This window comes from Rufibacter radiotolerans (assembly GCF_001078055.1).
Taxonomy (GTDB): domain Bacteria; phylum Bacteroidota; class Bacteroidia; order Cytophagales; family Hymenobacteraceae; genus Nibribacter; species Nibribacter radiotolerans.
In genome coordinates, this window is record NZ_CP010777.1 from 1208805 (window position 1) to 1670177 (window position 461373).

Below are 461373 nucleotides of genomic sequence, written 5' to 3' on the forward strand. Positions count from 1 at the left end.
CCCAGGCATTTAATTGAGGTGGGGTGATAAGCAACCCTATTCCTGGCCTGAAATTTCGCCAGAAGAGGTAACCCTCTAACATGTCCACACGCCTGTTCCCAATTTTAGGCAACATGAGAAAGATAGGATTTCTTTCAACTTTGGGGTTCTAACAACGTAAAATATAAAATAACATTCAAAATATTATATTTTAAATGTTTCCCAAGCCTAATCATTCACTAGATGTCTTACCTAAAAATTTTAATCTATGGCTAACCTAGCAAAAAGAAATGGGGGGGTGTCTACACCCACCAGATCTGTTTTTCCAGATTTTTTTTCTGACTTGGACCAATTCTTCGGGATGATGCCCGTGCCTATGAGAAGGCAGATGGAAATGAACGTTCCGTCAGTGAACATCAGAGACAGGAAAAAAGACTACCTGATTGAGGTGGCCGCGCCGGGCATGAAAAAAGAAGACTTCAACATTGACCTTGACAGGGGCATGCTCACCATCAGCAGCCAGAAAGAAGATGAGAAAACCGAGGACAAGGAGAATTACCACAAACGGGAGTACAACTACTCTTCCTTCAGCCGGTCCTTCACCCTACCCGAGAACCTAAAACCCGAGGAAATAAAGGCCCACTACGAGAATGGCATCCTGAGTCTGACCGTTCCCAAAAAAGAAACGGCAGATAATTCAAAACAGAGAATCAAGATTGACTAACGGAGCACCTGGCGCCTGACGCAAAGGCAACTGCCTTACTAATGAGGTAACTGCCTTTGCGTGGCCGCTCTGTAGGCCTTAGTAAAGCGTCAGCGCTTGCCGGCGGCCAATAGGGGGCAGGCAGGTTTCCTTTTTGCCCGGTCCTCGGGCTAGCTTTTCCTTACTTCAAAAATCCTGGCAAGGGCACTAAGTAAGATATGAGATGTTCCTGCAAAGTCTGTTCCCTAACAAAACTCTTTTTTCGGGTAGGCTTACCCATCCCGGGCAAGGAACCACCACTGTACCAAGAAAACACCTGAGGGGCATGAAAAAGGCGATCTTGTTATTTTTGCTTGCGCTAGGCTCTGCCGTACTGGCCATAGCGGGGTATAGGCTCCTAGACCAAAGGGTACAGCCCCAAAACCAGAATCAGAACACGGTCTCTTACAACCGCCTGGTTTCCTCCTCTTCCTCCTCCGCCGGAAACCCAGATTTCATAAGGGCCTCGTCGATGGTGATTCCGGCGGTGGTGCACGTCAACACTACTTACCCCATAAGTAATGGCCAGGGGGGAAACCCCATCCTGGACCTTTTCGGGTTGCCAGATAACCCGGTTCCGGCACGCAGTGCGGGTTCTGGGGTGATTATTACGCCAGATGGGTTTATTGTCACCAACAACCACGTCATAGAGAACACGGCCACTATAGACGTGGTGCTGCCAGACAAAAGAAGCTTTAAAGCCAAACTGGTGGGCCGCGACCCCAGCACCGATCTGGCGCTGCTCAAAGTGGAAGGGAAAAACCTGCCGGTGGTGGGTTTGGGCAACTCAGACAGCGTGCAGGTAGGCGAGTGGGTGCTGGCGGTAGGGTACCCATATTCGCTTAACTCTACCGTGACCGCGGGTATCATCAGTGCCAAAGGCCGGAGCATCGGCATTTTAAGCCGACCCAGCCAGGAAGATTACGCAGACCCTGGCCAGCCGGTCTCCAATTCGGCCGTGGAGGCCTTCCTGCAGACAGATGCCGCTATTAACCCGGGCAACAGCGGCGGGGCCCTGGTGAATACCAACGGGCAGCTGATTGGCATTAACGCCGCCATTGCCTCGCTCACGGGAAGTTACGCCGGCTACGGCTTTGCCATACCCGTCAACCTGATGCAGAAAGTGATAGGCGATCTAAGGAAATACGGAGAGGTGAAACGCGGCTACCTGGGGGTTAACTTCCCGGCCCCGGCGGTAGAGGACCAGATTCTGCGGGAGGGCGGCATTGACCCGGCCACCATTAAAGGGGTCTACATTATGGGCATACAGGCGGGCAGCGGGGCCGCCACCGCCGGGTTGAAGCAAGGCGATATCATCAAGAGCATAGACGGAATACAGGTCACCTCTTCCACTGAACTGTCTGAACGCATTGCCCGGCGCCACCCCGGCGACAAGGTGCAGATAGCGTACCTGCGCAACGGAAAACTCAAAAGTGCCCAGATAGAATTGAAGCCTGAGGAAAAACCGAAGGAACTGGCCCTGGATGACAAAGCCGCCAAAGGGTTGCAGGTTAAACTGGGCGCCACTTTCTCTCCTTTACCAGACCGGTTAAAGCAGCAGTACGGCCTTAAATCTGGGGTATACGTCACGGATGTGCAGCAAAACGGCTTCTTTGACTCGGTGGGCATACCCAAGGGCACCATCATTACCAGAATTAACGGTAGGCCGGTCAGCAGCCTCTCAGATATCAACAAAGCCCTGGGTGCGTCGCAAACCGGCATGGTGCGCTTTGAAGGCATTACCCCAGACGGCACCGTGTTTGTATTCAGCTTCCCATTGGGGGCTTAATAGTGCCCCACGCGCCCCGCCCGGCGGCTTCATGGTCACGGGCCTGGAATCTGTGTTGCGTTTTAGGGCTGTTTTCTTAGAAACGGACCTGAAACAGGAAATCAAAAATCCCCCTCTTCCTCCTGCCTTGGGCTCCCAGGTGTATTTGTATCCCTTCAGTTTTCATTTTTTCCACTTCATAATTTTAAACCTATGGCAAACTTAGCAAGAAGAGACGGCGGGGTTTCAGCACCGCTCACCTCCATTTTTCCTTCCTTTTTCTCAGACGTGGACCGCTTGTTCAATGAGGACATGTTCATGATGCCCATGTCCATGCGGCGGCAGATAGAAATGAACGTTCCGTCGGTAAACATCCGAGACCGGGAGAAAGACTACCTGATTGAGGTGGCCGCGCCGGGCATGAGAAAAGAGGACTTCAACATTGACATGGAACAGGGCGTGCTCACCATCAGCAGCCAGAAGGAAGACGAAAAGACCGAGGACAAGGAAAGCTACCACAAACGGGAGTACAACTACTCGTCCTTCAGCCGCTCTTTCACCCTACCAGAGAACCTCAGACCCGAAGAAATAAAGGCCCACTACGAGAATGGTATCCTGAGTTTAACCGTTCCCAAAAAACAAGAACAGGAAAAACCAAAGCAGAGAATCAAGATTGACTAAACCGGTGTAACGGTTCCCTTGTAAGCCGAAGTCATGATATGGCTTCGGCTTATTTCTTTTAATGGCTGCCTTTTTTCCTGGCTGAAAAACAGCCTGGTCCATCGCCTGCTGGTCTGCGCCCTTTTCTGCTATTACGGCCAATTTTGAGGGGTTTTGGAATGGCGTTGTTGGGTAAATTCTTCATCTTTGAGAAAGGGCTTTCTAACTCATAACGCTATGTCTGAAAAGGAAGAACAGGAAATAAAGAAGCTGAAGAAAAAGCTGAAGGTACAGGAGAAAAAGAACATTGAGATACGGGACCAATTGGCCCTGCAACGCACCATTTTCGCCAATGAGCGCACCCTTATGGCTTACCTGCGCACAGCCCTTACGTTTCTGGTGGCGGGCCTTTCCTTTATCAAGTTCTTTGACACGAAAGCATTTGATATTGCGGGCGGGGTTTTGATACCTATTGGCCTGTTGGTCTGCGGCTACGGGGTTTTCAGGTACTTCGAGAAATCAAAGCATATTACCCTGCACCAGGAGGAATACGCCGAAACCAGCCATATGCACGCCCACATCCATGAAAAAGAAGCCTCGCGCTACGGAAATATAGACTAGCCTTTCCTAGCTTAAAGCCAGCAACTTGGTATTGTTTGGTAACGCAAGGGCCTTTAGTTGCCGTTGTAATTTTCTTCTGGTTACCCGCCGCAAACAGGCCGTTTTTATAGCCGAAATTTCTTTAAACCGTACTTAATAAGACAGGCGAACCTTCCCTGAAACTGATGATTTACTGGCCTGGGTGGTTATACAACTCTGTGACGTTTTAAGCCTGTTTTTGCTTAAACGGGCCCAAAACAGGAAATGATCGTGTGGAGGAAAAGGCGTTCGTTTTGGGTAAGTTTTCCTGAAAACAGGCCCAAAACGGAAACGGGCCCTGGAAGCTTATTCTCTCTTTGACTGTTGCTTTACAAAACAGGCTGTTCTGGATACCATGTGTGCGTTCACCTCTAAAAAATGTAGCATGTTCAAAGACCGAAAAGACGCCGCCCTTCACCTGGCCAAAGCCCTGAATAAATATAAAGGCCTGGGGGTAATTGTGTTGGGCATACCCAGAGGCGGAGCAGAAACCGGCTTCTACGTCGCCCAGCATTTAGGCGCTGAGTTTTCCCTGCTGGTTTCCCGGAAGCTGGGCCACCCCAACAACCCTGAATACGCCATTGGCGCCATTGCCGAGGACGGTAGTATTTACATTAATGAAAAGGCGCAGGCGGGGCTGTCGCCGGAGGTGCTGGAGCATACCATTGCGCAGCAGAAAAAAGAGATAACGCGTAGGATTGACGTGCTGCGCAACGGGGAGCCCTTGCCTAAAATCAGGAACAAAACCGTGATTCTGGTAGATGACGGCATTGCCACCGGGTCTACCTTGTTCGCCTCCATTAAAATGTGCCGCAACCAAGGCGTGGGTAAACTGGTGGTAGCCGCCCCCGTAGCCGGCCCGGAGATGAAAAGCAGACTGCTGAAGGAGGTGGATGACGTGGTCATTTTGGAGACCCCCGAATTCTTTCAGGGGGTATCACAGGGCTATGAACTGTTCTACAACCTCTCAGATGAGGAGACCATTGATTTCTTAGACCGCTGGAAAGAAAACCGGTAACCTAAACCGGTCCTTTTCTGCTTTTTATGTTCCAATCCGGCTACTTGCCAAGCAGCCGTTTTAATTGAATTTCTTTGTCGTAGGGCCTCACGCTTTCACCTGATTATCCGGCGCTGATCTATGGCACTTCCTCCCGCGGGTTCTTCGGCTTCTCTGTCACTGTTTCTGTGCGGGGATGTCATGACCGGACGCGCCATTGACCAGATTCTGCCCCATCCGGTAGACCCGCAACTTTATGAGTCTTATGTGCAGGACGCCCGGCATTACATCCAGATGGCCGAAAAGAAGTCCGGGCAGAAGATACAGAGGCCCGTGCCGTTGGATTACGTCTGGGGAGATGCGCTGGAAGTCTGGCGCCAAAGAACCCCGGACCTGAAACTCATCAACCTGGAGACAAGCCTCACTACGCACAGCGTGCCCTGGCCCGCCAAGGAAGTGCAATACAGAATGCACCCAGCCAATGTGGCCGTGCTCACGGCCGCCGGCTTCAACTTCTGCTCGCTGGCTAACAACCATACCCTGGACTGGGGCCGCGAAGGGCTACTGGAAACCATGGAGACGCTCCAAAAGGCGGGAATTCCCTTCGGCGGAGCCGGGAAAGACCAGGCAGAAGCCGTAAAACCCACCTTGCTGCAAACCCAGAAAGGCCGGGTGATAATATTGGCCTGCGGGCTGGAAAGCAGCGGCATTCCCAAAGCCTGGGCGGCCACTCCAGCACAGCCCGGCCTTCATCTGCTGCCTGACCTGGGCAGTGACACGGTGGAAACCATAGCCGAGCAGGTTATCGCCTTGAAAGCCCCCGGGGATGTGGTGGTATTCTCGGTGCACTGGGGCAGTAACTGGGGCTATGAGATACCGCCTTCGCACCGCAGGTTTGCCCATGACCTGATAGACGTAGCAGGCGTGGACCTGGTATTTGGCCATTCCTCGCACCACCCGCGGGGTATAGAGGTGTTCCGGCAAAAGCTGATCGTGTACGGCGCCGGAGATTTCCTGAACGACTATGAAGGCATTGGCGGCCATGAACAGTTCAGGGGGGACCTTTCCCTCATGTATTTCCCTGATTTGGACCCCGCCACCGGTCAGCTGGTTTCCCTTCAAATGGTCCCTTTACAGATAAAGAATTTCCGGTTACAGCATGCCTCTGCCCAAGATGCGGCATGGCTTAGAGATACGCTCAACAGGGAATGTGAGAAATTTGGGGCCGGGGTGGCGTTGCAGGACAAGTACCTGATCCTTACTTTTTAGATAAAGGCTTTCCAGGCCTGGTTTAAGAGAAATTATACCACATGCAGCACCGGCACCTCTTTTAAGGGAGCGCTGCGTTTGCCCAGGATTTCCTCCAGGTCTTCCTTAAAGATAACCTCTTTTTGCAGCAGCCGCTCTGCCAGTTTGCCCAGTGCTTCCTTCTGTTGCACCAGAATATTCTTGGCCTGCCCGTAGGCGTCGTTGATCAATTTCATCACCTCGGCGTCAATCAATTTTCCGGTTTCCTCGCTGTAGGGTTTAGAAAGCCGGGTGTCCTGCTGTCCCGTGGAGTCATAGAAGCTGATGTTGCCAATCTGCTTGTCAAACCCGTAGTAGGCTACCATCATGTAGGCCTCTTTGGTGGCTTTCTCCAGATCGTCTAGGGCCCCGGAGGTTACCTCACCAAACGTCACCTCTTCGGCGGCCCGGCCGGCCAGAATAGCGCTCAGGTGCTCAGAAAAGGCCGTGGCAGATTTGAGTTGGTGCTCCTCAGGCAAGTACCAGGCGGCCCCCAGTGACTTTCCTCTGGGAATAATGGATACCTTGATAAGCGGGTCAACGTGCGGCAGCAGCCAACTCACAATGGCGTGCCCAGACTCATGGTAGGCAATGATTTTTTTCTCTTCGGGAGAGATGATCTTGCTTTTTTTCTCCAGCCCGGCCACAATCCGGTCCATGGCATCCAGGAAGTCCTGGCGGTCAATGCTTTCCTTTTTCTTGCGGGCGGCTATGAGTGCGGCCTCATTGCAGACGTTGGCAATATCGGCGCCGGAAAAGCCCGGGGTTTGGGCCGCCAGAAAGCCAGGGTCAATGCTCTGGTCAATTTTAAGGGGCCTGAGGTGCACCTTAAAGATTTCCTCGCGGTCCCGTATGTTGGGCAATTCCAGGTAAATGTGGCGGTCAAACCTTCCGGGCCTGATGAGGGCCGGGTCCAGCAGGTCGGCGCGGTTGGTGGCCGCCAGCACAATTACCCCGCTGTTGGTTTCAAAACCGTCCATCTCCGTTAGCAGCTGGTTGAGGGTGCTTTCGCGTTCATCGTTTGACCCGGAGAAGAGCGCCTGTTTGCCCCGTGACTGGCCAATGCTGTCTATTTCGTCAATAAAGATAATGCAGGGGGCTTTTTCCTTGGCTTGCTTGAACAGGTCGCGCACGCGCGAGGCACCTACGCCCACAAACATTTCCACAAATTCAGAACCAGACATGGAAAAGAAGGGTACCTGGGCCTCACCGGCCATGGCCTTGGCCAGGAGGGTTTTCCCGGTCCCCGGAGGTCCTACTAGAATAACGCCTTTGGGAATCTTGGCGCCCAGTTTGGTGAACGCCTCGGGGCTTTTAAGAAAATCCACCACCTCTTTTACTTCCATGGCGGCCTCCTCCAGACCAGCCACATCATTAAAGGTGATTTTGCTTTTATGCTCTTTGTCAAAGAGCATGGCTTTAGACTTCCCGAAACTGAAAATAGAGCTTCCGCCCCCAGCCCCGGCGTTCCGCATCAAAAACTGCCAGAACATGACCATCAGAAAAATAGGGAAGAGCCATAGGATCATATTGCCAAACCAGTTTTCCTGTTTAATGTAAACCACTTCCACCCGCTGGTCTAAGGGCACTCCCTGCTGGGCCTGCTCCAGGTTATGCTCAAAGCTTTCCACCGACCCAATGGTTAGGGAATAGTGGGGACCCGGGGCCGCTTGCTTGGCGTTGCCTGGTTTCATGACGTCTTTGAAAGGAAGGCTGTCGGCAAACTCCTTTTTGATGAAGATGTTGGCCTCCTCGCCGTTGATGACCTCAATCTTATCAATGGCCTTGCGGCTGAGCATGTACTTCTCCACCTCCAGCCAGGAGGTTGCCTGCCTGGCCGAATTGCCCGAGTTATACATGGTGAAAATCAAAATACCCATGAACAGCACATACAGCATCATAGGAGACACCCGGGATTGGGGCGGCTTGTTGGGAGTTGGGTCTGTATGGGGAGTTGGATCTGCCACGGTATTACGGTAAGCCCTATATTCTTTTACTTCTTCTACCATTAAGTGGATGTGGGTTTTGGCTTATTTTGCTAAATTTTTCGTCCTTTTTCAGCTTGGGTTCAGGTTATAGGCAAAGGAAGGAAAAGCGTTGAAGGTAAAGGAGATAGGTGGGTGAGAGGAGTGTGAGAATTCCTTTTTTTACGGCCGTAGGTGGCAGTGCCGGAAGGATAAATAGAGGTGAATTACATAGAAGGCACAGGTCAGGAACTGATTCTTATCAGCTTTTATAAGTCCCGTAATGCCTTACTTTGGGGGCACGGCCTATGGCACAACCCAATCGCCCGAAAATGATAACAGAACAACTCCTGAACCCGCGCAGCATTGCCATTATAGGCGCCTCTAATGATATCTCTAAACCCGGCGGGAAAGTGCTACACAACATCCTTGCCCACGGCTTTGAGGGACAGCTTTATGGCGTGAACCCCAAAGAGCAGCAGGTGCAGGGAATAGCCTGCTACCCCGCCTGTGCGGCTTTGCCGGAGGTGGACCTGGCCATTATTGCGGTGGCCGCCCAGTACGTAGAAGAGGCCCTGAGCACCCTGGCCTTTGAGAAGAACTGTAAAGCGTTTATCCTGTTTTCAGCGGGTTTCAGTGAAACCGGGCCCCAAGGGGAAGCCCTGGAAAAACGGTGCGTGGAGATTGTGAATGCCGTGGGCGGTACGCTGATTGGGCCCAACTGTATTGGGGTGCTGACCCAGAAATACAAAGGCGTTTTTGCCGGCCCGGTCCCCGAGTATGATGCCATGGGCTGTGACTGCGTATCGGCCTCTGGGGCCACCATGGTGTATTTGCTGGAGATGGCTATCCCGAGGGGATTGAAATTCAGAGATATCTTCTCAGTTGGCAACAGTGCCCAAATTGGGGTGGAAGACGTACTGCAGTACTGGGACGAAACCTTTGATCCCGAGACCAGCTCCCGGGTCAAGCTCCTGTACATGGAGCAGATTGCGGACCCGAAGCGGTTCCTGAAACATGCCTGGTCTCTGGTGCAGAAAGGCTGCCGGATTGCGGCCATCAAGGCAGGAAGTACCGAGGCAGGTTCCAGGGCAGTGTCTTCGCACACGGGCGCCCTGGCCGGCTCTAATACCGCCGTGAGTGCGCTGTTCCGGAAGGCGGGCATTATCCGGTGTTACAGCCGCATTGAACTGGTGTACGTAGCGGCTATCTTTTCCATTAAACCCTTAAAAGGCGACCGCCTGGCCGTCATCACCCACGCGGGCGGACCGGGCGTGATGCTCACCGATATTCTGGTGAAAGGCGGCATGCAGGTTCCGCACCTGGAAGGGCCCAAAGCAGACGCCTTGCTCTCCAGATTGTACCCGGGGTCTTCGGTGGCTAACCCCATTGATTTCCTGGCCACCGGCAACGCCACGCAACTGGGCGAGATTCTGGACTTCGTGGAAAATGAATTTGACGAGATTGACGGCGCCGTGGTGGTGTTTGGTACTACCGGTATGTGGCGGGTGGACGACGTGTACCAGGTATTGCATGAAAAAATAAGGTCCTGCCGGAAGCCTATCTTCCCAATACTTCCCTCGGCTATTCAAGCCGCCGAAGAAGTAAGCCATTTCCAGGCCATGGGGCACGTGAATTTCACTGATGAAGTCAGCTTTGGCTACGTGTTAACCCGGGTGAACAAGATGCAGCCCCTTTACCCAGACCCGGTCTTGCCCGCGGTAGATACCCAAAAGATAAGGCAAATAGTGGAGAAGAATCCTGCCGGGTATTTATCCCCGGCCCAGGTCTTTGAACTGCTGGAGGCGGCTGGAATCGTTACTGTGCGGCAAGCAACGGTCATGTCTAAAGAGGCAGCCATAGCGCAGGGAGAGGCTATAGGGTTTCCATTGGTCATGAAAGTGGTAGGTCCGGTTCACAAATCAGATATGGGCGGTGTGGTCACCGGGGTTAAAAGTCCGGAAGAAGTGGCCAACACCTATGCTACCCTCATGAGCCTGGAAGGAGTAGAAGGCGTCTTGCTGCAGCAACAGGTCAGGGGCATTGAAGTCTACATGGGCGCCAAGGCAGAAGACGCCTACGGCCACCAGATCCTGTGCGGCCTGGGCGGGATCTTTGTAGAGGTTTTCAAGGATGTGTCCGCGGCCCTGGCCCCCGTAGGGAGAGAAGAAGCCACCCGCATGATCAGGCGCCTGAAATCCTACCCTATCATTCAGGGAGTGCGGGGCAAGGAAGGCGTGAGCGAGGAATTACTGGTGGCTACCCTTATGAAGCTGAGTGCCCTGCTCCAGGCCGCCCCAGAAATAACCGAGATGGACATAAACCCCTTACTGGGCACCCCACAGGCTTTAGTGGCCGTGGACGCCAGAATCCTGATTGGGTGACCTTTGAAAAGACTTACTAATCCGATTTCTGTTTTGAGGCTGCTTTCAGGAAAACAGCTCCAAAACAGAAATTCTCCCCGTTTCTGACCTGACTAATCAAAACGCCTCCGTAACAAGTTTACTTTTTAGTCATGCTTTCTATTATAACTGTTAAATGGTTTTATAAGCCTGCTAAAGGATGTATGCCGCAATGAAATTACTTTCCGTTTTGGGCGTGTTTTCTGGAAAACAGGCCCAAAACGGAAAGAAGGAAAAGCACCAGCGGACGATTTTTCCTGAGTTAAATGGGTTTAGCGGTAAATGATGAAAACGGGAATCGGCTGTCAGGTAGCAATCTGACAGCCGATTCTAGGAAAGACAAAAACTAAGATTGGCCTAGGAGTTAGATCACCTCCAGGGCCTTGTACCTTAGGTTCCAGTATTGGGGCTCCGTGTCTTCCGTTTTCTGTAGCCAGTAATCCTGGGTTACCTTTCTGCCATCAAAGGTTTTAAGCCGGCGCTCAAACACGTAAGTAGTAGGGTTAAACACCATATCCGTTACGGCCACGGTATAAAGGGTGGGGTCTGTTTCGGCTTTCTTCTTTTCTTCCTCAATCACCACCTCAAACCCATTATGCTCCAGCAGGTCTTTTAAGAAGCCTTTCCGGCCTTCATTTACCTGCTTTTCCACAAATGTGACTCTGGTTTCTCCTATGCTTCCAAAAGCATGTTTTCCTTCTAGTGCCATAGCTTTTTAGTTAAAGACGCCGCTTAATTCAAAGATGTAGTCATACAATGGGCTGTAGAGCCCTAGCACCAGAATGCCAATCACGGTTATGGTCAGGCCGAGGCGCATGTAGATTTTGTTCTGGAACAAGGGAATGGGGTTGTCGCTTTTGCGCAGGAACATGGCCCGTACCACCAGCAGGTAATAGAATAGGGAGATAGTCACGTTTACCACCGCCAGGAACACCAGCAGGTAATAACCCTCACTGGCCGCCGCCGTGAACAGGAAGAACTTGCCAAAGAAGCCGGCCACGGGCGGAATACCAGCCAACGAGAAAAGGGCCAGCATCATGACCAGACTCAGTTTAGGGTTGGTGCGGTAGAGGCCATTGTAATCGTCCATGTTCTCCTTGCCAGTTTGCAGCGAAATGGCCTGCACCACCCCAAAGGCGGCCAGGTTAGAGAAGATGTAGATCATTACAAAGTACACCACCGTGGCAGTACCTAACTGCGTGCCCGTGATCAAGCCCAGCAGAATAAAACCAGCCTGCGAGATAGACGAGAAAGCCAGGAATCGTTTCATGTTCTGCTGGCGCAGGGCAAACAGGTTGCCCAGGAACATGGTGGCCAGGGCCACTACGTAAATCAGGTTTTCCCATACCGGCATGAGTGGCTTCAGCACGGTGAAGAGCAAGATCATTAAGATGAACGCCGCCGCTCCTTTGGAGATGGCCGATAGGTAAGAGGCCACGCTGATAGGGGCTCCTTCGTACACATCGGCGGTCCAGAAATGGAACGGTACCAGGGAGATTTTAAAGGCCAGCCCGGCAAAGAACAGCACAAAGCCCAGCACCGACAGGTGAGCGGTAGTGATGACCTGCGCCACGTCATTGAAATAGATGGAGCCGGTGGTGGCATAGAGCATGGAAATTCCGAACAGAGACACCCCGGAGGCCAGCGCTGCCGACAGAATCAGTTTAATCCCTGCTTCACTTGAGCTTCGCTTCATCAATTCATAAGAAGCCAAGGCAGCTACCGGCAGGGTGGACAACTCCAACCCAATGTAGAACATCAGGAAGTCACCAGCGGAGATCATGAAATACATGCCCAGCAGCGAAAAGAACAGGAGAATGAAAAACTCGGTGCCCCGGTTCTGTTTCACAATCTTTTCCTGCAGCCAGTCCGCAGACTGTAACAAGAGCACTAATACCCCAATGTTCAGGACGTTTTTAAAGAAATGGATGAGGCTGTTGGTCCGGAACATGCCCCCAAACAAGCTGTCTTCAGCTATTGGCAGAAACCCCAGCGCGGTATGCACCCCAAACAGGAGAATGGCTAAATGCACGGTGCTGCTTTTCCTGTGGGAAGGAATAAAAATCTCAGCTATTACCAGGAGCAGGGCTATCCCTAGTAATAATACTTCCTGCCGCATGAGTAAAAGGCTACTTGTATCCATTGCCGTAACTGTTAAGAATTAAAGAACCCCCTGAATGAAGGGTTGAATGCTTTTGGTGATCATTTCGCTTAACCAGAATGGCGCCACGCCAATCGCTACTATCGGGATAAGCAATAATAGAATGCCCGTGGTCTCATACCAGGTAGCCTGGGGCAGGTCATTGAATTCAGGGTTTTTCACCGGCCCCATGAGCATGATGCCTACCACCCGCAGAATGTACACGGCGGTGATCACAATGGCAGACACTGATAAGATAGTGGCCACCCGGTAAAACATCTCTTCCCGCTGGAACGCGCCCACAAAGATGTTCATCTCGGCCACAAAGCCACTGAACCCTGGTAAGCCCAGAGAGGCCATGCCCGCAATCACGTAGATCACCGAGATGAACGGAATCACCTTTAAGAGTCCGCCCAGTTTGGTAATATCCCGGGTGTGGGTTCTGGAGTAGATCATGCCAATCAAGGCAAAGAAAAGGGCCGTCATAAACCCATGCGACAGGGACTGCAGAATAGCGCCGTTCCAGGCCGTCTTGTTAAGCATAAGCAGGGAAAACAACACCATGCCCAGGTGACTCACCGAAGAGTAGGCGTTGATGTACTTCAGGTCGGTTTGTTTAATGGCCGCAAAGGCCCCGTACACCACCCCGGTGGCTGATAAAATGATGAAGAACCAGGACCATTCAATAGCACCGGCAGGCAGCAGGAACATGGCAACCCTGAAGACCCCGTACCCCCCCAGCTTCATCAGTACGCCGGCATGCAGCATAGACACCGCGGTAGGGGCAGAGGCGTGGCCGTCTGGCGACCAGGTATGGAAGGGAAACAGGGCGCCCAATACGGCAAAGCCGATAAACGTCAAGGGGAAGAACAGCCGCTGCGCCTCTACCGGAATGCTCACTTTGGCAATCTCCAGAATATTGAAGGTTAAGGGGCCGCCGTCGGCATTGGAGTTGAAGTAAATACCCAAAATCCCTACCATCAGCACCGCAGAGGCACCCATCAGCATCAGGGTCAGTTTCATGGCCGAGTATTCCTTAGGGCCAGAGCCCCAGATGCCAATGAGCAGGTACATCGGGATCACCGCAATCTCATAGAACACGAACATAGTAAACAGGTCTATAGAAATAAAGAACCCATACACCCCGGTAGACAAAACCAGCAGCGAGATGAAGAATTCTTTGGGCAGCTCCTCTATTTCCCAGGAGATGAACACCCCCGCCAAGACAATAATGGCGGTGAGCAGAATCAAGGCCACGGAGATTCCGTCTACCCCAATAGAGTAATGGATATTGAAGTGCCGGAACCAGACCTCGTCACGGGTGAAGAGCATCACGCTTTCATTTACTGCCCTTTCCTGAATATAGGCATAGAGTAAATGAATGGCCATACCAAGTTGAATAAGGCTGCCCACCATAGACACCAGGCGGGCCCGGGATAGCCCTTTGGTGAAAACCAGCGCGGTAATGACCAGGATAGGGAAAACGACGAAGAGAGATAGAATATCCATGGTGATGCGTTAATTAGTCCATAAGTAAATAAACACCGCGGCAAACACGACCACCCCGCCTATGAAGCCGAAGGCGTAATCCTGCAACCTGCCAGACTGCACGCCCATTATTTTTCTGGAGAGGCTCATGGTCTTGTTACCAATGCCCTCCATGGTGCCGTCCACCACTTTTTTGTCAAAGAAGGCGATAGGCCCAGAGATGCGCTTGAAGATGATTTGCCGGGTGACAAACAGGTAGAACTCGTCTAAGTAGAACTTGTGACTGGTCCACCGGTAGAACCCGCCAAAGGCGTTAGCGAAACGGGTAGAAAGATTGTTTTCCTTTTTGTAGAAGATCCAGGCCAGGACAATGCCCAGGACGCCCACCGCCACCGCAATAGCGGCCAATGGGTAATTGAGGTGGGCTTCAAACCCGGCCTTGTCTGCGGTCACAAACTGGCTGAAGGGAATAAAACCTACGGTGATACTCAGAATCGCCAGAATCCCCAGAGGAATGGTCATGCTGACCGGTGATTCATGGGGAGCATGTTTGTAAGTGGTTTCCTTGCCCCAGAAGATCCCGAAGTACAACCGGAACATGTAGAAGGCGGTTAATCCGGCCACTACCACCGCTACTCCGTAGATCAGCGGGTTGTTGGCATAGGCCGCTACCAGAATTTCATCCTTGCTCCAGAAACCGGCCAGAGGCGGTACCCCCGCTATGGCCAGGGCGGCAATCAAAAAGGTGATGTTGGTGAAAGGCATGTACTTGCGTAGCCCGCCCATGTCTTTCAGGTAATTGCTGTGCACAGCATGGATGACTGAGCCAGCTCCCAGGAACAACAGGGCCTTGAACATGGCGTGCGTGAACAGGTGGAACATGGAAGCCATATACCCCACACCATCATGCCCTTCATAGCCAGATACGCCCAGGGCCATCATCATATACCCGATCTGTGACATGGTGGAGAATGCCAGCACCCGCTTGATATCGGTCTGCGTCACGGCAATCACTGCGGCGAATAAGGAGGAGAAAGCCCCCACATAGGCCACAATCTGCAACACAAAACCTTCCTCCACAAAGTAGTACAGCGGGAACAGGCGGGCCACCAGGTACACCCCGGCTACCACCATGGTGGCGGCGTGGATCAGGGCAGATACTGGCGTAGGACCCTCCATGGCATCTGGCAACCAAATGTGCAACGGGAACATAGCCGACTTGCCGGCGCCGCCCATGAAGATCAGCAGCAGGGCCCAGGTGATCACCGACAGCCCCATGAAGGAACTGGAGGCCCAGTTGAGAATAGCGCTTCCCTGCGGGTTGTTCAGCGTTTCAAAGTCAAAGGTGCCAGTGTAGAACCCAATGATCAGTATCCCAATCAGGAAACCGAAGTCAGCGAACCGGGTCACGATAAAGGCTTTTTTTGCCGCTGCCACCGCAGATTCTTTGGTGTAATAGTAACCAATCAGCAGGAACGAGGAAACCCCCACCAGCTCCCAGAAAATATAGATCTGGAACAGGTTGGTGGCCAGCACCAACCCATACATGGAGAAGGTGAAGAGACCCAGGAACGCAAAGAACTTGGTGTACCCGTCATCGCCTTTCATGTACCCTCTGGAGTAGATGTGCACCATCAAAGAAACCGTAGACACCACCAGAAGCATCATCACGGAGATAGGGTCAATGAGTACGCCCAGGTCTATGTGCAGGGTCTCAGTAAAGTTCAGCCAGACAGTTTTGTTGACTATTGCCTGGTACACCCCGTTGACCTTGCCCACTACAAAGAAATATTGGTAGGCGGTATAGAAAGACAGGAGGGTGGAGGCCGCCAGGCCGGCAACCCCAATGTACCCCGAAACCGCCGGCTTGATTCTCCGGTTGAAAATTCCCAGCAGCAGGAAAACTGCCAGCGGGATAAGAGGAATAAGAAGGGTATAACCTGTATTCATGATTTCCAGGGTTTAGAATTTCAACGTTTCGGTTTCCGTCACTTCTACAGAGCTTATTTGCTTGTAAAGGTTGAAAATGATGGCCACCGCCAGCGCCGTTTCCGCCGCGGCTACGGCAATAATGAAAATTGAATATACCACCCCCTGCAGAATGTCTGGGAACAGGTATTTATTGATCACCACAAAGTTGATGACCGAGGCATTCAGGATCAGCTCCACCGAGATCAGGATAGAAATCAGGTTTGTTCTAGTAAGAAACCCATAGACCCCTATGAAAAACAGGATAGACGTGACAAGGAGGATTTCGGTGATGCTGATGCCGGGTATCATCTTGGTAAGGCGTTAGGTTAGTGGATGGTCTCCAATAGGGTTGACTCTTTGTAGGAAACAGCAATTTCTTTTTCCAGGGGCTCTTCCAAAAGCTCTCTGGGTAGTTGCTCAGGGGAAGGCGTGAAGATCTCTGTTTCGTCCAGCGGGGCCTTGCCGCTACGGGCAATGGTAATGGCGCCAATCATAGCCGCCAGCAGCAGCACGCTTATTACCTCAAAAGGAAGTATAAAGCCTCCCGCATCATAACTCAGGAGTTTCATACCAATGTCACCGGTGGTGGTAGTGATGGTGTTAGGAACCACTTTGAAAGGATGGGCAATGATGGTGGAGGCAAACACACCCAGTCCGGCCAGGCAAGTAAGGGCAGTAAGAATGCGCTTGGTTTTGTTGGGTACCTCCATTTCCATGTCTATGTGGTGCACCAGTAAAACGGAGAAGATGATGAGCACAATAATGCCCCCGGCATACACCGTCAACTGTATGGCGGCCAGAAAATTGTAGTCGGCCATGAAATAGACGCCCGCTATGCCAATCAATACAAAGAGCAGGTACACCACGGAGCGTAGCATTTTTCGGCTGGTCACCGACGCGATAGCGAAACCGATCATGGTCAGCGCTAACCCATAAAATATGAACTTTTCCATAGCTTATTCTTCTATTCCTGCTTTTACCTTAGATCCTGGTTTGTTAAGCACCCGGGTAAGCTGGGTTCTGTCATACACCGAGTTTTCAAAATTCTGCGCCCATTCAATGGCGTTGGAGGGGCAGGCGTTCACGCACAGGCCGCATTGGGTACACATGCCAAAGTGGTAGATGTGCTTGTCAATCATCTTCTTCTTTTTGCCGGTCTCCGGGTCCAGACCGCGGTCCCAGATGATTTCAATGCTGCCGTTAGGGCAGGCCAGTTCACACTTCTGGCAACCGGTACAGCTGTGCTCGTTGTTTTCATCATGGTGCATGACCACCTCGCCCCTGAAGCGCTCAAACATTTGGAGTGTATCTCTATTTTCTGGGTACTGCTGGGTAATGGCGCCTTTTCCAGAATTCAGAAAATACTTTCCGGTGACCCCCATGCCCGTAAGCAGGGTTTTGACGCCGTTATAGATATCTGAGAAGTAACTCATAGCTTCTAGAATTGAATGGTTAACTTAAGCCACACCACCACTGCCATTAACACAATGTTCATCAGGTTCAGGGGGAGCAGGTACTTCCATTCCAGGGTAAGCAACTGGTCAATCCGTAACCGGGGGAAGGTCCATCTGAACCACATCATCAGGAATAATAGCACCAGCGCTTTGGCCAGGAACCAGAACAGGCCCAGCCACGGCAGCGACTCCGTAATCCCGAAGGGAGACAAGTAGGCCCCGAAGAAAACGGTGACCGCGATGGAGGCAATGATGAACATGTTGATGAACTCCGCCAGGAAGAAATAAGCGAACTTCATTCCCGAGTACTCGGTGTGGAAACCGGCACCCAGTTCAGATTCGGCCTCTACCAGGTCAAAGGGTGCCCGGTTGGTTTCGGCGGTGCCGGCAATCATGTAAATCATGAAGGCGAGTACCGCCGGAATATGCCCCTGCACTATGAGCCAGCCATTGCGTTGCACCTCTACAATCTCAGAAAACTGCAGCGAACCGGTAATCAGAATCATGGTCAAAAGCGATAGGCCCACCGATAGTTCATAGCTGATGGTTTGCACCCCGCTGCGCATGGCGCCTATCATGGCAAACTTGTTATTACTTCCCCAACCGGCCAGCAGAATGCCAATTACCCCAATAGAGGAAAGCGCGATGATGAAGAGAACCCCAATGTTGATGTCAAAGGCCTGGAAATACCCCGCAAAAGGAATGACCGCCAAGGCCATTAAGGCGGTGATGATAACAAAGTAAGGGGCCAGGTTGTAGAGGAATTTGTCGGCTTTTACCGTACCCGTCAATTCTTTGGATACCAGCTTTAAAGCATCAGCCACCGTCTGGAACCACCCCTGGAACCCAACCCGGTTGGGGCCCAACCGCAGCTGGAAACGGGCCGCTACTTTTCGTTCCAGCAGCACCAGAAAAAGGCCGGCAATGGCAAAGAAGGTGAGATATACCACGGCTATAAGAATCATTTCTACTATACTGGCTACACTTGGTGGCATGATGGCAGAAAGCAGCTCATGCGTCTTTTCTGAGAGGGTAAGTGATATATTCATCGCCTTGTGGTTTATCGGTCTATATCAGGGATTACAAGATCTAGGGTGGCCATGGATGCTACCAGGTCTCCTACTTTTCCGCCCACGGCTATATGATTCAGAAGGGATAAGTTGGAGAGGCCCGGCGAGCGGAATTTGAGCCGGTACGGGTTTTTTGTGCCGGTACTAATGATGAATACCCCCAGCTCGCCGCGGGCCGTTTCTACTTTCTGGTAGAATTCACCTTTGGGCAATTTTATGACGGCATCGGTGGCCACCTGGAAATTCCCTTCTGGGATGTTGTCAATCAACTGCTCAATGATGGAGAGGGACTCCCACATCTCCTCAATCCGGACCTGGTAGCGGGCAAAGGTGTCTCCCTCGGTCTTCAGGATTTCCTTGAACGTGACTTTGTTCAGGGCGCTGTACGGGTGGTGTTTCCGTACGTCGCAGGAATATCCAGAAGCCCGGCCCACCGGACCAGAGGCGCCGTAGGAAATGGCGGCCTCTTTGCTTAACACGCCCACGCCTTTGGTTCTTTTCTGGAAGATGACGTTGTTGGTTAGCAGGGTGTCGTACTCCGGTAATTTGCTTCTGAAGTGGGTGATGAAGGCTTTGACTCTGGAAATGAAGTTGGGGTGAATGTCAAACATCAGGCCCCCGGGTAGACTGTAGTTCATGGTTAGCCGTGCGCCGCAGGTTTCCTCAAAGATGTCGTTGATCATTTCCCGGTCCCGGAACCCGTAGAAGTAGGTGGTGAGCGCTCCCACGTCCATTCCCAAAACACCCCACCACAGGCAGTGCGAGGCAATTCTGGTCAGTTCGCCTATAATGGTTCTAACTACCTTGGCCCGTTCCGGGATTTCAACGCCCAGGGCATTTTCTACGGCCAGGCAAACAGCCTCATTGTTGATGTGGGAAGACAGGTAGTCCAGCCGGTCTGTCAAGTGAATGATCTGCTGGTAGCTGTTGCGCTCACACATCTTTTCAATGGAGCGGTGTATATAGCCCAGGTCTGGTTCTACCTTTTTGATAACCTCACCGTCTATGGTTAACAGCAGCCGGAGAACCCCGTGGGTGGCAGGGTGCTGAGGCCCCATGTTAATGAAGTATTCTTCAGACTTAAAGTTGGTATTGACAGTAGCGGTTTCCATATGCGTTTACTTAACTATCATGTTCACTTCATCTGAAAAATCTTTCCGGAGCGGGTAGCCTACGTAATCTTCGGTGAGGAAAAGCCTTTTCATGTTAGGGTGGCCGTTGAACCTGATCCCGAAAAAGTCAAACACCTCCCGCTCATGGAATTCTGCGGTGCGCCAGAGATCAGATACCGTGTCCAGGGTGGGTGTTTCCCGGTCTGGGGTGGTGACCCGTACCACCAGAATATGGCGGTGGGTGGTGGATTCCAGGTGATAAATCACCCCCAGCTCTTTGCCCCAGTCTACCCCGGTGAGGCAGAACAGGTAATCAAAATCCGTTTCGGGGGTGTTTTTCAGAAAACGCATCAAAACCAGCAGCTGGTCTGGGTCAATGCTCACATTCAGAAACTGTGGCCCCTCGGTGGAGAATTGAAGCTTGACCGCCTCAGGCTCCGGAAACCAGTCTCCAATTAGGTATTGTAGTGCTTCGTTGGTCATAGCTCCTGGGCGTTAAAAGCCTTCATCAAAACCGTCAATAGGATTCTTCTTGTGCTTCATGCTTTCCTGCCTGATCTTGTCCTGCAGCATCAGCATACCTTCCAGCAGGGCCTCGGGGCGGGGCGGGCAACCCGGCACATACACATCTACCGGAATGATATGGTCGGCACCTTTTACCACGGAATAGGAATTGTAGAAAAAAGGTCCGCCGGAGATAGCGCAGGCACCCATGGCGATGACGTATTTGGGTTCGGCCATCTGGTCATACAGGCGGCGCAGCACCGGGGCCATTTTGTTGGTGATGGTGCCGGCTATCACAATCAGATCTGCCTGGCGGGGCGAAGGGCGGGCTACTTCAAACCCAAAACGGGAGTAGTCATGGCGGGCGGCTCCTGTCTGCATCATTTCAATGGCGCAACAACTGGTGCCAAAATAGAGCGACCATAAAGAATTGGCCCGGCCCCAATTGATGATCTTGTCCAGAGAAGTGACGACTACGTTGGCCCCATTGCCGGCCGGAATGACCTTGCCCGGGAAATCTGCCGGCATGGTAGGCGCGGCCGGTGCGGTGGTGGGTTCTACTGCCATTTTAGTGCTCCTTTCTTCCAAGCGTACAGAAGGCCTAAGCCCAGAATAAATAAGAAGATGAATATCTCCACCAGCGCAGCGGTACCCACCGTTTTGAAGACCACGGCCCAGGGGAATAAAAAGGCCACCTCCACATCAAAAATCAGGAACAAGATGGCGAACAGGTAATACCCCACTTTGAACTGCACCCAGGTGGGGCCAATGGTGGTCATGCCGCTTTCATAGGGCTCGCGTTTCTGCGGATTATCTGACTTAGGCGAGATTAAATTGGAGAGGAAATTTGCCCCGGCCACCAGTACCACGCCGGCCAGAAAGAAAACTATCAATGCTTCTGAACCCATTTCTTTGCTGCTTTATTGTTAAATAATATTACCAGAAATGAAGAGGAATAAAACTGATGAAGATCAGTTGCCAGCATGCTATTTTACCTGGTAGGTCTCTCCTGAAAAGAAGAGATCATCGGTCTTGGTGAAAGGTGATCTGGCTTTCACTTCTGCGGTCAACGCATCTTCTCTTTCTTCCAGGGTAAAGTCCTCGTAGCTTCTAATCACACCGGTAACCATGGGGTGTTCCAGGCGCACCAGCATCTGGTGTAGGGTGGGGTCTTTCTCTTTGGCGTCATGCACCAAAATGTCTGCCAGCGTCACGCCGTTCTCGCCAATAGTGACTACTTCCAGCTTGAGGCCCTTCAGCACTATGCCTTTTTCCTTGTCTTTCCCGAACAGCATGGGTTTGCCATGCTCCAGAAAGATCTGCTTGTCTTCCTTGACGTCTTTGTTGGTGACACTGTCAAAGCACCCGTCGTTAAAGATCACGCAGTTCTGAAGTACCTCAATCAAAGACGTGCCCTTGAATTGATGAGCCTCAATCAGGATCTGCGAAATGACTTTTGGGTTGTTGCCGGCAATGCGGGCAAAGAAGCGTGCGTTGGCGCCCAGGGCCAGCTCACCGGGAGAGAAGGGCGGCTGGGTGTTTCCGTAGGGAGATGACTTTGTTTTCTGGCCCAGCAGGGAAGTAGGAGAGAATTGACCTTTGGTTAAACCGTAGATCTCATTGTTGAACATGACAATGTTGAGGTCCACGTTCCGGCGCAGGGCATGGATGAAGTGGTTACCGCCAATGGCCATGGAGTCTCCGTCGCCGGTCATCACCCACACGCTTAGATTAGGGTTGGCCAGTTTCACGCCGGTAGCAATGCCCGGGGCCCTGCCATGGATGCTGTGCATGCCGTAGGTGTCCATGTAGTACGGGAACCTAGAGGAGCACCCAATGCCGGAAATGAACACCACGTCTTCTTTTCTCACCCCCATATCTGGGAGGGCCTTCTGCATGGACCGCAGGATCACGTAATCATCGCAGCCGGGGCACCATCTTACTTCCTGGTCGCTGGTGAAATCTTTAAAAGTATAGGCAGGGATTGGAGTAGTGGTTTCCATAATTAGATGAGTTTTTTAAATTCCTGGGTGAGTTCATCATTGGCAAAAGGAAGGCCCTGAATCTTGTTGAACTGCGTATATTCAAACTGCCCGAAGTTCATTCTCAGGATGCTGGCGAACTGGCCGCCGTTGAGTTCACAGACCACAATGGTTTTAAACTTGGAGAAGATCTCGGCTGTGTTCTTAGGCAGCGGGTTAATGTAGTTGAAGTGCGCCAGGCCAATGCCGTCATACCCTTCCTTGTTCAGGTGTTTCACCGCCGAATAAAGGGACCCATACGTACCGCCCCAGCCTACTACCAGCAGGTCTCCGGATTGGGCAAACTCAGTCTTAAGCTCTGGGATATTTTCCTGCACGCGCCGCACTTTCTCGGCCCTGATGTAGGTCATGGTCTGGTGGTTTTCCGGCACGTGAGACACGTTACCCGTGATGGAGTCTTTTTCAAGGCCACCAATTCTATGCTCCAGGCCCGGGGTGCCCGGCACGGCCCAATTGCGGGCCAACGTTTCCGGATCGCGGTTGAAGGGGGCATTCTTTTCGGTGCTGTCCGTGATTTTGCGGTTTTTGATCTCCGGCATCTCCGACACCGATTTGATTTTCCAGGGAGCAGAGCCGTTTGCAATGTACCCGTCGGTTAACAGGATAACCGGGGTCATGTGCTCCAGCGCCAGCCTTGCGGCTTCATAGGCATAATTGAAACAGTTGGCCGGGGTGCTGGCCGCTAGCACAATCGCAGGGCTTTCGCCGTTTCTGCCGTACATGGCCTGCATGAGGTCAGACTGCTCTGTTTTGGTAGGCAGACCGGTAGAAGGCCCGCCGCGCTGGACATTGATGATTACCAGCGGTAACTCCGTCATCACGGCCAGGCCGATAGCTTCCCCTTTCAGGGCTAAACCAGGGCCAGAGGTAGTGGTGACCGCTAAGTCTCCGGCAAAGGAGGCGCCAATGGCAGAGGTAATGCCGGCAATCTCATCTTCGGCCTGGAAGGCTTTCACGCCAAAGTGCTTGTGTTTCACCAGCTCATGCAAGATATCGGTGGCCGGGGTAATGGGGTAAGACCCCAAAAACAGCTCCAACCCGGCTTTTTCGGCGGCGGCCAGCAGACCCCAGGCGGTGGCGGTGTTGCCCATGATAATGCGGTAAGTTCCTTCCCGCATCTTGGCCGGTGAAATGGTATAGGAGTTAGGGATGAGCTCTAAGGTCTCTGCGTAATAGAAACCGGCATTCAAGACCTTGGTGTTGGCCTCTATTAGCTGGGGCTTGGACTTGAATTTCTTATTAATGAAGTCTATGGTATGCTCTGTGGACCGGTTGTACATCCAGTAGATCATGCCTAGCGAGAACATGTTCTTGCTTCTGGTGATGGCGGAGTTATCCAGTCCGGGGATATCTTTCACGGCCTCTTTAGTTAAAGAGGTCATAGGCACTTCAATCACCTTATAGTTGTCCAGGCTTCCGTCGTGCAGGGGATTGGTGGCATAAGCGGCTTTCTCCAGGTTCTTAGAGGTGAAGGCGTCTGTGTCTACTATAATGGTCTGCTTTGGCTTGAGCGCATGCAGGTTCGCTTTCAGGCCCGCGGGGTTCATGGCCACCAATAGATCCACATTGTCACCGGGGGTGCTTACTTCCACGCTGCCTATGTGTACCTGAAAGCCAGATACGCCATACAGACTCCCTTGGGGGGCTCTAATCTCAGAGGGGTAGTTTGGAAAAGTAGCCACGTCATTGCCAAACATGGCCGAGGTGTCTGTGAACTGGGTGCCGGTCAGCTGCATTCCGTCACCTGAATCGCCAACAAACCGAACGACAACTGCCTCCAGAACTTCGGGTTCAATTTTAATTTTCTCTGTGATCATGGTTGAGATTTTAAGAGGTGATAGAATGCACTTTTGGGAGAATTATTGTTACCAAAACTATTTTCTATTGAAGGCAATTGAAATGATTAGCATCATGCGATAGAGTGACCATCATCATGTTTAATAGGTAGAAAGAAATCTAATTTCATTCTGTCTAACCAAAACATTTAAAGTCATGGCACTAATAATTACCGATGAATGCATCAACTGCGATGCCTGCATTTCCAAATGCCCAAATAATGCTATTTCAGAACCAGATGCCGAGTGGTCCTTTGCGGATGGTACTACCTTAAGGGGGCTGGTAAAATCTCTTACCGGAGCAGATCTGGATGCAGACGCTAAAAATGCGCCCCTATCAGATGAGTTCTATTTCATTGTGTCTGATAAATGCACCGAGTGCCATGGGTTTCATGAAAAGCCCCAGTGCGCCTCTGTATGCCCGGTTGACTGCTGCATAGTAGATGACAGCCATATAGAGTCTGAGGATCAACTGCTCCTGAAAAAGGTCTGGATGCACGGCGAATAAACACGACATAACAGCTACCGCACAGTTGCTTATTTATGTTCTTTAGGGATAAAGGATGATGCTTTTTTATTGCCTTAAACCAGCAATATACTGTTGCCATTCTGCAATTCTGGAATTACAGAATTCTTAGGGTACCAATAAAATAATCATGATGAAAAAAGATTTCCCAAAACTGATTTGCGACGCTAATGAGGCGGTAGCCATTATAGCTCACAAAACCAATGAAGTTTGCGCTATATACCCCATTACACCGGCTTCCCCCATGGGGGAGCATGTGGATGTTTACAGCGCCAATAAAAAGAAAAACATTTGGGGGAATATCCCCCGGATTGTGGAAATGCAGAGTGAAGGGGGCGCCGCGGGTGCGGTCCACGGGTCTTTGCAGGCGGGGGCCTTGACCACCACCTTCACGGCCTCTCAGGGGCTGTTGCTGATGATCCCCAACATGTTCAAGATAGCGGGTGAGCTTTTGCCTTCTGTGATCCATGTGGCCGCCAGAACCGTTGCCACCCACGCGCTCTCCATCTTCGGCGACCATTCAGATGTGATGGCGGCCCGGCAGACAGGCTATGCCATGCTGTTTGCAGGGTCTGTGCAGGAAGCCATGGATTTTGCCCTGATCTCACAGGTAGCCACGTTCCACTCCAGGGTACCCTTCCTCAATATATTTGACGGTTTCCGCACCTCCCATGAAATCTCCAAGATTGACAGCATTCCAGATGAGGTGATCAAAGCCATGATGCCCGAGGAGAAGGTGATGGACCACCGCAACCGGTCTCTGGACCCAGACCACCCCGTGATCAGGGGTACCTCCCAGAACCCAGATGTCTTCTTCCAGGCCCGCGAGGCCGCAAATCTCTATTATGACCGTGTACCCAGCATTGTGCAGGACGTCATGGACGAGTTCTATGGCCACACCGGCCGTAAATATGAGCTCTTTGATTATGTGGGCCACCCGGAGGCCGAAAGGGTCATTATTATCATGGGTTCCGGCGAAGGCGCGGCCTGGGAAACGGTACAATCCTTAACCGCCCAGGGCGAGAAGGTAGGCGTGCTGTTTGTGCGCCTGTACCGGCCTTTCTCCATCCAGCATTTCATGGATAAACTGCCGGCTACCGTGACTAAAGTAGCAGTGCTAGACCGCACCAAAGAGCCCGGTAGCACCGGTGAGCCGCTGTACCTGGATGTGGTGACCGCCTTTGCGGAAAGCGACCGCGAGATGCCTTTGATCATTGGGGGCAGGTACGGCTTATCTTCTAAAGAATTCAACCCGTCCATGGTGAAAGCCGTGTATGATGAGCTGTTAAAAAGCAAGCCCAAAAACCACTTCACTATTGGCATTAATGATGATGTAAGCTTCACCAGCTTAACCTATGACCCTGCGTTCAAAGCCGAGAAAACCACCATTAACTGTCTGTTCTATGGCTTAGGAGCAGACGGAACGGTAGGGGCCAACAAGAACTCCATCAAGATTATTGGCGAAACCACCGATAATTACGTGCAGGGGTACTTTGTGTATGACTCTAAAAAAGCCGGGTCACAGACCGTTTCGCACTTGCGTTTCGGGAAGGAGCCAATCCATTCTACTTACTTAATAGAGGAGGCAGATTTCATTGCCTGCCACCAATTCAATTTTGTTGAGAAGTATGACCTCCTCCGGAAGATAAAACCTGGGGGAACGTTCCTGCTCAATTCACCTTATTCTAAGGAAGAGGTTTGGGAGCAATTGCCGCAGCATCTGCAGGAAAAGATTGTAGAGAATCATCTTGAGTTTTATGTGGTAGATGCCACCAAAGTGGCGCAGGCGGCCAACCTGGGCAAGCGAACCAATACGGTGCTGCAAACCTGTTTCTTTGCCGTCTCTGGGGTATTGCCCAAAGAGGAGGCCATCCAGAAAATCAAGGACGCCATTGTGAAATCTTACTCCCACAAAGGGGATAAGGTGGTGAAAATGAACTTTGACGCGGTAGATGCCTCTTTGGAGAGCCTGCAGAAAGTAGACTACCCGGCCATGATCACCAACAATCGGCAGTTAAAGCCCATGATGTCTGGCAACAGCAGCGCCTTTGTGAAAGAGGTACTGGGCAAGATTCTGGCCGGAACCGGTGATGAGCTTCCGGTGAGTGCCTTCCCGATAGACGGAACGTTCCCGACCGGTACCTCGCAGTTTGAGAAACGCGGCATCGCAGACTTTATTCCGGTATGGGATGACGCCAGCCTGTGTTCGCAGTGTAACAAGTGCGTGGTCATCTGTCCGCATGCTGCTATCAGGGCCAAGGTGGTGTCTAACGGGGAACTGCTGGGAGCGCCCGCCTCACTCAAAACCGTGCCTGCCAAAGGCCGACCCTTCAATGAGGCAACAGAGTCCTACATCTTGCAGGTATCTCCGGAAGACTGTACCGGCTGTGACTTGTGCGTGGCGGTTTGTCCGGTAGAGAGCAAGGAAATCCCCAATACCAAGGCGATCAACATGCACCGGAAGCTGGAAGTAGACGTGAACGAAAACCTGCACTGGGATTATTTCACCAACCTACCCGAGTATAACCGCAAAGAACTGCAGCTCTCTAACGTGAAGGGCTCACAGTTCCTGGAGCCCTTGTTTGAGTTCTCAGGGGCCTGCTCCGGCTGCGGCGAGACGCCTTATGTGAAACTGCTGACCCAGCTCTACGGTGACAGTATCTTGATTGCCAACGCCACCGGCTGCTCCTCTATCTACGGCGGTAACCTGCCCACCACGCCTTACAAAACAAATGCGTGCGGGCGCGGACCTGCCTGGGCAAATTCCCTCTTTGAGGACAATGCCGAGTTTGGTCTGGGCATGAGACTGGCGCTTACCAAGAAACAGGAGATTGCGGTAAGCCTGCTCAAAGCAGTGGAGCCCCTGGTGGGCAGTGATCTGGTAGCCGATATCCTCAATAATCCAGAGGTTACCGAGACGGAGAAAAGCCAGAAGCTGGCGGATATTGAGCGGCTCAAAGTTGCTCTGGATGGGGTAGGGGATAACCCCGATGTAGTGAAACTTCGGCACTTCACAGAGCACCTCCGCAAAAAAGCGGTCTGGATCCTGGGCGGCGACGGCTGGGCCTATGACATTGGTTCTGGCGGGGTAGACCACATCATGGCCTCCGGCGAAGACATCAATATCATTGTGCTGGATACCGAGGTGTACTCCAATACCGGCGGGCAGAAATCTAAATCTACGCCGCTGGGGGCTAGCGCCAAGTTTGCGGTAGCGGGTAAGAAAAGCAGCAAGAAAAGCCTGGCGCTGCAAGCCATCTCTTATGAGAATGTGTATGTAGCGCAGGTGGCCATTGGGGCCAAAGACCTGCAGACGCTAAAGGCCATTGAAGAAGCTGCTGCGTATCCGGGCCCATCGCTGATCATTGCCTACTCCCACTGCGTGGAGCACGGCTATGAGCTCAAGCACGGGGTGTCACAGCAGGAGAAAGCGGTAGAGACCGGTTACTGGCCACTCTTCAGATTTGACCCATCCAAACCCAAAGGCAGCAGGTTCAGGTTAGACTCCAAAGCACCTTCTGCGCCGGTAAGTGAGTTCATGTACAAAGAAACCCGCTTTACCCGTGTGGTAAAAGAGGATGCTGCCTTAGGAGCAGAGCTGCTGCAACGTGCCCAGGAAGAGGTGGAGTCTAAATGGGAGAAACTTGATTTTCTGAAGAATTCATAAATAACCAGGGGTAATCTGCCTTTCCAAAGCAGATTACCCCCTAACCTCTACTGTTATGGAAGCAAAAGCCAAAGCCCAAGCCAGTCAATTATTTTATGAAGCCGTTGATAAACTAAACCGCGCCAAAGAAGAGTACTACAAGCCGGAAGAAGACCTTATGGCGTATTTAGTCTGCAAGAATGCGCAGTTTTCCATTGAGAATTTCCTGCGGGGCTACCTCCTGCATAACGGGGTAGATCCTGGAGAGAATGCCACCATGAGTACCCTTTTTGAGGCGTGCAAAAGAATCAACCAGGGTTTTGAGCAAGTAGACCTTACAGCGCTGCACTGCAAGAACGAGAACGTTGACACCAGATTCTGTAATGACGCCCCCAGGGCCTGTAACTGCCTGCACGTGTCTACCACGCTGGAGAGCTTCCTGAGAAAGGAAAATGTGATTGCCTGACCGGTTTCATGCTTGGCGGTAAAAGGAAAAAGCTCCAAGAGATTGGAGTTTTTTCCTTTTACCGGTAGGTGGTTTAATACATGTCTCTGCCATTTGCAGGCATTTAAAGATTCCCCATTAAGCGCCTTCTTTCTGCCTTCTGTTTTAGGGCCCTTTTCCGGAAAACAGGCCCAAAACAGAAATTGTCTAGAGTTGGTCCTCCAGGCGGTGATGGCATGGGGAGGAGGAAAGCAGGCCTGCCGGTTGGAATCTAAATAGCCAGGTTGAACTGGTGCGCCTCTGGCAGGTCTGGGTTAGTGCTGACGTGCGTAGCCGCATACGCCGGGCAATGGCCCACGGAACTGGTGAGTGCAAACACGGTGGCCATCGTCCCTAAGGCCAGGGCGGCTCCCCCGCGCACCTTATGGGTGGCAATCAAGGCGACGGCACCTGCCGCCACTGAGGACCTGATAATGCGGTCCAGGTTTCCCATATTCTTTTTCATAGTGGTATTTTAAATTGGTTAGACACTTTCATTTTTTACAGGAGGCCGGTCACTGCTCCCTGTTTTCAGGCGGGGTCTTTAGCAGCGCCTGTTTTATTTCTAACGCTTCGGAGGGTTTTGTGTTACCGGATGGCCATGGCTGGCCTTACTTTCTAGTGGTTGGGCTTTGCTATCTCCGGTTGTAAACAGAAGGCCTGTTTTTAGGGTGTTTTCTGCAAAACAGGCCTAAAATGGGAATCTTTAGTTACCTAAAATAGCAGCTTCATTAACAATCCAACAAAGCTCAAAAACTCAAATCTGAAGCGCAGTAATTAAGACTAGAACTTGATAGTAGGATTAATAAAAGATAAAGACCCTAAATGTAATAGCTATAGTAAATGCAATTTAGTATTTCTATATTAATATAATGCAATATCCCTTGTAAAAAATTAGCCCTCAGATGGTTGTATGTTATTTTAAATGTTAGATTTGTATTCAACAACATAGAAAATTTATATATGGGAAAAACTTCTACTCGACTAGTGGCAGTATCTTTATCATTGATGTTTTGGGGGATGGCAGATTCTGCCTGGGCGCAAAGCCCAAGTGTAGCAGAAGCTGAAATGGTTGTCAACGGCGTAAGCCGGAAGGGACAGAGCATTGCCCTACCAGTAGACCATGTGGTGGTAGAGAAAGCCTGGAAAAACTATCTGAAAACGCAATCTGGCAGTCCCATCAAAGGGGAATCTTTCTGGTCCTTTGGCAAAGCAAAGGCGCCTAAAGGCATCTACCTTGTAGAGGAAGGCGAGATAGATACGATAAGTAGCAAACCTCTGAACATCTTTTCCAAGGTGGAAGGCGGGCCCAATAATACCACTTTATGGTGGTCCCTTGAGGTGGACGGTAAAAGCCTGAGCCAAGCGGGTACCCCAACAGAGTGGAACCGTAGCGCTGCCTTACTGCAGAAATTTTCCCAGAACCTTTACCTTGAAAACATTAAGTCTGAGGTAGATTTTGCCGAAGATGTAATGGTTTACTCGCAAGAGGAGGTCAAGCAGATGGAACGGTCGGCCAGTAAGATTCAGGCTAAAATCACCAAAACCCAGGAAGAGAAAGCCAAATTGGAATCAACCTTAGCAGCCCTTCCCGATGAGCCGGAAGACCTGGATCAGGAAGCTGAGGCCATCCCTACCCGGCAGGAACGTGCCCTGGCAGCCAAAACAAGAGAACTCAATGACCTGACCAAGAAACTGGAAAAAGCCCAGATGCGACAGGCCATTGCCAAACAAGAGATGGCAATCATGAGTCAGGAAATGGAAGCCGCCAAAGCGAAGCTTCAGAAAACGAATTAATTCCCTGTTTACGGGAAGAATGCCCCTCGGCCCTATGGTACCTTACTATAGGGCCGATCTGTTTTAGGGCCGTTTTTTTGGAAAACGGCTCTAAAACGGAAAGCGCACCCAGAGCGAAAAAACTGCAGTAGGGGAGAGCCAACGGGACCTAGGGCAAGGCCGCCATTACCCGAGCCACCAGGGCATCACAACGGTGCGTGCCAGGGTAAAATACTTCTAGGCTGGAAGATAATTTGTAAAAGCTCTCCTTAACATGGCCGTTGGCCGGGGTAACCGCATCTTTGAAATCCTAAAATTGCTTTAATCTTATTTACTTCTCCCTAAACCCTAATCTCTATTAGAGCAAGTGCGGCCTTTGAAGCGCTTTATAATTTTTTGTTTAAGAATTGCGCTCAAAAAGAGAAGGGGGTATTAAGCCGGAAGTTTTACGCATTGATATTCCATCAAGGAAGTAATAGGCTTATCCCGTCAGAACCTATGTAGTACAATACCATATACTGCTCCAGTGCGTAAAACAGAATAAGGCATTGCTATTTGCCTTTCACTGTTCCCTGAATGTCAAGCATGCTATGGCAGAGCCAGCAATATCCGGGTTGGGGCAAAAAGCCTTAAAAACTGCCGCCGTTCTGTTGGCTAGTGTGGCAGCTTTATTTTTGGCGGCAATGGTGGCGTTGTACTTCCTGGCCGGCCCCCTGGTGGAGGGTTTTCTTAAAAGGCAGGTAGTAGGGCAAACAGAGGGGCTGTACCATATCAATTTTGATGATTTGCACCTGCACCTGCGTACGCGCAGCATGACCCTGGAAGGGTTGCATCTCTACCCAGATACCGCTACCCACCGCCGGCAAAAGGAGAACGGGCAGGCCCGCCGCACTCTTCTTGAGGTGCAAAGCCAAAGGGTAACGCTCACCCGCATTAACCTGGCGGACCTGCTTTTTAAGAACCGGTTACATATAAATACCCTGGTGGCAGAGCGTCCTCTAATCACGCAGCTGCTGGATGAATCGGTGGAGGAAGGACGGAGCCTTGGTAGCGGAAGCCTGAAAGCAGTTAGCATTCATAAGCTTGCCTTACAAAAGGCTAAATACAGGTATCTGGTGCTGGGGCGGCAGAGCAGACCTCGGCATAAAATACACCAATTTTCGCTTAAGATTCAGGACCTGCTGCTAGACTTACAGCAACAGGAAAGCCTCACCAAAATGATTCTGGCAGGTGCGCTTGATCTGAACCTTATGGACTATACGTACCAAACTCCTGACAGCGTATATACCTTCCGGATCAGGAGTCTTGCTTACTCCTCAGGGCAGCAGGTGTTAAATGCATCGGGTGTAGCCGCGCTGCCCCACTTCCATGCAAACAGGGTGCTCCCTGAAAATAGGCGACACCGCATACTGTATCAAGTGGGTATACCCTTACTAAGCCTCAAAGGACTGGACCTGGCAGTAGCCTTCCGCACAAAGCGGCTTCTGCTTGACCAGTTGTTGCTCAACCGCACCGCTCTGCATATTGTTGAAGACACCTCTACGCCTGATTCTGCCGCCTTCCCTGGCCTGTCTGATATGTATGCCAGCCTATCGCATTACCTGCGGGAGATCAGCGTAAGGGAACTGCACTTGACCAGCGGCAGCTTCGGCTATAGCCAAAAAGAAAGCGCCGTGCATATCCTTCATCGGCTGGAACGGGCAGACCTGCATGTGCAGGCGCTTCAGCTTGATTCCGGGACTCTTTTTATGCCAAAAGCAAAAGCCTTTGCAGAAGCGGTGCAGCTTGTTTCAGAACACTATACTTACACCCCCCCCAACAGCCCCTATACCCTAAAGGCGGGTCGTATGCAGCTATCTACCCGCGATAAAACGTTGCAGGCAGAGAAATTGCACCTGGCCGGAGACTGGGATAAAAACGATCGACTGAAAAATAGGGGTAAAGCTAAGCACACCTTTTATGACATTGCCCTGCCTGAACTACATGTAAGCGAGTTTGACCTGTTTAAGGCACTGCAGACCTCCCGGCTCACAATAGGAAGAATACGTGCCGTTCAGCCTGCGATAGATGTGCGCACCGACCAGGCAGTGCCAAAGACGGAGGAGGGTCCCTTTTTGCGGGAGTTGTACCCGCAGGTTTCAGGTTTGGTCAGTAGCCTTGAAGTAGGAGAGGTCATGATAACAAATGCTTCCCTTACCCACCATAGCAAGACCGGTGATATTCAGCTACTGCAGCAACTGGAACACGCCTCTCTGGCAGCTACTGGCCTGTTGATAGACTCTGCCTTTATTTTTAATCCAGAGGTAACGCTACCGTTGCAGGAAGGGACTGTAACAGCGCTGAACTACCGCTACCGGGTGCCATACGGTAACCCTACCATTGCTTTAGCAGGCCTGCGGTACTCTACCCGCCAACAGGAATTCTGGGCTAATGGGGTGGAGGTTGTGTCAAGCCAGAATGCCAATGAACGGCACAAAAGCATTGATCATGGGAGCAGAAATATAATTGATCTTTCGGCCTCCGCATTAAGGGTGGCAGGCCTGGATTTGATCAGGGCACTGAAAACAGGTCATCTGGAGGCAAATATCCTGTTACTGCAGAATCCGGAGGTGGTCATCCAATTGGACCGTACCGTTGCCGCTTCACAGGAAGGGTCGCAGGGAAAAGGGAAAGCGCTGTTCAACCTTCTGGATAAAGTTTCTGTAAATACCATTCAGCTGGAAGATGGCTCTTTCACATTAAATGAAAAGCTGGAACCGGTCTTGCGCACCCACTACCTGGAGCATGTTACCGCCACGGTATCAGGTTTTGAACTGACGCCTTCCAGTTTTGCTCACCTGCAGAGTGTGCTCCCCATGCAGGAGATGACCCTGCTGGCAAAAGATTACACCTTCCAATCGACCGATAACCTTTATACCATCCGGCTTGACAGCGTACATTATTCAACAAGAAACCAGGAGATTGTGGCCCATGCATTCAGCGTAAGTGCCAATAGAGAAGTGAATGAGCGCCTGAAAGCAGAAAACCCAGATCTGGCCAGCCGTAACCTGATAGACATTTCGTCAAAAAGATCACGCATTACCGGTTTTAATCTGATCCAGGCATATGCAACTGGGCAGTACCAAATGGAAAAGCTACTGCTTTCAAGTCCTAAAGTAACCATTCTGCAAGACCACAAAGTACCCCTCACTGCCAATAAAACAACCACTAACCAAGATACGGCCGCAGCTAATGGCGCTATGGGGCAGCTAAATGAAATGGTCACAAGTTTAAAGGTGGCGCGCCTGGAGGTGGCAGACGGTACGTTTGATTTCCAAATTCTGGAAGATACCATCCGGGAAAGCCAGACTTTGGAGCATGTAGCGCTTGCCATTGACGGGTTACGGCTGGTATCTCTGGAAGCCAACGATCCACTGGATATATTTGCTGCCGATGACCTTGGCCTACTTATACAGGGGTATACCTACTTCACGCGTGATAGCCTGTATGCGCTGGAGGTGAAGGAAATAAAAGCATCTATGCGTAATAGGTCACTCATGGCTGACAGCCTCCGGGTGAGGCCTCTTTTCAGCAAAGAAGCCTATGACACCTTATTTACCTATGCCCGTAACCGGGTAGACGCTGTAGTACCTGAAATTATTATGCAGAAAATAAGCCTACGGGCACTTTTCAATAATCAGGATATAATAGCGGAGAAAATGATGATAAAGAACCCAGTGGTGGAGGTTTACCGCGATAACAGGCTAGGCTTTAATCCGGAGCTTAGGCCGCCTACCCTGCAAAGTGCGCTGCGAGACGTGGAGCTTTACATCCGGGTGGATACCATACTGGTGGAGAAGAACAACTTTCTGCACCCTATTATCGCAATAGATGGCATAAAACCGGCTGTTTTTGTGCTGGACAGCATCCAGTTGCAGGCGTATAACGTCACCAACGATACGGCCCTTATCAGAATAAACAATATAATGACTGTAAATGCCTCAGCTCTTTTTATGGGCGCCAGCACCTTACAAGTCCGGTTTCTTTTTGAGATGGATCATGCTAAGGACCGGTATACCTACCAAGGTACGTTGGAGCCAATGGATTTTTCGGCCCTGAATCCATTATTAGAGAACATGGTCTACATAAGAATAAAGCGGGGTTGGATAAATAAGGCCTCGTTCTCAATGGAGGCTACTGGGGAGGAGGCCACCGGTCAGGTGCATTTCCCTTACAAAAACCTGAAGGTGCAGCTTCTCAATAGGCATAATCCAGATAACCCGGGCTTTCTGTTGAAGGCGGGTTCGCGGTTGGTTAATTGGCTGATCATTAAATCAAATAACCCTTCAGCCTTTGGGAAATTCCGCAAGGGAGAGGTAAAGGTGATGTTGGATCCCCAGCGTTCTGTGTCTTACCACATAAGCAAGTCGGTGCAGGATGGTGTCACCTCCAGCCTGATGGTGAAACTGGTGCACCGGATGGTCTCAAAATTTGTGAATTTATAGCAGCATTTACTTTGGATAAAGCGGCCTGGGCCACATGGAAGGTATTATGGGTGGAAAAACTTGTTCGTTCACGCCTTAGTCATCCCATTAACTTATCCTGGTTTTTTGCATTTTTTTAAAAGATCATCACTTCGGCCAGAGCCAAAACGGCCAAACTAGTCCAGTCAGCAGTAATAATCAGTGGACTTTTCTCCAGGTCTAATTCATGGTGCTTTAGAATGATGCCGTAAAGCGCCCAAATGCCTACCAGGCCCACAAGCGGGTTAGACCTGCTAAAGACCACAAACACCACCATGAGGGTAGCCACCGGAATCATGACCCTGCTCCAAACCGGCACGCTCAAAGGGGAGCCGTCCCAACCTAGGCTCACCAAAGCGGCGCTCACATTGGCCACCGTAACAATAAAAATCCAACCGAAATATAAACTCACCGGTACCTATGTGAATCATCTGGAGTAAATAAGAGGCAATTCATTGCCAGACAAGAGATGGCATTCATGAGCCAGGAGATGGAAGCCGCCAAGGCGAAGCTCCAGAAAATGAATTAACCCCCTGTTTACGTGAAGAATGCCCTCCGGCCCTTTGGTACCTTACCATAGGGGCTTTCTGTTTTAGGCCCGTTTTCAGGAAAACGGGCCTAAAACAGAAAGCCCATCCTGAGCGGGATTGCCGCAATAGTGTAAGCCCCTTAAGGTAAAGTCGCCATTATCCGTGCCACCAGAGCATCACAACGGTGTGTGCCAAACTTAAAGACCTCTTTGCGGATAGAATGATGGTACAGGCTCTCCTTGAGCAGGGCCTTGGCCCGGTGCAGGCGTACTTTCACATTGCTTTCAGAAAGGCCAAGGCACGCCACCACCTCATTCAGGCTCAGGCCTTCCACCTCCCGCAGCACATACACAATTCTGTACTTATCAGGAATGCTGCTGATGGCTTTTTCCAATAGCTTCTTTACTTCGTCTCTAATGGCCATGTTCTCTGGGTTCATATAATTTGATTCATCTATAGCCAAGAGATCTTCCTGCCGGGAGGTATCATCTGAAGCCGGGGCGTAACGCTTACGTTCCCGCAGTTTTCCCAGTGCCACGTTTATGCCTATCCTTATCAGCCAGGTAGAGAAGAGGGAGCCTTGCCTGAACTGGTGCAGCTTCTGGTAGGCCAGCAGGTAGGTGTCCTGCATGGCATCCTCGGCGTCCTGCTCCTCTTTCAGATAGCTGCGCACCGCCCGGTAGAGTTTCTGGTTGTGGCGCCTCATCAAAAGGGCATACAGGTCTTTTTCCCCGGACAGCACCCGCGCCACCACCTCAGGATCTGGCAGCTGGGTTTTACCCGATACGGCAACACTCTCTACTCTTTCCATGTGGTTAACTTTTAGGTTAGATGACAAAGACAAAAAAGGGTTACATTTTTTGTAACGGATTTCTTTGAATTCCATCTAATGAGCAAAAACCATTTAACATAAGGAGGATAAAACCATGGACACATTAGCAGCAACCACCGCAACAAGAACCAACAGGGAAGAGGGCACCACCACCAGCCGTCTGCACACCGTCACCACTTTGCTCAAATACACCTATGGCCTGGTACCCATTGTAGCCGGCCTAGACAAGTTTACGCACCTATTAACCAACTGGGACAAGTACCTGGCGCCGGTAGTGGCAGACATTCTCCCATTCCAGGCCCACACCTTCATGTCCATAATAGGCGTGATTGAGATCATAGCGGGTTTCCTGGTGCTGGTGAAACCTAAGATAGGGTCACTGGTGGTAGCCTTGTGGCTGGTAGGTATAGCCATTAACCTACTCCTGACCGGCCAGTATTTTGACGTGGCGGTTAGGGATGTGGTCATGGCCATAGGCGCCTTCTCCCTTTACCTGCTACTTGACCACAAAGACTAAAGCGTTTTCATAGCCTTGCAGTCAGGTTCGTTCTACCTGCTGTTCCGGGGGTGATAAGGCTTTAAATGACTAGGCAGAATTAAGGCTGATTTGCCAGGCTTTCACAAGGGGGACCAGGTAGGTCTGTTGAAAAAGGAAAAGGCTCTCAGCGCTAACTGAGAGCCTTTTCTGAATATGGAGAGCACCCTCTATGGTTCAGAGGCAAAGTATTTCCCTTGTCTGGCTATTCCGTTTCTGGGTTGCAGGGCTCACGCCTTCACCTGCCGATGGGTTGCGTTTTGGCTCTTTGCGTTTCTATAGATGATTACCAGTACTACCAGCCCAACTACCGTCAAACAGGCCCAGGCAAGCGTAATAATCTGGGGGCTTTCTGCCAGACCAAGGGCGCGGTGCTTTAGAATGATGCCGTAAAGCGCCCAAATGCCTACCAGGCCTACAAACGGGTTAGACCTGCTAAAGACCACAAACACCACAATGAGGGTAGCCACCGGAATCATGACCATGGTCCAAACCGGCCCGCTCAAAGGGGAGCCGTCCCAGCCTAGTCCCACCAAAGCGGCGCTCACATTGGCCACCGTAGCAATGATAATCCAGCCAAAGTAAAGGCTTAGCGGTACCTGCGTGAACCATCTGGAGGCAACTGAGCGGCCGGCCTCATAAATTCCCAACCGCAGGTGAATAGCCAGCAAAGTAATCAACTGGATAAAGATAAGCACCACTGAAAGCACCAGCCATTCATACACCCAGGCGAAGGTCCAGGCGCCCGTGGCCAGATTGTTGGCCATGAACAGGTAGCCTATTTTTTGCAGGTCCACGTTTGCCTCATGCCCAGCCGGTGCTTGAAAAGCTTTGATCAAATGGTAAATGCAAAAGATTACCAACCCCAGGTAGATCAGGCCCCAGATAGCGAAAGTGATACCTGCCGGAGTGAAAAGCGCCGGATATTTACCTGATACCTCGCCTATGGTTTGGTTGTTGAGGAGCTTCAGCTGAGTTAACTGTGATGGCACCAGATGAAGAAGAAAGAACAACGTATTCAGTACTGCCAGTGTTTTAATCTTTTTCATAGCTTACTGTCCAAGTCCCTTATTATTTAAGATACCAAAATGGGATAGCCCAAACATTTAACCCAATACCGGCAGCCTTTGTTTTCATCTCGTAAAACGCCAGCTAGCCAGCTTATTTCATGAGTAGAAAACACGCTGTTAACTTTTGATTTTATAAAAATTGCTAGAGAGCTGAACATCCAGGAGTCATTAAAAGGGAGTATTAATCCGTTTGCATACTGCATGTTGGAATTACGGTTTTGGCAATTGCTAATAGTAGCTAAAATATGCGAGGAAAGGGCATATAATGAAATTGCCTAAATCTTTACAACAATTTTTGCCGTATTTCTCCTGATGACGCATTTCAACTCTTTAGGCAGTCAGTCAGCGTTTAATTACCTTAAAAAGTGCATATAATGATTTTGTATAAATCCGATTGTCTTGAAATTCAATACCATAAAGAGTATAAGTTGATTGAGACGCGGTGGCTTCAGTTCGCTACAAGTAATGAATACCGGGCAGGCCTGAACCAATACCTGGAAGCAGTAAGCAGAAATGAAGTTCGCTTATGGCTTGGGGATTACAGGTTGGGTAAAGTTGTGAAGCTGGAAGACCAGGAATGGGCCGCCAAAGACTGGTTCACTAGATTTCTGCCCTTATCCACAGGGATTGAGAAAATGGCCCGCGTGCAGGCCCAGGATATATTCAGCCAGATAAGCTCAGATGGTATGAAGGAAAAACTTGATATTGATGGCCTGCCTTTTCAGTTCAGTGAGTTTAAGTATTATGAAAGCGCCAAGGATTGGCTTTTGGAAGAATACCGATAAATTACTAGTCTATAATTAGTTTTGTACTTAATAACAGAATGGTCCGTGAGGAGATAATAAAGGTAAGAAGTGGTATCTGAGAAATAATTAAGAGTGGCCTACTTGCATAGGTTTTCTGAATCATGTTCTGCTGAGAATGCGTGACCCGCCTTAAGACTGAAGCCAAATCTCTGCATATACAGCATTTGCCATCTTCAAAACGACTATATAGATACTATTGGTGTTTAGGGGTTTATGTCAAATAATAGTTTTTAGTTATGCCCTTAGAACCAATTTATGTTGGAAAATTGGAAGTGGGTTAGAAGTGAATGTTAGCAAGGGCCTACGGTAGTTAAGTAAAATTCCATCTGCTTCTTTTAGCTACCAGGCAGGTGATTTCATAATGTTTATTACTTAGGCTTGAAGTCAAGTAGTTTTAGTTTCAAGACTGCATTAATGCAAAATAAAAAAGGCTCTCTGCGTTTGCAGAGAGCCTTTTTTCGTAGTCCGTAGGGGAATCGAACCCCTGTTACCAGAATGAAAATCTGGTGTCCTAACCCCTAGACGAACGGACCATTTTCCGTTTTGATGGTGCAAATATAGAAGTCGCTTTTTTATTTGCCAAACTTCTGCCAGAAAAAACTTCAGGTTTTTTAAAAAACGCCTTCAGAGGAACAAAATGGCCTATTTTTGTCCTTCGTCACAACCGGTGTTCTCCAGCACCTTTCCGTTTTAGGGGCGTTTTACGGAAAACGGGCTTAAAACGTACGAGCAGTCCTTCTCCTTTTGCTGCTCGTATAAAACAGATACCCCCTTGTGTAAAACCTTCGTCTGTACCTTTCTTTCCCATTCTATTATGCGCATTCCTTACTCTAAACTGAAAGCCGAACTGCAATTGATTCTGGAAGTCCATGGCATGAGCAGAGACCGGGCCGCTATTTGCGCCGGTATTTTCTCAGACAACAGCCGGGACGGGGTGTATTCCCATGGGCTCAACCGGTTTCCTACGTTTATCCAGATGCTGAAGGACGGGTTGGTAAAACCTATGGCAGAACCTGAGCGGATTGCCAAGAACGGGGCCATGGAACAATGGGACGGCCAGTTGGCCCCGGGCATGTACACCGCCACCCTGGCTATGGACCGGGCCATTGACCTGGCCCGGGAGTTCGGGTTGGGCGCGGTGGCCGTGAGGAACACCAACCACTGGATGCGGGGCGGTACCTATGGCTGGCAGGCCGCCGATGCGGGCTGTATTGGCTTTTGTACTACCAATACCATTGCCAACATGCCTCCCTGGGGTGGCACAGAGCCCACGCTGGGCAATAACCCGCTGGTGTTGGCGGTACCGCGGGCCAAAGGCCACGTGGTCTTAGATATGGCCCTTTCGCAGTATTCCTATGGCAAGATGCAGGAGTATGCTCTCAAAGAAGAGGAGCTGCCCCTGGCCGGCGGCTATGACGAGTACGGAGAATTAAGCCGAAACCCCACCAAAATACGGGAAGCCGAGCGGCCCTTGCCCATCGGGTACTGGAAAGGCTCCGGGCTGTCGCTGGTGCTGGATGTATTGGTGGCCTCGCTTAGCGGCGGACGCACCGTGGCCCAGATTTCCAGTGAGGCGCAGGAGGCCGGGGTTTCACAGTTTTTCCTCTGCATGCACACGCCCTTTTTGGATGACCAGATCTGCGACCAGATTATTGAATTCACCAAAACCAGCGCCCCCGTTAAAACCGATGGCAAAATACGGTACCCCGGCGAGTCTACCCTGCACACCCGCCAAGAGAATGAAGCCAAAGGCATTCCGGTGGACCACGCTATCTGGGAGCAGGTCCGGAAAATGTGAGGTGACTTACATTATTTGGTCGCTTTCACTAGCTTTTCTGCCCGGAACAGGTTATCCGCTGCCTGCAGCACCTTAGCCTTCAGTTTAGGGTTGTACCCAGTATGGTTAGCCAGGAAAGCCCGCACGGTAGCCGCAGCAGAAGCGGTTTGGTAAGAACCCAGCGAAGAAGACAGCCATCCGTAGGGGAAGAAAATATCACCGGTAAGTTGAATCTCCTCTAAGAGATCCAGCGTTTTGGGCAGGTACTTCTCAGAAGTGGCGGCCCTCAGCGGATGGTGCAAATACCCCAGCGCCGTGAGCACCCAGGACTCTTTCTCCCGGTTGGCTTCCTGGGCCAGAGAGGCAAAGAAGGCATCGCGAGTGGCCACATCAGCTGACAGGGCCGGCATCAAAAACTCCATTCTCGCTTTTCTATCTGGGTTGGTGACCCGCTGGGTTTGTTTTTCAAGGAGCTTGGCACCTGGTTTATAATCCCGCACGGCCAAAGACAGCGCCAGGGAAATATAGTCCTCCTCCGTAAGCGTTACCAACGCCGGGGCCTTTTGGCTATCCCAGATCTGGTACAACTGGTCTAGGGCCTTCGGGGTGAGGGCGATGCTCTGGTAAGTTTTAAATAGCAGCTTTTTAGAGTTAGTCGCCTTGTTCTGCCCCATGGCCGCCCATAATTCCTGCTCCAGCGCAGGGGCTAGCTGCGTGCGCTGCTGCGGCGTTAAGAGGCGCCAGAAAATGTCATTGATATGGCCGGTGAGCAGTTTCAGGTTCAGTTCCTCGGGCTCCCGGGTAAGGCCTTTTCTGGAGAATTCCAGCAGGCCCAGTGGCGTAATGGACCGGCCGTTGAGCATGTTTTCATACAAGCCAATATAGGCCGAGGCCCGCGCCACCGGGTCTTTTAACTCATATAGGTGGGCCAATGCTTTCTCATCATTGGGGAAGACGCCGTAACCCTGTCCGTTGGTGTTAAAGAGCACATATAAAGGCGCGGGCGCCCCCTGGGCTTCCGGAAGCGTGAGCTCGCGTTGGTTCATGTTCACTGTGAGTTCCTGCACCTGGTCTGGGTACACCAGCAGCACCTCAAAGAACTGAGGCCAGATCCGGGAAGAGCCATCCTCGGCGCGTTGCGAGATCTGCAGTCTTTCAATTTTCTGGTTTTGGGTTTTCAGCTCATAGTCAAACACCGGGCGTCCCGGCTCATTCACCCAAACCTGGTTCCAGGCTTGCAGATTTGTGGGGGTGTGGGCGTCCAGAATCTGGATGAGGTCTGGCCAGGTGGCGTTGCCGTTCGCGTATTTTTTGAGGTACTCCTGAAGGCCTTTCTGGAAGGCTTCTTCGCCCATGACCCGTTCCAGCTGGCGCATCATGACCGGGGCTTTGTGGTAGATGATGTTGCCGTACATGGTACCGGCGTCCTGGAGGTTCTCTAAGGTCTGCCTAATGGGGTTGGCGCCGGTGGTGCGGTCTACGCTATAGGCAGCGGGCAAGTGGTCTACCAGAAATTTCAGGTCATAGTTAGAATTGGCCAGCGACACCTGCGTGATCTTATCGGCCATGAAATTGGCGAAGACCTCTTTCATCCAGACATCATTGAACCACTCCATGGTCACCAGGTCGCCAAACCACATGTGGGCGGTCTCGTGGGCAATGAGGTTGGAGCGGGAGATCTTTTGGTCTTGGGTGGCGCCCTGGTCCAGGAAAAGGGTAGAGGCTTTGTACTGGATTGCCCCTACGTGCTCCATGCCCCCGTACTGGAAATCAGGGATGGCCACAAAGTCAAACTTCTGGAAGGGGTAGGGGATCTGGGTGTATTTCTCCAGAAAAGTTAGCGCGCTTTGGTGCAGCAGGAAAACGGAATCCTGGCTCAGGGCGATCTTGCTGGGGTCGGTTTCGCGGTGCAGAAACGTGAATTTGCGTCCGTTCAACTCCCGGGTTACGGTCTGGAACTTACCGGCCGCAAAAGAGAACAGGTACGTGGGAATAATGTCTGAAGGCGCGTAGCGTAAGGTCTTGGCATCGCCCTGGGCGGTTTCTTCCAGCAGGTTGCCGTTGGCGATGGCGCTCCATTCTTTGGGAATGGTCAACGTCAGTTGGAAGGTAGCTTTCAGGTCGGGTTGGTCAAAGCAGGGGAAAACGGTGCGGGCACGGTCTGGCACCAGCAGGGTGTAGAGGTAATCCTGGTTGCGGTTCAATGACAGGTCACCGGCAATGAAATCAATCTCCACCTGGTTCTTCCCTTTGGCCAGCGCCTTAGTAGGGAGCACCAGGTGCTCGTTCCTGAAATCAATAGCCACCGGCTGGCCGTTCACCTTCAGGCCTACCAGATGGTCGGCTTTCTCCTTGAAGTCCAGTTGCAGGTCTGCACGGGCATCTTTCAGGTCAAAGGAAATTGTTTCCTGGCCTTTGATGGGTGCCTGCTTGGTGGCCGGAATGGTTAGGTTTATCTGATAGGCCAGGGTCTGGAGACGGCTTTTGCGTTCCTGGGCCAGGTTTCTGGAAACACCATTCTCCACGGTTTCTAGGGCGCGCTGAGAGGTAATGGGCGTTTTGCTACAAGCCGCCGTTGCGGCAAGTGAAAGTAAAAGCGTGCCTTTTAAAAAGCTTTTAATAATTTTAGTTTTCATGCTTTCCAAAAATACAAAGTTCTTCTTACTTGCCGGCGTCCTTTCTTTGCCAAAATCCTGGAAAGGTGATAGGGCGTTTTAAGGCTGTTTTAAGAAAAACGGGCTCAAAACGCACTTCGGTGAGAAATAGGAAAAGCAAAGCATCGGCGGCAGCCGAAAAGAAAAAGCAAGGCACCATGACCGATAATCAAGGTAAGAAAATAGTAGTGGCCTCTACCAACCCGGTAAAGGTAAGAGCCGCTTTAGCTGGACTGCAGCGCATGTTCCCCGGGCAGGAGTTTCTGGCCGAAGGTATTTCCGTGCCTTCGGGGGTGGCGGACCAGCCGATGTCTGACCAGGAGACGTTGCAAGGGGCCCTTAACCGGGTGCAACGGGCGCGGGAAAAGCAACCCGAGGCAGATTTCTGGGTGGGCCTGGAAGGGGGTGTTGACCGAGTTGGCTCCGACCTGACCACTTTTGCCTGGGTAGTAGTACAAGCTGGTGAGAAGATAGGCAAGGCCCGTTCCGGTACGTTTTTCCTGCCCCCGCCAGTAGCGCAACTGGTGGCCGAAGGAATGGAGTTGGGGCACGCCAATGACCAGATTTTCAGTCAGGTCAACTCCAAGCAAAAAGGAGGGGCCGTGGGTATTCTCACGCAAGGCATGTTGGACCGGCAGGAACTGTATGTACAGGCCGTGCTGCTGGCTTTGGTGCCTTTCAAAAGCCCTGAACTTTATTAACCTAGCGTTTACGCCTCACGCCCATGCCACACCTACCGCACTACCGGCTTTACCCTTTAGGGGACTCTGCGCTGGTAGTGGAGTTTGGAAACCAGATTGCGCCCTCGGTTTTTGCCCGGGTGCAGGCTTTTTCTCGCTACTTAGCTACGCACCCTTTTCTGGGCATGGTGGAGCAGGTGCCGGCGTTCACTACCGTTACGGTGTATTATGATCCTTTGCCTTGGTTCAAAGCAGGCGCGGCCTCTCCTTGCCAGGCAGTGGCGGAGGCTATAGAGCAGTTACTGCAAAACATCCTTCAGGATTTAGCGTTGTCCACGCCGCGCGTCAAAGAAATACCCGTCTGTTACGGCGGCGTTTATGGCCCGGATTTGCCATTTGTGGCCCAAACCAATGGCCTCACACCTGAAGAAGTAGTGGCCCTGCATACGGGCGGCGAGTACCTGGTGTACATGATCGGGTTTGCGCCTGGCTTCCCGTATTTGGGCGGCATGAGTGAGAAGATTTCGGCGCCCCGCAAAGCCACTCCGCGGGCAGCCATTCCGGCGGGGTCGTTGGGCATTGCCGGGGCCCAGACCGGTATTTACCCATTGGAGACGCCCGGCGGTTGGCAACTGATTGGCCGCACCCCTATGGCACTTTTCAGGCCCCAGGAGGATTCGCCCAGTTTACTGAAAGCCGGAGACACGGTACGGTTCTATTCTATCACGGAAGAGCAATTTAAGCACTGGAAGGAGGAACATGAGTCTTAGGGTAGAAAAGCCGGGCCTCCTGACCACGGTGCAGGATCTTGGCCGCTGGGGCTTCCAGCAGGAAGGCGTGATTGTGAGCGGCGCCATGGATGCCCTGGCCCATAGAACGGCCAACCTGTTGGTAGGTAACCAAGAGTCGGCCGCCACGCTGGAGTTTACGCTGCTTGGCCCTTCGCTAAGGTTTGAGCAAGACCATCTTATCTCTCTTACCGGCGCTGCCTTTACTCCCAAAATCAATGGGAAAACTATTGCCTGTAATAGGATAGTTTTAGTGCGGAAAGGGGCGTTGTTGGAAATAGGGGCCGCTAAAAAGGGTTGCCGGGGTTACCTGGCCGTGGCCGGCGGCCTTCAGGTGCCCTTGGTGATGGGCAGCGCCTCTACCTATCTCAAAGCCGGGATTGGCGGCCTGAACGGGAAAGCGCTCATGGAAGGCGAGGTGGTGCCTTGTCTCTCTCTACCCTCAACAGAATTTCCTTATCTTGAGGTGCTGCAGAAGGCCGCCCAGAAATCTTCTTATGCCCAGGCCTTCTGGTATCCATCTCCTATGGCCTTATCCAAGAAGCAGGAAAACCAAGTAATTAGGGTGATGAAAGGACCTGAATATGATTGGTTCACCCCAGGAAGCCAAAACGCCTTTTGGACCCAACCCTTTAAAGTTACTGCCCAATCTGACCGCATGGGTTACCGGCTGGAAGGGCCTGTTTTAGGTCTGGTGCAAGAGCGGGAGTTGCTGTCCACGGCAGTCACCTTCGGGACGGTGCAGGTGCCGGCGCAGGGAAATCCCATTGTGCTGCTTGCTGATCATCAAACCACCGGAGGCTACCCCAGAATTGCCCAGGTCATTACCGCCGACTTTCCGGCGCTAGCCCAGTTGCCGCCCGGTCAAAAAATCCAGTGGCAGGAGGTAACAGTAGGCGAGGCTCAGACTTTATTCCTGGAGCAGGAGCAACACTTGGCGCGCCTGAAAACCTCGATTGCCTTAAAACTAAGAAAATGAACGAGCATACTACCGTAGACCTGAACTGCGATTTAGGCGAAAGCTTTGGCGCTTACCAGCTTGGCCATGATGAGGCTATTCTACCTTATGTAACCTCCGCGAACATCGCCTGCGGTTTTCATGCCGGTGACCCATCTGTCATGAAGAAAACGGTGCGTTTAGCCCTGGCGCAGAACGTAGCCATTGGCGCGCACCCCGGCTTCCCCGATCTGGTGGGCTTTGGTAGAAGGGACATGGCGGTCTCTCCTGAGGAAGTATATGACATGGTGGTCTACCAAATAGGCGCACTCACCGCGTTTGTACAGGCAGAAGGAAGCCAACTGCACCATGTAAAACCCCATGGCGCATTGTACAACATGGCTGCGGTAAACCCTGGGCTCGCCGAAGCCATTGCCGAGGCCATTTACAAAGTCCAGCCTTCTTCCATACTGTATGGATTAGCTGGCAGCGAACTCATCCATGCCGGGCAAAGAATTGGCCTGCGGGTTGCACAGGAAGTCTTCGCGGATAGAACGTACCAGGCAAATGGCACCTTAACGCCGCGCAGATTTCCCAATGCCCTAATCACCGACCAGCAAACAGCCGTCAATCAGGTCCTGCGCATGGTGAAAGAAGGCAAAGTGCAGACCCTCTACGGAAAGGATATCACCATACAGGCAGATACCATTTGCCTGCACGGCGATGGCGCACACGCTCTGGAATTCGCGCGCAGTCTGCACCAGACCCTTACCCAGGAACGCATCACGCTCAAAGCCATGGACATTATATGAAGTCAACTAAAAACTGGAGTGTCCTGCTAGGGGCGGCTTTCCTAATGGCAACCTCGGCGGTAGGGCCTGGGTTTCTCACGCAAACCACGGTGTTCACGCAGAAGCTGGGTGCCAGTTTCGGGTTTGTGATACTGGTGTCCATTCTCCTGGATATTGTGGTGCAGTTGAATGTCTGGCGCGTGATAGCCGTCTCAGAGAAGCGCGCGCAGGAGATTGCCAACCTCGTCTTGCCTGGGCTGGGCGTGTTCATTTCCATTCTGATTGTCTTAGGCGGATTTGCCTTCAATATTGGAAACGTGGGCGGGGCAGGGCTAGGCTTTCAAGTGCTGTTGGGCATTACGCCAGAGACAGGTGCCATCCTGGCCGCGCTTATGGCCATCGTCATCTTTCTGGTGCGGGAAGCAGGGAAGGTAATGGACCGCTTTGCCCAGGTCATGGGCCTGCTTATGATTCTGCTTATTATTTACGTGGCGGTGGTTTCGGCTCCACCACTGGGGGAGGCCGCTGTGAAAACCATTTTACCTGATCAACTGGATCTCATGGCCATTATTACGCTGGTGGGCGGGACCGTGGGTGGCTACATCACCTTTGCCGGCGGGCACCGGTTACTGGATGCCGGCATACGGGGAGAAGCGTCTTTACCCAGTGTCAATACCAGTGCCGTGTCTGGGATTACCATTGCCTCCATCATTAGGGTGTTTCTGTTCCTGGCCACCTTGGGTGTGGTAAGCAAAGGCCTGGCCCTGGATGAGGCGAATCCGCCGGCTTCGGTGTTTCAATTGGCGGCCGGGGCAGTGGGGTACAAGCTGTTCGGGTTGGTGATGCTGGCCGCGGCGGTGACGTCTATAGTAGGCTCTGCTTATACCTCCGTTTCGTTTCTAAAGTCTTTCCATTCGCGCATTGCCTCCAATGAGAAGTGGTTTATCATCGGGTTCATCGCCATTTCCACCATCATCTTTGTGTTGATTGGCAAACCCGTGCACCTCTTGATTTTAGCGGGCTCCCTTAATGGTTTGATCTTACCTATCACCTTGGCTACCATCTTGATCGCCGCCTATAGATTCAAGATTATAGGCACCTACAGACACCCGCTCTGGCTTGCAATCTTAGGAGTGATTGCAGTGTTGATGATGGCGTATATGGGAGGCGTGACCTTAGTAAATCAATTGCCGCAGTTGTTTGAGTAGCTGTTTGGAAATAGAGAATATCTCCTTGTTTTTTCACTGAAAAAGAGCTACTTATAGCTCACCTTTTGCCTTCCTGTATTATGAAGGAAAGGTAAGGCAAGCGTCTTTCGGTAATATAAAATCTGCACAGTTTTATGCTTCTTGTTCTCGTATATTAGTATAAGATTAAATTAGATAAATTATGCTGGAGGCAACCTTAGCTTATATCAACAACCACTTGGAAGAGAATATTACTCTGGAGGAATTGGCTGGTGTGACGGGGTATTCGCCTTACTACCTTCACCGTAAGTTAAAGGAAGAGTTGGAGGAGCCTATTGGCAATTTCATCATTAGGCAACGGGTACAGACGGCAGCCTACCTGCTCTGTTTTACAAGCTTATCTGTTACAGATATCAGGCTATTGGTGGGCTATGAAAACGATAGCGCCTTTAGCAGGATATTTAAGAAAATTAAAGGCGCAAGCCCCAGGGTATTCAGGAAAAACCAAAGGCTGCACGCTGCTGGCATTACCACAGAAAGATACCTGTCCCTGAAGTGCGAAGTGGTACGACTGCCGGAGCAACAGGCGGTTTTGTTTCCTTGCATTGGTAACTATTTTTCCAGGGACATTTACAAAGTATGGGATAAAGTAGCCTCCTTTCTTGAAGAACAGTACTTGGCACCAGAGCAATGTACCTTTTACAGCGTTTTTTATGATTGCCAGAGCATCAGCCCTGAAAGTGTTTGCCGTTATGATGCCGCCATTGTAAGCAAAAAAAGCCTCTTCTTTATCGGTTAGTAAAAACTTTGTTTCCTCGCTGCCGGCTGGCAAGTTTGCCAAGTATAAGTTCTGTTGCCCAGTGGCAGAATATGAACAGATATCTAAACTAGTCAATGAACACCTTTTCTGTGAAATGAAATTGAAACACAGGGAAAGCGTTTCGTATTTTAAGTATTACAAATTACCCACGCCGGCCTCTCTTGACAACCTGTTTGTTGAATGGTACCTACCTGTTCATTAGCTATATTTATACTTATCTAGCTTTGGTTCCGCTTTTTACAAAAAGCTATCGTTTCAATGAAGCCATTTCCTGCCTCTTTTTCAGAAATCAAATACAAAACATAAGCACGCCTCTAACTTAACCCTTCCTGTAAGCCCAACCCGCCTTTCTGGGTGCTGTTTCTTTTCTTCCACTATTCCTGATTGAAAGACCTTTTTGCAAAGGTCTTTTCTGTTTTTGGGCCTCCCTTAGGCAATACACTCATTTGTTTGGACAGCAAGATCTGCACATTATATCCCCCGCATCTCCTATACCTTTGAATCAGTTAGTAAGAGCTTGATAAACAGGGTGTTTTAAGAATTATTTATAACCACTTAAACTCAAGAATATGGAAAATAGAATTATTATCTGCCTGGGCACTATTGGGTTGGCCGGGTTTGTATTTGCCTTTGGGGATCTCCTGATTCCGCAGGAAAACGTGATTTTGGAAGCCGCCTCAAGGCCTGAAGAGTTTTCAAGATTGGTAACGTCACCGGAATATTCTATTTGGGCCCTGCGTGGCTTTGTGGGCGTAACCATGGAGATGATAGGTACCATTGGCTTATACCTGTACCTCCAAAACACCAAAGCAGAACGGTTAGCTTTTTATGGTCTGCTGCTAACCCTGGTTCACCAACTCCTGGGCATTGGTGTCTTTTCCATTGCCTATTTCCTTTTTCCTGCCGCCGGTGAATTATTCCTGATGGGGCAGACGGGAGTTATTAAGTACGTCACCATGGGTGGAGCCTTACAAAACTTCATGGGCCTATCGCTTATGAGCACCTTGCTTGGTTTGGCGGTCATGGCGCTAGCTGTCTGGAAGTCTAGGGCATTACCTAAATGGTCAGGCTGGCTGGCTTTTCTAGGCTTTGCTATGATTCCTTTGCCTGGTGTGGCGCTGCAATTTTTTACCAACCTCCTGTGGGGAGCGGCCTACTTCTGGATGGCCTATGGCGTCTACAAGAACCATACGCACCTTTCCGACTCTGAAACATCCGTGGCTAAGCAATTGGTGGCTTAAAAATCTGGCCATACAATGCTTTCTTTACTTGAAGAGGAAATAAAGGATTACTGTCTTTAATAACCTAAAAATATAACCATGGAAAAAGAAAGAATAGTCCTGGAGACCAGTCTGCAAGAGCAGAATAAAGATATTGTACATCAATACGCAAGCGCCTTTAACCAAGGTAACCTTGACGCTTTAGTCAAACTCTTTGCACCAGAAGCAGAGATTCAGGGTGTGTTTGGAAAGGCTCAGATGGAAAAGGCAGTGACTGTATGGCGCCAGTTAATAGACGGATTGGGGATGCAATTAATCATTGAAGAGATAATAGCGGAGGGTAATGTTGTTTCTGTTAGGTACACCGAGCGTGGCACCTTTAAAGGTATATTTATGGGCCATGCACCAACTGGAAAGTCTTATGAGATAGTAGCGATGGAGTGGTTTAAGATTGTTAATGGTAAAATACAGCAGAGATGGGGAGCAAGAGACCATGTCGCGCAGGCTCGCCAGATTGGGCTACCGCTAACCTAAGTTTTGAAAGCAGTTGTGTGCCTTAATGTAAGCGCCTGGTGTGCGATTAACGCATCTCTTATATAGGTAGGAAGTTCACCAGCTCCTTTTAGAATATATACTTGAAATTAAAAAGCCGCTCATCTACATGAGCGGCTTTTTAATTTCAAGTATAGCTTTTAGAGTAGCTATTTCGCTATTTAAAAGTGTTTATTAGCAATTATAGATTTAGGAATGGTTTTTCTGTTTTTAGACTGTTTTCTCAGAATTAAGCTAAAAACGAGGGAGCTTTAGAAAGATGCCAGTTCCTTAATGCCCGTATTAAAATGATTCCCGGAGAGCGTGGTCTCTGTGGAGGTAGCCAATTGGCCATCTACATAAATGGCCAGCTTAATCTTGGCAGAAGTAGGGGTATTAACCCAGGTGGCTGGTGGGTACACCGTAACCGCGGCTATAGTGGGGTTACCAACACCTTCCTCAGCTGGCATGCTGACTGATTTAGACCATGTGGTGCCGTTTATGGTTTCCGTGGCTTCATCATTTGAGGTAACAGCGTAACTAAACCTGTATTGGTCTGCCTTGTCTGAGGTAAACTCATATTTGACTTGGTGCATTTCGGGATCCTCCTCACAAGACGATGCTATGACAGAAATAACCAATAATAGAAGTGATAAAAGTTTTCTCATAATTTTTGGAATGTTTGCTGTAAGATATTGAATTATACTAATTTATATATAGTCTGGTTGAAGTCTTAAGAATTATTTCCATCAATACCAGATAATAGAAAAGGCCTGAGAATATCTCAGGCCTTTTTTATTATCTGCAGTAAAGAGTAGTGCGTCTTGTATCTATTTTACTTCTTTCAAGAGCTCTTGCACGGCTACCTCCAATTGCTGGTCTTTGCCTTTGCCTACCAATTCATACTCATTGCGCACTTTCACGTCTGGTTCGGTCTGCAGGTTTTCCAGGTAGCGGCCTTGCACGTCTTTCACGCCCAGCGGCGGAACGCCCCAGCGTACGCTGTTGTCCTGCAAGGACTCCCAGCCGGCAAAAGTACAGGTGCCCGGTACGGGCATACCCACCAGTTTACCCAGCTTCAGGTCTGAGTAACTGAACGCGAAGCAGTGGCCGTCTGAGTAGTTGGCTTCGTTGGCCAGGGCAATGCTGGGCTTGGTCCACCTAAAAGAGGGTTCAATGCCTGTGGAGCGGTTGTCTGTGGTATAGTTCAGGAACATTTTTCCGCTCAGGAACATGGCCAGGTCCGCTACCAGGTCCCCGCCGCCGTTGTTGCGGGAGTCTACTACCATGCCTTTGCGGTTGGCGTACTTGCCCATCACTTCTTCATACACGGTACGGTAACTTGGGTCATTCATGCTGGGTATGTGCACGTAGCCTAGTTGGCCGTTGCTCAAGCGGTCTACCTCCTCAGCATTGCGGCGCACCCAGCGCTTGTAGAGCAGGGTATTTTCTTCGCCGCTGGAAATTGGTTTAATGGTAAGGTCTCTCCGTTTTTTGGTGGCAGGATCATAGATGGTGAGCAGCGTGTTCTTGCCGGCTTTGCGGTTTAAAAACTGCGCGTAGTCTTTTTCAGGTGTTAGGGCCTCGCCGTCAATTTTCTCAATCACCATACCAGGCTTCACGTTCAGGCCTGCCTTCTGTAACGGACCTTCCAGAATCACCTCATCTATCTTCATGCCGTTGCCGGTGTGGGTCTGGTCAAAGAAGATACCCAGAGAGGCCGTAGCGTCTGCGTTGGTGGGAACGTTAGAGTAGCTGGAGCCGGAGTGCGACACGTTCAATTCACCCAACAATTCGCTCAGGAGCTCAGAGAACTCATAGTTGTTGCTGATGTGCGGCAGGTACCGGTCATAGTCCGGACGGAGGGCCTCCCAGTTGGCGCCGTGGAAACCGGCGGTGTAGAAGGTTTTCTGTGTGCGGCGCCACACGTGGTCCAGCATGAAGGCCCGCTCAGCAGCCACGTTCAGGTTCATGTCGCCACTGATGGCCACAGCTTCCTGTTTGTTGGCGGCAGGGTCCAGCTTGATCACCTTACCGTCGGCCAGCAGGAAAATGTTCTTCAGGTCTTTGTCCCAATCCATGCTGGCGCGATTAGCGTTAAGCGTCACGGCCATCTTGGTTTCCTTGGTGCGCAGGTTGGTGCTCCAGAGGTTGAAGCCTTTCTCAAACTTGGCCAGGTAATACAGGGTCTCGCCGTCTTTTGACACTAGCGCGTCTGAGAGGGTAGAGGAGTGCAGCGTCAGGCGGGCCTTGCGGGTTTTCAGGCCTTCCCAGTCAATTGGCAGAGAGACAGGCTCTTCCTTCTTCTTTTTGTCTTTGTCTTTCTCCTTTTGTTTTTCCTTTTCTTTGACGGCTTTCTCATCGGCCTCCTTGATAAGGGCGTAGTCTTCCTTGCTCAGCCTGAACTTGTCAAACGCCTCCTGGGTCAGGAACATGGCGTAGATATCTGACTGCGACCCGCCGCTGTTGGCCTGGGCGCGCATTCCCTCGCGGGTGCTGTGCCAGATAAGCATTTTGCCGCCCATCATCCACTGGGGCTGAGAATCCTGGTAGCCGCTCTCCGTGAGGTTGATTTTCTTGCCTTTTCCGTCAACGGCGATTATGCCTACCTCGCCGTTGGCGAACCCTGGCTCAGAGAACTCAAATGAAAGCCACTTGCTGTCTGGGCTCCAGGTAAAGTACTGGTCGTTCTCGCGCATGGAGAACAATTCATTGGTTGTCAACAAGGCCCGAACCTGTTTGCTGGCCAGGTTATAGACCTTAAGGATGATGCGGTCTTCCACAAAAGCCACCTCTTTGCCGTCTGGCGAGAATTGCGGCTGGTAATTGTCTTTGCCGTTGTCAATAAGGGCGGTCTCTTTTACTAGCGTGGAGGCATAGAAATAAGGCTCTTCCTTGCGTTCCATCTGGGCCTGCATGATCTTCCAGCCTTTGCCGCGCTCGCTGGCGTACAGCAACGACTTGCCGTCTGGCGAGAAACTCACGTTGCGCTCCTGCTCCGGGGTGTTGGTGATGCGCTTGGTAGCGGTGCCTTCTACCGCCGAGACAAACACTTCGCCTCTGTAGATGAAGGCGATCTCTTTGCCGTTAGGCGACACGGCCAGGTCCTGTACGCCGGTTCCGGCCACAGGTACAATGCGCTCGTTGTTGGTTTTGGCATCGGCGGCAATGGTGAGGTTCACTTTCTGCGGCTCACCGTTGGGAGCCTTGGTGTAAAGCTCGCCGTCAAAGCTGAAGCACAGCAAGCCGTTGTTGGCCGCCGTTAAGAAACGCACCGGGTGCTTGGTGAATTTGGTGACCTGCGTACCGGCCGCGGAGGGCTGATCTGCCGCCATGCGGTGTACATTGAATGTGCCGCTGGCCTCACTCAGGTAATAAATAGTCTTGCCATTGTCGGCATACACGGGAGTGCGGTCTTCGCCGGCGTAGTTGGTGAGTTGGGTATGCTTGCCGCTTTTAAGGTCCAGTTTCCAGAGGTCGCGGGCCACGGAAGAAACGTGGTGTTTGCGCCACTGGTTCTCGCCACCTTTCTTGTCCTGGTAAATCAGGCTTTGGCCGTCTGGACTCAGTTGCACTTCCTCAGCGGGAGTGGTGAGTACCTGCTGCACACGTCCACCGCTCAGGGCTACCTTGTACAGTTCGGGCTGGTAAAACGCAGGGTACTGGCGGTTACTGGCCGCATCAAGCCGGGCTGACCCGAAATAGACCGTCTTCCCGTCCGGGGCAATGTCATAGGGTAACTCGTTGCTGGAGTGGAAGGTCATGCGTTGGGCCTCGCCGCCTGTGGCCGGCATCTGGAACAGATCAAAGTTGCCGTAGCGGTCAGACGCGAACACCAGAGTCTTACCGTCTGGGCTCCATACCGGCATGAAATCATGGGCCTCATGGGCCGTGAGAGCTACGGCGGCTCCTCCCGCGGAAGGCACCCGGTACAGGTCGCCTTTGTAGGTGAAGACAATGGTCTGCCCGTCAGGAGAAATAGACGGATACCGCAGCCAGGAAGGCGCATTCTGAGCGCTGGCTGCCCCTGCAGCGCAAGCCAGCAAAGCTCCTGTATAAAGTAGTTTTTTGAACATAGTTAGTTTGAAATTGGCCTTAAGTTACGGAGCAGGCCGGTAATTAGAAAGCCGTTGCCAGTTTCCAGATTTCTTTTCAGAAAAGGCAGACAGTGAACTATCTGTTTTAGGCCCGTTTCCTTGAAAACAGGCCTAAAACGCAATACCGTTTACTACCCGCAGACTCTACTTTTGAGGGGCGAAGGGGGTACATAGTAGAACACGTTCTGGACAACGCCACCCGTTCGATATTCAAAAGGCACGGAACTTAATCCGCGCCATAGAAGAAAGATAATGGCCTTCCTATCTTGTCATTCAAAGGTGTCACAGTTGGGGATTGCAAATCCCCCTTTCGAAGCTTCGGGATTACAAATCCGGAAGTGCACAGTATTGTATTTCAGCCTCTATTCTCAATACCCCGCCGTTGTTAGTGTTCCAAGGGGCCAACAACCAAAATAGCTTCCACGCATTTCGTCCCCCTTTGAAGGGGTAGGGGGATGACTACTCCTGCAGATCAATTCCTTTTCCAGCCCGTTTTCTCCAAAACAGGTGCAAACCAAATCCATTCCAGTAAACGCACCGGTGCCCCTGCCTTGAGCCGCTTTTAGAAAACAGCCTTAAGCAGGGGCACCGGTCAAAGGATTGGGTTACTTCTTCTGCACTGCCTGCACAATGGCTTGCAGGGCGGGTTTGGCCTGGTAGTTTCTGTCAAAGATCATGGGATAGCTGGTGCGGCCTTTGATGGGCCAATCGTTTAGCCAGGAATCTTTGTCGGTGACGCCCCAGAAGGTGACCCGGGTAATCTTGTCGCGGTGCTTGTGGAACAATGCGAAAAGGTCGGCGTAGCGTTTGGTCAATTTCTGCTGCACTTCTTCCGGTAGGCCATTGGTATAGACATTATATTTATTGTCGAAGGCAAAGGTGGCGTCAATGTCGGCGCCTTGGCGATTGCTGGGGTTGGGCAGCACGTCAATGTCCAGTTCGGTGAACATGACCTTACCCAATTTGGAAAACTTGATGATGCTTTCCTCTATCTGTTGGATGGAAGGCGACTCTAAGCCGTAGTGGCCTTGCATGCCTATACCGGTAACTTTTAGGCCTTTGGCTTGCAGGCTTTTCACCAGTTTAACGGCGCCATCGGCCTTGGCAGGCTTCCAAAGGTTATAGTCATTGTAGTACAGTTCGGCTTTGGGATCTGCTTTTTGGGCGGTTTTGTAGGCATTGGTCAGAAACTCCTCGCCGGCAATCTGGTACCATTTGCTTTGGCGCATGGTGCCGTCATCGTTCAGGGCTTCGTTCACCACATCCCAGCCGTTGATCTGGCCTTTGTACCGGCCGGCCACTGCCATGATGTGGTCCGTCTGACGTTGAAGAAGCTGCTCTTTGGAGGCTGGTTTACCGGGCTCAGATTCAAACACCCAGTTAGGGGTTTGCTGGTGCCAGGTGAGGGTATGGCCCACTATAAACTGCTTGTACTTCTTGCCCAGGGCCACGAAATCATCGGCGGGTTTGAAATTGTAAGTGTCGGGCTTGGGGTGCACGTTGGCCCATTTGAGCAGGTTCTCTGGGGTAATGGTGCTGAAATGCTTCGCGATGATGGCCTCTGCCTTGGGGTCTTTGCCGCTGGCTTGGGGGTAATTGAGGGCCGCTCCCACGTAGAAGTCTTTTTTGAACACCTCCTTTAAGGAAGGCTCTCCCTGGTTTACCGTTCCGGATACGCAACCCAGCGTTGCGAAGGCAATTCCGGCGGCAAATATGATTCTGTTCTTTCTCATAGACTACGTTTCTGATCTGCTTAAAGAAGGTTAGGCAATATATGCCAACGTTGGCATAAAAGAAAGAGAAGGATGCTAAACTTTTTGCGGAAGCCGTTTCCCTTTCTGTTTCAGGCCTGTTTCTGAAAAAACAGGCCCGAAACAGAAAGGAGTCTTAGCCTTATAACTGTGGCTTAAAACCCAATCGAATTACCGCCGTCCACGGGGAGTACCGTGCCGGTCACATATCTTGCGCCTTCGGTGGCGTAGAAATACACGGCGTCGGCCACATCGGCGGGTACGCCCAGTTTACCCATGGGCGTGCGGCCCAGCACTTTGTTTTTGCGCTCAGGGTCATTGTCCAGGGCTTTGGCCGACATATCGGTGGCAATAAACCCGGGTGCCACGCAGTTAACCCGTATTCCCAGCGGCGACAATTCAGTGGCCATGGCGCGAGTCATGCCCTCAATACCGGTTTTGGCCGCGCTGTAGGCAATCACTTTCGGAAGACCGTACTGGGCCGCCATGGAACTGATGTTCACTATGTTGCCTTCGCCGTAAGGGAGCATGGTTTTGACTACCTCGCGGCTAATGGCAAACACGGCGGTCAGGTTAGTGAGCAGAATGTTCTGGAAGTCCTCGTCGGTTACCTCTACAAAGGGCTTTTTCTGATTGATGCCGGCGTTGTTCACCAGGATGTCAATCTTGCCGTGCTGCTGCACCAGGTCCTGCACCAGGGCCGGGATCTGGCTCAGGTTAGTCAGGTCAAAGGCCACCGGGATACAAAGGTCCCCGAATTTCTCCTTTACGGTTTTGAGTTTCTGCTCATCGCGGCCAATCACTATGGTTTTGATATTGTGCTGGATAAACTTCTCTACAATGGCAAGGCCCAGCCCGGAGGCACCGCCGGTGACAATGGCAGTTTTGGAAAGGGGGTTACTAGCTTGGTTCATAGGGTATTATGGGGTGAAAGGTTAAATGCCCGGGACAAACTTAGGGTCCAGTTTCTGGTAATACTCCAGGGTATGCTCGGGCTTCTCCAGTCCCGCAGGAATGGGTTTTTTGGAAAACGTCTGGAAATACAGCAGGCAGGCATCGCGCCACCATTTGGCGTCATCATGCTGTATCTTTAAAAAGGTGCTTACCTGCTTGTGCCTTTCCGGGTCTACCTGGCTGGCCAGTCCGGCCCAGGTCTGCTGCATGGCTTTCACGGAATCTATGCCCGCGGTGTACTTATAGCAGAGCTCATCCCAGAGGGTTCTTCCGGAGGCCAGTTTCTGGTCCCAGGCCACGTGGTGGAACCACAGTAGGTATTTCTCTGGGCAGGTGGCGGGATCCTGCCACTGCGCCTGTACCTCTGGGGCGTATTGTGCCAAGGCGTTGCTGCCGGTTTTGGTGCGGTTAAAGCCCAGTCCTTTTTCATCTGCCCTGTGAAAGTACACCGAGGTCCAGTCGGCGCGGGGCTTGTCTTTGATCCAGGGACCCGGGCCGTAGTGGTGGCTCCACCCCATGATGTGGTGCAGGCCCAGCGGCGTCATGTAATTGACCACGGCCTCGCGGGAGCCCATCATCATGTTTTTTACCTCTGAGATAAGCTTGGGCTCGTTGGAAAACGTCATCCTTATCCATTCATCGGCGATCTGCTCTGAGGAAAGGGAATGGTCCCAGGCCAGGCGGCCGAAGGTGTACCAGTTAGCCTGCCCAAACGGGTGGCTGGTCCAGTTGCGGTCTGTACCAATGTTGGCCACGCCGGCCATGGCCGAAAGGGAATGCCCGTTCAGGCTGCCGTCTACCACTTTGGCTACCGTAGAGCCCTTGCCCTGGGCATAGGTATCTGACTCCAGGGTTTCCTTGAACATGGGGGCCAGATACGCCAGGTGGGTGCCTTGGCCCAGGTATTCCTGCGTGATCTGGAACTCCATCACCAGCGGGGTTTTGGGCATGGCCCCGAAGAGTGGGTGAAACGGTTCGCGCGGCTGAAAGTCAATGGCCCCGTTTTTCACCTGCACCATCACGTTCTTCCGGAAGGTGCCGTCCAGGGGTTTGAATTCTGAATAGGCTTGCTTGGCGCGGTCATCTGGCACGTTGTTGTCATACACAAAGGCCCGCCACATCACAATGCCGCCCTTGGGGGAGAGGGCATCTGCCAGCATGTTGGCGCCATCTGCGTGGGTGCGGCCGTAGTTCTGCGGGCCGGGTTGCCCCTCAGAGTTGGCCTTCACCAGAAAGCCCCCAAAATCTGGAATGTATTGGTAAATCTCCTCCACCTTTTTCTGCCACCAGGCCTTTACGGCAGGGTCCAGGGGGTCGGCGGTTTTCAGTTTACCAATCTCAATAGGGGAGCTGAAGCGGGCGGTGAGGTAAACTTTTAACCCGTAGGGCCGGAAGGCGTTGGCCAGGGCCGTCACTTTCTTGAGGTACTCGGGCGTGAGCACCAGTGAATTGGCGTTCACGTTGGTTAGCACGGTGCCGTTTATGCCAATGGAGGCATTGGCGCGGGCGTAGTCCAGGTAGCGCTGGTCAATGTAATCTGGGAGTTTGTGCCAATCCCAGAGCGAGAAGCCGGCGTAGCCACGTTCCACGGTGCGGTCCAGGTTGTCCCAGTGGTTAAGGATACGAAGCTTGGTTTTAGGGCTGCTTTTAACGGCCAGCCGCTGAATGTCTTGCTGGGTTTGCAGCAGGCGCAGGAAATGAAAGGTGCCGTATAATACCCCCAGGTCTGAGTTGGCGGCAATGACGGTGTAGTTCTTGCCGTTGGCTTTTTGGCTGAGCAGCAGATAACCTTCGGGGCCCACCGCTTTCAGGTCTTCCTCCAGGCCCAGCGCTTTTACCAGCGCCGACCCATTGCGGGTGCCTGCCAGCAGCACGTTTTTCTTACCCCCCGATTCTTTTACCGCCGTGGTTTTTCCCAGCAGCCCGCCTAACCCCGTCTGTAATTCATCTTTGACTATCTGCAGGGTGGGGGAGTTGCCTTGTACCACTACTTCTTCCAGCAGTTGCTGGTACTGCTTTAGTTGGCCTTTGTTTGTCACCTGGTTGTAGCGCTGCCAGAGCTGGTAGCCGTCTTCGGCTTTAACAGAAGAAAAGGTAAACAGCAGGCAAAGAATCAAGAGGGAAAGATAAACCGGCTTTTTGTCCATGAGATCAGATAAAAGGTGGGAGAGGTGGTTTTGGGTGGTTGGTGGGTAAGGTTTGGTTGGCGAGCGTTTTGGGCCTGTTTTACCAAAAACAGGCCCGAAACAGAAACTTGCCCTTAGTGCTATTGCCACTTCAAGTGAGGGCAGTTAGGGTCTGGAAATAGCCTAGGCTAAGACAGACTTTTTCTTGCTCTTAGCTTTACTCTTCAAAGAAGACTCCCGCACGATCAGCTCAGACCTAAGGTTAATGGTATTGCCAGGAATTCTTTCGCCGGTGCCGTTTATCTGCAGCAGCAGAACTTTTACGGCCACCTCGCCCATTTCCTGGCCGGGGTTGGTGATGGTGGTCAGGTTTGGCTCTATCACCCTTGATATGGCGTCATTGTTAAACCCGATGACGGCAATGTCCTGGGGCACGGAAAGGCCGGCCTGTTTAAGGGCTTTAATGCAACTCACGGCGCAGGTGTCATTGGAAACGAAGATCCCGTCTGGGCGGGGCGACATGGCCAGAATCTGGCTGGCCGCTTTCTGCCCTGCTGCTTCGGTCATTTCGCCCAGAATCACTTGGTCTTCAGAGAAAGGCAGGCCATGGTCCAGAAGGGCGTATTTAAAGCCTTTCAGGCGGTCTGCGTACACGTTGCGTTTCAAGTTGCCGGTTATGTGCACAATGTTGGTGCAGCCCTGTTCAATTAAGTGCGAGGTGGCTTTATGGGCTGCCTGAAGGTTGTCAATTACAATGTTAGTGCAGTTGCGGTGCTCAGCCACCCTGTCATAGAAAACCACCGGTATGCCGCGGTTAATGAAAGGCTCAAAATGCTGCAGGTCTTCTGTTTCAAAGGAAAGCGAAACCAGCAGGCCGTCTACCCGGCTGTCAAACATGGTTTTGGCATTGCTTTTTTCTTTTTGAAAGGTTTCCAGCGACTGGCTTATGATCAGGTTGTATCCTTCCTCATTCAAGACCTTTTCTATACCAGAGATCACCGCCGAGTGGAAGGGACTGTCCAGTCTGGGAACAATCAAACCTATGGTGTTGGTGTGTTGCTTTCTGAGGTTGCTGGCAAAGAAGTTAGACCGGTAGCCCATCTGCGCCGCAGCATCTGAGATGCGCTGCTTGGTCTTTTTGTTGACGGCCGGATGGTCATTTAACGCCCTGCTAATAGTGGTAGGCGATAAATTCAGTTCCCGGGCAATGTCATATATGGTGATATCTTTTTCCATGCCACTTGATTCGTTTGAAAACAAATATATGAAATCGGTTTCATAAAAACCAATCAAATACTGCGTTAAAAATTAGGTATTTGTTCCTCCAAGTTAGCATTCTCAAGGTTTAGGTTATTTTTAAAAATATCAATTCAGGTCTATTTAGTTAAGAAAACGAGGGAAAAATGGCCATATAAAGGCTTAAGATGCGAATTTGTAAATAAAAGGCCCCAGCTATAAGAAAGCACTGTCGAGAGCCATTTTGTTAAAATTTGAAATACAGACGGTTGTTAGGAAGGATTATTGAAAATTATTTATGAAATCGGTTGTAATCCTGAAAAATAATATTCAAGTTTGTAAGGCCACATAGAGCACACGAGGCTTAGTCCCTCCTCTGCTAATGCGTCCCTGATAGTGGCAAGCCCCTTTTCTTAGAGGGGTAGGGCTTTAGAAAAGACATACGGTGGCCTTTTGTTTTAACAGGGTTTTCCCTGGAAGAGCAGGGGTTCGCAGAAGGTAAGTAGGTCACCCAATCCTGGAATTACCAATTTTCTCATACGTTCTTACCCATACTAGCACAATTCACTTCAAAAAAATTAACATTTTATGAAAGGTAATATTACCCAGAATCCTAGATCCATGATTTCGCTCCGGAAGGGGTCTGAAATCCTCAAGCTGGCTTTGCTGCTGGTGTTTGCTTTCCTGGTGGGCGTGCAGGCGAATGCCCAGTCTGATGCCGTAACCATTTCTGGTAAGGTAACCGACAACGCCGGGGTAGGGCTGCCAGGGGTAACCGTGATGCTGAAAGGCACGTCTACGGCTTCCCCTACAGACGTAGAAGGGAATTACGCTCTTAAGGTGCCGGCTGCCACGGGTACGCTGGTCTTCTCTTATATTGGGTATTTGACCCAGGAGGTAGCCATTAATAACCGCACGTCTATTGATGTGAAACTCCAGGCCGACCAGCAGACCCTGGGTGAAGTGGTGGTAGTAGGTTACGGTACCCAGAGTGCAGAAGCGGTTACTGGATCAGTATCTTCCATAAAGGGAGATGTCTTGCGGGAGGTTCCTTCCGCCAACATCTCCCAAGCCTTGCAGGGACGTCTGCCAGGTGTGCAGTTTTCACAATCTTCCTCACAGCCAGGCGCCACCATGCAAATCAGGATTAGGGGTGCCCGTTCCCTAAACGCCAGCAATGACCCGCTGGTCGTGCTGGACGGTATTCCGTTTGCTGGTTCCATTGGGGACATCAACCCAAATGACATTACCAGCATTGATATCCTGAAAGACGCTTCGGCCACCGCCATTTACGGATCGCGCGGCGCAAACGGGGTTATTCTGGTAACTACCAACCGGGGCAAGCAAGGGCAGAAAGCCCAAGTAACCTACAATAGCTTTGTTGGCGCGAAGTCAGTTTTTGCCAAATACCCCATGATGAACGGTCCTGAGTTTGCCGCGCTCCGCAAGGCAGCCGGTATTTATACAAACGCCCTGGATGAGTCTGATGATGTCAACACCGATTGGCAGGATCTGTTATACAAAACCGGCATTCAGATGAACCATGACCTGGGGGTTTCTGGCGGCACCGAGCAGGGGAGTTATAACTTCAACGCTGGGTATTACAAAGAAGAAGGGGTAATCCCAACCCAGCAATACACGCGTTATTCTATGCGTGGTGCTTTGGACCAGGCTGTAGGTAAAAACCTGCGTTTTGGTTTTACCACTTATAATAACTACAACATCACCGAAGGTTCCAACGTGGGCTTATACGGGGTATTGAGCATGTCACCCATTGCCAACCCTTATAACGCAGACGGTACCTGGAAGAGAACCATTAGAATGCCTTTGGATGAGCAATGGTCTTACAACAGAGAAATTGTGGAAGATTTGAGCGAAAGTTGGTTAAGCCAGACCAGAGCTTTTGGTACGTACAACAACCTTTACGGAGAGGTAAAAATACCGAGAGTAGAAGGTTTGAAGTATCGTGCCAACCTTGGCTTAAACTATCGGCAGAGCCATGGCGGTGGGTTTACCGCCCAGGGAATAGGCAGCGCTACCGCTACCACTCCCTCTACCGCGTCTGTTAGCAACTCGCTCACCACTGACTGGACGATTGAGAACCTGTTGACCTATGACCGCACCTTTGCCCAGAAGCATATGGTGAATGTGGTTGGATTGTATTCTGCCTCAGAAAACACCTTCCATAGATCGCGCATGGCCGCCAGAGATATCCCTTCAGATGCATTCCAATTCTATAACCTTGGGTTGGCAGCCGGTGAGATCACGGTAAGTCCTGGAGACCAGCAGTACGCCCAAAGCGGCTTGATGTCCTGGATGGGACGTGCGATGTATTCTTATGATGACCGCTATATGATAACCGCTACGGTACGGTCAGACGGATCTTCAAGGCTTGCACCTGGTAAGAAATGGCATACCTATCCGGCAGTTTCTGTGGGTTGGAACATTGCCAGAGAATCATTCATGGAGAACCTGAAGGCGATTGACATGTTGAAGCTGCGTGCAGGTTACGGTCAAACCTCTAACCAATCCATTGACCCTTATGCCACGCTGGGCCGCTTAAGCACCAGACCATACAACTTCGGTCCGGACACCTACGCTACCGGCTTATATGTAACCGAGCTGCCTAACCCAAATTTGGGCTGGGAGTTCTCTGAGACCTGGAACTACGGGTTGGACTTCGGTCTTTTAAACCACCGCCTGACAGGTACTGTGGAGTATTATGTGACCAATACCAATGACATCTTGCTAAGAGTGGGCTTGCCGCAAACTTCTGGAGTAGGCGGGTACGTGGCCAACATTGGTAAAACCCAGAACAAAGGGGTGGAACTGTCCTTGAATGGTATCATCCTGGAAAACCTCAATGGCTGGACCTGGGAAGCCGGCGTGAACATGTATGCCAACCGCAATGAACTGGTAGCGCTTGCCGGCGGGCAGGAGAGAGATGAAGCCAACTGGTGGTTTGTAGGTCACCCTATTAACGTGATTTATGACTACGAGAAAATTGGCTTATGGCAAGCAGATGATGCTAACCGCAAGCTTCTGGAGCCAGGTACAGATGAGCAGATTGTAGGTTCTATAAAGGTGAAATACACCGGAGGCTTTAACGCAGATGGTACACCAGTAAGAGCCATCGGGCCAAATGACCGCCAAATCATGGACGTAAATCCTAAGTTCCAGGGCGGCTTTAACACCAGGGTTTCCTTTAAAGGGTTTGACCTGAGCGCAGTGGGTGCCTTCCAGAACGGTGGTATCCTAATCAGTACGCTTTACGGTTCTTCTGGCTACCTTAACATGATGAGCGGCCGCCGCGGAAACGTGAAAGTAGACTACTGGACCCCTGAGAACACAGACGCCAAGTACCCAAGACCGGGCCGTAACCTAAGTGGTGATAACCCTAAGTACGGCAACACCCTGGGGTATTTTGATGCCTCTTACCTTAAAATCAGAACTATTTCCCTTGGCTATAACTTTGATAACAACGCCTGGCTGCAAAACGCCGGTTTTGGCAGATTAAGGGTGTACGCCACGGCCCAGAACCCATTTGTGATGTTCTCGCCTTACCACAAAGAGTCAGGTATGGATCCTGAAACTAACTCCTTTGGTGATGAGAATGCTGCCGTGACCACTGCTTACCGCAGACGCCTGCTTACTTTAGGTACAAACGCACCTGCAACGCGCAACTACCTGGTTGGTTTAAATATTACCTTTTAATTAAGAAGCGAATGAGACGTTTTAATATAAAATCTTTAGTAGGAACGGCCGCTATTACGTTGTTCCTGGTGGGGTGCTCTGATATTCTGGAGGAACAGCCTCGTAGTTTGTATGAGCCTGGTTTCTTTACCACTGAAAAAGGTGTTCAGGGCGGGTTGACCTCTATGTATGCGCACCTGCGCTATATCTACGGGCAAGCCTACTACTATAACGCCACCCTTACTGGTACAGATGAAGTAACCTACGCCAGAGATGCTGACGAGAACTTCAGGGTGATGGACTTGTCCGGGCAAGGGCTCCTGACGCCAGCTAACAGCCGGGCCGATGTGCTATGGGGCGCCGCTTTCCCTAACATCAACACCGCCAGCGGGATAATTGAAAATGCCGCCGCGGTAGGTACCATTTCCAATGCGTTGATAGCGGAGGCCAGGTTCTTCCGGGCGTTTGACTATTTCCAGTTGGTACAGACCTTTGGTGGCGTACCTTTGGATTTAGGGGCGGGGGAGTTGAAGTTCAACACCAACCCCGTACGGGTTTCAGTGCGTAACACGGTTCCTGAGGTGTATACCAAAGCCATTTTCCCAGATCTGCTCACCGCCATCAATGATCTGCCGGCTGCTGGCCGCGTGACGGGTGGCGTTACCAAAACGGTGGCTCGCCTTTACTTGGCAAAAGCTTACCTGACGTATGCCTGGTGGCTGGAAAACCCGAATAACATTCCTACCTACCCAGCTACTCCCCGCACAGACCCTAACGGCAAGAATGCCCAATGGTATTTCCAGCAGGCCTATGACATAGCTACAGAAGCCATTGATAACCCTGGTCCGTTCAAGTTGCAAGGCACTTACTATGATGTGAACCTGGGCTCAAATGACCGCAACAGTGAGATCTTGCTGTACGCTGACCACACTGAGAAAAGCGAGTTCTACAATGCAGGTAGCTTAACGTTTGGTAGCGGTGGCGCCCCAGATAATTTTGCCGGCTGGATGATGACCTGGAACTACACCAACATCAGAAGCTATTTGAATGCAAACGGTACCGGTGCTATGAGCTCTGTACAGCGGGAAGCCTCTCAGGATCTGGGTCGTCCCTGGACGCGTATGGCTCCCACCATTAACGTAGTGGAGAACACCTTCGCAGACAAAATCCTTGACTCACGCTATGACGGTACATTCACTACCGTTTACCGGGCTAACTGGCCTAAAGGTGGTGGAACCAACATTCCAAGTGTAGTATATAATGCCAATAACCTACAAGTTCGTCCGGGTGAGCCTGTGCTTACTTTCCTGAATGAAAATTTGCCTATTACCTACCCATCTGGGGCCGGTAAGAGTAACATTGGGGCTGGAGAAGTGGCAGGCAGAGCAGACTACGTGATCGCGCCTAGCGGCATCAGCCGGATTGTGTATCCTAAGCTTTGGAAACTGGGGACCTACCGTACAGATAATGGCGCCGGATTAGGTCAGCCAAACGCCGGTAGCACCCGTCCTTTCAACATCGCTAAATTTTCTGAACTTTACTTCATAGCTGCTGAAGCCGCCGTGAAAGGTGCTACCACCAAAGCTGGCAAAAGTGCCCTTGATTTAATCAACGTGATTAGAGCACGCGCCGGCAAGTGGCGTTTTGACAACAACGGGAACACCACCAAAGTGGTGGACAACAGTGCTGCCATGATTGCCGCCACACCTACCACTATTGATATTAACTACATTCTGGCAGAGCGGTCCCGTGAGTTCTATGGCGAAGGTTACCGCTGGTTTGACCTAGTGCGTACCCAGAAATGGAACGAGCTGGCCTCTACCTACAGAATTGCAGGAAACAACTACGGAGACCATACCCCAATAACGGTAACCCGCGACATTAAGCCCATGCATTACCTGCGCCCTATTCCGCAAGGACAATTAGAGGCCATGGATATGACCGCTGAGCAAAGAGCTGCCTACCAAAACCCAGGGTATAATTAATCCTTCACCACGATACTTAAAAAGATTGGCTGCTCCAAAGAGGCAGCCAATCTTTTTAAGTACCGTGGTGAATTCAATAAAAGGACCACTTTCTGCCATACATGGTAGAGGAAAAGTCAGCCTTTCCTGGCACCACTTATACCTAAGATCCTTCCGTTTCCCTAGCACAAGAAGACCAATAGTAGAGATGAGAAAAACGTTGCTTCAATCTAGTTTTCTATCGGTTCTTTGTCTCTTACTTGCCTTAATGGCACAAGGGCAGAGAGCCCGCAATCCTATTATTTATGCCGATGTGCCGGACGTAGCCATGATACGGGTGGGGGACACCTATTACATGAGTAGCACCACCATGCATATGAGTCCGGGACTGCCTATCATGAAATCTAAAGATCTGGTGAACTGGCAACTGGTTAACTATGCGTATGCTACCCTGGACTCACTTAATGAGTTAAACCTTACCAACGGAAAAAGCACCTACGGAAGGGGTTCCTGGGCAAGCAGCCTGCGGTTTCATAAGGGTCTGTACTATGTGACCACCTTCTCCCAAACTACCGGGAAAACCTATATCTATACCACCAGAAACTTGGAGAAAGGCCCCTGGGAAACGCACTCCTTTAAACCCTCTTTGCATGATCATTCCTTGTTCTTTGAGGAGGACGGCCGTGTCTATATGATTTATGGCGGCGGCAAGCTACGGATGGTAGAGCTCAAAGCGGATTTGTCTGGGGTAAAAGAAGGAACAGATCAGGTACTGATTGAGAATGCCAGCGCGCCTGCCGGTCCCCATATTAACCTTCCCGCCGAGGGGTCTCAGCTCTTTAAAGTAAACGGCAAATATTACCTCTTCAACATTGTTTGGCCTAAAGAGGGCATGCGGACGGTACTGGTTCACAGAGCAGATAAGATCACCGGTCCTTATGAAGGGAAGGTAGTGTTGCAGGATAAGGGGGTGGCGCAAGGTGGGTTGATAGATACGCCAGATGGCAAATGGTATGCCTATATGTTCCGGGATTTTGGGGCGGTAGGGCGCATACCGTATTTGGTGCCGGTACAGTGGAAAGATGGCTGGCCGGTTCTGGGCACCAATGGCAAAGTGCCGGAAGAGTTGAGCCTGCCCGCAAGTAAAGGCCTTATCCCCGGCATTGTGGCCTCAGATGAGTTTGCCCGGAAAAAAGGAGAGCCCGCCTTACCCTTGGTTTGGCAATGGAACCACAACCCTGACCATGCGCTTTGGTCTGTTACCAAACGAAAGGGTTACCTAAGATTAACCAATGGTCCAATTACATCTGATTTTCTACTGGCCAGAAACACCCTAACCCAACGGACTATAGGGCCTGAAAGCACGGGCTCTACATTGCTGGATCTGTCACACATGAAGGAAGGAGATTTTGCCGGACTCTCCCTGTTGCAGAAAATGTACGGGTTAGTGGGGGTGAAATATGAGAAGGGAGTAAAGTACATTGTGATGGTCAGTGCCCAATCTGGGAGCCCTGTAGAAGAGGAAAGGGTGCCTCTCCACCAAAAGACAGTGTACCTCAAAGCTGAATGTGATTTCAAAGAGCGCCGGGATGTGGTAGGATTCTACTACTGCCTGGACGGGAAATCATGGAAGAAAATAGGGAAGCCTTTGAAGATGGCCTACACCCTTCCGCACTTTATGGGGTACCGTTTTGGGTTATTCAGCTACGCTACCAAAACGCCAGGGGGCTACGTTGATTTTGACTACTTCCGCCTTCATCCAAAAATCTTTGAAAGTAAAGAATAGCCAGTGCCGATAGCTTTAAAAAGAGGATTAAACTTCACATTCTGGAAGACTAGCTCCTCAGAAGTTACTTCGGTAACAAATACGCTTAATGTTTCAAGTGCCTTTTAACTAATTAACCTTTTATGTCACTACTTCAAAGCTGGCGGTGGTACGGCCCCCAGGATTCCGTTACCCTGCTGGATGTAAAACAAGCCGGTGCCACCGGCATCGTGAGTGCCCTGCACCACGTACCCCACGGCGCCGTCTGGACAGTGGAGGAAATCCAGGAACGCAAACGAATCATTGAGGAAGCTGGCCTTACGTGGGCAGTGGTGGAAAGCGTGCCGGTGCATGAGTCTATCAAGACCCGTGCCGCCGACTGTGAGCAGTACCTGGAGAATTACCGCCAGAGCCTGCGCAACCTGGCTGCCTGCGGCCTCAAAACCATCTGTTATAATTTCATGCCCGTGCTGGACTGGACCCGTACCAACCTGGCCCTGGAACTCTGGAACGGCGCCAAAGCCCTGTATTTTGACTGGGCCGATCTGGCCGTGTTTGACCTCTTCATTCTCAAGCGGGAAGGGGCGGAGCAGGATTATGCGCCAAGCGTGGTACAGAAAGCCCGTGAACGCCATGAGGCTTACTCCCCACAAGAACTGGAAGAACTTAGCGAGATCATACGCATGGGCGTTCCCATGGAAGGCTACATTTCGTTGGAGCAACTCCAGCAGAGTATTGATACTTACAAGCAGATCGGTCACGCCGGCCTGCGCGAGAACCTGGCGTATTTCCTGGAGTCCATCATGGATGTCTGCGAAGAGAATGGCCTGAAGATGACCATTCACCCAGACGATCCGCCATACCCTATTCTGGGTTTGCCGCGCATTGCCTCTAACAAAGAAGACCTGCTTTACATTATCAATCGGGTGGACCGGGCGCCCAATGGTATCTGTTTCTGCACGGGTTCCCTGGGCGCCGGTAGACACAACAACCCGGTGGAGATTCTGAAGGAAGTGGGCCACCGCGTGTACTTCGCGCACCTGCGCAACGTGCTCAAAGACCCCGAAGGCAACTTCTACGAGTCTGACCACCTGGCCGGCGACGTGGACATGTATGGCGTCATGAAAGAACTGGTGCAAATCAACGCCACGCGTGAGGTGCCAATTCCGTTCCGGCCAGACCACGGCCACCAGATTCTGGACGACCTGCACAAAGTCACCAACCCCGGCTACTCGGCCATTGGCCGACTGCGCGGCTTGGCTGAATTGCGCGGTCTGGAGATGGGCATTGCCCGCTCTCTGGAGGACTGCAAATAACCCATGAAATTGGAGAAATAACTTTCTCAAAACGGCTGCTGGTTTGGACCTGTTTTCCAAAAAACAGGCTGTTTTGAGAAAGGCTTTTTCTGTTCTCCGTCAGAAGGATCAAGCTACATACCCAGCTATTGAAGGAAACCCCCAAATGATCACCATGCAAACAACTAGCAAACATACCCAACTCAGGAGGTCCTGGTCTGCCGGCTCTCTGAAGGCCATTATGTTATTTCTGGCGGTGCTGCTGCCGGTAACGTCGGCCTTTGCGGTAGAGGATGTCAAATACATTTCCAGCCAGAAAAAGGATAAGGCCTTCACTTTGGCAGAAGGCGGAAAATCTGCCCCTTTCTTCATCCATGAGAAGGATTTCCCTGGGGTAATCAGAGCCTTGAAAGACCTGCAAGCCGATGTAAAACGCGTGACCAATGCCGAACCAGCCTTAACCATAGCAAGCAAAGCGCCTAAAGCGGACCGGCTGGTGTTGGTAGGGACCATCGGCCAAAGCCCGCTGATTGACCAACTGGTGAAAAGCAAAAAGCTGGACGTGAAGGACCTGGTCGGCAAATGGGAAACCTTTGTGGTGCAGGTAATCAAAAAACCTATGAAAGGCGTGGACGAGGCCCTGGTAATTGTAGGCAGCGACAAGCGCGGTACCATCTATGGCATCTATGACGTGTCGACGCAGATTGGCGTCTCGCCCTGGTACTGGTGGGCCGATGTGCCGGTGACCCAGACGCCCAACCTGTACGTGCAGGAAGGCCGCCACACCAAAGGTACCCCCGCCGTGAAATACCGCGGCATCTTCATCAATGATGAGGCCCCGGCGCTATCCAACTGGTCTAAAGAGCAGTTTGGCGGCTTCAACCACAAGTTTTACGAGAAGGTGTTTGAGTTGATTCTGCGCATGAAAGGCAACTACTTGTGGCCGGCCATGTGGGGCAGCGCGTTCAATGACGATGACAAGATCAACCCTGAGGTAGCCGATATGTACGGCGTGGTAATGGGAACCTCACACCATGAGCCGCTTATGCGCGCGCATGATGAATGGCGCCGCTACGGCTCCGGTCCCTGGAACTACAGTACCAATCCAGAGAAGTTGCGCGAGTTCTGGCGCAGCGGCATCCAGCGCATGGGTACCAAAGAAAGTATTGTGACCGTGGGCATGCGCGGCGACGGCGACGAGCCCATGAGCCGTGAAAGCAATATTGAACTGCTGGAGCGCATTGTAAAAGACCAGCGCCAGATCATCTCTGACGTGACGGGCAAAGATGCTTCCAAAACACCGCAGTTATGGGCCCTCTACAAAGAGGTGCAGGACTACTATGATAAGGGCATGCGCGTGCCAGATGACGTAACCCTGCTACTAGCAGATGACAACTGGGGAAATATCAGAAAGCTGCCCAAAGTAGGGGAGAAGCAGCATTCCGGAGGGTACGGCATCTATTACCATTTTGACTACGTGGGCGGCCCCCGTAACTACAAGTGGCTGAACACCAATCAAATTTCCCGCGTCTGGGAACAAATGCACCTGGCCTATCAGCACAAGGCAGACCGTATCTGGATTGTGAACGTGGGCGACATCAAACCCATGGAATTCCCCATAGAGTTTTTCCTAGACTACGCCTGGAGCCCTGAGAAATGGCCCGCCGAGCGCCTGGGCGAATATACCCGCCTATGGTCTGAGCAGCTGTTCGGGCCAGAGCATGCCACGGCCATTGCCGATATCATGGCCAAGTACACCAAGTTCAACAGCCGCCGCAAGCATGAGCTTTTGTCCCCGGATACCTACAGCCTCACCAACTACCAGGAAGCAGAACGAGTAGTGAACGAATACAAGGCCCTGACCACAGAAGCCACCCGAATCTACAACGCCTTGCCTGCCCAATACAAAGACGCCTATTACCAGTTGGTATTGTTCCCGGTGGCGGCCAGCGCCAACCTCAATGACCTACACGTGACGGTAGGCCGCAACAGGCTGTACGCCCAGCAGGGCAGGGCCAGCACCAACGACCAGGCCGCCAAAGCCAGAGACCTCTTCGCGAAAGATGCAGAGCTGACCAGGTTTTTCCATAAGGAAATGGCCGGCGGTAAATGGAACCACATGATGTCACAGACCCACATCAGCTACACCTACTGGCAACAACCTGAGAAAGACGTGATGCCCGAGGTGAAGGAACTGACCTTGCCCGCTGCCGCCAGCATGGGCGTGGCCGTGGAAGGCTCCAGCAAGTGGTGGCCCCAGGAAAAAGAGGCGGCGGTTTTGCCAGAGTTTTCTCCCTATGTAGCGCAAGGTCATTTTCTGGAGATCTTTAACCGTGGTCAGCAACCGTTTGACTATTCTGTCACCGCCGGGTTTCCGTGGGTAAAGATCTCGCAGCCTTCCGGCACCGTGGACAAAGAGCAGCGGGTGTGGGTAAGCGTAGACTGGACCAAAGCCCCTGCAGGCACGCAGCGCGTTCCGGTAACCATTACCGGTCCTAAAGGAACTAAGGTGGTGGTGCAGGCCGTGGTACAGAATCCGGCAGCGATTCAGGCCGGTAAGGTAGACGGTTTTATAGAAAGCAACGGCTACGTGTCTATAGAGGCAGAGCACTTCACCAAAGCCGTGGACGCCAACCAAATTAAATGGCAAGTAATCCCTGATCTGGGGCGCACCGCCTCGGCCATGACCACCATACCAGTAACCGCGCCAAGCCAGACGCCGGGCGGTAATAGCCCCCACTTAGAATACAAGATGCACCTGCAGAAAGCCGGTGAGGTGAGCGTGCAAGTTATGTTGTCGCCAACCCTGAACTTCCATAATACCCAAGGGCTGCGCTACGCCATTTCCTTTGATGACCAGGCGCCGCAGATCATCAACATCCATAGGGGCAAGGGCGAAGGCGAATGGAACAGGAACGTGGCCAATAACATCAACCTGACCATTTCTAAGCATCAGCTTGCCCAGCCCGGGGCGCACACGCTCAAGTTCTGGATGGTAGATTCTGGGGTGGTGCTGCAGAAAATAGTGGTAGACGCCGGTGGCCTGAAACCTTCCTACCTGGGGCCGCCGGAAAGTACCTATGTACCTGTAAAGGAAGCTAAATAACACCATCTGTTTTAGGCCTGTTTTTCCACAAACAGGCCTAAAACAGGTTTTACTTTCTTAATATCAAACAGAAGACTATGGCTCGGAAGTAGCTTCTGAGCCATAGATAGAATAAATAGAGCTTTCCTGTTTTGGGGTTGTTTTTGAGAAAACAGGCTCAAAACAAGAAAGCTAGTCGTTGGAATAACTTTCCTGCCACCAAATTGAAACTTACTGCTCCACGTATGAAAAATAAATTACTTTCAGCTGCCGCCGCTTTCTTTACCCTGGCAGTTCTAGGCTTTGCCAGCCTCCTGCCCGCGGCGGCCCAGCAAAAGCAGACGTTCCAAAACCCCATCTTCCCGGGGTTTTACCCAGACCCCAGCGTGCTGCGGGTGGGAGAGGACTATTATCTCATCCATTCCTCGTTTGCTTATTTTCCGGGGGTGCCCATCTTCCATAGCAAAGACCTGGTCAACTGGACCCAGATTGGCAACATTCTGGACCGGCCCGAACAGCTGAACTTAGACGGCCACAACGTTTCCCGCGGGATCTTCGCGCCCACCATTTCTTACAAAGACGGCACCTTCTACATGGTCACCACCCTTATTGATAAAGGAGGCAACTTTGTGGTGACCGCCACTAATCCGGCCGGTCCCTGGTCTAAACCCCACTGGCTGCCCAACGTGAACGGCATTGACCCTTCTATTTTCCATGACGATGACGGGAAGAGTTACATCATGTACAACTCAGACGCCCCAGACAACAAACCGCTGTATGATGGGCACCGCACCATACGTATGTTTGAGATTGACCTGAAAACCATGAAGACGGTCGGGCCGCAGCACCTGCTGGTGAACGGTGGCGTGGACCTTTCTAAGAAACCGGTTTGGATTGAAGGTCCGCATATCTACAAAGTGACCGGCTTTTACTACTTAATGGCCGCCGAGGGAGGCACCAGCGTCAACCACTCTGAGGTGGTTTTGCGCAGCAAAACCGTGACCGGCCCTTATATCCCGTATGAAAAGAACCCTATCTTAACCCAACGGCATTTGCCCGGTGATCGGCCAAACCCCGTATCGGCTACGGGCCACGCAGACCTGGTGCAGACGCAGAACGGAGACTGGTGGGCCGTATTCCTGGCCACTCGTCCGTACAGCGGCGCCCAGGACCATTACAACACCGGCCGCGAGACGTTCCTGGCGCCCGTTACCTGGAAAGAGGGCTGGCCCATTATCAACCCAGACCATGACCTGGTGCAGTACAATTACCCGGTGCCCAATTTGCCAGCCCAGAAGAAACCGGCCTTCCCGCTGACGGGTAATTTTAGCTTCCATGAAGAATTCAAAGGCACAACCTTGCCCATGTATTGGCTACAACTGAGAACCCCGCGCTACCAGTGGTATAGCCTGAGCAAACCCTTGGGAAAACTAACCCTGGAGGTGCGGCCAGAGAGTTTCTCTGAAAAGATGAATGTCTCTTTTCTTGCCCGCCGGCAGCAGCATGTGAAGGGAAGCGCCAGTACCGAAATGGAGTTTGCCCCAACCAAAGAAAACGAGTTCGCTGGCTTAGTGGCCTTCCAAAACAGTGAGCATTATTACGCCCTGGGCAAAACCCTTAAAGGAAATCAGCCGGTGGTGCAACTGCTCAAGGCAGACAAAACGGTGCTGGCTGAGAAAGTACTCACGGAGAAAGAAGGCAAAAAACCGGTCTACCTTAAGGTGAGCTTTAATGGCGGCACGTATGCCTTTTACTACGCCACCAAAAAAGGAAAATGGCAACTGCTACAGGACAACGTAGACGGCAAATACCTGAGTACCCGCGTGGCCGGCGGTTTTGTAGGCGTCACCCTTGGGCTTTATGCCACTTCTAACGGACTTCCTTCTACCAACAGAGCTTCCTTTGACTGGTTTGACTATGAAGGCAATGATGACATTTTTGAGAAGCCGTCCTTGACCAAAGCAAAGTAATAACAGGAAACCGAAAGGATTAAAAAGCGGGTCCAGTAGGGCCCGCTTTTTTTGTGCCTGGCAATTCTGTTTTGAGGCTGTTTTTAGGAATACAGGCTCAAAACGCCCACTTCAAAACTGTCTAGACCGGGCTCTATAAAAAAAGGCTGCCTCTACAAGAGGCAGCCTTTCCGTGAACTAAAATGAAAAATATTTCAAGGCCCAGTAATAGCTGAGCTTTACTTCAAAGGGTTAAATAAACCGGTTAATGAGGTTCTCCAGGTATTCCTGACGACCACTTTTCACGGCTGGCTCACCCTTCTCAATGGCGAAGGCCCTAAGGTCTTCCAGGGTCAGTTTGCCTTGCTCATACTCTTTTCCTTTGCCGCCGTCAAAAGAAGCGTAGCGCTCCTCGCGCACTTTCAAGAAGTCTGATTTTTGCAGGATGTTATCTGCCGTGATCAAGGCGCGGGCGAAGGTGTCGGCTCCGCCGATGTGGGCATAAAACAGGTCTGCGGGGTCAGTTGAGTTTCTTCTGATTTTAGCGTCAAAGTTCACTCCACCGCCCTGCAGGCCACCAGCTTCCAGGAAGATCAGCATGGCCTCAGTCAATTCGTTCAGGTTGTTCGGGAACTGGTCGGTATCCCAGCCGTTCTGGTAGTCACCGCGGTTGGCATCCACTGAGCCCAAAACGCCGGCATCGGCGGCCACCTGCAGCTCGTGCTGGAAGGTGTGGCCCGCCAGGGTGGCATGATTTACCTCAATGTTGATTTTGAAATCGCCCAGTAAATCGTGCTGACGCAGGAACCCGATCACGGTAGCGCAGTCATAGTCGTACTGGTGCTTGGTAGGTTCCATGGGCTTGGGCTCAATGAAGAACGTGCCTTTGAAGCCTTGCTGGCGGGCGTAATCTTTGGCCGTGTGCAGGAAGCGGGCCAGGTGCTCCTGCTCGCGCTTCATGTTGGTGTTCAACAGGGTCATGTAGCCTTCACGGCCTCCCCAGAAGACATAGTTCTCACCACCCAGGGCAATGGTAGCATCCAGGGCGGCTTTCACCTGAGCCCCGGCGTGCGATAATACCTGGAAATCTGGGTTGGTAGAGGCGCCGTTCATGTAGCGCTGGTGCGAGAATACGTTAGCCGTGCCCCATAGCAGTTTCACGCCGCTTTGGGCTTGCTTTTGCTTGGCGTATTCCACCATGGTTTGCAGGCGGCGCTCATTTTCTACTATGTCATTGCCATAGTCTACCACGTCCACGTCATGGAAGCAGTAATAAGGCATACCCAGTTTGGTGATGAACTCAAAGGCGGAATCCATTTTGGCTTTGGCGCGGGTAATCACATCTGAGCTTTCGTCCCAGGCGAAGTTGAGGGTAGGTCCCCCGAAAGGATCAGAGCCATTAGCGTTGAACGAGTGCCAGTACGCCACCGAGAACTTGAAATGCTCTTTCAGGGTTTTGCCGGCTACCACCCGGTTTTCATCATACCAGCGGTACGCCAGCGGGTTGTCAGACTCCAGACCTTCAAACTTGATTTGTCCTATGCCTTTGAAAAACTCTTTGTCACCAATTGTAAGATTTGCCATGGTTTTGATTATATGGGATGTAATGATTTAGTCTTGTAATTGTTTTTGCAGCAGCGCTTTCCAGTCCTGGTAAACGGCTTCATAGGAATCCGCCTGATTTGGCTCAATGAGCCGGAGGCGCTCAAACCGGCTAAAGGCTTCCTGCGGCGAGGAAAAGGCCTTCGCACCTATGCCGGCACCCAGCGCAGCCCCCACGCTACCATCGTTCTGGTACAGTTCCACGGGTACGCCTGTAGCATTCACAAAGGCCTCCGTAAAGAGAGGACTCAGGAACATATTGGCGTTACCGGCCCTGATCACTTTGGGGTTCATACCGTTCTCGCGCATAATGTCCAGGCCGTACCTGAACGTGAAGGCGATGCCTTCCTGCACTGCCCGGAACACATGCGCCTTGGAGTGGAGGTTGAAATTGAGATGGTGGAATTGAGCACCAATGATGCGGTTGTTAAACACGCGCTCGGCGCCGTTCCCGAAAGGGAAAATGCGCAGGCCTTCGCTGCCTACCGCCACTTTCTGGGCCTCGGCGTTCATCTGCGGGTAATCCAAGCCGTGGCCCAGGTTTTCCTTTACCCAGCTGTTCATGATGCCCGTGCCGTTGATGTTCATGAGCACGCCCACCCGCTTGGCATTGGGCTGGTAGTTCACGTGGGCAAAGGTGTTCACCCGCGACTGCGGGTCATAGGTCAGTTGGTCGCTCACGCCGTAAATCACGCCCGAGGTTCCGGCCGTGGCCGCCACCTCACCGGGGTTGAGCACATTCAGAGAAAGCGCGTTGTTAGGCTGGTCCCCTGATTTATAACTCACCGGAATGCCCGCTTTCAGGCCCAGCGCTTCGGCTACCGCCGAAGTCACCCGTCCGTGTTCTGAAAAGAGCGGCTTCACCTCCGGAATAATGTCTTTGCTAAACCCGAAGAAGCTCATCACATCCTCAGACACCTCGTCTTTCTGGAAATCCCAGAAGATTCCCTCAGACAGGGCAGAGGCGCTGGTGGTAATGTCACCCGTCAATTTCATCGCGATGAAATCGCCGGGCAGCATGATTTTATGAATTCTGTCAAAGGTGGCGGGCTCGTTTTCTTTGACCCAGGCCAGTTTGGAGGCGGTGAAGTTGCCAGGCGAGTTGAGCAGGCGTTCCAGGGCTTTTTCCTGGCCAATGTGTTCCAGGGCCTGCTGGCCATAGGGCACCGCGCGGCTATCGCACCAGATAATGGAATCACGCAGTACCTGTTGGTCTTTGTCAACCACCACTAGTCCGTGCATTTGGTAGGCGATGCCAATGGCCCCAATATCTTGGGGGTTATAGGCCCCGGAAGCGTTTACTTTCTTTACCGCCTGCTGGGTATGCTCCCACCACATCTCGGGCGACTGCTCGGCCCAACCGGGTTGCAGCGAGGTGATCTTTGATTCCGTTTCGGGAAATTGCGCAGAGGCCAGGCTCTTCTGCGTGGCGGCATCTACCACCGATACTTTTACAGAAGAAGTGCCTATGTCTATTCCTAGTAAGAGCATAAAAAGCGTTGTTTGGTAAGGTTGGTGCAGGAGGCTTTTATAATTTACACTGGGGCAAAAGAACCACCAGAATACTATTTATGCCAACGTTGGCATAAGTTTAAGGTTTTATTCTGAGAATTGAAAATTTACGGCCCTTAATCTGGTAATTTTTAAGGCAGGGAAAATCTCAAGGCTTTATAAAAAGGGAGGAAAAGCAAGTTTAGAGGATAGTCTTTTTGCCGCTTCAGTTAAGGAAAATGAAGGTGAGTTTTGTATTTTAGGTGATGCGTTTCAAGCCTGATTTCCTCAAAATGCACCTAAAAAAGGGACCTCAAACGTGCTGGTATGATTAAGTAGGAAAGTAGCCTAGGTGAAAGTTGCAAGGGCCCGGCTGTTTTGGGCCTGAATTCTTAAAAACGTGCCCGAAACAAAGGAAGGCAAGAGCCAGGGCCCTTATTACCAGAAAGCAATTGCCTATATTTAAGGCGTTAAAGAAGTAAAATTGAAGAAGACCACCATACATGACATTGCGCGGGAATTAGATGTGACATTCTCTACTGTTGCCCGGGCCCTGAACGACCACCCTGCTATTAGCGCGGCCACCAAAGCCGCCGTGCTGGAAACCGCCAAGCGTCTGAACTACCAGCAAAACAAGCTGGCTTCCTCGCTGCGGTCCGGCAAAAGCCATGTGATTGGCATTATTGTGCCGAGTTTGGACACCAGCTTTTTCAGTTCAGTGGTGCATGGCATGGAAAAGGTGCTGAACGAGAACGGCTACAGCGTGCTTTTGTACCAGACCGGCGAGTCCATCAAGCAGGAACAAAAGGGGTTAGGCACTTTCCTGCAGTCAAGGGTGGACGGCATCATCTCTTCGGTGTCATCAGAAAGCGATGGTTTTGAATTTTACTCTGAAATAAGAAAACGCCAGGTGCCGCTTCTGTTTTTTGACCGGGCTATCAAAGAATTGGAGATACCCTCAGTCACCATCAATGATTACAAGGCGGGCTTTGAGGCCACGGAGCACTTGATAAAACAAGGATATACCCGCATTGCGCACATCACGTCAGAAAAGAACCTGACCATTTTTAACGAACGCTTCAGGGGCTACCGCGAGGCTCTGGAAAAGTATGGCTTGCCCTTCCAGGAGAATATGGTTTTCAAGGGCACGGTAGGGCTGGAGTTAGGGCAGGAATCTGTGCGGCGCCTGCAGGCGGAGCATCTTCCCTTTGATGCCATCTTTGCCGCCGAGGATTACACAGCAATGGGAGCCTTGCAGCAACTGCTGGAAAGCGGGGTCCAGGTTCCCCTGCAGGTAGGCGTGATCGGTTTCGCCAATGAGGCATTTGGGGCATTTGTGACCCCGTCGCTTTCCACGGTAGACCAGCAGACCATTAAGATGGGCGAAGAGACCGCGCGCCTTTTCCTTAAGCTCACCGCCAATAAAGATTATTACGGCAGTACCCCCGAGCATATTGTCTTGGATCCTTTTGTAGTGGCGCGGAAATCTTCGCAACCACAGCGACAGGGGTAGTTCTTGTCAGTTTTTATTTTTTTATACTAGTTTAGCATAGGTTTAGGCTTACCTGGTGGATTCTTGGGTGCATGCAGTTTGCTTTCGCTGGCGTGGTGGCTGTTCTCTCCTGAGTCCTTATGCTTGGTTGTTTCATCTTTCCCTCCGAGCGCTCACGGCCGCGGGGCCCCGTCTTTCCCCCTCGCACTGCCCTTGCGGCCTCCTTGCCTTCTGCCCTTACCTAAAGCTTTTGCAGGGCCACAAGCGAGGCGCTCGGAGTAAAGACTGGAAACGGGGAAATGCGCGGGGAAAATGGAGGTTTTAAGATTTGCGTTTTAAGGCCGTTTTCCGGAAAACAGGCTCAAAATGCAATTGGGGCTTAATAACGCCAGCACCGCTCACTTATCGCAGACTCCCCCCTTGAGGGGGGCGAAGGGGGGGTGTTTACACAGGAGAGCACTCATGGATGTCAGCCTTGCCATCTTCCAACGATATACTCAAGAGGCGCTGCCGCCGGGGATTGCAAATCCCCCTTTCGGAACTTCCGGATTACAAATCCGGAAGAGCGTTCTTTGACGCTTCCTGCCTCTTTGCCCAATACTGCCCGCCGTTGTTGGTGTTCCCAGGGGCCAACAACTAAAATTGCTGTCCACGCATTTGGTCCCCCTTTGAAGGGGGTAGGGGGATGATCCATTTTTGCAGATCTAGCCATTTTCTGCCTGTTTTCTGTAAAACTGCTCTAATGTGACAATGCTAAAAATCGTCCTTCTAACCTAAAGCCACAATTTGTGCTTGAGGCCTTATTACAGATTTCCTAACGCCCGCTTTATTATGCAATTTTCATAATCCATAAATTGGCCATCCGCACCTCTATATAAAATGCCCCCATCTAAATAAATATGTTAACTAAAGCTCGCCTTTAAAATTATTACCCTGTCTCACCAAGAACACGAACTGGATTCAGGGAAATAGGTGTTAATTTTGTAGATCTATGGGACTGTTCATCACATCGTTGGCATCGGGGAGTAATGGGAATTGCTATTACATTGGTAATGAGCGGGAAGCGGTGCTGGTGGATGCGGGCATTTCGTGCCGCGAGACCGAAACTCGTATGCAGCGGCTGGGGCTCTCGATGTCCAGGGTGAAGGCCATCTTCATTTCCCATGAGCATTCAGACCATATAAAAGGGCTGGCAGTGCTGGCCAAGAAACACCGTTTGCCGGTGTACATTACGCCGGGGACCCGGCAGAATCTGCGGTTTGGGCTGGACCAGGAGTTGTTGAGGTCGTTTGAGGCCTATGTGCCTGTGCAGATTGGCGGGCTTTCTGTTCAGGGGTTTCCTAAGTTTCATGACGCCGCAGATCCGCATAGTTTCATCGTGTCTGGCAACGGAATCAATATAGGGGTCTTCACCGATATTGGGGCGCCCTGTGACCATGTGATCCAGAATTTCCAGCAATGCCATGCGGCCTTTCTGGAGACCAACTATGATGAGGAACTCCTGGACCGGGGCCATTACCCGTATCATTTGAAAGCCCGCATCAGGGGGAACTTCGGCCACCTTTCTAACCTGCAGGCCATTAACCTGTTCACCGGGTATAAACCCAGTTTTATGACCCATGTGCTGCTGGGGCACCTTTCCAAAGACAATAACTGCCCGCACCTGGTAAAAGAGCTGTTCTCTACCCACGCCGATGGCACCGAAGTAGTAGTGGCCTCCAGGTACCAGGAAACGAAGGTCTATTATGTAAACGGGGAGCCGGTTTCCCTTGCTAAGGCGAGCCCTGTAGTGCAAAAAGTGGCGGCCCGCAAAGCGGTGTCCAAACCTAAGGTCCAGCAGCTTTCCTTAGATCTTTTTTAGCCTGAAAAGGTACATCCTTCCGCTACAAGTATTTTATTTTCCCTCCTATTATAAATGTCTTTGCCCCTTCAGGTGCGAGGGTTCATCCATGCGTTTGTTTTCTGCTAGATTCTTTTCCTGAAAAGTCCATAGTTAGTGGAAAGAAAAGGCCAAGGAATCAAGGATTTTAAAACAGGTCCAAAGACATACTTTGATTTTTAGCCAACCCTAGAATTACTTCCTACGTTTTCATACCCAAGTATCCCATCTAATAATCTAAAAATAACGCTATGGAAACAAGAGACTTAAAAAACGAAGCTAGAGAATTAAAGAACGCAGCTGATAATTTCAATCCAGAACATAAAGAAGGTCCTGTTGCCCGGGCCATTGAAGAGTATACCGCTAAGTTACCTTCAGACTTATTCCTGTGGGCAGCCCTGGGATCAATGGCAGTTTCTGCCACCCTTAAAATCATGAAAAAAGATGATGAAGCCTTATTTGTAGGCCAGTGGCCAGCACCTTTCCTGTTGCTGGGACTATATAACAAGATTGTAAAAGTAGAAGGCCATGAAGGCGAAAAAACTGCGGGCAGACGCCCAGCCGGTGCCGGAACCAGATAAGCCTTTCACCTATATAAGTTGAAACAGAAGAGGGAGCCCAGGCTCCCTCTTCTGTTTTTAGGGATTCTCCAACCCAAAAGTTATAAGGGTGCGCCATAAATACGGTTAACCCGCCTATCTTTCAAAATCCTCCTTCCTGCCATTTCAAATAAAAACCAGCTTTAAGTTGTCCAAGCAACTTCTTGTGACGGAAATAATAAAAACCAGGCTTTTATATAGGTTTTACGATTTTAATATATTAAATATGTAATACAAACTTGTAAAAGTCTAGTAAATGCTTCAGTGACCACTTTATTGTTAAAGGTATGGTAGTAAGCTTTTCTTTTAGATTTTGCCTACAATGCCTGTTAGTGGCCTACTTATGCCTGGCCTTTACGGGGGTAGCGCGGGCGCAGGTAGAAACCAAGCAGGATTCTACTGCTAAAAGCCTGGTCAATGAGCAGCAAAACAAATTAAACGAGCAAAAATTAAAGTCCTCCGCAGACTTAGAGATAGACGGCCTGATAGTAGACGAAACGGTCACTAAAACGGGGCGGAATTTTTATGACATCTTCCAAATGCAATGGGAGGCCCCGGTGGGCGTGAAGAATTTTTCCATTACCATCAAAGAGAAGCCCGCCCGGGGCAATGTATCTATTGTTTCTGTGGTGGTTAATGATGAAAGTGTCTTTGAGTACCAGTTACAACCCAGGTATGAAGTAATAGAGGAGGTAGCCAATTACGTTGTGACCCTGGTGTTTGATCATTTGGTGAATGATCAACTGACAAAGCAGCTGGAGGCCGAGGGGAAACAGTTACGTGAGTTATATTGAATATCCTATCCAAAAAATATATTACATGGTTATGAAAAAGCTTTACTCTTTCGCGGTTCTTCTGGTCTTGTTTGTCTTGTCTCATTCCCAGGTAATGGCGCAGGACTTTGTATATGAACCCAAGAACCCTGCCTTCGGGGGAAATCCTTTTAACTACCAGTGGCTGCAATCCTCGGCCCAGTCGCAAGATAAATTAAAGGACCCTAATGCCACCACGGGAACTGGCGCTAACCAAGACCCGCTAAAGCAATTCCAGGAAAGCCTCAATAGGCAGATCTTAAGCCAGTTGTCAAGGCAATTGGTTTCCTCCCAATTTGGAGATGACGGGTTGGCCCCCGGTAAATACGTGATTGGTACCTATCAGATAGACGTGACAGAAGGAACGAATGGAATTTCAGTGGTCATTGTAGACCAAAGCACGGGCAACCAGACCACCGTCACCATTCCCTACTTTTAGAAGAGCCTGGCCACATTGGCGCCCTCGTCATTTCCTACTTTTCATCCATTGAGCATACCCCCATCTTTATGCTGAACTGCTCTTGTAAGTACCTCACGCACGTAATAGTAGCAGCCCTTCTCTTTTCAGGGGTTTCCTGTACCCCTTTCTTCAATAACGCGTTTCATACCTCCCGGGCTACGCTGGGGGTGCCGGCTCCAGGCAATGAGAACCTGGTGAACCTACCGCCGCCCCAGCAAAAGGTGGTTGCCGCAGTCTATAAATTCAGGGACCAGACGGGCCAGTACAAGCCTTCCGTTAACGGCAATAACTGGTCCACGGCCATTACGCAGGGTACCACCACTATCTTATTGAAATCGTTGGAGGAGTCTGGTTGGTTTACGCCCATTGAGCGCGAGAACCTGGGCAACCTTCTGAATGAGCGAAAAATTGTGCGCTCCACCCGCGCCGAGGCCGAGGCGATTACTGGCCGCAAAGAACCGGCCTTGCCTTCCTTGCTGTTTGCGGGGATCATTCTGGAAGGGGGTATTATTTCTTATGACGCCAACGTGGTCACCGGCGGGGCAGGCCTGCGCTACTTCGGGGCCGGGGCCTCAGGTCAATACCGTGAAGACAAAGTAACGGTGTACCTTAGGGCCATCTCTACCAGCACCGGCGAGATCCTCAAAACCGTCTACACCTCCAAAACCATCCTTTCCCAGACCGTAGACTTCGGGCTTTTCAGGTATGTCAAGTTCAAGAGGCTATTAGAGGCAGAGACTGGTTTTACCTATAATGAACCTTCAGAAATGGCGGTAAAAGAAGCCATTGACAAAGCGGTGCAGGGCCTTATTATTGAAGGCATTCAGGCTGGCTATTGGGGCCTCAAAAATAAAGCCGATATGGAGTCTCCCCTCATAAAGGAATACCAGCAGGAAAAATTGGACGTGAAGAGCACCAACATCCATGGGGAATTAATGGCTTCCAGACGCGGGGTGCTTGGGTTCAGCGCGGCCGGCGGCGGTATGTACTATAACGGTGACTACTCCGGCTCACAGGTAGAACCAATGGCCGAAGTGGGGGTAAAGCTAAGCTCCAAACAGAATCTGGGGGCAGACTTTAAATTTGGGAGAGGAGCCTTGTCTACCACTGGTGAGGTTTACCACCGGACCGTGAACTACGCAGAGCTAAACCTCAACTATCTGCTTTCCCCCAAACTGAAATACTCGCCTTATGTGCAGGTGGGCGGGGGCGTGATAGGCGCCAGCTCCAGTGGGAAAAGCATCTTCAGCGTCTTTGACCAGGAGGGGCTCCAGGCCTATATAAAAGGGGGAATTGGCTATGAATACCTTATCACACCCCATATTGGCCTGGATCTGAGCGCGCACAGCTCCTATATTCTCAATGATAAGATTGACGGCATTAACCAGGGCCGCTTCAATGACTATTACTGGACGGGCAAGCTAGGGATAAATATCTATCTGGGCCTTTTCAAGTAGCCTTTTTCAATGCCCTGTTTTACGCCCGCAGCTACAGCATACATTAAACATTATATTACTATATCATGCCTAAAATAGTATCTATCCTCCGGCTTGCTTGCTTGTTGTTTTTGGTTGTTTCCTGTAATGAAGACACCATTGACCCTATTGGCGAAGGGGCCATCATAGGGGTAGTTTTAGATGCCGAAACCGAGAAGCCCATTTCGGCGGCCACCATCAAAACAAGCCCGGCCACCTCTTCTATTATCACAGATTCGGAGGGCAAGTTTGTCATGAGCGCCATTCCGGACGGGGACTATTCCATTACCGCCAAGAAAACAGGCTACTCACCGGAAACGGTAACCGTAGCGGTAAGAGACCAGAAGCAAACCACTGTCTATATTCAGTTAGAACCGGGTAGCAGCTCTGGGTCGAACCGGGCCCCCGACCCCGCCTTCAATCCCAGTCCGGGTACAGACACCCAGAACCAGCCTATATCCGTCACCCTGCGGTGGCAAGGCGCAGACCCAGACCGCAGAGATTCTGCCCTCACCTATGATGTGCTTCTGTATGAGGCAGGGTCCACGCAAAAAAAAAAATTAGCCGAAGGAATTTCTGATACCTCTGTGGTGGCCAATGGCCTCATGTACAACACTACCTATTTCTGGCAGGTGGTCAGTAAAGATGCCCAGGGAGATAGTACCATGGGACCGGTTTGGAGTTTCAAAACCATTGACATCCCAGATTTCCGGTTCTTCTTTGCCCGCTCAGAAAACGGAAACTATGATATCTACAGTTCCTCCGGAACCGAAGCGGCCAGTGCCCGCCTTACCAATGCCTTTTCCCGGGAGTGGTGGCCCATCCTGAGCCCGGCCCGCGATAAGATTGCCTACTCTTCCAACGCCACCATTGAGCCCCAGATATTTACCATGAACCGCGACGGTTCCGGGAAAAAGCAGATCACTACGCTGCCGGTGATAGGAAACCATAACCTGGGAATTGGCTTTGCCTGGTCTCCGGATGGGGGCAGGCTGGTCTATGCCAATTATGACAAGCTCTACACCATTGACCATGACGGCTTCAACCTAACCCTTATTGCTACTGCGCCCGCGGGCCGGCACTTCAGAATGGTAGACTGGACCGGCCAAGGCGACAAACTGGTGGTACAGACCATTGGCTCTAACATCAATGACTCTGAAATTTACCTGATGGATGCCAACGGCGCCAATATGAGGGTCTTAATTGGGAACCTGCCGGGTAGGGTAGAGAGCCCCACCTTCTCCATTGACGGCAACTACGTGTTGTTTACCAATGATGTTGATGGCTTTGAGGTAAGCACCGGAAGGCAATTGAACTCCCACATCTTTATGGTGAAGATAGACGGCACTGGCTTGGTTGATCTTTCCACCTCTAAACCAAACGGCACCAATGACCTCATGCCGCGTTTTTCGCCAGACGGTTCAAAAGTGATTTTCGTGAACACCAATAATGACGGCCTAGGCGAACGCAGCATCTGGACCCTGGACGTAGCCAATAAATCTACCAGGGTGAAGCTTTTCTCTAACGCCGAAATGCCAGACTGGAAATAAAATACTTTAGGTAGAAGGCTGGATATTACTGTTGCTTTCCCTTTAAACACCGAAGCGTTTTGGGCCTGTTTTATGAAAAACAGGCCCAAAACGCTTCGGTGTTTTTATTTAAATAAAGAGGGGATTTAAAACAGATGAACCCAATGAAAGACTAACTGGGCCACGGGCGTTTCTTGGTCCCTCTGGTGGGGGGCGCTGAAAGTGGGTCATCGGGCCAGTGGTGTTTGGGGTAACGGCCCCGCAAATCCTTCCGGACCTCAAAGTAACCAGTGGCCCAGAAACTGCGCAGGTCCTTGGTTACTTGCACGGGGCGCGAGGCCGGCGAAAGAAGATGCATGAGCACGGGCACTTTGCCACCGCCAATAAAAGGCGTATCCAACATCCCGAACACTTCCTGCAACCGCACGGCCAAAACCGGGACTGCCGGTTCTGCATAATCTACAGCAATACGTGAGCCGCTGGGCACCTCCAGGTGTGAGGGCGCCAGTCGGTCCATTTCCTGCCGTTGTTCCCATGTAAGGTCAGTGAGCAGAATCTCCTTGAAGTCTAGCCGGGCCACCTGCTCCAGAGACCTGAGACCCAGAAGGTGCGGGAGGAGCCAGGTCTCAAAGGTTGACTCCAGAGATTCGTCAGATACCTCTGGCCACCCAGACGGGTTTAGCTGGTGCAGAAAGGCCAGGCGCTGCAGGGTGCGTTTGGCCTCCTCAGACCAGGGCAGGCGCTGAATTCCTTTTTCGCGCAAAGCTTGTAGTAAGGCTTGGGCCACCAGCTCGGGGTCTGGGTTGGGTTGCAGGGTCTCAGAAAGGGTGAGCGCGCCCAGGCGGGTAATCTGGCGGCAAATGATTTTCTCTGTGCCGGCGTCCCAACGTACTTCCTCCAGTCGCTCTACCTGCGCCTTGAAATGGTGCAGAATTTCTTCTTTACTAATAGGGGCAGCCGTCAAAACCCTGGGTTTGTTGCCCAGTTCCAGATGCGCCACAGCATAGAATTCCGCCTCCCCAAACAGCTCCGTCTGGAGCGAAGCCCGCTGCCCGGAAATGAGCCGCACCCGCCCTGAAGATTCGCGCTGGCCTAACCGGTCTGGGTACGCAAGGGCGGTTAAAATGCCAATAGCATCTGCCTGCAGCGGGGCCCGTTTCTCGCGTATGCGCTGCCTGAGGTTCTGGGCCTGTTCCCTTACTTTGCGTACGGCATTAGCGTCTACCGTGTACCCCGGCGTGGGCGGCGATTGGCCGTCCAGGAGTTCCAGGCGCAACGTTAAATCTGGCAGCGGATCGGCCCAGGAAAGTTGAACGGGCCGCAGCAAATCCCGGTCAGAGAGCAATGCCGCCAAATCACAGGCGGTAGTGCCCAGGCCCAGGGCGTGCCCCTTGACCACCAGGTGCCCCAGTCTAGGGGAGAGGCCCAAAGCAGCCAGGGCCTTGCCGTGCACCGTGGCTTTGCCCGAAGCATCTATCGCCTCTAACCGCAATAAAAGATCCCGGGCCAACGCCAAGGCGGCAGCGGGCGGATGGTCCAGCCACTTTAGGGCAGAAGCATCTTGTATTCCCCAGATAGCCAGCTCCAGGGCCAGGCCGGTCAGATCTGCCTCGCAGATTTCAGGGGTATGTCGGTCGGCTAGCTGAAGTTGGTCGGCGGAGGTCCATAGGCGGTAGCACACGCCGGGACCTAAACGACCCGCCCGGCCCCGGCGCTGGTCGGCGGCAGCCTTAGAGACGGGAATAGTAGCCAGGGTGGTGAGACCTATGCGGGGCACAAACTTCGGTACCCGGGCGTAGCCACCGTCAATCACTACTTTCACGCCTTCAATAGTCAAACTGGTTTCGGCGATGCTGGTCGCCAGTACCACTTTCCGGCGACCAGCCGGGGCAGGACGGATGGCGGCCAACTGTTGGGTCAGGTTTAAATCTCCGTGCAGCAGGTGCAGGTCCAAAATGGCGGGTAGTTTGCCTTCCAGGGCCTGGGCAATGCGGCGCATTTCACCCATGCCCGGCAAGAATACCAGCAGGTCTCCGGTGGGCTCCAGGCTCAGGCCCTGCCGAATGGCTTTGGGAACCAGGTTGCTCAGGCGTTCAGCGGGTTTTTGACCGGCGGCAGCCACCTCAGCGGGGGAAAGGTAATGGGTCTCCACGGGGTACTGCCTTCCTTCACTGGTAATGACCGGGGCCTCCAGCCACGTGGCCACTGAAATAGCGTCTAAAGTGGCACTCATCACCAGCAGGCGCAGGTCCGGACGGAGCACGGCCTGGGCATCCAGAGCCAGAGCTAGTCCTACGTCTGCCTGCAGGCTGCGCTCATGAAACTCGTCAAAAATAATGGCGGCAATGCCTTCCAGGGCGGGGTCATTCTGCAGGAGGCGGGTCAGAATGCCTTCGGTGACTACCTCAATCTGGGTCTTGTCTGATACCATGTGCTCCATGCGCACCCAATAGCCTACGGTCTGGCCCACGGGCTCTCCCAGCAGGTCAGACATGCGTTGGGCGGCGGCCCGGGCGGCTAAGCGCCGAGGCTCCAGCATGAGTATCTTACCACCGGCGCGCCATTCGGCCTCCAGCAACGCCAAAGGGACCAGCGTGGTTTTACCGGCTCCGGGGGGTGCTTCCAGCACGGCCCGGGCATTGGTTTCCATGGCCTGAAGGAGCCTGGGAAGGGCTTCTTTGACCGGTAGCTCGGGTAAGGATTGAAGAATGGTTTGATCTGGCATACAACCCCAAAGTTCCGGATTCTTCCTTGGATTTCTTGTGGTCCCACCCGGTAAGTTTTATCCAGAGATTAAAGTCGTCTCTCAAATAAAGCCGGGTGCTGCTAAAGCAAGGCATCATGGAAAACAAAAAAGCCCGCCCCGTAAAGGGCAGGCTTTTGTTGGTAGGGGTATCTAAACTACTCGGCTTTCTGGTTGATATAGCCTTTGGCGAGTTTGTTTAAAAGAGTATCTGTTTTTTGCTCTTCATTGAGGGTTAATCTCAATAATTGGGCGGCTTCTACGTGGCCAAGACGCTCAGCAAAGTGAGCGGCAGTACCGTAACCGGCAATTTCATAATGCTCAATGCGCTGCGCCGAAGCGATCAGGCCGGCATCTTTTACCTCTGGGGTAGCATCTTCTTCAATGGTTTCCTCGCCTTCCTCTACCAGGCCTTCCATGGCTTTGCACTTGATGCGGCCCGGGCTGATGCCTACCAGTTCACATACTTTCTCAAGGCGTGCTTTCTGCTCTTTGGTTTCTTCCAGGTGGGTCTCAAAAGCCTGACGAAGCTTGGTGTCCTCAGTGGCCTTAGCCATTTTAGGAAGCGCCTCAATCAGTTGCTTTTCGGCACTGTAAAGGTCTTTCAGTTGGTGCTCAAATAGATCTTCTAAAGTTTTTAATTTAGCCATAACGGTATAGGTTCTGTTGGTTAGTATTTACCAAGTCTATACGCGGAGGCCCCTAAAGGGTTAGTACATTCTGGGGGTGTCGTTTGGTTTTTGCAGTTCCGTCTGCTAGAGCTAAGAAGAAAGAAAGGGCGGCTTTACAAGGACTTTAGGATTGTAGAACTGGATTCTCTTTCCGGATTTTTAATCTACAGTGCTTAGGAAGAGGCTGAGCCTGAAGGCGTTTTGGAGCTGTTTTCTGAAAAACGGCCCCAAAACGTAATTGCTTCTTCAGGTTGGGGTAATTTGAGGATTTCTGTTTTAAGCATGTTTTCCATAAAACATGCTTAAAACAGAAATCCCATTCTCACGGAAAGTCTTTTAAACGAAAATTTGTTGGTGATCACATTGTTGTTCCACTGGGTGTTTTCAGTGGTGGCGCGCTGCACTTTATACCCAAGGGTAAAGGTAAAGGCAGTCTCTGTACCGGTGTTGGCCCTGAGCCCCAAGGCCGGGTTAACCATCCAGCCTCCGGTGTAGTCGGCCTGGTCAGGTTCATCGCTGAGGAAGGCGGAGCCATATCCGGCATCTAGGCTATAGATGGGGCTTACCCGGGAAGAGAGCAGCGTGCCCCGCAAACCCAGGGCCACCGGTGTGACCAGCAGTGAATTGTAAAAATCTAGCCCCACCGTGGCGCCCACACTCAGCATGCGGTGAAACTGGTAGCCGGTAAAAATATTGAACGTGGGCGAGGCGTCTGCTGAATTGGCCGTGTTGTTCTGGTTATTTTGGTACAGGTATCCCAATTCAATCATGCCCAGGTATTTCTTGCCGGAAGTTGCCACAGATGGGGTTTCCTGGGCCTGTGCCCCGTAAAACCATACCAGCAGAAAGGAGAGGAGTAAGATATGTTTTTTCATTTAGTTGCTGGCGGGGGTAACCGGTATTTTGCTTAGTAAAGTAATCTGGGCGGGGTTGCGGTAATCATATTGGTACAGTCCGTCTTTGCCCACCATAAGCAGGGTATACCCCAGCGGAATCACGTCAAAGGCGTCCTGGTCCTTGAAGTGCTTTACCAGATGGTCATTGAGTTTAAGAGGGTCTTTGATGTCAAATACCTTCAGGCCGTAGGCGCCTTCGCAGAGGAAAAGCAGGCTTTGGTCAATGCCCAGGCCGTGCGGGTTCTGCATGGGATAGGTTTTCACCAGTTGCGGGCTGCGCGGATTGCTGATGTCAATGAGCTCTAATTGGTTGGTGAAACCGGCGCAGGCATTACCCGAACGCAGCGTTACCCAGGCACGGTCACCGTCTACCACCACCGGGTCACAGCTTCTAACGTGGGCATAGGTAGACAGCCGCACTGGGTTGGCGGGGTTGCTGTTGTCAAAAATGTGCATGCCGCTGTTGGTGCCGATAAAAAGCTTATCCTGGTACGGGAAAATGGTTTCCACGCCCCAAGGCAGGTTGATTTTTTGGCCAATGGTAGGGTTGTCACTTTGGGAGATATCAAATAGTTGCAGGGAGTTGGTGCCCACAGTGTAGAGGTGATCACCCGAGATGGTGAACCGGGCCATAGACCCGCCTTTGCCAGTTGCGCCGCCGGCTGGCATGCCTGCGGAGGAGAAGGTGGTTATGCCGCCGTTTCGGTCTTCCAGGGTCCAGAACCAATTATTAGGGTTTCCGCTGCAGTCTGAGGTGAAGGGCTCGGTTACGGTTTTGGCCTCATACCGGGCCAGAAACATGTCACTAGCCATGTCATTGAAATAGCCGTTCAGGTTAAAGACGTTTTCCACCCGTTTCACCAGCTGCACCTCTTTGGGGTTGGCAATGTTAAAGGCCACCAGGTCAATGTAATTGTCGGCGTACAGGATATTGTCTTTTACGGCCAGGTCCACGTTGCCTGCAATGGCTATAAAACTCAGCGTTTGGGGAGCGGCTGGATTGCGGTTATCTATGATATGGATGCCTTCTTCCTGCTCATTCACAAACAGGTAATCTCCGTAGGCATAGATCTTCCCGGGCTTGTGTAATTCCCGGGCCGCCTGCACTTTCACCGATGACCGCAGTTCGGTCTTTTTCATGTATATCGGTTGCTGCACCACATAGGTGATGGTAGATTCGCATTCGTCTTCGCAGGAGCTAAGGGCTATGGAGAAGATAGCAAGCAGCAGCAAAAGCGCCCGCCGGGGAAAGAGTAAAAGTTTTGGCTGCATAGGAGTGGGTTAGGTGGTGGAAGATACCGCAAAAGAAAATGGCATGCTTACTTACAAGAGCCCCTAACTGCCTGAAAGGTTGCACCCTATATCTCTAAGAAAAAAATAAACCTGTTTTGGACCTGTTTTCCGGAAAACGGCCTTAAAACAGGTTTCTGCTGTAAATATAAAGCACAAAAAAAAGCCTCTCCGTGTTGGAGAGGCTTTTCAGCAATGTGTCTTTATAGCGAAAGACTAAGCCAGTTTTACGTTGGTGGCGTTTAGTCCTTTTCTTCCTTCTTGAAGCTCATAGACTACTTCGTCATTCTCTCTGATTTCGTCAATTAAACCAGATACGTGCACGAAGTACTCCTGATTTGTGTTACTGTCTTTGATGAAGCCGAAGCCTTTATCATCATTAAAGAATTTTACTGTTCCTTGATTCATATTGTTGTTATTATAATCTTAAGACACTTCTATACGGGCATTCGTTCAAAAGAGTACAATAAAAATCTGGAAATTTTTCAAATCCTGGTTTAAAGAGGACAGAGGCTAATTATAGTCTTTATTTCTTGCTCAAAGGTGTAGTTTTGGGTGTGGTGCTGGGTCCTTCCACCACGAGTTTGCCATCTTTCTGAATCTTCATGGGGTCAATGAACACCACCCGGTCTTTGCCGGTGGCGGTGGTGCGGCCGTGGTACACGCAGTACATCTGTTTGCCGTCCGGAGACCAGGCAATGCTGTTATGGCCCGTGCCAGACACCTCGCCGCCTTTATGGTCATTCTTCTCCAGCACCGGGTTGTTGGTGGCTTTGGTGAAGGGACCTAAGGGGCTTTTAGAGGTAGCATAACCCACGGCATAGTTTTCCCCGCCAAAGTGGTTGGCAGAGTACATCATGTAATAGGTGTCATCGTGCTTGAAGGTATAGGAACCCTCCGTCCAGCGGCGATTCACTTCTTTAGAGGTTACAGAGCGGCTTTCCCATTCAGACTGGGCGTCTTTCATGTTTACCGGCGGTCTCAGTAACAGCACCGGCTCGCCTATCACGCCACTGAAATCGGGCTTCAGTTCTACGCCGTAGATCCAGCTTTCCTCAATTTCCTGGTACAGGCCGGTCTTTTTGGCCCAGGCTGCCACCTCACTTTCTACGGGGTGCTTGTAGCAGCAGCGGGAGTAATAGAGGTACATCTTGCCGTTGGGGTGAAAGTACACGTTGGCGTCAATGATGGGGTAACCGGGGTCAAAGATAGGTTTGTCACTTATGTTCTTGAAAGGGCCGGTGGGTTTATCGGCTACGGCTACCCCTATCCTGAAGTTCTCCAGCTCATTGGTGGGGTTGTGGCGCCAGTCGGCGCTGTAGAACATGTAGTATTTGTTTTTGACCCGGTACACTTCAGGGGCCCAGAAGTTTTTCACGTCCCAGGAGCCGGGGGTGTTGCCGTAGAAAACCTGTCCTTCGCTTTTCCAGGAAACCAAATCTGGGGAGGAATACGTCATAAAGCCTTTCTTGGCCCCGCCCCCCGTGCCGTACATGTAATACAATTTGCTGGGCGCGTCATATAATACATAAGGGTCTCCAAAGGAAACGGGCAGCGGGTTTTGGTAAACCTCGGTTTTATCCGCCTTGGCCACCGGGGCAGCCAGCGCCTGGGCTAAAAGATCAGATGGGCCGGCCAAAAACAGGCCGAAGGCAAACAGGAGGTATTTGTTTTTTCTACGCATGGGGAGGGGTTTAAGCAGCTGAGCTAAAAATAGGGAAAAGATACCTGGTGGCAAAAACCAGGAGAGAAGAGAAAGCCTGTCTGGTAGTGAAAAGTAAAGCCACGCGCCACAGCCGTAAGATTAATTTGCTTCCTTTTCCTAATTTTTTGGATGGACCAACGACTAATAACCTGTGAGCTTCATATCTTCCAGCGAAGCGGTTAAAGACATTAGAAGGGAATGGAACCTTCATGAAGTTGTTTTAACCGAGGGAAACGGTGTGGAATGGCCTGCTCCACGTTGCCTTCGTTATTTGGCCGGGAAGGGGAGGTACAGCAAACCAGAAGGGTTTCGCGTATAAATAGAAAGAAAACAGCCAGATATTCGTTACTTGTAAAACAGAAAGACCTATGATATTCATTCTTATATTTTTTATTGGGGCCTTTGCCGGTTACCTCTACGGGTACAAGATCAAGCCCAACAACCAGTTGCGCAATGCCCTGAAGGAGATCAGGGAGAAAGGCAACCTGCTGCTGGAAGATGCCCGTAAGGGCGTCTATAAGACCATTGTGACTGACCAAAGCGCATCTTCTGAGTTAGTGGTGGAGGTGAAAGAGCTGGCCCTTACCCAGGCCGGACAGGTGAAAGTGGAATACTTGGGCGCTTTTTATAAGAATCCGGCGTTCAGGACCAGAAAAGGCGAGGCCCTGCTGCAGGAAGTGCAGGGGTTGCTGGGGGATTACCTGCCTCAGAACGAGATTGAGTGGTATGACACCTCGGCCCGCCAGGATAACATGAGAGAACTGATCCAAACCCTAGACGAGGTGCAAAAAACGCACTTGGCAAGCTAATAAACCTATGGAGAACCAAGAAATCACCCTGTCTGAAAACAAGGAGCTGGTCCAGCAGAAAGCGCTGGAAATCTCCAAGACCATTGACCCCACCAAACCCGAAAGCCTCAGTGCCTTTGGCGTGGAAACCCAGCGCAAACTGGGTTATTACTCCAATGAGCTCCTCACCAAGGTGAAGGCCAAAGATTCTGGAGACGCCGGGGCGGCCATCAATGAACTGTTGGCGCAGATCAACATGATTAAAATTGACGAGACCGAAAAACCCGGTTTCTTCTCGCGCCTGCCCTTCATGAAAAAGATCACCGACAAGTCTAAAAAGCTGGCCAGCCAATACAACTCCGTTTCTGAGAACGTAGATGACGTGGTGGTAAAGCTGGAGAAAACCCGCCAAAGCGTTTTAAAGGACACTACCGGGCTGGAGGTCATGTTTAAGCAGGTGGTGGAGTACATCCATGAGGTGCGCGCCCTAATTGCCGCCGGAAAGATGAAGATTGAGGAGATAGAAAGCACCATTCTTCCGCAGCTGCAGGCTGAGGTGGAAAGCAGCGGCCAGGATGAGCTGGTGGTGCAGAAACTAGCAGATATGGTGGCGTTCAAAGAGCGACTGGAGAAAAAGGTGCATGATTTCATGTTGTCTCATACCATCGCCACGCAGTCCATGCCACAGATCAGGATGATCCAGACCACCAATGACGTGCTGGCCCAGAAAATCCAGAACTCCATTGTGACCGTGATTCCGGTCTGGCGCCAGCAGGTGGCCATTGCCCTGGGGTTGGAGAAACAGCGCAAGGCCCTGGAGATCCAGAAAAAAGTGACCGACACTACCAACGAGATGCTGATCAAGAATTCCCAGATGCTAAAGACCAACGTGGTAACGGCAGCCCAGGAAAACGAACGCGGCATTGTGGACGTGGACACCCTCAAGAAAGTAAACAAAGACATGGTAGAGACCCTGGATGCCGTGCTCAAGATCTCTGAGGAAGGCAGTCGCAAGCGCGCCGAAGCCGTGAAAGAACTGGCCCTGGTGCAGGAAGAGCTCAACAGCAAGATCATTGGCAGCCTGGGCAGCAGTACTAAGTCTAAACAGATTGAAAGCTAGAAATGGCCCCAGAGCAACCAAATGGTAAATCTATGGAGGACATCCTGACACACGAGCAGGATGCCCTCCTGGATTTATACCTTAGTCACCTGGATACTTATTTTGAGAATCTTAAAACCACTGAGAAAATTCAGGTGGAAATTGAGACGCTCCACCTTAAAAGAATATTGTCTGAATGATAGATTTTCTGCGATCCCTTTTCGGGGGGAAGGATGAGGCCGGCGAACGTATGGTGGTGGGCGCGCCGGTTGATTTCGGGCTGAGGGATGTGGCCTACATCAAAGATTCCAACCTACGCTTAACCCAATTGCAGGACCTGACTGCCAGATACCACGGCACCCCCCATGAGGCCAAGCTGAAGGCAGTTTATGAGAAGACCCGGCAGATCCACGCGTATCTGGTTTCCAGAAAGCGGGTGCATGACCTGGAGATTTTCCACCTGCAGAACACAGACCATTTTGTTTCTGCGTACACGGCTATCATAGACGTGCACCACCGGCCCGCAGATACGGAAAAGGAAATGGCAGAGCTTGCCCTGAAAGGAAAACCGGACAGACCCATCAGGCTTAAGAGATCTGAGAAACTAGCGGCCCTGCCAGACCTGGTCAAGCCAATCCAGACCTCGGTGCAGAAGTATGACTCCGGGGAGGCCAGAGCGGTAGTGCCAAGGCTATATGTGCCCGATATATCCATCAACACCTTTGAGAAGATCACTTATTACACCGAAGACAAAGCCGGTAACCTGGTGCCTAACCAGGTAGGGTTCACCTCTTCCAAAGCAGAGAAAGAAGCTTTCCAGCAGTACATGGCGGCCACCCTAGGCCTGGAAGATGCGTCTTACGTGGGCAATACCCTGGTGACCATTCCCAACAGCAACGGCATCACGCCCACTGGTTTAGTGCCCGTCTTGCATTGGGAGAGTTTCCTATACGCAGTGAATCTAAATGACATGCGCCTTTTCCCGGTGCGCATCTACCGGAAGGGAGTCTAGGGAAAAAGGCTGTGCGAGGATTATCCTCAAACAACCTTTGCCTACATTTCGTGGAAGGCTATTTAGTGGTAGCTCTTTTTCAGAGGATGTATGGATAGGGACTTCTCTGGTGACTTGTCCGTTGGCTGGTGTACCAATAAAACGGCTACTGCAAATACTGCCACCGCCACTACCTGGTGCAGCACGCCTAGCGTCACGGGTATTTGCCAGAGCAAGGTGACCACCCCTAACAGCACCTGCGCCAAAACGCTAGCCAAAAGTAGATTGATGAGGTTCTTAGTGCTGGTAGAAAGGTTTTCCTGCCTTGATTTGTACCAGAACCACGCCACCAACACAAGCACCGCCATGGCTACCCACCGATGCAGAAACTGCATAAGCGGCCCATTCTCCATAAAGTTCTGCCAGGTAAGAATGTCCATTTGGGTCCTAGGGTAAAGCTCCCCGTTCATAAGCGGAAAGGAGTTATAGGAGAAACCGGCTTTTAGACCGGCCACAAAAGCTCCTAGCAGGATCTGCAGGAGAATTGCACCTAGCACCACCTTAGAGAGCGACCGTAGCGGCTTGGAGTTGGGTTGATAGGGGTGGCCTGAAGCCAGAAGATCTGCCACCGTCCAGAGAATGACGCCAATGAGGGCGAGCGCCAGGAACAGGTGGGCCGCAAGGCGGTAATGGCTCACGTGCGGGTTGTCTACCAGGCCACTCTTCACCATGACCCAGCCCATCAGGCCCTGGCCCATGCCTAACATCAGCAAAAGCAGCAGGCGCCGTAGTAACCAGCCTTTCACTTGTTTGGTTGCCAGAAAATAAAGGAAGGGGATAATAAACACCAGCCCAATCACGCGGCCCAGCAGACGGTGCAGGTATTCCCACCAGAAAATCTGTTTGAACCCCGAAAGGGTCATGCTGAAATTGACCTTCTGGAACTCAGGGAATTGCTGGTATTTATGAAAGGCCAGTTGCCATTCTGCTTCGTTGAGCGGCGGGATGGCTCCCGAAATGACTTTCCACTCAACCATAGAAAGCCCGGAACCGGTGAGTCTGGTGATACCTCCAATCACTACCATGGCTACTATCAAGAATGCCCCCGTCAGGAGCCAAAGGATGATCGCTTTATTTTGTCTGTTTCCCATTCCGGTAAGAAAAATAAAGCAAATCTCAGGAAAACGCCCTGGGCAAATGCTGAGGAAAGTCAATGACAGAAATGACGATGGTCACCTTTTATTCTATGAAGCTATTTAGAGTTATCCTTACGTCAATCTTTTAGCCATATTAAAGGCAGGAGCTCCATAAGCGCCTTCCGTTTCAGGGGGGGGGGCCTTAAAACAGCCCTGAAACGGAAACGTTACATAGGGATTTCTCCTACCGGCAGAGACACAACTGGAAAACTCTAAACAGCTTCCGTGAGAAGATAGGCTTATACAAAATGGGTCAGGGTGTCTTTAGCTATTTTAATATGTAAAATAAAACCAGGCTTTCAGGCTTTGGGTATAAAACTTTACTCTTCCTTAGTTTCCAGATGGCGTTGCCAATACTCGTCAATGGGGACACCTGTACTGCTGAGGCCGCTGTGGTGCCATTTGCCGTCTATGATGTCAAAGTCAAAGGTAAGTTGGTTGCCCACCCGGCTGGAGTCCCGGGAGAAGAATTCAATGTGTTCTGTGTACTTGCCGTTCTGGGTGGTGAAGGTGCCGCCCCCGGTACCCGATAACTCCTTCGTCTCCACGTTGTAGGCAATCCACTGGAACCGGCTCCCCGACAAAATCTTGATGGTGCGGCGCACTCGCAAAGGCATTTCCGTAAGCTTACCGTCTGGTCCCATGCGCCCGCTAATGCGCCAGGCTCCATTAAGCGGCGAGACAGGGGAGACCCCGGTGATGCGTTCCCAGGTCTGCACGCTTTTCCGTTTCCCCAGGGTAAATCCGTGCTTCCAGGTGGTGCCTTTAAACTGACTGTTGCCCGTAAAAGTGCTGCCTACCAAGGCGGTGTCCAGGGTATTGAATTCCAGGGTCTCCCTGATTTTGCCGTTACTAAAGGTATAGGTGCCACCGTAGGTTCCTATGAATTTCTTATCTGCGTGGTTAAAATAAGCGACCGTGAAAAAGCCATCTTCGGCAATTCTGATTGCGGTTGCCCCGGCAAGCCTGGCATCTTTGGGGCCGGAGGTATTTACTAATTTCCAGGCGCCTTCCACGCTCTTGGCCTGCAACAGGTCTGTTGCAGTTACCGCCCGGTTCAAAGGGAAAGAGAAACTATCCTGGGGCAAAGAAAATAGGAGAAGAAGAAAGAACATGCTCCAGAATCTGGTGCTTAGCGCCTTGCTTTCAGATAGAAGTACCATAAGAAAAGAAGAAAGTTTATCTACCCTAAAACGAGGAAAGGAAAGAGGAGTTAGCAATTTCACACCTGAAAGGTAGGGTAACTTTTAGCAAATCAGGGATAGCAAAAAGGGCAAAGGCCGGCAACCTAAACCCCGTAAAAGGAGGATTCCTGTTTTGGGCCTGTTTTCTTGAAAACAGGCCCAAAACAGGAATCTGGAAAATGTAGCCTAGAAGCTTTTAAACTCCTTAGTCTCGCTTAAAATAGATGCTGAAGGTGGAGCCCTGGTCTACGGTACTTTCCACTTTTATTCTGGCCCCGGCGTTGTCAATGATTTTCTTAACCATGTACAGGCCAATGCCAGAACCGTCTACGTGGTCATGGAAGCGCTTGAACATGGTAAAGAGTTGGTCCTGGTGCTCTTTGCTCATGCCCAGTCCATTGTCCTTTACCTCCATAACCACATATTCTTCTTCTATGTGGCAGGAGAGGGTTACCACTGGTGGCCGGTTAGGAGACCGGTATTTAATGGCGTTGGAGAGCAGGTTATAGACAATGCTGCGCAGGTTCTTCTTGGAAAAGGAGATGAATGTGTGCGACGGAATATTGATCTCCAGCCGGGCATCAGCCTTCTTGATGATGCGGTCCAGGTCCATGGTCACCTCGCGGGTTACTTCCGCCAGATCCACAGAGGTAGCCTCCGGGCTGTTTTCGTTCTGGAGTTTGGTGATCTCTGTGAGGTTACTGATGGTGCGTTTAAAGCGCTCTACAGCGCCGTCCATCATGCCTATGATCTGCTTCACGCTTTCAGTTTCTACGTTTTCCTCGGGCAGCTCAATCTGGAGTTCACGCAGCAGGGCCTCAATGTTGTGGATGGGGGCTTTGAGGTCATGCGAGGCGGTGTAGACAAAGTTGTCCAGGTCCTCAATTACCCTGAGCAGGTGGCTGTTGGTGTCCTGCAGTTTCTCCTGGGTGTCTTTTAAGTCAGACAAATCAATGAAGGAGCCCAGCACCCGGTGCGGGATCTGGTACTCATTGTGCAGAATATAGGCGCGGTTGTAGAGCGAGGCATAGGAGCCATCGGCGCGGGCCATCTTGAACTCATCTACCCACTGGTCCTGCCCACTGTTAATGGCCTCGTAGATACCCTGTTTTACCCGTTCCCGGTCACTGGGGTGTACCTTTTCAAACCAGGCGTTTATGCCGGAGCCCATCTCGCCGGTGGTGTAGCCCAGAATGGTCTGCAGGGTCTCACTCCACCAAAGTTCATTGGTGATCAGGTTCCAGTCCCAGACCACGTCATTGGTGGCCATTGAGACTAGCCTAAAGCGCTCCTGGCTATCAGTGAGTTCCTTGGTGCGGTCTGCTACGCGGCCTTCCAGTTGGCTGTTAAGTTTAATGAGGTCTTCCTCGGCCTTTTTGAGGTCATCATAGGCCATGTGGATTTTCTCTTCGCTGATCTTCTTCTCGGTGATATCGGCCATGGTAATGGTGAGGCCATTGCCCATTTTGGCGCCCGAAATCTCATACCAGGCCTTATGGCCGTTAATGTCCAGGTGCTGTTCCAGGTGCAAGGGCTCCCCCGTCTCTACCACCTGAATGAATTTCTTGAACAGGCCGCTTTTCTTCAGGAAACCCATTTCCGGTAGAATGCTGGTTTGCAGGAGTTGCGCCTGAGATTTCCCTATCAGCTGCTCGGCCTGCTTGTTGAGCATGGTCCACTTAAAGTCCACAATGACCTGGTCCTCATTGCGCACCGCTTTAAAGGCCATAATGTTGTTAAGGGAGCTGTTCAAAACGCCTTGCACCACGTTGCTCAGGGTCTTAAGCGTGGTAACGTCCACAAAGCTCAGCACCACCCCATCTTTGTTGCCGTTGTGCTTGAGATAGGGGATAATGCGCATCAAATAGTACCTTCCGTCATTGGTTTCCAGCTCCACCTCCACCTCAGACAGGGAGTTGTTCACGTGCTGGATGTCTTCCAGCAGGCGGGAGTACCTGAAATTGTGGGAGAGGTGGTGGATTGGACGGCCTAAGTCAATGTCAATGATATTGATGAGGTCCCGCACCGTGGGCGTGAACTTCCGGATAACCAGGTGATGGTCCAGGAACAGCTGGGCAATGTTGGAGCTGCGGATGTAGTTATCCAGGTCTTCATTAAGCTCCTGCAGTTCCTTTATTTTAAGCTGATGCTCAGAATTGACGGTGTGTAGTTCCTCATTAAGTGACTGCATCTCTTCATTGGAACTCTGCAACTCCTCGTTGGAGGACATGAGTTCCTCATTGGTAGACTGTAGTTCTTCATTAGAAGTGCTAAGGTCCTGCACAGTAAGGTGAAGGTTTTCCTTGGCCTCCTTCAGTTCATGCTCCAGGGCCGAAAGCTGCTGGAAATACTCTGCATCATCTGGAGTAGCCGAGTGGGCCTCCAGGGTTTTAAGCGAGGGGCTTGCCTGCCCAATTTCCTGCAATAGCACCAGCAGTACTTTAGGCAAATCCTTCTCCACAGAGATGGGCTTCACCGAAATCTGGACCCGTACATTCTTTTTATTAAGGCTCATGAGCACCTGCCGGCCTACGGGCCTAAGGTGCTTCAACACCTTTCTTATGTCTACGCTCAGCGTCACGGCCAGTTCCTTGGGCACCATGTGCAGAATATTGAGCTGCAGGCGTTTTTCGGGTAATTTCAGAAACCGGTTATAGTCTCCCAGGCCATGCAACAGCTGGTAGTTCTCATCTATGAAAAGCCCGGTAACTTTAAATTCCTCGGCTGCGGCATCAACAAAGAGGTTGTTGTAGCGCGCCAGTTGCGTATTCTTAAAGGTGGCGCTGTGGGCCTGCGAATAGGAAGAGGTTTGCTGGGTCACACCAAAGTTTTGCCGGATTCCCTTGCTTTCCTTTATTTTCTGGAAGAGTTTCCACTTGCGGTTTTTCTCTTCAAAAAATATTTTAAGGTCCCCAATATGCTCACTAGGCCCTAGCAGCAGATAGCCGTTCATTTTTAAGGCGTACGGAAACACAGACATGACTTTGGCCTGAAGGTCTGGGTTAAAGTAAATGAGCATGTTCCGGCAGGTGATCAGGTCTATGCGGCTGAAAGGCGGGTCTTTCTGCAGGTCATGTTGTGCGAACACCACCAGCCGCCGCACATGGTCTTTAATGGTGTATTTGTTGTGGCTGTGGGTAAAATATTTGGTCAGCCGCTCCGGGGCAATGTCTTTAGAAATAGAGTTGGGGTAAACGCCCTTAGAGGCCACGGTAATGGCTCTTTGGTCCACGTCGGTGGCAAACAGCTTGACCAAGGGTTCACGCCCCAATTTCTCAAAACACTCCAGAAACAGAATGGCCAGAGAGTACACTTCCTCGCCGGTGCTGCAGGCAGTAGCCCACACTTTTATGGTCTCGTCCTCCGTGGTATTACTGATGATCTCCGGGATGGTCTCTTTCTCCAGAATCTCAAACGCCTCTTCATCCCTGAAAAACTTAGTCACCCCAATCAGGAATTCCTGGCAAAGGATCTTGATCTCGGCGGGGTTTTCATGTAGGTAGTTGAGGTAATCTGTGAGGCTGTAGACCTTGAGCAGGTCCATGCGCTTCTGCAGCCGGCGGTAAATGGTGGCCTGCTTGTAGTTCTTGAAATTGGTCTGGGTGTGGGTACAGATCAGCTCCAGAATCTCTTCCAGCACTTTCTCGTCTTGGAGTTCCTCCTCGGTACGTTCCACCAGTTCTTTTACCAGCGGAATCTGGCGGGTGTATTCTATGATCTCATTGGGCATGCGCTCCGGCGGGAACACGTAGTCAACCACGCCGGTCTCAATGGCGCTTTTGGGCATGCCGTCAAACTTAGCCGAAGTAGGCTCCTGCACCATGACCATACCACCCGCGGCCTTGATCTTACGCACCCCCTTGGTGCCGTCTGTGCCGGTACCAGACAGCACAATGCCAATAGCGTAGCGGCCCCGGTCTTTGGCCAGAGATTCAAAAAAGACGTCTATGGCAAAGTTGGGCTCCCTGGTGCGTATCTGGTCTGTAAGGTGAAGACGACCGTTTTTAAGGGTAAGGGTTTTCCCGCTGGGCAGCACGTAAATGCAGTTAGGCTTGGTGCGCATGCCGTCCTCGGCCTCCTGCACCTGCATTTGGGTGTGCTTGGTGAGCAACTCCGCCATTAAGCTTTTATGGTCCGGCGACAGGTGCTGGATAATGACAAAAGCGAAGCTGGAATTGCTGGGGAAATGATCAAACAATCTGTGAATGGCCTCTAAGCCACCGGCAGACGCGCCAATGCCTATAAGGTAATGATCAGTTTTAGGGGGGGCAAACGGCTTATTCTTAGATTGCATGCGGTAAATACGGACATTCTTTAGGGTTAGGCTGAAATCAACCGGACTCCTAGTACCTTTCTTTGATAATTTTTTCTAAAACGGCAGCTCTTAACACCTCAGCGGCCTCCAATTCCTCGGCTAGCCAGGGAAGGGAGGTGTTTTTGACGGTTTGCTGGTACGTGGCGAAGGAATTGCGCGGGTGGTAGGTTTTTCCGTCTGGCTCCATCTGGATGGCATTGTCTGGGTTTCCGCCCCAACTGATGGTCTGCAGTACCTCTGGCCTGAAGCCCAGAATGTACTCTCCCTGCTCAGAGTTGATAGGGATGACCAGTAACCCGCTGGCTACCTCTTTGTAGTCTTTGGCCCGCACATACTGGCCAGGCAGCGTGTCAGTAGCGAATGTTTTCTCTGACTTGCTTCTCTTTAACCAGTAGATAAGTTCCTTGAGCTCCTGTTGGCTGGGTACCTGGCCACAGGTCCAGATGCCTCCTTCAAAGAGAATAGCGGCGCCTGATAGGTTGAAAAGCTCCTGTAACACGCAATCGCCAGATACCAAGGCCTCTGCAAAATTAGCGGTGGTATAGATCTGCTCCAACAGCCTGGCATGTATTCCCCTAAGGTGAGACCTCAGTTCAATGGCAACTTCCCGCTCTTTGGCCGCAATCTGTACAGAGACCACGTTGCAAAGCAATTCCATAGCCGCGCGTACCTCAAAACCTGGGTTTTTAGGGGTTTTGTTGTGGCAACTGATCAGCCCCCAAAGCTTGTCCTCAATAATCAGCGCCACCGACATAGACGCCTGTACCTTTAGGTTGGTGAGGTATTCCAGGTGCACGGGGGCCACGCTGCGAAGGGTGGAATCTGACAGGTCTGTAAAGCGGTTGGTGATGGGGTTTATGACCGGAAGCAGGCGCACCGGCTGGTAATCACGGGCGGGAATTAACCGGTAAGGATTCCTGAAATAAAGGTCTCGGGCTTGTTTGGGCACGTCTGAGGCCGGGAAACGGAGGTCCATGTAGTCATCCATGTCCTCTACCTTGCTCTGGCCCACCACAATCCCATTCCAGTTAGGGTCAAACTGATACGCCAGCACCCGGTCAAAACCGGTAAGCCGTTTTATCTCTTCGGTCACAATCTGGGCAATCTCCTGTGTGCTTCTGGATTGCTTAAAGAGGGAGGTGATATGCTTGATTTCCTGGTATAGGGCCATGAACGAGTCTTTGGCCGTCGGCTGCAGATTCACTTCCAATTCTATGAGCGCATACTCAGGCTTTAGATGCAGCTGGGCAATAAAGGATACCTCTCTGTCGCTTCCTTTTAAGGTCAGGTGAAAGGGGATCTTGTCGCGGTTGCTCTGGTTTTCTATTTTATCCCGTAGGAATTCAAATTGGTCTGCAGGCAGGAAGTGAGAGAGGGGTTGGCCCAGCAGTTCATTCACGGGCAGGCCCATGAAGTTTTCCAGATTCTCGCTGACCTGCACTAACTCAAAGTTTTCCTTGTCCAGGGTAAGTAATAGGCCGTGCGGTTGAATCAGGTTGACCAAGTGCAGCGGAATGCTTCCGCAGAGCGGAGAGTCATAATCCTTTTCAATGCTTACGTCTATAGGGGCTTTTTTGCTTTCCATGGGAGGGAGGGTAGGGCAACCGGCGCGTCAATTTAACTAAGGCTGAAGGATACTATACAGACCAATTGAAATTTTGTTGGCAGCGCCACCTGTAATTTGTTGTCATTTAAAACTTGTATTTGCTACCGGCCACCGTTTAGAAGATAACGGGTAAAATACAGAACAATGTACAAGTTTCTGCTAAATTAAACAAAAAATGACCGTTTTAGAGCACTGGGTGGATGGCTCTCCATTTGCTTACAACCCGTATACTTTACCATTTACAGGCGCTCTTCCGGGGCTGTCTTGCCTCCGGTAAGGGAAAGAAAACGAAGCCTCTACCTATTGAATTTCTACTCTTGGGTAAGGCGTTTTCTGCCATGGCTAAAGGCAATTAATTGTTGGCAAACTTTCCTGCCTGGCGGGTAAAAGCCATTTCCTGTTTTGGGTATGTTTTCCGGAAAACAGGCCCAAAACGGGAAAGCCAAAAAAACACGCTTGGTGCTATTCTGTCAATTACCGGGCGCTCCTACAACAAAGTCTTCCAAAAACCGGTATGCTAAGGCATTACAAACCAAAGGCAATCTGGCATGGACGCACCGTTTAGAATTGAACATGATTTCCTGGGCGAAAAAGAGATCCCCAATACCGTGTACTATGGCGTGCAGACGCTGAGGGCACTAGAAAACTTCAATATCACGGGTATCACCAACGCCTCTGAACCACTCTTTATCCAGGCGTTTGCCTACGTGAAGAAAGCAGCGGCCATGGCCAACCGTGACCTGGGAGTGTTAGACCCTAAACTAGCGGAGGCCATCCTGTTCGCTTGCGATGAATTGATTGCCGGCAAGTACCATGACCAATTTGTGACAGATCTGATTCAGGGCGGGGCCGGAACATCGGTGAACATGAATGCCAATGAGGTGATCGCCAATATTGGGTTGGAATACCTGGGGCACCAGAAAGGCGAGTATGACATTCTGCACCCCAACAATCACGTGAACTTCTCGCAGTCCACCAATGACACCTACCCCACGGCGTTAATGCTGGCCATTCATTTGAAAATGGATGCCTACATCAAGGCCCTGGCAGACCTTCGGAAATCCTTTCTGCGCAAGTCAAAAAAGTTTGACCGGGTCCTGAAGATGGGGCGCACCCAGTTACAGGATGCCGTGCCCATGACGCTGGGCCAGGAGTTCCATGCCTTTGCCACTACCGTAAATGATGACGTGTTGCGCCTGCGTGAGGCCCAGCGCAAGCTCACCGAATGTAACATGGGCGCCACCGCTATTGGCACCAGCATCAACGCCCCTGCCGGCTACCCCGAGCTGTGTACCCGCTACTTAGCGGAAATCACCGGTTTCCCGATGGTGCTGGCCCCGGACCTGGTGGAGGCCACCTCAGACATGGGTACCTACCTGCATGTGTCTGCCATGTTGAAACGGAGCGCTATCAAAATCTCCAAGATCTGCAATGACCTGCGGTTGCTGTCCTCAGGCCCCAGAACCGGTTTGAATGAGATTAAACTTCCGGCCATGCAGCCAGGTTCTTCCATTATGCCCGGTAAGGTGAACCCGGTCATACCTGAGGTGGTGAACCAGACCGCATTTTACGTGATTGGCGCCGACGTGACTATTTCCATGGCCGCCGAGGCCGGGCAGTTGCAGTTGAATGTGATGGAGCCCGTGATTGCCTTCAGTCTGTTTACCTCCCTTAATTACATGACCCGCGCCATCAATACCCTGCGCGTTAAGTGCGTAGACGGCATCACGGCCAATACAGAAATAAGCAAGGAAATGGTGATGCACAGCGTGGGTATTGTTACCGCATTAAACCCCATCTTAGGCTATGAAACCTGCGCCAGCATTGCCAAGGAGGCGCTGGCCACCGGTAAGTCTATTCACCAGATAGTGGTAGTGGAACGGAAGCTGCTGGACCATTTGAAATGGGATGAGATCTATTCTTTTGAGAACATGATCCATCCGGTATTCATCAACAGCTAAAGGCAGGTTTCCGTTCTGGGCCTTTTTTGGCCAAAACGGCTCAGAAACGCCCAGGCCCTGAAGCAGGTAGGAATAAGCCGGTTGCCCCGGAAAATCTATCGGATATATAGTTTTTCTGCTGGGGAGAAGGACTACGGCGTGCAGATCGGTTGCAGGCAATTCTCTGCTAAGCCGGAAACTAAAAGGGGGCTTTTGGGTTTATGAGAGAGCACCCTCACACAGGTTTCTACCGGAAGTAAATGTCAGTACTGGAACATTCCCTCTTTGAAAAGTTACCCCCCTGGAACCAGGCCGAGATTCTGGCGCAAAAGGGCCGGGAGCTTGCGCAGCGCCAGCACCTGGACTGGACCGTTACGCTTTTTTCCTTAAATAACCACCTTGTGGAAGTGTGGGCCAGGAGAGGTCTGGAGATCATCAGTTCTTTTAAGGTTTCCGCCCACCCGGTAGCCATCTATGAACCCTATCTTCCGGCTATAGAGGTGCCAGAAGCCTGAGCAAGGCGCCTATGCTGACGGCTTTGCTCGGTTATCCATTCCTGGGCATCTTCCTGGCTTAAGAAAATGCTGGTTTCCAGCCTGTCACGTAGACCCGGGGTCTCTTTCATGATATCACTGATGCGGTAAATATCCATGGTGTCATAGCTGGCAGGACTTACCACATAGGCAATCGTAAAAGTGTCTTCCCTGGCCAATAGCGGATAAAACTGTTGGGCCAGAAAATTTTGGGAGGAAATATCCAGGTAAAGGATTTTACGGCTGTCTGAAATCAGAAACCGTATCTGTTTGCCGTCCATTAATTTCGGCAACTCCCTTAAAATAGATTTGAACTCATTGCTGTCTGGGTGTTTAAGCCAAACAACACTGAGGTACTGGTTCGCCCCTGATACTTCAATAATGACAATGTCATTCTGCAAGAGCGTGGTAAGCTGAAACATAAAAATTTAAAGAGCTGCGGCTAGGCAGGTGAATGTAAATTTAACCAATATTTTACTTTTCTATAGAGGTAAATAGTTGAGTATGTGCAAAGGTCGCGTGGTTTGGTGGTTAAAAAAAATTTAGAGGCAACTATCTTGTATTTAGCTCTTTAATTGGGTTTAACCAAGATGTAGCTGTGATGGGCTAGTTTGCAGTGCTACACTTTTCTTAAAAAAATTAGGCGGGCTCCTATACAAAAGGAGCCCGCCTCATTTAAGCTGCTTGTAAAGATGTTACTTGATAGTAGCCGCCAGGGTAATGGCATCTGACACCAGACCGGTGCTGCGGTCATAGTGGCCATAGCGCAGTTCCAGGGTGTTCAGTTTACTTATGTGAAATATGCCGTTAGCGGAATTGAACCTGACGTTCACCCCAAACAGATTGCTGGAAAAATCAGAAAGGTCATAGTCACTGGTGTAGAACTCATTCTGGGCCGTGTGCTCGCGGTAAGGCGCAAAATAATCGGCGGCGGTTTGGGTATAGTACCGGTAAAAGGGACTGATGGACAGGAACGGCGTGAGCTTGTAGGGTACCTCCAGTTCTGCGGTATGGGCAGAGATTCCCCAGTCATCAATGTAAAACCGGTAAAAGGACCTGAGCAAGATGCGGTCAGTGGCGAAGAAGTTGAACCTGGCCCCAATCGGGATTTTGGTTCTGCTGTCTGGCAGCTTCTCCACGTGCACCGAGTTATCCTGGAAATACACCCTTTGGTAAGGCGTAGCCAACTGGCCCGTTTGGTGCGCCAGATCCAGGATGAACGACGCCTGCATGCGCTGGTTAATAACCTGCGAGAAGGTGAAGGTGCCGTTATAGGAGTTGCGTGGGTTAGTACCGCCGGCATCTGGGTTGGAAATGGGCCCACTTGGGGTTTCCAGGGTACGCAGTTCAATGGGGTAAATCATGCTCCAGTTATCCAGAAAGGCGCTCAGGGCTAGCCCAAACTCCTGGTTTCTGTCCTGGGAGAATTTGGTGAAATTGAAGTTTACACCTTTAGAGAAGTAATCATACTCCGTTGACACCGAAACCCCGGCCCCCACGGCATAGTTTTTGGCATCATCCTGCATGGTCCAGTTAAGGGACGGATAAATGCGGTTGTCTGCCGCCGAGGCGGAAGAAATAGTGGTGGGGTCAATTAAGTCTGACGAGGCCGAGGAATAGTGGTCAAACCCAAGTTCAAACCGGAAGGAGTGCAGCCGGTTACGAAAATCGCCTTTGGTCATGGTAATGTCAAAGGTGGTGGCCACGTCGGTGAGTTCCTCGGTGCCAATGCCGCCGGTCACCGCAGAATTGTTTCCGTCCTGAGTATAGTAACTGGTGACAAAGTTTATTTCCTGGGTCTTAAGTTTCCTGCTCCTGAAGGCAGCACTGTCGGGCGGGGGAGGGGTGGTCTGCGCAAAGGAGCTGAGGATGGAAAGGAAAAAGAGAGAGGCGTGCAGGTAGATTTTTCTCATAGTCTGATTGTTTAGTTGCAGCCGCAGCCGCCCCCGATCTTGCCGCCGTTAGCCCCTGAAGCACCTTCGCGGTACAGCAGGAAGTTCATTTCCGTTTTTTGCACCTTCCGGGCTGCCAGGCCCATCTCAGCGTCATTGAGGTACATTTTGTTATACTCCTTCACTGACTGGCACGAAAAAAGGCTCCCTACCGCTAAAAGCAGGAGCCCTGAAATTGCCCTTTTTCTGAGAATCATTTGTTTAAACGTATGTTGTTAGAATAATGTACACGGTTATGATCATCTACCAAAATGCAGGCTATGCCTCTCATCTGGTTAATGAGAGAAAGACCCACTTTCACACCCATGACCATGACGGGGGTGGCCATGGCATCGGCTAGTTCTGCATTTGGGCAAATAATAGTCACACTCTTTATTCCTGTAACGGGCAATCCGGTTTTTGGATTAATGGTGTGGCTATATTTTTTGCCATCAATGACCACATACTTCTCATAGTTGCCTGAGGTGGCCACGGCCATATCTGAGATGTTTAATTGGGAGAAGGGGGTTTGCTTGGCATTGGGGTCGGCGATGCCGATGGTCCAGGGTTGGCCGTTGGGTTGGGTACCCCAGGCGCTTAAGTCGCCGGCGGCATTCACTATCCCACTCCTGACCCCTAACTGCTGCAAAATTCCTTTGGCCCGCTCTGCGGCATAGCCTTTGCCAATGCCGCCAAAACCTATGCGCATGCCTTGGTGTTTCAGATACACGCTTTTCTCTTTAGGGTCTAGCAGCACGTTCTTGTAATTGACCAACCGTACCGAGGCTTTCGCTACTTCAACAGAAGGCAAAGCTGTCATGTGCGGGTCAAAATTCCAAAGGCTTTTGTCTACGCCACCGTAGGTGATGTCAAACGCACCTTGGGTAAGATCTGAGATGCGGAGCGACCTGGCGATAAGGTCATAGACTTCGGGGGAGGGGACGACCGGGGCAATGCCGGCCTGGGCGTTGATGTGATTGGTCTCGCTGGTGTCTGCGAAGGTGGTGAGGAGGGCCTCAATGCGTTGTATCTCGGCAATGGCAGCGTCCAGAGCCGTGTTGGCTTCGGCCTCAGAGGCGCATTGCACGGTCAATTCAAAACGATTGCCCATCAGTTTCTGAACCCGCCTGTATAAGCGGTTGGTCAGCTCCTGATGGGCAATGTCTGGTGTCACGTATTTATTTCACGGTTTGTAACTGGGCGATAAAGCTTTGTGCTTCTTTGGCCGGCATGCCTTCCCAGCGCTTCACTACTTTCCCGTTTTCGTCTAACAGTACGGTTAAAGGGAAAATACCGGTTTTGTTGTACTGGTCAGCAAGTTTCTCGTTCAGGCTTTTCTGCTTAGGGTCAAGCTGGTGTTTTTTCTGACGCGGGAAATCTGCGTTCACCATCACCAGGTTTTGGGTAGCATAGGTCTGGAACGCAGGATTTTCAAAGATTTCCTTTTCCATTTTAATGCAGGGTCCGCACCAGTCTGAGCCTGAGAAGTTCACCAGAATATATTTGTGATTTTCCTTAGACATCTTCTTGGCTTGCTCAATGTCTTTCACCCATGCCGGTGGTCCAAATGTAAACAAACTGCTGAAGATTAAAACAAGTAAGTTCATAGTTTTATATTTAGATTAAGGTAAGAAAAAATTCTAATCCGATTAAGCTTTCGGTAGCCTGTTGCTATTTTACAGACAATTTTGCTAATCGTCTGGTTCCAATTTTGTATTTCTGTTAATGACAAAACCGTGCCAGAAAGTGGTAAAACTCTTTGATATAGAAATATATCTGTCTGAAAATAAATGCGTTTGGTGCCTGGAAGAAACAAACTGATTATATGTGTCCAAACGCTGTCCGTTGAGAAATTTGAAATTGGACCAATTCTAGATTAAGTTTTTTGCTGATAGAACTACCAAGAGTTTACCCTTAGTTAGCTAGAAGGAAATTGGGCACGCCAGAGGATAGGGAGGGGCTAAGTGTAACATCCACCTCGTTTTATGGGGGCGCCAATTAGTGAATGCAATCCGTATATAATTCGTCCTTAACTGTTTTGGGCCTGTTTTTGGGAAAACACGCCTGAAACGGAAAAGAGTATATCTGTCATCAGGAGAGCAAAAAAAGAGGGAACCTGAATCAGGCTCCCTCTTTCTGTTATATGCACGTGATTGGCTTTCGCCAACGATAATCTAAATGCGGGTGATCTGCGCGCCCAGGGCGTTCAGGCGACCATCAATGTTCTGGTACCCACGGTCTATCTGCTCAATGTTATGAATGACGCTGCGGCCTTCTGCAGAAAGCGCGGCAATCAGCAACGCAACACCTGCCCTAATGTCAGGCGAGGTCATGGAGATACCGCGTAGCGGCACCTGCTTGTTCTGGCCAATTACGGTGGCGCGGTGCGGGTCACACAGGATGATCTGGGCTCCCATGTCAATGAGTTTGTCCACGAAGAACAGACGGCTCTCAAACATCTTCTGGTGGATAAGCACCGTTCCTTTGGCCTGCGTAGCCACCACTAGGGCAATGCTCAGCAAGTCTGGCGTGAAGCCAGGCCAGGTGTGGTCAGAAACGGTTAAGATACTGCCGTCAATGTAGGTGTCAATCTCATAGCTGTCCTGCGCCGGGATAAAGATATCATCGCCATGGAATTCCATGTTGATACCCAACCTCCGGAACGTGTCTGGGATCAAACCTAACTCCCTGATCTGCGCATTTTTGATAGTGATCTCAGAACCCGTCATACCGGCCAGGCCGATGAAAGACCCAATCTCAATCATGTCTGGCAGCATGCGGTGCTCGGTGCCGCCTAATTGCTCTACTCCCTCAATGATGAGAAGGTTAGACCCTATGCCGCTGATTTTGGCGCCCATCCGGTTCAGCATTTTGCAAAGCTGCTGCAGGTACGGCTCACAGGCGGCATTGTAGATGGTGGTAATGCCTTCGGCGAAGACGGCGGCCATCACAATATTGGCCGTTCCCGTCACTGAAGCCTCGTCCAGCAACATGTAGGTACCTTTCAGGTGTTTGCCTTCCAGGTGGTAGAAGCTATCATTGGCATCATAGGTGAACTTGGCACCCAGTTTCTCAAAAGCCAGGAAGTGGGTATCCAGGCGTCTGCGGCCAATCTTGTCCCCGCCGGGTTTAGGCAGTTTAGCTACCCCAAAGCGGGCAAGCATAGGTCCCAGGATCATCACAGACCCTCTGATGGCGCGGGCCTGCTCAATGAACTTCTCTGAGGTGAGGTAATCTAAGTTGACATTCTCCGCCTTGAAAACATAGGTGTCTGGAGCAGTCTGCTCCACGTCAACGCCCATGTCCCGCAACAGCTCTATCAGCTTGTTTACGTCCCTGATGTTGGGGATATTGGAAATAACTACCGGCTCCGATGTGAGGAGTACCGCACAAAGAATTTGTAATGCCTCGTTCTTCGCCCCCTGGGGGGTAATCTCGCCGTGTAAAGTACGGCCGCCTATTACTTCAAAAGACGCCATGCGTTCTTATTTATTCTTACTTCGGTTCTGGTTCTGATTCTTGTTGCTCTTGTACTTCTGCTCCCGCTGGTCTCTTGGTTCTCTTTGGTCGCGTTGGTACGTATTGCCGGGCCCTTGCGGGGTTTTGATATTGCTTTCAAACAGGCCGCCTTTTTCCACCAGGGCCAGATCTAAATCCAGTTCTCCTTTGGAAAGGTCGCGCAGGTTCTCCATGATTACCTGGTCAGACACGCTGTCTTTGTTGTAGGTGCGGTACAGCACTTTCATGAGCTTGCCCACCGAGATGATGGCGGCCTCGCGCTCCTGCGGATCATTGATCTGCTTGGCTTTCTCAATTAGGCGCTCCAGGTTAGAGCCGTAGTGCTTGTACTTGGGCGTCTGGGTAGGGTACTCCACGCGCTGTGGTTTCTCATTGAGGTATTCCATCGCGCTGAGGGTATAGGGCGCGTCTACGTCCAGTTTACCGTCAGACATCACGTACAAGTGGTTCCAGAGGGTTTGCTGAGCATCCTGGATATCTTTCACATTGGGGTTCAATCTCCCCATCAGGTTCACCAGCAGCTGGGCCAATTGGGTACGTTTCGTGCGGTCTTCCACCGTAAGAATGTACTGGACAATGTTTTGCACGTTGCGGCCGTACTCCCGAAGCAAAAGCTCTTGTTTAAAAGTGGAACTGGCTACCATATAGTTAGGTGTTATGCAAGGTCAAAATTAGGAAAAATTTGGGCGTATCACGTATCATGTACCAAGTATCAGGATAAAAGATTTTCCGTTTTGGGCCTGTTTTCTGAAAAACAGGCCCAAAACGGAAAGCTGGTTTGGGTAAAAATACCAGATTAGAGTCTTGCTACCAGATACGCGTCACTTGATACGTATCAGGCGTGTATCTTCAGCTTGGCAAAGCTCAGGAGCAGGGTCTTCTCACCCACGCCTTCAAAGTCAATGATGGCCTTAGTGGAGTTGCCCTGGGTGTCCATCTTGGCTACCACGCCAAACCCAAATTTAGGATGCTCTACGCGCATACCAGCCTGTAGGTTAGAGGTGTCACTGGGCGTGAAGTCAGCGGAAGGCGTGTAGGACGGAGCCGCGGTGGGCTTGCGAGCGGGCGTGATTAATTGCGCTGCCGGCGTCTTGCGCTGCAGCACTTTCTCAAACGGCCCCCGCTCATCTCCGAACTTGAAATTCAGGTACGTAGGCTCAATCTCATCTATGAACCGGCTTTTCTCAGCGGCCCGCAGGTTTCCCCACTGGTAGCGGCTGGTGGCGTAGGAGAGGGTCAGCTTCTTTTCGGCGCGGGTGATGGCCACGTAGAACAGACGGCGCTCTTCTTCCAGGTCGGCGCGCGAAGAAAGCATCATCTGGCTGGGGAACAGGTTCTCCTCCATGCCCACAATAAACACGTTCCTGAACTCAAGGCCCTTGGCCGAGTGGATGGTCATCATGGTCACGTATTCGCCTTCCTCTTCTTTCTTGGTGTCAGAATCGGTGAGCAGGGCAATGTCCTGCAGGAACAGGGCCAGGGAGTTGTCTTCCTTCTCGGGATCATCCACAAATTCCTTAATGGCGTTCAGCAATTCCTGAATGTTCTCATAGCGGGCCAGGCCTTCCACCGATTTATCCGAGTACAGGTCATCTACCAGGCCTGAGTGCTTGGCAATATAGGTGGCGGCCTCAAAGGCGTCTTTCTGCTCGGCCATCACGGCAAAGCTTTTGATCTTGGTCGCGAAGTCCTGAATAGCTACGCTAGCCCGGCCGCCCACCAACTGGTTGGCGTTGCTTACCACCTCCCAGATGCTGTGGTTCATCTCATTGGCCGTGACTATCAGTTTCTCAATGGTGGTATCACCAATGCCGCGCTTGGGATAATTGATCACGCGGCGCAGGGCCTGCTCGTCATTGTGGTTGATGGCCAGGCGCAGGTAAGAGATCAGATCTTTGATTTCCTTGCGCTGGTAGAAGGACAGGCCACCCACAATGCGGTACTTGATGTTCATCTTGCGCAAGGCTTCTTCCATGGCCCTTGACTGGGCATTGGTACGGTACAGGATGGCGAAGTCCTCATAGGAGAGGTGGTGGTTCATCTTCTCCTCAAAGATGGCGTGCGCCACCAGCTTGCCTTCCTCGTTGTCTGAGCTGGCCTTGATCACGTCAATCAGCTGGCCTTCCTCATTCTCTGAGAACACGCTCTTGCGCAGTTGTGCCTTGTTGTTCTTGATGACACTGTTGGCCGCCTTTACAATGTGCTGGGTAGAGCGGTAGTTCTGCTCCAACTTGAAGACCTCCAGCTCAGGGTAATCTTTCTCAAAGTTGAGGATGTTGCTGATATCGGCGCCCCGGAAAGCATAAATACTTTGGGCGTCATCACCCACTACACAAATGTTGCGGTCCTTGGCTGACAGCTTTCTGGTGATCAGGTACTGGGAGTAGTTGGTATCCTGGTACTCATCCACCATGGCATACTTAAAGATATGCTGGTACTTGTTGAGCACATCCACATGGTCCCGGAAGAGCACGTTGGTGTTGAATAGCAGATCATCAAAGTCCATGGCGCCTGCCTTGAAGCAGCGCTCAGCGTAGGTCTTGTAGATTTGCCCAATCTTAGGTCTGAGCGCCGCCTCATCATCTGCCTGGATAGCCGGGTCCCGGAGGTATTGGGCCACAGAGATCAGTTTGTTTTTGGCCGATGAGATACGGCCCAGCACCATGTTGGGTTTGTAGAGCTTATCGTCCAGGTTCATCTCCTTCACAATGTTTCTGATGAGGGTTTTAGAGTCATCAGAGTCATAGATGGTGAAATGGCTGGGGTACCCAATTTTCTGGGCCTCGGAGCGAAGGATGCGGGAGAAGATGGAGTGGAAAGTTCCCATCCAGAGGTTCTTGGCCTCAGGGCCCACTACTTTCTCAATACGGGCACGCATTTCCTTGGCCGCCTTGTTGGTAAAGGTAAGGGCCAGAATATTAAAGGGGTCCACCCCTTGGTTGAGCAAATGGGCAATGCGGTAGGTGAGTACCCTGGTTTTACCGGAACCTGCGCCGGCAATAATCATACAAGGGCCCTCAGTATTCAAAACAGCTGCTCGCTGTGACTCATTCAGGAGTTTCAGGTAATCCATGCGCTACTAATCGTTCTTTCTTGGGAAGACTACAAATTTAAGCAATTATGCCCGCATTCACAGGCATGGGCATTGTATACTTACGTTTGTGAGGCTCAGAAATAAATTATACATTTAACATAAGTACTTTTTCGTGGGCATCCGTATTTACCTCAGTTGCGGGCACTTTTTACCCAGGCAAAGTTGTTGATCTCCAAATGCTTAGCAAGGGGCCTTAAAAAACTGGCACCTTATTAGCTTAAGGATTTATAGAATAGCATAGTTCCCGCCTGCAGTTCTCAGGCCGTGGGCCACAGATTTAGTTTTAACAGACAGAGATTTTAAGAATGGTATATTTTCGTAATGACACCATCACCATCAAATATGATGAGGAGAACCAATTGGTAAGAACCCAGTGGCATGGCTTTGCCGGCAGTGAGGAGTACCGTGAAATCCTTACCATGTACCTGCAACTGGTGCGGGAAAAGCCCGTGACCCGCTGGATAGGCGATAATACCAAGGCCAAGGCCATCAGGCCCGCCGATCAGGAATGGACCACCAAGGTCTGGGCCCCCATGTTCTCACAGGAGGGCAACGTGAAGAAACTGGCCGTGATCGTGTCAAAAGATATCTTCAATAAAATGGCCGTGGAGAACATGGTCATGAAAGCAGAAGGCGTGATTGGTTTTGATACCCACTATTTCAATGACGAGGAAGAGGCTCTTGCCTGGGTGATGGAACAAGTGCTGGAGGCCTAAGCGTTTTTAGCCTACTTTTTGAAAAGCAGCCCTAAAACGGCTGCTTTTATTTTTTGCACCTTTTCCCCGGCATTTTGCGGCCGAACTTAAATAGCGGTACTTTTGTCTTTCTGCTGTAAGAAATAGCTCATGATTGTACTTCAAAATACCGTTTTATCTGACGACCTCAAAGACAAGTTCTTTGTCTGCAACCTGGAGAAATGTAAAGGCGCCTGCTGCGTAGAAGGCGACCTTGGCGCTCCCCTGGACCTGGAGGAACTCCCTATCCTGAAGGAGGTGTACGCGCACGTAAAGCCGTATATGTCTGCGGAAGGCGTGCAGGCCATTGATGAGCAAGGGCTCTACGTAGAGGAATTCAACGGCGACTACAGCACGCCCACTATTGGCAACCGCGAGTGCGCCTTCGCCATTTATGACGAGAACCTCACCCTCAAGTGTGCCATTGAACAGGCCTACCTGGACGGAAAGATCTCTTGGAAGAAACCCATTTCCTGCCACCTGTACCCCATCAGAATCACCAAGTATGACGGCTTTGAGGCCCTTAACTATGACCGCTGGGAAATCTGCAACGCCGCCTGCGCCTTCGGGATGGAGTTGGGCGTGCCGGTGTACAAGTTCCTGCGCGAACCCTTGGTCCGGAAGTACGGCGAGGAGTGGTTCCAGGAACTGGAAGAGATAGTGGCCACGGAGAATGCTCCCAAGACATTAGCCTAACTATTACCATAAACCAATGAACCCCGTTTCGGGCCTGTTTTCTGAAAAACAGGCCCGAAACGGGGTTATGATTTTAAGGGAAATCCACTCAATAGTATCCCTTAAACAGCCTATAAACAGAAAAAGCAGCCAATAGGCTGCTTTTTCTGTTTATAGGCTGTTTTTGCTAAAACTGCGTGAAATCGTAATTGTCAAGGTAACTGGTAGTGAAGTTACCGCTGTTAAAGTTCTCGTCTTCCATCATGGCCATGTGGAACGGAATGGTCGTTTTTACGCCCTCAATCACGAACTCACTCAGCGCGCGCTTCATCTTTACAATAGCTTCTTCCCGGGTCTGCGCACTCACAATCAGCTTGGCAATCATAGAGTCATAGTTGGCCGGAATGGTGTACCCCGCATACACGTGCGTGTCTACGCGGACCCCGTGGCCGCCTGGTATGTGCAATACCGTGATCTTGCCTGGGCTAGGGCGGAAGTTGGCTTTCGGGTCCTCGGCGTTGATGCGGCACTCAATGGCGTGCATCTGTGGGTAATAGTTCTTACCGGAGATAGGAATTCCGGCTGCCACCTTGATCTGCTCCTTGATCAGGTCATAGTTCACTACTTCCTCGGTGATGGGGTGCTCCACCTGAATACGGGTGTTCATCTCCATGAAGTAGAAATCTTTGTGCTTGTCTACCAGGAACTCAATGGTACCCACGCCTTCATATTTGATGGCGGCGGCCCCGGCAATAGCGGCCTGGCCCATGCGCTCGCGCAGGTCGTCATCAATGAAAGGGGAGGGGGTTTCTTCAATCAGTTTCTGGTGACGGCGCTGGATGCTGCAGTCACGCTCAGAAAGGTGACAAACCTTGCCGTACTGGTCGCCTACGATCTGGATCTCAATGTGGCGGGGCTCCTCCACAAATTTCTCCAGGTACATGCCGTCGTTACCAAAAGCGGCTTTCGCTTCCTGGCGGGCATCGGCCCAGGCCTTGTCAAACTCATCTGCTGATTTGATGATGCGCATGCCGCGGCCACCACCACCGGCGGTGGCTTTGATGATCACCGGATACTTGATTTTGGCAGCCAGTTTCTTGCCTTGCTCCGCAGATTCCAGCAGACCCTCAGAACCCGGAATAGTAGGCACACCGGCTTTCTTCATGTACTCCTTGGCCGAAGACTTGTCACCCATGGAGTTGATCATCTCTGGGCTGGCGCCAATGAACTTGATGCCGTTTTCAGCGCAGATTCTGGAAAAATCAGCGTTTTCAGAAAGGAAGCCGTAGCCTGGGTGAATGGCGTCTGCGTTGGTAATCTCTGCAGCGGCAATCAGGTTAGGGATGTTCAGATACGACTGAGAGCTGGGTGCAGGTCCAATACATACCGCCTCATCCGCGAAGCGTACGTGCAGGCTTTCTTTGTCGGCGGTAGAATACACGGCTACCGTCTTTATTCCCATTTCTTTGCACGTCCGGATTACCCTTAGCGCTATTTCGCCACGGTTGGCAATTAGTATTTTTTTGAACATGTGGTTAATGTGCTAATGTGTAAATGTGCTGATGTGCTAATGATTCACAAAAATAATGTGCTGATAAGCCAATTATGGAGAGGTGGGAAACATAAGAATAAACTTAAAGGAAACCCGCCGTACCAAAATCAGCACATCAGCACATTAAAGAATTAGCAAATTAGCTAGGATCTACCAGGAACAACGGCTGATCATACTCTACCGGTGAGGAGTTGTCTACCAACACCTTCACAATTTTACCAGAAACCTCAGACTCAATCTCATTGAAGAGCTTCATGGCTTCAATGATGCAGATCACCTGGCCTTTTTTCACCTCATCGCCTACGTTCACAAACGCCGGCGACTCTGGGTTGGCAGAGCGGTACAGGGTACCAATCATTGGGGCTTTGATGGTCACGTATTTGCTGCTTTCATCAGCGGCCGGGGCGGCTGGGGCAGCAGGAGCGGCCGCTACTGGAAGCGGGGCTGGCGCAGAATGGTGCGCTGGGGCCGGGGCCGACTGCTGCTGAGAAGACTCAGACACATACTTGGTTTTCTGGGTGGCTTCGCGCTGCACAGAGATCTTGAATTCTTCAGTCTCAATGTCAACTTTGTTCAGGCCTGATTTCGCAATGAAATCAATCAGATCTTGGATTTCCTTAGCTTTCATAGTTCTATTTTACTCGTTCGGCGTAAGTGTAGGTACGCGTGTCTACCTTTATTTTCTCGTCTTGGCCAATGAAGAGAGGCACAGAAATAGTGGCCCCTGTTTCTACCGTGGCTGGTTTAGAGGCATTGGTGGCGGTGTCACCTTTAATGCCGGGTTCTGTATACGTAATGGTAAGCTCTACATACGTAGGAAGTTCAGCCGTTAACGGGGTTTCCGTCTCAGCATGGAACAAGATAGTCACTTCCTGGCCTTCTTTCATCAAGTCAGCAAACGGGACCATTCTCTCTTCCAGGGTTACCTGCTCAAAGGTGTTGCTGTCCATGAAGTTATAGCCGTAGTCATCTTTGAAGATAAACTGGTGCGGACGCTGCTCCACCCGGGCCGTAGTCACTTTTACACCGGCGGTGAAGGTATTGTCTACTACTTTGCCGGTTTTGATGTTCTTAAGTTTAGTGCGGACGAAGGCGGGGCCTTTACCTGGTTTCACGTGCTGAAACTCAGTAATGATCCAAAGGTCGCCGTTAAATTCAATGCAAAGCCCGTTGCGGAAATCAGCGGTAGTTGCCATAGCTTTGTGTGTGTTTCGGTTTAAAATGTCTGTCGGGTTTTTCCCAATTTGACATAAAAAAATTCGGCCAAAGATAGCCGAATTTTTTTATTGATTTCAGAAATATACCTTAAAAACAAGGTGATTACTTAGGGTCATAGGCCCATTTGAGGTACATGGCACCCCAAGTAAAGCCCCCGCCAAATGCGGCCAAGATCACGTTGTCTCCTTTTTTCAATTGGTTTTCATACTCCCAGAGGCACAACGGAATGGTTCCGGAGGTGGTGTTGCCGTATTTCTGGATGTTGATCATCACTTTCTCCGGGCCCACGCCCACGCGGTTGGCAGTGGCGTCAATAATGCGTTTGTTGGCCTGGTGGGGCACCAGCCAGGCAATGTCCTCAGAGGTAAGGTGGTTGCGCTCCATTACTTCGGCGGCCACGTCGGCCATACCTTTCACGGCAAACTTGAATACCTGCTGGCCTTCCTGGAACGCATAGTGCTCACGTCTGGCCAACGTCTCTGCGGTGGCCGGTCTGCGGCTTCCTCCGGCCTTCATGTGCAGGAACTGGGCACCGGTACCGTCAGATTTCAGGATGCTGTCCTGTACGCCTAAACCCTCTGTGTTGGGCTCCAGCATGACGGCGCCGCCGCCGTCCCCGAAGATAATGCAGGTAGCCCGGTCTGTGTAGTCTACAATGGCAGACATCTTATCAGCGCCCACCACAATCACTTTCTTGTACTTGCCGGTCTCAATAAACTGGGCGCCGGTTGCCAGCGCGAACAGGAAACCAGAGCAGGCGGCTTGCAGGTCATACCCAAAGGCATTTACCGCGCCAACCTCGGCACAGATAATGTTGGCCGTGGCCGGGAACACGAAGTCTGGGGTGGTGGTGGCGCAGATAAGCAGTTCTACTTCCTCTGGCCGGGTGTTGGTTTTTTTAAGCAGGTCCAGAACGGCCGGAATGGCAATGGCCGAGGTGCCCTGGTCTTCACCCTTGAGAATGCGTCTTTCCTTGATGCCCGTGCGGCTGACAATCCATTCGTCATTGGTCTCTACCATGGTCTCCAACTCTTTGTTGGTCATGATATACTCGGGGGCATATCCGCTCACTCCGGTGATCGCGGCGGTAATTTTGCTCATATCGTTAAGAAGGAATGTCTGGTGAAGGGCCGCGCCATTACGCGCTGAAGTATTTTCTCAGTTTATCTGCCATGTGGGTCTCTGCCATTTTATTGGCCAGGTGCAGCATGTTACAGATAGCAGTAGGGCTAGATACGCCGTGTCCAATGACAGCATTGCCATTAACTCCCAAAATTGGGCTGCCGCCTACCGCCTCATAATTGAAACGGTCAAAGAAAGGATCCGTGATTTTTTTCTCATGGAGGATGTCATAGATTGACTCCGCCAGTTTTAAGACAACGTTACCGGTAAATCCGTCACATACAATCACGTCGGCCTTGTCATTGAACAGGTCGCGTCCTTCTATGTTCCCGATAAAGTTGATGCCTTTGTTTTCTTTGAGGAGTTTGTAGGCGGGTTGGGTCACCATGGTGCCTTTGCCTTCTTCCTCGCCCAGGTTCATGAGACCCACTTTGGGGTTCTTGATGTCTAGCAGGTATTGTGCGCAGATTGAGCCAATCTCGCCAAACTGTTCCAGAATCTCTGGCTTGCAGTCTGCAATGGCGCCTACGTCCAGCATAATGGCCATGCCGCCCGAAACCTTGGGTACAAAGCTGGCCAGGGCTGGCCGAAGGATACCCTCTACCTGTTTCACGCTGAAGACAGCGCCTACCAGCATGGCCCCGGTGTTACCGGCACTGCAGAAGGCGTCTACCTTTTTGGTGGCCAGCATGCCGTAACCTACCGCAATGCTGGAATCTGGTTTCTGGGTAAGGGCTTTAGTAGGGTGTTCACCCATCCCAATCACTTGAGATGCGTGAACAACCTTTACTCTGGAACCGGTATAACCGTGCTTTTGAAGAAGGGAATGGATTTGGTCTTCATCTCCTATAAGGAAAATCTCCACCTCATCCGTCAAAGTCTTAGTCGCCAAAAGTGCGCCTTCTACAACTGCGTCGGGGGCGAAGTCGCCGCCCATTGCATCCAGAGCTATTTTCATGTAAAGCGTATTACGTAAATTATCCTACAAGTAACTAAAATAAAGCCTGACTGAGCAAGCTTTATTAGGCAACAGAGGTATAATTTTTGATGGCCACTTTACCCTTGTGGTATAAATCGCCGTCTACCACGTAAGCTCTGTGGTATTGGTGCACCTCACCGGTGTTAGGGCAGATAGAAATCGCCTTAGGAGTAATTTTGTCGTGCGTTCTTCTCTTATCTCTTCTGGTTTTGGAGATTTTTCGCTTTGGATGTGCCATCTCAGGTAATTATTACAAAATTGGTTTAGAAACTTATTTTAACTTTTTAAGGGCGGCAAATCGGGGGTCCACCGGACCGTCCTCATCATCGTCCTCTTCTTCATCGGCTGCGCCGGTAGAGTAAATCAAAAGGCCTTCTGCCTCTGGGTTGTCCTCTAGTTGCTGGTCTTCCTCCACAAACCGGGGGTGCAGCTTTTTCATGGGCAGTGCCAGGCCTATGTAATCATACAGGTGCTGGGCAATGTTGATGTACTGCGTCTCCGGTACTATCTGCAGCACGTTCACGTCCAGTTCCTGGTCTTCAGGGCCGTAGCGCACGAGCAGCGTCTGTTCCACTTCCAGGGGGTGCTCAAATTCCTCTAAGCTCCGGTCACAGGTCAGACGGACCGTTCCTGTGATATGGAAGTAAAGCTGCAAAAGAAGCTCAGACTTGTGCAGCTCTACCACCGCTTTCAAGTTGCCGCCCAGGACCAGGTCCTGCTCAAACAACTCAAAGAAGCGGTCATCCAACTCAAACTCATAGCTGTGGCTCTTGTTGCCAAGCTTCACGAGGTTGATATCGTATTTCTTAATCTCCTTCACGTTGCCTCTTTTTTTGCAAGTCGCAAAATTAGCAAGAATATTCGGTAAATAAAATACAAATGCCCTTTTTTGCGCCCGCCGGTGAATACCTGTTTTGGGTATGTTTTGGCAGAAACAGTGCAAAAACAGTAGTGGTTCATTTACAGCAGAATACCTTATATAAATGAATTCTCTACTTTAAAATACAAAATGCGTTTTAGGCCCCTTTTTCTGAAAACAAGCCTAAAACGCATTTCTATATGCCAACGCTTGGCAGGGTGTTACCCTTCGGCGCGGGCCTTGAGAATATCTACCGCCGCAAACAGCGCCTCTCTGAAAGAGGTCTCATCTGCCTTATTCTGCCCGGCAATGTCATACGCGGTGCCGTGGTCTGGCGAGGTGCGCACAATGGGCAGGCCCGCGGTAAAGTTTACGCCGCGCTCAAAGGCAATGGTCTTAAACGGAATCAGCCCCTGGTCATGGTACAGCGCCAGGGTGGCGTCAAACTTGAGGTAACTCCGGGTGCCAAAGAAACCATCGGCGGGGAAGGGGCCAAACACCAGGTTGCCCTTGTTCTTGAGCTGCTCAATCACGGGCAGCACAATCTCGGTCTCCTCGGTGCCCAGCAACCCGTTCTCGCCGGCGTGTGGGTTGAGGCCCAAAACGGCAATCTTAGGTTTCTGAATCCCGAAGTCCTTACGCAGGGAAGCGTCCAGAATGGCCAGCTTCCGCATCAGTAATTCAGCGGTCAGGACATTGGCTACTTCTTTGAGCGGCAGGTGACCGGTAACAGTGGCTACCCTAAAACCTTCGGCCACCAGAAACATGAGGCTTTCCGGCGCATCAAAAAACGTGGTGAAGAACTCGGTATGGCCCGGGAACTGGAAGCCTTCGCCCTGGGTGTTGTCTTTGTCAATGGGGGCCGTCACTACCGCCTGTATGTGTCCGTCTTTCAGGTCTTGGGCGGCACGCAATAAAGCAGTACGGGCCAGGGTGCCAGTGGCGGGGGTAGGGCTGCCAGGGGTAAATTCGATCTCTTCCTCCAGGCAGTTGATCACGTTCACCTTCTTGGGGTGCACCTGGTCAAAGGCCGTTATTTGCTGAAAACTGAAGTTTTCCAGGTCCAAGAGCTTGCGGTACTTGTTCACCACTGAGGCCATACCATAGATCACCGGCGTGCAGTAATGCAGCACCCGGCTGTCCGCTAAGGTTTTCAAAACTACCTCCGGACCAATGCCGGCAATGTCTCCAATGGTGATTCCTATGCGGGGCTTTGTCTTTTGCTCCATGGCTTACGCGGTAGCTTGTGAAGAGAGGAAATGGTACAGCAGGCGTACGCTGCTGCCGGTGGCGTGCTTACCGCGGTAAGAGTCTGGGCTCAACAGGTAGGCCGTACCGGCGATGTCCAGGTGCATCCAGGGATAATTGGTGAAGAACTCCAGGAACTTGCCCGCCGAAATGGCGCCCGCCTCGGCTCCGCCAATGTTCTTCAGGTCCGCGATCTCAGATTTCAGGTGCTCCTGGTACTCATCCCACAGCGGGAACTCCACCAGGCGCTCGTGCGCCAACTCGCCGGCCAGTTTCAGGTCGGTTTTCAACATGTCATCGGCGGTACCCATCATGGCAATGCCTTCGCGGCCAATGGCGCGGGCGGCAGCCCCGGTGAGGGTGGCAATGTCAATGACCAAGGCCGGGTTGTAGCGTTTGGCAAAATGCAGGGCGTCGGCCAGAATCAGGCGGCCCTCCGCGTCGGTGTTCAGCACTTCCACGGTGTGGCCGCTGTGCATGGTAATCACATCGCCGGGGGCGAAGCCTTTACCGCTGATCAGGTTGTCGGTGGCTGGGATCAACCCGATGACGTGCAGGGGAATATTATTCTTAGCCAGGGCGTACAGGGTACCGGCCACGGCGGCCGCGCCCGACATGTCTGACTTCATGAAATCCATGGAGTTGGGGGTGGGCTTGATGCTCAGTCCGCCGGTATCATACACCACGCCTTTGCCTACCAGCACCACCGGTTGGGAGTTGGCCGGTTTCTCGGGCTTCCATTCCAGGATATTAAAGGTAGGGGCTTCATCTGAGGCCTGGTTCACGGCCAGCAGGCCGCCCATCTTCAACGACTGTATCTGCACAAGGTCCAGCACCTCCAGCTTCACGCCGGTGCCTTCCAGCAACTCGCCTAACTGCTCGCTCAGCATCACGGCGGTCTGCATGTTGTGCGGGGTATTGATGAGGTCGCGGGTGTGGCAAACGGCGTCCAGCAGGTTCCCAAGTTCGGTAACCTGCGTTTGGGAGATGCCAGCCCCAGTGATGCTCACGGTCTTTAACCCGGGAGGCGTGGCTTTCTCGGTCTTATAGCGCTGAAACGAGTAGTTGGTCAAAATCAGGCCTTCGGCTACGTAAAGGGCAGATTCTCCGTCGGCTCCGTCAAGCAGCACCACGTGGTCCACCTTGTCAGCAGCCAGGCGCTGGTGCAGGGCGTTGCCTGCCTTGCGGAGCGCTTCCTGGGTTTGGGTTTCCTTGCGCTGCGGCTCGGTGGCCACTACATACAGTTGGTGCGTGAATTTATTGATGGTGACCAGGGTGCTTTTCAGGTCCAGTTGGCGGGTGATATATTCCTGCTCCTCTAAGGAGAAAAGCTCCCCGGGAATTTGCTCGCGGCCCGCCACCAACACGGCGGTGCTGGTATTTGCGGGTAATGTTGCAGCGTAGGTCAGTTCAGTGCGCATAAGATGTGTATCTTTGAGCTGCAATATAGCCTTAACAAACGGAAAACCGAAAACCAGTGAAGCCCGTCCAGCCCAAGAAACACCTGGGTCAGCATTTCCTGACTGACCTCAATATTGCCCAGCAGATTGTGGATGCTCTGCGCCTGCCCAACGGCGTGCAGGACGTGCTGGAGGTGGGCCCCGGCATGGGCGTGCTTACCCAGTATCTGGTGCAGCACCCTGAGTACAAGACCACTATCGTGGACATTGACCGCGAGTCCATTGCCTGGCTCAACGAGCATTTTCCGCAACTGGAAGGCCGCGTGCTTTTAGCCGATTTTCTGAAAACCGACCTTAAAACGCTTTTTGCCGGTCCGTTTGCCGTGATAGGGAATTTTCCGTACAATATATCCAGCCAGATTTTGTTCAAGGTACTGGACCACCGCGACCAGGTGCCCGAGGTGGTGGGCATGCTTCAGAAAGAAGTTGCAGAACGCATTGCCGCCCCCCACGGCTCTAAAACCTACGGCATCATGAGCGTGCTCCTGCAGGCGTTTTACACCATAGAATACCTGTTCACGGTGCATGAGCACGTGTTCAACCCACCGCCTAAGGTAAAGTCTGCGGTTATCAGGCTCACCCGAAATGAAGTAACAACCTTACCTTGTGATGAGAAGCTGTTTTTTAGAGTAGTGAAGACTAGTTTTGCCACCCGCCGTAAAACCCTCCGGAACTGCCTCAAGCCGTTTAACCTACCGGTAGAGGTAACCCAGGACGTATTGTTTGACAAGCGGGCCGAGCAGCTTTCAGTGAATGATTTTATTAACCTGACCCTTCTGATCCAGCAGCATGCAGTCTGAAATCACCCGTGAGTTCATTGACCAGATAGAGGACGCCATTGAGCGCCGCGACACGGAGTTTATCCTCTCCAACATGGAGGAGATGTACGCCGTGGACATCACCACCGTTTTGTACGAGCTCAACACCGAACAAAGCAAATACGTGATGGATGTGTTGCCCTCAGACGTGGGCGCCCAGATCCTGAGCGACCTAGACTCTGACGTACGCACCAATTTCCTGAAGAACTTCACCACCGAGGAGATTGCCCGCTATATAAATGAGATGGACTCTGATGACGCCGTGGATTTGCTCAATGAGCAGCCCGTACAGCGCAAAGAGGAGATCATCGCCCTGCTGGAGGACCAGGAACACGTCGCCGACATTATTGACCTGCTGCACTATGACGAGGACTGCGCCGGCGGTCTCATGGCCAAGGAGTTGATCAAGGTGAACATCAATTGGCGGGTAGGGCAGTGCATTGAGGAGATAAGGCGGCAGGCCGAGGACGTGGAGAAAGTCTATGCCATTTACGTGGTAGATGACCGTGACAAGTTGGTGGGCCGCCTGGGCATGAAGACCCTTATCCTCACCAATGACAACACGCCTATCTCTGAGGTCTATGAACCAGACGTGATCTCCATAGAGTCTTACAAAGACGAGCAGGAAGTGGCCACCGTCATGCAGAAATATGACCTGGACGCCATTCCCGTGGTCAACATCCAGGGGCGTCTGTTGGGCCGTATCACCATTGATGACGTCATTGACGTGATTCAGGAGCAGGCCGAACTGAGCCGCCAGTTGATGACCGGTATCACCGAGAACATTGAGGAAGACGACAGCGTGTTTCGTCTCTCCAGGGCCCGGTTGCCCTGGCTGATGGTAGGCATGGTGGGTGGTTTGTTGGGGGCCCGTTTCATTGGGCTGTTTGAGGGTGATATCGCTATTATTCCGGCCCTGGCTATGTTTACCCCGCTAATCACCGCTACCGGCGGAAACGTGGGCATTCAGTCTTCGTCCATCATCATCCAAACCCTGGCTAACAAAACCATCATGTTTGACAATTTCACCTCCCGGATTATCAAAGTCCTGCTGGTGGCCATTATCAACGGGTTAGTGATGTCTGGCTTAGTCTTGGGTTTCAATGTGCTGTTTGGCGTAGAATTGACCTTGTCTATTGTGGTGGCCGTGGCTTTATTTAGTGTGGTGCTGCTGTCTTCTTTTATGGGAACGGTCACGCCCATGATCCTGGATAAATACGGGGTCAACCCGGCCGTGGCCGCGGGCCCGTTTATCACCACCGCCAATGACCTTCTGGGGCTTGGGGTGTATTTTATGGTGGCCCACATGCTCTTAACCCTTTAATCACGAGGCCCGGCTTTTGGCCGCTGGACCATTTTGCTTATGCCTACACTACCTGTTTCCCCCTTCCGTTGCCTGGTGGTTGACCTCATGCACGAGAGCCTTATGCCTATGCTCCAGGCAATGGGGGTAGAGGTGACCTATGTGCCCGACATCAAGAAGGAGGAGGTGCCTGCGTTATTGCCCCAATACCACATGCTGGTGGTGCGCAGCAAGATGCGCATCACCGCAGAGCTGCTGACCCACGCCCCTAACCTGCAGGTGCTGGCCCGGGCCGGGGCCGGCGTAGACAACATTGACGATGGCGTTTTGGAGGCCCGCAACATTACCTTGATCAACGCCCCCGAAGGCAACCGCGACGCCGTGGGCGAGCACACACTGGGGCTACTGTTGACCTTGTTCCGGAAGATCAACCAGGGGGACCGCCAGATACGGGAAGGCCAATGGCTGCGCGAGGATAATAGGGGCGAAGAGTTAGGCGGGAAGACGGTGGGGTTGATTGGTTACGGCCACATGGGCAAAGCCTTTGCCAGGCGACTGATGGGGTTTGACTGCGAGGTGTTGGCCTATGACCGCCAGCCGGTAGAGAACCCTTTCGCGCACGTGCGCCTTACCTCCCTGGAAGAAATCCAGGAAAAAGCCCAGGTGCTGAGCCTGCATATTCCCTATACAAAGGAGAACCACCATTTTGTAGACGCTAGGTTGCTGGCTAGCTTTGCACACCCCCTCTGGCTCTTAAACACCGCCCGCGGCGAAGTCCTGGACCATGAGGCCCTGGTAGAGGCCATGAAAACCGGCCATGTGCTGGGAGCTGCCCTGGACGTGCTTGAAAATGAAAAGCTGAAAGCGCTCACGCCACCCCAACAAGAAAGACTGGACTACCTCCTGCAACATCCCCGTGTGATCCTTACCCCCCACATTGCCGGCTGGACCCACGAGTCTTATGTGAGGATAAATGAGGTGCTGGTGCAGAAACTGCAAGCGTATTTGGCTTCTCAAGAGAAGTAATCTATTTAGGGGCTGTTTTTAAGAAAACGCCTCTAAAACAGAAAAAGGAGGTCCGATGAAATTTAACCTTTCGCCGGACCTCCTTTTCTTTTAAATAACGAGCAATCTTACCGCTGCGGATTAAAGGTGATGGTGGAATAACCAATAATTAAATCTGCCCGGGTTCCCGGCGGACGGTAATAGACCAGCACGTCATACACGTTCTCCGTCCCAAAATGGCTGCCTTCAAAATATCGGGCATCGGCCTGGCCGCTGGCGCCTTTCACCGCAAAGTAATAGTTGTAGTACCCTTGCTTTAACAGGGCAGTTCCGGTGTAGAGTTGTTTCTCAGGATCATAAGTGAGCTTGAACAGTTCCTGCAATTGCCAGTCAGAGAGGCCACCAAAGACATAGACCGGGCCAGGCGCGGGTTCAGGGGAGAAAAGCTGGAAGGTGACCTGCTGGTAATCGGCGTTGAGGGGGGCGTTGCCGTACTCTCGGCTCCCGAAGAGGAACTTGCCGTTGGCGTCAGGTTGGGTGCTGTACACCTGCTGCGCGCGGCTTTTGCCAGTAAGGGCGTAGACTCGGTCAGGGGAAGTGGAATTGTCGCGGCGTTCCACGCCGATGCCGCTGAAGCGCTCGCTTCGGGTATCTAGGGCCCGGAACTCATTCAGCCCAAAGAACGTCTGCTCTGGTTCAAACAATTGGTACTCCAGACGGCGCTGGGCTTCTTGGATGTAAGTGGGCCGGTTGAAGTACTTGGCGTTGTCCCAGCGATGGTTCTGGCGCAAAACCACCTTGATTTCCTGCGCAGGGTTTACCAGAGGGTAGCTGGCGTAAAATACATTGAAGTCCAGTTGCTGGCGGGCGTTGCGGTCCCCGGCACCGGGCGTGGCCACCGGCCGAAGGGCCACGTTCACCTGTTCCTCAAACACCACAAACCGTCGGCTTAGCAAGCGATTGCCGCCTTCCTCGGTCACTTCCAGCAGATAGTTGCCACTTAGCTTCACGCGCGGCACCTGGAACCGGTAATGCCAGTAAGGCACCTTGGTCCCCGCCGAGGGCTCTACTTCCATGATAAAGAATTCATTGTAATCCTGCACAAACTGCAGGGGCTGCAGCTGCGACGGTCGCCAGTTGATATCACAGTGCTGCAACTTGACCAACGCCCTTGCCCTCGGCGCCGACATCCGGTCAAACTCCAGAATTAATGGGCTGGATTGCTCCAAAGACACTACCGGCGGCGCCAGCACATCTCCCACGCTATAACTTCTGGAATAAAGCTGCACCGACTTAACGTCGGCCGCATACACAGCATCTTCATAGCGTAAATCTGCGCTGGAACTGGAACCGCCTGTACTGCCAGAACCCGTGCCTTCCACAGGCACGCAGCCTGTGAAGGAGGTAGCCGCTACGGCAAAGGTGAGAAGTACTTGTTTCCAGGAAGTAGGAAGTGGCATAGGATATATATCTGGTAGCAAGATGTATCTTTTAAGAAGAAGAGGCAACAAGATTTGGTTAGGACCAGTGTCATTCTTTGCCGCGAAGTGCGTTTTGAGGCTATTTTCCGGAAAACAGGCCTAAAACGGAAAACCTCACAGGTCTTAATGACTTGTGAGGTTTAACTTTATTTTATCTCAATTGGTTTTCCAGCTCGTCGGCTTGTTCCATGAGGCTTTCCCAGGAGGTTTGCTCTTTATCCAGCTGGGCCTTTATCTTATTGAACTGCTGGGTAGCCTCGTGCAGGGCGTTAGGGTCGGCGTAGGTGCTGGGGAGGGCAAGTTTGTTTTCGCAGTTCTTTAGCTTGCTTTCCAGCTCGTTCACCAGGCCTTCCACCTGCTTCAGTTTCTGGTTCACCTTTTTCAGTTCCTGCTCCAGTTCCTGTTGCTGGCTGGCGGTCGCCTTGGGTTTGGGCTGCGCTTTGGGGGCGTTGGCCGCGGCCGCTGGGGAGGTGCGTTTGCCGGTTTTCTCTTTCTGCTCCAGCCAGTACTCATAGTCATGGTAGGTGCCGGGATATTCCTTCAATTCATGGTCCTCAATGTACCAGATCTTGTTGGCCACATTCTCCACGAAATATCTATCGTGGGAAATCACCACAAACGTGCCTTCATACTGCTCCAGGGCCTGAATGAGGATGTTCACACTCTGCATGTCCAGGTGGTTGGTAGGCTCATCCAGCAGCAGGAAGTTGGCCTCAGAGATCAGCGTTTTGGCCAGGGCCACGCGGCTTTTCTCGCCCCCGGAGAGGACCTTAATCTTCTTGAACACCGTGTCGCCAGTGAAAAGGAAGGAGCCTAACACGCCGCGAAGTTCCATTTCGGTACGGCGACTGCCGGCCTGCACCATTTCCTGCAGGATTTCATTCTCCACGTTCAGGCTCTCTAATTGGTGCTGGGCGTAAAAGGCCATGATCACGTTGTGGCCCAATTGGCGCTCGCCTTTGATGGGTTCATCGCCGGCAATAATGCGCATGAGCGTAGATTTACCCTTCCCGTTGGCCCCAATCAAGGCAATCTTGTCGCCGCGCTCAATGTTCACGTGGGTTTTCTGGAAGATGAGTTTCTCGCCGTAGGCTTTGCTCACGTTCTCCAGGCGCAGGATGTTGCGGCCGGGCTGTACGGTGAACTGGAACTTGAAGTTCACGACCGGGGCGTCGCCGGCCACGTCTTCAATGCGCTCCATTTTGTCCAGGGCCTTCATGCGGCTCTGGGCCTGCTTGGCCTTGGTGGCCTTAGCCTTGAAACGGGCGATGAACTGCTCAGCCTGCTTTATCTGGGCCTGCTGGTTCTCAAAAGCGCCTTTCTGAATCTCGTTCCGTAGTTCTTTCTCCTCTAAATAGAAGCTGTAATTACCGGCATACACGTTCAGTTTACCGCCAGAGACCTCTACGGTGACATTGGTGGTTCTGTCCAGGAACTCGCGGTCGTGGGAAACAATCACCAGAGCACCTTCATAGGCGGCCAGGTAATTCTCAATCCATTTGATGGAAGGTAAGTCCAGGTGGTTGGTAGGCTCATCCAGAAGCAGGAGGGAAGGTTTCTGCAACAAAATCTTGGCCAGCATCACGCGCATGCGCCAGCCCCCCGAGAACGTCTTGAGCGGCTGCTGCAGCTCCTCGGTAGAAAAGCCCAGCCCTTCCAGAATCTCCTCGGCCTTTACCTGTATGTTGTAGCCGTCCAGGGCCTCAAAGTGCTCCTGCAGCTTGGCCAGCTTGTCAATGTGCTCGTCCTGGTAATTGGTTTCCATCTCATGCAGCATCTCGTCAATCTTATGCTGAATCTGGATGGCCTCCTCAAACGCCTGCATGGCCACCTTCAAGATGCTCTCATGGGTGTCATAAGACAGCAAATCCTGGTTTAGGAAGCCCAGCGTGGTCTCGCGGCTCATCTGGATACTGCCGCCGTCTGGCTTGTACTCGCCCACCAGCAGGCGCAGCAACGTGGATTTTCCGGTCCCGTTCAGGCCTACTAGTCCAATTTTGTCTTTAGGCTTGATGTGCAGGTTGGCGTCATCGTACAGGGTGCGGCTCCCGAAATGGAAATTGAGGCTATTAATGGAAATCATGGAAGAATGCGTATCAAAACGCAAAGGTACTGATTTTGAATAGAAACCTCACTGCTTACGGCTTTAGGGAAAAAAGGCGTTTTGGGGCCGTTTTTAGAAAAACAGGCCGAAAACGGAAAAGGGCTCCTGCATTTTACTTATGGTAAACCGCCGGAGCCCTTGCCTCCTGACTTTTAAAAAGCAAGCCCTACACCTTCCTTAACAAGAAAACGCCGGCCAGCAGAAGCACCACCCCCAGCACCTTGCTCCAGTTGATAGGCTGCACCGGAAACCCCAGCCAACCAAAATGGTCCAGCACAATGGCCATCAGTAATTGCCCGGCCACAATAATGCCCAGGGTGTTGGCGGCGCCGATGCGCGGGGCGGCCAAAATGACCGCAGTCACATACAGCACGCCCAAAAGCCCGCCGGTTAGTTTCCAGGAGCTAATGCCCTGCAATTGTTGTAGGGAAGGGAATTCCTGACGGTAAGAAATAAGCACTACCGCCAGCAAGACCACCGTGCCAATGCAAAAGGAGAAGAGCGCGGTAATGACCGGGTTACCCACCGCTAGTTTCAGTTGGGAGTTTACGCCCGCCTGTATGGCTACGGCTACGCCCGCGGAAAGCGCCAGTAAATAATATAATTCTTTGCCCATGGTAAAAGGAATAATCTTCGCAAAGTACGCACATCCCTTTTAATAGTGAATGGCCGGTTCAGTAGTTTAAGGGAAATAAGGAAGAATCAGGATTTGGGCACGGGTATGGTACTTAATTGACCCGGAGAAACAAAAAGGTGCTTTTTAGGTTCTTTAAGTAGACTTTTTCAAGTGATTATCGGCGTTTTCAGCCTATTTTCTGAAAAACACGTCTAAAACGGTAAACGTATTATTACTATGGTAGCCATTGTTTCTTTGCTTGATGCAGAACACTCAGATAAACTGAATGAGATCACTTATCAGTTGGAAAAGGAGTTCGGGTTAAAGGAGGTGCAGGCGACGCCTTTTCCCCATTTAACCTGGCTTACGGTCAATGACGGCAGCCTGCACAACCTGCAGGAAACCCTGGGCAATGCCGCCGGGCTCTGTTGCCGGTTAAAAATCACCACCGCCGGCCTGGGAATCTTCACCGGAGCTAACCCGGTGCTATACATTCCGGTGGTGCGCTCGGCGTTTATTACCCGGTTTCACAGACAGTTACATGACGGGGTCAACCTCATCTGCAAGGAAATTGGCCATCATTACAGCCCTTCCATCTGGATGCCCCACCTTTCCCTGGCCTTGGGAGACACCACGCCAGAATTGGTGGCCGAAGCCTTCCTCTACCTGAACCAGGAGAGTTATAACTGGACGGTAGAACTGGACAACCTCACCCTACTTACCAAACACGGCGACCTTTTCCTGAAAGACGGCGTCTTCCCTTTGGTAGGGGTAGAAACCAAGGATGCCTTTAAGCAGAATGTGGTTGATTTAGACTAATAGCGTTCAACGCTCGCCTTTACAGCAGCCTGTTCTTCCAACGCTGCCGCCTTTTCCTGCAATACCTGTAAAGCGGTGTCAATGGTGTCTTGGTGGGTCCTGAACGAGAGGATGGCCATGCGCAGCATATATGCCTCCCCCAGTTTGGTAGAAGACATGAAAACCCTGCCGTCTTGCTGCACCTCATGGATCAGGTTTTGGTTAAAGGCGTTGGCCTCTATCCCTGCCTTGGGCTTGTACCGGAAAATGACTACCGACAAGGCCGGGGCCACCGGGGTTTCAAATCCGGGCATGTACTGCAACTTGTTGTACGCGTACTGCGCCAGGAATAATTTTTCTTCCAGAGCTATTCTAAAGGCTTTCACCCCATGCAATTGTAGCGGTAACCAGATCCTGAGTCCCCTGAAATGCTTGCTGAGTTCCGGAGAGACATCGGCGGGCGAGACCTCCCCCAGGGAGGAGAGGGTGTCCTGCATGTAATTGGCCTGGTAATGGTGCGTCTCGCCTAGTTGTTTGGCGTTTTTGATAAGCACCGCCCCGGAGCCATACGGAATAAACAGGCCTTTATGCGGGTCCATCACCACGGAGTCTGCCAGCTCAATTCCTTTCAATTTGGCCTTTCCCGATGCTGCCAAGGCGAAAAATCCGCCGTAGGCGGCGTCTACGTGGTACCATAGCCCGTGCTTCTTAGCCAGGTGCGCAAGGTCCTGCAAAGGGTCTACTGCGCCCACATCTGTGGTTCCCGCCGAGGCGATCACCAGCCAGGGGGTTAACCCGGAGGCCTTGTCTGCCAGAATCGCTTTCTCCAACGCCTGGGGAGACATACGGTAGGCGGCATCCATTTCTATGTGACGTACTGGGCACTCGCCTAAACCGGCAATGCGCAGGGCTTTGTCCAGGCAATGGTGGGCGTGGGCGGTCATATACACCACCGCGTCTGGGATCATGCGGGAGGTGATTTTCTGGGCATCGCGGGCGGTGGCCAGAGCAATGAGGCTGGCAATGCTCCCACCAGAGGTAAGGTTACCGGCGGTGTCCTCCGGAAAACCTATCATACCCGCCATCCAGCGCAGCAACATGTTCTCCATGCGCACCGCCCCAGGGGCCGAAAAGAAAATGCCGGCGTATTTGTTGGTGACCGCGGCCAGGTAATCGCCCAAGGCGGAAGTATAAAGACTGCCGCCCGGAATGTAACCCAAGTGGTTACCCGACGCGGAATTGATGCCGGGAGTGTCTACCTGCTTTTGGAGGAGCTGTAAGGCCTCTTCTATGGCAATAGGTTCCTCCTGGATGGGGGCCTCCAATAGACCGGCGCCCATGTCAGGCTGGGCTACAAAGGCCGGAAGCGTGGGCAGTTGCTGAATGAAACCTTGGGCGTATTGTTCAACGGCTTGCTGCAGGCGTAGTCGTTCCGTTTCATCAGGCTCTAAGAGGGAGCGAAAAGCATCCATGAGGGGTAAAATGTATATGGGTCAATGCGGACCCGAAGGTACAAATTACTCGCAAATGTCTCGGTTTCTAAAGAAGATAAAATTGTCCGAAAACAGGTAAGCGTTTCGGGGCTGTTTTTAGGAAAACCGCCCCGAAACGCTTAGTCAAAGTTTTTAACCCTTACGGTTAACTGCTCAGTTGGAGTTGGAATGGTCCCTCAGGTAGCCTTTCCGGAACACACGGTATTGGTCAAATATGGTGCGTACGGCCCGGTTAAGGTAAGCGGTGCTTTCAGAGGAGGGATCTGCCATCACCCCGGAGGTATAGCCTTGCCATACGGCATTCTGTTTTTTATGGTCTAACAAGGTCACCAATAAGGTGCCCTGGGTCATGTATACTTTAATGGGACGGTACGCCTCATGCTCGGCGGTGGGTTCTTCATTGTTGACCAACCAGATGTCAAATTCCTCCTGCTCATACCCCTTCATGTTGAGGTCATTGTAGTAAATGTAATAGCTCACCAGAAGGTCGGGCTTCTGTTCACTGTACTCATACCCCTGCATTTCCAGGCGTTCCCTTATGTACTTTTTGATCACCTCATAATTCTGCAGGGTGGCAGAGTCATTTTCTGAGGCGTGGGTGATAAAATTGAAAGTCTTGTACTTGTGGAAGGCACCGGAGTAACTATAATCAGAACCAAATTTATGGTTGCCAAATCCAAGGCAACTACTTAGGGTGCCTGCCAAGAGCAATAAAAACAGATGTGATAGATAGTACCGATTTTTCATTTTTTCTTCAGTTTTAATGTCCTGTCCCTCCAGTATTTACGGGTTAACATTCTGAGAAGATTTTAAAAATTTATAAAAAAATGAAAAAAAGTATTTCTACTATGTCAAGGGATATTTGAGTTACCGGCAGAGGACCAGACAGATTCCATTAGACCCTTTCCCTGGGCCGGAATCAGGGGATTAAATAGAGTATAAACCTCCTTTTTAGTGGTGAAGAGGAAAATGTAAATCAGGCCGATGAAATATAGCTGAGGTAGACAGTTCTTAGTGTGTGCTTAGAAAAGGTTAAACGAAAATAAATATTGTTATATTGTGGAAAGGGCAATAAAAAAGAGCGAGACAATTTGCCGCGCTCTTTTTTTATGGTATTCAGGAAGGTCTATTTGTCTAGCACTATCGCAAAGATCAACGGTGCCACAATGGTAGCGTCAGACTCAATCACGTATTTAGGCGTGTTGACGCCCAGTTTCCCCCAAGTGATTTTCTCATTCGGCACCGCGCCGGAGTAAGACCCGTAGCTGGTAGTAGAGTCTGAGATCTGGCAGAAATAGCCCCATAACGGAACCCCAGTGCGCTGTAAATCCTGGTGCAGCATAGGCACCACGCAGATAGGGAAGTCACCGGCAATTCCACCGCCAATCTGGAAGAAGCCAATGGTTGACTCGTCTTTAGCGGTGGCGGTATACCACTCGGCTAACTCCATCATGTACTCAATACCGGTGCGCACGGTGTGCACGTTCTTGATGTCGCCGCTGATCACGTGACCGGTGAAGATGTTACCCAAGGTAGAGTCTTCCCAGCCAGGTACGAAGATAGGAAGGTTCTTTTTGGCCGCTTCCAGCATCCAGCTGTTCTTAGGGTCAATCTGGTAATGCTGCTCCAGGTCACCGGAGTTCAGGATCTGGTAGAAGAACTGGTGCGGGAAATACGCCTCGCCGGCCTGGTCGGCTTTCTGCCAGTACTTTAATACGGTGTGCTCCAGGCGGCGCATAGCCTCTTCTTCTGGAATACAGGTGTCGGTTACCCGGTTCAGGTGACGGTTCAGGAGGTCCTGCTCGTCCTGCGGGGTAAGGTCACGGTAGTTAGGGATGCGCTCATAGAAGTCATGGGCCACCAGGTTGAAGATGTCTTCCTCCAGGTTGGCACCGGTACAGGTAATGGCCTGCACCTTGTCTTCTCTGATCATCTCAGCCAGAATGATGCCCAACTCGGCGGTGCTCATAGCGCCTGCCAGGGTGATCATCATCTTTCCGCCGTCATTTAAATGTAGTTTATAGCCTTCAGCCGCGTCAATAAGGGCAGCTGCGTTAAAATGCTTATAATGGTCTTTCAGGAACTGGGTTACCTTCATGCTATGCGATGGTTATTTTAATGGATGTGATAAGGTTGTTAAAACGGAATCCTTGGGTAAAAGATATTCCGGGAGCTAAACCCCTAAAAAACAAGGTTAGTTAGGCTTTTCAATGATGAAATTATGGTTGGTGTAAATGCAGATATCTGCCGCAATGGTCAGGGCCTCCCGCACCATTTCCTCGGCGGTCAGGTGGGGCGCATGTTTCTTCAGGGCCAGGGCCGCAGACTGGGCATAGGTGCTTCCAGACCCGATGGCGGCAATCTGGTGGTCTGGCTCCAGCACGTCGCCAGTGCCCGAGATAATGAGCAGTTCCTCTTTGTTGGCCACCACCATCATGGCTTCCAGCTTGCGCAGGTACTGGTCTTTGCGCCAGTCCTTGGCCAACTCAATGGCCGCCCGTTTCATGTTGTTGCCGTAAGCGTTCAGTTTTTCCTCAAAACGCTCCATCAGAGTAAAGGCATCGGCGGTGGAGCCGGCAAAACCGGTAATGATTTTCCCGTCCTGCAGCTTGCGTATCTTTTTGACGTTGCTCTTGGCAATGTATTTATCCATGGTTGCCTGTCCGTCGGCGCCAACGGCCACTTCTCCATTATGGTAAACTCCAAGCACGGTGGTTGAGCGTATTTTTGGCATAATCTTCCTTTCTAAAATATATAAGACGTCTTCCAAAGCCTTTGGCCGCGAAAGTACAACAACTTTACGTAAATGACGAAGAGTTGTCCAACGGGAGCAATATATGGCCAATCCAAGCCTTTGAAACTGGGTGTTGCAAAAAGGCAGGTGCATTTTAAAAGAAGCCTTCCCAAAGCAAATCAGGACCATCCGTTTTAAACCTGTTTTTGGAAAAACGGCCTTGAAACGGAAATGAGAAATTAAAGGGTAAGATCTATCGGGTTTCCATGAAAGCAGAAATTCCAAGGTGCTTCTGAGTCACGCCATAGCTGGGAAACAAGCATAAAACTAGGGGTAACTATGACTTTATAAAAAAAATAAAAAAGTTTTTTACTTTAAAATTTGCGCTTTGCCCGGTCTTTATACCTTTGCTATTTCCATACAAGGTATAACTAGCTAACCCCACTATGAGTCGTTTAAATCTCCTTGAAGAAACCCGTTTCGAGAAACTCCCCGTTACCGTATACCCAGATCAGCATGTAGCCTCGCAGACGGTTGCCCGCCGTATTGCAGATCTGATCAAAAGAAAACAGCAGAACGGTGAGAAAACTGTGTTAGGCCTGGCCACGGGGGCCACGCCGGTAGGCGTGTACGCCGAACTGGTGCGCCTGCACAAAGAGGAGGGGCTGAGCTTCAAGGACGTGATCACCTTCAACCTGGACGAGTACTACCCTATGCAGCCCACGGCCGTGCAGAGCTACGTCACGTTCATGAACGAGAACCTGTTTGACCACATTGACATAGACAAGAAGAACGTCAACATCCCGGACGGCACCCTGCCCCTGGAGGAGATTCCGGCGTTCTGCCTGGCTTATGAAAAGAAGATAGAGGAATTGGGCGGGCTGGATTTGCAGGTGTTGGGCATCGGCCGTACAGGCCACATTGGTTTCAACGAGCCCGGCTCGGCGCCCAACTCGGGTACCCGGCTGGTCACCCTGGATGACCTGACCCGCCGTGATGCCTCCCGCGATTTCGGGGGAAAGGAGAATGTGCCCACCAAGGCCATCACCATGGGTATTGGGACCATCTTCAAGGCCCGCGAGATTATCCTGATGGCCTGGAACGGGAAAAAAGCCTCCATCATTAAGAAAGCCGTGGAAGGGGAGATCTCCTCTGAGGTGCCCGCTACCTACCTGCAGCTCTCTGACAACGTGGAGTTCGTGCTGGACCAGGACGCGGCCTCGGCGCTCACCCGTTTTGACACCCCTTGGCTCACCCGCGACTGCCTCTGGGACGAGGCCCTGACCAAGAAGGCGGTGATCTGGCTGTCTAACACCGTTAAGAAACCCATCCTGAAACTCACTGACGAGGACTACAATGCCCACGGCATGGCCCAGCTGGCCGTGGACCGCGGCCCGGCCTACAACATCAACATTGATATCTTCAACAAGCTGCAGCATACCATCACCGGCTGGCCCGGCGGAAAGCCCCACGCCGATGATACTGACCGGCCGGAGCGTGCTACCCCGGCGCAGAAGCGGTCGCTTATCTTCTCCCCGCACCCAGATGATGACGTGATCTCTATGGGCGGTACGTTCATCAGGTTGGTGGACCAAGGACATGACGTGCACGTGGCCTACCAGACCTCGGGCAACACCGCCGTGTGGGACGACGACGTGCTGCGGTACATGGAGTTCGCGATTGACTTTAAGGGCAGCATAGGCGATGATAACAGCCGCCTAAAGGCCATCTACGAGGACATGCGCCAGTTCATTGAGCAGAAGCAGCCTAACCAGATTGATACGCCTGAGATCCAGAACGTGAAAGCCTTCATAAGGAAGAGTGAGGCCTTGGCCGGGGCGCGTTACGCCGGCCTGCAGGATGACCATATCCACTTCCAGGCCTTGCCTTTCTATGAGACCGGCAAGACCCGCAAGAATACCGTCTCAGACCTGGATATCCAGCTGACCATGGACCTGATGCAACGGGTGAAACCCCACCAGGTGTTTGCCGCCGGTGATTTTGAAGACCCCCACGGAACGCACATTGTCTGCTTCAACATTATCATTGAGGCCCTGAGGAGACTCAAAAACGCCGGTGAAAGCTGGGTGGATGATTGCTGGCTCTGGATGTACCGCGGGGCTTGGCACGAGTTTGCCACCCACGAGATTGAGATGGCCGTTCCGCTTTCACCTATGGAGGTGGAGCGCAAGAAAAACGCCATCTTCAAGCACCAAAGCCAGAAAGACCGCCCTGTGTTCCCGGGTGACGACGAGCGCGAGTTCTGGGTACGCGCCCAGGAGCGCAACCGCGAAACCGCCCGCCACTATGACCGCCTGGGCTTAGCGGATTATGAAGCCATGGAAGCCTTCGTGCGATATCATTTCTAATCTTGTAGTTTAAGAATAAATACAGCAAAGCCGCTTCTTGAAAAAGGAGCGGCTTTGCTGCTTTTATGGGTTTCTGTTTTGGGCCTGTTTTGCAGAAAACGGCCCCAAAACGCAATAGCGGAGTTCCTTCTCCCTTAGGGAGAAGGGTAGGATGAGGGGAGTGGGAACCAATTCCTGAACAGCGTTATTTTCCTTGGCCTGTCCCCTGACAGTCCAAATAATATCCCTTTCCAAAGGAATGGAACCGCGGGCAGAAGAAGGGGATTGCAAATCCCCTTTTCGGAGCTTCCGGATTACAAATCCGGAAGAGCGGATAGGAGGCACTTTCCTTTGCTTCTATTATACCGCATGCTCCCAAGACCTCGTAGCGTCCGGAGGACTTGCGAGCGTCTGCGCCAATGCCTATCCGCTTCTCCTTACCCTCCAGGGAAAGGCAATACCCATAAATAATGCTGCGGACTTTTTGGGGGTGTTTTCTGCAAAACAGCTCCAAAACGGAAAGAGCCGGTGGAGAAATCCACCGGCTCTTTTTATAATACATTCGTCCACTAAAAACGAACAACTAATCACTAACAACTACATCAAACCAGCATGGTCACAGGGTTCTCCAGGAAGCCTTTCAGGGTCTGCAGGAAGGCGGAGCCTACGGCGCCGTCAACTACGCGGTGGTCGCAGGAAAGGGTTACTTTCATCACGTTACCTATCTGGATCTGTCCGTTTTTCACTACCGGCGTTTGCTTGATTCCGCCTACGGCCAGAATACAGGCGTCTGGTGGATTAATGATGGCGGTGAACTCGTCAATTCCGAACATACCCAAGTTAGAGATGGTGAAGGTGCTTCCTTCCCAGTCTGAGGGCTGCAGTTTCTTTGTTTTGGCTTTTCCGCCCAGGTCTTTCACCTCCGCAGAGATGGTAGACAGAGACTTCTGGTCGGCGTTGCGCACCACTGGTACCAACAGACCGTCTTCCACAGCAACTGCTACCCCAATGTTCACCACGTTGTTGTAGCGGATCTTATCGCCTAACCACGAGGAGTTCACGGCGGGGTGCTTGCGTAAGGCGGCAGCGGCGGCTTTAATCACCATGTCATTGAAAGACACTTTTACTGGCGCTACTTCATTCATCACCACGCGGGCTTCCATGGCTTTGTCCATGTCAATTTCCATGGTCAGGTAGAAGTGCGGCGCGGTGAACAAGCTTTCTGCCAGACGGCGGGCAATCACCTTGCGCATCTGGGTAACCGGAACTTCGGTGAAGGCTTCGCCAGCTTGGGCCGGAGCTGCGGCAGGTGCTGCTGGGGCAGCGGCCTGAGGAGCCTGTGCTTTTGGAGCAGCGGCAGCAGAAGGGGTGAAGTTCTCCACGTCGCGCAGCACAATGCGGCCGTTCTCGCCAGATCCCTTGATCTGAGATAGGCTAACGCCTTTTTCCTGGGCTACTTTCTTGGCTAACGGTGAAGCCAGTACGCGGCCTTGGTTCTCACCAGCGGCAGCAGGAGCAGTGCCCTGGCCTGGTACCGGAGCACCAGCAGCCTGATTCACGCCGTCACCTGACTGGGACTGGGCTTCAGTTTTATGTTCTTCTACACGGGTGGCTTGTTCCTGAGAACCGGCTTGGGCTGGGTTGGTGTTGCCGCCCCCGTTCAATAAAGCTTTGTAATCGGCTCCTTCTTCGCCGATAATGGCCAGAATACCATCTACCTGCACAGAGGCACCAGCTTCTACGCCTATGTACAGCAGGGTTCCGTCTTCATAAGACTCCAGTTCCATGGTGGCTTTGTCGGTTTCCACCTCGGCCAGCAGGTCACCGGATTTCACTTTGTCGCCCACCTTTTTGTGCCAGGCCACTATGGTGCCTTCCTGCATGGTGTCGCTCATTTTAGGCATGCGTACCACTTCGGCTTTCACGTTGGCGGCGGCAGGCTGGGCAGCAGGGGCGGCTTCTTGGGCAGGTTCTTCTTTTTTAGGCTCGGCCGCGGGGGCTTCTTCTTTCTTAGGTGCTTCGGCCTGAGCTGGGGCAGGGGCGCTTCCGCCGGCCTCGGCCATCAGGCCAGAAATATCTTCGCCTTCTTTCCCAATAATGGCCAAAACGCCATCTACCGGTACAGATTCTCCATTCTTTGGTCCAATATATAATAAGGTGCCATCTTCATAAGACTCCAACTCCATCGTTGCCTTATCGGTCTCTACTTCGGCAAGAACGTCCCCAGATTTTACAGAATCACCAACTTTTTTTAACCATGAGGCAATGACTCCCTCGGTCATAGTGTCGCTCATCTTGGGCATTCGGATGATTTCAGCCATAGTTTTTTAGCTCGGTTTTAAGACCTCAAAAATAGAGGCAAAAATGGTGTAATACAAATAAGGGCGAAGGACGTTTTTACCCTTTTTTCAAAAAAACGGCGTAAAAACTCAAATATCATCGGTTTACCTCTGCCAGGTGTGAAACATCTGCAAAGCGCTCCACCCAGAACATAGTGCCCGTGAACTGCAACTGGTACAGGCAAAGGTTGGAGTGGATAAACTGGTCCATCTCCTGCAGCGGGTAGTGCAGCAGTTGCGCCAGCAGCATGCGCATGGCCCGGCCGTGCATGCAAATCAAAATGGTTTTCTCTTCTGGCCTGGACAGCATCAGGTCTATGACCGGGCGCTGCCGGGCCGCCACCTGCACCGGGCTTTCACCCCCCTCAACGGGTAAGTCAATCTCGCCTTCCTGCCAGCGCCGAAGCACCTCAAAATAGTAGGCGTCTTCCTCGGGGGTGATGCGGGTGCCCTCGCGAGTACCCCAGCTGATCTCATTCAGGCCGGCGTGTTGCTCATGGGGTATGCCCAGGTCAATGAACCCCTGCACCGACTGGATGCTGCGCTGCAGCACCGAGGTGTAGACTTTGTCAAACGCGATGTCTTTGTAAGCCTGGAAGAATTTTTCGGCTTGCCAGTGGCCGGTCTCATTTAGCGGGCTGTCAATGCCGCTGCCCTGCACAATGCCCTGCAGGTTAAGGTCGGTCTGGCCGTGGCGAATAAGGTAGATTTTTTTGAGGCTCAATTTTACGCTAATTTGCAGGCCCTAAGTTAGGCCATAATTACGAGAACTACGGATGAAAAGACGCACAGATGTCACCCTGGAACAATTGAACGCCTGGAACAAGAATACGTTAGGCGAGCACCTGGGGATGGAATATACCGAGATTGGCGACGATTATCTGGTAGGCCGCATGCCCGTAGACCACCGTACGCACCAGCCCCTGGGCCTGCTGCACGGCGGCGCATCTGTGGCCCTGGCCGAGACACTGGGAAGCGTGGGCGCCACCATGTTCCTGGACCTGGACAAACAGTTTTGCGTGGGCCTGGAGATCAACGCCAACCATATTAAAGCGGTGCGCAGCGGGTATGTATATGGGAAGGCCACGGCGGTGCATGTGGGGCGCAAGACTCAGGTCTGGGAAATACGTATTACCACAGAATCTGGCGGGCTGGTATGTATCAGTCGTATTACCATGGCCGTTATAGATAAGATCTAAGCAAGGAGAAAAGCTGTAATGCGGCCTTTTTGACCAGTTCCCTTAAATATCATATCTGCTGTCTGCGTTCTATACCTACATGTCCCAGGAGAGTCCTTCGTTTTTACCCCCGGTTTCGTTAGTTACCTCGGCAGAGGAAACCGCCCATACCCTATTTACTGCCGCCCTTGCCGCCGAACTGCCTGTAGCTCTCTGGCGGCTACCCTTTACCCAGGAGGTGCAGGTACTGGTGGCCAGCCGGGTGGAACCGGAGTTACCGCCCCTGGAAGGCCCCCAAAAAGGCTTCGCGTTTTGCCCTTTCAGCATCTCAGCCACTTCTCCCATTAATTTCCTGCCCGCAGACCTTTATTTTTCCGGCAAAGCCGATGCGGAACTTGAATTTGGGAATAACCTCTTGCCTGCCCGTTTTAAGCCCGTTTTTCAGAAAACAGGCTCAAAACAGAAACAGGAGCAAGCCTGGCCCAGCCACCCAGATGGCCTGCCTAAAGCCATTACCCGCGATGCCTTTGAGCAGACGGTGGCCACCGCGGTAAAGGCCATGCAGGCCGGCTGTCTGGAAAAGGTGGTGCTGTCCCGCACCAAAACGCTGTCCTTGTTTGAAGGGTTTGACCTGTTGTCTGCCTTTACCCAACTCACCCAGCTGTACCCCAACGCTTTTATCTCTTTGGTAGCCATTCCGGGCGTGGGTACCTGGCTGGGCGCTTCGCCGGAGGTGCTGGTACAGATAGACCGGCATCATGTCTTTAAAACGGTGGCGCTGGCAGGAACCCAACCCCTCACCGATGGCCTGACGCCCGCCGATGCCATCTGGCGGCAAAAGGAGATTGAAGAGCAGGCCCTTGTGCAGCGCTACATCATTAGCTGTTTCAAACATTTGCGCCTGCGCGATTACGTGGAGATGGGGCCGCGCACCATGGCGGCGGGAAACCTGCTACACCTGCGCACCGATTACAGCGCCGCCATGGAGGAAGTGGGTTTCCCTGAACTAGGTACCCAAATGCTGGAACTTTTGCACCCCACCTCGGCGGTTGGTGGCATGCCCAAAGCCTCTGCTCTGCATATGATCCAGGAACTGGAACTGCATGACCGCCGCTACTACAGTGGTTACCTGGGACCGGTCCAACTGGGCCAGGAAACCAACCTTTTCGTGAACCTTCGGTGCGTGGAGCTGGGTCAGGACACGGTGACCGCCTACGCGGGGGCCGGCATGACCCCAGATTCTAACCCGGCCAAGGAGTGGCAGGAAACCGAACTCAAAATGCAAACCGTGCTCCGTCTTTTTCAAGCTTCAGAATCATGATTTTACAGTCTGTCATAGATATTGCCGAAATATGTGCCCGCAAGGGAGTGCAGGATGTGGTGCTGTCCCCGGGATCCAGGTGTGCGCCGCTCACGCTGGCCTTTGCCCGCCACCCACAGTTGCGCGTGCGCACGGTACCAGATGAGCGCAGCGCGGCCTTTATTGGCTTGGGCATCGCGCAGCAGACTGGTAGGCCGGTGGTGCTGGTGTGTACCTCGGGAACGGCCGCCTATAACTATGCTCCTGCCATTGCCGAGGCTTTTTACCAGAACATTCCGCTGTTGGTACTCACCGCCGACCGCCCACCAGAATGGATTGACCAACTGGACGGGCAGACCATTCGGCAAACCCATATCTATGGCGGCCACGTAAAGCGCAGCCTTGATTTCCCGGTGGATACTGCCCATGCAGATGCCAAGTGGTTCGCCTCCCGGTTGATCAATGAAGCCCTGAATGAGGCCACGGCCTTCCCGGAGGGCCCGGTACACGTGAACGTGCCGCTGCGGGAGCCTTTTTACCCAGAGCCGGGGGAGGAGTTTGCCTATAAAGCCGACGTCAAGATTATTGAGGAACTGGCCTCCGGATTTGGGTTGCCAAATCAACAATGGGAGACACTACGTCAGGAGCTTTCCGCCTTTAAGCGGGTGTTGGTGGTGGCGGGCCAGGGGAGAAAAGACCAGGCATTGCATGAGGAGATTGTGGCGTTCTGCCGGGCCACCGGGGCCGTTTTGGTGACAGACACTATCAGTAACCAACAGAAGGCCGGCGACAGCATAAACTTCCATGACGTTTTTCTGGGAGCCAAACACCTGCACGGGGAGGAAGCCCTGCGGCCAGATCTGTTGATCACCTTCCATAAATCCTTGATCTCCAAAAACCTGAAACTGTTCCTGCGCAAACAGCCAGGTATGCGGCACTGGCACGTGCAGCCCGCCGGGCAGGTGGCCGACACCTTTCAGGCCCTTACCCGCATTGTCAGAACCACGCCGCAGGCCTTTTTCCAGGAGATAGGCAAAGGGGAAAAACCCTTAATGGTGACGCCCGCCTTTACCCAGGCCTGGCATGAGCTGGAACACCAGGGCAAGTCAGTTTTGGCCCGTTTTCAGGAAAACAGCCCTTTTTCGGAATTTATGGCCTGTTACCAGACCCTTAGAATGCTGCCGGCCAACAGCGTGCTGCATCTGGCCAATAGCATGAGCGTGCGCTATGCCAACCTTATCGGAGTAGCCGAGGTGGAGGGCCTGGAAGTGTTTGCCAACCGGGGCACCAGCGGGATAGACGGCAGCACCAGCACGGCCGTAGGGGCGGCGCTCAGCACCGACAAACTGGTTACGCTCATTACCGGCGACATGGCCTTTCTTTATGACCGCAACGCGCTCTGGCACAATTACCTGCCCCAGAACCTGCGCATTTTAGTGCTCAATAACCACGGTGGCGGCATCTTCAGGATGATAGAGGGGCCAAGGTCACAGCCGGAACTCAGACCATTCTTTGAAACAGAACAAATGCAGACGGCGCAGGCCACTGCCCAGGAAATGGGATTTAACTATGTTAGGGTTGCAGATGCAGCTTCTTTAGAAACCCTGTTTCCTGCCTTTTTCAACCCGGCTACGGGGCCTCAGTTATTGGAGGTTGAGACGGTCAGTGCCGAGAATTTTGCCGCATTTGAGTCCTTTAGAGACCAGGTGCGTAGCAACATTTGTTTATAGATATGGCGCGTTAAAAAATCTGAAAAATATTAACTTAATCTTTACTTACTTAACATAAAATATGACGTAAATAAGGTAGGAGACGCTAGTTTAACGGCGTTAGTATTATGAAATTCACAAATAAAGTAGAAAAATGGCAGCACAAACATCATCCGGTGCTGTATGACTATGGCAGAATAGCATTAGGGGGCTTTCTATTATTTAAGGGTGCTTCCTTTCTGTTTAATATAACACCCCTGGTGCAGATCTTGCTGGATAGCAGGCTTTATTCTGTGGCAACTTACCTGGCATACTTTATTGCTTTGGTACACGTGATAGGTGGGGCCATGATGATGGTAGGGTGGCATACCCGGTGGGCAAGTATTGCACAGATTCCAATTGTGCTGTCTGCTTTGTTATTTTTCACCCCAGCCCATGACCTTTTCTCTATCTACTCACCTTTTGCGGTGGCGGTATATACCGTATTACTTCTTGTTTTTTATGCCGTAGGCGGTTCTGGATTCTATTCCTTTGACCACCGGTTTTATATCCATGAAAGGAGAGAGCATAAAATGAAAAAATCTCATGTGTTAGATAGAAACCTGCATCACTCCTAGGGTGAGGCTATTAGGCCGAATTCCCTGGATCACCTTGCCCTCCTGTTTGCTTGGGAGGGGCTTTAATTCCATCATTACTAAAAAACAGTTTTCCTTACCCTTAAGATTTAGTAGAAAGTAACGCTTGAAAATCTGAAAGGCTTATAAATACAGGATAACTCTCCCTTCTTTCCCCCGAAGCAAAATCTTACCTCATCCACCTAATTGAACGGAACCCAAGGCAGCGGAAATGCCATTCTCCCTTCCGCTGTAGGGCCGTTTTTTTATGCGTCTCCTCAGTCACCTGACTATCAACAGGGTCTTACGCCTGAGGTTCCCTATCCAAAAAAATGAGCTAGCACCAGGTAAATTAACTAGTATTTAAATTATAAGATGTTGGCACCCAACGTATAATACCATGGAGACGCTACTCTAACGGCGTTAAGAAAATGTCTTGGGTACAAAAAATTGATGCGTGGCAAAACAAACACCACCCGGTGTTGTATGACTACGGCCGTATCTTGCTGGGCCTCTTTATTCTATATAAGGGACTCATGTTCATTTCTGATACTTCGGGCCTGGCCCAGATCCTGGAAAACAGCCAGTTTAGGTTTGTGGCCTTCGGGTTGGCGCACTACGTGGCCTTTGCTCACCTGGTGGGTGGTATTCTGATCGCCATTGGCTTGATTACCAGGGTAGCCATTGCGTTCCAGATACCAATTCTAATAGGTGCGATTTTCTTCTCTACTCCGGGTCAGGGCTTTTTCTCTAATGAGACCCAATTGGTGATCTCAATTATCACCTTAATTGCGTTGATCTTTTATTTTATTGGGGGCTCTGGCTATTATTCCGTTGACCACAGGTTTGAGGCCAATGAGCGCCGGCTACACGAGGATAACCGCCACGCCATGCCGTAAGATTTTTAACCGTAGATCCAATTCACCGTTTACCTTTGCATAATCTTGTAAGGGCTGATTACCTTTATGCCCTCATTGTTTCAAACTAACAAAAGGTTCATGCAAAGCAGATATAACTGGACTACGCTCAAAGAATACCAGGAAATCCTTTTCCAATTTTACAACGGAATCGCCAAGATCAGCATTAACCGGCCGCATGTGCACAATGCCTTTACCCCGCGCACGGTAGCCGAGATGATTGACGCCATGAACATCTGCCGTGACAACGCAGAGATTGGCGCCATTATCCTGACCGGCGAAGGCGGCAAGGCGTTTTGCTCGGGCGGTGACCAGAGTGTGCGTGGCCATGGTGGCTACATTGGCGAAGATACTGTTCCCCGCCTGAACGTGCTGGACCTGCAGATGCAGATTCGTAGAATTCCCAAGCCAGTCATTGCCATGGTGGCGGGTTGGGCCATTGGCGGCGGGCATGTGCTGCATGTGGTGTGTGATTTGAGCATTGCCGCCGAAAACGCCCGTTTTGGCCAAACAGGCCCTAAAGTAGGTTCCTTTGATGGTGGCTTCGGGGCCTCTTACCTGGCAAGGGTAGTAGGCCAGAAGAAAGCCCGCGAGATCTGGTTCCTCTGCGATCAGTATGACGCCCAGGATGCCCTTCAAATGGGCTTAGTGAATAAGGTAGTGCCGTTGGTGCAGTTAGAGCAAACCACGGTAGAATGGTGCGAGAAAATACTGGAGAAAAGCCCGCTGGCCCTGCGTATGCTCAAAGCCTCTTTCAACGCCGAGCTGGATGGCCAGTCTGGTATCCAGCAACTGGCTGGTGACGCCACCTTGCTTTACTACCTCTCAGATGAGGCCAAAGAAGGCAAAAACGCCTTCCTTGAGAAGCGGAAGCCAGATTTCTCTAAATTCCCTAAGTTTCCTTGATTAGTATCAAGTAGCAGGTATCAGGTACCAGGATTTCTGGTACGGGTTTAAGAATTACAGTCTAAATGCGGAGCAGTTCTAGGTGAAAACTCAAGAGCTGCTCCGTTTCTTGTTAAAGCTTTCTGTTTCTTTGCGTATAGTAATGAAAATTTCAGGACAGTATTGCTGTCTTGGTACTTAATACGCCCTACTTAATACTCTTATGGACCATCTGCTCCTCAACGGCAAGAAATTCTATCTAGATGAGATTCAGCACTACTCTTTCCGGGAGAGCATTCCTTTGAATGGCTACGAGGCCAAGACGTTGGAATTCTGTAAAAACTGGCTACAGGGGGTGCAGGAGTTTCCGGTACAGACTTCGGGCAGTACCGGTGCCGCCAAGATGATGGAGTTAAAGCGGGACCGCATGGAGTCCAGCGCTAAGCGTACTCTGCGCATCTTTGCCCTGAAGCCCGAAGACCGGGTACTCGTATGCCTGAATACCGAGTATATTGCCGGTATGATGATGTTGGTGCGGGGCTTTGTGGGGCACCTGCACATGACCATTATTGAACCGGTGGGTAACCCATTAGCCAATGTAAACCCTGAATTAGATTTTGACTTTGTGTCAATGGTGCCGCTTCAGCTCCAAACCATACTGGAACAGACCCCTGAAAACGTAGAAAAGCTGAACCGAATGAAGGCCGTGTTGCTGGGTGGGGCCGCCATTGGAAGAAGATTGGAGGAATTGGTGCAGGAGCTGGGCGTGCCGGTGTACCAAAGCTACGGCATGACAGAAACCATTTCGCACGTGGCGGTCCGGCGGTTGAACGGGCCAAAGAAAACAGATTTCTACGTGGCTCCGCCGGAAGTAACCCTGGGTCAGGATGACCGCGGCTGCCTCACTATCTCAGCTGAAGTAACGGGAGGCGAGACCCTGGTCACCAATGATCTGGTGGAACTGATGGGCAACAACTCCTTTAAGTGGGTAGGGCGCGCCGATAACACGATCAACTCAGGTGGGGTGAAGGTGCAGTTAGAAAAAGTAGAAGCAGCCCTGGAAACAGCATTAGCCACCTTTGGCATGCATCGCCGTTGCTTTGCCGCCGCCCTGCCAGATGAGTCTCTGGGAGAGCGCCTGATTGTGGTGCTGGAAGGAAGCCCGCTCACAGAGGAGGAGGAAATCAATCTCAAAGGAAAACTAGGGGAGTTGCTTGGCAAATATGAGCTGCCCAAACAGTTCGGTTACTTGCCTCGCCTGCCGGAGACGGCCACCGGTAAAATTGACCGCCGGGGAGGGATAGCCTTGATTTAGCGTTTTGGGCCTGTTTTAGCGAAAACAGACCCAAAACGGGAATTTCCAAAAACGGCATAATGACGAAGGAACGGTGCTATAGACAAAAGAATTGCTCAAAACACCGCCCCTTCATTTGAATAATAAGAACCTTAATTTTTAACCACTCTGGTCACAAAAGCCCGGTCCCCCAGGGTTACTTTCACCAGGTACATACCGGCTGCCTTGGGAAGAACTATTTTGGAAGTCTTCTGCTTAATAGTCCCTTCCTGCAGCACCTGGCCCTGGAGATTGAGTACCTGCACCACCGCATTTCTGAAATTAGCCTTTTCTCCGTAGGAAAGGAAAACTTCCCCGTTGGCGGTAGGGTTAGGGTAAAGCCGAAGCTGCCCGGAAGCAAACTCCTCCACGCCACTCACCAAACTGAAAGCAAACGACCCTGAGATGGCACAGCCACTGGCCTGGCTTACTTCTACCATGTAGTTGCCAGAGGCAGCAGGGGTGATCTCTCGGGTTGTAAATGCCAATTCCTGCCCGTTCAGGTACCATTTAAAACTTAGGCCTTCAGAGGCCATCAATTTATTACCGTTCTGGGTAATGGTGGCAGGACCGCCCGAAGAAAGTTGAATAGTCACCGGTACGGAGGTGGCGGCTGGGTATTCCCCGTTTTTGCTGATCACTTTGTATACGCCCGGCTCAGTGGCGGTATAGGTGGCGTTGTTAGCCCCGGAAATGGGTTGGTCATTCTTGAGCCATTGAAACGTGTACCCAGGCACTGAAAAAGTGGAAAGTGCGGTACTAACTGTGGCCCCGGCACAGTAACTGGTTTTGCCGTTAGCCGTGATGCGGGCAATGGAGTTCTTAAAGGGCTTTACATTTTCCAGCACATAGCCGGTCATGCCATTAATGGCCACTAAATCTGTATCACCATCCAGGTCAAAGTCACCGGCTCTGAACCCTGCTCCGGCGGCAAAACCGGCTGGCAACAGGTGTGTCATGTCCTGGAAAGAGCCTCCGTGGTTCAGGAAAAGCTTACTGGGCACATTGTTCCCTTTGGTGATCAGGTCCATCCAGCCGTCTTTATTTATATCTACGGTGTCTACCCACACTACCCATTCCTGACTGGTGGTATTCTGGGAATAAACGGCAGGGAGAAGGGTGGAGTGATCAGTAAAGCCGCCGGTCCCATCATTCAGGAGCAATTGCAGAAAGGCTCCTTGGTAAAAAGGGTTACCCCGGGTGTTATTACTGATAAGGTCTAGGTCACCGTCATTATCAAAATCCGCGACGGCTACGCCCACGCCAATCCAGGTGTTGTCTGGCAGTTTATTGAGTCGGCTTTTGGCGGTTATCTCAAATTTGCCCTGCCCATTGTTAAACAGGATCAGGTTTTCGCCGGCGCGTTCATCGGCCCCCAGATAAAGGTCCAGATCCTGATCCTTGTCAAAATCCACCAGAATGCTGGAAGTGAAGACCTTGCTTCGGTTCACTACCTCAGCGGGTAACGTATTGGTCTGGACCGTAAAGACTCCAACCCCGTTGTTAATTAAAAATCTTGGTCCATTGGTGCCACCGCCAATGTTAGCAAAGTAAATATCCAGATCGCCGTCCTTATCAATATCACCCACGGTTACATGGTGCGTGAAATCATTGGCCGCCGGCAAACGGGTGGCGGTTTCATCTCGCAAGGTACCGTCCGGTTGCTGCATAAAGATACGGCTCTGCTCGCCAGGGAAGGGCAGAACATCGGTGCCATGCCCAATCAGGATAAAGTCATTCAGGCCATCGCGGTTAAAGTCTCCCTGGGCAGAATGGCGGGCGTGTACTATCTGCGGAGCCCCTGGCAGCATCTCAGTGGTCTTTACCTTAACCTGGTTATTTTCAACGGCCAGATACTCAATGGGCCGGGAAGCCCCAGGAGGGGGTGAGGGTGGCCATTGGATGGAAATACCCACAAAGGCCGGACCTTGGGCAGCGCTTTTCTGGTAAGGAAAGATCTCATTTAACCCATAAGGGATGGCCAACTGATTTTGATGGAGCGTGAAGAAAGGCCCCTGGTTGAAAATGAAATTGCTGGTCCAGGTGGGGTCCTGGGGATCTGCTAAGGCCGATGTACCTAACTGCAGGGTAATGTTGTTGGTCGATAAGTCGGCCACGGTCTGGCCACTGCCTTCTGCCATCTTCCAGAAGGAGATGAGTCCGGCTGCACTAGCGGCAGGGGTGGTCTGGGCCAGGGCGCTAATCTCAGAGGCTGTAAGGGCTTTGCTCCAGACCGATGCCTGCATTAGGTTCCCCATCATGCCGCAGCAATAATTGCCACCGTCCAGGCCGCCGCCAATGGCAAAGGGAACTTGGTTTACCGGCGGGTTGCCAGCGCTGGCAGAGGAACCCAATTCCTGGCCATTGATAAAAAGCCGCATGGTTCCGTTTTGCAGGGTGGCCGCCACGTGGGTCCAGGCGTTTAAGGGCGCATCGGTGGGGGCTGTCACGGCCCGGTAACTGCCCGCGGCACCCGTGGTAAGGACAAACTCCAGCCGGGCACCGCTTTGGCTCCAGCCAATAGTGTAGCTCATATATGGGTCTTGCCCCCGGTTAGGAGCCGGTTTCCCCATTATAATGGCATACGGCACCCTTGCCGACGGATTTACCCAGCAGCTCATGGTAAAGGCGTCGCCCAATTTTAACTGATCATTGACCGGGGCCAGAAGAAATTGGTTGTTGAACTGCAGGGAATAATCTTGTCTGGCAGGGACTAACTGCCCATGGGTCTGTTGCAGAATTCCGGCCAGCAATAGTAAAAGGAGTAATTGTTTCTTCATAAGGTTATGATAGGTGCAAACGCATCTGTCTGAGTTAAACATAAAGGACAGTAACCAGGAAAGTGCCGGATTGCTAGGAGACTGACCCAAAGCAAAGGCGGTTGCGGCATTCTAAGGGTAAACTCAGTGAGGTAATAAAGATGAAACGGGTGCTGGTGTAACAAGCAAAATTAAGCAGGAAGCCAAAGGTGGAAAATACTTAGTGGTAAGTATTTTCGTGGGAACGAATGAGTAGAAGAAATCTTGGATTTAAAAAGTTATATGACCAACTGATTGGTTGGGTCAGGTGAACGCTGACGTCTATAGAATTTACATGTTTTGGTACAAAACTGGGCTAGTAGTAAAGTGTTGTAAAATAAGGTATTATTTAAAAAAAATGTATAGTAAAGCAAAAGATTAAGGACATGTTTGGGTATTCTCATAAGTGAGTATTTTTAAGGGCCTATGTTGAAATATTGCAAATATTAACACTCGTTAAAAGTTGTAAATCGTAAAATTATAGTGATAGCCACTTTAAATTTTACCACTATGAGACGTTTTTTGATTAGTACTTGTATAGGGCTGCTCTTGCCTTTTCTTTTAGCTTGTGAAAAGGAAGATGTGAAGCCAAATGACCCTACCGTCACCCAAACCAAACCCGCGGCCACAGCCAGTTGTCCCAATTACCGGTATTTACAGAAAAGAGGAGGAGTGGTGAATTATGGCCAACCCAGGGGCGATCTGGTGCTGGTGGGGTTTCTGGAAGGAATGTCCCAGGGATCAAGGGGACAAGTCTTAAGTTAGTACCCAGAATTCCAGGGCCTGGAAGAGGAAGTTGGCCTGGACTCTGGGATAATAACCTTGGTTGGGCTAACGGAGGGACTTACACCATAGACGTAGAAACCTTTTTCCTCAACTCCTGAAAGAATCTTCTGTTTTGTTTGCGTACCCCAGATTTGGGGATGATACCACTAAAACCGAGTATGTGTGGTACGGTCTTTCCAATGAGTTTATGGTGTCTATTGAGGGCACTGGAACAATGCAACCTCTGCCAAACAGCTTAAAAGATGACCTTTCTAGTAGGCTTAGAGCACTAGTATTTAAAAGTCTGTTTCCCTGCTTTTTCTGTTTAAGGATACATGGAAAGCCTGCTTTTCCTATGAAACTCTCCTAAGGCTTTATGAGAGCAGGATCGCTCTGCATAGTGGGGTTAAATAGCTGCTTATTTAAATTGTTATAAAAATACCCCTGTGTTGAAATTAAGAATACACCCTAATAATTTTTAAATAAACCCTGAAATATATAAAACATTGGTCAAAGGAAAGTAGTATGTATGGTTTTCCGTTAAAAAATTGCAAAAACGAATAAGCTAAAAGATGTTTTGCAAATAACATACAGGAGTAATTTATATACTATTTATACAATATGAGAAAATCTTTATCGGTTGCCTGCCTTGCCCTTTGTCTCCCATTTTTAATGTCTTGTGAAAAAGAAGACATTGCCCCCAATAACCTATCTGTAAATCAGCTTCAACAGGCCAGGGAAACGGGCACCTGCACCGCTTACTTCTATGCTACCAAAGACGGAAGTACTGTTTCCTACGGCGTTGCATTAGGGGACGTGGTCCTGGTTTCCTTTGTGGAGGGTACCCCTGCAAAAGACATAAAGAAAATTCTGTCACAGTACCCTGAGTTTATAAAGGTGGAAAGCGAGTTCTCTACCGAAACCAGCCTCATCACCGTGCTGCGCCTTACTCCAAACACCACCTGCTTTGCGGCGGAGCAGATGATCGCTAGCCTTGAAACCAAGCCAGAAGTAAAGTTTGCCTTGCCCGCTTTTGACAATGGGGTAGACGAGCAAAAAAACCGGCGCCTGCTGGCCATGACCGATGAATTACTCGTAGGCATAGAACCTACCCCAGAGGCTTTGGCTCAACTGCAGGCTTTTGTGGCTTCTACCAACAGTAAAATAGTCTTTTCTTATTCAGAAGAGTTTCACCTGCTGAGCGTAGACAAAACGTCCTCAGGTAATAGTTTCGAACTCACTACATTATTGAACCAGCAGGGCTATGTCACCGGGGCAGACCCAAGCCTGGTGGTACAGGCGCTAAAACCTCTTTAAGTCTATAGCCGCTTTTCCTACGGTAAGGGTGGTACCAACTTCCAGCTGCTGACTGAGAGAAACCCACCATGGAAACTCTCTGCCAGCAGCTTTTTTATAGGCATACCGGCTTGCAGGGGCAATTTTTGATGGCAACGGGGCTATAACCTTAAGGCTGAAGGGCTAGCCGAGAAGAACTGCTTTATAAATTGGTTTTCCTTAAAACAAATCAGGCCGGAGCCGTAGGAAAAAATCCATTTTTGGTTAACTTTGCCAGGTAAAACGACCTTATCCAAACCAAAATAAAGGATGAAATTTATTGTATCTTCTACGGCGCTGCTAAAGCAGCTTACCAGCATCAACGGGGTAGTGGCCAACAACCCGGTGGTGCCGATTCTGGAGAACTTCCTGTTCGAGATAAATGATGGCGTTCTGACCATCACTGCCAGTGACCTGGAGACATCCATGATCACGGAGATACATGTGGAAGCCCGCGAGAATGGCCGTATTGCCGCGCCGGCCCGTATCCTGATTGATACCCTTAAGAACCTCCCTGACCAGCCGGTCACCTTCACCATTGACGAAGAGACCTACACCATTGAGATCAGCTCTTCCAACGGCCGTTACAAGCTGTCTGGCGAGAACGCGACTGATTTCCCTAAGGTACCGGTTGTGCGCGGCGGCAACGCCATTGAGATCCCGTCAAATGTATTGAGCCGGGCCATCAACAAAACCATCTTCGCTGTAAGCAATGATGAACTTCGTCCGGCCATGACGGGTATTTTTGTGCAGCTGAACAGTGATAACATCACGTTTGTGGCCACAGACGGTCACCGCCTGCTGCGCTACCGCCGCCAGGACGTGACCAGCGAAAATGCCGCCTCCATCATCATCCCTAAAAAAGCCTTCAACCTGCTTAAGTCCACCTTGCCAAGTGAGGCCACGGCGGTACGCGTAGAGTTTAACACCTCCAATGCGTTCTTCAGCTTTGACAACATCAGAATGATCTGCCGCCTGATTGATGAGCGTTACCCAGATTACGAGAACGTGATTCCGGTGCAGAACCCTAACAAACTCACCATTGACCGGTATGATTTCCTGAGCTCAGTGAAACGTATCTCTATCTACTCCAACAAGACCACGCACCAGGTTCGCCTGCGCATTACGGGCAGTGAACTGCAGATCTCAGCCGAGGATCTGGATTTCTCCAATGAGGCCAGCGAGCGCCTTACCTGCCAATATGACGGCGAGGACATGGAGATTGGTTTCAATGCCAAGTTCCTCACGGAGATGCTCAGCAACATGGATTCTGATGAGATCACCCTGGAGCTTTCAACCCCTAACCGAGCCGGATTGCTTATTCCGTCTACCAATGATGAAGAAGAAAGCATCCTGATGCTGGTAATGCCGGTAATGCTCAACAACTACGTATAGGCTTTTAGGCCCAAAATATAGATCCTGCCTGGCTTCTTTGTCAGGCAGGATTTTTTTTTGCCTGGTCGGGTTTGTTCCTGCTTGCGCCGAAGATCCAATAAAAGATAGGTAAACCTGTTTTAGGGCCGTTTTTCAGAAAACAGGCCCAAAACAGCGGGAACAGGAAGGAGCGGTATTTAGCTGCAGAACTGCCAAAAACGTTTTACCTTTGTGCTTTCGCAAACTGGCGCTGAAGGGCGCTGTAGAACAATGAAACAGATGAAAAAATCAGAGATACACTTTAGCATTGCCCTAGACGACCAACGCGTGCCTGAAGCCATTAGCTGGACCGCCACCGACGCCGGTACCGATATCCACTTCGCCAAGGCCATCAACATTGCCCTTTGGGACCGCAATGACTCTGGAACCATGAAGATTGACCTCTGGACCAAAGACATGCCCGTTGATGAGATGAAATACTTCTACATTGATACCATGGGTGCCATGGCACAAAGCATTGAAACCGCTACCAATGACAAGTTGATGGCTGAGAAGATGCGGAACCTGTGCCAGGAATTGATGCAGCACGTAGAGGAGCAGCAGAAGCGTAACGCGGCCCAGAACCCACAGTAAAAGGAAATTTAATTGCATAAAAAAAGCCGCTCTACAGAATAGAGCGGCTTTTTTTATGTGTTGTGTTTATATTAGTTTTTTAAAGAAGTCTCTTTAATAACGGCGGCCTTAGGAGCCGGGAAGCTACGTTTGGCATCTGTTTTATCCTGGGCTACCAAGGTGCTGGCCACTTTGGAGTCCTGACGTCTCTGCTTCATGGCGTACTCACGGTCATAAGAGTTCAGGGTTTTCCGGAAGCTGTAGTACTGAGAGTACTGGGCAGTGCTCAGCAGGTTCTCCAACTGTACATCACGCTCCTTACAAACGCCATTGATACATTTCTCCAGCTCAGAAGGGTTGTTGGCATGTTTAGCCTCAAACGCCATCATTTTCTGGGCATTTTTCAGGTTAATCTCTCTTATTTTCCGCGACTGGTAATTATTCAACTGCAATTCACGAATCATCTTATCAGATAAGTTCTTTGAACGTTCTTCCGCTGATTGGGCAAAGCAGCAAAAAACTCCAAAAAATAATATTGCCAAAGTGCTCATTAAAGTTTTCATAGTTTTCCAGTTTTTGTTAGTAAGTACTAGACAATTCCCGTGCCATCTTTTCCATAACACAGTTCAAGGAAAAATAGTTGACTTTCCTGTAAAAAAAATAACGTGCCTCCTACCAGATAGTTTCCCTTTGTGGGTAACTAACTCCCTCATTTTGCATTCTCTTGGCGTACTCCTAATGGCTTGTGAGATTCATCCTATTTCCTGAAAAACGCTTCTGTAAAAAGCTGGGCTTATCCCTAAAACTTGTTTTTCCACATCATAGACTCCACGGGGTACACCGTGCGGTCATTGTATTTGGCATTGCTTTTTTTGTTGTAATAATTCTCAATGCCGCCGTTCACCACAAAGTAAATCAACTGCCCAATAGGCATGTTATGGTAGACCCGTACCTTCTGGCTGACCGAGATTTCCAAGGTCCAGTGGTTACAGAAGCCTACGTCTCCTTTGCCGGCGGTGGCGTGTATGTCAATACCCAGTCGGCCTACGCTAGATTTTCCTTCCAGGAACGGCACGTGGGCGTGGGTCTCGGTATATTCCTCGGTGACGCCCAAATACAGTTTGCCCGGCTCCAGCACATACCCTTCCTCAGGAATCTCAAAAACGGTGATTTTGTTATGCTGGCGGGCGTCCAGCACCTCGTCATTGTAGGTGGCCAGGTACTTGCCTAAATGAACATCATATGAGTTGGTGCCAAGGCAAGTGCGGTCATAGGGCTCTATTAAGATGGTGCGTTTCTCTATCTCTTCCAGAATCTGACGGTCGGTAAGGATCATGCGGGTAAGGGGCTTTTTGTTACGCCTGCAAGGTACGGGTAAAATCCGGTTCTTGCCATGGGTGGGAGGCCATGATGCGTTTTGAGCCTGTTTTTGAGAAAACAGGCTCAAAACGACTTTCAAGAATAGAATCTTAAAATGCTGCTACCCTTTTTGAGGAAGATACTGGATTAAGCAAGCCTTGCGGAATAAGTAAAGGGACAGCTAAAAGCCCTTACCCACTACGGCCACACACCTAAAGCCCATGTAGGGGTGAGGCTCACTGTACGTGCTGGTCTTCAGGAGGGCTTCTGAAGCGGCATCGCCATTCAGTTTATACAGATCATAGTTGTTCAACCCCATGGCTACCCCTTTTTTTGAGGTCATTTCAGAGACGTTATCCATTAGGTGGTAGAGCTTTTCTTTGGGGTTTTCAGTAGTTAGCAAGGTATAGGCGCCATCTCTTTTTGCCATCATTTTCTGGGTGTCTTTGAGGTCTTTTTGGGCCTGGCTTGCCTCTGAGATGAGGAGTTCCTGGGCTATTTCCTGCCATTCCTGCGGAGTTGGAAGCCGGTAGGTGATTTTCCGGTTGTAGCGTTTGCTCACCACTTCAGACCGCCATTGGCAGTATTCCAAGGCCTGTTCATAAGTAATGAGCACCACGGGCTTGAACCTGTTCTCTGGCAAGGAATAGACCTGGTTGGGGGTATAGGGCAATAGCAGAGTGACCTCATCTGGGGTTAGGTCTTTACCTTTCAGCCGCACGTATTCGTCCCAGTGCACGTTCAGTATCTCTGTCTTGTCAACGTAATAGTCTTTCACCTTAATGGTGCCGGCCGGAGGGGCAGATGCCGCCACGAAAACAAATAATACCTGTAGTAACCCGATTATCATATTCTAATGTACCAGCGGTGGAGTAATTGGTTTTGCCCTACAACAACTTTAACACATCGTCCTCAATCCTTTTGGGGCGCATAGTTTTAGCATCCAGCAAGCACCAGGTGGTTTTGGCGGAGGCCAACAGTTCCTCACTGCCGGCCCTCTGCAGCGTCACGAAGCGCTCAAACTTGGCTCCATGATGTTCTCCCACCCAGGTAGAGCCCTTTATGATATCGTTTCGGAAGGCGGTTTTATGGAAATCAATCTCATGCCGAAGCACCACCCACAGGTATTTCTCCTGTAATTCCGGAGGGGCAGCCGCCGCCCAATGCGCCGCTGATACCTCCTGCACCCACCGCAGGTACACTACATTGTTCACGTGGCCCAGGGCATCAATATCTGCCTCATGTACTTTTATCTCAATACTGAACTTATCTGAGGGGAGGGAAGGCATTGTGGCTGGTATTAAGGAATTTGAACACCTGTTTTAAGCCCCTTTTACGGAAAAAAGCCCCAAAACAGAGAGGTACCTACAAAGTAAATCAGGGAACTTCCTTCCGCTTTTCATTTCCTCCTCCTCCTTGGCTTATTTTTCTGTCCAAAAGACTATCCGTTAATTCTTGATGCTGGAAATGCCTCCGTCCACGTGCAGAATCTGGCCCGTCATCCAGGAGGATTTCTCTGAGAGCAAGAAGATAGCCGCTTCGGCAATGTCAGAAGGGGTGCCAATTCTTTTCAGGGGGTGTTTCTGGGCATTGGCTGCTTGTTTTTCCTGGGTATTGAGGAATTTGGCTGCCAGCGGAGTATCTGTGATGGAAGGGGCAACGGCATTGACCCTTATTAAAGGGGCAAGTTCAGCAGCCAGGGAACGGGTGAGGCCTTCCAGTGCCCCTTTAGAGGCCGACACCTGCGCATGAAAGGTAAACCCGGTCTGAACGGCTACAGTGGAAAAGAAAACCACCGAGGCCTTTTGGGAGGCTTTCAGTTGTGGCAACGTGGCTTGCAAAACCTTTACGGCACCTACCACCTGCAACTCAAAATCTCTGGTGAAATCAAGGGGCTTAATGCGGGCAAAGGGAAGTAAATTGATACTTCCGGGGCAATAAGCCAAACCATCTATCATATTGGGCAGAAAAGACAGATCTACCGTCTCTGCCAGCACATCTAACGGGAAATAATGGACTCTTGGTATTTCCTCCTCCGGAGGATGCTGAAAGTAGGTGGCATACACCTGATGCCCCTGCCGGGCCAGTAAATGCACCAATTCTTTCCCTATACCCGATGACCCGCCTATAACCAAGATATTTTTCATGTGCCTGAATGTATATATGTAAAGACAGATAACACGCCAAAGAAGCACTTGTTTTAATAAAGGGAGCGAAGCAGGTAGGTGCCTTGAATTGTAAAAAGGCGTTCAAGCAGAAAGCGGCCTCAGAGAAAATCCTCAGAGGCCGCTTTCTGCCTGCCAATTAGCTAGTGAAGGTTAGGCGTGAATAGCCTGCAGGGCTTCCAGGTTGGCCGCCAGATAGGTGTCAGCTAGTTCTTCGGTAATAGCGGCAGAAACGAAAAGGGTCTCAAACTGGGAAGGCGCCAAATAGATGCCGCGTTGCAGCATCTCATGGAAATACTTGCCGAATAACTGCAGGTCTGAGGTTTTGGCCGACGCGAAATCAGTGATTTCCTGCTCTGTGAAAAACAGGCTGTACATAGACCCCACCTGGTTTATGGTATAGTTGAGGCCCAATTGAAGCAGGTTGTTTTTCATGCCATCCACCATCCTGTCTGACACCTGCTGAAGGCGGGTGTACACCTGAGGGTTGTCATTGAGGTAAGACAAGGCTGCTATTCCCGCCGACATGGCGATAGGGTTGCCCGAAAGGGTGCCTGCCTGGTATACAGGCCCGGCAGGAGCCACGGCATCCATAATGTCTTTTCGTCCGCCGTAGGCGCCTACGGGCATGCCGCCGCCAATGATCTTACCCAGGGTAGTCATGTCTGGGGTGACCCCGTACAGTTCCTGGGCACCACCTTTGGCTAGCCGGAAGCCCGTCATCACTTCGTCAAAAATGAGCACTATTCCTTCCTTGGTACACAGGTCACGCAAGCCCTCCAGAAAACCCGGGGCAGGAGGGACCAGGCCCATGTTCCCTACCACCGGTTCCAGAATGATGGCCGCAATCTGGGCAGGGTTGGCGTCTATCAACGTCTGTACGGCGGCCAGGTCATTGTAGGGAGCGGTAAGGGTGTCATTGGCCACTCCTTTGGTCACGCCCGGGCTGTCTGGAACACCCAGGGTAATGGCGCCGCTGCCGGCGGCAATCAGGAAAGAGTCGCCGTGGCCGTGATAGCAGCCTTCAAACTTGATCATCTTGTCACGGCCGGTAAAACCACGCGCCACCCTAATGGCCGACATGGTGGCCTCGGTACCGGAGTTCACCATTCTCACTTTCTCAATGCTGGGCACCATGGAAATGATCAGTTCGGCCATCTCCACCTCGCGGCGGGTAGGGGCCCCGAAGGACAAGGAACCAGGCAATGCCTCGCGCACCGCCTTTTCAATGACCTCATGGGCGTGGCCCAGGATCATAGGGCCCCAGGAGTTGATCAGATCCAGGTACTGGTTATCATCTTCGTCATAAAGAAAAGCGCCTTTAGCGGCTTTCAGGAACAGGGGCTGACCGCCTACTGCCCGGAACGCCCGTACCGGCGAGTTGACCCCACCCGGGATAAGATGCTGCGCGCGTTTGAAAAGCTCCTGACTGGTGGTATGGTTTAGTGACATGTTTTTGGATGGAGTGATGGAGAGATTGAATGATTGAGAGAATAAGTGAATGAGGGAAGAGAGATAAATATTCTCTCAATCTATCAATCATTCATTCTCTCAATAATTAAAATACAGGGTTCACGACCAATAGGCGGCCGTTATCCAATTTAAGAATTGGCAGGTACTGGTTATCCTGCAGCTGTTTGGTGCTGGAATTGTTCATGAAGCCAATGCCCTGGTAGAAAGTGCCGGGCTGAATACCACTGAGTTTAGGCGGGGCCGAATAGCCTTTCTCCTGTAACTGGCGCCCGAAATACTGCATCAACTCAAACCCGGCGTAAGTGAAGGTGGAAGGAGGCAGCTTATAACGGGTGGTATAGGCCCGCTTGAATGCCTGCACATTTGGATTCTCGGTGTCTACAAACTTGGGGGCCATAAAGTACACCTCCAGGAAATCTAGCTGCGAAAAGCCGATTTGTTGGTTTTCAAGCCAGGTGTAGGGCACCATCACCGGCACCTTTGAGGCGCGCTGCTCCAGAAAGCTCACCGTACTGGAGGCAATGTTCTGGGCTGCGGACCTGACCACCACCACACCCGTCTCTTTCAGGTTTACCGGTCCTAAAACCCCACCAACGCTGCCGCTGGTCTTGGAGTTGATTTTCTGGAAGACCGTCACCTTGCCGCCCAGGGCCATATAGGTCCGCCGGAAGTTACCGGCAAACGTGGTGTCATCTTTCTGGCTGTCAAAAATGATAACGGCCGTTTTCTTAGGGAACGTCTGGTAGGCGAACGCGGCCGCCCTTTGCCCCTGGGTAGCCACGCTGGTCTCCATCAGGTACAGGTACGGGTTGCCCTTGGCGATGTCCGCGTCATCTGAGAAGGGGTTCACCATGTTCAAGTTCCGCTGCTGCGCTATTCTGGCGGCCAGGGCGCTGTTGTTTTTATAGACAGGTCCAATGAGCAGGTCCATGCTGCCCAATTCTGGCTGCTGCATTATTTGCCGCACTATAGCCGAGTCATTCTTGGTGTCATACGGGTACAGGTTCACCCGTACGCCCTGCTTCTGGAGGGAGTCCTGGGCAGAGAGAAGGCCCGCATAGAAATCTGTGATGAAAAGGTTCTTCTTGTCTATGCGCACGCCCTGGTCTGCCACGTTGAAGGGTAACAGAACGGCAATGTTATACTCTGGCTTCTTAAGGGAGGCAGACCGTTGCAGGTAGCTTCTGTCCAGGTTAAATTGACGCACCAAGGCTTCCAATTGCGGACGGTCCTGCTCTGTGAACCAACCGGCCACTAATTTATCGGCGTACGCCTTGCCCAGGGTCGCATCCTCGGGGAGTTGGCGCAGAAGGTACTGGAACGTGGTTTTATCCGTGAGCTGCATCATGTAATGGCGCTTCATGGCTGCCACCTCATCTTGCAGGTCTTTGCTCTGGATAGGGGTGAGGGCGTTTAAGGCCCGCAGGTATTCTTTTTTCTCAAACAGCACTTGACCGTGCAGAAATTGCGCGTCTTCCAGCCCACCCCATTTGGCATGGTCAGCGGTGAGTTGGGTAAGCATGCGGTCTGCCTCGGTCCATTTTTTCTGGCGGGCGGCGGCCACGCTATACAGGAAGGCCGCGTCTGGGGCATAGGCTTTTCCCGAACCGGAGCTGGTGATAGGAAGGAGCTCGGCCATAGCTAACTCATACTTCTGCTGGTCTACCAGAAGGCGTCCGTTCTGCAGACGGGTATTCAGTTCTGCATTGGTCTGGGCCTGCACATTCCAGCACAGGGCCAGACCCGCAACCGCAAGTACTATTCGTTTTTTCATTCTTCTTTATAAGCTAGCCCAAATATCTATTCCCACTCAATGGTAGCGGGTGGCTTTGAGCTAATGTCATAGACTACGCGGTTAACCCCACGCACTTTGTTAATGATCTCGTTTGAGACGTCTGCCAGGAACTCATACGGCAAATGGCACCAGTCGGCGGTCATGCCGTCAATACTGGTTACGGCCCGCAAGGCTACCACCCGCTCATAGGTACGCTCATCACCCATCACCCCCACGCTTTGGATAGGCAGCAACATGGCGCCGGCCTGCCAAACCTGGTCATATAGCCCCGTTTTTTTCAGCGAAGAGATGAAGATGTGGTCTACTTCCTGTAAGATAGCTACTTTTTCCGGGGTAATATCGCCCAGGATTCTGATGGCCAGACCAGGTCCGGGGAACGGGTGACGTCCGATGATGTTGTCTGAGATGCCCAGCGTTTTGCCTACCAACCGTACCTCGTCCTTAAACAAGGTCTTGAGCGGCTCCACCACCTTCAGTTTCATGAAATCTGGCAGACCGCCCACGTTGTGGTGCGACTTGATGGTAGCCGAAGGGCCTTTCACCGACACCGACTCAATCACGTCTGGATAAATGGTGCCCTGGCCCAGCCATTTGGCGTCTTCTACCTTATGTGACTCCTGGTCAAAAACATCAATGAACACCTTGCCAATGGCTTTGCGTTTGGCTTCGGGGTCAGAAAGGCCGGAAAGGGCAGTGTAGAACAAGTCTTTGGCGTCTACACCTTTTACGTTCAGACCCATATCTTTATAGGAGTGAAGCACGTCTTCAAACTCGTTCTTGCGCAGCAGGCCGTTGTCTACAAAAATGCAGTAGAGGTTCTTACCAATGGCCTGGTGGATGAGCATGGCCGCCACCGAGGAATCCACGCCGCCCGAAAGGCCCAGGATCACTTTGTCAGTGCCAATCTGGGTGCGCAGCTCTTCAACGGTGCTTTCAATGAATTGGTCTGGGGTCCAGTCCTGGGAGCAGCCGCAGATATGTACCACAAAATTGCGGAGCAGGGTCTTGCCTTCGGTGCTGTGGGTTACCTCTGGGTGGAACTGGATGCCGTAGGTTTCCTGGCCTTTGATCTTATAGGCCGCCACCTGCACAGAGTCTGTACTGGCGATGATCTCGTAATTGTCCGGTATCTGCTTGATGGTGTCGCCGTGGCTCATCCAGACCTGGGAGTCCAGAGAGATTTCCTTAAGTAGGCGGTTGTGCTGGTCTACGTGGCTGAGTTTGGCCCGGCCGTACTCCCTGATGGTGGAAGCAATTACCTCGCCCCCGCCTTCCTGGGCCATGAGCTGCGCGCCGTAGCACACGCCCAATACCGGCAGATGCCCTAAAAACGCGCTGATGTCTGGGTTAGGGTAGTTCTTTTCCCGTACAGAGCAGGGGCTGCCAGAGAGGATCACCCCTTTCAGGTCTGGCGTGAATTCAGGAATCTTGTTGTACGGATGAATTTCACAGTAAACGTTGAGCTCGCGAACGCGACGGGCAATCAGCTGGGTGTACTGAGACCCAAAGTCAAGGATGAGTATCTTTTCTGGCATGTGCAAAGGTACACGGGCTAGTTAAAAGTTGAAAGTGAAATATGAAGAACTAATTACCGGCGTAGGGGTGAAGGGCTTGCTTACGGTCTAGAACATAACCTATTTCTAAATATTTATTTAATTTAATATTCAATTTGTCCGCCTACCGCTAAAAGAGGCACATTATTTGTAACTCAGCTTACAACTGAAATTACGTCCCGCAAAATTTAAACTGATGAAAAAAGCTCTACTCCTGACATTGCGTAACTTAACCCTGGCTTTGGCTATGCCCTGGTTTATGGCCTCCTGTGAAAGCGACCCTTCGGAGCCTACGCCTGTAGCCGGACCCACCACCACTGAATTCTCCATGGTAGATAGCATAAAAGTTGATGCCTATTACCAAAGCTCTAACCCCGAGGCGTACCAAAAGTACCAGGGCAAAACCTATCAGGTTACCTCCCAGAACAAGGTGGAGACTTTCTTCCTGCAGGAAAACAATGACCTGATTCTTTATTTCAAAGAGGTCTCTACTGAAAAGGAGCAGCCTTGGATTACTATCACCTTAAAGAACAGGGCGGTGCAGAATCTGCCGCTTACCTTGTCATTAAAAGGCGAGGCGCTGGTTTGTGTGCAGCAGGGGCAAAACTTTAAAGACGGAACGGCCGCGCTTTCACCAGGCTGCGTGAAGGTCTTGGACGGCACGGTATCACTGGATTATAACCCAGCCACCAAAGTAATCGGTGGGGCTTTTTCTAAACTTAAGTTTGGGGTGGACTTTTACGTGCCAGATTACGCGTTCCCTAACCGCGATGGTAACATTTTAAGGGCCAGCGGGTCTTCCCGTACCCTTTCGGTTTCCTTTGAGAACGTGAAGCGGAAGTAAGGAGAAAGGAATGGAAGAGTAACACAAGAGAGGGGAGATTCCCCTCTTTTTCGTTTAATCCCTTTGGGAAGCCTGGTATAGCTAACTTTCTTAGCCTCAGGCCCACAGCTGTTTTTTGCGTGTTTTGAGAAAAATAAGCTTAAAACAGCTTGCCCTGAAAGAAAGGCTTCGTATCTTTGCAACGGCAAATCGGTACGGCCAGCTCCTGCTGAACTCCCCCAGGCCCGGAAGGGAGCAAGGGTAGGTGGTTGAGCGGCGCGATACTCGATTTGCCACTTTTTTTTTGCCCCTACCTCAACGGATTTCCTTCCGAACCCTATTTAAACCCACTTTTCTGTTTTAGAGCCGTTTTCCTGAAAACAGGCCCAAAACGCATTTTGTCTTATGCGGGGAATGGGTTTCTAACCCTTTTGGTATCGCTTTTCTCAACCCAGCAAATCCCACTTCCGCTTTTTTAAGTTACGCCATCGACTATGCCGGAAATAGTCAGATAGGGGCCAGGAGCTTGCGAGCGCAATTTTTCCAGATCCTGTTCAAAATACTTCGGTTGCCGGTTCGGTTTTAAGGGAGATTGGGCTAGATTTGTGTTTCCTAACTATTTCAGCTATTCTGCTATGAAATTTTTCATTGATACCGCAAATCTAAACGAAATCCGCGAGGCGTATGACCTAGGCGTGTTGGACGGTGTAACCACTAACCCTTCTCTTATGGCCAAGGAAGGCATTGTTGGCTATGACAATGTCATGAAGCATTACAAAGACATCTGCGAGATTGTAGATGGCGACATTAGCGCCGAAGTAATTGCCACCGATTTTGAGACCATGGTGAAAGAAGGGGAGGAGCTGGCTCAGCTACACCCTAATATTGTGGTAAAGGTACCTATGACCAAAGACGGCGTAAAAGCCATTAAATATTTCACAGACAAAGGCATTAAAACCAACTGTACGCTGGTGTTCACCGCAGGTCAGGCTTTATTGGCCGCCAAAGCCGGTGCTACCTACGTGTCTCCGTTTGTGGGCCGTTTAGATGACATCGCTACAGACGGTATTGCCCTGATTGAGCAGATCAGACAGATCTATGACAACTACGGGTACCCAACTGAGATCTTGGCTGCCTCTGTTCGTCACGTAATGCACCTGTTGCAGTGCGCTGAGATTGGTGCCGATGTGGTGACCTGCCCATTGAATGTGATCACTGCCCTGTTGAACCACCCCTTAACGGATAGCGGCCTGGCCAAATTCCTGGCTGACCATAAGAAAGCAAACAGCCTTTAATTAAGAATTAATAATTAAGAATTAAGAGTTAGGAGCGGTCATCATCATTCCTAATTCTTAATTCTTTATTCCTAATTATATATCGGTGTACATTATCAAAGTCAAAGGCAAAGCCAAGATTCCGGATTACATTCAGCTGCGCGATGAGAATTTCGTGCTGATTGCCTATTTCCGGGCAGACCGTCCGCTCAAGAACATAGACCGTTATGGCCTGGAGGGAAAAGAGGATGCCTTGGCCAGCGTGATTGAGGGCCTGGAGTTCGGGAAATTGCAGAAGCTTGATATTTAAGCTTTGTCGTGGTAAAGCCTCTTGATTAACTTTTTAGGATAGTCCTAATACTTGTGTCTTGATACCTGTGTCTTTTACAAATTGCTATGGAATTCTCTTCTAACCCAGTGGTCTTGCTGCACAACGTTTCCATCTTCCAGGATGTGAACACCATTTTAAGTGACGTGAGCTTTACCATAGAGAAAGGGGAATTTGTGTACCTGGTGGGCCGAACCGGCAGCGGGAAAAGCTCTTTGCTCAAAACTCTGTACGCCGACCTTCCCCTGAAAGTGGGCACCGCGCAGGTAGCTGGGTTCAATATCCATACCCTTACCTGGAAACAGGTGCCGTTCCTGCGCCGCAAGATTGGCATTGTATTCCAGGACTTTCAGTTGCTCAATGACCGCACCGTGGCAGACAACCTCAAGTTTGTCTTAAAAGCCACCGGCTGGAGCGATAAATCAAAGATCAAGAACCGTATCTCAGAGGTGCTCATGCGTGTGGGCTTAGACGCCGTGGCCAACAAGATGCCCCACCAGTTATCTGGCGGCGAGCAGCAGCGTGTGGTCATTGCCCGGGCCCTGCTCAATGAACCGGTGATCTTGTTTGCCGATGAGCCTACCGGTAACCTGGACCCCGATGTGACCCACGGCATCATGGACCTGTTCCAAGAGATCAACAACAGCGGGACGGCCGTGCTCATGGCCACGCACAACCACCACATCCTAAAACGCTACCCTCGGCGCATTCTCAAATGTGACAGAGGCCGTGTGCTGGATTCCGCCCGCGAAGAATTCACGCTGGTAGATGGTTTCTGAGATTTCCATTCTCATTCCCGTTTATAACCAAAACGTTTCTGCGTTAGTAGATAACCTGCTTTCCCAGGCTTCCCAGTTAGCTATTTCCTTTGAGATTAGGGTGTATGACGATGGCTCTTCCCCGGAAACCTTGGCGAAAAACCAATCACTCGGCCAACGACCAGGCGTCATTTACCGCGAACTGCCCGAGAACCTGGGCCGTTCCCAGATCAGGTATCTTATGGCCCAGGAGGCCAAATACAACCAACTTCTCTTCCTGGACAACGATGTGCTGCCCCGGTACCCGGACTTTCTGAGCCGATACCTGCAGCAGTTTAACGGGCAGGTAACCGTAGGCGGAGTGGCCTACCAAAAGAAGGTCCTGGCCGGCACAGAACTGCGCTGGAAATACGGGAAAGCCCGCGAAGAAGCCCCCGCTGTGCAACGGCAGAAAACCCCTTACCAGCGCATTTTTTCCAGCAATTTTTTAGTGGACCGGTCCCTGTTTCTTACCTATTTCCCGAGGAAGGAAGTACGGGGCTATGGACATGAAGACACTTTGTTTGCCCACCGGTTACAGGAAAATAAAATTCCCGTTATGCACATTGACAACCCCGTGTGGCACCTGGGGCTGGAGCCTGCTCAATTATTCCTGCTTAAAACCAATGAGGCCATTCTCAACCTAGCGCGGTTAAATCAGCAAATGAATTTGGGGCAGGAGAGTAGGCTATACAAGCTTTACCATTCCTTGAAAAAGTGGAAAGCAGACGTATTTCTGAAAGAGAACAGTAGCTGGCTATTGCCCATGATCAAGCGTAATTTGGTTTCTAGAAACCCCAGCCTATACCTCTTTGATTTGTACCGGCTACTGTTGCTGGACCGCTACCTGCGGAAGTAAACCTGTTTTAAGCCCGTTTTCCGCAAATCAGACCTAAAACAAAAAAGCCCCGTCATCTGACAGGGCTCTTTGCGCTCTTACAATTGGGGGATTGCTACTAATTGTCTTTTTTATCGTCTTTAAAGACTTCGCCTACTTTCTGACCGGCTTTTTTAGCAGTGTTACCCACGGCTTTTCCGGCGTCTTTGGTGGCTTCGCCTACTTTGCTGTTAGAGACGTCTTTTCCAACTTCTTTCACGTCAGACCCAACGTTGCTGGCGGTGTTACCGGTTTTGTTGCCGGCTTTCATGGTGGTATATTTGGTTTTTGCCTTGGCAATTTCCCACTTGTCTTTGTCGCTTAATTGGCTCTGTATGGCGTTTTTACGGTCATCCAGCTGACTCCAGTATTTGTCTACAATTTTCCAGTCATCATTGCTGAAGTTAGCTTTGTTTGCCTCTACGTGCTTTACAAAATCCTCATAAGCCGTTCTGATGTTGGTAGCGGTATAAGATGGGATTTTGCTTTCATTATAAACCGACATGTCTACTTTAGAGACAGAACCGGCTCCCTGGTGCGTCTGGCGCCAGGTATTGTATTGCTGCTCACGGGCAGCCCAGGCAGTAGAGTATCTGGTTTGCAGGGAATCATACTCCCGACGGCGGTTCTCATCAAAGTCCCCTTCATACTGGGCCACGGCCGAACGTCTGGTCTCATAGTCGTTTTTCCACTGCGTCATGCGTTGGTCCGCATCAGTAATGGTGGTATCCCAGCCACGCTCCACGTCAGACTCCAGGGTGGTGACATAGTTCTTGTAGTCATCGTAGGCCTGGTCTTTGGTCGTGGTGGTCGTGGTGGTGGTAGAGGTAGTGGTGTCGGTTTTCTCTGTTTTGTTACAGGCGACCTGCGTAAAGGCCAGAGAAACTGTAGCGGCAGCCAATAAGGTGCTTTTCTGGAATAAATTAGGCATTTTCATAGTTTAGGGATTGGGTTAAATTATTACGTACTATAAAAAGTAATACGCACTTTACAGGTTACTTGAACGGGGGCATACTTATAATGTTGCAATTCAAATGTAACCTGGCTTTTTAAGCCGGGTATTATTGACCTTTTCCGGGAAAGGCTAGGATGGGAATTAAGCCGGAAGCATTCATCAATTACCAGGTCCTGCCGCATCAGGATACCAATTCAACTGCCTATATTTGTCTTTTCATTTGTGCCCATGAACCAGTTCCAGATGGTAGACCTGAAAGGTCAATACCAGCGCCTGAAATCCGCCATTGACGCCGCCATGCAAGCCGTGGTGGACAGCACCGCCTTTATTAACGGGCCTGAGGTGAAGACCTTCTCAGAGAACCTGGGCCAGTACCTGCAGGCAGCGCATGTCATCCCGTGCGGTAACGGCACAGATGCCCTGCAGATTGCGCTCATGGCCCTGGATTTGCCCGCCGGCGGCGAAGTACTGGTGCCGGCCTTCAACTACGTGGCTACCGCCGAAGTGATTGCGTTGCTGGGCCTGAAGCCGGTGTTTGTAGATGTGTTACCAGACACCATGTGCCTGGACCCGGCCAAGGCCCGGCTGGCCGTGACGGAGAAAACGGTAGCCATCATGCCAGTGCATCTCTTTGGGCAATGCGCGCCCATGGAAGAAATCATGGACCTGGCCCTGGCGCAGGAACTGTTTGTAATTGAAGACAACGCCCAGGCCATTGGCGCCCAATACGTAGACGCTGAGGGCGGCACTACCTTTGCCGGAACCATCGGGCACGTAGGCACCACTTCATTTTTCCCTTCTAAGAACCTGGGCTGCATGGGCGATGGCGGCGCCATCTTCACCCAGGAAGAAGAACTAGCCAGCATCATCCGGCAGATTGCCAACCATGGGCAGCAGAAGAAATACCACTACTCGCGCATAGGCGTGAACTCCAGACTAGACACCCTACAGGCAGCCCTGCTCAACGTGAAGCTGCAGCATCTGGACGATTTCATTCTGCGCCGGCAAAAGGCCGCAGCGTTCTATGATGCCCATTTTGCCGAGGTAGATCAGATCAAGATCCCGGCCCTGGCCCCGTACAGCAGCCATGTGTTTCATCAATACACCCTGCAGGTTCCGGCAGACCAACGAGATGCCTTGAAAACCTACCTGCAGGAAAAAGGAATCCCGAGCATGGTGTATTACCCGGTGCCACTGCACCTGCATGAGGCCTATGCTTATCTGGGCTACAAGACCGGTGATTTCCCGGTATCTGAAAGCCTGTGCGAGCGGGTGATTTCCCTGCCCATGCACACTGAACTCACTGAAGAACAGCAAACTTTGATTGCTGAGGCGGTCATCAGGTTTTTCAAAGCCTAACGCAGTATCCTTAGATTCCTGTTTCAGGGGCGTTTTCTAAAAAACAGGCTTAAAACGAACAAAAGACAGTACATGTCAGAAAAGATAAAATTTGCAGTGATAGGGGCGGGCCACATTGGCAAGCGCCACGCTACCATGGCCCAACGCCACCCAGAGGGAGAATTGGTAGCCATGGTAGACACGGACCCCACTCGGCGCGATGAGGTGGATATTTACGGCGTGCCGTTCTTTTCCAGTATGGAAGAGTACCTGGCCAACGGCCCGAAGGCTGATGTGATCTGCGTATGCACTCCCAACGGGTTCCATGCCGAGCAAGCCATGCTGGCGCTGGAGGCTGGTTGCCACGTGGTGTGTGAAAAGCCCATGGCCCTGACAAAAGCCGACTGCGAACGCATTATCTACAAATCACTTCAGACCTCCAAACTGGTGTTCTGCGTGATGCAGAACCGCTACAGTCCGCCGTCCTTATGGTTGAAAGAAATGGTGATGGAGAATCGGCTGGGCGCTATTCATCTGGTCCAGATCAATTGCTATTGGAACCGCGACGAGCGCTACTATAAACCCGGCACCTGGAAAGGAAACCAGCAATTAGACGGAGGTACGCTGTTCACCCAGTTCAGCCATTTTATTGATATCATGTACTGGCTGTTCGGCGATATCAAGAACATTACCGGCCGGTTTATGGATTTTAACCACCAGAACCTGACGGATTTTGAAGACAGTGGGTTAGTACAGTTTGAATTTATGAACGGTGGGGCCGGAACGCTCAATTACTCCACCGCCGTCTGGGACACCAACCTGGAAAGCAGCATCACCATCATAGGCGAGAAAGGCAGCATAAAGGTAGGCGGACAGTATATGAACGAGGTGGAATATTGCCACGTGCAGGATTACATAATGCCCCAGTTACCACCCAGCAACCCCGCCAATGACTACGGCCACTACAAAGGCAGCGCCGCAAACCACCACCACATCTTTGAGAACGTGATTGACACCCTCAAAGGCAAGACCTTCGCTACTACCAATGCCCTGGAAGGCCTGAAAGTGGTGGAGATTATTGAACGCATTTACGCTTTGAAACCCGTTAAGAATTAGGATTAGTATTGGCAGAAAAGGGAAAATCCACCGGGCATTTTCTTGATATGCCAAACAAACCACCAATTCTAAATTTCTAATTATTAATTACCAAATATGGCCGTTTCAGACTTTTACGACGAATATACCGAACAGCAGTTCCAGAAAGGCATTCATATCCGGCACCGGACCATTCTCAAGAACCTGAAGGATGCCGGTTTGAAAGCCAATTCAAAGGTGCTGGAAATTGGTTGCGGCATAGGAACTGTTACGCACCTTATTGCCAAAGCTACGCCGCAGGGCAAAGTTCTGGCCGTTGACATCAGCCCGAAGAGCATTGAGATGGCTCGCAAGTTCAATCTGCAGTTTAATCACCTGGAGTTCCTGGTCTCTGACATGACGGATTTCCGGCGTCCCGAGAAGTTCGACTTTGTGGTGTTGCCTGACGTGATTGAGCACATTCCGCTGGAGCAGCACCCGCACCTTTTTCAGGTACTGGCGCAGCATCTTCATGAGAATTCGGTCATTGCTATCAACATCCCGCACCCGCTTTATCTGACCTGGGTACGGGAGAACCAGCCTGAATTACTGCAGGTGATTGACCAGCCCATCCACACCGATGAGCTGCTGCGCAACACCTATGCCGCTGGCCTGTACCTGCATAAACTGGAAAGCTATTCGCTTTTCTCGCAGGTAGAGGATTACCAGTGGATTCTGCTCAAGCAGCGGATTGTGCCTAAAAACGTGCAACCCAAATCTAGGGTAGACCTCAAACTGCAGGATCTTTCCTCTAAGTGGCTGTAAGCCGATAGATTTACTTCTACTATGCCTGCCCGCAAACCCGTTCTCCTGTATTTTTACCCGGCGCAGTCGTCCTTCGTAGTGAAGGACCTGCGGCTTATGGAGCGGGAATATAAGGTGCGACACCAGGGTTTTATGCCCGCCAAAAAATGGCAGACGCCGCTAGTCTGGCTAGGGCAATTCTGGTTTCTGTTGCGCCACATTTGGCAAGCCGAAAAACTGGTCTGCATGTTCTCGGGCTACCATTCCTTCTTTCCGGCTCTTTTCGGGAAAATAGCCTCAAAACCCTGTCTGATCGTGGCTGGCGGTACCGATTGCGTGGCGTTTCCCAGCATTGGCTACGGCTGCTTCGCGAAGCCTATTTTAGGGAAGTTTACCCGCTGGTCGTATAAATTGGCGGCCCATATTGCCCCGGTGCATGAGAAGCTGGTGTGGCAGGACTATTCCTATCAGCCCAATGATTTCCCGCACCAAGGGTTCCACTATCATTGCCCTGGCCTGAAGACGCCGCACACGGTCATCTACAATGGCTATGATGCCCATTTCTGGCAACCAGATACAACTATTGCCCGCCTACCTAACTCCTTCCTGACAGTTTGTGCCGGCCTTGACATGCGGTTTACCCAGCGATTGAAAGGCGTGGACCTGATTATGGAAGTGGCTAAAAAATTGCCGGAAGCCACGTTTACCATTGTTGGAGCTCCCGCCGGGTTCGCTTTTCCAGGGCAGCCATCTAATGTGAAGTTGTTGCCCAAGATGCTCTTGGCTGATTTGAAAGCCGTCTACAGCGCCCATGCGTTTTACCTGCAACTGTCAATGTCTGAGGGGTTCCCGAATGCCTTAAGTGAAAGCATGCTATGTGGCTGCGTGCCCGTGGTAAGCAACGTAGGGGCCATGCCCGATTTAATTAACGGAAGCGGTTTTGTTTTGGAGAAGCGGGACGTAAGTTTATTGGAAAATGTGCTGCAGGAAGCCATGGTCGCAGACATGGAAAAGCTTGGCGCACAGGCACGTAATTTAATAGCCCAGCAATACCCGGAAGAAAGGCGGGAGCGGGAGTTGTTGCAGCTTTTAAAGAAGCTGTAGATCTTAAGGTTCAGGATGCTAGTAATCTTCCTACAGCCATTTTACATCAGGCAGGCCAAACCGCACCAGGGTTTTCCTGATGCCGTTATTCACCTCCGGCGACACTTTGAACGCCACCAACAAGCCCCCATAAACTGCAGTAATCAATACCGACCTTACCGCAATATCCAGCAGCAGGTGCGGCAATTGGGGCAGTAACCAAGAGGCGCCAAAGGCTACTATAGAAATCACCACTATCTGTAGGGAGTCCCAGCCGAAGGGCTGCATCTTGAAGAACCTGGCCACCAGCACCACCCGGAAAAAGTTGTAAATGATGAAGACCACCATAGAGGCGAAGGCCGCGCCGCTGATGCCGTAATCCGGGATGAGCAGGTAATTGGTATAGGCCACCAGAGCCATCATTAATAAGTTGAAGTAAAGGTCGTAGCGGTATTTGTGGGAGGTGAGCAGAATCATGCCATTGATCCCTGTGGCCAAGTCAAAGAGCCGGGATAGCCCCATGAACAAAATCACATAGCGGCCCTGGCTGAAGTCTTTGGGCATGAGCGCGAATATATTGTCCACGTTGCACCAGATGCCCAGAAACAGCAGAAAGCCCACCACCATGTTCACGCGGGTCATGTTCTTGTACAACCGGCCCAAAGCCTTAAAATTACCGGCCTTGAAATAATCCGCAACCTGCGGCGAGGCAATCTTGTTCAAGCCCCTGGAGGGCACCATAATGGCCGAGGTGATAAAGTAGCCGGTGGTGTAATAAGCCACGCCGTCCAGGCCCAGGTAATGCGCAATCATGGCCTGGTCTATAAAACTGATCACCGACGAAGACACATTCCCCAGGAAAGAATACAGGCCATACTGCACCACCTCCTTCATGGGCACCACCTGGAACATGTTTCGGTTAGGCGTCACAAAGAATTGCCGCAACCACAGCAGGTACACAATACTGATGAACGAAATAGCCGAGTTGGCCCCGATGAAGAGGACCAGAAACCACTTGAAATCCACCCAGCCCCAGGCGTAGCAAACCACCGACACCAGCATGAGTACCCGCTCCAGAAAATCCTTCAGGAAAGACTGTACCACCGTCTTGTAGAGAGACCGCAGGTAGGCGTCCAGGAGCATGAATAGCAGCGTGAAGAAACTGAGCGGGATGATGTAGTAATAGTATTCCACCGCCAGGGGCGAGTTCTTTCCGAAATAGTCTACCACCGCCGGCTGCAGGAGCACAAAAAGCAGGGTCACTACTGCAAAGCCCGCCAGCGGAATAATGAGCATCAGGAAAAGGAAGCCGTTGTGCTCTTTGTCGCGGTTTCGGAAATAGGGGAAATAACGGGCGCTGATGTTGGTGAAACCCAGGGCCGCAAACTGCGAATAGATTGCTGCCACGGCGACCAGAAAACGGGTCAGACCCAGCTCGTTAGGGTCTGTGATGAGCACCGGAAACAGGAGCACCAGGTTTACATAGCCAATCACCATTCCGGCGTACGAAATGATGGTATTCAGAAGACCCTGCTTGCGGATGACATCCATGGAGTGCGCGGGGCGTTTTGGGGCTGTTTTCCAGAAATCAGGTCTAAAACAGCCTTCGCCCGAAAGACAAAAATAGCAGCTTCTCCGGTGGCTTCCGCTATGTTGCTAAAGGAGAACCGCTAAATCTTTTGCACCTGGTCTACGGCCTGGGCAGCGGTAAAGAAAGAGGTGTCTTTCTCCTGCACATATTCGGTGATTTCCCGGAAGAGCTGCAGGCCAGCTTCCATGCCGTAGGAGCTGAAATTTTCATTGTGCCAGAGCAGCGTGAAAACCCCATGGAACTTCACAATCTCCTCCAGCATGGGCATGAGGGCTGGCAACACCTCTGCGGGGGAAAGCTGCAGGTAATTGGGGTGGTTGAGGGTGACGTCCATCAAATTCAAGGGCAGTTCCCAGACGCTGGTCATTTGCCGTTCCTTGAAATTGAACAGCCTGAACGGATGACAATAGCTGTTTCTAAACCCAAAGCGCTCAGGAAAGCCCAGGCTGCTGTCATAGGCAAACCCCAGTTCCTCCAATAGGGCAGGGGATTTTACGGGGTCAAAGCGCAGGTAGTGGAACCGGTTTCCTGCCACGGAGGCGGGCAGTTTCTCTTTTTCGGTTCTAAGTTGGCGCGCCTTAAGGCCGCTTCCGTGGCTACCGTGCAACCCTATCTCATGCCCGGCCGCAGCCAACCGACTGATTTCCTTTTGTAGGGCAGGGGAAGCAACGTCATAATCGGCGTTTGGGTGGCCTTCATAAGGGGCGGTTTCCGGAAGAAAATAGAAAGTGCCCAGGGCGTTGAGTTTTTTCAGTTCCTTTTCCACCTCCGGCAGGTTAAACCAGGCGTCTTTTCCCGTAAACTTCTGCAGTGCCAATTGCAGGAACAACTTGAGGTTGCCTTTTTGCAGGGCCGGTTTGCCAGCTACTTTCCAGGCGCTTTGGCAGAAGTCAATGTCATGGGTGAGGCAGGTGGCAAAGGGTTTTCCGTCCCAGAGCCTTGGCGCTAGTGGTTGCCCATAGGCCTTTGCCACCGCTTCGCGCAGCACCTCAAAATAGTAGTTCACCAATGGTTTGGTCAACATCCGGTGCCTTGACTGCTGCGAGGCCCGGTACGGGAACCGGCCCAGTGGGTCGCGGTCCTTGCCGTAATATTCTTGCCAGCCGCTTAGAAGGTAAAAAGCTGAGGCCACCAAGTCATACTGGAGAATGATGTTCCCGTCATCGTCCTGAGTAAACCACGGCTGTTCCGTGGCCTCGTCAAAGAAAAGGGGAAGCTTATGGCCGTGCCATTCTTTCCAGACCACCTGCACGGGGTGCGGCTGCTGTCTTTCAAAAAAGGTGCTTTGGGTGGGGGTAATCTGTACCCGGCTTTTTCCATCTAGTCCGTAGCTTACCTCCAGGGCAGAGGGCAAATGGTACAGTTTGTGGAAATGAAAAAGGACGTAATCAAAAATGCTATTCACGGGTTGAAAACGAAACTCTTCCGGATTATTATATACGTTTCGGGGCTGTTTTTTGAAAAACAGCTCCGAAACGCCTTTGGTTTTATGACAGAACCAGCTTGGAAAGTTGCTCTGTAAGCGATCTACGCGAGTATTGGGTGTAGTTGATGATAGGCAGGTCCAGGTTAGGATTTATGGTCCAGGTTTTACTCATCTGCATCAAATAATCCAAGATCAACTCGTAACCAGAATAATGGAAAACCCGTCCGGCGCCGCACTCATCCAGGATTTTGTCCACGTCGCCGTGGATGGGCCCAATGCAGATAATGGGCTTGTTGGCCGCCAGGTACTCAAATAGTTTTCCGGTCAGAATCCCGAAGTTATTGGCCACATCCGGTATCGCCATGAACAGCACCGTGCTGGACATGAGGTACTTAATGGATTCATCATGGGGCACGTAGTCAATGTATTCAGTGACCAGCGGCAAACCTGCTTCCTCAATCTGTTTTCTAATTTCCGCGGACACCTTGCCCACAAACCGCAACTTGTAGCGCATGAGGGGGTTGCGGGTCATGGTTGCGCAGAGTGCCTGGAAAAACGCCTCCACGTTATAGGCCTCGGTAAGCGTGCCGGTGTACGTGATCACAAACTCCTCAGAAGACGGCTGCGACGGGTGCACGAAATCGGCCTCGTCATACCCGTTGGGGATCACGTGTATTTTATCTGGCTTCAGGTCCGGGGACTTTTGCAGGAACAGGCGCTTCATGTCATCGCTCACCACCAGCACGGCATCTGCATTTTCCAGAACCTCGCGCTCGTATTTGGCATCCAGCTTTTGGGCCAGGGCGGTGTGGTTCAGGTCTTGGTAATAATAGATGTCAGTCCAGGGGTCGCGCATGTCGGCAATCCATTTCACACCCAGTTGCTTTTTGAGCTTCAGCCCGATGAGCTGCGTGGAGTGGGGCGGGCTGGAGGTAATAATCGCTTTTACGGGTTGTTGCTGAATGGCTTTCTTGGCAGCGGCCAACGCAAACCGGTTCCAGCCTATCCGCGGGTCTGGGATGAAAAGATTGCCCCTCAGGAATTTGAACAGCTTCTGTTTCCAGCTCTCCTGGCCGGTGTTAGCAAAGCCACCGAACGGAATATCCTGCTTACCGGTCAGTTTCTTGTAAAACTCAAAGGGCTCACGGGTGGAGGTCCTGATGACGTTCACCTCCTTAGGAACCTCAGCTAGCAGGGAGGTATCAAGGATAGGGTAGGAGGCCTGCTTATCATCTACGGTAAGCACGGTGGGCTGCACCCCAAACTCGGGCAGGTGCTTCACAAACTTGAGGCAGCGCTGTACGCCGGCCCCACCCGAAGGCGGCCAGTAATAAGTGATAAGCAGAGCGTGTTGGGGCGTAGGTACTTCAGGAGCTTTCAAAGGCGTACTTCTTTCTTGTGAAGATGAAACGAACAGAAACTGTTTTTGAGGTGTTTTCAGGAAAACAGGCCTGAAACACACCGGCGGAAACAACAGTATAGTTACCGCCGAATATACGCAGGTCTGGCTAAAAGATGCTGAACTTCCGCAATTTCTGCGTATTTTTGTCTTTGTTAGTCTTAGAAAAAACATTCACTCAGTCATATACCACACATGTTTGAGAATTTAAGTACCAAGCTGGACCGCGCCTTCAAAACCCTGAAGGGCCAGGGCAGCATCACCGAAATCAACGTTGCCCAAACCATTAAAGAAGTTCGCCGTGCCTTAGTAGACGCCGACGTGAACTACAAGGTGGCTAAGACCGTGACCGATAAAATCAAGGACGAGGCCATGGGCCGCGACGTGCTGATTGCCGTGTCACCGGGCCAACTGATGGTGAAGATTGTACACGAAGAGCTCACCGAGTTGATGGGTGGTGAGAAAAAAGACATCAACATCACCGGTTCTCCGGCCATTATCCTGATTGCCGGTCTGCAGGGATCTGGTAAGACTACCTTCACGGGTAAACTAGCCAACTACCTTAAAAAACAAGGCAAAGGCGTTCTGGTAGCAGCCTGCGACGTGTACCGTCCGGCGGCTATTGACCAGCTGAGCGTGCTGGCCGAGCAGGTGGGCGTGGAGTTCTTCGCGGAGCGCGAGTCTAAGGACCCCGTTTCAATTGCCCGCAACGCCGTGGAGCACGCCAAGAAAAGCGGCAAGAAAGTAGTCATCATTGACACCGCCGGTCGTCTGGCCGTGGATGAGGCGATGATGAAGGAAATCTACGACATCAAGGAGGCCATCAAGCCGACAGAGACCTTGTTTGTGGTTGACTCCATGACAGGCCAGGATGCCGTGAACACCGCCAAGACCTTTAACGAGCGCATCAACTTTGATGGCGTGGTGTTGACCAAGCTGGATGGTGACTCAAGAGGTGGCGCGGCCCTTTCCATCAGAGCCGTGGTTGAGAAACCTATCAAGTTTATCTCTACCGGTGAGAAAATGGAGGCCCTTGACCTGTTCTATCCAGACCGGATGGCCCAGCGTATCTTGGGTATGGGTGACGTGATCTCGTTGGTAGAGCGTGCCCAGCAGACCTTTGACGAGGACGAAGCCAAGCGTATTAACAAGAACATCCGCAAGAACCAATTCAACTTTGACGACTTCCTGTCTCAGCTGGAGCAGATCAAGAGGATGGGGGATATCAAGGACCTGGTAGGCATGATACCCGGCGTTAGCAAGATGCTGAAAGACGTGGACATTGACGAAAGCGCGTTTGCCCCTATTGAGGCCATCATCAAATCCATGACCAAGGAAGAGCGCCAGAACCCGGATATGATCAGCGGCAGCCGCCGTAACCGTATCGCCAAGGGCTCGGGCACCACTATTCAGCAGGTGAATAACCTGATGAAGCAGTTCAATGACATGCGCAAGATGATGAAGAGCATGAACAAGATGGCGGGCACCAAAGGCGGTCTGGCCAAACTGGGCAGCATGATGGGACGCAGGTAATTGTTGATTGTTTATTGCTGATTGTTTTAACAGAAATGCCCGAACCAAACTTGGTTCGGGCATTTCTGTTTTCAGGCTATTTTCAGAAAAACAGCGCAAAACGAAAGATAATCATCTGTGGTTTTGATGCCTTCGGGATTCAGCTCAGCAATTAACAATCAGCAATCAACAATTAGTATTCAGTTCTGCCTTCATGCTTTTCCCATTCTTTGAAACCTTCTAAGGCTTCCTCGTGCAGGAGTTGTTCCATGGGCAGGGAGCGGGCGTGGAGGGGCAGTTCCAGTTCCTCGTAGATGAAGGCGTCATCAAAGCCGATTGCAGCGGCATCTGCTTTGGTGTTGCCATAGTAGACGCGGTCGGGGCGGGCCCAGTAGATGGCGCCCAGGCACATGGGGCAGGGCTCGCAGCTGGTGTAGAGCTCGCAACCGGTCAGCTGGAAGGTGCCCAAGGCTTGGCAGGCTTTCCGGATGGCATCCACTTCGGCGTGTGCCGTGGGGTCATTGCTGGAGGTAACGTTATTGAAGCCGCGGGCAATGATCTGGCCGTCTTTCACAATGACAGCACCAAAAGGGCCGCCTTTGCCCTCTTTCATTCTTTCTATAGAAAGCCGGATGGCTTCGCGCATGAAGGTTTCTTTGGAGGAGGTAGAGTCAGCCATGGGAACAGATTAAGTTTGAATACGTGGGTTTATTAAGGAAAAAGGGCTGCAAAGATAAGAACCAACCATTAAGAAAGAAGCCGGCGCATTTGCCGGCGGTGGTGTTCTGTGTGCTCCACCATAAACCGAAGCGTCTGGGGTAGGGTGATCATTCCGGATCGGGGGTGAAAAAATACTTCTTTGTCAAGGTATTCTGGCTGGTAGGCTGTGAGAAAACGGTGCAGCTGTTCCCTGGTCTCTTGCCATTGCTGTATCACCTGCGGCACCACTACCTGGTCTGGCACTTCCTGTACCGCAGCGGGTGCCTTGAACTTGATGGGGAGCTTTAAAAATAGGTTCAAAAGGAAACCCCGGAAACGGGTGCCCCAGCCATAGGCCCGAAGTGGTTTTTCACTGGCTATCCGTTTGGCCAGAGAGCCTACCACCAGCTGGTCTACCTGTGCCAGATGGTACAGGACCTGCGCCGCCGACCATTGACCCGGACCAAGAGATTGCTCCTGTTTGTCAGTTGGGGAATTTGCCACCCAGGCACTGAATTCCTGCCGCTGCTGCTCTAATTGATGGTAATAGGGTTCCAGTGAAGGATGCATGGCCTTTTCTTAGTTTAGGAGTAGTAAGGTATGCCTATTTCTCCAAAAAGCGCCGAAAGGAGTGCCCATTTTACCCCTTGGTGGCTTTCTTCTTCTTAAGTGTATTCACCTCTTCTTTCAGGGCAATAACCGACTGGTGGAACAGTGTGGTCATCTTTTGCACTAAGGCTGGCAGTTGCTCCAGGTTGGTTTGGTTAAGTGCAGACTGTTCAATGGTGGCATTTAGCTCTTCCAGCTGTTTAATACCTACCAAAGAGAGTGAGGGCTTTATTTTATGCGCGATGGTTCTGGTTTCTGCCCAGTTGGAAAGGCCAATGGCGCGGGCAAGCTCCTGAATGAGGCCGGGGGTCTGGTTCATGAAGAGCGTAAGAATATCCATCATGAAATCACGGTTGCCATTGGCGAAATCCTGTAAGTAGGAAAGGTCTACCTGCAGCTCCTCTTCCTGGGCATGAACCAAAGGACTTGGCTGATTCTCCGGTTTTTTGGCACCCAACAAGGCCGAGATTTTCCGCAGCAACTCCTCCGCTTTAAATGGCTTAGATACATAGGCATCGGCGCCCGCCGACAGGCATTTCTTTACCTGACCCGGCGAGGCATGGGCGGTAAGCGCGATGATAGGAATCTTGCTTTGCGCCGGCATCTGCACCCTGATGTACTGCATGGTTTCATAGCCATCCATCACCGGCATCTGCATGTCCATCAAGATGAGGTCATACGGGTTCTGGCGGAGCAGTTCCAGTACCTGTAGGCCATTTTCTGCGTGGGTTACCTGTATATGTTGTTCTTGTAAGACCTGGTTCACCAGCATCTGGTTTACCTTGTTGTCTTCCGCCAGCAGCACGCGGGCATGCTTCAGGTGGGTCTGTAATTGGTGCGGGTGACTACCAAGGTGGGATTCGGGTTTATGGGCCGTTTTTCTGAAAGGAAGCACAAACCGGAACGTACTGCCTTTCCCAATTTCGCTGGCCACGGTAATATGGCCGCCCTGTACCTCAATCAGTTCCTTGGCAATGGAAAGCCCCAGGCCCGTTCCGCCAAACCGCCGGGTGGTGTCGCTGCTGCCCTGCGTGAATTTCTCAAAAATGGTATCCAGTTTGTCTTTCGGGATGCCAATGCCCGTGTCCTGCACCGTGAACTCTATCTGGAGCAAGTCCTCCTGCTGGGCTATTACCTCCACGTGGAGCCTGATGATCCCATTCTCGGTGAATTTGATGGCATTGCCCAGCAGATTGTTCAGAATCTGGCTCAGCCGGAAGGGGTCACCCCCCAGAAATGGCGGGATTTCCTCGTCAAATAAGAGTTTAATGGTGTTCTTATGGTCTTTGGCCTGTATCTCCAGAATAGTGAGCAGCTGTTTCAGGAGGGGCTTTAACTCAAACGGAATGACTTCAAACGTGATCTTGCCAGCTTCAATTTTTGAAAAGTCCAGAAGGTCATTTATGATCACCATTAGGCTGTTGGCCGAGGTCTGGATGCCTTGCAGGTAATCTTTCTGGGTAGTAGTCAAAGGAGTTTTGGCCAGAACCTCGGTAAGGCCCACAATCCCGTTCATGGGAGTCCTGATCTCATGGCTCATGTTGGCCAGGAACTGCTCCTTGATCTGGGCCATGGTCAGGGCCTCGTCTTTGGCCTTCTTCAGTTCTTCCTCAATCTCAATGCGTGGCGTAATGTCATAGCTCACGCCAATCATGCCTGTCACTTCCTTGTTCGCGTTTAGCTGGGGAAGAAAAAGGCAGTCAAACCAGGTACCCCTGATGTTGACGGTGCAGGTAGACTGATGGCCCTGCAGGGTGCGGCGGGCGCAGGTAAGAATAGGAGGGAACTCACTGTAGGCCTCAAACAAAGAGGTGCCCACGGCCTGCTGTTCCTGGCGGTCAATCAAGGCCAGGCCTTTGCCTCTGGCCATGGTAAAAAAACCTTCCTTGTCAACAGCCCACAGAATAATGGGAGCACCGTTGATTACTGTGTCCAGCTGTTTCTGGGTCCTGATAAGTTGGTCCTGGGTATGGAGCCGCTCCTGCTCAATTTTATGCAGCCTAATAGCGCTCCTGATGCTCTGGGAGATACCTTCCGGGGTGAGCAGGGTTTTAGGCAAGTAATCTGAGGCGCCTGTTTTCATCGCCTCCACGGCAATACGCTCATCGCCCTGGGAGGTCACCACCTGCACCGGGGTAGTGATGCCGTTCTCCCTTATTTTCTGAAGCAGCTCCAGCCCGTTCATGTCTGGGAGCATGAAGTCAATGAAAATGAAGTCAAAGGTGGTTTGCCCCAAGGCTTCCAAGGCTTCGGAGCCCAGGGTGGCGGTGTAGATTTCAGCGGCTACCTGGGCTGTGCGCAAGGACCGCTTAATAATCATGCGGTCTACCTCATCGTCATCTACAATAAGCAGTTTTACGGCTGGCTCCATAGGGGGGAGGGGCTTAATTTGGTAGTTCAATCAGATCCCAGTAAGACTGCAGCGTAGCTACCATCTCCTGAAGCGATTTATTGTTTACCGGTTTTAAAATGAAGCCTGCCACATTGAAATCATAGGCCTTTAAAATTTCTTGGTCTGTACCCGGACCCGTAATCACAAACACGCAGCAGGGGCGCAACTTTTCATCTTTTCTGAGTTCCTCTAGAAAACGGAGCCCGCACATCTCTGGAAGGCCAAGGTCCAGCAAGATAATTTTTGGGGTGGGGGAGAGTGCGGCCTTTCCTTTGCCTTGCACCATGTTAAGGGCCTCTTTTCCGGTGGCAGCCACGTGCACGGGGTTCTCAATCCCCAACACCTCAAAGGCATGCAGCAGGTTAGTCACCACCAGCGGGTCATCTTCCACCAATAAGATATGGGCTTCCTTGTTTTTCAAGTTGCTCTGAGTGAAATTGGGTTACGGGTAAATCGAAAATACTAAAAAAAGGGTTACGGCCTTTCGCACAGTTTCCAATACCGGTCAAGGGTGGCCACCGCCGCCACAAATTTCTCAAACGAGAGTGGTTTCAAAATATAGCCGGCTACGTTGAGGTTGTAGGCTTTTATTTTGTCACTGTCTTCATTGGAGGTGGTCATCACAAACACACTAATGCGGTTGAGCACCGGGTCTTTTCTTATTTCCTGCAGAAACTCTATGCCGTTCATCTTGGGCATGTTAATGTCCAGAATGATGATTGGCGGCATAGGGATGGCGCCGGAACGAAGCATTTCCAGGGCTTCCAGGCCGTTGTTGGCAATGTGCAAAGGGTTGTTTATATTATTTTTCTTGAAGGCCCGCTGCACATTCATAATGTCAACTTCGTCATCTTCTACCAACAAGATATTTACTGCTTTTTCTTCCATGTCAAAGAGGCTGTGCAGACAATTAATAGCATAGCTGGAGGTTAGTCGCTACCCTTTCCTCCGGCTTCTGTTTGTCTGTATTTTTATGTACGCTAGTTATAATTTATTTTTTGAAGGCTTGCCATTTGGGGGGAGTAATGGCCAGGTGACGGTAACCACGGTGCCTTTGTCTTTTTCAGACTGCACCGCAATAGTCCCGCCTATCACCTGAAGAATCTTTTTAGTAACGGATAACCCTACGCCTAAATTTTCCTGATGGTCTTTGGGCTGCACTGTATAAAATATCTTGAAGATCTTCTCCAGCGCATCTTCAGAAATGCCAATGCCGTTGTCTCTAACGGTGAAGATGACAAATTCCTTCTGGCGCTGCGCTTCTACCCACACCTGGGGTTGGGCGTGGTCATTGAACCGTACGGCATTCTGCAGCAGATGGGTGAAAACCGTCTCCAGTTTTTTGACATAAGTGTTCAGGACAGGCAAATCCGTTACAGTAAGCGTAAAGGGCTTGTCTTTCTGTAAACCGGCGGCTATGCCCTGTACCAGCTCCCTTACGTTTACTTCTTTCAGGTCCATCTCAAAGCGTGCAATCCTGGAGTAAATCAATAAGGCGTTGATCATACGCTCCAGGCGCTCGGTGCGGTTCTGCAGAAGCTCAATGTTATGTTTGATATCTTGGTCCAGGTCCTCGCCCAGGTCTTCACTGATCCAGCCAGAAAGGTTGCTGATAGCGCGTAGGGGACCTTTCAGGTCATGGGATACTATGTAGGCGAACTCATCAAACTCCTGCTGAAGGTTCTCCAGTTGCTGCTGGCAGGTAATTTTAAGTTCTTTCATGAGCGAAGCAGGTTAGAGGCGGAGGGGACCGCGGTGGTTACTTTAGGCCAGGTGAAAAGAAAAGTGGTGCCTTTGTCTTTTTCTGACTCTACCCAAATGCGCCCGCCTTTTTCCTCAATGATCTTTTTCACTATAGACAGCCCAACCCCTGTGCTTTCTTTCACATCACGGGCCTCCATGGTCTGGAAGATCCCGAAAATCTTGGTATGGAACTCCGGCGGAATACCCGGTCCGTCATCATGTACCTGAAACTGGAAAAAACCTGGCAGTTCTTTGTACCGCACTTCTACCTGACCTTCCTGGGAGTGGTGGTATTTAAAAGCGTTGCTGAGCAAGTTGGATAGCACTTGGTAAAACAGCGTGCGTTCTCCCGTAATAGTAGGTAGAACACTGGGGGTAATGACTTTGAAGGAGGGTGGGGGCGCCAGGTTCTCCAGGGTTTCCCGCAGGACCTCCTGCACAGAAAACGTGGTGAGCGGCAATTCTTTCCGGCCAATGCGGGAGTAGTCCAGAATACCGTTGATCAGGTTTTCCATGCGCTGCACCCGGCCCCGAAGGATAGTTAAGTTCTTGTGGATCTCCGGGTCTTCATTCGTCATATCTTCACTGATCCACTCGGCCAGGTTATTGATGGCACGCAAGGGCGCTTTCAGGTCATGGGACACCACGTAGGCGAACTGGTCCAGTTCACTGTTCATCTTTGTTAAATGCGTAAAGCTGTTCTGCAACTTCAGGGCCATCACGTTCAACGATTGGGTAAGCGCACTGATCTCATCTTTGCGGTCATCTTCCAGGGCCACGTCGTACTTCCCGTTGGCAATGCTCATGGCCAGGTTGTTCATTTTCCTGAACCGCTTCTTAATGGTCTTGCCCAGAATGAAAGCGGTTAGCCCGCCGGTGATAATGGCCATAATGGTAAGGCCAATGGCTACCTCATTGGTCCTTATCAGGGATTGGTCTGTATTGTCTACGCGCTCATTCCTGACCCGTTCCTCTTCGTGCCTTATTTGCCTGAACCCGTTCCGGGCCTTGTCCATCAATTGTTTCCCAACCCCTTGCTGCGCGGTGGCATTGAACAAGGAATCATAGTAAGACCGGTTTCTTGAATGCTGATTGACCTTCTTTTTACCTTCAATCAATGGTTTAGCAAAGGTATTCTCCCACCGGGCAACATCTTCTCTTACTTGGTGCAATAACTTATTCTGGGCCGCATTGGGGGCTGTCATAGAATCTAATAACAAAAAGCTTTGGTTAAACCTTTGTCGCCCTTGATAAAATGGTTCCAGAAAAGACAGTTGCCCAGTAAGCAGGTACCCGCGTAAACCAGTTTCCATATCCAGGATAAACCGCTGGGCAGACCCCACCTCTTTTATGATGTTGGTGGTGGAAAGTACGCTTTCAATGTTGTGCCGCACCTTTTGGGTTTGCTGTACATAGCCAATGGTCACAATGCAAAACATGGCCAGAATAAAGCTTATAGCAATATATATGGTAGTAATTAATTTCATTGTTTAGTAGGCCTGTAAGCAACCGGCAAGCCTTGGTTCTACCCAAAGATAGCTTTTGCTGGCAAAGCACCCTCAACGGGCCATATAATTTTAATCTGACGTTGTCATCCTCCCCGGCAGAGCGGTTAAACCTGGGCAATTACCTAAGCCTCCAGCAGCAGCTTTGGGGAAGCAGTTTCTGAGCCAAGGTGAAGATTTCTTTTTCCAGGGCCGCACTGCTGTAAGCGAGGGAAGTAAGAAACAGGCATAACAACAAAATTGCACCAATTAAGAGAACCCTAACCTTAATTTCGATGAAACGGCCTTTTCACCCGTTTAAAATAGGCTTATAAGGTTGGTGCAAACCAAGGGAAGGATAGGGTAGAGGGGGAACCACCCTGCGGTACAGGCATATTTTGTACCTTTACCCCTCGTTAAAATTGCAAAACATGGCATTACAGAAACCAGACCCCATGGGCCGGGCCATTGAGGCCTACTGGAAGGGGAACAAGGAAGCAGCGGTTTTAGTGTACTCAGACCAGATGGAGCCAGATGAGCTGCCGGCGTCCTACCTTTTCCGGGAACCGGCGGAGATGCCAGAGCGCGAGCAGTTTGCCTTGTCCCAGGCCTGCGGCAAGGTGCTGGACGTAGGTGCCGGAGCCGGTTCCCATGCCCTGGCCCTACAGGCTGCCGGGGTTGAGGTAACCGCCCTTGAAATCTCTGACAACGCCTGTGCTGTGCAGAAAGCCCGCGGGGTCCAGAACATCCTGCATGGCGATTTCTTTACTTTGCCGGCCACTAAGCATGACACCTTGTTGCTACTCATGAACGGCATTGGCCTGGCCGGCACGGTGGAAGGTTTGCCCCATTTCCTGGAGGTCTGCAAAAAATGGCTAGCGCCGGGGGGACAGGTCTTACTGGAATCCTCAGATATTCTGTACCTGTATGAGGAAGAAGACGGGTCTGTCTTGCTGGACCTGAACGGCGCCTATTACGGCGAGATGACCTATATGATGGAATTTGAGGGAGAGCGCAGCGCTCCTTTTCCGTGGCTGTTCATTGATTTCAACTTATTGGAGCAATACGCCCAGGAGGCCGGCCTTGCGGCCGAACTCCTCTTGCAGGAAGAAGATTCCCACTACATTGCCCGGCTAACGGTGGCCTAAAGGGAAATTCCGTTTTAAGCCTGTTTTCCGGAAAACGGCCTTAAAACGGAAGCAGGTCCGTTAGGTGCTAAAGAATTATAGAATAAAGGATGTGATTGTTAAGAAGGCAAGCGCCCTGTTTTGCTTTCCCCAAAAAATCTGCTCCTTACCTGTAGGCAAGCGTATTACTTCACCTCCACTACTTCTTCCAGATACTTGCCTTCGCTTTGCCAGAACCTGAAATAGTGCTTGCCTATGGTAGTGGTTTTGAACTGGAAGGAGAAGGTATTCAGCTTGGCTACGTCTGTGCACACTGCCTTCATCTCTGCGGTTGGGTAGGCAGCAAAAAGCCTGATCTCAGTGACCTGATCCGTTTTGACAGAGTCGGCGCGGGAGAAGCGGCCGCAGCCGTTGGCAGGTTGGAACAGCACTTTTAAGGTGAGGGTGGTATCTACCTTCACCGCTGCCTTGGGGAAGCCGGCCGTTTGCACCGCCGCCACGGGCAGTTCCACCTCTTGTAGCTTAGAGGTTTCCTCACACCCCAACAGAAAGAGGGCTGATAGCGCGGCAGAGATGAGTTTTGCTTTCAAGGTCTTAGGGTATATTTTCTGTTTTACGGCTGTTATAATAAAAACGGGCTGGAAACGCTAAAAAGACAAGAGCCGTCCATAGAAACGGCCGGCTCTTGTCTTTAGGTGTGTTATTTTCGCTTACGCTTTGGCGTAGGTCACAGATTTTACTGCTTCAATCACCCGCTGCACGTTAGGCAAAGAAGCCTCAATCAAAGTAGGGGCGTAAGGAAGCGGAACGTCGCGGCAGGTAACGCGTTTTACCGGGGCATCTAGGTAATCAAAGGCGTTGTGCTGCACATGGAAGGCTATCTCAGAAGAGATAGAGGCCAGCGGCCACGCTTCTTCCACCACCACCAGGCGGTTAGTGCGCTTCACAGATTCCAAAATGGCATTATAGTCTATAGGACGAACAGAACGCAGGTCAATCACCTCCGCCTCCACGCCTTCTTTGGCTAACTCTTCGGCGGCCTGCAAGGCTATTTTCATCATCTTCCCGAAGGAAACGATGGTTACGTCTTTCCCGGCGCGCTTGGTATCGGCTACGCCTATGGGAATAAGGTACTCTTCCTCAGGAACTTCGCCTTTGTCACCGTACATGAGCTCAGACTCCATGAAGATCACCGGGTCATTGTCACGGATAGCAGATTTCAACAGGCCTTTGGCATCATACGGGTTAGAAGGAACTACTACTTTAAGGCCCGGGGTGTTGGCAAACCAGTTTTCAAAGTTCTGGGAGTGCTGAGAAGACAGCATACCGGCGTTACCGGTTGGTCCTCTGAACACCATAGGGGCAGAGTACTGTCCGCCTGACATAGACATGATCTTGGCGGCAGAGTTGATCACCTGGTCAATGGCTACCAAAGAGAAGTTGAACGTCATGAACTCAATGATGGGGCGAAGGCCGTTAATGGCAGCACCCACACCAATACCGGCAAAGCCAAGCTCGGCAATAGGCGTGTCAATCACGCGCTCGGGGCCAAACTCATCCAGCATGCCCTGGCTCACTTTGTAGGCACCGTTGTATTCGGCAACTTCCTCGCCCATCAGGAACACCTTTGGGTCGCGGCGCATTTCTTCGCTCATTGCCTCACGCAATGCCTCTCTGAATTGTATGGTTCGCATAATAAGATTTATCTTCGTCTATCTAAGGGGTAAAATTAAGACATGCGGCACAAATAAAAAAACGCATCTGGCTTTGCGGGCAAGTATGTGCCAAGGCAGGCCGTTTTAGGCCTGTTTTTGGGAAAATAAGCCCAAAACGGGTTCTATTTAAGGCTTAAGCGCGTTGGCAAAAGCCTCTGATTTGTGATAATTCTTAAACTCCAAGTCGTCTATGGCCTTGGCGGCCAGGGTGGGCTTGGCTTTGATGGCCAGTTTCAGGTGCTCGGTGAGCAAGGGCTCTTTCTGGGTGCGGGCGCCAATCACGGCCATCAGGTAATGGGTGTTAGCATCCTCGGGGAATTCCTGCAACAGCTTCTCCCCGAAGCCGGCGGCGCCCTCATAGTTCTCTTTCAGGAAATACAACAGCATGCGGTTAAACTGGGCGGCGTAACTGGGACCGGCATAGGCCAGGCTACCGGCAGCGTCGTCGTACTGGCCCACGCTCAGTTCCAGCGCGGCTTTGTCGGTGAACACCTGTTGCAGGATGGGCAGCGGGCCGCCAATCCTGACGGCGTAATCATAGGCCTGCAAGGCTTCCAGGGCATCGCCGCGTTGGTGATGGGCCACGGCCAGGTTATAGAATTGCTGGGCGGTGGGCTTGCGGTGGGCGGCGTATTTGAGGTTGAGGGCGGCGCTGGCTAGCAGGGCGCTTTTCACCTTCGGTTTCAATTCTTTCTGGGCCTGCTCATAAAACACCATGCCCAGGTTATTCAAAGACTGCCAGTTCATGTACGTCTCCACCGCCGACTCATAGATTTTCCTTTTCTCGGCCAGAAGCGGGGTGAGCGAGGCTGCGTACTGCATTTCCTCGGCGTTCAGGGCATCGGCGTTGGCCCGGTTCTCTACTATTTTCTTAGAGAGTAGGTAAATCTCGTAGTCGCGGCGCAGGTTGGGTACGTAGTCTACGGTCACTTTGGTGTAGCGCAACACAGGGTACACATACATCTCCAGGTACTCATAGGCGGGAAGTTCCTGCAGTTGCTTCTCCTTTTCTTCAAATGACCCTTGGCCGTTGACAATGTCCAGGATCTGCTGTACCTGGTCTTCCGGCAAGGCCGAGTTCTGCACCCGGCCCAGAAAAGCGTCCCAGTTTTTCTGGATGGTCTTCAAGTTAAATTTTATGTCTGATACTGTGTTATTGTAGACCTCGGTCTCTATTTTCTGCTTGATGAAACGCTCCACGGCCTGGGCCCGGCGGGCAGCCAGGTTGCGTGCGTTGGTCTCGGTGGCGTCTGGGGAGTGGGTGGCCAGGATGCTTATTTTCCTGGTTTTCTGGTTTGACTTGATGAATTCCTCCAGCAACTGCAGGTTGGTGCCGTACCCGTGACGAAGCGTGGCCAGGCCCTGGTCAAAAAATATGGGGAAACTGATGGGGCCCGGGGCCTCATTTTTGAACACCTCGGGCACGTAAGCCGGGGCATGAATGGTCTGGATTAGGTGGGGCGTGGTAAGAATGCCGGGGGCCAATACCTTGGCCTTGGTATATTTTTTCCGACCTTTGGCATCAGAAACCACGCCCTGCGCCATGAGATTGCCCGTGATTTTTGAAGGGGTATAAGGGAAGGAGAAGGAACTTTGCATGGTTGGCTTGCCGTCTTCATAGAGGTAATTCCCGAAGTCAAAGCCCAGAGAGCCAACGTGTTCCTCTACGCCTTTGTCTGCCTTGTAGTAGATCCTGATGCCATAGCGGTAGTCTTTGCGCAGCAGGTCACGGGGCAGTTGGGCGCCCACTTCTACCGGTACCTGGTCACCGCGTACAATAAGTACCTGGGGCTGCACGGTTATCTTTTGCCCGCGCTCCGCCTTTCTGGCCATGCGTGACAAGGTACAGCCGGTAGAAAGCAGGAAGAGGCAAAGAATAGCAATAAAATGACAGGTACGCGCAGTAGAAAAAACTGAAGGCATATCTAAATATAATAAGGAGCCGTATACCAACGTTACCAAGTCCAATAACAGACCAACATTGGAATGGGAAAGTTACGGTAGAAATTGTGATTTTATTTATCTTAGACGTTTAACTTTTCAGATTATGAAACAAGTTCAACTTTTCCTGGGAAGCCAAGCCTTTGGGGTATGTACCAAATTAGGGGAGAAATTAGGGTTGGCTACCAGTAGCATTCGCCTTTCGTTTATTTATTTATCCTTCCTAACGTTTGGGTCACCGGTGTTGGTGTACCTGGTACTGGCTTTTTGGCTGAATATCAGAAAACACCTAAGAAGAGAGCGCAGCACCGTCTGGGACATTTAAGCTCTTAAATGTCTTTTTTCCTTTTATAAAGTACTGCCACACTACGCTTTGCGGGTACCAGCCGGTGAGTTGGCTGGTAGGCTTTTTCACGGCATTGGCCTGCCTCTTTCCGTCCCAGTTTTTTTTCTCCTTGAAGAAAGCCCGGTGCGCCCGCCAGATAGCGTTTACTTGCTTGAAATCTCCCTTCACTGAATACTGTCCCGCGGCCACGCCGTCCAGAATCATTCTGGTGTAAAGGATCTTGTTTAACTCTCTAGGCGCCAGGTTCTTGTAGAGTAAAGCCACGCCGTTCCTGAAATTAAGAAACGTTTTTCTGGGGTTTGCCTTGGGCAAGGTGCCGCCGCCCACGTGGTAGACCGTGCTGCCGCCGTGGTAATAGATTTGGTACCCCAGGTTCTGCAGGCGCCAGCAAAGGTCAATCTCCTCCATGTGCGCAAAGAACTCCTTTTCCAGGCCACCGGCTTGCCAATAGGCACTGGCCCTGATGAAAAGACAGGCGCCCGTGGCCCAGAAAACCGGAACCACATCATCATACTGCCCCTGGTCTTCCTCCACTGTATCAAACAGGCGTCCGCGACAGAAGGGGTACCCATAGGCATCTAGGAAGCCTCCGGCCGCACCGGCGTACTCAAAATGGGTGGGCTGCAGAAAAGATTTGATTTTTGGCTGGCATGCGGCAATGGAAGGCTCTCTCTCCAACAGGTCCACCATAGGGGTGAGCCAATTGGGCGTCACCTGCACATCTGAGTTCAGGAGCATATAAAAGGTAGCCTCTACCTGCTGCAGCGCCTGGTTATAACCCTCACAGAACCCGAAGTTCTCGGGTAATTGGATAAGCCGCACCTGTGGGTAATGTTGCCTGAGAAAGGCCACGGAGTCGTCTGAGGAGGCATTGTCGGCCACCACCAGTTGGGCGCCGGCGCTATGCTCCAGCACGCTGGGTAAAAATTGCTCTAACCAACGGCGGCCGTTCCAATTGAGGATGACCACCGCCACTTCTGCCAGACTATAAGCCAAAGTTGCTCAGGTCAAGTCCAGGGATATTGGGCATCATGCCGGCCGTCTGCTTCTTAATTTCCTCTTTTCCGCGTTCGCCAGCCTCGTCCAGGGCTTTGTTCACGGCAGCCACCACTAAATCGGCCAGCATTTCTTTATCTGCGGGGTTCATGAGGGTCTCATCCAACTCTACTTTCAACAGGCGGCGGTCACCGCTGGCGGTGGCTTTCACCATGCCTCCGCCGGCCTCGGCAGAAACAGTGATGTGACGAAGGTTGTCCTGGGCCTCTTTCATTTTGGCCTGCATTTCCTTCACCTTATTCATCATTCCCATCATGTCAAACATAAGCGCTTCTCTTTTTAGGTTTACTGGCATAACGGCAAAAACAGCCCCAGAGATACTTTCAGGAACCAATTCCTTTGCCAAGGCCAAAAGTAACCTATTTAAGGGAAAGTTGACAGGCTGAATAAGGCAGGAAGTGAAGGGGAGAAAATGCAGGATTCCGTTTTAAAGGTGTTTTCAGTAAAACGGACCCAAACCAGGAAGAGCCTTTATGCGTGGAGGCTACCGGAGTAAGGTCACTGTGCCTTTGCTCGTCACCTTTTTCCCGTTCACGTCTGTGGCCTCAAACCGATAAAGGTACGTTTCTGGCGGCGCGGGTTTACCGGCATAAGTACCGTCCCAGCCCAGTTTGGGGTCTTTGCTTTCAAAAACCACCTGGCCCCAGCGGTTGAGTACTTGCAAGTGAAAGCTAGAGGCGAAGGGGGTGCCCACCGCCCGGAAGACATCATTCAGGCCGTCACGGTTGGGGGTGAAGGCCGTTGGGAAGTGGAACTGGAAGCCCTGGTCAAGGGTGGTGATGCTGGAATAGCTTTGGTAGGTACCATCCTGGGAAACAGAGAGCAGGCGATACCTAAGCCGTTGGAAGGTTTTCTGGGGTTGGGCATCCAGGTAACTTTGCCCGGTCACCGTCTGGCTCCAGTACACTTCTCCCTGCTCATTGACCAGTTCCAGCGTCTGCCGGCCCACGCCTGAAGGAAACCCTTCATAGGCGTTCCAATTCAGTTTCACTGCCCCATTTGCCTGCAGCGATGCAGATAAAATTACGGGGCATGCCAAATTGCTGCGCGGCGACACCAACTGGCAGGAATCTGTATAGGCTACCTGATAACACAGAGGGGCGGATTGGTTGCCCGCAGTGGCGTCTACCGCGTTTTGAGGCTGTTTTTCTGAAAACAGGCTTAAAACACCGTTGCCCTGACTTCGGTAGATGGCCTGTTCTCTGAATGTTTCCTGGGCAGGAATGGTGGTTTGGAGCATTACCCTGTTTTGCAGGTCAAAGCTGGTCAGCAGGAAAGGCGCAGCAGGAGCCGTAGAGCCTTTAGTTTCAACCTGCACCGGCAGAGAGGCGCTTTGCGAACTGTTCTGAAGCAGGGCCACTACCTGATACGTATACAATCGGCCGCAGGCTACCTGGGTATCTGTGAAGGCGGTTTGGATGCCGGGCAGGTTCTGGTAGGGTTGGCCGCTACGTAAAATCTGGTAATTGACCACACTGCCGGGGCTTTCATTCACAGACCAGGAAAGTTGATTCTGGCGGTCTCCGGGGGTGACAGTTAAGCTTTGGGCACAGACGGTATTGGAGAAAATATCCTCGCGGCCCGAGCAAATGTTGGTGACCCGCACCCTGAAGCAGCCAGCAGGATTGGTAATAGCCACGGAATGCTGGCTTCTCCCGGCCGGTACATTGGAAAAGGTTTGCACAGCGGTATAAGAGCCGGCAGGCGAGGAGGCGCGTTCCACCACCAGGTCATTGACCCCGCTAGTCTGTAGCTGAATTTGGAGTGAAGAAGTCTGAAGCGTTATTTTTTCCAGAAAGGGGGCAGAGGGAGGGGCGGCGGCCTTTACCGTAAAGGTGCGCGGGCATTGGTTAAAGCCATTGGCCAATTGGGTGACCACGTAAGTACCTGGCGCCGTAAAGATATGCGAGGTCTGTTTGGCCGAGAAATCAAGGCCATCGCGGTTGTCAAAGTCATAGAACTCTGCCACGTTGGTCTGGCCGCTGTTGTCTTTGAAGGTGATCTGTTCTCCCACGCAGAAGGTTTCCACGGGCTGGTTCTGGGGATTGTACGCTAGAAAGCATTGACCGTGCGCCCCAGAAAAGAGCGCCCCGGCTAGCCAGAAAAGCAGAAATCCTCCTAATTTTCTCACGCCAATAATTCCTCAAACGGAAACTCCCTGATAAATCTGATGCTCTTTTCTAGATCGGGCTGCAAGACCCGGTCTTTTTCCAGGGCGGGTACCTGCGTCCGGTAAGCCGCCACCAGTTTCTCCAGCGCCGAAGACGTCTGCAAGGGCCTTCTAAACTCAAGGGCCTGTACGGCGGTCATTAATTCTATCGCCAGAATGCGCTCCACGTTCTGTACCACCTGGTAGGCTTTGGTAGCCCCGTTGGCGCCCATGCTTACGTGGTCTTCCTGCCCGTTAGAAGACACAATAGAGTCCACACTAGCCGGGGTGCACAGCTGTTTGTTCTGGCTCACGATGGAGGCGGCCGTGTACTGCGGAATCATGAACCCGGAGTTGAGGCCCGGCTCCTGGATCAGGAACTGGGGCAGACCCCGTTCCCCGGAAATGAGTTGGTACGTACGGCGCTCCGAGATGCTGCCCCACTCCGCCAGGGCGATGCTCAAGAAGTCCAGCGCCAGAGCCAGGGGCTGCCCATGGAAATTGCCCCCGGATAGGATCAAATCCTCTTCGGGGAAAACGTTGGGGTTGTCGGTGACGGAATTTACCTCGGTGGTGAAAACCTTCTCGGCGTATTCCAGGGCATCCAGGCTGGCGCCGTGCACCTGGGGCACGCACCGGAACGAATAAGGGTCCTGTACCTGGGCTTTAGGCTGCTGCTGGAGTTGGCTGCCGGCCAAAATCTGCAAAACCCTGGCGGCGATCTTCACCTGCCCGCCGTGCGGCCGGATGCGGTGGATCTCGGGGGAGAACGGGGCCTGCAAGCCGTCAAAGGCCTCCAGCGAAAGGGCTGCCAGGAAATCGGCGGCCAGGGAGACTTGCCGGGCCCTAAGGCAGATAATGGCTCCGTACGCTGACATCAATTGGGTTCCGTTCAACAGCGCTAATCCTTCCTTGGCCTGCAGTTTGATGGGCTCCCAACTGAAGATATCCAGCACCTCATGGCCCTGCAATTTAAAGTCCTGGAACCGCACTTCGCCTAAACCAATGAGCGGCAGGCAAAGATGGGCCAAAGGAGCCAGATCGCCGCTGGCACCCAAAGAACCCTGCTGGTAGACCACTGGAAAGATATCGCGGTTAAAGAAAGTAAGCAGCCTTTGCAGGGTGGTCAGTTGCACCCCACTGTGCCCGTAGGCCAGGGATTGCGCCTTTAAAAACAGCATCAGCCTCACTACTTCCTGCGGGACCTCGTCGCCGGTGCCACAGGCATGCGACATCATAAGGTTGCGCTGCAGCGTCTCCAAATTCTCATTAGAGATGGTGGTGTTGCAAAGCGCGCCAAAGCCCGTGTTTATGCCATAGACCGGCTTTTGCGCAGCTTTCAAGTGCTGGTGCAAAAACGTATGCGCCCGCACCACCAGTTGTTCGGCCTCTTCAGAAAGGGCCAGTTGCGTGGAGCCCTGCAGCACCTGTTTTATCTGTGCAAGGGAAAGGGGCTGGGGAGAAATTAGGTGCTGCTGGGCCATTTTATGCGGTTGCGTTAGGGGATAACGTTTGAAGGATCTGCTCTAAGCTAAGGCTTTGCTGCTCGCCGGTGCGCATGTTGCGCAAATTCAGCAATCCGCTGGCCATTTCCTCAGAGCCAATCAACACCACATACGGGATCTGTTTCTGGTCTGCGTAGGCCATTTGCTTTTTTAGCTTAGTTGAATCTGGGTATAGCTCCGTAGAGATGTCAGCCGCCCGCAATTGTTGCAATACCGGCAGGGCGTACCGCATGGAGACCTCGTCAAAGTTAGCGATCAGTACTTGCGTAATGGTCTGGCTTTCCTGCGGGAACAGGTTAAGCTCTTCCAGCACATCAAAGATGCGGTCTACCCCAAAGGAGAAACCAACGCCCGAAACGCCTGGCAAGCCAAACATTCCGGTCAGGTTATCATACCGGCCACCGCCACTGATGCTGCCCATCTGCACGTTGTTGACTTTTACCTCAAAGATACAGCCGGTGTAATAGGAGAGTCCCCGGGCCAAGGTCACGTCAAGTTCAATTTTGGCGTTACGGAGCTGAAAGCTTTCCAGGAATGTCAGCATCTGCCGGATGTCCTGCACCCCGCGCTGGCCTTCCTCGGAGCCTACCATCAAACGGTCCAGCTGCGGAAGCAGGTCCACTACGTTTCCGGTAAGACCCAGGATGGGCTGGAGCTGGGTGATAGCTTCTTCCGTGATTCCTTTTTGGCGGAGTTCCTCGTTCACGGCTTCCTGGCCCACCTTGTCCAGCTTGTCAATGGCCACGCACAGATCCGCTTCACGGCCATTGGCACCAATCACTTCGGCCATGCCGGCCAGCAATCCGCGGTGGTTAAACTTGATGGTAAAATCGTCCAGCCCTAAGGTGCTCAGCACCTCGTCCATCATGAGAATAATCTCGGCTTCGCAGAGCAAGGAATTGGTGCCCACCACATCGGCATCGCACTGGTAAAACTCCCGATACCGTCCCCGTTGGGGGCGGTCGGCGCGCCATACGGGCTGGATCTGGTAACGCTTAAACGGGAAGGCAATCTCATTGCGGTTCATGACCACGTAGCGCGCAAAAGGCACTGTGAGATCATAGCGCAGGGCTTTCTCCGCTATTCTGCGGGTAAGCGGCTTATAGCCGGCTTCCAGGTCCGGGGCAGTGACCTTGCTCAGGAAATCGCCGGAGTTCAGGATCTTGAAGATAAGCTGATCTCCCTCATCACCGTACTTGCCGGTGAGCACTGACAGGTTCTCCATGGCTGGGGTTTCCAGCGGAAGGAACCCAAATTTCTCAAAGGTGCGCTTGATGACGGAAAAAATATGGTTGCGTTTCACCACCGTGGCCGGCCCGAAATCACGGGTGCCCTTGGGGATGGAAGGTTTGTCTTTGCTCATAGGTTTTAATCTGAACCGCGAAGATAGCAAATTCAGCCATGCGAAAGGTCGCCCCACCTATAGCCTTCCATTCCTGTTTTAGGCCTGTTTTGAGAAAAACGGCTTAAAAACGCCCGGAATGGAAAATGACCAGGAAAGAAACAACTTTTGAATGCACAGAACCAGGAATTACCCTTTAAGATTAGAAACGGAGTCAGAAGGGAAATCTTCTTCCTTCTTAGGCGCAAACAGCAGCAAGGAAATTACAAAGGAGAACAGTAAAACCCCGTCCCGTCGCTGGAAGATTGATTCTGTGATGCAGCAGAGCCCCATGGTAAGCACCATACAGAAAAGGAGGTAGTTGTTCTGTCGGAACGCGTACACCAGGATGCCAAACAGCATGGAAAAGAAGAAAACCATACCCGGGAAACCCAAGGCCACCCCGGTATCCAGGAACTGGTTGTGGGCATTCAATTCCAGGTCCAGTCCCTCTTTGAACTGCAATTCTTTGTAGGCCGCCATTAACGCATTCTGACGGTCACCCACGCCCACACCCGTGAAGGGGTGTTCCTGGATGAGATCTCCTGCTATGCTCCAGACCAAGGCCCTTTCAGACACCCCGGCCTTACTGCTCAGTTTGATTCTGAGGTAGCTGACATTCTCATACAACACAAAGCCCAGCCCGAAGGTAAACAACAGTACCGCGGCAATAATGGGGTATTTTCTGGCTTCCATGGCCGTATACACTCCCGCCAAGGAGATAACCAGCACTGTGGCCACCAAAGCCGTTCTGGACGCCAGAAGCGCCTGGAACGCCAGAAAGAAAAAACATAAGCCCAGATACAACAGCATTCTTTTCCGGTTGGCCTGCCAGAGGAAAGTGTAGAGGTAGTAGGAACCTATGATCAGGCAAACGCCTACGTACAAGCTGAAAAAGGGGGCATGGAAGCCTATATTTTGGGGCAGGAAATACGAAATATAGGTCCAGTCTACCACCTTCCAGAGACTGGGTTCAGAGAAGATCTGGGCATGCCCGGGAAATTTCAGGAGGTAACTTTGTCCAACCACTATCAGCGAATACAGACATAGCAAAAAACAGCTGAGCAGGAACAGGTGGAGCGCCACTTTAACTTGACGCCTGGTCAATTGCCTGTAATAGATGAGGGGTAGTAAGGGCAGGGTAATTTGCAAGAGCGCAAACCTAAGACCCGCATTCAAATCCTGGCTCCAGAGAACAGATAGCAGGCAGAAAAGGTAATAGGCACTGATAAACCAGAAGATCGGATTTTTATAAATGGTTTTTACCGGCACGCCTTTCCCCAGAAATTGCTGGTAGAGGAAAACCAGTAAGAGAGCAATAAAAACCGGGGCCTTTAAATTGAATTGCAGGGGTAAGGAGAAGGCATGTAAATAAATGAGATAGGGGATGATACCTGCCTCAGATACAGTATTATTTCTGAGCCGTTGGCTGAAATTCATGGTATTTTTCTAAAACAAACTGTTTTATCTGATCAGAAAACCGCACGCTATTGAACCTGGTCGACTTCTCACAAATAATTGATTTGTCAAAGATAAGATGATTTTTCTCGAATTGGGAAACCGCCTCCTGAATGGCCTGTTTGGTCTGGTGAGGAAAGAATATTCCTGTTTCTGGGGTGACTGTTTCCAGCGCGCCACCTTTCCCGAAGGCTATGACCGGGGTGCCGCAGGCCTGGGCCTCTACCGGGGTAATCCCAAAATCTTCCTCCGCGGCAAAGACAAAAGCCTTGGCCCGCTGCAGGTGATCTTTTAAGACCGGGAAGGGCTGGTACCCCAGTAACTGAATGTTCTTGCCTGCTTTCACTTTTATTTTTTCAAAATCTGGGCCGTCCCCAATCACCACCAGTTTCTTGTCGGGCATGCCGTTGAACGCTTCCACAATCAGGTCTATGCGTTTGTAGGGTACCATACGGGAGGCGGTAAGGTAGAAGTCCTCCTTCTGGGCAACCACGCCAAAATTCTCCACCTCTACCGGCGGATAGATGACGGTAGATTCCCGGCCATAGATTTTCCTTATGCGACGGGCAATGTAGTTTGAATTGGCTATAAAATGGTCTACCCGGTTAGTGGTACTGAGGTCCCAGAGGCGGAACCTGTGAAGAATCACCTTCGCCAGGAAGCCTTTGAGGCCAGTAGTCAATCCAGATTCCCTCAGGTATTGGTGGTAGAGGTCCCAGGCGTAGCGGGCAGGGGAGTGGCAATAGCAGATATGTAACTGATTGGAATGGGTTAGCACACCCTTGGCCACGGCATGGCTGCTGGAGATAACCACGTCAAACCCCGACACGTCCAATTGCTCAATAGCCAGGGGCATCAAAAACAGGTAATTCCTGTAATGGTTTCTGGCAAAAGGAAGGTTTTGTATGAAAGTAGTGGTGACCGGCTTGTGCAGAATATGCTTACGGAGCGAATCTGGCATGAAATCAATCACGCTAAACAAGCTGGCCTCTGGGAAGCTGTGCAGCAGTTGCTCAATTACCCGCTCTGACCCGGAATAATCTACAAACCACTCATGTACAATTGCTACTTTCACAAAGAGAAGTTAAGGATATAGAAAAAAGCAGCCTTTCTAAAGGAGCCTTCCTGTTTTAGTTTACCTGTTTTCCTGGATCCAATAATTCTCTGAAAACAGACAGGTGCGTTTGTGCCGTCCGGTACCAGGAGTAGTTCTTACTTTGGTTATCCCCGGCCTGGATCAAGGTAGATTGGAGCTCTTCGTTGGTCAGGACTGCTTCCATTTGCCTGGCCAACTGCTTCCATTCCTGGGGATCAAAGTACAAGGCGGCCTCTCCGCAGACTTCCCGGATACTGGCAGCAGTGGAGGCTACTACCGGACAACCGCAGGCCATGGCCTCTAAAGGAGGGAGGCCAAACCCTTCATACACCGAAGGAAAAACAAACAAAGATGCGGAATTATACAACAAGGGCAATACTTCATCTGGCACGTACCCCGTAAAAAAAGTATCAGCCTCCAGAGCCAGGTCTTCTTTGAAGGCGTTTGCCAAATCACTGTCAGGGGTTAGAAAACCATCTTTCTTACCTGCAATTACCAATTGATGTTGCTTTCTTAAGACCGGTGGTAAGGTAGCATACGCCTTTAATAAGGTCTTCAGGTTTTTATGCGGTTTCACATTGCCTACAAATAAAATGAAGGAGGGCGGTATAGACGGCAATAGCTCATATAACCTCGCTTTAGTTTCCGCTAAATCTAATTTCTTATAAGTCTCATGATTCAACCCATTCGGGATTACCTGGATGTTTTTTTTAGAAGCGTGCGTGTATCTAAGTATTTCAGACTTTGAAAATGCAGAAACAGTAATCACCCTTTCTGAAAGTTTGACGGCAGCATTCAGAAAGGTAGTAGCAAATACTCTTTGGGCCAGGGAAAGGGTGTGTCTGTAAGCCAGGTGGTAGGTGTCATGGATGGTCACCACCCGGTGGGCCGCCTTGATGGGCAGTAAAGGGATGTTATAGTGTGGGCTCCAGAAAAGATCACACGGCGGAATAGCGGTTTTCAGGGCCCATTGTTCCTTGAGGGAATAAATAGGTGCTTCTAAAGGGAGGATTTTCACTTTCTGGGACCAGGAAAATACCTGTAGCTTAGACGGGTCGCCCAGCAAGGTAACGGTAAACTCCGTAGCCAAATAAGGGAGGATGTTCCTGAGATAGACTCCAATTCCAGAGGCATCTATCATGCGGGCATCAATGACGAGGGAGGGCATGGTTTCTATCTTTAACTGTGAAATTCTGCGCCAGCAATAGGCTGAAGATGACCCAATACAGGATAAAGTTAACCCGGCCTACAAAGGCCGAATTAATGAAGTTGGCCAGGTAGAAATACACGCTGAATGCAATAAAAGAAACGCATAACTCCTTTAGAAACAGGTCTTTGGTAGAATATAGGTTGAGAAGCGCATAGAGGAAACTCAAAAAGTAAAAGGCCAGGAAAAAGATCCCTAACACAAAGCCGTTCTCCAAGAATAGCTGGAACCAATATCCATCGGTGATGATTTTCCGCTCTATGTTTCCACCGGGTCCCTGGGTGCCTATGCCCGCCCCGGCCAGCGGGTGCTTTTGTAAAAATTCAATGGAGTTATTGATTTCCTCAAAATGCTGATTGGTAGAGGAAACGGTGCTGGCCTCAGTGCCGGTGACCCTTTGTACCAAAAAAGAGTCTTTGTAGAAATAACCCACAAAAACAACGGCGGCAAAGGCCAATAAAACCACTAGAAATAATTTAATGATAAACTGAAGCGAGAGTTTTCCATAGTGCAGGAAAAGGATGGTCCCTCCGGCTAGTGCTAAGCCTACCAAAGCAGCCCTGGTATAGGTAAGGAAATTGGCGGCGGCAGCAATAGCCATCCAAATCAGATATAGCTTCCCCCTGGTGTGCAGATACCTAATCAGGAAAAAGGAAAATAGAATGATGGTGAAACTGGAGAAAATGATGGTATTCCCCAATAGGGCGGTAGGCCTCACCAAAGATTTATTGAAGAACGTGAAAACCCCTTCCCCCCGTAAGGCCAACATGGACAAGGGCAATTCCGCAGAAAAAGTGAATTGAAAAATGGCAAACAGGCAAAGCAATATGCCCAGCCACAACAAAAGGTTGATGAGGGAACGGCTGTGTTCTTCTTTTTTAAAGACCAAGGGGATGTACAGCAAAAAGGAACAGTATATCAGGTTGTTTCTGATACCTAATAATTTTTCGCTCAAGGGGTTAGAGTCTACTAATGCAAGCTTTAAAATAGAGGTTACTAAAAGGAAAAGCCAGATACAGGCAAAAATAAAATAGTCCCTTTTAACGCTTGCCCCGTTATAATACCCCCAAATGACCACCAATATAAAATGGCCCAGCATGAATAAAATCAAAGTATCCACGGCCAGGGTACTCAGGCTAAGAGACCTGAAGGATAAGAAATTGGTAATAAACCCACTGAATAGCAGAAAGGTAAGCAGTAGAGCAACCACAGTAAAGGAGACCGAAAGCCTGGCACTTATTCTCATCCTTTCTGTGGGTTGACCATGAGTTTGAGTACCTGAAAGGCCTTGCCAAAATCCCGCCTAAGGAGGCGTAAAACCGAAGAGGCCGCTAGCAATGAATAGAGCTGCAGACGCCGCTGGGGGTAATAGCTGGTAAAATAAATGATCTTGCTGCGGATGCCATGATAATCTGCCAGAGCACTTTTCTTGCCCCCGGAAGAGCTTGACCCGGCAGCCTTACCTTCTTTATGGTACACGCGGCATTGCCAAACGTAGCCCAAGCCATAGCCTTTCGCCTTGCCCCGGGTGGCCCAGTCTAGTTCCTCAAAATATAGAAAATAGGCCTGGTTCAACAATCCAACCTCCTGTAGAAATTCCCTACTCACAAACAAAGAGGCTCCCACCACATAGTCTTGGTCCAAGGTTTCTGTGTTGAAATTAGGTCCGTCTGGCTGACCTTCCCCTATATGGCTGGTAGAAAGAGTCTTAAGATGAAGCTTTCCGCCAATGGCCTGCAGAGTTTCAGGCTGGTCATAGTATAAAAGCTTGGCGCCCCAAATACCCGTCTTTTGCCCCAAGCTCTGGTTATGCTCTGCACGGGCCACCAAATGTGACAGACTTTCTGGTGCTACTGTGGTATCATTGTTCAAAAGCCAGACATAACCGGGCGAAAAGTGATGCAGCGCATAGGTAATCCCTACATTATTTCCGGACGCGAACCCCAGGTTATTGCCAGACTGTATGGTGGTTATAAAGGCCCGACCAGGACCGGCTTGTAACCAATCTTCCCTTGTGCTAAAGGCAACTTGTGTATGCTCCTGCCCATCTTTAAATCCTTTTTGCGCGAGCAGGGGAGAAATAGAATCTGTGTTGGAAAGCCACTCCTGAATATGGGCTAGGGAATCATCAGTGGATTGGTTGTCCACTACAATAATGTTAAATGGCAGGTACTCCAATTTAAGCAAACTCTCCAGGCACTCAATGGTATCTTTGTACCCATTGTAGTTCAATAGGATAATGCTTACCCAGGGAGTAGAACTTATTCCGTTTTTTATCATTTACCTCAGGCCTTCTTTTTTTGAAAAAGGAGTTCCTTTCCCAAATGCGGTGCTATTAAAAAGTCTTGTAAAGGTAGGGCTGTTTTTCTCTAACATCACGTAAAGCCCCACGGTTATAAACAGCTCCGTTAAAATCACAGAAACGGCCGTGCCGATGGCCAGGAAATAATAACTGAGGGCCAGGTTCAACAACAGGTTGAGCACCGACCCCGCCATTAAAATACGGCTATAAGCTTTTTTATGGTTAAGCGCCAACAGCAATTGATTTGCCGGAATGTTCAGAACTACAATAAAAGGCACAATGCTTAGTACCTTTAATACTGTTGTCACCTTTGCTTGAGGGTAGCCCACAAAAAACAGAGTAATATACTCTGAAAGCGCAAATACCATGACACACCCCACCAAAACCATAAGCGAAAACGGAATATGGACTTTCCGGATAAAAGCCCTTATGTCGGCTTTAACCTGTAAAACTAATCGGCAAATGTGCGGATAGATGGCCTGGAAATAAACCACCAATACCTGCCGTACAATGTTGATGACGCTTTCGGCAATGCTGTAGAAACCCACTATCTCTTTTGAGGCGAATAACCCCAGAATAACAATGTTAGATTTAATATAAAGCGTTACAGAGAAATTAGAGATGAAAATGTGCCAGCCTTCCTTTAACTGAAAAACGATATTAGCCCATTTGCTGAACCGGAACGTGAGGTGGTACCGGCGCTGCGCCACCACCAGACTGGCAATGCCCGCCACTATAAATCCACAGCCATACAAAAGGTTAACGTACACATAATCCTGCTGTTCCTTCACCAGGAGCAAAATTAGCACCAGGGTGACCACCTTAGACAGCGCATTAATAAAGCTAATGTACTTCATTTCCTCCATGCCCTGGAACAGCCACACCGAGAACAAAGACTGACCAACCACCATGCTATAGCTCAAGAGGTAGAAATATACCGTTTCCGAGTGTTTTGATAAAAGGAGAACTAATGCTAAAAAGAGCAGAAAGCCTGCTCCCAGCAAAAAGGCTTTGGTAGAAAGGGTGTCACAGTATATCTGCACTATTTTACTTCGGTTGCCTTTGTTCAGCGTAATCTCCCGGGTGGTACTTAGGTTAAAACCGTAGTCATTGAGGGTGACAAAATACGTGATCAGGGCCTGGGAGAAAGAGATCAAACCGAAGTGGTTGATGCCCACCACCCGTACCAGATAGGGGGTAAGGAATAAGGGGAACAGAAAATTAAGCACCTGTATAGAGCCAAGCGATACAAAATTTTTGACGATCCTGTTTTTCAGGAGACCAGAATTGAGTAGTTGCTGCTGTATAGCTGTCTTAATTTTCCGGATCAACGTGATAGCATTGGGTAGAAGGGGGATAAAGTTACGTAAATTTTGATTGGATACCCTTTTAGGCCCTTTTGCCTTGAACCAACGCCTTGTAAACAAGTAAGGAAAGAGTATCTGTGAGCACTTGAAAGGCAGGATTGCAAGGCACACGCTTTTTAAGCAGGATTTTATAGCTTTGTAGAGAGAAATTGGTTTCCAAGAAACTATACTAGAACAGAAATGCCTGAGACGAAGTCTACTGACGAAATTGATTTAAGAGACGTTTGGAGAAAGCTAAAATCGCTTTTCTCAGGTCTTTTTGAGTTCATTGCCGGCATTTTTAGGCTGCTTTTGAAAAAATGGGCCTATTTCCTGGCCATAACCTCCTTGGGCGCCGCCTTGGCGTATGGGGTTTATTTATATACCAGACCCTATTACGGGTATTCTATGACTGTGCTTTTATCTGACATCAGGAATGATCTGATAAAGGATCTGGTTGGGAATCTTTCCTTAATGGTAAATGAAAAGAACCATAAGGAACTGGCAAAGCAGTTGCAGGTTAGCCTGGAGGATGCTGAGAAAATGAAATCCATCCAGTACAGGGATCTAGATCAGGAGGAAGTTGCTGAGGACAGCGTTTTGGTGAGTGCACCCTTTGCCGTGGACGTGGAGCTGTATAGCAAAAGCATTCAGAACACCGTTGAAGCCGGAATTCTACATTACCTGGAAACCAACCAATACTTCGCTAAGCAAAAGCAGATTAAAAAGGAGCACTTAGAAAGCCTGGTGGCTAAACTCAAGAAAGATATTGCCTCCATAGACAGCACCAAAGAAGTTGCGGCCTCTCTAAGGGGGCCTGCTAACGGATTTGTGTACGGAGAACCCCTGGACCCCACAGACCTTTACAAGGAAAGCGTGGTCATGTATGAACGCTTAACGTTCTTAGAAGCTAACCTGAAACGATTGGAGAACTTTGATGTGATCTCTGGTTTTGCCCCCAAGCTGGGCCCTACAGGTCCTAACCTGAAAAAGTATCTGTTGATTGGCGCGCTTTCCTCCTTTTTGCTGGGATTGGTGTTTGCTCTCTACCGTGAAAGAAAATCCGCATCCGTTTCCAACGCCCGTTTTTAAGCCGTTTTCGTGAAAACAGGTCCAAAACAGGAAAGGCAGCTCTCAGAGCTGCCTTTCCTGTTTTGGACCTGTTTTTCTTATTCTAGCCTTAAAGTAAATTCAGATTAGATCTCCGTTAAGTCATCCTCTTTCTGGTGCAGCCAGCTCAGGTTGTACAAGTCCTTGCGGCGGTCTCTCAGGTTGCGTACGCTACCGGTGGTGTTCAGGTCCTTGAGCAGATCCAGGTCCAGGTCGGCAATAAGGGTCATCTCGGTGTTAGGGGTGGCCTCAGCAATGATGGCATCATGCGGGAAGGCCACGTCTGACGGCGAGAACACCGCCGATTGCGAGTACTGGATGTCCATGTTCTCCACGCGCGGCAGGTTCCCCACGCTGCCCGTAATGGCTACGTAGCACTCATTCTCGATGGCACGGGCTTGGGCGCAATGGCGCACCCGGAGGTAAGCGTTCTTGGTATCGGTCTGATAGGGCACAAAGAGAATTTTCATCTCCTGGTCAGACAGCATACGCGCCAACTCGGGGAACTCCACGTCATAGCAGATCAGGATGCCCACTTTCCCGAAGTCGGTCTCAAATACAGACAGCTTGTTTCCGCCGCGCATGCCCCAGTAATGCGATTCATCTGGGGTCACGTGCAACTTGTACTGCTTGTCATAGGTACCGTCTCTTCGGCAGAGGTAACTCACATTGTGCAGCTTGTTGTCAATGTACTCGGGCATGCTGCCGGCAATGATGTTGATGTTGTAAGACAGGGCCAAATGTATCAAACGCTCCCTTATTCCGTCCGTATATTCGGCCAGTTTCCGGATGGCTGCCGATGGGGTTCTTTCGTCTGAAAGGGCCATCAAGGGCGCATTGAAGAATTCGGGAAACAAGACCAGGTCTGCCTTGTACGAACTTACGGTGTCAATGAAGAACTCTACCTGCTGCTCAAAGTCTTCCAGAGAAGTCATCTGGCGCATTTGCCACTGAATAACGCCAATCCGCACAATGCGTTTCTTGCCGCCCACCAGCGTTTCTTTTTCCTCATAGTAGACGTTGATCCACTCCAACAGGGATGCATACGCTTTGGATTCCTTGTCCTGGGGCATGTAGCCTTTGATGATTTTCCGGACGTGGAAACCGTTACTGAGCTGGAAGGTGAGGATAGGATCGTAGATTTCCTTGTTCCGCACCTGCTCAATGTATTTGCCCGGCGTCATTTTGTCTGAATGCTCTTTGTAGCCGGGGATACGGCCGCCCAGAATGATGCCGCGCAGATTCAGGTTTTCGCAAAGCTCCTTCCGGGCGTCATACAAACGACGGCCCAAGCGCAGGTTCCGGTATTCCGGGTGCACGAACACATCCACGCCATATAATGTGTCGCCGTCCGGATCATGGGTGTCAAACTTACCGCCGCCTACAATCTGCTCATAGGTGTGCTTGTCTCCGTACTCAGAGTACTGCACCACCAGGCTAAGCGCGGCCGCAATTACCCGGCCCTTGTCCTCAATACACAGCTGCCCTTCCGGGAACCGCTTTAGCAGCGAGTTGAATTCTTTCTGGGTCCAGGAGCCACCTAGGTTGGTGTAAACCAGTTCCATGATCTGTTTCACCTCTTTGTAATCTGCCGAGGTAAGTTGGCGCAGGATTAATTTATGTTCGGTATTCTCACTCATGTTGTAGGGCTGTGTTGTTTCAAATAAGGCAGGCCGGAGGCTAAAGCCAAAGGTAAAAAACGTTACACGCTTTTAGCATTGCAAGGACTTTCCTATTTCCTTTTCCAGCTGCTTTTAATCCAAAGTTACGAAACCAGAAATAGGTTTCGCGCTGCGATTGCTAGAGTATACGGTGTTTTTGGCCTGATTTCCGAAAAACAGGCCAAAAACAGGAAAGGCCCTGCTTGAAAGGGCCTTTCCTGTAAAGCATATCCGTTCTTTTAAAAGTTGATTTCCGGGATCTCGCCCTCCACCAGAAGGTTGCCTTCGGTGGCGGCCTTTATCTGTTCCACGGTTACGCCGGGGGCACGTTCCAGCAGTTTAAAGCCGTCTTCAGTTACCTCCAGCACGGCAAGGTCGGTGACGATTTTCTTCACGCAGTTGAGGCCGGTAATGGGAAGGCTGCATTTTTTGAGGAGCTTGGATTGCCCGTCTCTGGAGGTGTGTTGCATGGCCACAATGATATTTTTGGCCGAGGCCACCAGGTCCATGGCGCCGCCCATGCCTTTCACCATTTTACCCGGAATCTTCCAGTTGGCGATGTCGCCGTTTTCAGAGACCTCCATGGCCCCCAGAATGGTGAGGTCCACGTGTTCGCCCCTGATCATGGCAAAGCTCTCCGCAGAGCTGAATAGCGCAGAACCGGGCACATAGGTTACCGTCTGCTTGCCTGCGTTGATTAGATCGGGGTCCACCTGGTCTTCCGTAGGGAAGGGGCCCATGCCCAGCAACCCATTCTCACTCTGTAAGACCACGTTCATCCCCTCTGGGATGTAATTGGCCACTAAGGTAGGAATCCCTATCCCCAGGTTCACATAGTAGCCTTCTTTCAGTTCCTGGGCAATTCTTTTGGCAATGCCGTGTTTATCGAGCATAATGTGCTAATTAAGAATGTGCTGATGTGTTAATTATTTTTAGAGGAGGAAATAATCCTGGAAAGCAGCTTCTGCAGTTCCAGAAGTTTTTCCAGCTTATCCTCAATGTCAGGATAGTGTTCACTGTGTTGGCAAAGTAAAAGCCAATACTCTGTTTCATTGGCTTCTTTGGCGGCAATTTTGAGTTTATGGATAAAATCAGCCCGGCTTTCAGCATGTTGGGCCTCCCAAACATTTGCGCCAATGGAAGTGCCACTTTTCAAAAGATGGTTAGCCACCACGTATTTGCGTAATTGTTCTAATGTTTCTGAATAAGCAACAATGGACAGCGCAAAGTCAAAGGACTTGGCAACGATAACATTTCCTTTTCCAATAGGTGTACCTTCCATTATTACTTCATTCAATCATGCACCAAAAAAATAGCACATGAGCACATTAAAAAATTAGCACATTAACGAGTAGTCCGTTGCTCAATCCGTTTCTCGTAGTCCTTACCCTGGAAAATGCGTTGCACGTAGATACCGGGGGTATGGATTTGGTTGGGGTCCAGTTCGCCAACGGGTACCAATTCTTCTACCTCAGCAATGGTGATTTTCCCGGCGGCAGCCATCATGGGATTGAAGTTGCGGGCGGTTCCTTTGTAGACCAGGTTGCCAGCGGTGTCTCCTTTCCAGGCTTTCACCAGCGCGAAATCCGCTTTGAGCCAGGTTTCCATCAGGTACATCTTTCCGTTGAATTCGCGGCTTTCCTTGCCTTCGCCTACCTCGGTGCCGTAGCCGGCAGGGGTGAAGAACGCGGGAATGCCCGCGCCGCCTGCCCTGATGCGTTCGGCCAGGGTGCCTTGTGGGTTCAGCTCCACCTCCAGTTCCCCGGAGAGAAGCTGACGCTCAAACTCGGCGTTTTCGCCTACGTAGCTGGAAATCATTTTCTTTACCTGCCGCTTCTGCAGCAGCAGGCCAATGCCAAAATCATCTACCCCCGCATTGTTGGAGATACAGGTAAGCTCTTTCACGCCTTTGCGCAGCAGCTCGTTAATGCTGTTCTCCGGGATGCCGCATAACCCAAATCCGCCCAACATAAGAGTAGCGCCATTGGGGATATCCTGGCACGCCGCGGCGGCATCTTGTACCACTTTGTTTATCATAAAAATCTGAAAAAAGATTGGTAGAATGTATTACTGAAAAGCTCGGCCCATTGGGCAAAGCCAGTTTTTAAGCTAATTCTGTTTTGAGCCCGTTTTCCGGGAAACACCCTTAAAACGGGTTTCTCACGGAATTCTTCGGGCCGACATATTGCCGCCAAAATAGGCCATGGGCAAATACACCAGCAGGGACGCTACTAAAAACCAGGTAGGGTGCGGTAGCGCCACTAGGTTTGCAATGCCAGCCGCCATTAAAAGGATTCCTACTATTAAGGCATGGATGACCGGTCTGGCAGGAGCGTAGCGCGCAGCCACCATGCCGCCAAAAAAGGAGCCCAGGGCGTAGGAAAATAAGACCAGCAGCAAAGCCTGGGTAGGGGCGCTGTTCATGTAGGCTGCCACGGCCTCAGTGTCTTCCAGGTTAAAGTCGGCGGGGGTGGGGTAGATCTGGTGACTCAGGTACTGGATAATGCTAATGGTAAAGACCCCAATAGCGACTCCGCCTAGCACCGCAAGAATGCTTCTGAACATAAGAAAGACTTAGGTTTGGTTGAAAACCGGTTACAGGGCTGCGTCCCCTTCTCTCTTTCGTGAAAGCCCGAGGTGAAGTTACGGATTTGGTAGATTTATCCTAACACCTGTAAGGCCGAAGCCTGGTCTTGCTGTAATTGTTGGGTGAGCGCCTCTATGCCTGAGAACTTCTCTTCAGGACGCAGGAAGGCTACAAAGAAAAGTGTTATTTCCTTGCCGTACAGGTCAGAGGCAAAGTCAAAGAGATGAACTTCAATGGTTTGGGTAGAGCCGTCTACCGTGGGGCGGGTGCCTATGTTCAGCATTCCTTTGTAGACGCCCTGGCTGGTCTTCACCTTCACGGCATACACACCGCGCGCGGGTACCAACTTCGTCTTTTCAGCCACCTCTATGTTGGCGGTGGGGAACCCGATGGTGCGGCCCAGTTGCTTGCCCTGCACCACGGTGCCGGTCAGGGAGTAATGCCGGCCCAGGTAGCGGGTGGCAGTGTCCACGTCACCGTGTTCCAGGGCGGTCCTTATTTTGCTGGAGCTCACGCCCACGGCCTCAATGTCCTGGCGCGGAATCTCCTCTACCTCAAAGCCGTAGCGGACGGCGTTCTGCTGCAGGTACTCAAAGCCCCCTTCGCGGTTTTTCCCGAAACGGTGGTCATAGCCAATCACCAGCTTTTTGGTATGGATAGTCTGGATAAGGATCTGCTGGATATACTCTTCAGAAGAGAGTTGGGCAAACTCGCGGGTAAAGGGGAGAATCAGAAGATAGTCTACCCCAAAGATGCGGAGGGCCTCAATCCGTTCCTCAATGGTGGACAGCAACCACAGGGAATCATCCTCGGGGTGCAGCACCATGCGGGGGTGGGGCCAATAGGTAATGACCACGCTTTGCCCGTGACTCTGGCGGGTGGTTTCTATGAGCCGGGATAAGATCTTTTGGTGGCCTACGTGCACGCCGTCAAACGTACCTGACGTGACCACCGCATGCGCAAGCGAAGGAAATTGATTAAGCTCCCGGATGACGATCATGTTGACCCAGTTGTTTTTCGCGGAGTTCCTGTAGTTGGGCTAAATTCATGGCGTCTTCCAGGCGGTAGTCCCCAATACGGGTGCGCACCAGTTTAGACAGATACGCGCCGCAGCCTAGTTTCAAGCCAAAATCGCGGGCCAAGCTCCTGATGTACGTGCCCTTAGAACAAACTACCTTGAAATGGACCTGATTGCCTTCAATGCCCATTAAATCAAAAGCTTTGATGGTGATGCGCTTAGACTTGATCTCAGCCTCCTCGCCCCGGCGAGCCAGAGCATAGGCCCGCTCCCCGTTTATCTTTACGGCCGAGTAAATAGGCGGTACTTGGTTAATCTCACCCAGGAAAGATTGGGCGGCCTCCTCCAGCATGGCAGGAGTAAGATGCTCAGTGGGGAAAGTGCTGTCTACCTCGGTTTCTAGGTCAAAGGAAGGGGTGGTGGCGCCAATTGTAAAGGTGCCGGTGTATTCCTTTTCCTGCGCCTGAATCTCTTCTATGCGCTTGGTGAATTTACCGGTGCACATGATCAATAAGCCGCTCGCCAAAGGGTCTAAGGTACCGGCGTGGCCGATTTTCTTGATCTTAAGGGCGAACTTGGTTTTTTTTACCACGTCAAAAGACGTCCAGGTAAGAGGTTTATCTATGAGCAGGATAGCGCCCGCTTCAAAATCATAAGGAGCTTCTTGCATCAGACTATTTTAATTTCAATTCCCAAGCCCAACAACAGAAGAATCACCAAGCCCACCACAATGCGATAGTAGCCAAATAATTTAAAACCGTACTTGGTCAGGAATCCCACAAAAAACCGGATGGCGGCCATGGCCACCAAAAAGGCGACTACGTTGCCAATGGCTAACACTTGCCATTCCTGGGGGGTGATAGAGGAAAGGGCCTTCTCTATTTTAGGGAAGTCCAGCTTCACTACGTCAGAAATCTCCAAGTGCAACAGGTCTTTCAAAACGCTGTAAGTGGCGGCGGCCAGCATGGTGGGTACGGCCATAAAGAAGGAGAATTCAGCTGCCGCCTTGCGGGTCATGTTCTGGGTAAGACCGCCAATAATGGAAGACGCCGACCGGGATACCCCCGGGATCATGGCAATACACTGGAACAAGCCAATAATAAGGGCATTTTTGTAGCTAGGGGTAGTGACCGGATTTTCCTTTTCCTTAAACCACTTGTCTACAAAAATGAGGATAACGCCACCCAACAGAAGGCTAATGGCCACCACCTCCACGCGCTCCAGCATGGCGTCCACGTAGTCTTTCAGCACAAAGCCAATAGCCAGGGCCGGAATCACTGCCACCAGCAGTTTCTGGTAGAAATCAACGGAGTTGATAAAGCGTTTCCAATACAGCACCACCACCGAAAGGATAGCACCAAACTGGATGGTGACCGTAAACATTTTGGTAAACTCAAAGGCACTGATACCCATTAAGCTGGACGCGATGACCATGTGCCCGGTGGAGGAGACCGGGAGAAATTCCGTCAGCCCCTCTATGATAGCGAGGATGATGGCTTGCCAGATACTCATTTAACCGTTTTGTGGGGTTTGGCCAGAATGGCAAAAAATTGGATCAGAAAACCTATCACCAATACAATAGGTCCCAGGGTAAGGCCCAAAAAACCATAGCCGTAAGGCTCCGTATCCAGGGTCATGATAATAAAGCCAATAGCCATGACCAATAAGCCAACCAGCATAATGCGGTAATTGCGCTTGCCGAAGGCAAAGGAAGTGGGGTTCTTGTTTTCCATAAAGGATATTGGTTAATAAAGATCGTCTAAAGAGGAGCGCAGGTATTTCTTGACCGCGCGGTAAGAACTGAAAAATCCCAACACGCCGCCCAGAATCATCAGGGACGCCATGAGAATAAGCAATTGCTGCTCGTCACGCAGGACATACAACTCACTGATTTCATGGTAGGCATAGTGCATGAGGCCATACAGCAGGATTGAGGCCAGAATGCCGCTAACCACCCCCTGGAAGGTGGCCCTGTTCAGGAACGGCCGCTGGATAAAGAAAGAGGTAGCTCCCACCAGCTGCATGCTCCTGATCAGGAACCGCTGCGAGAAAAGGGCCAGCTTAATGGTATTATTGATCAGGATAATCACCACCAACACCAGAATAGCGGCAAACCCGATCAAGACAATGCTTAGCCGTCTCAGGTTCTGGTTGATAGAATCTATGAGGCTTTCCACGTAGTCTACTTCATACACCCCCAGGGTGTTCTGCAGGTCCTGCTTTATTTTCTTGAGTTGGCCCGAGGTTGAAAAGTCGGGGTTGATACGTAGGATAAAGGCATCATGGAGCGGGTTCTCGCCCAGGAAGGTCAGAAAATCCTCACCGCTCTCGTCAATGAACTCTCGGGCGCCTTCCTCTTTTGACAGAAAGCTTACCTGGGGCTCCGTGCCTTCATAGGCGATGTATTCTTTCCGGCCAAGGGTCTTCTTGAGCTTCTCTATTTCCAGGGGGGTAATCTCGCGGTCAAGGTACACCTGCACCTCAATGTTGCGCTTAACCATGTTAGAGAGCTTGTTGGCATGAATGAGCAATAACCCAAAGGAGCCTATCACAAACAGCGCCAGCGTGATGCTGAACATCACCATGGTGTGGGGGTAATTGCCCAGTTTTTTCTTGCGGGTATGTTTAAGCGGTTTTGCTGCCATAAAGAAGTATGCTCGCAAAAATAGTAATTATTTAGAAGAAGAACGGAGAGCCGGCCGTTTTTCGCCTGTTTTCTGGAAAAGAGGCCTAAAACGGCCAGGGAGCAGGACTGCCCCAAAGAAGGATTTTCGCCTATTGAAGCACCTTAGGCGGCACCGGGGTGCGGTCATCGGTGTCAATATTATAATCTGGTTGCTGCCGCTCCAGAGCTCGGCGGGCGCGTTTGCTCAGGTGACGGCGCCGGAACAGTTCCCCAAATTGGTCAAAGTTGGCTTGGTGCAGCACGCTTACCGTTTGGCGGCTGGCGGTGGTATTGGCCTCAAAGTCACGCGGCGTGGTTTCATAAGTGGCGCGTAGCCGAAGCTGCCCGCTTTTGCTCAGGTAATACTCCACAGACCAGTCACCGGCCGCGGTGGAGCGGTTGTTCCCGAAGCGGTTGGTGTTGCTAACGCTGCCCTCGCGGGTCACTTTCAGGCGACCCTCCAAAAAGGTATAGCTCAGACGCAGCTGCACGTCATCCAGCACCTGGTCGCCGTAGCCACTCACCCCAATATCTACCTCCAGGTTGGTGTCAATCTGGGAGAGCCAATAACTGAGCTGGTTAGAGAAAAGCTCGCCCACGCTGCTACCCAAATCTCCTACCAAGCCCACCTGGAACTCGTCCTGCGCCGACAAACGCTTAAAAGCCAGCAGAGAGAAAACCTGCCGGTTCAATTCCTGCTCATCATTTCTTATGTTGTTCAGGTAACGGGTAATCTGGTCTTCCAGCAAGCTGGGGGTATCATTGAACTCAAGGTTCAGCCTGATCTGGGGCGTGGTCAAGGGCCCGTCCAGGTCCATTACCGCCGTTACCGGGTACCGTGACCGGGCTGCCGCGCTCTGGGACTGCTGCTGGCTGAGGGCCAGAATGGGCTCCAGCGACACGCGTTGGGTGTAGGTGGCAGTAATATTAAGCAGTCCCTCAAGCGGGTCTCCGTTCCAGGTGACCGTACCGCCGGGGCGAACGTTGAATTCCTTGTTCACCAGCCCCAGCATGGTAAAGTTGTAGCGGCCCTGCACAATCTCATAGTTGCCGTACATGGCAAACTCCCCGCGGGTGTCAATCTCCATGCGGATGTTGCCCTTGCCGCGGCCCCGAATAATATCACCGGTGCGTTCGTCAAAGATGAGTTCTATGTAGGCGTTCTCGTTCACGTCCAGGTTGAAGTTCAGCCGGATGCCGCTAAGGTCCAGTCCCTTTTTCACCAGGGGAGTGGCAGTGCCCGTGCTGTCCTGTTTGGCGGGGTTTCTGTTCACGAAGGTGACAAAGTTCTGCCGTTCAAGGGTCGTGGAATTGTCCAGGGGAATGGAGATGTTGGTTCTTTCGTCGCTGCGGGCGGTGATGTTCACCTGCAGGTTATCGGTGGCGCCCAAAGCGGTCACCTCTCCGGTGGCGAAGGCAGTCCCATAGTAAAGTGGGTTATCGGCACGGGTGGTGTTCAGGACCATGAAGCGGTTGAACCGGGCGCGCAGGTCCAGCACCATGTTGTCAAAGCCGTCATGGAAAATGCCCCCGTTCAATACCGCCGTGTTGTTGTAGATATCGCGCAAGCGCACGTTCTGGAACGAGATCTCATTCTCACTGAAGTACACGCGGTCCGCGAAGGTGTATTTGGTGTTCAGGTAATTGAAGACAAAGGAACCTTCAGACACCATCACTGATCCTTTCAGGATGGGGCCGCTCAACTTGCCCGTAATACGCACGCGCCCGTCCATGGTGCCGCCCATGTCAGACATGATGGTCTTCAGGAACGGTTCCACCAGTTTCAGTTGAGCGTCATCCATTACGGCCAGCATGTCCAGTTCCTGCTTGCCGCCAGACGGGTTAAAGGTACCGGTAAGTGAGAGCACTTTCTGCTGGTCCCGGCTAATGCCTAGGTCCACGTTCATCCGGCTCTGCCGGTTGTCCCAGGTGGTGGTGCCAGCCACGTTGCCTATGTACTGGGTCCCCACGGTAAAGGAATCAACCGCCAGCTTAGACGAAAGCTGAATGTCATTGTATAGGTCTTTGAGGTACAGTTCCCCGTTGAGCCTGCCGTCCAGCTTTTCGGGTAGCAGCGGGTTCAGGTTCTCCAGCCGGAAATCGGTGAGGCTTACGGTAAGTAAATCCTGGGGGTTAGGGGAGAGGGTACCCGAAATGTTCACGCTCTGCGGCCCGTTGGAAAGGGTAATGTTATTGAAATTGACGGTTTTGCCGCCAAAAACAATGTTATTGTTGGGGGAGATAGTCCAGACCTTGTCCAGGATGTTGATGTTGGAGGGGTTAAAGACCAGGTTCACCTTGTTCAGAGCAAATGCTACGTTCCCACTGATGTTGGCCCGGTTGGAGGTTCCGGACTGCGCAATGTTGCTGGAGAAACTAATGAGGCGCTCGTTCCAGACCCCTTCCACGTACAGTTTCTCGGTGTTGCCGGCGCTGCCCAGTTTCTGGCGCTCAGAGGTGACAATGGCGTTGGCCAATACGTCTGGGCTGTTCCAAAGCTTAGATGACGTCACTTCTATGTTGTTCTTGTAAAACTCATTGTCCTTATAAAGAATGGTGTCTATCTGACTGATGAGGTTCAGTACTGAGGTGGGGCCGTTCCGGAAAGTGCCTTCTACGGTAGAGAAATCTGAGATGGAGACATCTGGCGCAAAGGCATGCAACACCGGGTTAATGTGCCGCAGGTGCACTGACAGGTCTACCTCATAAGAAGAAGGTGGAGTTTTTGGCTTGCGACGGTAGTAGCTGGCAATCTTGGCCGGGTTGTTTTCCAGGTTCAGCAGGTACTCTTCATACAGGGTTTCCAGGTCCTGGAAGAATCTGGAGTACAGGAAGTTTCCGCCGGCCTGCAGGGCCAGGACTTCAGAGCCTATGTGCAGTTCCCTGATTCCGTCATGGAAATGGGACTCCACGGAAAGCGAGTCAATGGCCACTTCTTTGCCGCCATATTGCAAGCGGGTGTTTTTGAAATCGGCTACGCCATAGATCTTGTCCAGGTCAATGCCATTGAAATCCACGTCGGCGGTGGTAGAGAGCACCACGGCTTGCTTGGTTAGGCCCAGGGCCCGCAGGTCGGCGCGCTTTATGTTGGTCTTCAGGTCAAAGATGTGCTGGTTGTTCTGGAGGTTGATGTTACCCGAGGCAGTGAGGTTCAGGTTAGGGTCATTGATCTTGATGTCGCCGTCAAAGGTCTGGCGGCTCAAGTCTGCGTTCACCACAATGTTGCGGAAGTTGTAGTTGTTGAGGTTGATGGAGTTGATGGTGGCATCTGCCTTCAGGTGGGCCGTCTGCAGACTGAAACCGCTGCCCTGCACCCGTCCGTCCAGGGCCACTGATTTAATCACGCTCCGGTCACCCAGCAGCCCGCCCACGTCAAAGCCGCTCGTTTTTAGGTAACCTTTGTAGGAGGACCGATCCGCATTGTTTTTGTCAAACTTCAGGTTAATGTCAGAGACCAGGTTCCCGAGTGGCGTCTTGAAAGACCCGTTGGCCACAAAGTCATTGTAGAAACCGGTGAAATCGCCTTCCAGCCGCACAGTACCGGCTCGGGCAGCCATGGCATAGGCTTTTTGGGGAATTAACTTGCGCAGGTCGCGGGCGTTGATGCTGCTAGGTCCCAGGTGCAGGTCGGTAAAGGTGTTCCTGAAATTGGGCAGGCCCTCGGCGGCAATGTCGCCGGTAATGTGGGTGTATTGCCCGTACCGGATGTCCACGTCCTGGGCCCTGAAGTCCTTTACCTTGCCTTTCACCTTGCCGGAGAGCAGTACCTCCTCATCCCAGTCTTTGAGCACCTCGGCAAACAGCGAGATGTCATCTGAGGTCACGTAGGTGCTGTCAAAGGTAGCCGTCACGTTCATGCTGTCATTGAACTGCGCGAAGTTCCCGAACCGTTCATAATCAAACCGGACGTATTTGGCCAGGTGGCTATTGTTCACCCGCAGGTTCAAATTGTCCCACTCCCAGAAAGTAGGCGCAAAGGTCATGCGCGTGTCAAGGTCCTTCAGGTGCGTGCCCGAGGTTCTGTCTTTGGTGGTCAGGCTGGTGACCAGCACCTGAATGGTGTCGCCCTTCAGGTTTATGTCAGAGAATTTGCCGTTGATCTTCTCCAGGTCCATGTGCTGGTAATCCAGGCCATAGTCTGTGAAGGGCTCATTATAGTCATGATAGGTAAACAGACCGTTCTTCAGAATGATTTGCTCTATCTTGAACTGGAAGGGCTTTTTGGCCTGGGTGGTATCGCTTTTTATGAGGTTGGTAAGGGCCCTGATAAAGGAACTCATGTTAAGCGAGTCCGTGCCTTTGTACTGAATAAGATTAGCCTCTGGGTTGGTGAGGGTAAGGGAGGTAATATCCAGCCGGTTGGGCTGCACCTTGATGTAGGGGAGGGGCACGGTCCAGCCAGAGCGGAACAAGGGGACCTGCGTCCAACCCGTCTCAAAGAGCCTGAAAAACCCAATGTCGGCCTCGGCCTGGCCTACGTAAAAGAGGGTTTTCTGCTTTCGGTCCAGAACGCGTACGCTGTCCAGCACCACCCGTTTAAAGAACTTGACGTCTACAGATTCAATGGTGACCTGATGGTCAATGGTTTCAGAGAGGACGCTGGCCGCTTTTTGGGCCACCTGGGTCTGCACTCCCGGAAAACGCAAGGCAATGGCGAGTCCCCCCACCAGCACTACCACCAAGATAACCAAGCCCAGGATTATTTTTAACAGAGCTTTTGCTATAACTTTGGGGTAGTTTTTCTTTTTTTCTTGCGTCTCTTGGTCTTGCGTTTCCAACGGAATATGAACCCTACGATATTAGCGATTGAATCTTCATGTGATGAAACCTCTGCCTCTGTTATACAAAACGGGCAGGTGCTGTCAAACATTGTAGCCACGCAGGCAATCCATGAGCAATACGGCGGCGTGGTGCCAGAGTTAGCCTCCAGGGCCCACCAGCAAAACATTATTCCCGTAGTGGCCCAGGCCCTGCAAAAAGCAAATATAGCAAAATCTGAGTTGGATGCAGTGGCCTTCACCCGCGGGCCGGGGCTGCTGGGCGCACTGCTGGTAGGCTGCTCTTTTGCCAAGTCCTTTGCGCTGGGCTTGAACCTGCCCCTGATTGAGGTCAACCACATGCAGGCCCACATTCTGGCCCATTTCATTGAAGATCCCAAGCCTAAGTTCCCATTCCTTTGCCTGACCGTTAGCGGCGGCCACACCCAGATAGTTCTTGTACGTGATTTCCTGGACATGGAAGTGCTGGGCCAGACCACCGATGACGCCGTAGGGGAGGCCTTTGACAAGTCGGCCAAACTGCTGGGTCTCCCATACCCGGGCGGGCCCATGCTGGACAAACTGGCCGCCTCCGGAAACCCCGACCGCTTCCAATTTCCCATCGTGAACCTGGACGGCTACGACTATTCCTTCAGTGGCATCAAGACCTCCATCCTGAACTTCGTCAAAAAGAATAGTGCCGCAGAGCCAGACTTCGTGCACCACAATCTTGCCGATATCTGCGCCAGTATCCAGAGTGCCCTGATCCAGACCCTCATGAAAAAGCTGGTGTTAGCGGCCAAAGACCTGGGCATCAAAGAAATTGCCATTGCCGGCGGCGTATCTGCTAACTCCGGCCTGCGCGCGACTCTGCAGGACTACGCCAAACGCCTGGGCTGGAACGTCTATATCCCTGGCTTTGAGTACTGCACTGATAATGCCGCTATGATTGCCATGGCTGCCCACTTTCAATATTTGGCCGGTGATTTTACTGATCAATATGCTAGTCCAGATCCTAGGTTGAAAGTGTAGGAGGAAGAGGGGTTAAGATTTTGATTTTTCGTTTTGGGGCTGTTTTTGAGAAAATGGGCTTGAAACGGATTTGTTGTTAGCCATGACCTTTTGCCGTTGTTGGTGTTCTCACCAATGACTGAGGCTGCTTCTCCATTTGCCATTGAGCTTACTAGGGCGCGGATTTACTTCCGTGCCTATTTGAGGTGACCTGCAGATGTACCCTCCTGTGTAAAGACCCCTATGCGCTCCCCTCAAGGGGAGAATCTGCGTTTAGTAAAGGCAACTGCGTTTTGAGGCTGTCTTTCCAAAAACGTGCTCAAAACATTCTCACTCATTTCCCCCACATTCCCCCGATTCCAGTCTTTACTCCGAGCGCCTCGCTTGTGGCCTTGGAAAAGCTTAACTAAGAGAAGAAGGCAAAGCGGCCGCAAGGGCAGTGCGAGGGGGAAAGACGCGGCCGTGAGCGCTCGGAGGGGAAAGATGAAACAACCAAGCATAAGGACTCTGGCAAGAACAGACACCACGCCAGCAAAAGCCAACTTATAGTACAACCAGCGTAAGCAAAACCCCAACCCCTCCTCTTTTTTGTTGTAAAAAAGAAAGGACCATTGGTAATAAATTCCTTTTCTTTTTCGTAACCCATAAAACCTACTTACATTAACCGCTGCTACGGTGCAAGTGTAAGCCCTGAAGCGGTAGGCCTGTTTTTGGCCTGCCCTAACACCCTAAACCTGTGGTAAAATGCGGAAACCTATCATTCTTATTATCATCCTCATGAGCCTTCTGGAAGCCCAGTGCCAATCAAGTAAAATCAACCGAGATTCCACTATCCAAGACATAGCCAAAAAAACGTTTGACAAACACGAAGACTACAAAGAAGCCAGCCTGAAGAACCGGCGCTTTAAGCACCAGGACATTGTTCCCCTGCTGCAGAAACTGAAAGAGAACCCCCTGTTTGATGTGAAGGTGGTGGGGCAGTCGGTGGAGAAACGGGACATTTACCTGGTGAAGGTGGGCACCGGAAAAACCAAGATCATGCTCTGGTCTCAGATGCACGGCGATGAGTCTACGGCCACCATGGCGCTTTTTGACTTCTTTAATTTCCTGCAGGAAACAGATAAACTGGACCCGGTAAGAAAGCAAATCCTGGAGAACAGCACGCTTTATATTGTGCCTATGCTGAACCCCGACGGGGCCGAGGTATTCACCCGCCGCAATGCGCTGCAAATTGACCTGAACCGCGATGCCATCCGGTTGCAGAGCCCCGAGGCCCGGCTATTAAAGAGTCTGCGCGACAGCTTGAATCCGGAGTTCGGGTTTAACCTCCATGACCAGAGCCGCCTGTATACTGTGGGCACTACCTCCAAGCCTGCCACTATCTCGTTTCTGGCCCCAGCCTTTGACCACGCCCAGACCGTGAATACCGTGCGGGACCGCGCCATGCGCACCATTGTGGGCATGAACGAAGGACTGCAGCAACTTATTCCCGGGCAAGTGGCCAAATACTCAGATGAGCACGAGCCAAGGGCGTTTGGGGATAACATCCAGAAATGGGGCACCAGCGTGATCTTGATTGAGTCGGGTGGCTATCAAAACGACCCTGAGAAGCAGACCATCCGGCAGCTGAACTTTGCCTCAATCATTTCGGCGCTGCATTTAATAGGGGAGCAGGGGTATACCAACTACAAACTGGAAGACTATTTTAAGATTCCGCAGAATGAGCGCTACCTCTATGACTTGGTGGTGCGGCAGGTAAAGTACCGACAGAATGGCATAGACACCTTGCTGGACATCGGGATTATTAGGGATGAAACCAGCGCCCGTACGCCGCAGGGCTTCTTCCACCGGAGTAACGTGCAGGAGATAGGCGACATGAGTGTGTTTTACGGCTATGAGGAAGTGAATGGTCAGGGACTGAACCTGGTGCCCGGGAAAGTGTATGCCACCCCTTTCAAAAATCTGAGCGAGATCACCGCAGACCGGGCGCGCCAACTGCTGCAAGAAGGCTATACCACCGTGCGCCTGGAAACCTCGCCCAGTAACGTGAACCCCGTGGATCTGCCTTTGAACATCATCAGCTCCTCCGCTAAGGTGACGCATGAGCTGGGCATGGGCAAGGGCGCCAACTTCGTGTTGCAGACCCCGGAAGGACAGACCCGGTACGCCATTGTGAACGGTTTTGTCTATGACCTGCAAGGCCCTAAACCGGCGCTCTTCCACGGCCTGGTGCTGTAACTATAAAAAGCCGTTTTAAGCCTGTTTTGGCCAAAACGGACCTAAAACGTACATCCTGACTTACAACAAACCAATAAAAAACAGACTACAGCAATGGACGGAAATGCCATCATTCTCACCGGCGGGTTGCTAGACCAATACCCCGCCAAAACCGCGCACGGCCTCATCAGGGGCACTGAACGCTATAACATAATAGGAGTCATAGATGCAAAGTCGGCAGGGAAAGACGCGGGCGAAGTGGTGGATGGCAAGAACCGCAACATTCCGGTGTACGCAGATTTAGCCGATTTTCTGAAAAACAGCCCCGAAAAGGCACAGTATTGTCTGGTGGGCATCGCCCCGAAGGGCGGGAAACTGCCGGAAGCCATGAAAGCCACCATTGCCGAGGCCATTACCAACGGGATCAATATTGTAAGTGGCCTGCACGAGTACATCAGGGACATGCCTGACCTGGCAGACCTGGCCCGGCAGCATAACGTCCAGATAACCGATGTGCGCAAACCCAAACCCAAAAGCGAGCTGCATTTCTGGACCGGCAAGATCAAAGACATTCCGGCCCCGCGCATTGCCGTATTGGGTACCGATGTACGGATGGGCAAGCGTACTACCACCCGCCTGTTAACCCAGGCCGCTGAAGCGGCGGGCTTTAAGGCGCAAATGATCTTTACCGGCCAAACCGGCTGGATGCAAGGTCGTGGCAAGGGCTTCATCTTGGACTCTACCTACAATGATTTCGTGTCTGGGGAACTGGAATATGCCATCTTATCCAGTTATGAGGAAAGCCAGCCAGATGTTTTCTTTATTGAAGGGCAGGCCGCGCTACGCAACCCCAGCGGTCCCTGCGGATCTGAATATCTGGTGTCTGGGCAGGTGAAATACGTGGTGTTGCAACATGCTCCCGCCCGTGTGTATTTTGATGACAATGAGGAGTTGGGCATTAAGATTCCGCCGGTATCCACTGAGATTCAATTGATAGAATTGTATGGCGCCAAGGTGCTGGCCGTGACCTTGAATACCGCCGGCCTTACCCTGGAACAGGCTCGGGAGTACCAGCGCCAATATGCCGCGGAATTGGGGCTACCGGTAGTGCTTCCGTTAGAAGACGGCGTAGGCCGAATTGTTGACCTGGTCAAAGAAGTTCTGGAAAAGGAAACTACCGCCGTATGAAAATCAAAGAAATCAATGTCTGGAAAGCCAACCTGGAGTTAACCCGTCCCTACACCATCGCCTTTAAAACCGTCTCGGCGGTAGAGAACGTGCTGGTGGAGTTGGTAGCCGAAAACGGCCTGACCGGGATTGGGGCCGGTAATCCCAGCAAGGAAGTGACCGGTGAGGCCTTTTCCTCCACCTGGAAGGCCCTGCAGCCCGAGCACCTGGACTGGCTCAAGGGCCGGGACCTGCGGGAATTCCAGTTGCTCTGCGAGGAGCTGCCTCAGCGTTTCCCGCACAACCCGGCTGCCCGCGCCGCTCTGGACATAGCCCTGCATGACCTATTCGGCAAGTACCTTGATGTGCCGCTGGTTTCCTTCCTGGGCCAGCACATCCAGAAAATGCCTACCTCCATCACCATCGGGATAAAATCGGTGGAGGAGACCCTGGCCGAGGCCGAGGAATACGTGGGCCGCGGGTTCACGCACCTAAAAGTGAAAGTGGGGGAGAGTGTGGAGCAGGACCTGGAACGGCTGGTGAAACTGCGCGAAGCCCACGGGCACCTGGTGACCCTAAGAATTGACGCCAACCAAGGCTGGACCACCTATGACCTGGCCAATTTCTGCACCCGCGCCCAGTCCCTGGATATTGAACTGATTGAGCAGCCGCTGCCGGGCCCCATGGTAGACGATCTGCGGGACCTCCCGGACGCCGTGAAAGATTTAGTTGCTGCCGATGAGTCCTTGCTTTCCCCGGCCGACGCCTTTAGGCTAGCGGCTGAGCCGCGCGCCTGCGGTATCTTCAATATCAAACTCATGAAGTGCGGGGGCGTGCATGCCGGAAGGCAAATTGCCACCATTGCGCAGCAGGCCGGCATAGACCTGATGTGGGGTTGCAATGATGAAAGTATTGTTAGTATCTCAGCAGCCCTGCATGCGGCGTTTTCTTGCTCCAACACCCGCTACATTGACCTGGACGGCAGCCTGGACCTGGCCCGCGACGTGGTTTCCGGTGGGTTTATCCTGGAAAATGGCATCATGCGGCCCAATGGCAGACCTGGGCTGGGCGTGGAGCGGCTATAGTGAGTGAGTGAGTGAGTGAGTGAGTGAGTGAGTGAGTGAGTGGATTTTAAATCCTACTCTCTATACCATCAGTTTGTAGCCGTTTTCTGAAAAGTAGCTTATAAATGACCTCACTAGTAAGCGCACTCATGAGCTGAAAATAAAAAACAGAAATTATCCTTTGTATAAAACCGCAGGTCTCCTTGCCCAGAACTGCGGTTTTTATTTTTTGGCTATGTATCTTTCCGTCAGTTTTGCCCTAAATTAGGGCGAGGAAAAGTACTGGCGCAACCTGTCTTACCCACTCACTCATTCTGTCCATCACACATTCACTCATTCATCTCGCATGGTTTTAAATTATTTGTGGGCGGCGTTTTTCATCATCGCCTTCTGCATCGCGCTCTTCAAGCTTATTGTTTTTCAGGATGTTGAGATTTTCCAGAAGCTGGTAGCCAGTACCTTTGACAATGCCAAAACCGGGTTTGAGATTTCCCTGGGCCTTACCGGGGTGATGACCCTGTGGCTGGGCTTGATGAAAGTAGGGGAGCGGGGCGGTATCATTGCGCTGTTCGCCAAAGCGGTAGGACCATTCTTTAACCGCCTGTTCCCTGAGATCCCTAAGAACCACCCGGTGTTCGGCTCTATCTTGATGAACTTTTCGGCCAACATGCTGGGCCTTGACAATGCCGCCACGCCGTTGGGTCTAAAGGCCATGAAGGAAATGCAGGAACTGAACCCAGACAAGGAGACGGCCTCCAACGCGCAGATCATGTTTTTGGTGCTCAACGCCTCCGGCCTTACCATTATCCCTATCAGCATCATGGTATTCCGGGCCCAAATGGGCGCCGCCGACCCCTCAGATATTTTCATCCCAATATTGCTGGCTACGTTTTTCTCTACCTTAGCCGGTCTCATTTCAGTGGCCCTGTACCAGCGCATCAACTTATTTGACAAAGTGGTGGTGTTATACCTGGGGACTCTCATCCTGTTGATTGGCCTTCTGATCTATTACTTCTCTACTATCTCCCAGGAGCAGATTGGCACCATTTCCACGGTGGCCAGTAACGTGATCCTTTTCACCATCATTGTTTCTTTTATCGGCTTGGCCTTGATCAGGAAAGTGAATGTATATGAGGCGTTTATTGAAGGAGCCAAGGAAGGCTTCTCGGTGGCCATTACCATTATCCCGTACCTGGTGGCTATTCTGGTGGCTGTTGGCGTTTTCAGGGTGTCTGGGGCCCTGGATTTAATTGTAGGCGGAATAGGCCAGCTGTTCGCCTGGATGGGAATGAACACTGACTTTGTACCAGCCTTGCCCGTAGCTTTCATGAAGCCATTAAGCGGAAGCGGCGCGCGGGGCCTCATGGTGGAAGCCATGCAGACCTACGGTGCCGATTCCTTTGTGGCCCGGGTGGCCTCCACCATTCAGGGTTCTACAGAGACTACCTTCTATATTCTGGCGGTTTACTTCGGGTCTGTGGGCGTCCGCAAAACCCGCTACGCCCTGGTATGCGGCCTTATCGCAGACTTGTTTGGGGTAATTGCCGCTATTTGCCTGGCCTATCTCTTCTTCCACTAAACCGTTTCGGGCCTGTTTTTGGAAAAACGGCCTTAAAACGCAAAAGCAGAAAAGGCTCCCTATTGCGGGAGTCTTTTCTGCTTTAAAAGCATTCCTGTCTTACTGTTTAATCCTGATCCAGAGGGTGCGCAGTACGTTCAGGTTGTTTTGGTTCAGGACCTCTGTCTCCACCCTAACATTGGTGCCTACTGGGGCCTGCGGCACGGTGTAAGAGACAATCAGGGTATCGGTGCGGTCCTGCTTGGAATAGGCGGGTACGTAGGGGTAGGTCTGTACTTTGGTGCGGGCACCGGTGCCTACCGTTTGGTACACGTTTATTTCCTTCACCGGAGACTCAGAGAAGAACTGTAGCTCGTACCTGATCTGGGTGCCCGCGGTGTACTGGCTGGTGCTGGCATTGTTGGCGGTAGAGATAAGGGTGTTGGTGGCCAGGTCCCGAAGGTCATTGGCGCTCACCGGGGCACTTCCCACGCCGGAGGGGGTGGTGTTGTCCTTGATGAAGTCTGGTTCATCATAGCAGGCGGTTAAGGAGAAATTCCCCAGCGCCAGAAGGCAGGTATAGAAGGCTATTTTTTTCATCTTGGTTTCTGTTAAAGCGATTATAAATCCCACCACATTTTCTCTGCCAGACCCTTGGCCACTTTAGCCACCTCATCTGAGTTACGGGCCACTTCGGTCTCTGGGTAGAGCACCCTTCTTATGAATTGGCCGCCCAGTGCCGGGTTGTGGTTTACCGGCAGCGCCATTCCCGGGTAGATCTGTGGGGAGTAATCATAGCGGCGCACATCTACCCAGGCTTCGGGGTTAAGGTACAGCGCGATGAGTTTCTCTTTCATGATCAGGCCCAGGGTGAGGTTGGCGGCGCCCACGGCAACCTGAGGGTTGGCCAGGTAGGCGGTGATATCACCCGCGGCCACACCCAGTTTTTCCATGTGGGCCCTTATTCCGGCCAGGTAAGCGGCGTAGGCTTCTGGGGTGCTTCCGGTGGAGGTGCGGGTGCCGCCGTTGGCTATAAAGCGGGCTTCGGCCTCAATGAATTTCATTTCACTGTAAGTGACCATTAGCATGGGAGAGGCCGGTTTGGCGTAAAAGGTCTTGGCAGTTATATTGGTGTTACCCCCTAAGCCTTCGCCGTTTCTATTGCCTGCATATGGACCGGTGCTGGTGCCTCGGTCTGCCATGAACGGAAGCCTGGGGTCTACCAGTCCGGCATAGGTATTCCCGTTCATCAGGTTAATTAGGGTGGCAGAGGGCGATACAATAAAGTTACCGGTGGTAGTACCAATGGCGATGTTGCGGTTCCAGGGGTTCAGGTTCTTGTCATTGAAGGTCACCTGCATATCATCTGCGTTGGAGGTGAAGGCCTTGGCCACAAACCCAAGGGCGGTGGTGGCGGCAGCTGCTCCTTGTTTCTCTACCAGGTGAATGGCATAGCGGGCTTTCAAGGCATTGGCCGCCTTTATCCAGTTAGGTATGTTACCGTTATAGATGAGATCATCGGCCGTCGGCCTTACCTTAGATTCAGGTTGCTGCAGGTTAGCCAGCGCCTCATCCAGCAGTCTGTTAATGGTGGCATAGATCTGTTCCTGGGAGTCAAAGGCAGGGGTCAGGTCTGCCGGGCCCTGGAAGGCCTGGGAAAAAGGAACATCGCCCCAGGTATCGGTGAGCATGCCCAGGTTAAGCGCCTGCAATATTTTGGCTATGCCGGCATAGTGTAATGAGCCTTCGCTTGTCGCCTGGTTCACTAGGAAGTTGGCGTTGTTGAGGTTGTTCAGGTAAATGGTGTTCCAGGCCGAGTTCACGCGCACGTCAATGTGCCGGTCAGCGATCTGGGGCCCCGAGGTATAGGCGGCCAGTTGCTGGGCAAACAAGCTGGTATACAATCCCAGGAAGTAGTGGGCGTCTGCGGTGGAGACAATGATGGGCGAAAGAAGCGCATCTGAGCTGACGGCCGTGGCGCGGTTAGGGTCATCGTTCACATTCAGGAAGGAGTCACAGCCGCCCAGGGGCAGCAGGCTCATCAACCCTATGGCTATATATTTTCTGGTTATTGGTAGCATGGTCAGGTTGAATTAAAGAGTTACGTTTAAACCGAAGGTGAAACTTCTTACCGCCGGTATGCCATAGCCGGTATAGCCCAGGGCATTGCTGCCAGAGCCGTAGGTAGGGGTCTCCGGGTCAAAGCCTTCAAAGGGAGTAATCAGGAACAGATTGTTGCCGGTCACGCTCAGCCGCACCGATTTAAAGGGGGTTTTGCCGGTCAGGCTGGAAGGCAGGGTGTACGCCAACTGCGCGTTTCTGAGCCGCACCCAGGAGGCATCCTGTAACAACACATCTGAGGCATCATTAAAGCTGTTACCATTGCGGTAAAAGGTTTCATCCAGCACCACGGGAATAGTGTTCGGCTCGCCGCTGGCATTCACGCCTTTGAAGATAATCTGCTGGTAACGGTTTTCGGTCCTGATGTCAATCCCGTTCCTGATCCGGTTACGCATACTTACGTCATACACATCGCCGCCCTGCCTTATATCAATCAACGCCGAAAGGCTTAGCCCTTTGTAGGTAATGGTGTTGGTAATACCTCCTTGCCAGTCTGGGAGGGCATTGCCTACTTTAACATAGGGGATGGTTGAGGTAGTGGGCAGCCCGTTAGCCCCCAGCGGGGAAAGGGTAGGCAAGCCGTTGGCGCCAATGATGAGCCGGCCCTGGCTGTCACGCTGGAACGGACGGCCGTAAAGGTCGCCGGCAGAGCCTCCTACAACCAGTTTGTTCATGATCCGGTCATCCTGGAAAATGATCTCGGGCACGGCTGGGGTAATGGAGATCACTTCGCTTTCATTGGTAGACCAGTTCAGCACTACCTCCCAGGTGAAATTCTCTGACCGGAGCGGGGTGCCGGAGACCAACAGTTCCACCCCTGTGTTCTGGATTTCCCCGGCGTTTGTCACGTAATTGACGATCCCTGAGGTTACGCTGGTAGGCACTGGAATGATCTGGTCCTTACTGTTGGCTTTGTAATAAGTGGCATCCAGGGTCAGGCGGCTCTGGAAGAAGTGTAGCTCTGTCCCGAACTCTATGGAAGTGGTTTTCTCTGGCTTCAGGTTTGGGTCACCCACCGTAGTACTGGCCACAAACCCGTTCCGGTTGCCAAAAGGAAAGCCAGTGGCCGATCCGAAGTAGGTTCCCACCTGGTACGGGCGGGTGTCTTTCCCTACCTGGGCCCAGGAGGCCCGCACTTTCCCGAAATTGAAGTAGATGTTTTCTGATAACCCCATTACCTCAGAGAACACAAAACTGGTGCTTATGGAGGGGTAAAAGAAGGAGCGGTTCTTCACGGGCAGGGTAGAGGTCCAGTCATTACGGCCGGTCACATTTAAAAACAGCATGTTGCGGTAATCTACCTTGGCGTCAAAGAACGCACCAATAAGCCGGCGCTGGCCAATATCATTGCTGGTGAAGATATTGGAGGTGTTGGAGATATGGAAGAACTGCGGAATAGTGAAACGCTCCCCGCGGGTATTGAGAATATCCGTGAACTGGCTTTCCACGCTGTTGCCCAGCATGAAAGAGGCATGGAAATCATCTGAGAAATTGTGCTCAGCGGTTAAGAACGCATTAGAGGTGACCTCGCGGTAGTTTACCCGCTCCTCAATAATGAAACCGCCGGTGCCCGCGGCAATGTCCAGCGTGGGGGCTCCCTGGAATATAGGGCCCGGTACCAGCCGGTTGCGGTTGTCACTGTACACGTCGGCCCCAATCTTGTAGTTGAACCGTAGCCAGTCAGTGAAGTTATAGTTGAATCCCACGTTGCCTATAATACGATTCACGTCATCTTTAAGTGTGCTGTTCTCTGCCAGGTATCTTGGGTTGTCAATCACGCCCGGGGCGTACACCTTCATGGTGTTGTCGGGGTTGAGGTAGTCATTCACATCAAAAGAAGTGGTGTGGTAATTGAGCGCCGACATGATTCCCTTGTCCCCCGAGGCGGCCTTGTTGCCCCCGGACTGGCTGTAGCTGATGGTACCGGTGACGGCAAACTTCTCTGAGAAATTGACGTTTCCGCCCAGTTTTACCGTGGTGCGGGACCAATCTGAGTTAGGCACAATGCCTTCCTGGTTAAATTGCGAGGCAGAGGCATGGAAGGTGGCTTTCTCGTTGCCGCCGGAAACGCTGAGGTTGTTGTCAAACCGTTTGCCCGTCTGGAAGAAATCTGAGAAGTTATCATAGATGGGGTCATCTGTGACGGGCGGCCCAAAGGTCTGGAACCGGTTGGGGGCGCCGCTGGAGGTGTAGCGCAGCCGGCCGCCCAGGCCTTCGCGGTACTTGGTCTGGTAGTTAGGCGTCTTGTTGATGTTGTCTATCCCGAAGTTGGAGCTGAAGGTAACGGCCGTAGAACCGGCTCGCCCTTTTTTGGTAGTGATGATGATGGCCCCGTTGGCTGCCCGCAGGCCATAGAGCGCGGTGGCCGCGGCCCCTTTCAGCACCGTCATGCTTTCCACGTCATCTGGGTTAATGTCGGCGGCCCGGTTGGTGAAGGCAAACTGCTCGGCGCTGTTCACGGCGTTGGACCCGGCGCTGGGTAACTGGTTTCCGGAAATGGTCTCGTTACTGATGGGAATACCGTCAATCACAAAGAGGGGCTGGTTGTTGGCCGAAGGAGAAAGGGAGTTGATACCCCTGATCTGGATGCGGGAACCTGCCCCCGGGCTTCCCCCGGTACCCAATACCTGCACCCCGGCCACCCGGCCCTGAATGGAGTTCACCACGTTGGGGTTCTGGGTTTGGGCAATTTCGGCGGCACCTACCTCCTGCACCGAATAGCCCAGGGTTCTTTTCTCCTGCTCGCGGCCGAAGGCGGTCACAACCACTTCCTTCAACTGCTGCACGTCTGGCTGCAGACGTATTTCAATGCTGGTTCTTGCGTTAATGGCTACTTCCTGGGCCGTGAACCCAATAAAGGAAACCACCAGGGTGGTGGCAGAGGCCGGCACAGACAAGGCGTAATTGCCGCTTACATCGGTGGTGGTACCTACGGTAGAGCCTTTCACCACCACACTGGCCCCAATCACGGGCATGCCGTCTGAGGCCGACAATACCCTGCCCGAGATCTGCCGATCCTGGGCTGCTAGGTCTCCTATGTAGCAAAAGGCTAGAAAGAGGGTTAGCATCGTGTAAAGTTTTTTCATATTCAGTTTGTTTGGTTAGAAGGTAAGGGAATGATAAAGGCGTAAGAGGCGCAAGTCTTGGAATTGCCCTTCTTGGCAATGGTACTTTGTGGAATGAGTTTCCGGGGGAGGTTTCTTTAAAATATAGCCTGATTGTTATATTTAACCAGATATACTAAAGTGATACGAAGGATGAAGAATTTAGGAAATGAAAAAGAGGCTTTTGTTCTCTATTTTGTAACCTTATTTGCAGAATTACAGTCGGGTGGCTCTTATCTGTCAGCGCTTTGCTTCAGGTAGGTAAAATAAGATTCGTTTCTCACCATTGTTTTTGGCCGGGGAGGGAAGTAAACCAAAGGAAAATCAAATTATAAAACCGGATAAGAATTAAGGTCAACAGCACCTCATGCCCCATGTCAGAAAGCTATCTATATAACCCCCAACTACCCATTATCAAACCAGGTTGGCAAGGAAACCCAATGCGTAAGGGAAGATTCCTGAACGAGTTTAAAGAGGCCAACCATTCTATGTGGCTGGCCTTGAAATGGCAGCTGACCAGAAACCCGCAGCGGGAAGAGAAAAAGAAGGACCAATGGGTGCCTGCGGTCCATGACCCCAGGGAGTTTCTGCAAAGCGGGCAAGACGGGTTGGTCTGGCTGGGCCATGCCACGTTCTTTTTACGCATGGGCGGCGTCACCTTCCTAACCGATCCTTTGTTCTACGGCGTGTCCTTGCTGAAAAGGAAAGTGCCTTTTCCAGTGAACCCTCAGGATTTACCGCCGATTGATTATGTTCTGCTTTCGCACGGGCACTTTGACCATTGTGACAAGCCTAGCCTGAAAGCCTTGCGGGAGCACCACACTTTTGAGGTTTTGACTTCTTTGAACATGAGCGGACTCATTCAGCCCTGGCTACCTCAGACGCCTTTGCAGGAAGCCGGTTGGTACCAGCAATTCCAACTACCCGCCCTAGCGCCCCAGGTGTATTTTTTGCCGGCCTACCATTGGCACAAAAGGGGAATAACAGACAATGACCGAATCCTTTGGGGCAGTTTTATGCTGCGGACCCCGCAGAAGACCTTGTACTTCGGCGCCGACTCCGGGTACCAGCCGCATTTTAGTGAGATTCAGACAGTTTTCCCGGAAATTGATGTCTGTCTGCTGGGGGTAGGGGCTTATAAACCATCCTTTATCATGCAAGCCAGCCATACCAGCCCAGACGAAGCGGTGCAGGCCTTCAAAGATTTGCGGGGTAAGACCTTGGTGCCCATGCACTACGGCACATTTGATTTATCTGATGAGCCAGCCGGCGAACCTTTCCGGAGGTTGAAAGAATTGGAAGCCTTGGGCGAAATCCCGGGTAAATTGGCCATGAAGGGAATAGGGGAGGCCCTTTATTTTTAGTGGGGTAAGAGTTTTTTACCAAAAGCGCCTCTTCTATTTTGAGGCTGTTTTTCATAAAACAGCCTCAAAATAGCTTGCAAAGGTTTTTTTGACAAAACAGGATGGGCCGGTTTTACGACTGTTTTCCTGAAAATGGCCTCATAACAGCTTTTGAAATACATGAATTTGCCAGAGGGAAGGTGCTCCTATTAAGTGGTTTCGGGCCAGTGCCAACATGCTAGGGGTATCCGTCTGCCTCTCATTCCCGTATTTAAAGGTGTTGAAACTTTAAATTCTACTGATATGGCAAATGAAACCAATAAAAACCGCGACGATAGAAAAGAAAAAGTAGACAAACCCACTTCTGACGAGTCCACTAAAACCCCAACCGGAAAAGCACCGCTCTATGGAGATTACTCCAATGAAGACGAGGAGACCGACGATATTCCCGGCTCGGTTACCAGAGGCGGTGGCCGCAGAGGCAACATCAGCACCGAAGACGGAGGTACTGTCTCTGGAAGCTCTTCCGGAAGCCACTAATACTTTTCTTTTATAATAGAAACGAGAAGCCCCGCCTGTACTACAGGCGGGGCTTCTCGTTTCTTAACGCTACCAAGGTTTGTCATAGGTGCATTTGAAGGAACTCAGGTCAGGTACGTGGCGGCGCTTGCGTTTCAACTCCAGATCATAAACCACCTGGCCCAGGTCGCGCAAGAACGGGAACCCGATGGAATCATACTCATACTTGCCGTCATTGTAGATCTGGTCTTCGTTCACGTGCACCGTAGCGCTGAGCAGAAACTCCACCTTGTTATCAAAATCCACCACGTAGGCATTGTCCGTGAGGTACCCAAACGACTGCCCAATCTTGTTGAAGATCCTGATGTTGGCGGGTATCCTTTCCTTGCGGGTTGGTCCTCCAAAGAGCAGGTACTTCACAAAGGAGTCTGGATACTCCTCTTCTTTATAGGCTGGGTAAGCCGTTTCCCGGGGCAATTGAGACAGGTATTGGTAAAGGAAACGGTAATCCTCGGGGGAAAGGGCAAAGCGGTTTTTAGCCGGCACCGACTCCGGGAACAATACGGCCCTGAGCATTAACTGCTGGTCTTCCAGGGCGAAGGTGTTGGAATAGGCGAAATCGCGCGGCTCCATGACCAGTTTATCATCATTGGTATAATTGCCAATGCCTTTAAGAATAGGGGTGGAGTTCTTGTAGTTCTTGGTGCTCTTCACTAGCCCTTGCTGGTAAATTACGTTTCCGTTCTGCAGAAAGCGCATGGGGTTGGTGTACTGGTCCAACTCAAACGGCAGGAAAGTGGCCAATCTGATAGGTAACCTAATGCTGGCATAGCCTTTGGCTTTCAGGCCTTCGTTTAGAGGTTCCTGCCCCAGAAACTCATACAGGCGGTTGTAGGCGTCGTTGTCTGAGGTGACCAGAATTTTCTTGATGTAGTGGGCAATGGACGGGAAGCCGCTGGCCGAGGCAGAGTCCTGGTGCACGCTGGTCTGGCCCTGCCAAGCGCTGTCGGTGAGCATGGTGGTTTCCTTGCTGAGCCCGGGAATCTGCAGGGTATTGAGTTTTTCCAGGGCCATGAGCGTGGCGGGAAGCTTCACGGTGCTGGCCGGGTTAAAGTAGTGCGCCGGGTTTACCTGGTAGCGGTAGGTTTTAAAGGAGGGTTTGTTGTGCTTGTCCCGGTCAATCTGGGTGTATAGAATCTGAATCTCATACTTTTCGGGGTGTTCCAATAGCTTCCCGAATTTTTCTGGGTGCTGCCGGAGGAGCTTTTCCAGGAGTTTGTCGGTTTTGGTTTGGGCGGAGGCTACCATCTGGCTTACAAGTAGAAAGAGCAGAAAGACGAAGCTGGTTTTCATGGCAAGGTAAATTGTTTGGGCGAACCGGCTTGAAATTGCGTATAAAATTCTAAACTTCACCCCGCCTTTGGGCAGATTCTAGCCATTTTTCCCCGCCATTGCCTGCATGCAGAACCCTTTCAAGCCAAAAGACACCAAAGTCTATCAGAAAACCGTAACAGGCCAGGATCTGGCGCGTTTTGAAACAGGGGTGGTGCATGAGGTCTGCTCCACCTTCTCCCTGGCGCAGGCCATGGAATGGGCCGGCAGGCTGTTTGTGCTCGAAATGAAAGAGGAGGACGAAGAGGGATAGGTACCATGCTGCACATTGACCACCTGGGCCCGGCCTTTCCGGGGGAAACCTTACGGGTAGAGGCCCAGTTCAGGGAGCTCCACGGCAACAGCTTTGTCTGTGATATTAAAGTAACCGTGGGCGATAGGCTGGTGGCCACCGGACAAACCGGGCAGAAGATTTTGAAAAAAGAGAAGATCCACCGACTTTTGACGAACAGTAGAAACTAAATGGCGAAGAATAAGGACAAAGACAGGCTGCAGAAAACGGTGAACATTTCTAACCGGCGAGCCTCGTATGAATATCAGTTTCTATCAAAATACACCGCCGGCATCATGCTGCGCGGCACCGAGATCAAATCTATCAGGGAAGGGAACGTGAACCTGTCAGACGGCTACTGCGTCTTCAATGGGAATGAACTGTTCCTGCTTCAGGTTACCATCTCCAAATACACTGAAGGTACCCACTACAACCACGAACCCACCCGGGAGCGCAAGCTTCTCCTGAACAAGCGCGAGCTCAAGCAACTGAAGGACGGGGCCCAGGAACAAGGCGTGACCATTATCCCCACCCGGCTCTTCATCTCAGACCGGGGTTTTGCTAAAGTAGACATCGCCCTGGCTAAGGGCAAGAAACTCTTTGACAAGCGCGAAGACATCAAGGAGCGTGACGTAAAACGCGAGATGGCCCGCGAACGCTTTTAGCGGTTCACCGCTAAAAGCTTTAATTAAGAATTAGGAATTAACAATTAAGAATTGAATTACCTTCTCTTGTGTTCCTGATTCCATCTTTAGTTAAACCCCAATTCTTAATTCCTAATTTTTAATTAATAAGTGAACTTCGGGATCTGTAAATTGAGTCTGGTGCCCGTGCGCCGGGAGCCCTCTGATAGAAGCGAACAAACCACGCAGCTTATCTTTGGCGAGTGTTATGAGGTGCTGCAGACCCAGGAGAAGTGGTTGCAGGTCCGGAACGGCGCCGACGGGTACGAGGGCTGGATTGACTACAAACAGCATTTCCCGGTTACCGAAGCCTATTTTCAGGAGTGGAATGTGGGCACGCACCCCCGGTCCATGGATATTCTCCAGACGGTAAGCGGTACCACGGCCGTTACGCCCATTGGCATTGGGAGCCTATTGCCTTTCTTTGACGGGATCAACATACGGGTAGGGGAGGACAAAATGCTCTATAACGGCCGCGCCACCAACCCTTCCATGCCGTACCGCGAGAATTTCCTGCAGAAGATTGCCCTGCAGTTTCTGCGGGCGCCTTACGTGTGGGGCGGCAAATCCATTTTCGGGATTGACTGCTCAGGGTTTGTGCAGCAAGTTTACGGCCTGTGCGGCCACCAGCTCTTGCGGGACGCCTACCAGCAGGTGGTACATGGCCAGGAAGTTCATTTTGTGGCCCAGGCCCGCCCCGGCGATGTGGCTTTCTTTGACAATGAGGAAGGCCGTATTGTGCACGTGGGCATTGTGCTGGAAGACCAGAAAATCATACATGCCTCCGGCGAGGTACGCATAGACCAGCTGGACCACTACGGCATCTACAACCGGGACCTGAAGCGCTACTCCCACAAACTGCGCATCATCAAACGTATTCTTTAAGCCTTATTCCTGAAACACTATCGCCTGTAAATCAGTTAGAAGTACCATTGTAAGAGAATTTTATTTATCTTACAGGAGCAACTATTTAGCAGGAATAGTATGAACGGGAAAGTGCTTTTACTCAATCAAGATTACACCGCCATTGCCACGTGCAGCCTTAACAAAGCCTTTGTCTTGCTGTACCTGCAGAAGGCCGAACTGATCGCGCAGGACCAGGTGCATCACCTGCGCACCGTCAACGCGGTATATCCCTGGCCGGTGGTCATTAAACTACAGCATTACGTGCGCGTACCCTATAAAGGCATTTCCCTTACCCGGCAGAACATCATGCGCCGGGATGGTAACCGGTGCCAATACTGCGGCTCCTCCAGAAACCTCACCTTGGACCATCTGGTACCCAGGTCCCGCGGCGGCGAAAGTTCCTGGTATAACCTCACCACCGCCTGCGCCCGTTGCAACTCCCACAAAGGCGACCGCACTCCAGAGGAAGTCTCTATGAAGCTATTCCGGAAACCATTTAAACCATCCCTTATTTCTTTCCTGCGCGAAAGCATAGAAGACCTCAACCACGCCTGGATGCCGTTCCTAGCCGAACGGGCCCGGGCTTAACCCTTTACGTAACCTACCAACATGACTAAATTAATTGCCGTCGCCTTTCTGGTGACCTTAGGCTTTGCCACCTCTGCCCAAGCGCAGGAAAGAATGCTCCCCGTTCAGAAGGCCGCTGTCCAGTATAAAAGCACGCAGGAACCTGCCAAAAGTAAGCCCTATATAGTGGTGTTGGTGGGAAAGAAGTCCTATCCTGTGCCCGCAGATTCCTTAAATAGCATTGATCCAAACTCCATTAAAAGTGTCAATGTGCTAAAAGATAAAAGCGCGACCAGCCTCTACGGGGAAAAAGGAAAAAACGGGGTGGTGCAGATTCAGCTAAAGGCAGAAGCTGAGGAGAATTTCATGAAGAACAGAGAAAGCGGTAGTACCAAAGGCAAATAAATACTGGTCTCAGGGCTACTGAATAAAAAGCTTGATTGGTTAAAAGGCGTTTTGGGCCTGTTTTTTCTAAAACAGGCCCAAAACGCCTTTCCTATTTCTAGTTTTCTAAGGAAGCTGTTCAGTATTTCTCCTTTGTTTTTAGCGCAAGCGTTCACTTATGCACACGCGTTTTTGAGCCATTTTCCTGAAAACAGCCCCAAAGCATTTCAGACTGCTCTTAGACTTAAGCCTTAATGCTCAGGACTCAGAACTGGTTCAAGGTTAAATCTCCTGAGAATTAAGGATTTTATGGGAAAGTTTAGTACTTTTGCGGCGCCTTCAAGGTGAAGGCATCTGTGGGATTACCCGCAGATACGTTAAAATAAAGCACCGTTAGCTAAGTGACTCTGTGGCTAGGGGTTATAAAAGGTGAGTCAGCATAGTAATATGGCAAATGTAGATGATTTTAACTGGGACCAATTTGAGTCTCAGGGTTTCGGTGGAAGCTACTCTGCTGCGCAGAGAGCGGAAATGGAACAAATGTATGCCGACACCCTGAACACTGTTCAGGAAGAGGAAGTGATTAAAGGTACCGTTGTTGGTATCACAGATCGCGACGTTATCCTTAACATCGGGTTTAAATCTGATGGTCTGGTGCCGGTATCAGAATTCCGTGACATGCCGGATCTGAAAATCGGTGATGAGGTAGAGGTTTTCATTGAAGACCAGGAAGACCCTAACGGTCAGTTGATCCTGTCTAGAAAGAAAGCTAAAATCGTTAAAGCTTGGGAAAGAATTTACAGCGCGCTTGAGAACGACACTGTTCTTGAAGGTGTTGTGAAGCGCCGTACCAAAGGTGGTCTGATCACTGACCTTTATGGTGTAGAGGCCTTCTTGCCAGGTTCACAAATTGACGTGAAACCAATCCGCGACTTCGACATCTATGTTGGTCGTAAGATGGAAGTGAAAGTGGTGAAAATCAACGCCGCTTTTGATAACGTAGTAGTATCGCACAAAGTCCTGATCGAGAAAGATCTGGAGCAGCAGCGCGCCGCCATCCTGAACAACCTGGAAAAAGGTCAGGTTCTGGAAGGTGTGATCAAAAACATGACCAACTTCGGTGTGTTCATCGACCTTGGTGGTGTAGACGGTCTGTTGCACATCACGGATATTTCATGGGGACGCATCAACCACCCGCAAGAGGTGTTGGAGCTAGACCAGAAAGTAAACGTGGTAGTTCTGGACTTCGACGACGACAAGAAGCGTATTTCTTTGGGTATGAAGCAATTGACTGCTCACCCTTGGGATGCCCTGCCAGCCGAAGTAGAAGTTGGCTCACGTGTAAAAGGCAAGATTGTAAACGTAGCCGATTACGGTGCGTTCTTAGAATTGATGCCAGGCGTAGAAGGTTTGATCCACGTGTCAGAAATGTCATGGTCTCAGCACCTGCGCAACCCACAAGACTTCATCAAACAAGGTGATGAAATTGAGGCGGTTGTGTTGACTATGGACCGTAACGACCGCAAAATGTCTCTGGGCATTAAGCAGTTGTCTGAAGATCCTTGGACCAAGCAAGATGTATTGACTAAGTATGCCGTAGGTACCAAACACACTGGTGTTGTGCGTAACCTGACAAACTTTGGTCTGTTCATTGAGCTGGAAGAAGGCGTAGACGGTCTGGTACACGTATCTGACCTGTCCTGGACCAAGAAAATCAAGCACCCATCTGAGTTCGTGAAAGTTGGTGACAACTTAGACGTAGTAGTTCTGGAACTTGATGCTTCTGCCCGTCGTCTGGCCTTAGGCCACAAACAACTGGAAGAAAACCCTTGGGATACTTTCGCGTCTGTATTCACCGTTGGTTCTACCCACAAAGCAACTGTGTTAGAGAAATCTGACCGTGGTGCCACGTTGGAGCTGCCTTACGGTATTGAAGGATTCGCGTTCCCTAAAGGCTTAGCCAAAGAAGACGGTACTGCCGTTGAAGCTGGTGAGCAATTAGATTTCAAAGTAACTGAGTTCTCTAAAGATGACCGTAAGATCATCTTGTCTCACACTGCCGTTCACACTGCCCAGCCAGAGGACGCCAAGCGTAAGAAATTTGAGAAGAAGGAAACACCAGCCGCCGGTTCTGCCAAAGCTGCTGCTCCTGCTGCCCCTAAGAAAGACGAGGTTCGTTCTACCTTAGGTGACTTAGATGCGCTGTCTGCGTTGAAAGACCAGATGATGGAAAACGAGAAAGAAGCCGGTGAGAAGAAGTTAGCTGCCGCGGCTCAGGCCCGCACTACTAAACCAGCCGATGCTGAATCTACTGAAGCAGAATCTACTGAAACTGCCGAATAATTTTGGGTAGGTAACTACCTGTCTATAAGGGAGCCCCTGTTTTACAGGGGCTCTTTTTTTGTGCCTGGGGTAAAAAAAGTGCCCTCAGATTGTGCCAGCATTAAAAGATGTGTATATTTGCACTCCCAATCACGGTAACGTGGCCGAGTGGCTAGGCAGAGCTCTGCAAAAGCTCGTACAGCGGTTCGAATCCGCTCGTTACCTCACAGAAGGACAAGAACCCGCTTAGATTTATTTCTAAAGCGGGTTTTTTGTTTTCTGGCCGGGAAACATATGGTAAACAATTTTACCGCTTCCTCCCCATCTATTTCTTCCTTCTTTCTGTCTTACTGGCACTTGGGTTTTCAAGTGAAAAGCCGCTTTTAGTAGTTGCCGCAACCCGGCTCTGTGGTATACTACATATATAGGCTTTGGCTAATCTTTTGAGGATATTTTTCGTAACCTAACCATCTGTTATCAATGTCATGGAAGGAGGGAAGGCTCTTACGGCTGGGTTAACAATTTCTTAAAAAAAGCCTGCGCTACGGGCGTGGCACGTTAATCTAAAGAAGAGGTTTAAATGAGTTTAAAGACAGCAAGCGCGTGAAAGTTTCTGAACAAGAGAAGAAGCCCAGGCAATCTATTGAGTATAAACTCCCCAATGGAACGGTGATAGCCATAGGAGGGAAAGAAAACAAAGGAGAGAGCCCAGAGGAAGAGGAAGACCAAGGACGAAACATCAATTTTGAGAAGACCGAGATTCTGGAGCGCTTTCTCCAGGAGCTTCAGGGTAAAAATCCACTTATAGTCGTAATCCCCACCGCTTCCACTCAGCCAAAGAAAGCCGGGAAAACCTATGTAGACGTATTCAAAAAACTGAAGGCCAACCACGTGGAGATCCTGGACATCCGTTCTCGGGAAGATTCCTGCAACCCCAAGTTCCTTAAGGTCATAGAGAAAGCGGCGGGGATTATGTTCACCGGTGGCGACCAATTGCGGCTTACCTCCATCTTCGGTGGCACCGAGATCATGCGTCTGATAAAGGAACGGTATTTCAATGAAAAATTGGTAGTGGCCGGCACCAGTGCCGGGGCCGCCGCCATGTCTACCCAAATGATCTACCAGGGCAAGAATGACGCAGGTTTTATCAAAGGCTCCGTAAGTATCACTGCGGGCCTGGAGTTGCTGAATGACGTAGCCATTGACACGCATTTCATCTCGCGGGGCCGTATTGTGCGTATGTTACAGATGATTGCCACCAACCCTACATTCATTGGCATTGGCCTGGAGGAAGATACGGGCGTGGTAGTGAAGAAAGGCCGTGAGATGGAAGTGGTAGGCAGTGGGTTGGTGACGGTGGTAGACGGAAGGTGCATCACCAACACCAATATTTACGAAGTAAAAGAAGGGGTACCCGTAACCATAAGAGACATGACCGTACATCTGCTGGGTAAAGGAGATACTTATACCATTGAAGTTTTTTAAAAACAAATTTAAACTATTCACTCCCCTGGGAGTGAAGCTCTTTTATGAAAATCGCTGAGATACGCATTATGCGTGGACCAAATTACTGGTCTGTGAAACACCCTAAAATTGTAGTGCTCAAACTGGACATGGAGGAACATGCCGGGGTCCTTACTACCCAGATCCCGGAGTTTGGCACACGGTTGCTGAAAATGTTCCCGGGAATGGCAGAGCACCGGAGCACCGAAGGGCATGAAGGAGGCTATATGAAGCGGGTTCAGGAAATAGGGGTGCCTCTGAGCAATGTGTTGGAGCATGTGGCCCTTGAACTGCAAACTCTGGGCGGTATGAATTCCGGTTTCGGCCGAAATTATCACGCCCCCCAGCCAGGATTTGAATATGTAGTCTTCTCTTACCAGGAAGAAAAAGCCGGCGAGTATGCCGCCCACGCCGCCCTTCGTGCCGTTCTGGCGTTGGCCAAAAATGAGCCTTATGATATCTCCCCAGATATAGAGAAACTGCATGAGATACGGGAAGACGAGCACCTGGGGCCGAGTACTTACTCCATTGTCTCAGAAGCGGTGGCCCGGGGCATCCCTTACATACGGTTAAACAAGAACTCCCTTATCCAGCTGGGCTACGGCGTGAACCAGAAGCGAATTCAGGCGACCATGACCTGCCGGACCGCTTCTTTTGCGGTAGAGATAGCCGGAGATAAAAACGCCACCAAGGAAATGCTTTATGAAGCGGGCGTTCCTGTCCCTAAAGGGGATATTGTCTATGACCTGGCGGAACTGAAGCAGGCGGTTAAAGATTTAGGCTATCCTATTGTCACCAAACCTCTGGACGGCAACCATGGCAAAGGTGCGGGTATCAACATCAAAACCTGGGAAGAGGCCGTAACGGGCTTTGAAATGGCCCGCAAATATTCTGATGCCGTGATTGTGGAGCAGTTCATTGAAGGGTTTGATTTCCGGCTGCTGGTGGTTAACAAAAAGTTTGTAGCCGCCGCCAAGCGCACACCGGCCATGGTGGTAGGCGATGGCACTTCTACGGTGCAGCAACTTATTGATAAGGTTAACAGTGACCCACGCCGGGGGGTGGGCCATGAGAAGGTGCTTACCAAAATTACCCTGGACAATGACACCAACGGAATCCTGGTCAAAAAAGGATATACCCTGGAGACCGTACCCGCAGCCGGCGAAGAACTTTACCTCAAAAGCACCGCCAATCTTTCTACCGGCGGTACTGCCACAGATGTTACCGATCTTATTGACCCCTACAACGTGCTCATGGCCGAGCGGATTGCCGGCACCATTGGCCTGGACATCTGTGGTATAGACGTGGTCACCTCAGATATTGCCATTCCTTTACAGGAGGCCCGGGGTGCGGTGATTGAGGTGAACGCGGCCCCCGGTTTCAGGATGCATACGTCCCCCACTGATGGCTTGCCCCGGAACGTGGCCGAGCCCGTGATAGACATGCTTTTCCCGGGCCAGTGCCCATCCCGTATTCCAATCATTGCCATTACCGGTACCAACGGCAAAACCACCACTACCCGCCTTATTGCCCATATGGTGAAATCTAAAGGCTATCAAGTAGGCTTTACCACCACAGACGGCATCTATATTCAGGATAAGTTACTGGAGAAAGGTGACACCACAGGGTCTAAAAGTGCGGAATTTGTGCTGCGCGACCCTACCGTGAATTTTGCCGTGCTGGAGTGCGCCCGCGGGGGCATGTTGCGCTCTGGACTGGGCTTTGAGCAATGTGACATTGGCATTGTGACCAACGTTGCCGAAGACCACATGGGGCTTCGCGACATCTATACCTTAGAAGACATGGCCCGCGTGAAGGCGGTGGTACCCAAGAGCGTGAGTAAAAACGGCTATGCCATCCTGAACGCCGATGATGACAACGTGTTTGCTATGGCTACTGATGTGGAGTCTAAGGTTGCCTTTTTCAGTATGGATGAGAACAACCCGCGCATTTTAAAGCACGTGGCCCAGGGAGGCCTGGCGGCGGTGTTTGAGAACGGTTTCATTTCCATCTTCAAGAACACCTATAAAATACGCGTAGACCGCGTGGCGGATATTCCGCTCACGTTTGGGGGAAGGGCCAGGTTCAATATTGAGAACGTGCTGGCGGCCACGCTGGCGGGCTATATTTCCCAATTTGAGATCTCAGAGATCAAAACCGCTTTGCGCACCTTCTTGCCCTCGGCCTCCAAGACGCCCGGCCGTATGAACCTCTTCAAATTCCCTACCTTTGAGGTGCTGGTTGATTATGCGCACAACCCTGCGGGCATGAAAGGCATTGCCGAATTCCTGCAGAATGTGGATGCCCGCAAGCACGTGGGAGTAGTGGCAGGAGTAGGGGACCGCCGCGATGAGGATATCTTTGAGTTAGGCAAACTGGCCGCCAAGATGTTTGATGAGGTCATCATTAGAACGGACAAGGACCTGCGGGGCCGGTCAGCTGATGAGATCAACAACATTGTGATTGAGGGCATTATGCACGTAGACCCGGCCAAGCCCGTGAAGGTGATTCAGCAGGAGATGATTGCCATAGCCTATGCCCTGGAGCATGCAGAGAAGAACTCGTTTATCACCATTTTCTCAGAAGACATACCTGAGGCCATTAAGCTCATTGAGAACTTCAAGGTGATCCAGGACCGTAGGGTCATGCTGGATTAGTGAGTGAGTGAGTGAGTGAGTGAGTGAGTGCAAAACAAAAGAGCCCCGAAACATTTCTGTTTCGGGGCTCTTTTTATGAAAACGTGCTTAAAACAGATTATTTAAGCGTGAAAGAGGTAGTGCCTATCAGGTAGCCTTCGGTGTAAAGTTCTACGGTGTGCTTGCCGGTTTTAAAAGGGGCGCCTTTAGAGTAGATAAAAGTTACCTGCTGGTTCGTGTTATCAAAGACGATGTCACGCTTGGCGGTGTAAAACTGCTCTTTCCCTTCATACTCAAACGTGCCTGACCCGGTGGCCAAGTTGTAGAGGGCAGACCCGTCTGGCTCAATCAGGCGCATGAGAATCTCTTTGTTCTCTTTAGCGGCCACTTCATTCTTGCCTAGCTTGAACGTCAGTTTGATTTTGTCTACGCGCTTGGCTTTGTATTCTTCCTCGTCGTCGGTTTTCTCTTTGCCGCGGTCATTCAAGATACTCACGGCTAGGTTCTGGGCTTCCAGCTTGGAGGCCAGCGCCACTTTCTCAGAAAGGGCCGTATTGTTGGTGGCAAGCGAAACAATAGAGTCAGAGAGCTTGTTCTGGGTGGTTTTCAAGCCTTTCACCTCCGTGAACAGTTCCTCGTTATCCGTTTGCAGTTTGGCTACTTCCTCGTCTTTCTTCTGCAGGGCCATCTCCAGGTTCTGCGCCCTTAACTGGAAACGCTTCTGGTCTGCCACCGTGAACGAGCTGTTTCTGAAGGCCCTCAACTGGGCAAGGTCACTGTTAATGGCAGCAATCCTGGACTCCAGGGAGTCATTGGTAAGGCCCATAGACTTCAACTCGGCGCTCTGGCGCTCAAAGTCTGCCTTAAGGGTCTCATATACTTTGATCTGGTTTTCCAGCTCGGTGCTTTTCACCTTAATGATTTCCTTCTGCTCCTCATTCTCCTGGGTCTTCTGCTGCTGCATATAAATCAGGATGCCGTTAATGCTGAGCAAAACAATGATCAGGCCTACAACTAGTAATTTACGGTTGCTATCCTTCTCGGGGGTTCGGTTGCTTTCCTTCTCAAGTGTATCGTTCGCCATAGCGGGTTCTGGGATGGGTTTAATGGATTTTAGGCTCTACCTATTCTTACAAAAATACGCTTCTCAGAATCCTTTGCAAATTATGGGTTAAAATACTTACTTCAGCCCATGAGCCAGGAAGCCATTCTAGATCAACAGTACTGGGAGCAGCGCTACCGCCAGCAGCAAACCGGCTGGGACGTCGGCGCCATCACGCCGCCCCTAAAAGCCTACGTGGATCAGTTACCCACCAAAGACCTCAAGATCCTGATCCCGGGCGGGGGCAACGGGTACGAGGCCGAATACCTGCACCAGCAGGGTTTCACGCAGGTCTATCTGCTGGACATTGCAGCGGCCCCGCTCCAGAACTTCAGGGAACGCGTCCCCACTTTTCCGGCGGAGCACCTGTTGCAGGAGGATTTCTACACCCTTTCTCAGTCCTCTTTTGACTTGGTTATAGAGCAGACATTCTTTTGCGCCCTGCCCCGGTCTTTGCGCGGCGCCTACGCCCGGCAGATGTTTGAGATCCTGAAACCCGCCGGGAAGCTGGCCGGGGTCTTGTTTTCGGAGGAGTTCACCGCGCCCGGTCCGCCCTTTGGCGGAAGGTCAGCCGAGTACCAGGCCTATTTTGAACCCTATTTCAAATTCCTGCACTTTGAGCCCTGCTACAATTCAGTAAAGCCCCGCCAGGGGAAAGAACTGTTCATAGAGCTGGAAAGACGGGAGCGGCCTCAGTTTATCGCGTAAGATTATGTACTTTTGGCCGCGGGTAATCTGTAAGCCATACTTGCTCATTTTCTCCTTTTCGGGGAAAGCTGTTTTAAGAGTGTTTTCTTGAAAACGGCCCCAAAACAGAGGAACAAGTAGATTAGGCCAATAATCGGTCCTTACAACAATTGATTTCCTGCGTACAAAATACCATCCAGAGAGATACTAAACAGTAAAAGAATATGATCATTACCATCCCAAACCTACAGCATACGTCCTCCGGGAATTTCTTTCTCATGGCAGGTCCCTGCGCCATTGAAGGCGAAGAAATGGCCATGGAGATTGCCGAGCAACTGGTCCAGATCTCTGACCGTCTGCAGATTCCTTTGATCTTCAAGGGTTCTTACCGCAAGGCCAACCGTTCCAGAAGAGACTCGTTTACGGGCATAGGCGATGAGAAGGCCCTGCGTATTCTGGAGAAAGTGGGTAAGACCTTCAATATCCCCACCGTCACCGACATCCATGAAACCCATGAGGCCGCCATGGCCGCCGAGTTTGTAGACGTACTCCAAATTCCCGCGTTCCTGTGCCGCCAGACAGACCTATTGATTGCCGCCGCCGAGACCGGCAAGGTGGTGAATATTAAAAAGGGGCAGTTTCTGTCTGGCGAGTCTATGCGGTTTGCCGTGGAGAAAGTAAAGGAATCTGGCAATGGCAATGTCATCCTCACGGACCGGGGCAACTCCTTCGGGTATTCAGACCTGGTGGTGGATTTTAGGAACATCACCATCATGCGCGAGAACCAGGTGCCGGTGGTCATGGACGTAACCCACTCCCTTCAGCAGCCCAACCAGTCCTCAGGCGTGACCGGGGGCCGGCCTGCCTTGATTGAGACCATTGCCAAAGCAGCCATCGCCGTGGGCGCCGACGGGTTGTTTCTTGAGACGCACCCAGACCCTATGTCGGCCCGTTCAGACGGTGCCAACATGTTGCCGCTGGCGCAGCTGGAAAGCCTTATGCGCCGCCTGATCAGGATTAGAGAAGCCATCCAGTTTGAATAATAAAGCGTTTCGGGCCTGTTTTACCAAAAACAGGCCCGAAACGCTTTTATAAAAAGTAAAGGCTAGAAACGCAGCGTGAAATGCTGCTTGGGTTGGTTTGTTCTAAAGAAGACCAGCCCCATATAGAACAAGTCTACTGTGAGCAGCACCCGCGGGTGCTGCTTTATTTTTTGCCAGGCCTGCGCCATCTCACTGGACCAGTAAATATCATCAAAGATAAAAACGCTGCCTTCATGTGCTTTGGAGAGGCATTCCTCAAAATACCGCAGGGTAGGCTCATAGCGGTGGTTACCGTCAAAGAACACAAAATCCACCTTGTCCAGTTTCTGCAGGGTCTGGGAAAGGGTCTGGTCCAGGTTACCTTCCACTATCTTTATTTGGGCCAAGCCCAGAGCGTCCAGGTTTTTACGGGCTTGGGCGGCAATGGCGGGGCAGCCTTCAAAGGTGTAGAAGTCAGCAGATTGGCGGGCCAGGCCCAGGTAGGCGCTGGTGAGGCCCAAGGAAGTACCCAACTCCAGCATGGTGGCCGGCTGAAAATGGTTGGCCAGCCTGAATAGCAACTGACCTAAACGGGCGGATTTGGCCGCCGTGATGGCAATGTCGGCTACCTTCCGCTTGCGGGTAGCGCCCACGTGAGAACCGGCCCCAAAGTCCGTGACCTCCAGCACGGTCTGGTCCTGCAGGAGCTGTTGGCGCAAGCCCTCCACGGCGTCATAAGCCGGAAAATGACCTTTGTGGTGGATGATGTGGCAATAAAGATTGAAGACGAAAGGGGAGTGCAAACCATGCGCATTCCCTGAACGCCACCAGAAGGAGGCGTACCTGTAGATCATTGCGGCGTGCTGCAAAGCCAGAAACGGGATTAGTTAAGTTTATACGGGATTATGAGGGTGAACTCGGGAATAGTGACCTGGAACTGCTTGCCGTCTACCAGACGCTCCATCAAGTATGTACCGGCCATTTTGCCAATGCTGGTTTTGAGGTTACAGCCGGAGACGTATTGGTGGCTTTCGCCGGGCTCCAGCACGGGCTGCTGGCCTACTACGCCTTCGCCTTCCACCTCGCGCACCTCATTGTTAGAATCAAAGATATGCCAGTGGCGGCGTAATAACTTTACCGTAAATTCGCTGTTATTCTCAATGGTGATCTTGTACGCGAAGACAAAGTGCTGCTGGGCCGGACTGGAATAGTCAGGGAGGTAATTTGTCGTGACGTTGACAGTGACTCCTTGGGTGGTTTTCGTATCCATGCGTGCCTTAATTTTGTATAATAGGAACAGGCTATCTGGCAGATAAGTTTAGCCAGCCGGATTCTTCCATAAAAATACGGTAAAAACCTTAAAAAAGTATCCCCTCTATGCAGGTAAAAATTGAAAGTAGCTGGCAAAAGGTGCTGGAAGACGAATTTCAAAAGCCTTACTTTAAAGATTTAATTGAGTTTGTAAAGTCTGAATACGCCAACACCGAGGTGTACCCGCCCGGTAAACGCATTTTCCACGCCTTTGAGGAATGTCCCTTTGACAAGGTGCGCGTAGTCATTCTGGGCCAGGACCCCTATCACGGCCAGGGGCAGGCCAACGGCCTGGCTTTCTCGGTAGCCGAAGGCATGCGCTCTCCTCCTTCCTTGCTTAACATATTTAAGGAGATAGAGTCTGACTTGGGCAAACCCATCCCTAAAACTGGAAACTTGGAACGCTGGGCCGAGCAGGGGGTACTGCTGTTGAACGCTACCCTTACTGTAAGGGCCCACCAGGCGGGTTCTCACCAGAAGAAAGGGTGGGAGGAGTTCACCGATGCCGTCATCAAGAAAGTATCTGACCTGAAAGAAAATGTGGTGTTTATGCTCTGGGGCGCCTACGCCCAGAAGAAGGGCCTCATCATTGACGAGAAAAAGCACCTGGTCCTTAAAGCGGCCCACCCGTCTCCCTTCGCCGCCGATAAAGGCTTCTTCGGGTCCAAGCACTTCAGCAAAGCCAACGCTTACCTTAAAGCCCACGGCCAGCCTGAGATTGACTGGTAACGGTAGGTTTCCGTTTTGGGCCTGTTTTTCTTTAAACAGGCCCAAAACGCATTTAGCGCAAAGCCTCTGGCAGAGAGACAAACCGGTAGCCTCTTTTCTCCAATTCCGTCAACAAGGTGTCAAGCTTAAAGTAGAATTTATCGGTGCGTCGCGGGTCGGTGCCCAGGTGCAGCAGGAGCAGGAAGCCATTCAGCCCTTGTGGGTCTTTTTGCTCCCAGTCCATAATAGAGTCCAGAATCACCTGGCTGGAGCGGTATTGTTTGCCCAGGCTGGGGTAAGTGTAATCTGCGTGGGAGAGGGTGCCTAGGGTGTAGTTCAGGAGCGTTAGGCCCAACTCTTTGGTCCAGTCGGCTATCTGCTGATTATACCATTCATAGGGCGGCAGATAGAAAGGCGCCTCTTGCTCGGTTATGCCAAACCGCTCCATCTCTACGTAGTTGGCAAACAAATCTACCGTGAACTGGCCTTTGGTCACCAGCAACGAGTCCCGCTTTTGCCAATCGGTGTAGAGCAGGTGCTTGTCTGAGTGCGCGCCCAGGTAATGGCCGTCCTGCTTCAAGCCTTTAATGACCGGCGCAAAGGCCGGGTTGCGGTAAAAGTCGCCGGTGAGGAAGAAGGCGGCCTTGACGCGGTGCTTCCGGAGTGCCTGTCTGATAGGCTCATAACCATCGGCAAACTCGTGGCCGGTAAAGACCAGGGTCAGGCGCTTCTGGGCCGTATCTCCCCTGATAATGGCCCCCAGGTGGGCACTTACTTTTTTCCGGGACCTCCTGCCTTTCCTTTGCCCTCCATCTGGTGCGCCGATAACAGGTAACTCAAGCTGGCAGTACCGTCCATGGTGGGCTCATTGGTAGAATAATCGCCGTTGTCATCATGGTACACCACCAGGTCAGCCTGGAAAGGGGCGAATTCATCTCCATTGATCAGCCGCAGGTACTGCAGGTTCTTGAAGATGCTGCCATAGACCGGCCCGTCCACCAAGCCCCCGTCTAACCGGTACCGCTGCAGCACGGTAAGCGAGGAGTGAGGGTCTTTGGGGTACACCCCGTTTTCCGGCAAGCCGATGACCATGCTGGTGCCCCAGGGGTTCGCCCCGAACAACCAGTCCCGCAGCGAGGCCTCCAATTCACTGAACCGGTTGTCCTTGGTCAGTTGCCGGTACAACATGGCCTGGGTGGCCAGCCCGGTGACCAAATTATTGGAGCACCAGATATAGGGCACGCCCATCAAGAAGGCATTTCCCTGCCCCCGTTTTTGTACCGCCTCCAGGCCTTGCCGCAAGTTAGCAATGAACTCCTGCCTGATCTTGGCATCCTGCGAAGCTCCTAAATAATAATGCCCCACGTTAATGAATGGGTACCACTGGTAATGGCGGGCGGTATCTTTCCCCAGCCAAGGCGTTAAGGGTTCCTGCCGGCCAAACTCCGCGGCCTGCTGCAGTAAATCGGGTTTACCCGTAAGTTGGTGAAGCTGCACCGCGGCCAGTTCCATGTCATCTACCCAGTTGTCTTCCTCATAGAAATAGGGCGCCTTGCCGGGGGCGGTCTGGTTTACGCCAGGGCGGGCCAGGCCAAAGGCATATGCCTGCTGCGCCTTTTCCTCTAGCTGCCGGGCATAAGCCGGGTCTACTTTGCCCAGCACCTGCGCGCCCAGCCCGAAAGCAGAAGCGAATTTGCCCGCCGTGGAAGCCACCCCGGTAGAGCGGTTCTTGTTTTTGAAGGATCCCTGCGGTTTTCCGGTGACCACGTACACCGGCCGGCCCAGGCCGGGGCCTTTGCCGTAGTCTACCAGGTCTTTGTTGGGCAGGCGGTACCCGGCGTGGTCCCGGTCATCGGCTATCTGGTTAAACATGAGGTCCTTAGAAGGGTACATTTTCAGGAGCCAGTCCAGGCCCCATTTGGCCTCATCCAGCACATCGGGTATCCCGTTTTGGCCCAGCAAGCCGTTAGCCAGAAACGCATCACCAAAAGCTCCTGGGTTCTGCTGGTAGGCAAAGAGCAGCTGGAATGTGGCGTTGGCCGAGGTGGTCACATATTGCAGGTAATCACTGGCATCATGCCATCCGCCGGTGGCGTCAACTTGCGTAGAATCCAGGGCCGGATTGGGGTGGAACACCACAAAGCCGTCTTTGGTGTGGCAGGAGTCCTTAAGAAAAGGGTTGAAGCCGCAACGTTGCTGGCGCATGTACCGCAATACAAAATCCGCTGATTGGTCATACACCTGCGTACCGATGGTAAAGTCAGGGGAGCGGGTGCCGTTGGCTTTGAGGTAATAGGAGCCAGGTTTGGCAAAGGCCGAAAAGTCTAACCTATAGGTGTGGGTAAACGCCGAATAGGCGCCAAAGGCTTTCACTTTTTTGCTTTTGTGTACCACTTTGCCCGTGCGGGCATCATGCAGGCTAAACGAGGAAACTGCCTGAACTTTCTTGGCGGCCAGCACCGCCACTTTGGTAGCCGAGGGCAGGTAGCCCAGTTGGTTGATCCTGATCCAGGCATCTTCAGCCGCCGCGGCAGACTGACAATAGGCCGGGGAATTCACCCAAATGGCCAGGGCCAACAAAAAGGAAAGGAAGGTGCGCATAGCAAGACCGGTTTAGAGGTTAGTAAGTTAGCCTTTATCCTGAAGGAGAAAAATACCCTTAAAGCAGAATTGCCGGCGTGGGCCGGCGATTCTGCTTTAAGAAAGAAGTCCTGTTTTGAGCCCGTTTTTTAAAAAACAGCTCCAAAACAGCGAGGACTATTCTATGCCTTTAAAAATACGGTTCCACCTGATCTTGTTAAACAAGGTCTCGTTCGGGTCCGCTGACATCCAGATCATCACTGCTTTGCCTACAATGTGGTCTGCGGGTACAAAGCCCCAGTACCTGGAGTCTTCTGAATTATGGCGGTTATCGCCCATCATCCAGTAGTAGTTCTGCTTGAAGGTGTATTGCTTGATCTCCTTGCCGTCAATCAGAATCTTGTCATCGCTTACCTCCACCTTGTCATGGCCCTCGTACTTCCGGATAACCATCTCATAGAAAGGAATGGTCTGGGCATTGATGTCAACGGTCATGCCTTCCTTCGGGATCACGAACGGACCAAAGTTATCCTTGTTGTAGGGGTACATAGAGGGCTTGAACGGAAAAATATCAGCCCGTATAGAGCCAATGCTGTCTTTATACAACACCACTTCCTTAATGAAGTCATAGGTCTTCAACTTCGCGGCCGTGGCCGGCGTGGTGTTGATGATATAGGCCTCGCCGCCGTAGGCAGGCTGCACATCTGTAATGTCGTTTTCCTTGAAGAACTTAGGGTTAATGGGCGTGTTGGCCAGAATGCCGTAGGCGTACTGCACTCTATCGGGCTCAGGTACCAATTTGTCATTGATGTATACCCGCATGTCCTTCATTTGAATTTTATCTCCCGCAATGCCTATGCAGCGTTTAATGTAGTTCATTCTAAGGTCGGTGGGGTGACCCGTGTCTGCGGGCCAGTTGAACACCACCACGTCATTGTTCTTCACGGAGCTGAAGCCCGGCAGACGGTATGACTTGAGTTGGATGGCGTCTGAGTAGGAGGGGATGTTGGTGCCCCAGATGGTCTGGTGGGTAAGCGGGACCTGCAATGGGGTGATAGGCGTGCGCGGGCCGTAGTGCAGTTTGCTTACGAACAGGTAATCTCCTACCAGCAAAGATTTCTCCATAGAGGGAGTTGGAATGGTGTAGGCCTCAAAGGTGGCCCACCTGATAAGGGTGGCAGCTACAACGGCAAAAAGAATGGCGTCTCCCCATTCCCTGAAAAAGCCTTTCTTCTTTTTAGGCTTGGTCTCTTTCTTGGTCCAAAAACGGATACTCATGTACTGAGGGTTAGAGTTGTAGCAGATCGGTCATCCCATAAATACCCTGGCGGCCTGGCAACCATTCGGCGGCCAGAAGGGCACCGGAGGCAAAACCTTCGCGGGTGTGGGCAACATGGTGCAGTTCAAAGGTATCATTTTCTGAGGTGTATTTCACAATATGCGTACCCACCACTTCGCCTTCGCGTTCAGAAACAATGCCCAGTAAATCTGGCTCAGAGCTGGTGTCATTGATCCAGCCCTGTTTTTCAGGGTAGTTCTTTAAAATGCCATCGGCAATGGTAAGGGCCGTGCCGCTGGGTTTGTCCAGTTTGTGCACGTGGTGAATTTCCTTTACCTCTACCGCATACTCTGGGTACTGCCGCATTTTATTGGCAATGTACTCATTAAAGTGAAAGAATAGGTTTACCCCCACGCTAAAGTTAGAGGCATAGAAAAGGGTGCCTTGCAGCTCCTGACATTTCCCCTTTACCTGGCCCAGGTGCTCCAGCCAGCCCGTTGTGCCTACCACTACCGGTATCTTTTTCTCAAAACAGGTAAGGATATTGCCTACTGCCGCGTCTGGGCTGGTGAACTCAATGGCAACGTCTACCTGGTCTGCGGTGTAAGAGGCTAGCTTGTCTGCATCATGCACCGTGAGGGCACCCACAATTTCATGGCCTTTGGCCACTGCCAGCCGCTCAATGGTTTGACCCATTTTGCCGTACCCAATGAGAAGAATGCGCATAGTTTTATTTAAGGGTAAGATGAATGCGGAGACCTCCTGCATAGGAAGAGGTACCGGTAAGTGGGTTCAGGGCAGGGGAGAAATGCAGGGAAAGGTCGTCACTTACGTCAAAGGCCTTGAGGTGGGCATCTACGTGGGCTTCCAGCACCTGCAGGCCCCAGGCCAGCACGGCCAGGATAATGTCCAGGTCACGGTACTTCCGGAAGAAGTCTCTGGAGGAGCGCAGGTTGCGGCTTCCCTGGTCATTGGCGCGGTTTAAACCATAGATATTGTCCTCAGCGTATTTGTCTACGGTGCCGGGGTCACCATCAAACCTTACGCGCAGCGCCTGGGCATAGTCCTGATACTTGCGGTTGTTGTCATAAATGAAGTACCCGATCACGCCCCCGGTGGCGTACACCAAAGGAATTTTCCAATAGCTTTTATTGTAGGCCTGGCCTAAGCCGGGCACCACCGCCGAGTAGAAGGCGGCCTTGGCGGGGCGGCTCCAGTGACTGAATCCTTTTTGGGCGGTATCTGCTACAGCCGGGGTGGCTACCTTCACCGAGTCTGGGCCAGTAGTTACTACTTGCGCCAAGCCTTGCGGGGCATAAGCCATGAAAAGGAATAGACAGAAAGAAAGAGCCGCCAACAGCCGCATGTTACGCGTAGTTTAAGATTTCCAGAATTCGGTTCAGTTCATCTACCGAGACAAAGGGGATTTTGATTTCGCCTTTGCCTTCAGCCGACGCCTTGACGTGAATACGGGTGCCAAAGTAAGAGGATAGCCTTGATTCTACCCGCTTCACTTCATTCTCAAACGGATGCAAATCTAATTTGGTCTGCGGGTCTGGTTTTTTGTTGGCCAGGTTCAGGTTACGCACCAGTTCCTCCACCTTGCGCACAGACAGTTCCTCGTTCACAATCTTGCGGTAGACTTCCAGCTGCTTTTCCACGTCATCAATGTTGATGATGGCGCGGGCGTGGCCCATGGAAATAAGGTTGTCCCGGATCCCGATTTGGATGTCTGGCGGCAATTTCAATAACCGCAGGTAATTGGTCACCGTTGTGCGCTTCTTGCCAACACGGTCGCCCAGTTCTTCCTGCTTAAGGTTACACTCAGACAGCAGGCGCTGGTAGCTAAGGGCAATCTCTATGGCGTTGAGGTTTTCCCGCTGAATGTTCTCAATCAGGGCCATTTCCAGCATTTGCTGGTCATCGGCTTTTCTGATGTAGGCAGGAATGGTGTCTAGCCCGGCCAGTTTGGCGGCCTGGTAGCGGCGCTCCCCAGAGATCAGCTGATACGTCTCAGCGTTCAGCTGACGGACCGTAATGGGCTGGATGATTCCCTGGATGCGGATAGATTCAGCCAATTCTTCCAGGGCCACTTGGTCAAAGTGGGTACGCGGCTGGAAGGGGTTGGTCTCAATCTGGGTTAAAGCTATATCTGCGATGGTATTAGCAACGTTAAGATTAGTTGGAGTTGATTCTGGTTTGCGGTCATAACTGCCCGCAATAAGCGCATTCAGGCCTCTTCCAAGGCCGCCTTGTTTTTTCTTGGCTGAATTATCAGACATGTACTTTTCCTCTTCTAAAAAATATTACTGGGCAACCGCTACGCCGTTCTTCTCCACAATCTCACGGGCAAGGTTAAGGTAGCTGATGGCCCCTTTACTTTCGGCGTCATGCAAAATGGCGGGAATCCCGAAGCTGGGCGACTCACTCAGTTTCACGTTACGCGGGATAATGGTATCAAACACCATTTGCTGGAAGTGCATTTTCACTTCCTCCACCACCTGGTTAGACAGGCGCAGGCGCACGTCATACATGGTGAGCAGCAGGCCTTCAATCTCCAGGTCAGGGTTCAGGCGGGACTGAATGATCTTGATGGTGTTCAACAGCTTGCCTAAGCCTTCCAGGGCGAAGTACTCGCACTGCACCGGAATGATGACAGAGTCTGCGGCGGTTAAAGAGTTCACGGTGATAAGACCCAGGGAAGGAGAGCAGTCTATGATGATGAAATCATACTTCTCCTTCAGGGGCACCAGCACCTGCTTCATCTTGTCCTCGCGGTTAGGCAGGTTGATCATCTCTACCTCGGCTCCCACCAGGTCTATGTGGGAGGGGATAAGGTCCAGAAAATCAATGGGCGAGGAAAGGATGATCTCCTCCACGTTGATCCCGTCTACCATGCACTCATAGATGCTGTTTTCAATGTCTTTGGGGTCAAACCCTATGCCAGAGGTGGCGTTGGCCTGCGGGTCAGCATCTACCAGCAGGGTCTTGAATTCTAAAGCGGCTAAGCTGGCTGCCAGGTTAATGGCCGACGTGGTTTTTCCCACGCCGCCTTTCTGGTTGGCAACGGCAATTATTTTTCCCATTATACAGGTTACAGTTCTAAAGTTTGACCAATCTCCATCAAAATCAACTCCTTCTGCTGACGCCGGGCTAGTTCCAGCGCCTCCACATGATCAATTTCTATGTACGGGAAGGTGTCATAGTGCATCCCGATTATTTTCTTCACATTCACGTAATTGGCGGCGATCAGGGCGTCTTCCACGTCCATGGTGAAATTGTCACCTATGGGGAGCAAGGCAAAATCCAGGTGGTACCGCTCCCCCAGTAGTTTCATGTCCATGTGCAGGGCGGTGTCTCCGGCGTAGTAGAAAGACTTCTCGGCGCTCTCTACCACAAAGCCCGCGGCGGTCCCGGCATAGGTGCCGTCTGGCAAAGAGCTGGAATGGATGGCGTTCACCATCTTCAGGGTTCCGAAGGGAAAGTGCACCTTGCCCCCAATGTTCATGGGGTGTACCTTCTCAATGCCTTTGTTCTGGTACCAGCTCACAATCTCAAACGTGGCTACCAGGGTAGCACCGGTTTTCTTGAGCAGGTGCTCTGCGTCTGCCACGTGGTCTGCGTGCCCGTGGGAGAGCAGGATGTAGTCACAATCTATAGAATCAATGTCTATCTCAGAGGCCAGGGGATTGGGGGTGATAAAAGGGTCAAAGAGAACTTTGGTACCCCCCAGGTCCATGAGAAAACAAGACTGTCCGTAATAAGTAATTTCCATCTGTTATAAGCAAAAGAAAGCGTTTAACCATGAAATATAGCAGAAGCTACTGCAAAGATACGGTAATTTAGAGAGACTTGTAAGCCTGACTTATTAACACTTAGCGGTTATTTATCCCCATTTTTGCCCCTGGTTCAGGCTTGCCCATTGGTTGAGCAAATATGGTTTATCTACTTGATAGCTATCTTTTTAGCAGAAACGTTGAAAGTACCGTGGCCAAACGTTATCTATCGGAAGAAATGTCGGGTTTTGGCTTTCTCTCCTGTTAAACGACGGGCCGCTAAGCCTAGTACAATCACCTTTAATTTACCTCTGGAAAGAGCCGGATTGCCTGCCGTTTGCAGCTTTGGTTCTCTGGTTGAAAGTTCGTTTTGAGCCTGTTTTCCGGAAAACAGGCTCAAAACGGAAGATTGGTTTACAGAATAAAAATGCCTTGTAAGTAGCTTGCTAAGGGTTCAGAAAGAAGGATAGATGAAGGAAGAGAGAATGTTAATGACGCGTCAGAAGTGGATATAAAAGGACGAAATATAAGGGTGAAGGTTATGAAGGAGTGGTGGATGTGAATTATCTTAAATGTCTCTGCATCAGCGATTGTATAAGGTTGTGATGGAAGAAATAGTCCATAAAAAAAGCCCGGTGTAGACCGGGCTTTTTTTATGAGTTAGGGTAGGCTATCTGGCGCCTTTCTTGCGTTGGGCTTCTTGCTCCGCAGCCGCTTTCATGGCATCTTGGATCCGTTTCTGGAAGCCGCCTTTAGGCTCTTTGCCTTTGTTTTTCTCCTGGTAGTCTTCCAGGTTCTTCCGGATCTTTCCTTCGTCTACAAAGTACCGGATCAAGGCCTGCTGCCCGAAGGTGACAATGTTAGACACGAAGTAATAGAAGCTAAGGCCGGCCGGGAAGCTGTTCAACACAAACATGAAGATGATCGGCATCAGGTAAGAGTAGAACTTCATGGGTCCCTGCACCGTGCTCACCTGGTTATTGGACCAGGTGTATAGAATAGTAGAGGCGGTCATGAGCAGGGTGAACATACTCACGTGGTTTCCATAGAAGGGAATGGTGAACGGCAGCATGGCAAACACGTCATAGGTGCTCAGGTCATGGGCCCACAGGAACGGCTCCTGCCGCAACTCAATGGAGTTAGGGAAGAAGTTGAACATGGCAAACAGGATAGGCATCTGCAGCAGCATAGGGATACAGCCACTCATAGGGTTCACGCCCATCTTAGAATACAGGGCCATGGTCTCGGCCTGCGTTTTCTGCATATCCCCGTCGTGCTTCTCCTTGATGGCGTCAATCTCAGGCTTCAAGACCTTCATCTTGGCCATAGAGATGTACGACTTGTAGGTCAGCGGGCTCAGCAGCAACTTGATGTAGAGCACCAACAGAATAATGATGATGCCGTAGCTGCCAATAAAGTCTTCCAGGAAGTCAAACGCCGGGATGATGAGGTACTTGTTTACGTAGGCGAAAATGCCCCAGCCCAGTTCCAGGTTTCGGTCAAAGTCTTCGGTTACCCGCTTCAGGACGTCGTAATCGTTCGGGCCGAAGAAATAGGTGAAGTGGCCTTTGCCGCCCAACACGTCCTGCACCGGAATGCTGAGCTTGGAGCGCAGGGTCTTCACCTGGGTAGTGTCTTCGTCCTTGAACGTACTGGAAACCTCGGCATCAGAGAAGCTGTTGTCTGCGATTATGGCCGCGGTGAAGAAGTTCTGCTTGTTGGCTACCCACTTGACAGGTTCCTCCAGTTTCTCGGCCTCAGGGTCTGTGGAGCTGGCAGAAAGCTTGTCAAAGCTGCCTTCAGCGGTGTAGTAGTTGAGGGTGGAGTGGTTGCGGTTCTGCTTGATGTCTTTCTCCAGGCGCTTCAGCTCATCGGTCCAGGTAAGGACCACGGGCTGCTGGGCCACAACGCCTTCCATGCCTCTGAAATGAAGTTGGTATCCTACCTGATAGGAATCGTCCTGGAGGGTGTACACCTGCTCAATAGACTGGCCGGGGGCTACCTGCGCGGTGAAGGTGATCGCCTTGGCAGGTTTTTCCTTCACGGTAAGGTTAGCTACGGCAGACGGCTGGAAAAACAGGTCTGATAGCTTTATGGTACGGCCAGATTTGGTCTGGAACGTGAATTCCTGACGGCTGCTTTTAGAGTCAAACAGCACCAAGGCCTTCTGGTCCCAAGTTTTGTAGTTCTTCAGGACTACTTCCTCTACTTTACCGCCCTGGCTGCCCAAGGTTACCTTCAACTCTTTGTTCTCCAGCACCAGGTTCTGGTTTTGCCCGGTTGCCAAGGCACCAAACTCTCCTAATTGCGAGGAGCGTTGCGCTCTGGCCAGAGAGTCATCTGCCGGCGTAGAAGCCACAGCCGAGGAATCTGGAGCCATGGTGGCAGCCGTGGTTGCTTTTTTAGTTTCGGGCCCTGTCTTTTGCTCAGGGCCTTTCATGAAGAAAATACTGTAAACCAGTATGATAACGGCAATCAGGCCCATGCCTATTGCGGAATTCCTATCCATAAGTGCTAGTAAGTAATTATTTGTTTTTAAGTTTTGATTGGGTGATGGCGGCCTTGATGAAGCGCACAAACAGCGGGTGCGGGTTCAACACGGTGCTCTTGAGTTCTGGGTGATATTGGGCGGCCACAAACCAAGGGTGGTTCTGCAGCTCAATGATCTCTACCAACCCGGTGTCTGGGTTAATACCTGAGGCAATCATGCCGGCTTCTTCAAACGGCTTCAGGTACTGGTTGTTGAATTCATACCGGTGGCGGTGGCGCTCAGAGATATGGGCCCGGCCATAGGCCTGGAAAGCCTTGGAGCCTTTTTTCAGGTCGCACTGGTACGCGCCCAGGCGCATGGTCCCGCCCTTCTGGGTCACGGTTTTCTGCTCCTCCATCATGTCAATAACAGGGTGGGGGGTGGCAGGGTTCATCTCGGTGGATGCGGCATCTTTCAAGCCCAGCACGTTGCGGGCAAATTCTACGGCCGCCGTCTGCATGCCCAGGCAAATCCCGAAGAACGGAATCTGGCTTTCGCGCACGTACTTGATGGCCTCCAGTTTGCCTTCAAACCCGCGTTCGCCAAAGCCAGGAGCCACTAACACGCCGTCCAGGCCCTGCAGGTGCATGTGCACGTTCTCTGCGGAGATGAATTCTGACTGGATGAATTTGAGGTGAACTTTACACTCATTGAATGCCCCCGCATGGATGAAGGATTCAATGATGGATTTATAGGCATCTGGCAGTTCCACGTATTTCCCTACCAGGGCAATGTGTACTTCTTCGGTGGGGTTTTTAAGACGGCCCAGGAATTCTTTCCAAGTGTCCAGGTTGATTTCCTGGCGGCTGGTCAGTTTCAGTTTCTTGATCACGCGCTCGTCCAGCTTTTCTTTTTTCATGAGCAGCGGCACGTCATAGATGGTCTCGGCGTCCAGTGACTCAATCACCGAATTAGTGGCCACGTTGCAGAACAAGGCTATTTTCTTGCGCATTTCCGCCGGAATGGCGTACTCAGACCGGCACACCAGGATGTCTGGCTGCACGCCCGCCTCTGATAAGGCCTTTACGGAATGTTGGGTGGGTTTGGTCTTCAGCTCGCCGGCGGCTTTCAGGTAAGGCAAAAGCGTCAGGTGAATCACCACGGTGTCATTGGGGTTCAGGTCCCAACGCAATTGGCGCACGGCTTCTATAAAGGGAAGTGACTCAATATCACCCACGCACCCGCCAATCTCGGTGATCACCACGTCAAACTCGCCGGTCTCGCCCAGCATAAGCATGCGGCGCTTAATCTCATCTGTGATGTGGGGAACCACCTGCACGGTCTTGCCCAAGTAGGCGCCCTGGCGCTCCTGGGTAATAACGTTGTGGTAGATACGGCCGGTGGTCACGTTGTTTGCCTGGGAGGTGGGGGTGTTCAGGAAACGCTCATAATGGCCTAAGTCCAGGTCCGTCTCGGCGCCATCTTCGGTGACATAGCATTCCCCGTGCTCATAGGGGTTGAGCGTGCCCGGGTCAATGTTAATGTAAGGATCAAATTTCTGGATGGTGACGGAGAAGCCCCTCGCTTGCAGAAGTTTAGCCAATGAAGCAGAGATAATGCCTTTCCCTAATGAGGAAGTCACGCCCCCTGTAACGAAGATGTATTTAGCAGAAGCCATAAGTAGTGTTTGTCTTATGGACTGCAAAGTTACTGTAAATTATTAGAAAGGGAGGGAAAATGTTTGGAAGGAATTACAGGTAAGGCCTTGTGCGGAAGCCAAGGCTGTTTTGGGGCCGTTTTCCGGAAAACGGCCCCAAAACAGCCTTGGCAGAGGAATCATTGGTGTAAACAAACAGGCTATTTCCTCACCTTACCTTTCAAGAAAGCTGGCCTGCAGGAGGAAATGCTACTGTTGCCCGTTGGAAAGGGACGAAAACACGATCAACCCTAATAACCCAACCCCCGTTCCTATGGCCACCTTTCCCAATTTCCGTTTATGGGCCTGGCTGCGGAAGCCTTTGTAGTAATAGGGATTTGATAACAACTGTGGATCAGGCCCATCATTAAGGGTGATCTTAGGAGGTACTGCCGCCACCACTAAGGCTGCCGGGAAGAATAAAAACCCGGAAATGGCCCCACCTGCTATTCCTTTATTGCTCTTATAATATTTTCGGGCATCCAGCCGGCCCAATTGCGCCATCTGCAAAGGATTGCGCTTTACTGGTTCTGGCGCGGCTTCCTCTACAGCCGGCTGCATGAGTTCTTTTTCTCCGTTGGCATACTTCACCATAAAGACATCCTTGTGGGGCAGCGTAAAAAGGCTGTCGGAGAACAGGTTGGGCTGTTTGAAGGTGATTTTGGTAGTGGAGATCTCCATAATTTTAGCGCTCACCTCATCGCCGGAGGTTTTGTAAATAATGTCCTGGGCAGAGAGGCTGAAAGACCCTAGCGCCAATAATAGAAAACAGGCAAGTAGTTTCATGTCTAAAGGGTTAGGCAGGTTACAGTTTTCTGGAATTGAAGCCAAAGAGCAGGCTGAAGCGCATGCCGCCGTTGCCGGGCACCACCGCAAAGTTCACTGGGAAATTCACGCCCTCTGACTGGAAATTGGTGCCTACCGCAAAGACCAAACCCGCGCCGGCAGGAGAGACGTTAGGGCCCACGCCAAACTCAAAGCCTTTAGAGCCGCGTAACCCAATGAGGGCGTTTAAGCTGGGCAAAAACTCGCCTTGTTCTAGGCCGCCAATAAGAGGCACAAATTCCACCAGGCCAGATAAGCCATTGCCGGTAGTGAAGATTCGGGTTTCAAATTGCCAGCCAAATTGGGTGATGAATGGGTTAACGTCAAATTCTTCCTTGGCCCTGTCGGCTACGCCGCCAGATAAAATGGTAAACCCTAACCGGGGCCCACCCAACTTTACCGCGGTTTGCAGGGCTATGCTTTCCTCGTCTGTTGCTACGCCCGGTCTGCCGCTGGCCTGGTAGGCAGGAGTGCTGGTAGCCGGAGCGTTGAAGGTTTCCTTAGTGCCGTTGGCATATTTGATCATGAACACGTCTTTTTTCAGGATAGAGATAGTGGGCCCGTCCTGGTAGTCAAAGCGCTTGTACTTGATTTCCTCTGGGGTAAGTTCCAGAATCTTGGCACTGATCTCGTCGCCGTTTCTTTTAATGATCAGGTCCTGGGCCAGGCTGATCTGCCATACCAGCATGCATGAAAATAGAAGTAGTAGTTTTTTCATCTCGGTTAATTTTTAGGGTTGTTTGAGTTTACTTTTATAAAGATAGAGTTGGGTTTTGGAGGAAACATATTAAATTAGATGAATGCTTACTTTTAAAAATGAATTATCTTGAAAGTATCTATTTGAAAACTAAATAGATACAGCTAATAAATATTACTTTTGAAAATGCTTCTTGTAAACCAAATGAGCGCCCAATCCTTCTGTTATGGATGATTTAAAAGTCACGATCAATACATTTTCTGCGGAGGACACCAAAGAGTTCACGTTATTCATCCAGCGGAACAAGAAAAAGAAGGACCGGAAGGATTTTGAGTTGTTTAAGCTGCTGCAGCAGAAACAGGAGCTTTCTGCGCAGAAGATCATGGAGAAGCTGTACCCGGGCGAACCCAACCCATCGGCTTACTATGCGTTGCGCAAACGCCTCATGCAGCACCTCACCGATTTCATAGTGCTCAAACAGATGGATGAAGACCCTACGGCTGGTTCCACCATCATGGGCCTGCTGTCCATGGCCCGCTACCTGTTTGAGGTGGGGGCCGAACGGTTGGCCTGGAACACCCTTAGAAAAGCCGAGCGGCTGGCCACGGAGAACGAGCAGTTCGGGCTTCTCAACGCCATCTTTAACCTGCAGATTGAACGCGCCGATAGCGAATTTGCCAGCGACCTGGACCAGATCATTCAAAAACGCAACCTGAACAAGGAGGCCACCGACGAAGAGGAGCGGGCCAATATTGCCAGCAGCCTGATCTACCGGCGCCTTAACCAGTCACGGGTGCAAGGCCGCAACCTGCAGTTTGACGCAGTAGTGCAAACCGTGTTGCAAGACTACGGCCTAACCCAGGCGGTAAGCCAACGACCCTCCCTTTTTTATAAACTGATGTCTATCACCAGAACCGCCGTTCTGGCCCGCCGAGACTTTTTCACTTTTGAGCCCTTTATTATTGAGAAGTACCAGGCCATGGCCGCCAGCCCGGGCTTTTCGCTGGCGCACCAGTTCTACAAGATCCAGTTGCTGTACATGATTGCGCACGTGCTTTACCGCAACCGAAAGTTCGACCAGTCCAATACCTATCTGGAAGAGTTAAACCAAACCCTGCAGGGGCCGGCCAGAAACTATTACACGGTTTTCTACCCCAAGTACCTGTTTCTGAAAACCGCCAATGACGCCTTCCTTAACAACCTGGCCCAGTCGGTGCGGCTGCTGGAGGATTTGCTGAAGCCCAACAGAATCACCTTGCCGCCCAAAGAGTTTCTCACCGTCCGCCTGGGGCTAAGCTTTCTGTATTTTGCCCAGGACGCCTATTCCAAAGCCAACAACTGCCTGCTGCAGATCAACCACTCAGATAAGTGGTGTGAACGGATCATGGGTCGGGAATGGGTCCTGAAAAAGAAAATGGGGGAGTTGATTATCCAGTATGAGATTGGCAACCTGGATCTGGCTCTGGACTGGGTGAAGGCGCTGGAACGCTCCTTTGAGGATTTGTTGTGCCAGGAAGTGTATAAAAATGCGCGCTCGTTTCTGCAGTTGATCAGTTTCCTGATTCTTCAGCCAAACATGGCCACCCGCAAGGATTTCTTCCTGCAAGTGGAAGACAGCCTGGACTTTGGCCCTGCAGAGCACGAAGACCTGCAGGCCATGAGTTTCTATGCCTGGCTTAAATCAAAAATGCTGGGCCGGAAATACTATGAGGTGCTGCTGGAACTGGCCAATGCGGCCTAAGGCGACTTTAGAAAGTATATTCTGTTTTGGGGCCGTTTTCTGAAAAACAGCCCCAAAACAGAAAAAGCCTAGGCTTTGTAATTTGCTATGGCCTGAATAATGGTCTGCACCATGTCCTCGGTGAGGTCCAGGTGAGTGACCAGCCTGATCTGCTGCGGTCCGAAGGCGCTAGCCAGAATGCCAAACCCCTCAAGATACTTTAGAAAATCAGAATCCTTCACCTGAGGGGCCAGCCGGAAGATGACAATGTTGGTTTCTACCGGCATCACGTCTTCCACGTAGCAGGCTTGGCCTAAGGCAGTGCCCAGTTGCGCGGCCCGGTCATGGTCCTCCTGCAGACGACTGATGTTGTTCTGGAGCGCGTACAGCCCAGCGGCGGCCAGATAGCCTGCCTGGCGCCAGCCACCTCCCAGCACCTTGCGCACGCGCTTGGCTTGTTCAATCAGGGGTTTAGTGCCCAACAGCAAAGACCCCACCGGGGCGCCCAGTCCTTTGGACAGGCAAACCGAGATGGTATCAAAGTAGCGTCCGTAGGCTTTGGCGTCATCGCCGGAGGCCACCAGGGCGTTGAATACCCGGGCGCCGTCCATGTGCAGGGCCAGGTTGTTTAGCTTGCACACCTCAGAAATGGCCGCAATTTCCTCAATGGTATAATAAGAGCCACCGCCCTTGTTGCAGGTGTTTTCCAGGGAAACCAGGCGGGTGATAGGGTAGTGGATGTTGTCTGGGTTGATGCCGGCCTCTACCTGCTGGGGCGTGATCTTACCCCGCTCGCCGTTTACCAAATGAACAGAGGCCGCCGAGTTAAACGCGATGCCGCCTACTTCATACAAGTAAATATGGCTGGTGCGTTCACAAATTACCTCGGTGAGCGGTTGAGTGTGAAGCTTAATGGCAATCTGGTTGGTCATGGTTCCGGAAGGGCAGAAGAGGCCCGCCTCCATCCCGAAGAGAGACGCCCCGTAAGCCTGTAACTCATTGACCATGGGGTCTTCACCGTACACGTCATCACCCACCGGGGCTTGGAACATGGCCTCTAACATGGCGGGCGTAGGTTTGGTAACCGTATCGCTTCTAAGATCTATGAAAGGTTTCATGTGTTTTTTTTAAGCTGAAATATTGAGAATGTAAAAGTAATAACTTACTTTTGCGATTCAATTTTAAATATTGACCGATGGCAGTTACTAGATTAAAAAGAAAAGACCGCAAGAATAAAGCAAGACAAAACAACAAGCAGCGCGTTATTAAGCAATTGTTGTCTACTCCGGTTATTAAGAACGTAGATATTGAGGAGCTGAAGGCTCGCTTTACTACTACTGCTCCAGCCGCTACGAGCGCTGCGACAGCCGCTGAGTAATTCTGCGTTTTTCGTTCGCCTACTGCCTTTCGGCAAACTGTACGCGATTACTCCTATTACAACATAGTTGAAAGTGTAGCCAGAACTGGTTACACTTTTTTTATGCCCTTTTGCCTAGCTCAATGGCCTGCAGGTGCTGCACTTTGCCTTCGTTTACCTCAAACCGCAGCATGGTGCGCATGGCATGGAAGCCGTGCTTTCCGGCCGCGCCGGGGTTGAGGTGCAGCAAGTTGCCGTGTTTGGGGTCTTGCATCACCTTCAAAATGTGGGAGTGGCCGCAGATGAATAGGCCCGGCGGGTTCTCTTTGATCATTTCGCGTACCTCTGGCGCGTATTTGCCGGGGTAGCCGCCAATATGGGTCATGAGCACGTCCAGGCCTTCAACCGTAAACCGCAGGTTCTTGGGGTGAAGCGCCCGCACGTCTGGCCCATCAATATTCCCGTACACGCCCCGTAGCGGCGCTACCTCGGCCAGCCGCTCAGAAACGGCTGCCACGCCAAAATCTCCGGCATGCCAGATCTCATCACACCCTTTCAAGTGCGCCAGAATACGGTCATCCAGGTAACTATGGGTATCAGAGAGCAGGCCTATTTTCATAATGAGTGATTGAGAGATTGTATGATTGAGTGAATGAAAAAAAAACAGAGTAAAGCAAATTACGGATTAGATACGTTTTTGGCCCGTTTTCTGAAAAATAGCCCCAAAACGATCTGTCTCTCCCCCCCATTCTCTCAATCATTCAATCACTCATTAAATCACTCATTAAATCACTTTCCCCACGTCTCTGGTGACTGGCGCCATTCTTCCAGGGTAGCAATGGCGTCTTTAGAGATATAGCCTTGTTGGGCGGCGGTCTCCAGGAGGGCGTTGTAGTGGCTCAGGCAGACGGTAGGGATGTTGGCAGCGGCAAAGTTGGCATCGGCTTGGCCGAAGCCGTAGGTGAAGATGGCGGCCATGCCAATGACCTCTCCGCCGGCTTCCTGCACGGCCTTGGCGGCCTTTAAAGAGGAGCCTCCGGTAGAGACCAGGTCTTCAATGAGGACAATGCGTTGGCCTTTTTCCAACTTTCCTTCAATTTGATTTCCCATTCCATGGCTTTTTGGTTCAGGACGTACGTATAAATACGGCAAGTCTAAAAGGTCTGCCACCAGGGCACCCTGGGCAATGCCGGCGGTGGCCACGCCGGCAATGGCTTGTACTCCCCCAAAATGCTCTTGAACGACCTGGGCCAGGGCTTTTTTAATAAACGTACGGATATGCGGATAAGAGAGCGTGACGCGGTTATCGCAGTAAATAGGGGAGTTCCAGCCGGAGCTCCAACGGAAAGGTTGCTCCGGACGAAGCCGAACGGCCTGGGACTCCAGGAGGTAAGCCGCTATCTGCGCGGCGGTTTCTGTGTGTGGCATGGGCGAAAATACGCAAATTGTCCGTATCTTTTCGCAGTGGGAGCACCTTGTACCATCTGAAAATTCTTTCTTATTTTGTATCTGTTTACGCTTCCTACATTAGCGCCTACTTCATGAATGTCTTTATCAACGACATCCCACTGATTATTAAAAAAAGCAGTGAAAAGATCTTTAAGCACAAATATGATTTGGTGCTCGGTAAAGATGAACAATTTACCTCTAAGGATTTGGTGGGCGATGTGCTCTTCAAAGACGTAGACTCCGTCCTGATTGACCGTTTGGCGCGCCTCATGGAAGTGAAAAAGCTAAAGAAGCTGGAATCACTTACCCTGGTCACTGATAAAAAGAAGAAGCTCATTGAGCACCTCAAAGATCAGTTCAAGATCATTAAAGCCGCGGGCGGACTGGTCATCAAAGACGGGAAAATCCTGATGATCTACCGGTTGGGCATGTGGGATCTTCCCAAGGGCAAAATCAAGAAAACGGAGGAAACCAGCCTGGCCGCCATCCGCGAGGTGGAGGAGGAGTGCAACATAAAGGTGGCGATCACCGGCGAGTTGCCCAACACCTGGCACTCGTATGCCTACAAAGGCAACAAGATCCTGAAGAAAACCAACTGGTATACCATGCAGTGCCTGGATGACTCTTTGATGAAGCCCCAGGCCGAGGAGTTTATTGAGGAAGTGCGGTTCATGACCCCAGACGAAGTACTGGAAGTGCTACCCGAGTCCTATGCCTCCATTCAGTTTGTTATCCGGGATTATTTGAAGGCAGTGAAGAAAGGTGGAAAGGGATAAAATCCTGCACGTTGCCCCCAAAGCGGTGAATCTCCCTTATAATTGAGGAGTTGATGGCCGCCAGGCTGGGTGAGGTGATCAGGAAAACCGTTTCCAGATCTGGGTTCACGTGCCGGTTGGCCTGCGCAATGGTATTCTCGTACTCAAAGTCGGTGGTGTTTCTGAGGCCCCTGAGCAGGAACCGGGCGCCCACTTCCTTGGCAAAATCGGCGGTTAGGCCTTTGTAGGCCTGCACCCACACCTTGGGGTTGTCTTTGAATACGTCTTCAATAATCTCCACCATTTCGGGCACGGCAAAATAGCGGTTCTTGCTGCTGTTGTTGCCAATGGAGATGATGATGTTGTCAAAGAGTTCGCAGCCCCGCTGCACTACATCATAATGGCCGTTGGTGAAAGGGTCAAAGGAGCCAGGGAAAAGAGCAATGCGCTTCATGGGGTAGGTAGCCAATTTTTTCTGGTTAGGAATATGGCTGTGAAGATGCTGAAAAATTTCTGTTCCTGAATTGCCTTACCTCTAATAAAACCCATAAATCCTGTTTCAGGGGTGTTTTCCGGAAAACACCCCTGAAACAGGATTTTCATTTTTTGGTAGATAACTTAGGAGGATAAGTGCGAAGGATCAAAAATCTGAACCCCGCCTGAGGAATAAGTTTACAGTGATATGAAGGTTAGGCTTGGCCTGAGGCTTACCTGAAATTTATAGCCTGGGTAGTTGCGTTTTGGGGCTGTTTTCGGCAAATCAAGCTGGAAACGTCTTTTCAAAAGATCTGGTTTCTAATACCTACTAACATTAAAGGAATTACCTTTTAATGCGTGGGCGCCATTTCCTTCGGTTCATTCACGGGTGCTACCAGCCTGAAGCCGTTGCCGTGCACGTTCACAATCTCCACGCGCGGGTCTCCCTTCAGGTACTTCCGGAGTTTGGTGACAAAGACATCCATGCTGCGGGCGGTAAAGTAGTTGTCTTCCTTCCAGATTTTGCTCAAAGCCGCCTCCCTGGGGAGCACGTCATTAAGGTACTGGCAGAGCATAAGCAGCAGCTCAGATTCCTTGGGCGATAGTTTCTGGTCCTGGTCACCCAGGGTGATATGGCGGGTCTTGGGGTTGAACACGTAATTGCCCAGGTGGTATTCCGGGGCCTCTGGTTTGTCTGCGGTGGTTTGGGCGGCCTTACGGTGCAAGATGGCCTTCAGCTTGTATAGCAGAATCTCTGAGTCAAAGGGTTTGGTGATATAGTCATCGGCGCCAATCCGGTATCCTTCCAGCATGTCGGCCTTCATGGCTTTGGCGGTAAGGAAAATAACGGGCATGTCAGGATCTATTTTCTTGATATCCGCCGCCAGTGAAAACCCGTCCTTAAGCGGCATCATCACGTCCAGGATACAGACATCAAACGGCGCTTTCTGGAACATCTTCAGGCCTTGCACGCCATCAGTACACAGCGTTACGTCATAGTCATGTAGTTCAAGATAGTCTTTTAAAACCATCCCGAAATTTGGGTCGTCTTCTACCAGTAGAAGGCGCGTATTGGATTGTGAACTCATGGTTTTAATTTGTTACAAGGTGAGGTTTAAGCGGTTGTGTTGTGTTGGTCATGGAAGCCACAGCGTGAACTTGCTGCCTTTGCCAAGCTCACTGCGGAGGTGAATTGTGCCGGAGTGGGCTTCTACCATGGTTTTGACATAGCTTAAACCTAACCCGAAGCCCTTTACATTGTGAATGTTGCCGGTAGGTACCCGGTAAAATTTCTCAAACACCTTTTTCTGCGCCTCTCTGGACATTCCAGTTCCCTGGTCTTCCACGGAAATGTGCAGGCCTTTGGGGGTGGCAGCGGTTTGAATAGTGATTTGGGGGGCGTGGGGGGAGTATTTGTTGGCGTTATCTAAGAGGTTTCCTATCATGTTGACCAGATGCGATGGGTCTGCGTAAACCATTGGGTTTTCCGCGTCCAGCTTTAGGTCCAGCTGACCCTGGCGTTGTTCAATATGTAACTGGAACGGTTCTACCGCTTTCTCAATCAGCTGATGCACATCTACGTGCTCCATGGCCAGTTGCAGTGTCTGGCGCTCCAACTGGGCTGTTTGCAGCACTTTCTCCACCTGCTGGTGCATGCGCTTGTTTTCATCCTTGATAATGCGGGCGTAATAGTTGACCCGCGCTTCATCTGCCCGCACCTTGGGGTTCACTAATGCGTCAAGGGCCAATGAAATAGTGGCAATAGGCGTCTTGAACTCATGGGTCATATTGTTGATGAAGTCGTTCTTGATCTCCGAGATTTTTTTCTGCCGGATGATGGTGTAGAGCGTAACGGAGAAGGTGAGCAGGATGATAAGGGTAAACAGCAAGGACATGGCAGAAGGCAGCCAAAGGCTTTGCCAGACATAAAGCTCCCGGCCCGGGAAGTTCACCACCAGGTAACTGGGCGCCGTCATGATATCATTGGGGAAGAGGCGCACAGCGTACTCATTTTGCTGCAGTTTGGCATGGGGCAGGGTAGGCCCCCCGGAAGCAGTCAGGATAAAATTCTTGCTGTTTGCTTCTTTGGGTGTCTGTAACGTGAAGTGATACCGCAGGCAAATGTCCCGGTCCAGCAGTTCCGCTTTCAGCATCTCCTGCATCTGCAACTGTTGCAGACGCTCGGTCAGGGGTTTTTCTTTCCGTACATATTCCACGGCCATCTGTTGCATGACCTGGTTCAGGTGCTGGGCCTTGGCGGCGGCTTTCTGGTGCCGCTCACTTTCGGCCTGATGGGTCTTAACTAACGGAGAGGGCGGGGCAGGAGGCGCAGGTGGGGTGGTCGGTACTGTGGTTGCTAAAAACCGTTCGGGGGCAGAAGGGCTCAACACAACGGTACGCCCGGAGGCGCCGGGATAGTAGCGGACTACGTTGCCGGAAGAGCCTGAGTCACTGGAAAACGTGATGGCATGCCGCGGAATTCGGCGCAACACAGAATCGGTGATTACCTCCACGGCCTTCCCTTTTATGGTAAACCTCTTCATGGATGGGGGGCTCGCCAACCGGACCACCTCATAGTGTCTTCGTACCAGGGAATCTGTGAGCAGGGATTGGGCCCATGTAGAATCCACGTTGGCTCTTTTAAATAACCGGGCATGCGCTTTCCTTGCCGCAGAATCTGCCTGTCTGGCCTGCGAAGCCAATACTTTCCAGATCACTACGGAATCCATGGACCCCTTCCCAAACACTTCTACTGCTTCTTTACCGGAAGCCGAAGCCTGGACTGCCGAGGCCCATTCCTGCCGGTTTCTGCCTCTATGGGCCCTTTCTTCCGGGGCTGTTTTAAAGCTGACCCTTGCGGAAGGGGCCACCGTGATTTGTTCCGGATGGACTACAATACGGTAAGGCTCCTGGGGCTGGGACTCTTTTAGATTAGTTCGTTGCTCCTGCTTTTTCTTACTGACGCGCCTCTTTTTCGCCACTAGATTGGAGGCACCAGGCTGAGTGACCATTGGCGGGGGGGTAGAAAGGGCAGCGGCCCTTAATTGCGGGGCTTCCTCTTTCAGGAATTGCATGGCTTCCTGTCTCTCCAGCTTTCGGGCCACTTGGTGCAGCGCATCCTGTACATTCCGGTCAAAGACCTGCTCCTCCATTTTCACCGCATGATGGATCCAATAGGCCTGGAAGCCTATCAACCCCACCAAGGATATGCTCATAAGGGCAATGACCAAAAACAGCGTTTTCTTTCTCATCTTAACAAAGATAAATGCTTCAGGTAGCAGAATCTTTACTTTAACTTTTCATTAACAAACATTAACCAAGCCTTAACCCTAGTTGATCTTTATACCCAGTAATATTGTGTCTGTCACTTTGTTTATTGGCTAAGTTAAATTAATTATGGGAAAAAACCTATACAAAATCAATAAAGTTCCACTATTCGCCTTTTTTAGTGCACTAGCTCTGTCTTTCCAAGTTCAGGCTCAAACCCCCGGGGCAAGCGCCCAGCCAAGCTCCCGGCAGGCCAAGGTAAAGATTATCAAGGCAGAGAACGGACAGCACGTAGTCCTTGACACCACCTTCACCCTGGCCGACGGCCAATCCATAGAAGAGGTGGTCAAGAAGTTGCAGGAAAGTAACCCCCATCTTAAAGGGCTAGGCTTCAAAACCCTCAAAGGCCAAAAGCTCCAATTCGGAAAGGAGGCGGAAATCTTTGGGCTTCCCGGCCAACTTTCAGTGGATTCTCTAAGGACCATGGTTTTCAGGGCCAAAGGGGCTGACTCTCTTTTCTTCCGCAAGGAAGGTGTGCAGAAATTTAAGGCAATCACTATCACCGGCGAGCAAATAAAGCAGTTGGAGGGGCACGGTGAGATGGGGCCAGGTAAAACCATTACCATTTACAGGACGCTATCAGGAGACTCCTTGCGAAAGCACCAAATCTTCAGGGTAGACAGCGCTTTTAGCCTCAGGTCAGATTCCATTCTCTTGAAACATGCCATCAGGGTAGAAAAAGACGGTGACGCGGGAGAGGTTAAGGTCTTCAGGTTGCCTAAGAGCGGAGAGGGAACCCTAGTACAGGAGAGCGATTTTGAGGTGATCAAGAGGGAAGGAGGGCTTCATGAACAAATCATTATCCTTAGAAAACCCGCCGCGGGATCTAAAGAAAAGAAAAAGAAGTCCCTTAAAGCTGAAAGCAAGAGCCATAAAAAAGCTGCGGAGTCTATCTCTAGCCTGGGGGTGCAATTCTACCCGAACCCCACCAGTGGCGTAGTTAATCTGAGCTTTACGGCCCAGAAAAAAACCAAGGCCTTGCTTCGGGTGGTGGATAGTTACGGCAAAACCAAATTTGAGGAAGATTTGGGCATGGTGCAGGGGAGTTACTCAAAGCAGCTGAACCTGAGCGCCTATGGCAAAGGCGTTTACGTGGTGCAGGTAGTTGTGGGCGGCAAGGCGCAATCTGGTAAAGTAGTGGTGCAGTAGACTCCATTTAGTAGATTTGGGAAGGGCCTGAAAAGATAATTTTCAGGCCCTTTGCCGTTTCCCTAGTATCTTCCCCTTGCGCTCTTTTCGTAAATCATTCTATGCAAACCTTTTTACGCCCCGGCTTACGTGTTTATTGGCTTCCTCTACTAGCTTTGATATTGCTGGGCAGTAGTTGGAACCAAGTGTTGGCGCAGGCCCCCACCAAGGACGAGCACCCTTGCGCCGTCACTAGAACCGCTTCTACCTCCTTGCTGTTGGCAGACGGGATTACCTCACTGGGGCACCGGGACCTGATGCGGCAGTATGACATGCACTGGTACAAACTGGACCTGCAGCTGGAGCGGAATTCCACAGACGTTAGCGGTTCAGTTACCTTATACGCCTCAGTGGTGGCTACCTCTATGACGGAGTTTGCCTTTGAACTGCACCCCAACTTCACCATTGAGCAGGTAACCCTTGACGGTACCCCTTGCACCGTTAGGCGCTCAGGGAGTGAAGTGATAGCCGTACTTCCGGTTGCCAAAAGCCGGCAGAAGAAAGTAAGAATGCAGGTCCGGTACGCTGGGCGCGCTCCCTCAGGGGCCAGCGCGGCCATTGGTAATGGGTTCAATACCGGCCTTACCCCGTACGGCCCCTTCTCTTGGAGTTTAAGCGAGCCCTTTGCGGCGTCTGAGTGGTTCCCCTGCAAGCAATTGCTATATGACAAGGCTGATTCAGTAGAGGTGTGGGTCACCACAGATGTTTTAAACAAGGTAGGCTCCAACGGGCTCTTGCAACGGGTTACGCCCATGCCTAACCAGAAGCACCGGTATGAATGGAAGTCTAATTACCCCATTGCCTATTACCTGATCTCCGTGGCGCTGGGGCAGTATGAGGAATATTCGTTCCCGGTTACCTTACCGGGGGCTCCCCAGCCTATGCTGGTGCAGAACTACATCTATCCACAGACACTTCCTTCGGTCAAGGCAGATATTGATATAACCGCTTCCTTTCTGCAGATTTTCTCTGAGCACTTTGGGCTTTATCCGTTTTACAAAGAAAAATACGGCCATAGCATGGCGCCCATTGGCGGCGGAATGGAACACCAGACCATGACCACCCAATCTAGTTTTGGGTTTACCCTTACTGCCCATGAATTGGCGCACCAATGGTGGGGAGGCGAAGTCACCTGCGCCGATTGGAGTCATATCTGGCTCAATGAAGGATTCGCGTCTTACAGTGAGTACCTGGCTTTGGAGAAATTGCGGCCGTTAGATAAAAGAGGATGGCTCACTACGGCGCGTAGCAGTGCTGCCAGCCAGGAAACCGGTATGGTCTTCGTTAAGGATAGTACCTCCGTTCCCCGTATTTTCAACTCGGCCTTGACTTATAGAAAAGGAGCTATGGTGCTGCATATGTTGCGCCATGCCGTAGGGAGTGACGCCCTTTTCTTTAAGATCCTGCAGGCCTATAGAAAGGAGTACCAGCATAAAGTAGCCACTACCCGCGACTTTCAAAAAGTAGTGGAACGGGAAACCGGCAAACCTTACAAATACTTTTTTGACCAATGGGTGTATGGGGAGGGAGTCCCTGTTTTAAATGTGGCCTATGCCCAGCGCGGAGACAGCTTATATATCAGAAGCAACCAAACCGGGACCAGTCCGGTTACCCCGTTCTTCAAAACCGAAGTAGAAATGAAAATCACCACCACTGTGAAAGATACTCTGGTGTTGGTGCAACAAAATAAGCCGCTGGAAGATTATGCCTTCAAGGTGCCTGGCACGGTGACCTATGTAGAAATAGACCCTAGCGCTTGGTTGTTGTACACAGGGTTTTCCAACGCGAAGGAAGATGTCTCCATTGTGCCCATAGGACGTGAGCCGTCGGGGATTTATCCCAACCCCACCTCAGGTATGATTAATTTAATGGGGTGGCGAAATCCCAGTCAGGTGACCATCTTAGATATGCTGGGGAAAACAGTCAAGGTGTTAAGACCAGAAGGACGTTCCTTTTCAGTAGCAGATCTACGCGCTGGCGTCTATTTATTGAAAGCTGAATATGGGGCGGAACTGATTACTTATAGGTTTGTGAAGCTTTGATGGGATATATTTTAGAAAATTAGTAGATTTATCCTAAACAAAATCTTATTTTATGAGTTTAAAGCTTGCAAGTCACTTAGGATCTTGCAGCCGTTTTGAGCCTCTTTTCTTCAAAACACCCTTAAAACAGGTTTTAAAGGTGCACTGATTCTAAAACTTGACAGCATTTTACTTCAACGCTTATTGAGAAACCCTATTATCCTTAAAACTATGTCTGTTACTACAGAAGCAACTGTTGACCTTGATATAAAACACCGCCTGTTAAATGAATGCCTGCGCCAGCAAACCGACTTTGTAGAAAATGCCCGGCAAGCCATGGAGGAGGCTCAGGCCAGCGCCAATGAAAGCCAGGGAGCCATTGAAGACAAGTTTGAGTCATTTAGAGAGGCCTGCCATATCCAGCGCGATATGTTTGCCAAGCAATTAGATGAGGCCATTGGTAAACTGGGAATTCTAAAGCGTATTGTCCGCAACAAGGTGAACGAAGATATTTCCCTGGGCTCTATTGTGAAAACAGACGCCCAGAACTACTTCATCTCCGTTAGCCTGGGGGAAATTGAGGTAGACGGCAGTAAGTACTTCGCTATTTCTCCGGCCTCGCCGGTGTTCCAGGCCATGGCTGGTAAAACCAAAGGCGATTCCTTTACCTTTAGAGACAAGAAAATAAAGGTACTGGACCTGTTCTAGCAGCAAACCGTTTCTTTCTTTGGAAAGAAGCCCGGTTGAAAACTATATAAAAAGAAAAGGGGCTTCTGCTGAAGCCCCTTTTCTTTTATAAGAAGGATGTAGTTTATTTCACGCGGGTCCAGATCTGGGACCGGCCAATAAGCGAGATGCCAATGTAGCCTTTCACTTCCAGTTTGTCATTGCCTACCAACTTCATATAAGAAGAATAGGTTTTACCGGTCTTAGGGTCATAAATGGTACCATCGTCCCATTTGTTCGGCTCATCTGGCGCAAAGTTCTTTAAGAATACCAGGCCCATTACCGGGCGTTTCTGCAGTTTAGGATCTGGGTTAAACTGGTCTACCTTGGGCTTACCGTCTCTGTCTGGTTCTTTCAGCCAGATGATTTTTCCGCACAGTTTATCGCCGCACTGGTAGATTTCAAACCGGGCTTCCTTTTCCTCGTTGGTCCAGGTGCCAATAGGAGATTTTTTCTGAGCCCAACCCAACGTGGAGAGGCAAAGGAAGAGGGTTAATACAAGGAGTTTTCTCATGCTGGTGGTTGTTTGAAAGTAGTTAGTTTGTTTGTAATTTAAATATAAGCAAATAGTAATCCAAAAAAAGCCAAACCCAGAAGTTTCTCGTTTAAATAGGAAATGGGCAACCCCTTACAATTGAAAAAGAATGCGGAAAGTACTATTAACCGGCCAAGGGATATACTACGCTTTCACGGGCATCTGGCCGCTGCTGCACATGCCCAGTTTTTTGGCGGTGACGGGCCCCAAGAAAGAAGTCTGGCTGGTGGTAACGGTAGGCCTTCTGGTACTGGCCATTGGGGCGGCCCTGTTAACGGCGGCCTTGCACAAAAGGGCGGAAAGAAGCCCGGAGGTGTTGGGCTTCTTTAGCGCCGTGGGCTTAGGGGCCATTGATGTGCGTTATGCCCTCAACGACGTCATTCTGGATGTGTACCTCTTAGATGCCGCGGTGGAGTTTCTAATGGCCCTGGCCTGGGTGTGGGTTTTCTTTAAAACCGACCGAAGTATCTACCGCTGGCCATAAAAAAAATCATAAAACCTTTTGAACTATCCTTCCGTCTTTTATCTTTATCAAACGGAAGCGAGTGCTCCGGGCCCTTCTCCTCCGCCATAAGTTATTTGGCAAACGGGTAGTCGGGTTTATGTCGGACTTAAAGAAAGGAGGTAAAAGTGTCTAATCCCAGTAAAAATGTATTAAGCCTAGCTCATGTGTCAACCGTTAACCGTGTTGAAGCTTGCTAACTAGACTTTGTCTACTGGCGAATCCGGCATGAGGTAGCCCATGCGACTGAGGGGCAGTTCTCTTTCGTGTCGCTTGATACCATTTCAAAGGATTCCGTACCCGGCTACTGCAGTGGCCGGGTATTTTTCTGCCCTTTTTTTTCCGAAGACCTAAAGCAGCTTTCCAGATGGAGGATGTTGGATAAGCCTTCCTTCTACTAAGTCAAGAAAACCGCCCCGCCCGTTTTGGGCCTGATTTTCTGAAAACAGGCCCAAAACGGGCGGGGCGGTTTACTGGCTAATTGGCCCAGGCTAGGTCTCCCTTACCCCCAGTTCAAGGCTTTCTTCTATTTGATCACCCGGCGCACATCCAGGAAACGTTTCTGGTAAAGGGTACCCTCTACCTCGCTTACCTTTACGCCACCGTTTGAGGAGGAGTGCACAAACTTCACGGCCTTGGGCGGGTTGGTGATGACAATGCCCACGTGGCCTGGCGTGCGGTCTTCCAGGTTGGTGCCCGTGAAAATGAGCAGGTCGCCTTTTCTGGCCTGTTGCAGGGGCACGCTTTCGCCAATCTTAGACTGTAGGGTAGAGCCATGCGGCAGGTCCATCCTGAATCTGCTATACACGTAGGTGATAAAGCCTGAGCAGTCAAACCCTTCCTCGGTTGCGCCGCCATACACATATTCGGTACCAAAACGTTGCAGCGCGAAGGCCACCAAACTGTCAGAGGTGTTGGTGTAATTTCCTTCCAGTACATCCAGGTCAGGGGCGCCTTTGCCGTTGGCTGAAATGCTAGCGGCGGCGGTGTCATTATGGAAAGCTTTGTCGCGGCCGTCCTGGCTGGTTCTTTTCACGGCGGGGCCCAAGGGGTCATCCTCCCCAAAAAAGGCTTTATAGACGAGTATCAACAAGAGCAGGGCCCCAAAAATGATCCAAATTTTCTTCATGGTACTTCTTTCTTAGGCATACGTTCAACCTACGGCCCGTGGTTGCTAAAAGGGGCTAAATCCTTGGATTCACCCCTTTTTAGCCGTATTATTCGGTTTTAATTTCTGTAATCCTACCTTCCCTATGCAAAAAATAATCCATTCCTGGGCGTTCGCTATCTTAATGCTCCTGGTGGTTTCCTCCTCCGCCATGGCTGCGCCCGCCATCACGTACCGCCTTTCTATGCCTGAGCCGCATACCCACTATTTTGAGGTAGAGATGCGCCTGGCTGGTTTCAAAGGCAAGAACCTGGACCTGACCATGCCCGTTTGGGCGCCGGGCTCTTACTTGATCAGGGAATTCCCTAAAAACGTGGAGGCCTTTGAAGCCCAGGCCGGCGGCAAAAAAGTGACTTCCTCCAAAATAGACAAGAACACCTGGCGCGTGGCCTCCGGCGGAAAGGACGTGACTGTCACCTACAAGGTATATGCCTATGAACTGACCGTGCGCACCAGCTTTATAGACGCCAGCCACGGCTACCTGAACGGCACCAGCGTGTTCATGTACCCCGAAGGCCACAAAGAACTTCCTTCTACCTTAACCGTGGTTCCGTTCAAAGGTTGGAGCAGGGTTTCCACGGGTTTGCCGTTGGTGGCTGGCCAGCCTTTCACGTACCGCGCTGAGAACTATGATGTCCTGGCCGATTCGCCTATTGAGATTGGCAACCAGGAGATCCTCACCTTTGAAAGCAACGGGGTAAAGCATGATGTGGCCATGTACGGCGACGCCAACTATGACCCCAAGCGCCTGACCGCCGATATGAAGCGGGTGACCGAGGAAGCCGCCAAAGTTTTTGGCGAGTTGCCGGTAAAGTATTACCTGTTCATTGTCCATAACCTGGCCGCCGGCGGGGGCGGTCTTGAGCACCTGAACTCCACCACTCTGGGGGCCACTCGGACCGCCTACGGCACCGAGCGCGGCTATACCGGTTTTCTGAACCTGGTGGCCCATGAGTATTTCCACCTCTGGAACGTGAAGCGCCTGCGGCCTAAGAACCTGGGTCCTTTTGACTACAACCAGGAGAACTATTCCAACATGCTGTGGGTGTCTGAGGGCTTCACGTCTTACTACGCAGACCTGATCACCCGTCGCGCCGGCATAGTCTCTGAGCGGGAACACCTGGATAAGATTGCCAGCGGCATTACCAGTGTGGAAAACACCCCTGGTAACAAAGTGGTGTCTGCCGCGGAGTCCAGCTTCAATACCTGGATAAAGCAATACCGCCCAGATGAGAACTCCTACAACACCCACCTGTCTTACTACAGCAAAGGCGCGGTTCTGGGCATGCTCCTGGACCTGGAGATCCTGAAAGCCACCAACGGTACCAAAACCCTGGATGATGCCATGAAGGCCCTGTATGACCAGTATTATAAAAAACTGGACCGCGGCTACACTGACCAGGAGTTCCAGAAAGGCATTGAGAAATTCACGGGCCGTTCCATGGATGATTTCTTCAGGAAATACGTGTATGGCTATGAGACCCCGGACTACAACGCGTACCTGGCTACCGTGGGCATCACCCTTACAGACGTGAACAAAAACCAGAACGTGCCTTTGCTGGGGGCGGCCATCTCCACTACCACTGGTAAGCCCGTGGTGACCATTGTTACCCGTAACGGAAGCGCCTGGCAGGCCGGCCTGAACGTGAACGATGAGATCATTGCCATGAATGGCTACCGCGTCTCAGATGACATTAACAAATCCATACCGGCTTATGAAGTTGGGGATGTGGTTGAGCTGGTGATCAGCAGAGGAGGCCAGGTGATGGTCATTCCGGTAAAATTGCTGAAAGACCAGACCCTGAAATACCGCGCAGAGAAAGTGGCCTCGCCTACAGAAGCCCAGAAGAAAGCCTACGAAAAGTGGATCTCCAGCAAATAACGTTTTGAGCCTGTTTTCCTGAAAACACCCCTAAAACAGCTTATCAAACAAAAAGACCTCCTGAACAGGAGGCCTTTTTGTTTTTGCGGGATGAGGGAGGTATCCTTGTTTAAAGACCAGCAGGCTGGATAGAAACGGGCTGTGCCCTTTCGTTTTAAATGGGGGAAACCGTGGTGCGTTTTGAGGCTATTTTTCGTAAAACAGCCTCAAAATGGCTCAGTTTTCCTTTAACTAAAATAAAAAGAGATACTTCCGGAGAAGTGCCAGAAGTATCTCTGAATTAATAGGTTAAAACAAGTCTACACTATTCGTTTCATCTCTAGCTGGCGGGCGGGTTTAATGATGAGCGGTACCTTTTCTATTTTCACGGAGCTGGTATCCAGGCCGAACCATTTGCCTTCTGAGGTGGTGAATTCCTTGATGTAGAAGTAAGACTTCATGATGGTGTTCTCCCAGAAAGGCAGGTCGTTCTCGTAGCTTAGGAATTTCTCCAGCACCACAAACCGGAAGTCACCGATCACGTTCTGCTTGCTCAGGGAGCTATAGCGGCTAGTGATGTCCACTTCGCCATTCTGCACCAGGTCTTCCACTACTTTCCGGAAAAAAAGGTTGATGCGCTGTTCCACCCTGAATCCTAACCTAAAGTCAATACGCACCACATCCCGCTCGGCCAGCACGTTCACCTTGTACTCCATAGTGTAAGGCTCATCCATGGTATTCACGTGAATAAACCAGTAGATATCGGCTCGCTTAGGCCTTTTCTGGAAGATGGAGTAGATGATCTTTGACTCTATCTCAGAAGTGCGCTCGGCACTGGTCATGAACACCAAGTGGGTGGTGTATTTCGGGATGGACTCGTCTTCGCTCAGTTCGCGCAGGGCCGGCACATATTCCTTGATGGGTACGTATTCTGTCAGGCGTTTCTTAATGTAATAAGCCTTGAGCCAGATGTACATCACCGAGATCAGCAGCGTACCAATCACTAGGGTTACCCAACCCCCGTGCGGGAATTTGATGAGGTTGGCCGCCAGAAAAGAACCCTCAATGGCCAGATACACGGCCAGGAAAAGCCCAATCCAGATTTTGGCCACCCGTTTGGTGAGCAGGTAATAGCTGAGCAGGGTGGTGGTCATTAACATGGTCACCGTAATGGCCAGGCCGTAGGCGGCTTCCATGTTAGCCGACTCTTTGAAGTAGAGCACCACGCCCACGCAACCCAGTAGGAGCAGCCGGTTAATGCTGGGCACGTAGATCTGGCCCTTCACGTTGGTAGGGTAGATCAGGCGTACCTTCGGCCACATGTTCAGCCTGATGGCCTCGCCAATTAAGGTGAAGGAACCAGTGATGAGGGCCTGGCTGGCTATAACGGCGGCAATGGTGGCAATGGCAATCCCGAATATGAGGAACCAGTCAGGCATGATTCCATAGAAAGGGTTGGTGGTGTCCAGGGAGGTCAGGTTTTTGCCCTCATACTGCATCAGCCAGGCGCCCTGCCCAAAGTAGTTCAGCAATAGGCAGCTCTTCACAAAAGCCCAGCTGATCCTGATGTTGCCTTTGCCGCAGTGCCCCAGGTCTGAATACAGGGCCTCGGCCCCGGTGGTGCACAGGAAAACGGCGCCCAACAGCCAGAAGCCGCCCGGGTAGTTCACCAGCAGGTCATAGGCGAAGTAAGGGTTTAGGGACTTCAAGATCTCGGGGTGCTCCATTACGGAGAGGATGCCCAGAAAGGCCAGCATGCTAAACCAGATCAACATGACCGGTCCAAAGGCCTTGCCCACAATTTGGGTCCCGAAGCTCTGCATCAGGAAAATAAGCGCCAGAATGCCTATGACAATGGGCACCGTGGGAATTTCTGGATAGATGATCTTGAGCCCTTCAATGGCTGAGGAAACCGAAATGGGGGGCGTGATGATACCGTCGGCCAGCAAGGCGCTTCCACCCACCATGGCCGGAATGGTCAACCACTTGGCATGCCGGCGCACCAAGGCAAAAAGCGAGAAGATGCCGCCCTCGCCCTTGTTATCGGCCCGCAGGGTTAGGATCACATACTTGATGGTGGTTTGCAGGGTAAGCGTCCAGACTACGCAGGAAATTCCGCCGTATACAAGAGTAGCGTTAATGGGGGTGGCCCCAATGATCGCCTTCATTACATACAGAGGAGAAGTGCCTATATCACCGTAAATGATGCCAAGGGCAATAAGTAAACCGGCTCCCGAGATGCGGTGAGCATGGCTGGTGTTGTTCATTTTGAAAAATAAAAAGATTCTACCCGCCAGGGTCAACCAGTTTTTCTGTGTAAAGGCTCCAAAGGAACCCACTTATTCAGGAAAACCGAAGCCTGTAGGCGAAGCGTCAAAAATACAAGGTATATGTTTGATTATAGATATAGGAAGTAACCTTTTTTAAGGACTCGGCTTTTTCATAAACCAATACCAAGATTCAGGTATTTACTCATGTTTTTGGAAAGGATTTTTTATAAGTTTTCTTTTTTAGGCCTTTATTATCACTAGTACTAAGTATTGGTTATGGCGCACAGAAACAGTAATTTAGATGCCTTGATGTGATGAAAACTTAACTAGCTTGTTATATAAATTTTAGTATATTTGACAAGTGATTTAACAGCGATATGAGCTCTTCTGAGAATGATTTCTGTAAAGTGTCTTTAGACAATTCAAGGCAGGTGGCTACCTTGTTTTGGAAAAGAGAGGTAAAACTCCTTGAGTTTCAGGACGGGTGCCGACAGCTGGCTTCTTTGTTCATCAACCACAACATAAGCCGGTGTTTGATTGAATCTACTAACAGGGGTAGCTTGTCTATGGAAGCCGAGGATTGGCTAAACACGCTACGCTCCAGTGTGGCCCTGCAGGCCAACCATCTGCAGGTAGCCCTGGTCATGTCTGATGAGCGGTACCAAAACCTGATCTATGATTACTCTTTAAGCCACACGCAGCCGCTGGACTTGCCTATCCATTTCAATTATTTTACCTGCATTGAGGATGCCATGGACTGGCTCCTACATGAACAGCCTTCCCAGGCAACGGCGTAACCACCTCTTTTAACTTTCCTTTTTATTCCTTTCCTGCTTTCAGAAACCCGTTTAAAAGCTTAATTATCATTAATAAGCGCGAGCCTCATTGGCGATATCGTCCGCTGGTGTCTGCACGCAAGTTTGGTTTTGGCTTTAACCTCTTTTCCTTCTTTTCAATCTTTTCCTTCTCTCTGTCATCCTGTAAGGATCTCGGTAGCGACCGGTAAAGACATGGATAACACGCTACTGCTCTTCGCCCACAAGGTCCTTTCAGGATGACAAAAGAAAATTAAGGAGCCTTTGAGGACAAAAGAAAAAGAAGGCTTCGAAGTACTCAGGTTGCCTGCGGACGCTCATTGAGGCTTGCTCCATTCCAGAGCCTTAGAATTGCCTTTACAAAAAGAGCGCGTGCCTGGTACAGGCACGCGCTCTTTTTAAATTAAAGCTGGCTTTATATTAGTTGTTGACAGAGATAAGCTCTACGTCAAAAATAAGGGCGGCATTGGGTCCAATATCCGCTCCGGCGCCACGGGGACCGTAGGCCAGGTTACTTGGGATGAACAGGCGCCATTTGTCGCCTTCTTTCATAAGTTGCAAGGCTTCCGTCCAGCCGGCAATTACCCCATTTACCGGGAAAGTGGCCGGCTCGCCGCGCTCATACGAAGAGTCAAACACGGTTCCGTCAATAAGGGTGCCGTGGTAGTGGGTGGTCACGTGGGAGGTCTTGGTAGGTGTTTTACCCGAGCCGCTTTCCAACACTTCATATTGCAAGCCGCTAGGCAGGGTTTTAACGCCTTCCTTAGCTTTGTTGCTTTCTAAGAAGGCCTCGCCCTCTTTTTTGTTTTGCTCACCACTAACCCCGGCAGAGGCCTGCTGTTTCTCCTGCATCTGCATCTGCAACTGCATCATAACCGACTGAATCTCGTCCTGGTCCAGTTTGGAAGGTGAGCCTTTCAAGGCTTCGGTCAGGCCAAATAATAGAGCCTGGGGCTCAATTTCAATTCCTTGTTTGGCGAAGTTGGCAGCCATATCTCTACCAATAATGTAGCTGATCTTCTGTGTGAGGTCTTTTAATTCCATAGTTTAATATTTTGCTAAAGGTACGGTTTCTATTTGGAAAGGTATAAAAGTAAACAGGAGGCCTTCCGTTAGGAGGGCCTCCTGCTGTTATATAAAAAGGGAGGTTACAGGTAAATCACCGGTTCTTCATCAGATAAATCTAAGGAGATTTTCTCCTCAAAGAACCACTTTGAAACCAGGAAATAGAGCACCCCAATGGCAAAAATAGAAGAGATAGTAGAGATGGTTTTCATGGCTTTCTGCTTTAATGGTTTTATACTATAAACGAAAATCATATGACTAGGTTTATAAGCTTGGGCAATGGTCTAGATGTATAAGTGGTTTAAATTTTAAGTATAAGTAGTTGTCTTAAAAGTGCTTGAGGCGGTTATTGAAAGTAGTTGTGAAGGTAAGACTTTGTGAATTTAACTTTTCCCTTTGGTACCCTTGATCTCAACCCCCTCCTTATTTAATCCCCTAGCACCATGCGTACAAGGCATAGGATGCGAGATCGCTTTTGAAGAAAAAGTGAAAACCGCTAAAGTTTGCTACTGCCATTAAAAAAGGGAGCCGGTAACTACCGGCTCCCTTTTTTCATTCCAAAGACTCAGAACTCACTAGATTACATATTGCGGCGATATTGGCCACCTACTGAGAACAGCGCGTTGGTGATTTGGCCCAGAGAGCAATACTTAGAGGCTTCCATCAGTTCCTCAAAGATGTTGCCGTTCTGTACCGCCACTTCTTGCAGGCGTTTCAGATGCGCGGGAGCAGTTTCCGCAAAGCGGGCGTGCAGTTCTTGTAGCATGGTGATCTGGTATTGCTTTTCCTCCTCGGTCGCCCTGATCACCTCAGAAGGTAACACGGTAGGAGAACCGGTGCTGCTCAGGAAGGTGTTCACGCCAATGATAGGGTATTCGCCGGTGTGCTTAAGTGTCTCATAGTACAGGCTTTCTTCCTGGATCTTGCCACGCTGGTACATGGTCTCCATGGCGCCCAACACGCCACCACGTTCGGTGATGCGGTCAAACTCCAGCAATACTGCTTCCTCTACCAGATCGGTCAGTTCTTCAATGATAAACGAGCCTTGCAGCGGGTTCTCATTCTTAGCCAGTCCTAGTTCGCGGTTGATGATCAACTGAATAGCCATGGCACGGCGCACCGAGGCTTCGGTAGGCGTGGTAATGGCCTCATCATAGGCATTGGTGTGTAGCGAGTTACAGTTGTCGTAGATCGCGTACAGCGCCTGCAGCGTGGTCCGGATATCGTTGAAGTCAATCTCCTGCGCGTGCAGGGAGCGGCCCGAGGTCTGGATATGGTATTTCAACATCTGCGAGCGGGCGTTGGCGCCGTACTTCAGTTTCATGGCCTTGGCCCAGATTCTTCTGGCCACGCGGCCAATCACCGCATACTCTGGGTCAATGCCGTTGGAGAAGAAGAAGCTCAGGTTAGTCGCAAAGGCGTTAATGTCCATGCCGCGGCTCACGTAGTACTCCACAAACGTGAAGCCGTTGGCCAGCGTGAAGGCCAGCTGCGAGATAGGGTTGGCGCCCGCCTCCGCAATGTGGTAGCCCGAGATGGACACCGAGTAGAAGTTCCGGACGTTGTGGTCAATGAAGTACTGCTGCACGTCTCCCATTAGGCGTAGCGCGAACTCCGTACTGAAGATACAGGTGTTCTGCGCCTGGTCTTCTTTCAGGATATCGGCTTGCACCGTTCCGCGGACCGAGGCCAGCGTGCGCTCTTTGATCTGCGCATACAAGTCTGCCGGTAGCACCTGGTCACCTGTCACGCCCAGGAGCATGAGGCCTAGGCCGTCGTTGCCGTCTGGCAGTGGTCCCTGGTAGGTAGGGCGTTTTTGGCCTATTTTTTGGAAAATAGCCTCAATCCGCTGGTTTACTTCCTCCTCCAGACCGTTCTCTTTGATGTAGAGTTCACACTGCTGGTCAATGGCGGCGTTCATGAAGAAGCCCGTGAGCATGGCGGCCGGACCGTTAATGGTCATGGACACCGAGGTCATGGGGTGAGCCAGGTTGAAGCCCGAGTAGAGTTTCTTGGCATCGTCCAGACATGCAATGCTTACTCCGGAGTTACCAATCTTTCCGTAGATATCCGGGCGGAGATCTGGGTCCTCACCATATAAAGTAACGGAGTCAAAGGCGGTGGATAAACGCTTGGCTGGCAATCCTTTACTAACGTAGTGGAAACGACGGTTAGTGCGCTCTGGCCCGCCTTCACCAGCGAACATACGGGTGGGGTCTTCGCCTTCGCGCTTGAACGGGAATACACCGGCGGTGTAGGGGAACTCGCCCGGCACGTTCTCCTGCAGGTTCCATTTGAGCAAGTCGCCCCAGGCCTCATAGCGGGGCGTGGCAATCTTGGGAATCTGTAACTGGGAAAGGCTGGTGGTGTGGGTGGCAATCTTCAGGACCTTGTCCCTCACCTTGAACTCATAGAACTCGTTTTTGTAGCTCTGGCGTTTCTCGGGCCAGCCTTCCAGCAGTTTCTTGTTCTGCCCGTCCAAGCGCAGGGCGGTTTCCTCGTAGGCGTATTCCAGGCCTTTGATCAGGCGGTCCTTGTCCTCTACCTCAATAGCCTGAATGGCTTCAATGGATTGCCGGATGCCGTACAGTTTCTGAGCCACGCTGGCCTGATCCAGTACCCATTTATCATAGGCGCGGTTGTTCTCCGAGATCTCAGAAAGGTAGCGCGTGCGGGCAGGAGGGATGATGTAGACTTTCTCAGACATCTCACCGCTGGTGCTCAGGTTGGAGGCAAAGGCCACGCCGGTTTTCTCAGAGATCTTGGCAATCACGGCCTTGTACAGGCGGTTCATGCCTGGGTCATTGAACTGCGAGGCAATGGTCCCGAACACTGGGATGTCATCATCGTTCACGTCCCAGAGCTGATGGTTGCGCTTGTATTGTTTCTTGACATCGCGTAGCGCATCCAGGGCCCCGCGCTTGTCAAATTTGTTGAGGGCGATGATATCCGCAAAATCCAGCATGTCAATCTTCTCCAGCTGGGTGGCGGCGCCGTACTCTGGCGTCATCACGTACAGGCTGGCGTCTGAATGCTCAATGATCTCGGTGTCTGACTGGCCAATGCCCGAGGTCTCCAGAATGATCAGGTCAAACTGGGCGGCCTTCACAATGTCCACGGCGTCCTGAACATATTTGCTCAAAGCCAGGTTGCTCTGGCGGGTAGCCAACGAACGCATGTACACTCGGCTGTTGCTGATGGCGTTCATCCGGATCCTATCACCTAGCAAGGCCCCGCCGGTTTTGCGCTTAGACGGGTCCACAGAGATAATGGCGATAGTCTTTTCCGGAAAATCGGCCAGGAACCGGCGCACCAGTTCATCTACCAACGATGATTTACCGGCCCCGCCGGTACCAGTGATACCCAGCACCGGGGGTAGCAATTTGCTGGTTGTTTGATTCCAGGGAATCTACTCCGGCCAGCAGTTGCTCTTTTACCTTGGCATATTCCTCCGGGAAGTTCTCGGCGGCGGAGATAAGGCGGGCAATGGACTTAATGTCTTTTTCTTTCAGGTGTTTCACCTCACCGTTCAGGTTCTGTCCGGTAGGGAAGTCGCATTTCTGCAGCATGTCATTGATCATGCCCTGCAGGCCCATGGCGCGCCCATCGTCTGGCGAATAGATGCGGGCAATGCCGTAGCCGTGCAGTTCCTCAATCTCAGAGGGGAGGATCACACCGCCACCGCCGCCAAAGATGCGGATATGGCCGCAGCCGCGCTCTTCCAGCAGGTCATGCATGTACTTGAAGTACTCCAGGTGACCGCCTTGGTAAGAAGTGAGGGCAATGGCTTGGGCATCTTCCTGAATGGCGCAGTCCACGATCTCCTGCACGGAGCGGTTGTGGCCCAGGTGAATCACCTCAGCCCCAGAGGCCTGGATGATACGGCGCATAATATTGATGGCCGCGTCATGGCCGTCAAACAAAGATGCCGCCGTGACAATGCGGATATGGTTAACCGGTTTGTAAGGTTGTACAGAAGTAACTGACATTTGTTAGGTAGCTGGTGAACGTTATGCGAAAGTACGAATTTTCCAGTAGAACCGTAGAAGGGCCTGCTTTCCCAGAAGGAAAGGCAGATTGCTGCCAAGATGAGTAATTTTTGCCTGTTTTCGGGAAAACGGCCACTAAACGGGAATTGTTCATTTACACACCTCCCGCCACTCCTTATTTACGTAGTTTTGGGCAAGAACCCGCTCTCTATGGATATCTTACCGGCCCTGCCTTTCATTCCCATTCTAGAAATAATAGGAACCTTTGTCTTCGCGATCAGCGGTACGCTCACTGCCGCCGACAAGAAGCTGGACCCCTTTGGCGCCGGGGTCATTGCCTTTGTGACCGCCCTGGGCGGAGGTACCCTGCGCGATCTGCTCTTGAACCTACGGCCCGTCTGGATTCAGGAAGAGCATTTATTGATTACGGTGTTGGCCTCAGTGGTGGTGGCGGTGCTGTTCCGGCGGAAAATTGTAAAGTTTAGGCGCACCATGTTTTTATTTGATACGGCCGGGATTGCTTTGTTTACCGTGCTAGGCATGGAGAAGGCCTTGCGGGTAGGGGTGTCGCCGCTGATTGCCCTGGTGATGGGCGTGGTGACGGCGGTATTTGGCGGCGTAGTGCGGGATATCCTTTGCAATGAGATCCCGCTTATTTTCCGGAAAGAGATTTACGCCACGGCCTGTCTGGCGGGCGGCGGCACCTACCTGCTCATGCGCCTGGCACCGGTTCCTGCGGGAATTCCCATGGGAGTGGCCATCTTAATCATTATTCTGGTCAGGCTGCTGGCGGTCAAATTCAAATGGTCCTTCCCCAACCTGAATCCTTAATGAGTGAGTGAGTGAGTGAGTGAGTGAGTGAGTGAGTGAGTGAGTGAGTGGCGTTTTGAAGCTGTTTTTGGGAAAAAGGGCCTAAAACGGAAATTGGAAGGACGGTAGGTGGAAGTTGTTTAGGTAGTGCCTACTTCCTTCAGAATTTGTGATTTGATTTGCCCCATACTATACCAGGGCTACAAAGTGGAGGGTTTACCCCAACCAAATAGCTATAAAAAACCAACCTTCTGACAAGCCGAATTCTTTTGACTAATGGCAGGTTCCTTCATTTTATGGCGCAACCGTAGCAGCGTTCAAAAAAGAAAGTAGACCGTAGATTGGTACCGGAATTCTTTATGCCAGAAGGTTGGTACTCTGATAGGCTATTCTAAAATCTTCACAGCTACCGGATCCAGGCGGTTGCCTTCTTTTACTACTTCTACTTCTACCTTGCCACCTTCTTTCAGTTGGTCAAAGGCCACCGCCTCGCCGTTGCGGGTAAGCGTGGTGGTTTCTGTGAAATACAGCTCTAATACTTTATCATCATTGGTTTTTACGTAGATCTCAGACTTGTCTGCTTCTACTTCCTTAATGGTGCCTTGGTAGGTGCCAGACTCTACTACATCTGTTTTATCTCCGCAGCCATAGAAAAAAGGCGCTACCGCAAATAAGGCGGGCAGGAACATTTTCGTGATTTTCATGAGCAGTTTTATTTTGTTAGTGAAAAGTTAAATATAGGTTTTATTTACTATTTTATGGTAGATACCCTCGTCTTTACAGCTTGAACTGCAGCGTGACGTAGTAATTGCGGGCGTCTGAAGGGATTATTCCCGGGCCCGGGTAGGCCGTGGCCCGGCGGGTGAAGTAGCGGTTATCTGTGAGGTTATTAAGGCCGGTTTCCAGGGTGAAACGCTTATAAGTGTAGCTGCCAGACAGATCCATGACCCAGTAAGCGGGTATTTTCCCGAAGACGGCGGTGGGTTCACTAATGCTGTTGGAGGCGTCTGTGTATTGCTCAGAGGTGTAGGCATATTGGTAGGAGAGCTTGAAATTCCCCTTCTTAAAGGAGGTTCCTGTTTTGGCGATAACAGCCGGCGCCAGCTCTACTTTTTTGCCTTTGAAGATTTCCTCTTCTATCAGGTAATCGGCGTCTACCAGGGTCAGGTTGGAGAATACAGAGAGGCTGGTTTTGTGCTCTTTTCCGAAAAACAGCTTCAAAACGTCGGCCTCCACAAATGTTTCCACGCCCCGGTTTCTGGACTTGCCTATGTTGGTGCGCAGGAGGTAATTGGTATACAAAACCTCATCTTTCTGCGGCCTTAGGCCAATGCGGTTGTCATACACCAGGTTGAAGAGGCTGATGTCAAAGTTCACTACTTCGGCAATGCCGCCGCGGGTGCCCAGGTCCAGGCTGTAGCCTTTCTCATCTTGCAGGTTCTGGTCAATTCTGATGTTGGCGTTCACAATGCGCATGTCATTGAAGTTGATGGCGCGGTAATTCTGGGAGAAATTTCCGTAGACTTCCAGCTGGTCAGAGGGCTTAAAGCTAATCCCCAACCCGAAGAGGACTAGACCCCGGGTATTGAGGCGATTTTCCTGCACCCGTTCCTCTAGTAAGATGTTGCCTGCTTGGTCACGGTTCTCCACGTCATACCTTCCCTGGGCCCGGGTCCTGATCCACTCATAGCGGAGGCCCGGGGTGACGCTTAATTTTGACGTGATGTTGAAGATGTTCTCCGTGAACACCGCCAGGTTACGGCTGGGGTAGTCATAGTCTGAAAGGCTGGGGTTGCCGTTGTCTGGGTAATACCTGAAATCCGGGCCTGACCCGGCAGAGCCATTGCCCTGTTTCTGGTCTGTAAAGCCATGGTAGTAGCGGGTTCCCACCAAAAAAGTGGAGGAATGGCCCAAAAGGGTATACCTGTGAATCAGGCGGGTCTCGTTCCCGAAGTTCCTGAATTTGTCCTTCAGCAGCAGACGTTCCCCCATAGGGTCGGGCCGGTTGATTTTCTCCAGGTAACCCAGGGCCTTGCGTTCGGCCACCAACCCGAAGTTGCGCACGTTCAGCTTGGTACGCTCGCCTAGCCGGTAGTCCAGTGACAGCGAAAGCAGGTTCCAATTCACAGCAAACCAGTTGCGGTCACGCACCGACTGGCGCGGGTCTGCCGCAAAGGCCGCGTCAGTGAGGCCACCTGGCTGCTGAGCCAGATAGTCCATGTAGGTGTAATCCAGCTTCACCTCAAGTTTTTCTGAGGGCTGGTAATGGAGGCTTCCGAACGCGGTGTGCACGTTAAAACCGGAGTTAGGCCGCCAACCGTCGCCGCGCTTGTATTGGTAGAACCCGTAAAAATGGAACTGGCCTTTTTGGGCCGCCACGCTGTTGAAAGAGCTGAACAACCCAAAGGAGCCACCGGTCTGGCGGCTCACCAGCTCAAAGGACTTTTCTTCTGGGGCTTCTTTCATCACAAAGTTGAGCATGCCGCCAAATTGAGTACCATACTGCAGAGAGGCTGCTCCCCGTACCACTTCAATGCGGTCCAGGGCCTCGGTAGGAGGGGTGTAGTAACTTTCGGGGTAGCCCAGGGCATCGGCACTGATGTCATAGCCATTCTGGCGGGTATTGAAGTTGGAGGTACGGTTAGGGCTCAAGCCCCGGCCACCAATACCCAGCTGCAGGCCGGCCCCGTCGCTTTCCCAGATGTTGAGTCCGGCCACCTTGGCAAATACCTGCCGGCTGTTGTTGGTGGCCAGGTTACCGGTCACATCGCGCATATTGATCACCTCGGTTTTCTTGGCCTCATAAATGGCAGTGCCTTCAGTGGACCGCAGGCGTGACACCCCCAGGTCTTTAGCCCTTTCTGAGTTTACCTTAACCTCTCCAATAGTGCCTTCCAGGGGCTTGAGCGCGAATTCCAGGGTAACATCTGCGTTGGTGATGGTGATTTCCTGGGTTTGGGTGGTCAGGCCCAGGCTGAAGGCGGTGAGGGTATAAGTGCCGGCCTTTAGGTTCTTGATCTGGTAATTTCCTTTTCTATCGGCTTTGGCAAAAGTGCCGTTGTTCACCAACAGCACCTCGGCCTCTGCCGGGGCCTGGTTGGTGGCAGTGTTGGTGATGGAGCCTGTAATGGAATAGGTCTGTGCCAGCGTTAACTGTAGGCTGCCTATCAGGAAAAGGAAGGTAAGGAGTAGGCGCATGTTATTTGGTTTGGCCTGCAGCGGTAGGCTGCGGCGCTTTTTCTGCAAAAGGTAAAATCCAAGGTTTGTGCCGGAAGCTCTCCTGGGCGTTGGCCAGGTTAAACTGCGGGTCAATAAGCAGGCGGCTGCCCCGTCCGTTCATGGCCACGTAAGCCTCAGCGCGAACCTGCGGGTTGGGTAGGCCTTTGGCTTTGAAGGCATCGCGCAGCAGGTGGGCATATTGCAGGAGCATGTCTGGTTGGGTGGCCACCATTTTTTCCTGGTTCACGGTAAGGTAATCACGGTTATTGATTTCGGTTTCCTGGCCGGTGCGTGGGTCCCGCACATAAAAGAAGGCCGTTCCGGTCTTTTCCATGAGCATCACGCGCCACGAAAAGCGGTAGCCCTGCTCGGTCCAGAACAGGTTGTCTGGGTACAGCAGAAAGCGCCACGGCACCAAAACCTGCACTACAAAATGCAGGGCCAGAAACCCCATGACCAAGCCAGGAATAGGTTTAGAGTACGGAACCGGAGCCGATGCAAAGACAGGTTTGCTGCGGGCCAAACCGCGGAGGAACTGCAATACCTTTTCATGGAAATCTGCCGAGAAGAAGACCAGCGTGCTCATCATCATGATGTAAGGGAACATGCCAATCTGGAACAGCACCGCCGTGAGCACATGAAAGACCACCACCGTGACATACGCCAGCGGCCGGCTCTTGCGCCAGCTCAGAAAGAAGGGAATGGTCAAGTCATAGAATGCCCCAAACCAGCAGAACAGATAAGCCACCCAGAGCTTATCCAACAAGGGCCCAATAAGGGGCAGGTGCGTGTGGGCTGGAAGCCAGTACCGTAACGGCATAGCTTCCAGCAGCCAGTCTGGGTTCAGTTTGGCCACGCCGGCAAAAAAATATACCATGCCCAGTTGCAGCTGGAAGATCAAGATAGTCCATCGGGGCACCTGCTTTACCCAAAGCGAAGGATTCCGGAGAACATCCAGGGAGAAATGCCGGTGCGCCGGTACCATGATCATTAAAAGGGCCACCACGCTCACAAAGTAGTAGTGGTTGAGGTAATTGGTTTTGTCTATGAGCTCCACATATGTGAAGCTGAGGAAAAACAATACCGCCGACCACCGGTAAAAAAGGCCCAGCAGAATGCCCAGGGCGGAAAGCGCCATCAAAATAAAAAGAAGGTGCATGCCGGTCTGGCCCAGGGGTTTTACCCATTCAAAACCATAGAACGGGAAGTAATACTTAGGGGTCACATACAGTTCCTGCACCCAGCCTTTGGCCATGAACCGCACAATACTGCCCAGCATCATCATCCCGAAGATAATGCGGAAAACCGCCAGCGGGGCGGCGGAAACCGGGGCAGAAAGGGTGGTTCTCAGATTGCGCAGCATAAAGACTGGTAAGGTTTAGTCGCCGTCGTTGTCAGTGTAAGTGATGGTCACCCCTAAGGCGGCAGGAAGGTCCGTTTTGGTGAGGATGATCAATTTTTGCAACTCTTCATACAGTTTGTTTACCGCCGGCAGATTGCTGTTCACCGCCTGGTCCAGTGGGGCCGGAACGGCAGCTAGGGCCGTGAGCGCCGCATTGAACTGTTGGTTAATGACTTCCGCCAGCGTGAGCCCGTTGTATTTTTTGGCGGCGTCTACGTGGTTCAGGTAATCATCCAGGCCGGGTCCGTTCACGCCAGCGGCCGTTTGGCCCAGGAAAATAGCCTTTTGGGCATTAAGGTTACGCTCCAGCAAAGCCAGGGAGGTATGGCTGTAATAGGCTTCCACGCGTTCAGGCTGCGGGGTGCCCGCGGTAAACTTACCGGCCGGAATTCCCACTTTGGTGCGCTTAGAAAGGTCTATCTCAAAGTTAAACTGGTTCACCAGGTTGCCCACCGCGCTGCCTACGGCAGTTCCACCTGACTCTTTGAAGTTCTTGGCATAGGAACCGGTAGTCCAGCCGGTGTAGGTAACATCTGCCGCTTGTTTTACCAGGGTGGTAAGGTCTTGCAAGTATTTTTTGCGGTTGGCAGCGTTGGTAGCAGTGGTGTATTGGTCTACAACAGCTGCTTCACTGGCCTGGCCATACAGCAGGTAATCCAGGGCCGGGAATCCTTTGGCAGATAAATTGGCCGTGGTCTGCAGGTTGTAGCTGCCGGCGCTGATGTTGCTTTCTATCTGGCTGGTGGTGGTAGGGAAGATGTTTAGGTTGGTGCGCAGCATCTGCTCATCGGCGGGGCCGAATTCATAGAGGCTTACTTCCTGCCAGGCTTGGTAAGCTTCCTGGTACTCTTTGCGGGCGGCTGCCAGGGTGGTAACGGATGGGCTGGCGGTAAAGGCGGTAATGGCATTGGCCATGCCATCGGTTTCTGCTTTAAACTTCTGGTAGCCTGGTATGATAAGGTTATCTGCGTAGTTGGTCAGCATGGCCTTGCGGTCATATTCTGAACCGGGGGTTACCTCTTCACTGGAACTGCAGCTGGCTATGGCCGCCAGGCAGGCTAGGGCAGCGGCATAGGTATAGTTTCTTAGTTGAATCATAGGGTAGGGTGAAATAAAAGCAAAGAGCAGCAATTACGGCATTTGAGGTGCCATAACTACTGCTCTAATTATTGTTGAAGGGAAATATAGATCATTTTTAAAGCTGGGATTTTATGTTATCCATACCGTAGGCGGTACTGATCACGTTCACGGCGGCAGTAATGTCAGCGGCGGTGGTGTTGTAGAAGTTGGTGCCAATTTTGGTCATGACTTCATTGTACTGCGCGTCAGAGATCTTACGATCTGTCTTGTACTTCAGGCTCATGATAAACCCAAGGGCTTCAGACAGGTAATGGCTTTTCTTTGCTTGGTCTGCTATGTTGGCTTTGGCGGCATTGAGTTCCAGGATGGCCGAAGCGGCTACAATTCTTTCCCACTCGGTGCGCAGGGTGGCAATGGCGGCGTCTTTGCCTTTTGCATCTTTGGCAGAAATAGCAGCACGTCCTTTCAGGAAAGCATCCATCATGGTTTTGTTGCTACCCAGGCTAGGGTTTACCTGGTTGCTGTAGTTAGCCCAGAACTTAAGGCCGGTCACGTTGGTAGGGAAATCAATTGGGGCCCCGAAATAGCCGAACGCCTCATCAAAATGGTGCTCCAGGGTTGTGCCTTCGCCGGGGGTAACGGTTACGTTATCAACAGAAGGGCCGGTTTTAGAAGGAGTGAGGTAAGACTCAACTGCCTGGAAATAGAACACGGCGCCCATAAGGCCTTTCTGGATCACCTGCCCCGGCTCCACGCCGTTGGCATCTACCAGATATTTTGAGTTTTCAGCGGTGGTTAACAGGCCTGCTTTGCCGTTAAGGGCAGGGGTGCCAGCAGAAAGGCTTGCCCCAGCGGCAACGTTGAAATAATTTTCTATTACGGTTTGTGCAGATAGAATAGTCTTGTCCTTTAACTGCTTGCCCGAAGTGTTCAGAGCGGCGTCAGCGAACGGAGCGTTTGTATTGGCATACATATTCTTCATTTTCTGCGCATCCAAAATCGCCCCGGTGTTTCCGGTTCTCACGTAAGTGTTCAGCTCGGTCAGCATAGCCAGGCGGGCTGTCTGGCCGGAATAATTCACGTTCTGGAAATTATAGGTAGTAGGGATGGTGTAAGAAACCTCATCTTCTTTATCATCTGAACAAGAAGAAAAAAGAGCACATACTGCCAGACCAGCTACGGCCATTGACTTATAAGTAAAAGAGAACATCATTTAAGTGGAGGGTTTATTTAGACTGATTAAAAATATGACGCAAATCTAGTAGCCCCACCTTTATAAGGCAAGCGTTGTTTAGAATAATTTTAAATAAGAGAAGACAAGGGAAAACCTCAAGATTGGTTCTTTACATCTTGCCAACGTCATAATGATGATATGAACTAATCTGCTAGGGTTTAAGGCTCAGGTGTTTTAGCGCCAAAAAGAAGGGGAAGACAATACGGATTGCAAGAAGTGCGACCTTTAGGAGCATTGTCATTCAAGCCAAAATAGATAATTAAGCCTCATTTCATTTTCTTAAGTCGGAAAGGCCTCCCTTTTTTCTTCCAAAGGAGCACTTTGATTGTTTGTAAACCTATTGCCAATAATTTTGGGTTAAACTTTGATGGAACCTGAGCCTATAGAAGCCACTTTTGCCGCTCATCTCAAGAATCCTGTTTTAAGCCTGTTTTTCGGAAAAGGAGCTTAAAACAGACTTTTACCTACAGGCATACTTGGTTCAAAAGGAAGGGTCTTTCTATAGAAATTATCTTTGCTTGAGGTTGAAGGCTAATAACTTACGAAGATGGAATAGGTATAGCTATAGTATGGAAGCGCTTCTAAACCTACTGGGCAAGTACTGCTTGGGCCTTTTGTGGATGGCAGTTACTATTTGGCCAGTTATTTCTGCCCAAGCGCAGGGCAGTGTCCAAAATGATAAAGCAGGTAGCTCCATTTCTTACATATTAGTGCACCCATTTCATACAGTCACAGGGGTAAGCCACCAGGTTTCCAGCACTTTGGTTTTGGGAGCAGAGACTGACCAGATACAGGCAGTGCAGGTTACTGTGCCGGTAAAAAGCTTTGACAGTGGTAACAGGGCCCGCGACAAAGACATGCGAAAAACCACTGAGGCCGATACTTATCAAGAGGTGACTTTTAAAAGCACCAACCTCACCCAAACTTACGGAAGCCTACAAGTGCAAGGTCAATTAGGGTTCCATGGGGTAACCAAAGACATTTCCTTTGAAGCTACTTTTCAGCAGAAAAACAGCAATCTTGTGGTAAAAGGGCAGTTCCCGATAAGCCTGGAAGCCTATCAGATTAAACGGCCGTCTATCTTTAAAATGAAAGTTAAAGACGAGCTTACGGTCAAATTTCAAATGGTGTACCCTTTGGCAAAGCAAGGGAACTGAGCCTGAATCCCTGGTCCATAATATGATATATATCACTTTCAGCAAATTGAGGGGTTTTTTGTTTGATTTTGGCCAGACGGCCGCCTAGTTTAACCCGGTGTAAGAAGGTATTTAAGTCTTGCACGTAGTCAAGTGAGCAGGAAGCTGGTAGTGCTGGTAATTCTGGCGATAATAGTGGCCCTACAGGTGATGTATGTGCTGCAGGGAAGAGAAACTGAGCAGGCGTCCCAAGGCCCAAAAAAAGCGATGTCCTCAGAAATAATGGCTGCCCGGTATCTGGGCAGCGAGTCTTGCAGGACGTGCCATGAGAAAGAATTCAAGGACTGGAAAGGCTCAGACCATGACCTGGCCATGCAGAAGGCTACTTCTGAATTTGTGCGGGGCAATTTCAATAACCAGGTCTATGTGAGCCAGGGCGTCATCTCCCGGTTTTACCAGAAAAACGGGAAGTATTTCGTGCATACCCAGTGGCCCAAGGGCGTGTATGATGAGTTTGAGATCAAATTCACCTACGGCGTTTACCCGTTACAGCAGTATTTGGTGGAGCTTCCGGATGGGAAACTGCAATGCCTGCGCACCGCCTGGGACAGCAAGCAGAACAAATGGTTCGACCTGTACCCCCACACCAAGGTAAACCCGAATGAGTGGCTGCACTGGACCAGAGGCGGCCTCAACTGGAACACTATGTGCGCCGACTGCCACTCAACTGACGTGCGTAAAAATTACCTTCCGGAGCTAGACTCCTTTGCCACCACCTATTCTATTATAAACGTAAGCTGCGAGTCTTGCCATGGCCCGGGCAGCACGCACGTGAATTTCGTTGCCTCCAATAAGGGGAAACTGCCCCAGCCTTATGATGCCGCGCAGCATCTGCACCAGACCAAAAGCCTTACCTCTAAAGAGCAGGTAGACCAATGCGCCCGCTGCCACGCCAGAAGAGAGCAAATTACTCCTGCCTTTGACCATACCGGAACGTTCATGGACCACTATGTGCCGGCCGTTTTACGGGATGACCTGTATTACCCAGACGGTCAGATAAAGGAAGAGGACTATGAATACGCCTCATTTCTGCAAAGCAAGATGTATATGAACGGCGTAAAATGCGCCAACTGCCATAACCCCCACAGCCTTAAGCTGGTGAAGCCCGGCAACGCCCTGTGTGGGCAATGCCATTCCCTTAAAAAGTTTGAGGCCACCTCGCACACCTTCCACGCGCTCAACACCGAAGCTTCCCAATGTGTCAACTGCCATATGGCGGGCACCACCTACATGGGCAATGACTTCCGGCGGGACCATAGTTTCAGGGTTCCCCGGCCAGACCAGAGCGTCTTGTATGCCACGCCTAATGCCTGCAATAACTGCCACAAAGAAAAAACCGCCCAGTGGGCCGCCACTGCAATAGAGAAAAGGTACGGCAAAACCCGTAAGCCCCATTTCTCAGATGTCCTTACCCTGGCCAGCACCCGCACGCCAGCCTCTGCTAAAGGGCTGATGAGATTGCTGCAGGACAAAAAACAGCCGCCCATTGTAAAGGCTACGGCGCTCTGGTACCTGGGCCAGGTGAAGAAGGACCAGGAATCTGTTTCGGTGTTTGCCAGAGCTCTAAGCGACCCGGAGCCTATCATCAGGTATGCGGCAGTGAAAGAACTCACCGCCTTTCCGCAGGACCAAACCCAGGAGTACCTATTACCTCTTCTCAAAGACCCCACGCGGTCGGTGCGGATCGCGGCCGCTGATGCCCTGGCGGGAGTACCAGAGATAAATTTGCCAGCAGACCTGCAGACACCGTTTAGAAAAGCTACCTGGGAACTGGAAACAAACCTCAGGGAACGGGCAGATTTCCCGGGCGGTCAAATGGAGGCGGGCCAGTACTTTGAGCGGAAAGGGGAGACCGGAAAAGCCGAAGTGGCCTACCAAAGGTCTCTTTCCATTGACTCACTCTTTAACCCCGCCCGGCTCAACCTGGCCTACCTCTACAACCGGCAGGGGAGTAATGAAAAAGCCATTTCGCTGTTTAACCTGATCCTGAAACAGGAACCTGCCTACGCCGAAGGGTATTATTCCCTGGGACTTTTGTACGCCGAGATCAAAAAGCTGGATTTGGCCCTGGTCAACCTGAAAAAGGCCACGCAGCTGGATAAGAACAATACCAGAGCCTTGTATAACCTGGGCTTGGTCTACCAGCACTTAAAGCAAACTGAAGCGGCGGAACAAACTTATCTCAAAGGTTTGCAGGTAGAACCCAATTCCTTAGACTTAGGGAATGCCCTGGTTATATTATATGTGCAAACGAATAAACCAGACAAGGCCAACCAGCAACTAGCGCTTCTGCTGCAAAAACACCCTGGTAACGCGCTTTTGTTGCAAATGAAGGAGTACCTAAGTGCGAAGCGGAATTAGGGGAGAGGGATTAGTAGTCTTTAGATACTCTAGCCAAGTAAGAATCTTATTTTAGGGGAAATAGAATCAATTAACTCAGAAGACAGGAGGAATTTACTGGTAAGGTCTTCCATTAATGTGGAATTGTTTATTTAACCGATGGCGATTGCCGTTGGCCTAAGGCTAAAAATTACACTTTATTTTAATATGTTAGTTCTTCAGGTAAGGCTTTTTAAATTTATATGTTTTGAGCCTGTTTTAAGTAAAATAGCCCTAAAACAGAATTTCCTTGTAAGTCTTTGCATCACCCATCAAAAGTGATAGTAATACCAGATTCAATTATTCTCCAAATCGTCAAGCCAATCAATATATAGACAACTGCCACATTATAAAAAACTATTTTAACATATTTTTTTGATTCTTCGTTTACTGTATCGGAATTTTCAGGCCAGAAGAATGGCAGAAGTAAAATTAGTGAAATTCCGAATTGATCCCAGAATTCAGTTGGATTGCTGAGGTCTGCTCCGTCTTTGAAATCAGCATGAGATTCATACTTTTTCAAATCGGCCCTGACTTCCTTTAAGTATTTCCAGTGAAACACTTTTTTTACCTGCAGTACCAAAACTGTTGCAACAAACAATATTAATAAGACTTCCATTTTAAATAATTAAACAAAAACGCTCATTAACTTTTGAACGAAATTATTCGATTTATCTTCCGTAATTATAATGCTTCAAACTTCTTGAGTAATAAAGAAAGATCCCCAAAGCTGATTCCATTCCCAAGATAGTATTTTTCAGATAAACCCTTTTGAAAAGACTGGAACAACTATCAGCTTATGAGAGAGTAGAAGATGCCTTAAAAACCCAGAGTCTGCTCTACTAAATTTTCTCCTTAAAAAAGTCCTGCTCTGTTTTGGGCACGTTTTCCGGAAAACAGGCTCAAAACGGTTCTGCAGGTGTGAAAAAGTAGCCGCCCCAAGGCCAAACCCGTTCCGGCACCCCGCTTTATTTTGTATCTTTGCTCTTTGTAATAGATTCCTATGATGAAGAACATCCGCAATTTTTGCATTATTGCGCATATTGACCACGGCAAAAGTACCCTCGCTGACCGTTTACTGGAGTTTACTTCTTCCGTTACGGAGCGGGAGATGCAAAACCAGCTTTTAGATAACATGGACCTGGAACGGGAACGCGGCATCACGATCAAGAGCCACGCCATCCAGATGAATTATCATTATAAAGGCGAAGACTACGTTCTTAACCTCATTGACACTCCGGGCCACGTAGATTTTAGTTACGAAGTTTCCCGGTCTATTGCCGCCTGCGAAGGTGCGCTTCTGATTGTTGATGCCAGCCAGGGAATTGAGGCCCAGACCATCTCCAACCTGTATCTGGCCATTGGCAACGACCTGGAAATCATTCCGGTCCTGAACAAGATTGACCTTCCGCACGCCATGCCCGAAGAGGTAAGCGACCAGATTATTGATTTGATTGGCTGTGAACGCGAAGACATTGTGCATGCCTCAGGTAAAGCCGGTATTGGTATTGCTGAGATCCTGGCCGCTATCTGTGACCGCATTCCAGCCCCTAAAGGTGACCCAGATGCTCCTTTGCAGGCCCTGATCTTTGACTCGGTCTTCAACTCGTACCGCGGTATTGAGGTGTACTTCCGGATTATGAACGGCACCTTGCGCAAAGGCGACAAGGTAAAGTTCATTGCCACGGGCAAGCAGTATGAAGCCGACGAGATTGGCGTACTCAAACTAAACCAGGAACCCCGCCAGATTATGGGTGCCGGAAACGTGGGGTACCTCATCTCTGGTATCAAAAACGCCAAAGAGGTAAAGGTAGGGGATACCATTACCCATGCTGCTAACCCAGATACTATCCAGATACAGGGTTTTGAAGAGGTAAAGCCCATGGTATTTGCCGGTATCTATCCGGTGGAGACCACGGAGTACGAGGAACTGCGCTCTTCCATGGAAAAACTGCAGTTGAATGACGCCTCCCTGGTTTGGGAGCCTGAAACCTCGGCTGCACTTGGCTTCGGTTTCCGTTGCGGGTTTTTGGGCATGCTCCACATGGAGATTGTGCAGGAGCGCCTGGAACGCGAATTTGACATGACCGTGATCACCACGGTACCCAGCGTGCAGTTCAAGGCTTTCACCACCAAAGATGGCGAAATTAAAGTGAACGCCCCGTCTGAGATGCCGGAACCTAACTTTATAGACCACATAGAGGAGCCGTTCATCAAGGCCCAGATTATCTCCAAAGCCGAGTACATTGGGCCGATCATTTCCCTTTGTATGGACAAACGCGCCATTCTAAAAGCCCAGAACTTCCTGACCTCAGACCGCGTGGAACTCATCTTTGAGATGCCCCTGGCCGAGATCGTGTTTGACTTCTTTGATAAACTGAAGACCATCAGCCGGGGCTACGCCTCCCTTGACTATGAACTGATCGGTTTCCGGGAGTCACACATGGTCAAGCTGGACATCATGCTCAACGGCGAGAAGGTAGATGCCTTGTCTGCTATTGTGCACCGTGATAAAGCCTATGACTGGGGAAAGCGCCTCTGTGAGAAACTACAGGAGCTGTTACCACGCCAGATGTTTGAGATTGCCATCCAGGCCGCCATCGGGCAAAAGATCATCGCCCGTGAAACCGTGAAAGCTTTGCGTAAAAACGTATTGGCCAAATGCTACGGTGGTGACATTTCCCGTAAACGGAAGCTCCTGGAAAAGCAGAAGAAAGGTAAGAAACGTATGCGCCAGGTAGGTAACGTGGAGATTCCGCAAGAAGCCTTCTTAGCCGTTTTGAAGCTAGATTGATATATTCTTCCAATGACACAAAAAAGCCCCAGCTTAATAGGTTGGGGCTTTTTTGTTATATTTAAAATGTAATCCTCTTCTCTGGTAATGCTCAAAGAAAAGCTAAAACTAGCTGCCTGGCTTTTAAATTCTATTGTCCTCCTGCTGACTTTGGTAGTTGGTACATTAGCTTTTATACTAATGACAGATAAAGAGGCATTATTGGATCAAGAAAAAGAAGGGTGTGCCACAATAAATGAGGAACCTCTGGTTTGTTTTAACATACCCGAAGAGGTGACAAAAAATGAAACTGGCAGAGCCCTTTACCAAACTAATTGCACCCCATGCCACGATTTCTATTCAACTGTTGTAGGCCCACCATTAGCAGGTATTCAAAATCGTCATTCCATTAAGTGGATTCATGCTTTTATAAGAAATTCAGCTGAAATGATAGACAGAAAGGATTCTGCAGCGGTATCCGTTTATCAGCTTTATGCTAAACAACAAATGCCAGCTTTTGCTTTTTCACAAGCTGAATTGGATTCCCTCTATGATTACGTAGCAGCCCAGCCCATTCAATAACTACTAAAAGAGAATTGAAATTTAGGCGTTAATGGTTTTTAAACTGTTTTTATGTAAAAGAGCCCTAAACACCCAGTTCTAGGATTCTTCATTCCTACATCATTCTAGATATACTTTATTGGTAAGCCGTTTAAGCGCTTCATCTAAAGCGCGTCATATTGGTTCACAAGATCCTTCCAGGATGACGAAAAGGGAGTAGGGTACCCTGGAACTAGCTATTAGTGAGATTGTAAATATCCTTGATTTCCTCCAAAATCTGCCTGAAGTTGATTTCCAGATCTATGATTTTGCCGGTATGGAGGTCAAATACCCAACCGTGTACCTCGGGGTAGCCAGTAGCTTGGTAACTCAATTGCATAGCGGCAGTTTTAATAACATTTGTGCATTGTTCTACCACATTCAACTCTACCAAGCGCTCATAGCGGCGTTCCTGGTCTGTAATGGCATTCAATTCATTTTTGTGATGCCGATACACATCTCTAATGTTCCTGAGCCACGGGTTTAATATACCCATGTCTTTGGGTTGCATGGCAGCCTTTACACCCCCGCAGTTGTAATGCCCGCAGACAATGATGTGTTTCACCTTTAGGTATTTAATAGCATAGTTCAGCACCGACATCACGTTCAGGTCCACGTTGTTGACCAGGTTGGCCACGTTGCGGTGCACAAAGGCCTCGCCAGGCCCTAAACCCATCACTTCCTCGGCGGTTACCCGGCTGTCTGAGCAGCCAATATACAGGTATTCAGGGTTTTGCTCTTTGGCCAATTGGCTGAAAAAGTCTTTGTTACTGCCGGTTTTCTCCGCAATCCATTTACGGTTATTCTCAAATATCTCTTCGTATGAGGGCATAGCTCTTGAATAATTGATTTTTCGGTTCGTGGTAAAAGTAATAATTAGTACTGAAATCCGCCGCTTGGGTTTTGACGGAGGTAACCCAATGCCAGGCCAAGCGGCTTTCCCTTCCTTCTACCGTTCACCTATTTAACAGGATTCTTCTTCTACTAGGGTATACCTAGGAAACGTCGCTGTTAGTTTAAATAACTAAAAAAAGAGCTGGCACTTTCCGTAAGGCCTTGTACTTTTGGGCCTTCGTATCACTTCTTCATTTCCAGTACCTATGATTCTGTTAGACGGAAAGAAAACCTCCGAAGCCATTCAAAGTGAAATTGCCGCCGAAGTAGCCCAAATAAAAGCCGAAGGAGGGAAAGCCCCCCACCTAGCTGCCATCCTGGTGGGCAACGACGGCGGGTCCATGACCTATGTGAACAACAAAGTACTGGCCTGTGAGCGCGTGGGCTTTGAGTCTACCCTCATTCATTATGACACTGAGGTAACCGAAGAAGAACTGTTAGCGAAGATCAAAGAGATTAACCAGGATGATACTGTTGACGGCCTGATTGTCCAGTTACCCCTTCCCAAGCACATCAACGCCAACCGGGTGCTGGAGGTAATGGACTATAAAAAAGACGTAGACGGGTTCCACCCGGTCAACGTGGGCCACATGGTAGTGGGCTTGCCATCTTACCTGCCGGCCACGCCCTACGGCATCATGGAACTCCTGGACCGCTATAAGATTGAGACCAAAGGCAAGCATTGCGTAGTGGTAGGCCGAAGTAACATTGTAGGTCTGCCCGTGAGCATCCTTATGAGCAAGTGCACCTTCCCCGGCGATGCCACCGTTACCATCTGCCACCGCCACACCGTAGACCTGGCCTCCCACACCCGCCAGGCAGATATCCTGATTGTAGCCGTGGGCCAGCCCCTAATGATCAAGGCAGATATGGTGAAGGAAGGAGCCGTGGTCATTGACGTAGGCACCACCCGTGTGCCAGACGCCACCCGTGAAAGAGGCTGGCGCCTGCGCGGGGATGTGGACTTTGACAATGTGGCCTCCAAATGCAGCTACATTACCCCGGTTCCCGGCGGCGTAGGTCCCCTCACCATCTCCATGTTACTGAAGAACACCCTTCGGGCCGCTAAGAAAGAAGTACACGCGTAACCCACTTATAAAAGAAAAGCCGCTCTGTTTTAGAGCGGCTTTTCTTTTATAAGTGGGTAGTTGTTGGTTGTTAGTGTTTAGTTGTTAGGGGAAGTTTTGAAGGAATATCAGTCTTCAGTATTTTACGTTTTGGGCCTGTTTTCTGAAAAACGGCCTCAAAACGCAATAACGTGGTTCCTTCTCCCTCAGGGAGAAGGGTAGGATGAGGGGAATTGCTCCCAACTGAAAAGAAAGAATTCCTCAGAAGAACCGGGGCATATATTCAGGTAGGGGCAATCCCTTGTGGTTGCCCTTCACGTATGCTACCGTATTAGGGCAACCACAAGGGATTGCCCCTACATCAAATTCCAAATTTTGTTACCCTTTCCTGCACAGCACTTGCTTAGAAGACCTCGTAGCGTACGCAGCTCCTGCGAGCGTCTGGGCCAATAACCCTCAATGCATCTTCTCCTGTGTAAACACCCCCTTCGCCCCCTCAAGGGGGGAGTCACTTTGTAGCAAGCGGTAATTGCGTTTTAAGCCTGTATTCTGGAAAATAACTCCAAAACAGAAAACCTCCTTTATCCATCCTCCTAATCACTAACACCCAATCACTAACAACTACATCGTCCCTACCTTATGCTTTTGTCTGAGCAGCAGGGCCAGTGAGGCGTAGTCGTTGGGGAGTTCCGTTACTTGTTTGGTTTTACCCATAAAAGCCTGGAGCTGCGCGGGTAACTCAATTTCCTCGCCCAGCACTTCTTCCATGCTTTCCTTGAATTTGGCAGGGTGGGCGGTTTCCAGGAAAATGCCTTGGGTGCCTAGTTTTGGGAGTTCCTGTTTCAGGCCCAGGTAACCAATGGCGCCGTGGGGATCTAGCGAATAGCCTTTAGTTTGGTAAAGGTGTCTGATGGCGTGTTTAATGGCCTCGTCATCGGCCCAGAACCCTTTCACTACCTGTTGCAGGTCTTCTAATTCCTGGCTGAACAGTTCCAGTATGCGGGGGAAGTTGTTGGGGTTGCCCACGTCCATGGCGTTAGCGATGGTCGACACCGATGGCGCAGGGCGGTATACACCGTTGGCTAGGTAATCAGGGACTATTTTATTGAGGTTGGTAGTAGCCAGGAAATACGTGACCGGCAGGCCCATGCGGTAGGCCAGCAAGCCCGCCGCCAGATTCCCGAAGTTGCCGCTGGGCACGGCAATGGTCAGATCCTGACCTTCGGGGTTCAGCTTTTTCCACTGGCCCCAAGCATGGAAGTAATACACCATTTGCGGCAGCCAGCGGGCCACATTGATGGAGTTCGCCGAAGACAAATTCATTTCCTGGTTCAATTCCTCGTCTGAGAAAGCCTGCTTGACTAGGGCCTGGCAGTCATCAAAGGTTCCTTCTACGCCCACGGCACTAATGTTCTGCCCCAGCGTGGCAAACTGCATTTCTTGAATGGCGCTTACGCCGTCTACCGGGTATAGCACCACCACGTCAATGTTTTCCAGGCCCAAAAAGCCATTGGCCACGGCGCTTCCGGTATCCCCGGAGGTAGCCACCAGCACCGTGATCGGCTGGTCTGGTTCCGCGAAGGCCTGCAGGCACCGTGACATGAAACGGGCGCCCACGTCTTTGAAGGCGCAGGTGGGGCCATGGAACAACTCCAGCGCATACACGCCTTCCTCCACGGCCACCAGCGGAATAGGGAACGTGAAGACCTCCGCGCAGATTTTCTTTAGGTTTTCCTCTGGAATATCCGGGGCCACAAAGGCCTTCAAAACCTCAACCGCAATGTCGTGCAGCGAAAGGAAGGGGAGTTGAGCAAAAAAGGAGGCGGGTAGGGCAGGGATTTCCTTCGGAAAGAAAAGGCCTTTGTCTTTGGGGAGGCCCTTGATCACGACTTCTTTGAAGCTTAGTTCTTTGGACTGGCCGTTGGTGCTGTAGTAGTTCATGCCTGCGCGGGTTGTAAGAGAGATTGTTCCACTAACCGAACCCCTTGGTCGGGTACTTGAGATACGTAGGTTTTGGTGTCTATGCCGCTGTGGGCGTACACTTTTTCCATGGCCTCCTGCACCGCCTGGGCCTGGGCCAAGGTAGCCGACAAGGCGAAAATAGAGGGCCCAGAGCCAGAGATACCGGCGCCCAGGGCCCCAGCGGCCAGCGCGGCGGCTTTCACCTGGTGGAATAGCGGGATAAGAATGGAGCGCTCGGGTTCAAAGATCTCGTCATGCAGGCTGCGGCCCAGCAAAGCGTAATCTTTCATTAACAGCCCCGCCATAAACCCGGCAAGGTTACCCCACTGGGTAATGCCTTTCTTTAACGGAATCTCCTGCTTAAGAATGCTTCGAGAAAGAGACGTTTTCAACTCAATCTGGGGGTAGAGAATAGTGCAATACAGGTCCAAAGGCACGCCCAACGGAACCACATCCAGCGGGGAATAGTCCCGCACCAGCACAAAACCACCCAGCAGAGAAGGGGCCACATTGTCGGCGTGGGCCGAGCCGGAGGCTTTTTTCTCGCCTTCCATGGCGTACAGCACCAGTGCCTGGGTAGTAAAGGGCTTTCCCAGCAGTTCATTTACCGCAAAGGCCGCCGCTGCCGAACTGGCCGCGCTGCTGCCCAGGCCACTGCCCACCGGCATTCCTTTGTGCAGCTGCATTTCCAGGCCATGGGTGATATGGAGGTCAGTGAGCATTTTGTGGGCCACCACGCCAATTACGTTCTCCGTGGGGTCACTGGAAAGCCCGTCAATGCCATGGATGGCAGTAATGGTAATGCCTGGTTGTTCTGTTTTACGGGCCCATACCTCATCGCCGGGCTGGTCCAGGGCAAAGCCCAGGACGTCAAAGCCGCAACAGACATTGGCCACGGTGGCCGGGGCGTAGGCTTTGATAAATTCGTTGTTTTGCATGGTAGAAGGTGCTGGTAGCTGGCGCTGGATTTAAGCTTTTGGGCCAAGCCAATGCTTTGTTTTATGGTTTGAATAGAAACTTAACCTTAGATTAATTGATAGCCTAAAATTCAATAGGTTATGCAAATGCTTCTTCCGTTTCTTTTACCGGTAAAAAGAACCGGTCATGAAGCAGGTTCACGGCACGGTGCGCGTCCTGGGTGCTGAGTACCACGGAGATGATCCGTTCGGTAGCTCCCTGAGCAATAGCCCTGATATTGATCTCATTATCGCCTAAAAGGGAGAAGGCTTTGCCGGCTATACCGGGCTGTTTGATCATGCCGTTGCCCACTAGGGCCACAATGCTCATAGGCGTTTCCAAACTCACGGGGTTCAGGAGTCCCTGGGCCATGTCGTCGGCAAATTCCTGACTTATGGCCTGTACGGCTTTCTGGCCATCGGCTTCGGCTAAGCCCAGGGTAATGCTCTGCTCTGAGGAGGACTGCGTGATAAAGTAGATGTTGATGTTCTCGGTGGCCACTGCTTTGAACAGGCGCATGGCCACGCCCGGTACGCCCACCATGCCGCTGCCACTCACGGTGAGTACCGCCATATGGTCTATGCAGGAAATTCCTTTCACGTGCTGCGCGCTAGGGGCTGGGGTTGCGGAGATCAAGGTGCCCTTGTGGCTGGGGTTGAAGGTGTTTTTCAATACCAAGGGAATTTTGGCCGCGACCAGTGGGGCAATGGTAGGGGGGTACAAGACCTTCGCCCCGAAATACGCCAGCTCCATGGCTTCCTCGTAGCTGAGCTCTTCAATGGAATAGGCGGCCGCGGCTTTGCGGGGATCGGTGGTGTACATTCCGTCTACGTCTGACCAGATCTCCAGCAGGTCTGCCTGCATAGCCGCGGCATAAAGCGAGGCGGTATAGTCAGAGCCGCCCCGGCCCAGCACGGTAGTCTTGCCTTCCGCGGAGCGTGAGATAAATCCCGGAGCCACCATTAATGAAGCTTCCGGCAATTGGTTCTGCATGCGGCGGTAGGTTTCCTTCAGGTTGACTTTGGCATTCAGGAAATTGGCATCGGTTTGGATGTACTCGCGGCTGTCCAGCAACACATTGGGCAGGCCGTGGTGCTGCAGGGCCACCGAGACCAGCGCTGAGGAAAGCAACTCGCCGTAGGCCATCACACGGGCCCTGGTGCTGTCACTGAGCTCATCCAGCAGGTAAACGCCTTTGGTCACGTCCTCCAACTCGCGCAGAATCAATTTGATCTTGCCCTTTATCTCAATCTGCTGGCTCATGGGCACCAATTCCTCAATGGCCTGCATGTGCTTGGTTTCCAGGGTCTGGATCACCTCCTGGTATGCGGGGTCATGCGCAGAAGCTTTTTGGTACAGCGTAATGAGCAGGTCGGTCACTTTAGACATCGCTGATACAACCACTATTTTTCTCTCTGAGGCGTCTTTGGCCCCCACAATGGAAATTAACTGACGGATGGCTTCCGCGTTCGCCACGGAGGTGCCTCCAAATTTTAATACCAGCATAACAGATGGTGCTTTTGAATGATTGGAAAGGAAGGGTGCCCACAGGGGCTTAGATAGCCACCAAGGCTATACAGGACAGGACGATATGTGTAGCTATACCCCCGCAGGGGTAATAGTAATAATGGTACCCGTAAAGGAAATACCAAACCCAACGCAAACGCCAGCCTGACCCGTGATAACGGACCGGAAAGAAGAGGCTATGTGGCAGATTTGTCTCATTGGCGCCGGCAATATCTGAAAATAATTTAATGAAAGTGAAATAAAAATGTGAAAATTTTATAGACTAACGGTTGTTATTGCTAGTTTGGAAGTCATAAGGCAAATCTGTTCAGTATCTGTTACCTTTGTACCCACAGATTTCTGCCCGTTGCTGCGGTTTGTTCCCATTTGGTTAAGATTTGGGGTACGGGGCAAACTAATAAGCGGGCGGGGCTGTTACCTTATATAGCATTAAACCTGTTTTGGGGCCGTTTTTCAGAAAACAGGCCTAAAACAGAAAGAGGAGACGTTGATTTTGGAAGAGACCTTAGATAGAAAGATTGCCTCTGTACATACGGTGCCCAAAGACGGGACCAAATTGCCCCTCATGGAGCATTTTTACACCATTCAGGGCGAAGGCTACCACACCGGCAAAGCGGCCTATTTTATCAGGCTGGGCGGCTGTGACATTGGCTGTCACTGGTGTGACGTGAAAGAGTCCTGGGACGCCAACCTGCACCCGCTCACCGATACCGACTGGATTGTGCAGCAGGCCGAGCAGTACCCCGGTAAAGCTGTGGTGGTGACCGGCGGTGAGCCGCTGCTGTATAATCTGGAGTACCTCACGTCTCAACTGCAGATGCGGGGCATCCAAACGTTTATAGAAACCTCTGGCGCCTACCCTTTAAGTGGTTCCTGGGATTGGATCTGTCTTTCTCCCAAGAAATTCAAAGGACCGCACCCCAGTGTGCAGCCCCACGCCGGCGAGTTGAAGGTGATCGTTTTCAATAAATCTGACTTTGCCTGGGCCGAAGAACACGCCGCGCAGGTAGGGCCAGACACCCGTCTGTACCTGCAGCCGGAGTGGAGCAAAGCCGACATAATGATGCCCCTGATTGTGGAGTATGTAAAAGAAAACCCTAAATGGAGGGTTTCGTTACAGACCCATAAGTTCCTGAATATTCCGTAATTACGCCCATGTACCTTTCCCCTCGTTTCTTGCTAATCCTTCTGTTTTTGGTTGGACTTTCTGCCCAAAGCTATGCCCAAACGGCAAAGGGTGGCACTTCTAACAGCAAAGCCCAGAAAGCATTTGAAGAGGGCAACAAGCTGGTGCAGGCGCGCAATTTCCCAAAGGCACTGCTGGCTTATGAAGAGGCCGTAAAACGGGATTCTACCTATGGAGAGGCTTACTTGCAAGCCGCTGGTCTGTACCGGGTTATGCAGAAGCCCGAGGAGTCTTACCAATTTTACCGCCGAGGCCTTGCACTGCTTCCAGAGCAGCCCAAGCTAGCCAATGACTATTTTACCTACGCAGACCTGGCCTTCGCCCGGGGACAATACCAGGAGGCCGGTACCTATTATGAGAAATTCATTAAGCTAGGCCGCAAGAATACCAAACAGGCCGCCCATGCACAGCGGCAAGTAAAGAATGTGGCCTTTGCCCAAAAAGCCATCAAAGAGCCTGTGGCCTTCAAGCCTCAATCGCTAGGCGAGGTGGTCAATAAAATGGGGCTGCAATACTCACCCGTACTCACCACCGACCAACAGGCACTCCTGTTCACCGCCCGCCAGGGGAGCGGTGAATTAGATGACGAGGACCTGTACCTGGCCTACCGCAAAAACGGGCAATGGCAGGAACCGGTCTCTATCTCCAAGAACATCAATACCGAACTAAACGAAGGAGCAGCCTCTCTGTCCGGCGACGGGCGTACCTTGGTTTTTACCACCTGTAACCGGCAGGACTCTTACGGTTCCTGTGACCTCTACATTAGTTACCGCGAAGGAGACGAGTGGAGCACGCCTAAGAACATGGGCCGCACCGTCAACTCCACCTCCTGGGATTCCCAGCCCAGCCTGTCGGCAGATGGCCGTACCATTTATTTTGCCTCTAACCGCCCGGGCGGCCAGGGTGGCGATGACCTGTGGGTGACCAAACTGAAAGACGATGGTTCCTGGGGAGCGCCTGTGAACCTGGGCAACAAGATCAATACCCCGGGCCGTGAGAACTCACCTTTTCTGCACGCCAGCGGCAACACGCTCTATTACGCCACCGATGGCCTGCAAGGCATGGGCGGCTTGGACCTGTTCAAAGTAAGCCGCGAAAAAGGCGGTTGGGGCACCCCGTTGAACCTGGGTTACCCTCTGAACACCCACCGCGACGAAAGCTCCATTTTCATTTCCCCGGATAACAAAACCGGCTACTACTCCGGCGGGCAATCGGCGGGGGCCGGAAAGGCTGAAGTGGCTCTGCTACAATTTGAAGTTCCTGACGTCTGGAAGGGCAAAACCATCAGTACCTTCGCCCAGGGCAAGGTTTTTGATGCCGTTTCCAAAAAGCCCCTCAAGGCCACCGTGCAGGTATATGACCTGGATTCTACGGGCGTGATTTCCCAGCAGGTAAGCTCAGATGGCAGCTCGGGGGAATACACCATTGTGCTGAACCAGAAGCAGCGGTACGCGTTGTTTGTGACAGCCCCCGGCCACGTGCTGGAAAGCCGCCACATTTCGGCTACCTCCACCTCGGCGCCCCTGGCCCTAGACTTTTACCTACAGCCGGTGAACAAAGGAGCCAAGGCTGTGTTGAGCAATATTTTCTTTGATACCGGCAAAGCCGAACTTCGGTCTGAGTCCCGCACCGAGCTGGACAAGTTGTTTCAGTTTCTGCGGGCCAACCCTAAGATAAAGGTGGAGATTGCGGGCCACACCGACAACGTGGGCCAGGCGGCCGCCAACCAGAAACTCTCAGAGGCTCGCGCGAAGGCGGTGGTGGCCTACCTGGTGTCTAAAGGTGCGCCGGCCACGCTGTTCCAGGCCAAGGGCTATGGCCAGACTCAGCCAGCTGCGCCCAATACCTCAGAAGAAAACCGCCAACTGAACCGCAGGATAGAACTCAGGATTTTGTAGAGATTTTTTTCCGTCAGGTGAAAACTTTCTCTGCCCGTTGGGGTTTAATAAGTAGGTTTAGAGTATTAGTTTACTAGTTTGTTTAATGTGAGCCAGAAAGGCGGCCGGGCTATCCCGACCGCCTTTCTGTTTTTAGCATGTTTTTGCTAAAACGGCGCCAAACCAGGAGTAGGGCTGATGAATTGAAATGCCCCTTTCTGCAAGGTTATGGGTTCTGCCGGTTGAGAAAGGCTTCTTCCTGCTGTTCTATCTCTACCAAGGCGGGGTCTTTGGGTTGAGCCAGGGCGGTCTGCATGTCCTGGGCCTCAATCTGGCGGTTCACCTCACGGGCTTTTTGTACCAGGGTTTGAAAGATACGCCGTTGTTTGCGGCGCTGGGGCAGGAACTCCGGGTGCCACTGCACGCCCAGCATGAATTCCCGGGTTTGGTGCTCAATTGACTGCACTACCCCGTTCTTCTCCCAGGCAACTATTTCTAAATCTTTCCCGGGTTTCTGCACAGCCTGGTGGTGCAGGGCGTTTACCTTCATTTTCTTGCAACCAATAATCTGGGCCAGTTTACTGTCGGGCTTTATCCTGATTTTCTTAACCGGGAAGATACTGGACGGGTTAGGCTCCTCCAGGTAGAACTCACTGATGTCGGGGTGCAGGGTGCCCCTGAAATAGACGTTCATGAGTTGCGAGCCCCGGCAAATGCCCAGCACCGGCAGGTTTTTCTTGACGGCTTGGTCAATAAGCTGGAACTCCAGATGGTCTCTACCTTTGTCCAGGGACCACTTGGGGGCTCCGCTTAGCCATTTTCGGAGGTAGAATAAGGCAGGGAAATAGATCCACCTAATAAAGCGCCAGACTCTTTGAAAATAAGTCATCTTCTGGTTCTGCAAAGTGCGTTTAAGGTATTCCTGCAGCACGGCGTCCTGCTGGTAAGTTTCGGGGTCTACATCGGCACCGCCGCCCACAATCAGGCCCTGCAACCCATCGGCAGTTCTGGGGAAGGAGGGCGTGATATGCACAGGCTTTCCGCCGGCCAGCCACACGCCCAGCGCCGTGAACAGCCAGGCCACCTCGCCCCCTTTATCGGGACCGGTGACGCCAATAGTAGGCCGGCTCTGGTTTATCTTTGCCTTTTGCTCTTTCACGCTAGCCACTGTTCGGTTTCTTTCTCCCATTTTTTCTCAAAGCCCAGAAGCGTGCTTTCCTTCAGGCGCAGGTAGGCCTCACTCATTTCCCTGATTTTTTCCGGCTGGTTGGCCAGTGCCTCTATTACTACCCAGTTATTCCATTCCTGGGCCAAAGTCCAGTTGGGGTCAGATACGCAGGAGTTGGGCAACCGGTAATGAAAGGTGTTGCGGGCTTTCAGCTTGCCCAGGTGATGGTATTGATCCACCTTTTCTTTTCTCAGGAAACCAAACACCGGGTACAGGTCCAGGGGCCGGTTTCTATCTGGGTTGAAAGCGTGGTAGTCTTCAATAAGTTGATCCAGCGAGGGTTGGTAAGAGGAGGGAAGCACCAGCGCCGTGTATTCCTCTGGGTAGGGATTAATGAAGGAGGTAAGGTTGAGCCGGGCAAAATCGGTCTGCCCCGCCTCCAGCAGCCAGGGGTACAACAGTAGAAAGGCCCGCAGGTAGCGGAGAATGGTTTCCGGCTCAGGATCCGGCAATTCAGTGTTAATGTGGGTCCCGAAGGCATTGGTCAAAAAGGCCTCGGTGCCTTTGGCATGATGGTCATACAGCGCCTGCCGTAGCTCCTCCAGTTGGTCCAGCTGGTTACAGGGCAGGGGCGGTACCCCTATCTCATAGGGGATCACGCGTTTAATAACCGCTTCCAGGGCATCATCAATTCGCTCTTCCAGCGTTTCATGGCCTAGCCTGATGTGTTCAATGTCTATGTGCAGCTTGTCAAAAACCGCTTTGTATTGCTTTTCGGTAAGTAATTTCAGGTCCATCTCCACACTGAAATCTCCCAGGCGGGTGAAAAGAACCTTGGCTGAAAACCGGTTTTCTCGCTGTACCCGACCGCCATACAAGTCCTGCACGATCTGAAGGCACTCGTCTATGCCCACATTGGCAAACTCCAGCTCAAAGCCCACTTTCCTCAATTTCCCTTCCTGGGTCTTTTCAAGGGGCAAAGATTTAAATGCTTCCATTCTGTTTTTTTCGCTGGTTTGATTTTACCAACGGGAAAGGGTAGCAAGCGTTGCATTGGGCTTATTTTAAATAAGATTTGTTTCTGCATTTAAATGGGGGTTAAATGAGCATAGTCTATTCCAGTTATTGCTGGCGTAGTGTCTGTTCTTGCCAGAGTCCTTATGCTTAAGTTGTTTCATCTTCGCCCTCCGAGCGCTCACGGCCGCGTCTTTCCCCCTCGCACTGCCCTTGCGGCCGCTTTGCCTTCTGCTCTTAGCTAAGGTTCTTCCAAGGCCACAAGCGAGGCGCTCGGAGTAAAGACTGGAAATGGGGAACGCGAGGGGAAAATGGAGTATTGCGTTTTAAGCACGTTTTCAGGAAATCAGGCTCAAAACGCAATACCCTCAACTAAGCGCAGACTCTCCCCTTGAGGGGAGCGCAGAGGGGTGTCTACACAGGAGGGTACATCAGCAGGGTAAATAACTAAAGCCCAAAAGGCACGGAAGTAAATCCGCGCCATAGAAAAGCCAATGGTTCCTTCTTTCTTGCCACTTCAAGGTGGCGCAAAGGGGATTGCAAATCCCCCTTTCGAAACTTCCGGATTGCAAATTCGGAAGAGCGTTCTGTGGTACTTTCTACCACCAAGCTCAATACCCCCGCCGTTGTTGGTGTTCTAACCAACAATTAAAGCTGCTGCCCTCTTCCTCGTCCCCCTTTGAAGGGGGTAGGGGGATGACCACTTATGCTGATCAATTCCGTTTATTGCCCCTTTTTTCCAAAACAGGCCAAAACGCCTCACCCCCAGTACCTTCTCAAGAAGGTGCTGGGGGTGAGGCAACTAAAAGGTAAAATCTAAACAGGAAACCGCTACGCCAGCATCTTATTAAACTCGTCTTCGGTCACAATCTTCACGCCCAGCGAGGTGGCTTTTTCTAATTTGCTGGGGCCCATTTTTTCGCCGGCGACCAGGTAAGAGAGTTTCTTGGAGATGGAGCTGACAATCTTTCCGCCGTTGGCAATGATGGTGTCCTGGAGTTCTTCGCGGGAGTAGCCAGCGAAGACACCGGAGACCACGAAAGTAAGGCCAGCCAGCTTGTCGGAGGCAGGTTCTATGATGGCAATTTCGCCCAAATCCAATTGCAATCCGTGGAAGCGTAGCCGCTCAATCAGGTGCACGTTGGACAGGTCCTGGAAATACTCACGCACGGAGGCGGCAATGCGACCCCCAATCTCAGGTACGGCAATCAGTTCTTCTTCAGTGGCAGCCCGTAAGGCGTCAATGTTCCGGAAGTATTGGGCCAGCTTCTGCGCCACGGTATTGCCCACAAACCGGATGCCCAGTGCGAACAGGACCCGGTCAAACGGCGCTTCCTTAGATTTCTCCAGAGCCTTGAGAATATTCTCTACCGTGGTTTTCTGGAACGTGACTACGCGGGTTATGCCAGTTTCCTCGTTCACGAAGGTCTTTTTGAGACCGAAGAGAGTATCATAGGTGAGGTCGTAGAGATGGTCGGGGCTGGTCACCAGGCCTTGCTCCACCAGCAGCTCAATCTTGCCTTCGCCCAGGCTCAGGATGTTCATGGCCTTGCGGCTGATGAAGTGCTCCAGCTTGCCTTTCACTTGCGGCGGACAGCCTTTCTCGTTGGGGCAGTAGTGGTTGGCCTCACCTTCGTGGCGAATCAAGGCCGTGCCGCAGGAAGGGCAGACGGAAGGGTAGACAATAGGCTCCGCGTTGGCCGGCCGTAACTCGGTTTTCACGGCTGTTACCTTCGGGATGATCTCGCCGCCTTTCTCCACGGTCACAAAGTCATGGACCATGAGACCCAGCCGTTCAATCTCATTGGCGTTGTGGAGGGAGGCCCGCTTTACGGTGGTGCCCGCCAGCAGGACCGGTTTCATAAGAGCCACAGGGGTCACGGCGCCGGTGCGGCCCACATTGTATTCAATGCCTAGGAGCTCGGTGACGGCTTCCATAGCCTTGTATTTATAGGCCATGGCCCAGCGCGGGCTCTTGGCGGTATAGCCCAGCTCTTCCTGCTGCGCGTACGAGTTCACCTTCACTACAATGCCGTCGGTGGCGATGGGCAGTTCAAAGCGTTTGGTTTCCCACTCATGAATAAAGGCCATCACTTCCTCAATGGTGCTGCACTTGCGCCAGCTGCTGGACACGTTCAGGCCCCAGCGTTGCAAGGCCTCCAGACTTTGGGAGTGGCTCTCAAACAGGGTGGGCGTGCTCAGCAAGCCATAGGCGTACATGCTTAGGCGCCGGCGGGCCACTTCTTTGGAGTCCTGCAGTTTAAGGGTGCCCGAGGTGGCGTTTCTGGGGTTGGCCATAAGGGCTTCGCCGATTTCCTCGCGCTCCTTGTTCAGTTCCTCAAACACATGGAAAGGCATGAACACCTCGCCCCGCACCTCCACCTCGGCGGGAACGTCTTCGCCCTGCAGGTGCAAGGGCACGGTCCGGATGGTGCGTACATTGGGGGTAATGTCATCGCCGCGGGTGCCGTCGCCGCGCGTCACGCCGGCCGTGAGGGCCCCGTTGGTATAGGTGAGGCTCATGGCCACGCCGTCAAATTTGAGTTCGCAGATGTATTCCACGTAGTCGCCGGTCACTTTGCGCACGCGGGTGTCAAACTCCCGCACCTCATCCTCTGAGTAGGTGTTGCTCAAGGAGAGCATGGGGTATTTATGCTTTACAGTAGGGAAGTGCTTGGTAATGGTGCCGCCCACGCGCTGGGTAGGGGAGTTGTCTGAGCGGAACTGCGGGTTTTCCTCTTCCAGCTTCTGCAACTCCAGGAGCATCTGGTCAAACTCGTAGTCAGAGACCTCAGAGACGCTGTTCTGGTAATATTGGTAATTGAGGTAGTTCAGTTTATTAGTCAGCTCTAAAATACGGGCTTCTGGGGTTTGCTCAGGCATGTGGGGCTAGTGGTTAGTCTCAAAAGCAAAGATAAAGCAGGATTTTCTGGATTAAAGTAAATTTTCAGGATTGTAGTATTGAATACTTAAAATCATAAGGGATTCAGGAAACCCAGTTAAAAGTCCTTCTTCTTGTTGGGTTAGATTTTCTTGTATTGGAGACTTAGGCCGCCAAAGTTGATTAATAAACCTACCGGGACAGCATAGGCCGTTAAATAGTTTTTGGCTTGCACCAGATGCAAGTCATCTATTGTGCTTAATGCCTTAAGTTCAACTATAATTTTACTATCCACAACAAAATCAGCACGTCTGGTGCCAACAGGTGACCCTTTATAGAATATGGTTTGTTCTTTCTCTCGCTCAAATGGTAAACCTTCTTTCTCCAGCTCAATAGCTAAACTTCGTTGGTAGATAATTTCCTGAAATCCCGCTCCCAACTCATTATGGACGCGCATAGCACATCCTATTATCTGATAAGTCAATTGGTCTAATTCCATATATCAACATTTTCCAATGAAGGCACTTATACGGGACTGAGGTTAATTCATACCAATAACCTTATCCAGAAAATAAACCTTAATCCTGAAAATCCTGCTTTATCTTTGCCTTTCTTATAATTCCCATCAGCTTTGTCTACTATGTCTTTTGCCCAACTTGGTTTATCGCCTGCCTTAGTAAAGGCCGTTGCCGCTCAGAAATTCCCAACGCCTACCCCGGTGCAAGAAGGGGTAATCCCGGAGGTGTTGAAGGGCAGAGACGTGTTGGGCATTGCGCAGACGGGCTCGGGGAAAACGGCGGCGTATGCCTTGCCTATCCTGGACAGGATGCAGACCAACCGGGCCTTCCGGAACCGGTATGTGAAGACCTTGGTGCTGGTACCTACCCGCGAACTAGCCCTGCAGGTGGGTGAAGTATTTCTGGGATTCAGCGCCCATATGCCAATCAGCATCAAAACGTTATCAGTGTTTGGGGGCGTGTCTATTAACCCGCAAATGATGAAACTACAGGGCACCGATATCCTGGTAGCCACCCCCGGCCGACTGCTGGACTTGGTGGAGCAAAAGGCGGTGCACCTATCTGAAGTAGAGACGCTGGTGCTGGACGAGGCCGATAAAATGCTGAACCTGGGCTTTGAGGAAGAGATGCGCCAGATCCTGGCATTGTTGCCCAAGAAGCGTCAGAACCTGCTGTTTTCGGCGACGCTGGATAACAAGGTGAATGCCATTCAGGAGACCTTGTTGCGGGAACCGGTGATCATTGAGATCAAGGAAGAGGAAAGCACGGTTTCCAACCTGATCACAGAAATTGCCTATCTGGTGGACACCGAGCGCAAAGGGCCTTTCCTTAGGTACCTGATCAAGCATCACCAAATGAAACAGGTATTGGTCTTTGTCTCGGCTACCAAACGCGCCGACCACCTGGTGACCAAACTGGCTACCAATGGCATAAAGGCCGTGGCCCTGCACAGCGGCAAAAGCCAGGGCGCCCGAACCGAGGCCCTGGCCCTGTTCAAAAAGGGGAAAGTGCAGGTGTTGGTAGCCACCGATCTGGCCGCCCGCGGGATTGACGTACCGGAACTCCCCCATGTGATCAACTATGACCTTCCCCGGTCCTCCAAGGACTACGTGCACCGCATTGGCCGCACGGGCAGGGCAGAGGCCACTGGAGAGGCCATCACGATTGTTACTCCCGAAGACGCGCACCACTTCAAGATTATCCAGAAACAAACTAAACGCACTATCACTACCCAGGAAACCAAAGAGATTGACCTGAAAGGGTTTTAAGCCAGGGTAGAATTTTACTAGAAACACAAAAAGCGTTTTGGGGCTGTTTTCTGAAAAACAGCCCCAAAACGCTTTTTTGCGTCACCACTTTAGTTGGTCTTACGGGTTGGTAGACCAGATGCCGGCGTCTTTGATGAAAACCCGGCGATTAAGTTTGAGTTGGCAGACCAGGAACTCCGCGAAGTCCTCGGGTTGCATTACTTTCTGGGGGTTCCCGTCGGTGAGTTTCAGTTCCACGGCCAGTTCGGTAGCCACGGTGCTGGGTGTGAGGGAGGTGACCCTGATGTTGTTTTTCCGGACTTCCTGCATGAGAGACTCCGTCAAGCCAATCAGCCCGAATTTGGAGGCACTGTAGGCGCTGGTGACGGCGGCCCCGCGTTGCCCGGCGGTAGAGGAAATGTTCACAATGTCGCCGGTACTTTTAGCGATCATGGCCGGTAATACCGCCCGGGTCACGTAGTAAGGGCCCATCAGGTTTACTTTAATGATTTGCTCCCATTGCTCCGGCTCCAGTTCCAGAAACTTCCCGAAGGTGGCGGTGCCGGCGTTGTTAATAAGGATATCAATAAAGCCCAGTTCCTGCTGCACATGCTCCACGGCCTCGTTCACGCTCTGCATATTGGTCACGTCTGCCGTCACAATGGAGGTCTCCACGCCTAATTTTTCAATTTCAGCGGCCACTTTCTCCAGATCGCTTTTGGTTCGGGCCAGCAGCCCCACATTCACCCCCTCATGCGCCAAGGCAATGGCCACGGCCTTTCCTATTCCTTTGCCGGCTCCTGTAACCAGGGCCGTTTTCCCCTTTAAAGATTCCATAGTTTTTCTTAAATTCTGATCAAAGTTAAAAGCAGCACCTTTGATCCCCAATTCAAGGGCGGTACCCTATTGGAAACGGTTCTGTTTCTCATAAGGTTAAAAATCAAAATTTTCCTACCTCAAAACTAGGGTCCAGCCTATGAACTGTTTTGCCATTCATTATAGTCCTACATAGGACTTTTGAAAAAGGGAGGGCTTATGCAACATGAGTTTTGGGCCTGTTTTCCCAAAAACAGGCCCAAAACAAGTTTTCAAAGTAGGAAGCTGTCTAGTAAAGGAAAAGCAATGACCTCTTTCCCTTACTGCGTAGTCTTCCCTGCAAGGCAAGAGGTCATTGCTTTTAGATGATTGATGAGAACGCTAACAAGGGCAGAAAAGGGGTCATTTCTTGTGCTTTCTCTAACAGCTTCTATAATACAGTGGGTGGGCAGATTGGGTAAACCCTGAAAAAAAGCCGTTTAATACGATGATTGGAAAGGCAGGTTCGTATATTGCTTCAGGGCAACAGGTTGCTCCCGTGGCTAAACCTCACCTTACTGTGCTCGGCAAATGAATGTGCTAAAAAGAAATAACGTCACTATTAAAGGGAAAGGCGAGACCCCAATGCTCTTTGCCCACGGTTACGGCTGTGATCAAAATATGTGGCGCTTCATTACCCCGGCCTTTGAGCAAGACTACAAGATCGTGCTCTTTGACCACGTGGGCTTTGGGCGGGCAGATGCCTCGGGCTATTCCGCGCAGCGGTATTCTTCTTTGCAGGCTTACGCCGATGACATGCTGGAGATCTGTGCGGAACTCCAGTTGAAAAACGTCATTTTTGTGGGCCACTCAGTAAGTGCCATGATTGGCGTGCTGGCTGCTATTAAGGCGCCTGATGTGTTCCAAAAGTTGGTTTTGATTGGTCCTTCGCCCAGGTATATCAATGAAGGTGAGTACCAGGGCGGGTTCACGCAGGAAAGCATAGATGGGTTGCTGGCTACCCTGGACAGTGACTACCTGGCTTGGTCTACCGTTATGGCGCCTGTGATCATGGGTAACCCTGCCCGGCCCGAACTGGGGCAGGAACTGGCCCACAGCTTTTGCCGCAGCAACATAGCGGTGGCCAAAGACTTTGCCCGGATCACCTTTCTCTCAGACAACCGCGAAGACCTTAAAAAGCTTAAAACCGAGGCCCTGATTCTGCAGTGCTCAGAAGACGTGATCGCCCCAGAAGCGGTGGGCCAATACGTGCACCAACAGTTACCCAACAGTACCCTGATGGTATTGAACGCCACAGGTCACTGCCCCAACCTAAGTGCGCCGGCAGAGACCATTGCTGCTATCAAAGATTTTCTAGAAGGGGTTCCTGCCGTGCAAACGGCAGAAGTATAGGCAAGCGGGCTCAAGTAAGGCCCGCAAATGTGAACATGGAGAAAAAGGAGTTAAAAAAGGCCAACGGCGATGTGTATTTTGAATCCGTGAGGATGACAGACAACGCCTATGTCTTTGTGAACTGGGTAGGCATACAATCTTTGGAAACCATGGTGATGGGCTATAACCTGGTGCTTTCCATGCTTAAGGAGAAAAGTTGCCCCGGCCTTTTGAACAGCAACCGCGAGTTGATTGGGCCCTGGGATGACGCCGTGACCTACCTGGCATATAAATGGGCCCCCGCAGCCCATGGACTGGGTCTGCGCAATGTGGCCCACGTGTTATCGCCGGGCATCTTTGGGCAGCGGTCATATGAGAAGTTCAGCCAGTTGTTAAAAGAGGAAGACTTACACCTCAGGGCCTTTGAAAAACAGGCCCAGGCCGAAGAGTGGCTCCTCCTGCATTTAGTGTAACGCATTTCCAGAGGGCAGCCTGAAAAGGCGCTAAGGTAAAAAGCTGTTTTAAGCCTGTTTTCAGAAAACAGGCTTAAAACAGCTTTTTGTCTGTTACTTAATTCTTAACAGATTGGGTGTTATTCCTTTTAGAGATTAGCTCCAGGCCTTTGGCTTTTTTGCCTGCGCGGGTAGTGAACTGGCATTTGATGAGGCCGTGCTCAAAGGAAAAATACTCCTCCACGTTATACACGTCCTTCAGGGCCATGCCCATGGCGTCCATCACCACCGCATATTCATAGGTAATCTTAAAGCAGTCAAAGGTGCCGGCCGGGGTTTTGATCGTTTCCTGGCCCACCACTTTTCTGTTCTGGGCCACCATAGACATTTTGGTGATGCTAGTGTTGGCAGAGCGCACCTGCACACCAAGTCCGCCGTTGGGCAGTTTCTGGCCCACTTTCATCTGCTGCGGATAGGCAATGTCTACGGGCGTGTAGTCAAAATCTTTGCCGTCAAACGCTTTTAAGGCCTGTTCCCGCAGCAGGAGCATGGCATCCAGGTACAGGGTGTCATTGGTGCACCTTATCTTAAATTCTTCTGCAGACTGAGAGCGGCTGGTTTTGCCCAGGCGGGTACTTTTGAAGGTGGTCACGTAGGCGCCGTCTTCCCTTTTTGCCTGTTGGGTTACCTTGTTACTGAGCGTACCTTTGTTGCGGCCCCGTTCCGTTACCTGGTACACAAATTCGGTTCCCTTGGTAAGGCCCAAAGGCTGCAGGCAATCCTGCGCCCATGACGCCATAGGGGAGAGGAACAAAAGAAAAAACCAGGCAAGGCGCACGCCTGAATAGTAGGAGTTTTTCATAGAATGTTTCCTGGCCCTAGATGGCAAGGAAGATGGCTGTTATACGTAAAAGCCACTTGAATAGATATATTGTACTTTTTAGATTTTCACCCGGAAAGATAACGGGTAGCCTTTTCGGCCGTACCTAAAAGGTATGATAGTAGTGTACTTAAAAAATAAAGACGATGGAAAATTCTACTCAGATAATAACTAAACTTTCTGAGCTGGCGCAGGTTGTACTAGAAAAGCTGAAGGCCGAGGAGACAGACGTCACCCTTGATTTCCAGGACATGTCTGTGCAGGGCCCCGGCCCCAACGGGCAACCCGGAAACTGGCGCCTGAACGGGAAACTGACCCTGAAAGCGAAGTCAAAAGGACAGGATAACGCCTAAGCCATGGGTACTTTTCCATTTGACCTTTCGGCGCAGCTGGTCTTAACGGTGCAAGAAGACCACGTTTTGGTGGTAGCAGAGGAAAATTACGTGATCATTAATTTCCAGGACCATCTGGCCCTGGAGCGGGTATTGGAGAACTTGCTGCCGGCCTCTTCGGGTAAAAGTAGCGGGGGCCTGGTGCAGAGCCTGGAGAAATCCAAAGAACTGAACCAGGTGATCTTAAACCTAGGCCTGGTGGTAGACATTAGGGTGAACAATAAAACGTATATCCAGTTTGGGGTTTCTTCCTCTCCTAAGATTTCGGCCAACGCCGTTCTGGGGAAAGTGGGCTCCTGGTTCAAGAAAAGCTAGGGGCGGCATAAGAAGGAGAGGCCAGGAGAAAAACACTAGCCGCGTCTGATATAATGAATGCCTCATACAACGTTTGGTACCTGTAAGGCATCTATTATAAAAAACAGAGTTCCCTTCCGTTTTCATTAAGGTGATAGCCAGAGCCATCTGGCCCCAGAAAGAAGCTGGCGGGGTATAAATAGCAGGAGAAGGAGGAGGTCATGAAGTCAGAGAATCAAAATAAAATAGGGACGGGCAAGTCATCTGGGTTTGAGCGAATGGAGAAATTACCTCCGCTTAAAATGCTCCTGTATGTGAGCATGGCGGGCATGGGTATTCTCTTCTTTATCTTAACCCTCATGTTTTTAGCCAAAGCGGGCGCAGATGAAACAGGAACTACCTTTACCTTACCCAGGCTCTTTTCTGTAAGTACGGTTCTGCTGTTGCTAAGCGGATTTTTCATGCAGCACTCTCCCAGCCATTACGCCCAGGACAATTTACCTGCCCTGCGGCGGGATTTGCTTTGGTCTCTGGTGCTGGGGTTTGCTTTTACCCTGGCCCAGGTAGCGGGTTGGTATGAAATGGCTGAATCGGGGATTTTCTTTTCAGACAAGGCGGTGGGCAGTTTCCTTTACCTATTGCCTGCGCTGCATCTGTTGCACATTGCCGGTGGGCTGGCGTTCTCTTCTTACCTCTTTATTAAAGTAAACAAGGCTGCCGCAGACCCCATTAGAACGCTTATCTTCAACCGTGACCCTTACCGTTTAATGCAACTGCAGATGCTGCGCAGTTACTGGCATTTTTTGGACGGCATATGGGTCATCCTTTACTTTATCTTCCTCTTTGCGCTCTAGGATTAATGAGTGATTGAGTGATTGAATGAATGAATGGGGAGGTGATAAGAATGGTTTTGCGTTTAAAGGCCTTTTTGGGAAAACACCGCCAAACGGTTAGTAGGGGAATGTAGTGTGCCGGTTGTGATAAATGGTTGAGAAGTAAATTATCCAAACATTCTCTCAATCACTCAATCTCTCAATCGCAAAAGTGAAGACTGTAGAGGTCAAAGTTACGGTGATTGAAAAGGGTGTCAAAGCGGTAGCTGTAGCCCACGCCGGTGGGTTTTTTGCCAAACTGCACGTTCCTGATGTATTTCCGGAGCACTTCATGGAGTTCTGAATTCAGGAGCAGCTCGCCCCACACCACTACCTGGTCCAGGTCTGGGTTCATTTTTTTCTCCTGAAGCACAAACAGCACATAGTAGATGAAATCCTCTGAACTGGAGAAGTAGAACGAGTTGCAGAACTCCAGCCTCAGGTTTTGCAGCACCACCAGCGTTACGTAGTTGTTGTCTACATAAATAGAGAGCTGCGGACTGGCCTTGCGCTCAGACATGTGCAGGAAGCCCTCCATCAACCCCGAGGTCTGGTGCATGAACTCAATGGGGCTGTCTGGGAAATAAGAGGTGAGCCAGGCGTGCAGCTGCGTAGGTACTGTGAAAACGTTCACCAGTTCCAGGCGCGGGTGCTCATGGTGGAAAACCATCTCCTGCTCTGGCTCTACCACCGCATTTAACCGCAGGTATTCCTCGCGGGCCCCTACTACAAAAAGCGCTTCGGGGATAAGGGTGAACTGCTGGTTTTTGATGCCTACCCGAATCTGCTGCCATTTGCGTTCCTGCAACAGTGGGTGGCTTTGGCTCAGGCGCTGTAAAGCGGCAATGGCTCCCTCCACCGAGGCGGGTTTCTCAGATTCATAGTCTTCCAGCGCCACAAATTTATTGCGTTGCGCATCTAATACCCCTAACCTGATGCGGTGGGCACCGAAACTGATATACAAATGGGCGCTGGCACTGTGGCTGGGTTCAAAAGCATCGTCTAAAACGCGTTGCGTCTGTCTGAAAGCCGGCACGGACGTTGTCAAGGGTAGGGAGTCTAATGAGAGATTCACTGCAATATTACTGAAATTATACCTACTCCCCATGCAGGCCCCGCAGATAGCGCAGAAAACTGCCAGCAGGGTTAGCCGTTAGGATTTGGAAGCCAGAAGGTTAGCCGAAAGTCCATAATAATCAGAAAAAACAGTGCTGCTATTTGGTCTTCGGTTACCACCGCCATTAGGACCTGTAATACAATACCACTGGTTATTGCGATAAAGCCTGGTTAAGCGCAAAGGTTACTTCTAACATTTGGAAAGAGACCAACATATTTCACAAGCTGTTTTAAGCCTGTTTTTCAGAAAATGGGCTTAAAACAAGAACGTCACCCCAGACCATAAAGGGTTAAAAATCTACTCGATAGACTTTCTCCAGCTGCTTTTCATTGACCCAGGCGGGCAAATGCCGAAGCGCGAAATTACGGGCCTTTATGAAAAGCGGGTTCTCGGCCTGCGCCACTTCTCCCAGAAACCTGGATTGGCGGGTTATCCATTGGGTACGCGGCTGCCGCCGGGTTTCAAAGCGTTTAGCGGCCAGATTGAAATCAAAGTCCTTTCCTAATTCATCGGCGAAGACGGCGGCGTCTTCCACGGCCTGGCAGGCACCCTGGCCCATGTTGGGCGTGGTGGCGTGGCCGGCATCTCCTAGCAAAAGCAGATTGGGAAACGCGAAATGGTCTAGCGGGGCCAGGTCATACAGGTCATGCCAAAGCAGCTGCTCCGGCTTGGTGTGATGGAACAGGGTTGGAATAGGGGCGTGGTAGTGGCTAAAATGGCGTTCCAGGTCTTCTACCCGCATAGCTTTCATCTGAGGACTGTTCTGGGGCGCATTAATGCAGGCAAACCAATAGATCTTGTTATTCTTTAAAGGCGTCCAGCCTACGCGGCCGGCTTTTCCCCAGGTTTCTGAGGCGTAAATGCTTTCCAAGCCCGGGTTGTCCATAATGGCCCGCCAGCAAGTGTAGCCGGCATACCTGGGTTTTGACTTCGTTACCAGTTGTTGCCTGATGCTGGAATTGATGCCATCTGCCACCAGCACGTGGTCAAAGGTGCGGTGGTCACCGTCCTGAAAATGGATAGTGGCCCCGGTAGCGTAAAGGTCAGCGCGGGTGGCTTTTTTATGGGGGTGCAGGGCCGTGGCCGGGATATGGCGCAGTAACACCTGGTGCAGGTTGGCCCTATGGATCACGAAATTGTCCAGCCCATATTTCTCACTCATGGCCCGGCTATCGGTGCGGTTTATGAGGTGGCCCTGGGCATCAAAGATATGGAAGCCATCCAGGCAGTTGCCCTCGGCTATCACTTCCTGGTCTATGCCCAGCCGCTGAAAGCCTTTGATGGCATTGGCGGCCAGGGCCAGGCCCGCACCTACGGGCTCAAACCGGGGAGCGGCATCAAAGATTTCAGGTTGCAACCCTAACTTCTGCAGCGCCAGGGCGGTGCAGAGGCCAGCAATACCACCCCCTATAATGCCTATCTTCATGACTGATTTACTTGTTAAATGCCCATAGGTAAAAAAGAAACCAAGTTTCCTTTTGGTTAGGGAATTCTATACACCACCGCATTGGCGTTCATGCCAGCGCCAACAGAGGCAAAGATGATGGTGTCTTTATGCTTGAATTTTTGTCCTTCCATTTCGCCCCTGGCAATTAAGTCATAGAGGATAGGCAAGGTAGCCACGGAATTATTCCCCAAGGTATTTATGGTCATGGGCATAATATCCTGGGGGATGTTTGTTTCTCCGTAGAGTTTAAAGAGACGCTCCAGCATGGCCTCATCCATCTTCTCGTTGGCCTGGTGAAGAAGTACCTTTTTAACCGAGGAGAGCGGAATATGGGCTTTGTCCAGGCAGTCTTTGATTAACTGCGGAACGGTTTTCAGGGCGTACTCATAGATCTTGCGGCCGTCCATTTTGATGTAGAGGTCGTCTTGCGGCACGTCTGGATTGTAGGAAGGAGAAGAGTTAAGCCAGAAGGTCTGGGTAAGGGTATCTGACACGGTCAGGTGCTGCAGAATCCCGTTTTTTGCCTCTCCCGTGCGGGCCTCCAGCACCACCGCGCCCGCGCCGTCTGAGTAGATCATGCTGTCGCGGTCATGGGCATCTGTCACCCGGGAGAGCGTCTCTGACCCAATGACCAGAATTCTTTTAGCATCACCAGACTGCAGGTAATAATGCGCCTGAATTACGCCCTGGAGCCAGCCCGGACACCCGAAAGGCAGATCATAGGCCACGGTATACGGGTTAGCGATCCTTAGTTTATGTTTGATTCTAGAGGCCAGGGGCGGCATCATGTCTACGCGGCGCGAGTTGGCTTTCACATCCCCAAAGTTGTGGGCCACAATAATATAATCCAGGGTTTCCGGGTCAATATCGGCGTTTAGGATGGCCTCCTGGGCCGCTACAAATCCCAGATCTGAGGCTACCATTTCTTCCTGGGCGTACCTTCTTTCCTGGATACCGGTAATCTGCTGGAACTTACGGATGATGGTTTCATTGGGGCTGTCCATCTGTTTGCCGGCGGCATCAAAAAAGACGTGGTCCAGAAAGGCCTCATTTGGAACTACCTGGCTGGGAACGCATCTCCCGGAGCCGGTAATTACAGTGGAATGGGTAAGGGGTGCCATAAAGGGTGTGATAGATTATTGGTAAAGGGAGCAGGGAACCGGTAGGGAGTAAACCCTGGGGCAAAAAGAAAGGCTTGTTATTTTAGAGCCTTTCAGGCAGGCCTTTTTTAAGGGCAGCCTTTCCTGCGTCCGGAGCGGTAAGGTGCAGAACAAAATCTAAAAATAAAAGGGAAGCCGAAAGGAAAACAGCAGGAAAGGCCTTAAAAACTATTTAATACACCTATTCCGGGACTGGTAAGGGGAAGATCAGAGAAGTTTTGGGAATACAAGGGAAATAAGATTCTCTACAGCAGGGCACATCAACTGCTGTAAAATTCCTTGCAGAAGAAGGGAGGCTTTTTAGTCAAACAGCAGTTTGGCGCCGCCCACAAAAATAAAGATCCAAACCAGGCCCTTGATCAAAAAGAACAGGAACCCTGCCAGCCCAAACCTCTTTACAACGTTTTTCCAGTTTATCTTTTTCATTTCCAAAAAGAAATACTTTCAGTAGCCACCCATGGTCGCCTTTTGCTAAGTTCGGGTTTTAGGCGTGATTTTCAAAAAACAGGCCCAAAACAAATCAGCCTCTGGCCGCTACTTATCCTTATACAAGCAAGGAACTAGGGGAATTGCCAGGCTATGAAGGCTAATTCTCTAAAGTTTCTACTGCCTTTCGACAGGCATGGTTGGTGCCCGCTTTATTTTTTTTCTTCCGGCTTTTTGCCGGTTCTTCAGTAACCGGTTCACCCGCCAGATAATTCCGGTGATGGGGTAGATCAGCTACAAAAGTCCGGCGGCCTTCAGGTCTTTTTTGGATAATTTGGCCTTGACCAATTCATAAGACTGCCTGAGGTATTTCTCCAAATCAGGCTGGGAAATTGGGTGGCCTTCCTGCAGCAATACCCAATGGTATCGGGCCACGTAAGGGGCGGGCACAATGCCGGGCAACGCGACAAGCTCCTCAAACTCCTCGGGCGTCACTTTCATAGAAAAGGTGAACGGCGGTTCCAGGCTGGCCACGCTGAACATCTTGCCCCCAATTGAAAAACAAAGATCATGCTCCCATTTCACGTCTTCTGTGACGGCAGGCAAAGACAGGCAAAAGGCGCGTAGGGTTTCCAGGTTCATAGATAAAAGGCTAAAAGGATGCCAAAGGTATCATTGTTTGGCCTTGTTTTAGCCAAAACGCCCCAAAAACAGAAACTACTTGAGTTGGCTGCCCAGCCTGTGGCCGCAGTTGCTGCAAAAATTGGCTTTCACCTCTACAGGTTGGCCACAGTGCAGGCAAACCAACTGCGGCGAAATGGGTACCTCTGGATGTTTTATCTTGGAGAGTTCCACCGTGACAATGCCAGTGGGCACCGCAATAATAGCATAGCCCAATAACATAACCACCGAGGAAATCATCTGGCCCAAAGAAGTTTGCGGGGTAATATCGCCGTAGCCCACGGTGGTAACCGTGACAATGGCCCAGTAGATACTCTGCGGAATACTGGTAAAGCCGTGCTCTTCGCCCTCCACCACATAGATTAACGTGCCCACCAGCAACACAAGCGTGCAGACCGCCAAGATAAAGACCGTTATTTTTTGGAAACTGGCAAGCAGGGCGGCCTTGATCACCTCTGCGTTGCTGACAAAACTGGTGAGTTTTAGAATACGGAACACCCGCAGCAGGCGCAGCACCCTTATAGTCATAAAGAACCTTATGCCCGGGCTGAGAATGGCCAGGTAAAAAGGCATGAAAGATAAAAAATCTATGATGCCGTAAAAGCTGAAGATGTATTTAAGCGGCCGGGGATGGCTGTAGATCCGGAGGAAGTATTCCATGGTAAAGGCCAGGGTGAAGATCCATTCCAGGCCCTGAAAATAGGCCAGGTAGTGTTTCCTGTACTCAGGGACGCTTTCCAGGCACACCACCAGGGTAGAGAGCAGAATCACCCAAAGCAGCACAATATCAAATCTTCTACCGGCTTTGGTTTGGGTGCCGTAGATCACTTCATGAACTTGTCTTCTCAGGGTATTCCTTCTCATAGAACTTTGGTTCTGCTCCTTTTACTGTTTCTGGCCTGTTTTGTTGAAAACGCCTCCAAAATGCAAATCTAAGTAAGCAGGCGCAGGCTTTCGCCATTTCCGGAGGAGAGAGAACCCTGTAAAAGTGGTCCTGCCCCAGAACACTTTCCCAAAGGAGGCAACGTTTTGAAAGCCGAATCCCTATCTTTGTCTTCTTTGCCAATTGCCTCTCTGCCAGGCATTTTATTCTTTTGGTTCTATGCCCAGGTTTTTACTGTTTCTGCTTTCTTTCTGCCTTCTGATTTCCATTTTCCCGGCCGCTGCCCAGGAGCTTCCTAACCGCGAGTTCAGGGGAGTGTGGGTAGCCACCGTCGCTAACTTAGACTGGCCGGTGCAGGGCGCCTCGCCCGAAAAACAGAAGGCCGCCTTGCGCGACATGCTGGACAAGATCAAGGAAGCCAACCTGAATGCAGTATTCTTTCAGGTGAGAACCGAGTGCGACGCCTTTTACCGGTCCAGCAAAGAGCCCTGGTCCAGGTTTCTGACCGGCACCCAGGGCAAAGACCCCGGCTTTGACCCACTGGCCCTGGCTATAGAAGAGGCCCACGCCCGCGGGCTGGAACTGCATGCCTGGTTTAACCCGTACCGCGTCAATACGGTCAATACCCCCGGCACCTACCATGCCCAGCACATCTCCAAAACCAAGCCCGAGTGGCTCCTCACCTTTGCCAACGGCAAGAAGATACTGAACCCGGGCCTGCCCGAGGTGCGCCAGTACATTGCCTCCATTATCAGGGAAGTGGCGCAGAACTACGCCATTGACGGGGTGCATTTTGATGATTACTTTTATCCCTACCCAGAAGGTACCTTTACGGGAATCTCCTCTGAAGACGCCCAGACGTTTACGGACCATGGCACTGGTTTTCCGGAGGTGAAAGACTGGCGCCGTTATAACGTGAACGAGACCATGCGGTTGGTTCATACTGCCTTACAAGAAGTTCGGCCAGAGGCCAGGTTTGGGGTGAGCCCCTTCGGGATCTGGAAAAACGGCGAGCCGGCCGGCATTACCGGTATGGATTCCTACAACGCCATTTACGCTGATCCCCTCCATTGGCTGGAGCAGAAATACGTGGATTACCTTACCCCGCAGTTGTACTGGGCCATTGGCGGCAAGCAGGATTACCGCAAGCTGCTGTATTGGTGGTCAGACAAAGCCTTTGAGGCCAACCGCCACCTGTATGCCGGGCACATGGTGCAGAAGAATTATACTATAGAAGAACTGCCTCATCAGATAGAGATTACCCGCTCCAACCGCGAGCGGCATGCCTTGGGCAGCGTAGTATTCAGGGCCTCCAACATCACCAACAACACGCTGCATACCGGCACCTCGTTTAAATCTGCCACCTTCCGGTTTCCGGCGGCCCCCCCGGCCATGGCCTGGAAAACCGGCAAAGAACCTTCCGCGCCCCAGGGCCTTACTGTGACCCTGAACGAGCAAACCGGAAATTACGAGGTTTCCTGGACCCGGAGCCCAGCCAACACCCATTCCTTTAAGCGCTATCTACTTTACACGGCCAATAACATGCCTGCCACCGGTGCTTTAACGCCAGATGGGGCAGTACGAGCCTTTACTACTCAGGAAAAAGTAACCATTGCCGCTTCCGATGTGCCGTCGCCCACTTCTTTCTGGGCCGTGACGGAGCTCAGCCCGGGCAACCAGGAAAGCCCGCTAAGCAACGTAGTGATCCTTGGAGGAACTATGCCGGTATTGGCAGAAAATAGCCAGAAGCCAGTCCTCACCGTGGAAGAGTTAGCGAAAGAGAACCCTCCTGGGGCCGGACCTACATCCATTACCTCTGCGGGACCTTTTACTACCAGCACTAAAAACCTCCTGGTCGCTATTGAGCTTAAGAAAAAGTCGGGCGTCAAGGCCGAGCTTCATACCCTGGATCGGAAAAAGAAGACCAGAGTATTCAAAGAGAAATACAAACCCGGTAAACACACCTTGGCAATTCCCAGAGGCAAGTTCAAGCCGGGTACCTATTTATTGGTGCTAGAATATGGGGACGAAAGAACCGTGCGGAAAGTGGTTTTCAATTAAGGAACACCCAGTTATTTAAAGGAAGTAGGTCCTAAACATAAATACCTGCCATTTTTCCTTTGTCCTCCTGGAAGGATCTCAGTGGCAAGCGGCAGAAGCGGCTAAACAAAGCTTTTCTAGTTCGGCCACAAGGTCCTGTCAGGATGACAAAATGGATAGGTTAGCTTTTGCTGCTTCTTACTTCATGCATAAATTCTGTTTTGGGGCTGTTTTACGTAAAACAGCCCCAAAACAGAGACCTGTCTATTTCACTATCCGCTTCTCCATTCTCAGTGTCTTTTCCCACTCGCTGCTTTCTGCCACTTCTTTGATGACCAGGTTCCTTTTAACCAACAACTGGGTCATATACTTTTTCAAAAACAACCCATCTGCCAGTTTACCTAGATACCAGAAAGGGGAAGTATAATCAAAACGATCTTTCATCAAAGTGCTTCGTTCGCCCAAGGCTTTAAAGGCGTGCTCATGCCGAAAGCGCTGGAAGGCCCCGGTCACCATTTCATCCACGAAGAATACAGGGTGCTCCATTTCTGTGATTAAGGTTTGAAGTTGCTGGCGGATTCCAAAATGGGTAGCCTGCCACGTCACGGTTTCCCCTAAATCAATTAGTCCTGCTACTACTCCTTTCACTGCCCGTTCTTTGGTGTGCTGCGTGGAGACTTGATGAAGGTCTATGCTCCTTGCCAAATCAAAACATACCTCTATAGGAGCCTGGATAATGGTTTGAAGGTGGATTTCGGGCATAGCCTACATTCAGAAAAAGAAGAGTTTCTGTTTAGGGCCCGTTTTAAGGAAAACGGGCCCTAAACAGGAATTACTTTAGCGCATTAAACAAGACCTCAATGGGGTGCAGGGCTTTTCGGCCGGTTCCGTCATGGATCTGGTGGCGGCAACTGGTGCCGGGCGCGGCAATGATAACCTCAGCGGGTTGCTGGCGTACGGTGGGGAAGAGGACCAGTTCGCCCACCTGCATAGAGACCTCATAATGCTCTTCTTCATAGCCAAAAGACCCGGCCATGCCGCAGCACCCCGACGGGATAGCCTCTACCTTGTAATTGGCGGGAAGGGTGAGCATTTGTTGGGTATAGATCACCGACGAAAGGGCTTTCTGGTGGCAGTGGCCATGCAGTTTTACTAGGCGGCTTTCCTCTTTGAAGAGGCTCTTGTCAATGCGTTTGTTCAGGATCTCGCGGGCAATGAACTCATCAAACTGAAGGCAGTGTACCGAAAGAGATTTCGCGTCCTCCTCCTGGTCTGCCTCTACCAGATCCAGGTACTCATCCCGGAACGTGAGAATGCAGGAAGGCTCAATGCCCACCAACGGAACCTCTCCAGTAACCAGGTCTTTAAGGGCGGCCACGTTGTGCTGTGCCAACTTCTTGGCTTCCCGCAGCAGGCCTTTGGAGAGGTAGGTGCGGCCGCTTTCCTCATGCTCCGGAATCAAAACCTCATAGCCCAGTCTCTCCAGCAGCAGGACTGCCTTTATGCCAATATCAGTGTCATTATAATTGGTGAACTCATCACAGAACAGGTACACTTTTTTGGGGAAGGTCTTTTGCTGCTGGGCCAGTTCCTGCCGGTGCTTTTTATACCAGGCCCGGAGCGTGGTGCTGTGCAATAACGGAATGGACCGTTTGGCCGCAAAGCCCATCGCTTTCTTGGCAATCCCGGCCGTGAAGGTATTCTTGAAAATAAAGTTATAGGCCCAGGGAGTGAGAGAGGCCAGCTGATTGGCTTTGGTGAAGTTGCCCACCAGCCGCGTCCGGAAAGGTACCCCGTTGGCGTCATAGTACTGTTGCAGGAATTCGGCTTTTAGTTTGGCCACGTCTACGTTAGAGGGGCACTCAGACTTACATCCTTTGCAGCTCAGGCAAAGGTCCATGGCCTCCTTAATCTCGTGGTGGTCAAAGCGGTTGGCCTTGGGAGAGCGGGTCAGAAACTCGCGCATCACGTTGGCCCGGCCGCGCGTGGTGTCTTTCTCGTTACGGGTCACCATGTAGCTGGGGCACATGGTACCGCCCGTGAGCTGGGTTTTGCGGCAATCGCCGGAGCCGTTGCAGAGTTCGGCGGCCCTGAGCACGCCGCCCTGTTCCTTGAATTTGAAGACCGTGTCAAACTCAGGGGTTTCCTGGCCGGGCTCGTAGCGCAGGAAGGTGTCCATGGCGGGCGTGTTCACAATCTTACCCGGGTTGAAGATGTTGCCGGGGTCCCAGACCCGTTTCACTTCCTCCAGCAGGCGGTAATTCTCCTCCCCAATCATGTACGGGATAAACTCCCCGCGCAAGCGCCCGTCGCCGTGCTCGCCGCTTAATGAGCCACGATACTTCTTGACTAGGTGCGCGATCTCCGTGGCAATGGTCCTGAAAAGTTTATTTCCTTCCTGGGTCTTCAGGTTGATGATAGGGCGAAGGTGCAGTTCCCCGGACCCCGCGTGGGCGTAGTGCACGCAGTAGAGGTCGTACTGCTCTAGGGTCAGGTTGAATTCCCTGATGAACTCGGGCAGGTCCTCCACGTCTACGGCGGTGTCTTCAATCACGGCCACGGGCTTGGCGTCACCGGGGATGTTGGAAAGCAGGCCCAGTCCCGCCTTGCGGAGGGTCCAGACTTTTTTGGTATTGGGGCCCAGCACCAGAGGGTAGTGGTAACCCAATTGGTTTTTCTCCAGGTCTTGCACCAGGGCGCGGGCGCGTTCTTCAATGGCAGCCTGGCTGTGGTCTGCCAGTTCCACCACCAAAATGGCGCCGGGGTCTCCCTGCACAAAGAACCGGTTCTGGCTTTGCTCAATGTTGGTTTTGGTACACTCCAGCACGTAATGGTCCATGAGCTCGCTGGCCGTGGGGTTATGCCTTAGCGCCACCAGATTGGCCCGCAACGACTCGTCTACCGTCTGGCAATGGATACACAGCAACCCAATCTCCTTAGGCGGCAATGGGTTCACATGCAGAGTAATCTCCGTAAGAAATGCCAGCGTACCCTCAGACCCTGCTATAAGTTTGCAGAAGTTAAATTCTTCTTTGCCGGGCGTAAACGGCTCGGTCTCCAAAAGCAAGTCTATGGCATAACCCGTATTGCGCCGATGGATGCTGGGCTTTGGGAACTCGCGCCGGATGTTTTCCTGCGTGCGTTCATGCGACAGCATGGCTTTGGTGGCCTGATACAGCCGCGTCTCCAGCGGACCCGAGGTGTGCTCGCCCCGGCACTTGGCCTCAAACTCAGAAGCGGATAGAGCGGAGAATTCGGCCTCTGAGCCGTCACTTAAAATAGCTTTCACGGCCAGCAGGTGCTCGCGGGCGCTTCCGTACACAATGGAGTTAGACCCGCAGGAGTTGTTGCCCACCATGCCGCCAATCATGGCGCGGTTGGCCGTAGACGTCTCCGGCCCGAAGTACAGGCCATAGGGTTTCAGGAACAGATTCAGTTCATCCCTGATCACGCCTGGCTGCACCCGCACCCATCCTTCCTCAGGGTTTACTTCCAGAATTTTGGTGAAGTTGCGGGAAACGTCTACCACAATGCCGCTGCCCACCACCTGGCCTGCCAAAGAAGTGCCGGCGGTTCTAGGGATAAGGGAGGTGCCTTCTAGGCGGGCAAACGAGATAAGGGTTTTAATGTCCTGCACATGGGCCGGGAAAGCCACTGCCAGCGGCATCTCGCGGTACGCCGATGCATCTGTGGCGTAAAGCGTACGCATGGTGCTGTCAAAATAGAACTCTCCGTCCAGTTTCTGGGCGAGGTACTGAAGTTTCTCTGCGTTCATTGGCGTACCGGAAGTTACAGATGGCCTTGCAGGCGTCAGTTTCTTCTGGATAAAAGTAATGTGAAAGAAAGAAACGGAAGCGGTGCATTCTGCTGCCTTAGAAAGTAACGCTGAAGCCCTGGCTATTCTCGATTCTTCAAGTTGGCAATGTAAGGAGTGAGGGGGTAAAGTCAAAAACAGTTTTCAGTAGTTTTACTATTTCTGAGCTGGGAACAGGCGGTTCAGGTACCCCCTAAAACAGTTTGGGCCTCTTTTCTTAAAAAGAGGCCCAAAACAGGAATTACTTCTGTCAATAGATTTTAGTGCTGACCGCCTCTGCGGTACATGCCTCCACCTGGGTAGTTATTTGTGGGGGCCGCAGGGCCACCAAACATACGCAGGTTGTAGTTGAAGCTCAACATGAAGTAGCGTTGTAACACGGTGGTTTGCACGTCTTCAATATAAGAGTCAGTTACGGTACGGTTCACGCTGGTGTTCTGACCCAACAGGTCAAAGCCGGAAAGCCTGATTTCCGCCTGGCGGTCTTTCATGAATTTATAGCCAATGCTGCCGTTCCAAAGCAAGAAGTTAGGGTCTAGCTGCTCAGACAAACCGCCGTTGTACTGGTGGTTCAGGTCTGAGGTAAGGGTAAGGCCTTTCCAAAGAATCCAGTTCAACCGGAACGTGCTGCTCTGGTTGTAGTAATCATTGTTCTGGGTGGTCAGGTAAGAGTACTTCACTTCATTGTAGTTCCCGTTAGTGGAGATCAGGAAGTCAAAGTTTTCACTGATGTTACTGCTCAGTACCAGGCCGGCACCCAATCCGGTGGTCTTGTTGTCATTGGACACCTCTCGGTAATTAGTTCTGGAGTCACTGTACAAGGCCGGGTTGTTGGTAAGGTTGGCGCTCAGGTTCAGGTTGATATTAGACTTGATGAAGGTAAGCGGCAAACCGTAGTTAAGGAAGGAGCGCAAGGTGTACTGTCCGTCCAAGTTCACCGGGCGGGACAATTGACGACCTCTGGCCAGTAATATATTTCCTGGCAAGGTAATGTCTTCGCGGTCTGCCCGGGTGGTGCTGCGGCCAATATAATCCTGGGCGCCACCAGCACTTATGTAGGCGAAGAAAGACGAGGAACGGCCGGGGTTAGCAGAAGAATACCGCACGCTCACGTTGTGCGAAAAGCTCTGGCCCAGGTTAGGGTTCCCCTGCGTCAGCACAGATGGGTTAGACACGTCAATGGCACTCTGCAGCTGATCTACGCTAGGGGTCTGTGAACGGCCCATGTAGAACAGGCGCACGTTGCGGTCCTGGTTGAAGTTATACCGCACCATGGCAAAGGGAAGGAAGTTATGGTACGTTCTGGAAGTATCAATGGCAGTAGGGTAGAGCTGATCGGTTTTAAGGTTCAGCCACTGGTAGCGGCCATTCAGCATTACCTGGAAATCTTTGGTATTGTAGCGCCAGCCACCGCCAAACTCCTGGGTAAGGGTGCGGTTGTCTACTGTGCTGGACTGCTGCGTCAATAAACTGTCATAGGCCCCAAAGCGCTCGCGGTAAAAGAAGGTGCGGCGGTCTCCGTCTGAGTTGGTCAGGTTGGTGTTGTAGGTCAGCTGCAGCTGAGTGTTTTGAGAAAGAGGCTCGGTGTAGTTCACGCTTGCGCCGGCGCTGTAACCGTTGTTGTCCAAGTGAGAGGTCTGGTTGGCCAGGGAGTCATCACCCTCGTTCTCCAGGCTTTTCAGGTACCGCAGGCTCTGCAGGTTGTCTCCTTTGTTCAGGTTGTAGCCATTGGAAACGTCTACGCTCACGGTGCGGCCCCGCTTGGCAAAGCTATGGCGCCACAGAATGCTGTTGTTGAAGTTAACCCCGGTTAGATCTGAGTTGAAGATGTTGTCAAAGTTATTGATGAAGTCACTGCCCTGGAGCAGGCGGGATTCAGTGAAACTGCTGCCGTCATTCTGCTGAATGCTCAGGCGGGGCCTGATGATAAAGGAGTTGGCAGAGTCCAGGTTATAGGTGATTCTAAGGTTTAACCGGTGGTTCATGTTCTTGGCGTCTGAGTTCCCCAGTTCCCGAAGGGTCTGGGAGGTGGGAGAATTCAAGCCAAACTGCCGGATGGAGGAGTAGTTGTAATCATTGTCTGTGTGGTTGAAAAAGTAGCTGCCTTGCACGTCTACTTTCTTGCCCCATTTGTCCAGGTAGTTCAAGCCAATGGCATTGGTTTTGGCAATACCGTTGTTGGTGTTCACCAGGAAGTCACCGGTACTGTTACCGCCGCCCCAGCTTCCGCCACCGCCGCCTCTGGAACCACCGCCGCCCATGCTTCCGCCTCTGGAACCGCCGCCACCGCCCCGGCTGGAGGCACTGGCTACACCCACCAGGTCATCAGAGGAAAAGTTCTGCTCATTTACGTTGTTGCTCATTCCTACAATAGAGATGCGCTGGTCGCCTTCAAATTTGTTGAGGTTGCCGCTCACCCGGTAGCGTCCGTTTGAACCGGCCCCCGCGCTGAACCGCCCGAATTTGCCGGTTCTGAACTCCGGTTTGGTAATGATGTTGATGGTTTTTTGCTCGTTGCCGTCACTAAAGCCGGTGAACTGAGACTGGTCGCTCTGGCGGTCAAACACCTGTATTTTGGAGATCACCTCGGCTGGCAGGTTTTTCAGAACGGCATTGGGGTCTTCGCCGAAAAACTCTTTCCCGTCTACCAGTACTCGTTGCACCCGCTCTCCCTGGGCCTGCACCTGTCCGTTCTGGATGGTGATACCCGGCATTTTCTGGATCAGGTTCTCGGCGTTGGCGTCTTTGTTTACTTTAAAAGCGGCCGCGTTCATTTCTGAGGTGTCAGCCTTGGTGATAACCGTGGAGGCCCTTCCTATTACCTGCACCTCTTTTAAGGCAGTGGCGCCCTGACCCAAGGTAAGCGTTCCCAATTGGATTGGAGCCCCGGTAGTGGTAATTGACCTGTAAAGATCTGAGAAACCCAGGTAGCTTATTTTTAAGATAAACCGTCCGTTTCTAACCCCGGAAAACTCAAACCGGCCGTCGGCGTCGGTGGCTGCGCCCCGGTACACGCTGGAGTCCTGCGCATTGAGCATAGCCACGGTAGCCCCAATAAGGGGAGCCCCGGCCCCAACGGCCTGTCCTTTTACGGAAGAAGATGTCTGGCTAAAACTGAGATGGGATACTACAAGAAATAGAAATACTAGTAAAGAAGCTTTTTTCATTACAAAAATGGTTTTGCTTTAGACCGCGGTCCCCCGGAAAGGTTTAATGGAAAAAATCTGTTAATTATTGGAATGGTAAAACTAACCCGCAAAACCGGCTTCTATGTAGCTACAGAAGAGTTTTAACATGATAAATATTTTTTGGAACCGCTTTCCCTTTCTAACCTCCTTATTTAAGGAAGGCCAGGAATGGTTCTAAAAACCGGTTATAGGCTTCAATGTGGGGTAGGTGCCCCACGTTTTCTAGCTCCACCAATTTGGCCTGCGGAATCTTTTTGGCGGCTTCTTTCCCCAAGACCGGGTAATTACCCAGTTTATCTTTCACCTGGGCTGGAGCATTGGCTTTGCCTAAAGCCGTGCGGTCCCGCTGGCCAATGATCAGGAGCGTGGGCATCTTGAGCTGGTCAAATTCATAGACCACGGGCTGGGTAAACACCATGTCATAGGTAAGGGCGGCGTTCCAGGCAATTTTGGGGTAATCAGAACCAATGGTCCAGCCAGCCAGCAGGTCAGCCCATTTATCGTATTCCGGTTTCCATTGGCCGCCGTAGTAGTTTTCCAACTGATACTTTTTGATACCCGCCTGGGTCTGCTTGAGTTCATTGGCGTATACTTGCTCAATGGATTGGTAGGGCACCCACCGTTTCCAGTCTTCCAGACCGATGGGGTTCTCCAGGATCAGTTTCTGGGTAAACTCTGGGTACATCAAGGCAAAGCGCGTGGCCAGCATGCCGCCCATGGAATGCCCCAACACGGCCGCCGAGGTCACGCCCAGACTATCGAGCAAGCCTTTGGTGTTCTGGGCTAGCATCTGGAAGGAGTATTGGATGTTCTGCGGCTTAGAGGACTTGCCAAAGCCTATCTGGTCTGGGATAATCACCCGGTACCCGTTTTTGGCCAGGTCCTTGGCGGTTTGTTCCCAATAGGCGCCATTAAAATTCTTGCCATGGAGGAGCACCACCGTTTTCCCGTTGGGCTTCTGCGGCGTCACCTCCATATAAGCCATCTTGAATTCCTGCCGCTGCACGTTGACCAAATGAAATTTAACCGGAAAAGGGTAGGAGTAAGTTGTTAGCTCCGCATCTAAAGGCTTCAACTGAGCCTGCGTACCGAAGGACCCAAACACTAACAAGATTGAAAGGAGAACAAATCTAACAGACATAAAGGCAACAGATTGGTATGAATGAAACTAGACGGACCCGTAATTGTTTTAAGCCTGTTTTACGGAAAACGGCCCCAAAATGGGGAAAGAATTGAAAAGCGAAGGCAGGGCATCATCTTATGGGGCCAACGCTTATAGAAACACAGGACTTAACCCTAAAACCTGCAGAAAATTCCCAGGCCAGGCTTTCCTGTTTTAAGCCTGTTTTCGCGAAAACAGGCTTAAAACAGGTTTCTACTGACAGATGCTTCAGGGACTGAAAAGGAGAGGGGCAATAAAAAAAGCCCCGGCTATGGTAGCCGGGGCTTTCGCTTTAAACAAAGAAATTTATTTGAGGTTGGTCACCAATTTGGATTCTACCGCCGCGGCCGCCTGCACGTGCAGGGAGTGCTGGTGGATTTCCTGGAAGATCGCTTTTACGAAATCTTCGGTGAGGCCTTCCCGAAGGGCCAGTTGCATGCGCTGTTCCATTACCTGTTCCCAACGTCCGGTCTGCAGCAGGTTGATCTTGTTTTCCTTTTTCAGGATACCAATCTCCTTGGCAACCGCCGACCGTCTGGCCAGCACGTTGATCAATTCATTATCCAAGTAGTCAATCAAGTTGCGGAGCTCGCTCAGTTCTTCCTCATTGGCGGTGGCCGTAGAAGAAACGCGCTCCACAATCAGAGAGGCTAGGAGTTGTTTCAGGCCTTCAGGGGTTACTTGCTGCGCGGCGTCGCTGAGGGCTACGTCTGGGTTGCAGTGGGTTTCAATCATGAGTCCATCTACCTGCAGGTTCAAGGCTTCCTGGCTGATCTGCTGCAACAGGGAACGCTTACCGGCAATGTGGCTTGGGTCACAGATCAAGGGTACCTCGGGCAGCAATTTCTTGAACTCATAGGCCATGTTCCACTTAGGGTGGTTTCTGTAAGGGCGGCTGTCAAAGGAAGAGAAGCCCCTGTGAATGGCGGCTAAATCCGTGATGCCGGCGCGGTTCAGGCGCTCCAGGGCGCCCAACCAGAGCTGCAGGTCTGGGTTAACCGGGTTTTTTACCAAAACCGGTACGTCTACGCCTTCCAGGGCATCGGCAATCTCCTGTACAGAGAAGGGGTTTACAGTGGTACGGGCCCCAACCCATAATATATCCACACCTTGTTTCAGGGCATCATTCACGTGTTCCCCGGTGGCTACCTCGCAGGCGGTAAGCATACCGGTTTCCTCTTTCACTCTTTTCAGCCATTTCAGGCCTACTTTTCCAATGCCTTCAAAAGCGCCTGGCCGGGTACGGGGCTTCCAGATACCCGCCCGGAAGATGGTGACTTCGGGCACGGACTGCAGCCCACGGGCGGTTTCCAACATTTGTTCTTCACTCTCGGCGCTGCAGGGGCCTGCTATGATAAGCGGCTGTCCGTCAGCACGTTTAAAGATGGTGTTGTCAGACAGGTTCAGATGTTTTGTGGTCATAAAGGTAAGGTGGCCTGCGCCGATAAATGTTTGGTAATTCGTTTAGTAGCTTCTTCTATGGTGTTTTCCGGTAAGCAAAGCGACACCCGCAAATAGCGCTCGCCCTGCGTCCCGAAGACTTTGCCAGGGGTTAGGAAAACCCCGGCTTCATATAGTACCTCGTCTAAAAAGGCCTCTACGTCTTTCACGGCATCTGGCACCCGGGCCCACACAAACATGCCCACGGCTTCTTTTTGGTAGGAACACTGCAGCAGGTCAAGCAGTTCATATACCTTGCTGCGGCGCTTGGCATACACCTCGTTTCGTGCCTCGTGCCAGGCATCTGAGTTGGAAAGCGCCTGTATGGCGGCGTGCTGCACCGGCTGGAACATACCAGAATCCAGGTTGCTCTTTACCCGCAGCACGCACTGCAGGTAATCCTGGCGGCCCAACACCATGCCCACGCGCCAACCAGCCATGTTATGCGATTTGCTCAGGGAATTGAACTCCAGGCAGCATTCTTTGGCTTGGGGCAGGGAAAGCAGACTTAATGGCTTTTCATTGGGCAGCACCAGGCTGTAGGGGTTGTCATTCGCCAGTAGGAACTTGTGCTTCAGGGCCAGGTCCACCAGACTTTGCAGGGCCTCTGCGGTAGCCTCCGCGCCGGTAGGCATGTGGGGATAGTTGATCCACATCAGTTTCACATCTCCAGCCTCTAGCAGCTGCTCCAGTTCCTTCAAGTCGGGTAACCATCCGTTTTCTTCTTTTAAAGTGTAGAAGATGGGTTCTGCGCCCACCAGGCGGGCCGTGGCGGCGTAGGCGGGGTAGCCGGGGTTAGGGACCAACACTTTGTCGCCGGGGTTCAGAAATGCCATGGACACATGGAAGATTCCTTCCTTGGAGCCCATGAGCGGTAAAATCTCCTGTTCCGGGTCCAGGTCTACGGCGTAGGTGCGTTGGTACCACTTGGCAATGGCCTGGCGCAAAGGGGCAATGGAGTTGTACGGCTGATAGCCGTGTACACCCGGACTCATGCTGTTTCTCACCAGGGCACTGATGGTATCTTCAGAGGGAGACATGTCGGGGTCGCCAATGCCCAGGTTGATGATGTTACGGCCCTGGGCGTTAAGAGCCCGGACCTCGGCCAGTTTGCGGGAGAAGTAATACTCCTGCACCTGTTGCAGCCGGTTAGCAGAGGATATAATCATATCAGTTCAGGTTGGGCTTGAAGAATCTCTGACAGGCAACCCGCCAGGCGCTCCTGCGGAAGGGGAGACTCTGCCTTAGGGTAAAGGCCCAGCACCGTAAGTTTAGGGGAAACGGTCTGGAGCGCGGCCAAGGCTTGAGTGATACAGGCGGCCTGGTCTCCTTCCAGTTCCACTACCCAGGCGGCAGGCTGGCCCGGGTTAAGGGCCGGCAAAGACTGGAGCATAGTCAGTTCCAGCTGGCAGTTTTCTACTTTTTCCAGTATGTTCTCCAGGGAGAATTTCACCACCGGGTAAGGAAGCAGTAAGGTCACTTTGTTGGCCACTTTGGAAGGCTGCTGGCGGCTGAGCACTACAAATCGGGTGTAGTTCTCTACGTCATTGGCCACGTTGTCATGGAGCACCTCTATGCCATACAGTTCGGCGGCTTTGCGGCTGGCAATGGCGGCTACGCCTTTGATCTGGCCTTCTTTGATCATGCGGGCCGTGTCTGCTGTATCTGCCGTTTCTTTAGTGTTGACCCCAGACAGGCTCTTTAGGTAATCACAGCACTGTAATAAGGCAATAGGGTGAGACCAGATCTGGGTGATGTCCTCTAGTTTCTGCCCAGGTAAGGCCATTAACGTCTGATCCAGCAACAGCCAGCGCTCAGCGGTAATGGAGAGCCCGTGCTGGGCCATCAGCCGGTAGTTGGGCAGCAAAGGCCCGGCCAGCGAGTTCTGTACCGCCATGACGGCATAGTCTACCAGGCCTGATTCCAGGGTCTGGCAAAGCTCCGGAAATGAGTCACAGGGCAGGGTGCTGATGGCAGCGCCTGCAAACAGTTCTTTGGCGACAGTTTCATGGAAAGAGGCGGGGCCTCCCTGGATGGCGATTTTTAAGGCTCTGTTCATAACGAAAAAAGCCCCGCTTTTGGCGGGGCTCTGAGGTTGGCTTATTTGTTTTTTAACGCAAAGTCTTACCTGTTGAGCCCCGGCTGAGGTCCAAAAAAGTAAAAACCATAAAAGTAAGAATTGCGCTGAATCATTGTCTTGCTGTAAGGATGCTCAAACATACGACCCCGTTTTTTTACATCCAAACAAACCCTAAATATTTTTTAATAATTCTTAATAAAACGCTTGTTAGTTTGAGAAAATTGAATTATATGCAAACAGTAGTTAGGTCTTAAATTGAATATAGCACTAGCTGAAAAGGCATAAAAAAAAGCTGCACCAACCGGTGCAGCTTTTCACTAGAGTTGCTTTAAGGCTTAGAGCGCGTTCTGGTTTCTGTAGTTCAGGGTCTCCGTAATACGCTCAGATAAGTCCATTAAATGGTAGTTGCTCAACGCATCTGACTGTGAGGCTAAAGAGCCTTTGATCATATTGTTGATGTTTCTCAACTCGGCTTTAGCCACAGAAATCACATCACTGTTTTTCAGGTCCATGGTAGGAGTGGAGCTTCCGCCGCGGCCAGTTGGCGCAGCAGAAGAAGTAGGGGCTGGGGCTGGTTTCACCAGACTGATCAGTTGCTCTACGTAGATCTTCTGCAGGTTTCTGCGGTACACATCAATGGCCTGGTTGCTTTTCACTTCTTTGAAGATAGAGCCGTTCATGTCCGTGAAGAAATCGGTTACCTTGTAGGCTTTGCTACCGTCCATGGCTTCTGCCGCGATTAGCTTGGTCAGGGTGTTGTTGCTGATCAGGCGGTCCACCACGTTTTCCTGGCTTCTGGAGATTAACAACATTGGGTTGCTGCCCGTGTTGTTGAGCACTGTTGGGTTCAGGAGCCAGGTAGGAGTCGTGAACAGGTTCTTGTCTAAGAACGCCATGGCCTCTTTTTGGGTAGCGGCCGGGGTGCGCTCATATACATGGCCATCCTGCTCAACGGTTTTAGGGTTCTCATACACCCCGCCAATGTTCTTGGCCACGTGCCCCATGTACCGGTTGTATTGGGTAGACACCTGGCCATACATGTTTCGCAGGTTGTCATATCCTTCGTTAGACTCTTTGGTCCACTCTGGAAGCTTAACGATAATGCGCTGCAGGTTCTTGATGCCGTACTCGCTGGCTTTCATGGAGTTGTCCCCTAAGTCCTCATTCTGGGAATGCGGGTCATCTGGGTTGGTCTCCGTCCCGAACCAGTTGCGGCGGTTCTTCAGCTTCTCCATGGTGAGCTTGTTGAGGGTCTCTACCTCATCAAACGCGTTCTTGGCGTTAGGAAGTAGCTTGTAGCCCCACTCAATGGCCCATAGGTCATAGTCGCCAATTCTTGGGTAGATGCCTTTAGGGGTGATATTGTCTTCTGGCTGGGCCACGTAGTTAAAGCGGGCGTAGTCCATGATAGACGGGGTGTGGCCGTTTGCTTCCACCCATTTCTTGTTGCGCAGGTTTTCAACCGGCACGGTTGAGCTGGAACCGTAGTTGTGACGCAGACCTAAAGTGTGGCCCACTTCGTGCGAAGACACAAACCGGATCAAATCACCCATCAGCTCATCGCTGAACTCCATTTTACGGGCTCTTGGGTCAATGGCCGCGGCCTGCACAAAATACCAGTCATGCACCAGTTTCATCACGTTGTGGTACCAGTTGATGTGGCTTTCCATGATCTCGCCGCTGCGGGGGTCAGAAATGCTGGGTCCGCTGGCATTGGAGATCTCTGATGGCTTGTAGACGATAGCCGAGTGACGGGCATCATCCAGGCTCCAGTCTGGGTTCTCTTTAGGAGAAGGGGCCATCTTACCGATTACGGCATTTTTGAAACCGGCTTTCTCAAAAGCTTTCTGCCAGTCATTTACACCGGCAATCAGGTAAGGCACCCACTTTTTAGGAGTGGCGGGGTCAATATAAAAAATGATAGGCTTCTGCGGCTCTACCAGTTCACCGCGCTTGTACTTGGCCATGTCCTGGGCCTTAGGCTCCAGTCTCCAGCGCTTCACCATCTCAATTTCCTTCACACCCTGTGGGTTGGCGTCAAAGTCGGTGTAGCCTACGGTAAAGTAACCTACCCGTGGGTCAAAAAAGCGGGGCTGCATGGGTACTTTAGGAAGCACCACCATAGAGGTGTTCAACTCAATGGTAGAGGAACCGTTCAGGTTGCTTCCGCCGGCGCCGCCGGAAGAAGGGGCGGTGCTACCGAAGCCCGTGGTGGGCGGCGTCAACACATAGGTCTTCACGGTGGTCACTTCCACGTTGGTAGGGAAGCTGCGCACGTTCTCTATATAGCTTCTGTCCGGCACAAAATTGCCTAACCTGATTCTGGATTTGGCCGTGGCCGAGCTGAAAGAGAAAATCTCGTTTTCGCCGTTGATATAGTCGGTGATGTCAATCACGCTGCCTTTTTTGTCCGGGGAGTAGGCGGCCACGTTAAACGCCGCCACAATGGCCTGGATGTTAGATCGTTGTACCGCCTGGTACATAGACTTGGTGCTGTCTGGGCTGTAGGTGCTGTAAGAAACCTTGCGCAGGAATATGCGGTTGTTAGGCCCTTTCTCAAATTTCACGATAGAGGAACCCACCTGGTCTCCGGCGTAGCCAGAGGCGGCGCGTACTTCGGCGCCTGCCTTAGAGATACGGTTCACCACCAGAATCTCGCGGCCTAAAACGGCATCGTCAATCTCAAAGTAGTATTTATCCTCTACTTTGTGGGTCTTGAAAAGGCCGTCTTTAGAAATAGCCTTCGCGGTAATAACATCGGCGTAGGGTTTAGGCTGGGCTTTTTGGGTGGCAGACCCCTGCATGCCAGAGGCACCGGCTACCCGGCGGGTAGAATCTGCCGCCTGTGGCCTCGTCTGGGCCATTGCTACGCTTGCCAGGGAGGTGCAAAGCCCCAGGGTAAGTAAAAAGTTTTTCATTGTGGTTGTTCGGTTGTTTGTAGTAAAAGAGTATGGGATAATCAGATAAAGTACTAGCCAGTAAAAGACCTTAGATGAAGCAGACGGCCTTTAGTTTAAGTGAAATTTAAAAAAGGTGAATTTTCTTTGGGTAAGGAAGAAATAACAGAGTAAAAGTACTGGCCGGGGGCTGGCAAATATTGGGTAAATTAAGTGTAATTCTGACAAAATGCTAAAGAAGGAAGGATAATCATTTTGTCTTTTGTACCTGCATATCTGCCAAGAGGTCGCGCAAACGGCTAAAAGTGATAGTTGGGCCGGTCGCCACGGTGGCATTTACCATCCAGGCTGGCACAGAACCGCCGGGGTTCACACTGAAAGTGTACTCCACCTTCATCCTATCTTTAGAAACCGGTACAATCTCCCATACGGCCAAGGAATAAGGAATTCTGACCAGGTTCTTCTTCTGGGGAAGGTAGGTGGGCAGCCCGGTCACTTCTACGCGCACCGTTTTATTCTTAGCTGCCGGCAGCACCCTCGTCTCCGCAATCATGTCGCGGTCGGTGAGGGGCCAGGGCATATCTGCCTCAGTATAATAGATTATAGTATTGAGGTCTTTCTGCTTAAGAAGGACGGTTTTCCGGTTGAGGTACACCCAGTCTGAGTGGTGCTCCACGTTCTTCAGCACCTTTACCAACTGGGCAGGGGTACCGGGTAACTCACAAACCACTCTAATCTGTTTAATGGGCAGCTCAGGCGTTTTTCGGGTGTAGACCGCAATTCCGTCCTGGTTTTTTTCCAGTTCCCATTTCCCCTGTGCCCATAAAGGAGGTAGGGAAAGGAAGCCAAAAAATAGAGCTAAAGCGAAGAGGGAAAAACGTAACATTGGTTGGGGTGAAAAGCCTTTGGGGTCCTAACAAATATCTCGCCGGAAAGGTTGAATGAAAGAGGGGAGGAAGGGGGAAAAGCCAGCAAAAGCAATAGAATAGGCGTTCGCCGGGGAAAAAAATAAAATCAGTAAGCCTGTAAGCCGGGTTTTGTCCTTTGCCTTGCGGCAAATGGCTTATCATTTATCTAGACCCGCCCTCACGGAGGGGCTCCATCAACCTACCCACTGACATCGGACGAGCAGCCCTTAGCCTTACCCTTAGGCAAGACGCTGTCAGCCTATTTGGTCTTTCAACTCCTGAGGTTTACCCAGCCGGTCTGGTCGCCCAGCCGCTGGTGCGCTCTTACCGCACCTTTTCACCCTTACCCCTTTTTAATTAAGAATTTAGAATTAAGAATGACTCGTAATTCCCCATTCCTAATTAAAAGAGGGCGGTTATTTTCTGTGGCACTGGCTGTCACCTGACCGTCTCCCGTCAAGTGCCTTCCCGTTAGGAAGCAGGATGCTCTGCGTTGCCCGGACTTTCCTCCCCGCCCGAAGGCGCAGCGATAAGCCGGCTTACTGATTTCCCCCAAAGATACGCTTTTCTGCCCAGAATAGGGAATGGAGGCCTTCTGTTTTGAGCCTGTTTTCCGGAAAACGGGCCCAAAACAGGTTTTCCCAATAAAATGGCTTTAAGACGTAGACGATAATAAAGGACCTCCTCCGTTTTATTCCTGCTATCTTGTAAGAACCTGAAAATAACAGGCTGAGAAACAGGGAAAGCCGTATTATTAAGTAGGTTTCTAGCCTGTCTTAACGTATTGCAAGTGCCACATACATAATATAAAGGTAATGGCAGAAAAAGAAGAAATCCTTATCTCCCCTGATGGGCATGTCACCACAGAGGAGTTGGTCAAATTGGTTAACCAGATTGAATTACTGTTGCAGGAGGCGGCGGCGTTGGAAGAGGTGTATGCCCCCCAAATAAGAAAGGTGCACCCGGCATTTTCCAAAAGCGCCAAGAACTTGCTCCACTATCTTTCCCTGCGCAAGCATGACATTAGGCATCTGCAGATGCAACTATCCAGCCTGGGGCTTTCCTCATTGGGCCGGGCCGAGAGTCATGTGTTAGCCAATTTAACATCGGTCTTTAACCAGTTGCAACTGCTGCTGGCTCATCTGGAGAACGGCAACCCCCAGGTACTGCCTTTTGTGCCGGTGGAATCTAAGCTCAAACCAAACATTGAGGCGCTGCTGGGTGAAAAACCACATGGCCGGGAAGACCGGATCATGGTCACTTTCTCCACCGACCTGGCTAAGAACTACGAGCTGGTACGCGACATGATCAAGGAAGGCATGAATTGTGCCCGCATCAACTGTGCCCATGATGACAAAAAAGTGTGGGGCAAAATGGTCAAGCAGATCAAGAAGGCCGAAAAAGAGCTGGACCAGAAATGCATTATCCTGTTTGACCTAATGGGCCCTAAGCTGCGTACCGGGCCTCTAATGCCTGGCCCCGAGGTCATTCCCATTCACCCCATCATTGATGAAGTAGGGCAGATTCTCTCGCCTGCAAAAGTGTGGCTGGCCCCTGCCCACGTGGCGCCCCCCATGCCGGTAGATGCTACTCTGGTGGTCTCCTCAGACTGGCTGGCGGAGGTGAACAAAGGAGATGAGATAAGGTTCCTGGATACCCGCCGGCGCAAGAGAAGTTTTATAGTGATGCAGAAAAGGGGCGGAGGCGTAATCGGGCACATCTTTAAATCGGCTTACCTGACCACGGGCACCGAACTGCGGGTGGGGGATAAAGACCTGCTGGAGTACATTGAAGTTTTGAAGGGCGTGCCACCGCTTGTGATTCCGTTATTGCTGCGCGAAGGACAGGAACTGATCCTGCATAAAGAGAACATCCCCGGGGAACCCGCCGTCTTTGACAAGAAAGGAACCGTGCTGCAACCAGCGCATATTTCCTGCACCCTGCCCGAGGTGTTCTCCCGGGTAAAAGCAGGGGAGCCTATTCTTTTTGACGATGGGGAAATTGAAGGCGTGATTGAGGAAGTGAACACGGAGTTCCTAAGGGTAAGGATTACATCTGCCGATGAGGCTGGCAGTAAGCTGAGGCCTGACAAGGGCATTAACCTGCCGGAAAGTGACCTGGCCCTGGACCATTTAACCGAAAAGGACAAGGAAGACCTGTCTTATGTGGTGAAGCACGCCGATATTGTGAACCTGTCTTTCGTGAGTCACCCTGAGATGGTGGAAGAACTGCAGCAGGCCCTGGCCAGTCACAAGGCAAATCATATAGGCATTATGCTCAAAATAGAAACCAAAGCGGCCTTCAGTAACCTGCCTCATTTGTTGCTCACTTTAATGCGCACGCACCCGGTAGGCGTGATGATTGCCCGCGGCGACCTGGCCGTGGAACTGGGCTGGAAGCGCCTGGCCGAGGTGCAGGAGGAAATCCTCTGGATTGCCGAGGCCGCGCATCTGCCCGTGGTATGGGCGACCCAGGTGCTGGAAAAGCTCACCAAGAAAGGCCGCCCGTCCCGCGCCGAAATCACCGATGCCGCCATGGCCCAGCGCGCCGACTGCGTGATGCTGAACAAAGGCCCGTTCATCCTGAAATCCATTGCCATGCTGGACGATATCATGCGCCGCATGCAGGAACACCAATACAAAAAAACCGCCCTGCTGCGCATGCTGCACGTGTCTGAGATTGACGGGCAATTGAAATAATGGTTGATTGCTAGTTGTTGGTTGTTTTTCTAAAGAAGAATAAACGGAAGAGCCGCTTAGGAAACTAAGCGGCTCTTCCGTTTTAAAGGTGTTTTAAGGAAAATAGCCTTAGAACGCTTTGTAGCTTACTTAACAATTAACAATTAACAATCAGCAATTAACAATTACTTCAACTGCACCCTGGTGGCGCCGTAGCCGAACTTCTCTTTGCGCGCATCTTCATAGAACTTGATGTGCGGGTTGCGGCTCAATACCTTCTGGATCTCCTTTTTCAGGACGCCGTTGCCGGTGCCATGTATGAAGATGATCTCGTGCATGTTAGCGGCCAGGGCCCGATCCAGGTTATCCTGGAAAACACTCAGCTGCTGGCGCAGGATCTCTGAGTTGCTCATAAGTTTGGGGTCCTCGTTGGGCAGGATCTTCTCAATGTGCAGGTCCACCTCGTGGTTAGGCACCGCCACTTTTAGGTTCTCGCCGGCGCCGGCAGATTCCGTTAACTGCTCCTGAATCATATCTGGGTTCACCAAGGTTGGTTTGGAATCCAGTTGGAAAACATAGCCTTCTTTCTGCAGAACAGGAGCGGTTTTCTTGCTTTTGTAAAACGAAGACGCCTTGAACTTGAGCTTACGGGTAACCGGCTCCAGGATAGCGTTAGACCCCGGTTTATGCTGCAGGTACTGCACCACCAAATCGGGCCACTTTTCAAAGTCGTTCAGGTGCAGGTGCGCCACCGGCTTGGTTTTCTTGGGCACGAGCTTGTCGTTGTTTTGGGCCTTGTAGCCTTTGTCGGTTTCCTCGCCGTAGGTGAACAGCAAGTCAAACTCTGAGTTGTTCACGATGTGCACCGCCAGTAACTCGTCGGTTTGGTGCACCAGGGCAATGTAAATGCCGGCCACCGCGGTGGAAGGCACCACTGGCGGGGCGGCCTTTTTAGGGGCCTCGGGGGCGGGTACGTTCCGGAACATCTCGCCTTCCTCGGCGGCAATCACCACCACCTCGCGGCGCATGACCGGAATGGTGAAGTCATTGTCAATGGCAACCTCTACCAGGTTGTTATCCAGAAAGCGGGTAATGATTCCTTCTTCTTTGCCGTGCATTAACCGCACGCGGTCTCCTATATTCATGATGGTTTTGGTCTGATTTAGGGAAAACAGGCTTAAAACGCCCAGTCCTCCACAAAGATACGCAAAAGGAAGGGGAGGGGCCGATTTTCTGTTTTAGGCCAGTTTTCTGGAAAACGGGCCTAAAACAAACGTTAATATACAACCACCCCTGCGCAATGGCGTTTTCATAAGAAAGACTAACCCGCTCATAACATGGAACTTGTACCAGATATCGTGGCTCCTGCTCCCTGGCAACTGGAGGGAAGCGGCGTGATCTGGTATTACCCGATCACCAAGGCCTTTAACCAGAAGTACGGGTTCCTGGCAGGGTATCAGGCGGCCTCCTACGTGGCGGGTTTTGGGGCGGTCATGTATGTAGACTACACGTCTTCTGGGGTGGGGCCCTACCAGGAGCTGCTTTATATTCCGGGGCTGTTCAAAATGAACGGAAAGCTTACCTTCACCATCTCCAAAATCTACGTGTCTACCTATGACAGTGTCTGGAACGGGCGGGAAAACTGGGGCATCTTAAAGGAGAGAGCCATCTTTAATACCCAGCCCAACAAAACCGGCGGGCTAGACATTGGCGTGAGCCGCGAAGGGCAAACCTTTTTTGAGGCGCAGGTGCAGCCCAAAGGACCCAAAGTTCCGCTGTATTCCTGGTTGTTTTCCTGGTTCAGGGTCATGCAACTGAAAGGAACTGAGCTGCTTTTAACCAAACCTACCCTGCAAGGGCATGCGCAATGGGCCTCCAGTAAAACGCAGTCTGCGGACCCGCGGCTTTTCCCGCCGGTGCAGCAACTAAAGCCTTTAATGACCCTGTACATTCCAGATTTCAAGATGGTATTCCCGAAGGCACAGGCGCTGCCTTATAAACCCTAATACTTTTAATAATACAGGGCATGCGCCCGGAAGCCTTTCCTTATGCTGTATTCCAAAGCCGGCGCCGGAAACTTGAAGATAGACAGGACATAAAAGGCGCTTCTCAGGAATTTGCTGCGGGTGGGAATAGCCTGCCAGTTCAAATCCACGCTCAGGTAATACTGCCGGTACGCTGATAGCCCGATGGCGCGGTTGGCGTCCGCGTAATTGAAAACCATCTCTTCGGCCCCCAAGCCCACGGCCGGGTTCAGCCACTTTGGCCACTTGCTCTCTGTAGACAGGAATTTGGCCAGGTCCACGCTTAGCCAGTAGGTTTGCCCGTTGTAGTCTTTCAGGAATTCCTCAGAGGGGCCTTTGCCCAACACGTTGGGCCGGAGCGGGGCGTAGCGGGTGCGGTGAAAGGAGAACTTTGGCTGTACCCTGATCTCGCCCCAGGCCAACTGCTGCGCAATCACGCCCAGGGAACCCGCTGCATTGGCGGCGATGTCAGTGAGCGAGGCCCCGTAGTCGGGGGAGCGGCCATCAAAATATTCAATGGGGGTCTGCAGCAGGAATCCCAGCGCCCCGCCGTACCAGATGGCTTTTTTTTCGGGCACTCCCGCTTTGCGGAGCATATCTACGCCCAGGCGGCTTTCATGAAAGGAACCCCAGAAGTGCCCCACCTTGTCCATCTGTTTCCATTCACCGGCATCGTTAAACCAATGGAACCGGGTCTGGGGTTTGTCCTGGTACCAGGCTTCATTAAGTAGAAGCAGTCCGCCGGCGTATAGGGTAGTGCCACCCGCCGCCAGCCAAGGTAGCCGCCGGGAAAACCGGTTCACGGTGTCTATGGGGGCGCCGGAAAGGGTGTCCAGGGTATAGGTAGACTGCGCCCGCGCCTCCTGTAAAGGAAGGCCCAGCCCTGAAAGCATAACAAGGAGAAAGGTTAGAAAACGGAATGAGTGGGTTTGCACGGTTTAAAAGTACAGAATCCTTCTTAGAATGTTTCTTTCAAGCAAACGGCAGATTTTTTGAAGGATTTTCTTGCTATTGAAAAACCAGCCGGTATATTTGCAACATGAACATGACCCAAATTCTGCACAACGCCTGGTGGCACGCACGTCAAATCTGATGGGTGAACCGCTTGCTGTGCAGAAATGCAATATAGAACAAGGCTCGGATTCACCCGGGCCTTTGGTGTTTCTAAGGGGGTACAAATTCAAAACAAAAGAAAAAATGAAATCAGGACAGAAGAACGCAATGCAGTGTTGGTGGCACCAATCGGAAGATTCGTGAACAGCAGGCTATTGCCTATTCTAAACTTGCCCATATCCAAAAAGGCTTGCTGTTCATATAAAACGGCAAGCCTTTTTTAATGCACTTTATGAAAACCTACACCTTACAAACGCAATACCGCCACCTGCTGGCAGACACCGTTACCCCGGTGGGCATTTACCTGCAGCTACGCGATAAATACCAGAATTGCCTGCTGCTGGAAAGCTCAGACTACCACGGGCATGAAAACAGCTTTAGCTATATCTGCTGCGAGCCTATTGCCGAGTTCCGGTTGAAAGACAGCGTGCTGCGTCAGTCATTCCCGGACGGCAGCGTGGAGGAGCAGACCCTGACCACCAAGCGCGACGCGGTAGATATTCTGCAGGCCTACTGCGGCCGGTTCAAGTCTGAGGCCCAGCCTTTCGGATTTATCCAGAACGGGTTGTTTGGCTACATGTCTTTTGAGGCGGTGCAGTACTATGAGCAAGTAGAGCTGCAGGAAAAGGAGACGGCTCACCCCGAGATGCCCGAGATTCTGTATCAAGCCTTCCGGTATGTAATTGCCATTGACCACTTCAAAAACCAACTCTATATTTTTGAGCATTTTCTGGAAAATCAGCCCCAAAACGACGGCCTGAACGAACTGGAGAATCTGATCAGAAACAAGAACTTCCCCATGTTCCAGTTCACACTGTCAGGCGAGGAAACCACCAACCAGACGGATGAGGAGTTCCTGAGGGTCATCGAGGAAGGAAAGCGCCACTGCCACTTGGGCAATGTGTTCCAGATCGTGCTTTCCCGGCGGTTTTCGCAGTCGTTCCAAGGCGATGAGTTCAATGTGTACCGGGCCCTGCGTTCCATCAACCCCTCGCCATACCTGTTTTACTTTGACTACGGCAACTTCAAGATCTTCGGGTCATCGCCGGAGGCGCAGCTACTCATCAAGAATGACACGGCCAGCATTTTCCCTATTGCCGGCACCTTCAAGCGCACAGGCAATGACGCCGCCGATGCCGAGCTGGCCCAGAAATTGTATGATGACCCCAAAGAGAACGCCGAGCACGTGATGCTGGTAGACCTGGCTCGCAATGACCTAAGCCGCCACGGTGATGAGGTGAAAGTGGAGGTGTTCAAGGAGGTGCAGTACTATTCCCACGTGATTCACCTGGTGTCTAAAGTGACGGCCCGGTTGCCCAAAGCAAGTGGTTCTTTACAAATGGTGGCAGATACCTTTCCGGCGGGTACGCTCTCAGGGGCGCCCAAGCACCGGGCCTTGACGCTCATAGACAGCCTGGAACCCACAGGCCGCGGGTATTACGGCGGTTGCATTGGCTACCTGGGCTTTGGCGGCGACTTCAACCACGCCATCATGATCCGGTCATTCCTGAGCGTGAAAAACAAGTTGTATTACCAGGCCGGGGCGGGGGTAGTGGCCAAGTCAGATACCCGCTCAGAACTGAACGAGGTGCACCACAAACTGGCTGCCCTGCGCAAGGCCCTTGAGCGGGCTACCACAATTTAGTGATAAAATGATTTATTTCTGTTTTTGGTGTGTTATGAGAAAAACAGCCCCAAAACAGCTAACCAAGCCAGACTAACAACAGACAAACCCTTTTTGACATGAAGATCTTAGTCTTAGATAATTACGATTCTTTTACCTACAACCTGGTGCAGCTGCTCCGGGAACTGGGGTACGGAGACCAGGTGGAAGTGCACCGCAACGACCAGATATCTTTGGACGCGGTAGACCAGTTTGACGTGATTCTGTTGTCGCCGGGGCCGGGCGTGCCCAGTGAGGCGGGTATCATGCCTGAACTCTTAAAGCGGTATGCCCCAACCAAGCGCATTATGGGGGTGTGCCTGGGCCACCAGGCTATTGCCGAGGCCTTTGGGGCGGAGCTTTCCAACATGACCGAAGTACTGCACGGAATTGCCTCTACCATGCGGGTAGTAGACAACGAGGACCCTATGTTCAAGCAACTGCCCAACACGTTCAAAGTAGCCCGTTACCACTCTTGGACGGTAGTGCCCAAGTCTGTTCCGGCCACGCTGCAGGTGACGGCGGTAGACGAGAGAGGGGCGGTGCTCGCCATTCGGCATAAGAAATATGACGTGTGCGGCGTGCAGTTCCACCCAGAGTCCATTCTCACAGATTACGGCAAAGACATGCTCCAGAACTGGTTGCAAAACCCTGTAAAACGGGTAAATAAATGGACTTCTTACGCCGCTTCCATCACCCTATGAAACAGATACTTCAGCAACTAATTGAACATAAGACCCTGTCTAAGGAAGTCGCCCGCGAGGTGCTCCTGAACATGACCCAGGGCCAATGCAACCCCAGCCAGATGGCGGCGTTTATGACCGTTTACCTCATGCGCAACATTACCGTGCAGGAGTTGGAGGGGTTCAGGGAAGCCATGCTGGAACTCTGCCTGCTGCCAGACCTGGGCACCGACCAGGTGATTGACCTCTGCGGCACCGGCGGCGACGGCAAAGACACCTTCAATATCTCTACCCTGTCTTCTTTTGTAGTGGCCGGGGCCGGGTATAAAGTGGCCAAGCACGGCAACAACGGGGTTTCTTCCATCTGCGGATCTTCCAATGTGATGGCGCACCTAGGCTATGAATTCACAGATGACAGCGCGGTTCTGCGGGCGCAATTAGAGCAGACAAACCTCTGCTTTATGCACGCGCCGCTGTTTCACCCGGCCATGAAAGAAGTAGCCCCTATTAGAAAGGAATTGGGCGTAAAGACCTTCTTCAACATGCTGGGCCCTATGATCAATCCGGCCAAGCCGCATTTCCAGTTGGTGGGGGTGTTTAGTCTGGAGCTGCTGCGTTTGTACACCTATCTGTACCAACAGACGGGCAAGCGTTTTGTGCTGCTCCATGCCCTGGATGGCTATGATGAAATCTCCTTAACAGGTGCCTTTAAATTGGTGACCCCGCAAGGAGAAAAGATCCTTCAACCCTCAGACCTGGGGCTGCCTACCTATCAGGCCAGTGACTTAGCCGGTGGCGATACCGTGGAAGACGCGGCCGCTATTTTCATGCAGGTTCTGGAAGGGCGGGGGACTGCGGCCCAACAGGATGCCGTGGTGGCCAATGCCGGCCTGGGCATTTTCTGTGCCGATGAGCGGATCACCTTACCCGAGGCCTTGCAGAAAGCGCGGCACACCTTAACTAATGGTTTAGCGCTCAAAACGTTCCAGGATTTACTGGCCACCCAAAAAACATTAACGCCGGAAAACGCTTAGCACTTTAACCTTTGCTTCTTTTTCCTTGACCATTTCTTTACGCCTTACCCTATGTCATCCACTATTCTAGACCAGATTGTTGCCCATAAACGCCAGGAAGTAGCAGACCGCAAAAATCTGGTGCCCACGGCCCTATTGGAGCGAAGCCTGTATTTTACCTCGCAGCCGGTGTCGCTTCGCAAGTACGTGCAGCGCCCCGACCTGAATGGGATCATTGCCGAATACAAGCGCAAGTCGCCTTCTAAGGGGATGTTGAATGCCTACGCCCCGGTAGAGCGCACTACCATCGGGTATATGCAGGCGGGGGCCTCGGCGCTGTCGGTGCTCACAGATACTGCCTTCTTTGGCGGCAAAAGCGAAGACCTGACCACGGCTCGTAAATTCAATTTCTGCCCCATCCTGCGCAAAGACTTCGTGGTGGAGGAATACCAGATCCTGGAGGCCAAGTCCATCGGCGCCGATGCCATTTTGTTGATCGCGGCTATTTTGACCAAGGAGGAAGTAGAGCGACTGGCCCAGTTTGCCCATTCCCTGCAACTGGAGGTGCTTCTGGAGGTACACAACCGTGAAGAGCTGGAGCGCACGCTTACCCCCCACGTAGACCTGGTGGGCGTGAACAACCGCAACCTGCATGATTTCTCGGTGAGTATTGACATATCCAAAGAATTGGCTAGCTTCATTCCTGATGAATTTGTGAAAATATCAGAGAGTGGCTTAAGCGAGGCTTCCTCTATTATGGAGCTGAGACAGTACGGTTATGAAGGATTTTTAATGGGTGAAACCTTTATGAAGCAAACCAGGCCGGAAAAAGCCTGCGCCGCTTTTATTGACGAACTCAAAAAGCTTAGGCAAGGACAGCCGGTTTAACAAACTGAGATATAATTTTGTATTCTTGTACTATTATGGGGATAAAGGCAAACGGGGAATTTGCCAGGTTATCTTTTTAGTACAACCCGTTTTAGGGCCGTTTTTCTGAAAACAGCCTCAAAACACCAACCATACTTATACTACCAGCTGCTGGGTTTACCTAACCTGTATCTTCCGCAACTGCACCAGACCGACTAACAGACAAACTTCAATTAAACATAGAATGCCAAACAGAAACCTTAGAATAAAGGTATGCGGCATGAAGTACACAGAGAACATAGAAGACCTCTTGTTGCTTCAGCCAGATTATGTGGGCTTTATTTTCTACGAAAAGTCCCCCCGTTTCATTACCACCCAGTGGGCCGTTTTTTCCTCCATTTTCAAGCAAGGCACCAGCAAGGTGGGCGTGTTTGTAGATGAAGAGGTAGAAGTGGTATTGCAGAAAGTAACCGACCTGGGCCTGGAGATGGTACAATTGCACGGCCATGAAACGCCCCAGATCTGCCATGAGCTTAAAGATTCTGGCCTCACCGTCATGAAAGCCTTTAGGGTAGGCGAAGGCTTTGATTTTAGCCAACTGGAAGAGTACGTGCAGTGTTGCGACTTTTTCCTGTTTGATGCCAGCGGTGCCAACCCCGGCGGAAACGGCCATCGGTTCAACTGGAATCTGCTGCAAGGCTATGAGTACCAGGTTCCTTTTTTCCTAAGCGGGGGCATAGACCTGGAACACCTGGACGAGATCAAAGCCTTGCGGTTGCCACAACTGTACGGCGTAGACCTGAACAGCAAATTTGAGATTCAGCCGGGCCTGAAAGACGTGAAAAGGGTGCAGGAGTTTATTCAGAAGTTAAGGGCGTAGCAATTTGACAAGACTTCTACTAGCAAAAGGCCAGCATTAGGCGGCCACACAATCTTAAAGCAAAAACTATGGAATACGGAGTAAATGAGCGTGGCTATTACGGCCAATTTGGGGGAGCCTTTATCCCCGAGATGCTCTACCCCAACGTTGAAGAACTGCGGGAAAAGTATTTGACCATTATTCAGGAAGAAGGGTTTCAGGAGGAGATGCAGGACTTGCTGCGCGATTACGTGGGCAGACCTACGCCCCTGTACCTGGCCAAACGCCTGTCTGAAAAATACAACACCAAAATCTACCTCAAGCGCGAGGACCTGAACCATACCGGGGCCCATAAGATCAACAACACCGTGGGGCAGATCCTGCTGGCCAAACGGCTGGGCAAAACCCGCATCATTGCGGAGACCGGGGCTGGTCAGCACGGCGTGGCCACGGCCACCGTTTGCGCCCTCGCCGGGCTGGAGTGCATTGTGTACATGGGCAAGATTGATACCGAGCGCCAACGCCCCAACGTGGAGAAAATGCGTTTGTTAGGCGCTACGGTGGTACCTGTGACTTCCGGTAGCCAAACCCTGAAAGACGCCACCAACGAGGCCATCCGGGACTGGATCAACCACCCCGAAGATACCCATTACATCATTGGCTCTGTGGTAGGGCCGCACCCGTACCCAGACATGGTGGCCCGTTTCCAGAGCGTGATCTCTGAGGAAATAAGAAAGCAGTTAATGGAGAAAGAAGGCCGCGAGTTACCAGATTACGTGGTGGCCTGCGTGGGCGGTGGCTCTAACGCCGCCGGTGCTTTCTACCATTTCCTGGATGAACCCAGCGTGCAGTTGGTAGCCGTGGAAGCCGCCGGTTTAGGCGTGAACTCGGGGCACTCTGCGGCCACGTCTATTCTGGGTAAAACCGGGATTATCCATGGAAGCAAGACCTTGCTCATGCAAACCGAGGACGGACAGATCACGGAGCCGTATTCCATTTCGGCGGGCTTAGATTACCCTGGCGTAGGGCCGCAGCACGCGCATTTGGCCCAGACCGGGCGTGCCCGCTTTATCGCCATTACAGACGCTGAGGCCATGGAAGCCCTGAAGGAACTCAGTCGCCTGGAAGGCATTATTCCCGCCATTGAAACCTCGCACGCCCTGGCTGCCTTGAAAGAACTGAACGCCGGCCCAGATAAAGTGGTGGTGATCAACCTTTCGGGCCGCGGCGACAAAGACCTCAATACCATTCTTACTTATTTTGAACAACAAGATGGCCAACAATAGACTTACCCGGCTGTTCCAGGAGAAAAAAGGCAACCTGCTTAACGTTTACTTCACCGCCGGCTTCCCGAAGTTAGAAGACACGGTTACTATTTTAGAAGAATTGGAGGCCTCAGGCGCAGACCTGGTGGAGATCGGTATGCCTTTCTCAGATCCTTTAGCCGATGGGCCCACCATTCAGGCCAGCAACCAGGTGGCCCTGGAAAATGGCATGTCAGTGAAGAAACTGTTCCAGCAACTAGCCGGCGTGCGGGAAAAGGTAACGGTGCCTATCATTTTGATGGGCTATCTGAACCCGGTGCTCCAGTATGGGTTTGAGCGCTTTTGCGAGGAGGCAGCCCGCGTAGGGGTAGACGGCCTTATTCTACCCGACCTTCCGTTTGCGGAGTATGAAGAGGAATACAAGCCTGTATTAGAAAAGTATGGCCTGAGCCTTATTTTCCTGATTACGCCGCAGACCGCAGAAAACCGCATCCGGCAGATTGACGCCCTTACAGATTCCTTTATCTACATGGTGTCCAGCGCCAGCACCACGGGCGGTGCCGTACAGACCGGCGATGCCCAGCAGGCCTATTTTTCCAAAGTAAGAGGCATGGGCCTGAAGAACCCCTTGCTGATTGGCTTCGGGATAGGGGACAAGCCTTCCTTTGAACTGGCCTGTCAGTCGGCTAACGGGGCTATTATTGGAAGTGCCTTTATCAAAGCGCTGCAGCAGCCCGGCGAACTACGGGAAAACGTGCGGGGCTTCTTGCAGTCCATCAAATAAACCAGAACCATGCTTATTCAATTACAACCCAACATAGGGGCAGCGGAAAAAGAGGCGATCATCAACAAGGCCAACGCCCTCAAATATAAAACCACCGAGGTGATTACCCAGGCCGGCCATTACCTGGTAGGCACCGGCAAAGCCGAATTTGACGTGCGCGCCATCGGGCATTTGCCCGGCATCAAAGACATTCACATAGTCTCAGATGACTACCGGTTGGTGTCCCGTAAATGGAAAGTGAACCCCACGGTGATTGACTTCGGGGATGGTCTGCAGATAAAGGAAGGCGAACTGGCGCTTATGGCCGGCCCTTGCTCTATTGAAAGCGAAGAACAGATTGAGAAAACCATCCAGCACTTGGTGTCACAGAACGTGCGCTTTATGCGGGGCGGGGTTTTCAAGCCGCGCAGCTCGCCTTATTCTTTCAGGGGCATGGGCCTGGAAGGCTTGAAAATGTTCTATGACTTGTGCCGTCAGGCCGGGATAAAAGTAGTCACTGAGGTAATGCAGGTATCGCAGATTGCGCCCATGGAACCATACACCGATATTTTTCAGGTAGGGGCAAGAAACACCCAGAACTTCAACCTCCTGGATGAACTGGGCAAGGTAGACAAACCCGTGCTATTGAAACGCGGTATCTCCGGCACCATTGATGAACTGCTGTACTCCGCTGAATACATTTTCTCCGGGGGCAATGAAAAGCTCATGCTCTGCGAGCGTGGGATCCGCACCTATGAAACGGCCAGCCGTAACACCTTAGACCTTAACGCCATTCCCATTCTCAAGGAAAAGACGCACCTACCCGTGATCGTGGACCCATCGCACGGCATAGGCATACGCGAGTACGTGGAGCCCATGGCCCTGGCCGCCATCATGGCCGGTGCCGACGGAATCATATACGAAACCCATGAAAAGCCCGAAGAAGCTGCTTCAGACGGCGCCCAGACCCTAAGCTTCACAGAATCTGAACGCATGATCAGGAAGATGCGGAAGGTGTTTGAACTTCGGAAAGAGTTGGTGTAGAATTTATAGAGCAGAGCAGCTTGTTCACGCTGTCTCCGCCTTCTTTGTTTAAGGCGTTTGTTCTGGCTCTGGTATTCCTGTCTCTGCCTTCTCCGGTTTTGGCTTTAACTTTGACTCTTTCTTTTTCAGACTCTTCCTTGTTTTTTCTATCCCTGCCTTCTCCAATTTGTCATCCTGAAAGGATCTTGGTGGCAAACGGTAATGACAGTTGAGTAAACGCCTTGAATAGGAAAAGCCTCAGAAGATGGTACGAAAGAATACTTCTAGGCTATTGGAATGAACCATTGCTTTTCTAGTTCGCCCAAAAGATCCTTCCAGATGACAAAGGGGGGAGATTTGACAAAATAGGAGCAGAAAATTCTAGATTCTAAGGCGAAGTTTATTCCTTACTTTGCCAAAATGATTCAACAAATAAGCTTAGCTCAAAAAAAAATCCTGAGTAAAAATTTGCATTCTTAAAAGGTATTTTTGATATTCGTCTCAGTTATGAAAACATGCACCCAAATTCTAATGATTGTCAATCTGAAACCGTACGCAGAGCGTACCGGAGCGGGGACAATATTGGGTGAAAATTGATTGAGATAAACAAGAAATTAAGAACCTACTATACAGCTTGGCTCCGGAAACGGGGCCAGGCTTTTTTTATGCCTACTGCCATGTATCAGCAACCTTATCACCTGTACTCTATCCAGCAACAACAGACCTGGAACATCTTGTACACCAAACGGTCAGAAGCTCTTTCTGCCGTGGTTTCTGCGCCCTTTTGGGCGGGGGTCAATGCGCTGGAGCTAAAGGCTTATTTCATTCCTGATTTCCAGAAACTCAATTTCCATTTACGCGAGCAGAAAAGCGAATGGGAGGTAGTAGCGGTAGAAGAACCCTTACGGCCCCGCCAGGTGCTGGCCAAATGGGCGAAACAGAAATTTCCCGCGGTTACCTCTTTGCGCCTGCACCCAGACGCCGATCTGCGCCTACAAGGCAATAAAGACCTGTTCCAGGATGTGTTCAGCCAATTGCCGTGGTTGTTGCAACCTGAGGTAGCCAACTTTATGGAGCGAATTGGGCAACTGTCTTTGCACTACAAAGACCCAGCCGCTACGGAGTTGCTTTGGCGCCTGGCCCAGCATGTGTTGGGCAACGGCTTGCTGCGCGACCAGGACGGAAAGGTGACCTTATTTGGCGCCTACCTGCTTTCCAATGCTCCGGAAGGGGAGGCTGCTCTTAAAAGAGAGAATGCCTGGCAACCGGCTGTTCTGGAAGAAATCTTAGGTCAACCCTACAAGTTTGGGGAAACTGACAGGTATTTCGTGTTGGAAAGCCTTTCTGATCTGGACTCCCTGGCTACTCAGCTTGAGAAAGATGGATTACCATTGGTGGAAATTTCTACTCAGTTGCAGCTAATAGCTGGGTAATTTCTTTTTCCTGTTTTGGGCCTGTTTTCTGGAAAACAGGCCCAAAACAGGGGAGGGGTTTATAGCTTTAACGACTAGTATAAACAACGGCGCAGGCCGTCAGCCGAGGTGACCTTTATGCCTTGTTGGGTGGAGTTACTTTTTATTCTTAAACATATAGCTGAATCTCAAAGAGCTACTATCAAGTAATGCCTCACCCAAAGCTACACTTTCAAACTTTAAATCTCGATCTATTGGGTCTGAATTGTTATTTGATGGAAATGAATAATGTATAAAGATTTTTTTACCAGTTATGCTATCAATTGTCGGCAAATAATCATCGCCTCTTAATCCAATCTCTTCAATGAGCATGTTTGAAGTATTGCATACTTTCAAATTAATTGTACTCCCAAACGCTCCTTGTTCAACCTTTGTAAGCTTAATGATATTCGCGGAGGATTTTAATTCTTGTATTAATACTTCATTATAATCTAGGCAATTACAATCTCGTATATCAGAGCATCCAAGGAGTGCTGAACTAAACAATAATATAATTAAGTTTTTAAAGCTCATGAAGGCATTTCTTTTTTATTAATTACACTCAATTACCTACTAAGCAAAGTTGTTCGGTTTATTTGCATTATGTACGAAGGTTAAATCTATCTCTCATTGCTTTACCTATGCCAAGCTTTGCGTCCAGAGCTATTTACCGTTCAAGATAGAGCTTTTAAATCCAGGGATAAATAGAAGCCTCAGGCAATTTGTGACCAATTCTCTTAAAATCATAATTCCCGTTTCGGGGCTGTTTTTTATTAAACAGCCCCGAAACGGGAATTCACTAAAAACCGCTTTAGTTTTACAGCACAGGCTGCAGAACCTTCCAAACATTATTAGCCAAAATCTTTTGACCCTCGGCGGTAGGGTGCACGCCGTCCTGTTGGTTTAGAGTGCGTACTCCGCCCACGCCGTCCAGCAGGAAGGGGACCAGCGCCATGTTGTTTTCCTCGGCCAGTTGCCGAAAGATAGTCCTGAACTCGCTGGCGTATTTGCCACCCATGCTGGGGGGGACTTCCATGCCGGCCATTATTAACACCGCCTCTGGGTATTTGGCTTTCACCTTGTCAATGATGGCCTGCAGGTTTTTCTTGGTTTCTGCGGGTGAGATGCCTCGCAATCCGTCGTTAGCGCCCAGTTCCAGCACAAACACGTCTATCTTCTGGCGCAGCAACCAATCAATACGATTCTTTCCACCCGCCGAGGTCTCGCCGCTCAGGCCGGCGTTGATGGCTTTGTAAGGCAGGTTAAGGCTATCTATTTTCTTTTGAATGAGCGAAGGGAAAGATTCAGACGCATCCAGACCATAACCAGCCGTGAGGCTATTGCCAAAAAAGAGGATTGTTTTCATAGTAGGGGCAGCGTTTGCGGTTGTTTCTTCTGAAGGGCCAGCCTGTTCCTTGCCCTTTGATTCCTCCTTGCCTGAGCAACCAGCCAAAAGCCAGCCAAGAAGCAGCAAGAAGTACAATAGGTTTGTTTTATACATGGTAATTAGGTTTCCTGTTGGTACAAAGAACGTACATATAACTCATTTTGAGCGTTAGAGGTTTAAACAATGTATTTAGCGGTTGGTTATGTAACTTTCCGCGGGCGTTTACGCCATTTGCTCTTCTATTACCTTTAACCAACGCTTGTGACACCTATTCTTCATATACAGGACCTCACCAAAACCTACCAAAGCACCGGCCAGACCCTCACGGTGCTGGACCATATCAATTTCTCTATTACGGAAGGCTCCACCGTAGCCATTGTGGGGCCGTCTGGGAGCGGAAAAACCACGTTGCTGGGCTTATGCGCGGGCTTAGACAGTTCCACTTCCGGCTTGGTAGAACTGAACGGAATCAGGTTAGACACGCTCAATGAAGATGCTCGGGCGCAGGTTAGAAACCAATATGTGGGCTTTATCTTCCAGAATTTCCAGTTGCTGCCCACGCTCACGGCCCTGGAGAACGTGATGGTGCCGCTGGAACTGAGAGGGGAGAAACACATCAAGCCCCGCGCCCTGGAACTGCTGGACAAAGTAGGGTTGTCTGACCGGTCTCACCACTACCCGGCGCAGTTGTCGGGCGGCGAACAGCAGCGCGTGTCTTTGGCCCGGGCCTTCTCCAACCGACCAAAAATCCTCTTCGCCGATGAACCCACGGGCAACCTGGACACCGAGACCAGCGAGAAGGTAGTCAAACTCATCTTCGACCTGAACCGCGAGGCCGGCACTACCCTGGTGCTGGTTACCCATGATGTAGATCTGGCCGCCAAAACCCAACGCATTCTCAAGGTAAAAGGGGGTAAGCTAATTTCTGATGAACCCACGGGCGTGGCTTGAGAGGTAAAGGATCATCACTCCTTTTGAGCCTTTTTTCCTAAAAACAGGCTCAAAACGGAAATGGCAGTTCTTCCAGTAATAACAGCACCTTAGCATATAAAAAATGAATAAACTGAACCTGCCCTGGTTAATGAAAATGGCGTGGCGCGATAGCCGACAGAATAGGTCCCGATTGCTCTTGTTCGTGTCTTCCATTATTCTGGGCATAGCAGCATTGGTGGCTATTTTCTCCTTCGGGTATAACCTGCGGGCAGACATAGACGGCCAGGCCAAGGAATTAATTGGCGCAGATCTGGTCATCAGCAGCAACCGTCCGGTCGACCCCAAAATGTTGCCCTTACTGGATTCCCTGGGCACGCGCCGGTCGCAGGAGCGGAGTTTCGCTTCCATGATCTTGTTTCCCAGAAGCCTGGGCACCCGGCTGGTGCAGGTGCGGGCCCTGCAGGGCGAATTTCCGTATTACGGAAGCTTGGAAACTACGTCCGTAGCGTCAGCGCAAAGTTTCAGGGAAGGGCGGCAGGCCTTGGTAGATAAAACCCTTATGCTGCAGTTTAATGCCCGCGTGGGAGATTCCATTAAGGTAGGCGAGCTTACCTTTCAGATTGCCGGCATTCTGAATAAGGCCCCCGGTCAGACCGGTATCTCTGCCACGGTGGCCCCGGCGGTGTATATTCCCCTGCAATACCTCTCCCAAACCGGATTGGAGCAGAAAGGCAGCCGTATCAACTATCTGTTTTACTACAAATATGACAACCAGGTCAACGTAAAAAAGCTGGTAGAGAAGTTGGAGCCTAGGCTGGAGAAGGAATCTTTGAACACCGAGACCATTGAAACGCAGCGCGAAGAAATGGGCCGTTCCTTCAAGGACCTTACAGGTTTCCTAGCCTTGGTAGGCTTTATTGCCCTGCTGTTGGGTAGCATTGGTGTGGCCAGCGCCATTCACGTATACATGCGCGAAAAGCTCAGTTCCATTGCCATTCTGCGGTGCCTGGGGGTGAGCGGGAGCCAAGCCTTTCTCATTTACGTGATCCAGATTCTGGGAATCGGGTTGATAGGATCGGTGATCGGGGCCATTCTGGGTACTGCGGTGCAGCAACTGTTGCCCAAGGTATTGCAGGACCTGCTGCCCATTGAGATTACGGCGGGCATTTCCTGGTTGGCCATTTTGCAGGGGGTTGGGCTTGGCTTGGGTATTTCCTTGCTGTTCTCTTTGCTGCCTTTGGTGAGCATCAGAAACGTATCGCCCCTGAATACCCTGCGCCTGTCATTGGAGCATACCAGCCTGTTTAAAGACCCGTTGAAATGGGTTGTGTACGGGCTCATCTTACTATTCATCTTCGGGTTTACCTATCTGCAGACCGAGAAATGGAAAGAAGCCCTTTACTTTACCGGCGGGGTTCTAATTGGTTTCCTGGTCTTGGTAGGGATTGCCGCCGGCCTTATGTGGACCGTCAGAAGGTTCTTCCCAGATTCCTGGAGTTATCTGTGGCGGCAGGGGTTGGCCAACCTGTTCCGGCCCAATAACCAGACGCTGATTCTTATTGTCTCCATCGGGCTGGGCACGGCCTTTATCTGTACCCTGTTTTTCGTGCAAAACATCCTCCTGGACCGTATTACTTTGGCCGCCCGCGAAAACCAACCCAACATGGTCCTGTTTGACATTCAGACTGGGCAACGCGAAGCTGTGGCCGCTTTAACCCGCCAACAGGGGCTGCCGGTCATTCAACAGGTTCCCATCGTGACCATGCGCATTGAGGAAGTGAACGGGCAAACCGCTGAGGACGTGAAAAAGGACAGTACCTCCGGCATCTCCATCAGGGCATTCCAACGGGAAATTAGGTCAACCTTCCGCGACACCCTCTCTGAAACCGAGAAAATAACCCAGGGCACCTGGTGGGGGAACGTGCGATCGCCGGATGACACCGTGTATGTTTCCATTGAAGAAAGCTACGCCGAACGCAGTAAACTTAATATAGGGGATAAGATCTTGTTCAACGTGCAGGGCGCCCTGATTCCCACGGTGGTGGGCAGTTTCAGGAAAGTAGACTGGAACCGCATCCAGACCAATTTCAGGGTGGTTTTTCCGGCAGGTGTGCTGGAAAGTGCCCCGCAGTTCCATGTGCTCATGACCAAGGTTCCTTCCGCGGCGGCCTCGGCCAGGTTCCAGCAGGCTGTGGTGCAGAAATTCCCTACGCTTTCCATTGTGGACCTGGAGTTGATCCTGAGCGTGATGGATGAGCTGTTGAGCAAGATCGGGTTTGTGATCAGGTTTATGGCCGGCTTCAGCATTATTACAGGATTGGTGGTCCTCATCTCCTCGGTGCTCATTAGTAAGTACCAGCGCATGCAGGAAAGCGTGCTGCTGCGTACCCTGGGGGCCAGCCGCAAACAGATTTATGCCATCACGGCCCTGGAGTACTTCTTCCTGGGCGCATTGGCGGCCGGAACGGGCATTGTGCTTTCCTTAGCCGGAAGTTGGGCCCTGGCCAAATACAGCTTTGAGACCTCGTTTTCACCCAATCTTTTGCCGGTGCTGGTGTTGTTCCTGGTTATTTCCCTGCTCACCGTAGCCATTGGCCTGTTCAACAGCCGCGGCGTGGTAAACCGGTCACCATTGGAAGTATTGCGGTCTGAGGCCTAATCAATCTTTTCCTTAGATTAACCGTTAAAAGCCTTTTGGGTGGATGTAACATTCTACCCAAAAGGCTTTTCTACTTTAAAAGGTATAAGCCTTGGTCTCCGTAGAACGTGGGGCAGGAGCTTAGTCTTTCAAATTGGTAGTTCCGGAAAAAACCGTCTGCCGTTCCCTTCCTTAAAAGCCAGGCCCGGGAAATTACGGCAGGCGCCTGGGAGTAATCTGTCACGACTGGCCTTTTGTCCATGCGCGCCTGCGCAATAGCCGCCTGTAGAACATGGGGAGAGGCCTCTGTTTCAAACGCTCTGGGGTGGTACTGGCCAGTCTGGTAAAAAAGGTAGGCGTCAAAAGCATTCTTGTCCTGCAGCAAAAGCGTGGCTTGGGGCTGCCGAGAAGCAAAATCCTGCACGCAGGCGTGGTTGGAGTAGGTAAAATAGAAATTGGGTAGTACCGCGTAACTCATGTTCCAAAGGAAAAGCGCCATGCCCGGCAAGAAAAGTACCTGCGGCTGAGGAAACCTGAAACATCCGGCCATTAGCGCCACCAGAAAAGGCACCATCACCATAAACTCGGCATTGCCCACGGCAAACCAGGCAAAGAGCACCTGCAAGAACAGGATCAGGCTCAAGGTTTTCAAGACCCTTGGGTGAACAAGCCTACCGTTCCTCCAAATGACCCCTAGCTTTCTGCCAAAAAAGAAAAGCAGTACTAATGACCCTAGTGCAGGTAATATGTAAAGTAGATTTTTTTCCAGCAGAAACAATTGCCGGCCATGTACCTCAAGGAAAGTTCTCATAAAGGAGATGCCAGTGAGCAGGAAGTTCTTGAAGGTAATGGTTGTTTCTACCTCACCTTTAAAGAAATCTAAAAAGACAAACCGGTGGGCCTGGGAGAAAGGGATGTGGAGGAGGGAGAGCGCTATTCCGTAACCCAAAGGTACCACCAGGGCCGGTAAAAGATACCAGCCCACCTTCGCCCAGGGGCGGGGTTTGGTCACGATGAAATACAACAGCAAACCTAGCCACCAGAAGATATGGATCTGATGGAACAGGCATGCGAAGGCGGCCCAGAAACTGCTCCATAAAATATCTTTGCTCTTTCCTTGCAGGTGGTAGCGCACCCAATAGTAAGTGCCGGCCAGGGAAAAGAAGATGGGGAGAATATAGGTTTCGTTTTCGGTGGCGTAGCGCATTGGGCCCAGGCTGGCCCCAGCCAGTAACAGCAAAGCGGCCTGGGCAGCTAGCGGTTGCTGCAGAAGCGCCAGAATCCGCCATAAAACCCAGAGGCTAGCCCCGGCAAATAAGGCGTTCAGGAGCTTAAGCAATTCCAGGGGTTGTATAGAGAGCCCTGTCTTTTGCCCCAAGGTAAAAATGCCTAAGCCGGTAATGTTATACAGCAGGTGGTGAGGCTGCCAAAGATCTACGCGCCACCGCACGCAGGCGGCATAGTCATAGGCGTCTGAGGTAGAATTATGGGTTGGGAACAGACCGTAAACAAGCAGCAAGCCCAACAAAACGCCCAGCGGAAGCCAACGGTTTTGCAGGATGAAATCTGGACGGAAGGGCATGGGATGAAAATTGAGAAAAGCTCCTGCAGTACTACTTTACCGCTTAAAGGTATTTCTTTCCGACGGTTTTTCCGGCATGTTGCATTTTAGCCTCGCGCGGACTTTTAAGGTAGCTTTCCGTTTTGGGCCTGTTTTTGGCAAAACGGCTCTAAAACAGCAAAAGCCTACCAAGAAGAGGAATGGTTTGGTTTTTGCGGCTTGTGGCAAATTGCTTAGTTTTAAGTAATCTTAACACCTGTACCTATGAGAAAAGCACCAATCGCCGCCTCGGCGTTTTTATTGGCTTCCTTGCTGGCTGGTGGCTGCGCTAAAAAAGCGACGACGGCCCCCGCAGAAGCAACGGCAGCTTCGGCCACCACCGCGGGCGCCAAAGAATCCGTGGTCAACAGCCCCACTTTTGTAACGGCAGAGCAGGTTTCGCCGCCTCAGGTGCTGGATGACGACAAAGGCTTTAACTACGTCACCGAGCAGTTCGCCGATATCAGGGTTCTTCGCTACCGCGTGCCGGGCTTTGAGAACCTTTCCGCCCAGCAGAAAGAACTGCTCTATTACCTGTATGAAGCCGCCCTCTCGGGCCGTGACATCATCTATGACCAGAACTTCAAGCATAACCTGCGCATAAGAAGAACACTGGACGCCATTGTGCAGAACAAGCGCGACCGCTCTACCTCCCCGGACTGGGAAAAGTTCATGGAGTACACCAAGCGCGTGTGGTTCTCCAACGGTATCCACCACCACTACTCGGCCAACAAGATCATGCCCGATTTCAGCAAGGAGTTCCTGGCTGCCTCCATCACCAAAATACCTTCGTCCCAATTGCCTTTAAAAGCCGGGGAAACCAGAGATGCGTTTATCAAATGGATCACGCCTATCCTTTTTGACCCTACCATTGCCCCCAAGCAAACCAATAAAGCCGCCGGCGAAGACCTGATCAAAACCTCTGCCGTGAACTTCTATGAAGGCGTGACCCAAAAAGAGGTTGAGGCATTTTACGCCAAGAAAACAGACGCTGACAAAACCCGGCCGGTGTCCCATGGTTTGAACTCCAAGGTGGTAAAAGAGAACGGGCAGCTGGTGGAGAAAGTCTGGAAGGCAGACGGCATGTACGGACCCGCCATCCAGCGCATTGTTTTCTGGCTGGAGAAAGCCGTGACCGTAGCCGAGAACGAAAAGCAGAAGCTGGCCCTCCAGAAACTGGTGCAGTTCTACCGCACCGGCGACCTGAAGGTGTTTGACGAATACAACATTGCCTGGGTGAAAGACGTGGACTCCAAGATTGACGTGGTGAACGGGTTCATTGAGGTATATGATGATCCCATCGGGATCAAGGCGTCGTATGAGTCGGTGGTGTCGTTTAGGGATGATGAGGCCACCAAGCGCATAAAGGCCATTGGCGACCAAGCCCAGTGGTTTGAGGACAACTCGCCGCTGCTGGCTACCCACAAGAAAAAGAACGTGGTAGGCATTACGGCTAAGGTGATTACCACGGTAGTGGAAGGTGGCGATGCCGCTCCGGCCACGCCAATTGGTATTAACCTGCCCAACGCCAACTGGATCAGAAAAGAGCATGGCTCCAAATCGGTGAACCTTGGCAATATTGTGCACGCCTACAATGAGTCGGCCAACACCGGCGGAAGCACCCTCACCGAGTTTGCCTTCAGCCCCGAGGAAATTGAGCGTTCCAAGAAATATAGCTCCCTGGCCAGCGACCTGCACACCGATATGCACGAGGTAATTGGCCACGCCTCTGGCCAGATCAACCCGGGCGTGGGCACACCAAAGCAGACGCTCAAGAACTACGCCAGCACCATAGAGGAAGGCCGCGCCGATCTGGTGGCCCTGTATTACGTGATGGACCCCAAGCTGGTAGAGATAGGCGTGATGCCGAACCTGGAGGTAGGAAAAGCCGAGTACGATGGCTACATACGGGGAGGGCTTATAACCCAGCTGTCGCGCATTGCGCCGGGCGAGGTGATTGAGGAAGACCACATGCGTAACCGCCAGATGATTGCCGCCTGGGCCTTTGAGAAAGGCAAGAAAGACAACGTGATTGAGAAGGTGACCAAAAACGGCAAGACCTACTTTAAGATCAATGATTACCAGAAGCTGCGCGCCTTGTTTGGGCAGTTGCTGCGCGAGACCCAGCGCATTACCTCTGAAGGCGACTTGGCTGCCGCCAAGAACCTGGTAGAGACCTACGGCGTGAAAGTAGACAAAGCCCTGCACCAGGAAGTGCTTCAGCGCTACGCTACCCTGAAAATTGCCCCCTACAGCGGCTTTATTCAGCCTAAGCTGAGCCCGGTGGTAAAGGACGGGAAGATTGTAGACGTGCTGCTGGTGTACCCAGATAACTTCACGCAGCAGATGCTGGAGTATGGCACCGTATACAACCTGCTGCCGCATTACAACTAAATTGCGTTTTAGGCCTGTTTTTGAGAAAACGGCCCCAAAACAGAAAAGCCCGCCACATGCGCCGGGCTTTTCTGTTTTGGGGCCGTTCTGTTTAAATGAAAGCTTAGGCCTTACTTCAAGACATCTGCCTGCAAAATGCGGGCGGTCACCAGCAGTTGGCCCACGTGGCGTTGGGTATGTTCGGCGGCATGGAAGAGGAGCCCCAGCACCGTAGACGGAAGCTGTGCCCGGCCTACGCCCCTGAAATGGGTAAGTTTATCGGGATTAGTGGCTTTCAATTGGGCCAGGGCCTTGTCTACCTGTTCTTCAAAGGCTTTTACCAGGCCAATGACCGTATGCCCCGGGCCAGACCCTTCGGACTGCAGGTAGGCCAGGGCTTCTTTTGACAGGGTTTCGCCGCGGGCGTAGGTGAACAGGCGCTCCAGCACGCCTTCCAGGTGTTGGAGGTGAAAGCCTACCGAGGCCAGGTCGGCGGGCTGTTTCCAGAGCAGGTGCTCCGGGAAATCCTGCAGGAGGATCTGTATCTCTTCGCGGGCCTGCAGCAGGGCATGGGCCACGGGTTGCAATAGGGCCGGTATGTCTGGCAAAGGGCCTCTAAGCCAGACCTCTGGTTTCTTTTCTTTATCCATGGACGTTGGTTTCAAATTTGCCTAAACGTAAAAATGCCCGACCAAGTGGCCGGGCATTTTTAGTATTTCAATCCTTTCTTAATCCGTTACTGGATGAAGAGACGGAACTCAGCACGACGGTTTTTAGCGCGTCCGGAGTTAGTGGTGTTAGGAGCGATTGGACGCTCTTCGCCAAATCCTTCAGTGATCACACGGTCAGAGGCAATGCCTTTGGTGTTGGTGAAGTAAGACTTGGCAGATTCAGCTCTACGTACAGACAGCTCCTGGTTGTACTCATTTGAACCAATGTGGTCAGCGTGGCCAGAGATACGCAGGTTGTAGTGCGGATATTTACCCAACATGGTAGCGATTCTGTCCAGAGTGGTGTAAGAAGTTTTCTTCAGTACCGCTCTGTTGAACTCGAACTCAATTTTAGGAACACGGGCCATGTAAGTGCTGTCTTCCACATCAAGGGCTGGGCAACCCATGTTAGCGGCAGAACCGGCAACATCTGGGCAACGGTCAACGTCATCGTTCACGCCATCACCGTCTTTGTCAAGAACCACTGGGCAACCATTGGCATCAACGCGGGTTCCGGCTGGAGTACCTGGGCAAGTGTCGTTTTTGTCAGCAACACCGTCACCGTCAGCATCTGGGCAACCTCTGGTAGCGGCAGTTCCGGCTACATCTGGGCACTCATCTTCTGAGTCACGGATACCGTCACCGTCTTTGTCAGGGCAGCCTTCAAGGGCAGCAGTTCCGGCTTCAGTAGGGCATTTGTCTAAGTAGTCGGCTACGCCGTCTTTGTCACCGTCAAGTGGGCAACCTTCTTTGTCAACCTGAACACCGGCTGGGGTGTCTGGGCATTTGTCTCTTCTGTCAGAAACACCGTCTCCGTCTGTGTCTTTGGCTTTACCTAAGCCAAAAGAAACGCCAAACTGGTGTTGCAGGTAACGGTCCATTAACTCATCTGAGTTAGGGTTAGAAACCCCGTCTAATAAGTTAGTGGTTGGATAGTTTAAGGTAGTCTGAGCGAATAAGCTAAGACCGTCTGAGATTTTGAAGCCAATACCGGCACCGCCCATGTAGTTAAGGCGCAGTTGGCCTTCATCATACTTGAACGTATTGGTTCCGCCTGGTCTGGCTACCGGCAGGTAGGCCTCTACGCTAGCGTAGTGAGCGCCCAAACCAGCAATCAGGTAAGGCTGCAGGAAGGAAGTCTCGCTGAGGATCTTTCCGTTGTTCAGTTTCAGTTTAAGACCGAAGTTGGCGGTTCCTACTTCATCATCAAATCTGCCTGGTCCAAAACCTGTCACGTTATACGTAACCGTGTTAGACTCCTGCTTCATGTTGAAGTAGTTGAGTTGCAGCGTAGCGTCAAAGGAAGGCGAGATGTATCTATTGATTCCCAAACCTCCGCCCCAGGTAGAGTTGCTCATGTCCCAGATGTCGTTCCGCATGTTGGTTCTAGCTTGGATGGCGTTCGCGTAGATCGAAAGTCCCCAAGGCCGGTCAGCTGACTGGGCATTAGATTCTGTTGGGGCTACCATAGACAGCATCATAGCGCTGATTACAGAAGCTTTTAGTAAGGTTTTTTTCATAGTTTTAAAGAGTTGAAATATAGTATTCTGCACATATTTACAGGTTTTAGAATAAAATGTTGCCTTTTCGCAATAAAAAGAAATTCTATTATTGGTTAAGATGCACTAAATGAGTTGGTTAATTTTACTAAAAGTTATAAATATTCAATCTGTATAAGCATTGAAATTGGTGGTTTGGCGCCATTGCCGAGATCTTATTAAAAATAATCCTATTACCGGCTAGGCATAAAAAAAGGAGAGCATTTTGCTCTCCTTTTTTTATGCCTGTATTGCGTACGGGCCTTACACGTTGAATCGAAAGTGCATTATATCTCCATCCTGCACCACGTATTCTTTGCCTTCCAGGGCCATTTTACCGGCTTCCTTGATCTTGTTCTCGGTCTTGTACTCTATGTAATCCTTGAGTTTGATCACCTCTGCTCTAATGAAGCCTTTCTCAAAATCTGTGTGGATCACGCCGGCGGCCTGCGGAGCTTTCCAGCCTTTCCTGATCGTCCAGGCGCGTACTTCTTTTACGCCGGCGGTGAAATAGGTCACCAGGTCCAGCAGGGCATAGGAGGCTCTGATCAATTGGTTGAGGCCAGACTCTTTCAGGCCGTATTCGCCCAGAAACATTTCTTTCTCTTCAGGCTCCGTGAAATCTGCGATCTGCTCTTCAATGGCCGCGGAGATGACCACCACTTCGGCTTTCTCGTCTTTCACGTGGTCCTTTAACGCATCCAGGAACTTGTTGCCGGTCAAGATAGATTCTTCATCTACGTTGGCCACGTAGATCACGGGCTTAATGGTAAGCAACTGCAGGTCCTCCACTGACTGTAGGTCTTCCTCAGACACCTCCAGGGAGCGGGCATTCTTGCCGCTTTCCAGGTGGTCTTTGAAGCGTTGCAACGAGGCGAATTCTTTTTTGGCGTTGGCGTCACCAGATTTGGCGGTGCGCTCTACTTTAGAGATCTTCTTGTCAATAGACTCCAGGTCTTTCAGCTGAAGCTCGGTGTCAATTACGTCTTTGTCAAAAACGGGGTCTACGCCGCCGGCCACGTGCACAATGTTAGGGTCATCAAAGCACCGAATCACGTGAATGATGGCATCTACTTCCCTGATGTTGGCCAGGAACTTGTTGCCTAAGCCTTCGCCTTTGCTGGCGCCTTTCACCAGGCCGGCAATGTCTACAAACTCCATAACGGTTGGCAATACGCGCTCTGGGTGCACCAGATCTTCCAGCACTTTCAGGCGCTCATCTGGCACCGTGATCACGCCCACATTGGGCTCAATGGTACAGAAAGGATAATTGGCAGATTCTGCTTTGGCATTTGACAAGGCATTGAACAGCGTAGATTTACCTACGTTTGGTAAACCCACTATTCCACAACGAAGTCCCATAAATATAAGGTTGGTCTAATTTCAAGGTTGAAGTAAGCGCTTCTGGCAAGGGTATTACTTGTTTTTTGGAAGCGGGTGCAAATATACGTAATCCTTAGGGGACTATACCTATAAGTGGGATAGGAGTGGGGAAGGCTAAAATAGGTATTTGTGTTTTGGGCCTGTTTTAGGGAAAAGGTGCGGAAAATGGAAAACGGCTTCTACGGTAGATAAGAAATGGATACCTTTCAAACTTCCTTGACCTGCCTCTATCTTTTCACCCTAAGAAGAACGAGCATCTGGAAACGATGTGGAATCAAGTGCATTTGCTCACTTTCTTTGGTGGCTTTGGCAGATCAACTCGCGGTATTTTTGTTTTATTTCTTCCAGGGTATGCTCTAGGTGCCTTATCTTTGTCACATCTCTGAAATCTACTATACCAGCAACGACCTGGTTTTTGTCGCCTAAAATGGGCCTGCCAGAAACGCTGATGGATTTTCCTTTCGGAAACATTTCATGCCGTATGCACAGCTCCACTTGATTTGTGGTTTTGCCCTTTAGCGCCTGGGCCAACGGAAGCTCCTCTGCCGGGTATTGGGTAAGGCCATCTGGTAAAAAGATCTTGTATTGGTTTGACCAAGAAGCAGCTGACATTTCTTTTAGATTCATCCCCAGTATTTCTTCCGCTTTGTTATTGAAAAGCACAAACTGGCCATTCTTATCGGCTACAATAATGCCTTCGCCAATGGTAGAAATGACTGCTGTTAACCGGCCTTCGTTTTCCTGTATGAGTTGCTCTAGTTGTTTTTCATAAGTAATGTCCCGGCAAACCACTACACTTGCAATGATCTCATTTTTGTCATTATACACCGGCCGTCCCGTCACTTTAATGGCTCTGCCATCAGGAATATTCTCATTTCTGATAAATATCTCCACATTATCCAAAGACTCTCCCTTCAATCCTTTCGCCAGCGGTAATTCTTCAGGTGGATAATATGTTTTCCCATCTGGGAAGAATGTTCCATAGGTTTTTGACCAGTCAGAAATAGCGGTATCAGTCTTACCTAAGCCTAGAATATCCTCCGCAATTTCATTGAAGAAAATGAACTTGCCACTAGTATCTACCACCACAACGCCCTCACCCAAGCCAGAGAGAATAGCGTTTAGCCGTCGCTCATCATTGCGCAGAAGCACCTCCATTAATTTGCGATCGGTGATGTCAGTGGAAATACTGCAAAGCCCGTAGATAACGCCTTCTGTGTCTTTGAGTGTAAATTTCACCGTAAGGAAAGTGCGTTGCACCCCTTCCAGTTCAAACACTTCTTCTAGGTACCTGGTCGCATCTTTTTCAAGTACCTCTTTGTCTGTGGCGGAAATTCCCTGGGCTATGGTCTTTGGGAAGACATCGTATTCGGTTTTGCCTTTTATTTCTTCTGATTTTACTTTAAAAGCCTGCTCAAAGCGTTTGTTTACCTGATTATACCTGCCCTCTAAATCTTTGATATAAATTGGGGTGGCCGTATTGTCCAGGATAGACTGCAGTTTTTTGGCATCTTCTTGCAGCAGTTGAAGAGAAAGGAGCCTCAGTTTTCGGTTGCGGTATTTTTGTAGCGCATTTCTGCCAAGCAGGAACATGGAGAATGCATAGGTTGAAATCCCAAACAAGGCCGTTCCAAACTCCTTACTGAAATAACCAGCCTTTTCGCCCCGTAGCTTTAGCCAGCCTATCATCAATGGGAAAATGATGGCGAACAACCTTGAAAAAAGCGCTTCTCCGGTTTCTTCGCTTCCAAAGATGATTAACATACTACCTTTGTCTGGGCGTGAAAATAAAATGCCCACCGATAAAAACAGAAAAACCACAGCGGTTGTCGCTGCCATAGGAATATAGGCAGAAATGCCTATAAGGTATTTTACCCCAAACACATACCCATAAATAGAAAGCAGGGAAACAAGGGTTATGGCAATGCACAGGTATTGGGCCGGCCTTTTCCGGATACCAACCTCCAAATCAATTAGCAGAAGCGAAAAGCCAGCCAAAAGAAAACAGAATGCGGTATTGGGTGCCATGCGGTTAGGGAGTAACCTTTCTGGTTCCTGGAGTTGGCTGGCAAAGAAAAGCCGGTCAAGTATAAAATCGAAATCCCCAAAAAGGGATAGCAGTTTTGCGAACCCAATTACAGCCACTATTCCTGCCAGTATTCTGCTGGTAACCAAATACTTTGGAGCAGGGTTGCGTTGCAGCCACAAACTGATGCCAGCCAATATAAAGCAAATGGCAGTCAATGGATTCATAGCTACCAGGCTGGTGCTCAGTCCTTTAAGAGCTTCAATGTCATACGCCCAACCTACTAATACCAAATGTGCGGCTATGATGACAAAAATACAGCATACCTGCGAGAACAGCACCAGACGCCTTTTTATCAAAGGGTGCATAAGGGCGTCAGAGTCGAAAGTAGAGCTATTGAACATGGTACCTGCAGAAAGAGCCAATACCTTCACATTTACGCACCTATAAAAATAGCGATAACAATATTCTGTAGTAATTTGCTGGAATATAAGCAGTTAAGGGAAATTGATGCCAGCTTTGCTGTATTTGGTCTAGCCCTATAGACTGGAACCTTTCATTGCAGGAGGAGGAGGTTGTTCTGGTAGATATAATGGAAGGAGCCTTTTTGTAAAGCAGCTAATCAAACTAAAGTAGGAATGAATTTGTCCACATAAAAGGCAAAATTAAAGGGTAAGTACCAATTGACTTTTAAGGGAAGAATCAGGTTATTTAAAAGCCGGTGGTACGGTCTCCTTAGATAGGGTGAATAGAAGGTGTTTTTCCTGAAACAGCCCCAAACCACCGGGCATAAAAAAAGCTCACGCGAGGCATGAGCTTAAGGAGAAAAGCAGGAGGGAGGTTATTCCCACTTCAGTTCTTCATCCACGGCAGCTTCTGTGTCTGCGTGTTCCAGACGGTCCAGTTCTGCTAATGCCTCTTCAGACAATAATTCACCTTTTACATGGTTAACGGTATCCTGCAACGCTTCCATGAACTTGGCGAAATCTTCTTTGTACAGGAAAATCTTGTGCTTTTCATAAGAATAGTTGTCATCCTTGAACTTACGTTTGCTCTCCGTGATGGTGAGGTAGTAGTCATTGGACCGGGTTGACTTCACATCAAAGAAATAGGTGCGCTTTCCTGCCCGTACTCTCTGCGAGTAGATTTCTGCTTTGTCGTTGTTCTCTTCCACCATAACTTGAAGGTTCCTTATTTATTTGAAGTAGCCAATTTAAAGCAACAGATTCATATCTAAAAATTTTTAAGATCATTTTTAATAGTTAAATTCGAATGTACTAATGTTCGTAAAGGACAAACCTACATGCTAAAAAAGCTATTCTTACTTTTCTTCTGCTTTCTGCCTCTCTTTAATTTTGCTGAAACGCCTATTAAACAAGGGAAAGCCACGTTTTACGCCCATACCTTTGTAGGCAAAAAGACCACCAGCGGCGAACGGTATGACCCTGAGGCCATGACCGCCGCGCACGCCACCTTACCGCTCCACAGCTATGTGCAGGTACGCAACTTAAAGAATGGCAAGAGCGTGGTGGTGCGCATTAATGACCGCATGAGCCGTAAATCCCGTTTCGTGATTGACCTATCTAAGAAAGCGGCCTATCAATTGGGTATAGTGGGCGCGGGCATGGGCAACGTGAAAATCTCCAGAATTGACAAAGAAACCGCCCTGGCGCTGCAGAAGAAGGCAAACGAAGACGTATGAGCAGACTACCCGTGGACTTAGACAGCATCCGGCACCTCCAGAACCTGGAGTTCCTGGCCAAGCGCCTGGTAGAAGGGTTCATTACGGGCTTGCACAAGTCGCCTTACCACGGTTTCTCGGTTGAGTTCTCAGAGCACCGCCTCTATAACAGCGGCGAGAGCACGCGCCATATAGACTGGAAAGTCTTCGCCCGCACAGACAAGCTTTTTGTGAAGCGCTACGAGGAGGAAACCAACCTCCGGTGCCAACTGCTGCTGGATGTCTCGGGTTCTATGTATTATCCTACCCACAACTACGGTAAGCTGGCCTACGCGGTCCTCAGCGCCGCCGCCCTGGCCACCCTGCTCCAACGCCAACGCGATGCCGTGGGCCTTACTACCTTTTCAGACCAGATTGAGCTGCAAACGCCTATCCGGTCTACGGGCGCGCACCTGCATACGCTGTTACTGGCCCTGCAGCAGCAATTACAGAAACCGGCGCCCCCGCAAAAGGAAACCAAGGTGGCCGACATGCTGCACCACATTGCCCAGCAATTGCCTAAGCGGTCTCTGGTCATTTTGTTCAGTGACCTTTTAAGCCAGTATGAGCAGCTGGATGAGATCTTTCTGGCCCTGCAGCACCTGCGCCACCAGCAACATGAAGTGCTGCTCTTCCACTTCACCCACGGTGAAACCGAAGAAGACTTTAACTTCCCAGACAAGCCTTTTCTGTTTACCGGTCTGGAAAACGGCGAAAAGATTAAAGTACAGCCCGCCGAGATAAGGGAAGCTTACGTGAAGGCCATGCAGCAATTCAAGACCGAGCTGAAGCTGCGCTGCGGCCAGTACCGCATAGACCTGGTCTCTGTAGACCTGCGCGACCCCATAGAGAAAGTGCTGCAGTCTTACCTGGTCAAGCGCCAGAAGATGCGTTAGCGTTTTAGAGCCGTTTTCCAGAATACAGGCCTAAAACAGCGTTTGAGTTCACCCATCTAATGTTCCTGAATCTTAAACTCAAGACTCAGAACTCCCTACCGGCATATTATCCAGCGAATGCCATAGGTACCGGCAGGCCAGCGTACGGTTTGGTCGCCAGGCTTCTGAGAGGGAAAGCATAATGGATTTGGCGGCTTTGTGCGGTTCCTCAAATTGGTACAGGCGTTTCATGGCATTGTAAATGCCCAGGTCATCTACTGGCATCACATCGGGGCGGTGCAGGGCAAACATCAGAATCATTTCAGCGGTCCAGCGGCCTACGCCTTTAATCTGTACCAGACGGGCCAGCAGTTCCTCATCCGGTAGGTGGGCCAATTCCTGGTCTTCCAGGTGTCCTTCCGCTTTGTGGGTAGCCACGCTCTGGATGTAGCCCGTTTTCTGGCCAGACAACCCTACCGCCCGCATTTGGTCTGTGGGGAGGGAAAGCACCAAGGAAGGATCGGGGTACTGGTCCGGGAACAAGCCAAAGAAACGTTTCTTGATGGTGGCCGCCGCCTTCACTGACAGCTGCTGCGAAATAATGGAGCTGAGTAGCGCCTCGTAAATAGGTTTGGGGACGGAGGTTTCCGGTAAGGGGCCAATCTTTTCCACTAACTGCTGCAGGAGCGGGTCTTTTGAAAATAAGGCGGCATGTATTGGGGTCATAGGTCGGGTGGTTTGGCGTAAGCAACAGAGACGACAAAAGGCCCGGTTTAAAATTGACTACAGGCCATGTATCAAGTGCTAAAGATACCTACCTTCACGTAATCATGTTTCCTTCTATTGTTACTGGATGAAAATTATTGAATGTCCCCGCGATGCCATGCAAGGAATGGCCGACTTTGTGCCCACTGACCTCAAAGTAACTTACTTACAGGCCTTGCTGCAGGTGGGGTTTGACTCACTGGATTTTGGGTCATTTGTCTCCCCAAAGGCCATTCCGCAGATGCGTGATACCGCCCAGGTCTTGGCGCAGTTAGATACCACGGTTTCTAAGACCAAATTGCTGGCCATAGTGGCCAACGTACGGGGAGCGGAACAAGCGGCTTCGTTTGAGCAGATCCGGTACCTGGGCTTTCCTTTGTCTTTGTCTGAGGTGTTTCAGATGCGCAACACCAACAAGACCATTGCGCAAGCCTTGGAAGAGGTGGCACAGATGCAGGAGCTCTGCGTCAAGGCAGGCAAAGAGCTGGTGCTGTACCTATCCATGGGTTTCGGGAATCCTTATGGCGAGCCCTGGGAACCTGCCCTTGCCGGCGAGATGACCCAGAAGCTGGATGCGCTAGGGGTGACCATCATCTCCTTGTCAGATACCATTGGCGTGTCTACGCCCGCTACCATTACGGGGCTTTTCTCAGAGCTTATTCCCGCTTTCCCGCACATGGAGTTCGGCGCTCACCTGCACACCAATCCCAACACCTGGCGCGAGAAAGTGGAGGCTGCCTATACAAGCGGATGCAGGCGAATGGACGGCGCACTCCTGGGGTACGGCGGGTGCCCCATGGCTAAAGACGAGCTGGTAGGCAACATGCCCACCGAGAAAATGCTGTCCTATTTCCAAGAGAAAGGCGTACCTTTAGGCCTAGATAACGAGGCGTTTTCCCGGGCCATGGCTTTGGCGTCTCAGGTTTTCCATTCGCTCTAACCCTATGCCACAACCGGTAGTAGATATATTCATTCCCTGTTTCATTGACCAGATGTTCCCGCAGACGGCCTGGAACATGGTCAAACTCCTGGAGGCCCTTGGCTGCCAGGTGCGCTACAACACCAACCAGACCTGTTGCGGGCAACCCGCCTACAACGCCGGCTTCCAGAAGGAGTGCCGTGATGTGGCCGACAAGTTCCTGGAAGATTTCGCCAACGAAGACAGTGACTACATCGTGGCACCCTCGGCGTCCTGCGTGGGCATGATCCGGAACGCCTACGCCAACATCTTCGTGACCTCCTCCAACTTCACGCGCTACCGCACCATGGAGCGCAAGGTCCTGGAATTGACAGAGTTCCTGACGGATGTGCTGCAGGTGACCCACATTCCGGGGGCCAAACTCAACGCCAAAGTAACCTACCATGATTCCTGCAGTGCCCTGCGCGAATGCGGCATCAAGGAAGGCCCGCGCAAGCTGCTGGAAATGGTAGAAGGCCTGGAACTGGTAGAAATGCGCGACACGGAGACCTGCTGTGGCTTTGGGGGCACCTTCGCGGCCAAATTTGATGCCATCTCCGTGGCCATGGCCGAACAAAAGGTAGAAAATGCCCTGAGCACCGGCGCCGAGTACATTGTCTCCACCGACACCAGCTGCCTCATGCACCTGGACGCCTACAGCAAAAAGAACAACAAACCCATTAAGACCCTGCACATAGCCGACCTGCTCACTAGCGGCTGGTAGGCGTTTACCCTTTCCAAAAAAAAGAGGGGTCCGTTTTAAGCCTGTTTTTCTGAAAACAGGCTTAAAACGGACCCCTCTTTTTTTATGATTTACTTAATTGTTTTCACTAAGGTCACCAAGGCCGGAAGTAAGGCAGGGGCCAGGGGAAGGGTAGGATTGCTGTACGCCGCCAGGTTGTTGCTACGGTCTGCGGTGGTTTCTTTCAGAACGTGGTTCATGCCTTTCACTTCCAGCAGGCGGGCCTTTGGTTGCGCCGCCGCCAGGAGTTGGGCTTCATTGGTGCTTACCTGCAGGTCTTGCGTTCCTTGCACTAGTATGACCGGCTGGGTAAGCTTTTTAATTTCTACCTGCGGGTCCAGCTTAAACCAGGAAATAAGGTAAGGTTGCACGCTGGGCCTAAATAAAGCGGCCAGCATAGGGTTCACATCGGTCACGGTTTGGCCCAGTACCAACTGGTCCAGCACCGGGAACGCCATGTCTTTCACCATCTGGGGCTGCGGGGCCAACTGCTGCCGGATCACTTTGTCCGCCGACTGGCCAGCCCCGGCCACGGAGATGAACCCGTCGGCTTAGGCCTCCCGGGCCGCGATCATACCTATCAGAGAACCTTCACTGTGGCCCAAAATTATCACTTTACTTAACCGTTTGTCTTGCTTGAGTTTCTGCGCCCAGGCGGTGGCGTCCTGTGCATATTGGTCAAACCGAAGGTCTGCCTCAGAAATGCCGGCCGCTTTGCTTTCGGCTATGCCGCGTTTGTCATAGCGCAGAGAGGCAATGCCCTGGGCCTGTAATCCCTCGGCTACCATTTTCAGGCTGTTGTTTTTCATGGCCGGGTTGTTGCCGTCCCGGTCGGTGGGACCGGACCCAGAAATAAGCAGCACCACCGGCATCTTTTTGGCGCCCGCTGGTGAAAGCAAAGTCCCTTTTAGGTTCCCTTTTTCGGTGACCAGTTCGGTGGGATCACCCGCTGTGGAGGTCTGTGCCCGTAAGGACTGAGTAAGCAGAAGGCAGCATAGGGTCAGCCACAAAAGTTTGGTTTTCATCTGTTTTCAGGAAAATGGCTTATAAATGCACCTTATGCCAAGAGGGGAGCGGCGGCTTCTTTCACGCGCTCCACCAGGCTGGCAGAGGCAGGCGCCAAAGGCAAACGCACGTAGGAGTCACAGATGCCCACCTGTTCCAGGGCCACTTTCAAGCCCACCGGGTTGGCCTCTTCATACATAAGCGGGTTGATCCTCCCGAAGGACCGTTGCAAAGGCGCGGCTTCCTTGAAGTTTCCCTCCAGGGCCAGGCGGGTCATTTTGCTGAACCGCGCCGGGAACGCATTGGCCAGCACCGAGATAATACCGTCACCGCCCACAGAGATCAAAGGCACGGTATGCATGTCATCACCACTGATCACCAGGAAGCCATCGGGTCTTTCGTCCAGAATGGCCATGTATTGCTCCATATTCGCGCTGGCGTCTTTGGTGCCAATGATGTTGGGGTGCTGCGCCAGCCGCAGGGTAGTGGCCGCGGTCATGTTAATGCCGGTTCTGCCGGGCACGTTATACAGAATCACGGGCACGGGGCAGGCGTCGGCAATGGCGGTGTAGTGCAGGAAAACCCCTTCCTGCGACGGCTTATTATAGTAAGGGCACACCGAAAGGATGGCGTCTATGCCCGTAAAATCCAGCTTCTTTATTAGGTCCAGCACATATTGGGTGTCATTGCTGCCCAGGCCGTACACCAGTGGTTTGCGGCCCGCTATGCGCTCTTTGGCAAAAGCCAACAGGGTGGACCGCTCATCGGGCGTAGTGGTCACAGATTCGCCGGTAGTGCCGTTCACCACCAGGTAGTCCACCCCATTGTCCAGGGTAAAGTCAATCAATCGGCCGAAGGCCTCTATGTCTATGGAAAGATCGGCGTTGAAGGGAGTCACCAAGGCCACACCTGTTCCTCTTAATGCTTGCATGTCTATAGGTTTGTTGAGATTTCTTGGTCAAAGATATAGAATAGCAGCAATTAATCAGGTGAATTACGAACGCTTGTTCCAGAATAACCTCTTGGTTAGCCTACGCTATAATCGGCACCATTTAGCTTAAGGTAAAGAAAGGCTCCTTTTCCTTGTCATGCAGCCGTATGCGCCCCTGCAGCACCAGGTCCACTAGCAGCCGGTGCGCCCGCCTTCTGGACAGGTTGGCCAGGCTCATGACTTGTTTGATGGTGAGGCGGCGGTGTTTCTTAAGCAGTTCCAGCAGGCGGGCCTGTTGGTAATCTTCCTTCTCTTCAACTTCCTCAGGAATAGGTTCCAGGGTAAGGGATTTCTCCACCAGGCGGCTGGTTTGCACGCTTTCATCCTGCACCCTAATGTAGCCGCGCCAGTCATTCTCCTTTACCTTGGCCAGGTGAGGTTTGGTGGCGCTTTCCGGGATAATCACTTTCAGGACCGTGCCTTCGTCCATGTCTACCTCTTTGTAGAAAAGTTTTACCGGCGGGTCACAGTAAAAATTAGCGGCCATGTCCAGAGAGTAGATCTCCTCGTCGGGGTCTATGCCGCAAACAGAGCCGTCGTCCTGCACGCCCACCAGAATCTGGCCGCCGCGGGTATTGGCGAAGGAGACCAGGGTGCGGGCAATACGGTCTGGGCGGGTTATGGTTTTCTTGAACTCCAGGGTTTCGCCTTCCCCCTGGAGGATGAGCAACGTCAGGTCATGGATACCGTGCATGGCAGCAGGAAAGTTAGGAGAGCTCAAAGCCGGTTTGCTCTGCACTGATATCCCAGAGGCGGCGGGCAACATGGGCGTTCTGAGAGTCTTTGGAAGAATTGGACAGTTGCTTGCCTTTAAAGTATTTCCCGCTCAATTTAGAGACGTACGGCGAGGTAGCCAGGTGAACGGACCCCTGGGCCCCCGCGGCCGGAGATTTCATGAACAGCCTGCCCAGCCGGAAGAAGTTCCGGATAAAGAAATTGCTGTTTTGCCCAAAGTTAGAGGCTACGACGCCGGGGTGCAGGCAATTCACCGTGAGGTTAGTGAACTCGGTGCGGCGGGCCAACTCATAGGTGAAAAACACGTTGGCCAGCTTAGAATCGGCATAAGAGGTGAGGGCGCTGTACTGTTCGGGCAGGCCGGCATGGGAAAAGTCAATCTGGCCCAGGCGGTGCGCCTCTGAGGTCACGTTGATCACCCGGCCCTGCTCGGCGGCCAGCAACTGGTCTATCAATAAATTGGTGAGCAGGAAAGGAGCCAGGTGGTTGGTGGCCCAGCCAATTTCATAGCCTTCCTCAGAAAGCTCCAGGTGGCCGGGTATCAGGCCCGCATTGTTAATGAGCACGTCTATCACCGGAAAGGCTTCCTGCAGCTCAGATGCCAGCTTTCTGACCTCCTGCATAGAGGAAAGGTCGGCCAGGTGCAGGGAAAGGTTGGCGCCGGGTACTTTTCTCTTAATGTCTTCTAAAGCCTTTTTGCCTTTGGCTTCGTTTCTGCAGATCAACACCACCTGCATGCCCTCCTGGGCCAGGGCCTCGGCGGTGGCTTTGCCTATGCCGGAGCTGGCGCCGGTGATCACAATTACTTTGTTTTGAGGTGGTTTGTTCATGGTGTGCAGGGCCCTAAAGAGAGCAGATAAGAGGGACTACGGAAATTCTGGTTTTTTGGTGTCTAAATTACAACAAGCTTGCACGGCATAAAAAAATGCGGCCCTTGTAGGAGCCGCATTCCAATAAAGTGTATGGGTTTTAACTCCTTAGAAAGGAAGGTCGTTGTCCATGTCATCGCTGATGAAGGAGCTGGACTTCACGGGAGCCTGGGCATAAGAACCGCCACCGGCCTGAGGCTGCGCCGCGCCGGCAGTAGCATGCTCTACTCTCCAGGCCTGCAGGTTAGTGAAATACATAGTGGTGCCGTTTTTGGTGAACGGCTTGCCGCTCAGGTTAAAGGCCACCTTTACTTCATCGCCTGTTTTATAGTTGTCAAGAATACCGCACTTGTCTTGGGTAAGCTGAAACTTGGCGTATTGCGTATACGAGCCGTCTGGAATCTCCAGCACAAATTCACGTTTCTTGAATTTTTCGCTCACTTGGGTTTCGTCAAAGATTTCGTGCAATCTTCCCTGTACATCAAAAGACATAGGTGATAATTTTAATAGATTAGTAAAGTAAACTCTACAAATATACAAAGAATAGGAGGTTAAGATTCCCCTTTAGGCACTTAAATTTATCAACGTTTCAGAAAAGCTAAGGGCAGAAGGGACTAGGTTTTTATAGGAACTTTCAGAAGAGAAACCTTGCCTTTGCCCAGGAAATTACCTAAGGAATATATGGAGACAGCAGAACATTTTTCATTGGCCCTGCACGGTGGGGCAGGCACCATTACCCGGGCCATGCTCACCCCGCAAATGGACCAGGAATACCGGGCGGCGCTGCAGCAGGCGCTTACGGCAGGCTATGAGATCCTGAACGGTGGAGGCAGCGCCCTGGCAGCCGTAGAGACCGCGGTGGTGGTGCTGGAAGATAACCCCTTGTTCAATGCCGGGCGGGGCGCCGTGTTCAACAAACATGGTAAACATGAAATGGATGCCGCCATCATGTGCGGGATCAACCTGGAGGCAGGGGCGGTCACAGGCGTCCGGAACGTGCGCAACCCCATCCTGCTGGCCAGCCACATTCTGTACCATTCAGACCACGTGTTTCTGAGTTACCCGGGCGCCGAGGAGTTTGCCCGCAAGCAGGGCCTGGCCTTTGAACCAGATGACTATTTCAATACCCACCAACGCTTTGAGCAATGGCAGCAGCTCCGGGACTCTGACGTGTTCAGGCTGGACCATTCCCATGACAAGAAATTCGGGACGGTGGGGGCCGTAGCCCGTGACAAGGCAGGCAATCTGGCTGCGGCTACCTCTACGGGCGGCATGACCAACAAAAACTACAACCGCATCGGCGACACGCCCATCATAGGGGCCGGCACCTACGCCAACAACCGCACCTGCGCCATTTCCTGCACCGGCCACGGCGAGTACTTTATCCGGAACGTTGTGGCCTATGATATTTCCTGCCTCATGGAGTACAAAGGCCTCTCGCTGGCAGACGCGTCTTCTTTGGTAGTGAATGGAAAGCTGAAGGAACAGGGAGGCGAGGGTGGCCTGGTGGCCGTAGCCAGGAACGGCGAAGTGGCCATGCCCTTCAACTCAGAAGGCATGTACCGGGCGGCTTGGGTGCAGGGCCAGGCACCGGTGGTGGCCATATATAAGGACTAACCCGTTTTGGGCCTGTTTTTAGGAAAACAGGCCCAAAACGACTTACTTTTCTTTTAAAGAGGTAATTACTTTTCCTGGGCAGAACTTCCGCTCCTTAATGTCAAAGTGGTTCCCGAAGGCCAACACGTGTACTTTCAGGTTTTCAATGGAGAGGGGCGTGCCGGGCTCTGCGTAGGGGGTGTTGTTGTGTTTGATATGGTGCCCGTCTACCACAATCACCAGGTTGGAGCCAATGGTCTCAATCACGTTACCCTGCCTGATCAGAACGCCGGTGTCTTCCCCCAGGCCAATCCCAATTTTAAACGGGTGGGTGGCCACCGCTTCCATCAATCGGCCAAAGCGCCCTCTCTTTACAAAATGTGAGTCAAAGATGACGTTTTTCTGGAAGGCCAGGCCCCGGTCCAGCTTCACGGAGTTTTTCAGTAAGGAGCGGGGGCTGCTACCTCCTTTTATCATGACGTCAGACATGGCCATGGCCCCGGCGCTGGTTCCGGCAATCACAAAATTATCTTCGTACTGGTAGCGGTCCTGCAAGATCTGGTGAAAGGACGTGCCCGAAAAGATCCGGAAGAGGCGGGATTGGTCACCGCCGGTGAACATGACCCCGCTGGCCTTCCTGAGGCGGTCCAGGTTCTCTGGTAACTGCGCCTCTTCCTCTTCCCTAATGTCCAGGATATTAACCTGCTGGCAGCCCAGCACCTGAAAGGCATTCAGGTACAGCGCCCCAATTTCCTCGGGAATCATAGACGCGGAGGTGATGACCTCTATTCTGGCCTGCTGGCCGCCCATTTCATCAATGATTCGCCGTAGAATGCCCAATTCAAAGAAATTAAGGCCGTACTTCTTTTTCCGGATAGGGTACGTGCCTTTGTCTTCGTTTCCGCCCACGGCGATGAGAATGCCCTTAGGAGCCTGCTCAAATACGGTCATAGAGGATCTTGCTTAATATGAATGTTGCTTATACGGCGTAAGCTAGGGCGGTGGTCCAAAAAGAAGGAGGCGGCGGTGCAACTAAGTTCTGGCAAATGCCATGAACTAGCCCCATTTCAAGTCGTATAGAAAAGGTATATGTCTGATTGTCAACTTAAAGATAAAAGCTATGAGATTAACATCCTTGAATGACCTGTTTATCCATCAAATGCGCGACCTCTACAATGCAGAACAACAAGCCATAAAAGCCATGCCTGAGATGATGGAGCGGGTTTCTAATCCTAACCTGGCCACCGCCATGCAAGAGCACATGATGGAAACCCAGAACCAGGTGAAGCGCCTGGAGCAGTGTTTCCAGATACTGGGCGTGAACGGCCACGGCGAAAAATGTATGGCCATGGAAGGGATTATCAAAGAAGCCAAAGACTTTATGAGGCATGAGGCAGACCCAGAGGTAATGGATGCCGGCATCATAGCCTGCGCCCAGCGTCTGGAGCATTATGAGATTGCCGGGTATGGCACCGCCTGTACTTATGCCAAGTTCCTGGGCCACAAAGACGTCCTGAACCTGCTTCAGGAAATCTTAAGCGAAGAAAAGAAAGCTGATGAAAAGCTGACCTTTATTGCCGAGACCTCTGTGAACATGGAGGCAGAAAACCATAGAATAAAAAGGTAAACACGCCGTTATTTCCCCAGCGTAAAAAGATTGGCGTTTTGAGCCTGTTTTAGCCAAAAGAGGCCTAAACCGCCAACTGTTTCTGCTGAACAAATAACCTGGAGAAACTGCGGCTAAGATAAAAAAAGAAGCCCGTCTGGCGGTATAACCTGACGGGCTTCTGCTTTTTTGGCTCAGACCTGAAGCAAGGGGTCAAGGCTGGCCGTGGAGACGGTGTGGTAATTGCGGCGGGCCTTCTGGTAAATTTCCCGGGCCAGCCTGGCGCCGGGCTCGGTTTTCAGGAGGGCTTTGTACAGGGGCAAAATGAATTTCCGGCGCCCTACGCGCAGCAGGAAAGCCTCCAGGGCCCCATAAGCGGCTTGGTATTGGTGGCGGATGGCGTGCTGAAACCATTCTGCTTGGATTTCTGCATTGCCAGAGGACGTAAAGCCAAAAGCCTGGTCCAGTTCCTGTAGTTGCGCCAGTGAAAGGTCCTTAGGGAGGTTGCTCAGGAAGAAGAGCCATTCATGGGTGCTCCAGCCGCTGGTGTTCAGGTTTTTGGCAGGGGTGCCCGCTTGCCAGGCCTTCAATTCCTGCCTGGTCTTCTGGAACAGGGTAGCCTCAGATACAGGGGTGCCGGCCGGAAGCCCGGGCTCATAGATCCAGGCGTGGGCGTTCACCTTTTGGGGCAGGGCCTCATCTCCGTTTATGAGCTCTTTTTCCAGAAACTTCTCAAAACTGGCCGTGTCCATAGATTTAAACCGGAAGGTGCTGAAGTAAAGGTTCACAAAGGCATCAAACCGCTCACGCCCCACCAGCCGCTCCAGGTGCCGCAAAAAGTAATTCCCTTTCTCATAGGCTATGTCATTCATGCCATCGTCGGGGTTGCGGTTTTCAAGGTTGAGTTTCAGGCAGGTGTCCTGGGGTTTGTCTTTGAGTTCCTCCAGAGTATTGAGCAGGTCCTGGTACCCCAGGGTGTGGAGCATCTCTGCGTAGTCATGGCCGTAGAGGGCCTCCATGATCCGGCGCTCAAAATACACCGTGAAGCCTTCGTTCAGCCAGAAATCATTCCAGGTAGCGTTGGTGACCAGGTTCCCCGACCAGGAGTGTGCCAGTTCATGGGCCACCAGGCTGGTAAGGGAGCGGTCTCCGGCAATAATGGTTGGGGTGGCAAATGTAAGCCGGGGGTTCTCCATGCCGCCAAACGGGAAGCTGGGTGGCAACACCAATAGGTCATAGCGGCCCCAGAGGTAGGGCCCGTACAATTGCTCTGCCGCCAACAGCATCTTCTCGGTGTCAGCAAACTCATAGGTAGCAGCCTCCAGGGTAGAAGGCTCGGCATAAACCCCGCAGCGTTCGCCTACCGGGGCAAATATCAGGTCGCCCACCGCCAAAGACAGCAGATAAGAGGGGATAGGTTGCTCCATCTTAAACAGGTAGACACCTTGGTCATTCTTCTGCTGCGGGTTTTCGGCGCTCATGAGCGGCAGGAGGTGCGCCGGGACCTGTACGCGGGCCGTGTACGTAAATCTTACGCTGGGGCTGTCCTGGCAGGGCAACCAGGTGCGGGCCAGAATGGCCTGGCTCTGGGTGAAAAGGAAGGGATGATGCTTGCCAGCCGTCTGTTCCGGCTCAAGCCACTGTAGCGCTGCAGAGGCTGGGGTAGTTTCAAAGACTATTTTTACCTGGTCAGCTCCGGCAGGAAGTTGAATGCGGAGGCCCTGGCCCAGAAACGGTTTCTCCTGAGTAAAGGAGAAGGCAAGTTTCGCCTCAGAGCCGGGCAGGGTGACGCTGGTAATGTGCAGGTGGTGGGTGTCAAAGATAACCTCAGGGGCATTTTCATGGGTAAGGTGGTAAATCCCCCAGCCTGTAATTTTTTTACTATCAAAATCAACCTTCAGGTCCCAGTCCACGTGGTGCAACCGCGCCTCTGCAGGGTGGGCAAAGCTGTGGACATCCTTAGAAGAAGGGGAAAGAGGCATGTTAAAATTATCCATTTTAGATCAGTTTTAAAGCTTTGGTACAATTTCTGCCTTACTTCTATAAACAAAGAAAGACAAAGCTGGTTTACAAGTTAAATATTGATTCTATATATAGACAACCACCTTTCTAAGAAACCATGCGTCTGGAAGTTTCTGTATTGATGTGATTTTATATTCAAACCCGCTATTATTTTTTTTATCCTATTTAAGGGTAAAAAATGTAAGTCTAACTTTTTATACCCGGTATTAGTATAAGTACCACATCTCAATGATAGGAACAACCTCTATGAAATCAAATAAAGCTCTTTTTACCTTATTGCTTTTTTTTATGACGTTTCTGGTGCTCTCTTCCTGCACCAAGTCCGGCGACAAGCAGAAAGCCAAAGTGGCAGAGGCTGCCGCTAAGCAGTTTCCACAGCAGACGGATAGTGTGTACGTGGTACAGTTCACCAAAAGGGATCCCGAGTATAAAAAACACCTGGACCTCATGAAGCTTTTTTACCGGGAGCGCCAATACCGCTTCGCCTGGTTTAAAGACGGCGCCCTGGTACCTCAGGCCCACAAACTTGTGGAAGTGATCAGCAAGGCTCACCAGGAAGGCCTTAACCCCAATGACTACGCTAAAAAAGATTTGAAAGCCATGTTCCAGAAATTGGAAACGGCCAAGAATGATTCTACCCGCCACAAACTGCAGGAAGAACTGGACGTGACCCTTACCGCTTCTTATTTTAACTACGCCTCAGACTTTTACAAAGGAACCGTTGACCCCCGCAGCCTTGATAATATTGAGTGGGAGGTGAAAAGAAACAAAATAAAGCTGCATAAGGCTTTGCAGACCATTTTGAAGGAGCGCGACAGCCGCTACCCTTATTATGAGTTTGAGGCCCTTCACCCGGGCTACATCCGGTTACGGGAAGCTCTGAAGCAATACCGCCAGGCCAAGCAACAAGGTGGATGGCCTAAAATTGAAAACGTGCAAAAGCCCCTGAAACCGGGAGATTCCTCTCAGGTGGTATTGGCGCTAAGAGCCCGTATTCTAGGAAAAAACGCTCCGGGTTCCACCAGCCCCGTTTATGATGAGAGATTGGCCGCCGAGGTGAAAAACTTCCAGATACGGCACGGCCTGAAGCCTGACGGCGTGGTAGGAGGGGAGACCCTGAAGAAAATGAACGTACCCGTAGAGGAAAGAATTGACCAGATCATCATTAATATGGAGCGGTGGCGCTGGGTACCTAAGCGTTTTGAAGACAAGTACGTGCTTATTAATATACCGGAGTACATGATGCATGTCATGGAAAAAGAAAAGGAAATAATGAGCATGAAGGTGGTAGTAGGCAAGGAAATGAATGCTACTCCGGTGTTCAGTGATAAGCTGGAGTACATTGTTTTCTACCCTTACTGGAATATCACACCTCAGATTCTAACCGAGGAAATTGCTCCTTCTCAGGCCCAAAACCCGAATTACCTGGCCCAAAATGACATGGAAGTGGTCAAAGATTTAGGGAACGACAAGGTGGAGGTTTTACCTACCTCTTCCGTTGACTGGTACTCAGTTAATGAGGAATCTAAGATTAGGGTGAGACAACGCCCCGGTAAAAAGAACCCCTTAGGTTTCGTGAAATTCATTTTCCCAAATGAGCACAATGTGTATTTGCATGACACGCCTTCTGATCATTTATTCAACCAAACGGAAAGAGGGTTTAGTCACGGTTGTATTAGAATTGAAAAGCCCTTTGAATTTGCGCAGTATCTGTTGAAAGAACAGAAACAATGGAACTCCTCAGCCATTAATGCGGCCATGCACGGTGGGCAGGAAAAGTATGTTAATTTAACCGCTAAGGTGCCCGTATATATTGTCTATTTCACTGCTTGGGTAGATGCCAACGGAGCAGTACATTTCAGGGATGATATCTATAACCATGACCGCGATTTGGAAATGGCGTATTTTAGATAAAACCTAGTTCAGCCCTTAAAAGTTTGATTGATTTTAGAGGCCCGGGTGATGCTCAATTTTTGAGCATCACCCGGGCCTCTTCCATTATGAAATCCTCAACGAGAAAAGGAGGGATGGTAAATGTGCAATATTAAAAATGGGCGGTACTTAAAGGCGCATCAGAGGCAAAGAGAAAGTCAAAGCATAAAGAGAAGAGTCTGGTGGTTCTATAGGTGGCTACATGCAAAACGCAACTAGGCTTTGGAGCAAGAGAAATTTCCATTCAATGGCTGGTCCAGATTCAGGAAATAGGAGGTGCCACTCTGGCAGAATCAAATATGAGGATTTAGCCAACAGCCAATGAGTAAGTTATGTAGAAGCGGGGCTTCAAGAAGTGGTTAAAAAGGAAGAACAAACAAAATTAAACCCAGTTTACATTTGTATAACAAATGTAAACTGGGTTTAATTTTGTTAAATTGCATTTAGAAAAAGATTAGTGGAAGAGTGGGATATTGATATAAACTGCTAGTAATAAGGTAGTTTAGCCTTGTAAAGGTAAGTGGTTCTTCTATTGGTTCGCGTTAGTAATCCACAGCTTTCTCTTTGTCAAATTCGCTTGTTTACATTAAGGTCAGGTATTAATCATTTATTCTGTGCTAGAACTTTTACCCAGAATCAAAGAAATCCTTCAATGGTGCGGCTTAGGTCCAGCTGCCTTCGCCGATGAAATAGGCATTGCAAGACCTGTCATCAGCCACGTGGTTTCGGCTAGAAATAAGGCGAGCTTGGAGGTGGTGCAGAAAATCTTAGCCAGGTTTCCGGAGATATCCCCTGCTTGGTTAATGCTCGGGGAAGGCGCAATGCTAAAAGGATTAGAACCAGGATCTTCTAAGAACCTGGAGGTGACTTCCAAGCCCGAGCCTGCTAAGGACAGCGATGAGAAACCAGAGCGGAAAGAAAAAGTGCAAGAAATCAAAAGTGCTACTTCTGCTCCCCTCATTCCCAATCCCTCAGAAGAAAAGCAACTGGTAAAGGTGATTCTGTTCTATTCAGACGGAAGCTTTGAGAATTTCGGCAACTCCCTGTAGGAGAAAACCAAGACGAGTAAGGTGGTTGAAATGAAAACAGAGAAGCCAGGGAAATTACCTTTCCCTGGCTTCTCTGTTTGGTACATGACTAATTAAAAAGGTGGTGACCGTTATTGTTTTAGAAATGACCTTATTTAAAAAGGTATATAAAGTAGTGCTTAATGACTTTCATTACCTCATAATAAATCAATAACTAACTCTTAATTACTTGTTCTTATTAGGTTGAAAGTTCAATGTCAAATCTATAAGCTTCTTCATCAGCGCAGGGTGTGAGGGTAATATAAAGCCTGGGTAATTCCCCAAAATGCGCGGCAATACCTTTAATAATACCCAAGCCCAGTTGGGGGATATTGCGCTTTGACCGGTAAATGATCTCCATTGTTTTGGCAGATCTGCGGGTTATTTCCAGCACGGGCGGCGTTACGTTAGGGTTATTGGTCCGGACCGTGTGGTGCATGGTGCTTTCAGTGTATTCCAGAATATCCAGCGTTTTCCAGGCAGGGTCAATATAGGCTTTATACACTTTGAGCAGGTTGGGCACCAAGGCAATTCCAAACTTTTCCAGGAAGGTGTCAGGCTCCGTTTGGGTATACGCTACCGCCTCATTCACTAAAGAAAACACCATAGCATCTGGATAAACCTGGTTGGCATCTATGGAGATCTCAGCCGCATTGGCCTGTTTTGAAATGGCGTTCCAGGCTGTAAAGCCATACTGGGTCATGATAAATTTCTCTAACTCCAGAACTATAAAGCCGTGCATAAATGAGGTAAGGTTAAGATAAAATAAGGAAGAAGGCTGCTTGCATGTACGGGTACTGCCAAAGAAAAGAGTCCGGCACCCCTAAAAAGACTTGTTGAACTTTACTATTTGCCTTCTGCTGCAAGATAGGGCAGGGTGGTTATTTTTAGAATATCCTAAACCAAATTGTTCTTAAAGGCTTTTAGTAACCAGAAGATAAGTGAGGCTGAAAGAAAAGGGGTATTACAACAGGAGGGTTGGAGAGCGGGTCCCTTGAATGGGGAAGTCTGTAAAAGCAAAAGCCCTCTCTCAGTTTCCTAAGAGAGGGCTTTTAGCGGTCCGGACGGGACTCGAACCCGCGACCTCCGCCGTGACAGGGCGGCATTCTAACCAACTGAACTACCGGACCAATAATCATCCAGAACCTGCTGTTCCGTTTTGATGGTGCAAATATGTAGACTTAAAATTTAGGATGCAACAATGCCGCTCGTAAATCTAAAAAAAATGTGAGGCTCTTCTGTTTTAAGCCTGTTTTTCAGAAAACAGCCCTAAAACGCATGCAACTGCAAACCCATAAGGGGATAGAAAGCAAAAGCCCTCTCTCAGTTTCCTAAGAGAGGGCTTTTTGCGGTCCGGACGGGACTCGAACCCGCGACCTCCGCCGTGACAGGGCGGCATTCTAACCAACTGAACTACCGGACCAACTTTCTTGCAAGGCCATTTGCCCTGTTTGATGATGCAAATATGGGGGGCTTAATGTTACCACACAATAACTAACGCTAAAAAAAAGCAAAAGAAAGCCCTTTTACAGGGTAACCGCTTCATTCTCAAACCAAAAAATTTCCAAAAAACTAGCTAAAACTCGCATTACTAAACTATGCAAGTTTCGTTTACCTTTGTAGTCACACTTTAGCAAAACATAAGGGGCATACCTATGCTGTTAGATTTTGAACAACCCATCGCTTCCCTGGAAGGGAAACTAGCCGAAATGAAAAAATTGGCTTCTGAAAGTCAGGTAGACGTGAGTGAGGCGGTACAGGCACTGGAGGAAAAGATAAAGTCCCTCAAAAAGGAGACCTATGCCAACCTAACCCGCTGGCAGCGCGTGCAGCTGTCCCGCCACATAGACCGGCCGTATACCTTAGACTATATTAAAGGAATAACTTCTTCTTTTATAGAATTGCATGGTGACAGAAATGTAAAAGACGATAAAGCCATGGTGGGCGGTTTTGGCCAGATAGAAGGCCAGACCGTCATGTTCATAGGGCAGCAGAAAGGGCGTAATACCAAGGAGCGCCAGTACCGTAACTTCGGGATGGCCAACCCAGAGGGTTACCGCAAGGCCTTGCGCCTTATGAAGCTGGCTGAGAAATTCAACAAGCCCATTGTTACTCTTATTGATACCCCCGGCGCCTTCCCAGGCCTGGAGGCCGAAGAAAGAGGGCAAGGAGAAGCCATTGCGCGTAACCTGAAAGAGATGTTCATGCTCAAGGTACCCGTGATTTGTATTATTATAGGTGAAGGTGCTTCGGGTGGAGCCCTTGGTATTGGCATTGGCGACCGCGTGTTCATGCTGGAAAATACCTGGTACTCGGTGATCTCCCCGGAGTCCTGCTCTTCTATCTTATGGCGCAGCTGGAACTTCAAGGAGCAGGCTGCCGAGGCCCTGAAACTAACCGCCAAAGACATGCTGGGCAACAAGCTGGTAGACGGTATCATCAAGGAGCCCCTGGGCGGCGCGCACGTGAACCCAGAGAAAATGATGAAGCTGCTCCAGAAAAAGATTCTTTCTACTTTGGAAGAACTGGAAGCCATCTCTCCGGAAGACCGCATTATGCAACGCATAGAGAAGTTCAGTGAAATGGGCGTAGTAGAAGAGGAATAACCCATTTATAGGCTCTTTTTCTTAAAACAGGCAAAAACTGCAGCAAGCCATGGCTTTGAATCTGTACCCAATCAATACCGGAAACTTTAAACTGGATGGTGGCGCCATGTTTGGCGTGGTGCCCAAAACCATCTGGCAACGGACCAATCCCGCAGACGAGAATAACCTCTGCACCTGGGCCATGCGCTGCCTTTTGGTTGAGGACGGTAACCGGCTGGTTTTAATTGACACCGGGATAGGGGACAAGCAAGACGCCAAATTCTTCAGCCATTATTACCTGCACGGAGATAACTCACTGGAGAAATCCTTGCGCGCCGCCGGCTTTGACTACGCAGATATCACAGACGTTTTCCTGACCCACCTGCACTTTGACCACTGCGGCGGATCTGTGAAATACGGCAAAGACGGTAGCTCTCTGGAAACGGTTTTCCCTAACGCCAACTACTGGAGCAACCAAGACCATTGGCAATGGGCCACCGTGCCTAACCCCCGGGAGAAAGCCAGTTTCCTACGGGAGAATATTTTACCTATCCAGGAAAGCGGCCAACTGAATTTTGTGCCCGTGGGCCAGGAAGAGTTCTTCCCGGGCTTTGACCTCACGTATGTAGATGGTCACACAGATAAAATGATGCTTCCCCGCATACAATATAAAGGCCGCACGGTTTGCTTTGTGGCAGATCTGTTGCCATCGGTGGGGCACTTGCCGTTGGCCTACGTGATGGGTTATGATACCCGCCCTTTGCTTACGCTGCAGGAGAAAGAGATTTTCCTGAACCGGGCGGCCGAGGAACAATGGGTGTTGTTTTTTGAGCATGATGCCCAGCATGAGTGCTGCACCGTGAAAATGACCGAGAAGGGTGTGCGGGTAGACCAAACCTTCCGCTTCGCTGACTTATAATGTATACGGTAGGGCTTTGCTTGTCTGGCGGGGCAGCCCGCGGCGTGGCCCATTTAGGGGTACTGCAGGCCTTAACGGAAATAGGAGTGCCCATCACTGCCATTTCCGGGGTAAGCTCCGGAGCTATTGCCGGGGCTTTTTTCGCGGCCGGTTTCCCACCGACAGAAATCCTCAGGATCATCTCAGACCTTTCGGTGCAGCGGCTATTCAGGCCTGCGTTGCACACTGGCCTTCTGCAAACGCAGCCACTCCATAAACTCTTTGAAGAATACCTGGGCGGCACCTCTTTTGAGGAACTCCCTATTAAGCTCATCATCTCGGCCCTGGACCTGGTAGAGGGGTGCACTGTCTATTTTTCACAAGGCTCTCTGGTAGAAGCCTTGAAAGCATCGTCGGCGGTTCCCATTCTATTCAAACCGCTTTCCCATGGCAATAGGTTGCTGGTGGACGGCGGGATCCTGAACAACTTCCCGGTGGAATGCCTGAAGGGCGAGTGCGAAAAAGTTATAGGCGTGCACGTGAACCCCACGCACCGCAAAGCCAACATCAGAAACATCAGACAGGTCACGGAAAGGATCTTCCATCTGGCCATCTTAGCCAATGTGCAACAGCGACTTGCGCTCTGTGACCTCTTCCTGGAGCCACCCCTGCTGAAAGAATACCCGGTTTATGCCCTAAACAAAGCGCAGGAACTATATACTATCGGGTATGAACACACGTTATCCCTATCAACAGAAATAAAGGCACTGTATCTGCCAAATAAATAATTTCTGTATATATAAATAATACCATTCTTTAATTTGAAAAATTAACTTTTTACGATATTTAGAATCGTATAAGGCGAAAGGTATTATTCCACCTAATTGATAACTGTATGAGAAAGTTACTTTACGCAGGTCTATTATTGCTGGGGGTTACCCAGGTAAAAGCCCAGGAAAACAGAGGTTTTTTGATCCCGGCCAAGGTGATCAAACATTCCGTGATGGTAGGTGGAAGCGTGGCCGGTTCCTACAGCAGAGTCTCAGAGACCAGAATTGACGATAAAATAACGGGCAATAAGCAGAATTTCTCCCTGGACGGGAAAGTAGGGTACTTTGTCTGGGACGATGTGGCCCTGGGGATAAGAGCCTCGGTGAACCATGAACGCCTGCAGATGGAAGACCAGGCAGGCACCAATAGCACTGTTGCATTAGCCGGGCCTTTTGCGCGTTATTATTTAGACAATGGTATTTTTGGCGAAGGTAGTGCGGCCATAGGGAAGATCAATAAACCTGGTAGCACTAAAAAGGAGGCCCATGAGTTTAGGGCTGGCGTGGGGTATGCCATTTTCATTAACCCCAAGGTAGCGGTAGAACCGGCCTTGCTGTTCTCTTACTATGAAGAAATAAACCAATCTGAGGCCAAGTCTAAGAGAACAGAATTGGGGCCTTTGCTGAACATAGGTATCCAGATTTACCTCTTCCAGGAACGGAAGTTTAAATTATAGCTTATCATAACTAAGAATTGAAAACCAGCTTTACGCTGGTTTTTTTGTATAATTGTATTTAAATCCGTTTAAAAATTTATGATTGGAAAGGCAATATCTAAGGTAATCTTCAAACTTGCTGGTTGGAAACTGAAAGGGGGCATGCCGCCTAACATTAAACAGGCCATTATGATTGCCGCTCCGCATACCAGTAACTGGGACTTTGTCTTTGCCCGTGCCGCCTTTTACCTCATGGAGGTACCCGTGAAACTGACTATTAAGAAGGAAGCCTTCTTCTTTCCGGTAGGGCCACTATTGAAAGCCATGGGCGCTATTCCGGTAGACCGCAAAAAGAACAACAACTTGGTAGCCGCCATGGTTGATCTCTTCAAGCATAATGACCACTTGGTCATGCTGGTGACCCCTGAGGGCACCCGCAAATACCAGCCGCGCTGGAGAAAAGGCTTTTACCACACAGCCGTAGGCGCAGGCGTGCCCATCATGCTGGGCTACTTGGATTACGCTAAAAAAGAGGCAGGCATAGGACCAGCCATTTACCCAACCGGAGACTTTGACGCCGACATGGAGAAGATCTTGGCCTTTTACCGCACCGTTACGCCCAAGTACCCCAGCCAGGGCGTTAGATAAGAAAACCTCAAAAGTTTATTAAAATCGTTTCGGGGCTGTTTTTGCAAAAACAGCCCCGAAACGATTTTTTGTTAATTGTGTCGTAGCCTAGCTAACTTCTGATTCCCTTTGTCTTCAATGTCCGGCATTGTAGAGACAAGGCATGCCTTGTCTCTAGGCGGCTCACTCCGCATGGAACAGGACAGGGTAGTCCCTTTTGGTTGCCCTTGGGTGGAGCACCGGAGTTTAGGTTGCAAATGAAAACTCCTACTAAGGCGAAAGCCCAAAATAGAAAAGCCGCTGCTCATATTTGAGCAACGGCTTTTCTATTTTGGGCCTACTTTTAGAGAAACAGGCCTAAAACGCAGCCTAGCTTTCCCTGGTAATTTAAGCCGACAAGGCAGCCACGGTTTCCGGCTCCGGAGCCAGTTCCCGCAAGTCAACCGGGATAACTCTGGATACCCCGGCCTCCAGCATGGTAATGCCGTAGATCACATCGGTGGAGACCATGGTGCGCTTGTTGTGGGTAACCACAATGAACTGCGAGTCACCAGAGAACTTCTTTACGATGTTGTTGAACTTGTCAATGTTGGCGTCATCCAGCGGGGCGTCTACCTCGTCAAAGATACAGAACGGCGCCGGCTTGAGCAGGTAGATGGCAAACAACAGCGAGATGGCCGTAAGAGTTTTCTCTCCCCCGGACAGCTGATTGATGGTCAACGGACGCTTGCCTTTGGGGCGGGCCATGATCTCAATCTTAGATTCCAGCGGGTTGCTTGGATCAGCAATGTACAGGTCGCAGGTGTCTTCCTCGGTGAAAAGGGACCGGAACACGCGCATGAAGTTCTCCTTGATCTGGTCAAAGGCGGTCAGGTATTTCTCCTTGGCCACGGTGTCAATCTCGGCAATGGTATCCAGCAGCTGCAGCTTGGCATCTACCAGGTCATTTTTCTGCGTAAGGATAAACTGGTGGCGGGTCTCAATCTCGGCGTAGGCCTCGGCGGCCATGGGGTTCACCGGACCCACGTTGTCCAGCTTCTGCTTGATGGCATGCACCTGCTGGCTCAGTTCCTCGTTGCTGATCTCCAGTTTCTCAGTAGGGGCCTCAGACAGGTCCTCGGGGCTCATGTTGAACTCCGCCGACAGGCGCTCAATCACAGACACCAGTTTGATGCGGGTATCAGTGATGGCCTGCTGCATGCTCTGGAAGACCTCATCGGTATTCTCCTTTTTGCGCTGCAGTTCTCTAATGGCTTTCTCTTTCTCGTCAATCTCGCCGCGCAGCTGGAAATAGGCTTTCTCCACCTCCTCCAGTTCTTTGGACAGCTCCTTGCGGGCCACCATGCCTTCTTCCAGCAGTTGGCTCTGGTCTTCCACAAACTGGGTCAGGGCCACGGTCTCGTCCTCGGCGCGGTTCAGTTCGTCCTGCAACTGCACCAGGCGCTCCTGGTGGTTCATGACAGTTTTCTGCTTGTAGGCCAGTTCCTGTTGTATGCTCTGCAGGCGGTTCTTTAACTGGTGGAACTTGATGTTCTCCTGGTTGAAGATGGCGCTCACCTCGGTAATGATCTCGTTCTGTTTTTCCAGCACCTGGCCTAAACCGGCCAGTTCCTGCTCAAAGCTTTTGAGGGCTAGGTTTTTACTTTCAGAGTCGGGGAGGAGCTCAGCCAGTTTGTCGCCAAGTTCCTGCACTTTCTCAAACAGCTCGTCTTTCTTGCCGGCCTGGTTCTGTTGGTTAAGCAGGAACTGCTCATAGCGTACCTTATGGCTCACCAGTTCCTGTTGCAGCGCATTGATGTCGCGTTCCTGCAATCTGATCAGGTCTTGCTGCGTGCCTTCCTTCTGCCCCTGCAAAACCTGCTGCAAGGTGCTGATCCGGATCTTCATCTTTTCCTGGTCCTCTTTCAAGGTCTCCAGTTCCTCGGCCAGTATCTCCAGGTTCTGCTTGCGGCCCAGGCGATTGCCGTCAAACAAGCCCAGCGAACCGCCTGACAAACTCAACGGCTTTTTGATCACCGATCCATCTGTGAGGATATAGGTGCGGCCGTCGCTCAGGAAAAGCTCGGTGTCTGAGGTTTCGCTCAGGTACACCTCATTGAGCATGTAGCGCAGCAGCGGGTGGTATTTCTCCTCAGAGGCCACCACTTCCAGGGCGGCCTTGTATTTAGGGGTGCTTAAGGTAGCCGGAATTTCCATCTCTTCTACCTCAGAGAGGATGATGAAGTTGGCGCGGCCCATGTTTTCTTCTTTTAGTAGCTCAATGGCTTCCACGGCCTCGGTGGCCGAGTCTACCACAAAGAAATTCATGTACGGCTCCAGGTAGGTCTCAATCAGGTTCTTGTACTCCGGCTCACAGGAGATGATATCAGAGAGGAGCGGGGCTGGCTTGGCCCAATTTTCAGACTTGTAGAGAAACTTGATGGCCTCGGGGAACCCCTCCAGGTTGTCCACCAGGGACTTCATGAGGTGGTACTGGTTCTTCTTGGCGTCCAGTTCCCGGTTCAGGTCAATGAGTTGCTGGCGGTATTCCTGCAACGTGTTTTCCGTATTGGTCATTTCCTCACGCAACAGGTTTTCCGTCTCCTGCAGGTGCATCAGGTTGGCTTGGGCATCTTGCAGCAGGCTCTGGGTTTCGGCTAACGCCGATTCATGCTGCTGGGCGATTTCATTTTCATGGCCTTCCATCTGCTGCAAACGCTCCAGTTCCTGGCGATGGCCCTGGATTTGCATCTGCGTGATTTCAATGCTCTTGTTCAGGGTGAAGGCCTCGTTCTGGACCTGGCGCTGGGCTACCGATTTTTCCTGGAGCTCGCGTTGTAAGGCCGACTTCTGGCCGTTCACGTGCTCCATCTCCTTCTTGGTCATGCCCAATTGCTCTTCAGAGATAAGCAGTTCTTCCTGCACCTGCTCCAGGTCATTCTGCAGCTGGCCCAGGCTGTTCTCGGTTTGGGTGATGTTGGTGGTGTCCTGGTTAATCTGCTGGTTGAGCGTCTTCACCCGTTCCTGCAGATAGAGGTTGCGCTCGTTCTTGATCTTGATCTCGTTCTCCAGTTGGCGCAGTTGGCTGGTGTGCTCATGCACTTCGTTCTGGGTGTTCTGCAGCTGCAGTTGGGTGCGGTCCAGCAGCGTTTTCTGCTCCTGCAGGGTATCTTCCAGAATAGTTAGTTCTTCTGAGTAGCCGCCTTTGCGTTCGGTTTCTTTCTTCAACTCATTCTCCAGACGCTCTAAGGCCTCTTGATGGTGGCCAATGTTACGGCGGGCGTATTCCAGGCTTAGTTTCTTGTAGTCGTCTTTGAGGGAAATATAGCGCTCGGCGGTGCGGGCCTGGCGCTCCAGGCTTTTCAGGTTCTTGCTGATCTCAAACAGCACGTCTTCCACGCGCTCCAGGTCGGCATCGGTCTCTTCCAATTTCTTGAGCGTCTGCTTCTTGCGCACCTTGAACTTGGAGATACCGGCCGCTTCCTCAAACAGGTTGCGGCGAGAATTGTCTTTGTCGGTGAGGATATCGTCCACCATCTTGAGCTCAATGATGGCGTAGGAGTCCGACCCGATCCCCGTGTCCAGGAAAAGGTCATTGATGTCTTTGAGGCGGCAGGTGACGTTATTGAGCAGGTACTCGCTCTCTCCACTGCGGTAGTAGCGGCGGGTGATGGTCACCTGCGAGTACTCGGTGGGCAGGATGCCTTTGTTGTTGTTGAACGTGAGCGATACCTCGGCCAGTTGCTGGGGCTTCCGGTTCTTGGTACCGTTGAAAATCACGCTCTCCATTTTGTCTGAGCGCAGGTTGCGGGTCTTTTGCTCACCCAGTACCCACCTGATGGCATCCACGATGTTAGACTTGCCGCAGCCGTTTGGCCCTACAATACCCGTAATGCCACTGTCAAAGTTAATGGTGACCTTATCACCGAAGCTCTTAAAGCCCTTGATCTCTAATCTTGCTAATTCCATGCGCTGTTGCCAAAACCCTAAGGGCTCTAACCTCAAAAATACAAAAAAAGTGCGGGGAGTTTAGAAAACAAGGGTTTACATTTTAAGGCGAAGGCGCATAAAAATTCTTGCTTTGAGGCTGTTTTCAGGAAAACAGGCCCAAAATGTAATAAGCCTTTCGCTAGGCTCTTATTTAATCTGATTAAAAAGAGGTTAAATAATGACGTTCGGCAACACCTCCCATGATTGGGGCATAAGCAGATCTTGCAGGCTTTTTAGCTGGGTAACCGGCACGGCTTTCCATTCGTGCTTAAGCTTTTGGTCTGAGGTGCCACCCCACTCATGAAGTGCCTTATTAGTGGAGAAATTGAAGTCCCATTTTTCCACCTGTTCCCCAGAAACCCCACCCGTGGTAGCGCCAATCAGCTTAAACTCATTTTGCTGGTATCTGAATTTATAGGCCGCATGGCTCCTGAGGTATTCAAAGGAAACATCCAGTACCCGGTTCTTGATACTGATCTGCCCAAAGGGCTCGGGTTCCATGGCGCCTTCGCCGTGGCGCAGGATAAACGTGTTGTGTTGGGACACCTTTTTGTAAAAGCCGGATTGCGGGTCTTTGAACAGAATCAGGAGCACGCGCGGGCTCCCTAGGTTGGTGGTTCCGTCTGGCCTGAGTTCTTGCAGGGTATCTTTCAGTTCCATCACCAAAGCCAAATCTGCCACCATGTCGCCGTTCAGGTCTCCCTGGCTGCTGGTTTTTAGGTGCCAGTTGGGAAGAATAAAGTTCTGGGTGCTTTTTCCGGAGACTGGGAAAACGGGTGGGGTAAAGGTTTGGGCCCAAACTACGGTTCCGGAAAAAAGAAGCACCAGCGTGTAAAGAATTCTCATGGAAACCGAGTGAGTCTGTAACAGTTAAAAGTTAGTTAAGGCGTAAGATATCAAATTCGCCCCCATCCGCAAGGCGGCCTGGTGTTTCTCCGGGGGGTCATTGTGTACCGACTGGTCTTCCCAACCGTTGCCTAGATCACATTCATAAGAATAAAAGCACACCAACCTGCCATGGTAAATAATCCCGAAGCCCTGGGCCTGTTTGTTATCATGCTCATGGATCTTGGGCAGGCCGCGGGGGAAGTTGAATTTCTGGTGGTACACCGGGTGGTTGAAGGGCAGTTCAATGAAATCAAGTTCTGGGAACACCTTTTTCATCTCGCGCCGCGCGAATTTGTCCAGGCCGTAATTGTCATCTATGTGCAGGAAGCCGCCGGCAGTGAGGTACTTGCGGAGGTTCTGGACCTCGGCGGGGGTGAAGATCACATTGCCGTGGCCGGTCATGTGCACGAAGGGGTAGTCAAAAAGCTCGGGGCTGCCTGGCTCCACGCTTTCTTCCTGGGATGCTATGTTGGCCTTCAGCTCCCGGTTGCAGAAAGAGATGAGGTTGGGCAGGGAGGTTTTGTTGGCATACCAATCGCCACCGCCCCCGTATTTGAGGCGCGCAATCCTGAAGCTGGGCCGTTGCACCCAAGCCGTGGCCGTGGCCAGTAAAATGATTAAACCCCAAAGGAAGAGCCGTTTTTGCATTGTTTTTCAGAAAAGAAGCCTAAAACGTTAAACGTCTAACATAACGTGAATGGTATGACAGGCGGCCAGGGCAGCGGTCTCGGTGCGCAAACGGCTTTGGCCCAGGGTGACGGGTTGGTAGCCTGCCTGCAGCGCCTGCGCCACTTCCTCCGGATTGAAGTCGCCTTCGGGGCCAATCAAAATGGTGTACGTTTCTGGCCCGGAAACGCTCCTGGCCAGGGAATGCCGTTCCAGTCCCTCCACCAGATGGGCGATAAACTTCTGGCCTTCCTGTGGCTGAGCAAGAAAATCTGTGTAGCGGGTCAAGGGGTGGAGCGTGGGCAATTGGGCCTTCATGGACTGTTTCATGGCGCTGACGGCTATCTTCTCTATGCGGTCCATATTCACGGCTTTGCGCTCTGAGCGGGCGCACTGCAGAAACGTGATCTCATCAATGCCCGTCTCCACGGCCTTCTCTACAAACCATTCTATGCGGTCTATGTTCTTGGTAGGGGCCACCGCCACATGTATTTTATAGGCCCGCTGGAAAGGATCCTGGGTATGCTTTAAAATGTTGAGGCGGGTCTTTTTAGGGTTGGGCTCCGCAATCTCTGCTTCATACCAGCCACCCCGGCCATCGATGAGCGTCACGGCATCGCCTTGGTTTAACCGAAGCACCCGGACGCAGTGCTTTGACTCTTCCTCAGACAGGGTGTAAGAGGTGCTGGAAGGGGTAAGGTCTGGGGTGAAGAAAAGATGCATGCGGTTTCTGTTTTACGCCTGTTTTCCCAAAAATAAGCGAAAAACGCTCAGCGCCACGGTCTCCATAAAAAAAGCCTCCTATAAAATAGAAGGCTTTAATAAGGTTGAAGGAAATAATTAAAGTCTTACACTTCTACCACGGCCTCAGGGGCACCGGCCAGAATCTCTTGGTTGGCGTAATCTGAGTACTTGCTGAAGTTTTTGATGAAGGCGACCGCCAGTTCATTGGCTTTATGGTCATAGGCGTCTTTGTTGGACCAGGTGTTACGCGGGTTCAGGATTTCAGACGGCACGTTAGGGCAGGAATCTGGCATCTCCACGCCAAACACCGGGTGCTTGTGGAAGGGCATGTCCTGAAGTTCACCGTTAAGGGCGGCAGTGATCATGGCCCGGGTATAGCCCAATTTCATGCGGGAACCTACGCCGTACACGCCGCCGGTCCAGCCGGTGTTCACCAGCCACACGTTCACATTGTTCTCGGTCATTTTCTTGCCCAGCATCTCGGCGTAGGTGGTGGGGTGCAGCGGAAGGAATGCCGCCCCGAAGCAGGCCGAGAAGGTAGTTTGTGGTTCAACAATGCCCACCTCGGTACCTGCCACCTTGGCGGTATAGCCAGAGATGAAGTGGTACATGGCCTGGCTTTTATTCAGGCGGGAGATAGGAGGCAGCACCCCAAAGGCATCGGCGGTCAGGAAGAAAATGTTCTGTGGGTTTCCTGCCCTGGACGGCTCAATGGCGTTGTCTATGTGGTTAATAGGGTAGGCCGTGCGGGTGTTCTCGGTTACGGTTTTGTTTGTAAAGTCTACGGTGCGGGTGCCCGGGATGAAACGCGAGTTCTCTACAATGGCCCCAAAACGGATGGCGTCATAGATCTGCGGCTCTTTCTCACGGGTAAGGTCAATGATCTTGGCGTAGCAGCCTCCCTCAAAGTTGAAGATGCCGTCTTCGTCCCAGCCATGCTCATCGTCACCAATGAGGCCGCGGTGCGGATCCGCGGACAGGGTGGTTTTACCGGTACCGGATAATCCGAAGAAAATAGCGGTGTCCCCGTCCTTGCCCACGTTAGCCGAACAGTGCATAGACAGGACGTTGCGCTTGTGAGGCAATAGGTAATTCAGGACTGAGAAAATGCCTTTCTTCATTTCACCGGCATACCCGGTCCCGCCTAACAAGATGAGCTTACGGGAGAAGTTGATGATGGCGAAGTTGGCCTGACGGGTGCCGTCTACGGCAGGGTCGGCCAGGAACTCGGGGATATTGATGATGGTGAAATCCGGGACGTGCTGCTCAATTTCTTCTTCAGATAACCGAAGGAACATGTTATGGCAGAACAGGTTATGCCACGCCTGGGTGTTGATGATCCGTAGATTCAGGCGGTATTGGGGGTGGGCTCCGGCATAGGCATCACGCACGTACAGCTTGGTGTTGGCCAGGTGGGCAATCATCTTCTGGTACAGCGCCTCAAATTTGGCAGGCTCAAAGGGAATGTTCACATCTCCCCACCACACAGAGTTCTCGGTCTCTGCGTCTTTCACCACAAAACGGTCTTTGGGCGAGCGGCCCGTGAAAGTACCGGTATCACACATGAGGGCACCGGTATCGGTCAGAAAGCCTTCCCCATTCTTCAAGGCTTCTTCCACTAATTCAGCCGGAGTAAGGTTCCAGAGAATTTCCTGGGCTTGTGAAATACCTAAGCTACTTAAATCCATGGTGCTAGAATGCTTGCCAAATTCTTTCATAAAGGAAGCTTTAATTTTTAAAATTTCAAAATGAGCCGGTGTTTTAGAAACCCGATTTGCAAAATTATAAAAAAGCTCAAATAATAACTATAGCTAACGGTTGTTTGTTTTTTACCGGGTCTTAAATATACCTGCGGGCTTTATTTAAAAGGGGCCATATTTGAATAAATGCATATAAGGTGATACATTTACTTTCATGTATTCTTTGTAAAACACAGCCAAACGAACAATTTTTACGAAAAACCCTTAAGTACACATGCAAGACGCAACTATCAAGAAAGGGCATCCTCCGGGGTTGTACCTTTTGTTTTTCACCGAGATGTGGGAGCGGTTCAGCTACTACGGAATGCGTGGACTTCTTATTCTTTATCTAACCAAAGCAGCAGTAGCGGGCGGACTGGGCATAGCGGAGTCTACCGGTAACCTCATTTACGGCTACTTTACCGGGTTTGTTTATTTCACGCCCATCATTGGGGGCTGGCTGGCTGAAAGATATATTGGGCAGAGGCGCTCTATCCTAATAGGCGGGGTTTTAATGGCATTGGGCCAGTTCTCCTTGTTCTCTACGCCAGATATGACCAACATGGGTGCCATTATGGGTATTCCTATGATGACCGCGGTGGGCCTTTTGTTAATCATTATTGGTAACGGTTTCTTCAAGCCCAACATCTCTGCCATTGTGGGCAAGTTGTATGAGCAGGGAGACCACCGCAGAGACGCGGCCTTTACCATTTTCTATATGGGTATCAACCTGGGCGCCTTTGCGGCTCCTTTGGTGTGCGGTATCCTGGCAGAGGACATCTTCGCCACTAAAACCGTGGTAGATGGCATCACAGTGGTTAGCCAGTACGGGTTCCGTTACGGGTTCCTGGCGGCTGGTATTGGTATGGTGATCGGGCAGATTGCCTTCAACCTGTTAGCGCCTAAGTATCTGGGCGAAGTAGGGGTAAGGCCAGACGGCAAGGTTGACAAGAACAACCCGGTGGTGAAAACACCTTTGACCAAAGAAGAAACCGATAGAATGGCTGTGATCTTTATCATTACGCTGTTTGTAGTGTTCTTCTGGGCAGGTTTTGAGCAGGCAGGTTCTTCGCTTTCTTTGTATACAGACAAATACATTGACCGTGAGGTGTTCGGGTTCCTGATTCCTACGGCCTGGTTCCAGTCTGTGAATCCTTTGTTTATTGTGGCCTTCGCGCCCTTGACGGCTAACCTGTGGTTATACTTGAGTAGAAGAGGCAAAGACCTGAGCATTCCCGTTAAAATGGGCTTGGGCATGATCCTGTTGGGTCTTGGCTTCCTGTTCATGGTAGGTGCGGTTATGGAAAGAGGAGGGAACGTGGAGGATGAAACAATTAAAGCTGGCATTTACTGGCTGATTGCCACCTATTTCTTCCATACTATTGGCGAGCTTTGCTTGTCACCAATCGGGTTGTCCATGGTGTCACGCCTTTCTCCGCTGGCCTATACGTCTATGCTGATGGGGGTATGGTTCCTGGCGCCGTTCGTGGCGCAGATTGCCGGTGGGTATATTGCCGCCTATGTAGAGATCTTAGGACCCTTGCAGGTGTTTGGGTTGATCTCAGGCTTTGTGATTGCGGCTGGCTTACTGCTGGTAGCCCTGGCCAAGAAGTTGTTGTACATGATGCACGGAAGAGGAGCCTAAGTGCTTGACCTTCATTCTTATAAAGCCCCACCGGTCCAGGCCGGTGGGGCTTTCTTTTTTAGGGCAGATGGGCGAGTGCTCGGTTTGCCAAAAAGATTTGGTATTTTTGAAGAGTGGGAAGGGGAGTGCTGTTGCGTGGCAGGTCCTGTTTCTGCGTTTTACCGTCTCAGTTGATTCTTCGTGGCTTCCAGCACCCCCAAACGTCCCCGTAAACCCAGCCCCCGCAAGAAACCGGCCCCTCAGGGTACCTGGTGGAAACCGCTTACTCTGGGTATTCTGGGATTTATTCTGCTTTGCCTGGCCATTGAGTACTACAAAGAGGGCGGACGGCTTGCCTTCTTCCGGCACAAGGTAGAGGAGGCCACCAATACCAATTCCCTGACCAAATTCTCCCCCAGCGGGTTTGAGATAGTAGGGCTTGATATATCCCACCATAACCGGCAGATAGACTGGAAGCAGGTCAAGGCCCAGAAGATAGCCTTTTCCTTTATCAAGGCCACCGAAGGCATCACGCACCAGGACCGCTACTTTGCCCGCCACTGGAAGCAGGCCAAGAAGCATGACGTGCTACGGGGGGCTTACCATTTTTTTCTTCCAGCCAGAGACGCCGAAAAGCAGGCCCGTAATTTCCTAGACCGGGTAAAGCTGGAGGCCGGCGACCTTCCCCCGGTACTGGACGTGGAGGTAACCAACCACCAGCCCGACGAGGAAATAAGGGCAGGGGTGCAGCTGTGGCTGGACATGGTGGAAGAGGAGTACAACATCAAGCCCATCATTTATACCAACTACGCCTTCTATGAAAAGCACCTGGCCGGGCATTTTGATGACTACCCGCTCTGGGTCGCGCACTACAGCCCTGAAAACAACCACGTGCTGGCCAACCATAATTGGGTCTTCTGGCAACACACAGAGAACGGAAAACTCAAAGGCGTGAAAGGCAACCTGGACCTGAATGTGTTCAAAGGAACCATGGAAGATTTATACAATATGTGCTATGAACCTGATTCTTTGTAAACTATATTTGTAGCTGATTCTTAATAAGATATAAATAATAAATTCAGCTGGCTTTTGGCTGGCTTCCTGAATAATTCTATTTCCTAAATTCTATTCTATAAAACAACTCTACTAATCCCATGATTTATTTTGTGAGAAAGCGCCTTGTGTTGCTTTCATTAGCCCTGTTGGCTCTTTCCTGTACAGGTGAAGAGGAGGAAGAGGTTATTGCCCCCAAAGAAGCAGCGGCAGAAGAAGGAACCATCTATTCTATTAACGCCGGCGGACACGAAACCACCAACCCCTTCAAGTTTTTGAATACCAGCAAGGTGAAGTTTGAAGTCAGGTTTGACTCTACCGCCATCTACGCCACCAAAGACCCCGGCAACCAGGCAGACATCAACAAACTGTACGGCATGGCCGACTGCAGTACCCTGCACCATGAGAACAGCGCCCGCTTTGGGTGGCGTTGGTATAACAACCAGTTAGAGTTGCACGCCTATTCCTACAAAGCCGGCAAAAACGCCTCTACCTTTATCACCGCTATTGACCTGAAGAAGACCTATACCTGTGAACTTACCCTGGCAGACGGGAAGTATATCTACAAAATAGGGGACAAGACGGTGGAGCACGAAAGAGGCTGCAGCGGCGAAGGAAAAGGCTACCAGCTTTACCCGTATTTTGGCGGAGATGAAACAGCCCCGCATGACATTAAGATAAAGATCAAAGTCTTGTAGTAAAATCCTGTTTTAAGGCCGTTTTCCAGAAAATACCTTCAAAACAGAATGGCCTTTAAACAAAAATCCCCGACCATCTGGCCGGGGATTTTTTATATGTTTAATGGAAAGGGGCAGATTACATCATGCCGCCCATACCGCCCATACCGCCTGGCATTCCGCCACCGGCATTAGCACCACCTTCTTCAGGCTCGTCAGCAATCACACACTCGGTCGTCAGCAACAAGGCAGCCACAGAAGCAGCGTTCTCTAAAGCCAAACGAGTTACTTTAGTTGGGTCAATGATACCAGCGGCAAACATGTTCTCAAACTTGTCGTCGCGGGCGTTGTAACCGTAGTCAGCCTTACCGGCACGAACCTCGTTCACGATCACTGATCCTTCGCCACCGGCGTTGGCCACAATCGTTCTCAAAGGAGACTCCAGAGCGGTGCGGATAATCTGCACGCCGGTTTTCTCGTCTTCGTTGCGGGTATCTACGTCGTTCAGGGCGTCAATAGCTCTGATGAGGGCTACACCACCACCGGCAACAATACCTTCTTCAACGGCAGCTCTGGTTGCGTGTAAGGCATCATCCACACGGTCTTTCTTTTCTTTCATCTCAACTTCAGTAGAAGCCCCGATGTAGAGGATAGCTACCCCGCCAGATAATTTGGCCAGACGCTCCTGAAGTTTCTCTCTGTCATAGTCAGAGGTGGTTTTCTCAATCTGAGACTTGATCTCATTGACACGGGCAGTGATGCCGTCTTTCTCGCCTCTACCGTTTACAATGGTAGTGTTGTCTTTGTCAATGATGATACGCTCCGCCTGACCTAAGTAGTCTAAGGTAGCGTTGTCCAGTTTGTAACCGCGCTCTTCAGAGATCACGGTACCACCGGTCAGGATTGCGATGTCTTCCAACATGGCTTTTCTGCGGTCTCCAAAGCCTGGAGCCTTAACAGCGGCAATCTTCAAAGAACCACGCAGTTTGTTCACTACCAGGGTAGCAAGGGCTTCGCCGTCTACGTCTTCAGAGATAATTACCAAAGCTTTTCCAGTCTGTACCACTTGCTCCAATACCGGAAGCAGTTCTTTCATGGTAGAAACCTTCTTGTCATAGATCAGAATGTACGCGTTCTCAAACTCCGCTTCCATTTTCTCTGGGTTGGTCACGAAGTAAGGAGACAAGTAACCGCGGTCAAACTGCATTCCTTCTACGGTTTTTACCTCAGTCTCAGTACCTTTGGCTTCCTCAACGGTGATCACACCGTCTTTACCTACTTTGTCCATGGCATCAGCGATCATCTGGCCAATTTCCACGTCATTGTTGGCAGAGATAGTACCCACCTGGGCAATCTCAGAGGAGTTCTCAATCTTCTTAGACTGAAGCTTCAGGTTCTCTACTACTTTGTGAACGGCTTTGTCAATACCACGCTTCAGGTCCATTGGGTTGGCTCCAGCGGCCACGTTCTTAGAACCGGCGGTGTAGATGGCCTGGGCAAGGACAGTGGCAGTAGTAGTACCGTCACCGGCCATATCGGCGGTTTTGGAGGCTACCTCTTTCACTAACTGAGCACCCATGTTTTCCACCGGGTCTTTCAGTTCAATTTCTTTGGCTACCGTAACACCGTCTTTGGTGATGCTAGGCGCACCGAATTTCTTGTCAATGATAACGTTGCGGCCTTTAGGGCCTAAGGTTACTTTCACGGCGTTGGCCAGGGTATCTACGCCTTTTTTAATCTTATTGCGGGCTTCGATGTCGAAAGTGATGTTTTTAGATGCCATAGTTTCTTATGATAGATTATGGTTGATGATAAGATTTAAGATTAAAGGACCGCCAGGATGTCAGACTCGCGCATGATCAGGTAATCTGACCCGTCCAGAGAGATTTCAGTACCGGCGTATTTGCCGTACAATACCTGGTCGCCCACTTTCAATTGTGATTTAACTAAAACACCTTGGTCGGAGATTTTGCCTTCTCCAACAGCTACTACTTCGCCGCGCTGTGGTTTTTCTTTGGCAGTATCAGGGATGATGATACCAGACTTGGTTTTTTCTTCAGCCGCAGCAGGTAATACAATTACTCTGTCTGCCAATGGTTTTAGATCTAAGGCCATAGGTTTGTTATAAGATTAGATGAATTTAACGATTATTGTCTCTGGCATTTACTGCCCGTAAGACGGTAAGGCAACTAGCGATTCTTGTGCCAAATACAGAAGTCTGCCATCTTGCCGCATTTTGGCGGCTTTCAGCCTGACATTGCTGACCACCAGCCTGACACACCCTCAGCGCCAAGGTAAAATTTGTCAGCTTTTCGCCGGCAAATTCTGTTTTAGGGCCGTTTTTCCCAAAACAGGCTCAAAATGGAAAGGGCAAAAAAAAGAGTCCAGACCTTGTGGGTCCGGACTCCAATAAAGGGTGTTCCTTAGAACTGTTTTTCTTCTTAGTTGGCAGAATCTGCGGGAGCGGGGGCTGGCGTAGTGGCAGCATCTTCCTGCGGAATAGCGGCCGGGGCAGCGGCAGGAGCAGGGGCGATAGGCGCCCCTTGGCCGGCACGTTGCTCGTTCACGCTGCGGTTGTCATCTGCAACCCCTAAATCTAAGGTATGGGAGGCTAACGTAAGTACAATGATCCCGATGGCGAAACCCCAGGTCAGTTTCTCTAAAAGGTCGCCGGTGCGTTTCACACCCATCAGTTGGCTGGTACCGCCGCCGCCAAACTGGCTGGACAACCCACCACCTTTGGAGTTTTGGGACAAAACCACCAATATCAACAGCACGCAAAGGAAAAGGATAACGCTGATCAGAGCAATGTACATACTAAAGTTCGTTTCTTAATTTTTCTATCTGTTCGGCAAAGTAACTCTTTTTTTCTGGAAACTTTACTATTAATTGTTCATAAATTTTGATAGCCTTTTTGGCTTTTCCTTGCTTTATGAAGATGAGGGCCAGATTTTCTGACACCAGGTTCTTCTTTGGCTTGGAGCTCTTGGCAGACAGGTCTTCCTGGGGTTCCTGGGGCAACTGGGCATTAGCCACGTTCTTCCGCTTGGGCGCCGATTTCAGGAATTGATTTATAATAAAAAGCTGTTTGTCCAGTTTGGCCGCCGGCGTTTCCTCGGGCTCAGGAGCAGGGGTGTGGCTGCTTTTTACGTGCTCCAGAATAAGCTCCGGCTGGAAATAGAACGGTGTTAGGGAGGTAAGCTCGTCTTTGAGTTGAATGCTTTCCCCCAGGCGGCTGGAGCCCATCCAATACGCCAAGTTGTTTTGCGTGAAGATAGACAGGTAAAGATCCTGCTCGGTTTCCGGTTCCACTGAAGCAGGCTCTGCCTCCTGCACTTTCAGGGTTGGGAATTCGTAGCCAGAGGTGTCATACACCGTGTACAACTCCGCAATCTCCAGATAAGCAGACAGGTTATCGTCTGTGGCAACTGCGGCCAAGGGGAGCTCTCTTGCTTCATCTGCCGGTTCAGGCAACTCCTTTAAAGAAGCTGTCTCTGAGCTAGATGTAATCTCAGAGATGATCTCCTCATGGGTGAGGTTTACGCTTGGAATAGGCGCCGAAAGGCTGGACAGCCCATTGATCTGGATAAGCTCCAGCAACTCCTCCAGGTTAAAGTCATCTTCTTCCTCAACAGCAGTGAAGTCCTCTAAAATGGCTTCTTCTTCTTGCAGCTCCTGCTCCGTAGTAGGCTCTCCCGTCTCAACTACCAGAACGCTGTTTTCAACCTCTTTTTCAGAAAACGGCTCCAAAAAAGTAGCGGCCAGTTGTTCCTGTTCCGGCAGGCTTTCAACTTCAGTGTTGAAAAGGGCTTCTTCTTCAAGGTCAGAAGCGATTATCTCTTCCTCACTGGTAAAAGTATCTGCAGCAAGTAAGGCCTGGGCCAACTCCTGAGGGTCTGAAATAACTTCTTCTGAAGAAAGTTCTGCTTCCTCTGAAAGAGACGTTTCTTGTAAGGTAAAATCCGTTTCCTCTTCCGCGTCTTGCTCTTTCGGCGCAGAAAGGTCCTCGCCGAAATCTAATCCGGCAAGGTCTGTGTCGGGGACTTCCTCTACTTCAGTCTCTTCCGGAGCCCACTCATCGCCCATTTCCTCCTCCTGAGGCAAAACCTCAGTTTGGGGCTGGTTTTCAGAAAACGGCTCTGAAACGGCGGTTGGTGCTGAGGACTGCTCTTCCTCTTCCTGCTCCTCAAGATAAACTTCTGGCACCGGCGGAGCGGCGTAGATCAGTTGCTTTAGGAGCTGGCGGTTAGAGGCGTGGGCGGCGGCTCTGCGCAATTTTTGGGTGGAAAGCATGCTACCCCGGTCATGGGCAGCCTTGGCCAGCAGAACATGGGCGGTCTGGCAATACGGAAAGGACACCACCAGTTTCTCCAGGTCGTCTACTTCCTGGTCCTGAATGGGCGCAACTTGCCGTACAATATTTAAAAATGCCGCTTTGTTCATGAAATTCATGTTTGCCTGGCCTGGGATAAGACTAGGTCAAATTACTAGATTATGATGAAATACAGAATGGTATCTCTTAATTTAAGATCTGAGTGGTTTCTCTGGTGCAAAGATAGCTACCAATTCGCTACCGTTTTTGTAAAAACGCTATAGATAATCCGTTCGGTGATCTGCTGGATCTGGGCGCGGCTGATGAGGTTGATATCCAGCGTAGGAGGGAAATCATAAAACCCCGAGAAACTTTGGTCAAAGTTGTTGGTGGGGTTCTTAGTGTCTGTGTAATTGATCTGCACCACAATAGTAAGACGGTTGGCGCCGGCCTGGTCCAGACCCACGTTACCGCCGGCAGGCAAATCGCTCCGCTGAATTGCGGCTGGGCTGAAGGAATAGCTCAGTATCTGGCCTTCAATCTGCAGGTCACCGGCTTGCGGCAAGATACGCAGGGTAGTGTTGCGTTGAAAGTAATCCTTGAAGTCCTCAGTGACAAACTGTTGCAGGTTAGAAGGTCCTTGGCCAGAGGCGTTGCTGAAGTTGGTGATGGATATGGTCTTCACCTCGGGGGAAAGATTCACCCCGGAAAAGGAATAGCACCCGCTAAGCAGGAAGGTGAGGAGCACCAAAGGCAAAAGGCAGGAGAAGGATTTATAAGTCTTCAAGGTCGTACTGTTTTAATTTGCGGTAAAGCGTGCGTTCAGAAATGCCCAGGTCTTTAGCGGCGTATTTGCGTTTGTTCCCGTGCTTCTTCAACGCCTTCAGGATCATTTCCTTTTCCTTGTGCTCCAAAGAAAGGCTTTCTTCCTCGGTTTCATGGGAGATATCCTCTACTTTCTCCTCATAAGGTTCGTCGTCCTCGTCCACGGAAAGCATGTAGCCATCGCGGCGCTCGGGGCTGGGCCGGTACACCGGCGGCTCATAGGGGCGCACCTCATCAAATAAGTGGCTGTTGGCCTTCAATAGTTCCGCGTCTTCCTGCTGGTGCGACAATAAATCAAAGACCACCTGCTTGAGGTCGTTCATGTCTTTGCGCATGTCAAACAGCACCTTGTACAGGAGGTCGCGCTCAGAAATGCCGGTGGAGCCTTCTGCGCCGGCCTGTGGGTGAAAGATGGCCGGCAATTGGTTGACTTGTTCCTGCGGAAGGTACTTGCGTAGGGTAGTCCCATTGATCTCCCGTTCGTACTCCAGCACCGAGATCTGCTCCACTATGTTCTTCAGCTGGCGGATATTGCCCGGGAACCGGTAGCGTAACAGTTCCTGCACCGCATCGGGCAGCAACGTGATAGGTTTTACGTGGTAGCGCTCGGCAAAATCACTGGCGAATTTACGGAACAACAGGTGCGTGTCTTCTCCGCGCTCCCGCAAAGGAGGTACACTGATGGGTACGGTGTTCAGGCGGTAATATAAATCCTCTCTAAACTGGCCGCGCTCCACGGCCTGCAGCAGGTTCACGTTGGTGGCAGCCACCACGCGTACATCGGTCTTGAGGACTTTGGAGGAGCCTACTTTAATGAATTCGCCGTTTTCCAGCACGCGCAGCAGGCGGGCCTGGGTGCCCAGCGGCATTTCGCCAATCTCATCTAGGAAAATAGTACCGCCGTTGGTGACCTCAAAATAGCCTTTGCGGGCCTCCTGGGCGCCGGTGAAGGAGCCTTTCTCGTGCCCGAACAATTCTGAGTCAATGGTTCCTTCCGGAATGGCGCCGCAGTTGATGGCAATGAACTGGCCGTGCTTGCGGGGGCTCAGCTGGTGGATGATCTTGGAAAAGGATTCTTTCCCGCTGCCGCTTTCGCCGTTGATCAGGACGGTCATATCGGTGGGCGCCACCTGGACCGCCACCTGGATAGCGTAATTCAGCAAAGGCGAATTCCCGATGATGCCAAACCGCTGCTTCACCGACTGTATCTCTATTTCACGCATTTTTTAATGTGCTAATGATGGAATGTGCTGGTATGCTATTGGTAGAGGAATAGCACCTTAATTAAGTAGTAATTAGCACATTAAAGAATCGGTTCCCCAAACAGGGTGCCTACAGAACAGTGGGTGATGAGCACGTTCACGTAATCGCCTTTCTGATAATCCATTTTAGGGATAATGACCATTCTGTTTTTGTCATCGCGGCCGCTCAGCATTTCTTGGGAGCGCTTGGAGAAGCCTTCCAGCAACACCTTTTGCACAGTACCTACCGTCTTCTCATTCCGGATAAGCGAGTAATGACGTTGTAAGTCAATGACTTCCTGCAGGCGGCGCTTTTTCACTTCCAGCGGGATGTCATCCTCTAACTTGCGAGCCGCCAGGGTGCCGGGTCGCTCAGAGTAGAAGAACATATAGGCATAGTCATACTGCACGTAGTCAATGAGGGTCAACGTGTCTTTATGCTCTTCCTCGGTCTCGGTGCAGAAGCCAGAGATCATGTCTGTGGAGATAGCGCACTCGTCGCCCAAAATTCTCCTGATAGCGTCTACGCGGTCTATGTACCAGGCACGGTCATAGGTGCGGTTCATCAAATCCAGCACGCGGGAGTTTCCGCTTTGGGCAGGTAGGTGAATGTATTTGCAGATGTTGTCGTACTTCTTGATGGTGTACAGCACTTCATCTGTGATGTCTTTGGGGTGGGAGGTAGAGAACCGCACGCGCAGATCAGGGGAGATCAAAGCTACTTTTTCCAGCAGTTGGGCGAAGTTCACTTTCTCGGTACCGTCTTCAGAGGCCCACTTGTAGGAGTCTACGTTTTGGCCCAACAGCGTTACTTCTTTGTAGCCCTGGCTGACCAATTCCTGCGCCTCGCGCACAATGGAGTGCGCATCACGGCTGCGCTCGCGCCCGCGGGTGAAGGGTACCACGCAGAAAGAGCACATGTTGTCACAGCCCCGCATGATAGAAACGAAGGCGCTCACGCCGTTGCTGTTCAGCCTGATGGGGTTAATGTCAGCGTAGGTTTCCTCCCGGGAAAGCAGCACGTTCACGGCTTTGTGGCCGCCTTCCACTTCACTGATCAAGGAGGGAAGGTCGCGGTAGGCATCGGGGCCCACCACCAGGTCCACCATTTTCTCCTCTTCCAGCAGGTTCTTTTTCAAACGCTCAGCCATGCAGCCCAGGACGCCCACTATCAGGCCAGGGCGCTTTTTCTTCATATGTTGGAGTTGCAGCAACCGGTGGCGGACAGTTGTTTCAGCCTTTTCCCTGATGGAGCAGGTGTTCAGCAACACCAGGTCGGCGTTCTTTACATCTGAGGTAGTGTCAAAACCGGCCTCAAATAAGATAGAGGAGACGATCTCACTGTCTGAGAAGTTCATCTGACAGCCGTAGCTCTCAATATACAGCTTCCGTTGACGGCCGGTGTTGGTGTCTACGGTCACTTTGGTATCGCATGCGGCGGCTTCTTCGGGCGTGCGGTTATCTATGAAATCTAAATCCAGAATGGGTGCGTGCATAACATCTCATCAAAGGGGCAAAGATACGGCTTTTTGAGGTATTATGACAGAATGGCAGATGATTTTTAACGAAGAAGGGCCTGTCTATTGAAAGACAGGCCCTTGGGGGTGTTTAGTTGGTGGCTACTTCTGGTTTCTTGTTGACCCTTATCTTAATAGGCCCACTGGAGGTTTCCCGTAGGCACAAAAGCCCGTAGGCAGTTTGGCCTGGGGCGATAGTTTTGGACAGAATACTTTTTCCGATGAATTCTTTCCGCATTTGAGTGTTAGCGGTTCCAGCTACTACCATGTTTCCAACGGCTATGAAAGGCCCGCTTGGGATAAAGGTGGAGTTAGTTGGCTTGCCTGTATAAGGGTCCACCTCCGTATAAAAGTTGAAATTTAGCAAGCTGTACAACAAATAAATAGGAACCGGCTGCTTGATGAGGGTGGCTGTCAGGTTGGGGTCTATAGGGTTTAGTTCTCGGTCACCCATGTAGAATCGGCAATCTTCCCCCACGTTGATCGGGGAAGCTGAGTTATTCTCAATTTTAACCCCTACCACTTTAATAGCGTTTTTTAACTCACGCTTTACGTATTTTTTGTTGCCCCGTAGTGCCAGCCCATCATACATATAGGAGAGACTGACCTGGTCCTGCAGGTTATTTTCTTTGTAAGAATAGGGAAGGGCTTCAGGCTTAATGGGGTGATAGGTAGAGGCACAACCAGATAAAAGGGGCAGCAACAAAATGCCACCCCATAGGCGATTAAAGGTTTTTTTCATTTAATGTGAGTTAATAAAGGGGTAGGATAGATTAGAGTATTGTAATGCTAAGATATTATCAATTTTAGAATATATGGAAAGCCTGGGTGGATTTTGGAGTAAAAATTATTCAATTATCAAAAAGGAGAATTGGGAGGGATAACCTTGGAGAGAACGTTACTAAGCAAAGCTTAGGAAACCGCTTTCTGGCAGAGGATCAACCCAGGGGAACCGGACAAGGGAAAGATATCAGGAGACAAAGGAAGGATTCTCCAGCACCTGCGTGATGGCGGCGGCTTTCAAAAGGCATTCCTGGTACTCTTGCTCCGGGTCTGAGTCATAAGTGATGGCGCTGCCTACCTCAAAGGAAAGGTATTGGGTTTGCGCATTGTATTGTAAGCTCCGAATGACCACGTTGAAATCAAAATCGCCGTTGGGCATAAAATAGCCCAGGGAACCCGAGTACAGGCCTCTTTTGATTTTCTCGTACTGCTCAATCAGTTCCAGGGCCCTGATCTTGGGTGCGCCCGTCATGCTGCCCATGGGAAAGGCGGCCTTGATAACTTCCAACGCGCCAACTTTTATTGGTAACTCCCCGGTGACCGTAGAGATCATCTGCCAGACAAACTTAAACGGGTACAGCCCGAAAAACTCTTCCACCTGCACGCTGCCGGTAACGGCCACCCGGTTCAGGTCATTCCGGACCAGGTCCACGATCATCATGTTTTCGGCGCGTTCCTTTTCGCTGGCAGCCAGCGCAGCCCTTTGCTGGTTGTCCTGTTCTAGAGTGGTGCCTCGTTTAATGGTGCCTTTAATAGGCTGGGAGACCAGCAACTGTCCTTCCTTTTTCAAAAAACGCTCGGGGCTGGCGCACAGCAGGTATCGATGGTTTAGTTTCAGGAAACCGGCAAAAGGCGTGGGCGAGGCTTCGTTGAGGCGCCAGAATAAGGGGAGCGGATTCAGGACAACGACCTCGGCATAAAACTCCTGGCAGTAGTTGACCTCATACACGTCTCCTTCCAGAATGTGCTGGCGTAGGTTCTCCACCGTTTTCAGGTATTCTTCCTTTGGTACCCGGGCTTTTGTTTTGAGGCTGTTTTTAGAAAAACAGGCCGAAAACGGCATACCCCCAATTTCACGGGCAATCACCACCGGGTCTGCGGTGAAAGAATTAATGGTGACGTAGCTTTCTTCCCAGGCCAACCAGATCTCAGGCCGGAAAAAGTAAAGCTCAGGAAAGCCTATTTGGTCTGGGTGCTGGCTGTGCAGTTGCTCCAGGCCATTCTTTAGATCATAGGTGAGAAAACCCAAGAGGGGGGCAACGGTATTGGCTTCCAAAATCTGCTCCAGTTCCTGCCAGGTAGTAGCTATGTCCAAGCCTTGCATGCCCGTACTTTTCTTGCGCATGCCCAATAGGTTATGAAAAGATCCATGCCTGTAGGAAATGCCGTTAGGTTCATAATAGGCGACCGCTTCATTCTCTGCCGTTGCCCACGCCAGCGCTTGCTGTTTCCATTGCTGTACCGGAACAGGTAAGTCAGAGAAAGGCAAGGTAAGCTGCTGCATAAAGCGGATAGAAGTCTGTGAATTGGTGGGCAAAGATAAGCAGTTCTGAGCGGTTGCCATGTTTTCCAGTGGGTTTCCTGTTTTGGGCCTGTTTTCCAGAAAACAGGCCCAAAACAGGTTTGACCTTTCAAGTAAGCCGCGGCTTTCCTAAATGACGATAGCGTATAATTGAAAAGGCATCCACAAAAAAAAGGATGGCGCTAGCCATCCTTTTCCAAATATAAAAAACTGTCGGTCTGTTTTACACGATTACCTTAAGCTCCACATCGGCCAGGATACGGCCGCAGTGTTCGCAAACGGTGATTTTCTTTTTAGAGGCAATGTCTGACTGGCGCTGAGGGGGAACGGTGTTGAAACATCCTCCGCAGGCGTCACGCTTCACGGTAACAACGGCCAGGCCGTTGCGCACGTTTTTCCGGATCCGGTTGTAGGCAAACAGAAGGCGGTCTTCAATGTGGGAAATGGCTTCCTGCTTCTGCTCGTTGAGTTTGCGCTCGTCTTCCTCGCTTTCGCCCACCATTACCTGCAGTTCGCTGTTTTTGGTGTTAAGGTCTTTCTGACGCTCTTCCAGACGGTTTTTGGTGTCCTGGATATCAGCGATCTTCTGCTCAATCTGGTAGTTGGCTTCGCGGATCTTCTTCTCGTTGATCTGGATCTCCAGTTTCTGAAGCTCCACCTCTTTGGTGATGGCGTCAAACTCGCGGTTGTTGCGTACGTTCTCCTGCTGCTCCTCGTATTTCTTGATCAGCTTCTCAGCGTCTTTGATACCTTGCTTGCGGTTGGCAATAGACTGCTGAAGCTCAGCGATCTCCTCATCAAATTTGCTCACGCGTACTTGGTAGCCGGCAATCTCATCTTCCAGGTCACGAACCTCTTCGGGTAGGTCGCCTCTAACTTGTAGAATTTGGTCTAATTGAGAATCTAAGCTCTGAAGTCTTAGAAGTGCGTCTAACTTACTTGCTACAGTACTTTCCATGGATATTTAGCTGTGTCTAACGGGATTTGTATTGGTGTATGACAAATCGACTGCAAAATTAGCAAAAGATTTTGTAAGTATATCATAAAAAAGCTCCTTCGTGTAAACTTCGCTTTCATAATGACCTACGTCTACCAGCGCCATTTGAGCGTTGGCCTCAAAAAACTCGTGGTACTTCAAATCGGCGGTGAGGAAGACATCGGCGCCCGCCGCCTTGGCCTGCCTGATCAGGAAACTTCCGGCGCCCCCGCACACGGCCACGCGCTTAATGGGCTTCTGCGGCCAGGCCGTATGCCGGAAGGTATTGATCTTCAGGCGTTCTTTCAAGTGGTACAAGAAGGCATCTGTGTACAGGGGCTCCTCCAAGTCGCCTACCATGCCGGCACCTACTTCCTGGTTCTCATTTTGCAGGGCCACCAGGTAATGGGCCACTTCCTCATAGGGGTGGGCCTGCAGCAGGGCGCGCATGATCTGGGTCTGTTTATAGGCCGGGAAAACGACTTCAATCCTGTTTTCAATGGTTTCCTCGGTTTTGCCGGGCTCGCCAATGTGGGGATTGGCCTGCAGGTTGGGCGTAAATCTTCCGGTGCCGGTAATCCTGAAACTGCAGTCTGAGTAATCACCTATCTGTCCGGCCCCGGCTTTGTGCAGCGCCGCCAACACCTTTTCGGTGTCTTCCAGAGGCACGTAGGTTTCCAGCTTGGCCAGAGTTCCGGTTTTAGGGGCCAGCACTTTGGTGTTGATGATGCCTAGTTTCTCGCAGAGCTTGGCATTGACCCCGTTGTGCACGTGGTCCAGGTTGGTATGGCAGGCGAAGATGGCTATTTTGTGTTCCAGGGCCTTGAGCAATATGCGCTCCACCGGGGTTTTGCCGGTGAGGCTTTTCAAGGGCTTGAAGATGACCGGGTGGTGAGCCACGATCAGGTTGCAGCCACGGTCCACGGCTTCCAGCACTACTTCCAGGGTACAGTCAAGGGTTACCAACACCCGGGTGACGGTGGCTTCGGGGTCACCCACCTGGAGCAGGGCGTTGTCATAAGATTCCTGATAGGCAGGGGGGGCGTACCGCTCCAGTTCCTGTACCACTTCTTTTATCTTTGTCATTCTGTAGGTTTGAGGCCAATCCGCGCAAAGAAAGTTAAAATTCGGTTACTTTTGCAGGTAATGGCCCCTCTATTGTCCTCTCTTAGCTATCTGTTGCTGCCGTTTGCCTGGCTGTACGGGGCCCTGGTGCGCCTGCGGAATCTTTTATACGATTGGGAGGTGTTTGCGGTCTACCGAGCGCCCATACCCGTTCTCTGCGTGGGAAACCTGAGCGTGGGCGGTACCGGCAAGACCCCGCAGGTAGAATACCTGGCCCGCCTGCTACAACCCCGGCGCATAGCCATCTTATCACGCGGCTACAAACGGGCCACCAAAGGCTTTGTGCTGGCCAATGCCCAGGCCACTGCCGCTACGTTAGGCGATGAGCCTTTTCAGTACACCCAAAACCTGCCCGAGGTGGTAGTGGCGGTGTGTGAGAAAAGGGCCGAGGGTATCCAACGGCTGCTGCAACTGTACCCAGACCTGGATCTGATCCTGCTGGATGACGCCTTTCAGCACCGCCCCGTGAAGGCCTCTTTCTATTTACTGCTCACCGATTTTAACCGGCTTTTCACCCAGGACCATCTATTACCTATGGGGAGATTACGCGAGCCCCGGTCCGGCGCCCACCGGGCCCATGCGGTCGTCATCACCAAATGCCCTAATACCATATCCCAGGAAGAGCAACTTGCTTTAGTAGCACAGGTCCAGAAATACACCACCGCTGGTACCCCGGTTTTCTTTTCAAGGATTGTGTATGCCCCGGCCGTACCGTTAGGGCCAGAAGCAGCGTTAGGGAAAAAACTGGTCTTAGTAACAGGAATTGCCAATGCGCGGCCCTTGGTCAAACACCTGCAGGAAAGCGGCCACACTATTTTGCAGCATTTTGAGTGGGCAGACCATGCCGAAGTGACCCCCGACCGCGTAGGAGAGGTAATAGGGTTTTACCAGCAACTGCAGGACCCAGAAGTGAGTATTCTAATGACACAGAAAGACGCCGTGAAATGGCAGCAGCCAGAGCTGGAACCGCTGTGGCAGCAAGCGCCCGTTTTCTATATGCCGGTAGGTAATGCCTTTGCCCCACAGGAACCTTCGTTTGATGACGTGATCAGGCAGGAGGTGGCGCGATGGGGATCAGATATTAATTCTTAATTTTGGACGTGAATTACAAAAAGCTCCTTTCTGCGGTCGTTATTATCTGGCTGGGCACCTCTCTGCTGACCCAGGCGCAGGTCCTGAACGACTCTACCAAATCCGTGTATGGATCTGCTACCACCATGGTCTTGTATGAGGCCGATATTTTTAAAGGCAACCTGACGCCCAGCCGAATAGACACCTCTATTACCAATTTGCATAGCCTGCGGCACTGGTACTATGACTCTACCCTGCAGCAAGATTTGGGGAACGTGGGCACCGCCTCACAACCCCTTTTCTGGCAGATGCCTACCATTCTGGGGAATCGCCTGGGGCGGAATGCCTTTGATGTGTATGCCGTAAACCCTAAGACCATTGCCTATTATGATACCAAATCGCCGCACACGTTTTTGAACTACGTGCAGGGTACCCTGGGCGAGTCTATCTTCCGGACCAAACATACCCGTAATATCAAATCAAACTGGAACGTGGGCGTGGGGTATGAACGGGTAGGGAGTGAACGGCAGATAGGCTCTATTGGTGGGCGGTTAGACGGGCTGGTGAGCCACTACGGGTTGCAGGCCTTTACTCATTACTTTAGTAAGAATGAGCGCTACCGGTTAATGGCCAACTACAGCCAGACCAGTCATGAGCAAATTGAATTGGGCGGCATAAGCCCCGAACCCGGTGATACCCGCGACAGTCTTTTTGAATACAAGTCTGAGGCGGTGCGGCTGAACAAGGCAGCATCAAATGAAAAGCGCTACAACTTCCATGCTACCCAATGGTACAAATTGCTGGGGTCCGGTTTGCAGCTCTACTATACCCTGGATGTGAACACCCAGCATAATGAATTCTCAGATGAAGCCTTGCCCTACAGTTCCTCTGAAGATTCTAAACCTCAGCTAATATTCTACCCCAGAGCTCTCCTTGACACAGCCCAAACCAAAGATGAATCGTACTTCCGGCAGATAGAAAACACGTTTGGGGTGATGGGCAGCGGAAAGCTATTTGTCTACCGGGCTTATGCCAAACGCCGCGACGGAGACTATAAGCTAGACGCAAGAGGCGCCCGTCAGGTAACCGAAGGTGGAATTCCCAACCGGGTGTATTACCAGAAACAGGAAAACCGCACCATCGCGGATAATTTTATTGGCGGCGAGGCCCAATTCAGGCTGAAGAACGATATCTACGTGACCACTGATGCCGAGTTCCAGTTAGGAGGCGGTGATTACCGGTTGAATGCTCAGGCCCGCCTGAAGTACCTGACCGTGCGCCAAACCAGAACCTCGTATTCGCCCACCTTACTGCAACGAGTGTATATCAGTAACCATTTTGAGTGGTTCAACTCTTTTGAGAACACCCAGGCCACCCAAACCGCTGCCACCCTGGAAGCCGGCATTAAAAACCACTACCTGGTAGCCCAACTCCAATATACCAATCTGCAAAACTACGTTTACTATCAGGATTCTGTCGGCAATAGGTTCGCGGAGCCCGTTCAAACCTCAGACGGCCTTAATCTGATTCAGGGCAGTGTACGCTATAAATTCAACGTGAAGGCGTTTGTGTTGGACAACACGGTCTATTACAATAAAGTAAGTGGCCCAGACGTGATCCGGATGCCAGAATGGTACGTGAACTCGAAGGCGTACTTGCAAGGCCCCATGTTCAAGAATGCCATTAACGTACAGGCTGGAGTAGAAATGAACTGGCACTCCACGTATCTAGCCGATGGCTATATGCCGGTGACCCAGCAGTTCCATTTGCAGAATGCCTTCCAGGTGGACCGGTACCCCACATTAGACGTGTTCCTGAACACCGACATCAAAACCATCAACATCTTCCTGAAGGCCAGCAACCTGAACACCGTGATCAGTGGTTGGGAGCAGGGCTATTTCACTACGCCTTATTACCCGGCCAACCCGTTCAGTTTCATCTTCGGGTTGCGCTGGAACTTCTATGATTAATTTTTCATAAGTTTCGTACCCCAGCATCTTTCCATCCCAACTTTCCTTACGTGGCAAAATCAATTCTTAAACTGCAGCTGCCCACAGACCCGCGGTGGGTGAACATTGTAGAAATGAACATTGAGGATATTCTGGTGGACCATGCTTACTGTGAACAGAAAGCCGCGACTTCTGGCATTTCCCTTATTGTGAAGTACCCCGATAAAACCAAGCTGGTAGAGGAAATGACGGCCCTGGTAGCCGAGGAGTGGGGGCACTTTGAGCGGGTCATGGACGAGCTCAAGAAGCGAGGCTTCGGCCTGGGTCGTAACCGGCCCGATGAGTACGTGGTTAAGCTCAGCCAGCACATCAGAAAAGGCAATCTGCGGGAGCGCCAATTGATGGACCACCTGCTGGTGAACGCCCTTATAGAGGCCCGCAGCTGCGAGCGCTTCAAGCTACTCTGGCAAAACCTGCAAGACGAGGGACTAAAGAAGTTCTACTATGAACTGATGGTGTCTGAGGCTGCCCATTATGTGAGCTTTGTGAAGCTGGCCAAGGAATATATGCCCAAAGAAGTGGTAGATGCCCGCCTCAAAGAACTGCTGGAGATTGAAGCTGATATTATTGCTAACCTGGAACACCGACCAGACAGGGTTCATTAATAAAGTTGTTGGTCGTTAATGGCTGATTGCTTCTATCATAAGGAGGAATAGTAAAAAGGTCTGGGTCTGTTTTGAAGGCGTTTTCTAAAAAACACCTTCAAAACAGACCCAGACCTTTTATGTAGCGTTGTCGAGGATATTTCTAACAATCAACAATTACCAACCAACAGTCCATTAAGTCTTTTGCTTCTTCTTCTTAGCCGCCGGGAAAAGAATATTATTCAGAATTAACCGGTACCCGGGAGAGTTAGGGTACAGCGATAAGTCCGTAGGCTCTTCCTCCACAAAGTGCTGGTAGTCCTCAGGGTCATGGCCGCCATAGAAGGTCCAGGTGCCTTTCCCGAAGGTGCCATGAATGTAGCGGGCCTCGTCAATAGCTTTGTTCTCGCCCATAATCACCACGTCAGACTTGATCAGCCGCTTCTTAAACCCGGTGGTCAAACCCATAAACCCTTTGATAGTTTTCTCGTGGTTCTGAGTGAGCATGGTGGGGATAGGGTCCCATTTAGCGGAATAGGTGAAGAGCTGGAAATAGTCATTGTTCTCCCTCAGGCCCCGCTCCATCTGGCTGTTGTCAATGTTGGAAAACTCCGGGTGATACGGGTCTCTAATTAAGGTGAAATCCTTGAAAGCAAAGGTGTTGTCAAAGTTGAGTTTAGATTGTGCTTGAGGGTCTGAAGGATCGCCGTCAAACATGCTTTCGGTGATGTCCAGGCCAATAGCGGCTAGGGCAATGTCATACGTATCAGTAGCAGAGCACATGGCAAACATGAATCCGCCGCCGGCGCAGAAATCCCGTATGCGTTGCACCACTGCACTCTTCAGCTGGGGCACTTTAGAAAACCCGAACCGCTTAGCAATGGCCTCTGACTCGCGTTTCTGCTCTATGTACCAGGGCGCGTTCCGGAAGGCGCTGTAGAACTTGCCTTGTTGGCCGGTAAAATCCTCATGGTGCAGGTGCAGCCAATCATACTTGGGCAGCTTGTCCTCCAGAATATCATCGTCATAGATCAGGTCATAGGGAATCTCGGCATAGGTTAAAACCAGGGTCACGGCATCGTCCCAGGGCTGTTTGGATTTGGGGGAGTACACCGCAATCTTGGGGGCCTTTTCCAGTTTCATCACGTCCATGTTAGACTCGGGCGCCGAGATTTGGGTCAGGATCTGGTTATACTGGGCATCTGAGATGGTCTGGAAACTGATGCCGCGTACCACCAGTTCTTTCTCCAGTTCCTGGGCTTGTTTAAAGGCGAAGGCGCCGCCCTGGTAATTGAGCAACCAGTCCACTTCCACCTGGCGCTGGAGGGCCCAATAAGCAATACCATACGCCTTGAGGTGGTTTTTCTGGCTTTGGTCCATGGGCAGCAGCAGATAAGACGCCCAGCCCGGGGTAGCCCCCAGCAGGCCCAACAGCACTAAAAATATCAGGCACAAAGTCTTCATCTATAAGTGGTTTTAAACAAAATTAGGAAAAACGGGCAGTAATCAGGAAAACAAGTACTTTTATAAGAGCTTGTTTATCTTTTGGTTTTGCAGGCAAAAAGACAAGAGTGAGGTTCTGCGGAAGCGGTTTTTGAACAGAATAGCAGCGCTATGGTGCTCAAAACCATGAACGCTGGTTCTTGCCATGGCCTTTTGGAGCGCAAAAGACAAATTTAAACATGCTCTCATCAGTAAGAAATCCTTTGTATTTACGACAGATAAAGTGTTCCGGTCCGGTCCAGGATTCTGATAAACCATGAATTACTTAGAAAACATAAAAGAAGGTTTCCGCTCCATCAAGAGCAATCTATTGAGAACCGTTCTTACGGCCTTAATTATCTCCATTGGTATCATGTCATTGGTAGGTATTCTAACGGCTATTGAGGGAATCAAGTATTCAGTGTCCAATACCTTCTCCACACTTGGTGCCAATTCTTTTGATATTGAAAAAAAATGGGACGGTCGGGGCAGCCGGGGCGGTCGCCAGAACAAAATGTACCCCAATATCACGGAGTTTCAGGCCAAGCAGTACAAAGAATTGATGCAGGACAAGGCCCGCGTGAGCCTGTCGGCTCAGGTGGGCAACGGGGTAGCTGTGAAAGCTGGGAGCATCAAAACCAACCCCACCAACAGCGTGATTGGCGGAGATGAAAATTTCCTGGTCAATGAAAACTATGACCTGGACCTGGGCCGGCCTTTTTCTAGCCTGGAATACGAGACCGGGGCACCCGTAGCTATTATTGGTGATGAGATCGCCGAGAAACTATTTCCCAAGCAAAGCCCCGAAGGCAAAAGCATTATTATGCTGGGCCGTCGGTTCAAGGTGATCGGCAAGATCAAGAGCCAGGGCGGCGGGATGGGCGGCGGCGGAAGCAACCGTCTGATCATTATCCCGCTGGAGGCCGCCACCCAGATCCCTACCACGTCACCGCTAACCTTCAACATTAAATCTGCTATTCTAGGCGAAACCAGCCTGGCCTACGCCATGGAAGAGGCCACCGGCATTATGCGCAAGGTGCGCCAGGACCGCCTGGGGCAAGAGGCCTCCTTTGAGATCACCAGAAGCGATTCTGTGGAGCAAACCCTGAACAAGATTACCGGCTACCTGAAAACCGGGGGCTTTCTGGTGGGTTTCATCACGCTGCTGGGCGCGTCTATTGGTCTCATGAACATTATGATGGTGAGCGTAACGGAGCGTACCCGCGAGATTGGGATAAGAAAAGCCCTGGGGGCCACCATTAAACAGATCAGACAACAGTTCCTGATTGAGGCCATTGTGATTTGTGTGCTGGGGGGTATTGTAGGCATTCTGCTGGGCGTACTCATGGGCAACGGCATAGCAATCTTAATTGGGCAGGGCGAGTTCTTCGTACCCTGGCTCTGGATGGCGGTGGGCATGGCCATCTGTATTACGGTAGGCTTGTTCTCAGGCTACTACCCAGCCTACAAAGCCTCTAAACTAGACCCCATAGAATCTTTGCGGTACGAGTAGCATTTAGTGCTCTTTCTGTTTTGAGCCTGTTTTCCTGATAACAGGCTCAAAACGCATTTAGGGGCACTTGTGAAAATGCAGGTGAACGGCTACATTTGGCCCGGGTGATGGGGTACCACCAATTCAACCGCCTCTTTGCAAAGGCTGATGACTCCTACATGGGTGCCGGAGGTTCCTGCGCCCAGGTTGATTATGGAATCAAATCAGGGGTATGCCTAGTTTCAATTCTTTCTTTCGCGGGTCTTTTCTTCGGGCCAAAACCTATCCGCACCTCCTCCTGAACTTTACTTTTTTAGTCCGCTGGGTCTTTTTAGCCTCTTTGGTAGGGGTATTGGCGGGTAGCGCGTCTGCCTTGTTTCTGGTGTTATTGGACCTGGCCACCAACTACCGGGAGCAAAACCTGTGGGTAATTGCCTTATTGCCCGTGGGCGGGTTGATCATTGGCTGGGCCTACCACCAGTGGGGCCGGGAAGTGGAAGGGGGCAATAACCTGCTGCTGGAAGCGATCCATACCCCGGCTAAAAAAAGAATCCCTTTCCGGATGGTGCCTTTGGTATTGCTAGCTACCGTGCTCACGCACTTAGTGGGCGGCTCTGCCGGGCGCGAGGGAACCGCCGTACAGATGGGCGGCTCCCTGGCAGACCAGTTAACGCCTCTCTTCCGGTTTAAGCCCCGCGACCGGAAACTTCTCCTTATCTGCGGGGTGAGTGCCGGCTTTGCCTCGGCGTTTGGTACGCCACTGGCCGGGGCAGTTTTTGGCCTGGAGGTGTTTCTATTGGGGCAGTTACGCTACAATGCCCTTTTGCCCAGTTTCCTGGCGGCCGTGGTGGCAGATGCCGTGACCACCGCCTGGGGTGTGGGCCACACCGCCTACCCGTTGGTGGAAGTCCCAGCGCTATCCATATCTACTTTTGGGGCCGCCCAGGCCGCTGGAATCGCTTTTGCTTTGACCGCCCGGCTTTTCTCCCACGCTACCCACCTGGCAGGTTCTTTTTTCAAAAAATACATTGGTTACCCGCCCTTGCGGCCGGTAGTAGGCGGGGCTGTGCTGGCGGTGATCATTTACCTTTTGGGCACCACCAAATACATAGGCTTGGGCATACCTACTATTGTGGAGTCGTTCCAGGCCCCGTTGCCCAGGTATGATTTCCTGCTCAAGTTAGCCCTTACGGCTCTGACCTTAGGCTGCGGTTTTAAAGGGGGAGAGGTAACGCCCTTGTTTTTCATTGGGGCCACGCTGGGCAATGCCTTGTTTCCGTGGGTACCCTTGCCCTTAGAGGTTTTGGCGGCCATGGGGTTTGTGGCGGTCTTCTCGGGGGCTGCGAACACGCCTTTGGCCTGCACCTTAATGGCCATGGAACTGTTTGGCGCCGAAGTGGGGATCTATGCCGGCCTGGCTTGCGTGGTGGCGTACCTGTTTTCCGGGCATACCGGCATTTATGGCGGGCAGGTGGTAGGCAGAAGCAAACACCCATTTCATGCGCGTGAAACGGGTGTGTCATTGGCAGATATCAGGAAAAAGCTGTGGTGAAAGGTCTATAACAGAAGAAGCCCGGCTAGTTGCCGGGCTTCTTCTGTTATAAGATAAATAGGGAAAGCCTATTTCTTCTTAGTGGCTTTGTATTCCTCGTTCAAACCGCTCAAGGCTTCTGTGGTAATATCCAAAGAGGAATCTCCGTAAAGGATGGCACTGTTGCCGCGGCTGTAAGTCAAGACCATTTTATAGCCTTTCTCCTTGCTGAGTTTCTTCAGGTAGTCAGCTACTTTGTCATAGATCTTCTTCATCTCATCATTCTCGTCTTTGGCCAGCTGAGAACCTGAGGCTTGCTGTTGGGCAGCAATCTGCTGCTCTTTCTGAGCCAGGCGTTGCTCCGTAGAAGCACGTTGCTCCTGGGTCATGCCGGCGCCGGTTTGTCTGTATTGTTCCACTTCCTTCTGAAAGCTGCTGGCTTTTGTACGAAGATCGGTTTCCATTCTTTTGCCTTTGGCTTCCAATCTGGCGCGCACGTCTTTGAAATACTGGTAGTTGCTCAAAAGCGTGTCTGAGTTGATGTACACAATTTCAGGCGCGGCCACAACTACGGGTGCCTCGTCTGCCTCTGAGGCGGTGCTGTCAGTGGCGGTAGTGGCGGTAGTAGCCGTTTTAGTAGTGGAAGAGGCCTGGTCGTTTTTACAGGCGGCAAAAGAAGCGGACACCAAGGCCAGCAAAAGGAGATTTTTAGATAGGTTCACAGTCAATCGTTAAATAAAAAATGAAGAATCTGAGGCAGGGAAGTTGGTCTTCTCTGCCTCAGATGTACCAATAGGGCTTCAATTTAAGAAAATAATTTGGAAGCCATGGATTTGGAAAGTTTCAGGGGGGAATTAATTCCCGCCGGCGCGGTTCAGTTCGTCCAGGCTGTTGCTTCGTTTCTTCACTTCAAATTTCTCGCCTTTGTTAAAGCGGTACCGCAGGTTCACCCGCACGCCGCGGCCATAATTGTACATGTCAATCACGTTCTGGTTGCCGTTCACCGCTGAGGTTCCCTGCATCTTGTTAGACCGGAAGATGTCAGTCACGGCCAGGTTAGCCTCCAGTTTGTCACTCAGGAAGGAGCGTTTCACGGCCACATCTACCCAACCGGCTGCCTTGGTGGTATAGACGTTGAAGACCCCTTTGCTCCGGTAGGTGCCGTTTACTTCCAGTTTAAAGTTTTTGGGCAGCAGGATGTTGTTATTGATTTGGGCAGACAACATGGTCTGGGCGTTCTGGATTTTGCTTCCGTCTAACACCAGAGTGGTATAGCTTTGGCGGGCCACCGTTACGTTGTTGTTCATGTTCCATTTAGAGGTAATGGTGACCGGTACCACGGCGGTGGCGTTGATCACTTCGCTCTCCACGTTGCTTTGCTTGAAAATCATCTTGTTTTCCTCCGGATAGAAGCTGGGCACTTCAGAGATATCATCTTTGGTGTAAGCGTAGCCCAAGATCAGATTGTAGTTCTTCTTGAAGGTCTGGGTTACCTGGAAGGATTGGGTGTATTCCGGTTTCAGGTACGGGTTCCCTTCAGCGTAGGTGTTGGCGTCAATGTAGAACCGGAACGGGTTGAGGTTGCTGTAGCGGGGCCGGTAAATGCGGCGGCTGTAGTTGTAGCCCACGGTGTAATTATCAGAGACCTTTTGCTGCACAAACACGCTGGGGAAGAAGTCTAAATAGGAGCGGGGCGTCACTTTCTGGTTTGGGATTGAGTTTCCTTTGGAGTCTGTGTACTCTGCTCTAAGACCGGCCTGCAAGGTGAATTTAGGGCTTAGGCTGGCGCTGAAATTGGAATAGGCGGCATAAATATTTTCATCATAGATGAAGTGGTCAGCGGCGCGTTTGGTGTCCCGTACTTTACGGCCGTTTTCAAAGATGTAAAAGTCAATCTGGTTGTCAGACTCCACGTAGCTGGCTTTGGCCCCCAGTTCCAGCTTTCCTTTGATAGAGGGAAAGGGCCGGCTGTAATCTACCTTCGCGGCGTAGATCTGGTAAGAGGTTGGGTTTTCATTCTCAAAGTATTCCTGCTCAGCGGCTTTGCCGGATAAAAAGGTCTTGTCATTCAGGAAGTCACTGAAGTTGTCTTCCGTGATTCTGGCTACATCCACGTCTCCGGACAGGGTGCTGCCCAGGGTGTCCAGTTTTCCAACATAATGCGCGTTGAGCGTCACGTTGCTGAATTTTCCTTTGTTATGGGTGCCGGTCTGGTTAAAAATAGCGCCGGTTTCTCTAGGGTCAAATAAGGTAGAAGTAGTGTTGACGCCGGAGTTGCTGCGGGATTGGTTCAGGCTGACGGTGGCGCCCACGCTGTGGTTTTTATTCAGGTCATAATCTGTCCCGAAGCGGGCGGAAGGAGAGAAGGATTCGCCTTCTTCTTTCCCGGACTGGGTCAAGGTAGCGTTCTGGCCCTCGCGGGTGAAGGTGCGGTCCATGCTGAAGGTTCTTTTTCTGGGCCGCTGGGCCAGGTCAATGGTCCCGAAGGAGTTCCATTTGCCTTGTTTCAGGTTAAGGTTCACGCCGCCGTTAGCCCCGCTTTTAGAGTTGTAGGAATAGCCGCCGTACACGCTGCCGTTCAGGCCGGTCAAGGTGTTTTTCTTCAGGTTGATGTTGATGATGCCGGCGGTTCCTTCGGCGTCGAACTTAGCCGATGGGTTGGCGATAATCTCCAGGTTCTTGAGGTTATCGGCGGGCATGCCTTGGAGCATGGTCTGCAGTTGTTTGCCGTCCAGGTAGGTGAGTTTTCCGTCTACCATCACTTTCACGCCCTGCTTGCCGTTCAGCTGGATATTGCCATCCTGGTCTACCCATACGCCCGGCGATTTGGCCAGCACGTCATAGGCGGTGTTTCCGGCGGCCATGGCCGTGCCCTCCACGCTCACCACCATCTTATCTGCTTGCACATCTACGCTGGGGCGAAGGTTATGCACGGTCACTTCCTTTAACACCTTGGCATCCTGTTTCAGAGCTACTTTTCCGAAATCACGCGAAAACGGGGAAGCGGTTACCTCAAAGGCGGGCAGGTCCTGGTTGGCGTAGCTCATAGCGGAAACCCGGAGGAAGTATTTACCGGAGGCAGGGGCTTTCAAAGAGAACTTGCCTTCCAGGTCAATGGCTGTGCCGGTGAGCAGGGTGGCGTCTGAGGCTTTCATTAGCGCAACGGTGCCGTAGCTCATAGGCTGACCTTTTTCATCTACCACCAATCCGGTCAGGGAACCGGGAGTTTGGGCTAAGGCGGCCTGGGTCAGGAAAGCCAGGGCGGCCAGCAATAACAGGAAGTTGTACAGATTTTTCATTGTAGTAAGTTGTGTGGTTGTGTAATGGTTATAGTACTATGTAATGCAAGGTACACCCTCAAAAAAAAAAGCCTCAGCTTCTAAAAGGTGGAAGGACCAGTTGTTAAAAACGCCTTTCCTGGGCCTACAGCCTTCTTTTTGGTAGTCAGGGCCACATAGGCAAACACCACTATCATAAAGGAGCCCACCAGGCATAAAACTTGGATAATTAGTTGAAGGAGGGTTGTGTTTTCCATAGCGGTAATGGTTTGGAGAGTGATTAACCTCTTATGATGGAACAAATATATTATAAGGTACTATGCAAAGCAAGGTACTGTTTCATTTTAACTAAAATATTTTTTCACGGCGGGTAGGAGGTGGGCTGGCAAGGCATTTTTGGTTTGTTTTAAGGTTCTGCGCTGGATTAGATAAAAATCTTCTGTTTCCTGTTTTAGGCCTGTTTTCAGAAAAACTGGCCCAAAACAGGAAACAGAAGATTAGTTGCCGCCGGCCCGGTTCATTTCTTCCAGGCTGGTGTTGCGGCGTTTCATTTCAAAGTTCTCACCCTTGTTGAACCGGTACCTGAAATTGATCTTCACGCTCTGGGCCCCAAAGTACTGGTCAAAGGCATTGATGTTTTCCCCCAGGTTTGCTGAACCCACCACCTTTCTGGTCCTGAAGATATCGGTCACCGACAGGGAGGTTTCCAATTGGTCTTTCAGGAAGGAGCGCTTCAGCCCGGCGTCCAGCCACCAGTTCTGCTCTATTATATATAGGCCGTAGGCCTTCGGGCTCTGGAAACCCGCGTTCAGCTCCAGCTTGATTTTCTTAGGGAGCTGGATGTTGTGGTTGGAGTTAAGGCTATAATAGAACTGCGTGTTTTCCTGTCTAACCTCATTCAATAGGATGGAAAATTTCTGATAGCCGGCATTGACCGTGTTGTTGATGTCCCATTTGTTGGAAACTTTCACCGGGGCCACCAGGGTGCTGAAGTAGCTGTAAAAGTCATCCACGTTCCTGGGCCCGAAGACGGTGGTGTTGTCCTCGTTTTTCTGCACGGGTATCTCGCCAATAAAATCGGTGGTTTTGGAATACCCCAGCGTCAAGATGTAGGCGCTTTTCCAGGTTTGGGTGACCTGGAAGGAGTTGGCGTACATAGGCCGCAGGTAAGGGTTCCCCTGGGCCCAGGTCAGAGGATCAAGGTAGAAGATAAACGGGTTAAGCGAACCGTAATTAGGGCGGTTGACCCGGCGGCTGTAGTTATAGGTAAGCTGGTAGTTGTCGCTCACCTTCTGCTGCACAAACAGGCTGGGGAAGAAGTCCAGGTAATCTCGGGGCGTGGTTTTGTCTAAGGTCACCGAGTAGCCTTTGGAGTGGGTCTGCTCGGCCCGAAGCCCTGCCTGCACGCTCCATTTGGTGCCCAGGTTCAGGCTGTAGTTAAGGTACCCGGCGTAAATATTCTCTTTGTAGATAAAGTGGTTGCTGCGGGCGGGGTCATTGATCTGGCGGTTCCCTTCCAGGGAGAAGAATTGCAGCTCATTGTCAGATTTGACATAACTAGCCTTGAGGCCAGCTTCCAGTTTGCTCTTGTTCAGGAACTTCCTGGTGAAATCGGCCTTGGCTGCATAAATGAAGTATTGGGTGGGGTTTTTGCTGCCCAGGAATTCATCTTTGGTAGGCTGGCCGTTGTTGGGGTAAGCATAAGTGTTGGTGAACCTGGCCTGGTCATCATCCTTGATGCGTACATAATCCAGGTCTGTGGAGAAGGTACTGCCCAGGGTATCTAGCTTATAGATATAATGCCCGTTAAGCGTAGCATTGAGGTATTTGCCGTCTATGGTGTTCCGGGCCGTTATGTTTTCATCTTCCGCAGAAACAGGCTTGAACAGACGCGTGTGGGTGGTGTACAGGTTATCCCAGTCTTGCGCGTTAATTTTAGCCGAAGCCCCCAGGCTATGCTTGTCATTGAGGTCATAGTCAGTGGCTAGCCGGAGAGAAGGGGTGGTCCGGATGCCGGTCTCGCGGCCCGATTGGGCAAAGCGGGTGCTGCCTTCCTGTGTATTGAAAAGCCGGTCCATGGTGTTGGTGCGTAAATTAATCCAGCGGCCCATGTCCAGGTTGGCAGAGGAGTTCCACTGGCCGGTTTTGTAATTGAGGTTGGCGCCCGCAGAGTACCCATGCTCCCCGTTATACTGGTACCCCGAATACACGTTGCCGTTCATGCCCGCCTGGGTGTTCTTCTTGAGGTTGATGTTGATGATGCCGGCGTTGCCTTCGGCGTCATACTTGGCGGAGGGGTTGTTGATGATCTCCAGGTCTTTCAGGTTTTCGGCGGGCATGCTCTGCAGCATGGTTTGCAGTTGCTTGCCTGAGAGGTAAGAAAGCTTGCCGTCTATCATCACTTTCACGCCGGCCTTGCCGTTGAGTTGGATATTACCGTCCTGGTCTACCCATACCCCCGGCGATTTGGCCAGCACTTCGAGCGCCGTACTGCCGGCCGCCATGGCCGTGCCTTCCACGCTCACCACCATTTTATCTGGGTGGTTCACAATGGTGGGGCGCATAGCTTCAACGGTTACTTCCTGTAACTGGGTGGCGTCTGTTTTTAAGGTTACGGTGCCAAAGTCTTTGGAAAACCCGGCCCCTGAAACGGTGAAAGGGGAAGTAGTGACCTCCGCATAGCCCATGGCGCTGATTTTTAGGCGGTAAGTACCCTGGGCCGGAGTTGGCATTTTAAAGGTGCCGTTCACTTCTACGCCCGCGCCGTTGGCAATGGAACCGTCTGTTTCATTTACCAGAGTGACCGTGCCATAGCTAAGAGATTCTCCTTTTTCATCTTTGATAATACCGGTGAGGGCGCTGGTTGACTGGGCTTGGGAAAGAAGCGTAGTGAGGCAGAGGAGCGTACTTAAAAGAAAGCGAAGAAGTTTTTTCATAGAAATGGGTAAGCTGTAAGGGTGATAAGGAATAGACTCAGGTACTCTGAACTTCGCGACGTTCTTACCCCATAGATGACGGCCGGAATAAGATGGTTGCTTGGGGATTTGTTAAATTTTTTAGTTTTTATTGGCTTTCCACTTTATGATGCTCAAACTGGGATTTGGCAGAGAAGAAGTCAATTTGTTTGCCAAAGAGGATGCTGAATTGTAAATTGCTGAAAGACAGTGCTTAACCAGTCAGGCAACCAAAGTATGGTGTTCACGTCCGGACAGCGATTGTCCGATTAAGAACAATTTGAAATCAAGGGGTCATTGCAGGGAAGAAAATGCGTTGCAAAGCAATTCAGGAAGTTACCTTAGACTAGACTTCTGCTTTAAGAGTAGCAGGTACGTTTTGGGCCTGTTTTTCAGAAAACAGGCCCAAAACAGAAAAGGGAGAAATTTTGGCGGTTGGTTTATGGTAAAACTTTCTTCCCGCAGAGGCCCATTTTTCAGGTTTTTCCAGGGGAAATTTTGGTGACAGGTAACAAAGCTTCCATCTTTGTCCGTAGGCAGGGATTGCGCAATTAGAACCCTGCCTTCTTTATGGCCATAGACCAACCGCTTTCCCATACGCCTAAAAGCACTCGCCAAAGCCTGACAGGTTTCCTTAAGAAATTAGGCCTGGACGGGTTCTTACTGGCCTTACTGACCATCATCCTGCTGGCCTATCTGTACCCGGCGTTTGGGAAGGAAGATGGGCCTTTGCTGTTAGTGGATATGGCCAGCTACGGGGTGGGGCTTATTTTCTTTTTCTATGGCCTACGCCTGAGCCCAGAGAAACTGAGGGTGGGGTTGAGCAGTTGGCGGCTTCACCTGGTGGTGCAGCTAAGCACCTTTCTCTTGTTCCCGCTTTTGGTGTGGGCCGCGAAAAAGGTTTTAGGAACCCCTGACCAGGAACTGCTTTGGCTGGGGGCTTTGTACCTGGCGGCCTTGCCGTCCACGGTCTCTTCCTCGGTGGTCATGGTCTCTATTGCGGGGGGCAATATTCCGGCGGCTATCTTCAACGCCAGTATCTCCAGCCTAGTAGGTGTTTTCATGACACCCCTCTGGATGACTGTTTTCATGGAAACCACCGCCGCGCATGAGATGGATTTGGGCACGGTAATAGGCAAACTGATGGTGCAGGTGCTGTTGCCGGTAACCTTGGGTATTCTACTGCACAAGCGGTTTGGCGCCTTCGCTGAAAAGCACAAAGCTCGGCTGCGGTTGCTGGACCAGGCCATTATCCTACTTATTGTCTACACCTCTTTCTGTGAGTCATTTGCCCGGGAAATGTTCAGAGGGTATAGCTGGGCAAGTTTGTTGGTCTTAGGGGTTTCCATGGTAGCCCTGTTTTTCTTTGTGCTGGGCCTGATCTTTCTACTGAGCACCTTCCTTAACTTTAACCGCGAAGACCGCATCACGGCCGTTTTCTGCGGCTCCAAAAAGTCCCTGGTCCATGGCACCGTCATGTCTAAAGTGCTTTTTCCGGACGCCAACCTCGTGGGAATTGTGCTGTTGCCCCTGATGCTGTACCATGCCCTGCAATTAATCTCCGCGAGCATTCTGGCCCAGAAAATGGCCCGTAACCAAGCGGCACTTTTGGCTGTGGAACCCCAGGAAGAGTAGAGGGCATATATTACGCAAGAAGTAGGCCGGCTTTTCTATAGGCCAGCACCTAAAGAGAAAAGCCCAACCAAAACGAAGACGTTACGGTAGGGCTTTTCTTGTAGAGTAATCTGCAAAATTTAGTTAGGCTTAATGCGCTAACAGTTCGTGGTAGGTTTCTTCGGCCTCCATTAAGCCGGCCGGAGTGATATTGGTCAGGCGGACGTGCTTCTGCTCGTTCACCAGTACCGGGTCATATTTGGCGACCACGCGCACATAGTTTTCGGTGAAGCCTTCCATATAACCATCGGTGATATCGGCTTCAAACAAGACTTTTCCTTCATAACCGATCTGGCTTTCATAGAAGGCGCGCTTTTTCTTTTCAGAGAGAATGCGAAGCATGTCAGCACGCTGGTTTCTTGTTTTCTGAGGAACCACACCTGGCAGTTCAGTAGCAGAAGTATTCGCCCGTTCAGAGTACGGGAACACGTGCAGGTAGCTTACATTCAGGTTATTCAGGAAATTATAGGTCTCCAGGAAATCTTCTTCGGTCTCACCCGGGAACCCTACAATTACGTCCACACCAATGCAGGCATGCGGCATAGCCGTTTTAATCCAGTCCACGCGCTGCGCATAGAGTTCGCGCAGGTAACGGCGGCGCATAAGCTTCAGGATCTTGTTGCTACCTGACTGCAATGGCACGTGAAAGTGTGGCATAAATCGCTGGGAGCTAGCCACAAATTGGATGATTTCCTCACTTAACAGATTAGGCTCAATAGAGGAAATCCTGAACCGGCTTACATTCTCCACCTTGTCTAGTTCCTGTACCAGCTGGAAGAAATTCTCCTTGCGTTCGCCGTCCTGTAAACCAAAATCACCGGTGTTCACGCCGGTGAGCACAATCTCCTTTACGCCGGAGTTTCCAATGTTGATGGCCTCGGCCATTACTTTCTCAATGGTGTTGCTTCGGCTCTTGCCGCGGGCCTGCGGAATGGTGCAGAAGGTGCAAGAGTAATCACAGCCGTCCTGAACCTTCAAAAACGTACGGGTACGGTCCCCGAAGGAGTAGGCATTCACAAACGTGTTAGCCTCAGACACCGGGCTGGCATGAACCTGAGGTGCATCTTTCTTATCAAAAGTGGACAGAATATCAACTAATTGGAATTTTTCAGCAGCGCCTAAAACGGCGTCTACACCGGGTATTTCAGAAATTGCTTTCGGTTTTAGCTGGGCATAGCAACCCACCACGGTAATAAAGGCATTTGGTGAATGCTTCAGCGCTTCCTTTACCACCTTGCGGCATTTCTTATCTGCGTTGTCGGTGACAGAGCAGGTATTGATGACGTAGATATCGGGAGTGTCTGTGAACTCTACTTTCTCAAAACCACGCTCCGTGAAGATTCTACCCAGGGTAGACGTCTCAGAGAAATTGAGTTTACAGCCTAATGTATAAAATGCTACCTTTTTCATAATCAAGGCACAAAGGTACGGAGAAACGGGAAATAGTTGGTAGTTAGCAGTTGTTAGTTGTTAGGAGATAGGTGCGTTTTGGGGCTGTTTTCAGGAAAACATGCTAAAACACCAACAAGGTTAAGTCTTGTTTTACGTTCGTTTTCGAATACCATCTTTCCTAAAGAAAAGGCCTACCATAAGAGCCGACATTGTCTTTAGTCTGCTCATGACGTTTTAGAGCCATTTTTATCAAAACAACTAAAAACTGACAACTACTTCTTCAGGAAATCCCCGAAGCTGGTTTGCATGTAGGCTTTCCCTTGGTCTATTTGTTTTTGGGTGACGGCAGTATCTCTGTGAATAGGCCGTTTGGCCACATTGTCAAAAGTCACCGTACCCTGGGCTGTCACCATACCAAATCCATCATTGAAGACATAGAAAGCGAAGGGCGTAGCCTTGGTGTCCAATAGGTTTTTGCTCCAGGCAAACTGATAGGAGGGCAGGCCCATTTGTTGCAATAGCGTGGGCACTAAATCGGTTTGGGACCCAATAGTGGTAATAATGGTGTCCTGAACCGCCAGCGCCCCGCCGGCCAGCAGCAACGGAATCCGGAATTTGCTGGGGGCATCATTTTGGTCGCGGGTCGGGAAGGGGTGGCCGTGGTCTGCCACCAATACCACCAGCGTATTTTTCCACCAGGGCTGCTTCTCGGCGACCGCTATGAATTTCCCCAGGGCCCAGTCTGTGTAATAAAAGGAGTTCTGGAATTGCGTCACCTCATCTGTTCCCGGGAACTTGGCCGGGATGGGAACATCATAGGGCTCATGGCTGCTGAGGGTGAAAATGGTGGTGAAGAATGGTTGCTTGGGGTTCTGATGGTCGGCTAGAACTTTGTCAAATAAAATATGGTCATGCACGCCCCATTTGGAGTTGTAGTTCTTGCTAGGGAAGTCCTTTTTCTCCAGCAATCGGTCATATTGGCCATTGATCAAATACGACTTAATGTTGGCAAAGGCCAGTTCTCCGCCATAGTAGTAACTGGTCTGGTAGCCTTCTTTTTTCAGTTCAGCCGCCAACTGGGGCAGGCGCTCCGTTTTCTTGGGGGTTTTAATAATGGATGTAGTGGTCTGCACGGGGTAACCGCTCAGCAAGGCCACCATTCCTTTCTCGCTTCGGTCACCGGCCGCATAGATGTTCTGGAAAAGCACTCCCTTCTTTGCCAGGGCATCAAAATTGGGGGTTACGCCTGGGGTTCCGCCCAAACTTCCAACCAATTTGGCAGTGTAGCTTTCCAGAATAATGAACAGGATATTGGGTCTTTTCACTCTTAATAGAGAGGGCACTGAATCGCTTTTGGGTTTATACAATTCCTGCACCAGCGCCTGGGCCTGCGCATCTTCCAGATACAGGTAAGGGTTTTTGGTATTATGGTTCTTCTTGAGGACTGAGTGCATCACGTTCCAGGGAATGTTTACTCCAGCGTGGTTGGCGAAGATCTTATGCGAAAAGTACACGTCACTCTGGTTCAAGGGTATCTGCTGCCAGCCACCCCTGATAGGTAAAACCAGCAACGCTAACAAAAACAGACTCAAAAGAAGCTCGGCGGCCAGGTGCTTGCGTTTAATCTTTTCGGCTGGTTTCCATTTGCTTTTGATGAGCTTAAACCCAAAAACGCCAGTCGCCAGCAAAGCAAAAAACAGCAATGCCAACAGCCACACCGGTGCAGAAGCCGTGGAAGCCAGCATCTCAGCGGGAGTGTTCAGGTACTGCAGCGGAGTAGAGTCCAACCTAAAGCCCCAGGCAGAATACAGTTCCAGGTCCCCGGTAACCAGTAATACTATTAGTACCAATAAGACATAGGTATATCCGGTTATGATTTTTAAAAAGAGGGGCTTCCGGAAGGCGGTTTCATTCAGGAACAGCAGAAAGGGAATAATGCTGAGGTAGGCGGCAAAGGAAAAATCCATGCGCAGGCCATACCAGAACACCCTTATCAGCTCATCAAAAGTTAACGTGGCTGCCTTATCTCCCTGGTAGGCCAAGAAAAAAGCCCGGCATAGAATAAAAAACAGCGTCCAGAAAAGGAAATAGCTGAAGGATCTTAACAAAAGTCGTTTCACCTGGCAAATATACCGCAATTGGATGTTCTGCAAAAACCAGGTTCTAACACTAAGTAACCTGTAATTGGAAGGGGTGTTTAAGAAAAACAACTGTTAGGTTTGAATTAGGCCTTCAAGGATAAGGGTGGTTTTTGATAATTTGATAGGTGTTTTTAGAAAAAGGGTTAAAAAAATAGGGTCTTCCTCTTGATAGTAGTTTTTCTTGTAGTACATTTGGGCACTGATTAACAAAAATCTCATACTTCATGGCCATTCTTCGTTTTAGAGCACTTGAGTTGGTAAGCCAACGCAAGCCAGTAGAGGTGAAGCTACCTTCTGACAAAATCTCTGATTATTATGGTTGTAACGTGTTCGGTCTGGAGGCCATGCGTTCTACTTTGTCCGGTGATTATTTCAAGCGTCTGCAGCATGCCGTAAAAAACGGAAGCAAGGTAGACCGTACCCTTGCTGACGCCGTGGCTGGTGCCATGAAAACCTGGGCCATGGGCAAAGGGGCAACCCATTATACCCACTGGTTCCAACCCCTCACCGGCGAGACCGCCGAGAAACACGACTCCTTCTTTGACCTTAGCTCAGACGGTCGCGCCATTGAAAGCTTTAAAGGCAATGCCCTAGTCCAACAGGAGCCAGATGCCTCTTCTTTCCCTAACGGGGGTATCAGAAATACCTTTGAGGCCCGCGGGTATACCGCCTGGGACCCAACATCTCCTGCCTTCATCATTGAGAACGCCGGCGCCAAGACGCTTTGTATTCCTACCATCTTTGTGTCTTACACCGGTGAGGCCCTAGATTTTAAAGCGCCTCTTTTGAAGAGCCTTGACCTGGTAGAGAAAGCCGCCCTGGATGTTTGCCAGTATTTTGATAAAGACGTGACCAGAGTAACCACCACCTTGGGTGTGGAACAGGAGTACTTTCTGGTGGACCGCGCGTTATATGACGCCCGCCCTGACCTGGTAATGACCGGACGCACCGTGTTCGGGCATGAGCCTGCCAAAGGCCAGCAGCTGGAAGACCATTACTTTGGCGCCATCCCATCAAGGGTGCACGCTTTCATGATTGACTTTGAAGCCGAGGCCCATAAACTGGGAATTCCTTTGCGTACCCGCCACAATGAGGTAGCGCCTAACCAGTTTGAGTGCGCCCCTACCTTTGAAGAGGCAAACCTGGCCATTGACCATAACCAGCTGTTAATGGATATTTTAGACCGTGTAGCCGAGAACCATAACTTTAAGGTGTTGCTGCATGAGAAGCCCTTCAAAGGCGTGAACGGAAGCGGCAAGCACAACAACTGGGCACTAAGTACAGACACAGGGGTGAACCTGCTGGCCCCAGGCCGCAGGCCAAAAGAAAACCTGCAGTTCCTTACCTTCTTCATTACCACGGTAAAAGCCGTGCACCGCTACGCAGACCTTTTGCGCGCCAGCATCGCCTCGGCCAGCAATGATCACCGTTTGGGCGCCAATGAAGCACCGCCGGCTATCATGTCGGTGTTCGTGGGTAAAAAGTTGACTGAGGTTCTGGACGAGTTGGAGCGTACCGCCAAGTTGCCTTTAGACAAAGGCGATAACGTGTACCTGAAACTGGGCATTGACAAGATCCCGGAGATTCTTTTGGACAACACAGACCGTAACCGTACCTCACCGTTTGCCTTCACCGGTAACAAGTTTGAGTTCAGGGCGGTAGGTTCTTCTGCCAACTGCGCCAATTCCATGACTACGTTAAACGCTATTGTAGCTGACCAGCTCATTGAGTTCAAAAACAGCGTGGATGAGATGATCAATAAAGGCAAGAAGAAAGAAGTGGCCATTATTGACGTGTTGCGCGAGTACGTGATCTCTTCCAAAGCCATTCGTTTTGAAGGCAACGGATATTCCAAAGAATGGGAAGACGAGGCAGAGACCCGTGGCTTAAGCAACATCCGCAAGACCCCTCAGGCCCTGGATAAGTTGGTGGATGAAGTTGCCGAAGGCATCTTTACCAAACATAACATCTTTAGCGTGCGGGAGTTACATGCCCGTCATGATATTCTGCTGGAAGACTACATCAAGCGGGTGCAGATTGAGGCCCGCGTAATGGGTGACCTGGCCATGAACCACATCATTCCTACGGCGGTAGCCTACCAGACTAAATTGGTGGAGAACATAAGAGGCATGCGCGAGATTGGCTTGAAGGACGATGAGTTCACCGTCACTACCTTAGAGACCATCAAAAACATTTCGCGTCACCTGGCTACTATCCAGACCAACGTAGATGCCATGATTGAGAAGCGGAAGGTGGCCAACAAAATTGAGGACACTAGAGAGCGCGCCATCATGTACACCGAGGAAGTGTTGAGTTTCTTTGACACCATCCGGAGAAGCGTAGACAAACTGGAACTGATTGTAGACGATGAGCAATGGCCACTGGTGAAATACCGTGAGATGATGTTCCGTCATTAATCATCCTTAGTACCACTTTATAAAAAAAGCCTCTGCTACGGCAGAGGCTTTTTTTTGTAAAACATGTTATACCCCTGGGGTGGGAAAAATAGGGGTATAACAGAGGGATTTCTTTTTTGCCAGTATCCGCCGGCTAAATAAAAAGGGGCGCGTCATTGGCTGGATCAGGCTTTTGGGGATAAAGCTTTTTCCCGGCGTCCCTGATTCTGGTTTTGATATGGTCTACGGTTGGTATTCGCTCGCGCCATTCCTGCTCCTGCCACCAGGCCTGCATTCTGGGGTTTTGCCGGGCCAGGTCATACACCCGCTTCAGCACGAACGGCAGGATAAGAGAAACAATATTGGAGGCCAGCGCGCCGCGTATGCCCAGGTGCAGCATCAGTTTTACCAGCAGCATTCCTTTGAGCCTGTCCAGTAGCAATTGTGGGCCTTTCTCCTGAATATGGCCTTTCAGCACCAGCATGGCCTGTTGGGCATTTCCACTCTCCATTTCCTTTTGCAGCCAAAGCTCCACCGTCTCGCGGGCAATCTTCACTGCCTGCGGAATCTGGCTTACTGTTAGGCCTGCCTTGTGCAGCAGGTGGGCGGCATATACGTGGCTACGTTGAAGAAAGGGAAGGGGCATACCCAAAAGTAGTTAGGTGGTTTCTTTAGGCTACGAATTATACTGGTAATTGTTGGTGGCCAAACGCAGGAACTTCTCTCTTTAATAGGCGTAACGCAAAGGCAATGTATCTTTAAATTAACCTGATTATGGAGTTTGACTTCCCTGCCTTCAAGAAACGATTTGAGCATGAACAACAAATGCAAGGCGATCTAGCCCAGCTGGTTCATGGGGAAATAAGAAGGGCCGAAGAGGTAAAAGCCGGTCTCTCAGAGGAAACCGGCCACGCCCCTGAATTCGTGTCAGAAGCCATTAACCGCATTGATACCTACGTTTTTCAACTGCAGGAACTAGCCAAGCAGGTAAACCCCTTAGAACTGGACTTAGACCAGCAGACCAACCTGAAAGACCACCGGGTCCGTGACCGTATTGCCGACCGGCTGGAGCGCCTGAAGGAACAGGGAGAGGCCAATGCGTCTACGGAAGACCCCATGCTGTTGAGAGGTCCAGAAGAAGAATAACCTTCCGTAAGACTGAGTTTTTTCTATGGAATCTGTTTTAAGCTTGTTTTAGCCAAAACAGGCTTAAAAGAGGCTCAGAACTATCTTAGGCAAAGGCACCATTCTCAGAAGAGGAACCTTGCCAGGAGTTTCCCATGTTCCTGAACCTTGTTTTGAGCCCTTCCCGGGAAGGCAGATGTTTTCTCAGGTCCACGTTGTCCCACCACATCTTAAACTGCGGGTTTTTTTGCATGAGCTCCACCATCCTTTTCAGGATGAAGGGCAGGAGCACGGTGGCGGTTTGAGAGGCAAGGTCATACTCCAGTTGCAGGCGCATGATGTACCTGGCCACTACCAAATCCTTTAATTCATCAAACAGCAAGCGAGAGTCTTTTTCAAGGCAGTCGCCCTTCACCATCTGGAAGATGAGCGGCAGGTTGCCTTGCTCCATTTCCTGGTGCAGCCAGTTCTCTGCAGTCTCACGGGTGAGCTGGATGGTGGCAGCTATAGGAAGTTGGCTCAATCCTGCTTTCCGGAGCAAAGCAGCTGCCTGACGTTGGCTTTGGGATAAGAACAGTATTGACATAACAGTGTATAGTTAGCTTAAGTAGTACGCTGCCCAGACAAGAGGTGTTGTCTGGTTTACATAAAAAACCTTTTCACAAATCACTATTGAAGCTGATTAAGGGAAGCAGAGGGGCTTTTTCTTTTCTCTATGCTCATTGCTTTTCATTAGCCCTATCTTGCTGGTTTGTAAAAGGACCTTAGCCAATAAAGCCCCAATATTTGGCTACAAAGCGGTCAAAGCAGAAGGACTAAGAAAAAGGTAGTACTTTTGCGTTTCCGGTGCTGAACATTCTGATTTGGCCAATGGTTAACGTACTATGGAAACGTCTTTTCCCATGAATCTTGAAACTTGCTCCCTCGGTGGTTTGTATTGCCCCAGCTTAACGGATTATACCCGCCGTCTTACCCGTGAGGTGAAGATTGGCGATCTGGCCATGGGCGGAAACAACCCCATTCGGGTACAGTCCATGACCACCGTGGACACCATGGATACCTTAGGTTCGGTGGAGCAGGTCATTAGAATGGTGGAGGCCGGGTGCGAGTACGTGCGCATTACCGCACCCAGCGTGAAAGAGGCCGAGAACCTGGGCGTGATCAAGAAAGAACTCCGCGCGCGCGGCTACACGGTTCCGCTTATTGCGGATATCCACTTCACCCCTAACGCCGCCGAACTGGCCGCCCGCCTGGTGGAGAAAGTGCGCGTGAACCCGGGTAACTACGCCGATAAAAAGAAATTCCAGGTAATTGAATACACAGATGCCACCTACCAAGCCGAGCTGGACCGTATTCGCGAGCGCTTTACCCCGCTAGTGAACATCTGCAAAGAGTACGGCACCGCCATGCGCATTGGCACTAACCACGGCTCCTTGTCTGACCGTATCCTGAGCCGCTACGGCGATACGCCGCTGGGCATGGTGGAAAGCGCCCTGGAGTTCCTGCGTATTTGCGAAGACCTGAACTACTATGATGTGGTGCTTTCCATGAAGGCCAGCAACACCCAGGTAATGGTGCAGGCCTACCGGATGCTGGTGCAGAAATTGGATGAAGAAGGGTTGCAACCGTATCCATTGCATTTGGGCGTGACCGAAGCCGGCGAAGGTGAGGACGGGCGCGTGAAATCTGCCGTGGGGATTGGCACCCTGCTGGAAGATGGATTAGGTGACACTGTTCGCGTGTCGCTTACCGAAGCACCTGAGCTGGAAGCCCCCGTGGCCAAAATGCTGATTGACCGTTACGCCACCCGCGCCGGCCATACGCCCATCAAACCCATCTGCCAACTGCCTTACAACCCGTTCCAGTACCACCGTCGCGAAACCCGAGAGGTGCTGAACCTGGGTGGCCATAACGTGCCCCGCGTGGTGGCTGACCTGAGCCGCCTGGAGGAAATTACCTTTGAAGACCTTCGGCCGGTAGGCCATATCTATTCGCCGTCTCTGGATAAATTCCATATGAGCGACCAGGGGGCAGACTACGTGTACACCGGCAGCGCGCCCATTCCGTTTATGCTGCCTAACGGTCTGAAGGAGATTCTGGATTACACGGCTTGGCTGGAAGCCGAACAACGCGAGGACCGTTACCCATTATACACCGCTGCTCAGTTTGAGACTGCTGATACCTGGCACGCACAGCTCAACTTTGTGCAGGTGTCTTTGGGCCAATTGACCCAGGATTTCATTGAGACCCTGCACAACCGTCCAGACGTGGTCCTGATTCTGGAAACAGAAAACGAGGCCGCTATGCCCGAGCAACGCAAAGCGTTTATCCGGCTCATGAACCAGCACCAACCAGTGCCGGTGATCATTAAGCGTTCCTATGAAGACCTCACCGATGAGCACGTGCAGCTTTACGCTGCCACCGATGTAGGCGGGCTATTGATAGACGGCATGGGGGATGGCGTCATGCTCAGTACCCAGGACCTGAGTTACCGCTCCAAAGAGGAGTGGGGCTATACCCTGGAAGGTCTGAACAAACTGGCCTTTGGGATTCTACAGGCTGCCCGTACCCGCATGAGCAAAACCGAGTACATCAGTTGCCCCAGCTGCGGCCGTACCCTGTTTGACCTACAGGAAACCACCGCCATGATCAGAAAACGCACTGACCACCTCAAAGGGGTAAAGATTGGCATCATGGGCTGTATTGTGAACGGGCCCGGCGAGATGGCCGATGCCGATTACGGTTACGTGGGCGTGGGCAAAGGGAAGATTGCCCTTTACCGGGGCCAACAGGTGATCAAGAAATCTGTACCCGAGGAACGCGCTGTAGATGAATTGATAGAACTGATCAAGGAAGACGGCAACTGGCTGGAGCCGATAGGGGTGGAAGAATAAAGATAAATTTGTAACTTCCTTAAATCATTCCTGCTGGCCAGGTGTTTACAGAATAACAGACGCTCATTTCACGCAAGATATTTTTCTATGAAAGGCTTATTTGATTTCTCAGAGGTGGCTACCTATTTCTTTAGAAAGAAGGACCCCAATCGTAAAACCAACTTCAACCTGCGCACCATGCATACCATCAACAAGGTGTCTATGCTCATGTTCCTGGTAGGCTTTATCTACCTGGTTTTTAAATGGATGACGAATTAACGGGGTAAGAATTAGCTAGATATAAAAGAGCCACCTGCCATTCTTGGGCTGGTGGCTCTTTTTATTTACCTTGGGCGGCTATGAACATTGAAGAATTCAGAGAGTATTGCCTGGCTAAGCCGCACGTAGAGGAAACCCTGCCTTTTGACCAAGATACCTTGGTCTATAAAGTGGCCGGCAAAATGTTTGCCCTCTGCAGTATGTCTGACTACGAGGCCGGCCTGGCCCTGAAATGTGACCCCGAATGGGCGGTAGAGTTAAGGGAACAATATCCGGCCATTCAACCAGGCTACCACATGAATAAAAAGCACTGGAATACGGTGTTACCGGAGGCTTTTCTTCCGCCGGGGATGCTGCCTAAATTAATAGATCATTCGTATGATCTGGTGGTGAAAGGGCTTCCTAAAAAGGTAAGGGAAGAGTTCGGGCTATAGCCGAAGGGAAGTTTCCACTTTTGTTGTTAGGTGGCCTTTTTGTTTTGCCCTAATTAGGGAAATGAATAACTACATTTTATCACCTAATAAAAGAGGAGCCCGGGTCAATTGGCCCGGGCTCCTCTTTTAAATCTGTTTTGGGCCTGTTTTACCAAAAACAGGCTTAAAACGCTACACTACTACGTTCACAATCTTACCAGGTACCACAATCACCTTTTTCACGGGTTTTCCTTCCAGTAGTTTCTGTACCTGCTCAGAGGCCAGCACTTCTTTCTCTACTTCCTCCTTAGAGGTTTTGAGGTTGAAGGTAAGTTTGGTCTTCACTTTCCCGTTCACGGAGATTGGGTAATCAAAAGTGCTTTCAGTCAGGTATTCTTCTTTCCACTCTGGGAAGGTAGCATAGGTGATGCTTCCTGCATGACCTAACTGGCTCCACAGTTCCTCCGCTATGTGCGGGGCGTAAGGGGCCAGGGTAATGGTCAAAGGCTCCAGGATGGCACGTTTCTTCGTTTTCAGGGCGCTCAATTCATTTACGCAGATCATAAACTGGCTCACGCTGGTCCCGAAGGAGAAGCGCTCAATGTCTTCCTCCACCTTTTTGATGGTTTTGTGCAAGGCCTTCAACTCTGCCGGGGTAGGCTGCTCGTCTGTTACGGCCCAATTGCCTAGCTCATCGGTGAAGAGTTTCCAGAACCGGCGCAGGAATTTGTAAACGCCGTCCATTCCGTTGGTGTTCCAGGGCTTGAACTGCTCCAATGGGCCCAGGAACATCTCATACATGCGCAGGGTATCGGCGCCGTACTCCTCCACCAGCACGTCTGGGTTCACCACATTGTGCTTGGATTTGGACATCTTCTCAATTTCCACACCCACCATGTACTTGCCATCTTCCAATAGGAAATTAGCCTCCGCGAAATCTGGGCGCCAGGCTTTGAATTTCTCTAAGTCTAGTATGTCATTCTCCACGATATTTACGTCCACGTGCAAGGCCGTTACGTCATGGTCCTGCTTGAGGCCATGAGACACAAAGGTGTTGGTGTCTTTGATACGGTACACAAAGTTAGACCGTCCCTGGATCATGCCCTGGTTGATGAGCTTTTTGAAAGGCTCTTCCTGGTTCACCAGGCCCAGGTCAAACAGGAATTTGTTCCAGAAGCGGGAGTAGAGGAGGTGACCTGTAGCGTGCTCTGAACCACCAATATAAAGGTCCACGTTCTGCCAGTAATCAATGGCTTCCTTACTCGCAAAGGCGTCGTCATTTTTAGGGTCCATATAGCGGTACCAGTACCAGCTGGAACCTGCCCAACCTGGCATAGTGCTTAGCTCATACTCGAATTCGCCGCGGTATTTCCAGCCTTGCGCACGGCCCAAAGGCGGTTCACCCGTCTCAGTGGGCAAATAAGCGTCTACCTCTGGCAACACCAGTGGCAACTCGCTTTCTTCCAGCAATGCCGGGATATCGTCGTTGTAGAACACCGGCACGGGCTCACCCCAATACCGCTGACGGCCAAACACGGCATCGCGCATGCGGTAATTAATGCGGGCTTTGCCTACACCTAATTCCTCGGCACGTTTGATCCCGGCTTTTATAGCGTCTTTCACATCCAGCCCGTTCAAGAAACCGGAGTTTATGATTTTCCCCTCCTTAGCAGAGAAGGCTTCTTTGCTCAAGTCCCCACCGGCCACTACTTCCGGGATGGGAAGGTTGAATTTCTTCGCGAAAGCGTAATCACGGGTATCATGGCCAGGCACGGCCATCACGGCACCGGTGCCATAACCGGCTAGAACATAGTCTGCTATCCAAACAGGTATTCTCTCTCCGGAGATTGGGTTGATAGCGTAGGCACCGGTGAAGGTACCAGTCACGCTTTTCACGTCAGACATGCGGTCGCGCTCTGAGCGGTTTTTGGCCCAGGCCACGTATTCCTCTACCTCGGTGCGTTGCTCCGGCGAGGTAATCTCCGACACAAACTCATGCTCTGGCGCCAGCACCACAAAGCTGGCCCCGAAGATGGTGTCAATGCGAGTAGTGAAAACCGTTATATGCTTATGCTCGTGGCCTTCTACCTGGAACCGGAGCTCGGCGCCAATTGATTTCCCGATCCAGTTGCGTTGCATCTCTTTCACCGGCTCCGGCCAGTCAATAGTCTCCAAGCCTTGCAACAGGCGCTCAGCGTAGGCCGTGATGCGCATCATCCACTGCTTCATGAGCTTGCGCTCCACCGGATAACCACCGCGCTCTGAAACGCCTTCCTTCACCTCATCATTGGCCAACACGGTTCCCAGGGCCGGGCACCAGTTCACCACGGCTTCTGACAAGAAGGTGAGTCTATATTTCAATAACAGGTCCTGCTGCTCTTTCTCGTTCAACCGTGCCCAGGCGTCTGCGGTCACGTGCGGGGTGTCTTCGTCGCAGGCGGCATTTACCTTTGTATTGCCGCGCATGGAAAATTCCCCCACCAGGCTTTCAATCGGCTCGGCTTTGTCAGAATCATTGTTATACCAGCTGTTGAAAAGCTGCATGAAAATCCACTGGGTCCACTTGTAATAGTCTGGGTCAGAGGTACGCACCTCGCGGTCCCAGTCGAAGGAAAAGCCGAGGTTGTTCAGTTGCTCAATGTAGCGCTCAATGTTCTGCTTGGTGGTAATAGCAGGGTGTTGCCCCGTCTGGATGGCGTATTGCTCGGCAGGCAACCCAAAGGAGTCGAAACCCATGGGGTGGAGCACATTGAACCCTTTCAGGCGCTTGTACCGGCTCACAATGTCTGAGGCAATGTACCCAAGCGGGTGACCTACGTGTAGCCCGGCCCCGGATGGGTACGGGAACATGTCTAGAGAATAGAACTTCGGCTTGCTGTGGTCTATCTCGGTCTTGAAGGTTTTGTTCTCGCTCCAGAAGCGCTGCCACTTCTGCTCAATGGTTCGGTAGTCGTACTCAGACATGGTGTGGTATGGTTGTAGGCGGTGGTCGCCCGTTTTGGTTCTTAGTTTTAATTGCCGGTAAGGCTAGCTGCAAAAGTAAGGAATTTCTCTTTAGGCTTATTAACGTTCTGGATAGTGGGGGAAAGGGAAGGGTATTTAATAGGGCTATTAAAATTGCTTTTGTGAAGGCAGTTGGCTTTTGCTGGCGTGGTGACCGTTCTTGCCTGAGTCCTTATGCTTGGGTTGTTGCATAGTTTCCCTCCGAGCGCTCACGGCCGCGGGGCCCTGTCTTTCCCCCTCGCACTGCCCTTGCAGCCTATCTTTGCTTATAACTCTTAGCTAAAGTTATCACAGGGCCACAAGCGAGGCGCTCGGAGTAAAGACTGGAATCGAGGAATGCCTGCGAATGAGGGTTTTATGTTTTGGGCACGTTTTGCTAAAAACAGGCTCAAAACGCTACAACCTCCACTAAACGCAGACTCTCCCCTTGAGGGGAGCGCAGAGGGGTGTTTACACAGGAGGGCACGCATGGAGGAGCCATTTAAAACCAAAAGGCACGGAAGTAAATCCGCGCCATGAAAGAAAGCCAACCACGCATTTCGTCCCCCTTTGAAGGGGGTAGGGGGATGACCACTCGAGCAGATTAATTCCGTTTCCAGCCTGTTTTCCCCAAAACAGGCCTAAACCAGAAATCTTTCAATCCCTCCTATAGCAACCCCGCCAATGGATCAGCGCCGTTCCAGGTGCCTTCGCTGTGAAGAGGCGTAAACCGGGCGAACATTTCTTCAGAGTACCAGCCGTGGGAGCGGGTGCGTTTGATGACTTCGCGGTGGGAGGCCTGCCGGTAGGCGTAGGCTTTCATGCTGGCTTCGTCCTGCCAAAGGCTGAAGGTAGCTTGACGGACAATGGGGGCTTCGCCGAGCCCGATGGAGGCCAGAAGCCCTTCGGCGTGGTACAAGCCGGCGCTGGCGGCGGGGACGTTTTTCCAGAAATCATAGGCTTTGGTGACCCGAATGGAGGCGCGGGTGAGGACGGCTATGGGGCCGGAAGTAGACGCGGCGTTGGTTTCTGTGGTGAATGGGTTTTGCCCGCTCCAGAGCCCATGGGCCTGCAAGGGTTGTAAATGAAGCGTGTACTGTTCAAAGGTGTGCTGGCGGTATTCGTCCAACAAGGGGTGATTTTGGAAGAAAGCGTGGGCAGCTTGAGGGCTTTCCCAGGTGGCCATCAGGCCATAGCGGTACCAGTTGGGTTTCAGGCTGAAGCCTCGGCCTTGGCCGCTCCCCAGGAGCTTGAAGAATTTCAGGCCGTCAACTTTCTGCAAAGGCCTCACCGAAGTGCCCATTTGCGCCAGGCCCCACCGGCAGTGGCCAGGTTTTATGCCGAACAAGGAAAGGGTGGTATGGGCCGGGGTGACGGGTGTTTGGTGCTTCACTGATAGAAGGGTGTTTTAGCGCTGTTTTCTTAAAAGTAGCCAAAAAACGGAAAGGGTGAAAATGGCTGCTTTGGCAAAAAAAAGAGGGAGCCTAGACTCCCTCTTTCTGTTTTTATAAGTTGATCTTTTTATTGTCGCCGGGGCGGGCGGGCTCTCCGGTAAGCGCAGCCTTCACCATGCCGTACAAGTGTACCACGGCGCTGTTAGGTGAATCCCAATACTCGGCCTGGTCAATGGTTACTTTCAGAATCCCTATGTTCGGGTCTTCTTTGCCTTCTGGGAACCAGGCTTTCATAGCGGGGTTCCAGAGCTCATCTATTTTTTGCTGATCACGGTACACCTTTGCATGGCCCGACACCGATACGTACAGGTTGTCATCTGGCTTGGAATAACTCAGGTTAACGTGGCTGTCGTTCTGGATCTCATCGGTTTTGTGTGACTGATAACCGGTGAAAAACCAGATAATCCCGTCCTGGTCTACCTTCATGTGGCGCATTGGGCGCGAGCGGATGGTTCCGTCGGGCTCCACGGTGCTGAGCATGCAGGTGTTAATGTCTTTGATTTTTTCTATAAACGCGTTCAAATCGCCTGAGGTATTTTTCTGATTGTTTTCCATAGTTTTTAATGTGGTATTTGCCTTGAAAAAGATACGGGCAGGGTGGGGGAAAGTTCCTTTTCTGCCGTAAGCCTACCTCCTTAACCAGATTGCGTACATTTGGTTTTAAGAATCTGTCCCATGAATTACTTAGCCCATTTATTTTTGTCTGGCAATGATGCTGACCTCCGGCTGGGCAATTTTATAGCAGATAGCGTACGGGGTGCCCAAATCCTGCTGTACCCCGAACGGGTGCAGCAAGGAATCAAACTGCACCGGCTTATTGATGCGTTCACGGATGTGCACCCGGTGGTGGCGGAGACCAAAGCCCGGCTCCGGCCGAAGTTCCGGAAGTATGCCGGGGTAGTGGCTGACGTGTATTATGACCATTTTCTGGCCAAGGGCTTCTCAACGTTCAGCGAGCAGTCATTGGAGGTATTTGCCGCCCATTCCTACGCGCATATCCAAAGCTACCCAGGACTTCTGCCAGACCGGGTGCAGCATTTCTTTCCGTATATGGTCAAGCATAATTGGCTGGTCTCCTACGCCCAGGTAGAAGGAATTTCCCGGGCCCTGCACGGCCTGAGTACCCGCACCACTTTTGACTCTGGCATGGAACACGCCGGGCAGGAGCTAACCCTTAACTATGATTTTTACCAACAGGAATTTGACCGTTTCTTCCCTGAGCTGCAGGCCTACGTGGAAGAACAAATCGTTTTAATTAAGAATTAAAAATTTTATTTCGAAGGGAGTACTTAGGATCATTGCCTTAGAAAGACCCGATTATCTTAAATAAAGAACTGGGACAACTTCTACTTTTTGAAGGTAAAGTAGCAACGTTGTTCACCATAAGAAATAACCCGGCTGTTTTAGGCTTGTTTTCACAAAAACAGGCCTAAAACAGAGAAGCCATTCCAGTAGGAATGGCTTCTCTGTTTTACTTTTATAGAATCCAGGAATCAGAAAAGAGGTTTGGGGTGCAGCTATTCTTAATTCCTAATTCTTAGCAGCTATTCTTAATTCCTAATTCTTAATTAATGATGGTGTCCGCCTTCGCCGTGTACGTGGCCGTGGGAAATTTCTTCCTGGGTGGCTTCGCGAACGCTTACAATCTTGCCTTCAAAGTGCATGTCCATTCCGGCTAGTGGGTGGTTGAAGTCCATGAGCACGTGGTCTGGCTCAACGCCTACAATGCGACCCTGCATGTGGTTGCCTTCATTGTCAGACATAGGAATGTAATTGCCTACCTGCACCATTTCCTCGTCAATTTTGCCGTCTACCTCAAATACGTTTTTAGGCACCGGTACAATGGCAGACTCGTCTAAATCGCCGTAGCCGTCTTCGGCAGAAACGGTGAATTTAAAAGATTCGCCCGCTGATTTTCCTTCCAGTTCTTCTTCAAATTTTTCAGGGAGGCCGCTCACACCAAACAAAAAGACCATTGGGTTTTCTTCGTCAGCGGTCTCTACCAGGGTTGCTTCGCCTTCTTCGTCGGTAACGCGTAGCTCGTAGGTGAGCGACACTACTTTGTTCTCTTCGATTTTCATTTGGTGTGTGTTTATGTGGTTGATAGGATGTAAAGGTAGTTATTCAAAAATAAGATTCATGTTCTCCGGGAAAAGTCTTCACTTTTCTAAAGGCATTACCTCCATGAAAACCATGATGCTTCTAACGCAGGAGCTCTGGCAAAAGATTTATTCCGGGTCCGTGGAGATAAGCTCCCAGGCGCTGCGGTAAGCGCCAATGCGTTCGGCGTAGGTCAGAAATTCCTGGTAAAACGGGTGCTGCCCCAAAGTGGCACTGTCGCCTACAATCACCATCTTCTTCTTGGCCCTGGTCATGGCCACGTTCATGCGCCTGATATCTCCCAGAAAGCCAATCTCGCCTTCGGGGTTGCTACGCACCATGCTAATGTAGATGATGTCACGTTCCTGCCCCTGGAAGGAGTCTACCGTGCCCACCGACAGTTGCCGACGCGATAGCAATTGGGCCAGCTTGGGCTGATGCTCCACCTGGTCTTTCAGGTAATTGATCTGGGCACGGTACGGCGATATAATACCAATGCGCAACGGAGCGGCGTTTTCCCCTTCGGGATCAGAGCCAGGTTCATAGGGCGTGAGTAGGTTCACCAGGTGCTTTAGCAGAATGTCTGCCTCTTCTGGGTTGGCGGTGCTGCTGCCTTCGCCAATGGTCTGGTCATTGAACCCGCAGCCGGCGGTGTCAATAAACTCTACAATCAGCCCTGGGTCAAAGGCCGGATGAATGTCTTGTAACGTATGCGATTCCACACTGTCATGGGCAATTAAATTACTGCCGTAGAACTGGCTGTTAGAAAAGCCCATGATGTGCTGGTGCATGCGGTACTGGGTGTTGAGCATGACTGCCACCTCGGGCTGACGCTCAATGCATTTCTCGAACAAGGTGCGGGCCAGTCCGCCGCGCTCAGCTGCCAAAGACTTGACAGTTGGCGGTAACTGGTGGTGGTCGCCGGCAAGAACCACGCGGTTGGCGCGGGTGATTGGAATCCAGCAGGCAGGTTCCAGGGCCTGGGCGGCCTCATCTATAAAGACAGTGTCATATTGCAGGTGCCGGATCATGCGGTTAGCCGAGCCCACCAACGTGCAGGTGATTACCTCCACGTGGTCCAGCAGGTCATTGGTGATGTACTGCTCAATGTCATCGGCCTGTTCCAGCATGCGCTTGCTTTCCTCTTTCATTCGGCGCCGCTGCTCGCGTTCCTCATGCCCGAAGCTGCGTTTGAACTGGAAGGCCATCGTCCGGTATTCCTCCGCAGATTTCCTTAGCTTCTTCAGTTGCCGGAAGTCGCGGTGGTGCATGACCTGGGAATCCAGGGTATGCTCCAACAGCACTTCAGATACCCTGGATGGGTTCCCAATCCTGATCACGTTCACACCTTGCTCGGCCAGTTTTTCGGTGAGCAGATCCACGGCGGTATTGCTGGGGGCCGTAACTAAAAGTCTGCGCTCACCGGCCTCAAGGGTCTGGAGAATGGCTTGTACCAGCGTAGTGGTTTTGCCGGTGCCCGGAGGCCCGTGGATGATGGCCACGTCTTTGGCCTGCATGATGTTGGCTACCGCTGCATTCTGCGAATCATTCAGAAAAGGAACGGGCGTGAAAGGTTTTTCGCGGCGGAAGTAGGCGGGCTCAGCGCCCAAGATAATGTCGCGGAGCTGGGCCAGGCGGCTTTTCTCGGCTTCCATCACTTTCATGAGCGCAATTTCCATCTCGCGGTAGCTGACCTCGTCAAAGGTGAGTTCCACGCCCATCTTGTAGCCTTCCTCTACCCAATCTGGCAGATCTTCTTTGGAGGTGGCCAGCCGTAGCTTGTTGCGCTTTACCTCCAGCACTACGCCGTTAAGCGTGCCGCCGTCGCCGTTGGTGAACAACGCCGCCGAGGAGCCAGCCTGAAACATATGCAATTGGTCACGGCCCGAGATGCGCTCCAACTCTACCACCACCTTGTTCCCGAAGCCCACTTCCTGCTTGATCACGTTCACCGGGTACCAGCAGATTCCCAGGCGCTTGCGCTCCGTGATTGTGGTCTGGGCATTCTTCAGTTGGTATTGCTTGCGGTCTTCGTCCTGCTCCAACTTGAGCAACGCCCGCACCTCTAATAACTCGTTTAAGATTTCGTCCATTGTATATAGGGCCACCTGGCAGCGCCAGGAAAGCCGGTAACCGCACACGCGGAGCTAAGTTTGTTCTTAATTATTTTACTTCTACTGCCTATCACGTAGCCCGGCCATTTAAGTTTTGCCCTGGCCCGCAGCAGGCGGAAAATCTGAAGATAGGATTATGTGAAAAAGGAGTGGCGGCAAGCTAGGCACCGGTACAAGGTGGTGCCCGCATATAACAGTTTCCGCCACCAGGCCAGGTTCTGGCGGGGTCCTACATCCAATGACCGGCACTTTGGGCAAGCGAAAGGAAGCTGGGCGTTTTGGGCCTGTTTTACTGAAAACGCCTCTAAAAGAGGTTGGGCCGCCAGCAGGGCATCTTCAGGGACCAACAGTTGGAAATACTTTCCTTCGCCGTAAGGCAGAGTGGGCGGCCCGCAGGATTTTACCAGCACCGGCACGTCTACCTCTTGCAGGGCCTGGTAAAGGTCTGCGGCTTCTGCGTAGCTAAGGTAAGTAGCGGCCGGAACCAGGCATTGGGTCATGCTTTGGCGTGTTTCTTTTGGTGGGGTTTGCCAATCTGGCCTCTTAACCGCACAATATAGCCCACTAACAACAAACTAAACATGGCAAAGAAAGCGGCAATGGCGTCATGCTCAAACTTGGCGTCTTTGGCCGTTTGCACCTGCTCTTCCAGGTCTTTGATGGCGCGGTCTTTCCGTTTGGCCAGGTTGCGAGCATTGTTCAACGAGGTCTTCAGGTCATAGATATTATCAGTGACCACGCGTTTATCGCCTTGAACCTGATTGTTTAGTTTTTTGGTTTCTGCCTCAAATTGGGCGGCGCGCTGGGCCACGCTGCGGCGGGTCTCCAGGTTAGCCTGTTCAACCGCATGAATGATCTTTTCGTCTTTCTGTAGTACTTCCTTTAGGGCCTCAATGACGGCGCGCATGTCTTCCTTAGAGGCCTTTCCCCAGAAATTGCTTCCTTGGGTTTTGAGGTAATCATATTTAAGAACCAATTGCTCCCGCTCCGTGATAAGCCGTTCCACTTTTGATTCAGGTCGAACTACGGGCGCTGCTGGTTTGGCTTGGGTAGTGGCTGAGGCATTGGCTGGTTTAGGCTGGGTAGCCGCAGAAGGGGCAGAGGAGGCAGCAACCGGTTTAGCGGCGGGCGCAGCCGCAGGGGTTTGCTTTTTTATGATGGCATTTACCTTTTCCTCTAATTTGTTTTTCACTGGTTTAGCCGGTGTAGTAGCCGGGGCTTTGGTGGCAGCCGGAGGAGTTGCCAACGTTTGGCCATTGGCTGCTAAAGATAAAAACAGGTTAGCGGCGAATAATCCGGTAAAAAGCACCTTCATAATAGTAAGAATAAAGCGGTAACAGATGAATTGATCCTACCTGACTGGTATTTCAGATAGAGAAGATAAAAATACGGCAAAATCAGCAGAAGCCCATCACCAAAGTTTACAGGGCAAAGAGATTTTCTCCCTCTCGCCCTTGGCGCTATGGCTCAGAAAAGAAATCAGCAACTACCGGTATCTAGAAACCTTCTTTAGAGGCTAGGGGCATGAGGAGAAAAGAAAACCCTGTTTTAAGGCTATTTTACAGAAAGTAGCCTTAAAACAGGGTAGAAGGTTTAAGTGGGAATGGACTAGCTTTTCTTGAAAGATTCTGCCACCACCAGGTCTTTGGTGCCGTGGGAGTAGTTATAGAAGCCCTGGCCGGCCTTTTTGCCTAACTGGCCCGCCTGTACCATGTTCACCAATAGGGGGCAGGGAGCGTATTTTGGGTGCCCGAAACCATCATGCAACACTTTCATAATAGACAGGCAAACATCAAGGCCTATAAAGTCTGCCAGTTGCAACGGACCCATAAGGTGCGCCATGCCCAGTTTCATGATGGTGTCAATTTCCTCCACGCCGGCCACGCCTTCATATAAAGTATATATAGCCTCATTGATCATGGGCATGAGAATGCGGTTGGCCACGAAACCAGGGTAGTCATTCGCCTCGGCGGGCGTCTTGCCCAATTGCCTGGACAGGTCCAGGATCTGATTGGTGATGGCATCACTGGTGGAATAGCCTCTGATCACTTCTACCAGTTTCATGACCGGCACGGGATTCATGAAGTGCATACCAATTACTTGCTCTGGACGTTTGGTGGCGGCCGCAATCTTGGTAATGGAGATAGATGAAGTGTTGCTGGCCAGGATGCAGGCAGGTTTGGTGAACTGGTCCAGCTTCCGGAACAGGTCCAGCTTTATGTCTGCGTTCTCGGTGGCGGCTTCAATGACCAGGTCTGCGTCGCGCACGCCTTGCTCCAGGTCGGTGAAGGTGGAGATGCGCTCCAGGGTCTGGGTTTTCTGTTCTTCGGTAAGGGCGGCCTTGGCCACCATGCGGTCCAGGTTAGCAGAGATGGTTCCTAAGCCTTTGGTCAGGGAATCCTGGGAGATGTCAACCATGGAAACCTTGAAGCCATGCTGGGCAAACACGTGGGCAATGCCGTTACCCATGGTGCCGGAACCAATGACGGATATGTTCATAGAATAAGCGTTAGTTAGTGCGTGTGAAGATACAAAGCTAAAACAATTCCTGCGGCCATGAATAGTATACTGTAAGGTTGTTTTGCATTTTAACTTCCATAAATATAAGTACTTATCTTTTTTTTATATGTCTATATAAATCTTTTAGAATATTCTTGCGTACAAGCAGAAAAATCATTAATGAACAATTCTTTAGTGCTTTTTGAAACAATAAACTAAAACCTAAACACAACTTAAAACTATGGGAAATCTATTGTATATCATCGCAGTAGTGCTGGTAATTATCTGGCTGATCGGATTCTTAGGATTCGGTGATCAAGTAGGTGGCGTGATCCACATCTTGTTAGTTATTGCGG

Annotated in this window: 382 protein-coding genes, 4 tRNA genes, 2 other RNA genes, 2 pseudogenes and 1 riboswitch (2 of these 391 running past the window's edge); of the genes and pseudogenes, 163 read left to right on the top strand and 227 right to left on the bottom strand. The window is 51.2% G+C overall.

The genetic code is table 11. The features are described 5' to 3' along the window. From ppsA to TH63_RS05070, 7 genes are all read left to right on the top strand, one after another. Positions 1 to 27: the 3' portion of a phosphoenolpyruvate synthase gene (gene ppsA / locus TH63_RS05040; protein WP_048919992.1), read on the top strand. Its footprint begins 2406 nt before the window's first position; 27 of the gene's 2433 nt are visible here — the last part of the coding sequence; its start codon lies off the left edge, out of view; the stop codon is at positions 25 to 27. 220 nt (positions 28 to 247) lie between these two features. After that, entirely contained in the window at positions 248 to 703 is a 456-nt protein-coding gene (locus TH63_RS05045) for an Hsp20/alpha crystallin family protein (protein WP_048919993.1), read from the top strand. 304 nt (positions 704 to 1007) lie between these two features. Further along, positions 1008 to 2510, top strand: coding sequence for a trypsin-like peptidase domain-containing protein (locus TH63_RS05050; protein ID WP_048922591.1), 1503 nt, complete (start codon positions 1008 to 1010; stop codon positions 2508 to 2510). A gap of 192 nt (positions 2511 to 2702) precedes the next feature. Then, the gene (locus TH63_RS05055; RefSeq protein WP_048919994.1) at positions 2703 to 3170 is read left to right on the top strand and encodes an Hsp20/alpha crystallin family protein; all 468 of its coding nucleotides are present in this window, start codon (positions 2703 to 2705) and stop codon (positions 3168 to 3170) included. 216 nt (positions 3171 to 3386) lie between these two features. Next, entirely contained in the window at positions 3387 to 3770 is a 384-nt protein-coding gene (locus TH63_RS05060; protein ID WP_048919995.1) for a DUF202 domain-containing protein, read from the top strand. Positions 3771 to 4173: 403 nt separating this feature from the next. Next, on the top strand, positions 4174 to 4806 hold the full coding sequence (locus tag TH63_RS05065) for a phosphoribosyltransferase (RefSeq protein WP_048922592.1): 633 nt from the start codon (positions 4174 to 4176) through the stop codon (positions 4804 to 4806). 120 nt (positions 4807 to 4926) lie between these two features. Then, on the top strand, positions 4927 to 6054 hold the full coding sequence (locus TH63_RS05070) for a CapA family protein (protein WP_048919996.1): 1128 nt from the start codon (positions 4927 to 4929) through the stop codon (positions 6052 to 6054). Between the two features lie 32 nt (positions 6055 to 6086). On the opposite strand, the gene ftsH is transcribed toward TH63_RS05070, so the two are convergent. Further along, positions 6087 to 8081: an ATP-dependent zinc metalloprotease FtsH gene (gene ftsH / locus TH63_RS05075; RefSeq protein ID WP_082161558.1), complete on the bottom strand. Its 1995-nt coding sequence runs from the start codon at positions 8079 to 8081 to the stop codon at positions 6087 to 6089. A gap of 287 nt (positions 8082 to 8368) precedes the next feature. On the opposite strand from ftsH, the gene TH63_RS05080 reads away from it, so the two are divergent. Beyond that, positions 8369 to 10420 (top strand): acetate--CoA ligase family protein, encoded by a 2052-nt coding sequence (locus tag TH63_RS05080; protein WP_048919997.1) that lies wholly within the window; start codon positions 8369 to 8371, stop codon positions 10418 to 10420. A gap of 382 nt (positions 10421 to 10802) precedes the next feature. On the opposite strand, the gene TH63_RS05085 is transcribed toward TH63_RS05080, so the two are convergent. The 14 genes from TH63_RS05085 to TH63_RS05150 form a co-directional block, all read right to left on the bottom strand. Continuing rightward, complete coding sequence (locus TH63_RS05085; RefSeq protein WP_048919998.1) at positions 10803 to 11147, bottom strand: hypothetical protein; 345 nt, start codon at positions 11145 to 11147, stop codon at positions 10803 to 10805. A gap of 6 nt (positions 11148 to 11153) precedes the next feature. Then, complete coding sequence (locus TH63_RS05090; RefSeq protein WP_048919999.1) at positions 11154 to 12581, bottom strand: NADH-quinone oxidoreductase subunit N; 1428 nt, start codon at positions 12579 to 12581, stop codon at positions 11154 to 11156. An 18-nt stretch (positions 12582 to 12599) separates the two neighbouring features. Continuing rightward, positions 12600 to 14087 (bottom strand): complex I subunit 4 family protein, encoded by a 1488-nt coding sequence (locus TH63_RS05095; protein ID WP_048920000.1) that lies wholly within the window; start codon positions 14085 to 14087, stop codon positions 12600 to 12602. Between the two features lie 9 nt (positions 14088 to 14096). Beyond that, positions 14097 to 16016, bottom strand: coding sequence for an NADH-quinone oxidoreductase subunit L (gene nuoL, locus TH63_RS05100; protein WP_156180397.1), 1920 nt, complete (start codon positions 16014 to 16016; stop codon positions 14097 to 14099). Positions 16017 to 16028: 12 nt separating this feature from the next. After that, entirely contained in the window at positions 16029 to 16346 is a 318-nt protein-coding gene (nuoK, locus tag TH63_RS05105; protein ID WP_048920002.1) for an NADH-quinone oxidoreductase subunit NuoK, read from the bottom strand. 17 nt (positions 16347 to 16363) lie between these two features. Then, positions 16364 to 16990: an NADH-quinone oxidoreductase subunit J family protein gene (locus TH63_RS05110; protein WP_082161559.1), complete on the bottom strand. Its 627-nt coding sequence runs from the start codon at positions 16988 to 16990 to the stop codon at positions 16364 to 16366. Between the two features lie 3 nt (positions 16991 to 16993). Next, complete coding sequence (locus TH63_RS05115) at positions 16994 to 17470, bottom strand: 4Fe-4S dicluster domain-containing protein (protein ID WP_048920003.1); 477 nt, start codon at positions 17468 to 17470, stop codon at positions 16994 to 16996. 5 nt (positions 17471 to 17475) lie between these two features. Next, entirely contained in the window at positions 17476 to 18540 is a 1065-nt protein-coding gene (gene nuoH, locus TH63_RS05120; protein ID WP_048920004.1) for an NADH-quinone oxidoreductase subunit NuoH, read from the bottom strand. 11 nt (positions 18541 to 18551) lie between these two features. Beyond that, positions 18552 to 19673 carry an NADH-quinone oxidoreductase subunit D gene (locus TH63_RS05125; RefSeq protein WP_048920005.1) on the bottom strand — a complete coding sequence of 374 codons (1122 nt, stop codon included), beginning with the start codon at positions 19671 to 19673 and terminating at the stop codon, positions 18552 to 18554. Positions 19674 to 19679: 6 nt separating this feature from the next. After that, on the bottom strand, positions 19680 to 20156 hold the full coding sequence (locus tag TH63_RS20470) for an NADH-quinone oxidoreductase subunit C (protein WP_048920006.1): 477 nt from the start codon (positions 20154 to 20156) through the stop codon (positions 19680 to 19682). A 12-nt stretch (positions 20157 to 20168) separates the two neighbouring features. Next, positions 20169 to 20744, bottom strand: a complete 576-nt coding sequence (locus TH63_RS05135; protein WP_316931948.1) for an NADH-quinone oxidoreductase subunit B — start codon at positions 20742 to 20744, stop codon at positions 20169 to 20171. Beyond that, positions 20735 to 21085: an NADH-quinone oxidoreductase subunit A gene (locus TH63_RS05140; protein ID WP_048920007.1), complete on the bottom strand. Its 351-nt coding sequence runs from the start codon at positions 21083 to 21085 to the stop codon at positions 20735 to 20737. The genes TH63_RS05135 and TH63_RS05140 overlap by 10 nt, the downstream gene beginning before the upstream one ends. 78 nt (positions 21086 to 21163) lie before the next feature. Beyond that, positions 21164 to 22180 (bottom strand): 2-oxoacid:ferredoxin oxidoreductase subunit beta, encoded by a 1017-nt coding sequence (locus tag TH63_RS05145; protein ID WP_048920008.1) that lies wholly within the window; start codon positions 22178 to 22180, stop codon positions 21164 to 21166. A 2-nt stretch (positions 22181 to 22182) separates the two neighbouring features. Further along, positions 22183 to 24036 (bottom strand): 2-oxoacid:acceptor oxidoreductase subunit alpha, encoded by a 1854-nt coding sequence (locus tag TH63_RS05150; RefSeq protein ID WP_048920009.1) that lies wholly within the window; start codon positions 24034 to 24036, stop codon positions 22183 to 22185. Between the two features lie 175 nt (positions 24037 to 24211). Here TH63_RS05150 and TH63_RS19930 point away from each other — a divergent pair, with 175 nt between their 5' ends. The 3 genes from TH63_RS19930 to TH63_RS05160 all read left to right on the top strand — a co-directional run bounded on the left by TH63_RS19930 (position 24212) and on the right by TH63_RS05160 (position 28692). Continuing rightward, positions 24212 to 24562 carry a 4Fe-4S dicluster domain-containing protein gene (locus TH63_RS19930; RefSeq protein ID WP_076606408.1) on the top strand — a complete coding sequence of 117 codons (351 nt, stop codon included), beginning with the start codon at positions 24212 to 24214 and terminating at the stop codon, positions 24560 to 24562. A 148-nt stretch (positions 24563 to 24710) separates the two neighbouring features. Continuing rightward, complete coding sequence (gene nifJ / locus TH63_RS05155; protein WP_231583549.1) at positions 24711 to 28247, top strand: pyruvate:ferredoxin (flavodoxin) oxidoreductase; 3537 nt, start codon at positions 24711 to 24713, stop codon at positions 28245 to 28247. Between the two features lie 55 nt (positions 28248 to 28302). Further along, positions 28303 to 28692 carry a hypothetical protein gene (locus TH63_RS05160; RefSeq protein ID WP_048920010.1) on the top strand — a complete coding sequence of 130 codons (390 nt, stop codon included), beginning with the start codon at positions 28303 to 28305 and terminating at the stop codon, positions 28690 to 28692. A 250-nt stretch (positions 28693 to 28942) separates the two neighbouring features. On the opposite strand, the gene TH63_RS05165 is transcribed toward TH63_RS05160, so the two are convergent. After that, a complete protein-coding gene (locus tag TH63_RS05165) occupies positions 28943 to 29176 on the bottom strand; it encodes a YgaP family membrane protein (protein WP_048920011.1) in 234 nt (77 codons plus the stop codon). A gap of 554 nt (positions 29177 to 29730) precedes the next feature. On the opposite strand from TH63_RS05165, the gene TH63_RS05170 reads away from it, so the two are divergent. After that, positions 29731 to 30507, top strand: a complete 777-nt coding sequence (locus tag TH63_RS05170; RefSeq protein WP_048920012.1) for a hypothetical protein — start codon at positions 29731 to 29733, stop codon at positions 30505 to 30507. A gap of 638 nt (positions 30508 to 31145) precedes the next feature. After that, complete coding sequence (locus TH63_RS05175) at positions 31146 to 34970, top strand: hypothetical protein (protein ID WP_156180399.1); 3825 nt, start codon at positions 31146 to 31148, stop codon at positions 34968 to 34970. Positions 34971 to 35085: 115 nt separating this feature from the next. On the opposite strand, the gene TH63_RS20245 is transcribed toward TH63_RS05175, so the two are convergent. Together TH63_RS20245 and TH63_RS05185 are read right to left on the bottom strand one after the other, a co-directional pair. After that, positions 35086 to 35400, bottom strand: coding sequence for a hypothetical protein (locus tag TH63_RS20245; protein ID WP_156180401.1), 315 nt, complete (start codon positions 35398 to 35400; stop codon positions 35086 to 35088). Positions 35401 to 35657: 257 nt separating this feature from the next. Then, positions 35658 to 36329 (bottom strand): RNA polymerase sigma factor, encoded by a 672-nt coding sequence (locus tag TH63_RS05185; RefSeq protein ID WP_048922597.1) that lies wholly within the window; start codon positions 36327 to 36329, stop codon positions 35658 to 35660. A gap of 115 nt (positions 36330 to 36444) precedes the next feature. On the opposite strand from TH63_RS05185, the gene TH63_RS05190 reads away from it, so the two are divergent. Then, positions 36445 to 36867 carry a tRNA (5-methylaminomethyl-2-thiouridylate)-methyltransferase gene (locus TH63_RS05190; protein WP_082161560.1) on the top strand — a complete coding sequence of 141 codons (423 nt, stop codon included), beginning with the start codon at positions 36445 to 36447 and terminating at the stop codon, positions 36865 to 36867. A gap of 248 nt (positions 36868 to 37115) precedes the next feature. On the opposite strand, the gene TH63_RS05195 is transcribed toward TH63_RS05190, so the two are convergent. Further along, positions 37116 to 37934 (bottom strand): hypothetical protein, encoded by an 819-nt coding sequence (locus TH63_RS05195; protein WP_048920014.1) that lies wholly within the window; start codon positions 37932 to 37934, stop codon positions 37116 to 37118. A gap of 395 nt (positions 37935 to 38329) precedes the next feature. Between TH63_RS05195 and TH63_RS20475 the strand changes: the two genes are divergently transcribed. Then, complete coding sequence (locus TH63_RS20475) at positions 38330 to 38740, top strand: SMP domain-containing protein (RefSeq protein ID WP_048920015.1); 411 nt, start codon at positions 38330 to 38332, stop codon at positions 38738 to 38740. Between the two features lie 482 nt (positions 38741 to 39222). Here the strand turns inward: TH63_RS20475 and TH63_RS05205 are convergent. Further along, positions 39223 to 39294, bottom strand: a tRNA-Glu gene (locus TH63_RS05205). A gap of 281 nt (positions 39295 to 39575) precedes the next feature. On the opposite strand from TH63_RS05205, the gene yiaK reads away from it, so the two are divergent. Next, positions 39576 to 40559 carry a 3-dehydro-L-gulonate 2-dehydrogenase gene (gene yiaK / locus TH63_RS05210; protein WP_048920016.1) on the top strand — a complete coding sequence of 328 codons (984 nt, stop codon included), beginning with the start codon at positions 39576 to 39578 and terminating at the stop codon, positions 40557 to 40559. Positions 40560 to 40570: 11 nt separating this feature from the next. On the opposite strand, the gene TH63_RS05215 is transcribed toward yiaK, so the two are convergent. Continuing rightward, on the bottom strand, positions 40571 to 43174 hold the full coding sequence (locus TH63_RS05215; RefSeq protein WP_048920017.1) for a M1 family metallopeptidase: 2604 nt from the start codon (positions 43172 to 43174) through the stop codon (positions 40571 to 40573). A 119-nt stretch (positions 43175 to 43293) separates the two neighbouring features. Here TH63_RS05215 and yjjX point away from each other — a divergent pair, with 119 nt between their 5' ends. From yjjX to TH63_RS05255, 8 genes are all read left to right on the top strand, one after another. Continuing rightward, positions 43294 to 43893: an inosine/xanthosine triphosphatase gene (gene yjjX / locus TH63_RS05220; RefSeq protein ID WP_316931949.1), complete on the top strand. Its 600-nt coding sequence runs from the start codon at positions 43294 to 43296 to the stop codon at positions 43891 to 43893. A gap of 23 nt (positions 43894 to 43916) precedes the next feature. After that, positions 43917 to 44642, top strand: coding sequence for a 5-oxoprolinase subunit PxpB (gene pxpB / locus TH63_RS05225; RefSeq protein WP_048920018.1), 726 nt, complete (start codon positions 43917 to 43919; stop codon positions 44640 to 44642). Next, a complete protein-coding gene (locus tag TH63_RS05230) occupies positions 44632 to 45639 on the top strand; it encodes a 5-oxoprolinase subunit C family protein (RefSeq protein ID WP_048920019.1) in 1008 nt (335 codons plus the stop codon). Before pxpB ends, TH63_RS05230 begins: the two co-directional genes overlap by 11 nt. Next, entirely contained in the window at positions 45636 to 46409 is a 774-nt protein-coding gene (pxpA, locus tag TH63_RS05235; protein ID WP_048920020.1) for a 5-oxoprolinase subunit PxpA, read from the top strand. Before TH63_RS05230 ends, pxpA begins: the two co-directional genes overlap by 4 nt. Continuing rightward, entirely contained in the window at positions 46406 to 47596 is a 1191-nt protein-coding gene (locus tag TH63_RS05240; RefSeq protein ID WP_048920021.1) for an NRAMP family divalent metal transporter, read from the top strand. The genes pxpA and TH63_RS05240 overlap by 4 nt, the downstream gene beginning before the upstream one ends. A gap of 181 nt (positions 47597 to 47777) precedes the next feature. Continuing rightward, positions 47778 to 48374, top strand: coding sequence for a helix-turn-helix domain-containing protein (locus TH63_RS05245; RefSeq protein WP_048920022.1), 597 nt, complete (start codon positions 47778 to 47780; stop codon positions 48372 to 48374). A 590-nt stretch (positions 48375 to 48964) separates the two neighbouring features. Continuing rightward, positions 48965 to 49636 (top strand): hypothetical protein, encoded by a 672-nt coding sequence (locus tag TH63_RS05250; protein ID WP_048920023.1) that lies wholly within the window; start codon positions 48965 to 48967, stop codon positions 49634 to 49636. A 78-nt stretch (positions 49637 to 49714) separates the two neighbouring features. Then, a complete protein-coding gene (locus tag TH63_RS05255; protein ID WP_048920024.1) occupies positions 49715 to 50149 on the top strand; it encodes an ester cyclase in 435 nt (144 codons plus the stop codon). A gap of 269 nt (positions 50150 to 50418) precedes the next feature. Here TH63_RS05255 and TH63_RS05260 read toward each other — a convergent pair whose 3' ends face one another. The 6 genes from TH63_RS05260 to TH63_RS05285 form a co-directional block, all read right to left on the bottom strand. Beyond that, a complete protein-coding gene (locus TH63_RS05260) occupies positions 50419 to 50742 on the bottom strand; it encodes a hypothetical protein (RefSeq protein WP_048920025.1) in 324 nt (107 codons plus the stop codon). 234 nt (positions 50743 to 50976) lie between these two features. After that, the gene (locus TH63_RS05265; RefSeq protein WP_048920026.1) at positions 50977 to 54222 is read right to left on the bottom strand and encodes a S41 family peptidase; all 3246 of its coding nucleotides are present in this window, start codon (positions 54220 to 54222) and stop codon (positions 50977 to 50979) included. A 626-nt stretch (positions 54223 to 54848) separates the two neighbouring features. After that, on the bottom strand, positions 54849 to 55976 hold the full coding sequence (locus tag TH63_RS05270; protein ID WP_053093738.1) for an endo-1,4-beta-xylanase: 1128 nt from the start codon (positions 55974 to 55976) through the stop codon (positions 54849 to 54851). 173 nt (positions 55977 to 56149) lie between these two features. Beyond that, positions 56150 to 56908, bottom strand: a complete 759-nt coding sequence (locus TH63_RS05275) for an SDR family NAD(P)-dependent oxidoreductase (RefSeq protein ID WP_048920027.1) — start codon at positions 56906 to 56908, stop codon at positions 56150 to 56152. A gap of 21 nt (positions 56909 to 56929) precedes the next feature. After that, positions 56930 to 59095 carry an alpha-glucuronidase family glycosyl hydrolase gene (locus TH63_RS05280; RefSeq protein WP_048920028.1) on the bottom strand — a complete coding sequence of 722 codons (2166 nt, stop codon included), beginning with the start codon at positions 59093 to 59095 and terminating at the stop codon, positions 56930 to 56932. 162 nt (positions 59096 to 59257) lie between these two features. Continuing rightward, on the bottom strand, positions 59258 to 60310 hold the full coding sequence (locus TH63_RS05285; protein WP_048920029.1) for a LacI family DNA-binding transcriptional regulator: 1053 nt from the start codon (positions 60308 to 60310) through the stop codon (positions 59258 to 59260). A gap of 588 nt (positions 60311 to 60898) precedes the next feature. Here TH63_RS05285 and TH63_RS05290 point away from each other — a divergent pair. The 6 genes from TH63_RS05290 to TH63_RS05315 all read left to right on the top strand — a co-directional run bounded on the left by TH63_RS05290 (position 60899) and on the right by TH63_RS05315 (position 74082). Further along, entirely contained in the window at positions 60899 to 64024 is a 3126-nt protein-coding gene (locus tag TH63_RS05290; protein WP_048920030.1) for a SusC/RagA family TonB-linked outer membrane protein, read from the top strand. 11 nt (positions 64025 to 64035) lie between these two features. Then, complete coding sequence (locus tag TH63_RS05295) at positions 64036 to 65988, top strand: RagB/SusD family nutrient uptake outer membrane protein (RefSeq protein WP_048920031.1); 1953 nt, start codon at positions 64036 to 64038, stop codon at positions 65986 to 65988. Between the two features lie 247 nt (positions 65989 to 66235). After that, the gene (locus tag TH63_RS05300; RefSeq protein WP_231583550.1) at positions 66236 to 67753 is read left to right on the top strand and encodes a glycoside hydrolase family 43 protein; all 1518 of its coding nucleotides are present in this window, start codon (positions 66236 to 66238) and stop codon (positions 67751 to 67753) included. A 122-nt stretch (positions 67754 to 67875) separates the two neighbouring features. After that, a complete protein-coding gene (gene uxuA, locus TH63_RS05305; RefSeq protein WP_048920033.1) occupies positions 67876 to 69048 on the top strand; it encodes a mannonate dehydratase in 1173 nt (390 codons plus the stop codon). A 154-nt stretch (positions 69049 to 69202) separates the two neighbouring features. Beyond that, positions 69203 to 72133: a glycosyl hydrolase 115 family protein gene (locus TH63_RS05310; RefSeq protein WP_082161805.1), complete on the top strand. Its 2931-nt coding sequence runs from the start codon at positions 69203 to 69205 to the stop codon at positions 72131 to 72133. Between the two features lie 224 nt (positions 72134 to 72357). Further along, complete coding sequence (locus TH63_RS05315; protein ID WP_048920034.1) at positions 72358 to 74082, top strand: glycoside hydrolase family 43 protein; 1725 nt, start codon at positions 72358 to 72360, stop codon at positions 74080 to 74082. Positions 74083 to 74313: 231 nt separating this feature from the next. On the opposite strand, the gene xylA is transcribed toward TH63_RS05315, so the two are convergent. Together xylA and TH63_RS05325 are read right to left on the bottom strand one after the other, a co-directional pair. Then, on the bottom strand, positions 74314 to 75645 hold the full coding sequence (xylA, locus tag TH63_RS05320; RefSeq protein WP_048920035.1) for a xylose isomerase: 1332 nt from the start codon (positions 75643 to 75645) through the stop codon (positions 74314 to 74316). Between the two features lie 27 nt (positions 75646 to 75672). After that, positions 75673 to 77154: a xylulokinase gene (locus TH63_RS05325; protein WP_048920036.1), complete on the bottom strand. Its 1482-nt coding sequence runs from the start codon at positions 77152 to 77154 to the stop codon at positions 75673 to 75675. 484 nt (positions 77155 to 77638) lie between these two features. Between TH63_RS05325 and TH63_RS05330 the strand changes: the two genes are divergently transcribed. The 7 genes from TH63_RS05330 to TH63_RS05360 all read left to right on the top strand — a co-directional run bounded on the left by TH63_RS05330 (position 77639) and on the right by TH63_RS05360 (position 85421). Further along, positions 77639 to 78667: a LacI family DNA-binding transcriptional regulator gene (locus TH63_RS05330; protein ID WP_048920037.1), complete on the top strand. Its 1029-nt coding sequence runs from the start codon at positions 77639 to 77641 to the stop codon at positions 78665 to 78667. A gap of 970 nt (positions 78668 to 79637) precedes the next feature. After that, entirely contained in the window at positions 79638 to 80507 is an 870-nt protein-coding gene (locus TH63_RS05335; protein ID WP_048920038.1) for an MBL fold metallo-hydrolase, read from the top strand. Positions 80508 to 80776: 269 nt separating this feature from the next. After that, entirely contained in the window at positions 80777 to 81106 is a 330-nt protein-coding gene (locus TH63_RS05340; RefSeq protein ID WP_048920039.1) for a hypothetical protein, read from the top strand. A gap of 350 nt (positions 81107 to 81456) precedes the next feature. After that, complete coding sequence (locus TH63_RS05345) at positions 81457 to 81918, top strand: CsgE family curli-type amyloid fiber assembly protein (protein ID WP_048920040.1); 462 nt, start codon at positions 81457 to 81459, stop codon at positions 81916 to 81918. A 31-nt stretch (positions 81919 to 81949) separates the two neighbouring features. Next, a complete protein-coding gene (locus tag TH63_RS05350) occupies positions 81950 to 82375 on the top strand; it encodes a curli production assembly/transport component CsgF (RefSeq protein ID WP_048920041.1) in 426 nt (141 codons plus the stop codon). Positions 82376 to 82443: 68 nt separating this feature from the next. Beyond that, positions 82444 to 83853, top strand: coding sequence for a CsgG/HfaB family protein (locus TH63_RS05355; RefSeq protein WP_076606409.1), 1410 nt, complete (start codon positions 82444 to 82446; stop codon positions 83851 to 83853). Positions 83854 to 83918: 65 nt separating this feature from the next. After that, positions 83919 to 85421 carry a carboxypeptidase regulatory-like domain-containing protein gene (locus tag TH63_RS05360; protein WP_082161562.1) on the top strand — a complete coding sequence of 501 codons (1503 nt, stop codon included), beginning with the start codon at positions 83919 to 83921 and terminating at the stop codon, positions 85419 to 85421. Between the two features lie 151 nt (positions 85422 to 85572). On the opposite strand, the gene hrpB is transcribed toward TH63_RS05360, so the two are convergent. The 6 genes from hrpB to TH63_RS05390 all read right to left on the bottom strand — a co-directional run bounded on the left by hrpB (position 85573) and on the right by TH63_RS05390 (position 92684). Then, positions 85573 to 88125 (bottom strand): ATP-dependent helicase HrpB, encoded by a 2553-nt coding sequence (hrpB, locus tag TH63_RS05365; RefSeq protein WP_048920043.1) that lies wholly within the window; start codon positions 88123 to 88125, stop codon positions 85573 to 85575. Positions 88126 to 88301: 176 nt separating this feature from the next. Then, complete coding sequence (locus tag TH63_RS05370; RefSeq protein WP_048920044.1) at positions 88302 to 88793, bottom strand: YciE/YciF ferroxidase family protein; 492 nt, start codon at positions 88791 to 88793, stop codon at positions 88302 to 88304. 323 nt (positions 88794 to 89116) lie between these two features. Further along, the gene (locus TH63_RS05375) at positions 89117 to 89689 is read right to left on the bottom strand and encodes a hypothetical protein (RefSeq protein WP_048920045.1); all 573 of its coding nucleotides are present in this window, start codon (positions 89687 to 89689) and stop codon (positions 89117 to 89119) included. Continuing rightward, entirely contained in the window at positions 89690 to 90982 is a 1293-nt protein-coding gene (locus TH63_RS05380) for an LVIVD repeat-containing protein (RefSeq protein WP_048920046.1), read from the bottom strand. Between the two features lie 234 nt (positions 90983 to 91216). Further along, positions 91217 to 91408: a cold-shock protein gene (locus tag TH63_RS05385; protein ID WP_048920047.1), complete on the bottom strand. Its 192-nt coding sequence runs from the start codon at positions 91406 to 91408 to the stop codon at positions 91217 to 91219. Positions 91409 to 91526: 118 nt separating this feature from the next. Further along, a complete protein-coding gene (locus TH63_RS05390; RefSeq protein ID WP_082161563.1) occupies positions 91527 to 92684 on the bottom strand; it encodes a glycoside hydrolase family 43 protein in 1158 nt (385 codons plus the stop codon). 389 nt (positions 92685 to 93073) lie between these two features. Here TH63_RS05390 and TH63_RS05395 point away from each other — a divergent pair, with 389 nt between their 5' ends. The 4 genes from TH63_RS05395 to TH63_RS05405 are packed head-to-tail and all read left to right on the top strand — an operon-like array spanning position 93074 to position 95604. Beyond that, positions 93074 to 93514, top strand: coding sequence for a hypothetical protein (locus TH63_RS05395; RefSeq protein ID WP_048920048.1), 441 nt, complete (start codon positions 93074 to 93076; stop codon positions 93512 to 93514). A gap of 7 nt (positions 93515 to 93521) precedes the next feature. Then, positions 93522 to 94613, top strand: a complete 1092-nt coding sequence (locus tag TH63_RS05400) for a toxic anion resistance protein (RefSeq protein ID WP_048920049.1) — start codon at positions 93522 to 93524, stop codon at positions 94611 to 94613. A 32-nt stretch (positions 94614 to 94645) separates the two neighbouring features. Beyond that, positions 94646 to 94792: a hypothetical protein gene (locus TH63_RS20480; protein ID WP_197088700.1), complete on the top strand. Its 147-nt coding sequence runs from the start codon at positions 94646 to 94648 to the stop codon at positions 94790 to 94792. Further along, a complete protein-coding gene (locus tag TH63_RS05405) occupies positions 94789 to 95604 on the top strand; it encodes a hypothetical protein (protein ID WP_048920050.1) in 816 nt (271 codons plus the stop codon). Before TH63_RS20480 ends, TH63_RS05405 begins: the two co-directional genes overlap by 4 nt. 62 nt (positions 95605 to 95666) lie before the next feature. On the opposite strand, the gene TH63_RS05410 is transcribed toward TH63_RS05405, so the two are convergent. The 4 genes from TH63_RS05410 to TH63_RS05425 form a co-directional block, all read right to left on the bottom strand. After that, positions 95667 to 96734 (bottom strand): COX15/CtaA family protein, encoded by a 1068-nt coding sequence (locus TH63_RS05410; RefSeq protein ID WP_048920051.1) that lies wholly within the window; start codon positions 96732 to 96734, stop codon positions 95667 to 95669. 365 nt (positions 96735 to 97099) lie between these two features. Next, on the bottom strand, positions 97100 to 97942 hold the full coding sequence (locus TH63_RS20485; protein WP_082161564.1) for a hypothetical protein: 843 nt from the start codon (positions 97940 to 97942) through the stop codon (positions 97100 to 97102). A 226-nt stretch (positions 97943 to 98168) separates the two neighbouring features. Further along, positions 98169 to 102257 (bottom strand): chemotaxis protein CheB, encoded by a 4089-nt coding sequence (locus tag TH63_RS05420; RefSeq protein ID WP_048920052.1) that lies wholly within the window; start codon positions 102255 to 102257, stop codon positions 98169 to 98171. A gap of 49 nt (positions 102258 to 102306) precedes the next feature. Continuing rightward, positions 102307 to 103863 carry a GAF domain-containing protein gene (locus TH63_RS05425; RefSeq protein WP_048920053.1) on the bottom strand — a complete coding sequence of 519 codons (1557 nt, stop codon included), beginning with the start codon at positions 103861 to 103863 and terminating at the stop codon, positions 102307 to 102309. Between the two features lie 569 nt (positions 103864 to 104432). Here TH63_RS05425 and aspA point away from each other — a divergent pair. Continuing rightward, positions 104433 to 105845 carry an aspartate ammonia-lyase gene (aspA, locus tag TH63_RS05430; protein WP_048920054.1) on the top strand — a complete coding sequence of 471 codons (1413 nt, stop codon included), beginning with the start codon at positions 104433 to 104435 and terminating at the stop codon, positions 105843 to 105845. A gap of 239 nt (positions 105846 to 106084) precedes the next feature. Further along, positions 106085 to 106339 (top strand): hypothetical protein, encoded by a 255-nt coding sequence (locus TH63_RS05435; protein WP_048920055.1) that lies wholly within the window; start codon positions 106085 to 106087, stop codon positions 106337 to 106339. Here TH63_RS05435 and TH63_RS05440 read toward each other — a convergent pair. The 8 genes from TH63_RS05440 to TH63_RS05475 form a co-directional block, all read right to left on the bottom strand. Then, positions 106306 to 106779, bottom strand: coding sequence for a hypothetical protein (locus TH63_RS05440; protein ID WP_048920056.1), 474 nt, complete (start codon positions 106777 to 106779; stop codon positions 106306 to 106308). The genes TH63_RS05435 and TH63_RS05440 overlap by 34 nt on opposite strands. 273 nt (positions 106780 to 107052) lie before the next feature. Continuing rightward, positions 107053 to 108270 (bottom strand): DUF3570 domain-containing protein, encoded by a 1218-nt coding sequence (locus tag TH63_RS05445; RefSeq protein WP_053093739.1) that lies wholly within the window; start codon positions 108268 to 108270, stop codon positions 107053 to 107055. Positions 108271 to 108281: 11 nt separating this feature from the next. Next, the gene (locus TH63_RS05450; protein ID WP_048920057.1) at positions 108282 to 108506 is read right to left on the bottom strand and encodes a DUF4266 domain-containing protein; all 225 of its coding nucleotides are present in this window, start codon (positions 108504 to 108506) and stop codon (positions 108282 to 108284) included. Continuing rightward, positions 108503 to 109462 (bottom strand): FAD:protein FMN transferase, encoded by a 960-nt coding sequence (locus TH63_RS05455; protein ID WP_449415949.1) that lies wholly within the window; start codon positions 109460 to 109462, stop codon positions 108503 to 108505. The genes TH63_RS05450 and TH63_RS05455 overlap by 4 nt, the downstream gene beginning before the upstream one ends. A 4-nt stretch (positions 109463 to 109466) precedes the next feature. Beyond that, positions 109467 to 109895 (bottom strand): thioredoxin family protein, encoded by a 429-nt coding sequence (locus TH63_RS05460; RefSeq protein ID WP_048920058.1) that lies wholly within the window; start codon positions 109893 to 109895, stop codon positions 109467 to 109469. A 567-nt stretch (positions 109896 to 110462) separates the two neighbouring features. After that, positions 110463 to 111767: a UDP-N-acetylglucosamine 1-carboxyvinyltransferase gene (gene murA, locus TH63_RS05465; protein ID WP_048920059.1), complete on the bottom strand. Its 1305-nt coding sequence runs from the start codon at positions 111765 to 111767 to the stop codon at positions 110463 to 110465. Positions 111768 to 111773: 6 nt separating this feature from the next. Next, a complete protein-coding gene (locus TH63_RS05470; protein WP_048920060.1) occupies positions 111774 to 112451 on the bottom strand; it encodes a DUF4290 domain-containing protein in 678 nt (225 codons plus the stop codon). A 191-nt stretch (positions 112452 to 112642) separates the two neighbouring features. Then, positions 112643 to 114880 carry an ATP-dependent helicase gene (locus tag TH63_RS05475; RefSeq protein ID WP_048920061.1) on the bottom strand — a complete coding sequence of 746 codons (2238 nt, stop codon included), beginning with the start codon at positions 114878 to 114880 and terminating at the stop codon, positions 112643 to 112645. A gap of 326 nt (positions 114881 to 115206) precedes the next feature. On the opposite strand from TH63_RS05475, the gene TH63_RS05480 reads away from it, so the two are divergent. Together TH63_RS05480 and TH63_RS05485 are read left to right on the top strand one after the other, a co-directional pair. Beyond that, positions 115207 to 115617, top strand: a complete 411-nt coding sequence (locus TH63_RS05480; protein ID WP_048920062.1) for an STAS/SEC14 domain-containing protein — start codon at positions 115207 to 115209, stop codon at positions 115615 to 115617. A 129-nt stretch (positions 115618 to 115746) separates the two neighbouring features. Further along, positions 115747 to 116331, top strand: coding sequence for a DUF3109 family protein (locus TH63_RS05485; protein WP_048920063.1), 585 nt, complete (start codon positions 115747 to 115749; stop codon positions 116329 to 116331). A 166-nt stretch (positions 116332 to 116497) separates the two neighbouring features. Here the strand turns inward: TH63_RS05485 and accC are convergent, their stop codons facing one another. The 9 genes from accC to TH63_RS05530 all read right to left on the bottom strand — a co-directional run bounded on the left by accC (position 116498) and on the right by TH63_RS05530 (position 124709). Further along, on the bottom strand, positions 116498 to 117841 hold the full coding sequence (gene accC, locus TH63_RS05490; protein WP_048920064.1) for an acetyl-CoA carboxylase biotin carboxylase subunit: 1344 nt from the start codon (positions 117839 to 117841) through the stop codon (positions 116498 to 116500). Positions 117842 to 118001: 160 nt separating this feature from the next. Next, positions 118002 to 118490, bottom strand: coding sequence for an acetyl-CoA carboxylase biotin carboxyl carrier protein (gene accB, locus TH63_RS05495; protein WP_048920065.1), 489 nt, complete (start codon positions 118488 to 118490; stop codon positions 118002 to 118004). 4 nt (positions 118491 to 118494) lie between these two features. After that, complete coding sequence (efp, locus tag TH63_RS05500; RefSeq protein WP_048920066.1) at positions 118495 to 119058, bottom strand: elongation factor P; 564 nt, start codon at positions 119056 to 119058, stop codon at positions 118495 to 118497. A gap of 124 nt (positions 119059 to 119182) precedes the next feature. Further along, a complete protein-coding gene (locus tag TH63_RS05505) occupies positions 119183 to 120181 on the bottom strand; it encodes a beta-ketoacyl-ACP synthase III (RefSeq protein WP_048920067.1) in 999 nt (332 codons plus the stop codon). A 37-nt stretch (positions 120182 to 120218) separates the two neighbouring features. Beyond that, a complete protein-coding gene (gene plsX, locus TH63_RS05510; RefSeq protein ID WP_048920068.1) occupies positions 120219 to 121160 on the bottom strand; it encodes a phosphate acyltransferase PlsX in 942 nt (313 codons plus the stop codon). A gap of 64 nt (positions 121161 to 121224) precedes the next feature. After that, the gene (gene rpmF, locus TH63_RS05515) at positions 121225 to 121419 is read right to left on the bottom strand and encodes a 50S ribosomal protein L32 (protein WP_048920069.1); all 195 of its coding nucleotides are present in this window, start codon (positions 121417 to 121419) and stop codon (positions 121225 to 121227) included. A 33-nt stretch (positions 121420 to 121452) separates the two neighbouring features. Further along, complete coding sequence (locus TH63_RS05520; protein WP_048920070.1) at positions 121453 to 122001, bottom strand: YceD family protein; 549 nt, start codon at positions 121999 to 122001, stop codon at positions 121453 to 121455. 260 nt (positions 122002 to 122261) lie between these two features. Beyond that, a complete protein-coding gene (pdxA, locus tag TH63_RS05525) occupies positions 122262 to 123269 on the bottom strand; it encodes a 4-hydroxythreonine-4-phosphate dehydrogenase PdxA (protein ID WP_048920071.1) in 1008 nt (335 codons plus the stop codon). A gap of 3 nt (positions 123270 to 123272) precedes the next feature. Then, a complete protein-coding gene (locus tag TH63_RS05530; protein WP_048920072.1) occupies positions 123273 to 124709 on the bottom strand; it encodes a leucyl aminopeptidase family protein in 1437 nt (478 codons plus the stop codon). A gap of 56 nt (positions 124710 to 124765) precedes the next feature. Between TH63_RS05530 and rsmA the strand changes: the two genes are divergently transcribed. The 3 genes from rsmA to TH63_RS05545 are packed head-to-tail and all read left to right on the top strand — an operon-like array spanning position 124766 to position 127895. Next, positions 124766 to 125548, top strand: a complete 783-nt coding sequence (rsmA, locus tag TH63_RS05535; protein WP_048920073.1) for a 16S rRNA (adenine(1518)-N(6)/adenine(1519)-N(6))-dimethyltransferase RsmA — start codon at positions 124766 to 124768, stop codon at positions 125546 to 125548. Further along, positions 125538 to 126890 carry a magnesium transporter gene (mgtE, locus tag TH63_RS05540; protein WP_048920074.1) on the top strand — a complete coding sequence of 451 codons (1353 nt, stop codon included), beginning with the start codon at positions 125538 to 125540 and terminating at the stop codon, positions 126888 to 126890. The genes rsmA and mgtE overlap by 11 nt, the downstream gene beginning before the upstream one ends. A gap of 39 nt (positions 126891 to 126929) precedes the next feature. Then, entirely contained in the window at positions 126930 to 127895 is a 966-nt protein-coding gene (locus tag TH63_RS05545) for an NAD(P)-dependent oxidoreductase (protein ID WP_053093740.1), read from the top strand. 107 nt (positions 127896 to 128002) lie between these two features. Here TH63_RS05545 and TH63_RS05550 read toward each other — a convergent pair whose 3' ends face one another. The 3 genes from TH63_RS05550 to TH63_RS05560 form a co-directional block, all read right to left on the bottom strand. After that, positions 128003 to 129334 (bottom strand): type IX secretion system plug protein, encoded by a 1332-nt coding sequence (locus TH63_RS05550; RefSeq protein WP_048920076.1) that lies wholly within the window; start codon positions 129332 to 129334, stop codon positions 128003 to 128005. A 172-nt stretch (positions 129335 to 129506) separates the two neighbouring features. Further along, positions 129507 to 131438 carry a ribosomal protection-like ABC-F family protein gene (gene abc-f, locus TH63_RS05555; protein WP_048920077.1) on the bottom strand — a complete coding sequence of 644 codons (1932 nt, stop codon included), beginning with the start codon at positions 131436 to 131438 and terminating at the stop codon, positions 129507 to 129509. Between the two features lie 187 nt (positions 131439 to 131625). After that, positions 131626 to 132075 (bottom strand): DMT family transporter, encoded by a 450-nt coding sequence (locus tag TH63_RS05560; protein ID WP_048920078.1) that lies wholly within the window; start codon positions 132073 to 132075, stop codon positions 131626 to 131628. A 237-nt stretch (positions 132076 to 132312) separates the two neighbouring features. Between TH63_RS05560 and TH63_RS05565 the strand changes: the two genes are divergently transcribed. Further along, positions 132313 to 132894: a 2'-5' RNA ligase family protein gene (locus tag TH63_RS05565; RefSeq protein WP_048920079.1), complete on the top strand. Its 582-nt coding sequence runs from the start codon at positions 132313 to 132315 to the stop codon at positions 132892 to 132894. On the opposite strand, the gene TH63_RS05570 is transcribed toward TH63_RS05565, so the two are convergent. From TH63_RS05570 to hslV, 4 genes are all read right to left on the bottom strand, one after another. After that, a complete protein-coding gene (locus TH63_RS05570; RefSeq protein WP_048920080.1) occupies positions 132891 to 134345 on the bottom strand; it encodes a pyridoxal phosphate-dependent decarboxylase family protein in 1455 nt (484 codons plus the stop codon). The two genes, TH63_RS05565 and TH63_RS05570, sit on opposite strands and share 4 nt — an antisense overlap. Positions 134346 to 134519: 174 nt before the next feature. After that, a complete protein-coding gene (locus TH63_RS05575) occupies positions 134520 to 135113 on the bottom strand; it encodes a DUF4136 domain-containing protein (RefSeq protein ID WP_082161565.1) in 594 nt (197 codons plus the stop codon). 379 nt (positions 135114 to 135492) lie between these two features. Further along, positions 135493 to 136464, bottom strand: a complete 972-nt coding sequence (locus TH63_RS05580; RefSeq protein WP_048920082.1) for a deoxyhypusine synthase family protein — start codon at positions 136462 to 136464, stop codon at positions 135493 to 135495. Between the two features lie 96 nt (positions 136465 to 136560). Then, positions 136561 to 137100 carry an ATP-dependent protease subunit HslV gene (hslV, locus tag TH63_RS05585; RefSeq protein WP_048920083.1) on the bottom strand — a complete coding sequence of 180 codons (540 nt, stop codon included), beginning with the start codon at positions 137098 to 137100 and terminating at the stop codon, positions 136561 to 136563. Between the two features lie 446 nt (positions 137101 to 137546). Here hslV and nagB point away from each other — a divergent pair, with 446 nt between their 5' ends. Beyond that, positions 137547 to 139469 (top strand): glucosamine-6-phosphate deaminase, encoded by a 1923-nt coding sequence (gene nagB, locus TH63_RS05590; RefSeq protein ID WP_048920084.1) that lies wholly within the window; start codon positions 137547 to 137549, stop codon positions 139467 to 139469. Positions 139470 to 140050: 581 nt separating this feature from the next. On the opposite strand, the gene TH63_RS05600 is transcribed toward nagB, so the two are convergent. Then, positions 140051 to 141769, bottom strand: coding sequence for a pyruvate dehydrogenase complex dihydrolipoamide acetyltransferase (locus tag TH63_RS05600; RefSeq protein WP_048920086.1), 1719 nt, complete (start codon positions 141767 to 141769; stop codon positions 140051 to 140053). Positions 141770 to 141884: 115 nt separating this feature from the next. Next, positions 141885 to 142511: a histidine phosphatase family protein gene (locus tag TH63_RS05605; RefSeq protein WP_048920087.1), complete on the bottom strand. Its 627-nt coding sequence runs from the start codon at positions 142509 to 142511 to the stop codon at positions 141885 to 141887. Between the two features lie 52 nt (positions 142512 to 142563). Between TH63_RS05605 and TH63_RS05610 the strand changes: the two genes are divergently transcribed. From TH63_RS05610 to TH63_RS05640, 7 genes are all read left to right on the top strand, one after another. Continuing rightward, positions 142564 to 142986, top strand: a complete 423-nt coding sequence (locus TH63_RS05610; RefSeq protein WP_048920088.1) for a hotdog fold thioesterase — start codon at positions 142564 to 142566, stop codon at positions 142984 to 142986. A 79-nt stretch (positions 142987 to 143065) separates the two neighbouring features. Further along, a complete protein-coding gene (locus TH63_RS05615) occupies positions 143066 to 144286 on the top strand; it encodes a chorismate-binding protein (protein ID WP_082161566.1) in 1221 nt (406 codons plus the stop codon). Beyond that, entirely contained in the window at positions 144283 to 145995 is a 1713-nt protein-coding gene (gene menD, locus TH63_RS05620; protein WP_048920089.1) for a 2-succinyl-5-enolpyruvyl-6-hydroxy-3-cyclohexene-1-carboxylic-acid synthase, read from the top strand. The genes TH63_RS05615 and menD overlap by 4 nt, the downstream gene beginning before the upstream one ends. Before the next feature lie 107 nt (positions 145996 to 146102). Then, entirely contained in the window at positions 146103 to 146591 is a 489-nt protein-coding gene (locus TH63_RS05625; protein ID WP_048920090.1) for a DoxX family protein, read from the top strand. A gap of 428 nt (positions 146592 to 147019) precedes the next feature. Then, the gene (locus tag TH63_RS05630) at positions 147020 to 147487 is read left to right on the top strand and encodes a DoxX family protein (protein ID WP_048920091.1); all 468 of its coding nucleotides are present in this window, start codon (positions 147020 to 147022) and stop codon (positions 147485 to 147487) included. 99 nt (positions 147488 to 147586) lie between these two features. Beyond that, a complete protein-coding gene (gene menB, locus TH63_RS05635) occupies positions 147587 to 148411 on the top strand; it encodes a 1,4-dihydroxy-2-naphthoyl-CoA synthase (RefSeq protein WP_048920092.1) in 825 nt (274 codons plus the stop codon). A 202-nt stretch (positions 148412 to 148613) separates the two neighbouring features. Continuing rightward, a complete protein-coding gene (locus tag TH63_RS05640; RefSeq protein WP_048920093.1) occupies positions 148614 to 149705 on the top strand; it encodes an AMP-binding protein in 1092 nt (363 codons plus the stop codon). Between the two features lie 131 nt (positions 149706 to 149836). Here TH63_RS05640 and TH63_RS05645 read toward each other — a convergent pair whose 3' ends face one another. Beyond that, the gene (locus tag TH63_RS05645) at positions 149837 to 152503 is read right to left on the bottom strand and encodes an FG-GAP-like repeat-containing protein (RefSeq protein ID WP_197088641.1); all 2667 of its coding nucleotides are present in this window, start codon (positions 152501 to 152503) and stop codon (positions 149837 to 149839) included. Positions 152504 to 153031: 528 nt separating this feature from the next. On the opposite strand from TH63_RS05645, the gene TH63_RS20260 reads away from it, so the two are divergent. The 4 genes from TH63_RS20260 (at position 153032) to gldC (ending at position 156628) form a co-directional block, all read left to right on the top strand. Then, complete coding sequence (locus TH63_RS20260; RefSeq protein WP_156180407.1) at positions 153032 to 153286, top strand: hypothetical protein; 255 nt, start codon at positions 153032 to 153034, stop codon at positions 153284 to 153286. A gap of 672 nt (positions 153287 to 153958) precedes the next feature. Continuing rightward, complete coding sequence (locus TH63_RS05655; protein ID WP_048920096.1) at positions 153959 to 154603, top strand: hypothetical protein; 645 nt, start codon at positions 153959 to 153961, stop codon at positions 154601 to 154603. 288 nt (positions 154604 to 154891) lie between these two features. Next, entirely contained in the window at positions 154892 to 156016 is a 1125-nt protein-coding gene (gene dnaN, locus TH63_RS05660) for a DNA polymerase III subunit beta (protein ID WP_048920097.1), read from the top strand. Positions 156017 to 156274: 258 nt separating this feature from the next. Beyond that, positions 156275 to 156628, top strand: coding sequence for a gliding motility protein GldC (gldC, locus tag TH63_RS05665; RefSeq protein WP_048922608.1), 354 nt, complete (start codon positions 156275 to 156277; stop codon positions 156626 to 156628). Between the two features lie 71 nt (positions 156629 to 156699). Here gldC and TH63_RS05670 read toward each other — a convergent pair whose 3' ends face one another. From TH63_RS05670 to guaA, 8 genes are all read right to left on the bottom strand, one after another. Beyond that, positions 156700 to 157071: a hypothetical protein gene (locus TH63_RS05670; RefSeq protein ID WP_048920098.1), complete on the bottom strand. Its 372-nt coding sequence runs from the start codon at positions 157069 to 157071 to the stop codon at positions 156700 to 156702. Between the two features lie 335 nt (positions 157072 to 157406). Then, positions 157407 to 157943, bottom strand: a complete 537-nt coding sequence (dcd, locus tag TH63_RS05675; protein WP_048920099.1) for a dCTP deaminase — start codon at positions 157941 to 157943, stop codon at positions 157407 to 157409. A gap of 204 nt (positions 157944 to 158147) precedes the next feature. Next, positions 158148 to 158816: a formylglycine-generating enzyme family protein gene (locus tag TH63_RS05680; RefSeq protein ID WP_082161568.1), complete on the bottom strand. Its 669-nt coding sequence runs from the start codon at positions 158814 to 158816 to the stop codon at positions 158148 to 158150. Between the two features lie 37 nt (positions 158817 to 158853). Next, the gene (locus tag TH63_RS05685; protein WP_048920101.1) at positions 158854 to 159255 is read right to left on the bottom strand and encodes an acyl-CoA thioesterase; all 402 of its coding nucleotides are present in this window, start codon (positions 159253 to 159255) and stop codon (positions 158854 to 158856) included. A gap of 159 nt (positions 159256 to 159414) precedes the next feature. Then, on the bottom strand, positions 159415 to 160113 hold the full coding sequence (locus TH63_RS05690) for an SDR family NAD(P)-dependent oxidoreductase (protein WP_048920102.1): 699 nt from the start codon (positions 160111 to 160113) through the stop codon (positions 159415 to 159417). Positions 160114 to 160284: 171 nt separating this feature from the next. Continuing rightward, the gene (gene hemL / locus TH63_RS05695; RefSeq protein ID WP_048920103.1) at positions 160285 to 161583 is read right to left on the bottom strand and encodes a glutamate-1-semialdehyde 2,1-aminomutase; all 1299 of its coding nucleotides are present in this window, start codon (positions 161581 to 161583) and stop codon (positions 160285 to 160287) included. 106 nt (positions 161584 to 161689) lie between these two features. Next, positions 161690 to 163378 carry an ABC transporter substrate-binding protein gene (locus TH63_RS05700; RefSeq protein WP_048920104.1) on the bottom strand — a complete coding sequence of 563 codons (1689 nt, stop codon included), beginning with the start codon at positions 163376 to 163378 and terminating at the stop codon, positions 161690 to 161692. Positions 163379 to 163404: 26 nt separating this feature from the next. Continuing rightward, a complete protein-coding gene (guaA, locus tag TH63_RS05705) occupies positions 163405 to 164934 on the bottom strand; it encodes a glutamine-hydrolyzing GMP synthase (RefSeq protein WP_048920105.1) in 1530 nt (509 codons plus the stop codon). Between the two features lie 214 nt (positions 164935 to 165148). Between guaA and TH63_RS05710 the strand changes: the two genes are divergently transcribed. From TH63_RS05710 to TH63_RS05730, 6 genes are all read left to right on the top strand, one after another. Continuing rightward, positions 165149 to 165796, top strand: a complete 648-nt coding sequence (locus TH63_RS05710; RefSeq protein WP_156180409.1) for a hypothetical protein — start codon at positions 165149 to 165151, stop codon at positions 165794 to 165796. A gap of 180 nt (positions 165797 to 165976) precedes the next feature. Then, an RNA gene (gene ffs, locus TH63_RS19935) (signal recognition particle sRNA small type) lies at positions 165977 to 166076 on the top strand. A gap of 334 nt (positions 166077 to 166410) precedes the next feature. Next, complete coding sequence (gene fsa, locus TH63_RS05715; RefSeq protein WP_048920107.1) at positions 166411 to 167070, top strand: fructose-6-phosphate aldolase; 660 nt, start codon at positions 166411 to 166413, stop codon at positions 167068 to 167070. An 85-nt stretch (positions 167071 to 167155) separates the two neighbouring features. After that, positions 167156 to 167359, top strand: coding sequence for a hypothetical protein (locus TH63_RS05720; RefSeq protein WP_048920108.1), 204 nt, complete (start codon positions 167156 to 167158; stop codon positions 167357 to 167359). A gap of 86 nt (positions 167360 to 167445) precedes the next feature. Continuing rightward, positions 167446 to 168156 (top strand): cell division ATP-binding protein FtsE, encoded by a 711-nt coding sequence (locus tag TH63_RS05725; RefSeq protein WP_048920109.1) that lies wholly within the window; start codon positions 167446 to 167448, stop codon positions 168154 to 168156. Further along, complete coding sequence (locus TH63_RS05730; RefSeq protein WP_048920110.1) at positions 168146 to 169033, top strand: glycosyltransferase family 2 protein; 888 nt, start codon at positions 168146 to 168148, stop codon at positions 169031 to 169033. The genes TH63_RS05725 and TH63_RS05730 overlap by 11 nt, the downstream gene beginning before the upstream one ends. Before the next feature lie 97 nt (positions 169034 to 169130). On the opposite strand, the gene TH63_RS05735 is transcribed toward TH63_RS05730, so the two are convergent. Then, on the bottom strand, positions 169131 to 169988 hold the full coding sequence (locus TH63_RS05735) for a DUF6565 domain-containing protein (RefSeq protein ID WP_048920111.1): 858 nt from the start codon (positions 169986 to 169988) through the stop codon (positions 169131 to 169133). A gap of 246 nt (positions 169989 to 170234) precedes the next feature. On the opposite strand from TH63_RS05735, the gene TH63_RS05740 reads away from it, so the two are divergent. From TH63_RS05740 to TH63_RS05755, 4 genes are all read left to right on the top strand, one after another. Then, positions 170235 to 171365, top strand: coding sequence for a DegT/DnrJ/EryC1/StrS family aminotransferase (locus TH63_RS05740; protein ID WP_048920112.1), 1131 nt, complete (start codon positions 170235 to 170237; stop codon positions 171363 to 171365). Between the two features lie 72 nt (positions 171366 to 171437). Beyond that, the gene (locus TH63_RS05745) at positions 171438 to 172460 is read left to right on the top strand and encodes a Gfo/Idh/MocA family protein (protein WP_048920113.1); all 1023 of its coding nucleotides are present in this window, start codon (positions 171438 to 171440) and stop codon (positions 172458 to 172460) included. Positions 172461 to 172556: 96 nt separating this feature from the next. Further along, positions 172557 to 173243, top strand: a complete 687-nt coding sequence (locus tag TH63_RS05750) for a class I SAM-dependent methyltransferase (protein WP_053093741.1) — start codon at positions 172557 to 172559, stop codon at positions 173241 to 173243. Between the two features lie 21 nt (positions 173244 to 173264). Continuing rightward, entirely contained in the window at positions 173265 to 174326 is a 1062-nt protein-coding gene (locus tag TH63_RS05755) for a glycosyltransferase family 4 protein (protein WP_048920114.1), read from the top strand. 30 nt (positions 174327 to 174356) lie between these two features. Here TH63_RS05755 and TH63_RS05760 read toward each other — a convergent pair whose 3' ends face one another. The 3 genes from TH63_RS05760 to TH63_RS05770 all read right to left on the bottom strand — a co-directional run bounded on the left by TH63_RS05760 (position 174357) and on the right by TH63_RS05770 (position 178703). Next, a complete protein-coding gene (locus tag TH63_RS05760; protein WP_048920115.1) occupies positions 174357 to 175856 on the bottom strand; it encodes a lipopolysaccharide biosynthesis protein in 1500 nt (499 codons plus the stop codon). 119 nt (positions 175857 to 175975) lie between these two features. Further along, the gene (locus tag TH63_RS05765; protein WP_156180415.1) at positions 175976 to 177301 is read right to left on the bottom strand and encodes a polysaccharide deacetylase family protein; all 1326 of its coding nucleotides are present in this window, start codon (positions 177299 to 177301) and stop codon (positions 175976 to 175978) included. A gap of 82 nt (positions 177302 to 177383) precedes the next feature. Continuing rightward, the gene (locus tag TH63_RS05770) at positions 177384 to 178703 is read right to left on the bottom strand and encodes a glycosyltransferase family 4 protein (protein ID WP_231583551.1); all 1320 of its coding nucleotides are present in this window, start codon (positions 178701 to 178703) and stop codon (positions 177384 to 177386) included. A gap of 213 nt (positions 178704 to 178916) precedes the next feature. On the opposite strand from TH63_RS05770, the gene ffh reads away from it, so the two are divergent. After that, positions 178917 to 180254: a signal recognition particle protein gene (ffh, locus tag TH63_RS05775; protein ID WP_048920117.1), complete on the top strand. Its 1338-nt coding sequence runs from the start codon at positions 178917 to 178919 to the stop codon at positions 180252 to 180254. 172 nt (positions 180255 to 180426) lie between these two features. On the opposite strand, the gene TH63_RS05780 is transcribed toward ffh, so the two are convergent. The 7 genes from TH63_RS05780 to TH63_RS19775 form a co-directional block, all read right to left on the bottom strand. Then, positions 180427 to 180912 (bottom strand): nucleoside deaminase, encoded by a 486-nt coding sequence (locus TH63_RS05780; protein ID WP_231583552.1) that lies wholly within the window; start codon positions 180910 to 180912, stop codon positions 180427 to 180429. Positions 180913 to 180980: 68 nt separating this feature from the next. After that, entirely contained in the window at positions 180981 to 181502 is a 522-nt protein-coding gene (locus tag TH63_RS05785; RefSeq protein WP_048920118.1) for a DinB family protein, read from the bottom strand. A gap of 70 nt (positions 181503 to 181572) precedes the next feature. Continuing rightward, complete coding sequence (locus TH63_RS05790) at positions 181573 to 183912, bottom strand: response regulator (RefSeq protein ID WP_156180417.1); 2340 nt, start codon at positions 183910 to 183912, stop codon at positions 181573 to 181575. 13 nt (positions 183913 to 183925) lie between these two features. Beyond that, the gene (locus TH63_RS05795; RefSeq protein WP_048920120.1) at positions 183926 to 184354 is read right to left on the bottom strand and encodes a response regulator; all 429 of its coding nucleotides are present in this window, start codon (positions 184352 to 184354) and stop codon (positions 183926 to 183928) included. Between the two features lie 53 nt (positions 184355 to 184407). Continuing rightward, complete coding sequence (locus TH63_RS05800) at positions 184408 to 184821, bottom strand: response regulator (protein WP_048920121.1); 414 nt, start codon at positions 184819 to 184821, stop codon at positions 184408 to 184410. Between the two features lie 96 nt (positions 184822 to 184917). Continuing rightward, the gene (locus TH63_RS05805; RefSeq protein WP_048920122.1) at positions 184918 to 185655 is read right to left on the bottom strand and encodes a sensor histidine kinase; all 738 of its coding nucleotides are present in this window, start codon (positions 185653 to 185655) and stop codon (positions 184918 to 184920) included. Then, positions 185652 to 187163: a sensor histidine kinase gene (locus TH63_RS19775; protein WP_053093742.1), complete on the bottom strand. Its 1512-nt coding sequence runs from the start codon at positions 187161 to 187163 to the stop codon at positions 185652 to 185654. The genes TH63_RS05805 and TH63_RS19775 overlap by 4 nt, the downstream gene beginning before the upstream one ends. Before the next feature lie 428 nt (positions 187164 to 187591). Between TH63_RS19775 and TH63_RS05815 the strand changes: the two genes are divergently transcribed. Next, on the top strand, positions 187592 to 188308 hold the full coding sequence (locus TH63_RS05815; RefSeq protein ID WP_048920123.1) for a class I SAM-dependent methyltransferase: 717 nt from the start codon (positions 187592 to 187594) through the stop codon (positions 188306 to 188308). Positions 188309 to 188472: 164 nt separating this feature from the next. On the opposite strand, the gene TH63_RS05820 is transcribed toward TH63_RS05815, so the two are convergent. The 3 genes from TH63_RS05820 to TH63_RS05830 form a co-directional block, all read right to left on the bottom strand. Further along, the gene (locus tag TH63_RS05820) at positions 188473 to 188877 is read right to left on the bottom strand and encodes a hypothetical protein (protein ID WP_048920124.1); all 405 of its coding nucleotides are present in this window, start codon (positions 188875 to 188877) and stop codon (positions 188473 to 188475) included. Between the two features lie 120 nt (positions 188878 to 188997). Continuing rightward, entirely contained in the window at positions 188998 to 189981 is a 984-nt protein-coding gene (locus TH63_RS05825; RefSeq protein WP_048920125.1) for a pyruvate dehydrogenase complex E1 component subunit beta, read from the bottom strand. Positions 189982 to 190128: 147 nt separating this feature from the next. After that, entirely contained in the window at positions 190129 to 191925 is a 1797-nt protein-coding gene (locus TH63_RS05830; protein ID WP_156180419.1) for a hypothetical protein, read from the bottom strand. A 124-nt stretch (positions 191926 to 192049) separates the two neighbouring features. Here TH63_RS05830 and TH63_RS20490 point away from each other — a divergent pair, with 124 nt between their 5' ends. Then, on the top strand, positions 192050 to 192268 hold the full coding sequence (locus TH63_RS20490) for a PspC domain-containing protein (RefSeq protein ID WP_048920127.1): 219 nt from the start codon (positions 192050 to 192052) through the stop codon (positions 192266 to 192268). Here TH63_RS20490 and TH63_RS05840 read toward each other — a convergent pair. The 11 genes from TH63_RS05840 to TH63_RS05890 form a co-directional block, all read right to left on the bottom strand. Continuing rightward, positions 192233 to 193285 (bottom strand): glycosyltransferase family 2 protein, encoded by a 1053-nt coding sequence (locus TH63_RS05840; protein ID WP_231583553.1) that lies wholly within the window; start codon positions 193283 to 193285, stop codon positions 192233 to 192235. The two genes, TH63_RS20490 and TH63_RS05840, sit on opposite strands and share 36 nt — an antisense overlap. Further along, positions 193275 to 193610 carry a YbaB/EbfC family nucleoid-associated protein gene (locus TH63_RS05845; RefSeq protein WP_048922614.1) on the bottom strand — a complete coding sequence of 112 codons (336 nt, stop codon included), beginning with the start codon at positions 193608 to 193610 and terminating at the stop codon, positions 193275 to 193277. The genes TH63_RS05840 and TH63_RS05845 overlap by 11 nt, the downstream gene beginning before the upstream one ends. A gap of 219 nt (positions 193611 to 193829) precedes the next feature. Then, complete coding sequence (locus TH63_RS05850) at positions 193830 to 195476, bottom strand: T9SS type B sorting domain-containing protein (protein ID WP_156180421.1); 1647 nt, start codon at positions 195474 to 195476, stop codon at positions 193830 to 193832. Then, positions 195473 to 196978, bottom strand: a complete 1506-nt coding sequence (gene hutH, locus TH63_RS05855; RefSeq protein ID WP_048920129.1) for a histidine ammonia-lyase — start codon at positions 196976 to 196978, stop codon at positions 195473 to 195475. The genes TH63_RS05850 and hutH overlap by 4 nt, the downstream gene beginning before the upstream one ends. 1 nt (position 196979) lies before the next feature. After that, on the bottom strand, positions 196980 to 198362 hold the full coding sequence (gene hisS, locus TH63_RS05860) for a histidine--tRNA ligase (RefSeq protein WP_048920130.1): 1383 nt from the start codon (positions 198360 to 198362) through the stop codon (positions 196980 to 196982). Positions 198363 to 198530: 168 nt separating this feature from the next. Beyond that, positions 198531 to 199820: an O-antigen ligase family protein gene (locus tag TH63_RS05865; RefSeq protein WP_048920131.1), complete on the bottom strand. Its 1290-nt coding sequence runs from the start codon at positions 199818 to 199820 to the stop codon at positions 198531 to 198533. Beyond that, positions 199792 to 200913, bottom strand: coding sequence for a glycosyltransferase family 4 protein (locus tag TH63_RS05870; RefSeq protein WP_048920132.1), 1122 nt, complete (start codon positions 200911 to 200913; stop codon positions 199792 to 199794). The genes TH63_RS05865 and TH63_RS05870 overlap by 29 nt, the downstream gene beginning before the upstream one ends. Positions 200914 to 200968: 55 nt before the next feature. After that, entirely contained in the window at positions 200969 to 202102 is a 1134-nt protein-coding gene (locus TH63_RS05875; protein ID WP_076606411.1) for a glycosyltransferase family 4 protein, read from the bottom strand. Further along, positions 202083 to 202910, bottom strand: a complete 828-nt coding sequence (locus tag TH63_RS20495; protein WP_197088642.1) for an O-antigen ligase family protein — start codon at positions 202908 to 202910, stop codon at positions 202083 to 202085. The genes TH63_RS05875 and TH63_RS20495 overlap by 20 nt, the downstream gene beginning before the upstream one ends. Before the next feature lie 473 nt (positions 202911 to 203383). Further along, a complete protein-coding gene (locus tag TH63_RS05885) occupies positions 203384 to 204421 on the bottom strand; it encodes a glycosyltransferase family 2 protein (protein WP_048920135.1) in 1038 nt (345 codons plus the stop codon). Then, positions 204422 to 205921, bottom strand: coding sequence for an oligosaccharide flippase family protein (locus TH63_RS05890; protein WP_082161570.1), 1500 nt, complete (start codon positions 205919 to 205921; stop codon positions 204422 to 204424). It lies immediately after the preceding gene. A gap of 69 nt (positions 205922 to 205990) precedes the next feature. Between TH63_RS05890 and TH63_RS05895 the strand changes: the two genes are divergently transcribed. Next, the gene (locus TH63_RS05895; protein WP_048920137.1) at positions 205991 to 206881 is read left to right on the top strand and encodes a YveK family protein; all 891 of its coding nucleotides are present in this window, start codon (positions 205991 to 205993) and stop codon (positions 206879 to 206881) included. Between the two features lie 104 nt (positions 206882 to 206985). Here TH63_RS05895 and TH63_RS05900 read toward each other — a convergent pair whose 3' ends face one another. From TH63_RS05900 to TH63_RS05950, 11 genes are all read right to left on the bottom strand, one after another. After that, complete coding sequence (locus TH63_RS05900; RefSeq protein ID WP_048920138.1) at positions 206986 to 208539, bottom strand: GNAT family N-acetyltransferase; 1554 nt, start codon at positions 208537 to 208539, stop codon at positions 206986 to 206988. Positions 208540 to 208799: 260 nt separating this feature from the next. Further along, a complete protein-coding gene (locus tag TH63_RS05905) occupies positions 208800 to 209453 on the bottom strand; it encodes a CoA transferase subunit B (protein WP_048920139.1) in 654 nt (217 codons plus the stop codon). 29 nt (positions 209454 to 209482) lie between these two features. Beyond that, entirely contained in the window at positions 209483 to 209842 is a 360-nt protein-coding gene (locus TH63_RS05910; RefSeq protein ID WP_048920140.1) for a four helix bundle protein, read from the bottom strand. A 62-nt stretch (positions 209843 to 209904) separates the two neighbouring features. Then, positions 209905 to 210597 carry a CoA transferase subunit A gene (locus TH63_RS05915; protein WP_048920141.1) on the bottom strand — a complete coding sequence of 231 codons (693 nt, stop codon included), beginning with the start codon at positions 210595 to 210597 and terminating at the stop codon, positions 209905 to 209907. A gap of 123 nt (positions 210598 to 210720) precedes the next feature. Continuing rightward, positions 210721 to 211125, bottom strand: a complete 405-nt coding sequence (locus TH63_RS05920) for a hypothetical protein (RefSeq protein WP_048920142.1) — start codon at positions 211123 to 211125, stop codon at positions 210721 to 210723. A gap of 95 nt (positions 211126 to 211220) precedes the next feature. Then, positions 211221 to 212147 carry a bifunctional riboflavin kinase/FAD synthetase gene (locus TH63_RS05925; RefSeq protein WP_048920143.1) on the bottom strand — a complete coding sequence of 309 codons (927 nt, stop codon included), beginning with the start codon at positions 212145 to 212147 and terminating at the stop codon, positions 211221 to 211223. Next, positions 212125 to 212835, bottom strand: a complete 711-nt coding sequence (gene truB, locus TH63_RS05930; protein ID WP_048920144.1) for a tRNA pseudouridine(55) synthase TruB — start codon at positions 212833 to 212835, stop codon at positions 212125 to 212127. The genes TH63_RS05925 and truB overlap by 23 nt, the downstream gene beginning before the upstream one ends. Continuing rightward, complete coding sequence (locus TH63_RS05935; RefSeq protein WP_048920145.1) at positions 212835 to 213677, bottom strand: undecaprenyl-diphosphate phosphatase; 843 nt, start codon at positions 213675 to 213677, stop codon at positions 212835 to 212837. The genes truB and TH63_RS05935 overlap by 1 nt, the downstream gene beginning before the upstream one ends. Then, positions 213674 to 213898 (bottom strand): DUF3098 domain-containing protein, encoded by a 225-nt coding sequence (locus tag TH63_RS05940; protein WP_048920146.1) that lies wholly within the window; start codon positions 213896 to 213898, stop codon positions 213674 to 213676. Before TH63_RS05940 ends, TH63_RS05935 begins: the two co-directional genes overlap by 4 nt. Before the next feature lie 12 nt (positions 213899 to 213910). Further along, positions 213911 to 214810 carry a cell division protein FtsX gene (locus tag TH63_RS05945; protein ID WP_048920147.1) on the bottom strand — a complete coding sequence of 300 codons (900 nt, stop codon included), beginning with the start codon at positions 214808 to 214810 and terminating at the stop codon, positions 213911 to 213913. Between the two features lie 130 nt (positions 214811 to 214940). Next, positions 214941 to 219521: a translocation/assembly module TamB domain-containing protein gene (locus TH63_RS05950; RefSeq protein WP_156180425.1), complete on the bottom strand. Its 4581-nt coding sequence runs from the start codon at positions 219519 to 219521 to the stop codon at positions 214941 to 214943. 93 nt (positions 219522 to 219614) lie between these two features. Here TH63_RS05950 and tsaD point away from each other — a divergent pair, with 93 nt between their 5' ends. The 5 genes from tsaD (at position 219615) to TH63_RS05980 (ending at position 226625) form a co-directional block, all read left to right on the top strand. Continuing rightward, positions 219615 to 220619 (top strand): tRNA (adenosine(37)-N6)-threonylcarbamoyltransferase complex transferase subunit TsaD, encoded by a 1005-nt coding sequence (gene tsaD / locus TH63_RS05955; protein ID WP_048920149.1) that lies wholly within the window; start codon positions 219615 to 219617, stop codon positions 220617 to 220619. A 723-nt stretch (positions 220620 to 221342) separates the two neighbouring features. Further along, positions 221343 to 222836 (top strand): M14 family metallopeptidase, encoded by a 1494-nt coding sequence (locus tag TH63_RS05965; protein ID WP_076606412.1) that lies wholly within the window; start codon positions 221343 to 221345, stop codon positions 222834 to 222836. 93 nt (positions 222837 to 222929) lie between these two features. Continuing rightward, the gene (locus TH63_RS05970) at positions 222930 to 224003 is read left to right on the top strand and encodes a DUF1611 domain-containing protein (RefSeq protein WP_048920151.1); all 1074 of its coding nucleotides are present in this window, start codon (positions 222930 to 222932) and stop codon (positions 224001 to 224003) included. Beyond that, on the top strand, positions 224000 to 225067 hold the full coding sequence (locus TH63_RS05975; protein ID WP_048920152.1) for a mandelate racemase/muconate lactonizing enzyme family protein: 1068 nt from the start codon (positions 224000 to 224002) through the stop codon (positions 225065 to 225067). Before TH63_RS05970 ends, TH63_RS05975 begins: the two co-directional genes overlap by 4 nt. Positions 225068 to 225392: 325 nt before the next feature. Continuing rightward, a complete protein-coding gene (locus TH63_RS05980; protein ID WP_048920153.1) occupies positions 225393 to 226625 on the top strand; it encodes a nucleoside recognition domain-containing protein in 1233 nt (410 codons plus the stop codon). Between the two features lie 99 nt (positions 226626 to 226724). On the opposite strand, the gene TH63_RS05985 is transcribed toward TH63_RS05980, so the two are convergent. From TH63_RS05985 to TH63_RS05995, 3 genes are read right to left on the bottom strand one after another with little or no spacing between them, the layout of a single operon-like run. Next, positions 226725 to 227204 carry a hypothetical protein gene (locus tag TH63_RS05985; RefSeq protein ID WP_048920154.1) on the bottom strand — a complete coding sequence of 160 codons (480 nt, stop codon included), beginning with the start codon at positions 227202 to 227204 and terminating at the stop codon, positions 226725 to 226727. 20 nt (positions 227205 to 227224) lie between these two features. Further along, positions 227225 to 228685 (bottom strand): SusD/RagB family nutrient-binding outer membrane lipoprotein, encoded by a 1461-nt coding sequence (locus tag TH63_RS05990; protein WP_076606413.1) that lies wholly within the window; start codon positions 228683 to 228685, stop codon positions 227225 to 227227. 12 nt (positions 228686 to 228697) lie between these two features. Beyond that, a complete protein-coding gene (locus TH63_RS05995) occupies positions 228698 to 231811 on the bottom strand; it encodes a SusC/RagA family TonB-linked outer membrane protein (RefSeq protein ID WP_048920156.1) in 3114 nt (1037 codons plus the stop codon). Positions 231812 to 232203: 392 nt separating this feature from the next. Between TH63_RS05995 and TH63_RS06000 the strand changes: the two genes are divergently transcribed. Further along, the gene (locus TH63_RS06000; RefSeq protein ID WP_076606414.1) at positions 232204 to 233193 is read left to right on the top strand and encodes an MBL fold metallo-hydrolase; all 990 of its coding nucleotides are present in this window, start codon (positions 232204 to 232206) and stop codon (positions 233191 to 233193) included. Positions 233194 to 233475: 282 nt separating this feature from the next. Next, positions 233476 to 233712: a hypothetical protein gene (locus TH63_RS06005; RefSeq protein WP_048920158.1), complete on the top strand. Its 237-nt coding sequence runs from the start codon at positions 233476 to 233478 to the stop codon at positions 233710 to 233712. A gap of 69 nt (positions 233713 to 233781) precedes the next feature. Here TH63_RS06005 and TH63_RS06010 read toward each other — a convergent pair whose 3' ends face one another. Beyond that, positions 233782 to 235044 (bottom strand): serine hydrolase, encoded by a 1263-nt coding sequence (locus tag TH63_RS06010; RefSeq protein WP_048920159.1) that lies wholly within the window; start codon positions 235042 to 235044, stop codon positions 233782 to 233784. Positions 235045 to 235150: 106 nt separating this feature from the next. On the opposite strand from TH63_RS06010, the pseudogene TH63_RS20895 reads away from it, so the two are divergent. From TH63_RS20895 to cphA, 9 genes and pseudogenes are all read left to right on the top strand, one after another. Further along, positions 235151 to 235545, top strand: a pseudogene (locus tag TH63_RS20895) (thioesterase family protein). Then, positions 235546 to 236019, top strand: coding sequence for an SsrA-binding protein SmpB (gene smpB / locus TH63_RS06020; protein WP_048920160.1), 474 nt, complete (start codon positions 235546 to 235548; stop codon positions 236017 to 236019). A gap of 129 nt (positions 236020 to 236148) precedes the next feature. Beyond that, positions 236149 to 236922, top strand: coding sequence for a C40 family peptidase (locus TH63_RS06025; protein WP_076606415.1), 774 nt, complete (start codon positions 236149 to 236151; stop codon positions 236920 to 236922). A 99-nt stretch (positions 236923 to 237021) separates the two neighbouring features. Next, positions 237022 to 237531 carry an HNH endonuclease gene (locus TH63_RS06030; RefSeq protein ID WP_048920161.1) on the top strand — a complete coding sequence of 170 codons (510 nt, stop codon included), beginning with the start codon at positions 237022 to 237024 and terminating at the stop codon, positions 237529 to 237531. Positions 237532 to 237552: 21 nt separating this feature from the next. Next, positions 237553 to 237915, top strand: coding sequence for a TonB-dependent receptor plug domain-containing protein (locus TH63_RS06035; RefSeq protein ID WP_048920162.1), 363 nt, complete (start codon positions 237553 to 237555; stop codon positions 237913 to 237915). 426 nt (positions 237916 to 238341) lie between these two features. Then, the gene (gene rpsA, locus TH63_RS06040) at positions 238342 to 240237 is read left to right on the top strand and encodes a 30S ribosomal protein S1 (protein WP_048920163.1); all 1896 of its coding nucleotides are present in this window, start codon (positions 238342 to 238344) and stop codon (positions 240235 to 240237) included. A 133-nt stretch (positions 240238 to 240370) separates the two neighbouring features. Further along, positions 240371 to 240441: transfer RNA gene (locus TH63_RS06045), tRNA-Cys, on the top strand. Positions 240442 to 240819: 378 nt separating this feature from the next. Next, a complete protein-coding gene (locus TH63_RS06050; protein ID WP_082161571.1) occupies positions 240820 to 241701 on the top strand; it encodes a cyanophycinase in 882 nt (293 codons plus the stop codon). A 44-nt stretch (positions 241702 to 241745) separates the two neighbouring features. Beyond that, the gene (cphA, locus tag TH63_RS06055) at positions 241746 to 244376 is read left to right on the top strand and encodes a cyanophycin synthetase (RefSeq protein WP_048920164.1); all 2631 of its coding nucleotides are present in this window, start codon (positions 241746 to 241748) and stop codon (positions 244374 to 244376) included. Positions 244377 to 244473: 97 nt separating this feature from the next. Here the strand turns inward: cphA and TH63_RS06060 are convergent, their stop codons facing one another. Beyond that, positions 244474 to 245439: a hypothetical protein gene (locus tag TH63_RS06060; protein ID WP_048920165.1), complete on the bottom strand. Its 966-nt coding sequence runs from the start codon at positions 245437 to 245439 to the stop codon at positions 244474 to 244476. A 108-nt stretch (positions 245440 to 245547) separates the two neighbouring features. Here TH63_RS06060 and TH63_RS06065 point away from each other — a divergent pair, with 108 nt between their 5' ends. Then, positions 245548 to 246165, top strand: coding sequence for a methyltransferase domain-containing protein (locus TH63_RS06065; RefSeq protein ID WP_048920166.1), 618 nt, complete (start codon positions 245548 to 245550; stop codon positions 246163 to 246165). A gap of 203 nt (positions 246166 to 246368) precedes the next feature. Further along, positions 246369 to 247187 carry a 3-deoxy-8-phosphooctulonate synthase gene (gene kdsA / locus TH63_RS06070; protein ID WP_048920167.1) on the top strand — a complete coding sequence of 273 codons (819 nt, stop codon included), beginning with the start codon at positions 246369 to 246371 and terminating at the stop codon, positions 247185 to 247187. 62 nt (positions 247188 to 247249) lie between these two features. Here the strand turns inward: kdsA and TH63_RS06075 are convergent, their stop codons facing one another. Further along, positions 247250 to 248020: an O-methyltransferase gene (locus tag TH63_RS06075; RefSeq protein WP_048920168.1), complete on the bottom strand. Its 771-nt coding sequence runs from the start codon at positions 248018 to 248020 to the stop codon at positions 247250 to 247252. 29 nt (positions 248021 to 248049) lie between these two features. Continuing rightward, positions 248050 to 248436 (bottom strand): Co2+/Mg2+ efflux protein ApaG, encoded by a 387-nt coding sequence (gene apaG / locus TH63_RS06080; RefSeq protein WP_048920169.1) that lies wholly within the window; start codon positions 248434 to 248436, stop codon positions 248050 to 248052. 107 nt (positions 248437 to 248543) lie between these two features. Here apaG and ung point away from each other — a divergent pair, with 107 nt between their 5' ends. Next, on the top strand, positions 248544 to 249206 hold the full coding sequence (gene ung, locus TH63_RS06085) for a uracil-DNA glycosylase (RefSeq protein WP_048920170.1): 663 nt from the start codon (positions 248544 to 248546) through the stop codon (positions 249204 to 249206). 52 nt (positions 249207 to 249258) lie between these two features. On the opposite strand, the gene TH63_RS20655 is transcribed toward ung, so the two are convergent. The 12 genes from TH63_RS20655 to TH63_RS06145 form a co-directional block, all read right to left on the bottom strand. Further along, positions 249259 to 250011 carry a polysaccharide deacetylase family protein gene (locus TH63_RS20655; RefSeq protein WP_048920171.1) on the bottom strand — a complete coding sequence of 251 codons (753 nt, stop codon included), beginning with the start codon at positions 250009 to 250011 and terminating at the stop codon, positions 249259 to 249261. After that, complete coding sequence (locus tag TH63_RS06095) at positions 249957 to 251786, bottom strand: glycoside hydrolase family 9 protein (RefSeq protein WP_156180429.1); 1830 nt, start codon at positions 251784 to 251786, stop codon at positions 249957 to 249959. Before TH63_RS06095 ends, TH63_RS20655 begins: the two co-directional genes overlap by 55 nt. Positions 251787 to 251942: 156 nt before the next feature. Further along, positions 251943 to 253043: a signal peptidase I gene (gene lepB / locus TH63_RS06100; RefSeq protein WP_048920172.1), complete on the bottom strand. Its 1101-nt coding sequence runs from the start codon at positions 253041 to 253043 to the stop codon at positions 251943 to 251945. A 10-nt stretch (positions 253044 to 253053) separates the two neighbouring features. Beyond that, a complete protein-coding gene (gene dapB / locus TH63_RS06105) occupies positions 253054 to 253770 on the bottom strand; it encodes a 4-hydroxy-tetrahydrodipicolinate reductase (RefSeq protein ID WP_048920173.1) in 717 nt (238 codons plus the stop codon). 4 nt (positions 253771 to 253774) lie between these two features. Next, positions 253775 to 254347 (bottom strand): DUF5683 domain-containing protein, encoded by a 573-nt coding sequence (locus tag TH63_RS06110; protein ID WP_156180431.1) that lies wholly within the window; start codon positions 254345 to 254347, stop codon positions 253775 to 253777. Between the two features lie 64 nt (positions 254348 to 254411). Beyond that, complete coding sequence (locus tag TH63_RS06115; RefSeq protein ID WP_048920174.1) at positions 254412 to 255326, bottom strand: ParB/RepB/Spo0J family partition protein; 915 nt, start codon at positions 255324 to 255326, stop codon at positions 254412 to 254414. A gap of 24 nt (positions 255327 to 255350) precedes the next feature. Next, the gene (locus TH63_RS06120) at positions 255351 to 256130 is read right to left on the bottom strand and encodes a ParA family protein (RefSeq protein WP_048920175.1); all 780 of its coding nucleotides are present in this window, start codon (positions 256128 to 256130) and stop codon (positions 255351 to 255353) included. Between the two features lie 8 nt (positions 256131 to 256138). Then, a complete protein-coding gene (locus TH63_RS06125; RefSeq protein ID WP_048920176.1) occupies positions 256139 to 256819 on the bottom strand; it encodes a metal-dependent hydrolase in 681 nt (226 codons plus the stop codon). A 671-nt stretch (positions 256820 to 257490) separates the two neighbouring features. Beyond that, positions 257491 to 259329: a membrane protein insertase YidC gene (yidC, locus tag TH63_RS06130; protein ID WP_048920177.1), complete on the bottom strand. Its 1839-nt coding sequence runs from the start codon at positions 259327 to 259329 to the stop codon at positions 257491 to 257493. Positions 259330 to 259345: 16 nt separating this feature from the next. Further along, positions 259346 to 260968, bottom strand: a complete 1623-nt coding sequence (locus tag TH63_RS06135) for a CTP synthase (protein WP_048920178.1) — start codon at positions 260966 to 260968, stop codon at positions 259346 to 259348. Between the two features lie 228 nt (positions 260969 to 261196). Then, a complete protein-coding gene (locus TH63_RS06140; RefSeq protein ID WP_156180433.1) occupies positions 261197 to 261772 on the bottom strand; it encodes a hypothetical protein in 576 nt (191 codons plus the stop codon). Between the two features lie 19 nt (positions 261773 to 261791). Further along, entirely contained in the window at positions 261792 to 262529 is a 738-nt protein-coding gene (locus tag TH63_RS06145; protein WP_048920180.1) for a hypothetical protein, read from the bottom strand. Between the two features lie 205 nt (positions 262530 to 262734). Here TH63_RS06145 and TH63_RS06150 point away from each other — a divergent pair, with 205 nt between their 5' ends. Further along, positions 262735 to 264249 carry an MltG/YceG/YrrL family protein gene (locus tag TH63_RS06150; RefSeq protein ID WP_048920181.1) on the top strand — a complete coding sequence of 505 codons (1515 nt, stop codon included), beginning with the start codon at positions 262735 to 262737 and terminating at the stop codon, positions 264247 to 264249. Between the two features lie 68 nt (positions 264250 to 264317). Here TH63_RS06150 and TH63_RS06155 read toward each other — a convergent pair whose 3' ends face one another. Further along, positions 264318 to 265346: a threonine aldolase family protein gene (locus TH63_RS06155; RefSeq protein ID WP_048920182.1), complete on the bottom strand. Its 1029-nt coding sequence runs from the start codon at positions 265344 to 265346 to the stop codon at positions 264318 to 264320. A 77-nt stretch (positions 265347 to 265423) separates the two neighbouring features. On the opposite strand from TH63_RS06155, the gene TH63_RS06160 reads away from it, so the two are divergent. Then, on the top strand, positions 265424 to 265606 hold the full coding sequence (locus TH63_RS06160; RefSeq protein ID WP_048920183.1) for a hypothetical protein: 183 nt from the start codon (positions 265424 to 265426) through the stop codon (positions 265604 to 265606). A gap of 100 nt (positions 265607 to 265706) precedes the next feature. Here the strand turns inward: TH63_RS06160 and TH63_RS06165 are convergent, their stop codons facing one another. Beyond that, positions 265707 to 266204: a metallophosphoesterase family protein gene (locus TH63_RS06165; protein ID WP_197088643.1), complete on the bottom strand. Its 498-nt coding sequence runs from the start codon at positions 266202 to 266204 to the stop codon at positions 265707 to 265709. Between the two features lie 170 nt (positions 266205 to 266374). After that, complete coding sequence (gene pyrE / locus TH63_RS06170; protein ID WP_048920185.1) at positions 266375 to 267013, bottom strand: orotate phosphoribosyltransferase; 639 nt, start codon at positions 267011 to 267013, stop codon at positions 266375 to 266377. Between the two features lie 113 nt (positions 267014 to 267126). Between pyrE and TH63_RS06175 the strand changes: the two genes are divergently transcribed. Beyond that, positions 267127 to 267810, top strand: coding sequence for an NUDIX hydrolase (locus tag TH63_RS06175; RefSeq protein ID WP_048922620.1), 684 nt, complete (start codon positions 267127 to 267129; stop codon positions 267808 to 267810). Here the strand turns inward: TH63_RS06175 and coaD are convergent. The 3 genes from coaD to TH63_RS19780 all read right to left on the bottom strand — a co-directional run bounded on the left by coaD (position 267764) and on the right by TH63_RS19780 (position 271517). Continuing rightward, the gene (gene coaD / locus TH63_RS06180) at positions 267764 to 268243 is read right to left on the bottom strand and encodes a pantetheine-phosphate adenylyltransferase (protein WP_048920186.1); all 480 of its coding nucleotides are present in this window, start codon (positions 268241 to 268243) and stop codon (positions 267764 to 267766) included. The genes TH63_RS06175 and coaD overlap by 47 nt on opposite strands. A gap of 373 nt (positions 268244 to 268616) precedes the next feature. Then, a complete protein-coding gene (locus TH63_RS06185) occupies positions 268617 to 269354 on the bottom strand; it encodes a response regulator transcription factor (protein ID WP_048920187.1) in 738 nt (245 codons plus the stop codon). A 48-nt stretch (positions 269355 to 269402) separates the two neighbouring features. Further along, positions 269403 to 271517, bottom strand: a complete 2115-nt coding sequence (locus tag TH63_RS19780) for a sensor histidine kinase (protein WP_053093744.1) — start codon at positions 271515 to 271517, stop codon at positions 269403 to 269405. Between the two features lie 145 nt (positions 271518 to 271662). Here TH63_RS19780 and TH63_RS06195 point away from each other — a divergent pair, with 145 nt between their 5' ends. The 3 genes from TH63_RS06195 (at position 271663) to TH63_RS06205 (ending at position 275510) form a co-directional block, all read left to right on the top strand. Then, positions 271663 to 272742: a T9SS type A sorting domain-containing protein gene (locus tag TH63_RS06195; protein WP_048920188.1), complete on the top strand. Its 1080-nt coding sequence runs from the start codon at positions 271663 to 271665 to the stop codon at positions 272740 to 272742. Positions 272743 to 272843: 101 nt separating this feature from the next. Next, positions 272844 to 274823 (top strand): M1 family aminopeptidase, encoded by a 1980-nt coding sequence (locus TH63_RS06200; protein ID WP_082161572.1) that lies wholly within the window; start codon positions 272844 to 272846, stop codon positions 274821 to 274823. 210 nt (positions 274824 to 275033) lie between these two features. After that, on the top strand, positions 275034 to 275510 hold the full coding sequence (locus TH63_RS06205) for a hypothetical protein (protein WP_048920190.1): 477 nt from the start codon (positions 275034 to 275036) through the stop codon (positions 275508 to 275510). A gap of 103 nt (positions 275511 to 275613) precedes the next feature. Here TH63_RS06205 and TH63_RS06210 read toward each other — a convergent pair whose 3' ends face one another. Next, on the bottom strand, positions 275614 to 276042 hold the full coding sequence (locus TH63_RS06210; RefSeq protein WP_048920191.1) for a DUF2147 domain-containing protein: 429 nt from the start codon (positions 276040 to 276042) through the stop codon (positions 275614 to 275616). Positions 276043 to 276172: 130 nt separating this feature from the next. On the opposite strand from TH63_RS06210, the gene TH63_RS06215 reads away from it, so the two are divergent. Next, positions 276173 to 276547, top strand: coding sequence for a hypothetical protein (locus tag TH63_RS06215; protein ID WP_048920192.1), 375 nt, complete (start codon positions 276173 to 276175; stop codon positions 276545 to 276547). Between the two features lie 544 nt (positions 276548 to 277091). Here TH63_RS06215 and TH63_RS06220 read toward each other — a convergent pair. Next, on the bottom strand, positions 277092 to 277694 hold the full coding sequence (locus TH63_RS06220; protein ID WP_048920193.1) for a C40 family peptidase: 603 nt from the start codon (positions 277692 to 277694) through the stop codon (positions 277092 to 277094). A gap of 124 nt (positions 277695 to 277818) precedes the next feature. On the opposite strand from TH63_RS06220, the gene TH63_RS06225 reads away from it, so the two are divergent. Beyond that, the gene (locus tag TH63_RS06225) at positions 277819 to 279615 is read left to right on the top strand and encodes a M61 family metallopeptidase (RefSeq protein ID WP_082161573.1); all 1797 of its coding nucleotides are present in this window, start codon (positions 277819 to 277821) and stop codon (positions 279613 to 279615) included. A 299-nt stretch (positions 279616 to 279914) separates the two neighbouring features. Here the strand turns inward: TH63_RS06225 and TH63_RS06230 are convergent, their stop codons facing one another. Next, the gene (locus tag TH63_RS06230; RefSeq protein WP_048922623.1) at positions 279915 to 281861 is read right to left on the bottom strand and encodes a KUP/HAK/KT family potassium transporter; all 1947 of its coding nucleotides are present in this window, start codon (positions 281859 to 281861) and stop codon (positions 279915 to 279917) included. Positions 281862 to 282241: 380 nt separating this feature from the next. Here TH63_RS06230 and TH63_RS06235 point away from each other — a divergent pair, with 380 nt between their 5' ends. Next, positions 282242 to 282661, top strand: coding sequence for a hypothetical protein (locus TH63_RS06235; RefSeq protein ID WP_048920194.1), 420 nt, complete (start codon positions 282242 to 282244; stop codon positions 282659 to 282661). A gap of 438 nt (positions 282662 to 283099) precedes the next feature. Here TH63_RS06235 and TH63_RS06240 read toward each other — a convergent pair whose 3' ends face one another. From TH63_RS06240 to TH63_RS20900, 4 genes are all read right to left on the bottom strand, one after another. Next, positions 283100 to 283723 carry an FKBP-type peptidyl-prolyl cis-trans isomerase gene (locus TH63_RS06240; RefSeq protein WP_048920195.1) on the bottom strand — a complete coding sequence of 208 codons (624 nt, stop codon included), beginning with the start codon at positions 283721 to 283723 and terminating at the stop codon, positions 283100 to 283102. Between the two features lie 104 nt (positions 283724 to 283827). Next, positions 283828 to 283956 carry a hypothetical protein gene (locus TH63_RS20775; protein ID WP_262506185.1) on the bottom strand — a complete coding sequence of 43 codons (129 nt, stop codon included), beginning with the start codon at positions 283954 to 283956 and terminating at the stop codon, positions 283828 to 283830. A gap of 368 nt (positions 283957 to 284324) precedes the next feature. Next, the gene (locus TH63_RS06245; protein ID WP_394331424.1) at positions 284325 to 287126 is read right to left on the bottom strand and encodes a methylmalonyl-CoA mutase family protein; all 2802 of its coding nucleotides are present in this window, start codon (positions 287124 to 287126) and stop codon (positions 284325 to 284327) included. Then, positions 287080 to 287733, bottom strand: a complete 654-nt coding sequence (locus TH63_RS20900) for a cobalamin B12-binding domain-containing protein (protein ID WP_394331425.1) — start codon at positions 287731 to 287733, stop codon at positions 287080 to 287082. Before TH63_RS20900 ends, TH63_RS06245 begins: the two co-directional genes overlap by 47 nt. 210 nt (positions 287734 to 287943) lie before the next feature. Between TH63_RS20900 and TH63_RS06250 the strand changes: the two genes are divergently transcribed. Beyond that, complete coding sequence (locus tag TH63_RS06250) at positions 287944 to 288564, top strand: trimeric intracellular cation channel family protein (protein ID WP_048922624.1); 621 nt, start codon at positions 287944 to 287946, stop codon at positions 288562 to 288564. A 365-nt stretch (positions 288565 to 288929) separates the two neighbouring features. Here TH63_RS06250 and TH63_RS06255 read toward each other — a convergent pair whose 3' ends face one another. From TH63_RS06255 to TH63_RS06275, 5 genes are all read right to left on the bottom strand, one after another. After that, complete coding sequence (locus tag TH63_RS06255; protein ID WP_048920196.1) at positions 288930 to 289247, bottom strand: hypothetical protein; 318 nt, start codon at positions 289245 to 289247, stop codon at positions 288930 to 288932. Between the two features lie 73 nt (positions 289248 to 289320). Continuing rightward, positions 289321 to 291741, bottom strand: coding sequence for a TonB-dependent receptor domain-containing protein (locus tag TH63_RS06260; protein WP_048922625.1), 2421 nt, complete (start codon positions 291739 to 291741; stop codon positions 289321 to 289323). A 1-nt stretch (position 291742) separates the two neighbouring features. Next, complete coding sequence (locus TH63_RS06265; RefSeq protein ID WP_048920197.1) at positions 291743 to 293125, bottom strand: HTTM domain-containing protein; 1383 nt, start codon at positions 293123 to 293125, stop codon at positions 291743 to 291745. A gap of 15 nt (positions 293126 to 293140) precedes the next feature. Continuing rightward, on the bottom strand, positions 293141 to 294262 hold the full coding sequence (locus TH63_RS06270; protein WP_048920198.1) for an imelysin family protein: 1122 nt from the start codon (positions 294260 to 294262) through the stop codon (positions 293141 to 293143). 97 nt (positions 294263 to 294359) lie between these two features. After that, the gene (locus tag TH63_RS06275) at positions 294360 to 295457 is read right to left on the bottom strand and encodes a DUF4856 domain-containing protein (protein ID WP_076606416.1); all 1098 of its coding nucleotides are present in this window, start codon (positions 295455 to 295457) and stop codon (positions 294360 to 294362) included. 641 nt (positions 295458 to 296098) lie between these two features. Between TH63_RS06275 and TH63_RS06280 the strand changes: the two genes are divergently transcribed. Continuing rightward, positions 296099 to 296635 (top strand): YceI family protein, encoded by a 537-nt coding sequence (locus TH63_RS06280; protein WP_048920200.1) that lies wholly within the window; start codon positions 296099 to 296101, stop codon positions 296633 to 296635. A 132-nt stretch (positions 296636 to 296767) separates the two neighbouring features. Beyond that, positions 296768 to 299035, top strand: coding sequence for a HEAT repeat domain-containing protein (locus tag TH63_RS06285; RefSeq protein WP_048920201.1), 2268 nt, complete (start codon positions 296768 to 296770; stop codon positions 299033 to 299035). Between the two features lie 283 nt (positions 299036 to 299318). Here TH63_RS06285 and TH63_RS06290 read toward each other — a convergent pair whose 3' ends face one another. Then, positions 299319 to 299672, bottom strand: coding sequence for a hypothetical protein (locus TH63_RS06290; RefSeq protein WP_048920202.1), 354 nt, complete (start codon positions 299670 to 299672; stop codon positions 299319 to 299321). 387 nt (positions 299673 to 300059) lie between these two features. Between TH63_RS06290 and lepA the strand changes: the two genes are divergently transcribed. Together lepA and TH63_RS06300 are read left to right on the top strand one after the other, a co-directional pair. Further along, positions 300060 to 301847, top strand: coding sequence for a translation elongation factor 4 (lepA, locus tag TH63_RS06295; RefSeq protein ID WP_048922626.1), 1788 nt, complete (start codon positions 300060 to 300062; stop codon positions 301845 to 301847). An 87-nt stretch (positions 301848 to 301934) separates the two neighbouring features. Continuing rightward, complete coding sequence (locus TH63_RS06300; RefSeq protein WP_048920203.1) at positions 301935 to 302408, top strand: c-type cytochrome; 474 nt, start codon at positions 301935 to 301937, stop codon at positions 302406 to 302408. 211 nt (positions 302409 to 302619) lie between these two features. On the opposite strand, the gene TH63_RS06305 is transcribed toward TH63_RS06300, so the two are convergent. After that, entirely contained in the window at positions 302620 to 303258 is a 639-nt protein-coding gene (locus TH63_RS06305; RefSeq protein WP_048920204.1) for a carbonic anhydrase, read from the bottom strand. Between the two features lie 268 nt (positions 303259 to 303526). On the opposite strand from TH63_RS06305, the gene TH63_RS06310 reads away from it, so the two are divergent. After that, a complete protein-coding gene (locus TH63_RS06310; protein ID WP_048920205.1) occupies positions 303527 to 304408 on the top strand; it encodes a bifunctional 5,10-methylenetetrahydrofolate dehydrogenase/5,10-methenyltetrahydrofolate cyclohydrolase in 882 nt (293 codons plus the stop codon). Between the two features lie 600 nt (positions 304409 to 305008). On the opposite strand, the gene thrC is transcribed toward TH63_RS06310, so the two are convergent. The 3 genes from thrC to TH63_RS06325 form a co-directional block, all read right to left on the bottom strand. Then, positions 305009 to 306328, bottom strand: coding sequence for a threonine synthase (thrC, locus tag TH63_RS06315; protein WP_048920206.1), 1320 nt, complete (start codon positions 306326 to 306328; stop codon positions 305009 to 305011). Further along, the gene (locus TH63_RS06320; RefSeq protein WP_048920207.1) at positions 306325 to 307287 is read right to left on the bottom strand and encodes a homoserine kinase; all 963 of its coding nucleotides are present in this window, start codon (positions 307285 to 307287) and stop codon (positions 306325 to 306327) included. The genes thrC and TH63_RS06320 overlap by 4 nt, the downstream gene beginning before the upstream one ends. Before the next feature lie 118 nt (positions 307288 to 307405). After that, a complete protein-coding gene (locus tag TH63_RS06325) occupies positions 307406 to 308812 on the bottom strand; it encodes an aspartate kinase (RefSeq protein WP_048920208.1) in 1407 nt (468 codons plus the stop codon). A gap of 586 nt (positions 308813 to 309398) precedes the next feature. On the opposite strand from TH63_RS06325, the gene TH63_RS06330 reads away from it, so the two are divergent. Together TH63_RS06330 and TH63_RS06335 are read left to right on the top strand one after the other, a co-directional pair. Continuing rightward, complete coding sequence (locus TH63_RS06330) at positions 309399 to 309980, top strand: 7-carboxy-7-deazaguanine synthase QueE (protein ID WP_156180781.1); 582 nt, start codon at positions 309399 to 309401, stop codon at positions 309978 to 309980. Positions 309981 to 310027: 47 nt separating this feature from the next. After that, entirely contained in the window at positions 310028 to 311917 is a 1890-nt protein-coding gene (locus tag TH63_RS06335) for an OmpA family protein (RefSeq protein WP_231583557.1), read from the top strand. Between the two features lie 205 nt (positions 311918 to 312122). Here the strand turns inward: TH63_RS06335 and TH63_RS06340 are convergent, their stop codons facing one another. The 4 genes from TH63_RS06340 to TH63_RS06355 form a co-directional block, all read right to left on the bottom strand. Continuing rightward, positions 312123 to 313055 (bottom strand): gamma-glutamyl-gamma-aminobutyrate hydrolase family protein, encoded by a 933-nt coding sequence (locus tag TH63_RS06340; protein ID WP_231583558.1) that lies wholly within the window; start codon positions 313053 to 313055, stop codon positions 312123 to 312125. Further along, on the bottom strand, positions 313052 to 314062 hold the full coding sequence (locus TH63_RS06345; protein ID WP_048920210.1) for an amidoligase family protein: 1011 nt from the start codon (positions 314060 to 314062) through the stop codon (positions 313052 to 313054). The genes TH63_RS06340 and TH63_RS06345 overlap by 4 nt, the downstream gene beginning before the upstream one ends. Positions 314063 to 314909: 847 nt before the next feature. Further along, positions 314910 to 316961 carry an NAD-dependent DNA ligase LigA gene (ligA, locus tag TH63_RS06350; RefSeq protein WP_048920211.1) on the bottom strand — a complete coding sequence of 684 codons (2052 nt, stop codon included), beginning with the start codon at positions 316959 to 316961 and terminating at the stop codon, positions 314910 to 314912. Positions 316962 to 317101: 140 nt separating this feature from the next. Beyond that, entirely contained in the window at positions 317102 to 317458 is a 357-nt protein-coding gene (locus tag TH63_RS06355; protein WP_048920212.1) for a GxxExxY protein, read from the bottom strand. Positions 317459 to 317599: 141 nt separating this feature from the next. Here TH63_RS06355 and TH63_RS06360 point away from each other — a divergent pair, with 141 nt between their 5' ends. After that, positions 317600 to 318745, top strand: a complete 1146-nt coding sequence (locus TH63_RS06360; RefSeq protein WP_048920213.1) for a DEAD/DEAH box helicase — start codon at positions 317600 to 317602, stop codon at positions 318743 to 318745. A gap of 99 nt (positions 318746 to 318844) precedes the next feature. On the opposite strand, the gene TH63_RS06365 is transcribed toward TH63_RS06360, so the two are convergent. After that, positions 318845 to 319561 (bottom strand): 3-ketoacyl-ACP reductase, encoded by a 717-nt coding sequence (locus tag TH63_RS06365; protein ID WP_048920214.1) that lies wholly within the window; start codon positions 319559 to 319561, stop codon positions 318845 to 318847. Between the two features lie 549 nt (positions 319562 to 320110). Between TH63_RS06365 and TH63_RS06370 the strand changes: the two genes are divergently transcribed. Beyond that, positions 320111 to 320932 (top strand): alpha/beta fold hydrolase, encoded by an 822-nt coding sequence (locus TH63_RS06370; protein ID WP_048920215.1) that lies wholly within the window; start codon positions 320111 to 320113, stop codon positions 320930 to 320932. 35 nt (positions 320933 to 320967) lie between these two features. Further along, positions 320968 to 321384: a hypothetical protein gene (locus TH63_RS06375; protein WP_048920216.1), complete on the top strand. Its 417-nt coding sequence runs from the start codon at positions 320968 to 320970 to the stop codon at positions 321382 to 321384. 97 nt (positions 321385 to 321481) lie between these two features. On the opposite strand, the gene TH63_RS06380 is transcribed toward TH63_RS06375, so the two are convergent. Beyond that, positions 321482 to 322225, bottom strand: coding sequence for a TapB family protein (locus TH63_RS06380; RefSeq protein ID WP_048920217.1), 744 nt, complete (start codon positions 322223 to 322225; stop codon positions 321482 to 321484). Between the two features lie 164 nt (positions 322226 to 322389). Here TH63_RS06380 and TH63_RS06385 point away from each other — a divergent pair, with 164 nt between their 5' ends. The 3 genes from TH63_RS06385 to TH63_RS06395 all read left to right on the top strand — a co-directional run bounded on the left by TH63_RS06385 (position 322390) and on the right by TH63_RS06395 (position 323783). Then, entirely contained in the window at positions 322390 to 322596 is a 207-nt protein-coding gene (locus TH63_RS06385; protein ID WP_048920218.1) for a hypothetical protein, read from the top strand. 3 nt (positions 322597 to 322599) lie between these two features. Then, positions 322600 to 322950, top strand: coding sequence for a hypothetical protein (locus TH63_RS06390; RefSeq protein WP_048920219.1), 351 nt, complete (start codon positions 322600 to 322602; stop codon positions 322948 to 322950). A gap of 200 nt (positions 322951 to 323150) precedes the next feature. Next, a complete protein-coding gene (locus TH63_RS06395; RefSeq protein ID WP_076606418.1) occupies positions 323151 to 323783 on the top strand; it encodes a cytochrome c oxidase subunit 3 in 633 nt (210 codons plus the stop codon). Positions 323784 to 323961: 178 nt separating this feature from the next. On the opposite strand, the gene TH63_RS06400 is transcribed toward TH63_RS06395, so the two are convergent. From TH63_RS06400 to TH63_RS06410, 3 genes are all read right to left on the bottom strand, one after another. Then, positions 323962 to 324849: a DUF3822 family protein gene (locus tag TH63_RS06400; RefSeq protein ID WP_076606419.1), complete on the bottom strand. Its 888-nt coding sequence runs from the start codon at positions 324847 to 324849 to the stop codon at positions 323962 to 323964. A 358-nt stretch (positions 324850 to 325207) separates the two neighbouring features. Then, positions 325208 to 326344, bottom strand: coding sequence for an FAD-dependent monooxygenase (locus TH63_RS06405; RefSeq protein ID WP_048920222.1), 1137 nt, complete (start codon positions 326342 to 326344; stop codon positions 325208 to 325210). A gap of 56 nt (positions 326345 to 326400) precedes the next feature. Next, complete coding sequence (locus TH63_RS06410) at positions 326401 to 327486, bottom strand: 3-oxoacyl-ACP synthase III family protein (protein WP_048920223.1); 1086 nt, start codon at positions 327484 to 327486, stop codon at positions 326401 to 326403. A gap of 318 nt (positions 327487 to 327804) precedes the next feature. On the opposite strand from TH63_RS06410, the gene TH63_RS20270 reads away from it, so the two are divergent. Then, positions 327805 to 328089 (top strand): hypothetical protein, encoded by a 285-nt coding sequence (locus TH63_RS20270; protein ID WP_156180437.1) that lies wholly within the window; start codon positions 327805 to 327807, stop codon positions 328087 to 328089. Between the two features lie 156 nt (positions 328090 to 328245). On the opposite strand, the gene TH63_RS06415 is transcribed toward TH63_RS20270, so the two are convergent. Both TH63_RS06415 and TH63_RS06420 read right to left on the bottom strand, forming a co-directional pair. Further along, positions 328246 to 328593 carry an MmcQ/YjbR family DNA-binding protein gene (locus tag TH63_RS06415; protein WP_048920224.1) on the bottom strand — a complete coding sequence of 116 codons (348 nt, stop codon included), beginning with the start codon at positions 328591 to 328593 and terminating at the stop codon, positions 328246 to 328248. 75 nt (positions 328594 to 328668) lie between these two features. Beyond that, the gene (locus TH63_RS06420; RefSeq protein WP_048920225.1) at positions 328669 to 329496 is read right to left on the bottom strand and encodes an ion transporter; all 828 of its coding nucleotides are present in this window, start codon (positions 329494 to 329496) and stop codon (positions 328669 to 328671) included. Between the two features lie 238 nt (positions 329497 to 329734). On the opposite strand from TH63_RS06420, the gene TH63_RS06425 reads away from it, so the two are divergent. Then, positions 329735 to 331576: a glycoside hydrolase family 10 protein gene (locus TH63_RS06425; RefSeq protein WP_048920226.1), complete on the top strand. Its 1842-nt coding sequence runs from the start codon at positions 329735 to 329737 to the stop codon at positions 331574 to 331576. Between the two features lie 243 nt (positions 331577 to 331819). On the opposite strand, the gene TH63_RS06430 is transcribed toward TH63_RS06425, so the two are convergent. From TH63_RS06430 to rnpB, 10 genes are all read right to left on the bottom strand, one after another. Further along, the gene (locus tag TH63_RS06430) at positions 331820 to 332317 is read right to left on the bottom strand and encodes an SRPBCC family protein (RefSeq protein WP_048920227.1); all 498 of its coding nucleotides are present in this window, start codon (positions 332315 to 332317) and stop codon (positions 331820 to 331822) included. Positions 332318 to 332387: 70 nt separating this feature from the next. Continuing rightward, the gene (locus TH63_RS06435) at positions 332388 to 335330 is read right to left on the bottom strand and encodes an FAD-binding and (Fe-S)-binding domain-containing protein (protein WP_048920228.1); all 2943 of its coding nucleotides are present in this window, start codon (positions 335328 to 335330) and stop codon (positions 332388 to 332390) included. Between the two features lie 299 nt (positions 335331 to 335629). After that, positions 335630 to 338536 carry an outer membrane beta-barrel protein gene (locus TH63_RS06440; RefSeq protein WP_076606420.1) on the bottom strand — a complete coding sequence of 969 codons (2907 nt, stop codon included), beginning with the start codon at positions 338534 to 338536 and terminating at the stop codon, positions 335630 to 335632. Positions 338537 to 338705: 169 nt separating this feature from the next. Beyond that, on the bottom strand, positions 338706 to 339698 hold the full coding sequence (locus tag TH63_RS06445) for an alpha/beta fold hydrolase (RefSeq protein WP_048920230.1): 993 nt from the start codon (positions 339696 to 339698) through the stop codon (positions 338706 to 338708). 327 nt (positions 339699 to 340025) lie between these two features. Continuing rightward, positions 340026 to 341141 (bottom strand): chorismate mutase, encoded by a 1116-nt coding sequence (locus tag TH63_RS06450; protein ID WP_048920231.1) that lies wholly within the window; start codon positions 341139 to 341141, stop codon positions 340026 to 340028. After that, entirely contained in the window at positions 341138 to 342328 is a 1191-nt protein-coding gene (locus TH63_RS06455; RefSeq protein WP_048920232.1) for a pyridoxal phosphate-dependent aminotransferase, read from the bottom strand. Before TH63_RS06455 ends, TH63_RS06450 begins: the two co-directional genes overlap by 4 nt. Next, on the bottom strand, positions 342325 to 343218 hold the full coding sequence (locus TH63_RS06460) for a prephenate dehydratase (RefSeq protein ID WP_048920233.1): 894 nt from the start codon (positions 343216 to 343218) through the stop codon (positions 342325 to 342327). Before TH63_RS06460 ends, TH63_RS06455 begins: the two co-directional genes overlap by 4 nt. 356 nt (positions 343219 to 343574) lie before the next feature. Further along, complete coding sequence (locus TH63_RS06465; RefSeq protein WP_048920234.1) at positions 343575 to 346157, bottom strand: zinc-dependent metalloprotease; 2583 nt, start codon at positions 346155 to 346157, stop codon at positions 343575 to 343577. Between the two features lie 229 nt (positions 346158 to 346386). Beyond that, positions 346387 to 347022, bottom strand: coding sequence for an START domain-containing protein (locus tag TH63_RS06470; RefSeq protein WP_048920235.1), 636 nt, complete (start codon positions 347020 to 347022; stop codon positions 346387 to 346389). Between the two features lie 124 nt (positions 347023 to 347146). Continuing rightward, positions 347147 to 347590, bottom strand: an RNA gene (gene rnpB, locus TH63_RS19940) — RNase P RNA component class A. A gap of 269 nt (positions 347591 to 347859) precedes the next feature. On the opposite strand from rnpB, the gene TH63_RS06475 reads away from it, so the two are divergent. Next, a complete protein-coding gene (locus tag TH63_RS06475) occupies positions 347860 to 349743 on the top strand; it encodes a pyruvate kinase (protein WP_048920236.1) in 1884 nt (627 codons plus the stop codon). A 164-nt stretch (positions 349744 to 349907) separates the two neighbouring features. Here TH63_RS06475 and TH63_RS06480 read toward each other — a convergent pair whose 3' ends face one another. Beyond that, positions 349908 to 350867 (bottom strand): Smr/MutS family protein, encoded by a 960-nt coding sequence (locus TH63_RS06480; RefSeq protein ID WP_048920237.1) that lies wholly within the window; start codon positions 350865 to 350867, stop codon positions 349908 to 349910. Between the two features lie 192 nt (positions 350868 to 351059). Between TH63_RS06480 and TH63_RS06485 the strand changes: the two genes are divergently transcribed. Beyond that, a complete protein-coding gene (locus TH63_RS06485) occupies positions 351060 to 351728 on the top strand; it encodes an acetoacetate decarboxylase family protein (RefSeq protein ID WP_048920238.1) in 669 nt (222 codons plus the stop codon). Between the two features lie 5 nt (positions 351729 to 351733). On the opposite strand, the gene TH63_RS06490 is transcribed toward TH63_RS06485, so the two are convergent. Further along, positions 351734 to 352639: a DUF2279 domain-containing protein gene (locus TH63_RS06490; RefSeq protein WP_082161576.1), complete on the bottom strand. Its 906-nt coding sequence runs from the start codon at positions 352637 to 352639 to the stop codon at positions 351734 to 351736. Positions 352640 to 353091: 452 nt separating this feature from the next. Here TH63_RS06490 and TH63_RS06500 point away from each other — a divergent pair, with 452 nt between their 5' ends. The 9 genes from TH63_RS06500 to TH63_RS06540 all read left to right on the top strand — a co-directional run bounded on the left by TH63_RS06500 (position 353092) and on the right by TH63_RS06540 (position 362428). Then, a complete protein-coding gene (locus TH63_RS06500) occupies positions 353092 to 354504 on the top strand; it encodes an anthranilate synthase component I family protein (RefSeq protein WP_048920240.1) in 1413 nt (470 codons plus the stop codon). A 98-nt stretch (positions 354505 to 354602) separates the two neighbouring features. Continuing rightward, positions 354603 to 355226, top strand: coding sequence for an anthranilate synthase component II (locus TH63_RS06505; RefSeq protein ID WP_048920241.1), 624 nt, complete (start codon positions 354603 to 354605; stop codon positions 355224 to 355226). Further along, positions 355223 to 356239: an anthranilate phosphoribosyltransferase gene (trpD, locus tag TH63_RS06510; RefSeq protein ID WP_048920242.1), complete on the top strand. Its 1017-nt coding sequence runs from the start codon at positions 355223 to 355225 to the stop codon at positions 356237 to 356239. Before TH63_RS06505 ends, trpD begins: the two co-directional genes overlap by 4 nt. A gap of 51 nt (positions 356240 to 356290) precedes the next feature. After that, positions 356291 to 357106, top strand: coding sequence for an indole-3-glycerol phosphate synthase TrpC (trpC, locus tag TH63_RS06515; protein WP_048920243.1), 816 nt, complete (start codon positions 356291 to 356293; stop codon positions 357104 to 357106). 223 nt (positions 357107 to 357329) lie between these two features. Then, a complete protein-coding gene (locus TH63_RS06520; RefSeq protein WP_048920244.1) occupies positions 357330 to 357965 on the top strand; it encodes a phosphoribosylanthranilate isomerase in 636 nt (211 codons plus the stop codon). Positions 357966 to 358033: 68 nt separating this feature from the next. Continuing rightward, entirely contained in the window at positions 358034 to 359230 is a 1197-nt protein-coding gene (gene trpB, locus TH63_RS06525) for a tryptophan synthase subunit beta (RefSeq protein ID WP_048920245.1), read from the top strand. Continuing rightward, positions 359217 to 359993: a tryptophan synthase subunit alpha gene (gene trpA, locus TH63_RS06530; protein WP_048920246.1), complete on the top strand. Its 777-nt coding sequence runs from the start codon at positions 359217 to 359219 to the stop codon at positions 359991 to 359993. The genes trpB and trpA overlap by 14 nt, the downstream gene beginning before the upstream one ends. A 9-nt stretch (positions 359994 to 360002) precedes the next feature. Next, a complete protein-coding gene (aroF, locus tag TH63_RS06535; protein ID WP_048920247.1) occupies positions 360003 to 361016 on the top strand; it encodes a 3-deoxy-7-phosphoheptulonate synthase in 1014 nt (337 codons plus the stop codon). Between the two features lie 656 nt (positions 361017 to 361672). After that, entirely contained in the window at positions 361673 to 362428 is a 756-nt protein-coding gene (locus tag TH63_RS06540; protein WP_197088644.1) for a hypothetical protein, read from the top strand. A 135-nt stretch (positions 362429 to 362563) separates the two neighbouring features. On the opposite strand, the gene TH63_RS06545 is transcribed toward TH63_RS06540, so the two are convergent. Both TH63_RS06545 and TH63_RS06550 read right to left on the bottom strand, forming a co-directional pair. After that, the gene (locus tag TH63_RS06545) at positions 362564 to 362980 is read right to left on the bottom strand and encodes a hypothetical protein (protein ID WP_156180439.1); all 417 of its coding nucleotides are present in this window, start codon (positions 362978 to 362980) and stop codon (positions 362564 to 362566) included. Positions 362981 to 363263: 283 nt separating this feature from the next. Further along, positions 363264 to 363812: an arylesterase gene (locus tag TH63_RS06550; RefSeq protein WP_316931953.1), complete on the bottom strand. Its 549-nt coding sequence runs from the start codon at positions 363810 to 363812 to the stop codon at positions 363264 to 363266. 282 nt (positions 363813 to 364094) lie between these two features. Here TH63_RS06550 and TH63_RS06555 point away from each other — a divergent pair, with 282 nt between their 5' ends. Further along, complete coding sequence (locus TH63_RS06555) at positions 364095 to 364784, top strand: ABC transporter ATP-binding protein (RefSeq protein WP_048920251.1); 690 nt, start codon at positions 364095 to 364097, stop codon at positions 364782 to 364784. Between the two features lie 103 nt (positions 364785 to 364887). Next, positions 364888 to 367425 carry an ABC transporter permease gene (locus TH63_RS06560; protein WP_048920252.1) on the top strand — a complete coding sequence of 846 codons (2538 nt, stop codon included), beginning with the start codon at positions 364888 to 364890 and terminating at the stop codon, positions 367423 to 367425. A gap of 70 nt (positions 367426 to 367495) precedes the next feature. On the opposite strand, the gene TH63_RS06565 is transcribed toward TH63_RS06560, so the two are convergent. Further along, on the bottom strand, positions 367496 to 368986 hold the full coding sequence (locus tag TH63_RS06565) for a glycosyltransferase family 39 protein (protein WP_048920253.1): 1491 nt from the start codon (positions 368984 to 368986) through the stop codon (positions 367496 to 367498). A 243-nt stretch (positions 368987 to 369229) separates the two neighbouring features. On the opposite strand from TH63_RS06565, the gene TH63_RS06570 reads away from it, so the two are divergent. Beyond that, the gene (locus tag TH63_RS06570) at positions 369230 to 371398 is read left to right on the top strand and encodes a dipeptidyl-peptidase 3 family protein (RefSeq protein ID WP_053093746.1); all 2169 of its coding nucleotides are present in this window, start codon (positions 369230 to 369232) and stop codon (positions 371396 to 371398) included. A gap of 110 nt (positions 371399 to 371508) precedes the next feature. On the opposite strand, the gene TH63_RS06575 is transcribed toward TH63_RS06570, so the two are convergent. From TH63_RS06575 to TH63_RS06595, 5 genes are all read right to left on the bottom strand, one after another. Further along, positions 371509 to 372027: a DinB family protein gene (locus TH63_RS06575; protein ID WP_048920254.1), complete on the bottom strand. Its 519-nt coding sequence runs from the start codon at positions 372025 to 372027 to the stop codon at positions 371509 to 371511. A gap of 86 nt (positions 372028 to 372113) precedes the next feature. Next, positions 372114 to 373607, bottom strand: coding sequence for an OmpA family protein (locus TH63_RS06580; protein ID WP_048920255.1), 1494 nt, complete (start codon positions 373605 to 373607; stop codon positions 372114 to 372116). Positions 373608 to 373889: 282 nt separating this feature from the next. After that, the gene (gene ychF / locus TH63_RS06585) at positions 373890 to 374987 is read right to left on the bottom strand and encodes a redox-regulated ATPase YchF (RefSeq protein ID WP_048920256.1); all 1098 of its coding nucleotides are present in this window, start codon (positions 374985 to 374987) and stop codon (positions 373890 to 373892) included. Positions 374988 to 375296: 309 nt separating this feature from the next. Then, entirely contained in the window at positions 375297 to 377459 is a 2163-nt protein-coding gene (locus TH63_RS06590) for a PAS domain-containing protein (protein WP_197088645.1), read from the bottom strand. Positions 377460 to 377875: 416 nt separating this feature from the next. Continuing rightward, on the bottom strand, positions 377876 to 378208 hold the full coding sequence (locus TH63_RS06595; protein WP_048922631.1) for a DUF3276 family protein: 333 nt from the start codon (positions 378206 to 378208) through the stop codon (positions 377876 to 377878). Positions 378209 to 378337: 129 nt separating this feature from the next. Between TH63_RS06595 and TH63_RS06600 the strand changes: the two genes are divergently transcribed. Further along, a complete protein-coding gene (locus TH63_RS06600; protein WP_053093747.1) occupies positions 378338 to 378736 on the top strand; it encodes a septal ring lytic transglycosylase RlpA family protein in 399 nt (132 codons plus the stop codon). Then, positions 378733 to 379650, top strand: a complete 918-nt coding sequence (locus TH63_RS06605) for a DUF58 domain-containing protein (RefSeq protein WP_048920258.1) — start codon at positions 378733 to 378735, stop codon at positions 379648 to 379650. Before TH63_RS06600 ends, TH63_RS06605 begins: the two co-directional genes overlap by 4 nt. A 78-nt stretch (positions 379651 to 379728) precedes the next feature. On the opposite strand, the gene TH63_RS06610 is transcribed toward TH63_RS06605, so the two are convergent. Next, positions 379729 to 380355: a DNA-3-methyladenine glycosylase family protein gene (locus TH63_RS06610; protein ID WP_053093748.1), complete on the bottom strand. Its 627-nt coding sequence runs from the start codon at positions 380353 to 380355 to the stop codon at positions 379729 to 379731. 127 nt (positions 380356 to 380482) lie between these two features. Between TH63_RS06610 and TH63_RS06615 the strand changes: the two genes are divergently transcribed. Further along, positions 380483 to 381334 carry a hydroxymethylglutaryl-CoA lyase gene (locus tag TH63_RS06615; RefSeq protein WP_048920259.1) on the top strand — a complete coding sequence of 284 codons (852 nt, stop codon included), beginning with the start codon at positions 380483 to 380485 and terminating at the stop codon, positions 381332 to 381334. Between the two features lie 4 nt (positions 381335 to 381338). Continuing rightward, positions 381339 to 382076: a (Fe-S)-binding protein gene (locus tag TH63_RS06620; RefSeq protein WP_048920260.1), complete on the top strand. Its 738-nt coding sequence runs from the start codon at positions 381339 to 381341 to the stop codon at positions 382074 to 382076. Between the two features lie 89 nt (positions 382077 to 382165). On the opposite strand, the gene TH63_RS20500 is transcribed toward TH63_RS06620, so the two are convergent. The 6 genes from TH63_RS20500 to TH63_RS06645 all read right to left on the bottom strand — a co-directional run bounded on the left by TH63_RS20500 (position 382166) and on the right by TH63_RS06645 (position 386186). Beyond that, a complete protein-coding gene (locus TH63_RS20500; RefSeq protein ID WP_197088646.1) occupies positions 382166 to 382627 on the bottom strand; it encodes an alpha/beta fold hydrolase in 462 nt (153 codons plus the stop codon). Between the two features lie 18 nt (positions 382628 to 382645). Next, complete coding sequence (locus tag TH63_RS20505; RefSeq protein ID WP_197088647.1) at positions 382646 to 383119, bottom strand: alpha/beta hydrolase; 474 nt, start codon at positions 383117 to 383119, stop codon at positions 382646 to 382648. Between the two features lie 32 nt (positions 383120 to 383151). Next, positions 383152 to 384030, bottom strand: coding sequence for a 4-hydroxy-tetrahydrodipicolinate synthase (gene dapA, locus TH63_RS06630; RefSeq protein ID WP_048920261.1), 879 nt, complete (start codon positions 384028 to 384030; stop codon positions 383152 to 383154). A gap of 121 nt (positions 384031 to 384151) precedes the next feature. Beyond that, the gene (locus TH63_RS06635) at positions 384152 to 384784 is read right to left on the bottom strand and encodes an AlbA family DNA-binding domain-containing protein (protein ID WP_076606421.1); all 633 of its coding nucleotides are present in this window, start codon (positions 384782 to 384784) and stop codon (positions 384152 to 384154) included. A gap of 13 nt (positions 384785 to 384797) precedes the next feature. Continuing rightward, positions 384798 to 385655, bottom strand: coding sequence for an SDR family oxidoreductase (locus TH63_RS06640; RefSeq protein WP_048920262.1), 858 nt, complete (start codon positions 385653 to 385655; stop codon positions 384798 to 384800). A 147-nt stretch (positions 385656 to 385802) separates the two neighbouring features. Further along, on the bottom strand, positions 385803 to 386186 hold the full coding sequence (locus tag TH63_RS06645) for a DUF3127 domain-containing protein (RefSeq protein ID WP_048920263.1): 384 nt from the start codon (positions 386184 to 386186) through the stop codon (positions 385803 to 385805). A gap of 189 nt (positions 386187 to 386375) precedes the next feature. Between TH63_RS06645 and TH63_RS06650 the strand changes: the two genes are divergently transcribed. Then, a complete protein-coding gene (locus TH63_RS06650) occupies positions 386376 to 387311 on the top strand; it encodes an isoaspartyl peptidase/L-asparaginase family protein (protein ID WP_048920264.1) in 936 nt (311 codons plus the stop codon). A 42-nt stretch (positions 387312 to 387353) separates the two neighbouring features. Here the strand turns inward: TH63_RS06650 and TH63_RS06655 are convergent, their stop codons facing one another. Beyond that, entirely contained in the window at positions 387354 to 388241 is an 888-nt protein-coding gene (locus TH63_RS06655; protein ID WP_048920265.1) for a cyanophycinase, read from the bottom strand. A gap of 169 nt (positions 388242 to 388410) precedes the next feature. Between TH63_RS06655 and TH63_RS06660 the strand changes: the two genes are divergently transcribed. Next, the gene (locus TH63_RS06660; protein ID WP_048920266.1) at positions 388411 to 388917 is read left to right on the top strand and encodes a YciE/YciF ferroxidase family protein; all 507 of its coding nucleotides are present in this window, start codon (positions 388411 to 388413) and stop codon (positions 388915 to 388917) included. Positions 388918 to 389090: 173 nt separating this feature from the next. On the opposite strand, the gene TH63_RS06665 is transcribed toward TH63_RS06660, so the two are convergent. Next, positions 389091 to 390893 carry a M1 family metallopeptidase gene (locus TH63_RS06665; protein ID WP_048920267.1) on the bottom strand — a complete coding sequence of 601 codons (1803 nt, stop codon included), beginning with the start codon at positions 390891 to 390893 and terminating at the stop codon, positions 389091 to 389093. Positions 390894 to 391206: 313 nt separating this feature from the next. Here TH63_RS06665 and TH63_RS06670 point away from each other — a divergent pair, with 313 nt between their 5' ends. The 3 genes and pseudogenes from TH63_RS06670 (at position 391207) to TH63_RS20665 (ending at position 393899) form a co-directional block, all read left to right on the top strand. Beyond that, positions 391207 to 392832 (top strand): L,D-transpeptidase family protein, encoded by a 1626-nt coding sequence (locus tag TH63_RS06670; protein WP_197088648.1) that lies wholly within the window; start codon positions 391207 to 391209, stop codon positions 392830 to 392832. 632 nt (positions 392833 to 393464) lie between these two features. Then, positions 393465 to 393641 (top strand): annotated as a pseudogene (locus TH63_RS20905) (helix-turn-helix domain-containing protein); the annotation flags it as partial. Between the two features lie 30 nt (positions 393642 to 393671). After that, the gene (locus TH63_RS20665; RefSeq protein WP_231583559.1) at positions 393672 to 393899 is read left to right on the top strand and encodes a hypothetical protein; all 228 of its coding nucleotides are present in this window, start codon (positions 393672 to 393674) and stop codon (positions 393897 to 393899) included. Positions 393900 to 394116: 217 nt separating this feature from the next. Here TH63_RS20665 and TH63_RS06680 read toward each other — a convergent pair whose 3' ends face one another. The 3 genes from TH63_RS06680 to TH63_RS06690 form a co-directional block, all read right to left on the bottom strand. Then, on the bottom strand, positions 394117 to 394659 hold the full coding sequence (locus TH63_RS06680; RefSeq protein WP_048920270.1) for a heme NO-binding domain-containing protein: 543 nt from the start codon (positions 394657 to 394659) through the stop codon (positions 394117 to 394119). Positions 394660 to 394973: 314 nt separating this feature from the next. Further along, a tRNA-Asp gene (locus TH63_RS06685) sits at positions 394974 to 395047 on the bottom strand. Between the two features lie 219 nt (positions 395048 to 395266). Then, positions 395267 to 395340, bottom strand: a tRNA-Asp gene (locus TH63_RS06690). A gap of 232 nt (positions 395341 to 395572) precedes the next feature. Between TH63_RS06690 and TH63_RS06695 the strand changes: the two genes are divergently transcribed. The 5 genes from TH63_RS06695 to TH63_RS06715 all read left to right on the top strand — a co-directional run bounded on the left by TH63_RS06695 (position 395573) and on the right by TH63_RS06715 (position 399534). Beyond that, positions 395573 to 396523 carry an acetyl-CoA carboxylase carboxyltransferase subunit alpha gene (locus TH63_RS06695; RefSeq protein ID WP_048920271.1) on the top strand — a complete coding sequence of 317 codons (951 nt, stop codon included), beginning with the start codon at positions 395573 to 395575 and terminating at the stop codon, positions 396521 to 396523. 55 nt (positions 396524 to 396578) lie between these two features. Further along, positions 396579 to 397421, top strand: a complete 843-nt coding sequence (locus TH63_RS06700; protein WP_048922635.1) for an MBL fold metallo-hydrolase — start codon at positions 396579 to 396581, stop codon at positions 397419 to 397421. Further along, a complete protein-coding gene (locus tag TH63_RS06705) occupies positions 397421 to 398188 on the top strand; it encodes a patatin-like phospholipase family protein (RefSeq protein WP_048920272.1) in 768 nt (255 codons plus the stop codon). Before TH63_RS06700 ends, TH63_RS06705 begins: the two co-directional genes overlap by 1 nt. A gap of 107 nt (positions 398189 to 398295) precedes the next feature. Further along, positions 398296 to 398907: a hypothetical protein gene (locus tag TH63_RS06710; RefSeq protein ID WP_156180443.1), complete on the top strand. Its 612-nt coding sequence runs from the start codon at positions 398296 to 398298 to the stop codon at positions 398905 to 398907. Between the two features lie 78 nt (positions 398908 to 398985). Beyond that, positions 398986 to 399534 carry a 1-acyl-sn-glycerol-3-phosphate acyltransferase gene (locus tag TH63_RS06715; RefSeq protein ID WP_197088649.1) on the top strand — a complete coding sequence of 183 codons (549 nt, stop codon included), beginning with the start codon at positions 398986 to 398988 and terminating at the stop codon, positions 399532 to 399534. Between the two features lie 366 nt (positions 399535 to 399900). Here the strand turns inward: TH63_RS06715 and smc are convergent, their stop codons facing one another. From smc to pckA, 5 genes are all read right to left on the bottom strand, one after another. Further along, positions 399901 to 403461: a chromosome segregation protein SMC gene (gene smc / locus TH63_RS06720; RefSeq protein ID WP_048920274.1), complete on the bottom strand. Its 3561-nt coding sequence runs from the start codon at positions 403459 to 403461 to the stop codon at positions 399901 to 399903. Positions 403462 to 403653: 192 nt separating this feature from the next. Continuing rightward, positions 403654 to 404328, bottom strand: coding sequence for a hypothetical protein (locus TH63_RS06725; protein WP_048920275.1), 675 nt, complete (start codon positions 404326 to 404328; stop codon positions 403654 to 403656). Positions 404329 to 404352: 24 nt separating this feature from the next. Continuing rightward, a complete protein-coding gene (locus tag TH63_RS06730) occupies positions 404353 to 405018 on the bottom strand; it encodes a DUF4159 domain-containing protein (protein WP_048920276.1) in 666 nt (221 codons plus the stop codon). A gap of 27 nt (positions 405019 to 405045) precedes the next feature. Further along, the gene (locus TH63_RS06735; protein ID WP_048920277.1) at positions 405046 to 405759 is read right to left on the bottom strand and encodes a 16S rRNA (uracil(1498)-N(3))-methyltransferase; all 714 of its coding nucleotides are present in this window, start codon (positions 405757 to 405759) and stop codon (positions 405046 to 405048) included. A 125-nt stretch (positions 405760 to 405884) separates the two neighbouring features. Continuing rightward, positions 405885 to 407498, bottom strand: a complete 1614-nt coding sequence (pckA, locus tag TH63_RS06740) for a phosphoenolpyruvate carboxykinase (ATP) (RefSeq protein WP_048920278.1) — start codon at positions 407496 to 407498, stop codon at positions 405885 to 405887. A 256-nt stretch (positions 407499 to 407754) separates the two neighbouring features. On the opposite strand from pckA, the gene TH63_RS06745 reads away from it, so the two are divergent. From TH63_RS06745 to TH63_RS06755, 3 genes are all read left to right on the top strand, one after another. Beyond that, positions 407755 to 409164, top strand: coding sequence for a peptide MFS transporter (locus tag TH63_RS06745; protein ID WP_048920279.1), 1410 nt, complete (start codon positions 407755 to 407757; stop codon positions 409162 to 409164). A gap of 180 nt (positions 409165 to 409344) precedes the next feature. Then, a complete protein-coding gene (locus TH63_RS06750; RefSeq protein WP_048920280.1) occupies positions 409345 to 410178 on the top strand; it encodes a glycoside hydrolase family 25 protein in 834 nt (277 codons plus the stop codon). 131 nt (positions 410179 to 410309) lie between these two features. Next, positions 410310 to 410894 (top strand): hypothetical protein, encoded by a 585-nt coding sequence (locus tag TH63_RS06755; RefSeq protein ID WP_231583560.1) that lies wholly within the window; start codon positions 410310 to 410312, stop codon positions 410892 to 410894. A 118-nt stretch (positions 410895 to 411012) separates the two neighbouring features. Here the strand turns inward: TH63_RS06755 and groL are convergent, their stop codons facing one another. From groL to TH63_RS06810, 11 genes are all read right to left on the bottom strand, one after another. After that, positions 411013 to 412656 carry a chaperonin GroEL gene (gene groL, locus TH63_RS06760; RefSeq protein WP_048920281.1) on the bottom strand — a complete coding sequence of 548 codons (1644 nt, stop codon included), beginning with the start codon at positions 412654 to 412656 and terminating at the stop codon, positions 411013 to 411015. Between the two features lie 41 nt (positions 412657 to 412697). Beyond that, a complete protein-coding gene (gene groES, locus TH63_RS06765) occupies positions 412698 to 412988 on the bottom strand; it encodes a co-chaperone GroES (protein ID WP_048920282.1) in 291 nt (96 codons plus the stop codon). 326 nt (positions 412989 to 413314) lie between these two features. Then, the gene (secG, locus tag TH63_RS06770) at positions 413315 to 413689 is read right to left on the bottom strand and encodes a preprotein translocase subunit SecG (RefSeq protein ID WP_048920283.1); all 375 of its coding nucleotides are present in this window, start codon (positions 413687 to 413689) and stop codon (positions 413315 to 413317) included. Between the two features lies 1 nt (position 413690). Further along, on the bottom strand, positions 413691 to 415316 hold the full coding sequence (locus tag TH63_RS06775; protein WP_156180445.1) for a tetratricopeptide repeat protein: 1626 nt from the start codon (positions 415314 to 415316) through the stop codon (positions 413691 to 413693). A 116-nt stretch (positions 415317 to 415432) separates the two neighbouring features. Next, positions 415433 to 415972, bottom strand: a complete 540-nt coding sequence (locus tag TH63_RS06780) for an LptE family protein (RefSeq protein ID WP_082161577.1) — start codon at positions 415970 to 415972, stop codon at positions 415433 to 415435. After that, a complete protein-coding gene (locus TH63_RS06785; RefSeq protein ID WP_048920285.1) occupies positions 415959 to 417233 on the bottom strand; it encodes a sigma-54 interaction domain-containing protein in 1275 nt (424 codons plus the stop codon). Before TH63_RS06785 ends, TH63_RS06780 begins: the two co-directional genes overlap by 14 nt. Positions 417234 to 417313: 80 nt before the next feature. Continuing rightward, complete coding sequence (gene miaB, locus TH63_RS06790; protein ID WP_048920286.1) at positions 417314 to 418747, bottom strand: tRNA (N6-isopentenyl adenosine(37)-C2)-methylthiotransferase MiaB; 1434 nt, start codon at positions 418745 to 418747, stop codon at positions 417314 to 417316. Positions 418748 to 418859: 112 nt separating this feature from the next. Then, positions 418860 to 419510 (bottom strand): hypothetical protein, encoded by a 651-nt coding sequence (locus TH63_RS06795; RefSeq protein WP_048920287.1) that lies wholly within the window; start codon positions 419508 to 419510, stop codon positions 418860 to 418862. Between the two features lie 228 nt (positions 419511 to 419738). Further along, positions 419739 to 421055 carry an anthranilate synthase component I family protein gene (locus tag TH63_RS06800; protein ID WP_048920288.1) on the bottom strand — a complete coding sequence of 439 codons (1317 nt, stop codon included), beginning with the start codon at positions 421053 to 421055 and terminating at the stop codon, positions 419739 to 419741. Positions 421056 to 421296: 241 nt separating this feature from the next. Then, the gene (locus TH63_RS06805; protein ID WP_048920289.1) at positions 421297 to 422031 is read right to left on the bottom strand and encodes a zinc ribbon domain-containing protein; all 735 of its coding nucleotides are present in this window, start codon (positions 422029 to 422031) and stop codon (positions 421297 to 421299) included. A gap of 6 nt (positions 422032 to 422037) precedes the next feature. Continuing rightward, a complete protein-coding gene (locus tag TH63_RS06810; protein WP_048920290.1) occupies positions 422038 to 423135 on the bottom strand; it encodes a Nif3-like dinuclear metal center hexameric protein in 1098 nt (365 codons plus the stop codon). Between the two features lie 60 nt (positions 423136 to 423195). Here TH63_RS06810 and lpxK point away from each other — a divergent pair, with 60 nt between their 5' ends. Genes lpxK through miaE form a run of 3 tightly spaced genes read left to right on the top strand, consistent with a single transcriptional unit; the run spans position 423196 to position 426859 of the window. Next, positions 423196 to 424266 carry a tetraacyldisaccharide 4'-kinase gene (lpxK, locus tag TH63_RS06815; protein WP_082161578.1) on the top strand — a complete coding sequence of 357 codons (1071 nt, stop codon included), beginning with the start codon at positions 423196 to 423198 and terminating at the stop codon, positions 424264 to 424266. Positions 424267 to 424274: 8 nt separating this feature from the next. After that, positions 424275 to 426215: a putative porin gene (locus tag TH63_RS06820; protein ID WP_156180447.1), complete on the top strand. Its 1941-nt coding sequence runs from the start codon at positions 424275 to 424277 to the stop codon at positions 426213 to 426215. Positions 426216 to 426265: 50 nt separating this feature from the next. After that, the gene (miaE, locus tag TH63_RS06825; protein WP_262506187.1) at positions 426266 to 426859 is read left to right on the top strand and encodes a tRNA-(ms[2]io[6]A)-hydroxylase; all 594 of its coding nucleotides are present in this window, start codon (positions 426266 to 426268) and stop codon (positions 426857 to 426859) included. Between the two features lie 174 nt (positions 426860 to 427033). Here the strand turns inward: miaE and TH63_RS06830 are convergent, their stop codons facing one another. Continuing rightward, positions 427034 to 428302, bottom strand: a complete 1269-nt coding sequence (locus TH63_RS06830) for a hypothetical protein (protein WP_048920292.1) — start codon at positions 428300 to 428302, stop codon at positions 427034 to 427036. Positions 428303 to 428597: 295 nt separating this feature from the next. Between TH63_RS06830 and TH63_RS06840 the strand changes: the two genes are divergently transcribed. Then, entirely contained in the window at positions 428598 to 429833 is a 1236-nt protein-coding gene (locus TH63_RS06840) for an ABC transporter permease (RefSeq protein WP_048920294.1), read from the top strand. Between the two features lie 94 nt (positions 429834 to 429927). After that, a riboswitch (Fluoride riboswitch) is annotated at positions 429928 to 429997 on the top strand. A gap of 47 nt (positions 429998 to 430044) precedes the next feature. Beyond that, positions 430045 to 431364: a voltage-gated chloride channel family protein gene (locus TH63_RS06845; RefSeq protein ID WP_082161579.1), complete on the top strand. Its 1320-nt coding sequence runs from the start codon at positions 430045 to 430047 to the stop codon at positions 431362 to 431364. A gap of 68 nt (positions 431365 to 431432) precedes the next feature. Here the strand turns inward: TH63_RS06845 and TH63_RS06850 are convergent, their stop codons facing one another. The 3 genes from TH63_RS06850 to TH63_RS06860 all read right to left on the bottom strand — a co-directional run bounded on the left by TH63_RS06850 (position 431433) and on the right by TH63_RS06860 (position 437557). After that, positions 431433 to 432065 (bottom strand): OmpH family outer membrane protein, encoded by a 633-nt coding sequence (locus TH63_RS06850; RefSeq protein WP_231583561.1) that lies wholly within the window; start codon positions 432063 to 432065, stop codon positions 431433 to 431435. Between the two features lie 132 nt (positions 432066 to 432197). Further along, positions 432198 to 434642 (bottom strand): outer membrane beta-barrel protein, encoded by a 2445-nt coding sequence (locus TH63_RS06855; RefSeq protein ID WP_048920296.1) that lies wholly within the window; start codon positions 434640 to 434642, stop codon positions 432198 to 432200. 476 nt (positions 434643 to 435118) lie between these two features. Beyond that, positions 435119 to 437557: a TonB-dependent receptor domain-containing protein gene (locus TH63_RS06860; RefSeq protein ID WP_048920297.1), complete on the bottom strand. Its 2439-nt coding sequence runs from the start codon at positions 437555 to 437557 to the stop codon at positions 435119 to 435121. A gap of 588 nt (positions 437558 to 438145) precedes the next feature. Between TH63_RS06860 and TH63_RS06870 the strand changes: the two genes are divergently transcribed. Then, complete coding sequence (locus tag TH63_RS06870) at positions 438146 to 439210, top strand: bile acid:sodium symporter family protein (protein WP_082161580.1); 1065 nt, start codon at positions 438146 to 438148, stop codon at positions 439208 to 439210. A 129-nt stretch (positions 439211 to 439339) separates the two neighbouring features. On the opposite strand, the gene mtaB is transcribed toward TH63_RS06870, so the two are convergent. Both mtaB and TH63_RS06880 read right to left on the bottom strand, forming a co-directional pair. Beyond that, entirely contained in the window at positions 439340 to 440659 is a 1320-nt protein-coding gene (mtaB, locus tag TH63_RS06875) for a tRNA (N(6)-L-threonylcarbamoyladenosine(37)-C(2))-methylthiotransferase MtaB (RefSeq protein ID WP_048920299.1), read from the bottom strand. A gap of 254 nt (positions 440660 to 440913) precedes the next feature. Next, the gene (locus TH63_RS06880) at positions 440914 to 442683 is read right to left on the bottom strand and encodes an LTA synthase family protein (RefSeq protein WP_197088650.1); all 1770 of its coding nucleotides are present in this window, start codon (positions 442681 to 442683) and stop codon (positions 440914 to 440916) included. Positions 442684 to 443006: 323 nt separating this feature from the next. Here TH63_RS06880 and TH63_RS06885 point away from each other — a divergent pair, with 323 nt between their 5' ends. Next, on the top strand, positions 443007 to 445199 hold the full coding sequence (locus TH63_RS06885) for a glutamine synthetase III family protein (RefSeq protein ID WP_048920301.1): 2193 nt from the start codon (positions 443007 to 443009) through the stop codon (positions 445197 to 445199). A gap of 133 nt (positions 445200 to 445332) precedes the next feature. On the opposite strand, the gene TH63_RS06890 is transcribed toward TH63_RS06885, so the two are convergent. Beyond that, positions 445333 to 445824 (bottom strand): hypothetical protein, encoded by a 492-nt coding sequence (locus tag TH63_RS06890; RefSeq protein ID WP_048920302.1) that lies wholly within the window; start codon positions 445822 to 445824, stop codon positions 445333 to 445335. 128 nt (positions 445825 to 445952) lie between these two features. Here TH63_RS06890 and TH63_RS06895 point away from each other — a divergent pair, with 128 nt between their 5' ends. Then, positions 445953 to 446324 carry a hypothetical protein gene (locus tag TH63_RS06895; protein ID WP_048920303.1) on the top strand — a complete coding sequence of 124 codons (372 nt, stop codon included), beginning with the start codon at positions 445953 to 445955 and terminating at the stop codon, positions 446322 to 446324. A gap of 85 nt (positions 446325 to 446409) precedes the next feature. Here the strand turns inward: TH63_RS06895 and TH63_RS06900 are convergent, their stop codons facing one another. Continuing rightward, on the bottom strand, positions 446410 to 446889 hold the full coding sequence (locus TH63_RS06900; RefSeq protein WP_156180451.1) for a hypothetical protein: 480 nt from the start codon (positions 446887 to 446889) through the stop codon (positions 446410 to 446412). 316 nt (positions 446890 to 447205) lie between these two features. On the opposite strand from TH63_RS06900, the gene ispG reads away from it, so the two are divergent. From ispG to TH63_RS06910, 3 genes are all read left to right on the top strand, one after another. Next, complete coding sequence (ispG, locus tag TH63_RS06905) at positions 447206 to 449197, top strand: (E)-4-hydroxy-3-methylbut-2-enyl-diphosphate synthase (protein WP_048920305.1); 1992 nt, start codon at positions 447206 to 447208, stop codon at positions 449195 to 449197. Between the two features lie 87 nt (positions 449198 to 449284). Further along, complete coding sequence (locus tag TH63_RS20510) at positions 449285 to 449455, top strand: DUF6728 family protein (RefSeq protein ID WP_197088651.1); 171 nt, start codon at positions 449285 to 449287, stop codon at positions 449453 to 449455. Positions 449456 to 449535: 80 nt separating this feature from the next. Next, positions 449536 to 449889, top strand: a complete 354-nt coding sequence (locus TH63_RS06910) for an MmcQ/YjbR family DNA-binding protein (RefSeq protein WP_048920306.1) — start codon at positions 449536 to 449538, stop codon at positions 449887 to 449889. 171 nt (positions 449890 to 450060) lie between these two features. Here TH63_RS06910 and leuS read toward each other — a convergent pair whose 3' ends face one another. The 3 genes from leuS to TH63_RS06925 all read right to left on the bottom strand — a co-directional run bounded on the left by leuS (position 450061) and on the right by TH63_RS06925 (position 454859). Next, positions 450061 to 452832 carry a leucine--tRNA ligase gene (gene leuS, locus TH63_RS06915; RefSeq protein ID WP_048920307.1) on the bottom strand — a complete coding sequence of 924 codons (2772 nt, stop codon included), beginning with the start codon at positions 452830 to 452832 and terminating at the stop codon, positions 450061 to 450063. A 685-nt stretch (positions 452833 to 453517) separates the two neighbouring features. Further along, positions 453518 to 454243 carry a spheroidene monooxygenase gene (locus tag TH63_RS06920; protein WP_082161582.1) on the bottom strand — a complete coding sequence of 242 codons (726 nt, stop codon included), beginning with the start codon at positions 454241 to 454243 and terminating at the stop codon, positions 453518 to 453520. A gap of 112 nt (positions 454244 to 454355) precedes the next feature. Beyond that, the gene (locus tag TH63_RS06925) at positions 454356 to 454859 is read right to left on the bottom strand and encodes a pyridoxamine 5'-phosphate oxidase family protein (protein ID WP_048920308.1); all 504 of its coding nucleotides are present in this window, start codon (positions 454857 to 454859) and stop codon (positions 454356 to 454358) included. Between the two features lie 120 nt (positions 454860 to 454979). Here TH63_RS06925 and TH63_RS06930 point away from each other — a divergent pair, with 120 nt between their 5' ends. After that, on the top strand, positions 454980 to 455570 hold the full coding sequence (locus TH63_RS06930) for an acyl carrier protein phosphodiesterase (protein ID WP_048920309.1): 591 nt from the start codon (positions 454980 to 454982) through the stop codon (positions 455568 to 455570). A 302-nt stretch (positions 455571 to 455872) separates the two neighbouring features. On the opposite strand, the gene TH63_RS06935 is transcribed toward TH63_RS06930, so the two are convergent. The 5 genes from TH63_RS06935 to TH63_RS06955 all read right to left on the bottom strand — a co-directional run bounded on the left by TH63_RS06935 (position 455873) and on the right by TH63_RS06955 (position 461017). Beyond that, positions 455873 to 456385, bottom strand: coding sequence for an FKBP-type peptidyl-prolyl cis-trans isomerase (locus TH63_RS06935; protein WP_048920310.1), 513 nt, complete (start codon positions 456383 to 456385; stop codon positions 455873 to 455875). 147 nt (positions 456386 to 456532) lie between these two features. Further along, a complete protein-coding gene (locus TH63_RS06940; RefSeq protein WP_048920311.1) occupies positions 456533 to 458497 on the bottom strand; it encodes an AAA domain-containing protein in 1965 nt (654 codons plus the stop codon). A 155-nt stretch (positions 458498 to 458652) separates the two neighbouring features. Then, entirely contained in the window at positions 458653 to 459018 is a 366-nt protein-coding gene (locus TH63_RS06945; RefSeq protein ID WP_048920312.1) for a hypothetical protein, read from the bottom strand. Next, entirely contained in the window at positions 459015 to 459833 is an 819-nt protein-coding gene (locus TH63_RS06950; protein ID WP_048920313.1) for a hypothetical protein, read from the bottom strand. The genes TH63_RS06945 and TH63_RS06950 overlap by 4 nt, the downstream gene beginning before the upstream one ends. A 293-nt stretch (positions 459834 to 460126) precedes the next feature. Beyond that, the gene (locus TH63_RS06955) at positions 460127 to 461017 is read right to left on the bottom strand and encodes a 3-hydroxyacyl-CoA dehydrogenase family protein (RefSeq protein WP_048920314.1); all 891 of its coding nucleotides are present in this window, start codon (positions 461015 to 461017) and stop codon (positions 460127 to 460129) included. A 241-nt stretch (positions 461018 to 461258) separates the two neighbouring features. On the opposite strand from TH63_RS06955, the gene TH63_RS20275 reads away from it, so the two are divergent. Then, a protein-coding gene (locus TH63_RS20275) for a lmo0937 family membrane protein (RefSeq protein WP_156180455.1) crosses the window boundary here: on the top strand, positions 461259 to 461373 show its 5' portion. 38 nt of this gene lie beyond the right edge of the window; 115 of the gene's 153 nt are visible here — the first part of the coding sequence; the start codon lies at positions 461259 to 461261; its stop codon lies off the right edge, out of view.

Excerpts from the sequence above, each read along its gene's own strand:
- TH63_RS06120 (WP_048920175.1), bottom strand. The coding sequence starts at position 256,130 with ATGGGAAAAATAATTGCCGTTGCCAACCAGAAAGGCGGCGTGGGAAAA.
- TH63_RS05215 (WP_048920017.1), bottom strand. The coding sequence starts at position 43,174 with ATGAAAACTAAAATTATTAAAAGCTTTTTAAAAGGCACGCTTTTACTT.
- TH63_RS06900 (WP_156180451.1), bottom strand. The coding sequence starts at position 446,889 with ATGTCAATACTGTTCTTATCCCAAAGCCAACGTCAGGCAGCTGCTTTG.
- nifJ (WP_231583549.1), top strand. The coding sequence starts at position 24,711 with ATGATGAAAAAAGATTTCCCAAAACTGATTTGCGACGCTAATGAGGCG.
- lepB (WP_048920172.1), bottom strand. The coding sequence starts at position 253,043 with ATGAGTATCCGTTTTTGGACCAAGAAAGAGACCAAGCCTAAAAAGAAG.
- TH63_RS06795 (WP_048920287.1), bottom strand. The coding sequence starts at position 419,510 with ATGAAAAAAACCTTTAATCGCCTATGGGGTGGCATTTTGTTGCTGCCC.
- TH63_RS05905 (WP_048920139.1), bottom strand. The coding sequence starts at position 209,453 with ATGCTCGATAAACACGGCATTGCCAAAAGAATTGCCCAGGAACTGAAA.
- TH63_RS06785 (WP_048920285.1), bottom strand. The coding sequence starts at position 417,233 with ATGCGTGAAATAGAGATACAGTCGGTGAAGCAGCGGTTTGGCATCATC.
- TH63_RS05145 (WP_048920008.1), bottom strand. The coding sequence starts at position 22,180 with ATGGAAACCACTACTCCAATCCCTGCCTATACTTTTAAAGATTTCACC.
- accC (WP_048920064.1), bottom strand. The coding sequence starts at position 117,841 with ATGTTCAAAAAAATACTAATTGCCAACCGTGGCGAAATAGCGCTAAGG.
- pxpA (WP_048920020.1), top strand. The coding sequence starts at position 45,636 with ATGAACGAGCATACTACCGTAGACCTGAACTGCGATTTAGGCGAAAGC.
- TH63_RS05375 (WP_048920045.1), bottom strand. The coding sequence starts at position 89,689 with ATGAAAAAACATATCTTACTCCTCTCCTTTCTGCTGGTATGGTTTTAC.
- apaG (WP_048920169.1), bottom strand. The coding sequence starts at position 248,436 with ATGGATACGAAAACCACCCAAGGAGTCACTGTCAACGTCACGACAAAT.
- TH63_RS05505 (WP_048920067.1), bottom strand. The coding sequence starts at position 120,181 with ATGAGCAAAATTACCGCCGCGATCACCGGAGTGAGCGGATATGCCCCC.
- TH63_RS05165 (WP_048920011.1), bottom strand. The coding sequence starts at position 29,176 with ATGAAAAAGAATATGGGAAACCTGGACCGCATTATCAGGTCCTCAGTG.
- TH63_RS05250 (WP_048920023.1), top strand. The coding sequence starts at position 48,965 with ATGGAAAATAGAATTATTATCTGCCTGGGCACTATTGGGTTGGCCGGG.
- TH63_RS06160 (WP_048920183.1), top strand. The coding sequence starts at position 265,424 with ATGGCAGTTACTAGATTAAAAAGAAAAGACCGCAAGAATAAAGCAAGA.
- TH63_RS20260 (WP_156180407.1), top strand. The coding sequence starts at position 153,032 with ATGAGACGTTTTTTGATTAGTACTTGTATAGGGCTGCTCTTGCCTTTT.
- TH63_RS06485 (WP_048920238.1), top strand. The coding sequence starts at position 351,060 with ATGGAACTTGTACCAGATATCGTGGCTCCTGCTCCCTGGCAACTGGAG.
- TH63_RS05395 (WP_048920048.1), top strand. The coding sequence starts at position 93,074 with ATGATATTCATTCTTATATTTTTTATTGGGGCCTTTGCCGGTTACCTC.
- TH63_RS06830 (WP_048920292.1), bottom strand. The coding sequence starts at position 428,302 with ATGAAGACTTTGTGCCTGATATTTTTAGTGCTGTTGGGCCTGCTGGGG.
- hisS (WP_048920130.1), bottom strand. The coding sequence starts at position 198,362 with ATGAGCAAAGACAAACCTTCCATCCCCAAGGGCACCCGTGATTTCGGG.
- dcd (WP_048920099.1), bottom strand. The coding sequence starts at position 157,943 with ATGATCCTTACCGACCGTCAGATTCTGGAAGAGATAGAGAAACGCACC.
- TH63_RS06260 (WP_048922625.1), bottom strand. The coding sequence starts at position 291,741 with ATGCGCCTACTCCTTACCTTCCTTTTCCTGATAGGCAGCCTACAGTTA.
- TH63_RS05940 (WP_048920146.1), bottom strand. The coding sequence starts at position 213,898 with ATGGAAAACAAGAACCCCACTTCCTTTGCCTTCGGCAAGCGCAATTAC.
- TH63_RS06195 (WP_048920188.1), top strand. The coding sequence starts at position 271,663 with ATGGGAAAAAACCTATACAAAATCAATAAAGTTCCACTATTCGCCTTT.
- TH63_RS05895 (WP_048920137.1), top strand. The coding sequence starts at position 205,991 with ATGCCTGAGACGAAGTCTACTGACGAAATTGATTTAAGAGACGTTTGG.
- TH63_RS05560 (WP_048920078.1), bottom strand. The coding sequence starts at position 132,075 with ATGGGCAAAGAATTATATTATTTACTGGCGCTTTCCGCGGGCGTAGCC.
- ffh (WP_048920117.1), top strand. The coding sequence starts at position 178,917 with ATGTTTGAGAATTTAAGTACCAAGCTGGACCGCGCCTTCAAAACCCTG.
- TH63_RS05800 (WP_048920121.1), bottom strand. The coding sequence starts at position 184,821 with ATGGAAGAAAAAGCAGTAAATATCTTGTTGGTAGAAGATGACGAAGTT.
- TH63_RS06680 (WP_048920270.1), bottom strand. The coding sequence starts at position 394,659 with ATGCACGGCTTTATAGTTCTGGAGTTAGAGAAATTTATCATGACCCAG.
- TH63_RS06465 (WP_048920234.1), bottom strand. The coding sequence starts at position 346,157 with ATGAAAAACTTTTTACTTACCCTGGGGCTTTGCACCTCCCTGGCAAGC.
- guaA (WP_048920105.1), bottom strand. The coding sequence starts at position 164,934 with ATGCCAGAAAAGATACTCATCCTTGACTTTGGGTCTCAGTACACCCAG.
- TH63_RS05625 (WP_048920090.1), top strand. The coding sequence starts at position 146,103 with ATGAAATTCACAAATAAAGTAGAAAAATGGCAGCACAAACATCATCCG.
- TH63_RS05900 (WP_048920138.1), bottom strand. The coding sequence starts at position 208,539 with ATGAGTGAGAATACCGAACATAAATTAATCCTGCGCCAACTTACCTCG.
- TH63_RS06670 (WP_197088648.1), top strand. The coding sequence starts at position 391,207 with ATGACGTTTCTGGTGCTCTCTTCCTGCACCAAGTCCGGCGACAAGCAG.
- secG (WP_048920283.1), bottom strand. The coding sequence starts at position 413,689 with ATGTACATTGCTCTGATCAGCGTTATCCTTTTCCTTTGCGTGCTGTTG.
- TH63_RS06610 (WP_053093748.1), bottom strand. The coding sequence starts at position 380,355 with ATGACCCCAATACATGCCGCCTTATTTTCAAAAGACCCGCTCCTGCAG.
- TH63_RS05110 (WP_082161559.1), bottom strand. The coding sequence starts at position 16,990 with ATGGAAAAGTTCATATTTTATGGGTTAGCGCTGACCATGATCGGTTTC.
- tsaD (WP_048920149.1), top strand. The coding sequence starts at position 219,615 with ATGAACCCTACGATATTAGCGATTGAATCTTCATGTGATGAAACCTCT.
- TH63_RS05970 (WP_048920151.1), top strand. The coding sequence starts at position 222,930 with ATGGACGGAAATGCCATCATTCTCACCGGCGGGTTGCTAGACCAATAC.
- TH63_RS06910 (WP_048920306.1), top strand. The coding sequence starts at position 449,536 with ATGAACATTGAAGAATTCAGAGAGTATTGCCTGGCTAAGCCGCACGTA.
- TH63_RS05655 (WP_048920096.1), top strand. The coding sequence starts at position 153,959 with ATGTCTTGTGAAAAAGAAGACATTGCCCCCAATAACCTATCTGTAAAT.
- TH63_RS05050 (WP_048922591.1), top strand. The coding sequence starts at position 1,008 with ATGAAAAAGGCGATCTTGTTATTTTTGCTTGCGCTAGGCTCTGCCGTA.
- TH63_RS06010 (WP_048920159.1), bottom strand. The coding sequence starts at position 235,044 with ATGAAAACCAGCTTCGTCTTTCTGCTCTTTCTACTTGTAAGCCAGATG.
- smc (WP_048920274.1), bottom strand. The coding sequence starts at position 403,461 with ATGGAATTAGCAAGATTAGAGATCAAGGGCTTTAAGAGCTTCGGTGAT.
- TH63_RS06710 (WP_156180443.1), top strand. The coding sequence starts at position 398,296 with ATGAGAAAGTTACTTTACGCAGGTCTATTATTGCTGGGGGTTACCCAG.
- TH63_RS06560 (WP_048920252.1), top strand. The coding sequence starts at position 364,888 with ATGAATAAACTGAACCTGCCCTGGTTAATGAAAATGGCGTGGCGCGAT.
- TH63_RS20510 (WP_197088651.1), top strand. The coding sequence starts at position 449,285 with ATGAAAGGCTTATTTGATTTCTCAGAGGTGGCTACCTATTTCTTTAGA.
- TH63_RS06405 (WP_048920222.1), bottom strand. The coding sequence starts at position 326,344 with ATGAAGATAGGCATTATAGGGGGTGGTATTGCTGGCCTCTGCACCGCC.
- TH63_RS06520 (WP_048920244.1), top strand. The coding sequence starts at position 357,330 with ATGCCAAACAGAAACCTTAGAATAAAGGTATGCGGCATGAAGTACACA.
- TH63_RS06355 (WP_048920212.1), bottom strand. The coding sequence starts at position 317,458 with ATGGAATTAGACCAATTGACTTATCAGATAATAGGATGTGCTATGCGC.
- TH63_RS05065 (WP_048922592.1), top strand. The coding sequence starts at position 4,174 with ATGTTCAAAGACCGAAAAGACGCCGCCCTTCACCTGGCCAAAGCCCTG.
- TH63_RS05080 (WP_048919997.1), top strand. The coding sequence starts at position 8,369 with ATGATAACAGAACAACTCCTGAACCCGCGCAGCATTGCCATTATAGGC.
- TH63_RS05980 (WP_048920153.1), top strand. The coding sequence starts at position 225,393 with ATGGTTTTAAATTATTTGTGGGCGGCGTTTTTCATCATCGCCTTCTGC.
- TH63_RS05070 (WP_048919996.1), top strand. The coding sequence starts at position 4,927 with ATGGCACTTCCTCCCGCGGGTTCTTCGGCTTCTCTGTCACTGTTTCTG.
- TH63_RS06135 (WP_048920178.1), bottom strand. The coding sequence starts at position 260,968 with ATGGCTTCTGCTAAATACATCTTCGTTACAGGGGGCGTGACTTCCTCA.
- TH63_RS05925 (WP_048920143.1), bottom strand. The coding sequence starts at position 212,147 with ATGATCGTCATCCGGGAGCTTAATCAATTTCCTTCGCTTGCGCATGCG.
- TH63_RS05255 (WP_048920024.1), top strand. The coding sequence starts at position 49,715 with ATGGAAAAAGAAAGAATAGTCCTGGAGACCAGTCTGCAAGAGCAGAAT.
- TH63_RS06365 (WP_048920214.1), bottom strand. The coding sequence starts at position 319,561 with ATGGAATCTTTAAAGGGGAAAACGGCCCTGGTTACAGGAGCCGGCAAA.
- mgtE (WP_048920074.1), top strand. The coding sequence starts at position 125,538 with ATGCAGTCTGAAATCACCCGTGAGTTCATTGACCAGATAGAGGACGCC.
- TH63_RS06950 (WP_048920313.1), bottom strand. The coding sequence starts at position 459,833 with ATGAAGGTGCTTTTTACCGGATTATTCGCCGCTAACCTGTTTTTATCT.
- TH63_RS05290 (WP_048920030.1), top strand. The coding sequence starts at position 60,899 with ATGAAAGGTAATATTACCCAGAATCCTAGATCCATGATTTCGCTCCGG.
- TH63_RS06145 (WP_048920180.1), bottom strand. The coding sequence starts at position 262,529 with ATGAAAAAACTACTACTTCTATTTTCATGCATGCTGGTATGGCAGATC.
- TH63_RS05995 (WP_048920156.1), bottom strand. The coding sequence starts at position 231,811 with ATGAAAAAACTTTACACGATGCTAACCCTCTTTCTAGCCTTTTGCTAC.
- TH63_RS06445 (WP_048920230.1), bottom strand. The coding sequence starts at position 339,698 with ATGTCTGTTAGATTTGTTCTCCTTTCAATCTTGTTAGTGTTTGGGTCC.
- mtaB (WP_048920299.1), bottom strand. The coding sequence starts at position 440,659 with ATGAAAAAGGTAGCATTTTATACATTAGGCTGTAAACTCAATTTCTCT.
- TH63_RS05785 (WP_048920118.1), bottom strand. The coding sequence starts at position 181,502 with ATGCATCCTTCACTGGAACCCTATTACCATCAATTAGAGCAGCAGCGG.
- TH63_RS05550 (WP_048920076.1), bottom strand. The coding sequence starts at position 129,334 with ATGCCACTTCCTACTTCCTGGAAACAAGTACTTCTCACCTTTGCCGTA.
- TH63_RS05280 (WP_048920028.1), bottom strand. The coding sequence starts at position 59,095 with ATGGACAAAAAGCCGGTTTATCTTTCCCTCTTGATTCTTTGCCTGCTG.
- TH63_RS06730 (WP_048920276.1), bottom strand. The coding sequence starts at position 405,018 with ATGCAAAAACGGCTCTTCCTTTGGGGTTTAATCATTTTACTGGCCACG.
- TH63_RS05315 (WP_048920034.1), top strand. The coding sequence starts at position 72,358 with ATGAAAAATAAATTACTTTCAGCTGCCGCCGCTTTCTTTACCCTGGCA.
- hutH (WP_048920129.1), bottom strand. The coding sequence starts at position 196,978 with ATGGCCCAGCAGCACCTAATTTCTCCCCAGCCCCTTTCCCTTGCACAG.
- TH63_RS05690 (WP_048920102.1), bottom strand. The coding sequence starts at position 160,113 with ATGAAAAATATCTTGGTTATAGGCGGGTCATCGGGTATAGGGAAAGAA.
- TH63_RS05975 (WP_048920152.1), top strand. The coding sequence starts at position 224,000 with ATGAAAATCAAAGAAATCAATGTCTGGAAAGCCAACCTGGAGTTAACC.
- TH63_RS06935 (WP_048920310.1), bottom strand. The coding sequence starts at position 456,385 with ATGAAAATCGAAGAGAACAAAGTAGTGTCGCTCACCTACGAGCTACGC.
- TH63_RS05530 (WP_048920072.1), bottom strand. The coding sequence starts at position 124,709 with ATGCGCACTGAACTGACCTACGCTGCAACATTACCCGCAAATACCAGC.
- TH63_RS06645 (WP_048920263.1), bottom strand. The coding sequence starts at position 386,186 with ATGTCTTTTGATGTACAGGGAAGATTGCACGAAATCTTTGACGAAACC.
- TH63_RS06385 (WP_048920218.1), top strand. The coding sequence starts at position 322,390 with ATGGAAAATTCTACTCAGATAATAACTAAACTTTCTGAGCTGGCGCAG.
- TH63_RS06415 (WP_048920224.1), bottom strand. The coding sequence starts at position 328,593 with ATGAACCTGGAAACCCTACGCGCCTTTTGCCTGTCTTTGCCTGCCGTC.
- TH63_RS05985 (WP_048920154.1), bottom strand. The coding sequence starts at position 227,204 with ATGAAAAAAATAGCCTTCTATACCTGCCTTCTGGCGCTGGGGAATTTC.
- TH63_RS06580 (WP_048920255.1), bottom strand. The coding sequence starts at position 373,607 with ATGAAAAAAACCTTACTAAAAGCTTCTGTAATCAGCGCTATGATGCTG.
- TH63_RS05230 (WP_048920019.1), top strand. The coding sequence starts at position 44,632 with ATGAGTCTTAGGGTAGAAAAGCCGGGCCTCCTGACCACGGTGCAGGAT.
- TH63_RS06060 (WP_048920165.1), bottom strand. The coding sequence starts at position 245,439 with ATGGCGAACGATACACTTGAGAAGGAAAGCAACCGAACCCCCGAGAAG.
- TH63_RS06705 (WP_048920272.1), top strand. The coding sequence starts at position 397,421 with ATGTATACGGTAGGGCTTTGCTTGTCTGGCGGGGCAGCCCGCGGCGTG.
- efp (WP_048920066.1), bottom strand. The coding sequence starts at position 119,058 with ATGGCAACTACCGCTGATTTCCGCAACGGGCTTTGCATTGAATTTAAC.
- TH63_RS06800 (WP_048920288.1), bottom strand. The coding sequence starts at position 421,055 with ATGCAGCAGCTTACCTTGCCTTTCTCTGACTTACCTGTTCCGGTACAG.
- TH63_RS06440 (WP_076606420.1), bottom strand. The coding sequence starts at position 338,536 with ATGAAAAAAGCTTCTTTACTAGTATTTCTATTTCTTGTAGTATCCCAT.
- TH63_RS06480 (WP_048920237.1), bottom strand. The coding sequence starts at position 350,867 with ATGAATATAGGAGACCGCGTGCGGTTAATGCACGGCAAAGAAGAAGGA.
- truB (WP_048920144.1), bottom strand. The coding sequence starts at position 212,835 with ATGCAAGAAGCTCCTTATGATTTTGAAGCGGGCGCTATCCTGCTCATA.
- gldC (WP_048922608.1), top strand. The coding sequence starts at position 156,275 with ATGAAAAAATCAGAGATACACTTTAGCATTGCCCTAGACGACCAACGC.
- trpC (WP_048920243.1), top strand. The coding sequence starts at position 356,291 with ATGTCATCCACTATTCTAGACCAGATTGTTGCCCATAAACGCCAGGAA.
- TH63_RS06420 (WP_048920225.1), bottom strand. The coding sequence starts at position 329,496 with ATGAGAAGGAATACCCTGAGAAGACAAGTTCATGAAGTGATCTACGGC.
- pyrE (WP_048920185.1), bottom strand. The coding sequence starts at position 267,013 with ATGCCACACACAGAAACCGCCGCGCAGATAGCGGCTTACCTCCTGGAG.
- TH63_RS06655 (WP_048920265.1), bottom strand. The coding sequence starts at position 388,241 with ATGACCGTATTTGAGCAGGCTCCTAAGGGCATTCTCATCGCCGTGGGC.
- TH63_RS05445 (WP_053093739.1), bottom strand. The coding sequence starts at position 108,270 with ATGAGAAAAATCTACCTGCACGCCTCTCTCTTTTTCCTTTCCATCCTC.
- trpD (WP_048920242.1), top strand. The coding sequence starts at position 355,223 with ATGAAACAGATACTTCAGCAACTAATTGAACATAAGACCCTGTCTAAG.
- TH63_RS06380 (WP_048920217.1), bottom strand. The coding sequence starts at position 322,225 with ATGAAAAACTCCTACTATTCAGGCGTGCGCCTTGCCTGGTTTTTTCTT.
- TH63_RS06565 (WP_048920253.1), bottom strand. The coding sequence starts at position 368,986 with ATGCCCTTCCGTCCAGATTTCATCCTGCAAAACCGTTGGCTTCCGCTG.
- TH63_RS05965 (WP_076606412.1), top strand. The coding sequence starts at position 221,343 with ATGCGGAAACCTATCATTCTTATTATCATCCTCATGAGCCTTCTGGAA.
- TH63_RS06155 (WP_048920182.1), bottom strand. The coding sequence starts at position 265,346 with ATGAAACCTTTCATAGATCTTAGAAGCGATACGGTTACCAAACCTACG.
- xylA (WP_048920035.1), bottom strand. The coding sequence starts at position 75,645 with ATGGCAAATCTTACAATTGGTGACAAAGAGTTTTTCAAAGGCATAGGA.
- TH63_RS06635 (WP_076606421.1), bottom strand. The coding sequence starts at position 384,784 with ATGCACGGTATCCATGACCTGACGTTGCTCATCCTCCAGGGGGAAGGC.
- TH63_RS05805 (WP_048920122.1), bottom strand. The coding sequence starts at position 185,655 with ATGAAAGAACTTAAAATTACCTGCCAGCAGCAACTGGAGAACCTTCAG.
- TH63_RS05400 (WP_048920049.1), top strand. The coding sequence starts at position 93,522 with ATGGAGAACCAAGAAATCACCCTGTCTGAAAACAAGGAGCTGGTCCAG.
- ispG (WP_048920305.1), top strand. The coding sequence starts at position 447,206 with ATGAATCTTGAAACTTGCTCCCTCGGTGGTTTGTATTGCCCCAGCTTA.
- TH63_RS06570 (WP_053093746.1), top strand. The coding sequence starts at position 369,230 with ATGAGAAAAGCACCAATCGCCGCCTCGGCGTTTTTATTGGCTTCCTTG.
- pxpB (WP_048920018.1), top strand. The coding sequence starts at position 43,917 with ATGCCACACCTACCGCACTACCGGCTTTACCCTTTAGGGGACTCTGCG.
- hslV (WP_048920083.1), bottom strand. The coding sequence starts at position 137,100 with ATGCCAAAAATACGCTCAACCACCGTGCTTGGAGTTTACCATAATGGA.
- leuS (WP_048920307.1), bottom strand. The coding sequence starts at position 452,832 with ATGTCTGAGTACGACTACCGAACCATTGAGCAGAAGTGGCAGCGCTTC.
- TH63_RS05285 (WP_048920029.1), bottom strand. The coding sequence starts at position 60,310 with ATGGAAAAAGATATCACCATATATGACATTGCCCGGGAACTGAATTTA.
- trpB (WP_048920245.1), top strand. The coding sequence starts at position 358,034 with ATGGAATACGGAGTAAATGAGCGTGGCTATTACGGCCAATTTGGGGGA.
- TH63_RS06605 (WP_048920258.1), top strand. The coding sequence starts at position 378,733 with ATGAGCAGACTACCCGTGGACTTAGACAGCATCCGGCACCTCCAGAAC.
- TH63_RS06265 (WP_048920197.1), bottom strand. The coding sequence starts at position 293,125 with ATGCTGCGCAATCTGAGAACCACCCTTTCTGCCCCGGTTTCCGCCGCC.
- TH63_RS05170 (WP_048920012.1), top strand. The coding sequence starts at position 29,731 with ATGGCAGATTCTGCCTGGGCGCAAAGCCCAAGTGTAGCAGAAGCTGAA.
- TH63_RS06115 (WP_048920174.1), bottom strand. The coding sequence starts at position 255,326 with ATGTCTGATAATTCAGCCAAGAAAAAACAAGGCGGCCTTGGAAGAGGC.
- uxuA (WP_048920033.1), top strand. The coding sequence starts at position 67,876 with ATGTCACTACTTCAAAGCTGGCGGTGGTACGGCCCCCAGGATTCCGTT.
- TH63_RS06475 (WP_048920236.1), top strand. The coding sequence starts at position 347,860 with ATGGCAGAAAAAGAAGAAATCCTTATCTCCCCTGATGGGCATGTCACC.
- TH63_RS06300 (WP_048920203.1), top strand. The coding sequence starts at position 301,935 with ATGCTCAAAGAAAAGCTAAAACTAGCTGCCTGGCTTTTAAATTCTATT.
- TH63_RS05750 (WP_053093741.1), top strand. The coding sequence starts at position 172,557 with ATGGCCGTTTCAGACTTTTACGACGAATATACCGAACAGCAGTTCCAG.
- TH63_RS06125 (WP_048920176.1), bottom strand. The coding sequence starts at position 256,819 with ATGGAAATTACTTATTACGGACAGTCTTGTTTTCTCATGGACCTGGGG.
- TH63_RS06810 (WP_048920290.1), bottom strand. The coding sequence starts at position 423,135 with ATGACAAAGATAAAAGAAGTGGTACAGGAACTGGAGCGGTACGCCCCC.
- TH63_RS05885 (WP_048920135.1), bottom strand. The coding sequence starts at position 204,421 with ATGATAAAAAACGGAATAAGTTCTACTCCCTGGGTAAGCATTATCCTA.
- TH63_RS06930 (WP_048920309.1), top strand. The coding sequence starts at position 454,980 with ATGAATTACTTAGCCCATTTATTTTTGTCTGGCAATGATGCTGACCTC.
- TH63_RS06885 (WP_048920301.1), top strand. The coding sequence starts at position 443,007 with ATGGCCATTCTTCGTTTTAGAGCACTTGAGTTGGTAAGCCAACGCAAG.
- TH63_RS20900 (WP_394331425.1), bottom strand. The coding sequence starts at position 287,733 with ATGTCAGTTACTTCTGTACAACCTTACAAACCGGTTAACCATATCCGC.
- TH63_RS05475 (WP_048920061.1), bottom strand. The coding sequence starts at position 114,880 with ATGGATTACCTGAAACTCCTGAATGAGTCACAGCGAGCAGCTGTTTTG.
- aspA (WP_048920054.1), top strand. The coding sequence starts at position 104,433 with ATGGACGCACCGTTTAGAATTGAACATGATTTCCTGGGCGAAAAAGAG.
- TH63_RS06545 (WP_156180439.1), bottom strand. The coding sequence starts at position 362,980 with ATGAGCTTTAAAAACTTAATTATATTATTGTTTAGTTCAGCACTCCTT.
- trpA (WP_048920246.1), top strand. The coding sequence starts at position 359,217 with ATGGCCAACAATAGACTTACCCGGCTGTTCCAGGAGAAAAAAGGCAAC.
- TH63_RS06450 (WP_048920231.1), bottom strand. The coding sequence starts at position 341,141 with ATGACCACAAAACATCTGAACCTGTCTGACAACACCATCTTTAAACGT.
- TH63_RS06925 (WP_048920308.1), bottom strand. The coding sequence starts at position 454,859 with ATGGAAAACAATCAGAAAAATACCTCAGGCGATTTGAACGCGTTTATA.
- TH63_RS05920 (WP_048920142.1), bottom strand. The coding sequence starts at position 211,125 with ATGTTCAGAAGCATTCTTGCGGTGCTAGGCGGAGTCGCTATTGGGGTC.
- TH63_RS06000 (WP_076606414.1), top strand. The coding sequence starts at position 232,204 with ATGTCAGAAAGCTATCTATATAACCCCCAACTACCCATTATCAAACCA.
- TH63_RS05700 (WP_048920104.1), bottom strand. The coding sequence starts at position 163,378 with ATGAAAAAACGAATAGTACTTGCGGTTGCGGGTCTGGCCCTGTGCTGG.
- TH63_RS06325 (WP_048920208.1), bottom strand. The coding sequence starts at position 308,812 with ATGCTGGTATTAAAATTTGGAGGCACCTCCGTGGCGAACGCGGAAGCC.
- TH63_RS06660 (WP_048920266.1), top strand. The coding sequence starts at position 388,411 with ATGAGATTAACATCCTTGAATGACCTGTTTATCCATCAAATGCGCGAC.
- TH63_RS06280 (WP_048920200.1), top strand. The coding sequence starts at position 296,099 with ATGGCAGTTACTATTTGGCCAGTTATTTCTGCCCAAGCGCAGGGCAGT.
- TH63_RS05150 (WP_048920009.1), bottom strand. The coding sequence starts at position 24,036 with ATGATCACAGAGAAAATTAAAATTGAACCCGAAGTTCTGGAGGCAGTT.
- TH63_RS05790 (WP_156180417.1), bottom strand. The coding sequence starts at position 183,912 with ATGGAGCCAGCCGTAAAACTGCTTATTGTAGATGACGATGAGGTAGAC.
- pckA (WP_048920278.1), bottom strand. The coding sequence starts at position 407,498 with ATGAAAGAATTTGGCAAGCATTCTAGCACCATGGATTTAAGTAGCTTA.
- TH63_RS05085 (WP_048919998.1), bottom strand. The coding sequence starts at position 11,147 with ATGGCACTAGAAGGAAAACATGCTTTTGGAAGCATAGGAGAAACCAGA.
- TH63_RS06860 (WP_048920297.1), bottom strand. The coding sequence starts at position 437,557 with ATGAAAAAACTTCTTCGCTTTCTTTTAAGTACGCTCCTCTGCCTCACT.
- TH63_RS05730 (WP_048920110.1), top strand. The coding sequence starts at position 168,146 with ATGGTTTCTGAGATTTCCATTCTCATTCCCGTTTATAACCAAAACGTT.
- dapB (WP_048920173.1), bottom strand. The coding sequence starts at position 253,770 with ATGCGCATTCTTCTCATTGGGTACGGCAAAATGGGTCAAACCATTGAG.
- TH63_RS06255 (WP_048920196.1), bottom strand. The coding sequence starts at position 289,247 with ATGAAAATCACGAAAATGTTCCTGCCCGCCTTATTTGCGGTAGCGCCT.
- TH63_RS06175 (WP_048922620.1), top strand. The coding sequence starts at position 267,127 with ATGAATGTCTTTATCAACGACATCCCACTGATTATTAAAAAAAGCAGT.
- TH63_RS06870 (WP_082161580.1), top strand. The coding sequence starts at position 438,146 with ATGGCCATAGACCAACCGCTTTCCCATACGCCTAAAAGCACTCGCCAA.
- TH63_RS05545 (WP_053093740.1), top strand. The coding sequence starts at position 126,930 with ATGCCTACACTACCTGTTTCCCCCTTCCGTTGCCTGGTGGTTGACCTC.
- TH63_RS05450 (WP_048920057.1), bottom strand. The coding sequence starts at position 108,506 with ATGATTCTCAGAAAAAGGGCAATTTCAGGGCTCCTGCTTTTAGCGGTA.
- TH63_RS06095 (WP_156180429.1), bottom strand. The coding sequence starts at position 251,786 with ATGCGCACCTTCCTTTCCTTTTTGTTGGCCCTGGCCATTTGGGTGAAT.
- lpxK (WP_082161578.1), top strand. The coding sequence starts at position 423,196 with ATGGCCCCTCTATTGTCCTCTCTTAGCTATCTGTTGCTGCCGTTTGCC.
- hrpB (WP_048920043.1), bottom strand. The coding sequence starts at position 88,125 with ATGCCAGATCAAACCATTCTTCAATCCTTACCCGAGCTACCGGTCAAA.
- TH63_RS05480 (WP_048920062.1), top strand. The coding sequence starts at position 115,207 with ATGGTATATTTTCGTAATGACACCATCACCATCAAATATGATGAGGAG.
- TH63_RS05370 (WP_048920044.1), bottom strand. The coding sequence starts at position 88,793 with ATGGCTAAATTAAAAACTTTAGAAGATCTATTTGAGCACCAACTGAAA.
- TH63_RS06650 (WP_048920264.1), top strand. The coding sequence starts at position 386,376 with ATGGAGACAGCAGAACATTTTTCATTGGCCCTGCACGGTGGGGCAGGC.
- TH63_RS06725 (WP_048920275.1), bottom strand. The coding sequence starts at position 404,328 with ATGAGAATTCTTTACACGCTGGTGCTTCTTTTTTCCGGAACCGTAGTT.
- TH63_RS06745 (WP_048920279.1), top strand. The coding sequence starts at position 407,755 with ATGCAAGACGCAACTATCAAGAAAGGGCATCCTCCGGGGTTGTACCTT.
- TH63_RS06490 (WP_082161576.1), bottom strand. The coding sequence starts at position 352,639 with ATGCTTTCAGGGCTGGGCCTTCCTTTACAGGAGGCGCGGGCGCAGTCT.
- kdsA (WP_048920167.1), top strand. The coding sequence starts at position 246,369 with ATGATCATTACCATCCCAAACCTACAGCATACGTCCTCCGGGAATTTC.
- TH63_RS06620 (WP_048920260.1), top strand. The coding sequence starts at position 381,339 with ATGCCACAACCGGTAGTAGATATATTCATTCCCTGTTTCATTGACCAG.
- TH63_RS05360 (WP_082161562.1), top strand. The coding sequence starts at position 83,919 with ATGCCTAAAATAGTATCTATCCTCCGGCTTGCTTGCTTGTTGTTTTTG.
- menD (WP_048920089.1), top strand. The coding sequence starts at position 144,283 with ATGATTTTACAGTCTGTCATAGATATTGCCGAAATATGTGCCCGCAAG.
- TH63_RS05185 (WP_048922597.1), bottom strand. The coding sequence starts at position 36,329 with ATGGAAAGAGTAGAGAGTGTTGCCGTATCGGGTAAAACCCAGCTGCCA.
- yiaK (WP_048920016.1), top strand. The coding sequence starts at position 39,576 with ATGCGCATTCCTTACTCTAAACTGAAAGCCGAACTGCAATTGATTCTG.
- TH63_RS05270 (WP_053093738.1), bottom strand. The coding sequence starts at position 55,976 with ATGAGAAAGAACAGAATCATATTTGCCGCCGGAATTGCCTTCGCAACG.
- TH63_RS20505 (WP_197088647.1), bottom strand. The coding sequence starts at position 383,119 with ATGAAAACCAAACTTTTGTGGCTGACCCTATGCTGCCTTCTGCTTACT.
- TH63_RS06205 (WP_048920190.1), top strand. The coding sequence starts at position 275,034 with ATGTCTGTTACTACAGAAGCAACTGTTGACCTTGATATAAAACACCGC.
- TH63_RS06805 (WP_048920289.1), bottom strand. The coding sequence starts at position 422,031 with ATGGAAAGTACTGTAGCAAGTAAGTTAGACGCACTTCTAAGACTTCAG.
- TH63_RS05380 (WP_048920046.1), bottom strand. The coding sequence starts at position 90,982 with ATGCAGCCAAAACTTTTACTCTTTCCCCGGCGGGCGCTTTTGCTGCTG.
- TH63_RS05335 (WP_048920038.1), top strand. The coding sequence starts at position 79,638 with ATGGGACTGTTCATCACATCGTTGGCATCGGGGAGTAATGGGAATTGC.
- rpmF (WP_048920069.1), bottom strand. The coding sequence starts at position 121,419 with ATGGCACATCCAAAGCGAAAAATCTCCAAAACCAGAAGAGATAAGAGA.
- TH63_RS06270 (WP_048920198.1), bottom strand. The coding sequence starts at position 294,262 with ATGATTCAACTAAGAAACTATACCTATGCCGCTGCCCTAGCCTGCCTG.
- TH63_RS05710 (WP_156180409.1), top strand. The coding sequence starts at position 165,149 with ATGAAAAAAGCTCTACTCCTGACATTGCGTAACTTAACCCTGGCTTTG.
- TH63_RS06695 (WP_048920271.1), top strand. The coding sequence starts at position 395,573 with ATGCTGTTAGATTTTGAACAACCCATCGCTTCCCTGGAAGGGAAACTA.
- dnaN (WP_048920097.1), top strand. The coding sequence starts at position 154,892 with ATGAAATTTATTGTATCTTCTACGGCGCTGCTAAAGCAGCTTACCAGC.
- smpB (WP_048920160.1), top strand. The coding sequence starts at position 235,546 with ATGGCGAAGAATAAGGACAAAGACAGGCTGCAGAAAACGGTGAACATT.
- TH63_RS06200 (WP_082161572.1), top strand. The coding sequence starts at position 272,844 with ATGCAAACCTTTTTACGCCCCGGCTTACGTGTTTATTGGCTTCCTCTA.
- TH63_RS05325 (WP_048920036.1), bottom strand. The coding sequence starts at position 77,154 with ATGCTCTTACTAGGAATAGACATAGGCACTTCTTCTGTAAAAGTATCG.
- TH63_RS05725 (WP_048920109.1), top strand. The coding sequence starts at position 167,446 with ATGGAATTCTCTTCTAACCCAGTGGTCTTGCTGCACAACGTTTCCATC.
- TH63_RS06460 (WP_048920233.1), bottom strand. The coding sequence starts at position 343,218 with ATGAACAGAGCCTTAAAAATCGCCATCCAGGGAGGCCCCGCCTCTTTC.
- TH63_RS06410 (WP_048920223.1), bottom strand. The coding sequence starts at position 327,486 with ATGGCACCCCTTACCCATTCCACTGTAATTACCGGCTCCGGGAGATGC.
- TH63_RS05470 (WP_048920060.1), bottom strand. The coding sequence starts at position 112,451 with ATGGTAGCCAGTTCCACTTTTAAACAAGAGCTTTTGCTTCGGGAGTAC.
- TH63_RS06305 (WP_048920204.1), bottom strand. The coding sequence starts at position 303,258 with ATGCCCTCATACGAAGAGATATTTGAGAATAACCGTAAATGGATTGCG.
- TH63_RS06030 (WP_048920161.1), top strand. The coding sequence starts at position 237,022 with ATGAACGGGAAAGTGCTTTTACTCAATCAAGATTACACCGCCATTGCC.
- TH63_RS05580 (WP_048920082.1), bottom strand. The coding sequence starts at position 136,464 with ATGAAGGTAACCCAGTTCCTGAAAGACCATTATAAGCATTTTAACGCA.
- yidC (WP_048920177.1), bottom strand. The coding sequence starts at position 259,329 with ATGGATAGGAATTCCGCAATAGGCATGGGCCTGATTGCCGTTATCATA.
- TH63_RS06320 (WP_048920207.1), bottom strand. The coding sequence starts at position 307,287 with ATGCAAAACAACGAATTTATCAAAGCCTACGCCCCGGCCACCGTGGCC.
- TH63_RS06165 (WP_197088643.1), bottom strand. The coding sequence starts at position 266,204 with ATGAAAATAGGCCTGCTCTCTGATACCCATAGTTACCTGGATGACCGT.
- TH63_RS05260 (WP_048920025.1), bottom strand. The coding sequence starts at position 50,742 with ATGCACCAAGTCAAATATGAGTTTACCTCAGACAAGGCAGACCAATAC.
- TH63_RS05735 (WP_048920111.1), bottom strand. The coding sequence starts at position 169,988 with ATGAAAATGCCTAATTTATTCCAGAAAAGCACCTTATTGGCTGCCGCT.
- TH63_RS06250 (WP_048922624.1), top strand. The coding sequence starts at position 287,944 with ATGGATATCTTACCGGCCCTGCCTTTCATTCCCATTCTAGAAATAATA.
- TH63_RS06435 (WP_048920228.1), bottom strand. The coding sequence starts at position 335,330 with ATGAACGCAGAGAAACTTCAGTACCTCGCCCAGAAACTGGACGGAGAG.
- TH63_RS05485 (WP_048920063.1), top strand. The coding sequence starts at position 115,747 with ATGATTGTACTTCAAAATACCGTTTTATCTGACGACCTCAAAGACAAG.
- TH63_RS05830 (WP_156180419.1), bottom strand. The coding sequence starts at position 191,925 with ATGCCTTCAGTTTTTTCTACTGCGCGTACCTGTCATTTTATTGCTATT.
- TH63_RS06225 (WP_082161573.1), top strand. The coding sequence starts at position 277,819 with ATGCAAAAAATAATCCATTCCTGGGCGTTCGCTATCTTAATGCTCCTG.
- TH63_RS06140 (WP_156180433.1), bottom strand. The coding sequence starts at position 261,772 with ATGAAACTACTTGCCTGTTTTCTATTATTGGCGCTAGGGTCTTTCAGC.
- groL (WP_048920281.1), bottom strand. The coding sequence starts at position 412,656 with ATGGCATCTAAAAACATCACTTTCGACATCGAAGCCCGCAATAAGATT.
- TH63_RS19775 (WP_053093742.1), bottom strand. The coding sequence starts at position 187,163 with ATGAAATTAATTACTACCATATATATTGCTATAAGCTTTATTCTGGCC.
- TH63_RS06550 (WP_316931953.1), bottom strand. The coding sequence starts at position 363,812 with ATGAAAACAATCCTCTTTTTTGGCAATAGCCTCACGGCTGGTTATGGT.
- TH63_RS06395 (WP_076606418.1), top strand. The coding sequence starts at position 323,151 with ATGAAGTCAGAGAATCAAAATAAAATAGGGACGGGCAAGTCATCTGGG.
- TH63_RS05055 (WP_048919994.1), top strand. The coding sequence starts at position 2,703 with ATGGCAAACTTAGCAAGAAGAGACGGCGGGGTTTCAGCACCGCTCACC.
- TH63_RS05935 (WP_048920145.1), bottom strand. The coding sequence starts at position 213,677 with ATGAGTATCTGGCAAGCCATCATCCTCGCTATCATAGAGGGGCTGACG.
- TH63_RS05575 (WP_082161565.1), bottom strand. The coding sequence starts at position 135,113 with ATGAAAAATCGGTACTATCTATCACATCTGTTTTTATTGCTCTTGGCA.
- TH63_RS06235 (WP_048920194.1), top strand. The coding sequence starts at position 282,242 with ATGAGCTCTTCTGAGAATGATTTCTGTAAAGTGTCTTTAGACAATTCA.
- TH63_RS06890 (WP_048920302.1), bottom strand. The coding sequence starts at position 445,824 with ATGCCCCTTCCCTTTCTTCAACGTAGCCACGTATATGCCGCCCACCTG.
- nuoL (WP_156180397.1), bottom strand. The coding sequence starts at position 16,016 with ATGAATACAGGTTATACCCTTCTTATTCCTCTTATCCCGCTGGCAGTT.
- TH63_RS19780 (WP_053093744.1), bottom strand. The coding sequence starts at position 271,517 with ATGAGAAAGAAAACGCTGTTTTTGGTCATTGCCCTTATGAGCATATCC.
- TH63_RS06075 (WP_048920168.1), bottom strand. The coding sequence starts at position 248,020 with ATGATCTACAGGTACGCCTCCTTCTGGTGGCGTTCAGGGAATGCGCAT.
- TH63_RS20475 (WP_048920015.1), top strand. The coding sequence starts at position 38,330 with ATGATTTTGTATAAATCCGATTGTCTTGAAATTCAATACCATAAAGAG.
- TH63_RS06240 (WP_048920195.1), bottom strand. The coding sequence starts at position 283,723 with ATGGAATTAAAAGACCTCACACAGAAGATCAGCTACATTATTGGTAGA.
- TH63_RS05745 (WP_048920113.1), top strand. The coding sequence starts at position 171,438 with ATGTCAGAAAAGATAAAATTTGCAGTGATAGGGGCGGGCCACATTGGC.
- pdxA (WP_048920071.1), bottom strand. The coding sequence starts at position 123,269 with ATGGAGCAAAAGACAAAGCCCCGCATAGGAATCACCATTGGAGACATT.
- TH63_RS06615 (WP_048920259.1), top strand. The coding sequence starts at position 380,483 with ATGAAAATTATTGAATGTCCCCGCGATGCCATGCAAGGAATGGCCGAC.
- TH63_RS06455 (WP_048920232.1), bottom strand. The coding sequence starts at position 342,328 with ATGATTATATCCTCTGCTAACCGGCTGCAACAGGTGCAGGAGTATTAC.
- TH63_RS06065 (WP_048920166.1), top strand. The coding sequence starts at position 245,548 with ATGAGCCAGGAAGCCATTCTAGATCAACAGTACTGGGAGCAGCGCTAC.
- TH63_RS05670 (WP_048920098.1), bottom strand. The coding sequence starts at position 157,071 with ATGATTCGTGAATTGCAGTTGAATAATTACCAGTCGCGGAAAATAAGA.
- menB (WP_048920092.1), top strand. The coding sequence starts at position 147,587 with ATGCAAAGCAGATATAACTGGACTACGCTCAAAGAATACCAGGAAATC.
- TH63_RS20485 (WP_082161564.1), bottom strand. The coding sequence starts at position 97,942 with ATGGTACTTCTATCTGAAAGCAAGGCGCTAAGCACCAGATTCTGGAGC.
- TH63_RS06500 (WP_048920240.1), top strand. The coding sequence starts at position 353,092 with ATGAAAACCTACACCTTACAAACGCAATACCGCCACCTGCTGGCAGAC.
- TH63_RS06470 (WP_048920235.1), bottom strand. The coding sequence starts at position 347,022 with ATGTTACGTTTTTCCCTCTTCGCTTTAGCTCTATTTTTTGGCTTCCTT.
- TH63_RS05600 (WP_048920086.1), bottom strand. The coding sequence starts at position 141,769 with ATGGCTGAAATCATCCGAATGCCCAAGATGAGCGACACTATGACCGAG.
- TH63_RS06035 (WP_048920162.1), top strand. The coding sequence starts at position 237,553 with ATGACTAAATTAATTGCCGTCGCCTTTCTGGTGACCTTAGGCTTTGCC.
- TH63_RS05780 (WP_231583552.1), bottom strand. The coding sequence starts at position 180,912 with ATGGCTGACTCTACCTCCTCCAAAGAAACCTTCATGCGCGAAGCCATC.
- ligA (WP_048920211.1), bottom strand. The coding sequence starts at position 316,961 with ATGCCTGAGCAAACCCCAGAAGCCCGTATTTTAGAGCTGACTAATAAA.
- TH63_RS05410 (WP_048920051.1), bottom strand. The coding sequence starts at position 96,734 with ATGGGAAACAGACAAAATAAAGCGATCATCCTTTGGCTCCTGACGGGG.
- TH63_RS05915 (WP_048920141.1), bottom strand. The coding sequence starts at position 210,597 with ATGATAAACAAAGTGGTACAAGATGCCGCCGCGGCGTGCCAGGATATC.
- ychF (WP_048920256.1), bottom strand. The coding sequence starts at position 374,987 with ATGGGACTTCGTTGTGGAATAGTGGGTTTACCAAACGTAGGTAAATCT.
- TH63_RS05990 (WP_076606413.1), bottom strand. The coding sequence starts at position 228,685 with ATGCTACCAATAACCAGAAAATATATAGCCATAGGGTTGATGAGCCTG.
- TH63_RS06330 (WP_156180781.1), top strand. The coding sequence starts at position 309,399 with ATGGAGCATTTTTACACCATTCAGGGCGAAGGCTACCACACCGGCAAA.
- TH63_RS05845 (WP_048922614.1), bottom strand. The coding sequence starts at position 193,610 with ATGTTTGACATGATGGGAATGATGAATAAGGTGAAGGAAATGCAGGCC.
- TH63_RS06425 (WP_048920226.1), top strand. The coding sequence starts at position 329,735 with ATGCCCAGGTTTTTACTGTTTCTGCTTTCTTTCTGCCTTCTGATTTCC.
- murA (WP_048920059.1), bottom strand. The coding sequence starts at position 111,767 with ATGGCGTCTTTTGAAGTAATAGGCGGCCGTACTTTACACGGCGAGATT.
- abc-f (WP_048920077.1), bottom strand. The coding sequence starts at position 131,438 with ATGATTTCCATTAATAGCCTCAATTTCCATTTCGGGAGCCGCACCCTG.
- TH63_RS05095 (WP_048920000.1), bottom strand. The coding sequence starts at position 14,087 with ATGGATATTCTATCTCTCTTCGTCGTTTTCCCTATCCTGGTCATTACC.
- TH63_RS05875 (WP_076606411.1), bottom strand. The coding sequence starts at position 202,102 with ATGCCCTCCCTCGTCATTGATGCCCGCATGATAGATGCCTCTGGAATT.
- TH63_RS05135 (WP_316931948.1), bottom strand. The coding sequence starts at position 20,744 with ATGGCAGTAGAACCCACCACCGCACCGGCCGCGCCTACCATGCCGGCA.
- TH63_RS06945 (WP_048920312.1), bottom strand. The coding sequence starts at position 459,018 with ATGACCCAATGCCTGGTTCCGGCCGCTACTTACCTTAGCTACGCAGAA.
- accB (WP_048920065.1), bottom strand. The coding sequence starts at position 118,490 with ATGAAAGCTAAGGAAATCCAAGATCTGATTGATTTCATTGCGAAATCA.
- TH63_RS06430 (WP_048920227.1), bottom strand. The coding sequence starts at position 332,317 with ATGCCCGAAATCCACCTTCAAACCATTATCCAGGCTCCTATAGAGGTA.
- coaD (WP_048920186.1), bottom strand. The coding sequence starts at position 268,243 with ATGAAGCGCATTGCTCTTTTCCCTGGCTCCTTTGACCCTTTCACCAAC.
- TH63_RS05355 (WP_076606409.1), top strand. The coding sequence starts at position 82,444 with ATGCTGAACTGCTCTTGTAAGTACCTCACGCACGTAATAGTAGCAGCC.
- TH63_RS05565 (WP_048920079.1), top strand. The coding sequence starts at position 132,313 with ATGGTAGCCATTGTTTCTTTGCTTGATGCAGAACACTCAGATAAACTG.
- TH63_RS05825 (WP_048920125.1), bottom strand. The coding sequence starts at position 189,981 with ATGCGAACCATACAATTCAGAGAGGCATTGCGTGAGGCAATGAGCGAA.
- TH63_RS05090 (WP_048919999.1), bottom strand. The coding sequence starts at position 12,581 with ATGGATACAAGTAGCCTTTTACTCATGCGGCAGGAAGTATTATTACTA.
- TH63_RS06895 (WP_048920303.1), top strand. The coding sequence starts at position 445,953 with ATGGAGTTTGACTTCCCTGCCTTCAAGAAACGATTTGAGCATGAACAA.
- ftsH (WP_082161558.1), bottom strand. The coding sequence starts at position 8,081 with ATGGTAGAAGAAGTAAAAGAATATAGGGCTTACCGTAATACCGTGGCA.
- TH63_RS05425 (WP_048920053.1), bottom strand. The coding sequence starts at position 103,863 with ATGGAAAGCAAAAAAGCCCCTATAGACGTAAGCATTGAAAAGGATTAT.
- TH63_RS06150 (WP_048920181.1), top strand. The coding sequence starts at position 262,735 with ATGGATGATTTAAAAGTCACGATCAATACATTTTCTGCGGAGGACACC.
- thrC (WP_048920206.1), bottom strand. The coding sequence starts at position 306,328 with ATGAACTACTACAGCACCAACGGCCAGTCCAAAGAACTAAGCTTCAAA.
- rpsA (WP_048920163.1), top strand. The coding sequence starts at position 238,342 with ATGGCAAATGTAGATGATTTTAACTGGGACCAATTTGAGTCTCAGGGT.
- TH63_RS06540 (WP_197088644.1), top strand. The coding sequence starts at position 361,673 with ATGTATCAGCAACCTTATCACCTGTACTCTATCCAGCAACAACAGACC.
- TH63_RS06370 (WP_048920215.1), top strand. The coding sequence starts at position 320,111 with ATGAATGTGCTAAAAAGAAATAACGTCACTATTAAAGGGAAAGGCGAG.
- ung (WP_048920170.1), top strand. The coding sequence starts at position 248,544 with ATGCAGGTAAAAATTGAAAGTAGCTGGCAAAAGGTGCTGGAAGACGAA.
- groES (WP_048920282.1), bottom strand. The coding sequence starts at position 412,988 with ATGGCCTTAGATCTAAAACCATTGGCAGACAGAGTAATTGTATTACCT.
- TH63_RS06345 (WP_048920210.1), bottom strand. The coding sequence starts at position 314,062 with ATGGAAGCATTTAAATCTTTGCCCCTTGAAAAGACCCAGGAAGGGAAA.
- TH63_RS05350 (WP_048920041.1), top strand. The coding sequence starts at position 81,950 with ATGAAAAAGCTTTACTCTTTCGCGGTTCTTCTGGTCTTGTTTGTCTTG.
- TH63_RS06220 (WP_048920193.1), bottom strand. The coding sequence starts at position 277,694 with ATGAAGAAAATTTGGATCATTTTTGGGGCCCTGCTCTTGTTGATACTC.
- TH63_RS05420 (WP_048920052.1), bottom strand. The coding sequence starts at position 102,257 with ATGCAATCTAAGAATAAGCCGTTTGCCCCCCCTAAAACTGATCATTAC.
- TH63_RS05630 (WP_048920091.1), top strand. The coding sequence starts at position 147,020 with ATGTCTTGGGTACAAAAAATTGATGCGTGGCAAAACAAACACCACCCG.
- TH63_RS20665 (WP_231583559.1), top strand. The coding sequence starts at position 393,672 with ATGCTAAAAGGATTAGAACCAGGATCTTCTAAGAACCTGGAGGTGACT.
- TH63_RS05615 (WP_082161566.1), top strand. The coding sequence starts at position 143,066 with ATGTCCCAGGAGAGTCCTTCGTTTTTACCCCCGGTTTCGTTAGTTACC.
- TH63_RS05385 (WP_048920047.1), bottom strand. The coding sequence starts at position 91,408 with ATGAATCAAGGAACAGTAAAATTCTTTAATGATGATAAAGGCTTCGGC.
- lepA (WP_048922626.1), top strand. The coding sequence starts at position 300,060 with ATGAAGAACATCCGCAATTTTTGCATTATTGCGCATATTGACCACGGC.
- TH63_RS05240 (WP_048920021.1), top strand. The coding sequence starts at position 46,406 with ATGAAGTCAACTAAAAACTGGAGTGTCCTGCTAGGGGCGGCTTTCCTA.
- hemL (WP_048920103.1), bottom strand. The coding sequence starts at position 161,583 with ATGTCACTAAACCATACCACCAGTCAGGAGCTTTTCAAACGCGCGCAG.
- TH63_RS05610 (WP_048920088.1), top strand. The coding sequence starts at position 142,564 with ATGAAAAGACGCACAGATGTCACCCTGGAACAATTGAACGCCTGGAAC.
- TH63_RS20480 (WP_197088700.1), top strand. The coding sequence starts at position 94,646 with ATGGAGGACATCCTGACACACGAGCAGGATGCCCTCCTGGATTTATAC.
- TH63_RS06005 (WP_048920158.1), top strand. The coding sequence starts at position 233,476 with ATGGCAAATGAAACCAATAAAAACCGCGACGATAGAAAAGAAAAAGTA.
- TH63_RS06840 (WP_048920294.1), top strand. The coding sequence starts at position 428,598 with ATGAATTACTTAGAAAACATAAAAGAAGGTTTCCGCTCCATCAAGAGC.
- TH63_RS05440 (WP_048920056.1), bottom strand. The coding sequence starts at position 106,779 with ATGTTTCAGCTTACCACGCTCTTGCAGAATGACATTGTCATTATTGAA.
- TH63_RS05910 (WP_048920140.1), bottom strand. The coding sequence starts at position 209,842 with ATGGAAGGTACACCTATTGGAAAAGGAAATGTTATCGTTGCCAAGTCC.
- TH63_RS06310 (WP_048920205.1), top strand. The coding sequence starts at position 303,527 with ATGATTCTGTTAGACGGAAAGAAAACCTCCGAAGCCATTCAAAGTGAA.
- TH63_RS06715 (WP_197088649.1), top strand. The coding sequence starts at position 398,986 with ATGATTGGAAAGGCAATATCTAAGGTAATCTTCAAACTTGCTGGTTGG.
- TH63_RS06940 (WP_048920311.1), bottom strand. The coding sequence starts at position 458,497 with ATGGACGAAATCTTAAACGAGTTATTAGAGGTGCGGGCGTTGCTCAAG.
- aroF (WP_048920247.1), top strand. The coding sequence starts at position 360,003 with ATGCTTATTCAATTACAACCCAACATAGGGGCAGCGGAAAAAGAGGCG.
- TH63_RS06855 (WP_048920296.1), bottom strand. The coding sequence starts at position 434,642 with ATGAAAAATCTGTACAACTTCCTGTTATTGCTGGCCGCCCTGGCTTTC.
- plsX (WP_048920068.1), bottom strand. The coding sequence starts at position 121,160 with ATGAAAATAGCTCTGGATGCAATGGGCGGCGACTTCGCCCCCGACGCA.
- TH63_RS06275 (WP_076606416.1), bottom strand. The coding sequence starts at position 295,457 with ATGATGTTCTCTTTTACTTATAAGTCAATGGCCGTAGCTGGTCTGGCA.
- TH63_RS05405 (WP_048920050.1), top strand. The coding sequence starts at position 94,789 with ATGATAGATTTTCTGCGATCCCTTTTCGGGGGGAAGGATGAGGCCGGC.
- TH63_RS05190 (WP_082161560.1), top strand. The coding sequence starts at position 36,445 with ATGGACACATTAGCAGCAACCACCGCAACAAGAACCAACAGGGAAGAG.
- TH63_RS05125 (WP_048920005.1), bottom strand. The coding sequence starts at position 19,673 with ATGGAAACCGCTACTGTCAATACCAACTTTAAGTCTGAAGAATACTTC.
- TH63_RS20470 (WP_048920006.1), bottom strand. The coding sequence starts at position 20,156 with ATGACCAACGAAGCACTACAATACCTAATTGGAGACTGGTTTCCGGAG.
- TH63_RS05275 (WP_048920027.1), bottom strand. The coding sequence starts at position 56,908 with ATGAACCAAGCTAGTAACCCCCTTTCCAAAACTGCCATTGTCACCGGC.
- TH63_RS06360 (WP_048920213.1), top strand. The coding sequence starts at position 317,600 with ATGTCTTTTGCCCAACTTGGTTTATCGCCTGCCTTAGTAAAGGCCGTT.
- TH63_RS06215 (WP_048920192.1), top strand. The coding sequence starts at position 276,173 with ATGCGGAAAGTACTATTAACCGGCCAAGGGATATACTACGCTTTCACG.
- TH63_RS05245 (WP_048920022.1), top strand. The coding sequence starts at position 47,778 with ATGCTGGAGGCAACCTTAGCTTATATCAACAACCACTTGGAAGAGAAT.
- TH63_RS05645 (WP_197088641.1), bottom strand. The coding sequence starts at position 152,503 with ATGAAGAAACAATTACTCCTTTTACTATTGCTGGCCGGAATTCTGCAA.
- TH63_RS05045 (WP_048919993.1), top strand. The coding sequence starts at position 248 with ATGGCTAACCTAGCAAAAAGAAATGGGGGGGTGTCTACACCCACCAGA.
- TH63_RS05435 (WP_048920055.1), top strand. The coding sequence starts at position 106,085 with ATGTCAGTACTGGAACATTCCCTCTTTGAAAAGTTACCCCCCTGGAAC.
- TH63_RS06955 (WP_048920314.1), bottom strand. The coding sequence starts at position 461,017 with ATGAACATATCCGTCATTGGTTCCGGCACCATGGGTAACGGCATTGCC.
- TH63_RS05460 (WP_048920058.1), bottom strand. The coding sequence starts at position 109,895 with ATGAACTTACTTGTTTTAATCTTCAGCAGTTTGTTTACATTTGGACCA.
- TH63_RS05265 (WP_048920026.1), bottom strand. The coding sequence starts at position 54,222 with ATGTTCAAAAAACTACTTTATACAGGAGCTTTGCTGGCTTGCGCTGCA.
- TH63_RS05310 (WP_082161805.1), top strand. The coding sequence starts at position 69,203 with ATGCAAACAACTAGCAAACATACCCAACTCAGGAGGTCCTGGTCTGCC.
- TH63_RS05685 (WP_048920101.1), bottom strand. The coding sequence starts at position 159,255 with ATGCCTTCCCTCCCCTCAGATAAGTTCAGTATTGAGATAAAAGTACAT.
- nuoH (WP_048920004.1), bottom strand. The coding sequence starts at position 18,540 with ATGAATATATCACTTACCCTCTCAGAAAAGACGCATGAGCTGCTTTCT.
- TH63_RS05815 (WP_048920123.1), top strand. The coding sequence starts at position 187,592 with ATGGCATTACAGAAACCAGACCCCATGGGCCGGGCCATTGAGGCCTAC.
- TH63_RS20495 (WP_197088642.1), bottom strand. The coding sequence starts at position 202,910 with ATGTTGGCCTTACGGGGGGAAGGGGTTTTCACGTTCTTCAATAAATCT.
- TH63_RS05865 (WP_048920131.1), bottom strand. The coding sequence starts at position 199,820 with ATGAATTTCAGCCAACGGCTCAGAAATAATACTGTATCTGAGGCAGGT.
- miaB (WP_048920286.1), bottom strand. The coding sequence starts at position 418,747 with ATGCACGCACCCATTCTGGATTTAGATTTCATAGATAACCGCACGCCC.
- TH63_RS05300 (WP_231583550.1), top strand. The coding sequence starts at position 66,236 with ATGGCACAAGGGCAGAGAGCCCGCAATCCTATTATTTATGCCGATGTG.
- TH63_RS05570 (WP_048920080.1), bottom strand. The coding sequence starts at position 134,345 with ATGGATGCTTTTCGCTCCCTCTTAGAGCCTGATGAAACGGAACGACTA.
- TH63_RS06640 (WP_048920262.1), bottom strand. The coding sequence starts at position 385,655 with ATGAACAAACCACCTCAAAACAAAGTAATTGTGATCACCGGCGCCAGC.
- TH63_RS06185 (WP_048920187.1), bottom strand. The coding sequence starts at position 269,354 with ATGAGTTCACAATCCAATACGCGCCTTCTACTGGTAGAAGACGACCCA.
- TH63_RS05640 (WP_048920093.1), top strand. The coding sequence starts at position 148,614 with ATGGACCATCTGCTCCTCAACGGCAAGAAATTCTATCTAGATGAGATT.
- TH63_RS05680 (WP_082161568.1), bottom strand. The coding sequence starts at position 158,816 with ATGATAATCGGGTTACTACAGGTATTATTTGTTTTCGTGGCGGCATCT.
- TH63_RS05760 (WP_048920115.1), bottom strand. The coding sequence starts at position 175,856 with ATGGATGTCATCCGCAAGCAGGGTCTTCTGAATACCATCATTTCGTAC.
- TH63_RS05755 (WP_048920114.1), top strand. The coding sequence starts at position 173,265 with ATGCCTGCCCGCAAACCCGTTCTCCTGTATTTTTACCCGGCGCAGTCG.
- TH63_RS06735 (WP_048920277.1), bottom strand. The coding sequence starts at position 405,759 with ATGCATCTTTTCTTCACCCCAGACCTTACCCCTTCCAGCACCTCTTAC.
- TH63_RS06375 (WP_048920216.1), top strand. The coding sequence starts at position 320,968 with ATGGAGAAAAAGGAGTTAAAAAAGGCCAACGGCGATGTGTATTTTGAA.
- TH63_RS05390 (WP_082161563.1), bottom strand. The coding sequence starts at position 92,684 with ATGCGTAGAAAAAACAAATACCTCCTGTTTGCCTTCGGCCTGTTTTTG.
- TH63_RS06665 (WP_048920267.1), bottom strand. The coding sequence starts at position 390,893 with ATGGATAATTTTAACATGCCTCTTTCCCCTTCTTCTAAGGATGTCCAC.
- TH63_RS05160 (WP_048920010.1), top strand. The coding sequence starts at position 28,303 with ATGGAAGCAAAAGCCAAAGCCCAAGCCAGTCAATTATTTTATGAAGCC.
- TH63_RS06210 (WP_048920191.1), bottom strand. The coding sequence starts at position 276,042 with ATGAGAAAACTCCTTGTATTAACCCTCTTCCTTTGCCTCTCCACGTTG.
- TH63_RS05195 (WP_048920014.1), bottom strand. The coding sequence starts at position 37,934 with ATGAAAAAGATTAAAACACTGGCAGTACTGAATACGTTGTTCTTTCTT.
- TH63_RS05740 (WP_048920112.1), top strand. The coding sequence starts at position 170,235 with ATGAACCAGTTCCAGATGGTAGACCTGAAAGGTCAATACCAGCGCCTG.
- TH63_RS06845 (WP_082161579.1), top strand. The coding sequence starts at position 430,045 with ATGCCTAGTTTCAATTCTTTCTTTCGCGGGTCTTTTCTTCGGGCCAAA.
- fsa (WP_048920107.1), top strand. The coding sequence starts at position 166,411 with ATGAAATTTTTCATTGATACCGCAAATCTAAACGAAATCCGCGAGGCG.
- TH63_RS06230 (WP_048922623.1), bottom strand. The coding sequence starts at position 281,861 with ATGAACAACACCAGCCATGCTCACCGCATCTCGGGAGCCGGTTTACTT.
- TH63_RS05115 (WP_048920003.1), bottom strand. The coding sequence starts at position 17,470 with ATGAGTTACTTCTCAGATATCTATAACGGCGTCAAAACCCTGCTTACG.
- nuoK (WP_048920002.1), bottom strand. The coding sequence starts at position 16,346 with ATGATACCCGGCATCAGCATCACCGAAATCCTCCTTGTCACGTCTATC.
- dapA (WP_048920261.1), bottom strand. The coding sequence starts at position 384,030 with ATGCAAGCATTAAGAGGAACAGGTGTGGCCTTGGTGACTCCCTTCAAC.
- cphA (WP_048920164.1), top strand. The coding sequence starts at position 241,746 with ATGAAAATCGCTGAGATACGCATTATGCGTGGACCAAATTACTGGTCT.
- TH63_RS06390 (WP_048920219.1), top strand. The coding sequence starts at position 322,600 with ATGGGTACTTTTCCATTTGACCTTTCGGCGCAGCTGGTCTTAACGGTG.
- TH63_RS05295 (WP_048920031.1), top strand. The coding sequence starts at position 64,036 with ATGAGACGTTTTAATATAAAATCTTTAGTAGGAACGGCCGCTATTACG.
- TH63_RS05060 (WP_048919995.1), top strand. The coding sequence starts at position 3,387 with ATGTCTGAAAAGGAAGAACAGGAAATAAAGAAGCTGAAGAAAAAGCTG.
- TH63_RS05340 (WP_048920039.1), top strand. The coding sequence starts at position 80,777 with ATGGAAACAAGAGACTTAAAAAACGAAGCTAGAGAATTAAAGAACGCA.
- TH63_RS06600 (WP_053093747.1), top strand. The coding sequence starts at position 378,338 with ATGCTAAAAAAGCTATTCTTACTTTTCTTCTGCTTTCTGCCTCTCTTT.
- TH63_RS20490 (WP_048920127.1), top strand. The coding sequence starts at position 192,050 with ATGAAACAAGTTCAACTTTTCCTGGGAAGCCAAGCCTTTGGGGTATGT.
- TH63_RS05140 (WP_048920007.1), bottom strand. The coding sequence starts at position 21,085 with ATGGGTTCAGAAGCATTGATAGTTTTCTTTCTGGCCGGCGTGGTACTG.
- nagB (WP_048920084.1), top strand. The coding sequence starts at position 137,547 with ATGAGTCGTTTAAATCTCCTTGAAGAAACCCGTTTCGAGAAACTCCCC.
- TH63_RS20775 (WP_262506185.1), bottom strand. The coding sequence starts at position 283,956 with ATGAAAACCATCTCTACTATCTCTTCTATTTTTGCCATTGGGGTGCTC.
- TH63_RS06505 (WP_048920241.1), top strand. The coding sequence starts at position 354,603 with ATGAAGATCTTAGTCTTAGATAATTACGATTCTTTTACCTACAACCTG.
- TH63_RS06775 (WP_156180445.1), bottom strand. The coding sequence starts at position 415,316 with ATGAACAAAGCGGCATTTTTAAATATTGTACGGCAAGTTGCGCCCATT.
- TH63_RS05945 (WP_048920147.1), bottom strand. The coding sequence starts at position 214,810 with ATGGCAGCAAAACCGCTTAAACATACCCGCAAGAAAAAACTGGGCAAT.
- TH63_RS06290 (WP_048920202.1), bottom strand. The coding sequence starts at position 299,672 with ATGGAAGTCTTATTAATATTGTTTGTTGCAACAGTTTTGGTACTGCAG.
- TH63_RS19930 (WP_076606408.1), top strand. The coding sequence starts at position 24,212 with ATGGCACTAATAATTACCGATGAATGCATCAACTGCGATGCCTGCATT.
- TH63_RS06575 (WP_048920254.1), bottom strand. The coding sequence starts at position 372,027 with ATGGATAAAGAAAAGAAACCAGAGGTCTGGCTTAGAGGCCCTTTGCCA.